Origin of the sequence: Herbiconiux sp. A18JL235 (assembly GCF_040939305.1) — a bacterium.
Taxonomy (GTDB): domain Bacteria; phylum Actinomycetota; class Actinomycetes; order Actinomycetales; family Microbacteriaceae; genus Herbiconiux.
This window is the reverse complement of record NZ_CP162511.1, coordinates 2,032,120-2,484,438: the sequence shown is the minus strand read 5'-3', so window position 1 is coordinate 2,484,438 and position 452,319 is coordinate 2,032,120. Positions and strand designations below refer to the sequence as shown.

General features: G+C 69.9%; 431 protein-coding genes, 7 tRNA genes and 3 pseudogenes (2 of these 441 cut by a window edge). 203 read left to right on the top strand and 238 right to left on the bottom strand.

The features are described 5' to 3' along the window. Positions 1-415, bottom strand: partial view of a 4-aminobutyrate--2-oxoglutarate transaminase gene (gabT, locus tag ABFY20_RS11640; RefSeq protein ID WP_368496410.1) — the beginning only. It extends 947 nt beyond the left edge of the window; 415 of the gene's 1,362 nt are visible here — the first part of the coding sequence; it begins with the start codon at positions 413-415; its stop codon lies off the left edge, out of view. Between the two features lie 52 nt (positions 416-467). On the opposite strand from gabT, the gene ABFY20_RS11635 reads away from it, so the two are divergent. Together ABFY20_RS11635 and ABFY20_RS11630 are read left to right on the top strand one after the other, a co-directional pair. Then, positions 468-941: an OsmC family protein gene (locus tag ABFY20_RS11635; RefSeq protein ID WP_368496409.1), complete on the top strand. Its 474-nt coding sequence runs from the start codon at positions 468-470 to the stop codon at positions 939-941. After that, positions 931-1,365, top strand: coding sequence for a hypothetical protein (locus tag ABFY20_RS11630; RefSeq protein WP_368496408.1), 435 nt, complete (start codon positions 931-933; stop codon positions 1,363-1,365). The genes ABFY20_RS11635 and ABFY20_RS11630 overlap by 11 nt, the downstream gene beginning before the upstream one ends. Here the strand turns inward: ABFY20_RS11630 and ABFY20_RS11625 are convergent. After that, a complete protein-coding gene (locus ABFY20_RS11625) occupies positions 1,343-2,491 on the bottom strand; it encodes a glycoside hydrolase family 76 protein (protein WP_368496407.1) in 1,149 nt (382 codons plus the stop codon). The two genes, ABFY20_RS11630 and ABFY20_RS11625, sit on opposite strands and share 23 nt — an antisense overlap. 55 nt (positions 2,492-2,546) lie before the next feature. On the opposite strand from ABFY20_RS11625, the gene ABFY20_RS11620 reads away from it, so the two are divergent. The 5 genes from ABFY20_RS11620 (at position 2,547) to ispG (ending at position 8,731) form a co-directional block, all read left to right on the top strand. Then, positions 2,547-3,929: an MFS transporter gene (locus tag ABFY20_RS11620; RefSeq protein ID WP_368496406.1), complete on the top strand. Its 1,383-nt coding sequence runs from the start codon at positions 2,547-2,549 to the stop codon at positions 3,927-3,929. A 57-nt stretch (positions 3,930-3,986) separates the two neighbouring features. Next, a complete protein-coding gene (locus ABFY20_RS11615) occupies positions 3,987-4,970 on the top strand; it encodes an FKBP-type peptidyl-prolyl cis-trans isomerase (protein WP_368496405.1) in 984 nt (327 codons plus the stop codon). Between the two features lie 40 nt (positions 4,971-5,010). Continuing rightward, a complete protein-coding gene (locus ABFY20_RS11610) occupies positions 5,011-6,096 on the top strand; it encodes a 1-deoxy-D-xylulose-5-phosphate reductoisomerase (protein ID WP_368496404.1) in 1,086 nt (361 codons plus the stop codon). A 77-nt stretch (positions 6,097-6,173) separates the two neighbouring features. Then, on the top strand, positions 6,174-7,502 hold the full coding sequence (locus ABFY20_RS11605) for an RIP metalloprotease (protein WP_368496403.1): 1,329 nt from the start codon (positions 6,174-6,176) through the stop codon (positions 7,500-7,502). Between the two features lie 98 nt (positions 7,503-7,600). Next, positions 7,601-8,731, top strand: a complete 1,131-nt coding sequence (gene ispG, locus ABFY20_RS11600) for a flavodoxin-dependent (E)-4-hydroxy-3-methylbut-2-enyl-diphosphate synthase (RefSeq protein ID WP_368499775.1) — start codon at positions 7,601-7,603, stop codon at positions 8,729-8,731. 312 nt (positions 8,732-9,043) lie between these two features. Here the strand turns inward: ispG and ABFY20_RS11595 are convergent, their stop codons facing one another. Then, complete coding sequence (locus ABFY20_RS11595) at positions 9,044-9,940, bottom strand: endonuclease domain-containing protein (protein WP_368496402.1); 897 nt, start codon at positions 9,938-9,940, stop codon at positions 9,044-9,046. Positions 9,941-10,047: 107 nt separating this feature from the next. Here ABFY20_RS11595 and ABFY20_RS11590 point away from each other — a divergent pair, with 107 nt between their 5' ends. Both ABFY20_RS11590 and ABFY20_RS11585 read left to right on the top strand, forming a co-directional pair. Beyond that, on the top strand, positions 10,048-10,500 hold the full coding sequence (locus ABFY20_RS11590; RefSeq protein ID WP_368496401.1) for a MaoC/PaaZ C-terminal domain-containing protein: 453 nt from the start codon (positions 10,048-10,050) through the stop codon (positions 10,498-10,500). 127 nt (positions 10,501-10,627) lie between these two features. After that, a complete protein-coding gene (locus ABFY20_RS11585; protein WP_368496400.1) occupies positions 10,628-11,080 on the top strand; it encodes a DUF1801 domain-containing protein in 453 nt (150 codons plus the stop codon). Between the two features lie 5 nt (positions 11,081-11,085). On the opposite strand, the gene ABFY20_RS11580 is transcribed toward ABFY20_RS11585, so the two are convergent. Next, a complete protein-coding gene (locus ABFY20_RS11580; protein ID WP_368496399.1) occupies positions 11,086-11,442 on the bottom strand; it encodes a hypothetical protein in 357 nt (118 codons plus the stop codon). A gap of 109 nt (positions 11,443-11,551) precedes the next feature. Between ABFY20_RS11580 and ABFY20_RS11575 the strand changes: the two genes are divergently transcribed. Then, positions 11,552-11,881 (top strand): ATP-dependent DNA ligase, encoded by a 330-nt coding sequence (locus ABFY20_RS11575; protein ID WP_368496398.1) that lies wholly within the window; start codon positions 11,552-11,554, stop codon positions 11,879-11,881. 49 nt (positions 11,882-11,930) lie between these two features. On the opposite strand, the gene ABFY20_RS11570 is transcribed toward ABFY20_RS11575, so the two are convergent. The 6 genes from ABFY20_RS11570 to ABFY20_RS11545 all read right to left on the bottom strand — a co-directional run bounded on the left by ABFY20_RS11570 (position 11,931) and on the right by ABFY20_RS11545 (position 17,026). After that, positions 11,931-13,256 carry an NtaA/DmoA family FMN-dependent monooxygenase gene (locus ABFY20_RS11570; RefSeq protein ID WP_368499774.1) on the bottom strand — a complete coding sequence of 442 codons (1,326 nt, stop codon included), beginning with the start codon at positions 13,254-13,256 and terminating at the stop codon, positions 11,931-11,933. Between the two features lie 5 nt (positions 13,257-13,261). Beyond that, the gene (locus ABFY20_RS11565; protein WP_368496397.1) at positions 13,262-13,981 is read right to left on the bottom strand and encodes a cysteine hydrolase family protein; all 720 of its coding nucleotides are present in this window, start codon (positions 13,979-13,981) and stop codon (positions 13,262-13,264) included. After that, positions 13,978-15,087, bottom strand: coding sequence for an LLM class flavin-dependent oxidoreductase (locus tag ABFY20_RS11560; RefSeq protein WP_368496396.1), 1,110 nt, complete (start codon positions 15,085-15,087; stop codon positions 13,978-13,980). Before ABFY20_RS11560 ends, ABFY20_RS11565 begins: the two co-directional genes overlap by 4 nt. Positions 15,088-15,196: 109 nt before the next feature. Further along, positions 15,197-15,610 carry a hypothetical protein gene (locus tag ABFY20_RS11555; protein WP_368496395.1) on the bottom strand — a complete coding sequence of 138 codons (414 nt, stop codon included), beginning with the start codon at positions 15,608-15,610 and terminating at the stop codon, positions 15,197-15,199. Between the two features lies 1 nt (position 15,611). Next, on the bottom strand, positions 15,612-16,379 hold the full coding sequence (locus ABFY20_RS11550) for an SDR family NAD(P)-dependent oxidoreductase (protein WP_368496394.1): 768 nt from the start codon (positions 16,377-16,379) through the stop codon (positions 15,612-15,614). Then, positions 16,376-17,026: a pyridoxal 5'-phosphate synthase gene (locus tag ABFY20_RS11545; protein ID WP_368496393.1), complete on the bottom strand. Its 651-nt coding sequence runs from the start codon at positions 17,024-17,026 to the stop codon at positions 16,376-16,378. Before ABFY20_RS11545 ends, ABFY20_RS11550 begins: the two co-directional genes overlap by 4 nt. Before the next feature lie 264 nt (positions 17,027-17,290). Between ABFY20_RS11545 and ABFY20_RS11540 the strand changes: the two genes are divergently transcribed. From ABFY20_RS11540 to ABFY20_RS11515, 6 genes are read left to right on the top strand one after another with little or no spacing between them, the layout of a single operon-like run. After that, positions 17,291-18,406 carry an ABC transporter substrate-binding protein gene (locus ABFY20_RS11540; protein WP_368496392.1) on the top strand — a complete coding sequence of 372 codons (1,116 nt, stop codon included), beginning with the start codon at positions 17,291-17,293 and terminating at the stop codon, positions 18,404-18,406. Continuing rightward, complete coding sequence (locus ABFY20_RS11535; protein WP_368496391.1) at positions 18,403-19,491, top strand: zinc-binding dehydrogenase; 1,089 nt, start codon at positions 18,403-18,405, stop codon at positions 19,489-19,491. Before ABFY20_RS11540 ends, ABFY20_RS11535 begins: the two co-directional genes overlap by 4 nt. Continuing rightward, entirely contained in the window at positions 19,488-20,315 is an 828-nt protein-coding gene (locus tag ABFY20_RS11530; RefSeq protein ID WP_368496390.1) for an ABC transporter ATP-binding protein, read from the top strand. The genes ABFY20_RS11535 and ABFY20_RS11530 overlap by 4 nt, the downstream gene beginning before the upstream one ends. Further along, entirely contained in the window at positions 20,312-21,103 is a 792-nt protein-coding gene (locus ABFY20_RS11525; protein ID WP_368496389.1) for an ABC transporter permease, read from the top strand. The genes ABFY20_RS11530 and ABFY20_RS11525 overlap by 4 nt, the downstream gene beginning before the upstream one ends. A gap of 46 nt (positions 21,104-21,149) precedes the next feature. Further along, positions 21,150-22,169: a LacI family DNA-binding transcriptional regulator gene (locus ABFY20_RS11520; RefSeq protein ID WP_368499773.1), complete on the top strand. Its 1,020-nt coding sequence runs from the start codon at positions 21,150-21,152 to the stop codon at positions 22,167-22,169. Between the two features lie 52 nt (positions 22,170-22,221). Then, entirely contained in the window at positions 22,222-23,580 is a 1,359-nt protein-coding gene (locus tag ABFY20_RS11515) for an NtaA/DmoA family FMN-dependent monooxygenase (protein WP_368496388.1), read from the top strand. An 85-nt stretch (positions 23,581-23,665) separates the two neighbouring features. Here the strand turns inward: ABFY20_RS11515 and ABFY20_RS11510 are convergent, their stop codons facing one another. From ABFY20_RS11510 to ABFY20_RS11495, 4 genes are all read right to left on the bottom strand, one after another. Then, a complete protein-coding gene (locus ABFY20_RS11510; RefSeq protein ID WP_368496387.1) occupies positions 23,666-25,585 on the bottom strand; it encodes a dipeptide ABC transporter ATP-binding protein in 1,920 nt (639 codons plus the stop codon). Next, positions 25,585-26,376, bottom strand: a complete 792-nt coding sequence (locus ABFY20_RS11505) for an ABC transporter permease (protein ID WP_368499772.1) — start codon at positions 26,374-26,376, stop codon at positions 25,585-25,587. Before ABFY20_RS11505 ends, ABFY20_RS11510 begins: the two co-directional genes overlap by 1 nt. Positions 26,377-26,540: 164 nt before the next feature. Next, positions 26,541-27,476: an ABC transporter permease gene (locus ABFY20_RS11500; RefSeq protein WP_368496386.1), complete on the bottom strand. Its 936-nt coding sequence runs from the start codon at positions 27,474-27,476 to the stop codon at positions 26,541-26,543. A 130-nt stretch (positions 27,477-27,606) separates the two neighbouring features. Further along, positions 27,607-29,256, bottom strand: coding sequence for an ABC transporter substrate-binding protein (locus ABFY20_RS11495; RefSeq protein ID WP_368496385.1), 1,650 nt, complete (start codon positions 29,254-29,256; stop codon positions 27,607-27,609). Positions 29,257-29,361: 105 nt separating this feature from the next. On the opposite strand from ABFY20_RS11495, the gene ABFY20_RS11490 reads away from it, so the two are divergent. The 5 genes from ABFY20_RS11490 (at position 29,362) to ndk (ending at position 35,892) form a co-directional block, all read left to right on the top strand. Next, a complete protein-coding gene (locus tag ABFY20_RS11490; protein WP_368499771.1) occupies positions 29,362-29,943 on the top strand; it encodes a TetR/AcrR family transcriptional regulator in 582 nt (193 codons plus the stop codon). A 224-nt stretch (positions 29,944-30,167) separates the two neighbouring features. Further along, the gene (locus ABFY20_RS11485) at positions 30,168-33,617 is read left to right on the top strand and encodes an isoleucine--tRNA ligase (protein WP_368496384.1); all 3,450 of its coding nucleotides are present in this window, start codon (positions 30,168-30,170) and stop codon (positions 33,615-33,617) included. Next, positions 33,610-35,073: a folylpolyglutamate synthase/dihydrofolate synthase family protein gene (locus ABFY20_RS11480; RefSeq protein WP_368496383.1), complete on the top strand. Its 1,464-nt coding sequence runs from the start codon at positions 33,610-33,612 to the stop codon at positions 35,071-35,073. Before ABFY20_RS11485 ends, ABFY20_RS11480 begins: the two co-directional genes overlap by 8 nt. Beyond that, positions 35,070-35,444 (top strand): DUF4233 domain-containing protein, encoded by a 375-nt coding sequence (locus ABFY20_RS11475; protein ID WP_368496382.1) that lies wholly within the window; start codon positions 35,070-35,072, stop codon positions 35,442-35,444. The genes ABFY20_RS11480 and ABFY20_RS11475 overlap by 4 nt, the downstream gene beginning before the upstream one ends. 25 nt (positions 35,445-35,469) lie before the next feature. Beyond that, positions 35,470-35,892: a nucleoside-diphosphate kinase gene (gene ndk / locus ABFY20_RS11470; protein ID WP_368496381.1), complete on the top strand. Its 423-nt coding sequence runs from the start codon at positions 35,470-35,472 to the stop codon at positions 35,890-35,892. A gap of 3 nt (positions 35,893-35,895) precedes the next feature. Here ndk and ABFY20_RS11465 read toward each other — a convergent pair whose 3' ends face one another. Then, positions 35,896-36,510, bottom strand: coding sequence for a vitamin K epoxide reductase family protein (locus tag ABFY20_RS11465; protein WP_368496380.1), 615 nt, complete (start codon positions 36,508-36,510; stop codon positions 35,896-35,898). A gap of 291 nt (positions 36,511-36,801) precedes the next feature. Here ABFY20_RS11465 and ABFY20_RS11460 point away from each other — a divergent pair, with 291 nt between their 5' ends. Beyond that, a complete protein-coding gene (locus ABFY20_RS11460; protein WP_368496379.1) occupies positions 36,802-39,528 on the top strand; it encodes an Rne/Rng family ribonuclease in 2,727 nt (908 codons plus the stop codon). A 62-nt stretch (positions 39,529-39,590) separates the two neighbouring features. Here the strand turns inward: ABFY20_RS11460 and ABFY20_RS11455 are convergent, their stop codons facing one another. Beyond that, positions 39,591-39,881, bottom strand: coding sequence for a DUF4031 domain-containing protein (locus ABFY20_RS11455; RefSeq protein ID WP_368496378.1), 291 nt, complete (start codon positions 39,879-39,881; stop codon positions 39,591-39,593). Positions 39,882-40,036: 155 nt separating this feature from the next. On the opposite strand from ABFY20_RS11455, the gene rplU reads away from it, so the two are divergent. The 10 genes from rplU (at position 40,037) to ABFY20_RS11405 (ending at position 46,982) form a co-directional block, all read left to right on the top strand. After that, positions 40,037-40,345, top strand: a complete 309-nt coding sequence (gene rplU / locus ABFY20_RS11450; protein WP_171704552.1) for a 50S ribosomal protein L21 — start codon at positions 40,037-40,039, stop codon at positions 40,343-40,345. Between the two features lie 13 nt (positions 40,346-40,358). Next, on the top strand, positions 40,359-40,619 hold the full coding sequence (rpmA, locus tag ABFY20_RS11445) for a 50S ribosomal protein L27 (RefSeq protein WP_368496377.1): 261 nt from the start codon (positions 40,359-40,361) through the stop codon (positions 40,617-40,619). A gap of 111 nt (positions 40,620-40,730) precedes the next feature. Next, positions 40,731-42,239: a GTPase ObgE gene (gene obgE / locus ABFY20_RS11440; RefSeq protein WP_368496376.1), complete on the top strand. Its 1,509-nt coding sequence runs from the start codon at positions 40,731-40,733 to the stop codon at positions 42,237-42,239. After that, the gene (gene proB / locus ABFY20_RS11435; RefSeq protein ID WP_368496375.1) at positions 42,236-43,069 is read left to right on the top strand and encodes a glutamate 5-kinase; all 834 of its coding nucleotides are present in this window, start codon (positions 42,236-42,238) and stop codon (positions 43,067-43,069) included. The genes obgE and proB overlap by 4 nt, the downstream gene beginning before the upstream one ends. A 23-nt stretch (positions 43,070-43,092) precedes the next feature. After that, the gene (locus ABFY20_RS11430; protein WP_368496374.1) at positions 43,093-44,406 is read left to right on the top strand and encodes a glutamate-5-semialdehyde dehydrogenase; all 1,314 of its coding nucleotides are present in this window, start codon (positions 43,093-43,095) and stop codon (positions 44,404-44,406) included. A gap of 41 nt (positions 44,407-44,447) precedes the next feature. After that, on the top strand, positions 44,448-44,672 hold the full coding sequence (locus ABFY20_RS11425) for a hypothetical protein (protein WP_171704557.1): 225 nt from the start codon (positions 44,448-44,450) through the stop codon (positions 44,670-44,672). 10 nt (positions 44,673-44,682) lie between these two features. Then, on the top strand, positions 44,683-45,315 hold the full coding sequence (gene nadD, locus ABFY20_RS11420) for a nicotinate-nucleotide adenylyltransferase (protein ID WP_368496373.1): 633 nt from the start codon (positions 44,683-44,685) through the stop codon (positions 45,313-45,315). Continuing rightward, positions 45,312-46,433 carry a hypothetical protein gene (locus ABFY20_RS11415; protein WP_368496372.1) on the top strand — a complete coding sequence of 374 codons (1,122 nt, stop codon included), beginning with the start codon at positions 45,312-45,314 and terminating at the stop codon, positions 46,431-46,433. Before nadD ends, ABFY20_RS11415 begins: the two co-directional genes overlap by 4 nt. A 22-nt stretch (positions 46,434-46,455) precedes the next feature. Continuing rightward, positions 46,456-46,827: a ribosome silencing factor gene (gene rsfS / locus ABFY20_RS11410; RefSeq protein ID WP_368496371.1), complete on the top strand. Its 372-nt coding sequence runs from the start codon at positions 46,456-46,458 to the stop codon at positions 46,825-46,827. A gap of 79 nt (positions 46,828-46,906) precedes the next feature. Continuing rightward, positions 46,907-46,982 (top strand) — tRNA-Ala (locus tag ABFY20_RS11405). A 65-nt stretch (positions 46,983-47,047) separates the two neighbouring features. On the opposite strand, the gene ABFY20_RS11400 is transcribed toward ABFY20_RS11405, so the two are convergent. Next, positions 47,048-47,659 (bottom strand): helix-turn-helix domain-containing protein, encoded by a 612-nt coding sequence (locus tag ABFY20_RS11400; protein WP_368496370.1) that lies wholly within the window; start codon positions 47,657-47,659, stop codon positions 47,048-47,050. Between the two features lie 74 nt (positions 47,660-47,733). On the opposite strand from ABFY20_RS11400, the gene ABFY20_RS11395 reads away from it, so the two are divergent. The 5 genes from ABFY20_RS11395 to ppk2 all read left to right on the top strand — a co-directional run bounded on the left by ABFY20_RS11395 (position 47,734) and on the right by ppk2 (position 54,251). After that, positions 47,734-49,104 carry an NtaA/DmoA family FMN-dependent monooxygenase gene (locus ABFY20_RS11395; protein ID WP_368496369.1) on the top strand — a complete coding sequence of 457 codons (1,371 nt, stop codon included), beginning with the start codon at positions 47,734-47,736 and terminating at the stop codon, positions 49,102-49,104. 127 nt (positions 49,105-49,231) lie between these two features. Continuing rightward, positions 49,232-49,876 (top strand): PadR family transcriptional regulator, encoded by a 645-nt coding sequence (locus ABFY20_RS11390; protein ID WP_368496368.1) that lies wholly within the window; start codon positions 49,232-49,234, stop codon positions 49,874-49,876. A gap of 174 nt (positions 49,877-50,050) precedes the next feature. After that, positions 50,051-50,275, top strand: coding sequence for a hypothetical protein (locus ABFY20_RS11385; protein WP_368496367.1), 225 nt, complete (start codon positions 50,051-50,053; stop codon positions 50,273-50,275). Between the two features lie 2 nt (positions 50,276-50,277). Then, positions 50,278-53,229, top strand: a complete 2,952-nt coding sequence (locus ABFY20_RS11380) for an AAA family ATPase (protein WP_368496366.1) — start codon at positions 50,278-50,280, stop codon at positions 53,227-53,229. A 131-nt stretch (positions 53,230-53,360) separates the two neighbouring features. Continuing rightward, positions 53,361-54,251 (top strand): polyphosphate kinase 2, encoded by an 891-nt coding sequence (ppk2, locus tag ABFY20_RS11375; protein WP_368499770.1) that lies wholly within the window; start codon positions 53,361-53,363, stop codon positions 54,249-54,251. Here ppk2 and ABFY20_RS11370 read toward each other — a convergent pair. Next, positions 54,203-55,228 (bottom strand): alpha/beta fold hydrolase, encoded by a 1,026-nt coding sequence (locus tag ABFY20_RS11370; protein WP_368496365.1) that lies wholly within the window; start codon positions 55,226-55,228, stop codon positions 54,203-54,205. The two genes, ppk2 and ABFY20_RS11370, sit on opposite strands and share 49 nt — an antisense overlap. A 90-nt stretch (positions 55,229-55,318) precedes the next feature. Here ABFY20_RS11370 and ABFY20_RS11365 point away from each other — a divergent pair. After that, positions 55,319-55,909, top strand: a pseudogene (locus ABFY20_RS11365) (Pr6Pr family membrane protein); the annotation flags it as partial. Between the two features lie 22 nt (positions 55,910-55,931). Here ABFY20_RS11365 and ABFY20_RS11360 read toward each other — a convergent pair. Next, complete coding sequence (locus ABFY20_RS11360) at positions 55,932-57,401, bottom strand: FAD-dependent oxidoreductase (protein ID WP_368496364.1); 1,470 nt, start codon at positions 57,399-57,401, stop codon at positions 55,932-55,934. Between the two features lie 140 nt (positions 57,402-57,541). Between ABFY20_RS11360 and ABFY20_RS11355 the strand changes: the two genes are divergently transcribed. Both ABFY20_RS11355 and ABFY20_RS11350 read left to right on the top strand, forming a co-directional pair. Further along, positions 57,542-57,994, top strand: coding sequence for a pilus assembly protein CpaE (locus tag ABFY20_RS11355; protein WP_368496363.1), 453 nt, complete (start codon positions 57,542-57,544; stop codon positions 57,992-57,994). A 9-nt stretch (positions 57,995-58,003) separates the two neighbouring features. Further along, positions 58,004-58,834 (top strand): aldo/keto reductase, encoded by an 831-nt coding sequence (locus ABFY20_RS11350; protein WP_368496362.1) that lies wholly within the window; start codon positions 58,004-58,006, stop codon positions 58,832-58,834. Here ABFY20_RS11350 and ABFY20_RS11345 read toward each other — a convergent pair. Beyond that, positions 58,827-59,657 (bottom strand): DUF1295 domain-containing protein, encoded by an 831-nt coding sequence (locus ABFY20_RS11345; RefSeq protein WP_368496361.1) that lies wholly within the window; start codon positions 59,655-59,657, stop codon positions 58,827-58,829. The genes ABFY20_RS11350 and ABFY20_RS11345 overlap by 8 nt on opposite strands. A gap of 100 nt (positions 59,658-59,757) precedes the next feature. Between ABFY20_RS11345 and ABFY20_RS11340 the strand changes: the two genes are divergently transcribed. The 3 genes from ABFY20_RS11340 (at position 59,758) to ABFY20_RS11330 (ending at position 61,608) form a co-directional block, all read left to right on the top strand. Continuing rightward, a complete protein-coding gene (locus tag ABFY20_RS11340) occupies positions 59,758-60,243 on the top strand; it encodes an FHA domain-containing protein (RefSeq protein WP_368496360.1) in 486 nt (161 codons plus the stop codon). Further along, a complete protein-coding gene (locus ABFY20_RS11335) occupies positions 60,243-60,941 on the top strand; it encodes a MerR family transcriptional regulator (RefSeq protein WP_368496359.1) in 699 nt (232 codons plus the stop codon). The genes ABFY20_RS11340 and ABFY20_RS11335 overlap by 1 nt, the downstream gene beginning before the upstream one ends. A gap of 118 nt (positions 60,942-61,059) precedes the next feature. Further along, positions 61,060-61,608 (top strand): MerR family transcriptional regulator, encoded by a 549-nt coding sequence (locus tag ABFY20_RS11330; protein ID WP_171704574.1) that lies wholly within the window; start codon positions 61,060-61,062, stop codon positions 61,606-61,608. Positions 61,609-62,079: 471 nt separating this feature from the next. Here the strand turns inward: ABFY20_RS11330 and ABFY20_RS11325 are convergent, their stop codons facing one another. Then, positions 62,080-62,889 carry a ParA family protein gene (locus tag ABFY20_RS11325; RefSeq protein ID WP_171704575.1) on the bottom strand — a complete coding sequence of 270 codons (810 nt, stop codon included), beginning with the start codon at positions 62,887-62,889 and terminating at the stop codon, positions 62,080-62,082. 75 nt (positions 62,890-62,964) lie between these two features. Between ABFY20_RS11325 and ABFY20_RS11320 the strand changes: the two genes are divergently transcribed. Both ABFY20_RS11320 and def read left to right on the top strand, forming a co-directional pair. Beyond that, positions 62,965-66,378 carry a pyruvate carboxylase gene (locus ABFY20_RS11320; RefSeq protein WP_368496358.1) on the top strand — a complete coding sequence of 1,138 codons (3,414 nt, stop codon included), beginning with the start codon at positions 62,965-62,967 and terminating at the stop codon, positions 66,376-66,378. A gap of 22 nt (positions 66,379-66,400) precedes the next feature. After that, a complete protein-coding gene (gene def / locus ABFY20_RS11315; protein ID WP_368496357.1) occupies positions 66,401-66,892 on the top strand; it encodes a peptide deformylase in 492 nt (163 codons plus the stop codon). Between the two features lie 77 nt (positions 66,893-66,969). On the opposite strand, the gene ABFY20_RS11310 is transcribed toward def, so the two are convergent. Further along, positions 66,970-68,793: a long-chain fatty acid--CoA ligase gene (locus ABFY20_RS11310; RefSeq protein WP_368496356.1), complete on the bottom strand. Its 1,824-nt coding sequence runs from the start codon at positions 68,791-68,793 to the stop codon at positions 66,970-66,972. 103 nt (positions 68,794-68,896) lie between these two features. On the opposite strand from ABFY20_RS11310, the gene ABFY20_RS11305 reads away from it, so the two are divergent. The 4 genes from ABFY20_RS11305 (at position 68,897) to ABFY20_RS11290 (ending at position 72,261) form a co-directional block, all read left to right on the top strand. After that, complete coding sequence (locus ABFY20_RS11305; protein ID WP_368496355.1) at positions 68,897-69,847, top strand: ROK family glucokinase; 951 nt, start codon at positions 68,897-68,899, stop codon at positions 69,845-69,847. After that, on the top strand, positions 69,847-70,548 hold the full coding sequence (locus tag ABFY20_RS11300) for a 1-acyl-sn-glycerol-3-phosphate acyltransferase (protein ID WP_171704580.1): 702 nt from the start codon (positions 69,847-69,849) through the stop codon (positions 70,546-70,548). The genes ABFY20_RS11305 and ABFY20_RS11300 overlap by 1 nt, the downstream gene beginning before the upstream one ends. A gap of 59 nt (positions 70,549-70,607) precedes the next feature. Then, positions 70,608-71,954: a class II 3-deoxy-7-phosphoheptulonate synthase gene (locus ABFY20_RS11295; protein ID WP_368496354.1), complete on the top strand. Its 1,347-nt coding sequence runs from the start codon at positions 70,608-70,610 to the stop codon at positions 71,952-71,954. A 70-nt stretch (positions 71,955-72,024) separates the two neighbouring features. Then, entirely contained in the window at positions 72,025-72,261 is a 237-nt protein-coding gene (locus ABFY20_RS11290) for a cell wall-binding repeat-containing protein (protein WP_368496353.1), read from the top strand. 12 nt (positions 72,262-72,273) lie between these two features. On the opposite strand, the gene pknB is transcribed toward ABFY20_RS11290, so the two are convergent. Beyond that, entirely contained in the window at positions 72,274-74,262 is a 1,989-nt protein-coding gene (gene pknB / locus ABFY20_RS11285) for a Stk1 family PASTA domain-containing Ser/Thr kinase (protein ID WP_368496352.1), read from the bottom strand. A 70-nt stretch (positions 74,263-74,332) separates the two neighbouring features. Between pknB and ABFY20_RS11280 the strand changes: the two genes are divergently transcribed. Continuing rightward, entirely contained in the window at positions 74,333-74,674 is a 342-nt protein-coding gene (locus ABFY20_RS11280; protein WP_368496351.1) for an Rv2175c family DNA-binding protein, read from the top strand. 15 nt (positions 74,675-74,689) lie between these two features. Here ABFY20_RS11280 and ABFY20_RS11275 read toward each other — a convergent pair whose 3' ends face one another. After that, positions 74,690-75,796, bottom strand: coding sequence for a polyprenyl synthetase family protein (locus ABFY20_RS11275; RefSeq protein WP_368496350.1), 1,107 nt, complete (start codon positions 75,794-75,796; stop codon positions 74,690-74,692). 79 nt (positions 75,797-75,875) lie between these two features. Between ABFY20_RS11275 and ABFY20_RS11270 the strand changes: the two genes are divergently transcribed. From ABFY20_RS11270 to ABFY20_RS11175, 20 genes are all read left to right on the top strand, one after another. Further along, on the top strand, positions 75,876-76,295 hold the full coding sequence (locus ABFY20_RS11270) for a DUF3040 domain-containing protein (RefSeq protein ID WP_368496349.1): 420 nt from the start codon (positions 75,876-75,878) through the stop codon (positions 76,293-76,295). A 248-nt stretch (positions 76,296-76,543) separates the two neighbouring features. Then, positions 76,544-76,975, top strand: a complete 432-nt coding sequence (mraZ, locus tag ABFY20_RS11265) for a division/cell wall cluster transcriptional repressor MraZ (RefSeq protein ID WP_171704587.1) — start codon at positions 76,544-76,546, stop codon at positions 76,973-76,975. Between the two features lie 137 nt (positions 76,976-77,112). Beyond that, entirely contained in the window at positions 77,113-78,135 is a 1,023-nt protein-coding gene (rsmH, locus tag ABFY20_RS11260) for a 16S rRNA (cytosine(1402)-N(4))-methyltransferase RsmH (RefSeq protein ID WP_368496348.1), read from the top strand. Then, positions 78,132-78,800, top strand: a complete 669-nt coding sequence (locus tag ABFY20_RS11255; RefSeq protein ID WP_368496347.1) for a hypothetical protein — start codon at positions 78,132-78,134, stop codon at positions 78,798-78,800. The genes rsmH and ABFY20_RS11255 overlap by 4 nt, the downstream gene beginning before the upstream one ends. Before the next feature lie 18 nt (positions 78,801-78,818). Continuing rightward, positions 78,819-80,591: a peptidoglycan D,D-transpeptidase FtsI family protein gene (locus ABFY20_RS11250; RefSeq protein ID WP_368496346.1), complete on the top strand. Its 1,773-nt coding sequence runs from the start codon at positions 78,819-78,821 to the stop codon at positions 80,589-80,591. Between the two features lie 71 nt (positions 80,592-80,662). Continuing rightward, the gene (locus ABFY20_RS11245) at positions 80,663-82,249 is read left to right on the top strand and encodes a Mur ligase family protein (protein ID WP_368496345.1); all 1,587 of its coding nucleotides are present in this window, start codon (positions 80,663-80,665) and stop codon (positions 82,247-82,249) included. Between the two features lie 4 nt (positions 82,250-82,253). Then, a complete protein-coding gene (murF, locus tag ABFY20_RS11240; RefSeq protein ID WP_368496344.1) occupies positions 82,254-83,708 on the top strand; it encodes a UDP-N-acetylmuramoyl-tripeptide--D-alanyl-D-alanine ligase in 1,455 nt (484 codons plus the stop codon). Further along, the gene (gene mraY, locus ABFY20_RS11235) at positions 83,705-84,799 is read left to right on the top strand and encodes a phospho-N-acetylmuramoyl-pentapeptide-transferase (RefSeq protein ID WP_368496343.1); all 1,095 of its coding nucleotides are present in this window, start codon (positions 83,705-83,707) and stop codon (positions 84,797-84,799) included. Before murF ends, mraY begins: the two co-directional genes overlap by 4 nt. Continuing rightward, entirely contained in the window at positions 84,796-86,319 is a 1,524-nt protein-coding gene (murD, locus tag ABFY20_RS11230; protein ID WP_368496342.1) for a UDP-N-acetylmuramoyl-L-alanine--D-glutamate ligase, read from the top strand. Before mraY ends, murD begins: the two co-directional genes overlap by 4 nt. Further along, a complete protein-coding gene (gene ftsW, locus ABFY20_RS11225) occupies positions 86,288-87,493 on the top strand; it encodes a putative lipid II flippase FtsW (RefSeq protein WP_368496341.1) in 1,206 nt (401 codons plus the stop codon). Before murD ends, ftsW begins: the two co-directional genes overlap by 32 nt. Next, positions 87,490-88,593 carry a glycosyltransferase gene (locus ABFY20_RS11220; protein WP_368496340.1) on the top strand — a complete coding sequence of 368 codons (1,104 nt, stop codon included), beginning with the start codon at positions 87,490-87,492 and terminating at the stop codon, positions 88,591-88,593. Before ftsW ends, ABFY20_RS11220 begins: the two co-directional genes overlap by 4 nt. A 58-nt stretch (positions 88,594-88,651) precedes the next feature. After that, positions 88,652-90,085 carry a UDP-N-acetylmuramate--L-alanine ligase gene (gene murC, locus ABFY20_RS11215; protein ID WP_368496339.1) on the top strand — a complete coding sequence of 478 codons (1,434 nt, stop codon included), beginning with the start codon at positions 88,652-88,654 and terminating at the stop codon, positions 90,083-90,085. A 47-nt stretch (positions 90,086-90,132) separates the two neighbouring features. After that, positions 90,133-91,236 (top strand): FtsQ-type POTRA domain-containing protein, encoded by a 1,104-nt coding sequence (locus ABFY20_RS11210; protein ID WP_368496338.1) that lies wholly within the window; start codon positions 90,133-90,135, stop codon positions 91,234-91,236. Between the two features lie 154 nt (positions 91,237-91,390). Further along, positions 91,391-92,605 (top strand): cell division protein FtsZ, encoded by a 1,215-nt coding sequence (gene ftsZ / locus ABFY20_RS11205; protein WP_368496337.1) that lies wholly within the window; start codon positions 91,391-91,393, stop codon positions 92,603-92,605. Then, positions 92,602-93,291 carry a YggS family pyridoxal phosphate-dependent enzyme gene (locus ABFY20_RS11200; RefSeq protein ID WP_368496336.1) on the top strand — a complete coding sequence of 230 codons (690 nt, stop codon included), beginning with the start codon at positions 92,602-92,604 and terminating at the stop codon, positions 93,289-93,291. The genes ftsZ and ABFY20_RS11200 overlap by 4 nt, the downstream gene beginning before the upstream one ends. 41 nt (positions 93,292-93,332) lie before the next feature. Next, positions 93,333-93,842, top strand: a complete 510-nt coding sequence (locus ABFY20_RS11195; RefSeq protein ID WP_368496335.1) for a cell division protein SepF — start codon at positions 93,333-93,335, stop codon at positions 93,840-93,842. Positions 93,843-93,849: 7 nt separating this feature from the next. After that, entirely contained in the window at positions 93,850-94,155 is a 306-nt protein-coding gene (locus tag ABFY20_RS11190) for a YggT family protein (protein ID WP_368496334.1), read from the top strand. A gap of 126 nt (positions 94,156-94,281) precedes the next feature. Next, the gene (locus ABFY20_RS11185) at positions 94,282-94,929 is read left to right on the top strand and encodes a DivIVA domain-containing protein (protein WP_368496333.1); all 648 of its coding nucleotides are present in this window, start codon (positions 94,282-94,284) and stop codon (positions 94,927-94,929) included. Continuing rightward, entirely contained in the window at positions 94,919-95,488 is a 570-nt protein-coding gene (lspA, locus tag ABFY20_RS11180) for a signal peptidase II (RefSeq protein ID WP_368496332.1), read from the top strand. Before ABFY20_RS11185 ends, lspA begins: the two co-directional genes overlap by 11 nt. Positions 95,489-95,491: 3 nt before the next feature. Continuing rightward, a complete protein-coding gene (locus ABFY20_RS11175) occupies positions 95,492-96,412 on the top strand; it encodes an RluA family pseudouridine synthase (RefSeq protein ID WP_368496331.1) in 921 nt (306 codons plus the stop codon). A 10-nt stretch (positions 96,413-96,422) separates the two neighbouring features. Here ABFY20_RS11175 and ABFY20_RS11170 read toward each other — a convergent pair whose 3' ends face one another. The 3 genes from ABFY20_RS11170 to ABFY20_RS11160 form a co-directional block, all read right to left on the bottom strand. After that, the gene (locus tag ABFY20_RS11170; protein ID WP_368496330.1) at positions 96,423-97,361 is read right to left on the bottom strand and encodes a hypothetical protein; all 939 of its coding nucleotides are present in this window, start codon (positions 97,359-97,361) and stop codon (positions 96,423-96,425) included. A 134-nt stretch (positions 97,362-97,495) separates the two neighbouring features. After that, positions 97,496-97,690 (bottom strand): hypothetical protein, encoded by a 195-nt coding sequence (locus ABFY20_RS11165; protein ID WP_368496329.1) that lies wholly within the window; start codon positions 97,688-97,690, stop codon positions 97,496-97,498. A gap of 53 nt (positions 97,691-97,743) precedes the next feature. Next, positions 97,744-98,610 carry a glycosyltransferase family 2 protein gene (locus ABFY20_RS11160; protein WP_368496328.1) on the bottom strand — a complete coding sequence of 289 codons (867 nt, stop codon included), beginning with the start codon at positions 98,608-98,610 and terminating at the stop codon, positions 97,744-97,746. A 121-nt stretch (positions 98,611-98,731) separates the two neighbouring features. On the opposite strand from ABFY20_RS11160, the gene ABFY20_RS11155 reads away from it, so the two are divergent. Next, on the top strand, positions 98,732-101,215 hold the full coding sequence (locus ABFY20_RS11155) for a glycoside hydrolase family 3 C-terminal domain-containing protein (protein WP_368496327.1): 2,484 nt from the start codon (positions 98,732-98,734) through the stop codon (positions 101,213-101,215). A 54-nt stretch (positions 101,216-101,269) separates the two neighbouring features. Here ABFY20_RS11155 and ABFY20_RS11150 read toward each other — a convergent pair whose 3' ends face one another. The 5 genes from ABFY20_RS11150 to ABFY20_RS11130 all read right to left on the bottom strand — a co-directional run bounded on the left by ABFY20_RS11150 (position 101,270) and on the right by ABFY20_RS11130 (position 107,363). Next, positions 101,270-102,913 (bottom strand): FAD-dependent oxidoreductase, encoded by a 1,644-nt coding sequence (locus tag ABFY20_RS11150; protein WP_368496326.1) that lies wholly within the window; start codon positions 102,911-102,913, stop codon positions 101,270-101,272. Positions 102,914-102,993: 80 nt separating this feature from the next. Next, positions 102,994-103,911 carry a carbohydrate ABC transporter permease gene (locus ABFY20_RS11145; RefSeq protein WP_368496325.1) on the bottom strand — a complete coding sequence of 306 codons (918 nt, stop codon included), beginning with the start codon at positions 103,909-103,911 and terminating at the stop codon, positions 102,994-102,996. Continuing rightward, on the bottom strand, positions 103,908-104,858 hold the full coding sequence (locus ABFY20_RS11140; protein WP_368496324.1) for a carbohydrate ABC transporter permease: 951 nt from the start codon (positions 104,856-104,858) through the stop codon (positions 103,908-103,910). Before ABFY20_RS11140 ends, ABFY20_RS11145 begins: the two co-directional genes overlap by 4 nt. 14 nt (positions 104,859-104,872) lie before the next feature. After that, on the bottom strand, positions 104,873-106,216 hold the full coding sequence (locus tag ABFY20_RS11135) for an ABC transporter substrate-binding protein (protein WP_368496323.1): 1,344 nt from the start codon (positions 106,214-106,216) through the stop codon (positions 104,873-104,875). Between the two features lie 94 nt (positions 106,217-106,310). After that, the gene (locus tag ABFY20_RS11130) at positions 106,311-107,363 is read right to left on the bottom strand and encodes a LacI family DNA-binding transcriptional regulator (RefSeq protein WP_368496322.1); all 1,053 of its coding nucleotides are present in this window, start codon (positions 107,361-107,363) and stop codon (positions 106,311-106,313) included. A gap of 157 nt (positions 107,364-107,520) precedes the next feature. Here ABFY20_RS11130 and ABFY20_RS11125 point away from each other — a divergent pair, with 157 nt between their 5' ends. The 5 genes from ABFY20_RS11125 to ABFY20_RS11105 all read left to right on the top strand — a co-directional run bounded on the left by ABFY20_RS11125 (position 107,521) and on the right by ABFY20_RS11105 (position 112,818). Then, positions 107,521-109,608 carry a hypothetical protein gene (locus ABFY20_RS11125; RefSeq protein WP_368496321.1) on the top strand — a complete coding sequence of 696 codons (2,088 nt, stop codon included), beginning with the start codon at positions 107,521-107,523 and terminating at the stop codon, positions 109,606-109,608. A gap of 65 nt (positions 109,609-109,673) precedes the next feature. Then, the gene (locus ABFY20_RS11120) at positions 109,674-110,708 is read left to right on the top strand and encodes a zinc-binding dehydrogenase (RefSeq protein ID WP_368496320.1); all 1,035 of its coding nucleotides are present in this window, start codon (positions 109,674-109,676) and stop codon (positions 110,706-110,708) included. A 63-nt stretch (positions 110,709-110,771) separates the two neighbouring features. Continuing rightward, a complete protein-coding gene (locus ABFY20_RS11115; protein ID WP_368496319.1) occupies positions 110,772-111,845 on the top strand; it encodes a spore photoproduct lyase family protein in 1,074 nt (357 codons plus the stop codon). Then, positions 111,835-112,461 (top strand): 2'-5' RNA ligase family protein, encoded by a 627-nt coding sequence (locus ABFY20_RS11110; protein ID WP_368496318.1) that lies wholly within the window; start codon positions 111,835-111,837, stop codon positions 112,459-112,461. Before ABFY20_RS11115 ends, ABFY20_RS11110 begins: the two co-directional genes overlap by 11 nt. A 9-nt stretch (positions 112,462-112,470) precedes the next feature. After that, the gene (locus ABFY20_RS11105) at positions 112,471-112,818 is read left to right on the top strand and encodes a DUF2200 domain-containing protein (protein WP_368496317.1); all 348 of its coding nucleotides are present in this window, start codon (positions 112,471-112,473) and stop codon (positions 112,816-112,818) included. Here the strand turns inward: ABFY20_RS11105 and ABFY20_RS11100 are convergent, their stop codons facing one another. Both ABFY20_RS11100 and ABFY20_RS11095 read right to left on the bottom strand, forming a co-directional pair. Then, on the bottom strand, positions 112,819-113,421 hold the full coding sequence (locus tag ABFY20_RS11100; protein WP_368496316.1) for a helix-turn-helix domain-containing protein: 603 nt from the start codon (positions 113,419-113,421) through the stop codon (positions 112,819-112,821). 2 nt (positions 113,422-113,423) lie between these two features. Continuing rightward, positions 113,424-114,773: an NtaA/DmoA family FMN-dependent monooxygenase gene (locus tag ABFY20_RS11095; RefSeq protein ID WP_368496315.1), complete on the bottom strand. Its 1,350-nt coding sequence runs from the start codon at positions 114,771-114,773 to the stop codon at positions 113,424-113,426. A 152-nt stretch (positions 114,774-114,925) separates the two neighbouring features. On the opposite strand from ABFY20_RS11095, the gene ABFY20_RS11090 reads away from it, so the two are divergent. Both ABFY20_RS11090 and ABFY20_RS11085 read left to right on the top strand, forming a co-directional pair. Further along, entirely contained in the window at positions 114,926-115,117 is a 192-nt protein-coding gene (locus ABFY20_RS11090; RefSeq protein ID WP_368496314.1) for a hypothetical protein, read from the top strand. A gap of 99 nt (positions 115,118-115,216) precedes the next feature. Further along, positions 115,217-115,867 (top strand): isoprenylcysteine carboxylmethyltransferase family protein, encoded by a 651-nt coding sequence (locus ABFY20_RS11085; protein ID WP_368496313.1) that lies wholly within the window; start codon positions 115,217-115,219, stop codon positions 115,865-115,867. Between the two features lie 4 nt (positions 115,868-115,871). On the opposite strand, the gene ABFY20_RS11080 is transcribed toward ABFY20_RS11085, so the two are convergent. After that, positions 115,872-116,327: a DUF805 domain-containing protein gene (locus tag ABFY20_RS11080; RefSeq protein WP_368496312.1), complete on the bottom strand. Its 456-nt coding sequence runs from the start codon at positions 116,325-116,327 to the stop codon at positions 115,872-115,874. Positions 116,328-116,380: 53 nt separating this feature from the next. Continuing rightward, the gene (locus tag ABFY20_RS11075) at positions 116,381-117,136 is read right to left on the bottom strand and encodes a TetR/AcrR family transcriptional regulator (RefSeq protein WP_368496311.1); all 756 of its coding nucleotides are present in this window, start codon (positions 117,134-117,136) and stop codon (positions 116,381-116,383) included. A 122-nt stretch (positions 117,137-117,258) separates the two neighbouring features. Here ABFY20_RS11075 and ABFY20_RS11070 point away from each other — a divergent pair, with 122 nt between their 5' ends. Then, positions 117,259-118,200, top strand: a complete 942-nt coding sequence (locus tag ABFY20_RS11070) for an NAD-dependent epimerase/dehydratase family protein (protein WP_368496310.1) — start codon at positions 117,259-117,261, stop codon at positions 118,198-118,200. 4 nt (positions 118,201-118,204) lie between these two features. Here ABFY20_RS11070 and ABFY20_RS11065 read toward each other — a convergent pair whose 3' ends face one another. The 5 genes from ABFY20_RS11065 to ABFY20_RS11045 all read right to left on the bottom strand — a co-directional run bounded on the left by ABFY20_RS11065 (position 118,205) and on the right by ABFY20_RS11045 (position 122,230). Then, entirely contained in the window at positions 118,205-118,597 is a 393-nt protein-coding gene (locus ABFY20_RS11065) for a TIGR03618 family F420-dependent PPOX class oxidoreductase (RefSeq protein WP_368496309.1), read from the bottom strand. A 48-nt stretch (positions 118,598-118,645) separates the two neighbouring features. After that, a complete protein-coding gene (locus ABFY20_RS11060; RefSeq protein ID WP_368496308.1) occupies positions 118,646-118,909 on the bottom strand; it encodes a hypothetical protein in 264 nt (87 codons plus the stop codon). A gap of 64 nt (positions 118,910-118,973) precedes the next feature. After that, positions 118,974-119,858 carry an alpha/beta fold hydrolase gene (locus ABFY20_RS11055; RefSeq protein ID WP_368496307.1) on the bottom strand — a complete coding sequence of 295 codons (885 nt, stop codon included), beginning with the start codon at positions 119,856-119,858 and terminating at the stop codon, positions 118,974-118,976. 85 nt (positions 119,859-119,943) lie between these two features. Then, positions 119,944-121,686: a glucose-6-phosphate isomerase gene (gene pgi / locus ABFY20_RS11050; RefSeq protein WP_368496306.1), complete on the bottom strand. Its 1,743-nt coding sequence runs from the start codon at positions 121,684-121,686 to the stop codon at positions 119,944-119,946. Positions 121,687-121,774: 88 nt separating this feature from the next. Further along, positions 121,775-122,230 carry a hypothetical protein gene (locus ABFY20_RS11045; protein WP_368496305.1) on the bottom strand — a complete coding sequence of 152 codons (456 nt, stop codon included), beginning with the start codon at positions 122,228-122,230 and terminating at the stop codon, positions 121,775-121,777. A 73-nt stretch (positions 122,231-122,303) separates the two neighbouring features. On the opposite strand from ABFY20_RS11045, the gene ABFY20_RS11040 reads away from it, so the two are divergent. Further along, positions 122,304-123,686 carry an aspartate aminotransferase family protein gene (locus ABFY20_RS11040; RefSeq protein WP_368496304.1) on the top strand — a complete coding sequence of 461 codons (1,383 nt, stop codon included), beginning with the start codon at positions 122,304-122,306 and terminating at the stop codon, positions 123,684-123,686. A 13-nt stretch (positions 123,687-123,699) separates the two neighbouring features. On the opposite strand, the gene ABFY20_RS11035 is transcribed toward ABFY20_RS11040, so the two are convergent. Together ABFY20_RS11035 and ABFY20_RS11030 are read right to left on the bottom strand one after the other, a co-directional pair. Further along, positions 123,700-124,335: a TetR/AcrR family transcriptional regulator gene (locus ABFY20_RS11035; RefSeq protein ID WP_368496303.1), complete on the bottom strand. Its 636-nt coding sequence runs from the start codon at positions 124,333-124,335 to the stop codon at positions 123,700-123,702. A gap of 9 nt (positions 124,336-124,344) precedes the next feature. Continuing rightward, positions 124,345-124,764 carry a BphX family protein gene (locus tag ABFY20_RS11030; protein WP_368496302.1) on the bottom strand — a complete coding sequence of 140 codons (420 nt, stop codon included), beginning with the start codon at positions 124,762-124,764 and terminating at the stop codon, positions 124,345-124,347. A 63-nt stretch (positions 124,765-124,827) separates the two neighbouring features. Here ABFY20_RS11030 and ABFY20_RS11025 point away from each other — a divergent pair, with 63 nt between their 5' ends. From ABFY20_RS11025 to ABFY20_RS11010, 4 genes are all read left to right on the top strand, one after another. Continuing rightward, the gene (locus ABFY20_RS11025; protein ID WP_368496301.1) at positions 124,828-126,138 is read left to right on the top strand and encodes a nucleotide disphospho-sugar-binding domain-containing protein; all 1,311 of its coding nucleotides are present in this window, start codon (positions 124,828-124,830) and stop codon (positions 126,136-126,138) included. 25 nt (positions 126,139-126,163) lie between these two features. Further along, positions 126,164-127,153 carry a DUF2510 domain-containing protein gene (locus ABFY20_RS11020; RefSeq protein WP_368496300.1) on the top strand — a complete coding sequence of 330 codons (990 nt, stop codon included), beginning with the start codon at positions 126,164-126,166 and terminating at the stop codon, positions 127,151-127,153. A 101-nt stretch (positions 127,154-127,254) separates the two neighbouring features. Then, positions 127,255-128,442 (top strand): FAD-dependent oxidoreductase, encoded by a 1,188-nt coding sequence (locus ABFY20_RS11015; protein WP_368496298.1) that lies wholly within the window; start codon positions 127,255-127,257, stop codon positions 128,440-128,442. Next, positions 128,439-129,365: a dioxygenase gene (locus ABFY20_RS11010; protein ID WP_368496297.1), complete on the top strand. Its 927-nt coding sequence runs from the start codon at positions 128,439-128,441 to the stop codon at positions 129,363-129,365. The genes ABFY20_RS11015 and ABFY20_RS11010 overlap by 4 nt, the downstream gene beginning before the upstream one ends. 23 nt (positions 129,366-129,388) lie before the next feature. Here ABFY20_RS11010 and ABFY20_RS11005 read toward each other — a convergent pair whose 3' ends face one another. Both ABFY20_RS11005 and ABFY20_RS11000 read right to left on the bottom strand, forming a co-directional pair. Next, entirely contained in the window at positions 129,389-130,306 is a 918-nt protein-coding gene (locus ABFY20_RS11005; RefSeq protein WP_368496296.1) for a DUF808 domain-containing protein, read from the bottom strand. 57 nt (positions 130,307-130,363) lie between these two features. Beyond that, positions 130,364-130,750 (bottom strand): bleomycin resistance protein, encoded by a 387-nt coding sequence (locus ABFY20_RS11000; protein WP_368499769.1) that lies wholly within the window; start codon positions 130,748-130,750, stop codon positions 130,364-130,366. A gap of 78 nt (positions 130,751-130,828) precedes the next feature. Here ABFY20_RS11000 and ABFY20_RS10995 point away from each other — a divergent pair, with 78 nt between their 5' ends. After that, complete coding sequence (locus ABFY20_RS10995; protein WP_368496295.1) at positions 130,829-131,029, top strand: hypothetical protein; 201 nt, start codon at positions 130,829-130,831, stop codon at positions 131,027-131,029. Here ABFY20_RS10995 and ABFY20_RS10990 read toward each other — a convergent pair. Then, positions 131,000-131,455, bottom strand: a complete 456-nt coding sequence (locus ABFY20_RS10990) for a hypothetical protein (RefSeq protein WP_368496294.1) — start codon at positions 131,453-131,455, stop codon at positions 131,000-131,002. The two genes, ABFY20_RS10995 and ABFY20_RS10990, sit on opposite strands and share 30 nt — an antisense overlap. Positions 131,456-131,501: 46 nt before the next feature. Further along, a complete protein-coding gene (locus tag ABFY20_RS10985; RefSeq protein ID WP_368496293.1) occupies positions 131,502-131,738 on the bottom strand; it encodes a hypothetical protein in 237 nt (78 codons plus the stop codon). 115 nt (positions 131,739-131,853) lie between these two features. Here ABFY20_RS10985 and ABFY20_RS10980 point away from each other — a divergent pair, with 115 nt between their 5' ends. Next, complete coding sequence (locus tag ABFY20_RS10980; protein ID WP_368496292.1) at positions 131,854-132,270, top strand: hypothetical protein; 417 nt, start codon at positions 131,854-131,856, stop codon at positions 132,268-132,270. On the opposite strand, the gene ABFY20_RS10975 is transcribed toward ABFY20_RS10980, so the two are convergent. Further along, positions 132,252-134,729: an HAD-IC family P-type ATPase gene (locus ABFY20_RS10975; RefSeq protein ID WP_368496291.1), complete on the bottom strand. Its 2,478-nt coding sequence runs from the start codon at positions 134,727-134,729 to the stop codon at positions 132,252-132,254. The genes ABFY20_RS10980 and ABFY20_RS10975 overlap by 19 nt on opposite strands. Positions 134,730-134,851: 122 nt before the next feature. On the opposite strand from ABFY20_RS10975, the gene ABFY20_RS10970 reads away from it, so the two are divergent. Next, positions 134,852-135,889 (top strand): LLM class flavin-dependent oxidoreductase, encoded by a 1,038-nt coding sequence (locus tag ABFY20_RS10970; RefSeq protein ID WP_368496290.1) that lies wholly within the window; start codon positions 134,852-134,854, stop codon positions 135,887-135,889. A 25-nt stretch (positions 135,890-135,914) separates the two neighbouring features. Here ABFY20_RS10970 and ABFY20_RS10965 read toward each other — a convergent pair whose 3' ends face one another. Together ABFY20_RS10965 and ABFY20_RS10960 are read right to left on the bottom strand one after the other, a co-directional pair. Next, on the bottom strand, positions 135,915-136,484 hold the full coding sequence (locus tag ABFY20_RS10965) for a GrpB family protein (RefSeq protein ID WP_368496289.1): 570 nt from the start codon (positions 136,482-136,484) through the stop codon (positions 135,915-135,917). A gap of 132 nt (positions 136,485-136,616) precedes the next feature. Beyond that, the gene (locus tag ABFY20_RS10960) at positions 136,617-136,985 is read right to left on the bottom strand and encodes a metalloregulator ArsR/SmtB family transcription factor (protein WP_368496288.1); all 369 of its coding nucleotides are present in this window, start codon (positions 136,983-136,985) and stop codon (positions 136,617-136,619) included. 68 nt (positions 136,986-137,053) lie between these two features. Here ABFY20_RS10960 and ABFY20_RS10955 point away from each other — a divergent pair, with 68 nt between their 5' ends. Further along, the gene (locus tag ABFY20_RS10955; protein WP_368496287.1) at positions 137,054-137,998 is read left to right on the top strand and encodes an NAD(P)H-binding protein; all 945 of its coding nucleotides are present in this window, start codon (positions 137,054-137,056) and stop codon (positions 137,996-137,998) included. Positions 137,999-138,282: 284 nt separating this feature from the next. On the opposite strand, the gene ABFY20_RS10950 is transcribed toward ABFY20_RS10955, so the two are convergent. After that, positions 138,283-138,882, bottom strand: a complete 600-nt coding sequence (locus ABFY20_RS10950) for a small multidrug efflux protein (protein WP_368496286.1) — start codon at positions 138,880-138,882, stop codon at positions 138,283-138,285. Positions 138,883-139,052: 170 nt separating this feature from the next. Between ABFY20_RS10950 and ABFY20_RS10945 the strand changes: the two genes are divergently transcribed. Next, positions 139,053-140,237, top strand: a complete 1,185-nt coding sequence (locus ABFY20_RS10945) for a sensor histidine kinase (protein WP_368499768.1) — start codon at positions 139,053-139,055, stop codon at positions 140,235-140,237. Continuing rightward, a complete protein-coding gene (locus ABFY20_RS10940; RefSeq protein WP_368496285.1) occupies positions 140,234-140,863 on the top strand; it encodes a response regulator in 630 nt (209 codons plus the stop codon). The genes ABFY20_RS10945 and ABFY20_RS10940 overlap by 4 nt, the downstream gene beginning before the upstream one ends. Positions 140,864-140,966: 103 nt before the next feature. Here ABFY20_RS10940 and ABFY20_RS10935 read toward each other — a convergent pair whose 3' ends face one another. The 3 genes from ABFY20_RS10935 to ABFY20_RS10925 form a co-directional block, all read right to left on the bottom strand. Then, the gene (locus ABFY20_RS10935; RefSeq protein WP_368496284.1) at positions 140,967-141,398 is read right to left on the bottom strand and encodes an Hsp20/alpha crystallin family protein; all 432 of its coding nucleotides are present in this window, start codon (positions 141,396-141,398) and stop codon (positions 140,967-140,969) included. A 105-nt stretch (positions 141,399-141,503) separates the two neighbouring features. After that, a complete protein-coding gene (locus ABFY20_RS10930) occupies positions 141,504-142,823 on the bottom strand; it encodes a GDSL-type esterase/lipase family protein (RefSeq protein ID WP_368496283.1) in 1,320 nt (439 codons plus the stop codon). Positions 142,824-142,897: 74 nt separating this feature from the next. Further along, positions 142,898-143,452, bottom strand: coding sequence for a putative immunity protein (locus ABFY20_RS10925; RefSeq protein WP_368496282.1), 555 nt, complete (start codon positions 143,450-143,452; stop codon positions 142,898-142,900). A gap of 77 nt (positions 143,453-143,529) precedes the next feature. Between ABFY20_RS10925 and ABFY20_RS10920 the strand changes: the two genes are divergently transcribed. From ABFY20_RS10920 to ABFY20_RS10910, 3 genes are read left to right on the top strand one after another with little or no spacing between them, the layout of a single operon-like run. After that, positions 143,530-143,901: a cupin domain-containing protein gene (locus ABFY20_RS10920; RefSeq protein ID WP_368496281.1), complete on the top strand. Its 372-nt coding sequence runs from the start codon at positions 143,530-143,532 to the stop codon at positions 143,899-143,901. Positions 143,902-143,960: 59 nt separating this feature from the next. Continuing rightward, the gene (locus tag ABFY20_RS10915; RefSeq protein ID WP_368496280.1) at positions 143,961-145,706 is read left to right on the top strand and encodes an ATP-binding protein; all 1,746 of its coding nucleotides are present in this window, start codon (positions 143,961-143,963) and stop codon (positions 145,704-145,706) included. Next, positions 145,694-146,359 (top strand): response regulator, encoded by a 666-nt coding sequence (locus ABFY20_RS10910; RefSeq protein ID WP_368496279.1) that lies wholly within the window; start codon positions 145,694-145,696, stop codon positions 146,357-146,359. Before ABFY20_RS10915 ends, ABFY20_RS10910 begins: the two co-directional genes overlap by 13 nt. Before the next feature lie 28 nt (positions 146,360-146,387). On the opposite strand, the gene ABFY20_RS10905 is transcribed toward ABFY20_RS10910, so the two are convergent. The 3 genes from ABFY20_RS10905 to ABFY20_RS10895 are packed head-to-tail and all read right to left on the bottom strand — an operon-like array spanning position 146,388 to position 150,458. Further along, positions 146,388-147,641, bottom strand: a complete 1,254-nt coding sequence (locus ABFY20_RS10905; RefSeq protein ID WP_368496278.1) for a serine hydrolase domain-containing protein — start codon at positions 147,639-147,641, stop codon at positions 146,388-146,390. A 19-nt stretch (positions 147,642-147,660) separates the two neighbouring features. Beyond that, positions 147,661-149,256 carry a D-alanyl-D-alanine carboxypeptidase/D-alanyl-D-alanine-endopeptidase gene (dacB, locus tag ABFY20_RS10900; RefSeq protein WP_368496277.1) on the bottom strand — a complete coding sequence of 532 codons (1,596 nt, stop codon included), beginning with the start codon at positions 149,254-149,256 and terminating at the stop codon, positions 147,661-147,663. Further along, positions 149,253-150,458: a serine hydrolase domain-containing protein gene (locus ABFY20_RS10895; protein WP_368496276.1), complete on the bottom strand. Its 1,206-nt coding sequence runs from the start codon at positions 150,456-150,458 to the stop codon at positions 149,253-149,255. The genes dacB and ABFY20_RS10895 overlap by 4 nt, the downstream gene beginning before the upstream one ends. 217 nt (positions 150,459-150,675) lie before the next feature. Here ABFY20_RS10895 and ABFY20_RS10890 point away from each other — a divergent pair, with 217 nt between their 5' ends. The 3 genes from ABFY20_RS10890 to ABFY20_RS10880 all read left to right on the top strand — a co-directional run bounded on the left by ABFY20_RS10890 (position 150,676) and on the right by ABFY20_RS10880 (position 153,350). Beyond that, positions 150,676-151,638, top strand: coding sequence for a DUF4432 family protein (locus ABFY20_RS10890; RefSeq protein WP_368496275.1), 963 nt, complete (start codon positions 150,676-150,678; stop codon positions 151,636-151,638). Between the two features lie 41 nt (positions 151,639-151,679). After that, positions 151,680-152,450 (top strand): phosphatase PAP2 family protein, encoded by a 771-nt coding sequence (locus ABFY20_RS10885; protein WP_368496274.1) that lies wholly within the window; start codon positions 151,680-151,682, stop codon positions 152,448-152,450. A gap of 90 nt (positions 152,451-152,540) precedes the next feature. Beyond that, entirely contained in the window at positions 152,541-153,350 is an 810-nt protein-coding gene (locus ABFY20_RS10880) for a DUF1206 domain-containing protein (RefSeq protein WP_368496273.1), read from the top strand. 29 nt (positions 153,351-153,379) lie between these two features. Here the strand turns inward: ABFY20_RS10880 and ABFY20_RS10875 are convergent, their stop codons facing one another. The 3 genes and pseudogenes from ABFY20_RS10875 to ABFY20_RS10865 all read right to left on the bottom strand — a co-directional run bounded on the left by ABFY20_RS10875 (position 153,380) and on the right by ABFY20_RS10865 (position 157,317). Further along, positions 153,380-154,852 (bottom strand): cryptochrome/photolyase family protein, encoded by a 1,473-nt coding sequence (locus ABFY20_RS10875; RefSeq protein WP_368496272.1) that lies wholly within the window; start codon positions 154,850-154,852, stop codon positions 153,380-153,382. Further along, positions 154,849-155,937: a peptidoglycan DD-metalloendopeptidase family protein gene (locus ABFY20_RS10870; RefSeq protein ID WP_368496271.1), complete on the bottom strand. Its 1,089-nt coding sequence runs from the start codon at positions 155,935-155,937 to the stop codon at positions 154,849-154,851. Before ABFY20_RS10870 ends, ABFY20_RS10875 begins: the two co-directional genes overlap by 4 nt. Positions 155,938-156,044: 107 nt before the next feature. Further along, a pseudogene (locus ABFY20_RS10865) lies at positions 156,045-157,317 on the bottom strand (DUF222 domain-containing protein). A gap of 293 nt (positions 157,318-157,610) precedes the next feature. Here ABFY20_RS10865 and dnaE point away from each other — a divergent pair. Together dnaE and ABFY20_RS10855 are read left to right on the top strand one after the other, a co-directional pair. Continuing rightward, a complete protein-coding gene (gene dnaE / locus ABFY20_RS10860) occupies positions 157,611-161,123 on the top strand; it encodes a DNA polymerase III subunit alpha (RefSeq protein WP_368496270.1) in 3,513 nt (1,170 codons plus the stop codon). Positions 161,124-161,137: 14 nt separating this feature from the next. After that, entirely contained in the window at positions 161,138-161,803 is a 666-nt protein-coding gene (locus ABFY20_RS10855; RefSeq protein WP_368496269.1) for a hypothetical protein, read from the top strand. Here the strand turns inward: ABFY20_RS10855 and ABFY20_RS10850 are convergent. Continuing rightward, positions 161,800-162,165 (bottom strand): hypothetical protein, encoded by a 366-nt coding sequence (locus ABFY20_RS10850; RefSeq protein WP_368496268.1) that lies wholly within the window; start codon positions 162,163-162,165, stop codon positions 161,800-161,802. The genes ABFY20_RS10855 and ABFY20_RS10850 overlap by 4 nt on opposite strands. Positions 162,166-162,292: 127 nt before the next feature. On the opposite strand from ABFY20_RS10850, the gene ABFY20_RS10845 reads away from it, so the two are divergent. Next, entirely contained in the window at positions 162,293-164,503 is a 2,211-nt protein-coding gene (locus ABFY20_RS10845) for a glycosyltransferase (RefSeq protein ID WP_368496267.1), read from the top strand. After that, complete coding sequence (locus tag ABFY20_RS10840) at positions 164,500-165,816, top strand: glycosyltransferase (RefSeq protein ID WP_368496266.1); 1,317 nt, start codon at positions 164,500-164,502, stop codon at positions 165,814-165,816. Before ABFY20_RS10845 ends, ABFY20_RS10840 begins: the two co-directional genes overlap by 4 nt. Before the next feature lie 102 nt (positions 165,817-165,918). On the opposite strand, the gene ABFY20_RS10835 is transcribed toward ABFY20_RS10840, so the two are convergent. Beyond that, complete coding sequence (locus ABFY20_RS10835) at positions 165,919-167,166, bottom strand: alpha/beta hydrolase family protein (protein WP_368496265.1); 1,248 nt, start codon at positions 167,164-167,166, stop codon at positions 165,919-165,921. A 167-nt stretch (positions 167,167-167,333) separates the two neighbouring features. Here ABFY20_RS10835 and hisD point away from each other — a divergent pair, with 167 nt between their 5' ends. The 6 genes from hisD to ABFY20_RS10805 are packed head-to-tail and all read left to right on the top strand — an operon-like array spanning position 167,334 to position 175,080. After that, entirely contained in the window at positions 167,334-168,650 is a 1,317-nt protein-coding gene (gene hisD, locus ABFY20_RS10830) for a histidinol dehydrogenase (RefSeq protein ID WP_368496264.1), read from the top strand. Positions 168,651-168,689: 39 nt separating this feature from the next. Then, positions 168,690-169,874, top strand: a complete 1,185-nt coding sequence (locus ABFY20_RS10825) for a hypothetical protein (protein WP_368496263.1) — start codon at positions 168,690-168,692, stop codon at positions 169,872-169,874. Continuing rightward, the gene (locus tag ABFY20_RS10820) at positions 169,871-173,101 is read left to right on the top strand and encodes a hypothetical protein (RefSeq protein ID WP_368496262.1); all 3,231 of its coding nucleotides are present in this window, start codon (positions 169,871-169,873) and stop codon (positions 173,099-173,101) included. Before ABFY20_RS10825 ends, ABFY20_RS10820 begins: the two co-directional genes overlap by 4 nt. A gap of 4 nt (positions 173,102-173,105) precedes the next feature. Beyond that, entirely contained in the window at positions 173,106-173,504 is a 399-nt protein-coding gene (locus ABFY20_RS10815) for a DUF1801 domain-containing protein (RefSeq protein ID WP_368496261.1), read from the top strand. A 12-nt stretch (positions 173,505-173,516) separates the two neighbouring features. Continuing rightward, positions 173,517-174,032 carry a transcriptional regulator NrdR gene (nrdR, locus tag ABFY20_RS10810; RefSeq protein ID WP_368496260.1) on the top strand — a complete coding sequence of 172 codons (516 nt, stop codon included), beginning with the start codon at positions 173,517-173,519 and terminating at the stop codon, positions 174,030-174,032. A gap of 7 nt (positions 174,033-174,039) precedes the next feature. Next, positions 174,040-175,080 (top strand): quinone-dependent dihydroorotate dehydrogenase, encoded by a 1,041-nt coding sequence (locus tag ABFY20_RS10805; RefSeq protein WP_368496259.1) that lies wholly within the window; start codon positions 174,040-174,042, stop codon positions 175,078-175,080. Between the two features lie 28 nt (positions 175,081-175,108). Here ABFY20_RS10805 and ABFY20_RS10800 read toward each other — a convergent pair whose 3' ends face one another. Beyond that, positions 175,109-175,681: a DUF3043 domain-containing protein gene (locus ABFY20_RS10800; protein ID WP_368496258.1), complete on the bottom strand. Its 573-nt coding sequence runs from the start codon at positions 175,679-175,681 to the stop codon at positions 175,109-175,111. Between the two features lie 36 nt (positions 175,682-175,717). Here ABFY20_RS10800 and ABFY20_RS10795 point away from each other — a divergent pair, with 36 nt between their 5' ends. The 5 genes from ABFY20_RS10795 to ABFY20_RS10775 all read left to right on the top strand — a co-directional run bounded on the left by ABFY20_RS10795 (position 175,718) and on the right by ABFY20_RS10775 (position 180,835). Next, positions 175,718-177,157 (top strand): dipeptidase, encoded by a 1,440-nt coding sequence (locus ABFY20_RS10795; protein WP_368496257.1) that lies wholly within the window; start codon positions 175,718-175,720, stop codon positions 177,155-177,157. A 61-nt stretch (positions 177,158-177,218) separates the two neighbouring features. Then, positions 177,219-177,608, top strand: coding sequence for a HesB/IscA family protein (locus ABFY20_RS10790; RefSeq protein ID WP_368496256.1), 390 nt, complete (start codon positions 177,219-177,221; stop codon positions 177,606-177,608). 178 nt (positions 177,609-177,786) lie between these two features. Next, complete coding sequence (gene coxB, locus ABFY20_RS10785; protein ID WP_368496255.1) at positions 177,787-178,659, top strand: cytochrome c oxidase subunit II; 873 nt, start codon at positions 177,787-177,789, stop codon at positions 178,657-178,659. A gap of 10 nt (positions 178,660-178,669) precedes the next feature. Beyond that, positions 178,670-180,412, top strand: coding sequence for a cytochrome c oxidase subunit I (gene ctaD, locus ABFY20_RS10780; protein ID WP_368496254.1), 1,743 nt, complete (start codon positions 178,670-178,672; stop codon positions 180,410-180,412). Between the two features lie 3 nt (positions 180,413-180,415). Beyond that, positions 180,416-180,835, top strand: a complete 420-nt coding sequence (locus ABFY20_RS10775; protein ID WP_368496253.1) for a cytochrome c oxidase subunit 4 — start codon at positions 180,416-180,418, stop codon at positions 180,833-180,835. Positions 180,836-180,907: 72 nt separating this feature from the next. Here the strand turns inward: ABFY20_RS10775 and ABFY20_RS10770 are convergent, their stop codons facing one another. From ABFY20_RS10770 to ABFY20_RS10745, 6 genes are all read right to left on the bottom strand, one after another. After that, positions 180,908-181,036, bottom strand: coding sequence for a hypothetical protein (locus tag ABFY20_RS10770; protein ID WP_368496252.1), 129 nt, complete (start codon positions 181,034-181,036; stop codon positions 180,908-180,910). An 84-nt stretch (positions 181,037-181,120) separates the two neighbouring features. Beyond that, on the bottom strand, positions 181,121-182,452 hold the full coding sequence (locus ABFY20_RS10765; protein WP_368496251.1) for a cell wall-binding repeat-containing protein: 1,332 nt from the start codon (positions 182,450-182,452) through the stop codon (positions 181,121-181,123). Positions 182,453-182,589: 137 nt separating this feature from the next. After that, the gene (locus ABFY20_RS10760) at positions 182,590-184,293 is read right to left on the bottom strand and encodes a cytochrome bc complex cytochrome b subunit (RefSeq protein ID WP_368496250.1); all 1,704 of its coding nucleotides are present in this window, start codon (positions 184,291-184,293) and stop codon (positions 182,590-182,592) included. Then, on the bottom strand, positions 184,290-185,357 hold the full coding sequence (locus tag ABFY20_RS10755; protein ID WP_368496249.1) for a Rieske 2Fe-2S domain-containing protein: 1,068 nt from the start codon (positions 185,355-185,357) through the stop codon (positions 184,290-184,292). The genes ABFY20_RS10760 and ABFY20_RS10755 overlap by 4 nt, the downstream gene beginning before the upstream one ends. A gap of 57 nt (positions 185,358-185,414) precedes the next feature. Next, a complete protein-coding gene (locus ABFY20_RS10750) occupies positions 185,415-186,212 on the bottom strand; it encodes a c-type cytochrome (protein WP_368496248.1) in 798 nt (265 codons plus the stop codon). 52 nt (positions 186,213-186,264) lie between these two features. Then, positions 186,265-186,903 (bottom strand): heme-copper oxidase subunit III, encoded by a 639-nt coding sequence (locus ABFY20_RS10745; protein WP_368499767.1) that lies wholly within the window; start codon positions 186,901-186,903, stop codon positions 186,265-186,267. Between the two features lie 94 nt (positions 186,904-186,997). On the opposite strand from ABFY20_RS10745, the gene trpD reads away from it, so the two are divergent. Further along, positions 186,998-188,050, top strand: coding sequence for an anthranilate phosphoribosyltransferase (gene trpD / locus ABFY20_RS10740; RefSeq protein ID WP_368496247.1), 1,053 nt, complete (start codon positions 186,998-187,000; stop codon positions 188,048-188,050). Positions 188,051-188,206: 156 nt separating this feature from the next. On the opposite strand, the gene glpK is transcribed toward trpD, so the two are convergent. Beyond that, positions 188,207-189,721 carry a glycerol kinase GlpK gene (gene glpK, locus ABFY20_RS10735; protein ID WP_368496246.1) on the bottom strand — a complete coding sequence of 505 codons (1,515 nt, stop codon included), beginning with the start codon at positions 189,719-189,721 and terminating at the stop codon, positions 188,207-188,209. 90 nt (positions 189,722-189,811) lie between these two features. Continuing rightward, complete coding sequence (locus ABFY20_RS10730) at positions 189,812-190,582, bottom strand: MIP/aquaporin family protein (RefSeq protein WP_368499766.1); 771 nt, start codon at positions 190,580-190,582, stop codon at positions 189,812-189,814. Positions 190,583-190,742: 160 nt separating this feature from the next. Between ABFY20_RS10730 and dhaK the strand changes: the two genes are divergently transcribed. Genes dhaK through dhaM form a run of 3 tightly spaced genes read left to right on the top strand, consistent with a single transcriptional unit; the run spans position 190,743 to position 193,157 of the window. Further along, positions 190,743-191,744 carry a dihydroxyacetone kinase subunit DhaK gene (gene dhaK / locus ABFY20_RS10725; RefSeq protein ID WP_368496245.1) on the top strand — a complete coding sequence of 334 codons (1,002 nt, stop codon included), beginning with the start codon at positions 190,743-190,745 and terminating at the stop codon, positions 191,742-191,744. 10 nt (positions 191,745-191,754) lie between these two features. Beyond that, on the top strand, positions 191,755-192,405 hold the full coding sequence (gene dhaL / locus ABFY20_RS10720; protein ID WP_368496244.1) for a dihydroxyacetone kinase subunit DhaL: 651 nt from the start codon (positions 191,755-191,757) through the stop codon (positions 192,403-192,405). After that, on the top strand, positions 192,405-193,157 hold the full coding sequence (dhaM, locus tag ABFY20_RS10715) for a dihydroxyacetone kinase phosphoryl donor subunit DhaM (protein WP_368496243.1): 753 nt from the start codon (positions 192,405-192,407) through the stop codon (positions 193,155-193,157). Before dhaL ends, dhaM begins: the two co-directional genes overlap by 1 nt. 38 nt (positions 193,158-193,195) lie before the next feature. Here the strand turns inward: dhaM and ABFY20_RS10710 are convergent, their stop codons facing one another. Next, complete coding sequence (locus tag ABFY20_RS10710; RefSeq protein WP_368496242.1) at positions 193,196-193,636, bottom strand: nitroreductase family deazaflavin-dependent oxidoreductase; 441 nt, start codon at positions 193,634-193,636, stop codon at positions 193,196-193,198. Between the two features lie 201 nt (positions 193,637-193,837). Between ABFY20_RS10710 and ABFY20_RS10705 the strand changes: the two genes are divergently transcribed. The 7 genes from ABFY20_RS10705 to ABFY20_RS10675 all read left to right on the top strand — a co-directional run bounded on the left by ABFY20_RS10705 (position 193,838) and on the right by ABFY20_RS10675 (position 198,487). Beyond that, the gene (locus tag ABFY20_RS10705) at positions 193,838-194,182 is read left to right on the top strand and encodes a hypothetical protein (protein WP_368496241.1); all 345 of its coding nucleotides are present in this window, start codon (positions 193,838-193,840) and stop codon (positions 194,180-194,182) included. A 4-nt stretch (positions 194,183-194,186) separates the two neighbouring features. Beyond that, a complete protein-coding gene (locus ABFY20_RS10700; RefSeq protein WP_368496240.1) occupies positions 194,187-194,543 on the top strand; it encodes an iron chaperone in 357 nt (118 codons plus the stop codon). Between the two features lie 88 nt (positions 194,544-194,631). Next, complete coding sequence (locus ABFY20_RS10695; RefSeq protein ID WP_368496239.1) at positions 194,632-195,363, top strand: DNA adenine methylase; 732 nt, start codon at positions 194,632-194,634, stop codon at positions 195,361-195,363. Between the two features lie 118 nt (positions 195,364-195,481). After that, positions 195,482-195,937 carry a YciI family protein gene (locus ABFY20_RS10690; protein WP_368496238.1) on the top strand — a complete coding sequence of 152 codons (456 nt, stop codon included), beginning with the start codon at positions 195,482-195,484 and terminating at the stop codon, positions 195,935-195,937. Between the two features lie 4 nt (positions 195,938-195,941). Further along, the gene (locus ABFY20_RS10685) at positions 195,942-197,192 is read left to right on the top strand and encodes an RNA polymerase sigma factor (RefSeq protein WP_368496236.1); all 1,251 of its coding nucleotides are present in this window, start codon (positions 195,942-195,944) and stop codon (positions 197,190-197,192) included. A gap of 34 nt (positions 197,193-197,226) precedes the next feature. Further along, positions 197,227-197,877: a hypothetical protein gene (locus ABFY20_RS10680; protein ID WP_368496235.1), complete on the top strand. Its 651-nt coding sequence runs from the start codon at positions 197,227-197,229 to the stop codon at positions 197,875-197,877. A gap of 16 nt (positions 197,878-197,893) precedes the next feature. Next, positions 197,894-198,487: a GNAT family N-acetyltransferase gene (locus tag ABFY20_RS10675; RefSeq protein ID WP_368496234.1), complete on the top strand. Its 594-nt coding sequence runs from the start codon at positions 197,894-197,896 to the stop codon at positions 198,485-198,487. Between the two features lie 19 nt (positions 198,488-198,506). Here ABFY20_RS10675 and ABFY20_RS10670 read toward each other — a convergent pair whose 3' ends face one another. After that, positions 198,507-199,622, bottom strand: coding sequence for an NYN domain-containing protein (locus ABFY20_RS10670; RefSeq protein ID WP_368496233.1), 1,116 nt, complete (start codon positions 199,620-199,622; stop codon positions 198,507-198,509). A gap of 62 nt (positions 199,623-199,684) precedes the next feature. After that, positions 199,685-200,713 (bottom strand): bile acid:sodium symporter, encoded by a 1,029-nt coding sequence (locus ABFY20_RS10665; protein ID WP_368496232.1) that lies wholly within the window; start codon positions 200,711-200,713, stop codon positions 199,685-199,687. A gap of 100 nt (positions 200,714-200,813) precedes the next feature. Here ABFY20_RS10665 and ABFY20_RS10660 point away from each other — a divergent pair, with 100 nt between their 5' ends. Then, complete coding sequence (locus tag ABFY20_RS10660) at positions 200,814-201,323, top strand: DUF6328 family protein (protein ID WP_368496231.1); 510 nt, start codon at positions 200,814-200,816, stop codon at positions 201,321-201,323. A gap of 157 nt (positions 201,324-201,480) precedes the next feature. Then, a complete protein-coding gene (locus ABFY20_RS10655) occupies positions 201,481-203,067 on the top strand; it encodes a response regulator transcription factor (RefSeq protein ID WP_368496230.1) in 1,587 nt (528 codons plus the stop codon). A gap of 1 nt (position 203,068) precedes the next feature. On the opposite strand, the gene ABFY20_RS10650 is transcribed toward ABFY20_RS10655, so the two are convergent. The 3 genes from ABFY20_RS10650 to ABFY20_RS10640 all read right to left on the bottom strand — a co-directional run bounded on the left by ABFY20_RS10650 (position 203,069) and on the right by ABFY20_RS10640 (position 205,030). Continuing rightward, a complete protein-coding gene (locus ABFY20_RS10650; protein WP_368496229.1) occupies positions 203,069-203,524 on the bottom strand; it encodes an SRPBCC family protein in 456 nt (151 codons plus the stop codon). Between the two features lie 103 nt (positions 203,525-203,627). Next, the gene (locus ABFY20_RS10645; protein WP_368496228.1) at positions 203,628-203,996 is read right to left on the bottom strand and encodes an ATP-dependent DNA ligase; all 369 of its coding nucleotides are present in this window, start codon (positions 203,994-203,996) and stop codon (positions 203,628-203,630) included. Positions 203,997-204,082: 86 nt separating this feature from the next. Continuing rightward, on the bottom strand, positions 204,083-205,030 hold the full coding sequence (locus ABFY20_RS10640; protein ID WP_368496227.1) for an NAD(P)-dependent oxidoreductase: 948 nt from the start codon (positions 205,028-205,030) through the stop codon (positions 204,083-204,085). Positions 205,031-205,152: 122 nt separating this feature from the next. Between ABFY20_RS10640 and ABFY20_RS10635 the strand changes: the two genes are divergently transcribed. Next, positions 205,153-205,989, top strand: coding sequence for an SDR family oxidoreductase (locus tag ABFY20_RS10635; RefSeq protein ID WP_368496226.1), 837 nt, complete (start codon positions 205,153-205,155; stop codon positions 205,987-205,989). A gap of 21 nt (positions 205,990-206,010) precedes the next feature. On the opposite strand, the gene ABFY20_RS10630 is transcribed toward ABFY20_RS10635, so the two are convergent. Next, on the bottom strand, positions 206,011-207,351 hold the full coding sequence (locus ABFY20_RS10630) for an APC family permease (protein ID WP_368496225.1): 1,341 nt from the start codon (positions 207,349-207,351) through the stop codon (positions 206,011-206,013). Between the two features lie 186 nt (positions 207,352-207,537). Between ABFY20_RS10630 and ABFY20_RS10625 the strand changes: the two genes are divergently transcribed. Together ABFY20_RS10625 and ABFY20_RS10620 are read left to right on the top strand one after the other, a co-directional pair. After that, positions 207,538-207,828, top strand: coding sequence for an ArsR/SmtB family transcription factor (locus ABFY20_RS10625; protein WP_368496224.1), 291 nt, complete (start codon positions 207,538-207,540; stop codon positions 207,826-207,828). Beyond that, complete coding sequence (locus ABFY20_RS10620; protein ID WP_368496223.1) at positions 207,825-208,214, top strand: VOC family protein; 390 nt, start codon at positions 207,825-207,827, stop codon at positions 208,212-208,214. The genes ABFY20_RS10625 and ABFY20_RS10620 overlap by 4 nt, the downstream gene beginning before the upstream one ends. A gap of 22 nt (positions 208,215-208,236) precedes the next feature. Here ABFY20_RS10620 and ABFY20_RS10615 read toward each other — a convergent pair whose 3' ends face one another. Beyond that, entirely contained in the window at positions 208,237-210,189 is a 1,953-nt protein-coding gene (locus ABFY20_RS10615) for a cell wall-binding repeat-containing protein (RefSeq protein ID WP_368496222.1), read from the bottom strand. A 223-nt stretch (positions 210,190-210,412) separates the two neighbouring features. Between ABFY20_RS10615 and ABFY20_RS10610 the strand changes: the two genes are divergently transcribed. After that, on the top strand, positions 210,413-210,796 hold the full coding sequence (locus tag ABFY20_RS10610; protein ID WP_368496221.1) for a hypothetical protein: 384 nt from the start codon (positions 210,413-210,415) through the stop codon (positions 210,794-210,796). 6 nt (positions 210,797-210,802) lie between these two features. On the opposite strand, the gene ABFY20_RS10605 is transcribed toward ABFY20_RS10610, so the two are convergent. Further along, positions 210,803-211,495 (bottom strand): helix-turn-helix domain-containing protein, encoded by a 693-nt coding sequence (locus ABFY20_RS10605; protein ID WP_368496220.1) that lies wholly within the window; start codon positions 211,493-211,495, stop codon positions 210,803-210,805. Positions 211,496-211,655: 160 nt separating this feature from the next. Here ABFY20_RS10605 and ABFY20_RS10600 point away from each other — a divergent pair, with 160 nt between their 5' ends. From ABFY20_RS10600 to ABFY20_RS10585, 4 genes are all read left to right on the top strand, one after another. Next, positions 211,656-211,916, top strand: coding sequence for a DUF6458 family protein (locus tag ABFY20_RS10600; protein WP_368496219.1), 261 nt, complete (start codon positions 211,656-211,658; stop codon positions 211,914-211,916). Positions 211,917-211,919: 3 nt separating this feature from the next. Further along, positions 211,920-213,359 carry a protein kinase gene (locus ABFY20_RS10595; RefSeq protein ID WP_368496218.1) on the top strand — a complete coding sequence of 480 codons (1,440 nt, stop codon included), beginning with the start codon at positions 211,920-211,922 and terminating at the stop codon, positions 213,357-213,359. Between the two features lie 63 nt (positions 213,360-213,422). After that, positions 213,423-213,587, top strand: a complete 165-nt coding sequence (locus tag ABFY20_RS10590) for a hypothetical protein (RefSeq protein ID WP_171704704.1) — start codon at positions 213,423-213,425, stop codon at positions 213,585-213,587. Between the two features lie 22 nt (positions 213,588-213,609). Further along, positions 213,610-214,089, top strand: a complete 480-nt coding sequence (locus ABFY20_RS10585; protein ID WP_368496217.1) for an SRPBCC family protein — start codon at positions 213,610-213,612, stop codon at positions 214,087-214,089. 29 nt (positions 214,090-214,118) lie between these two features. On the opposite strand, the gene ABFY20_RS10580 is transcribed toward ABFY20_RS10585, so the two are convergent. From ABFY20_RS10580 to ABFY20_RS10570, 3 genes are all read right to left on the bottom strand, one after another. Continuing rightward, positions 214,119-214,769, bottom strand: a complete 651-nt coding sequence (locus ABFY20_RS10580) for a M15 family metallopeptidase (protein WP_368496216.1) — start codon at positions 214,767-214,769, stop codon at positions 214,119-214,121. Positions 214,770-214,896: 127 nt separating this feature from the next. Then, positions 214,897-215,559 carry a response regulator gene (locus tag ABFY20_RS10575; RefSeq protein ID WP_368496215.1) on the bottom strand — a complete coding sequence of 221 codons (663 nt, stop codon included), beginning with the start codon at positions 215,557-215,559 and terminating at the stop codon, positions 214,897-214,899. After that, a complete protein-coding gene (locus tag ABFY20_RS10570; protein WP_368496214.1) occupies positions 215,556-216,806 on the bottom strand; it encodes a sensor histidine kinase in 1,251 nt (416 codons plus the stop codon). Before ABFY20_RS10570 ends, ABFY20_RS10575 begins: the two co-directional genes overlap by 4 nt. A gap of 410 nt (positions 216,807-217,216) precedes the next feature. Here ABFY20_RS10570 and ABFY20_RS10565 point away from each other — a divergent pair, with 410 nt between their 5' ends. Beyond that, positions 217,217-219,079, top strand: a complete 1,863-nt coding sequence (locus ABFY20_RS10565; RefSeq protein ID WP_368496213.1) for a hypothetical protein — start codon at positions 217,217-217,219, stop codon at positions 219,077-219,079. Positions 219,080-219,140: 61 nt separating this feature from the next. Here ABFY20_RS10565 and ABFY20_RS10560 read toward each other — a convergent pair whose 3' ends face one another. From ABFY20_RS10560 to ABFY20_RS10530, 7 genes are all read right to left on the bottom strand, one after another. Next, positions 219,141-219,605: a phage tail protein gene (locus ABFY20_RS10560; protein WP_368496212.1), complete on the bottom strand. Its 465-nt coding sequence runs from the start codon at positions 219,603-219,605 to the stop codon at positions 219,141-219,143. A gap of 116 nt (positions 219,606-219,721) precedes the next feature. Continuing rightward, positions 219,722-220,072 carry a VOC family protein gene (locus ABFY20_RS10555; RefSeq protein ID WP_368496211.1) on the bottom strand — a complete coding sequence of 117 codons (351 nt, stop codon included), beginning with the start codon at positions 220,070-220,072 and terminating at the stop codon, positions 219,722-219,724. Between the two features lie 90 nt (positions 220,073-220,162). Further along, on the bottom strand, positions 220,163-221,455 hold the full coding sequence (locus tag ABFY20_RS10550) for a cytochrome P450 (protein ID WP_368496210.1): 1,293 nt from the start codon (positions 221,453-221,455) through the stop codon (positions 220,163-220,165). After that, complete coding sequence (locus ABFY20_RS10545) at positions 221,452-221,655, bottom strand: hypothetical protein (RefSeq protein ID WP_368496209.1); 204 nt, start codon at positions 221,653-221,655, stop codon at positions 221,452-221,454. The genes ABFY20_RS10550 and ABFY20_RS10545 overlap by 4 nt, the downstream gene beginning before the upstream one ends. A gap of 128 nt (positions 221,656-221,783) precedes the next feature. Then, positions 221,784-222,239: a MarR family winged helix-turn-helix transcriptional regulator gene (locus ABFY20_RS10540; RefSeq protein ID WP_368496208.1), complete on the bottom strand. Its 456-nt coding sequence runs from the start codon at positions 222,237-222,239 to the stop codon at positions 221,784-221,786. 211 nt (positions 222,240-222,450) lie between these two features. Then, on the bottom strand, positions 222,451-223,053 hold the full coding sequence (locus ABFY20_RS10535; RefSeq protein ID WP_368496207.1) for a hypothetical protein: 603 nt from the start codon (positions 223,051-223,053) through the stop codon (positions 222,451-222,453). Between the two features lie 50 nt (positions 223,054-223,103). Continuing rightward, on the bottom strand, positions 223,104-224,276 hold the full coding sequence (locus tag ABFY20_RS10530) for a zinc-binding alcohol dehydrogenase family protein (RefSeq protein WP_368496206.1): 1,173 nt from the start codon (positions 224,274-224,276) through the stop codon (positions 223,104-223,106). Positions 224,277-224,319: 43 nt separating this feature from the next. Between ABFY20_RS10530 and ABFY20_RS10525 the strand changes: the two genes are divergently transcribed. Together ABFY20_RS10525 and ABFY20_RS10520 are read left to right on the top strand one after the other, a co-directional pair. Further along, positions 224,320-224,928: a helix-turn-helix domain-containing protein gene (locus ABFY20_RS10525; protein WP_368496205.1), complete on the top strand. Its 609-nt coding sequence runs from the start codon at positions 224,320-224,322 to the stop codon at positions 224,926-224,928. A gap of 55 nt (positions 224,929-224,983) precedes the next feature. After that, positions 224,984-225,490, top strand: coding sequence for a hypothetical protein (locus ABFY20_RS10520; protein ID WP_368496204.1), 507 nt, complete (start codon positions 224,984-224,986; stop codon positions 225,488-225,490). Positions 225,491-225,535: 45 nt separating this feature from the next. Here ABFY20_RS10520 and ABFY20_RS10515 read toward each other — a convergent pair whose 3' ends face one another. The 10 genes from ABFY20_RS10515 to ABFY20_RS10470 all read right to left on the bottom strand — a co-directional run bounded on the left by ABFY20_RS10515 (position 225,536) and on the right by ABFY20_RS10470 (position 235,442). Next, entirely contained in the window at positions 225,536-227,035 is a 1,500-nt protein-coding gene (locus tag ABFY20_RS10515) for a CoA-acylating methylmalonate-semialdehyde dehydrogenase (protein WP_368496203.1), read from the bottom strand. Between the two features lie 76 nt (positions 227,036-227,111). Further along, positions 227,112-228,455, bottom strand: coding sequence for an aspartate aminotransferase family protein (locus tag ABFY20_RS10510; RefSeq protein ID WP_368496202.1), 1,344 nt, complete (start codon positions 228,453-228,455; stop codon positions 227,112-227,114). Positions 228,456-228,553: 98 nt separating this feature from the next. After that, positions 228,554-230,086 (bottom strand): PucR family transcriptional regulator, encoded by a 1,533-nt coding sequence (locus tag ABFY20_RS10505; RefSeq protein WP_368496201.1) that lies wholly within the window; start codon positions 230,084-230,086, stop codon positions 228,554-228,556. Between the two features lie 132 nt (positions 230,087-230,218). Next, positions 230,219-230,473: a ferredoxin gene (locus ABFY20_RS10500; protein ID WP_368496200.1), complete on the bottom strand. Its 255-nt coding sequence runs from the start codon at positions 230,471-230,473 to the stop codon at positions 230,219-230,221. Further along, positions 230,470-231,708 (bottom strand): NADH-ubiquinone oxidoreductase-F iron-sulfur binding region domain-containing protein, encoded by a 1,239-nt coding sequence (locus ABFY20_RS10495; protein ID WP_368496199.1) that lies wholly within the window; start codon positions 231,706-231,708, stop codon positions 230,470-230,472. Before ABFY20_RS10495 ends, ABFY20_RS10500 begins: the two co-directional genes overlap by 4 nt. Then, on the bottom strand, positions 231,708-232,280 hold the full coding sequence (locus ABFY20_RS10490) for a ferric reductase-like transmembrane domain-containing protein (RefSeq protein WP_368496198.1): 573 nt from the start codon (positions 232,278-232,280) through the stop codon (positions 231,708-231,710). Before ABFY20_RS10490 ends, ABFY20_RS10495 begins: the two co-directional genes overlap by 1 nt. Then, entirely contained in the window at positions 232,273-233,172 is a 900-nt protein-coding gene (locus ABFY20_RS10485) for an FAD:protein FMN transferase (protein ID WP_368496197.1), read from the bottom strand. Before ABFY20_RS10485 ends, ABFY20_RS10490 begins: the two co-directional genes overlap by 8 nt. A 1-nt stretch (position 233,173) precedes the next feature. After that, entirely contained in the window at positions 233,174-233,500 is a 327-nt protein-coding gene (locus ABFY20_RS10480; RefSeq protein WP_368496196.1) for a hypothetical protein, read from the bottom strand. 98 nt (positions 233,501-233,598) lie between these two features. Beyond that, positions 233,599-234,777 carry a sensor histidine kinase gene (locus ABFY20_RS10475; RefSeq protein ID WP_368496195.1) on the bottom strand — a complete coding sequence of 393 codons (1,179 nt, stop codon included), beginning with the start codon at positions 234,775-234,777 and terminating at the stop codon, positions 233,599-233,601. After that, entirely contained in the window at positions 234,774-235,442 is a 669-nt protein-coding gene (locus ABFY20_RS10470) for a response regulator transcription factor (protein ID WP_368496194.1), read from the bottom strand. The genes ABFY20_RS10475 and ABFY20_RS10470 overlap by 4 nt, the downstream gene beginning before the upstream one ends. A 109-nt stretch (positions 235,443-235,551) precedes the next feature. Here ABFY20_RS10470 and ABFY20_RS10465 point away from each other — a divergent pair, with 109 nt between their 5' ends. After that, positions 235,552-236,088: a DUF2231 domain-containing protein gene (locus tag ABFY20_RS10465; protein WP_368496193.1), complete on the top strand. Its 537-nt coding sequence runs from the start codon at positions 235,552-235,554 to the stop codon at positions 236,086-236,088. A gap of 116 nt (positions 236,089-236,204) precedes the next feature. Here ABFY20_RS10465 and ABFY20_RS10460 read toward each other — a convergent pair whose 3' ends face one another. Further along, complete coding sequence (locus ABFY20_RS10460; RefSeq protein WP_368496192.1) at positions 236,205-237,596, bottom strand: FAD-dependent oxidoreductase; 1,392 nt, start codon at positions 237,594-237,596, stop codon at positions 236,205-236,207. 20 nt (positions 237,597-237,616) lie between these two features. Continuing rightward, positions 237,617-238,027, bottom strand: coding sequence for an arsenate reductase ArsC (locus tag ABFY20_RS10455; protein ID WP_368496191.1), 411 nt, complete (start codon positions 238,025-238,027; stop codon positions 237,617-237,619). A gap of 104 nt (positions 238,028-238,131) precedes the next feature. Between ABFY20_RS10455 and ABFY20_RS10450 the strand changes: the two genes are divergently transcribed. Continuing rightward, on the top strand, positions 238,132-238,482 hold the full coding sequence (locus ABFY20_RS10450; RefSeq protein ID WP_368496190.1) for an ArsR/SmtB family transcription factor: 351 nt from the start codon (positions 238,132-238,134) through the stop codon (positions 238,480-238,482). Positions 238,483-238,504: 22 nt separating this feature from the next. On the opposite strand, the gene ABFY20_RS10445 is transcribed toward ABFY20_RS10450, so the two are convergent. Next, positions 238,505-239,821 carry an alpha/beta hydrolase gene (locus tag ABFY20_RS10445; protein WP_368496189.1) on the bottom strand — a complete coding sequence of 439 codons (1,317 nt, stop codon included), beginning with the start codon at positions 239,819-239,821 and terminating at the stop codon, positions 238,505-238,507. Between the two features lie 182 nt (positions 239,822-240,003). On the opposite strand from ABFY20_RS10445, the gene ABFY20_RS10440 reads away from it, so the two are divergent. The 3 genes from ABFY20_RS10440 to ABFY20_RS10430 all read left to right on the top strand — a co-directional run bounded on the left by ABFY20_RS10440 (position 240,004) and on the right by ABFY20_RS10430 (position 242,877). Further along, the gene (locus tag ABFY20_RS10440; protein ID WP_368496188.1) at positions 240,004-241,203 is read left to right on the top strand and encodes a Na+/H+ antiporter NhaA; all 1,200 of its coding nucleotides are present in this window, start codon (positions 240,004-240,006) and stop codon (positions 241,201-241,203) included. A 103-nt stretch (positions 241,204-241,306) separates the two neighbouring features. Continuing rightward, entirely contained in the window at positions 241,307-241,846 is a 540-nt protein-coding gene (locus tag ABFY20_RS10435; RefSeq protein ID WP_368496187.1) for a universal stress protein, read from the top strand. Next, positions 241,843-242,877 (top strand): NAD(P)-dependent alcohol dehydrogenase, encoded by a 1,035-nt coding sequence (locus tag ABFY20_RS10430; protein WP_368496186.1) that lies wholly within the window; start codon positions 241,843-241,845, stop codon positions 242,875-242,877. Before ABFY20_RS10435 ends, ABFY20_RS10430 begins: the two co-directional genes overlap by 4 nt. A gap of 2 nt (positions 242,878-242,879) precedes the next feature. Here the strand turns inward: ABFY20_RS10430 and ABFY20_RS10425 are convergent, their stop codons facing one another. Beyond that, positions 242,880-243,344 (bottom strand): DUF1003 domain-containing protein, encoded by a 465-nt coding sequence (locus ABFY20_RS10425; RefSeq protein WP_368496185.1) that lies wholly within the window; start codon positions 243,342-243,344, stop codon positions 242,880-242,882. Here ABFY20_RS10425 and ABFY20_RS10420 point away from each other — a divergent pair. Further along, a complete protein-coding gene (locus ABFY20_RS10420; protein ID WP_368496184.1) occupies positions 243,343-245,208 on the top strand; it encodes a GAF domain-containing protein in 1,866 nt (621 codons plus the stop codon). The two genes, ABFY20_RS10425 and ABFY20_RS10420, sit on opposite strands and share 2 nt — an antisense overlap. Then, entirely contained in the window at positions 245,205-245,840 is a 636-nt protein-coding gene (locus ABFY20_RS10415) for a response regulator (RefSeq protein WP_368496183.1), read from the top strand. Before ABFY20_RS10420 ends, ABFY20_RS10415 begins: the two co-directional genes overlap by 4 nt. Before the next feature lie 27 nt (positions 245,841-245,867). On the opposite strand, the gene ABFY20_RS10410 is transcribed toward ABFY20_RS10415, so the two are convergent. Further along, a complete protein-coding gene (locus ABFY20_RS10410) occupies positions 245,868-246,767 on the bottom strand; it encodes a universal stress protein (protein ID WP_368496182.1) in 900 nt (299 codons plus the stop codon). Positions 246,768-246,915: 148 nt separating this feature from the next. Between ABFY20_RS10410 and ABFY20_RS10405 the strand changes: the two genes are divergently transcribed. The 7 genes from ABFY20_RS10405 (at position 246,916) to ABFY20_RS10375 (ending at position 251,129) form a co-directional block, all read left to right on the top strand. Next, a complete protein-coding gene (locus ABFY20_RS10405) occupies positions 246,916-247,602 on the top strand; it encodes a BON domain-containing protein (RefSeq protein WP_368496181.1) in 687 nt (228 codons plus the stop codon). Between the two features lie 43 nt (positions 247,603-247,645). Then, the gene (locus ABFY20_RS10400) at positions 247,646-248,227 is read left to right on the top strand and encodes a flavodoxin domain-containing protein (protein ID WP_368496180.1); all 582 of its coding nucleotides are present in this window, start codon (positions 247,646-247,648) and stop codon (positions 248,225-248,227) included. Between the two features lie 144 nt (positions 248,228-248,371). Then, positions 248,372-248,794, top strand: coding sequence for a pyridoxamine 5'-phosphate oxidase family protein (locus ABFY20_RS10395; protein ID WP_368496179.1), 423 nt, complete (start codon positions 248,372-248,374; stop codon positions 248,792-248,794). Between the two features lie 19 nt (positions 248,795-248,813). Beyond that, entirely contained in the window at positions 248,814-249,299 is a 486-nt protein-coding gene (locus ABFY20_RS10390; RefSeq protein WP_368496178.1) for a BON domain-containing protein, read from the top strand. After that, entirely contained in the window at positions 249,296-249,754 is a 459-nt protein-coding gene (locus ABFY20_RS10385; protein ID WP_368496177.1) for a pyridoxamine 5'-phosphate oxidase family protein, read from the top strand. The genes ABFY20_RS10390 and ABFY20_RS10385 overlap by 4 nt, the downstream gene beginning before the upstream one ends. Beyond that, a complete protein-coding gene (locus tag ABFY20_RS10380) occupies positions 249,751-250,443 on the top strand; it encodes a BON domain-containing protein (RefSeq protein ID WP_368496176.1) in 693 nt (230 codons plus the stop codon). Before ABFY20_RS10385 ends, ABFY20_RS10380 begins: the two co-directional genes overlap by 4 nt. Continuing rightward, complete coding sequence (locus ABFY20_RS10375; RefSeq protein ID WP_368496175.1) at positions 250,440-251,129, top strand: BON domain-containing protein; 690 nt, start codon at positions 250,440-250,442, stop codon at positions 251,127-251,129. The genes ABFY20_RS10380 and ABFY20_RS10375 overlap by 4 nt, the downstream gene beginning before the upstream one ends. Here the strand turns inward: ABFY20_RS10375 and ABFY20_RS10370 are convergent. After that, positions 251,074-252,957: a heavy metal translocating P-type ATPase gene (locus ABFY20_RS10370; protein WP_368496174.1), complete on the bottom strand. Its 1,884-nt coding sequence runs from the start codon at positions 252,955-252,957 to the stop codon at positions 251,074-251,076. The genes ABFY20_RS10375 and ABFY20_RS10370 overlap by 56 nt on opposite strands. 196 nt (positions 252,958-253,153) lie before the next feature. Between ABFY20_RS10370 and ABFY20_RS10365 the strand changes: the two genes are divergently transcribed. The 4 genes from ABFY20_RS10365 (at position 253,154) to ABFY20_RS10350 (ending at position 256,220) form a co-directional block, all read left to right on the top strand. Then, positions 253,154-253,621 (top strand): DUF2269 family protein, encoded by a 468-nt coding sequence (locus ABFY20_RS10365; protein ID WP_368496173.1) that lies wholly within the window; start codon positions 253,154-253,156, stop codon positions 253,619-253,621. 137 nt (positions 253,622-253,758) lie between these two features. Further along, positions 253,759-254,232 carry a hypothetical protein gene (locus tag ABFY20_RS10360; protein ID WP_368496172.1) on the top strand — a complete coding sequence of 158 codons (474 nt, stop codon included), beginning with the start codon at positions 253,759-253,761 and terminating at the stop codon, positions 254,230-254,232. A gap of 68 nt (positions 254,233-254,300) precedes the next feature. Beyond that, positions 254,301-255,215, top strand: coding sequence for a CPBP family intramembrane glutamic endopeptidase (locus ABFY20_RS10355; protein ID WP_368496171.1), 915 nt, complete (start codon positions 254,301-254,303; stop codon positions 255,213-255,215). Between the two features lie 87 nt (positions 255,216-255,302). Beyond that, entirely contained in the window at positions 255,303-256,220 is a 918-nt protein-coding gene (locus ABFY20_RS10350; RefSeq protein WP_368496170.1) for a MarR family transcriptional regulator, read from the top strand. Here ABFY20_RS10350 and ABFY20_RS10345 read toward each other — a convergent pair. Next, positions 256,144-257,664 (bottom strand): SulP family inorganic anion transporter, encoded by a 1,521-nt coding sequence (locus ABFY20_RS10345; protein WP_368496169.1) that lies wholly within the window; start codon positions 257,662-257,664, stop codon positions 256,144-256,146. The genes ABFY20_RS10350 and ABFY20_RS10345 overlap by 77 nt on opposite strands. Before the next feature lie 187 nt (positions 257,665-257,851). On the opposite strand from ABFY20_RS10345, the gene ABFY20_RS10340 reads away from it, so the two are divergent. Together ABFY20_RS10340 and ABFY20_RS10335 are read left to right on the top strand one after the other, a co-directional pair. Further along, a complete protein-coding gene (locus ABFY20_RS10340; RefSeq protein WP_368496168.1) occupies positions 257,852-258,229 on the top strand; it encodes a MerR family transcriptional regulator in 378 nt (125 codons plus the stop codon). Positions 258,230-258,683: 454 nt separating this feature from the next. Further along, a complete protein-coding gene (locus tag ABFY20_RS10335) occupies positions 258,684-260,483 on the top strand; it encodes a hypothetical protein (protein WP_368496167.1) in 1,800 nt (599 codons plus the stop codon). Between the two features lie 32 nt (positions 260,484-260,515). Here ABFY20_RS10335 and ABFY20_RS10330 read toward each other — a convergent pair whose 3' ends face one another. The 6 genes and pseudogenes from ABFY20_RS10330 to ABFY20_RS10305 all read right to left on the bottom strand — a co-directional run bounded on the left by ABFY20_RS10330 (position 260,516) and on the right by ABFY20_RS10305 (position 266,946). Then, positions 260,516-262,999 (bottom strand): DEAD/DEAH box helicase family protein, encoded by a 2,484-nt coding sequence (locus tag ABFY20_RS10330; protein ID WP_368496166.1) that lies wholly within the window; start codon positions 262,997-262,999, stop codon positions 260,516-260,518. A gap of 199 nt (positions 263,000-263,198) precedes the next feature. Then, a complete protein-coding gene (locus ABFY20_RS10325; protein WP_368496165.1) occupies positions 263,199-263,918 on the bottom strand; it encodes a hypothetical protein in 720 nt (239 codons plus the stop codon). 88 nt (positions 263,919-264,006) lie between these two features. Continuing rightward, positions 264,007-264,456: pseudogene (locus ABFY20_RS10320) on the bottom strand (SDR family oxidoreductase); the annotation flags it as partial. Positions 264,457-264,599: 143 nt separating this feature from the next. Next, positions 264,600-265,661 (bottom strand): hypothetical protein, encoded by a 1,062-nt coding sequence (locus tag ABFY20_RS10315; RefSeq protein ID WP_368496164.1) that lies wholly within the window; start codon positions 265,659-265,661, stop codon positions 264,600-264,602. 36 nt (positions 265,662-265,697) lie between these two features. Further along, the gene (locus ABFY20_RS10310; protein WP_368496162.1) at positions 265,698-266,303 is read right to left on the bottom strand and encodes a hypothetical protein; all 606 of its coding nucleotides are present in this window, start codon (positions 266,301-266,303) and stop codon (positions 265,698-265,700) included. A gap of 160 nt (positions 266,304-266,463) precedes the next feature. Next, positions 266,464-266,946 (bottom strand): SRPBCC family protein, encoded by a 483-nt coding sequence (locus tag ABFY20_RS10305; RefSeq protein WP_368496161.1) that lies wholly within the window; start codon positions 266,944-266,946, stop codon positions 266,464-266,466. Positions 266,947-267,069: 123 nt separating this feature from the next. Here ABFY20_RS10305 and ABFY20_RS10300 point away from each other — a divergent pair, with 123 nt between their 5' ends. From ABFY20_RS10300 to ABFY20_RS10290, 3 genes are all read left to right on the top strand, one after another. After that, complete coding sequence (locus ABFY20_RS10300) at positions 267,070-267,774, top strand: alpha/beta fold hydrolase (RefSeq protein ID WP_368496160.1); 705 nt, start codon at positions 267,070-267,072, stop codon at positions 267,772-267,774. A 100-nt stretch (positions 267,775-267,874) separates the two neighbouring features. Continuing rightward, positions 267,875-268,387, top strand: coding sequence for a pyridoxamine 5'-phosphate oxidase family protein (locus ABFY20_RS10295; protein WP_368496159.1), 513 nt, complete (start codon positions 267,875-267,877; stop codon positions 268,385-268,387). A 100-nt stretch (positions 268,388-268,487) separates the two neighbouring features. Further along, positions 268,488-269,906, top strand: coding sequence for an ArnT family glycosyltransferase (locus ABFY20_RS10290; RefSeq protein ID WP_368496158.1), 1,419 nt, complete (start codon positions 268,488-268,490; stop codon positions 269,904-269,906). An 81-nt stretch (positions 269,907-269,987) separates the two neighbouring features. Here the strand turns inward: ABFY20_RS10290 and ABFY20_RS10285 are convergent, their stop codons facing one another. The 5 genes from ABFY20_RS10285 to ABFY20_RS10265 form a co-directional block, all read right to left on the bottom strand. Beyond that, positions 269,988-272,426, bottom strand: a complete 2,439-nt coding sequence (locus tag ABFY20_RS10285) for an ATP-binding cassette domain-containing protein (protein ID WP_368496157.1) — start codon at positions 272,424-272,426, stop codon at positions 269,988-269,990. A gap of 122 nt (positions 272,427-272,548) precedes the next feature. Then, a complete protein-coding gene (locus tag ABFY20_RS10280; RefSeq protein ID WP_368496156.1) occupies positions 272,549-273,748 on the bottom strand; it encodes an ABC transporter permease in 1,200 nt (399 codons plus the stop codon). A gap of 80 nt (positions 273,749-273,828) precedes the next feature. Next, a complete protein-coding gene (locus ABFY20_RS10275; protein WP_368496155.1) occupies positions 273,829-274,527 on the bottom strand; it encodes an ABC transporter ATP-binding protein in 699 nt (232 codons plus the stop codon). After that, entirely contained in the window at positions 274,524-276,065 is a 1,542-nt protein-coding gene (locus ABFY20_RS10270) for a peptidoglycan-binding protein (protein WP_368496154.1), read from the bottom strand. The genes ABFY20_RS10275 and ABFY20_RS10270 overlap by 4 nt, the downstream gene beginning before the upstream one ends. Further along, a complete protein-coding gene (locus tag ABFY20_RS10265; RefSeq protein ID WP_368496153.1) occupies positions 276,062-277,075 on the bottom strand; it encodes a hypothetical protein in 1,014 nt (337 codons plus the stop codon). The genes ABFY20_RS10270 and ABFY20_RS10265 overlap by 4 nt, the downstream gene beginning before the upstream one ends. Positions 277,076-277,262: 187 nt before the next feature. Between ABFY20_RS10265 and ABFY20_RS10260 the strand changes: the two genes are divergently transcribed. After that, positions 277,263-277,868, top strand: a complete 606-nt coding sequence (locus ABFY20_RS10260) for an HdeD family acid-resistance protein (protein WP_368496152.1) — start codon at positions 277,263-277,265, stop codon at positions 277,866-277,868. Here ABFY20_RS10260 and ABFY20_RS10255 read toward each other — a convergent pair. Together ABFY20_RS10255 and ABFY20_RS10250 are read right to left on the bottom strand one after the other, a co-directional pair. Next, positions 277,865-278,341 carry an NUDIX hydrolase gene (locus ABFY20_RS10255; protein ID WP_368496151.1) on the bottom strand — a complete coding sequence of 159 codons (477 nt, stop codon included), beginning with the start codon at positions 278,339-278,341 and terminating at the stop codon, positions 277,865-277,867. The genes ABFY20_RS10260 and ABFY20_RS10255 overlap by 4 nt on opposite strands. Then, positions 278,338-279,108 carry an SDR family oxidoreductase gene (locus tag ABFY20_RS10250; protein ID WP_368496150.1) on the bottom strand — a complete coding sequence of 257 codons (771 nt, stop codon included), beginning with the start codon at positions 279,106-279,108 and terminating at the stop codon, positions 278,338-278,340. The genes ABFY20_RS10255 and ABFY20_RS10250 overlap by 4 nt, the downstream gene beginning before the upstream one ends. Positions 279,109-279,253: 145 nt before the next feature. On the opposite strand from ABFY20_RS10250, the gene ABFY20_RS10245 reads away from it, so the two are divergent. The 4 genes from ABFY20_RS10245 (at position 279,254) to ABFY20_RS10230 (ending at position 282,131) form a co-directional block, all read left to right on the top strand. After that, positions 279,254-279,742 carry an NfeD family protein gene (locus ABFY20_RS10245; protein WP_368496149.1) on the top strand — a complete coding sequence of 163 codons (489 nt, stop codon included), beginning with the start codon at positions 279,254-279,256 and terminating at the stop codon, positions 279,740-279,742. Beyond that, the gene (locus ABFY20_RS10240; protein ID WP_368496148.1) at positions 279,739-280,884 is read left to right on the top strand and encodes an SPFH domain-containing protein; all 1,146 of its coding nucleotides are present in this window, start codon (positions 279,739-279,741) and stop codon (positions 280,882-280,884) included. The genes ABFY20_RS10245 and ABFY20_RS10240 overlap by 4 nt, the downstream gene beginning before the upstream one ends. Further along, positions 280,862-281,677, top strand: a complete 816-nt coding sequence (locus ABFY20_RS10235) for a glycerophosphodiester phosphodiesterase family protein (RefSeq protein ID WP_368496147.1) — start codon at positions 280,862-280,864, stop codon at positions 281,675-281,677. The genes ABFY20_RS10240 and ABFY20_RS10235 overlap by 23 nt, the downstream gene beginning before the upstream one ends. Positions 281,678-281,765: 88 nt before the next feature. Next, entirely contained in the window at positions 281,766-282,131 is a 366-nt protein-coding gene (locus ABFY20_RS10230; protein WP_171704771.1) for an RNA polymerase-binding protein RbpA, read from the top strand. A 58-nt stretch (positions 282,132-282,189) separates the two neighbouring features. Here the strand turns inward: ABFY20_RS10230 and lnt are convergent, their stop codons facing one another. The 10 genes from lnt to ABFY20_RS10180 are packed head-to-tail and all read right to left on the bottom strand — an operon-like array spanning position 282,190 to position 292,411. After that, positions 282,190-283,701, bottom strand: coding sequence for an apolipoprotein N-acyltransferase (lnt, locus tag ABFY20_RS10225; protein ID WP_368496146.1), 1,512 nt, complete (start codon positions 283,699-283,701; stop codon positions 282,190-282,192). Positions 283,702-283,709: 8 nt separating this feature from the next. Then, positions 283,710-286,211, bottom strand: a complete 2,502-nt coding sequence (locus tag ABFY20_RS10220) for a DEAD/DEAH box helicase (RefSeq protein ID WP_368496145.1) — start codon at positions 286,209-286,211, stop codon at positions 283,710-283,712. Beyond that, a complete protein-coding gene (gene tatC / locus ABFY20_RS10215; protein WP_171704773.1) occupies positions 286,211-286,963 on the bottom strand; it encodes a twin-arginine translocase subunit TatC in 753 nt (250 codons plus the stop codon). Before tatC ends, ABFY20_RS10220 begins: the two co-directional genes overlap by 1 nt. 50 nt (positions 286,964-287,013) lie before the next feature. After that, a complete protein-coding gene (tatA, locus tag ABFY20_RS10210) occupies positions 287,014-287,313 on the bottom strand; it encodes a Sec-independent protein translocase subunit TatA (protein WP_368496144.1) in 300 nt (99 codons plus the stop codon). Beyond that, positions 287,303-287,656, bottom strand: a complete 354-nt coding sequence (locus ABFY20_RS10205) for a hypothetical protein (protein WP_368496143.1) — start codon at positions 287,654-287,656, stop codon at positions 287,303-287,305. Before ABFY20_RS10205 ends, tatA begins: the two co-directional genes overlap by 11 nt. A 26-nt stretch (positions 287,657-287,682) precedes the next feature. Beyond that, the gene (locus ABFY20_RS10200; RefSeq protein WP_368496142.1) at positions 287,683-288,717 is read right to left on the bottom strand and encodes a helix-turn-helix transcriptional regulator; all 1,035 of its coding nucleotides are present in this window, start codon (positions 288,715-288,717) and stop codon (positions 287,683-287,685) included. Then, positions 288,717-289,724: a helix-turn-helix transcriptional regulator gene (locus ABFY20_RS10195; RefSeq protein ID WP_368496141.1), complete on the bottom strand. Its 1,008-nt coding sequence runs from the start codon at positions 289,722-289,724 to the stop codon at positions 288,717-288,719. The genes ABFY20_RS10200 and ABFY20_RS10195 overlap by 1 nt, the downstream gene beginning before the upstream one ends. A 42-nt stretch (positions 289,725-289,766) precedes the next feature. Next, positions 289,767-290,675: a hypothetical protein gene (locus ABFY20_RS10190; RefSeq protein ID WP_368496140.1), complete on the bottom strand. Its 909-nt coding sequence runs from the start codon at positions 290,673-290,675 to the stop codon at positions 289,767-289,769. 48 nt (positions 290,676-290,723) lie between these two features. Next, a complete protein-coding gene (locus ABFY20_RS10185) occupies positions 290,724-291,734 on the bottom strand; it encodes a tRNA (adenine-N1)-methyltransferase (protein WP_368496139.1) in 1,011 nt (336 codons plus the stop codon). Then, positions 291,731-292,411: an HAD family hydrolase gene (locus ABFY20_RS10180; RefSeq protein WP_368496138.1), complete on the bottom strand. Its 681-nt coding sequence runs from the start codon at positions 292,409-292,411 to the stop codon at positions 291,731-291,733. Before ABFY20_RS10180 ends, ABFY20_RS10185 begins: the two co-directional genes overlap by 4 nt. A 130-nt stretch (positions 292,412-292,541) precedes the next feature. On the opposite strand from ABFY20_RS10180, the gene ABFY20_RS10175 reads away from it, so the two are divergent. After that, positions 292,542-293,450, top strand: coding sequence for a PAC2 family protein (locus ABFY20_RS10175; RefSeq protein ID WP_368496137.1), 909 nt, complete (start codon positions 292,542-292,544; stop codon positions 293,448-293,450). 30 nt (positions 293,451-293,480) lie between these two features. Here ABFY20_RS10175 and mshC read toward each other — a convergent pair whose 3' ends face one another. From mshC to ABFY20_RS10160, 3 genes are read right to left on the bottom strand one after another with little or no spacing between them, the layout of a single operon-like run. Continuing rightward, complete coding sequence (mshC, locus tag ABFY20_RS10170) at positions 293,481-294,770, bottom strand: cysteine--1-D-myo-inosityl 2-amino-2-deoxy-alpha-D-glucopyranoside ligase (protein ID WP_368496136.1); 1,290 nt, start codon at positions 294,768-294,770, stop codon at positions 293,481-293,483. 56 nt (positions 294,771-294,826) lie between these two features. Next, complete coding sequence (locus ABFY20_RS10165; protein WP_368496135.1) at positions 294,827-295,651, bottom strand: undecaprenyl-diphosphate phosphatase; 825 nt, start codon at positions 295,649-295,651, stop codon at positions 294,827-294,829. 59 nt (positions 295,652-295,710) lie between these two features. Next, on the bottom strand, positions 295,711-297,024 hold the full coding sequence (locus ABFY20_RS10160; RefSeq protein WP_368496134.1) for a M20/M25/M40 family metallo-hydrolase: 1,314 nt from the start codon (positions 297,022-297,024) through the stop codon (positions 295,711-295,713). Between the two features lie 106 nt (positions 297,025-297,130). On the opposite strand from ABFY20_RS10160, the gene ABFY20_RS10155 reads away from it, so the two are divergent. The 4 genes from ABFY20_RS10155 to ABFY20_RS10140 all read left to right on the top strand — a co-directional run bounded on the left by ABFY20_RS10155 (position 297,131) and on the right by ABFY20_RS10140 (position 299,180). Then, positions 297,131-297,215 (top strand) — tRNA-Leu (locus ABFY20_RS10155). A 107-nt stretch (positions 297,216-297,322) separates the two neighbouring features. Continuing rightward, entirely contained in the window at positions 297,323-297,823 is a 501-nt protein-coding gene (locus ABFY20_RS10150; protein ID WP_171704784.1) for a DUF1269 domain-containing protein, read from the top strand. Between the two features lie 39 nt (positions 297,824-297,862). Beyond that, entirely contained in the window at positions 297,863-298,465 is a 603-nt protein-coding gene (locus ABFY20_RS10145) for a molybdopterin-dependent oxidoreductase (RefSeq protein ID WP_368496133.1), read from the top strand. A 1-nt stretch (position 298,466) separates the two neighbouring features. Further along, entirely contained in the window at positions 298,467-299,180 is a 714-nt protein-coding gene (locus ABFY20_RS10140; protein WP_368496132.1) for an FAD-binding oxidoreductase, read from the top strand. A gap of 1 nt (position 299,181) precedes the next feature. Here ABFY20_RS10140 and ABFY20_RS10135 read toward each other — a convergent pair whose 3' ends face one another. Together ABFY20_RS10135 and ABFY20_RS10130 are read right to left on the bottom strand one after the other, a co-directional pair. Continuing rightward, positions 299,182-300,654: a peptide MFS transporter gene (locus ABFY20_RS10135; protein ID WP_368496131.1), complete on the bottom strand. Its 1,473-nt coding sequence runs from the start codon at positions 300,652-300,654 to the stop codon at positions 299,182-299,184. 61 nt (positions 300,655-300,715) lie between these two features. Further along, a complete protein-coding gene (locus ABFY20_RS10130; RefSeq protein ID WP_368496129.1) occupies positions 300,716-302,539 on the bottom strand; it encodes a DEAD/DEAH box helicase in 1,824 nt (607 codons plus the stop codon). Positions 302,540-302,634: 95 nt separating this feature from the next. Here ABFY20_RS10130 and ABFY20_RS10125 point away from each other — a divergent pair, with 95 nt between their 5' ends. After that, on the top strand, positions 302,635-303,447 hold the full coding sequence (locus ABFY20_RS10125; RefSeq protein WP_368496128.1) for an SGNH/GDSL hydrolase family protein: 813 nt from the start codon (positions 302,635-302,637) through the stop codon (positions 303,445-303,447). 64 nt (positions 303,448-303,511) lie between these two features. Here ABFY20_RS10125 and ABFY20_RS10120 read toward each other — a convergent pair whose 3' ends face one another. Genes ABFY20_RS10120 through ABFY20_RS10110 form a run of 3 tightly spaced genes read right to left on the bottom strand, consistent with a single transcriptional unit; the run spans position 303,512 to position 307,232 of the window. Continuing rightward, the gene (locus ABFY20_RS10120) at positions 303,512-304,771 is read right to left on the bottom strand and encodes a D-alanyl-D-alanine carboxypeptidase family protein (RefSeq protein WP_368496127.1); all 1,260 of its coding nucleotides are present in this window, start codon (positions 304,769-304,771) and stop codon (positions 303,512-303,514) included. 40 nt (positions 304,772-304,811) lie between these two features. Then, positions 304,812-306,377 carry an APC family permease gene (locus ABFY20_RS10115; RefSeq protein WP_368496126.1) on the bottom strand — a complete coding sequence of 522 codons (1,566 nt, stop codon included), beginning with the start codon at positions 306,375-306,377 and terminating at the stop codon, positions 304,812-304,814. A 39-nt stretch (positions 306,378-306,416) separates the two neighbouring features. Then, positions 306,417-307,232, bottom strand: coding sequence for a TrmH family RNA methyltransferase (locus ABFY20_RS10110; RefSeq protein WP_368499765.1), 816 nt, complete (start codon positions 307,230-307,232; stop codon positions 306,417-306,419). 117 nt (positions 307,233-307,349) lie between these two features. On the opposite strand from ABFY20_RS10110, the gene ABFY20_RS10105 reads away from it, so the two are divergent. Together ABFY20_RS10105 and ABFY20_RS10100 are read left to right on the top strand one after the other, a co-directional pair. Further along, the gene (locus ABFY20_RS10105; RefSeq protein ID WP_368496125.1) at positions 307,350-308,228 is read left to right on the top strand and encodes a Sir2 family NAD-dependent protein deacetylase; all 879 of its coding nucleotides are present in this window, start codon (positions 307,350-307,352) and stop codon (positions 308,226-308,228) included. 40 nt (positions 308,229-308,268) lie between these two features. Beyond that, the gene (locus tag ABFY20_RS10100; RefSeq protein WP_368496124.1) at positions 308,269-308,895 is read left to right on the top strand and encodes a histidine phosphatase family protein; all 627 of its coding nucleotides are present in this window, start codon (positions 308,269-308,271) and stop codon (positions 308,893-308,895) included. Here the strand turns inward: ABFY20_RS10100 and ABFY20_RS10095 are convergent. Both ABFY20_RS10095 and ABFY20_RS10090 read right to left on the bottom strand, forming a co-directional pair. Continuing rightward, a complete protein-coding gene (locus ABFY20_RS10095) occupies positions 308,822-309,943 on the bottom strand; it encodes a glycosyltransferase family 4 protein (protein WP_368496123.1) in 1,122 nt (373 codons plus the stop codon). The two genes, ABFY20_RS10100 and ABFY20_RS10095, sit on opposite strands and share 74 nt — an antisense overlap. After that, on the bottom strand, positions 309,940-310,893 hold the full coding sequence (locus ABFY20_RS10090; RefSeq protein ID WP_368496122.1) for an alpha/beta fold hydrolase: 954 nt from the start codon (positions 310,891-310,893) through the stop codon (positions 309,940-309,942). Before ABFY20_RS10090 ends, ABFY20_RS10095 begins: the two co-directional genes overlap by 4 nt. 95 nt (positions 310,894-310,988) lie before the next feature. Between ABFY20_RS10090 and treS the strand changes: the two genes are divergently transcribed. Both treS and ABFY20_RS10080 read left to right on the top strand, forming a co-directional pair. Next, a complete protein-coding gene (treS, locus tag ABFY20_RS10085; RefSeq protein WP_368496121.1) occupies positions 310,989-312,692 on the top strand; it encodes a maltose alpha-D-glucosyltransferase in 1,704 nt (567 codons plus the stop codon). A 109-nt stretch (positions 312,693-312,801) separates the two neighbouring features. Further along, positions 312,802-313,671, top strand: coding sequence for an exonuclease domain-containing protein (locus ABFY20_RS10080; RefSeq protein WP_368496120.1), 870 nt, complete (start codon positions 312,802-312,804; stop codon positions 313,669-313,671). A 158-nt stretch (positions 313,672-313,829) separates the two neighbouring features. On the opposite strand, the gene ABFY20_RS10075 is transcribed toward ABFY20_RS10080, so the two are convergent. The 4 genes from ABFY20_RS10075 to glgA form a co-directional block, all read right to left on the bottom strand. Then, on the bottom strand, positions 313,830-314,909 hold the full coding sequence (locus ABFY20_RS10075) for a hypothetical protein (RefSeq protein WP_368496119.1): 1,080 nt from the start codon (positions 314,907-314,909) through the stop codon (positions 313,830-313,832). 100 nt (positions 314,910-315,009) lie between these two features. Beyond that, positions 315,010-315,267 carry a type B 50S ribosomal protein L31 gene (locus tag ABFY20_RS10070; protein ID WP_171704799.1) on the bottom strand — a complete coding sequence of 86 codons (258 nt, stop codon included), beginning with the start codon at positions 315,265-315,267 and terminating at the stop codon, positions 315,010-315,012. Between the two features lie 92 nt (positions 315,268-315,359). After that, positions 315,360-316,142 (bottom strand): ABC transporter ATP-binding protein, encoded by a 783-nt coding sequence (locus ABFY20_RS10065; protein WP_368496118.1) that lies wholly within the window; start codon positions 316,140-316,142, stop codon positions 315,360-315,362. Between the two features lie 60 nt (positions 316,143-316,202). Further along, positions 316,203-317,387, bottom strand: a complete 1,185-nt coding sequence (gene glgA / locus ABFY20_RS10060) for a glycogen synthase (RefSeq protein ID WP_368496117.1) — start codon at positions 317,385-317,387, stop codon at positions 316,203-316,205. 48 nt (positions 317,388-317,435) lie between these two features. Here glgA and ABFY20_RS10055 point away from each other — a divergent pair, with 48 nt between their 5' ends. After that, positions 317,436-318,680: a glucose-1-phosphate adenylyltransferase gene (locus tag ABFY20_RS10055; protein WP_368496116.1), complete on the top strand. Its 1,245-nt coding sequence runs from the start codon at positions 317,436-317,438 to the stop codon at positions 318,678-318,680. After that, positions 318,677-319,375: a phosphoserine phosphatase SerB gene (gene serB, locus ABFY20_RS10050; protein ID WP_368496115.1), complete on the top strand. Its 699-nt coding sequence runs from the start codon at positions 318,677-318,679 to the stop codon at positions 319,373-319,375. The genes ABFY20_RS10055 and serB overlap by 4 nt, the downstream gene beginning before the upstream one ends. A gap of 98 nt (positions 319,376-319,473) precedes the next feature. On the opposite strand, the gene fabG is transcribed toward serB, so the two are convergent. Then, complete coding sequence (fabG, locus tag ABFY20_RS10045; RefSeq protein WP_368496114.1) at positions 319,474-320,196, bottom strand: 3-oxoacyl-ACP reductase FabG; 723 nt, start codon at positions 320,194-320,196, stop codon at positions 319,474-319,476. Positions 320,197-320,276: 80 nt separating this feature from the next. Here fabG and ABFY20_RS10040 point away from each other — a divergent pair, with 80 nt between their 5' ends. From ABFY20_RS10040 to ABFY20_RS10030, 3 genes are read left to right on the top strand one after another with little or no spacing between them, the layout of a single operon-like run. Then, positions 320,277-320,594, top strand: a complete 318-nt coding sequence (locus ABFY20_RS10040) for a DUF3099 domain-containing protein (protein ID WP_368496113.1) — start codon at positions 320,277-320,279, stop codon at positions 320,592-320,594. Continuing rightward, positions 320,591-320,845, top strand: coding sequence for a hypothetical protein (locus tag ABFY20_RS10035; protein ID WP_368496112.1), 255 nt, complete (start codon positions 320,591-320,593; stop codon positions 320,843-320,845). Before ABFY20_RS10040 ends, ABFY20_RS10035 begins: the two co-directional genes overlap by 4 nt. Further along, positions 320,845-321,678 carry an SURF1 family protein gene (locus ABFY20_RS10030; protein ID WP_368496111.1) on the top strand — a complete coding sequence of 278 codons (834 nt, stop codon included), beginning with the start codon at positions 320,845-320,847 and terminating at the stop codon, positions 321,676-321,678. The genes ABFY20_RS10035 and ABFY20_RS10030 overlap by 1 nt, the downstream gene beginning before the upstream one ends. A 26-nt stretch (positions 321,679-321,704) precedes the next feature. Here the strand turns inward: ABFY20_RS10030 and ABFY20_RS10025 are convergent, their stop codons facing one another. From ABFY20_RS10025 to ABFY20_RS09985, 9 genes are all read right to left on the bottom strand, one after another. After that, positions 321,705-323,303 (bottom strand): ABC-F family ATP-binding cassette domain-containing protein, encoded by a 1,599-nt coding sequence (locus ABFY20_RS10025; protein ID WP_171704807.1) that lies wholly within the window; start codon positions 323,301-323,303, stop codon positions 321,705-321,707. Positions 323,304-323,440: 137 nt separating this feature from the next. Continuing rightward, positions 323,441-324,340 (bottom strand): endonuclease domain-containing protein, encoded by a 900-nt coding sequence (locus ABFY20_RS10020; RefSeq protein WP_368496110.1) that lies wholly within the window; start codon positions 324,338-324,340, stop codon positions 323,441-323,443. A gap of 162 nt (positions 324,341-324,502) precedes the next feature. Next, the gene (locus ABFY20_RS10015; RefSeq protein ID WP_368496109.1) at positions 324,503-324,832 is read right to left on the bottom strand and encodes a metal-sulfur cluster assembly factor; all 330 of its coding nucleotides are present in this window, start codon (positions 324,830-324,832) and stop codon (positions 324,503-324,505) included. 4 nt (positions 324,833-324,836) lie between these two features. After that, complete coding sequence (gene sufC, locus ABFY20_RS10010; RefSeq protein ID WP_171704810.1) at positions 324,837-325,601, bottom strand: Fe-S cluster assembly ATPase SufC; 765 nt, start codon at positions 325,599-325,601, stop codon at positions 324,837-324,839. 4 nt (positions 325,602-325,605) lie between these two features. Beyond that, the gene (locus ABFY20_RS10005; protein ID WP_368496108.1) at positions 325,606-325,932 is read right to left on the bottom strand and encodes a non-heme iron oxygenase ferredoxin subunit; all 327 of its coding nucleotides are present in this window, start codon (positions 325,930-325,932) and stop codon (positions 325,606-325,608) included. After that, entirely contained in the window at positions 325,925-327,067 is a 1,143-nt protein-coding gene (gene sufD / locus ABFY20_RS10000; RefSeq protein WP_368496107.1) for a Fe-S cluster assembly protein SufD, read from the bottom strand. The genes ABFY20_RS10005 and sufD overlap by 8 nt, the downstream gene beginning before the upstream one ends. After that, positions 327,068-328,486 carry a Fe-S cluster assembly protein SufB gene (sufB, locus tag ABFY20_RS09995; protein ID WP_368496106.1) on the bottom strand — a complete coding sequence of 473 codons (1,419 nt, stop codon included), beginning with the start codon at positions 328,484-328,486 and terminating at the stop codon, positions 327,068-327,070. A 119-nt stretch (positions 328,487-328,605) separates the two neighbouring features. Beyond that, positions 328,606-329,571, bottom strand: a complete 966-nt coding sequence (locus ABFY20_RS09990) for a heme A synthase (protein WP_368496105.1) — start codon at positions 329,569-329,571, stop codon at positions 328,606-328,608. Positions 329,572-329,580: 9 nt separating this feature from the next. Beyond that, positions 329,581-330,510 (bottom strand): heme o synthase, encoded by a 930-nt coding sequence (locus ABFY20_RS09985; RefSeq protein WP_368496104.1) that lies wholly within the window; start codon positions 330,508-330,510, stop codon positions 329,581-329,583. A gap of 210 nt (positions 330,511-330,720) precedes the next feature. Here ABFY20_RS09985 and tkt point away from each other — a divergent pair, with 210 nt between their 5' ends. The 6 genes from tkt to pgl are packed head-to-tail and all read left to right on the top strand — an operon-like array spanning position 330,721 to position 338,929. Then, positions 330,721-332,814 carry a transketolase gene (gene tkt, locus ABFY20_RS09980; RefSeq protein WP_368496103.1) on the top strand — a complete coding sequence of 698 codons (2,094 nt, stop codon included), beginning with the start codon at positions 330,721-330,723 and terminating at the stop codon, positions 332,812-332,814. Between the two features lie 26 nt (positions 332,815-332,840). Continuing rightward, positions 332,841-333,950 (top strand): transaldolase, encoded by a 1,110-nt coding sequence (gene tal, locus ABFY20_RS09975; protein ID WP_368496102.1) that lies wholly within the window; start codon positions 332,841-332,843, stop codon positions 333,948-333,950. After that, the gene (locus ABFY20_RS09970; RefSeq protein ID WP_368496101.1) at positions 333,947-335,551 is read left to right on the top strand and encodes a glucose-6-phosphate isomerase; all 1,605 of its coding nucleotides are present in this window, start codon (positions 333,947-333,949) and stop codon (positions 335,549-335,551) included. Before tal ends, ABFY20_RS09970 begins: the two co-directional genes overlap by 4 nt. A gap of 45 nt (positions 335,552-335,596) precedes the next feature. Beyond that, positions 335,597-337,138, top strand: a complete 1,542-nt coding sequence (gene zwf, locus ABFY20_RS09965) for a glucose-6-phosphate dehydrogenase (RefSeq protein WP_368496100.1) — start codon at positions 335,597-335,599, stop codon at positions 337,136-337,138. Next, on the top strand, positions 337,135-338,112 hold the full coding sequence (locus ABFY20_RS09960; protein ID WP_368496099.1) for a glucose-6-phosphate dehydrogenase assembly protein OpcA: 978 nt from the start codon (positions 337,135-337,137) through the stop codon (positions 338,110-338,112). The genes zwf and ABFY20_RS09960 overlap by 4 nt, the downstream gene beginning before the upstream one ends. Before the next feature lie 46 nt (positions 338,113-338,158). Continuing rightward, positions 338,159-338,929, top strand: a complete 771-nt coding sequence (gene pgl, locus ABFY20_RS09955; RefSeq protein WP_368496098.1) for a 6-phosphogluconolactonase — start codon at positions 338,159-338,161, stop codon at positions 338,927-338,929. Positions 338,930-339,020: 91 nt separating this feature from the next. On the opposite strand, the gene ABFY20_RS09950 is transcribed toward pgl, so the two are convergent. The 9 genes from ABFY20_RS09950 to uvrC form a co-directional block, all read right to left on the bottom strand. Continuing rightward, positions 339,021-339,389, bottom strand: coding sequence for an RNA polymerase-binding protein RbpA (locus ABFY20_RS09950; RefSeq protein WP_368496097.1), 369 nt, complete (start codon positions 339,387-339,389; stop codon positions 339,021-339,023). Positions 339,390-339,436: 47 nt separating this feature from the next. Further along, positions 339,437-339,688 carry a preprotein translocase subunit SecG gene (secG, locus tag ABFY20_RS09945; RefSeq protein WP_368496096.1) on the bottom strand — a complete coding sequence of 84 codons (252 nt, stop codon included), beginning with the start codon at positions 339,686-339,688 and terminating at the stop codon, positions 339,437-339,439. A gap of 79 nt (positions 339,689-339,767) precedes the next feature. Beyond that, positions 339,768-340,556 (bottom strand): triose-phosphate isomerase, encoded by a 789-nt coding sequence (tpiA, locus tag ABFY20_RS09940; RefSeq protein ID WP_368496095.1) that lies wholly within the window; start codon positions 340,554-340,556, stop codon positions 339,768-339,770. Beyond that, on the bottom strand, positions 340,547-341,761 hold the full coding sequence (gene pgk, locus ABFY20_RS09935) for a phosphoglycerate kinase (RefSeq protein WP_368496094.1): 1,215 nt from the start codon (positions 341,759-341,761) through the stop codon (positions 340,547-340,549). Before pgk ends, tpiA begins: the two co-directional genes overlap by 10 nt. A gap of 23 nt (positions 341,762-341,784) precedes the next feature. Further along, positions 341,785-342,792, bottom strand: coding sequence for a type I glyceraldehyde-3-phosphate dehydrogenase (gap, locus tag ABFY20_RS09930; protein WP_171704826.1), 1,008 nt, complete (start codon positions 342,790-342,792; stop codon positions 341,785-341,787). A gap of 102 nt (positions 342,793-342,894) precedes the next feature. Beyond that, positions 342,895-343,518 (bottom strand): superoxide dismutase, encoded by a 624-nt coding sequence (locus ABFY20_RS09925; protein ID WP_368496092.1) that lies wholly within the window; start codon positions 343,516-343,518, stop codon positions 342,895-342,897. A 135-nt stretch (positions 343,519-343,653) separates the two neighbouring features. Then, positions 343,654-344,631: a DNA-binding protein WhiA gene (gene whiA / locus ABFY20_RS09920; protein ID WP_368496091.1), complete on the bottom strand. Its 978-nt coding sequence runs from the start codon at positions 344,629-344,631 to the stop codon at positions 343,654-343,656. A 90-nt stretch (positions 344,632-344,721) separates the two neighbouring features. Next, on the bottom strand, positions 344,722-345,600 hold the full coding sequence (rapZ, locus tag ABFY20_RS09915) for an RNase adapter RapZ (protein ID WP_368496090.1): 879 nt from the start codon (positions 345,598-345,600) through the stop codon (positions 344,722-344,724). A gap of 94 nt (positions 345,601-345,694) precedes the next feature. Beyond that, positions 345,695-347,605, bottom strand: a complete 1,911-nt coding sequence (gene uvrC / locus ABFY20_RS09910) for an excinuclease ABC subunit UvrC (RefSeq protein ID WP_368496089.1) — start codon at positions 347,603-347,605, stop codon at positions 345,695-345,697. Between the two features lie 96 nt (positions 347,606-347,701). Between uvrC and ABFY20_RS09905 the strand changes: the two genes are divergently transcribed. Beyond that, positions 347,702-349,162, top strand: a complete 1,461-nt coding sequence (locus ABFY20_RS09905) for a plasmid pRiA4b ORF-3 family protein (protein WP_368496088.1) — start codon at positions 347,702-347,704, stop codon at positions 349,160-349,162. 60 nt (positions 349,163-349,222) lie between these two features. On the opposite strand, the gene uvrA is transcribed toward ABFY20_RS09905, so the two are convergent. Further along, positions 349,223-352,099, bottom strand: coding sequence for an excinuclease ABC subunit UvrA (gene uvrA, locus ABFY20_RS09900; RefSeq protein ID WP_368499764.1), 2,877 nt, complete (start codon positions 352,097-352,099; stop codon positions 349,223-349,225). A 447-nt stretch (positions 352,100-352,546) separates the two neighbouring features. Next, positions 352,547-354,616 (bottom strand): excinuclease ABC subunit UvrB, encoded by a 2,070-nt coding sequence (uvrB, locus tag ABFY20_RS09895; protein WP_368496087.1) that lies wholly within the window; start codon positions 354,614-354,616, stop codon positions 352,547-352,549. Between the two features lie 123 nt (positions 354,617-354,739). Between uvrB and ABFY20_RS09890 the strand changes: the two genes are divergently transcribed. Further along, positions 354,740-355,765, top strand: a complete 1,026-nt coding sequence (locus ABFY20_RS09890) for a 6-phosphofructokinase (RefSeq protein ID WP_368496086.1) — start codon at positions 354,740-354,742, stop codon at positions 355,763-355,765. On the opposite strand, the gene ABFY20_RS09885 is transcribed toward ABFY20_RS09890, so the two are convergent. From ABFY20_RS09885 to ABFY20_RS09845, 9 genes are all read right to left on the bottom strand, one after another. Further along, on the bottom strand, positions 355,726-356,697 hold the full coding sequence (locus ABFY20_RS09885; RefSeq protein ID WP_368496085.1) for a biotin-dependent carboxyltransferase family protein: 972 nt from the start codon (positions 356,695-356,697) through the stop codon (positions 355,726-355,728). The genes ABFY20_RS09890 and ABFY20_RS09885 overlap by 40 nt on opposite strands. Continuing rightward, a complete protein-coding gene (locus ABFY20_RS09880; protein ID WP_368496084.1) occupies positions 356,687-357,370 on the bottom strand; it encodes an allophanate hydrolase subunit 1 in 684 nt (227 codons plus the stop codon). Before ABFY20_RS09880 ends, ABFY20_RS09885 begins: the two co-directional genes overlap by 11 nt. Further along, on the bottom strand, positions 357,370-358,131 hold the full coding sequence (locus ABFY20_RS09875) for a LamB/YcsF family protein (RefSeq protein ID WP_368496083.1): 762 nt from the start codon (positions 358,129-358,131) through the stop codon (positions 357,370-357,372). Before ABFY20_RS09875 ends, ABFY20_RS09880 begins: the two co-directional genes overlap by 1 nt. Positions 358,132-358,135: 4 nt before the next feature. Beyond that, on the bottom strand, positions 358,136-358,753 hold the full coding sequence (gene coaE / locus ABFY20_RS09870; protein ID WP_368496082.1) for a dephospho-CoA kinase: 618 nt from the start codon (positions 358,751-358,753) through the stop codon (positions 358,136-358,138). A 133-nt stretch (positions 358,754-358,886) separates the two neighbouring features. After that, the gene (gene rpsA / locus ABFY20_RS09865) at positions 358,887-360,338 is read right to left on the bottom strand and encodes a 30S ribosomal protein S1 (protein ID WP_368496081.1); all 1,452 of its coding nucleotides are present in this window, start codon (positions 360,336-360,338) and stop codon (positions 358,887-358,889) included. Positions 360,339-360,481: 143 nt separating this feature from the next. Further along, positions 360,482-361,333 carry a hypothetical protein gene (locus tag ABFY20_RS09860; protein WP_368496080.1) on the bottom strand — a complete coding sequence of 284 codons (852 nt, stop codon included), beginning with the start codon at positions 361,331-361,333 and terminating at the stop codon, positions 360,482-360,484. Further along, positions 361,330-362,349 carry an epimerase gene (locus ABFY20_RS09855; protein ID WP_368496079.1) on the bottom strand — a complete coding sequence of 340 codons (1,020 nt, stop codon included), beginning with the start codon at positions 362,347-362,349 and terminating at the stop codon, positions 361,330-361,332. The genes ABFY20_RS09860 and ABFY20_RS09855 overlap by 4 nt, the downstream gene beginning before the upstream one ends. Then, the gene (locus ABFY20_RS09850) at positions 362,346-363,092 is read right to left on the bottom strand and encodes a DUF4166 domain-containing protein (protein WP_368496078.1); all 747 of its coding nucleotides are present in this window, start codon (positions 363,090-363,092) and stop codon (positions 362,346-362,348) included. The genes ABFY20_RS09855 and ABFY20_RS09850 overlap by 4 nt, the downstream gene beginning before the upstream one ends. 4 nt (positions 363,093-363,096) lie before the next feature. Next, the gene (locus ABFY20_RS09845; RefSeq protein ID WP_368496077.1) at positions 363,097-364,773 is read right to left on the bottom strand and encodes a DUF885 domain-containing protein; all 1,677 of its coding nucleotides are present in this window, start codon (positions 364,771-364,773) and stop codon (positions 363,097-363,099) included. A gap of 121 nt (positions 364,774-364,894) precedes the next feature. On the opposite strand from ABFY20_RS09845, the gene ABFY20_RS09840 reads away from it, so the two are divergent. The 3 genes from ABFY20_RS09840 to ABFY20_RS09830 are packed head-to-tail and all read left to right on the top strand — an operon-like array spanning position 364,895 to position 370,736. Further along, complete coding sequence (locus ABFY20_RS09840; RefSeq protein WP_368496076.1) at positions 364,895-365,656, top strand: hypothetical protein; 762 nt, start codon at positions 364,895-364,897, stop codon at positions 365,654-365,656. Next, entirely contained in the window at positions 365,653-367,284 is a 1,632-nt protein-coding gene (locus ABFY20_RS09835; protein ID WP_368496075.1) for a DNA polymerase Y family protein, read from the top strand. The genes ABFY20_RS09840 and ABFY20_RS09835 overlap by 4 nt, the downstream gene beginning before the upstream one ends. A gap of 23 nt (positions 367,285-367,307) precedes the next feature. Then, positions 367,308-370,736: an error-prone DNA polymerase gene (locus ABFY20_RS09830; RefSeq protein ID WP_368496074.1), complete on the top strand. Its 3,429-nt coding sequence runs from the start codon at positions 367,308-367,310 to the stop codon at positions 370,734-370,736. Between the two features lie 127 nt (positions 370,737-370,863). On the opposite strand, the gene polA is transcribed toward ABFY20_RS09830, so the two are convergent. After that, the gene (gene polA / locus ABFY20_RS09825) at positions 370,864-373,557 is read right to left on the bottom strand and encodes a DNA polymerase I (protein ID WP_368496073.1); all 2,694 of its coding nucleotides are present in this window, start codon (positions 373,555-373,557) and stop codon (positions 370,864-370,866) included. A 111-nt stretch (positions 373,558-373,668) separates the two neighbouring features. Here polA and ABFY20_RS09820 point away from each other — a divergent pair, with 111 nt between their 5' ends. After that, positions 373,669-374,085 carry a PaaI family thioesterase gene (locus tag ABFY20_RS09820; RefSeq protein ID WP_368499763.1) on the top strand — a complete coding sequence of 139 codons (417 nt, stop codon included), beginning with the start codon at positions 373,669-373,671 and terminating at the stop codon, positions 374,083-374,085. Between the two features lie 22 nt (positions 374,086-374,107). Here ABFY20_RS09820 and ABFY20_RS09815 read toward each other — a convergent pair whose 3' ends face one another. Then, complete coding sequence (locus ABFY20_RS09815) at positions 374,108-374,713, bottom strand: ANTAR domain-containing response regulator (protein ID WP_368496072.1); 606 nt, start codon at positions 374,711-374,713, stop codon at positions 374,108-374,110. Between the two features lie 39 nt (positions 374,714-374,752). Here ABFY20_RS09815 and ABFY20_RS09810 point away from each other — a divergent pair. Then, positions 374,753-374,835 (top strand) — tRNA-Leu (locus ABFY20_RS09810). 40 nt (positions 374,836-374,875) lie between these two features. On the opposite strand, the gene ABFY20_RS09805 is transcribed toward ABFY20_RS09810, so the two are convergent. The 28 genes from ABFY20_RS09805 to pyrR form a co-directional block, all read right to left on the bottom strand. Next, on the bottom strand, positions 374,876-375,646 hold the full coding sequence (locus tag ABFY20_RS09805) for a hypothetical protein (protein ID WP_368496071.1): 771 nt from the start codon (positions 375,644-375,646) through the stop codon (positions 374,876-374,878). A gap of 163 nt (positions 375,647-375,809) precedes the next feature. Continuing rightward, the gene (gene pyk / locus ABFY20_RS09800) at positions 375,810-377,255 is read right to left on the bottom strand and encodes a pyruvate kinase (protein ID WP_368496069.1); all 1,446 of its coding nucleotides are present in this window, start codon (positions 377,253-377,255) and stop codon (positions 375,810-375,812) included. A gap of 86 nt (positions 377,256-377,341) precedes the next feature. Beyond that, on the bottom strand, positions 377,342-378,796 hold the full coding sequence (locus ABFY20_RS09795; RefSeq protein WP_368496068.1) for a glutamate synthase subunit beta: 1,455 nt from the start codon (positions 378,794-378,796) through the stop codon (positions 377,342-377,344). Continuing rightward, the gene (gene gltB, locus ABFY20_RS09790) at positions 378,789-383,381 is read right to left on the bottom strand and encodes a glutamate synthase large subunit (protein ID WP_368496066.1); all 4,593 of its coding nucleotides are present in this window, start codon (positions 383,379-383,381) and stop codon (positions 378,789-378,791) included. The genes ABFY20_RS09795 and gltB overlap by 8 nt, the downstream gene beginning before the upstream one ends. A 188-nt stretch (positions 383,382-383,569) precedes the next feature. Further along, positions 383,570-384,415, bottom strand: a complete 846-nt coding sequence (gene trpA / locus ABFY20_RS09785) for a tryptophan synthase subunit alpha (protein WP_368496064.1) — start codon at positions 384,413-384,415, stop codon at positions 383,570-383,572. Continuing rightward, positions 384,412-385,662 (bottom strand): tryptophan synthase subunit beta, encoded by a 1,251-nt coding sequence (gene trpB / locus ABFY20_RS09780; RefSeq protein WP_368496063.1) that lies wholly within the window; start codon positions 385,660-385,662, stop codon positions 384,412-384,414. Before trpB ends, trpA begins: the two co-directional genes overlap by 4 nt. Beyond that, on the bottom strand, positions 385,659-386,432 hold the full coding sequence (gene trpC / locus ABFY20_RS09775; RefSeq protein ID WP_368496062.1) for an indole-3-glycerol phosphate synthase TrpC: 774 nt from the start codon (positions 386,430-386,432) through the stop codon (positions 385,659-385,661). Before trpC ends, trpB begins: the two co-directional genes overlap by 4 nt. A gap of 5 nt (positions 386,433-386,437) precedes the next feature. Next, the gene (locus ABFY20_RS09770) at positions 386,438-386,668 is read right to left on the bottom strand and encodes a DUF6704 family protein (RefSeq protein ID WP_368496061.1); all 231 of its coding nucleotides are present in this window, start codon (positions 386,666-386,668) and stop codon (positions 386,438-386,440) included. A 36-nt stretch (positions 386,669-386,704) separates the two neighbouring features. Then, positions 386,705-387,412, bottom strand: a complete 708-nt coding sequence (locus ABFY20_RS09765) for a Trp biosynthesis-associated membrane protein (RefSeq protein WP_368499732.1) — start codon at positions 387,410-387,412, stop codon at positions 386,705-386,707. Continuing rightward, the gene (locus ABFY20_RS09760) at positions 387,412-388,941 is read right to left on the bottom strand and encodes an anthranilate synthase component I (protein ID WP_368499731.1); all 1,530 of its coding nucleotides are present in this window, start codon (positions 388,939-388,941) and stop codon (positions 387,412-387,414) included. Before ABFY20_RS09760 ends, ABFY20_RS09765 begins: the two co-directional genes overlap by 1 nt. A gap of 4 nt (positions 388,942-388,945) precedes the next feature. Continuing rightward, positions 388,946-389,302: a phosphoribosyl-AMP cyclohydrolase gene (hisI, locus tag ABFY20_RS09755; RefSeq protein WP_368499730.1), complete on the bottom strand. Its 357-nt coding sequence runs from the start codon at positions 389,300-389,302 to the stop codon at positions 388,946-388,948. After that, the gene (gene hisF, locus ABFY20_RS09750; RefSeq protein WP_368499729.1) at positions 389,299-390,069 is read right to left on the bottom strand and encodes an imidazole glycerol phosphate synthase subunit HisF; all 771 of its coding nucleotides are present in this window, start codon (positions 390,067-390,069) and stop codon (positions 389,299-389,301) included. The genes hisI and hisF overlap by 4 nt, the downstream gene beginning before the upstream one ends. Further along, a complete protein-coding gene (gene hisG, locus ABFY20_RS09745) occupies positions 390,069-390,908 on the bottom strand; it encodes an ATP phosphoribosyltransferase (RefSeq protein ID WP_368499728.1) in 840 nt (279 codons plus the stop codon). Before hisG ends, hisF begins: the two co-directional genes overlap by 1 nt. Before the next feature lie 59 nt (positions 390,909-390,967). After that, positions 390,968-391,231, bottom strand: a complete 264-nt coding sequence (locus ABFY20_RS09740; protein WP_368499727.1) for a phosphoribosyl-ATP diphosphatase — start codon at positions 391,229-391,231, stop codon at positions 390,968-390,970. A 44-nt stretch (positions 391,232-391,275) separates the two neighbouring features. Then, positions 391,276-392,763: an RsmB/NOP family class I SAM-dependent RNA methyltransferase gene (locus ABFY20_RS09735; RefSeq protein ID WP_368499726.1), complete on the bottom strand. Its 1,488-nt coding sequence runs from the start codon at positions 392,761-392,763 to the stop codon at positions 391,276-391,278. Then, positions 392,760-393,674 carry a methionyl-tRNA formyltransferase gene (gene fmt, locus ABFY20_RS09730; protein ID WP_368499725.1) on the bottom strand — a complete coding sequence of 305 codons (915 nt, stop codon included), beginning with the start codon at positions 393,672-393,674 and terminating at the stop codon, positions 392,760-392,762. Before fmt ends, ABFY20_RS09735 begins: the two co-directional genes overlap by 4 nt. Then, positions 393,671-395,716 (bottom strand): primosomal protein N', encoded by a 2,046-nt coding sequence (locus ABFY20_RS09725; protein ID WP_368499724.1) that lies wholly within the window; start codon positions 395,714-395,716, stop codon positions 393,671-393,673. The genes fmt and ABFY20_RS09725 overlap by 4 nt, the downstream gene beginning before the upstream one ends. A 2-nt stretch (positions 395,717-395,718) precedes the next feature. After that, positions 395,719-396,924, bottom strand: a complete 1,206-nt coding sequence (metK, locus tag ABFY20_RS09720) for a methionine adenosyltransferase (RefSeq protein WP_368499723.1) — start codon at positions 396,922-396,924, stop codon at positions 395,719-395,721. After that, a complete protein-coding gene (coaBC, locus tag ABFY20_RS09715; RefSeq protein WP_368499722.1) occupies positions 396,921-398,150 on the bottom strand; it encodes a bifunctional phosphopantothenoylcysteine decarboxylase/phosphopantothenate--cysteine ligase CoaBC in 1,230 nt (409 codons plus the stop codon). Before coaBC ends, metK begins: the two co-directional genes overlap by 4 nt. A gap of 22 nt (positions 398,151-398,172) precedes the next feature. Beyond that, positions 398,173-398,436, bottom strand: coding sequence for a DNA-directed RNA polymerase subunit omega (rpoZ, locus tag ABFY20_RS09710; protein ID WP_171704868.1), 264 nt, complete (start codon positions 398,434-398,436; stop codon positions 398,173-398,175). Between the two features lie 7 nt (positions 398,437-398,443). Further along, positions 398,444-399,358, bottom strand: a complete 915-nt coding sequence (gene gmk, locus ABFY20_RS09705) for a guanylate kinase (protein WP_368499721.1) — start codon at positions 399,356-399,358, stop codon at positions 398,444-398,446. Next, a complete protein-coding gene (gene pyrF / locus ABFY20_RS09700; protein WP_368499720.1) occupies positions 399,355-400,212 on the bottom strand; it encodes an orotidine-5'-phosphate decarboxylase in 858 nt (285 codons plus the stop codon). The genes gmk and pyrF overlap by 4 nt, the downstream gene beginning before the upstream one ends. Continuing rightward, on the bottom strand, positions 400,209-403,514 hold the full coding sequence (gene carB / locus ABFY20_RS09695; protein ID WP_368499719.1) for a carbamoyl-phosphate synthase large subunit: 3,306 nt from the start codon (positions 403,512-403,514) through the stop codon (positions 400,209-400,211). The genes pyrF and carB overlap by 4 nt, the downstream gene beginning before the upstream one ends. Further along, complete coding sequence (gene carA / locus ABFY20_RS09690) at positions 403,514-404,704, bottom strand: glutamine-hydrolyzing carbamoyl-phosphate synthase small subunit (protein ID WP_368499718.1); 1,191 nt, start codon at positions 404,702-404,704, stop codon at positions 403,514-403,516. Before carA ends, carB begins: the two co-directional genes overlap by 1 nt. After that, positions 404,701-405,267, bottom strand: coding sequence for a hypothetical protein (locus ABFY20_RS09685; RefSeq protein ID WP_368499717.1), 567 nt, complete (start codon positions 405,265-405,267; stop codon positions 404,701-404,703). The genes carA and ABFY20_RS09685 overlap by 4 nt, the downstream gene beginning before the upstream one ends. Continuing rightward, positions 405,243-406,595, bottom strand: coding sequence for a dihydroorotase (locus tag ABFY20_RS09680; protein ID WP_368499716.1), 1,353 nt, complete (start codon positions 406,593-406,595; stop codon positions 405,243-405,245). The genes ABFY20_RS09685 and ABFY20_RS09680 overlap by 25 nt, the downstream gene beginning before the upstream one ends. Beyond that, entirely contained in the window at positions 406,592-407,548 is a 957-nt protein-coding gene (locus ABFY20_RS09675) for an aspartate carbamoyltransferase catalytic subunit (RefSeq protein ID WP_368499715.1), read from the bottom strand. Before ABFY20_RS09675 ends, ABFY20_RS09680 begins: the two co-directional genes overlap by 4 nt. Then, positions 407,545-408,093 carry a bifunctional pyr operon transcriptional regulator/uracil phosphoribosyltransferase PyrR gene (gene pyrR / locus ABFY20_RS09670; protein WP_368499714.1) on the bottom strand — a complete coding sequence of 183 codons (549 nt, stop codon included), beginning with the start codon at positions 408,091-408,093 and terminating at the stop codon, positions 407,545-407,547. Before pyrR ends, ABFY20_RS09675 begins: the two co-directional genes overlap by 4 nt. A gap of 183 nt (positions 408,094-408,276) precedes the next feature. Between pyrR and ABFY20_RS09665 the strand changes: the two genes are divergently transcribed. Continuing rightward, positions 408,277-410,196, top strand: a complete 1,920-nt coding sequence (locus ABFY20_RS09665; RefSeq protein ID WP_368499713.1) for a choice-of-anchor I family protein — start codon at positions 408,277-408,279, stop codon at positions 410,194-410,196. Between the two features lie 292 nt (positions 410,197-410,488). On the opposite strand, the gene nusB is transcribed toward ABFY20_RS09665, so the two are convergent. The 14 genes from nusB to ABFY20_RS09595 form a co-directional block, all read right to left on the bottom strand. After that, the gene (nusB, locus tag ABFY20_RS09660; RefSeq protein ID WP_368499712.1) at positions 410,489-410,899 is read right to left on the bottom strand and encodes a transcription antitermination factor NusB; all 411 of its coding nucleotides are present in this window, start codon (positions 410,897-410,899) and stop codon (positions 410,489-410,491) included. A gap of 12 nt (positions 410,900-410,911) precedes the next feature. Next, complete coding sequence (efp, locus tag ABFY20_RS09655; protein ID WP_368499711.1) at positions 410,912-411,472, bottom strand: elongation factor P; 561 nt, start codon at positions 411,470-411,472, stop codon at positions 410,912-410,914. Between the two features lie 71 nt (positions 411,473-411,543). Then, a complete protein-coding gene (locus ABFY20_RS09650) occupies positions 411,544-411,984 on the bottom strand; it encodes a type II 3-dehydroquinate dehydratase (protein WP_368499710.1) in 441 nt (146 codons plus the stop codon). A gap of 8 nt (positions 411,985-411,992) precedes the next feature. Beyond that, the gene (aroB, locus tag ABFY20_RS09645; RefSeq protein WP_368499709.1) at positions 411,993-413,072 is read right to left on the bottom strand and encodes a 3-dehydroquinate synthase; all 1,080 of its coding nucleotides are present in this window, start codon (positions 413,070-413,072) and stop codon (positions 411,993-411,995) included. Beyond that, complete coding sequence (locus tag ABFY20_RS09640; protein WP_368499708.1) at positions 413,069-413,647, bottom strand: shikimate kinase; 579 nt, start codon at positions 413,645-413,647, stop codon at positions 413,069-413,071. The genes aroB and ABFY20_RS09640 overlap by 4 nt, the downstream gene beginning before the upstream one ends. Continuing rightward, on the bottom strand, positions 413,644-414,843 hold the full coding sequence (gene aroC / locus ABFY20_RS09635) for a chorismate synthase (RefSeq protein ID WP_368499707.1): 1,200 nt from the start codon (positions 414,841-414,843) through the stop codon (positions 413,644-413,646). Before aroC ends, ABFY20_RS09640 begins: the two co-directional genes overlap by 4 nt. Before the next feature lie 120 nt (positions 414,844-414,963). Then, the gene (locus ABFY20_RS09630; protein ID WP_368499706.1) at positions 414,964-415,854 is read right to left on the bottom strand and encodes a shikimate dehydrogenase; all 891 of its coding nucleotides are present in this window, start codon (positions 415,852-415,854) and stop codon (positions 414,964-414,966) included. A gap of 10 nt (positions 415,855-415,864) precedes the next feature. Continuing rightward, the gene (mltG, locus tag ABFY20_RS09625) at positions 415,865-417,091 is read right to left on the bottom strand and encodes an endolytic transglycosylase MltG (protein WP_368499705.1); all 1,227 of its coding nucleotides are present in this window, start codon (positions 417,089-417,091) and stop codon (positions 415,865-415,867) included. Continuing rightward, the gene (gene ruvX / locus ABFY20_RS09620; protein WP_368499704.1) at positions 417,084-417,569 is read right to left on the bottom strand and encodes a Holliday junction resolvase RuvX; all 486 of its coding nucleotides are present in this window, start codon (positions 417,567-417,569) and stop codon (positions 417,084-417,086) included. Before ruvX ends, mltG begins: the two co-directional genes overlap by 8 nt. Before the next feature lie 26 nt (positions 417,570-417,595). Then, positions 417,596-420,262: an alanine--tRNA ligase gene (gene alaS, locus ABFY20_RS09615; RefSeq protein WP_368499703.1), complete on the bottom strand. Its 2,667-nt coding sequence runs from the start codon at positions 420,260-420,262 to the stop codon at positions 417,596-417,598. 83 nt (positions 420,263-420,345) lie between these two features. Further along, the gene (locus ABFY20_RS09610; protein WP_171704885.1) at positions 420,346-420,564 is read right to left on the bottom strand and encodes a hypothetical protein; all 219 of its coding nucleotides are present in this window, start codon (positions 420,562-420,564) and stop codon (positions 420,346-420,348) included. Positions 420,565-420,609: 45 nt separating this feature from the next. Next, complete coding sequence (locus ABFY20_RS09605) at positions 420,610-421,044, bottom strand: DUF948 domain-containing protein (protein ID WP_368499702.1); 435 nt, start codon at positions 421,042-421,044, stop codon at positions 420,610-420,612. An 81-nt stretch (positions 421,045-421,125) separates the two neighbouring features. After that, complete coding sequence (gene rpsD / locus ABFY20_RS09600; RefSeq protein ID WP_171704887.1) at positions 421,126-421,755, bottom strand: 30S ribosomal protein S4; 630 nt, start codon at positions 421,753-421,755, stop codon at positions 421,126-421,128. A 196-nt stretch (positions 421,756-421,951) separates the two neighbouring features. Continuing rightward, on the bottom strand, positions 421,952-423,310 hold the full coding sequence (locus tag ABFY20_RS09595) for a replication-associated recombination protein A (RefSeq protein WP_368499701.1): 1,359 nt from the start codon (positions 423,308-423,310) through the stop codon (positions 421,952-421,954). A 60-nt stretch (positions 423,311-423,370) separates the two neighbouring features. On the opposite strand from ABFY20_RS09595, the gene ABFY20_RS09590 reads away from it, so the two are divergent. The 3 genes from ABFY20_RS09590 (at position 423,371) to ABFY20_RS09580 (ending at position 426,202) form a co-directional block, all read left to right on the top strand. Then, positions 423,371-424,180 (top strand): peptidylprolyl isomerase, encoded by an 810-nt coding sequence (locus ABFY20_RS09590; protein ID WP_368499700.1) that lies wholly within the window; start codon positions 423,371-423,373, stop codon positions 424,178-424,180. A gap of 115 nt (positions 424,181-424,295) precedes the next feature. Then, on the top strand, positions 424,296-425,525 hold the full coding sequence (locus ABFY20_RS09585; RefSeq protein WP_368499699.1) for a DUF349 domain-containing protein: 1,230 nt from the start codon (positions 424,296-424,298) through the stop codon (positions 425,523-425,525). A gap of 71 nt (positions 425,526-425,596) precedes the next feature. Continuing rightward, complete coding sequence (locus ABFY20_RS09580; RefSeq protein WP_368499698.1) at positions 425,597-426,202, top strand: type IV toxin-antitoxin system AbiEi family antitoxin; 606 nt, start codon at positions 425,597-425,599, stop codon at positions 426,200-426,202. On the opposite strand, the gene ABFY20_RS09575 is transcribed toward ABFY20_RS09580, so the two are convergent. The 15 genes from ABFY20_RS09575 to ABFY20_RS09505 all read right to left on the bottom strand — a co-directional run bounded on the left by ABFY20_RS09575 (position 426,181) and on the right by ABFY20_RS09505 (position 441,496). Then, a complete protein-coding gene (locus ABFY20_RS09575) occupies positions 426,181-428,439 on the bottom strand; it encodes a bifunctional (p)ppGpp synthetase/guanosine-3',5'-bis(diphosphate) 3'-pyrophosphohydrolase (protein WP_368499697.1) in 2,259 nt (752 codons plus the stop codon). The genes ABFY20_RS09580 and ABFY20_RS09575 overlap by 22 nt on opposite strands. Before the next feature lie 57 nt (positions 428,440-428,496). Continuing rightward, the gene (gene secF / locus ABFY20_RS09570; protein WP_368499696.1) at positions 428,497-429,498 is read right to left on the bottom strand and encodes a protein translocase subunit SecF; all 1,002 of its coding nucleotides are present in this window, start codon (positions 429,496-429,498) and stop codon (positions 428,497-428,499) included. Next, positions 429,498-431,231, bottom strand: coding sequence for a protein translocase subunit SecD (secD, locus tag ABFY20_RS09565; protein WP_368499695.1), 1,734 nt, complete (start codon positions 431,229-431,231; stop codon positions 429,498-429,500). The genes secF and secD overlap by 1 nt, the downstream gene beginning before the upstream one ends. Before the next feature lie 69 nt (positions 431,232-431,300). Next, positions 431,301-431,726, bottom strand: a complete 426-nt coding sequence (yajC, locus tag ABFY20_RS09560; protein WP_368499694.1) for a preprotein translocase subunit YajC — start codon at positions 431,724-431,726, stop codon at positions 431,301-431,303. A gap of 78 nt (positions 431,727-431,804) precedes the next feature. Beyond that, entirely contained in the window at positions 431,805-432,836 is a 1,032-nt protein-coding gene (gene ruvB, locus ABFY20_RS09555) for a Holliday junction branch migration DNA helicase RuvB (protein WP_368499693.1), read from the bottom strand. Beyond that, positions 432,833-433,465 carry a Holliday junction branch migration protein RuvA gene (gene ruvA, locus ABFY20_RS09550; RefSeq protein WP_368499692.1) on the bottom strand — a complete coding sequence of 211 codons (633 nt, stop codon included), beginning with the start codon at positions 433,463-433,465 and terminating at the stop codon, positions 432,833-432,835. The genes ruvB and ruvA overlap by 4 nt, the downstream gene beginning before the upstream one ends. Next, positions 433,462-434,079: a crossover junction endodeoxyribonuclease RuvC gene (gene ruvC, locus ABFY20_RS09545; protein ID WP_368499691.1), complete on the bottom strand. Its 618-nt coding sequence runs from the start codon at positions 434,077-434,079 to the stop codon at positions 433,462-433,464. The genes ruvA and ruvC overlap by 4 nt, the downstream gene beginning before the upstream one ends. A 57-nt stretch (positions 434,080-434,136) precedes the next feature. Next, complete coding sequence (locus tag ABFY20_RS09540) at positions 434,137-434,895, bottom strand: YebC/PmpR family DNA-binding transcriptional regulator (RefSeq protein ID WP_368499690.1); 759 nt, start codon at positions 434,893-434,895, stop codon at positions 434,137-434,139. Between the two features lie 74 nt (positions 434,896-434,969). Next, on the bottom strand, positions 434,970-435,530 hold the full coding sequence (locus ABFY20_RS09535; RefSeq protein ID WP_368499689.1) for an HIT domain-containing protein: 561 nt from the start codon (positions 435,528-435,530) through the stop codon (positions 434,970-434,972). Then, positions 435,530-437,509 (bottom strand): threonine--tRNA ligase, encoded by a 1,980-nt coding sequence (thrS, locus tag ABFY20_RS09530; protein ID WP_368499688.1) that lies wholly within the window; start codon positions 437,507-437,509, stop codon positions 435,530-435,532. Before thrS ends, ABFY20_RS09535 begins: the two co-directional genes overlap by 1 nt. A gap of 56 nt (positions 437,510-437,565) precedes the next feature. Further along, positions 437,566-438,138 carry an RNA 2'-phosphotransferase gene (locus tag ABFY20_RS09525; RefSeq protein ID WP_368499687.1) on the bottom strand — a complete coding sequence of 191 codons (573 nt, stop codon included), beginning with the start codon at positions 438,136-438,138 and terminating at the stop codon, positions 437,566-437,568. Between the two features lie 161 nt (positions 438,139-438,299). Further along, on the bottom strand, positions 438,300-440,867 hold the full coding sequence (locus ABFY20_RS09520) for a LuxR C-terminal-related transcriptional regulator (protein ID WP_368499686.1): 2,568 nt from the start codon (positions 440,865-440,867) through the stop codon (positions 438,300-438,302). A 333-nt stretch (positions 440,868-441,200) separates the two neighbouring features. Then, positions 441,201-441,272 (bottom strand) — tRNA-Val (locus ABFY20_RS09515). 25 nt (positions 441,273-441,297) lie between these two features. After that, positions 441,298-441,371, bottom strand: a tRNA-Cys gene (locus tag ABFY20_RS09510). A gap of 53 nt (positions 441,372-441,424) precedes the next feature. After that, a tRNA-Gly gene (locus tag ABFY20_RS09505) sits at positions 441,425-441,496 on the bottom strand. Positions 441,497-441,637: 141 nt separating this feature from the next. On the opposite strand from ABFY20_RS09505, the gene ABFY20_RS09500 reads away from it, so the two are divergent. Next, a tRNA-Val gene (locus ABFY20_RS09500) sits at positions 441,638-441,710 on the top strand. Between the two features lie 611 nt (positions 441,711-442,321). On the opposite strand, the gene ABFY20_RS09495 is transcribed toward ABFY20_RS09500, so the two are convergent. Together ABFY20_RS09495 and ABFY20_RS09490 are read right to left on the bottom strand one after the other, a co-directional pair. Further along, positions 442,322-442,702, bottom strand: a complete 381-nt coding sequence (locus ABFY20_RS09495; RefSeq protein WP_368499685.1) for a hypothetical protein — start codon at positions 442,700-442,702, stop codon at positions 442,322-442,324. Between the two features lie 63 nt (positions 442,703-442,765). Further along, complete coding sequence (locus ABFY20_RS09490) at positions 442,766-442,888, bottom strand: hypothetical protein (protein WP_368499684.1); 123 nt, start codon at positions 442,886-442,888, stop codon at positions 442,766-442,768. A 107-nt stretch (positions 442,889-442,995) separates the two neighbouring features. Here ABFY20_RS09490 and ABFY20_RS09485 point away from each other — a divergent pair, with 107 nt between their 5' ends. Then, a complete protein-coding gene (locus ABFY20_RS09485; RefSeq protein ID WP_368499683.1) occupies positions 442,996-443,778 on the top strand; it encodes an EI24 domain-containing protein in 783 nt (260 codons plus the stop codon). A gap of 31 nt (positions 443,779-443,809) precedes the next feature. Here the strand turns inward: ABFY20_RS09485 and ABFY20_RS09480 are convergent, their stop codons facing one another. Together ABFY20_RS09480 and zapE are read right to left on the bottom strand one after the other, a co-directional pair. Beyond that, positions 443,810-445,048: an ammonium transporter gene (locus tag ABFY20_RS09480; protein WP_368499682.1), complete on the bottom strand. Its 1,239-nt coding sequence runs from the start codon at positions 445,046-445,048 to the stop codon at positions 443,810-443,812. Positions 445,049-445,275: 227 nt separating this feature from the next. Next, a complete protein-coding gene (zapE, locus tag ABFY20_RS09475; protein WP_368499681.1) occupies positions 445,276-446,322 on the bottom strand; it encodes a cell division protein ZapE in 1,047 nt (348 codons plus the stop codon). A gap of 107 nt (positions 446,323-446,429) precedes the next feature. Here zapE and ABFY20_RS09470 point away from each other — a divergent pair, with 107 nt between their 5' ends. Both ABFY20_RS09470 and ABFY20_RS09465 read left to right on the top strand, forming a co-directional pair. Next, entirely contained in the window at positions 446,430-447,332 is a 903-nt protein-coding gene (locus tag ABFY20_RS09470; RefSeq protein ID WP_368499680.1) for a sulfurtransferase, read from the top strand. Positions 447,333-447,370: 38 nt separating this feature from the next. Next, positions 447,371-447,829, top strand: a complete 459-nt coding sequence (locus ABFY20_RS09465; RefSeq protein WP_368499679.1) for a SufE family protein — start codon at positions 447,371-447,373, stop codon at positions 447,827-447,829. Here the strand turns inward: ABFY20_RS09465 and ABFY20_RS09460 are convergent. Further along, positions 447,810-449,012, bottom strand: coding sequence for an alpha/beta hydrolase family protein (locus tag ABFY20_RS09460; protein WP_368499678.1), 1,203 nt, complete (start codon positions 449,010-449,012; stop codon positions 447,810-447,812). The two genes, ABFY20_RS09465 and ABFY20_RS09460, sit on opposite strands and share 20 nt — an antisense overlap. A 73-nt stretch (positions 449,013-449,085) precedes the next feature. On the opposite strand from ABFY20_RS09460, the gene ABFY20_RS09455 reads away from it, so the two are divergent. The 4 genes from ABFY20_RS09455 to ABFY20_RS09440 form a co-directional block, all read left to right on the top strand. Then, positions 449,086-449,682, top strand: a complete 597-nt coding sequence (locus tag ABFY20_RS09455; protein WP_368499677.1) for a DUF3000 domain-containing protein — start codon at positions 449,086-449,088, stop codon at positions 449,680-449,682. Between the two features lies 1 nt (position 449,683). Further along, positions 449,684-450,904, top strand: coding sequence for a ribonuclease D (locus ABFY20_RS09450; protein WP_368499762.1), 1,221 nt, complete (start codon positions 449,684-449,686; stop codon positions 450,902-450,904). Between the two features lie 71 nt (positions 450,905-450,975). Next, entirely contained in the window at positions 450,976-452,205 is a 1,230-nt protein-coding gene (locus tag ABFY20_RS09445; protein ID WP_368499676.1) for an acetyl-CoA C-acyltransferase, read from the top strand. Further along, a protein-coding gene (locus tag ABFY20_RS09440) for a 3-hydroxyacyl-CoA dehydrogenase NAD-binding domain-containing protein (protein ID WP_368499675.1) crosses the window boundary here: on the top strand, positions 452,202-452,319 show its 5' portion. 2,027 nt of this gene lie beyond the right edge of the window; 118 of the gene's 2,145 nt are visible here — the first part of the coding sequence; it begins with the start codon at positions 452,202-452,204; the stop codon falls past the right edge of the window. The genes ABFY20_RS09445 and ABFY20_RS09440 overlap by 4 nt, the downstream gene beginning before the upstream one ends.

The window sequence follows — 452,319 nt, the reverse complement described above, 5'->3', positions numbered from 1 at the left end:
CCACCGCCTCGGCGCCCGAGTTCACGAGCACCGTGCGCTTGGCGAAGTCGCCTGGGGTGTGCTCGGCGAGGAGCTCGGCGACCCGCACGTACTCCTCGTAGGGGGTGATGGTGAACAGGGTGTGGGTGACGTCGCCGAGCTGCTCGGCGGCCGCGGCGACCACGGCGGCGTCGGTGTGGCCGATGGTGGTGACGCCGATGCCGGCGCCCAGGTCGATGAACTGGTTGCCGTCGACGTCGACGATGATGGCGCCGTGCGCCTTCTGGATGTAGACGGGAAGCGCGCTCGACACCCCCGGCGGCACGACGGCGAGGCGTCGGCGCTGCAGCTCCTCCGACTTCGGACCGGGGATCGCGGTGACGATCTTCCGCTCCTGAGGAACCGAGAGAAGCTGGGCGTCGAGGGTGTCAGTCATAGTGCTCCAAGTCTAGATCGGCACGTTGAGCGGTCACGGCTAGCATGGCCGTGTGAATCGTGAGCATCACTACAGGGTGGATGTGGCCTGGCTCGGCAATCGGGGAACGGGCACCAGCGGCTACCGCGACTACGGCCGCACCAGCGAGGTGACGGCGGCCGGCAAGCATCCGATCGACGCCTCGGCCGACCGCACCTTCCACGGCGAGGCCGACCGTTGGAACCCCGAGGAGTTCCTGCTGGCAGCGCTCGCCGAGTGCCACATGCTCTCGTTCCTGCACGTCGCGGTCAAGCACGGCGTCGTGGTCACCGACTACCGCGACGAGGCCGAGGGCACGATGGAGCAGCAGGGCGACGGCGGTCGCTTCACCTCGGTGACGCTCCGGCCCGTCGTCACGACGGCGGCACCGGTCGACCCCGAGGAGTTCGCCGCGATGCACCACGAGGCGAGCGAGGTGTGCTTCATCGCGAACTCAGTGAACTTCCCCGTGCGTCATGAGCCCACCGCGGTGGTCGATGCCGGCTGACCCGGCCGCTCAGCCGGTCGAGCTGTTCGTGACCGGCCGCACCCTGCGCGGCTCGCTCGGCGAGGCGTTCCGGCTCGACGCGATCGCGCGTTTCGAACAGACGCACGGCGACTCGGATGCGCCCCTCCACGTCGCACTCGGCCGCACGGTCGAGCTCACGGCGGCCGCGGTGACCCGAGCCGGCCCGGTGCGTCTCGAGGTGGGCGTCGCCGACCCGGCGTTCCGGTCGTTCCTCGACCCCGAGGCGGGCCGGAGCCGGGCCGCTGTCGAGGGCGAACGGAGGGTCACCGTCGAGCTCGACGCCCTCGCGGGCATCCGCCCCCTCGCGGGCCCGCCCGGGGTCGACACCTCGCGTCATGCCGTGGTGCGGGTGGAGACGACCGCGCGGCTCGAGCTCCGCATCACCGTGGTCCCTCCGGTCTGAGTCCCTCCGGCCTGAGCGCCTCCAGCCCGACCACCTCCGGCCCGAGCGCCTCCAGCCGCGCCCGCGCCTCGAGCGCCATCGTCGCGCTCAGCTGGGTCGAGAGGAAGGTGATGGTGGGTGCGGGCTCGCCCCACACGTCACCCGCGCGGAGACCCCGGGTGGCGCGCAGGCCCGACCAGAGCGCATCCGTCGTCTCCCGCAGAAAGCCCGCGAGCATCCGTCGTGCTTCGGAGTCGCCCGGCAGCACGTGCACAAGTTCGCCGAGGTAACGCACGAGCACGCCCTTGAACAGCCCCACGTCGCCGCCGGCCCGCTCGTCGAAGCGCGAGTTCTCCGAGACGATCACACCCGTCGGCGCGAGGCGGGCCACCGCGGCCTCCGCCGTGCGCACCGCTGCATCGAGCAGTTCGGCGCGGCCGGAGCCGCGGTACCGCTCGACGAGTGCCCCGACGTAGAGCCCCTGGCAGTAGCTGAAGACCCAGTCGGTGTCGATCGCGCCGTCGCCCCGGCGGTTCACGCCGTCGAAGACGAGCCCGCTGCCGGGGTCGACGATCCCCGCGTCGTCGAACCAGCGGAGGGTCGCTGCGGCGGAGTCGGTGAACTCGCGCGCGCCGGTCACAGCGCCGAGCCGTGACGAGAGGAGGGCGAAGGTGCCGTTCGTCGGGGCGTTCTTGTACTGCGGTTGCTGCACCCGCCACGGCACGCCGGCCGTGCCCGAGGCCTGCTGTCCGGAGCGCTCGATGCGCCGCCACAGAGCGATCGCGTCGTCGAGGCAGCGCGCGTCGCCGGAAGCCTGGTGCAGGCGGAGCAGCGCGATGCCGAGCCACCCCATGTCGTCGAAGTAGTCGTTGAACAGCCCCCGGTTGCGGAGGAGGAGCGCGTCGCGCACACGCAGCGCGCCGGCGAGCCACCGCGCGTCGCCTGTGCGCTCGAAGGCGTCGACCCGCACCTCGATGAGGTGGGCGCGCCACCAGTAGTTGAGCGTCGCCGCCTCGCGCAGGCGGAACGGCGCCGTGTTGCGCCACCCCGGCCAGAGCGCCCGCGGGCCGAACAGACTGGTGAGGGCGTGCTGTGCGGCGTCGGTCCGCGAGTCCCATTCCGCCGCGTCGCCCGCCGTCACCGTCATGCTCAGAGGATAGACGGGTGTCGCCAACAGCCCGCCGATGCACTTGACTTGGCGCATGGCACCACCGAGCAGCCCCCAGCAGCGACTCGTGCTGGCCGTCGCCATCCTCTCGGCGTTCGTCTCGTTCCTCGACGCGACGGTCATCAACGTGGCACTGCCCGCCATCAGCCGCGAGCTCGGCGGCGAGCTGTCGTCGCAGCAGTGGGTGGTCGACGCCTACCTGCTCACGCTCGGCTCGGTCATCCTGCTCGCGGGCTCCCTCTCCGACGTGTTCGGCCGCAAGAAGGTGCTGCTGGTGGGGCTCATCGGTTTCGGCGTCACGTCTCTCCTGTGCGCCTTCGCGCCCACGATCGAGTTCCTCATCGTGTCGCGCGGGCTGCAGGGCATCGCGGGGGCGCTGCTCGTGCCGAGCTCGCTCGCCCTCATCCTCGCCACCTTCTCCGGCCCGCCGCAGGCGCGGGCGATCGGCACCTGGACGGCGTTCACCAGCGTCGCGAACATCGCCGGCCCCATCCTCGGCGGAGTGCTCGTCGACCAGCTCTCCTGGCGACTCGTGTTCGGCATCAACGTGCTGCCGATCGTGGTCACCGTCGTGTTGCTGTCGAGACTCGACTCCGACGCGCACCACGCGCCGGGGGCGCGGGTCGACGTGCTGGGCGCGGTGCTCGGGGTGGTCGGCCTGGGCCTTCCGGTGTTCGCCCTCATCGAGCAGGTGAACTTCGGATGGTCGTCGCCGGTCGTGTTCGTCCCCCTGGTCGTCGGGGTGGTCGCCCTGGTGCTGTTCGTCGTGCACGAGCGCCGGGCGTCGCAGCCGATGCTGCCGCTGTCGCTGTTCCGGGTGCGCAACTTCTCGGTGGGCAACGTCTCGACCTTCCTCATCTACGGAGCGCTCTCGCTCGGCTTCTTCAGCGTCGCCGTGTTCCTGCAGCAGGTGGCCGGATACAGCGCCACCGAGGCAGGGTTCGCGATGATTCCCACGAGCATCCTGCTCATCGGGCTGTCGAGCCTGTTCGGCAGGCTGAGCGGGCGGCTGGGGCCGCGCCTGTTCATGACCGTCGGCCCGCTGCTGGGGGGCGGCGGCTTCCTCCTCATGCTGCGCTTCGACGACAGCGCCGACTACCTCACGCAGGTGCTCCCGGCCGTCGTCGTGTTCGGCCTCGGCATGGCCATCACGGTGGCACCGCTCACGAGCGCCATCCTCGGCGCCATCGAGCCGGCCCGCTCGGGCATCGCCTCCGCCGTCAACAACGCGGTCTCCCGGGTGGCGGGCCTCATCTCGGTGGCGCTCGCGAGCGTGGTTGCCGGCTCGGTCGTGCTCGACCTGGCCGGCTTCCACCGGGTGGTGCTCGTGACAGCGGTATTCTTCGTGGCGGGCGCTCTGGTTTCCTTCGCGGGCATCCGCAACCCCGCCCCGCCCTCCCAGGCTGCGGTCAGCTAGCTGCAAGGGGTGTCGACCAGACTGAATCGATCCCCCCGACTCTCACGAAGAGGAACCATGCGCAGAATCCCTGCACTCGCCGTCGCGGTCGCCGCCGCCTCCCTGCTGCTGGCCGGCTGCTCGTCGAACGACGCCGCCGGCCCCACCGACAGCTCCACCGGCGCCGCCGACTCGAGCGCCTGCGCCACCGACGGCAGCGCGTCGAAGGCGGTGACGGTGACGGGCGACTTCGGTGCCGCACCCACGACGAGCTTCCAGGGGCCGCTCACCGTCGACTCCACCGAGCGCACCGTGGTGAGCGAGGGCGACGGCGAGACCCTCGAGACCGGGTCGCTGGCCACCATCGACTTCACCATCTACAACGGCACGACGGGCGACAAGGCGTTCTCCACCCTCGACGAGGGCGGCACGCAGCTGCAGCTCACCGTCGACGCCACGCAGTACATCCCTGGCATCGTGCAGGCAGTGAACTGCGCCACCGTGGGCTCGCGCGTCGTCGCCGTCATCCCGCCCGCCGACGCCTTCGGCGACACCGGCAACCAGTCGCTAGGCATCGGCGCCGACGACTCCATGGTGATGGTCGCCGACATCGAGGCGATCGTGCCCACCCGCGCCGACGGCGCCGACCAGCCCGCGCAAGACGGCTTCCCGACGGTCACCCTCGACGACTCGGGCGCTCCCACCGTGTCGATCCCCTCGACGGATGCTCCTGCCGAGCTGAAGACCGAGGTGCTGAAGAAGGGCGACGGCCCGGTCGTCGGCGACGGCGACAGCGTCACCGTGCAGTACCAGGGCGTCATCTGGAACACCGGCCAAGTGTTCGACCAGAGCTGGGGTCAGGGCGGGCCGCGCACCTTCCAGACCACGGGAGTCGTCAAGGGCTTCGCCGCGGCCATGATCGGTCAGACGGTCGGCTCGCAGGTGCTCGTCATCATCCCGCCCGACCAGGGCTACGGTTCGGAGGGCAACTCGGCGGCCGGCATCTCGGGCACCGACACCCTCGTGTTCGTCATCGACATCCTGGCCACCGCCTCCGCGTAGCCCGAGCCCCCGGGATCGGGCGGCGTGGGAGGATGGGGGCGTGCGACGCGTCATCATCCTCGGCTCCACCGGTTCCATCGGCGTTCAGGCGCTCGACGTCATCAGGGCGAACCCCGAGACGTTCGAGGTGGTGGGGCTCGTCGCGGGCAGCAACCGCGAGGCGCTCGACGCTCAGGCGGCGGAGTTCGGTGTCGCCGACACCGGCCTCGGCGAGGTCGAGGCCGAGCAGCTGGTGCGCGACGTCGAGGCCGACGTGGTGCTGAACGGCATCACCGGCTCGGTCGGGCTCGGCCCCACCCTCGCCGCGCTCGAGGCGGGCCGCGTGCTCGCGCTCGCCAACAAGGAGAGCCTCATCGTCGGCGGCGAGCTCGTCAAGGGGATCGCCCGTCCCGGGCAGATCGTCCCCGTCGACTCCGAGCACTCCGCCATCGCCCAGGCACTCCGCTCGGGTAGCGGGAGCGAGGTGTCGCGGCTCGTGCTCACTGCATCCGGAGGCCCTTTCCGCGGCCGAAGCCGTGCCGAGATGGCGTCGGTGACCCCGCGCGAGGCGCTGGCGCACCCCACCTGGGACATGGGCCTCGTGGTCACGACGAACTCGGCGACCCTGGTGAACAAGGGTCTCGAGGTGATCGAGGCGCACCTGCTGTTCGACGTGCCGTTCTCCGACATCGAGGTCACCGTGCATCCGCAGTCGGTGGTGCACTCGATGGTCGAGTTCGTCGACGGGTCGACCATCGCGCAGGCCTCGCCTCCCGACATGCGGCTCCCCATCGCCCTCGGCATCAACTGGCCGGCGCGCGTGGCCGGCGTCGGGGCCCCTCTCGACTGGACCGCCTCCCACAGCTGGACCTTCGAGCCGCTCGACGACGTGGCCTTCCCCGCCGTCGAGCTCGCCAAGAAGGTCGGGCGCGCGGGAGGCAGCTACCCCGCCGTGTTCAACGCGGCGAACGAGCAGGCGGTCGCGGCGTTCCACGCCGGGCGCATCGGTTTTCTCGACATCGTCGACACCGTGGCGCGGGTGGTCGACCTCCACGAGATGCCGTCGGAGGAGATCACCCGTGAGTCGCTCGCCGAGACCGAGCTGTGGGCGCGGGCGACCGCCGACCGGCTGATCGCGGCGGCCTGACGCGTTCTTGCCGAGTGCACACGCGGCGCCCAGCGTACGGTCAGCGCGGTGTCCGGGGCCCGGGGTAGTGTCCTCGTGTGGAAACGGTCCTGCAGTTCATCCTCGGCGTGCTCATCGTCGCCGTGGGAGTCGCCATCTCGATCGGGCTGCACGAGGTCGGCCACCTGGTGCCCGCCAAGCTCTTCGGCATCAAGGTCACCCAGTACATGATCGGCTTCGGGCCGACCGTCTTCTCCCGCCGCCGCGGTGAGACGGAGTACGGCCTGAAGGCCATCCCGCTCGGCGGCTACGTCTCGATGATCGGCATGTTCCCGCCGCGCGGGGCGGGCGGCAAGGCGAGGGCGAACAGCACCGGGTTCTTTCAATCGATGGTGCAGGATGCACGCGACCAGTCCCAGGAGTCGATCGGCGACGACGACGACCGGGCCTTCTACCGCAAGCCGGTGTGGCAGCGCATCATCGTGATGCTCGGCGGCCCGTTCATGAATCTCGTGCTCGCCGTGGTGTTCTTCTCGATCGTCATCGTGGGCTTCGGCACCCTGCAGACCTCCACGACGGTCGGCAGCGTCTCGGCCTGCGTGCTGCCCGCCACGAGCGACCGGCAGAGCTGCGAGGCGGGCGATCAGGAGTCGCCCGGGGCGGCGGCGGGTCTGAAGCCCGGCGACAAGCTGGTGAGCCTCGACGGGGTGGCCATCACCTCGTGGGCCCAGTCGACCGACATCATCCGGGAGTCGTCGGGCGAGGCGCTCCCGCTCGTGGTCGAGCGCGACGGCGAGCAGGTGGCGCTCACTGTCACCCCGCTGCTCACCGAGCGCTACGTCACCGACGACAAGGGCGAGGTCGTGAAGAACGCCGACGGCAGCTCGAAGACCCAGGAGGTGGGTTTCGTGGGCATCGGCGCCGCGCAAGAGCTGGTGCCGCAGCCCATCACCGCCGTTCTGCCCATGGTGGGGGAGAACATCGCCGGTACGGCGGGCATCGTGCTCAACCTGCCGCAGCGGCTGTACGACGTGGCGCAGGCAGCGTTCGGGTCGGAGGAGCGCGACATCAACGGCCCCATCAGCGTGGTCGGTGTCGGCAGGGTCGCGGGCGAGATCGCCTCCCTCGATTCCATCTCGATCGAGTCGAAGGCGGCGAGCCTGCTCGGCCTCCTGGGCTCGCTCAACATCGCGCTGTTCGTCATCAACCTGGTGCCGCTCACCCCGCTCGACGGCGGGCACGTGGTCTCGGCGCTGTGGGAGGGCATCCGCCGGTTCTTCGCGAAACTGTTCGGTCGCCGCGACCCGGGGCCGGTCGACGCGGCGAAGCTCATGCCGCTCACCTTCGCGGTGGTCATCCTGTTCGGGGGCATGACGGCGCTGCTGGTGTACGCCGACATCGTGAAACCCGTCAATATTTTCGGCTGATGCCGGCCGGTCGGTGCGGAGCACCGAACATCTTCGGTTGACGCCTCCCGTTCAGAGAGCGGTTCTAGACTGAATCCGTGCCAGCTATCAACCTGGGGATGCCCAAGCCCCCGCCCGAGACCCTCGCCCCCCGCCGCAAGTCGCGGCAGATCAAGGTGGGCAAAGTGCTGGTCGGCGGCGACGCCCCCGTGAGCGTGCAGTCGATGACCACGACGCCCACCCCGAACATCAACGCGACCCTTCAGCAGATCGCCGAGCTCACCGCATCCGGCTGCGACATCGTGCGCGTCGCCGTGCCCTCGCGCGACGACGCCGAGGCGCTGCCGATCATCGCGAAGAAGTCGCAGATCCCCGTGATCGCCGACATCCACTTCCAGCCGAACTACGTCTACGCGGCCATCGACGCCGGGTGCGCCGGCGTGCGCGTGAACCCGGGCAACATCCGGAAGTTCGACGACCAGGTGGGCAAGATCGCCGCTGCTGCGAAGGCGGCGGGAGTCTCCATCCGCATCGGTGTGAACGCGGGATCGCTCGACCCGCGGCTGCTCGAGAAGTACGGCAAGGCGACCCCGGAGGCGCTCATGGAGAGCGCGATCTGGGAGGCGTCGCTGTTCGAGGAGCACGACTTCCACGACTTCAAGATCTCGGTGAAGCACAACGACCCCATCGTGATGGTGAAGGCCTACCGCCTGCTCGCCGAGCGCGGCGACTGGCCGCTGCACCTCGGTGTCACCGAGGCCGGCCCGGCGTTCCAGGGCACCATCAAGAGCGCGACGGCCTTCGGCATCCTGCTCGCAGAGGGCATCGGCGACACCATCCGCGTGTCGCTGTCGGCCCCGCCGGCCGAGGAGGTGAAGGTGGGTCTGCAGATCCTGCAGTCGCTCAACCTCCGTGAGCGCAAGCTCGAGATCGTGTCGTGCCCGTCGTGCGGGCGCGCCCAGGTCGACGTGTACACGCTCGCCAACCAGGTCACCGACGGGCTCGAAGGCATGAGCGTGCCGCTGCGCGTCGCCGTGATGGGGTGCGTCGTGAACGGCCCTGGTGAGGCGCGCGAGGCCGACCTCGGTGTGGCCTCGGGCAACGGCAAGGGCCAGATCTTCGTGAAGGGCGAGGTCATCAAGACCGTGCCCGAGGCCGACATCGTCGCCACCCTCATCGAGGAGGCCAACCGCCTCGCCGCCGAGATGCCCTCCGACGCCGTCGGCACCCCCCAGGTCGTCACCGCGTAGCGCGCCGCGCTGGCGCCCCCGCGTAGCGCGCACGCGCTGCGTTCGCACCTCTGCGCCCCCGCGCCGTGCGCAGTGCCCGCCCCGCCACGCGCGCCGCGCGACTGGTATGAGAATCATGTGCTCGAGCTCACCTGGGGCTCGGTGTGCTGATTCTCATACCATTCGAACGCGCAGTGCGGGTCGTGCCCGCGCGCTTCCCGACGCAGACGCTCAGGCGCGTGTGCTGGGCGCCAAGGGCACCCCGACGCGACCGTGAACGAATGGTATGAGAATCGCGCGCTCGAGCTCTCCTGGAGCTCGGTGTGCCAATTCTCATACCGGTCGAACGTGTCGGGCGCGCCAGAGGTGCTCGTCGGCTCGCACCAGTGCGAGCACGACACGTTCGCACTCAGCCCAGTCGCGGGTGACCTGACGGTAGCTGAAGCGCAGTTCGCGAAACCCCTGGGCCGCGAGGGCGCGACTGCGCCGCCGGTCTTCCTCGAAGTCGGCCGGCCGGGAGTGCCACTCCCAGCCGTCGAGCTCAAGCACGAGCCGGTCGCCGAGCAGGAGGTCGACGCGCCCCACCTCGGGCACCCGAACCTGGGTGCGCAGACGCACGCCACGGCCGCGGAGCGCGAGCCGCGCCTTCGTCTCCAACCCGGACTGAGCAGCACCGTCGACCACACCAGCGTAGGCCCGGTACTTCGCGGGCAGGGGAGCGAGCACGTCGTCGAGTTGAGCCTGAGTGATCAGGTGGCGGTTGAGAGCCGAGTCGAGCGAGGCGACCGCATCGAAGCGGGGCTGACACACGACGGCGAGCGCGAGCGCCGTGGAGAGGTCGTCCGCGGCGCAGGTTCGCGCCGCCACGCCCGGCCATGCGGGCCGGTGCACGTGCACGGCGTGGTCGGCCGACAGCGGCAGCTTCCTGTCGAACGGCGACCTCACCCGGCCGACATGGGGGAGGACGCGGACATGCAGACGGCGATCGTGGGCGCACCAGATTCCGTGACGACGCAGAATGGAGGTGCAGCTCAGGGTTCCTCCGACACGCACCGCCCCGACGAGTTCGCGGTCGGCAGCGGGGAGACAGACCCACCCCTGTCTCACGCGAGTCACCTCACCTCGGCGGACGGCGTTTCCTACGTCGCGTGAGGAGACGCCGTGCTCGAGGGCAAGGGTGCCGAGCGAGGCGATACCGCCCAGCGAGGCAACAGCATCGAGCAGGAGCATCGCCCCATCATTGATCCCGAGGGCACGACGAGACACGTTGCACGCTCGACTGTGGAGAAGGCTGCTCCTGTGCAGGAGCGGCCCGAGGCGCGGGATATCGTGGGGGGATGGTGCACTACTTCGATGACCTCGAGGTCGGCCAGGTGTTCGTGAGCCCGGGCAAGACCGTCACCGAGACCGACGTCGTGATGTTCGCGGCCCTCACGAACGACAACAACCCGGTGCACACCGACATCGAGTTCGCTGCGGGCACCCGCTACGGGCAGCGCGTCGTGCACGGCCTCTTCGGAACCTCGCTCAGCCTCGGGCTCATCGCTCGCACGGGCGTGTTCGAGGGCAGCGCCGTCGCCCTCCTCGGCATCGACGCCTGGCGCTTCGTGGGTCCGGTGTTCATCGGCGACACCCTCACCTGCACCGTCGAGATCGTCGGTACCCGCCTCACCTCGAAGGGCGACACCGGGGTCGTCGAGCGACTCGTCTCGCTGCACAACCAGCGTGGGGAGCTCGTGCAGCAGGGCAGGCTCGACCTCCTCGTGCTCACCCGTTCCGCCGCCGTCTGAGCGCAGGGATGCACGCCCGCCCGGGTGGAACGAGCAGATCTCGAACCCGCCACCGCATCCGGCGACTGGCGTGGAGGCACCCCGAACCCGCGACCCGGCACCCGTCACAGACGAAAGGACGACAACCATGAACGCCGCCCGATCAGACGAGGGAGGCTTCTCCGCCGAGGAGCGCCGAGCCATGAAGGAGCGCGCCGCCGAGCTCAAGGCCGAGGCACGCAAGGGCAAGGCCGCCGAGAAGGCTGCGGCCGACGCCGAGGCCCAGGCGGAGAAGATCGCGGCGATGGATGCGGGTGACCGCGCGCTGGCCGAGCGGCTCCGCGCGATCGTCGCGGAGGCCGCGCCGGAGCTGCTTCCGAAGCTCTACTACGGCCAGCCCGGGTGGTCGCGTGACGGCAAGGTCGTGGTGTTCTTCCGCAGCGGCGTGGGGGACAAGGAGCGCTACTCCACGCTGGGGTTCAGTTCAGCTGCGGCCCTCGACGACCCCAGCGGTCTCTGGGAGACGGCCTTCGCGATCACCCGCATCGACGACGCGACGGCGGACCGCATCGCGGCGCTCGTCGCGAGAGCCGCCGGCTGACCGGCTCACGCGATCGTGGTGCGCCCGTGCTGCTCGTCGTGCTCGAGCGACTTGTGCTCGAGGAAGGTGCACAACGCCGCGGTGATGGCGAGTTCGGCGTTGAGGGTGAGCAGTTCCTGCGGGCTCAGCACGACCTCTCTCTCGAGGGCGCCGATGGTGATCTCCCAGTGCGGGTCGCCGATCGCGACGGGCTGCATGTAGACATCGTTCGCGACGCTCTCGAGACGCACGACGACGAGGCCCGTGTCGGAGCCGTCCGATCCGTCTTGCGCGATCACCTCGAGGGCGCCGGAGACCTGATGGCCCTCGGTTCGGAACTGGCGCACCCACTCCTCGAGCAGAGCCTTCGTCCGATACGACATAGACCGAACGATACGCGGTCGGCCTGTCAACCCTGGCACCTTGACTTCCCGGAGATCGTGTGCAACGCGGTATTTTGTACCCAGCACAGAAGAGAGGAGCAGAAGCGGGATGGGAACGCTGTTCTACGGAGGCGATGCGCGTTTCGAGTTGTCCGATCGGTTGCTTGCCCACCTCCAGGCCGTCATCGGCATGAAGCTGCGGCGCAACGAGAGCTTCTTCCTCTCCTGGGTCATCCCGCCCGAGGAAGGCAACGGACGAAACGCCATCTGGGTCGACAACGGGGTGCCGATCCGTTTTCGTTACGAGGGGTCGCGCCCGCCGCGCATCAACCGGGAGTGGGCCGAGACGCTCGCGCTCTCGGCCAACACGAACTTCGGTCTCGTCGTGACCGACGAGACCATCGAGGCCGACGCGCACGGCGGACACGAGCTGCAGTGAATCGCAGCCCGGGCCCCGACGCAGCGCCGCGGCCCGGGCTCGCGCCCCTTCAGCTCGAGAGGTTCTCCCGAAGCGTCCTCCCCGCGTACCGCGGCGCCAGGGCCCCCCGCCGTCGCAGCTCCGGCACGAGCAGCTCCGACAGGTCGCCGTACCCCGAGGGCGCCGCGAGCGGGCTCGCGAACATGTAGCCGCCCCGGCTGCCCGTGGCCGCGAAGTTCTCCTCCAGCGCGTCGGCCACCTCGCTCGCGGTGCCGCACAGGGTGTGGTCGAGCCCGGTGGCGTGCCGCCAGCCGTGCTCGAACAGCTCGTCGCGGGTGAGCGACGCCGAGCCGCCGAGCTCGCCCACGAGCGCGCCGACGAACCCGCCCTGTGCTCCGTTCACGCGGGTGATCTCGGCCACCAGCTCGTCGAGAGTGAAACGCTCGGGCAGCGTCGAGAAGTCGAACCCCACGTTGTGCGACAGGAACGCCCCCACCGCCTCCGGGTGCCAGAACGCCGCGACCTCGTCGCGCCGCTCGGCGGCCTCGCGGGCGCTCCGCCCCACGATGGCCTGCGTCGCCCACAGGATGCCGACGGCCGACGGGTCGCGCCCCGCGCCGAGGAGAGCTGCGTCCAGGGCCGCGCGGTGCCGCTGCTGGCCGGCGACGCTCCCGCCGAACCCGAACACCAGCTCTACGAACTCGGCCGAGGTCGCGATGCCCTTCGGCGAGTTGCCCGCCTGCACGAGCACCGGCCACCCCTGCGGGCTCGGCGCGCTCGCGAGCGGCCCCTTCACCCGGAAGTGCGTGCCCACGTGGTCGATCGGATGCACGAGCGCCGCGTCCGCGTACCGTCCCGTCGAGCGGTCGGCGACGATCGCCTCCGCGGGCACCGAGGCCCAGAGCGCCCGGCACACCGCCATGAACTCGCTCATGCGGTCGTAGCGCTCGTCGTGGTCCATGCGCTCGGCGAAGCCGTAGTTCGCGGCGTCGGCGCCCCGCGCCGAGGCCACCACGTTGAAGGCGAGCCGGCCGCCGGTGACGTGGTCGAGCGAGTTGAGCAGCCTGGCCACGGTGAACGGATGCGCGAAGGTCGACGAGTAGGTCAGCCCGAACCCGATGTGCTCGGTCACCGCCGCCATCGAGGCGACCACCGGGCCCATGTCGTGCCGTGGCCATTGGATTCCCCACTCGACCGCCGCATCCATCGACCCTCGCCAGGTGTCGGGGATGCCGCTGCCGTCGCCGAAGAAGAGCAGGTCGACGCCGGCCCGCTCCGCCGTGCGGGCGATCTCCTGATAGATGCGCACGTCGGGGAACGGTGCGCCCACCCAGGAGCCGGGCCGCGCCCAGCGACCCTCGGTGTGGGCGAAGGAGAGGTCGAAGGCGGTGTGCATGCCGCTCACGAGGCGACCTCCGCCGAGCCGGAGCCGGTGCCCGTGCCGGAGCCGAAGCCGGTGCCCGAGCCGAGCCCAATGGCTGCCCAGAGCCCCTCGATCTCCTCGGCCGAGCGCACGTCGGCGCTGTTGAGGGCCATGTTCGCGAGCGCCGACTCGTGCAGCTCGGCGGTGTAGGCGGCCGTGGCGTCACGGGCGACGACGACGGGGTAGTCGTGCTGCGCCGCATCCGTCACCGTGGCGAGCACGCAGCACTCGGTGGTGAGACCGGTGACGGCGAGCCAGCCGGTGCCGAGCTCGTCGAGCACCGCCGCGAGACCGGTGCCGGCGAAGCCGCTGTAGAAGCGCTTGCGCACCCTCAGCTCGGTGGGCAGGGGTGCGAGTCCCCACCACTCGGCGCCCGCCGTGCCCTGCACGCAGGGGAAGTCGCCGGTGGGTGAGTCGGGCGACCCGGTGCGCAGCCACGCGCTGGCGCGCCACGGCCGCGACGGGTCGTAGGCGAGCTCCACCCACACCACGGGCACGTCGGCGGCGCGTGCCGCGTCCACCAGCGCTGCCGTGCGTGAGATGGCGTCGGCGACCGAGCGGAGGCCCGCCTCGTCGACTCCCCAGGAGGCGAGCAGCGCGGGGTCGGCGAAGTCCCGCTGCACGTCGATGACGAGCAGGGCGGGGGAGCCCGTGGCGGCGAGGGAGTCGGCGCGGAGGCCGGCGAGCTGGTCGCTCATGCCGCACCTCCCGCGCGGCCGTCGCGCCGCCGCAGCTCGGGCAGCACGCGCTCGCCGAAGACGGGCAGGTCGGCGAGGTAGTCGGGGAAGATGAGCATGAGCCCGTCGAGCTCGGCGGTGTCGACGACCGAGAGGATGTGCTCGGTCACCCGCTCGGGGCCGCCCGCGACGTAGACGGTCTGGAATGCTTGCTGGCCGTCGGCGCCCTCGGCCCAGGCGAGTGCCCGCTCCTCGGGCATGCCCCACGAGCGCCGCATGTTCGCCAGCGCCACCCGGTCGATGCCGCGGCCGTACTCCTCGGCGCGGCGCTCGGCCTCGGCGTCGTCGTCGCCCAGCACGACGGTGAGCATGGTGTAGGTCTTCACCGTGCGGCCGAGGGCCGCGGCGCGCTCGTGCACATCGCGCGAGGAGTCGCGCATCTCGTCGAGCGTGTCGGCTCCGAGGAAGGCCCCGTCGACGTGCTCGGCCTGGTAGGCGCGGCCGGCGGCGGAGGTGCCCGCGTTGATGACGGTGGGGCGGGGGCTCGGGTGGGGCCTCGACTGGCAGTCGTCGAGGGTGAAGAACTCGCCCGCGTGGGTGACCGAGTCCTCCGACCAGAGGCGGTCGACGAGGTGGGTCCACTCCGCGGTCATGCGGTAGCGCTCCTCGCGGCTGAGGGCGGTCCACAGGCCCATCTGCTCGAACTCGTCGGCGTAGGAGCCGTTCACGATGTTCATGCCGGCGCGCCCGCCGCTGATCTGCTGCAGCGTCGTGAACACCTTCGCCGCGAACGCCGGGTGCTGCATGTTCGCGTGCACGGTCGCCCAGATCTTCACCCGCTCGGTGGCCTCGGCGATGCCGGCCATCATCGTCATCGACTCGATGGTCTCGCCCCAGTGGTCGGTCGAGCCGCCGAAGCCGCGCCACTTCGACATCGCCATCACGAAGTCGAGACCGACCTCTTCGGCCAGCCGCGCGATGCGCTTGTTGTGGTCGTAGTCGGCGGGCGGGTACGGGGCCGTCGTGGAGACGAGCCAGCCGCCTGCGGCGTTCGGCAGGAAGACGCCGTACTCGCGGGGGAGGCCCGGGCTGGGCGCCGCGGCGCCCCGGGGTGTGACTGATGACATGCTTCTCCTCCGTTCGGGCGCCGGCGGATGCACGGCGCAGGGAGGCGGAGAGCGTGCGACGCGAACCGTGGTTGCGCTGCGGAGTCCGACCTGCCGAGAGTCTAGCGGGTCACTCGAGCGCCTTCACTCCGTCGGGCGCCGTGACCACGAAGAGCGCGACACCGAGGTCGCGGGCGGCGGCGGGCAGCCAGCCGCGCCGCGTCAGGAGGGACGCAACCGTCGGGCTCACGCACAGCACCGGGCGCGCCCCCGGCACGACGGTGGAGGCCACCCACACGAGCTTGAACAGGTCGGCGGCGATCTTGTTGCGGAGGGGTGAGCGCACCGCACCCTCGTTCAGCACGAACTGGGCGACCACCGTCGAGTCGTCGTCGAGACCCTCCACCTCGAGCGAGGTGCCGTCGGCGAGCACCAGCCGCCGTGGCCGGAGGGCGACGCCGAGCGCTCGCCCGAGGGCCTCGGAAGCGAGGGCCTCGGGGCTGTCGGGGCCGAAACGGTGGCTGCTGAGTGCGTGCATGGTCATCTCAGTGCATGATCATGCCACCGGTGACGTTCACCGCCTGACCGGTGAGGTACGAGCCGTCGGCCGAGGCGAGGAAGAGCGCGAGCCCCGCCACGTCGTCAGGGGTGCCGAGCCGGCCGAGCGGGGAGTAGCTCGACCACAGGTCGATCATCTCCTGGGTGCGGGTGGCGGCGCCCATCTCGGTGAGCACGTAGCCCGGACAGAGCGAGTTCGCACGGATGCCGTGCTCGCCGAGCTCCAGGGCCGTCACCCGGGTGAGCGCGATCACCGCGGCCTTCGACGACGCGTACGCGGCCTCGTTCTCTCCGCCGTACTTGCCGGCCATCGAGGCGAGGTTGACGATGGCGCCGCCTAGGCCCGCGTCGATCATGGAGCGGGCGGCGACCTGGGTGGTGAGCAGCATGGCGCGGGTGTTGACGGCGAAGGCGCGGTCCCAGGCCTCGACGGTGGTGTCGAGCACGGTGCCGAACTCGAGCACTCCGGCGTTGTTCACGAGCACGTCGACGCCGCCGAGCTCGCCGATCGCCGCGCTCATCGCCGCTCGGGTGCTCTCGGGCTCGGCGAGATCGACCTCGCCGAACCATGCGCCGATGGATGCGGCCTTGTCGAGGCCGGGCCCGCTCAACCGGTCGAGCACGGCCAGCTTCGCCCCCTCGGCGGCGAAGCGCTCGGCGATGCGCGCTCCGATGCCCCGGGCGCCTCCCGTCACGATCACCCGGGTGCCGGTGAACCGGCCTGCTGCCGACGTGCTCGTCGTAGTCTCGCTCATGCCTGAATCGCCCTTCTGTTCCAACCGCTGTCGCTTCTCGTGTAGTGCAGTCGCCGGTTCAATGCCTGGGGCACGCCCTCCCAGAAGGTCACCGCATCCGGCACGACCCTGAACCAGCCCCAGTAGTCGGGCCGGCGAACCGGCTCGCCGCTGTCGACCAGCGCTCGGTAGCGCTGCAGCTGCTCCGCTTCGTCGTCGAGCGGCAGCCCGTGGAATGACACCGCGCGCGCGACCTGCACGGCCCGGTCTTCCGCGGCGAAGCGCTCGTCGTTCTCGGCTGCCTCGGCTTCGACGACCGAGCCGGTCACGTTGACCGACCGCGCCGTCTCGCGCCAGTACATCGACACCGCGGCGCGGCCCGTCTCCCGCATCTCGACACCCTTGCGGCTGCCGAGGTTGGTCGTGAACAGCAGGGCGTCGGCTTCGACGGCGAGCAGCTGCACGGTGCGGCTGGAAGGGACCCCTGAGGCCGACGCGGTGGCCAGGGTGACGTAGTGCGGTTCGACGGCGTCGCGCCGCACCAGGTCGTCGAGCCACTCGGTGAGCAGGGCCAGCGGATGCCCGGGTGCGGTCTGCGCGTGCAGCCCCGCCGCGTCGGCGGGCGTCTCGGGAAAGGCGACGCGGGAGTCGAGTGCGGGTCGCGTCACGGTTCTCCTCCTTCTCGGCACGTGCTGTCGTCGACCAGGATCGCAGTCGCGGCGGGGCTTGATCGAACGGATGCGCAACCTTTTACACGCCCGAAATAAAACGATTTAGATTTCGACTCGCGAGCTTGTTAGTGTGCCGACCACGCGCTGGCTCATCGAGCACCATCGGGCACGCCGGTACCACTGACGTACACAGACATTGGCATTGACACCCTGCACCTCCCGACCGCCGGATCCCCTCCGGCGCATCCCGAAAGGCTCCGCATGTCATTCGCACCGCTGACGAAGAAACCCCTCACCGCCCTCGCCGCCACCGCCGCGGCCTCAGCCCTGCTGCTGGCCGGCTGCTCGAGCGACAGCTCCGCCTCCGAGGCCCCGACCGCCTCCTCGGGCGGCAGCGACCTCATCAGCGCCGAGCGCTGCGCCGAGAACAAGGCCGCCGGCCCCATCACCTTCCTCACCTCCTTCGCCTACGCGGCATCCGTCGGCATCCTCGACGTCGTGACCGCGAAGGAGAAGGGCATCTTCGACGAGCTCTGCCTCGACGTCACCATCGAGCCCGGCTCCACCAACGCGCAGCTGGTGAGCGCGGGCACCGCGCAGTTCGCCGGCCTCGGCAGCCCCTCCGACGTGCTCGTGGCCGTCGACAACGGCGCCGACATCTCGGGCATCGCCACCTACGGCAACACCGTGGCCATCACGCTGATGACCATGAAAGACGGCGGCCCCGCCTCGCTCGCCGACTTCTCCGGCCTCACCGCGGGCTACAAGGGCGCCATCCCGCCGCAGATCCAGGCGATGTTCCTCGAAGACGGCGTCGACCCGGCCTCCATCAACTGGGTGTCGGTCGGCTACGACCCCACCATCCTCCCGAACGGCCAGGTTCAGGCGCTCACCGGCTACAAGTCGAACGAGCCGCTCGCCCTCGAGTCGCAGGGCTACGACATCACCCAGTGGGACCCGGCGGAGTACGGCATCAAGTCGGCCTTCAACACCCAGATCGTGAACAACACCTTCAAGGAGGAGCACCCGACCGCGGTCGAGGACTTCCTGCGGGCGAGCTTCTCCGCCTACAACTGGATCAACGAGTCCGACACCAACCTCGACGAGGCGCTCGGCTACGCCGAGGCCCTCTCCGACGCCGGCTACGACCTCGTCTCGAGCAAGGCGCGCTGGAACACCGAGGTCGGGCTCGTCGAAGACAGCCAGCCCGAGGGCACCCCGCTCGGCAGCGAGTCGGTCGAGCAGTGGACCCCCGAGGCCGACATGCTCGTCCAGTTCGACCTCGTGGGGTCCGAGCCCGACATCGACTCGGCCATCGACACCAGCTTCGTCGACGCCATCTACGACGGCACCGAGCTCATCTGGCCCGCTCCGTGAGAGCCTGGGTGCAGACCGGCTTCGGCGGACCGGAGGTGCGGCGGCTGACCGAGGTCGCCGCACCCTCGCCGGCCTCCGACGAGGTCGTCGTGCGCGTTCTCGCCTTCGCGCTCAACCGGCTCGACGTGCTGCAGCGTCACGAACCCGTGGTGCCCGGCATGTCGGTGCCCCACGTGGCGGGCATGGACTTCGCCGGCCAGGTCGTCTCCTCGGGTGACCCGGGGCTCGACGGCCTGGTCGGCAGCGTGGTGCTCGTCGACCCGGTGGTGAGCTGCGGCGAGTGCGAGTACTGCCTCGCCGAGACACCCACCTACTGTTCGGCCTTCCAGACCATCGGCTCCACCCGCGACGGGGGCATGGCCGAGCTGGTGTCGGTGCCGGCGCGCAACTGCACCGTCGTCGACGTCGCCGCCCACGACTCGGCGCGGCTCGCCGAGCTCGCGGCGGTTCCGGTGGCCGGGGCCACCGCCTGGCGCGGGCTCCTCGGCGCCGGCAAGCTCGTGGCGGGGGAGACCGTGGTCATCCCCGGCGCGGGGTCGGGCCTCGGCGCCGCCGGCGTGCAGATCGCCCTGGCGCACGGCGCCACCGTCATCACCCTCGTCTCGGGCGAGCAGAAGAAGGAGCGCGCGCTCGCCTCCGGCGCCCACCACGTCATCGACCGCACCGCCCGGCCCGACTGGGTGGCCGAGGTCATGACCATCACCGGGGGCCGGGGCGCCGACCTGGTCTGGGACCACGTGGGCGGCCGCTTCCTCGGGCAGGCGCTCCGCGCCACGAGGCCGGGCGGGCGCGTCGTCCTCTCCGGCACCACCGACGGGCTCGACACCCAGCTGCACCTGCCCGATCTCTACCAGCCGGGCCGCAGCATCCTGGGCCATGGCAGCTACAGCCGCGCCGACATGGCAAGTGCCGTCGCCGCCTTCGCCGACGGCACCTTCGAGATCGTCATCGACAGCGTCTGGCCGTTCGAGCAGCTCGCCGAGGCCGAGGCGCGGCTGGAGTCGAACGACTTCTTCGGCAAGATCGTCGTGCTCGGGCCCTCGTTCAGCACCACCACCCTCGACCTCTCGGAGCACGCAGCATGACAGACACCGCGACGACCGGCGCCGCGACGACCGGCACCGGCACGATCGACATCAGCGGGGTGGGCCGCACCTACACCCGCGGGTCGAAGACCGTGCAGGCGCTCACGGGCGTCGACCTCTCCATCCGCCAGGGCGAGTTCATCACCCTGTTCGGCCCTTCCGGCTGCGGCAAGTCGACCCTGCTGCGGCTCATCGCCGGGCTCGACACGCAGACCACGGGCGAGATCAGCGTCTTCGGCTCCACCCCGAAGAAGGCCTCCCAGCGCAAGGACATCGCCTGGATCCCGCAGTCGTCGGCCCTGCTGCCCTGGCTCGACATCAAGGCCAACGCCTCGCTCTCCTCCGTCATCAACAAGCGCGCCGACCGCGGGGCCACCACCCGGCGCCCGGAGGACGCGGTAGGCATCCTCTCCGAGGTGGGCCTCGGCGACTTCCTCTCCTCCCGCCCCGACCAGCTCTCCGGCGGCATGCGGCAGCGCGCCTCGATCGCCCGCGGCTTCGCCCAGGGCGCGCCGCTCATGCTCATGGACGAGCCGTTCTCGGCACTCGACGAGCTCACCCGCGACACCCTGCGCATCCGTCTCCTCGAGCTCTGGGAGCACCACAAGAAGACCATCGTCTTCGTCACCCACTCGGCCATGGAGGCGGTGCTGCTCTCCGACCGCGTGGTGGTGATGAGCCCGCGGCCGGGCCGCATCCGCGAGGTCGTCGACATCGACCTGCCGCGGCCCCGCACCTGGGAGCTCACCGAGACGCCCGAGTTCACCGCGAAGGTCGCCCAGGTCAAACAGATCCTCTGGAGCGCCTGGGAGGGAGACGAATGACCGCCGCCATCGACCCCGTGATGAGGATGCGCCGCCGCCGCATGTCGGCACGCACCGGGGGCACTCTGCTCACCATCGGTGCCCCCGTGCTGCTGTTCGTGGTGCTCGCCCTGTGCTGGCAGTGGGCGGCGGCGACCTTCAAGAGCGTGCTCCCGCCCATCCAGGACATCGCCGACGACATCGTGAGCCGGCCCGACTTCTACCTCGAGAACCTCCTCGTCACCCTGCAGGCGGCGATGCTGGGCTTCGCCATCGGCGTCGCGGTGGCGCTGCTGCTCGCGGCCGCGATCGTGCACTTCCGCTTCCTGCGGGCGGCGATCATGCCGGTGGCGCTGCTGCTCAACGTCACGCCGATCGTCGCGATCGCGCCGGCGCTCGTGGTGGCGTTCGGGTTCAACGAGATCCCGCACATCATCGTCGCGGCGCTGTCGGCCTTCTTCCCCACGCTCATCAACTCGATCACGGGCCTCCGCTCGGTCGACCCGCAGGCGCTCGAGGTGTTCGACGCCATGTCGGCGTCGAAGCTCGAGATCTTCTTCCGGCTGCGGGTGCCGTCGAGCCTGCCGTACCTGTTCGCCGGGGCACGGCTGTCGGTGACCGCCGCCATGATCGGTGCCGTCGTGTCGGAGTTCACCGGGTCGAGCAAGGGCATCGGTGCGGTGATCGTGATGGCGACGACCTACCTCAACCTCTCGCAGATGTGGGCGGCGATCTTCTTCTCGGCGATCACCACGCTCATCCTCCTCGGCCTCGTGGGGCTCGTGGAGCGGCTGGTGGTGCGCTGGTAGCCGGGGGCCGGGTGGTTCGCGCTGGTAGGTTGGCGTCGTGAAGGCGATGTCGCAGGGCCGAGCACCCGTCACGCTCAAAGACGTCGCCGAGCACGCGGAGGTGAGCCTCGCCACCGCGAGCAACGCACTCACCGGTGCGCGCAAGGTCGGCGCCCGGTCGATCGAGAAGGTGCTGCGCTCGGCCGCCGAGCTCGGCTACCGGCCGAACGGCGCCGCCCGCTCGCTCCGCACGGGCTTGCACGGGGTGATCGGCCTCGTCATCCCCGACGTCACCAATCCGTTCTGGGCCGGGATGGTGGGCGCCGTCGAACGGCTGAGCGAGGAGACGGGGTTCCAGGTCTCGCTCGCCAACACCGACTTCGACGCCGCCCGGGAGAGCGCCGCGCTGTCGCGGCTGTCGAAGTCGGTCGACGGCATCCTGCTCGTCTCGACGCACCCCGACCCGGCGACCGTGCGTCCGCTGGTGGAGTCGGGCCTTCCCGTGGTCGCGCTCGACGAGGCGGTCGACGTGCCCGGCCTCGGCGGCGTCTACTCCGACAACGTGGGTGGTGCCCGCAGGGCCGCCGAGCACCTGGTCGACGCGGGCGGCACGGTGTTCGGGCTGCTCGAGGGCCCGCCGTCACTGTCGACCGCCACCGAGCGCGGCATCGGGTTCCTGGCCGGGCTCGCCGGGCGCGGGGTCGAGCCGTCGCGGGTGCACCGCCTCGTCGCCCCCTACTCCTTCGAGGGCGGGCGCGAGGGAGTGCGACGGATGCTCGCCAGGCACCCCGAGGTCGACGCGCTCTTCGCCTGCACCGACAACCAGGCGATCGGCGCGACGTTCGAGGCCCACGACCTCGGTCGCACGGTTCCTGGCGACCTGCTGGTGTGCGGCTTCGACGACATCAGCTGGTCGTCGCGCATCACGCCCACCCTCACCACGGTGAGGCAGGACGCCGTGGCGATGGCGGCGCGCGCATTCGAGATGCTCGCCGAGATGGTGACGCGGGGCGGAGAGGCGCGGGTCGAGATGCTGCCGGTCGAGCTCGTGGAACGGAACTCGACGCGTCGCGTTACAACTGTGTAAAACGATTTAGATTTGGCGGTCGTCCCGCCTTCCGCTCCGGCAGGCTGGAACCATGACGAGCCCTCTCTCCTTCGGCGTGTTCGAGATCCTCACCCCCTCGAACGGCGTGCCCACCTGGCGGCACCCGCACGGTCGGGGCGACCGCTACGGCGATCCCGCCTACTGGATGCAGCTGGCGAGGACCCTCGACGACGCGGGCTTCGACTTCATCCTGTTCGCCGACAGCTACGGCTACCCGCAGATCGACGGCGAGGTGCCCGAGGAGGTGCTCACCCACGGCATCCTGTTCCCCGGCTACGACCCGCTGCTGCTCGTCAGCGCCCTCGCCCAGGCGGCGCCCACCCTCGGGGTCGTGGTCACCTCCTCGACCTCGCTCGAGCAGCCGCTGCCGACGGCCCGCCGCTTCGCCACCCTCGACGCCTTCACGAACGGGCACATCGGCTGGAACGTGGTCACCGGCAGCACCGCGCAGGTGACCGAGGGGCTCTTCGGCATCACCCACTTCGACCACGACAAGCGCTACGACGTCGCCGACGAGTTCGTCGACCTCACCCGCTCCCTCCTCGAAGACGTCTGGGACGACGACGCCGTGGTGTTCGACCGCGAGAGCAACGTGCTCGTCGACCCCACGCGCATCCGGCCCCTGTCGTACACCGGGGAGCACTTCGCGAGCCACGGGCTGTTCAAGGTGCCGCCGGGGCCGCAGCGGGTTCCCGTGCTGTTCCAGGCGGGGATGTCGGGGCGCGGGCGCGACTTCGGGGCGCGGAACGCCGAGGCGATGTTCATCCAGGGGCAGACGGCGGAGCAGGCGGCGGCGGCCTCGGCCGACATCAGGGCGCGGGTGGTGGCGGCCGGCCGCGACGCGCACGACCTGCGCATCATCTCGGGCGTCACCGTCACCGTGGCGCCCACCCGTGAGGAAGCCCTCGCGAAGCGCGCCGAGCTCGAGGAGCAGTTCTCGATGGACGACGCTGCCGTGCTGTTCGCGGGCTTCACCGGCATCGACCTGCGCGCGCTCGACCGCTCGATGCGCATCGAGGAGATCGCCGACACCGACCAGGGCCACACCCCGCTCGACCGCTACCGATCGGTGCCGGGCATCGAGACGGTGCAAGACGTGCTCGACGCCTTTCGCGTGCAGGAGCGCGGCTTCGTCGTCACCGGCTCGCCGCGCGAAGTGGCGGAGGAGCTCATCGAGACCGCTCGCATCGCCGACCTCGACGGCTTCCTCCTCGAGCCCACCTTCGGCGACGCGGGCGCCTACGAGGAGTTCATCGAGCTCGTCGTCCCCGAGCTCCGCGCCCGGGGCGCGTGGAAGGAGCCCGACCGCTCGGCGACGCTCCGCGAACGCCTCGGCTTCCCCGGCCCCCACCCCTCGTTCCGCCCCTCCTCGAAGAACCGGGAGGCCTAGGCCCGCCCCCGGCCCCACCCCGCCCCCCGCCTCAGTTTTTCCGTACAAAGTCCGTGAAGTTCTCGTTCTTCACGCACTTCGTCCGTCATAACGTGAGGGCGGCGGCGAGGAGCTCACGGGTGAACGGATGCTGCGGCGACTCGAACACGGTCGTCGCGTCGCCCTGCTCCACGATCACCCCGTCCTTCATCACCGCGATCCGGTCGCTCATGTGGCGCACCACGCCGAGGTCGTGCGAGATGAAGAGGTAGGCGACGCCGCGCTCGCGCTGCAGCCGGTCGAGCAGGTCGAGGATCTGCGCCTGCACCGACACGTCGAGCGCCGAGACCGGTTCGTCGAGCACGAGCAGTCGCGGGCGAGGGGCGAGGGCGCGGGCGATCGAGACGCGCTGCCGCTGTCCGCCCGAGAGGTGCAGGGGGCGTGCCGCCGCGAGGTCGGGGGAGAGGCCGACCTCGGCGAGCATCCGCTCCACCTCGGTGCGGGTGTCGCCCGCGCGGCCGGCGCGGCGGTTCCCGGCGCGGGGGGCGGGCAGGGCGTCGGTGAGGATGCGCCCCACCGTCAGACGCGGATCGAACGACGACAGCGCATCCTGGTACACCGCCCCCATCGCGCTGCGGCGCGGGCGGCGGGCGCTCTCCCGGGCGGGAGCCCAGGGCTCCCCGTCGAGTGCGACGCCGCCGCCGTCAGGCTCGGTGAGCCCGAGCACGATGCGGGCGACCGTGGTCTTGCCCGACCCCGACTCGCCCACCAGACCCAGGGTGCTGCCGGCCTCCAGCGTGAACGACACGTCGTCGACGGCGCGGCGCTCGCCGAAGGTCTTCGACACGCCCGTCACCGCGAGCAGCGGCGCCGCTGTGGCGGGCGGCTCCGCCGCCGAGAGCAGCGCCGGCCCTGCCGTGGGTGCCGGCCCGGCCGTCGCTGCTGCTGGCACCCGCGCGTGCTCCGCTATGGGTGCCGGCTCTGCCGTCATGGCCGGCGGCTCCGCTGCCGCGGTGGGCGCCGCTGCGTGCGCAGCCGTGGGTGCTGGCGCGTGTGTCGCCGTGGGCCCGGTCGCGAGCGCCGGCCTCGTCGCCGTGGGCGCGGGCCGCCCGGCGACATCGAGGCGACCCGGGCTGAGCGTGACCCCGCGGGGCACCCCGGCCGGCACGGCGGCGAGCAACGCCTTGGTGTACTCGTGCCGGGGGTCGCCGAGCACCCGCGCCACCGGGCCCGACTCGACGACGCGGCCGGCGCGCATCACCACGACGTCGTCGGCGACGCGGGAGACCACGCCGAGGTCGTGGCTGATGAAGAGCAGGCCCGTGCCGCGGGCCCTGACGGTGTCGAACAGGGCGAGGATCTGCGCCTGCACCGTGCTGTCGAGCGCCGTCGTCGGCTCGTCGGCGATGAGCAGCGGCGGGTCGGCGGCGAGTGCCGAGGCGATGAGCGCCCGCTGCCGCAGGCCGCCGGAGAGCTCGCCCGAGCGCTGGCGCACCCGGCCGACCGGGTCGGGCATGCCGACCGCCTCGAGCAGCTCGAGCACCCGCTCCCCACGCTGCCTGGGGCTGAGCGAGGTGTGCAGGCGCAGGGCGTCGGCGATCTCGCGGCCGATGGGGCGCAGCGGGTCGAGCGACACCAGCGCGTCCTGCACCACGAGCCCCACCTCCGCACCCCGGATGCCTCGCCACGCCGCCGCACCCGGCCCCCGCGACCAGCCGTCCGCGCCGGCCCGGCCGAGCATCGAGCGGCCGCCGACCTCGAGCGCTTCGGCCGCGACCCGCGACCCCGGCCCCACGAGCCCCACGAGCGCTCGGGCCGTCACCGACTTCCCCGACCCCGACTCACCCACCAACGCGACCGCCCGCCCCGCCCGCACCTCGAACGACACGCCCTCCGCCACGACCCGGCTCCCGAACGCGATCCGCAGCCCCTCCACCCGCGCCAGCACGGCACCGTCGCCCGCGCCCACGCCCGCGCCCGCGCCCGCCGCGGCGCCGCTTTCGCCCGCGCCCGACACGCCGCTCATCACGCCCCGCCTCTCTGCAGCCCACGGCCGAGCACGGTGGTGGCAGCGGCGGCCACCACGATCGCGAGCCCCGGGAAGAACGTGATCCACCACGCCGTCGCCAGGTAGTTCTTTCCGGCGAACAGCATCGCCCCCCACTCCGCCGAGGGCGGCTCGGCACCGAGCCCGAGATAGCTGAGCGCCGACGCCCACACGATCGCCTGCCCCACCCCGAGCGTCACCAGCACGATCACCGGCAGCACGGCGTTCGGCAGGATGTGCCTTCCCAGGATGCGCCACCGCGACCACCCCAGCACCACCGCCGACTCCACGTACGGCGCCACCGCCACCGACCGCGTCTGCGCCCTGATGATGCGGGCGTACCCCGGGGCGGTCGCGAGCCCGACGGCGATCGTCGAGGTGACGACCCCGGGGCCGTAGACGGTGATGACGAGCAGCGCCAGCAGGAGTCCGGGGAAGGCGAACATCACCTCGAGCAGCCGGTTCACGCCGAAGTCGACGATGCGGCCACCGAGCGCGGCACCCAGCCCGAGCAGCAGTGCGAGCGCGATGCCGATCGCCGTCGCCGCCGCGCCGATGACGAGCGACGGCCCGGCCCCGTGCACCACCCTCGTGTAGATGTCGCGTCCCGACTCGTCGGTGCCGAACGGATGCCCCCATCGCGGCGACAGGAACGCCTCCACCGGCGAGATGGCCAGCGGGTCGCCCGGTGCCAGCAGCCAGGGCGCGACGGCGGCGACGAGAAGCAGCACGAGCACGCCGCAGGCCACCCACGAGGCCGGTCCGAGCATCCGTCGCCCGCGTGTGACCCCACGAGCGCTTGCGAACGACGGAGTCTCGCCCCCCATCGGCAGAACGACGGATGCGGGGCCCGCCTTCTCGACGACGTTCCGTCGTTCGGTGCCGGCTCCGGCCCCCGCCCCGCCCCCTGTGCCGGCACCGGCGCCCGCCCCGCTCACGCCGCACCCCGCAGGCGCGGGTCGGCGACGCGGGTCGCGGCGTCCGTCAGCACCGTCATGAGCACGTACCCCACAGCGACCACGAGCACCACGCCGATCACGAGCGGCACGTCGCGCAGCTGCACGGCATTGAGCAGGGTGCGCCCGAGTCCCGGCCGGGCGAAGATCGTCTCCACCACCACCGCGCCGGAGATGAGCCAGCCGAACGCCCAGCCCGAGAGCGCGATGCCCGGCAGAGCCCCGTGCCGCAGCACGTGCCGCCAGCGCACCCCGCCCTCGCCCTCGCCGCGCGCCCGCGCCGAGAGCACGAACGGCGACTCGAGGGCGTCGAGCACGGATTCGCGCATCACCTGTCCGAGGAACCCCGCGAGCGGCAGGGCGAGCGTGAGCACGGGCAGCACGAGTCCCTCCGGCCCTTTCGTGCTGACGGCGGGGAGCCAGCGGAGGGTCGTGCTGAACACCAGCACGAGCACGATCGCGAGCCAGAAGTGCGGCACGGCAGCCGCGACGATCTCGAGCCCCGAGCCCACCGCGGCGGCCACCCGGCCACCACGGGTCGACCAGAGCGCGAGGCCGAGCGCGATGAACCACGCCACGACGAGCGAGAGCGCAGCGAGCAGCAGGGTGCCGCCGATCTGCGCGCCGATCACCTCGACCACGGGGGTGCGCAGCGAGTACGACGAGCCGAGGTCGCCGGTGACGAGCCGCCCGAGGTAGCGGGCGTACTGCACCCAGACGGGCTGGTCGAGCCCGTACTCGGCCCGCACGGCGGCCAGCGCCTCGGCACTCGCCTGCGACCCCGGCCCCCCGAGGATGGCCTGCGCCGGGTCGCCCGGGATGAGCCGCAGCCCGAAGAAGGTGAGCGTCGCCGCCGCCCACAGCACGAACACCGCGCCCGCCACCCGCAGCCCCCAGCGCGCCAGCCCGCTCATACTCCGCCCCCGCCCTCGTGGTCGCACGAAGCGCTCCCATTCCCGAGTTCGGCAGCACGTCGTGCGACCGGCGCGGGGGCGGTGTGCGCGACCGACGCGCGCCGGGGAGCGCCGGCGAGCACGAGCACGATCAGCCGGCGATCCAGGTGTCGCCGAAGTACGGGATCTGCAGGGTCGGCAGGAGCGACAGCCCCTCCACCCGGTCGCTGTACCCGATCTTCTGCAGGTGGTCGTAGAGCGGCAGCACGTAGGCGCCCTCGGCCAGGATGCGCTGGGCCTCCTCGTAGAGCTCCGCCCGCTTCTCGGGGTCTGAGGTCTGGCCCGCCTCGGTGAGCGCGGCGTCGAGCTCGGGGATCGCCACGTGCGAGTGGTTGGGGTGGTACCCGCTCGGTGCGGGCTGGATGTTGTCGGAGTGGTAGAGGATGCGCAGCACGTCGGGCGAGTTCTTCGTGTAGATCGCGCTGGTGACCCCGAAGTCCCACGAGCCGAGCGCCTCGTACCACGACGACAGGTCGAGCGGGTGCAGCTCCACGTCGAAGCCGACCGCCTTCGTGGTGGCCTGGATCTGCTCGAACAGCGACACCTCGGCCGGGATGGACTGGTTCGTCGACACCGGGAAGTCGACGGTGAGCCGCTGGCCGTCCTTCGTGCGGTAGCCCTCCGCGTCGCGCGATGTCCAGCCCGCCTCGTCGAGCAGGCGGTTCGCCTCGTCGGCGTCGACCGTGTACTCGCCCTCGAACGAAGCGCCGTAGGGCGTCGAGCTCGAGAGCACCGAGTAGGAGCGGTCGACGGTGCCGAAGAACAGGCTCTCGATGCCGGGATTCACATCCGCTGCCTTGATGAAGGCCTTGCGCACCCGCTCGTCGTCGAAGGGGGCGTAGCCCGAGTTCAACTCGAGACGGATGGAGGCACCCGGCAGCGCACCCGTGAGCACCCCGAACCCGGAGCCCTCGGTCGAGGCGGCCACCACGTTGTCGGGCTGCATCTCGTCGATCACGTCGACCTCGCCCGACTGCAGCGCCGCGAAACGCGTCGCCGGGTCGGGGATGAAGCGCCAGACGATCTCGTCGAGGTACGCGGGCCCGTCGTGGGCCGCGCCCGCCGGGGCGGAGGTGTAGTCGTCGTTGCGGGTGAGGGTGACGTGGTCCTGCTTCACCCACTCGCTGAACACGAACGGGCCCGTGCCGATGGGAGCGGCGCAGTTCTCGTCCATGCCGCGGGCGAGCCCGGCGGGCGACTCCATCGCGAGCCAGGTCTGGGCGAGCGACTCCTGCAGCGCGCTGTCGGGCTCCGACAGGGTGAACCGTGCGGTCTGGGGGTCGATCGCCTCCACCGAGGCCACTTTGCCGAGCGCGAGAATGGCCGTCGACGAGGCGGTGTCGGGGTCCTTCATGTGCTCGACGTTCGCCACGACGGCGTCGGCGTCGAAGGGGGTGCCGTCGGTGAACGACACGTCGGAGCGCAGGGCGACGTCGACCGTGAGCCCATCGTCGGAGACGGTGGAGCCGGTGGCGAGCCACGGCACGATCTCGCCGTTCTCGTCCTGCGAGAACAGCGACTCGAGCACGTTCGTGCCGACGAGGGCCTGTGGCATGTTGCCGCCCACGTGCGGGTCGAGGCAGGTCGGCTCGCCGAAGCCGGTCGCGTAGGTGAGGGTGCCGCCCGGCACCGGCGTGCCCGCTGCCTCCGGTCGGTCGTCCTCTCCCGCCGCTGTGCAGCCGGCGAGGAGGAGAGCAGATGCGGCGGCGAGTGCCGCAAGGGAGAGGGAGCGTGAGGACACGGTGTCGACCTGTCTGGTGTGGGAGGGTGGGGGAGCGATCTGCTGTGACCGCGTTCAGTCTAATTGTTGGACGGAATCAAATTATTCCCGAGGGGAGACGTGTCGATGCCACCCGCCGGCCGCCCCCGTGCCTCCTCCAAGGCGATGCTCGAGGAAGCAGCCTCGGAGCTCTTCCTCGAACAGGGCTACGCGAACACGACGATCGAGCAGATCACCCGCCGCGCCGGGGTCAGCCGCAACACCTTCTTCAACTACTTCGGCTCGAAGAGCGACCTGCTCTGGATCGAGCTCGACGAGAGCCTCGCCTCGCTCGCCGGCTCCCTCGCCGACGCGCCCGCCGACGTCGGCCCGCTCTCCGCGCTCGAACTCGCGCTGGCGCGCACCGCCGCCGGCGTCACCGCCACCCGCGCCCCGCTGGTGCTCACCCAGGGCCAGACCATGGGAGTCGACGACGAGCTGCGGGCCGCCGGCCTCGCCCGGGCGCTCGCCCACGCCGACGCCGTCGAGCTCTTCCTCATCGGCCGCGGGCTCGACGCCCTCACCGCGCGAGCCGCGGCGCTCGCCGTGGTCGGCGCCTCCGCCGCGGCGGTCGGCCGCTGGGCCGCCGACGGCCCCGATCGCAGGCCCTTGGAGTGGTATCTCGACCGGGCCGTGCATCCCGTGCTCGAGGGCTTCAGGATCGGCTAGAATCGGCTGTTGAACGACTGTGAACCGGCAATCACCGGGGAGTCTTCGGAAGAACGGCACCGGGAGACCGGGGCCCAGTAGAACCGAACGGGTCGGGCCCGTCACAGCCTATGAACGAGCGGTCGACCGAGGCGCGAGCAGCGGGTGGCAAGCGAGGTGGTACCACGGCGGGCGACCGCCGTCCTCGTGGAACAGGCAGCAGACACCGGCCTTCCAGGAGAACCATGACGTACCCCAAAGACTCCGACGACTTCAGTTCCGTCGTTCCCTCGCCGAGCTTCCCCGCGGTCGAGAAGGGCGTGCTCGCGTTCTGGAAGGGCGACGACACCTTCCGCGAGTCGATCCGTCATCGCGAGGGCGCACCCGAGTGGGTGTTCTACGACGGCCCGCCGTTCGCGAACGGCCTGCCGCACTACGGGCACCTGCTCACCGGTTATGCCAAAGACGTCTTCCCGCGATTCCAGACCATGCGCGGCAAGAAGGTCGACCGGCGCTTCGGGTGGGACACGCACGGCCTCCCCGCCGAGCTCGAGGCCATGAAGCAGCTCGGCATCACCGAGAAGAGCCAGATCGAGGAGATGGGCGTCGAGGTCTTCAACGACGCCAGCCGCCGCTCCGTGCTGCAGTACACGAAGGAGTGGCAGGAGTACGTCACCCGTCAGGCCCGCTGGGTCGACTTCGACAACGACTACAAGACCCTCGACATCACCTACATGGAGAGCGTGCTCTGGGCCTTCAAGCAACTGCACACGAAGGGTCTCGCCTACGAGGGCTACCGCGTGCTGCCGTACTGCTGGAAAGACGAGACGCCGCTGTCGAACCACGAGCTGCGGATGGACGACGACGTCTACAAGATGCGTCAGGACCAGACGGTGACGGTGACCTTCCCGCTCGTCGGCTCGCGTGCCGAGGCGCTCGGCCTCACCGCCGTGCGCGCCCTCGCCTGGACCACCACCCCCTGGACCCTGCCCACCAACCTGGCCCTCGCCGTCGGGCCCGACATCGAGTACGCCGTGGTGCCCGCCGGGCCGAACGGTACGGCCGACACCGAGGTCTCGCGAGAGACCGCCGAGGCGACCGCAGGCAGCCCGGGCGTGGGCACCGGCACCGGCTCGATCACCGTTCTCGGCGCCGAGTACCTCCTCGCCCTCGACCTCGTCGGCAACTACGCCAAAGACCTCGGCTACGACTCTGCCGACGACGCCCGTGCCGCAGTCACCCGCACGATCACCGGCCGCCAGCTCGAGGGCGTCGCCTACGACCGCCTCTGGGACTACTACGCCGACGCCGAGAAGTGGGGAACGCAGAACGCCTGGCAGATCCTCGTCGCCGACTACGTCTCCACCACCGACGGCACCGGCATCGTGCACCAAGCCCCCGCCTACGGTGAGGAAGACCAGAAGGTCTGCGAGGCTGCAGGCATCCCCGTCATCATCTCCGTCGACGACGGCGGCCGGTTCCTCTCCACCGTGAGAGACGTCGAGGGCCTGCAGGTCTTCGACGCCAACAAGCCGCTCACCCAGCTGCTCAAGGCGCAGGGACGGCTGCTGCGCCAGGCGAGCTACGAGCACAGCTACCCGCACTGCTGGCGCTGCCGCAACCCGCTCATCTACAAGGCGGTCTCCAGCTGGTTCGTGCGCGTCACGACCATCCGCGACCGCATGGAGGAGCTCAACCAGCAGATCGAGTGGGTTCCCGAGAACGTCAAGGACGGGCAGTTCGGCAAGTGGGTCTCCGGTGCCCGCGACTGGTCGATCTCGCGCAACCGCTACTGGGGCTCGCCCATCCCGGTCTGGAAGAGCGACGACCCCGAGTACCCGCGCGTCGACGTCTACGGCTCGCTGGCCGAGCTCGAGGCCGACTTCGGGCGGCTCCCGCTGAACCGCGAGGGGCAGCCTGACCTGCACCGCCCGTTCATCGACGAGCTCACCCGCCCGAACCCCGACGACCCGACGGGCCGTTCCACGATGCGCCGCATCGAGGACGTCTTCGACGTCTGGTTCGACTCGGGTTCGATGCCGTTCGCCCAGGTGCACTACCCGTTCGAGAACGAGGACTGGTTCGCCACCCACAGCCCCGCCGACTTCATCGTGGAGTACATCGGGCAGACCCGTGGCTGGTTCTACGTGATGCACGTGCTCTCCACCGCGCTGTTCGACCGGCCGGCGTTCAAGAACGTCATCAGCCACGGCATCGTGCTGGGCTCCGACGGGCAGAAGATGTCGAAGTCGCTGCGCAACTACCCCGACGTGTCGGAGGTGTTCGACCGCGACGGCTCGGATGCGATGCGCTGGTTCCTCATGTCGTCGTCGGTGCTGCGCGGCGGCAACCTGGTGGTGACCGAGGAGGGCATCCGGCAGGGCGTGCGCGAGCTGCTGCTGCCGCTCTGGAGCACGTACTACTTCTTCACCCTCTACGCGAACAGCGCGCAGGAGGGGGGCTATGAGGCAGTGTGGCGCACCGACTCCACGGATGTGCTCGACCGGTATCTCCTGGCCAAGACGCGGGAGCTGGTGCAGTCGGTCACGGCCGATCTGGAGGGGCTGGATGCGACGCTCGCCTCGGCGAAGCTGCGCGACTTCGCCGACGTGCTCACGAATTGGTACGTGCGACGCTCGCGTGACCGCTTCTGGTCGGGTGACGACAGGGACGCGTTCGACACCCTGTTCACCGTGCTGGAGACCGTCACCCGAGTCGCCGCCCCGCTCATTCCGCTCGTCTCCGACGCCATGTGGAAGGGTCTCACCGGCGGCCGCAGCGTGCACCTCACCGACTGGCCGAACGAGAACCTCTTCCCGGCCGACCCCGGCCTCGTGCACACCATGGACACGGTGCGCTCCATCTCGTCGACCGTGCTGTCGCTCCGCAAGCTCAACGGCCTGCGGGTTCGGCTGCCGCTGGCGGGCCTCACCATCGTCGCCGACGGCGCCGAGTCGCTTGCGCAGTTCGAGTCGATCCTGCGCGACGAGCTCAACGTGAAGAGCGTGACCGTCGTCGAGCAGAGCGCCACCAGCGCCGCCGAGTTCGGCATCACCTCGAAGCTCACCGTGAACGCCCGGGTGGCCGGCCCGCGTCTCGGCAAGCAGGTGCAGCAGGCCATCAAGGCGGCCCGCGACGGGCAGTGGAGCGAGGAGAACGGCGTGGTCACCGCCGGCGGCATCCAGCTGCTGGCGGGGGAGTACGAGCTCGTGCTGGAGGCCTCGCTCGGCGAGGCCGACGCCGAGGGCCCCGGCTCCTCCACCGCGCTCGCCCTGCTGCCGGGCGGAGGCTTCGTGCTGCTCGACACCACCCTGACGCCCGAGCTCGAGGGCGAGGGGCTCGCGCGCGACGTCATCCGTGCCGTGCAGGAGGCCCGCAAGTCGGCTGGCTTCGACGTGAGCGACCGCATCGCGCTCGACCTGGTGTTCTTCTCGGATGCGGACGCGGATGCGGTGCGCACCGCCCTCGCCTCCGTCGACGTGGCCGGGGAGACGCTCGCCACCTCGTTCGCGGTGCGGTCGCCCGCCGACGCCGCCGCGCTCGAGGGCTATCGCGACGTGCTCGCGTCGGAGTGGCTGCCCGCCGTGGTCCACTCCTCGCCCGAGAGCTTCGCCCGGGTCGGTGCGGGCAAGTACGCCAACGCCGACGAATTCGTGATCGCCCTGAGCCGGAAGTCGGTGACCCGAGATGTCTGACCAGTTCTTCGGAGGAGACTTCGGCCCCCCGGCCGACGACCCGAACGACCCCGAGTCGCGTGACGGTGAGGGCGAGGGCGACGAGTTCGACGCCGTCGGTCTCGACGCGCCCGACGAGTTCGTCGAGGAGGGCGACGCCGTCTACGCGGCCCTGCTCGCCCGGCTCGGGGAGGCCGCCCCCCAACCGCGGCTCTCCGCCACCCGCCGCGCCGTCGAGCTGCTCGGCGACCCGCAGCGGGCGTACTCGGTCATCCACCTCACCGGCACCAACGGCAAGACCTCGACCAGCCGCATCACCGAGAGCATCCTGCGCGCCTACGGCCTCCGCACCGGCCTGTTCACCAGCCCACACCTCGAGCGCCTCAACGAGCGCATCATGATCGACGGCCGGCCCATCTCGAACGAGGCGCTCGCGGCGAACTGGCGCGACATCGAGCCCTTCCTCGAACTCGTCGACGGCGAGCTGGAGGCGGCGGGCGAGCCGCGGCTGACCTTCTTCGAGGCGCTCACGGTGCTGGCCTTCGCGAGCTTCGCCGAAGCACCCGTCGACGTCGCCGTCATCGAGGTCGGCATGGGCGGCGAGTGGGACTCCACCAACGTCGCCGACGGTCAGGTCGCCGTGTTCACGCCCATCTCGCTCGACCACACCGCTCGGCTCGGCAACACCGTCGAGGAGATCGCCCGCACGAAGTCGGGCATCGTCAAGCCCGCTGCCCAGGTGGTCTCCGCCCTCCAGCCCGCCGGTGCGCTGGCAGAACTGGCCCGGGCCGCCGAGCTGTCGGAGTCGACACTGGCAGTCGAGGGCGAGCAGTTCGCGCTGGAGAGCTCGACCGTGGCGGTCGGAGGTCAGCTGGTCTCCATCCGGGGGCTCGCCGGCCGGTACGAGGAGCTCTTCCTCCCGCTCTACGGCACGCACCAGGGACACAACGCGGCGGTCGCGGTCGCCGCGGTGGAGTCGTTCCTCGGCGGCGGCAGCCAGCCGCTGGTCGACGACGTGCTCACCGAGGGTTTCGCCACGGTCACCTCGCCCGGCCGGTTGCAGCTGGTCGGCACGGAGCCGACCGTGCTCGTCGACGCTGCGCACAACCCGGGTGGTGCCGAGGCCCTCGCGGGGGCCGTGAAGGAGTTCTTCACCTTCGACAAGGTCGTCGCGGTCGTCGCCGTGCTGGCCGACAAAGACGTGGCGGGCATCATCAGGGCCCTCGACCCCGTCGTCGACGAGTTCGTCGTGACCACCTCCTCGTCCGACCGCGCGATCGACCCCGACGAGCTTGCCTCCACCGTGGTGGCCGTCGCCGGTGCCGAACGGGTCGTGGTCGAGACTGATCTGCGCGATGCGCTCGACCAGGCGCGCGAACTCGCGGGGGAGACCGAGCAGGGAGCGGTGCTCGTCACGGGCTCGATCACCCTGGTGGGCGAAGTCATCGGCATCGCCGCGCAGGAGGAATGGAAGTGAGAGGCGGTTCCGTTCGCCAGAGCCTCGGGGCGATCGTGCTCGGCTTCGAGTCGGTCGTCATGTTCTTCGCGGCGCTCGTCATCTTCGGCCTCAAGATCCTCCCGGCTCCGCTCGCGCTGGGCGGCGGCGCCGTGCTCTGCGTGCTGCTGCTCGCGAGCACCGTGCTGCTGCGCTACCGCTGGGGCTACGCGCTCGGATGGGCGCTGCAGGCGGTGATCGCGGCCACCTGCATCCTGGTTCCGATGCTCGCGATCGTCGCCGTGGTGTTCATCGGGCTCTACGCGTTCTGCATGATCAAGGGCGGCCAGATCGACCGCCAGAAGGCCGCCTTCGCAGCCGCCCAGGGGGCGGAGCAGACCGAAGAACGCTGAGCTCGGTTTCGGTAGGCTCGTGGTCATGACCACTCACGTCGAAGAAACCCTCGTTCTCATCAAGCCCGACGGCGTCGCCCGCAACCTCACCGGGGAGATCCTCCGCCGCATCGAGGCCAAGGGCTACCAGCTCGTCGACGTGAAGCTGCTGCAGCCCGAGCGCGAGCTGCTCGCCGCCCACTACGAGGAGCACCAGGGCAAGCCGTTCTACGAGCCGCTCGTCGAGTTCATGGAGTCGGGCCCCGTCGTGGCACTCCGCATCGCGGGCAACCGCGTGATCGAGGGCTTCCGCTCGCTGGCCGGCACCACCGACCCCACCAACGCGGCTCCCGGCACGATCCGTGGCGACCTCGGGCGCGACTGGGGCCTCGCCGTGCAGCAGAACCTCGTGCACGGCAGCGACTCGCCCGAGTCGGCCGAGCGCGAGCTCGCCCTCTGGTTCGCCTAGGAATTAGAGCGTCTGCAGGATCGTGGTGATGGCGTCGAGGCGCAGCTGCGCCATCACCACGACCGCGAGGTAGCTGAGCAGCACCAGCGTCCACACCCAGGGGTAAGCCATCGCCGCGATCTCGCGGCTCGCGCCCCGGTTGCCGAAGTTGCCCTCTTTGAGGTTGTAGGCCGTGACGTACCAGAACAGCGGTATGACGACACTCCACACCAGCATGCAGTAGGGGCAGAGGGTGCCGAGCACGAAGATCGACTGGATCATCAGCCAGATCACGAACCACAGCGCCAGCGCGAAGCCGAGGTTGAAGATCACCCAGAACCACTTCGCGAACCGGGCCCCGGCGAGGATGGCGACGCCCACCACGATCGGTGCGACGAAAGCCGCCACGCCGATGATCGGGTTGGGGAACCCGAACAGCGCTCCCTGGGGGCTCGCCATGTTGGGGCCGCAGGTGACGAGCGGTGAGATGTTGCAGCTCGGCACGTAGCTCGGATCGATCAGCGTCTCGATGCGCTCCAGCGTGAGATCGAACGACGCGAACCAGCCCAGCACACCGGCCACGACGAGGAAGATCGCGAGGCCGATCGGGCGGCGGGAGGCAGAGGTCTCGGCTGGCACCTAGGGATTATTGCACGGGGCCTTCACGACCGATCTGGGAATGCGTGCGATAATCGCTGGAAGGTGTCCGCGCTGGTCGCGGATGCCGAGAAGACTTATCGGGCGGCCGCCGACAGGCGCTCCGACCCGATTCGAACACCGCCGGTGTTCACAGACAGAGCGACCGCGGAGGGCACGACGCCCGCCCGGCGCATGAGATGGTTCGGCGAGGTGTTCCGCGAAGCGGAGCCTCGCTCGCGAGAGTACCTGCCGGAGGCCCCGGGCCACCGGCTGGCAAGGAGTGCACCAGAGATGGTGGAGAAGAATTCACACAATGGCAGCGATTCGAACAACCAAGAAGGAACGGGGCGGCGCAAGCGGCTCTTCGGCGGACGCCGCTCGGTGAAGAAGCCGGAGCAGTCGGCTCCGCCGGCCGGGCCCGAGGTGACCGCGGTGGAGCAGGCCGCGCCCGTCGAGCCCGCGGCCCCGGTCACGACCGAGCCGACCGCGCCCGGGCCGGCCGAGCCCGGGTCGACCGAGCCCGAAGCCGGCATCGGTGAGGTGGAGGCACCGGTCGTGCTCGCCCCCGAGCACGACGACCAGCCCGGCCTTGCGCCGTTCTCGGCTCCGGCCGCCTCGGCGCTGGATGCGGTGGGTGGCACGACGTCGTCGGCGCCCCGTGCGCTCAGCACGACCTCGCTGTTCTTCCAGGCCCCCGACCTGCCCGATCTGCCGCCCCTGCCCCCGCGGGAGCGCGACGACCGGCCCGATCGCGACGACCAGGAGGGCTCGGTCAGGCGCCGTTCGCGCCGTCGCTCCGGCGAGGAGCCGCGCGGCGGAGACAACGACCCCGCGAACACCGTCGTCAAGGTGCGCACGCCGCGCGAGCCCGAGCTCATCACCGAGCCGCAGCGGGTGAAGGGTTCGACGAGGCTCGAGGCGAAGAAGCAGCGCCGCCGCGACGGCCGCGACGCCGGCCGCCGCCGCCCCGTGGTCACCGAGGCCGAGTTCCTCGCCCGCCGCGAGGCCGTCGACCGCGTGATGGTGGTGCGGGCGAAGAACGACAAGATCCAGATCGGCGTGCTCGAGGACGGCGTGCTGGTCGAGCACTACGTGGCGAAGGCGCAAGACGCCTCGCTCATCGGCAACGTCTACCTCGGCCGGGTGCAGAACGTGCTCCCCAGCATGGAGGCCGCCTTCGTCGACATCGGCCGCGGTCGTAACGCGGTGCTTTACTCCGGCGAGGTCGACTGGGAGGCGGCGGCAGGAGCATCCGAGGGCAAGGGTTCGCAGCCGCGCCGCATCGAGCTGGCCCTCAAGTCGGGCGACACCGTTCTCGTGCAGGTCACCAAAGACCCCGTCGGCCACAAGGGCGCCCGGCTCACCAGCCAGGTCAGCCTGCCCGGCCGCTACCTGGTGTACGTGCCGAACGGTTCGATGAACGGCATCTCGCGCAAGCTCCCCGACACCGAGCGTGCCCGCCTGAAGCGCATCCTGAAGGAGGTGCTCCCCGAGAACGTCGGCGTCATCGTGCGCACCGCATCCGAGGGCGCCACCGAGGAGCAGCTGACCCTCGACGTGAACCGTCTCACCTCGCAGTGGGCCCACATCAGCGAGCAGGTCAAGAAGCAGCAGGCACCGCATCTGCTGCACTCCGAGCCCGACCTGCTCATCAAGATCGTGCGCGACGTGTTCAACGAGGACTTCCACCGCATGGTGATCTCGGGCGACGACGCGCAGGCCACCATCGAGAACTACCTCGCCGCCGTGGCACCCGACCTGCTCGACCGCGTGCAGAAGTACGAGGGCGACCGCGACGCCTTCGACGAGTTCCGCATCAGCGAGCAGATCGAGAAGGCCCTCGACCGCAAGGTCTGGCTGCCGTCGGGTGGCTCGCTCGTGATCGACCGCACCGAGGCGATGACCGTCGTCGACGTGAACACCGGCAAGTTCGTCGGCTCGGGCGGCAACCTCGAGGAGACCGTCACGAAGAACAACCTCGAGGCGGCCGAGGAGATCGTGCGGCAGCTCCGCCTGCGCGACATCGGCGGCATCATCGTCGTCGACTTCATCGACATGGTGCTCGAGTCGAACCGCGATCTCGTGCTCCGCCGCATGGTGGAGTGCCTGAGCCGCGACCGCACCAAGCACCAGGTGGCCGAGGTCACCTCGCTCGGCCTGGTGCAGATGACCCGCAAGAAGCTCGGGCTCGGGCTCCTGGAGTCGTTCAGCGAGCCCTGCGAGACCTGCGCCGGCCGCGGCATCATCGTTCACCACGACCCGGTCGTGAAGCACCGCTCGGGCGGCAACGGGGGCCAGTCCTCCGGCGGCAGCCAGAACGGTGGCAACAGCCGACGTGGTCGCGGCGGCCAGGGGTCGAATGGCTCCGGCGGCGGCAGCGGGCACTCGCACGGCTCGTCGTCGGCGGGGTCGTCGAACAGCAACGGCGGCACCCACGCCATCACCGACGACGCCAAGAACGCGCTGGCGCAGATCGCGGCGAGCACGATCGCCGCGGCGGCGCACCACGCACCCGCCGAGAAGGACGCCGCTGCCGCACCGGTCGAAGCGCCCGCGGCCGAGACTGCGGCGCCCGCCGGCGACACGGTGACGGAGTCTGCGCCCGCCGAGCAGTCCGGTGCGCCGGCGAAGAACGCCGACGCGCAGAAGGCGGCATCGAGCTCGTCGCGTCGTCGCAAGTCGCGGCACGGGCGCGGCGACGACGCCGCAGCGTCGTCACCGGCGCCTGCCGCCGCTCCCGAGTCGGGGTCGACCGCTGCTCCTGCCGCGTCCGACGCCGCCGAGACGCGCTCCGCCGCCGAGGCCGCGCCGCAGAGCGACGAGCCCATCGCCATCCTCGACATCCCCGTGGCGAAGGCCGCGCGGGCGCCGCGGGTGAGCGCGCACGACGCGTCGAGCCTGCTCGACTCGGTGCTCGACGCACTGCCCGCACCCAAAGAGCCGGGCCAGGGTCGCTCGCGCAGCCGTCGCGTGTCGACGGCCGCGGTGTCGGCTCCGGTGGAGTCGACCGACTCCTGACGCCCCAGGGCCGGCCGTGAGGCCGGGACACCGTCACCACTCGGCGAAAGGCCGGTTCGCGCTCAGTGCGCGGACCGGCCTTTCCGCTGCCCACGGTCTCTGCCGCGCACGCGGAGCCCGCTCGCCCGCAGCCGTACCACGAGGTCGCGGTAGCTCACCGGAACGGCGCCGGCGGCGACGAGTTCGTCGTAGCGATCCACCGGCACGTCGTAGTGGTCGAGGTCGAAGCTGCGCGGCGGAAGTCCCGCCGATTCGGCGAAGGAATGCAGCTCCTCCAGCGATTCGTCGCTGACGAGGTGACCCCAGATGGTACCGTGGGCTGGCCACATGGGGTTGTCGATCAGCACGGTCACGCACCGAGTATCCCACCCGTGTTGCTTTGACCGAAATCACGCTTTCATGTAAGCTTGACCGCTGGTGTGCTTAGAGCATCGCTCTTCAGAACGCCAAGACTTCCAAGCGTCGCAGATCGCGCTTTCGAATCACCCTGAAGAGTTAGGTACGTAAATTGGTTTACGCAGTTGTGCGCGCCGGTGGCCGTCAAGAAAAGGTCGAGGTCGGCACGATCGTCACACTCGACCGCATCAAGGCGAACGCCGAGGGCAACATCGAATTGGCAGCCGTGCTGCTCGTCGACGGTGACAAGATCACCTCCGACGCCACGTCGTTGTCGAAGGTGAAGGTCACGGCCGAGGTTCTCGAAGACCTCCGCGGCCCGAAGATCGTCATCCAGAAGTTCAAGAACAAGACCGGTTACAAGAAGCGCCAGGGCCACCGCCAGGAGCTCACCCGCGTCAAGGTCACCGGAATCAAGTAAGGATCACAGGCAGATGGCACACAAAAAGGGTGCGAGCTCCACTCGCAACGGTCGTGACTCCAACGCTCAGCGTCTGGGTGTCAAGCGCTTCGGCGGCCAGGTCGTCCTCGCGGGCGAGATCCTCGTCCGTCAGCGCGGTACGCACTTCCACCCCGGCGTGAACGTCGGCCGTGGCGGCGACGACACGCTGTTCGCCCTCTCGGCCGGTTCGGTCGAGTTCGGCACCAAGGGCGGCCGCAAGGTCGTCAACATCGTCGCAGCGGCTGCCGAGTAGTCGCGACGAACGCTTCGAGCAGGGGTGGGCTGATCGCCCACCCCTGCTTTCGTTTTCCCCCGGGCACGCCGACGCGTCTGCCCGTCGATCAGAGAGTGTGAGGAACCCGTCATGGTGACGTTCGTCGACAACGTGACCCTGCACCTCAGGGCGGGCAACGGGGGCAACGGCTGCGTCTCGGTGCGCCGCGAGAAGTTCAAGCCGCTGGCAGGCCCCGACGGCGGCAACGGCGGCCACGGCGGCGACATCGTTCTCGTCAGCGATGCCCACACCACCACCCTCCTCGGGTTCCACCGGCACCCCCACGTGTCGTCGCAGAACGGCGGGCCCGGCATGGGCGACCACCGTGCCGGAGCCAACGGCGAAGAACTCGTGCTGAACGTGCCCGTGGGCACTGTCGTGAAGACGCCGGAGGGCACCGAGCTCGTCGACTTCGTCGAGCCCGGCATGCGCTTCGTCGTCGCCGAGGGCGGCCACGGCGGGCTCGGCAACGCGGCCCTCGCCACCACCAAGCGCAAGGCGCCCGGCTTCGCGCTGCTCGGCACCGAGGGCTGGCAGGGCGATGTGCTGCTCGAGCTCAAGACCGTCGCCGACGTGGCGCTCGTGGGCTACCCCTCGGCGGGCAAGTCGAGCCTCGTCGCCGCCCTCTCGGCCGCGAAGCCGAAGATCGCCGACTACCCGTTCACGACGCTCCACCCCAACCTCGGCGTGGTGCAGGCCGGCTCCGTGCGCTACACGGTCGCCGACGTACCCGGCCTCATCGAGGGCGCGAGCGAGGGCAAGGGCCTCGGGCTCGAGTTCCTCCGTCACGTCGAGCGTTGCAGCGCGCTGCTGCACGTGCTCGACTGCGCCACCCTCGAACCGGGCCGCGACCCCATCAGCGACCTCGACGTCATCCTGGGCGAGCTGGGTGCCTACCCGGTTCCCGAGGGCCAGGTTCCCCTGCTCGAGCGCCCGCAGCTCATCGCGCTGAACAAGATCGACGTGCCCGAGGCGCGCGAGCTGGCCGAGTTCGTCAAGCCCGAGCTCGAGGCGCGCGGCTACCGCGTGTTCGAGATCTCGACCGCGAGCCACGAGGGTCTGCGGCAGCTGTCGTTCGCCCTCGCCGAGCTCGTCGAGGCGGCTCGCACGAAGGCGGCGGAGGAGCCGGCGCCCACGCGCATCGTCATCCGGCCCCGCGCCGTCGACGAGGCGGGCTTCACGATCCGTGTCGAGGGCGGCACCCACGGCAACGTCTACCGCGTCATCGGGGCCAAACCCGAGCGCTGGGTGCAGCAGACCGACTTCACGAACGACGAAGCGGTCGGCTTCCTCGCCGACCGGCTCGCCAAGCTCGGTGTCGAAGACGGCCTGTTCAAGGCCGGCGCCGTCGCGGGTTCCGCCGTGATCATCGGCGAGGGCAACGGCGTCGTGTTCGACTGGGAGCCCACTCTCACCTCCACCGCCGAACTCGTCACGAGTCCTCGTGGCTCCGACCCGCGCCTCGACCCGAACCACCGCCGCACCAGCAGTCAGCGCCGTGAGGAGTACCACGACCTCATGGATGCCAAGGCCGAGGCCCGCGCCGAGCTCGTGCGCGAGCGCGATGCCGGGCTGTGGAACGACGAGGACGAGGAATGACCCGCGCCTCCCTGCGCTCCCGCTCCGAGATCCCCACCGCCCGCCGTGTCGTGGTGAAGGTCGGCTCCTCGTCGATCAGCGGGGCGAACGCGGGCCAGATCGCACCGCTCGTCGATGCGCTGGCCGCCGCGCACGCGCGCGGCACGGAGGTCATCCTGGTGTCGTCGGGAGCCATCGCGACGGGCATGCCCTACCTGAAGCTCGACGCCCGCCCCAGCGACCTCGCGACCCAGCAGGCTGCCGCGGCGGTGGGCCAGAACATCCTCGTCTTCCGCTATCAGGACAGCCTGCGGCGCTACGAGATCACCGCGGGCCAGGTGCTCCTCACGGCCGGCGACCTCGAGAACCCCACCCACCGCTCGAACGCGCAGCGCGCGATGGACCGCCTGCTCGGTCTCCGCATCCTGCCCATCGTCAACGAGAACGACACCGTCGCCACGCACGAGATCCGCTTCGGCGACAACGACCGGCTCGCGGCCCTCGTGTCGCAGCTGGTCGGGGCGGATGCGCTCGTCCTGCTCTCCGACGTCGACGCGCTCTACACCCGCCCGCCGCAGGAGCCCGGCGCGGTGAAGATCGAGACCGTGCCTGTCGGCGACGAGCTCGCCGGGGTGACCTTCGGCGACATCGGCGCGGCCGGCGTCGGCACGGGCGGCGCAGCCACCAAGGTGTCGGCCGCACGGCTCGCCGCCGCCGCCGGCACCGCCGTGCTCGTCACCTCCACCGCGAACGTCGCCGAGGCCCTCTCGGGTGCCGACATCGGCACCTGGTTCGAACCCGCCTCGCTGATGCGCGAGCCCTCCGCCACGGGTTCCATCGCCCTCGGGTGAGGAGTGGCCGGTAGAATCCCAGCATGTCTGAGAGCACTGCCGTGATGACCCCTGCCGCATCCTCGCCTTCGGCGGAGACCGCTGCGCCGGCCCAGGGTTTCGACGAGAAGCTCGCGGCGGCGCGCGAGGCGTCGATCGTGCTCGCCACCGTCACGACGGAGCAGAAGAACCGGGCGCTCGAGGCCATCGCCGCCGCCGTCGAGTCGGGTGCCGACGAGATCGTGCCCGCCAACGAGCTCGACCTCGCGAACGGCCGCGAGAACGGGCTCTCCGCTGCCCTCCAAGACCGCCTGCGCCTCGACGCGTCGCGGCTCGCCGGCCTCGCCGCAGCCGTGCGCGAGATCATCGCGCTCACCGATCCGGTGGGGGAGAGCGTGCGTGGCAGCCGCCTGCAGAACGGCGTGCGCATCGACCAGGTGCGGGTGCCGTTCGGTGTGGTCGGCGCCATCTACGAGGCGCGGCCGAACGTCACCGTCGACATCGCGTCGCTCGCCCTGAAGAGCGGCAACGCGGTGGTGCTGCGCGGCGGTTCGGCTGCCGAGAACAGCAACCGCGTGCTCGTCTCGCTCATCCAGGGTGCCCTCGAGTCGGTGGGGCTGCCCCGCGCATCCGTGCAGACCATCGACGAGTTCGGCCGCGACGGCGCCACCCGCCTCATGCGCGCGAGGGGTGCCGTCGACGTGCTCATCCCGCGGGGCAGCGCCCAGCTCATCGAGACCGTGGTCACCGAGTCGAAGGTGCCCGTCATCGAGACCGGTGCGGGGGTCGTGCACGTGTTCCTCGACGCCTCGGCGAACGAGGAGTGGGCGGTCGATATCGTGCACAACGCCAAGGTGCAGCGCCCGAGCGTCTGCAACGCGCTCGAGACCCTCCTGGTGCACCGTGACGCAGCATCGCGGCTGCTCGGGCCGGTGCTCTCGCGGCTGCGCGACTCAGGCGTCACGATCCACGCCGACGCCGAGGCACTCGCCCTGTTCCCGGATGCGGTGGGCGCCACCGAAGACGACTGGGCCACCGAATACATGAGCCTCGATCTCGCGGTGCGCGTCGTCGGCGACATCGACGAGGCCATGGAGCACATCCGCCGCTACTCCACCCACCACACCGAGTCGATCATCACGAACGACCTCGGCAACGCCGAACGCTTCCTCAACGAGGTCGACTCCGCCGTCGTGATGGTGAACGCCTCGACGCGCTTCACCGACGGCGGGGAGTTCGGCTTCGGAGCGGAGGTCGGGATCTCGACCCAGAAGCTCCACGCCAGGGGCCCGATGGGCCTTCCCGAGCTCACCAGCACCAAATGGCTGGTGCGCGGTTCAGGACAGGCGCGCCGATAGCGGTATCGTAAGAGGCGTTCGACTCGAAAGCAGGAGAAGTGATGTCAGTTCTGATGAGTGTTGTGGCGGAAGCCGTCGACGTGCCGATCGAGCTCCCGTTCCCTCCGATCGTGTTCGGACTCGTCGCCGCCGTCATCTTCGTCGCGCTCGCCTTCGTCACCTGGAGCTACCGAGGTGTGGCGAACCGCCACCCGCAGAAGTCGGCGCGCTACGCCTCCACCCACGACGTGCACGGGCACGCAGACCGCACGGGCGCAGACCACTGACCGTCTCGGAATGACGAACGATTCGCCCGAGACGGGCGAGCATCCTGATGCGGGGCGACGGCGCCAGCGCATCGGCGTGATGGGTGGAACCTTCGACCCCATCCACCATGGGCACCTGGTGGCCGCGAGCGAGGTGGCGACCTCGTTCGAGCTCGACGAGGTGGTCTTCGTGCCGACGGGGCGGCCCTGGCACAAGGAGCCGGTCACGCCGGCCGAGCACCGCTACCTGATGACGGTCATCGCCACGGCGTCGAACCCGCGCTTCACCGTGAGCCGGGTCGACATCGACCGCGGCGGGGTCACCTACACCATCGACACCCTGCGCGACCTGCAGGCGGCTCACCCCGACGCCGACCTGTTCTTCATCTCGGGCGCGGATGCGATCGCCCAGATCCTCAACTGGAAAGACGTCGACGAGCTGTGGGATCTCGCTCATTTCGTGGCGGTCTCCCGGCCCGGTCACACCTTCGCCATTTCGTCTTTGCCGCGCCAGGACGTAAGCTATTTGGAAGTTCCGGCGCTTGCGATATCGTCCACTGACTGTCGCGGCCGGGTCGGCCGGGGTTTTCCGGTGTGGTACTTGGTACCCGACGGTGTCGTTCAGTACATCACCAAGCACCATCTATATCGGAGTGTTGAATGAGTTCGTCCCACGAGGAGCAGCCGCTCACACGGCGTCAGCTGCGTGAGCTGGAGCGGCAGAAGCCGCGCAAGGAGCGCGAGGCCGACGCCAAGGCGGCCGAGGAGGCCGAGGCCGCCCGCAAGGCGGAGTCGGCTCGCGAGGCCGCGGAGAGCGGCGTTCCCGCCGGGGGCGGCGACGCCCCGTCGGAGATGGGTTCCCGTCGCGCGTACCGTCACCAGGGGCCGCCCGCCGCCGAGGCTCCCGCCGCCGCCGAGGCTTCGGCCGGGGAATCCGCTGCCGAGGAGCCCGCGGCGCCCGAGTCCACGGCCCACGAGTCCACGACCCAGGAGCCTGCCCGCGACGAGGTCGAAGACACCATCATCCCCGAGGTCGTCTCCGACGACGAGGCCGTCGACGACCCCGAGCCCGCTTCGCAGGCCGAGCCGGTCATCGACATCGTGCCGCTCACCGACACGGTCATCGCCGCCCCTCGTTCCGCCTCGAGCGACGACGACGAGCAGGTCGAGATCATCTCGGTCAGCGAGACCGACTCGCACGCCGCCGTGGTCGAGGAGATGGTGATCGACGAGGCCGTCGACCCCGCCGACACCGCGAAGCCCGCAACGCCGCCCACCGCCCCGCTCGGTGCCCAGTTCCGGAGCCCGAGCGACCGTTCGCCGTCGGCGGGCGACCAGCTGCCCTCGTCGTTCGACGACCTGCTGACCCTTCGCAACACCGCTGCCACGAACTCGATCTCCACCACCAGCGCCCTCGTGCTGCCCACGGTGCCGGGTTCGAGCGACGTGGGGACGGCGCTCGACGAGACGGGCGAGGTCATCATCACCGGCTCGATCGACCTGCCGCCGAGCTTCGGTGCCCTCGGCGCTCCCGCCTCGGGCCTCGAGTCGAACGATCTCGATTCGCTCATCGAGCGCTCCGAGACCGAACAGGGCGGCTCCGACGTGGCGCCGGTGAGCGCGGCACGCGCCATCAGCACGAACACCTCGTCGACCTCGATCATCGCTCCTCCCAAGCGGGCTCGCGCCAACGCCCCCGTGGTGCTGGCGGTCACCGCCGCCGTCCTCGCCGTCGGCGTGGTGAGCCTGCTCCTCGCCGTCTTCGTCTTCCGGGTCTTCTAGACCGGCCGACCAGAAAGTCTTCGTGACTGCTTCCACTCGTTCCATCGAACTCGCCCAGACTGCAGCGTCAGCTGCCGACTCCAAGCAGGCCGAGAACATCGTCGCCCTCGACGTCTCCGGCCCGTTGCCCCTCGCCGACGTCTTCCTGCTGGCCTCGGGGCGCAACGAGCGCAACGTGATCGCCATCGCCGAGGAGGTGCAGGACAAGCTCGCCGAGCTGGGCGCCAAGGCCATCCGCAAGGAGGGCATGGCCGACGGCCGCTGGATCCTGCTCGACTTCGGCGACCTCGTCGTGCACGTCTTCCACGAAGAAGACCGCCTGTACTACTCGCTCGAGCGCCTCTGGAAGGACTGCCCGGTCGTTCCTCTGGCGATTTCGGTCGAAGAGGGCTGATTGGTCACGAGCACGCTCCGTCATGTAGTAACCTAGACAAGTTGTTTCCGCCGGAGGCGGGAACGACGCCCATGAAAATGGGCCCGTGGCGCAGTTGGTAGCGCACCTGCATGGCATGCAGGGGGTCAGGGGTTCGAATCCCCTCGGGTCCACCAGCGACACCGAAGCCCCGGCCGAGAATACCTCTCGACCGGGGCTTTCGTGTTCTCCGGTTCGCGCTCTATCTCGTCGCGTGCGGACTGCGTGGCGCGCCGGAGGTGACGGTCACGACGCGGTAGCCGGCGGGGGAGGCGGAACGCCAGGCGTGGGCTGTGCCGGCGGCGAGGGCCATGGTGTCGCCGGGGGCGAGCGGATGCACGGTGCCGTCATCGAGCGCCACCTCCAGTCGCCCGTCGAGCAGGTAGAGGAACTCGTCCTCCTCGTGCACGGCGTACTCGCCGAACTCGGGGTCGCGCCCCCAGAACTCGGTGCCGAACAGCCCGCCGGGCAGTTGTGCGAGCTGCCACACGGTTCGCTCGCCCACGGGGGCGCGCGGCTCGACGGTCGCCACGACATCGATGCCGATCCCCGAGACGCGCCGCTCGGGTTCGCGTGCCAGGAGCGAGCCTGGGGGCACCTCGAGAGCCCTCGCGATGCGCGCCATCGAGGCGAGACTGAGGCGGGCGTGACCACGCTCGGCCAGGCTGAGGAACGGTTGTGACATGGCCGAGAGGCGCGCCAGCTGCACGAGCGTCAGGCCCCGCTCACGGCGCAGAGCACGGATGCGCGTGCCCATGGCGACAGCCTCGTCGTCGAGCGGTGCCGAGGACGGCGCAGTCGTGGTGGAGGTCATGGTGCCCTGCCTTTCGTCACCTGCGCGAAACGCTGCGAAACATCGGCGCAAAATATTTGTGACATAAATATCCCATGAGCCCCCTTCTCTTCGGAATCTTCCAGTACATCGGGCCGAACGGCACCGTCGGCTCGGCGTGGCAGCATCCCGACGACCGTTCCAGCGACTTCACCAGCCTCGAGCACTGGATCGCGCTGGCGAAGACCTTCGACGAGGCAGGGCTCGACTTCCTGTTCCTCGCCGACAGCTACGGCTTCCCTGCGCTCGGCGGAGAGCTGATCGACGCGTCCGTGCGCGAGGGCCGGGGCATCCCGCACGGCGATCCGATGCCGCTCGTCTCCGCCCTCGCCGCGGTCACGGAGCGCCTCGGCTTCATCCTCACCACGTCCACCACCGTGGAACCGCCGGCGGCGAACGCGCGGCGGTTCGCGACCCTCGACCATTTCACCAAGGGGCGCATCGGGTGGAACATCGTGACCGGATCGTCGGGGGCGACGGCCGCCGCGCTCATGGGCAGGGAGCTCATCGCCCACGACGTGCGGTACGACATGGCCGACGACTACGTCGACGTGAGCCTGACGCTCTGGGAGGGCTCGTGGGAGGACGACGCCCTCGTGCTCGACAAGGAGGCGGGCCTCTACGCCGATCCGGCCAAGGTCCACCTCGTGCACCACGAAGGCCCCTACTTCCGCACCGACGGCATCCTCAACCTGCCTCCCTCCCCCCAGCGCACGCCGCTGCTCGTGCAGGCGGGCGCGTCGGGGCGGGGCCGCGAGTTCGCGGGCCGGAACGCCGAGGCCGTGTTCGTCGGCGGGGGCGAGCCCGCGACGGTCGCGGCGAACGTGCGGGGAATCCGCGAGAGCGCCGTCGCTGCGGGCCGGCCCGCCGACTCCATCAAGGTGCTCGTGGGCGCACTGTTCCTCACCGGAGCGACGAGCGAGGAGGCCTGGGCGACGCACGACGAGATGCTCGCGATGTCCACCCCGGAGGGGGCGGCGGCCATCTACGCCGGCAACACCGGCATCGATCTGCTCGCGCTCGATCCCGAGCTGCCGATCGCCCAGACCTCGACGCAGATGGGGCAGTCGAATCTCGAGCGCTACCTGGGGAAGGACGGCAGGCCCGCCCCGCTCGTGAAGGAGGTTCTCGAGAACTTCCGCCGCACCGGCATCAACGGCAGTGTGTTCGTCGGTTCGGCGGCGGAGGTCGTCGACCAGGTGGAGGAGTTCGTCGCGGCGACGGGAGTCGACGGGTTCCTCATCCAGCCGCATATGACCCCGGGTACCTACGACGACCTGATCGAGTACGTGCTGCCCGAACTGCGGGCCCGCGGTCTGATGGCGCCGGAGCCGCAGGGGGAGACGCTGCGCGAGCGGCTGTTCCCCGAGGGCACGGCGCACCTGCCCGAGACGCATAGGGGGTATCGGTTCCGCGCGGGGCGGTGAGAAGTGGATGCATGCGTTATGTCGGCGATATATCTTTGAGTTGACCGGTGGAACATAGCGATATATCGTTGATCCATCGCGAACGATCGCGACATGGATTTCACACCGACAGAAAGGCGAACGCATCATGCGACGTATCAACGACGACACCTCTTTCCCGCACCACCACCACGATCACGACCGCGCCGAGCGGCCGGCCCGCCGCCAGCGCTTCGCCGGCTTCGAGCGCGGACCGCGTGGCCACGGCGGCCCCGGCTTCGGCCCCGGCGGATTCGGCCCCGGCGGGCCCGGATTCGGCGGTTTCGGCCCGGGCTTCGGCCCCCGCGGCCCCCAGCGCGCGAGTCGCGGCGACGTGCGCAGCGCCATCCTCTCCTTGCTCGCCGACGCGCCCTCCAACGGCTACGGCCTCATCAAGGCCATCGCCGAGAAGACCGGGGGAGTCTGGCGCCCGAGCCCCGGCTCGGTCTACCCCACCCTTCAGCAGCTCGTCGACGAGGAGCTGATCGTCGCCACGGGCGACGGTCGCCGCACCGAGTTCGAGCTGAGCGACACGGGCCGCGCCTACGTGGCCGATCACGCCGACGAGCTGGCCAAGGCGTGGCAGGCCACCGCGGGCACCTCGGCCGCCGAGACGGAGTTCCACACCAGCCTCGCGAAGCTCATGGGTGTGGTGAAGCAGTTCCGCTTCGCCGCCACCGACGAGCAGCGCGCCCAGGCCACCGAGAAGCTCGACGAGGCGCGGCGCGCGCTGTACCTCATCCTCGCCGACTGAGCCCGCCCGAGCTGACAGAGCGGCCGCGCGGCAACACCCGCGCGGCAACACCCGCGCGGTCACCGAACCTCTCTCTGAGGTCGCGGATAAGGCGTCTGCCCGATTCCGCCCCACCGTCTTAGAGCGCACTCTCGAGTCGTCGGATCCACCGAGACGAGAGAGGCGGCGGTCGCCGTGATGATCAGCGAGTATTCCTTCCCCTGGCTCTACGAGGCCGAGGTCGAGCGCCTCACCGAGGAGCTCGAGCGGCGCCGGATGCAGGCGGAGCGGCAGCAGGCGGACGGCGCGTCGGCGGTGCCGCAGGCTGCGCCGCGGGGTGGGCGCACCCCGTCGCCGAGAGCGCGCCACGGCGCCCACAGAGCCGCGCGCCGGATGTCGGCGGCCGGTGGCACGATGTAGGCATGCAGAGCACCAGTCCCTCGCTCGTCGGGCGCGAGAACGACCTGGAATCGCTCGTCGGTGCTCTCGCCGATGCGAGGGCGGCGAACACCCGCACCGTGGTGGTGAGCGGTGAGGCCGGCATCGGCAAGACCAGGCTGGTGGCCGAGTTCCTCGCCTCGGTGCCGGCCGACACCCTCGTGCTGCGCGGCCAGTGCATCGACCTCGACCGGGATGCTCCGCCCTACGCCCCCGTGGTCGCGGTCTTGCGCGCACTGGTGGGCGCGGTCGGTGTCGATGCGGTGCGCGAGGCGGCGGGCGCGGCCGCCGAAGCCCTGAGCGTGCTGATGCCCGAACTCGCACCCGTCGCCGACGATCCCGCGGCTGCGGCCCGAGGCGGTGCCGACCGGCTGTACGACGCGGTGGCGGGGGTTCTCGGCGGGGTCTCGAGCGCGCACCCGCTCGTGGTCGTCGTCGAAGACCTGCACTGGGCCGACAGCGCCACGCTCGCCCTCCTCCGCTTCCTCGTCCGGGTGCTCGAGAGCGCACGTGTGCTGTTCGTCGTCACCTATCGAAGCGACGAGCTGGGCCGGGGCCATCCACTGCGCAGCTGGATTCCCGAGCTCGACCGCAGCCGGAGGGTCTCCCGGCGCGAGCTGCCGCGGCTGACGAGACGTCAGGTGCGGCAGCTCTCGACGGCTCTCCTGGGGAGCCCGCTCGGCGCCGCCGACCTCACCGTCGTGGTGCAGCGCACCGACGGGGTGCCGTTCTTCATCGAGGAGATCCTCGGCTGCGAGTTCGACACCGTCGACGCGCTGCCCGACACCCTCCGTGACATCCTCCTCGCCCGCTACGAGACCCTCAGCGAACCCGCGCAGCGCTTCCTCCGTCTGCTCGCCGCCGGCGGCGCCCGGGTCGAGCACGAGCTGTTCTCCGCCGTGAGCGACGACGACGCCGCCACCATCGACGACGCGGCGCGGGAGGCCGTGCAGGCGCGCGTGCTCGTCGTCGACGACACCGCCTACGCCTTCCGGCACGCCCTCGTGCGCGAGGCCGTGCACGACGAGCTGCTCCCCGGTGAGCGCATGCGCTTCCACACCCGCTATGCCGAGGCGCTCGAGGGGCGTCAAGGCGGGTCGCGGGTCGACGCCAGTGCCGTCTCTTACCACTGGATGGCTGCGCACAACCTCGAGGCGGCGTTCAGCGCCTCGCTCACGGCGATGGATCAGGCCCGCGGTGCCTTCGCCAACTCCACGGCGGCGCTCATGGGCGAACGCGCGCTCGAGCTGTGGCCGCGTGTTCCCGACGCCGAGCGGCTCGCCGGCCGAAGCCGCGTCGACCTGCTGGGCGAGACCGCCTACACGCTGCGCAACGCCGGCGAGAGCGAGCGTGCCATCGCTCTCGTCGACGAAGCGCTCACCGCCTGCGACAGCGCCGGGTCGCCCGACGTGTACGCCCGACTGCTGCGGGACAAGGCGTCGTACCTCGCCAACCTGGGGCAGTCGGGCTCGGTCGAACTCCTGCGGCAGGCGCTCGAGGTCATCGGGGGCACGGAACGCAGCGTGCTGCGGGCCAACGTGCTGGGTGAGCTCGCCGCCCGCCTCATGCTCGACGCCCGGTTCGCCGACGCCGTGCGCACCGCCGACGACGCCTTCGCCGAGGCCGACCACGTGGGGTCGAAAGCCCGCATGTCGGTGGCCGCGAACATCCGTGGCTTCTCGAAGCTCTGCCTCGGCCGGGTCGACGACGGCCTCGCCGATCTGCAGCTCGCCGGCGAGCTCGCCGGCGGCAACGACTCGGCGGAGCTGCGTCACCAGGTGAACCTCTCCGACGCGATGTACCTGCTCGGGCGCTTCGACGAGGCGGTGCGCATCGCCGAGGCCGGGGCCGCGCGAGCGCGCGAGCGCGGGGTCGAACGCACGTCGGGCGCCATCCTGCTCTCCAACGTCGTCGCCCCGCTGTTCGCCCTCGGTCAGACGCAGAAGGCCGAGGCGGTGCTCGACCGGGCGCTCGAACTCGATCCGCCCATCGGCTTCAGCGCGCACCTGCAGCGCATCAAGCTCGAAGCCACGCTGTGGTCGGGGGAGCTGCAGCTCGCCGAGCGACTTCTCCGCTCGTGGCGCGCCGCCCTCGGCCTCCAGTTGCGCATCGACGCCCAGTCGCGGCTCGGCCTCGCCCGTGTCGCTGCCGAGATCGCCCTGGCCGGAGGAGACGTCTCAGCCGCCTGGCGCGAGCTGGAACCGCTTCTCGCGCCAGGGAGAGTGCGAACCTTCCCGCCCTACGACCTGCCGCTGCTCGCGACCGCCGCGCGCGTCATCGGGGCGGCGCGCGGCGGGTCGGATCGACTGGGGCCGGGCACCGACGTCGACCTCGGCGAGCTCGAGCAGCGCGTCGCAGCGTGGAGCGCCGACGTCGCGGAGTGGCCGACCGCTCCCGCCTACCTCGCGGTCATCGCCGCTGAGGTGGGCGGGGAGCGGCACCGGGGCGACGACTGCGGGCTGTGGGAGGCGGCAGTCGACGCCGCCGGTGGCCCCGGGGTTCCCGCGCAGGTGCAGCCCTACGCACTGCTCCGGCTCGCCGAGGCGCTGGCGGGAGCCTCCGACCGCGCGGCGGCCCGGGTCGTCGCCGAACGGGCACGCCTCGCCGCCGAGACGATCGGGCTCGGCCTCGTCGTGCGCCGCGTCGACGACCTCGAGCGACGGGTGGGGCTCGTGCGTCCGGTCGGTGGGGCGGCTGGCGGTGGTGGCGCTTCTGGTGGTGGGGCAGCCGTGCGCACGGTCGAAGACGATCTCACCGACCGCGAGCGTCAGGTGCTCGACCTGCTCGCCCAGGGCCTCAGCAACCGCCAGATCGCCGAGACGTTGTTCATCAGCGTCAAGACAGCGAGCGTCCACGTCTCGAACATCCTGCGCAAGACGAACACCTCGACCCGCACCGAGGCGGCCTTCCTCGCCCGCTCGTTCACCGCGCGTTAACCGCGGGTCCGGTTCGCGGACCCTCAGTTCGTCCAGACTCCTCACGCCGTGCCGAGCTCGTCGCGGCGCACCCGCGACGAGGAGAACCGATGCCCGCCGAACCCGAGACCTCACCGGTCGACCTGAACGACATGCTCGGCTACGTCGTCGTCGACACCGACGACGACGACGACCCCGTGCTGGTCGACCGCAACGGGGAGATCGTCGACACCTGGCGCGAGGGCTACCCCTACGGCCACCGCCTCGACCGCGACGAGTACGAGCTCACCAAACGCCTGCTGCAGATCGAGCTGCTGAAGCTGCAGAACTGGATCAAGGCGGAGGGCCGCCGTCTGGTCATCGTCTTCGAGGGCCGCGACGCCGCAGGCAAGGGCGGCACCATCAAGCGCTTCACCGAGCACCTGAACCCGCGCGGGGCCCGGGTGGTGGCCCTCGAGAAGCCCACCGAGCGCGAGAGTACGGAGTGGTACTTCCAGCGCTACGTGGCGCACCTCCCCGCCGCCGGCGAGATCGTGCTCTTCGATCGCTCCTGGTACAACCGCTCGGGGGTGGAGCGGGTGATGGGCTTCTGCACCGACGACCAGTACGCCCGCTTCCTGCTGCAGGCGCCGGCCTTCGAACGGATGCTCGTCCAAGACGGCACCGATGTCGTGAAGCTCTGGTTCTCGGTGTCGAAGAGCGAGCAGCTCACCCGCTTCGCCATCCGGCAGGTCGACCCGGTGCGGCAGTGGAAGCTCTCGCCGATGGACATCGCCTCGCTCGACAAGTGGGACTCGTACACCGTCGCGAAGGAGGCGATGTTCTCAGCCACCGATACGCCCGAGGCGCCGTGGACGGTGGTGAAGAGCAACGACAAGAAGCGCGCACGGCTCGAGGCCATGCGCCACGTGCTGCACCGCTTCCCCTACGCCGAGCGCGACGACGATATCGTCGGCACCCCGGACCCGCTTGTCGTGGGCTCCGCGGAATCGGTCTACGAGCGCGGGGAGAACGCCGGCAGCAGCGCGGTCGCCACCGCCTGAGGTGCCTCGATGTGGGCGAAGTGCCCCGCCGAGGGGATCACGGTGACCGTGACGTCGCGCACGACCCGCGCGAGCATCCGGTCGTCGTGTTCTCCCGCGAACACGTCGGCGGCTCCCCGCACCGATCGCACCGGGCAGCGGATGCGCGACCACGAGTCCTCGAGGTCGTAGGCGGCGGCGATGCGGGCAGCCCGCACGAAGGCAGCCGGTCGCACCTCGTCCGCGAGCGCAGCGACGACCGAGTCGGGGACGAGCCGGGGGTGCGCGAACAGCGGAGCGACGACGGGGCCCAGCAGACGAGCACGCCGGAGCGACGAGAGCACGCGCGATGCGGCGCGCCCGAAGGGGGCGAAGGCGCGCATCACCGTGAGCAGTCCGGCGAAGGCGGGGCTGCGGCCGGCGGCGCGCAGCGGCCGGCGTGCCACCTCGGCCACGGTGAAGGTGGCGGGGGAGACGAGGGAGGCGGAGGCCGTCGCCTCGGGCTCGGTGGCGGCGAGATGGAGGGCGATGAAGGCACCCAGCGAGTGACCGACGACGTGCCAGCTCGAGTAGCCGAGCGAGCGCATCAGGTCGACGGTGGCGCCGGCGACGTCGTCGATCCCTGCGTCGGGGTGGAATGCGGTGCTGTCGCCCCACCCCGGCAGGTCGAGCGCCACGACGTCGGAGATCGCGGCGTCGCGCCGGTCGAGCTCGGCGAGGAGGGGGGTCCACGTCGTCCAGGAGCCCGCGGCGCCGTGGAGGAGGAGCGTCACCACCCGATGCTCCGTGCCGTCGCCGTCGCCGTCGCCGTCGGGTGAGGGGGTCCGGTGCAGCCGGGCCGACACCGGCCCGACGCGGGTGATCGACACGCGGGTCTCGAACCCGAGCGCCGTGGAGTCGGCGGTGAGGCCGTAAGGGGCGTAAGGTTCCCGCTCGGGCGCGCCGTCGACGTCGGCCGGTACGCGCGAAGGCGCACCGGGTGATGCACGCCGGGTCATGCAGGGTCTTCGGAGCCGCCCCCGTCGCCGGATCGGGGTGCTCCGGCGACGAGATAGCGTAGACGGACGACGACGAGGAGCGGAACGCGGGTGCGACGAGTGTTCGGGGTGGCGCGCCTGCTGGTCGCTGCCCTCGGGGCCACAGCGCTCGTCTTCGACTTCGACTACGTGCTCGGCTTCAGCACCTTCTCGGCCGAGAACTACTTCAGCTACTTCACCTTTCAGAGCAACCTCGCCAACGTCGTGGTGCTCGGCACCTCAGGGGTGTTGCTGCTGCGCGGTCACGTCGTGGGGCGCCTCCTGGTGAGTTTTCGGGCGATCATCACCACCTACGTGATCGTCTCGGGCATCGTGTTCGCCCTCATCGTGTCGCAGGCGGGCAGCCATCAGTACCGCATCGAGGTGCCCTGGTCGAGCCAGGTGCTGCACTTCGTCATCCCCGCCTATCTCATCGTCGACTGGGTCGTCGGCGTGGGTCGCGTGCGCCTGCGCTGGCGCACTGCCGCGATCGTGCTCTGCTTCCCCGTGGTGTGGGGGGTCTTCACGCTCATCCGCGGCAGGCTCGTGCGCTGGTACCCCTACTTCTTCCTCGACCCCGACCAGGTGAGCGGGCCGGGGGAGTTCGGGCTCTACTGCGGCATCGCCCTCGCCCTGTTCTCGGGGATCATGGCCGCGCTCGTCGCGCTCTCGCGGCTGCAGCCCGTCAGGGCACCGCGGTGGGGGTGGTGGCCGGTGTCGGCGTGGCACCGATCGTCTCGTCGACGAAAGGCCCCAGAGTGGCCAGCGCCGCCTCGACGAACTCGGAGTCGCCGAGCTTCGAGGTGACTGAGACGTCATCGGCTGCGGTGAGGCCGATGAGGATCGCCTGTCCGGTGGAGGGCAGCAGGTTGATCCACTCGGCGATCACCGAGGTGTCGTCGACGACCGAGAGCACGGTGGCCTCCGTCGACCAGAACGGCTCGTCGAAGCGCAGCCAGAGCTGCTCGAGCCTCCCCATGCCGAGCCGCGCGATCGCCGTTCCGCTCGCCTCGGGCAGCACCGGTGCGAACTCGATGGTCTCGGCCTGCAGCACACCGAGCGGCACCGTCACCACGACCCGGTCGACCGAGAGCGACTCGCCGGTGCCGAGGCGGAGGCTCGCGCCGTCGTCGTCGTAGCCGATGCGGATGACCGTGCTCGACAGCAGCACGTCGAGCCCCTTCAGGCACTCGTTCACCAGGGTGCCGAGACCTCCCACCACGAGACCGGTGCCGTCGACGAGACCCGGCTTGTCGAGACCGTAGGAGGCCGAGAGCGCGAACGGACCGGCGCCGTACCGGCTGGCGATGGTCGTGTCGAGATACTGCGTCAGGGCCTCGTCGGGAGCTAGCGGTCCTCCGCCGTCGGGGCCGGCGCCGGGCGTCGTCGTGGGCGACACCGAGGCGAGGGCACCCGACTCAGCGAGGGCGGAGGCCAGCGAGGTGTCGGTCTCCTGAGCCTTCGCCCAGGCGACTGCGGTGGCCACCGCATCCGGGCCGACGGTCGACGGTGCGACGACCGTGCCGTCCTCCGTGCGCAGCTCCGCGCTGGCGTCGAGGGTGAGGGTGTCGACGTCGGAGGCGGTGAGCAGCTCGTCGAGACCCGTGCCGGTGACGGATGCGGCGCCGAGTTCCACGGGGAACGGCCAGCCCGTCTCGTCTCGGGTGTCGATGCGACCGCCGATGCGGTCACGGGCCTCGACAACCACGACGTCGAAACCAGCGGCGGTGAGGTCGCGGGCGGCTGTCGCACCCGCGAGGCCCGCGCCGATCACGGCGATCCGTTCGCCAGGATCGCCGACGGCCACCACCGATGCCGCGGCGGCCTCTCCCGAGCGCGCGGCACCGACGACCGTGCCGGGGAACTCCGTCGAGGTCGCCTCTCCGGCGAAGAACACCCTGCCCCGCACCGGCTCGCGGAGCGTGGCGCGGTCGCCGGGGTCGGCACCGACGGGAGTCATGCTGAACGAGCCGAGCGAGAACGGGTCGTCGGCCCAGGCGCTGCGCAGATACGCCGCCGGGGCGGGAACGGGGGAGAGGGGCCCCACCGTCGGTGTGATGCTCGGGGTGGGCAGGGGCTGCTCGGGAACGCACGCGGAAAGTGTGGCGAGGGTCGCAGCCGAGAGCGCTCCCGCCAGGAAGGTGCGCCGTTCCATGTCCACTGCCGTGCTGCCGTTCTCGCCTCGTGCTCCTCGCGCGGTGCCGGATGCTCCCCGCGATGTGGAGTGTCTCCACGTTATCCAACGCTCGGGGGATTCGCTGCGACGAGTGCGCCCGGCGCTGGAATGATGGGCAGATGATCTCGATCGAGCTGGCCAGGGCGCTCCGCACCGCCGGGCTGCGCTGGCACCCGCGTTCGCAGGACGGCTTCGTCGTGGAGTCGGCGGAGGGCGACGGTGAGGTGTACACCGTCAGCGAGATGACCGTCGACGTGCACGAGTACCCCACAGGGACGCTCATCGGCTTCAACGGCACCACCGAGTGGGCGCTCGACTCCGTCGCGCTCGCCGATACGCTGTGGCTGCCGCGGGAAGACCAGCTGCGCGAACTCCTCCGCGACGGCTTCCACAGCCTCGAGATCGATCGCGGCGACGACCCCCCGCGGTTCCTCGTCACGGCCACGGTGCGCGGCACCAGACGGGTTTACGAGGCGGAGAGTGCTGCCGACGCCTACGGCGAGGCGCTCCTCGATCTCATCGTGCAGAGCCTGGTCGCCGAGCCCGGTAGCGATGTCGGGCCCGCGGAATAGGCTGGGGGCATGACAGACAGCTCCGTGCCCCTCGTCACCCTCAACAACGGCATCGACATCCCCCAGCTCGGCTTCGGGGTCTTCAAGGTCGACCCCGACAAGACCGGCCGCGTGGTGCGCGACGCCCTCGACGTCGGCTATCGGCATCTCGACACCGCGGCGATCTACCACAACGAAGAAGGTGTCGGCCATGCGGTGAAGGAGTCATCGCTCGACCGCGACGAGCTCTTCATCACGACCAAGCTCTGGAACGACCAGCAGTCCAATGCTCTCGAGGCCTTCGAGAAGAGCCTCGCCCGACTCCAGCTCGACTACGTCGACCTCTATCTCATCCATTGGCCGGCCCCCGAGCGCGACAGCTATCTCGATGCCTGGCGTTCCCTCGAGTCGATCCTCGAGTCGGGCCGGGCGAAGGCGATCGGCGTGTCGAACTTCACCATCGACCACCTCGAGCACCTCGTCTCCGAGACGCAGATCGTGCCCGCGGTCAACCAGGTCGAGCTGCACGTCGACTTCCAGCAGACCGAGCTGCGCGCCTACGCCGCCGAGCAGGGCATCGCCATCGAAGCCTGGGGCCCGCTCGGCCAGGGCAAGATCAATCAGTCGGAGGAGCTCGCCGGCATCGCCGCGGCCCACGGAAAGACCGTGCCCCAGACGATCCTGCGCTGGCACCTGCAGATCGGCAACATCGTCATTCCGAAGAGCAACAACAAAGACCGCATGGTCGAGAACTTCGACGTGTTCGACTTCGAGCTGAGCCAGAGCGAGATCGCCACCATCGCCGGCCTCGACCGGGGCGAAGACGGCCGGGGCGGCAGCCACCCGCTGAAGGTCAACTGACCTCGGCGGTCCGTGGTTCCCGTGACCGCGGGAACCACGGCACGAGCGCCGAGGTGCGCCGGCGGTAGTCGGCGTACTCGGGGTACTTCGACGAGGTGATGCTCTCGGTGAACATCGTCGAACCGATGAAGAGGGCGGTGAGGAGCACCGGCCCCGCCACCGTCCACTGCAGCAGTGAGCCCGCCGAGACGGCGCCGATCACGAAGAGCACCCACCACTGCGCCTGTTCGAAGAAGAAGTTCGGGTGGCGCGAGAAGCGGAACAAGCCCGTCTGCAGGAAGCGGGGGTTCGACTCCCGGCCGGCCCGCGCATCCGCCCGTTTGCCCTCGTGGAACGCCCACTGCTGCTGATCGGCGATGGTCTCGCCCACCAGGAACGCCACGAAGAGCCCCAGCAGCACCGCGTCGAGGGCGCCGAACGGTGTCGCCCGGTGCTGGAACGCGGTGAACGCCGGCATCGCGATGAGGAACAGGATGATGCTCTGGTACACGGAGATGAAGAGCAGGTTGAACACCTGGAACTGCGCCCGTGACATCCGCCCTCGCAGCACCGCCCAGCGGTAGTCCTCCCCGCCGCGCGCGTAACCTCCCTTGCGGGCGAAGTTGAAGGTGAGCCGGGCGCCCCAGAGCGTGACGACCACGGCCATGAGGTTCAGACGGAGGTCGCTGAAACCCGCCGCGCCCGCGAAGATCCAGAGGTAGATCACCGGAATCACCGACCAGAGGCGGTCGACCCAGGAGTACTCCCTGGTGACCAGCGACAGCACCCAGACCAGGGCGCACGACCCGGCGAGAACCCAGAGCGAGGCGATGAGCGGAGCCATGGGCACATCTTAGGTGGCGCCCGGCGAACCGGGAGGGAATTCGCGGGTCTGGCGGTGCCCGCCATCCACTACGCTGGGGGGAGCAAGGAGGGCATGAGGGATGACGACGAGTAACAGCGAAGACGACAGAACCAGGATCATCCCTGTCAACCCGCCCACCGGAGACACCACACTCTCGCTCACGGGTGAGTTCGCCGCGCAGCTCGCGGCACTCGAGGGCGGTGTCAGCTCCGAGGAGCTCGAGTCGATCGCCGCACTGCCGTCGGGTTCCGCCCTGCTCATCGTGCGCCGCGGCCCCAACGCCGGTGCCCGGTTCCTCCTCGACACCGCCGTCACCACGGTGGGCCGGCACCCGAACGCCGACATCTTCCTCGACGACGTCACCGTCTCGCGGCGTCATGCCGAGTTCGCTCGGCACGGCCACTCCTTCGTCGTGCGCGACCTGGGTTCGCTGAACGGCACCTACGTGGGCGGTGTCAGGGTCGAAGAGGCGCTCCTCGACGACGGAGCCGAAGTGCAGATCGGCAAGTTCCGCCTCACGTTCTACCCATCACGTATCGACGTGGTGAGCGCCGCGGGCCACTAGTGCCGGGCGCCGCACAGTCGTCTTCAGCGCCGTCGGGTCATCTGCTCGGCATCGGGCAGGTGCTCGCGAAGCTCACGACCGAGTTCCCCGACCTCACCCCCTCGAAACTGCGATTCCTCGAGGAACGCGGCCTCGTGCATCCTGCCCGCACCCCCTCCGGGTACCGCAAGTTCTCGCAGAACGACCTCAGCCGGCTGAGGCTCATCCTCGGGCTGCAGCGCGACTGCTACCTGCCGCTCGCCGTCATCAAGGACTACCTCGCCGACGTCGACGCCGGTCTCAACCCGCCGATGCCGGGAGCGGTGCTGCCGGGCGGGTCGTCGATCCTGCAGACCGGCCGCCGCCTCAGCCGCGAAGAGCTCACCCGCGAAGCGGGAGCCACCCCGATGCTCGTGCAAGACGCCTTCTCGGCTCAGGTGCTGAGCCCCGCCGAGAGCTACGGCGAAGACGCGCTCAACGTCATGAAGGCGCTCGTCGAACTGCAGCGCTCGGGAATCGAGCCGCGGCACCTGCGCGGGTTCAAGCAAGCCACCGAACGCGAGCTCGGGCTCATCGAGAGCGCCCTCATGCCCGTGGCCAAGCGCCGCGACCCGTCGAGCCGCGCGAAGGTCGCCGAACTGGCGCTCGAGATCGCCGGTCAGCTCGAGATCGTGCGGTCGAGCCTCATCAGGTCGGCCCTCGGCCGGATCGCTCCGTGACGGGCATCGAGCGCGACACGCCGCACGCGAGTGCGGGATGTCGTTGCCCCCGGGTGCTCGCCTCGATAGCGTGGGGTGAACGCGCCGCACGGCCGTGCCATGGAGAGGGAAGGCCCTGATGAGCGAGCTGAGCAAGAACGACGATTCTCGCTACGACCTCGGTCTCCTGTTCACCGACGGTCTGCCCGACCTCGACAACGCCGAGGGCTACCGCGGGGCCGTGGCGGCCCGCGCGGCCGGCATCACCTACCGGCAGCTCGACTACTGGGCGCGCACTGCGCTCGTCGAACCCACCGTGCGCGGCGCGGCGGGCTCCGGGTCGCAGCGGCTCTACGGGTTCCGCGACATCCTCGTACTGAAGCTCGTGAAGCGGCTGCTCGACACCGGCATCTCCCTCCAGCAGATCCGCACCGCCATCAACCAGCTCCGCGAGGCCGGCATCAACGACCTCGCCCAGACCACCCTCATGAGCGACGGCGCCAGCGTCTACCTCTGCACCTCCAACGACGAGGTCATCGACCTCGTCAGCCGTGGCCAGGGCGTCTTCGGCATCGCCGTCGGCAAAGTCCTGCGCGAAGTCGAGAACTCCCTCGTCGACCTCGATCCGGCTGTGGCCGATCCGGCCGACGAGCTTGCCGCGCGGCGCGCTGCTCGCAAGATCTCGTAGAGTCGTCCGCTCGCCGCCGTTGGGTCTCGCGCCCGGGGTAGCTTGTGGCGCGGGCACGACGCAAGAGGCCTTTGTCAACGACCCAAGGTGAGTGCGTGGCCGCGAAGCGACCGCGTGCTCACACGTCGCAGCGCGCCGCAGAAGCGGCGGCGCGCCCCGGCGGAGCCGCGCGCAGCACGGCCCCGCCGGCAGCCAGCACAGCGCGATCCAGCCCGCGAGTAACCCGTCAACGCGGCTCAGTGTGCGCGTAACTCGTCAACGCGGTTCAGTGTGCGAATAACTCGCTCAGGCGATTCGTTGTGCGAGTAACCCGTCAACGCGGCTCAGTGTGCGCGTAACTCGTCGACGCGACTCAGTGCGCGAGTAACCCGCTCACGCGATTCGGTGTGCGAGTAGCTCGCTGACGCGGCGCACCGCGCGAGCAAATCGCTCAAGAGTTTCAGCGTGCGAGTGATTCGCCACCGCGAGGCGCTACGCCTTCAGCTCCGCGTATTCCCCCACGCGCCCCGTTCGCATCACGCGCTCGAGGAGCAGGTCGAAGTTGCGGGCCATCTCCTGGGCGCCTTCGCCGGGCCAGACGTGCAGCGGCTTGGCCGCGCCCTGGGCCTGCTGGAGGGAGGTGCGCTCGGGGAGCTGGGGGGAGAGCACGAGGGGCCCGAACATGTCGCGGAGCTCCTTGATGCGGAACTGGTGCTCGAGCGACTGGGAGCGCACGCGGTTGACGATGATGCCGAGCGGCTGGAGGCGAGGGGAGAGACCCCGCCGGATCTCCTCGATCGCGCGCAGCGCCCGGTCGGCGGCGGCGACCGAGAACAGGCCGGGCTCGGTGACGACGGAGACACGGTCGGATGCTGCCCACGCGGTGCGGGTGAGCGCATTGAGCGAGGGCGCGCAGTCGATGAGCACGAGGTCGTACTCGTTCTCGACGGTGGCGAGAGCCTCTTCGAGCTTCCAGATGTCGCGGATCGACGGGTGAGGCCCGTCGAAGTTCAGCGCCGACGGGCTGCCGATGAGCACGTCGATCTTGCCGCCGCGGTCTTTCGTCCACCCCGAGGGGGCGATCGCGGCCCGCACGATCTTCTCCTTCGGAGAGGCGAGCACATCGGCGACGTTGAGGTGACCGGCGACACGGATGTCCATGCCGGTCGACACGTCGGACTGGGGGTCGAGGTCGACGACGAGAGTACGCAGGCCCTTCGCGAACGCGGCGCTTGCGAGGCCTAGCGTCACTGTGGTCTTGCCCACACCACCCTTGAGGGACGAGACGCTGAGTACATGCACAATCGAATACGTTACCTTCACTAGGGTATGAGTACCTAACTGTTCGCTGTGCGCGCATGTGCCTGAAAGGTCTCGATGTTCAAGAAGATCCTGGTAGCCAACCGCGGCGAGATCGCGATCCGTGCATTCCGCGCAGCGTACGAGCTGGGTGCGAAGACGGTCGCGGTGTTCCCTTACGAAGACCGCAATTCGATGCACCGGTTGAAGGCCGACGAGGCCTACCAGATCGGCGAGGTGGGGCATCCGGTGCGTGCCTACCTCGACGTGTCGGAGATCATCCGGGTTGCTCTGGAGAGTGGCGCCGATGCCATCTACCCGGGCTACGGCTTCCTCTCCGAGAACCCCGAGCTCGCGAAGGCGGCTGCGGAGAACGGCATCACGTTCATCGGGCCGGGCGAGCACGTGCTCGAGATGGCGGGCAACAAGGTCACGGCGAAGGAGCACGCGATCGCTGCGGGCGTGCCGGTGCTGAAGTCGTCGCCCGCGACGACCGACATCGAGGTGCTGCTGCTGGCCGCCGACGAGATCGGCTTCCCGGTGTTCGCGAAGGCTGTCGCCGGTGGTGGTGGTCGAGGGATGCGCCGGGTCGAGACACGCGAGGAGCTCCGCCCCGCCCTCGAGGCGGCCATGCGAGAGGCCGACAGCGCGTTCGGCGACCCCACGATGTTCCTCGAGCAGGCCGTGCTGCGCCCGCGTCACATCGAGGTGCAGATCCTCGCCGACGGCGACGGCGAGACCTTCCACCTCTACGAGCGCGACTGCTCTGTGCAGCGCCGCAACCAGAAGGTGGTCGAGATCGCTCCGGCGCCGAACATCTCCGACGAGCTGCGCACCGCCCTCCACGCCGACGCCATCAAGTTCGCCAAGTCCATCTCCTACGTGAACGCGGGAACCGTGGAGTTCCTCGTCGACACGGTGGGGGAGCGAGCGGGCCAGCACGTGTTCATCGAGATGAACCCGCGCATCCAGGTCGAGCACACCGTGACCGAGGAGGTCACCGACGTCGACCTCGTGCAGTCGCAGATGCTCATCGCGTCGGGCACGACGTTCGCCGAGCTGGGTCTCACGCAGGAGGGCATCGTGCTGCACGGCGCCGCGCTGCAGTGCCGCATCACGACCGAAGACCCGACGGCGGGCTTCCGCCCCGACACAGGCAAGATCTCGGCGTACCGCTCGCCGGGCGGTGCGGGCGTGCGTCTCGACGGCGGCACCGTGTCGGTGGGGGCGCAGATCTCCCCGCACTTCGACTCGATGCTCGCGAAGATGACCTGCCGCGGGCGTGACTTCCCGGCCGCGGTGCGTCGTGCCCGTCGTGCGCTTGCCGAGTTCCGCATCCGTGGTGTGTCGACGAACATCCCGTTCCTCCAGGGCGTGCTCGACGACCCCGACTTCATCGCGGGCGACCTGTCGACGAGTTTCATCGAGGAGCGGCCGCAGCTGCTCGACGGGCACCGGTCGAAGAACCGTGGCGGCAAGATCCTCAACTGGCTCGCCGACGTCACCGTGAACCAGCCTCACGGGGCCCGCCCGCCCGGTGCCGACCCCGAGGTGAAGCTGCCTTCGATCGACCTGTCGGCCCCCGCGCCCGACGGTTCGCGTCAGCGCCTGCTCGAGCTGGGGCCTGCGGGCTTCGCGGATGCTCTGCGGGCCCAGACCGCGCTGGCCGTCACCGAGACCACGATGCGCGACGCCCACCAGTCGCTGCTCGCGACCCGCGTGCGCACCAAAGACCTCGTCGCCGTCGCCCCCTACGTGGCGCGCATGACGCCGGAGCTGTTGAGCGTGGAGGCGTGGGGTGGAGCCACCTACGACGTGGCGCTGCGGTTCCTCGGCGAAGACCCGTGGGAGCGGCTCGCCGCGCTGCGCGAGGCGCTGCCGAACGTGGCGATCCAGATGCTGCTGCGCGGCCGCAACACCGTCGGCTACACCCCCTACCCGGTCGAGGTCACCGACGCGTTCGTGCGCGAGGCCACGGCGACCGGTGTCGACATCTTCCGCATCTTCGACGCCCTGAACGACGTGTCGCAGATGCGGCCGGCGATCGAGTCGGTGCTCGCCACCGGCACCACGATCGCCGAGGTCGCCGTCTGCTACACCGGCGACCTCCTCGACCCCGCCGAAGACCTCTACACCCTCGACTACTACCTGCGGCTCGCCGACCAGATCGTCGAGGCGGGGGCACACGTGCTCGCCGTCAAGGACATGGCCGGCCTCCTCCGCCCGGCGGCGGCGGCGAAGCTCGTCTCTGCGCTGCGGGAGCGCTTCGACCTGCCGGTGCACGTGCACACGCACGACACCGCCGGCGGCCAGCTCGCCACCCTGCTCGCCGCGAGCGCGGCGGGGGCCGACGCGGTCGACGTGGCCGCGGCTCCCATGGCCGGTACGACGAGCCAGCCAAGCGCATCCGCTCTGGTCGCCGCCCTCGCCCACACCGAGCGTGACACCGGCATCAGCCTCGCTGCCGTGAGCGACCTTGAGCCCTACTGGGAGGCCGTGCGTCAGGTGTACCGCCCGTTCGAGTCGGGTCTGCCCGGCCCCACCGGGCGCGTGTACAAGCACGAGATCCCGGGCGGGCAGCTGTCGAACCTGCGCCAGCAGGCGATCGCCCTCGGCCTCGCCGACGACTTCGAGCTCATCGAAGACCTCTATGCCGCCGCGAACCGGATCCTCGGCCGCATCCCGAAGGTCACCCCCTCGTCTAAGGTCGTCGGCGACCTCGCGCTGCACCTCGCCGCAGTGAAGGCCGACCCCGCCGACTTCGCCGAGAACCCGGGCAACTACGACATCCCCGACTCGGTCATCGGCTTCATGGCCGGCGAGCTCGGCGAGTTGCCGGGCGGATGGCCGGAGCCGTTCCGTTCGAAAGTCCTCGAGGGCCGCTCGGTGAACGTCACGGTCACCCCCATCAGCGAATCGGATGCTGCATCCCTCGCCCCCGAGGCAGGCTCCGCCGAGCGGCGCAGCACCCTCAACCGGTTGCTGTTCCCCGCGCCCACTTCGAGCTTCGAGCAGCGGCGGGAGCTGTTCGGCGACCTCAGCGTCGTCGACACCGTCGACTACCTGTACGGCCTCACTCCCGGCGTCGAGCACGTCGTCGAGATCGACAAGGGCGTGCGCCTGTTCGTCGGCCTCGAGGCCATCGGCGAGGCCGACGAGAAGGGCATGCGCACCGTCATGACCACGCTCAACGGCCAGCTGCGTCCCGTGAACGTGCGCGACCGCCAGGTGAAGGTCGAGACCAAGACCGCCGAGAAGGCCGACCCCAACCAGGCCGGCCAGGTGCCCGCCCCGTTCTCCGGGGTCGTCACCCTCAAGGTCGAGCAGGGTGCGACCGTCGCCGCGGGCGACCCGATCGCCACCATCGAGGCCATGAAGATGGAAGCCGCCATCACCACCCCGGTCGCCGGCGTGGTGCAGCGCCTCGCCATCCCCACCACCCAGCAGGTGGAGGCAGGCGACCTCATCGTCGTCGTCGCGCCCTCCGCCTGACCGCTCACCCCGAAAGAACACCGTGACCGTCCGTGACATCCGCCTGTTCGGCGACCCCGTGCTGAAGACCGTGTCCGACCCGATCGTCGAGATCGACGACCGCGTGCGTGCACTCGTCGAAGACCTGATCGACAGCGTGAAGGTGCCGGGCCGGGCGGGTGTCGCGGCGTCGCAGATCGGGGTGAACCTCAGGGCCTTCAGCTACAACGTCGACGGCGAGGTGGGGTACATCCTGAACCCCGTGCTGGTGGAGCTCTCGGGCGAGCCCGAGCTCGTCGACGAGGGGTGCCTGTCGGTGCCCGAGCTGTGGTTCAAGACGATGCGGTATCCGTTCGCTCGGGCGACCGGCATCGATCTCGACGGCAACCCCGTCGAGGTCTCGGGCACCGGCGTGATGGCGCAGGCGCTGCAGCACGAGACCGACCACCTCGACGGGCTGCTCTACCTCGACCGCCTCGACAAGCCCACCCGCCGCGAGGCCATGCGCCAGGTGCGCGAGTCGCGCTGGTTCTAGCGTTCAGAAACGCAAACGTCGCGGCAACCGAGCCCCCTGCGGGGCCGGATGCCGCGACGTTTGCGTTTTCGAACGGGTCAGTGGGTGAGGGAGACGCCCTCGGTGGCGGGAGCGGCGGAGTAGATGTTCTCGATGACGGCGGCGTAGTCCTTCACGATGACGGCGCGCTTGATGGAGAGCTTCGGCGTGAGGTGGCCGCTGGCCTCGGTGAAGTCGTCGGGGAGCACCTCGAACTTGCGGATCGACTCCGCCCGCGACACCAGCGTGTTCGCCGCGTCGACGGCACGCTGGATCTCGGCGAGCACCGCCGGGTTCTTGGCCGCCTGCGCGAGGGTGAGGTCGCCCGGCTGCCCGTTGTTCGCCAGCCAGACCGGCAGCATCTCGGCATCGAGCGTGATGAGCGCCGAGATGAAGGGCTTCTGGTCGCCCACCACCACGACCTGACCCACGAGGGGGTTCGACCGGATGGGGTCTTCGAGCGCGGCGGGGGCGACGTTCTTGCCGCCCGCCGTGACGATGATCTCCTTCTTGCGCCCGGTGATGGTGAGGAAGCCCTCGTCATCGAGGGCGCCGATGTCGCCGGTGTGGAACCACTCGCCGTCCATCACCTCGGCCGTCGCCGCCTCGTTCTTCCAGTACCCGGCGAACACGTTCACACCCGCCACGAGGATCTCGCCGTCGTCGGCGATCTTCAGCCCCACGCCAGGCAGCGCGGGCCCCACGGTGCCGATCTTGAACTTGTCGGTGAGGTTCACCGTCGCGGGAGCCGTGGTCTCGGTGAGGCCGTAGCCCTCGAGGATGGTGATGCCGAGGCTGCGGTAGAAGTGCCCGAGTCGGTGACCGAGCGGCGCCGAACCCGATACCGCGTACTTCACGCGCCCCCCGAGCGCCGCACGCAGCTTCGAGTACACAAGGCGGTCGAACAGCGCGAACTTGAGTCGCAGGCCGAGGGGCACCTTGCCCGCATCCAGAGCCTCCGAGTGCTCGACGGCCACGGCTGCTGCGCTGCGGAAGATCTTGCCCTTGCCGCCGGTCTCGGCCTTCTGCTCAGAGGAGTTGTAGACCTTCTCGAACACCCGCGGCACGGCGAGCAGGAAGGTCGGCTTGAACGACCCCAGGGCCGGCAGCAGTTGCTTCGTGTCGGCCTGGTGCCCCACCTTCACGCCGCCGTGCACGCACAGGATGCTGATGAAACGCGCGAAGACGTGGGCCGTCGTGATGAACAGCAGCGTCGACGCTCCGTTCGCGAGGATCGGTGCCATGGCGACCGCGGCGTTGCGGGACAGCTCGACGAAGTTCGAGTGGGTGAGGATGCACCCCTTCGGCTTCCCCATGGTGCCGGAGGTGTAGATGAGGGTGGCGAGGTCGGAGCCCTTCGCCAGGGAGCGGCGGCGCTCGATCTCCTCGTCGGAGACCGCCGAGCCGGAGGCGGCGAGCTTGTCGAGGTCGCCCAGGTCGACCTGCCACACCCGGGTGACCTCGGGAAGATCGGGGTGCACCTCGTCGAAGCGGGCGAAGTGGTCGGCGGTCTCGACGATGATCGCGGTGGCACCGGAGTCGCTGAGGTTCCACTGCACCTGCGCGGGGGAGGAGGTCTCGTAGATCGGAACGAGCACGGCGCCGGCGAACCAGGTGGCGAAGTCGATCAGCGTCCACTCGTAGCGCGTCTTGCACATGAGGCCGATCTTGTCGCCGGGCTCGATGCCCGACGCGACGAGGCCCTTGGCCACGGCCTTCACCTGGGTGAGGAACTCGGCGGCCGTCACGTCTTTCCAGCCAGAACCGTCGGGGACGGCGAACAGCGGTTCGTCGGGGGTGAGGCGAACCCGCTCGATCAGAAGATCGGTGGTGTTCGCCTCGGGATCGGCTGTGACGACGGGGGGAACGAAATACTGGTCCACGGCAGCTCCTTCGGTACCGGTCGAGTGCATCTCATCTACACTCTACTTGGTGCACCTCCGGCTTCCCGGAGAGGCCTCGAACCCGTCGAAAGGACACGCCTGCATGCGCGCCATCGGAATCGACATCGGTGGCACGAAGATCGCGGGTGCGGTGGTCGACGAGTTCGGCACCATCGTCAAGCACGACAGGCACCCCACTTCGGCGTCGGAGCCGAAGGTCATCGAAGACACGGTCGTCGAGATGGTCGAGAAGCTCTCCGAGGGTGAGGACATCGTCGCCGTCGGGGTCGCCGCCGCCGGCTTCATCGACGCCTCGCAGTCGATCGTCTACTACGCGCCCAACATCAGCTGGCGCAACGAGCCCTTCCGCGAGAAGCTCGAGGCGCGGCTGCACAAGCACATCGTCATCGAGAACGACGCCAACGCCGCCGGCTGGGCCGAGTTCCGCTTCGGTGCGGGGCGTCTCGTGAGCGACATGGTCACCCTCACCATCGGCACCGGCGTGGGCGGTGCCATCGTGAGCCAAGACCGCCTGTTCCGCGGCGGCTTCGGTGCCGGTGCCGAGCTCGGCCACATGCGGGTGGTGCCGAACGGGCTGCCCTGCGGATGCGGTGCCCACGGTTGCATCGAACAGTACGGTTCGGGGCGCGCTCTCCTCCGCATCGCCAACGAGCTCGCCGACGCCGGCGGCATCGGGCAGGCCCTCGCCTCCGTGCGCGTGCGCAACGGGGGAGTGCTCACCGGGCTCGACGTCAGCGAACTGGTGCAGATCGGAGACCCCGGAGCGCTCTCGGCGCTGCGCACGCTCGGCACGTCGATCGGGCAGGCGTGCGCCAGTCTCGCCGCTGTGCTCGACCCGCAGCTGTTCGTCATCGGCGGCGGTGTGGCGCAGTCGGGCGACCTGCTGCTCGACCCCATCCGTCACGCCTTCCTCGACGCTCTGCCGGCGCGGGGGTTCCACCCCGAACCCGCCTTCGCCATCGCCGAGCTCGTCAACGACGCCGGGGTCGTGGGCGCCGCCGACCTCGCCCGGCACTACGCGGAGTCGATCTGATGTTCTACTTCCTCGCCAAGTACCTGCTCGTCGCGCCGGTGCTGAAGACGCTGTTCCGGCCGTGGGTGATCGGGCTCGAGAACATCCCGGCCAAGGGTGGGGCGATCCTCGCCTCCAATCACCTCTCATTCAGCGACTCGGTGTTCCTGCCCGTGGTCGTCGACCGGCAGGTGTCGTTCCTTGCGAAGAGCGAGTACTTCACCGGCAAGGGCATCAAGGGCTTCCTGGTGCGGCTGTTCTTCAACGCGGCCGGCCAGCTGCCCATCAACCGGGCCGGCGGCAAGGCCTCCGAGGCGTCGCTCAACACCGGTCTCGGCGTGCTCGCCAAGGGCGACCTGCTCGGCATCTACCCCGAAGGCACCCGCAGCCCCGACGGCAAGCTGTACCGGGGGCGAACGGGGGTCGCCCGCATGGTGCTCGAGGCGCACGTGCCCATCATCCCCGTCGCCATGATCGACACCGAGAAGGTGATGCCCATCGGCAAGCGCCTGCCGAAGATCATGCGAATTGGCATCATCATCGGCGAGCCACTAGATTTCAGTAGGTTCGAGGGGCTGGAATCCGACCGGTTCATCCTCCGCTCCGTGACCGACGAGATCATGTACGAGCTCCACCGCCTGGGCGGGCAGGAATACTCCGATGTGTACGCGACTTCGGTCAAGGAGAAACGCGCGAGAGTCGCGCGGACGAACACCAGATAGATACAGGGAACAAGTCAGTGGTAGATCCAACAGAGCAAATCGTCGAAGCGGATGAGTCTGTGATCGCGGGTCTCGACTATTGGCGCACCCTGCCGGTGAAGCAGCAGCCGGAGTGGCCCGACCAGAACGCCGTCGAGGCGGTGTCGCGAGAGATCGCGACCCTGCCGCCGCTGGTGTTCGCCGGCGAGGTCGACAACCTGCGCGACCGGCTCGCATCCGCTGCTCGTGGTGAGGCGTTCCTGCTGCAGGGCGGCGACTGCGCCGAGACCTTCGCCGGGGCCACCGCCGACCAGATCAAAGACCGGGTCAAGACGGTCCTGCAGATGGCGGTCGTGCTCACCTACGGCGCCTCGATGCCGGTCATCAAGATGGGGCGCATGGCGGGTCAGTTCGCCAAGCCCCGCTCGAGCGACACCGAGACGCGCAACGGCGTGACGCTGCCGGCCTACCGCGGTGACATCGTGAACGGCTACGACTTCACGCCGGAGTCGCGCACCGCGAACCCGCAGCGCCTGCTCGACGGGTACCACGTGGCCGCGTCGACGCTCAACCTCATCCGGGCGTTCACTCAGGGCGGGTTCGCCGATCTGCGCCAGGTGCACACCTGGAACAAGGGCTTCACCTCGAACCCCGCGAACGTGCGCTACGAGCAGCTGGCCGGCGAGATCGACCGTGCCGTGAAGTTCATGGTGGCCTGCGGCGCCGATTTCGAGGCGCTGAAGCGCACCGAGTTCTTCGTGTCGCACGAGGCGCTGCTGTTCGACTACGAGCGGCCTATGACCCGCATCGACTCGCGCACCGGTACGCCGTACAACACCTCGTCGCACTTCGTCTGGATCGGCGAGCGCACGCGCGGCCTCGACGACGCGCACGTCGACTTCCTCTCGCGGGTGCGCAACCCGCTGGGCGTGAAGCTCGGGCCCACCACCTCGCCCGACGACATGCTGCGCCTCATCGACAAGCTCGACCCGAACCGGGAGCCGGGCCGCCTCACCTTCATCACACGCATGGGGGCGGGCAAGATCCGCGACGCGCTGCCGCCGCTGCTCGAGGCCATCAAGAAGGCGGATGCGCTGCCGCTCTGGGTCACCGACCCCATGCACGGCAACGGCCTCACCACCCCCACCGGGTACAAGACCCGTCGTTTCGACGACGTGGTCGACGAGGTGAAGGGCTTCTTCGAGGCGCACCGCGATGCGGGCACGCACCCCGGAGGAATCCACGTCGAGCTCACCGGCGACGACGTCACCGAGTGCCTCGGCGGCTCGGAGCAGATCGACGAGGCGACGCTCGCCACCCGTTACGAGTCGCTCTGCGACCCGCGCCTGAACCACATGCAGTCGCTCGAGCTCGCCTTCCTCGTGGCGGAGGAGCTCGTCGCCTCCTCGGGAGGCCGTCGCAGCTAGCCCTCCTTGGGGCACCGCTTCAGAAGCCTTCTCAGAGCTGATAGATTCTCAGCTCTGAGAAGGCTTCTATGTGCGCAGCGGCATCGTGTACATCGCGTCGGGTGAGAACTACCCCGACGCCCTCTCGGCCAGCGCCGCGGCGGTGCAGGAGTACGCGCCGGTCTTCCTCGTGACGAAGAACTCCATCCCCGACGCCACGAAGGCGGTGCTGAGCAGCTTCAAGCCCCTGCGCATCGTGGTGCTGGGCGGGCCCAACACCATCTCTGATGCTGTGGTCTCTGAAATAGGGCAGTACTTGCGGCCCTGAGCGGGCGAGCGCTTAGAGGCCGAGGCTGACGGTGATGGTGGAACCGCGGGGGGCGGAGGTGCCGCCGTTGGGGGAGAGGGCGGTGACCTTGAGGAGTCCCCCGGTGCCGGGGATGTCGCCGATGGGCGGGTAGCTGAGGGCGAAGCCGGCGTCTTCGAGCTGGGGGCGGGCTTCGTCCCAGGTGAGGCCGACGACGTTGGGGATGGCGACGGGCTCGGGGCCGCGGGAGATGTTGAGGGTGATCGAGTCGCCCGGGCGGATCGGGTCGGTGCTGGGCACCGCCTGGTACACCTGGCCGTCGGGGATGTCGTCGTTGAAGTCGTGGGTGCCCTCGACCCCGGTGAGCTCGACGGCCGACAGGGTCGCCTGAGCCTCTTCGAGGGTCTGGCCGACGACGTCGGGAACAGCGCCCGCCGAGACGATGAGGGTGACGGGCTGCAACTCGCCATAGGTCTCGCCGAGCAGGTTGCCGTCGGCACCGAGCGCGGCGATGACGGTGCCTGCCGGCACCTCGGCGTCGAAGCGGCGTTGCGTGTCGGCGATGGTGAATGGCGCGGCTTCCAGCGCGGCGCGGGCGGTGGCCTCGTCTTGCCCCGCCAGCTTGTCGGTCGGCACGGGGATGATGGCCGGGCCCGACGAGACCAAGATGGTCACGTTCGATCCGTTCGGCGCGGAGGTGCCCTCCCCCGGATCGGTACCGATGACGGTGCCCGCGGGAACGTCGGTGCTCGCGGTGGGTTCCTGGTCGGTCGTGAAGCCCAACCCGCCGAGGGTCGCCTCGGCGTCGGCCGGTTGCGAGCCCGCCAGCCCCGGCACGGTCGTGACCGCGCCGGGGCCGGCTCCGTACCACCAGGCCCCTCCGCCGAGAGCAGCGGCGACGACGAGCACGATCGCGAAGATCCAGAAGCCGCGCTTGCGACGCGAGGCCGCCTTGCGCCCCACCTTGTCGACTGTCGACGGCGGTGTGCGCGGCGAGGACGGCGGCGCGGCGATCGTGGTGTCGAAGCTCGGAGCGGCCGGAGCGGCGACGGCGGCCATCGCCCCCGTGCGGCGGCGCGACTCGAGCACCTGCGTCTGGGCGTGGTCGAGGTCGGCGTCGAAGGTGGCTGCGGGCATGACCGCGGTGCGCTGCGTCGTGTTCGACGACGGCCGCGCCCCGGCGATCTCGATCTCGGCGGTGCGCAGCCGCTCGAGCATCTCACGCGCATCCGTCGGCCGGTCGGCCGGGTCTTTCGCCGTCGCCCACAGCACCAGGTCGTCGAGTTGCTCGGGCACCGACGGGTTCGCCGCGCTCGGCACGGGCATCTGGTCGTTGGCGTGCTGGAACGCGATGGCCATGGGCTGCTCGCCCACGTAGGGCTGCGCGCCCACCAGCATCTCGTACATCATGATGCCTGCCGCATAGATGTCGCTGCGCGCATCAGCCGTTCCCCGGGTGAGGAGTTCGGGGGAGAGGTAGGCGATGGTGCCGAGCAGCGCCTGCCCGGTCGCCGTGTTCGCCGAGACGGCCCGCGCGAGGCCGAAGTCGCTGATCTTGATGCGCCCGTCGTCGGCCATCAGCACGTTCTCGGGCTTGAGGTCGCGGTGCACGATGCCGGCCTTGTGGGCGGCGGCGAGGCCGCCGAGCACCGCATCCATCACGTCGACGGTCTGCTCGGTGGTGAGCTTTCCGTAGTCTTTCAGCAGGTCGCGCAGGGTGACGCCCGGGAGGTACTCCATCACCAGGTAGGCGATGTCGCTGTCTTGCCCCTGGTCGAAGACGTTGACCACGTTCGGATGCGCGAGGCGGGCGGCCGAGCGGGCCTCCTGCACGAAGCGCTCTTTGAACGCCGCGTCGTCGGCGAGGTGCCCATGCATGATCTTGATGGCCACCTGGCGTTCGAGCCTCAGGTCGGTGGCGAGGTAGACGGTGGCCATGCCTCCCCGGGCGACGCGCGACTTGACCTGATAGCGGCCGTCGATGAGACGTCCGATCATGGGGTCGGGGGGCGCGCTGGTCACAGCTCCGAGTCTAGAGAGCGACCCATCGAGAAAGCCGCATAGACACCGGGTGATGTGGCAATCTGTACCTGTGACTGATCTGCCCGCCACCGAATGGTTGACGATTCCCGATCTGGTCGAGGTGCTCGGCCTCACCCAGAGCAAGGTGCGGAGGGTGATCGAGGAGCGCTCCCTCGTCGCGGTGCGCCGAGACGGCGTGCTCAAGGTTCCGGCGAGCTTCGTGAAAGACGGCGAACCCCTCAAGGAGCTTCGCGGCACCGTCATCCTGCTCGCCGACAACCACTTCAGCGACGAGGAGATCGTCGAGTGGCTGCTCGAGCAGAACGAGACGCTGGATGCCGCACCCATCGACGCTCTCCGCTCCGGTCGCAAGACCGAGGTGCGCCGCGTCGCCCAGGCGCTCGCCTTCTGACTGGCGTTACCGGAGTCACGCCTCGCGCTGCGTGATCACCCGCGCCAGGCCGGCGAGCTCGGTGCGTGCCGTATCGCCGATCGGTGCTGCCGTCAGCACCTCGAGCGCCTCGCGGTAGCGCGCGTCGATCATGCCCTCGACCTCGGCGACCGCTCCGGTGTCGAGGATGGTGCTCTGGAGCATCCGGATCTGCGACTCGTCGAGCTCGGGGTCGCCGAGCAGTTCGTCGAACAAGCGGCGCGCCGAGGCGTCGAGTCGTGTGCGGGCGAGCGCGACCAGCACGGTGCGCTTGCCCTCGCGCAGATCGTCGCCGCTCGGCTTGCCGGTGCGGGCGGAGTCTCCGAACACGCCGAGCAGGTCGTCGCGTAGCTGGAAGGCGATGCCGAGCGGCAGCCCGAATCCGCGGAGGGCCTCGACCTGCTCGTCGCTCGCGCCACGCAGCGAGGCGCCGATGACGAGGGGTGCCTCGACGCTGTACTTCGCCGACTTGTAGACGATGACCCGTTCGGCACGGGCGAGCGCCCGATCGGGGTCGGCCCGTGCCCAGGCGCGTTCCTCCTGCAGGTCGAGGTACTGGCCGAGAGTGACCTCCGTGCGCATCTCGTCGAGCGCCGCCCGCGCTGCGACGTGCGTCGAGAGCGACGGAGCGCCGAGGATGGCATGGGCGATGAGCTCGTCGCTCCAGGCCAGGAGCAGGTCGCCGAGAAGGATGGCCCCGCCTTCGCCGAACTCCGCGGCCGAGCCGCGCCACGCCTCCTCGCGGTGCAGCGCCTCGAAACGGCGGTGCACGCTCGGCCCGCCGCGCCGGGTGTCGGAGTTGTCGATGATGTCGTCGTGCACCAGCGCCGCAGCGTGGAAGAGCTCGAGCCCCGCGCACAGATCGACCAGCGCGTCGAGCTCCCGCTCACCCGGAACGGCGGATGCGGTGGCAGCCGGTGCCACGGCCCGCCAGCCCCAGTAGCAGAACTGCGCCCGGAACCTCTTGCCCCCGCTGAGAAGATCCCGCGAGAAGCTCGCGAAGGGCGTGAGCTCGGGTGCGATGCGGCGGAGAATGGGTTCACGCGACGTGAGGAACTCAGCGATCCTGGCGTCGACGAGATTGACTAGGCGCGGGCTTTCCATCACTCGCCTAGCCTAGCCAGACCGTGAGCACTACAATCAGCACTACCACGCGCCGGTCCCGAACCTGAGGTGAAATAGGATGCCGCTTTCGGAGCAAGAACAGAGACTCCTCGATGAGATGGAGCGCAGCCTCTACCACAACGATGCCGACTTCGTCTCGGCGGTCGGGGGTGGCCGTGGCCGATTGAACTACGGCGCACTGGTGCTGGGGATCCTCGTGGGCATCCTCGGTCTCGGTGTCGTCATCGCCGGGGTGGTCTTCCGCCAGCCGCTCATCGGCATCGTCGGCTTCATCGCCATGTTCGGCGGGGTGCTGCTGGCCCTGCGCCGCACCCGCCGTGGTGCACCCGCCGGGCCGACCGGGCCCACCGCATCCGGTGCCTCCTCGGCCGGCAGCGCGAGCCGTGGCGGCTCGTCGAGCGGCCGCGCCCAGGGCTCCGGCTTCATGGACAAGCTGAACGACCGGTGGGAGCGTCGCGACGACGATCGCTCCGAGTAGCGCACGGGCCCTCCACAGCCCGCCACCGCGATCAAGACCGGCCTTCGGGCCGGTCTTTTTTTGTGCCCGCCGACTCCCCGGAGCCGTCTGAGCCCTCCATTTCCCTCCACCCCGTTGGATCCGCATTATTTCGCGGATCTCCGGGGTGTTTTTTCACGCCACGGCCGCGTTTTCATTGTCTAGTGGTAGGGAGTGGAGTAAAGTGGAGTGCAAGCCCACAATCCTGGCCGGACGAGAAGGGGAGGTAGATGTTCCTTGGCACCTACGCCCCCAAGCTCGACGACAAAGGGCGCATCATCCTCCCCGCCAAGTTCCGCGACGAACTGGCCGGGGGAGTCGTCATGACCCGTGGCCAGGAGAACTGCATCTACGTGTTCTCGAACCGCGAGTTCGAGGCGCTGCACGAGAAGATCCGCCAGGCTCCCGTCACCAGCAAGCAGGCGCGCGACTACCTCCGCGTCTTCCTCTCCGGTGCCAGCGCCGAGACCCCCGACAAGCAGCACCGCGTCACGGTGCCCGCTCCGCTTCGCGCCTACGCCAAGCTCGACCGCGACCTCGTCGTGATCGGTGCCGGCAGCCGCGCCGAGATCTGGGACGCCGAGGCCTGGAACAGCTACCTCGCCGCCCAGGAGGCCGCCTTCTCCGAGACCGACGAGGAGGTGATCCCGGGACTGTTCTGAGTCGCCGCCCCTGACTCCCAGCCGTTCACGCCCTGACGTTCTTCCCCGACGCCAGGTCGAGCGCCCTGACTCACTTCCCCGGAGCCAGGTCGGAATGGATGGGGATCAGGGGTGGCGAACCAGATCACCGGATGCGCATGGCAGAAGCAGGCATCACCAGCGACCACGGCAACACGGCCGACGACACCGCCGACCTCACCCCGGCAGCAGACATCGGCGGCATCCACGCCTCCGTGCTGCTCGAACGCAGCATCGAGTTGCTCGGCCCCGCGCTCACCCGCCCGGGTGCGGTGCTGGTCGACTGCACCCTCGGCCTCGGCGGCCACTCCGCAGCCTTCCTCGAGGCCTTCCCCGAGCTCCACCTGGTGGGCCTCGACCGCGACCCCAACGCCCTCGAGCTGGCCGGCCGCCGCTTGGAGCGCTTCGCCGATCGCACCGACCTGGTGCACTGCGTCTACGACGAGATCGACGAGGCGCTCGAGGGTCTCGGCATCGACGAGGTCGACGGCATCCTGTTCGACCTCGGCGTGTCGTCGATGCAGCTCGACCGTGTGGAGCGCGGGTTCTCCTACTCGAAAGACGCTCCCCTCGACATGCGGATGGACGACACCGCCGAGCTCACCGCCGCCCACATCGTCGCGAACTACTCCGAGGCCGAGCTCCGCCGCATCTTTCGCGACTACGGCGAGGAGAGGCTCGCCGATCGCTACGCCCGCTTCATCGTTGCCGAGCGCGAGAACGGGCCGATCCTGCGATCGGGCCAGCTGGTCGACATCCTGCAGGCGGCGACTCCGGCGAAATTCCAGAACGCAGGGCATCCCGCCAAGCGCGTGTTCCAGGCGCTGCGCATCGAGGTGAACGCCGAGCTCGCCGTGCTCGAACGCGCGCTGCCTAAAGCCATCGACGCCCTGAGGGTCGGCGGCCGCATCGTGGTGCTGGCTTTCCAGTCGCTCGAAGACCGCATCGTGAAGCGCGAGCTGCAGCACAGGTCGACGTCGACCGCTCCGGCGGGTCTCCCTGTCGAGCTCCCCGAGCACCGGCCCGAGCTCAAGCTCCTCGTGCGAGGCGCCGAGCTCGCCGGAGACGACGAACGGGCGCGCAACCCGCGCGCCATCCCCGTGCGGCTGCGTGCCGCCGAGAAGATCCGGAGGATCGCATGACGAACCAGGCCACGTCGCACATGGCCCGTCCGTACGCCGCCTTCGGCGCCACGGCGGTCGCACTGCCGCTCACCGACCCCGAGATCGCGGGCGAGGGACTCCCCGCCGATCGGCCCGGCCGGTCTAAGGGCCCTCGCCGCATCGAGATCGTGCCGAGCAAGGTGCAGCGCAAGGCCCGCCCGAAGATCGCCTACGCGGCGGTGGTCGTGACGGGTGTGCTCGCCATCGTCGTGACCCAGCTGCTGCTCAGCATCGGCCTCTCCGACGGCGCCTACGAGATCGCCTCGCTGCAGCAGGAGCAGAAGGAGCTCGACCGCACCAACCAGGTGCTCACCGAGCAGTACGACAAGCTCTCCTCGCCGCAGAACCTGGCCGCGGGGGCAGAGGCCCTCGGCATGGTCGCGAACAGCACGCCGGTCTACCTGCGGCTCTCCGACGGTGCCGTGCTCGGCGTGCCCACCGCGGCCACGGGCGGCTCGGTGACGAACGGGCAGAACCTCATCGCGAACTCGCTGCTGACGCCCACCGACGTGACCACGGGCGCCGCGGTGACCGCCGACCCGGCAGCACCCGCCGATCCCGCCACCCCGAGCGCGCCTCCCGTGCCCGAGCAGCAGCCCGGCGTAGCGTGGCAGGGTGCTCTTCCCTCTCCCACCACACGCTGATCGTCGATGGCTCGCCCGATGACAGCAGCCGCCGACCGCAGCACCAAGCGCCGCGCCGTCGTGGCGGTGGCCGTGGTGGTCGCCGTCGTCGCGGTGTTCGTGGTGCGTCTGGTCTCCATCCAGATCGTGCAGGCCGACACCCTGAATGCCGAGTCGAGCGACAAGCTCTCGGCCTCGACGACGATCGACGGCCTCCGGGGCGACATCGTCGGCGACGACGGAACGGTGCTGGCCACCACGGTGCTGCGCTACGACATCACCACCTCGCCGCAGTCGGTGAGCGACGTGGAGCGCACCGCCGACGACGGCACGGTCACCACGGTCACTCCGCAGATGGCGGCAGGTGAGATCGCCGCGATCCTCGGCACCTCGGCCGACGAGGTGTACGCCTCGCTCACGGGCGACCCGACCTCGAACTTCGCCTACGTCGCCCGCAACGTCGACGTCGACACCTTCCGCGCCATCCGCGACCTCGACCTGTGGTGGCTGTACTACTCCTCGAACCAGAAGCGCAGCTACCCGAACGGCGCGGTCGCCGGGAGCGTCGTGGGCTTCATGGACACCGACGGCCAGGGTGTCGCCGGCGTGGAGCAGATGCAGAACACCTGCCTCACCGGCACCGACGGCACCGAGACCTACGAGCGCAGCGGCGAGGGTGTCGCCATTCCGGGCACCACGAAGACGACGGTGCAGGCGAAGCCGGGCGGCACCGCCGTGCTCACCATCGACAGCGACCTCCAGTGGTTCTCGCAGCAGGCGCTGCTCGAGCGCATCCAGGAGACGGGTGCGGCCTGGGGCACCGTGGTGGTGCAGGAGGTCAAGACCGGCAAGCTCCTCGCGGTCGCCGACTACCCGAGCGTCGACCCGAACAACGTCGACGCGACTCCCGACGCCGACCGCGGCTCGATCGCCTTCCAGGCGCCGTTCGAGCCCGGCTCGACCTTCAAGGCGCTCACCGCCGCCTCCATCCTCGACGCCGGCGCCGCCACCGTGGCGACCCAGGTCGAGGCGCCCTACATCTTCACCGACGCCAACGGCGCCTCCACCCGCGACAGCTCCTACCACGACGGGCCGCTGCGGCTCACCTTCGCGGGCGTGATGCAGGAGTCGTCGAACACCGGCTTCGGCATGCTGGGCGAACTGCTGAGCTCGGAGCAGCGCTACGACTACATGGAGAAGTTCCACATGACGACACCGAGCGAGGTGGGCTTCCCCGCCGAGTCCGGCGGCATCCTCTCCCCGTGGCAGGACTGGGACGACCAGACCAACCTCACCACCACCTTCGGCCAGGGCGTGTCGAACACGGCGATCCAGATCGCGAGCCTGTATCAGACCCTCGGCAACGGCGGAGTGCGCCTCCCGGTGCAGCTGATCGAAGGCTGCCGGCAGGCCGACGGCACCATGACCGAGGTGCCGGATGCGACGGGCGAGCAGATCGTGCCGTCGTCGGTGTCGACCGATGTCGTGAACATGCTGGAGACCGTCGTCACGGGCGGCTACGCCAAGACCTCCCTCGAGATCCCGGGCTACCGTGTGGCCGCGAAGACCGGTACGGCGCAGATGAGCGACGGCTCCGGCGCCTACGGCTCGAGCTACATCACCTCGGTGGCCGGACTCGCCCCCGCAGACGACCCGCAGTACGTCGTGTCGGTCACCATCGCGAAGCCCGTTACCATTGAGTCGGCCCTGGCCGCGGCTCCGGTCTTCCAGAAGATCATGTCGCAGGTGCTCAAGGAGAACCGGGTTCTCCCCTCCACCGTGCCCGGTCCCGACCTCCCGACGACGTACTGACGACCACCATCCGATCCACGACGGCCGAGAACAACCGACACCTGAGAACGAGACGAGCATGAAGGAGACCAGTGTCTGATCGGGGCTCTTCTGCTCTCCGACCCGAGCATCCGATCGCGCGCTCGCTGCCGCATCTCGTCGACGAGTTCGGCTTCGAGACCGCGGGCGCGCCGGTCTCCGACGTCGTCACCGGCATCACGTTGTCGTCTCGCGACGTGCAGCCGGGCGACCTGTACGTGGGCCTCAAGGGCCAGCGCCACCACGGTGCCGCGTTCGCGGCCGGCGCGGCCGAGTCTGGCGCCGTCGCCGTGCTCACCGACCCCGAGGGCGTCGAACTCGCCGTGGAGTCGGGATTGCCCGTGCTGGTCACCCCCGAGCCCCGACTGGCGCTCGGCGAGGTCGCGGCCTGGATCTACCGCACCCGCGAAGACCCGCCCACCCTGTTCGGGGTGACGGGCACGAACGGCAAGACCAGCGTCGCCTATCTGCTCGAGGCGATCCTCCGCCAGCTCGGCATCACCGCGGGTCTCAGCACGACGGCCGAGCGCCGCATCGGCGACGAGACCATCGTGTCGAAGCTCACGACGCCAGAGGCCACCGAGATCCACGCCATGCTGGCCAGGATGCGCGAGGCCGACGTGCGCTCGGTCGTGCTCGAGGTGTCGGCCCAGGCCATCACCCAGCACCGGGTCGACGGCATCGTCTTCGACGTGGTGGGGTTCACGAACCTCACCCACGACCACCTCGACGACTACCGCACGATGGAGCTCTACTACGAGGCCAAGCGCGAGCTGTTCCAGCCCGATCGCGCGCGCCGCGGCGTGGTGATCGTCGATGCCGAATGGGGCGGCAGGCTGGCGCAGGAATCGCGCATCCCGCTCACCACCATCTCGACCGACCCCGCCTCCGAGGCGGAATGGCACCTCACGGTCGACGAGGAGCGCGCCGACCGCACCACCTTCACCCTGCGCGGCCCCGACCACCGCGAGCTCACCACGAGCGTGCCTCTGCTCGGTGCCTACATGGCGGCCAACGCGGCGCTCGCCATCGTGATGCTCGTCGAGTCGGGCTTCGACCTCGACGCCATCGCGCACGCCCTCAACCTGGCCCACGACGACGACGGCGCCGAGATCGACGACGACGACTTCCAACCCGGCATCGACGTCTACATCCCGGGCCGCGCCGAGCGAGTCTCGGGCGACCGCGGCCCGATCGTGTACATCGACTACGGGCACAGCCCCGACGCCTTCACCTCGACACTCGAGTCGATCCGCCGGGTCACCGACGGCCGCGTGGTGATGGTGTTCGGCGCCGACGGCGACCGCGACCCCTCGAAGCGTGCCGAGATGGGTGCGATCGCCGCCCGGCTCGCGGATGCGGTGGTCATCACCGACTTCCACCCCCGCAGCGAAGACCCCGCCCTCATCCGTGCCGCGCTCATCGCGGGTGCGAAGGCCGCCGTGCCCGACGGCGAGCTGTACGAGGTCGCCGACCCGAGGGCCGCGTTCCGCGCCGCGCTCGGGCTGGCCGGCGAGGGCGACGTCATCCTCTACGCCGGCCCCGGCCACGAGGACTACCACGAGGTCGCGGGGGAGCGCATTCCCTACTCCGCCCGCGACGACGCGCGCAAGGCGCTGCACGAACACGGATGGCTCTGAACACATGCTCGATCTCACCCTCACCGAGATCGCGGAGGCGCTCCAGGGCGAACTCGTGATCACCGCTGCCGCCGCGGAGGCGGGCTTCACGCCCGGCACCGTGGTGAACGGCACCGTCGACACCGACTCCCGGCTCATCGGGCAGGGCGACATCTTCGTGGCCAAGCGCGGCGAGTTCGACGACGGGCACCGTTTCGTCGAGCCCGCCATCGCGGCGGGAGCCTCGCTCGTGGTGGTGGAGAAGCCCTTCGCCGCCGAGCACGGTGCGACGCTCGCCGTGCCGCAGGTCGTCGTCGACGACTCCGTGCTCGCGCTCGGCCACTTCGCCACCGAGGTGGTGCGCCGGGTGCGCGCCGCGGGCGATGCCGAGACCCGGCTCAAGGTGATCGGCATCACCGGGTCGAACGGCAAGACCACCACCAAGAACCTGCTGCACACCATCCTCGAGCGGCACGGCGAGACGGTGGCACCGCGCGACTCGTTCAACAACGAGGTCGGCGCGCCGCTGACGATGCTGAAGCTCACCGAGTCGAGCCGCTACCTGGTGGCCGAGATGGGCGCGAGCGGCAAGGGCGAGATCACCCGGCTCATCCGCATGGCCAAGCCCGACGTCGGCGTCGTGCTCATGGTCGGTCTCGCCCACGCGGGCGAGTTCGGCGGCATCGAGACCACGCTCGCCACGAAGACCGAGATGGTGCAAGACCTCGAGCCCTCCGATCTGGCGGTGCTCAACATCGACGACCCGCGCGTGGCGGGAATGGCCGAGAAGACCGCGGCCCGCGTGCTGTGGTTCGGCCTCTCCGACGGTGCCGCGGTGCGCGCCGGCGACATCGAGGCCACCGCTGCGGGCACCTCGTTCACCCTCCACCTGCCCGGCGGGCAGTCGCGCACGGTGCGTTTCGCCGTGCTGGGCGAGCACCACATCATGAACGCCCTGGCCGCCGCGGCTGCGGCGCACGAGCTCGGGGTCGGCATCGACGACATCGTCGACGCCCTGGAGAGCGTGGTGCGTGCGGAGCGCTGGCGCATGGAGGTGATGGGCGGCGCCAACGGCGTCACCGTCATCAACGACGCCTACAACGCGAGCCCCGACTCCATGGCTGCCGCCCTGAAGACCGTCGCCCTCATCGCCCGCCCCGATCAGCGCACCACGGCCGTGCTCGGCGAGATGAGCGAGCTCGGCCCCTACGCCACGGAAGAGCACGACCGCATCGGCCGACTCGTGGTGCGCCTGAACATCAACCGCCTCATCGTGGTGGGCGAGGCCGCCCGCGCCATCCATCTCGCCGCAGAGCACGAGGGGTCGTGGGGCGGAGAAGCCGTGTTCGTCGAGACCGCCGATGAGGCCTACGAGCTGATCGCCGCCGACACCGAGCCGGGCGAGCTCATCCTGGTGAAGTCGTCGAACTCGGCGGGCCTGCGTTTTCTCGGCGACCGCATCGCGGAGGCGAACTCGTGATCACCCTGCTCGCTTCGGCGTCGCTCTCGCTGGCGTTCTCGCTCTTCCTCACCCCGGTGTTCATCCGCATGTTCAAGCGGTTCGCCTGGGGCCAGTTCATCAACGTCGACACGCCGGATGCGCACCACGTCAAGCGCGGAACGCCCACCATGGGCGGCATCGTCATCATCCTCGCGGTGCTCTTCGGCTACTTCGTGTCGGCTCTGCTGACCGGGGAGATGCCCTCGATCTCGGGCCTCCTGGTGCTCTTCCTCATGACGGGGCTCGGCCTCGTCGGCTTCATCGACGACTTCCTCAAGGTGCACAAGGAGCGCAGCCTCGGCCTCAGCCCGGTGGCGAAGATCGTCGGCCAGGTGCTCGTGGGCATCGTGTTCGCCCTGCTGGCCATCCAGTTCCCGAACGCCCAGGGCGAGACGCCGGCGTCGACGCAGATCTCCTTCATCCGTGACCTGCCCTTCGACTTCCTCGCCTGGGGTGCCGTCGTCGGCACCATCGCCTTCGTGGTGTGGATCTGCATCATCGTCATGAGCACCTCGAACGCGGTGAACCTCACCGACGGCCTCGACGGTCTCGCGCCGGGATCGAGCATCCTGGCCATCGGCTCCTTCGTCATCATCGGCTTCTGGCAGTTCAACCAGAGCTGCGCCTCGACCACGCTCGATCAGGACGTGCTCGACAAGTGCTACGACGTGCGCGACCCGCTCGATCTCGCCGTGGTGGCCGCCACCGTGGTGGGCGCCCTCATCGGCTTCCTCTGGTGGAACACCAACCCCGCCAAGATCTTCCTCGGCGACACCGGGTCACTGGCCCTGGGTGGCGCACTGGCCGCCCTCGCCGTGCTGGCCCGCACCGAGCTCCTGCTCATCCTCATCGGCGGCATCTTCGTCATCGTCGCCGGCCAGGTGGCGGTGCAGCTGAGCTACTTCAAGCTCACGAAGGGCAAACGCATCTGGCGGGCCAGCCCCCTGCACCACCACTTCGAGATGAAGGGCTGGGCCGAGGTCACCATCGTCGTGCGGTTCTGGATCATCGGCGGCCTCTTCGTCGCCGGAGCCGTCGGCTCGTTCTACCTCGAGTGGCTCTCCCGGTGACCCGCACGCTCGACGACCTCACCAGCTGGCACGCCGACTGGACGGGTCTGCGGGTCGCCGTGCTCGGCCTCGGCGTCACCGGGTTCTCGGTCGCCGACACGCTCACGGAGCTCGGCGCATCCGTTCTCGTCGTCGCCGCCTCGGCGAAGAAGGAGTACGCCGACCTGGTGCCGGTGATCGGCGCCCGGCTCGAGCTGGCTCCCGCGGGCGAGGTTCCGGATGCGCTGGTCGCCCACGACCCCGACCTCGTCGTCGCCTCGCCCGGCTACCATCCCGACGATGCGCTGCTGGTCTGGGCGGAGGGGCAGGGCGTCCCGGTGTGGGGCGATGTGGAGCTCGCCTGGCGACTGCGCGACAAGGTGGTGCGGGCCGACGGCAGGCCCGCGGACTGGATCGCGGTCACCGGCACGAACGGCAAGACCACGACGGTGCAGCTCACCGCCTCGATGATCCTCGCGGCCGGCCACCGGGTGGCGCCCTGCGGCAACATCGGCATCCCCGTGCTCGACGCGATCCGCGACCCCGAGGGCTTCGACGTGCTCGTGGTCGAGCTGTCGAGCTACCAGCTGCATTCCACCTCGAGCATGTCGCCCTACTCGGCGGTGGTGCTGAACGTCGCCGACGACCACCTCGACTGGCACGGCTCGTTCGAGGCCTACGCGGCGGCCAAGGCGAAGGTGTACACGAACACGCAGGTGGCCTGCGTGTACAACAAGGCCGACGAGCTCACGATGCGCATGGTCGAGGAGGCCGACGTCGTCGAAGGTGCGCGCGCCATCGGTTTCGACCTCGGCACCCCCGGCCCCAGCGACTTCGGCGTGGTCGACGGCATCCTCGTCGATCGCGCCTTCCACGAGGGCCGGCGCGACTCGGCGCTCGAGATCGCGACGGTCGACGAGCTCGCACTGCGCGGGCTCGCCGCGCCGCACACGGTCGCCGACGTGCTCGCCGCGGCGGCGCTCGCCCGCAGCTACGGCGTGTCGATCGAGGCCATCCGTGAAGCCCTCGCCGGTTTCTCCCTCGACCGGCACCGCATCGAGCACGTCGTGACGGCCGGAGGAGTGACCTGGGTCGACGACTCGAAGGCCACCAACCCGCACGCGGCAGCCGCATCCATCAAGGCGTACCCTTCGATCGTGTGGGTGGTCGGGGGCCTGCTGAAGGGCGTCGACATCGACCCCCTGGTGCGGGATTCGGTCGGCGGCGAGAGCTCGCGCGTGAAGGCGGTCGTGGTGATCGGGGTGGAGCGCGGCGAGGTGGTCGAGGCCATCCGGCGACACGCGCCGGACATGCCGCTGTTCGAGGTCGACCACGATGAGACTAGTGACGTGATGGCCTCCGCGGTCGCCCTGGCGGCGGCGGCGGCCTCGCCTGGAGACGTCGTGCTGCTCGCCCCGGCGGCGGCATCGATGGACCAGTTCCGAGACTACGCCGACCGCGGCAACCGCTTCGCCCGGGCGGTCCGCAGCCACCTGGGAGGTACCGACGGTGACGAGCCTCCCGCGACAGTTCGCCCCTAGCGCGAGCCGCTCGGCCGACGGGCCGCGCGCCGCACGCATCTCGCTCGGCCAGGTGTTCACCGCGGAGTCGAGCAACTACTTCCTGCTCCTCGGCACCACGCTCTTCCTGGTGCTGCTCGGGCTCGTCATGGTGCTGTCCTCCTCGTCGATCGACTCCTACCTCGGTCGGCAGGGCTTCTTCGGCCTGTTCTGGAAGCAGGGCATGTTCGCCCTCATCGGCATCCCGCTCATGCTCGTCATCTCACGCCTCCCGGTGCGGGTGTTCAAGCAGTGGGCCTGGGTCGCGGTGTTCGTGGCGGTCGGGGTGCAGCTTCTGGTGTTCACCCCGCTCGGCATCGAGGTGGGCGGCAACCTCAACTGGATCGGCATCGGCTCGTTCAACTTCCAGCCCTCCGAGCTGGTGAAGCTCGCCCTGGTGATCTGGATGGGGATGATCCTCGCGAAGAAGGAGAAGCTGCTCGGCAGCTTCGGCCACGTCGTCATCCCCGTGCTTCCGGTGGCAGGTGGCGCGATCGCCCTGGTGCTGCTCGGCGGCGACCTCGGCACCGTCATGATCATGGGCGGCCTCGTCTTCGGTGCCATCTTCTTCGCCGGCATCCGGCTCAGGATGCTCATCCTCCCGGTCATCGCCGCCGCCCTCCTCGCGGTGCCGATCGCCCTCTCCAGCGAGAGCCGGGCCTCGCGCATCATGTCGTTCTTCACCGGCATGGGCAGCGACTACGAGGGTGCCGACTGGCAGGCCCAGCACGGCCTCTGGGCGCTCGCCAGCGGCGGGGTGTTCGGCGTGGGGCTCGGCAACTCGCGGGCGAAGTGGTCGTGGCTGCCCGCCGCCGACAACGACTACATCTTCGCCATCATCGGTGAGGAGCTCGGTCTCGTCGGCGCGGTCGTCGTGCTGCTGCTGTTCGTGGCGCTCGCCGTCGCGTTCGTGCGCATCATCCGTTCGTCGAAGGACATGTTCTCGAAGGTCGCCACGGGGGCCGTGATGGTGTGGCTGATCGGGCAGGCGTTCGTGAACATCGCCGTGGTGCTCGGCGTGCTGCCGGTGCTCGGTGTGCCGCTGCCGCTCATCTCGTCGGGAGGCTCCGCCCTGCTCACCACCCTCGCCGCCATCGGCATCGTGCTCGCCATCGCGCGCGAGAATTCGCGCGCCGAGCAGGTGTCGGGGCTGTGACCACCTACTTGCTGGCCGGCGGCGGCACCGCCGGTCACGTGAACCCCCTGCTCGCCACCGCCGACCGGCTGCGGGAGATCGACCCCGCGTCCCAGGTGATCGTGCTCGGCACCGCGGAGGGACTCGAGGCCCGGCTCGTGCCCGAGCGCGGCTACGAACTCGTCACGGTTCCGAAGCTGCCGTTCCCGCGTCGGCCGAACGGCGCCGCCCTGCGCTTCCCCGCGGCGCTGCGGCGCACGATCGCCTCGGTGGCGTCGCTCATCCGAGACCGCGGTGTCGACGTGGTCGTGGGGTTCGGCGGCTACGCGTCGGCGCCGGGGTACCTCGGTGCCCGCCGGGCCGCGGTGCCGTTCATCATCCACGAGGGCAACGCCAAGCCGGGTCTCGCGAACCGCTTGGGCGCGCGCTACTCGCCGTGGGTGGGCGTGACCTTCGCCTCGACCACCCTCCCGCACTCGACCCTCGTCGGCATGCCCTTGAGGGCCGAGGTCACCGCTCTCGCCGACCCCGGGGCCCGTGGCGCGGCAGCGGCGGAGGCGGCCGCGTTCTTCGGGCTGGATCCCGCACGGCCGACGCTGCTCGTCACCGGCGGCTCGCTCGGTGCCCGCCGCATCAACGGCACCGTCCACGCCTCGGCGCAGACGCTCGTCGACGCCGGCTGGAACGTGCTGCACATCGCCGGCGACAAGGCGGAGGTGGGCGACCCCGGCGTGCCCGGCTACGTCTTCGTGAACTACTGCGACCGCATGGAGCTCGCTCTTGCCGTGGCCGACTTCGCCGTCTCGCGCGCGGGCGGCTCGACCGTCTCCGAGCTCGCCGTCGTGGGCATCCCGTCGGTGCTCGTGCCGTACCCCGTCGGCAACGGCGAGCAGCGCTTCAACGCCCTCGACCTGGTGAACGCGGGCGGTGCGGTGCTGGTGCCCGACGCGGAGTTCACTCCCGCCTGGCTCGACAGCGAGCTGCTGCCGCTGCTCGCCGACAGCGCGCGTGTCGCTGCCATGGCCGCCCGCTCGCTCGAGGTGGGCATCCCCGACGCCTCCTCGCGACTCGCTGCGCTCGTGCAGCGTGCGTTGGGCGGGACACCCGCCCGGGGAGCGTAACGTTGATGGGGATGCCGGGCGATCCCGGGCATCGAGTGACCTGCGAAATGAGCGTGCTGTGATCAAACCCGACCTCGAGATCGACATCCCCGACGAGCTGGGGGCCGTGCACTTCGTGGGCATCGGCGGTTCGGGCATGAGCGGCATCGCACGGCTCTACAAGGCCGCAGGGCTCACCGTCACGGGCTCCGACCGCAGCGACTCGAAGACAGCGGCGAAGCTGCGCGCCATCGGCATCCCCGTTGCGGTCGGTCACGATGCCGCGCACGTCGGCGACGCCGACACCATCGTGGTGACGAGTGCCCTCTGGCCCGACAACCCCGAGTACCTCTACGCCCGCGAGCACGGGCTCACCGTGCTGCACCGCTCGCAGGCACTGGCCTGGCTGTCGAACCGGCAGCGCCTCGTGGCCGTCGCCGGAGCGCACGGCAAGACCACCTCGACCGGCATGGTCGTGACCGGCCTGATCGAGCTCGACGCCGAGCCCAGCTTCGTCAACGGCGGGGTCATCTCCGAGCTCGGCACGAGCTCCGCCTTCGGCGACGGCGAGCTGTTCGTGCTGGAGGCCGACGAGTCGGACGGATCGTTCCTGCTCTACGACACCGCGGTCGCCCTCATCACCAACGTCGACCCCGACCACCTCGACCACTACGGCTCGGTCGAGGCCGTCGAAGACGCCTTCGTGCGCTTCGCCGACGCGGCATCGGAGTTCGTCGTCATCTCCTCCGACGACGCGGGGGCGCTGCGCGTCTCGTCGCGCCTGTCGCACCAGCGGGTGCTCACCTTCGGCGAGGCCGAGGGCGCCGATTTCCGGGTGCACTCCATCGAGACCGACGGCCCGGTGCGCTTCACCGTCGACCACGAGGGCACGAGCTACCCCGGTGTGCTGAGGGTGCCCGGCCGGCACAACGCGGTGAACGCCACGGGTGCGCTGGCCGTGCTGGTGGGTCTCGGCTTCGCTCCGGATGCGGCACTGGCCGCCATCGGGGCGTTCGGCGGCACCGGGCGCCGGTTCGAACTCCACGGCACCGTCGCGGGTGTGAGCGTGTACGACGACTACGCCCACCACCCCACGGAGGTCGACGCCGCTCTCACCGCCGCCCGCACCGTGGTGGGCGAGGGGCGCATCATCGCGGTGCACCAGCCGCACCTGTACAGCCGCACGAAGCTCATGGCGGGGGAGTTCGCCGAGACCCTCGAGCGCACCGCCGACTTCACCATCGTGCTCGAGGTGTGCGGGGCCCGCGAAGACCCCATCGAGGGCGTCACGGGCGAGCTCGTCTCGTCGCGCTTCGACGACCCGTCGAAGGTCGCCTACATCGACGACTGGCAGCGTGCCGCCGACTATCTCGCCGAGATCGCCCGTCCCGGCGATTTCGCCGTCACCCTGGGCTGCGGTGACGTGAACCTGATCGTGCCGCAGCTTCTGGAGTCGCTCGAACAGGTCGAGGGTCGCTCCGAGACCTCCGACGCACCCGTCGGCGCCGAGTGAAACGACCGCCCGGCATCACCCCGCCACCGCCGCCCGAGGAGCGGCCGGTGCGGGAGCCGTCGGCGACGCCCCGCACGCCGGCGGTGACGCCGCGCCAGAAGTCCGCTGCTCCGAGGCCGAAGACGGGTGAGCGCGAGGCGCGCCGCCCCTCCTCCGAGAGCGGGCCGTGGTGGGCCGGAGTGCGCTCCTCGCGGGACGACGCGGCGGCGGGCGGCGGGCGTGTCGACTCCGACGCGACCGCGCCCCTTGACCGCCCGGCGCGCACGGAGACCCCCGGGCGACCCTTTCCCGAGGTGCCCAGGTCGACCACCGCGGGCGCGGAGCGCGCCCGGCGCAAGGCCGCGGCCGCAGGCGTCGACACCTCCGCACCGGCGCGCACCGGTGCGTCCGCACGGCGGGAGCTGCGCCGGGCGACGAGAGAGCGCCGCCGGTACGAACGCGCCGAGGCCAAGCGCTTCACCCAGCGCAGCCGGAGACGGCGGCTCGCCTGGACGGTGGTGGGTGCATCCGTCGCCGGTCTGGTGCTGCTGGTGCTGCTCGTCGCCTACTCGCCGCTGCTCGCCGTGCGCACGGTCGTGGTGGAGGGCACCTCGCGCCTGGACGCCACGGCGGTCACGACAGCTCTCGCCGACGAACAGGGCAAGCCGCTCGCGCTCGTCGACTACGGGTCGATCGAGCGAGACCTCGCCCAGTTCCCGCTCATCGCCTCCTACTCGGTGGAGGCCAGGCCGCCGAACACGCTCGCGGTACGGATCGTGGAGCGCCGGCCGGTGGCCCAGGTGCAGACCGACGCGGGCTTCGACCTCATCGACGCCGCCGGAGTGACGGTGCAGCAGTCGCCGACGCGCCTCGACGGCTTCCCCATCCTCGATCTCTCGGGAACCACTATCGGCAGCCCCGGGTTCGAGGCTGCGGCGGCCGTGCTCATGTCGCTGCCCGACGCTCTGCTGTCGCAGGTGTCGATCATCTCGGGGTCGACCCCCGACAGCGTGACGATGACCTTCGCCGGCGCCGGTCAGCGTGTGGTGTGGGGCGACGCCGACGACTCCGACCTCAAGGCGCTCATCCTCGAGCGCCTCATCGCCACGCAAGACCCGTCGGCTCAGGTCGAGTACGACGTGTCCAGCCCGCAGAGCCCCGTCATCAGGTGACACGGCGACCAGTCGAGCCTGCCATCAGCTGAGCGACACGCGGCGCGCCGCGATCGCCGCCGGGGCGCTTTCGCCTAACGTCGTCGTAGGAAATACATACTCGGAATAACTTTAACTTTCACCTTGAACTTTAAGGTTCCAGCGGAGGCCGGACGTGACTTCAAACCAGAACTACCTCGCCGTGATCAAGGTCGTCGGCATCGGCGGTGGCGGCGTGAACGCCGTCAACCGCATGATCGAGCTCGGCCTCCGCGGTGTCGAGTTCATCGCCATCAACACCGACGCCCAGGCGCTGCTCATGAGCGACGCCGACGTGAAGCTCGACGTGGGCCGCGAGATCACCCGCGGGCTCGGCGCCGGCGCCGACCCCGAGGTCGGCCGTCGTGCAGCCGAAGACCACGCCGAGGAGATCGAAGAGGCCCTCGCGGGTGCCGACATGGTCTTCGTCACCGCGGGTGAGGGCGGCGGTACCGGTACCGGCGGCGCCCCCGTGGTGGCCCGCATCGCGAAATCGATCGGCGCGCTCACCATCGGTGTGGTCACGAAGCCGTTCGGGTTCGAGGGCAAGCGCCGCGCCGCGCAAGCCGAAGACGGCGTCGCCACCCTGAAGAACGAGGTCGACACCCTCATCGTGGTGCCGAACGACCGCCTGCTCGAGATCAGCGACCGCGGCATCTCGATGCTCGAGGCCTTCTCCACTGCCGACCAGGTGCTGCTCGCCGGTGTGCAGGGCATCACCGACCTCATCACCACCCCCGGCCTCATCAACCTCGACTTCGCCGACGTCAAGTCGGTCATGCAGGGTGCGGGATCCGCGCTCATGGGCATCGGCTCGAGCCGCGGCGCCGACCGCGCGATCAAGGCAGCCGAGCTCGCGGTCGCGAGCCCGCTGCTCGAGGCGTCGATCGACGGTGCCCACGGCGTGCTGCTGTCGATCCAGGGCGGTTCGAACCTCGGCATCTTCGAGATCAACGACGCGGCCAAACTCGTGCAAGACGCCGTGCACCCCGAGGCCAACATCATCTTCGGTGCCGTCATCGACGACACGCTCGGCGACGAGGTGCGGGTCACCGTCATCGCCGCAGGCTTCGACGGGGGCGAACCCAACCCGGTGGCCCCGCCCGCTGTGGAGTCCAGGCGCGGCAGCTTCGTGGGCTCGGCCGAGGAGGTCGACCCGTTCGGGCGCGGCTCGCAGGCCTCGCCCCGCCGCGACCACAAGGGCGCGGCCGAGTCGGTCGACGAGAAGCAGGCTCCGGCCCAGAGCTGGTCGACCCCCGCCGCCGATCTCGGCCTCACCGGCGCCGTCGCTCTCGACCCTGCCTCCGAAGACGACGACTCCGACCTGGACGTCCCCGACTTCCTGAAGTGACCGAACCCTCTCTCGCCGAGCGTGTCGAGCGGGTGGAGTCCGAACTCACGGATGCCGCCCGCTCGGTCGGTCGCGCCCGCGACGAGCTGACCCTCATCGCCGTCACCAAGTTCCACCCCGCCGCCCTCGTGCGGGAGCTCTACGAGCTGGGGCTCCGCGACGTCGGCGAGAACCGCCACCAGGAGGCGCGGGAGAAGGCGGCCGAGCTCGCAGGCCTCGAGGGCCTGCGCTGGCACTTCGTCGGCCAGCTGCAGTCGAAGAAGGCGCGCCAGGTGCGGGAGTACGCCTCGGCGGTGCACTCGGTCGATCGCGACGCCGTCGTCGCCGCCTTGGCGCAGCCGGCGGAGGGGCAGGGCGCGCTCGACTGCTTCCTGCAGATCAACCTCACCGACGACCCCGCCCGCGGCGGAGCGCGGCCGGACGACGCGGTGCGCCTCGCCGAACTCATCACCGCCGCTCCCGGGCTCGAGCTCCTGGGCGTGATGGCCGTCGCTCCGCTCGACGAGGAGCCACGGGCCGCCTTCGCCCGGCTGCGCGGGGTGAGCGACGCCGTGCGGGGAGTGCATCCGTCGGCGACGGCGATCTCGGCGGGCATGTCCCACGACTTCCGCGAGGCGATCGCCGAAGGCGCGACACACCTGCGGATCGGCACGGCAATCACCGGAAATCGACCACCCCGCGATTAATCTCGGGGGTAGGAAGAAAGCAACCGCAACCGGAGGTTCTGATGGCCAACCCGCTTCGTAAGACCATGGTGTACCTCGGGCTCGCCGACGAGGAGCTCGAGTACGAGACGCCCGCCCAGACTGCGCCGGCTCAGACCGCGCCCGTCGCGCCCGTGCCCCACCCGCAGCAGAACGCCGCGCCCGCGCAGCCGTCTGGCGGCCAGGGCCGCGCAACGGTCACCCCGCTCCGCAAGTCCGTGCACACCCCGAAGAATGTGGCGCCCGCCGAAATGAACGAGATCCTCACGGTTCACCCGAAGCAGTACAAAGACGCCCAGGTCATCGCCGAGAACTTCCGCGAGGGCATCCCCGTCATCATCAACCTCTCCCAGATGACGGATGCCGACGCACGTCGCCTCATCGACTTCGCCGGCGGTCTCTCCCAGGGGCTCTACGGCAAGATCGAGCGCGTCACCAGCAAGGTCTTCCTGCTCAGCCCGGCTCACGTCGCCGTTTCGGGCGATGCAGGTGGAGAGGCTCGTGCAGAGTCCTCCTTCTTCGTTCAGTCATAATTGCTGAGTGGGTTCCCTCGTCGCCATCGTCGCGACCGTCGTCTATTTCGCGCTGCTGCTGTACTTCTTCCTGATGTGGGGTCGGTTCATCCTCGACCTCGTGCGCACAGTCCGGCGTGACTGGAGGCCGGCCGGTGCGCTGCTCGTGCTGGCCGAGGTCACCTATACGGTGACCGATCCGCCGATCAAGTTCTTCAGGCGCATCATCCCTCCGCTCCGGGTCGGGCCCATCGCGCTCGACTTCGGGTGGAGCATCGTCATGCTCCTGGTCATCATCGCTCTCTCCGTGGCAGGTTTCGTGCGCTCGGCGTAGCCTGCGCATGTATCCTGAAAAGAACGGAACCCGGCGGGTTGCCCCGTACACGGGACGTTCGCCGGGAATGTTGCTACGGTTAGCAACGCGTTATCACTGTTGTCGAAGTACTAAGGGTGGAAAACCATGGCGTTAACTCCGGAAGATGTTGTTAACAAGAGATTTTCTCAGACGAAGTTCCGTGAGGGATACGACCAGGACGAGGTCGACGACTTCCTCGACGAGGTCGTGGTGGAGCTGCGTCGCCTCACCCAGGAGAACGAGGAGCTGAAGGCTCAGCTCGCGTCCGGTGCTCCGGCCTCCGCTCCTGCAGCTGCAGCCCCCGCGCCTGCTCCGGTCGTCGAAGAGGTCGTCGAGGCCCCCGTCGTCGTCGAGACCCCGGCTCCTGCTCCCGTTGCCGCAGCCCCGGCTCCCGCCACTGACGCCGACGACGACGCAGCGTCGACCACCAACCTCCTGCAGCTTGCCCGTCGTCTTCACGACGAGCACGTGAAGGAGGGTGCCGACAAACGCGACGCGCTCATCGCCGAGGGTCACGCCACCGCAGCGCGCATCGTCGCCGAGGCCGAGACCAAGGGCCGCAACGAGCTCGCGCGTCTCAACCAGGAGAAGGCCGGCATCGAGCACCGCATCGACGAGCTGCGCACCTTCGAGAAGGACTACCGCGCCGGCCTCAAGAGCTACATCGAAGACCAGCTCAAAGACCTGACCTCCTCCAGCGTCGACGCCGACAAGGCCCCCGCCTCGTCCGGCTTCAGCGGTTTTGGCGGATAGCGGAGTCGCGAAGGCACAGCCCCGTGTTCTGATCGTCCTGGTCGTCGTCGCCGTAGCGTCGATCGCCATCGATCAGATCGCGAAGCTTCTGGTCGTCACCAACCTCCAAGCGGGTGAGGTCGTCCCTGTCGTGGGCGACCTCATCCGTTTTCACTTGGTGTTCAACCCGGGCGCCGCCTTCTCGATCGGCAACGCCTACACGTGGATCTTCTCGATCCTCGCCACCGCGGTCACCGTCTTCATCATCTGGTTCTCGAGGCGCATCCGCTCGTTCGCCTGGGCCTGGGTGTTCGGACTGCTGCTCGGTGGCACCATCGGCAACCTCATCGATCGGCTGTTCAAGGAGCCGGGCTTCGGCGTCGGCCACGTCGTCGACTTCATCACCATCCCCGTGCTGCCCGCCATCTTCAACCTCGCCGACGTGTCGATCACGGCGGCGATGGTGCTGTTCCTCGTCCTCACCATCAGGGGCATCGGCCTCGACGGGAAGACATCGCAGTCGAAGCCCGAGCTCGAGGAGCCGGCCGAAGCCGACAGCGATCCAGCCGGGCGGGGCTGAGCTGTGGAGTCGCGCACCCTTCCCGTTCCGGACGGTCTCGACGGCACCCGGGTCGACGCCGGCATCGCCAAGCTGCTCGGTTTCTCGCGCACCTTCGCTGCCGAGGTGGTCGACGCCGGGGGAGTGAGTCTCGATGGGCGTACCGTCGGCAAGTCCGACAAGCTGCGTCGCGACGGCTGGCTCTCGGTGGAGTGGACCCCGAAGTCGGAACCGCAGATCGTGCCGGTGGTCGTACCCGAGCTCACGGTGGTCTACGACGACGGCAGCATCATCGTCGTCGACAAGCCCGTCGGCGTCGCCGCGCATCCGTCCGTCGGCTGGGAGGGCCCGACCGTGCTCGGCGCACTCGCCGGCGCCGGGTACCGCATCGCCACCAGCGGTGCCGCTGAGCGCGCGGGCATCGTGCACCGCCTCGATGCCGGCACGAGCGGGCTCATGGTCGTGGCGAAGACCGAGGCCGCGTACACCTGGCTCAAGCGCCTCTTCCACGATCGTGAGGTCGACAAGATCTACCACGCCCTCGTGCAGGGCCACCCCGACCCGTTCTCGGGAACCATCGACGCCCCGATCGGCCGGCATCCCCGGTCGGACTGGAAGTTCGCCGTCACCTCCGACGGCAAGCCGTCGGTCACCCACTACGAGACCCTCGAGGCGTTCCGGGCTGCGACGCTGCTCGAGATCCACCTCGAGACCGGGCGCACGCACCAGATCCGCGTGCACATGGCTGCGCAGCGTCATCCGTGCTGCGGAGACACCATGTACGGAGCCGACCCGACGCTGTCGGCGCGGCTCGGGCTCGAGCGGCAGTGGCTGCACGCCATGCGGCTCGGCTTCGTGCACCCCGAGACGCGGGAGTACGTGCAGTTCGACAGTCGCTACCCGGCCGACCTGCAGCACGCGCTCGACGTGGTGCGCGCCGACTAGCTGGTCTCGGCTACGCGGCGCGTCGGCGCTGAACCACTGCCGCCGAGGCCAGCGCCACCGCCGCGAGCAGGAGGTGCACGCCGAGGCCCAGGTACCAGGCAGGAGCGCCCCACTCCTCGACGGGCCGTTCCGGCAGCGGTGCCACGGCGTTCTCACCGCACTCGTCGTCGAGCACGGCCTGGGGAAGGGGGTTCTGCGCCTGCCGGAGGTCTTTCGCGATCGTGCCGAACCAGTCACGCGGCTGGCCGTAGGCGTAGCGGTCGACCGCCGACGCATCCGCCACCACGACGAAGGGGTTGAGACCCAGCGCCACCCAGTTGGGCAGCCGGGTCGGGGTGACAGCCGTGGTGACCTCGGGCGGCAGGCACACGAGCGTCTCGGTCTCCTCGTCGTATTCCGAGGTGACGAGGGTCGTGGTCACCGTCAGGTCTTCGACCGATCCGGTGAGCGGAGCAGCGAGCGAGGTGCCGACCGTGAGCAGCGCCACGGCGAGGTAGCCGAGCAGAACGGATGCGACCCGGCCCGTCACGAGCACGGCGAGAGCCGTGACGACGGCGGCGAGCACCCCGAGCTCGACAGCCGTGAGGAGCAGCGAGACGAAGAAGGTGCCGGGCGAGACGCCCCCGGCCACCGCAGCGACGAGAAGTACCGGAAGCGCCACCACGACGAGTCCGAGCGACAGCAGCCAGGAGGCCAGCCACCCGCCGATGACCGACCCCGGTGCCCGGCCGCCGGCCAGGGCGGGAAGCGCCACGCATCCGGCCGCGAGCACAGCGAACACGACACCCGAGAAGGGAAGCCCGGCCATGTGGCCAGAGGAGAAGCCCTCGAAGATCCACAGCACGACGGCCCAGACGATCGACCCCAGCAGCGTGATGCCGTACGCGACGTACCACCCCGGCCGGCGCAAGCGTGCCCTCAGCTGTTCCCCGATCGTCTCTCGCGTCATCGCGCGTGCCCCCTGCCAGCTCGTGTGTCGTGCGGGTCAGCCTAGCGAAGCGTTTCCAGACGGCGTGCGCGGGCCCGGCCTGCTGTCACGCCAGAGGTCGAGTCGGTGCCCCCGCCTCTGAGGTGCCGAATCGGTCAGGGGTTGGGCGGCCAGGTGAGGGAGACGGCCGCGGGGGCGATGCCCGGATCGGTCGCTGCGACCGAGAGGGAACGAGTGACGGCAGCGCGGTCGTCGCTCGAGAGGATCGGGCGCAGGGTGACGGCCTCGCCCGTCGTGAGGTCACTCGTGCGGGCGGCGGCTGCGATCGACGAGCTCCATCGGGCGGTCACCCTCGTGTCCCATCGTGTGATGCCCCACCCCCGCGGCGCGCCGGGCGGCGCTGCTAGTCGGCCTCGGCGACCTCGACGGCCTTGGGCACTCCCCCCCAGCGCTGGGCGACGCGGTGCTCGGTGAGGCGCCGACCGGCGTGCAGGGCTGGGTAGATGCCGAGGAAGACAGCCATCGGTGCCAGGAGTCGCAGGTCGCGGATGCCGTGCGCCTCGTAGGTGCGCTTGAACCGCTCGACGTAGTAGAAGTAGTCCTTCGGGGCCGAGTCGAGGCGCCGGGCCGACATGCCTGCCACCATGGCCGAGACGTAGCCGATCTTGAAGCCCTTGAGAGCGAGGTGCACGGCGAGGTCGATGTCTTCGTGCATGAGGTCTTCGCGATCGGCGCAGACGTCGCCGCGCACGGCCAGCCAGGCCTCCTTGGTGATCGCCATGTTCGTGCCGAACAAGAAGACGTAGTCACCGGCGAGCCGCACCTGCAGCTTGCGGAAGCTGTCGTCGGCCTTGTGGCCGAACCGCCGCATGGGCATGTCGTAGTACTCGACCGGTCCACTGGCGGCTACGAACTCGCGGGTGGCGAAGGCCCGCTTGACCTGCTCGACCCAGTCGGGGGCGAGCGCGGAGTCGGCATCGATGCGGCCGATCACGTCGGTGGTCGCCGCGTCGAAACCGGCGTTGCGGGTGGGGGTGATGCCCTGCTCCGCATCCTGGACCACCACCCGGATGTTCGCGTCGGGGAACGCCGCCGCCATCGCCTCGACCGCCGCACGCGTGCCGTCGGTGGAGCGGTTGTCGACGACGATGATCTCCTCAGCAGGAACTGTCTGCTCGATGCACGCGACGAGGCAGCGCCGGATGCCCGACTCCTCGTTGTAGGCGGGGATCACGATCGAGACGGTGGGGAGGGAGGCGAGGTCGGTCACGGCGTCGTCGTCTTTCGGCTCGGTGTTCGCGGGTCTCCGCCGGATGCGGTAGGCCCAGTGTGGCAGACGGAGGGCGCTGCACGACAGCCGTCAGGCGCGGACGGTTCTAGCATGGAGCGCGATGACCGAGACGAGTGCAGACCAGGTGGAGCTCCTCACCGACGCCGAGAAGGTGGGACTCACCGCGGGCGAGGGCGCGTGGAAGACCGATGCCGTGCCGCGCGTCGGCGTGCGTTCCGTACGGTTGGGCGACGGGCCGCACGGGGTGCGGAGGCCGCACGACGGAGCGGGGCTGTCGATGTTCGACTCGCACCCGGCGACCTGCTTCCCGACAGCCGCTGCGCTCGGCGCGAGCTGGAACCCCGCGCTGCTCCGCGACGTGGGGGAGGCGCTCGGCCAGGAGGCGACAGGCCAAGGGCTCGGGGTGCTGCTCGGCCCCGGCGTGAACATCAAGCGCACCCCGGTCGGCGGCCGCAACTTCGAGTACTTCTCCGAAGACCCGCTGCTGTCGGGGCGACTCGGCGCCGCCTGGGTGGCCGGCGTGCAGTCGACCGGAGTGGGAGCCTCGGTGAAGCACTTCGCCGCGAACAACACCGAGTCGCGCCGCTACGGGGTCGACGCGGTCGTCGACGAGCGTGCGCTGCGCGAGCTCTACCTCCCGGCGTTCGAGCACATCGTCACGACCGAGCGACCCGCCACCGTGATGGCCGCCTACAACAAGCTCAACGGGGAGCACTGCACCGAGAACCGCTGGCTGCTGCACGACGTGCTGCGCACCGAGTGGGGCTTCGACGGGGTCGTGGTCTCCGACTGGGGTGCCAGCTGGGACCGCACGATCTCCATCCCCGCCGGTTGCGACCTCACCATGCCCGGTCTCGGGCGCAGCGACGACCGCTACGTGCTCGGCGCCCTCGCCGCCGGAACCCTCCCGCGCGACGACCTCGACCGGGCCGCCGCGCGCATCCTGGCCCTCGCCGCTCGATACGGTCGACCCGGCCGCCGCTTCGGGTTCCGCTCCCGGCGGCCGCTCGACCTGGCCGCCCACCACGAGCTCGCGCGCCGCGCCTCGGCAGCGGGCACGGTGCTGCTGAAGAACGACGGCGAGCTGCTGCCCCTACCCGACACCGGGCGCGTCGCCGTGATCGGCAGGATGGCGGCGGAGCCGCGCTTCCAGGGCGCCGGGAGTTCGCACGTGGTGCCCACGCGGGTCGAGACGCTGCTCACCGCCCTGCGCCAGGAGCAGGGCCTCCACGTCGACTACGCCCCGGGTTACGACGGCGACCACGACTCGGCGACGGATGCGCAGATCGCCGAGGCGCAGCGGATGGCCCTGGCGGCCGACGCGGCGATCGTCGTCGTCGGTCTTCCGGAGACCTACGAGACCGAGGGGGTCGATCGCAGCCACCTGCGCCTGCCCGGTGCCCACGACCGGCTCGTGCGGGCGGTGCTCACCGTGAACCCTCGCACGGTCGTCGTGCTGCAGAACGGCTCCCCAGTGCAGTTGCCCTGGCGGCACGACGCACCCGCCATCGTCGAGGGCTACCTGGGTGGGCAGGCCGGCGGAAGGGCGCTCGCCGACGTGCTGCTCGGGCGTGCGGAGCCCGCCGGGCGACTCGCCGAGACCTTCCCCGAGCACTACGACGACCACCCGGTCTCCCGCCTCCACGACGGCCCGGCGACGCTGGAGTACCGCGAGAGCCTCTACGTCGGCTACCGCTACTTCGACTCGGCGGGCGAAGACGTCGCGTACTGCTTCGGGCACGGGCTCTCCTACACGAGCTTCGCCTGGTCGGACGTCGAGGTGATCGGAGCCGGGCGTGACGTCGTCGGTGGCGCCGACCCCGCGCATCCCGAGGTCGAGGTGCGGGTCACCGTCACGAACACCGGCGACCGGCGCGGTGTCGAGGTCGTGCAGTTGTACGTGCACGACGAGGAGTCGGGCCTGTTCCGCCCCGAGCACGAGCTGCGCGGCTTCGCGAGGGCCGAGCTCGAGCCGGGGGAGAGCGCCGAGCTCTCCATCACGCTCGATCGGCGGTCGTTCGCGTACTGGAAGCCGGCGGGGGGCGGCTGGGTGCTCGAGCCCGGCGCCTTCGAGCTGCGGCTCGGGAGGTCGTCGCGCGACATCCTCTGGCGCGGGCGGATCGAGCTGGCGGGCGACGGCGAGGCGGCCGTCTCGCTCGCCGAGACCGTCGCCGACAGCGCCGTCGCCGACCCCTACCGCTCGCCCTCCCGCACGACCGGCTTCCCCGCCCCCGCCTTCGAGGCCCTCCTCGGCCGGAGCCTGCCCCCGAACCTCCCCGACCTGCCCGGCGGTTTCACGCTCGACACCGCCATCCGCGACATGCAGGGGGTGACGGCGGCGCGCATCCTGTTCCGCGTCATGCACCGGCAGGCGCTCAAGACCCTGGGTGCGCCCGCCGGCCGTGCGGTCGACGAGGCGGCGGGCGACGTCGTGGCGCAGCTGAACTTCAGGATGCTGCCCACCGTCAGCGACACCCTCATCGGCCGACGGGGCGCCCGCCGCCTGCTGCGCCTGGTGAACCGTCTCGCGAAGCTCGGGGGCAGCGCCCGGAAGGGCCGCGCCGACCGCCGAGCCGGGCGGTAGCCGCGCCGGCACCCCACGAGTGCCGTTCGGCTCGAGGGCCAGGGCGCTCGAGCCTCAGCGCCCGGTCGTGACCGCCTCGCTGCGCGACCCGCGGGTGCGGATCTCGTCGCTCCAGGCGAGCGTCACACCGAGACGGTCGGAGAGCAGCCGCTGGAAGTCGGCAAGCAGCCCCGCATCGGCGTGCACCGCGGCGGGCTCGAGCGAGCCGCTCGTGCAGAACGCCGCGAGGGCGCCCGCCGCCTCGCCGATCGACCACTCCACGGGGTGCAGCCGGTAGGCGCCGTTCGTGATGTGGGTGCTGCCGATGTTCTTGTTCGCCGCCAGCAGGTTGGGCGCGTCGCGGGGGATGAGGGCGCCGAGCGGGATCTGGAACGGGTAGCAGTCGATGTCGACGTAGCTGCGCCCCGAGGTCGACGGGTGCAGGTCGATGCGGTAGAAGCCGATGCCCACGGCGTCGTCGAACAGCGCCGAGCCCGCGCCCTCGCCGCGCATCTCGCGCCCGATGTGCTCCTCGGTGACGGTGAACAGGGCCCGGATGCGCCGTGACTCGCGCACGTAGACCTCCTTCGCGAGCCCGTCCGAGGTGCCGAGCACGTCGCCGCGGAGCATCAGCTCGGGATACCCGGTGCCGCCGTCGCTGCGGGGGGCCTCGGTCTGGATCCAGTGCACGAACGACAGCGTGAGCTCCCGCGCACCCGCGAGCGCCCTGGCACGGTCGGCGGCGGTGACGCCGGGGCCGACGAGCGGTGCGTCCCAGTAGTCGATCTGCGGCCAGTTCACCAGGGTGACGTCGTGACCCGCCCACTCGGCGTCCATCATGCGCCGCGACAGGATGCGGCGGTAGTGCCACAGATCGAGATCGGCGCTCTCGACGGCGTCTTCGGGCCGGCCGGCGAACATCGGGCGCTCCCTGCGTTCGAGGGTGATCGGCTCGATGTCGACCCACGACAGCTGCGGGCCGGGCCAGAAGGCGGGAACGGTGTCGCGGAACCCGGCGTAGCCCGCCGGGCGGTCGATGACGTGCTGCTCGCCCGGTCGCAGCTCGAGCGCCGCGCACCAGGTGACCGCCTGCTGGTCGAGCGGGTCGGCGACCGCCGGGGCGTGCAGCTCGCCGGTCTCCGAGGCCGCCTCGCTCCCGACGACATGCTCGATGCCGCCGAGCTCGAGCAGCTCGCCGAGCTCGGTGGCGTCGGCGACCAGACCGCCGTGCACGACGACCTCGGCGCCCGTGCGGCGGTCGATGAGCACGACCTCCTCGATGCGGTCGCCCGAGCGCCGCACGGCGACCGGGTCGTGCTCGGTGAGGATGGTGAGCAGGCCCGATGCCTCCAGCGGCGAGGTCATCTCCCGCACGGCGAGGTGGGCGACGCGGGGCTCGTGGCAGAGCCGCGACACGAAGCCGGCGCCGGGGTTCAGCGCGACTGCCGACCGGGCGACCGCCGAGAGGGGGTACTCGCGCCGGTAGTGGTCGCGGATGCGCTCGCGCAGCTCGCTGTAGCTCGGAGAGATGGGCTGGCGGTCGATCCACTCGTGCTCGTCGGGCGGCACGCCCTGGCTGGTGAGCTGACCGCCGATCCAGTCGCTCGACTCGGTGAGCACGACCCTCACGCCGAGGCGCGCTGCGGTGACGGCGGCGGCGGTGCCGCCGAGGCCTCCGCCGATGACGACGAAGGGGGCATGGAGGTGACGGGTGGGCATGAGGCATCGGCCTTTCGTGGAGGACGGAGGAAGGAAGGGGTTCTGCGGGCGGGGGAGGAGGATGACGGCGGCTCGGCCGGTCAGCCCTTCACCCCGCCGTCGGAGAGCCCGGAGATGAAGCTGCGCTGGTTGAACAGGAACACGATGAGCACCGGCACCGTGGCGATGACGGTTCCGGCCATCAGCGGGCCGTACTGCACGTTGCCGCTGCCGAGGAAGCGGGCGAGCGCGAGCTGCACGGTCTGCACCTCCTGCGAGCTCGTGACGACGAGCGGCCAGAGGAAGTCGTCCCACACCCCGGTGAAGGAGAAGATGGCCACGACGGCGATGAGCGGCTTCGCCAGCGGGAGGTAGACGCTGAAGAAGATGCGCAGCTCGCCCGCCCCGTCCATCCGTGCCGCCTCGCCCAGCTCGAGCGGTGCCGAGGTGAAGAACTGACGAGCCAGGAAGATGTTCATCGGCATGACGATGTAGGGCAGGATGACGCCCGCGAGGGTGTCGAGCAGTCCGCTGCCGCCCTGCCCGAGGATGTCGTTGCCGCCCACCAGCGGAATGCCCCGTGCCATGAGGAAGAGCGGGATGAGGGTGACCGAGATGGGGATGGCGGCGGTGGAGATGAGCGTGTAGAACAGCGCCTTGTTGCCCGGGAAGGGCAGCATGGCGAAGGCATAGCCGGCCAGCACGGCGAGGATGCAGTTGGTCGCCACGGTGACGAGGCCCACCACCGCAGAGTTCAGCAGCGCCCTCGCGAGATCGGCGTCGAAGAACGCCGACGCGTAGTTCTCGAGGGTCGGGTTCGCCGGGAACAGCGACACCGATCCGAAGGCCTCCGACTGCGGGGTGAACGACAGCGACACCACCCAGGCGAATGGCACCATGACCAGCACGGTGACGAGCACGAGCACGATGATCGAACCCACTCGCCCCTCGCCCGGGGCATGCCCCCGGCGCATCCGGCGCAGCGCACTCACCCGCCGGGTCTCGACTGACGCCGTCACTTCTGCCTCCCCATCACTCCGCGCACGGCGAGCACGGAGAAGCCGATGATGAGCGCGAACAGCACGAACGCCATGGCGGATGCGGAGCCCATCTGGTTGTACTGGAACGCCTCGGTGTAGATGAGGTAGTTGACGGTGGTGGTGCTGGCGAGCGGCCCGCCCTGCGTGAGCACGTAGATCTCGGCGAAGCCCTGGGCGAGGTAGATGATGTCCATGGCCACCACGTAGACGAGCATCGGCCGGAGACCGGGCAGCGTGACGTAGCGGAACGTCGCCCAGCGGCCCGCGCCGTCGACCCGTGCCGCCTCGTAGAGGTCGCGGGGGATCGACTGCAGGCCCGCCAGGAGGAGCACCATGTTGCTGCCGAGCGCCTTCCAGATGCGCATCGCCGAGACGGCGTTGAGGGCGGAGTCGGAGTCGAGCAGCCAGCTCTGGGCGGGTGCGCCGAAGAAGCCGAGCACCTCGTTGAACAGGCCGGTCTGCGAGTACATCCAGAGCCACACCATGCTCACGGCGGTGAGCGAGACGATGTGCGGCACGTAGAGGGCGGAGCGGAAGAGCCCGACCCCCTTGAAGGGGCGGTTCACCAGCAGGGCGAGGCCGAGCGCCAGCACGACGGTGATCGGCAGTACCTGCAGCACGTACCGGCCGGTGACGAGCAGGGCGTTGCCGAAGTCGGCGTCGCCGAGGAGCTCGGCGTAGTTGTCGACCCCGGTGAACTCGGGCCCGGAGCGGCTGAGCGGGCTGTACGTCGTGAACGACAGCACGAGGCCGTAGATCACCGGGACGAGCTGGAAGACGACGATGTAGAGCGCGGCCGGGAGCACGAACACGAGTCCGAAGATCGCGGAGCGGCTCCAGCGCCGACGGCGGCGGGGAGGCGGAGGCGGGGTCGCCCCGGCCGGCGCGCTGGACGCGGCGACCGGGGCGATGGTGGTGGAGGTCATGGCGACTGCCGTTCTCAGCCGTTCGCGCCGAGGATCTTGTCGGCCTCGGCCGCGGCGGCGTCGAGGGCCTCCTGCGAACTCGCCACACCGTTCAGCGCCCGCTCGAGCTCCTTGTCGAGCGCGTCGCGCACCTGCACCCAGCCGACCACGTTCGGGTTGGCCTTCAGGTGCTCCGACTGCTCGAGGAAGGTGGTGATGATGGGGCTGTTCTTCGCGTAGTCGCTGTCGGCAGCCGAGGCTCGCACCGGGATGGCGCCGGTGCCCTGGGTGTACTCGGTGCTGACTTCAGGGGAGAGCATGTACTCGATGAAGTCCCAGGCGAGGTCGGGCGACTTCGAGTCGGCGTTGATCATGAGGCCGGGGCCGGCGCCGCCGAAGGCTGCGGGGTCGCCGCCCTCGAAGGAGAGGGCGGGCATGACGCGCAGGTCGCGGTCGGGGGCGGCGTCGACGATCTGCTGCATCATGGGGGCGGCCTGGATGGTCATCGCCGCGCTGCGCTGCACGAGCGGCTGCTGGGCGGCCGGGGCGTTGAGGTAGTCCTCGCCGAGGTTGGCCGAGACAGCGGTGTCTCCGCTGTAGAGCCCGGTGAAGAAGTCGAGTGCGTCGACACCCTCCTTCGAGGCGAAGGCGGCCTCGGTGCCCTCCTCGTTCACGAGCTCCCCGCCCGCGCCGAACAGGAAGGTGGCGAACGACTGCTGGCGGGCGATGGCCTGGCTCGGCGAGAGGAACCCGGAGCGGGTGATGGTCTGGCCGTCGCGCTCGGTGAGCGCCTCGGCCGCCGTCTTCAGCTCCTCCCAGGTGGCGGGCGGGGCATCGGGGTCGAGGCCGGCGGCGGTGAACGCGTCGGCGTCGTACATGACGAGGTAGCCCTGCAGCGACAGCGGCATGAGGTACTGCACGCCGTCGACCTGCCCGCCCGGGAGGGCGGCGGCGAGGTCGTCGCGATCGTCGGCGCTCATCGCCGCGACGCGGTCGTCGAGGTCGAGGATGCGGTCGTTGGCCACGAAGTCGGCGGTCGCCGCCGGCCCGTGCCCGAACACGTCGGGTGCCGTGCCCGCCGCGAAGGCGGAGTTGAGCTTGGTGGAGATGTCGCCCCAGTCGACGAAGGTCACCTCGACGTCGGCGCCGCTTTCCTTCTCGAACGCCGGGACGATGGTGTCGGTGACCAGGTCGATCTCGGTCTGGTTGGTGCCCGGGAGCCAGACGGTGAGGGTCTTGTCGCCCCCGTCGTCGCCCGAGCCTCCGTCGCCCGCGGCGCAGGCGCTCAGGGTGAGTGCGGCGACGGCGCCGAGGGCGATGAGGGTGGTGGCACGGCGCATGTGGCGTCGCCGGGGTGTGCGCGGGGAGTGAACGTCCATGTTGTCTCCTTATTCGTATTAGCAGGATAGGTGTCGGTGAGGTGGTCGGGGAAAGTGCGGGTCGTCGGACGGGAGGGAGGTCGGGAGGCGCGGGTCAGGCCGAGCGGGTCGTGGCGGGCTCATGGTGCACCGGCGCCGCGATCGTGTCGCCGCCGGGAGGGGCGCAGTGCACGGGTTCGGCGAGGCTCGGGCGCTCGTCGCCCTCGATCACGGCGAGCAGCAGCTCGACGGCACGCCGGCCCATCTCGCGGCGCGGAACCCTGAGGTGGCTGAACGGGCCCTCCCCGCGCGGGTCGGAGTCGAGGCTCACCACCGACAGGTCGGCGGGGGCGGCCAGGCCGGCGTCGTCGAGCGCCGCCCGCAGCGCGCGAGCCAGGTCGAATGTCTCGACCACGACGGCCGTGCTGCCCTTGTCGAGGAGCCGACGCACCCGGTCGGCGGTCACCTCGGTGAGATCGCAGACCTCGACGACGACCTCGTCGAGCTCGCCCGCGGCCGCGCGCTCGAAGCCGTCGAGTCGCTCGCGCTGGGCGAAGCCGCGGAGGGGCGCTGCGAGGTAGGTGACGTGACGATGGCCGGCCGTGGCGAGCATCCGCACCACCGGTGCCATGGCGGCGGCGTAATCGGCGGTGACGTAGGGGATGGTGACCCCGGCGACCTCGCGGTGGCCGATGAACACGAAGGGGAAGCCCTCGTCGGCGAGCCGGGCGATCTCGTCGTCGTTGGTCTCGAAGCCCAGGATGATGGCGCCGTCGGCGAGTCGCATGCGGTTGCTGCCCGAGCCGTAGATGCTGCGCGTGCCGTCGGCCTTCTGCGTCGAGGCGAACAGCACCAGGTCGAGGCCGCTCTCGACGGCCCGCTCCTCGATGCCGTTGAGGAACTCGCGGTAGTAGTTGTCGGGGGCGGTGGGGAAGACCCGCTCGAAGGTGTGCACGCCGATGAGGCCGCTTCGCCCGCCGCGGAGCGACTGCGCCGCGATGTTCGGTACGTAGCCGAGTTCGGCCATCGCCTCGCGGATGCGCTCCTGCGTGCTCTCGGGGATGCGGTTGGCGCCCGCCCGGTCGTTCAGCACCATCGACACCGTCGCCTGCGACACGCCGGCGAGCCGGGCGATGTCGCTCTGGCGGGGGATGCGGGGGCGGTTCACGGGGTCTCCTTCGACTGACTGAGGCGAGCATAGGCGCTGATACGTATCAGCCGCAAGTCCCGATCCTCCCCGGTCGTCGCGCGCCGCCTGCTTGTAGTTATGCGTATAAGCGGGTAAGAACGCTCACGACCCCATCATCCGGTTCGAGGAGGAACTCGTGAGAACGAAGAGGTTCATCACCGCCGCCGTCGCGGCACTGGCCCTGGCGGGAGGCCTGCTCCAAGCGGCTCCCGCCACCCCGGCACAAGCCGTTGGCACCACCTACTACGTCGACGCCACCGCGGGCAGCGACACCAACGCCGGCACCAGCGACACGGCGCCGTGGAAGACGCTCACCAAGGTGAACACGATCACCCCGGGGCCCGGCACGCGCATCCTGCTGAAAGCCGGCACCGTGTTCACGAACCAGTACCTCGACCTCACCGGTTCCGGCACCGCCGCCGACCCGATCGTGGTCGGCCGCTACGGCACGGGGGCCCGCCCGAAGATCGACTTCGGCAACACGGCGGTGGGCGGCGAGGGGTTCGGCGTGCGGGTCACGAACGGCTCCCACTGGACCATCTCCGGCCTCGAGATCACGAGCGGTCAGCACGCCACCTCGATGCGGCGCAACGGCATCCTCATCCTGGGCACGGGGGCCGGGGGCGGTGCCTTCACGGGCATCCGCATCCTCGACAACCACGTGCACGACGTGTTCGGGCGCGACCGGCGCACCGGCGGCATCAACCTCCACGCCCGGCAGGCCTCGGCGAGCGACCCCGAGAGCACCTGGGACGACGTGCTCATCCAGGGCAACACCGTCGACAACGTCGCCGACACGGGCATCCAGACCATGACCGACGCCTACACCAGCGGGTCGAGCTGGACGCACACGCTCGACGCCTTCACCCACGTCGTCATCCGCCGCAACACCGTCACGCGCATCCACCGCGACGGCATCCTCGTGCGCGCCGGGGTGAACCCGCTCGTCGAGTACAACACCACCGACCGCATCGGGAAGTACACCGACGTGAACGCCTCCGTCGTGACCTACCTCCCCGCGGTGAGCGTCGTCGCCGCCCAGTGGGCGTACTACACCTCCGGCGCCGTGTTCCAGTACAACGAGGCGTCGCGCACCCGCCGCATCGACGGCGACGGCCAGCCCTGGGACTTCGACACGAAGGTCACCAACAGCGTCTACCAGTACAACTACAGTCACGACAACGAGGGCGGCACGCTGCTCATGATGGACCAGACCTCGAACAACGTCTTCCGCTACAACATCTCGCAGAACGACCTCGACCGGTCGAACGGAGCCATCAGCATCCCGTTCGGCGGGGGCTCTCTCGCGGTGTACAACAACGTGTTCTACCGCTCGCAGGGTCAGACCGGGCTGCTCACCACCTCCAACTCGGCGGGGGTGGCCACGTACACGAACAACATCTACTCCAACGGGGGCACCGGCACCTACGCCGTCGGCGGGGGCGCGGTCTACGCGAGCAACACCTTCTTCGGGGCCAACAGCCAGGCGGCACCCCACACCGGCAAGCTCACGAGCGATCCGCTGTTCGCGGCACCCGGCGGGGCGACCTCGATCACGGATGCTGCGGCCGCCTACTCGCTCGGTTCGTCGTCGCCGTCGCGCGACTCGGGCGCCGTGATCGCCTCGAACGGTGGTGTCGACTTCGCCGGTCGCGCGCTCTACCAGGGGACAGCACCGGACCGGGGAGCCGTCGAAGCCGCCGCCGCCACCGTGCTCTCGGCCGAGACGTTCGAGTCGGGAGGGTTCGGCGGGTGGGCCGCGGTGAGCGGCTCGTGGGCCATGGGCGGGGTTCCGGGAGCGCTGCGGCAGAGCTCGCTGACGGGGGAGTCGATCGCCTCGGCGGGCTCCACGACCTGGACCGACTACTCCGCGACGGCGCGGTTGGCCGTCACGACCCCCGACGGGAACACGGGGCTGCTGGTGCGGTACACCGACTCCTCGAACTTCCTCATGCTGCGCCTGAACCTCGACACGGGGGCGCTCGAGCTGTCCAAGAAGGTGGCGGGAACGCTCACCCTCGTGGCCTCGCAGCCGGTGTCGGTCGACCCGGGCCGGCTGGTCTCGGTGCGGGCCGACGTGCGCGGGAGCTCCGTGGAGGGCTGGATCGACGGGGTGAAGCTGATCACCTGGAGCAATCCCTCGACCGACCTCGCCTCGGGCAAGGTGGGAGTGCGCACGGCCTCGTCGGCGGCCGTCGTCGACGAGGTGGTCGTGCGGGGGTGAGCGGCGTGGAGCGCGGCGGAGTCATCCACCGCGCCCGACGCCATCGCCCGGTCTATCATCGGAGCGTGACCTGGCCCGAGGGCGACATGCCCGTGCTCACCCTCTCCCCGCACACCGTCTCGGCGGAGCGCCGGCCGATCCCGCCCGAGACGCCGGGAGAGGTGCTCGTCGAGGTGTCGTACCTCGGCATCTGCGGCACCGATGTCGAGCTGCTGCGCGACCGCAGTTACTACATCGAGCAGGGCCTCGCCTCCTACCCGCTGGTCTTCGGCCATGAGTGGACGGGCATCGTGCGGGCGGTCGCTCCGGGCGTGGGCTCGGTGATACCGGGCGACGCGGTGGTGGGGCAGACTCTCGTCACGTGCGGAGCGTGCGGACCGTGCCAGTCGGGCTTCCGCTCGGCGTGCCTGGCGCACCAGGAGGTGGGGCTGCTCGGGCGCCAGGGCGCGGCGGCCCGGTACATCTCGATGCCGGCCACGGCCCTGACGCGACTGCCGGAGGGTGCGTCGTTGCGCGATGCGGTGCTCATCGAGCCCGCAGTGACCGCGATGAACGCGCTCGTCACCACCGGAGTACGGTTCGACGACCGGGTGGCGGTGACGGGCACGGGCACCCTGGGGCTCCTCGCCGTGGCCATGGCGCGCACCATCACGCGGCACGTCGACGTCATCGGCACCACCGAGACCGGTCTCGAGCTCGCCCGGGCACTCGGTGCCGAGCGCGCCCTGCACCCCGAGGAGGCCGCCGACGACTCCTACACGGTCGTGATCGAGGCCTCTGGGCGGCCCTCGTCGGTGGCGGCGCTCGGCCGGATGCTGCGGCCGGGCGGCCGGGCGGCGCTCATCGGCGTGGTCAACCAGGAGGTGCCCGGCTTCCTCCCGTCGCTTGTCACCATGAAGGGCCTGTCGGTGCACGGCATCTTCCACGGCCTCGACCACTACGGCGCGACCGCCGAGATGATCACGGCACCGGGCTTTCCGGCCGAGCTGCTCATCGACCGGGTGCTGCCGTGGAGCGAGGCCGCCGAGGCCTTCCGTCTCCTCGCCGACCGCGAGCTCGAGCGGCCGAAGGTGCTGCTCGACCTCACCGCGATGCGGTAGCGGCGACCCGGCGCGGGAAGCCTCGCGCGAGCGGGTGTCGGTGGCTGCGGGTAGACAGGAGTCATGCCAGGCACCGTCACCGCTCCGCTCCTGCGCATCCGCCGCATCTACGCCGAGGCGGCCGCGCTCGAGCTGCCGCGCGGGCGCGACGTGGTGGCGCGGTGGCCGGAGGCCGAGATCGTGCCGGTCGAGTCGCACTGGCAGATCCCCGAGGTGCACGGCGACGAGGCGAACGTCGCCCGCTGGGTGCGCATCAAGACCGAGGCGCTCGTGCTCGGCGTGAAGAAGTCGCTCGTCACGCGGCCGAACGGGCGCTCGGCCGACTTCATCGCCCCCTCCACGGCCAACGGATGCGCGATGGCGTGCGCCTACTGCTACGTTCCGCGGCGCAAGGGGTACAGCAACCCGGTGACCGTGTTCGCCAACATCGACCAGATCGAGGCGCACCTCGCCCGGCACATCAGGCGACAGGGCGTGAAGGCCGAGCCGAACCAGTGCGACCCCGAGGCGTGGGTCTACGACATCGGCGAGAACAGCGACTGCTCCGCCGACGCGCTGCTCTCCGAGAACGTGCGCCAGCTGTGCGAGCTGTTCCGCATGTCGCCGACGGCGAAGGCCTCCTTCGCCACCAAATACGTCAACCGTGAGCTGCTCGAGTGGGATCCCCTGGGCCGCACGCGCATCCGTTTCTCCCTCATGCCCGCCGAGACCGCGAAGCTCACCGACATCCGCACCTCGCCGGTCGCGGAGCGGATCGCCGCCGTCAACGACTTCGTCGACGCCGGGTTCGAGGTGCACCTCAACTTCTCGCCCGTCATCCTCACCCCCACCTGGGAGCACGACTGGGCCGAGCTGCTCACCGAGGTCGACGACACGCTGCACCCGGCGGCGAAGGAGCAGCTCGCCGCGGAGGTGATCATGCTCACCCACAACGAGAAGCTGCACGAGGTGAACCTCGGCTGGCACCCGAAGGCCGAGCAGCTGCTCTGGCAGCCCGCCCTGCAGGAGCAGAAGGTGTCGGAGAACGGCGCCGTCAACGTGCGCTACCGCCGCGAGCTCAAGGCCGACGCGGTGGCGAGGTTCCGCTCACTGATCGACCGACACCTGCCCTCCTGCCGCATCCGCTATGCCTTCTGACGAGAGCGGGCGTGAGGAGCGCACCCCGATCGCGAGCCTCGAGCTGCTGCTCGATGCGCAGCTCGAGGGGCGGGTGCGAGCCGAGTGGGAAGCGCTTTCGGCCGCGGGGTTGTCGAGCCTCGCCGCCCACACCTCGCCGAGCAATCGGCCCCACGTCACCCTGCTCGTGCGCGACGCGGCGGCCGCGCTGCCCGCCGCAGAACACCTCGCTCAGTGCGTCGAACGCCTGTTGCCCCTGCCCATCGAGCTCAGCGGCCTCGTGCTCTTCGGCAGCGGCCACCGGCGGGTTCTGGCGCGCGCCGTCGTCGTGACGGAGCCGCTGCTGCGGCTCCACCGCGACGTGCACGCCCTGGCCGTGGAGGGCCGCGACTCCGACCGTCCCCACACCCGCCCGGGGGAGTGGACCCCCCACCTCACCCTCGCCCGTCGGCTGCGGATCGACACGGCCACCGAGGCGTTGCGCGCCCTCGACGAGGTGCCGGCGACCGACCCGGCGACGCCCATGGCGGGCGAGATCATCGGCCTCCGGCACTGGAACGCGGCGACCTCGACGGTCACCGATCTCTCAGCACCATTCCCCGAGGGCGGCATCCCGCCCGCCGGCCCGCGCCGCTAGCGTTGACCCATGTCGCATCGCATCTTCGGCACACCCTTCGCCGCCATCTACCCGCACTACGTGGCCAAGGCCGAGCGCAAGGGCCACACCCGGGATGAGGTCGACCAGGTCATCCGCTGGCTCACCGGCTACGACGAGGCCGGCCTCGACCGCGTGATCTGCGACGACACGACCCTCGAGACCTTCTTCGCCGAGGCGCCCGCCCTCAACCCGAACGCCGAGCTGATCACCGGGGTGATCTGCGGCCTGCGCGTCGAGGAGATCGACGACCCGCTGATGCAGAAGATCCGCTGGATGGACAAGCTCGTCGACGAGGTCGCTCGCGGCAAGAAGATGGGCTCCATTCTGCGCGGCTGATCACGTCGATGAATCACCCGCCGTCCGGTGCGCCACCGCGAGCAGGAGGTGGCAGGGCTCGGCGCCGGCGCTCCAGCGGTGGGGCACGTTCGACGGGTGCGTCAGCGCGCCCCCCGCTTCCAGAACCCAGCTGCCCTCCCCGGCGAGTTCGACGGTCACCCTGCCCTCCACGACGAAGAGCGTCTGTTCGCCGTCGCCCGTGAACCAGCCCCCGAGCGTCTCGCCCGGTCGCACGCGGTACTCGACCACCTCGAGCGGATGGCCGGCGCCGATGGTGAGCAGCCTCCCCGAGGCGGAGTCTGCCTCGGGGGAGACCGGCAGCATCCGGCCCCCACGGGCATCGACGTGGAGGATGTCGGGGGTCGACACGGCCTCGGGCAGCAGCGAGCTCACCGACACCCCGAGTGCCGCGGCGATGCGGTACAGCGTCGCCAGCGAGGGGGCCGTGTGCCCGCGCTCGATCTGGCTGAGGAACGGCTGGCTCACCTCGCAGCGCGCGGCGAGCGCGCGCATCGAGAGCCCGGCCCTGGCACGCGCGTCTTTCACCAGGCGCCCGATCGACCCGGAGGGAACCTCGGCACTCGGTGCGGTGTCGTGGGCCACGGCTACACCGTGTACCGGGCGCCGGGGTGGTCGGCGGGCAACCGCGCCGTTCCCCCGGTGAGCATCTCGCGAAGCGTGCCGCGCCGGGGCTCGTCGGGCAGGAGGCCGCGATCGCGCAGCAGGGGCATCACCTGGTCGATGAAGTCGCGGTAGGTCGCCACGCCGCCCACCGAGTGCTCGACGAGGAACCCGTCGACGTCGGTCTCCACGACGATCTCCTCGATCTGCCGGGCGACGCTCTCGGGGGTGCCGGTCACCTTGTAGCCGCCCATCGTCTCGCGCAGCCGGTCGAGCACCCCGCCCACGGTGAGCTCGGGGTCTTGATACTGCGCGAGCAACGACTGGCCGACCTCGGTGCGGATCTCGGCGAGGGTCGCGTCGGGGTCGAGCGAGAGCAGGTCGACGCCGCTCCAGCCCATGAACAGCGCGCCCATGGCTTCGCGGCTCGGTGCCGTCGTCAGCTCCTCGCGCCGGCGCCGCGCTTCGGCCTCGGTGGGCGCCACGACGACCGACAGGCCGTTCACGAGTCGCAGCGACCCCGGGTCGCGACCGTGCGAGGCTGCCCGGGCGCGGAGTTCCCGCACCAGCTCGGCTCCCTTGTCGATGCTGCGCTCCTGGATGAACACGCACTCGGCGTAGGTGGCCGCGAAGTCTTTGCCGCGGGCGGAGGCCCCGGCCTGGAACAGCGTGGGCGTGCGCTGGGGCGACGGGGGAACCGGGTAGTAGCCCTCGAGGTCGAAGTGCTCGCCGTGGTGCTCGATCTCGTGCAGGCGGTCGAGGTCGACGAGTTCGCGATCCTCCTTGCGCATCACCAGGGCGCCGTCCTCCCACGACCCCTCCCAGAGCTTCAGCGAGAGGTCGACGAACTCGTCGGCGCGGCGGTAGCGCTCGTCGTGGGGAGTCACGCCCTTCTCGCCGAGCAGCTTCACCATCGCCTCCTGGTTGTCGGAGGTGACGATGTTCCAGCCGATGCGGCCGGCGGTGAGATGGTCGACCGTCGAGAAGCGACGGGCGTTCGTGAAAGGCCGCTCAGCGGTCGTCGAGGTCGTCACCACGAAGCCGAGCCGGTCGACCGTCGCAGCGAGCCCGGTGATGAGGCTGAGCGGTTCGAGCACGGGGAACTGCACCCCCTCGCGCAGCGCCACCTCGGAGGCGCCCTCCGCCGACATGGGGTAGCCGAGTGCCTCGGCGAAGAACAGGAAGTCGAAGCCGCCTGCGTCGAGGGCCCGCGCCAGTTCCTGCCAGTAGGCGAGCGAGGTGAAGGCCGAGGTGTCGGAGTCGGGGTGGCTCCAGGCGTTGCTGAGGAAGGTGGGGCCCACGATCTCGAAGGCGCCCAGCACGATCTGCTTCATGCTCAGGATGCTCGCAGTGATTGCTGCTGCTTATCAAGAGGTGGGGGCAGCAGTTTACGAGGCCGTAACAGGCAGGGCGTTCTTCCTCCTGTCAGAATGAGCACATCAATCCCTTCTCCAACCCGCGCGCAGGTGCCGCGACGACCCGGCCGATGTCGCTCGCGCGCGCCTATTTCGCGGTGCAGGCCCTGTGCGGCGCCGCTTGGTGGGCCGCGGTGTTAACCGTGCCGTGGGTGCGAGAGGCGACGCTCGGCATCCTCGACCCGGTCGCGGTGGCCGCGCTCGACGTGCCGCTGTTCGTGATCGCGTCGATGATCGCCGCCACGCCGCTTCGTCTGGCCTGACCCGCCTCACTCGTCGTCGCGGCGTGGACGACGCTCGTCACGCTCGGCCTCGCCCTTCTCGCCACCCTCGGGGGAGGTGCAGGGTGGGGAGTGCTCATCATGGCGGCGGCGACCGGTGGGTCGCTCGTCGCCGCCACGGCGTTGCTGCTTGGTCGGGTGCCCACCGGGTGGATCGTGACCGGCCCCTTCGCCTTCAGGCCCGCGGACGCGCGCCGCGGCCCGGGCGTGAACCTCGCGGTGACGGCGGCGCAGATCGTGGCGTTCTGGGGGGTCTTCTTCGTCGTGATACCCCTGGTCATCACAGCCTTGGAGCATCGGTGGGGGGTGGGATTGTCGCTCGCCGCCCTGGGCGTGGTGACGCCCCCGGTGGTGATCACGGCAGTCACGGTGCTCGGAGCCGTCGTGTTCGTGATCGCGGGCGCACTGGGGCTCTGGTCGGCGGCGATCATGGCGGTTCGCGGTGGCGGCACGCCGCTGCCTTCCGAGATGGCCAACCGTCTGGTCGTCGTGGGCCCCTACCGCTGGGTGCGCAACCCGATGGCGGTCGCGGGGATCGTGCAGGGCGTCGCGGTCGGCCTGATGCTCGGCTCCTGGCTCGTCGTCGCCTACGCCCTGACGGGCTCCCTCCTCTGGAACCTCGTGGTGAGGCCGTACGAGGAGGCCGACCTGGAGCAGCGCTTCGGTGACGACTTCCGCCGGTACCGTGCCGCGGTGCGCTGCTGGGTGCCCTCCGTGCATCCGTATCGCTGAGCCGTCAGGCGTCGAACCGCTTGCCCGACGCCATGGGGGCCGTGAGCGTGAAGACCAGGATGATGATGCCGCCGACGAACGGGACGAGGAGGATGAGGATCCACAGCGCGCTGTGATCGGTGTCGTGGAGTCGACGAGCGAGGAGGGCGAAGCCCGGCACGAGGGTGGCGAGCCCCCAGAGGCCCCAGAGCACGAACACGACGATCGCGCCCGCGCCGGGAGGGGCGTAGCTGCCGTCGAGCTGGAGGCCGTACCCGCCGAGGAGGAACGCGGCGGTGTTGAAGACCGTGTTCACGATGACGGTCACGAGGTACCACCACCAGTACTCGGCGCGGCCGGCGCGGCCGGTGAACACCGCGTACTTCTTCCAGAAGCGCGAGACCGCCTCGCCGAACGGTGCGTTGTAGTAGGGCTGGTCGAGCGGAACGGATGCCGGCGCGATGGGCGCTGCTGATGTCATGGAAGTGTCCCCCAGTGATCTGATCGGTGATCTGTGAGTGCGACACTAGCGCCTCAGGGGAGCGTGAACCCGAGATCGGAGGCGAGCCGCTCGGTGAGGAGGGCGTAATAGCCGTCGAGGTCGGAGACCGAGCCGACGAGATGGCCGAACAGCTCGAACGAGAGCGTGCCGAAGACGGTGGTCCAGGCCATGAGCGTGCGCACGACGAGTTCGAGCGGAACCTCCTCCCGCTCGTCGACGAGACCCCGGAACCGTACGAAGTCGATCGCTCCGGCCACCGTGGCCCGCTCGGCGCTCTCCTCCGGTGACCCGGGCGCCGCCGGGCCCGGAGCCACGACGAGGGTTCCGGCGCGATAGGCGTCGATCACGATGCCGAGGATCGCCACGATCACCCGGGTGGCGGGTTCCACCGTGGTCTGCGGGGCGGCGTATCCGGGAACGGGGGAGCCGTAGAGCAGGGCGTAGTCGCCGGGGTTCGCGAGCGCCCAGCCCCGGATGGCGACGATCACCGCCGCCCAGCGCTCTCGCACGGCGCCGCGGTCGGCGACTGCCGCATCCGCCGTCTCCGCCGCGGCACCCAGGTCGTCGTAGGCGAGCACGAGCAGAGCGGTGAGCAGCTCGTCGCGACTGGCGAAGTAGCGGTAGACGGCCGAGGAGACCATGCCGACGTCGCGCGCGACGGCGCGCAGCGACAGGGCAGCCGGCCCTTCCTCGGCGAGGCGAACCCGGGCGGCGGCCAGGATGTCGGCGGTGATCTGCTCGCGCGCCAGCGCTCGTGCGGTCTTCGCTCGGGGTGGTGCTGCTTCCATCACCCCACTGTGCCGCATGATCGAGAGCATGCGCAACAAATGAGAGCACTGCTCTTGCTTTTACGATCGCGGACTGTCATCCTCGTTGTGAGAGCGGTGCTCTCGTGAGCGGAGGAGAAGACATGACCGATCGACACGTCATCGTGGGAGCAGGGCCCGTCGGGCGCCACGTCGCAGAACTGCTGGCCGACCGCGGCTCGGAGGTGGTCGTCGTCACGCGCTCCGGCCGCGACACGGGCATTCCCGGTGTCGCCGGCGTGCGGGCCGACGCCGGCGACGCCGAAGCCCTGACACGAGTGACCGACGGGGCGTCGGTGCTCTACAACTGCGCCAACCCCGGCGACTACACACAGTGGGAGACGAGCTGGCCGCCTCTCGCCGCTTCCCTGCTCGAGACCGCCCGCCGCACGGGAGCGGTCTACGCCGTCACGGGCAACCTCTACCCGTACGGGCCCGTCGACGGCCCGATGACCGAGTCGCTTCCGGATGCGGCGACCGACCACAAGGGCCGGCTGCGGGCGCGCATGTGGGCCGAGGCGAAGGCCGAGCACGAGGCCGGGCGGATGCGGGCGGTCGAGGTGCGCGGCTCCGACTACGTGGGGCCGGGAGTCGGAGCCAACGGGCACGTCACGCGCCTGCTCCCCACGGCCCGCCTGGGCAAGCGGGCGAGCGTGATCGGCGATCCCGACCAGCCGCACAGCTTCACCGACGTGCTCGACGTGGCCAGGTTGCTCGTCGCCGCCGCCGAAGACCCCTCGGCGCACGGGCGGGTCTGGCACGTGCCCACGAACGCGCCGCGCACCCAGCGCCAGGCGCTGACCGAGGTGCTCGCCGCCGGTGGGCTGCCTCCCGTGGCGGTGAGCCGCATCCCGGCGCCGTTCCTGAAGCTCGGCGCGCTGTTCTCGCCGATGCTGCGCGAGCTCGGCGAGCTGTCGTACCAGTGGACGCGGCCCTACGTGCTCGACGACTCGGAGTCGCGCGCCCACTTCGGAATGGAGCCGACGCCGTGGGGCGAGGTGTGCGAGCGCACCATCGCGCCGTACCGGCTGGCCCAGCCGGCGTAGCCGGTCAGCCCGAGTGGTTCTGCACCTGCGGCTTCTCGGGCCTGATGAGGAAGGCGGCGAGCCCGCTGCGCATCTCGTACCGCTCGCCCGTGTACGCCACCGCGATGCGGTCGACGACCTCCATCGCCTCGGTGCCGACGAGCCGCTGCGTGGCCACGCCCCGCACGGAGGCCATGTCGAGCGGGTTCGCGGGGTTCGTCACCGAGATCGCCACCCGCGGGTCGCGCTGGAGGTTCTCGTCCTTCCGCGACCCCTCGATCATGAAGACCGCGAGGCCGTCACCCTCCACCCCGACCCACACCGGCACGGAGTGCGGGCCTCCGTCGGGCAGCAGAGTGGCGAGGTGGGCGACTGCCGCCCGCTCGAAGTACGGTCGCGTGCTCTCCCAGGTGGCCATGATCCCAGCCTACGATTCCCAACCGACGGCGTGAGCGGTGCCGTGCGCTCAGTCGCGCGCGTCGGTGCCCGGCGCGCCGTCGGGGGTGCCCTCGGGGTGGTCGAGGCTGTGCGAGAGGTCGGCGCTCGACGGGTTGGCGTAGTGGGAGACCGCCGGGTCGGTGTCGCTCTCTGCGGCTGCGTCTGCGTTCTTCTTGTCGTAGAACTCGGCGTCGGCGCGCTCCTGCGCGTCGCGGCCCGCCGCCTTCTCGTCGTGGGTCGCCTCGTCGGAGCCGCTCATGATGGGCTCGTCCTGGGTGTTCGGATCGCTCATGCTCGTGACCCTAGCCCTGAGCCGTCTCCGCCGCATCCGTCGTCGACGATGTCACGAGGGCGGGTCAGCGCCGTTCGGCCGGCCCGCCTACGCGGGTGTGCTCGGGCAGCCCGCCGTGCTCGGGAGCGACGTGCGCCAGCACGCGCGCCCATTGGGTGGCGAGAGCCAGGGCGCCCCCGCCGCTCACCCGCACCACACGGGAGGTGCGGATGCGACGCCGGTACCAGTTGCCGTCGTAGCGGTCGACGGTGCTCATGTCGTCGGCGTAGGCGAGGCGAACCTCGGCCCTGATGCTGCGCAGCTCCCTCGACCACGACGCGTCGACGAGGGCGCGTCGGTCGGCCTCGACTCCGGCGGCTCCCTGCAGCGACGCTTCTTCGAGCATCCGGTCGAGGCGGTTGCTGAGGCCCGGGCGGGCGAGCAGCGGGTCGTCGGAGGGGATGCCGAGCGCCTCCGTGCCGAACGGGGGCACGGCCTGCAGGGAGGGGTCGAAGACGAAGCCGTTCGGGGCTGCGGTCTGGAACGTCACCACCCGGTCGACGAGCTGCGGATGCCGGGCGGCGAGGGAGAGCGCCACCATGCCGCCGGTGCCCCAGCCCACGACACCCACGGGGCCCAGGTCGCCTGCGCCCGAGTCGCGGGCCACCACGCGGGCGTGCACGAGGTACTCGGCGAGGTCGTCGGCGCGGTCGTGGATGCCGGTGCGGTCGGAACGCCCGCCTGAGCCTGAGCCCGAGCCCGAGCCCGAGCCCTGCTCTGCCAGCGGCGGGGTCGACCCGTAGCCCGGCCGGTCGAGGGTCACGAGGTGCACCCCCCAGCGACTCGTCACCAGGGGGTCGGGGTCGAACAGTCCCGCCCCTGGGGTCGGCAGGCAGAACAGCACGATCCGTTCCGCGAGCGGGTCGCCTGCCGCCGAGACCCCCACGGTCTGGCCGGAGGGAAGAGTCATCAGATGATGCGCCACCGGGTCGCGCCTCCTGTCGTCGCCGTCCTCCCCTTCTACGCCATCCCCGGCCATGAGCCAAGGGGGCTGATCAGTTCGTGCGCAACTCCAGGTACTTCGCGATGAGCGATTTCGTCGACGAATCCTGCGACTCGAGGGCTGCGGCATCCCCATCGACCGCCGGGGCGATCTGGAGCGCGAGCTGCTTGCCGAGCTCGACACCCCACTGGTCGAAGGAGTCGATGCCCCAGATGGTGCCCTCGGTGAACACGATGTGCTCGTAGAGAGCGATCAGCTGGCCCACGACCGACGGGGTGAGGGCCGGCGCCAGGATCGACGTGGTCGGCCGGTTGCCGCTGAACACCCGCGCGGGAACGACCGACTCCGCCGTGCCTTCCGCGCGCACCTCATCCGCCGTCTTGCCGAACGCCAGCGCCTTCGTCTGCGCGAAGAAGTTGGCGAGGAAGAGCGCGTGCACGTCGGCGCCGGGCTGCACGGCGTGACCGTCACCCGCGGCGTCCTTCAACGGATGCGCGGGGTTGGCCACGGCGATGAAGTCGGCGGGGATGAGCCGGGTGCCCTGGTGGATGAGCTGGTAGAAGGCGTGCTGGCCGTTGGTGCCGGGCTCACCCCAGAAGATCTCGCCGGTGTCGGTGGTGACGGGGGAGCCGTCCCAGCGCACGCTCTTGCCGTTCGACTCCATGGTGAGCTGCTGCAGGTACGCCGGGAAGCGGTGCAGGTACTGTGCGTACGGCAGCACGGCGTGGCTCTGCGCGCCGAGGAAATTCGTGTACCAGACGTTGAGCAGACCCATCAGCACCGGGACGTTGCGCTCGAGCGGGGTGGTGCGCATGTGCTCGTCGATGGCGTGGAAGCCCGCCAGGAATTCGCGGAAGCCGTCGGGGCCGATGGCGATGGCGACGCTCGTGCCGATCGCGGAGTCGACCGAGTAGCGACCGCCCACCCAGTCCCAGAAACCGAAGGCGTTCTCGGGGTCGATGCCGAAGGCCGCCACCTTGTCGAGGGCGGTCGAGACGGCCACGAAGTGCTTCGCGACGGCGGCGGTGCGGGCCTCGTCGTCGTCGGCGATGGCTCCGGATGCGGTGAGCCGCTCCCACAACCACTGCCGGGCGAGGCGGGCGTTGGTGAGCGTCTCGAGGGTGCCGAAGGTCTTCGACGCGACGATGAAGAGGGTGGTCTCGGGGTCGAGGCCTGCGGTCTTCTCGTAGATGTCGGAGGGGTCGATGTTCGAGACGAAACGGGCCTCGAGGCCTTCCTGTACATATGGCTTGAGGGATTCGTAGACCATGACCGGGCCGAGGTCGCTGCCGCCGATGCCGATGTTCACGACGGTCTCGATGCGCTTGCCGGTGACACCCGTCCACTCGCCCGAGCGCACGCGGTCGGCGAAGGCGAACACCTTCTCGAGCGTGCCCTGCACCTCGGCGTCGATGTCGGCGCCGTCGACGACGAAGCCCGAGGCGGGGTCGAGGTCCCCTGCAGCATCCGTCCCTGGCGCCGGACGGCGCAATGCGGTGTGCAGCACGGCGCGGTCTTCGGTGACGTTGATGTGCTCGCCCTCGATCATCGCCTGGTAGCGGGCGCTCACGCCGGCGGCTTCGGCGACGTCGAGTAGGTGGGCGAGGATCTCCTCGGTGACGAGGTTCTTCGACAGGTCGACCGTGAGGTCGCCGGCCTGGAACGTGTAGCGCTCGGCGCGCTCGGGTTCGGTGGCGAACCAGGCGCGCAGGTCGGGGGCGAACCCGTCGGCGATGCCTTCGAGGCCCTTCCAGGCGTCGGTGGTCGTGGGGTCGAGGGGCGGCTGTTCGGCCATGACATCTCCTGAGGCTCGTCGGCGTCTCGGGGCGTCGCCTGGCGACCCCCACCCCCACGAACTTACCGCCCCGGGGTGCCGCCCGCGGCTACTTCATGGGCTTGAACTTCGACAGCGCGGGCTGCTCCTCGACGACCGGAGGGGGCGTGCGGAGGAGTCGCACGGAGGAGTTGAGGTAGGCGGCGGCGAGGAGCACGCCGCTGAGGGCCGAGACGACCGTTGCCGCGAGGGTGACCGTCGGATCGATGACCGCCGTGACGAAGGTGTAGACCACAGTCATGAGGAAGTAGGCGGTCAGCACGAACCCCGCCGTCGGCCGCGCCGTCGTACGCCACCACGCTCTCGGCGGGGCGATCGCCTCGCCCCGTCCGCGAAAGACCCGAGCGCCCACGAAGAACGCCGCCACCGAGATGAGATCGCCGAGGACTGCCTGCGGCCATTCGGCCAAGTGCAACGACTGCCGGAAGAATCCGAAGGCGATGATGACGATGATCGCCCCGATGACGTACAGCACCTTGTAGCCGGATCGGCGGATGCGCAGCATGTCGCGAGCCTAGGGGATCCAGGGAACGCCCGGGTGGTGGGTCGAGTTGTTATCGTGTGCAGCGGAGGAAGCCATGACAACCGCACAGCCCGCCCGCATGCACGACGTGACCGACGAGAACCGGGAGATCGTCGACAGGGTGCTCGACTATTCGCGGCAGCGGCTGCTCATGGCCGACACCCCGCTCGACAAGCCGCAGTCGCCGTCGGAGCTCAGCCGGCTGGCGGGGGTCACCATCAGCGAGCAGGGCATCGGCGGCGCGAAGGCGCTGTCGATCTTCGAGCACATCCTCGCTCCCGCCTGCATCACCACCGACGACCCGCGCTACCTCTCGTTCATCCCGTGCGCGCCGTCGAAGGCGGCCGCCGCGTTCGATGTCGTCGTGTCGGCGAGCGCGCTCTACGGCGGCTCCTGGCTCGAAGGCGCGGGAGCCGTGCACGCCGAGAACGAGGTGCTGCGCTGGCTCGCCGCCGAGTTCGGGCTGCCCGCCGGAGCGGGCGGGGTGTTCGTGCAGGGCGGCACCCTCGGCAATCTCTCCGCCCTCGTCGCCGCCCGCGAGACCGCGCGGGAGAAGGCGCGCGAGGCCGGCGCCCCCGCTCCCGACCGGTGGCGCGTCGTCTGCAGCGCCGAGGCGCACTCGTCGATCGCTTCGGCGGCCCGTGTCATGGACGTCGAGATCGTTCCCGTGCCCGTCGACGACGACGGCACCCTGCGCGGGCCCGCCGTTGAGGCAGCGCTGGCCGAGCACGGCAGCAGCGTGTTCGCGGTGGTCGCCACCGGCGGCACCACGAATTTCGGCATCGTCGACGACCTCGACCGCATCGGCCAGGCTGCCGCCCGCCACGGGGTCTGGTTCCACGTCGACGGCGCCTACGGGCTGTCGGCGATGCTGTCACCGGATGCGCGCATCCGGTTCGCGGGCGTCGAACGCGCCGACTCGCTGGTGGTCGACCCGCACAAGTGGCTGTTCGCGCCCTTCGACGCGTGCGCGCTGCTCTACCGCGACCCCGAGCTCGGGCGCCGCGCGCACACCCAGCACGCCGACTACCTCGACACCCTCACCGAGACGAGCGACTGGAGCCCCTCCGATTTCGCCGCCCATCTCACCCGCCGGCCGCGCGGCCTGCCGCTGTGGTTCTCGCTGGCGAGCTACGGCGCCGCCGCCTACCGTGACGCGATCACGGGATCGCTCCGCCTGGCGCAGCAGATCGCCGCGATCATCGAGGAGCGACCCGAGTTCGAGCTCGTGCGGCGACCGCAGCTCTCGGTGGTGGTGTTCGAGCGCGTCGGCTGGGACAAGGTCGACTACGGCAGGTGGTCGTCGAGACTCCTCGACGAGCAGGTCGCCTTCGTGACTCCGAGCGCCCACCACGGCCGACCCAACGCCCGTTTCGCCATCCTCAACCCGCGCACGTCACTCGACGACCTGACCCTCATCCTCGACTCGATGAGTTAGGAGCGGGTGGCCGTCAGGCGGGTGCGCGCATCACGAGGCGGGTGATGGCGTCGAGGAGCCAGGCGCGGTAGCGGTCGTCGCTCCAGCCGCGCTCGCGGGCGAAGAAGCGGTACGTGGCGGGGGAGACGAGATGGGTGAGCACCTCGGCGCGCTCGTCGGGGTCGACGTCGCCGTGCAGGAGGCCGTGGGCCTGCATCCAGGTGATGGCCATGCGGAGGTCGCGGTGTCGTCTCTGGTTCAGGTCGTCGACCGCGGCGGCGACCCCCGCATCCGTCTCGGCTGCGACGTAGAGGGCTCGGTCGACGCCGGCCGTGCGGGCGTTCGCCTCGGCGAGGAAGGCCGTGTACGCGGGCAGCGCTTCAGCGGGCGGCAGAGCCATGATCTCGGCGACGGCCGGGCGTTCGTAGAGCGGATGCGTCCCCTCGTCGCCCGCCAGGGCCATTTCGAACGCCGCCATGAGCAGGGCGCTCTTCGGGCCCGCCAGGTGCACGCTCTGCACCGACACGCCGGCCTCCTTCGCGATGGCCGGCATGGTCGTGCCCTGGTAGCCGTCGCGGGAGAACAGCGTGCTCGCGGCCTGCACGATGCGGCGCCGGGTCTGCGCCGACGCTTCCTCGCGAATGGGCGAACTGTAGCTGCGGGGGGCCATGCCGTGATCCTAGGGGGTGGCTGCCCTCGTGCGCCCGGCGGCACGCAGGGCGAGCAGACCTGTGACCACGATGGCGAGGTGCAGGGCGATGAACACGAGCATGCCGACCACCGGGTACCCGGCGGCGATCATGTAGATGTCGTCGAGGATGCCGCGCACCACCGAGAGGGTGATCGCGAGCCAGGCGAGGACGGTGCTCCGCCCGGGCCGGAACGACGCGGCGATGAGGAACGCGCCGAGGATGAGCAGGTCGAGCCCGAACAGCATCGTGAAGTCGAGGAAGCCCCGGTAGGCGGTGCCGCCGATCGGGGCGTCCCAGCCGGGGACGGTGAGGTCGAGGCGGGCGGCGTTGAGGAAGGGCATCCAGAGAAGGCCGAGCACGATGTTGACGAGGCCGACGACGCGGAACCACCAGGTGAGGAATGTCATGCCGGCACTCTGCCATTGGATAGAGCGTTACGTCAATCAATACATGTGTGCTAAAACCTAGTTATGTCGACTTATCTCGTCTGCAGTTCGCCGATCCATGGCCACGTCGTACCGATGCTCACCGCCGCCGCTCACCTCGTGGGTCGGGGCCACCGCGTCGTCGTGCTGACCGGTGCGCGTTTCGCCGGACGCGTGCGGGGGATCGGTGCAGAGTTCCGGCCGCTCGAAGGCATCGCCGACTTCGACGACCGTGACGTGCCGAGCTATCTGCCCGACCGCGAGCGCTACCGCGGACTCGCACAGGCGCAGTACGACATCCAGCGCATCTTCGTGAGCACCATCCCCGACCAGTACCGTGCCGTGAGCCGCGTGCTCGCCGAGGTGCGCCCCGACGCGGTTCTGGTCGACGGCGCCTTCGCGGGGGTCGCCCCGCTGCTGCTCGGCGAGGGCCCGCGGCCACCCGTGGTCGCGCTCGGCGTGACGCCGCTCGCCCAGAGCAGCCGCGACGTCGCACCGGCGGGCACGGCGCTCCCGCCCTCCGCATCGCCGCTCGGGCGGGTGCGCAACCGGATGCTCGGCCTGCTGGCGAGGAAGGTGCTGTTCCGCAAGACCCAGCGGCTCGCCCAGTCGCTGTTCGCCGAGCTCGGTGTCGACCGGCTCGATCTGTTCGTCATGGACATCTCGAGCGCCTTCGACCGCTTCCTGCAGCTCAGCCCCGCCGAGTTCGAGTATCCGCGCAGCGACCTGGCACCCAACACCGCGTTCGTCGGAACGATGCCCTCGGGGGCAGGGGCCGGTGCGGCCGGTGCCGTCGCCGCGCGCCCCGACTGGTGGGGTGACCTCGACTCCGCCCGCGCGGTGGTGCACGTCACCCAGGGCACCATCGACAACCGCGATTTCGACCGGCTCGTCACACCGACCCTCGCGGCGCTCGCCGACCTCGATGTGATTGTGGTGGTGTCGCTCGGCGGGCGCCCGGAGTCGGCACTGACCGCGCTGCCGGGCAATGCACGTGCGGCGTCGTACCTGCCCTACGGGGAACTGCTGCCGCGCTGCTCGGTGATGGTGACCAACGGCGGTTACGGCGGTGTGCAGCAGGCGCTCGGCGAGGGGGTGCCGCTCGTGGTGGCGGGCGACACGGAGGACAAGCCCGAGGTCGCCGCGCGGGTCGCCTGGTCGGGGAGCGGTGTCGACCTGCGCACGGGCACTCCGACCCCGGAGGCGATCCGTGCCGCGGTGCTGAAGGTGCTGGGGGAGCCGGACTACGCCGTCCAGGCCCGCCGCCTCGCCGCGGCCGCGGCCCGCTACGACACCCTCGCCCTCATCGAGTCGGAACTCGAGCGCAGCGCCGCCTCCTGGCCTGCCTGGCACTGACGACCGGGAGTGCGGTGACCTGATCGTGCTCCTTGCGGACTCGCGGGGCGGTGCCACGATGGTGGTGACGGATGCGGGGAGGCCGATCGACGTGACTGCAGCACCGGGGTGGTACGACGCGGGGGAGCCGGGGCGCCTTCGCTGGTGGGACGGGGTGCAGTGGACCGCGCACGAGACGGCCGCGCCCGTCGCGCAGGCGGCGCCGGTCGCGCAGGCGGCGCCCGTCGCGCGGACGGCGCCCGCAGGGCCGACGGATGCCGTACCCGCACCGACCGACCCGGCACTGCCGCCGATGGGGTGGTACCCGGTCGCCGATGGGCCGGTGCGGTGGTGGGACGGCGCACGATGGTCGGGGATGAGGATCAAGGACGGCCGGCCCGGCATCGACTGGGCGACCTCGGAGCAGCCCGGCGCCGCATTCGCCTTCGCCCTGGTGTTCTTCGCTCTCGGTCTGGTGCAGCTGCTGCTCGGTCTGGTGGCGTCGTCGGTGTCGTTCGCGGGCATCCCGATGATGCTGCTCGCGGGGCTCTGGTTCGCGATCGCCCTGCAGTCCTTCGCCGTGCGGCGCATACCCGCTCCATCGGCGACCGCCTTCTCGGGCGACCCCGCGCTGCATCCGCTCCCGGGCGAGGTCGAGGGTACCCCAGGTGGCACGGTCGCCCCCGCGGGCTGGTATCCGATCGCCCCGGCCACGTCGCGCTGGTGGAGCGGACTGCGGTGGTCGCAGTACATCGGGACGCCCTTCGGTGTGCGCCCGACGTTCCACGGCGCGAAGTCGTACCGTCTCCTGCTCGTCACGGGCCGGATCGTGCTCGCGATCGGGGTGGTGGGCCTCATCGCGGGCATCGTCATGATCTCGCTCGGCGCGTCCGGCGCGGACGACTCCATCCTCGCGCCGGTCGGCGTGTTCACCGTCATCGGGGGAGTGCTGGTGGCTGGCGCCGGCATCCTCTTCTTGGCCATGTCGCCGCGTCAGAAGCGCATCCTGATGCCGCCGGAGAACCAGCCGGCGTGACATCGGATGCCGGCGGTGCCATGATGAAGGTAATTGTCTGACGGTCTGACTGCCCAACGAGAGCATCGCCCTTCGGACCACTCCGAACAGCGAGGTTCACCATGGCAGCACACTCCGCCCACGTCATCGTCGCCGGGGGTGGTCCGGTCGGCCTCCTCGCCGCCCTGGGGCTCGCCCGGCGCGGCATCCGGGTGACGGTCGTCGAGCGCGAGACCGAGCTCAACGACTCGCCGCGCGCCGCCGTCTACCACTGGTGCGTCATCGAGGTGCTCGAGGCGCTCGGTGTGCGCGAAGACGCCGAGGCGGAGGGCGTCGTCGTGCGCGGCAACACCTTCCACCGGCCCTCCACCGGCGAGTCGGTGCAGATCAGCCAGCGCGCCATCGAGGGCGTCGTGCCCTTCCCCTACAACCTCAACCTCGGGCAGGACAGACTCGGCCGCATCTGCCTCGAGCACCTCGAGCGACTTCCGAATGCGACGGTGCTGCGAGGCGTGGGGGTGACGGATGTGCGCCAAGACGCCGACACCGTCACCGCCGTGCTCGCCGACGGCAGCGAGCTCGCCGGCGACTGGCTGGTCGGAGCCGACGGCGGCCGGAGCACGGTGCGGAAGGCGCTCGGTCTCGACTTCCCCGGCATGACCTGGGGCGACCGCTTCGTGGCGACGAACATCCGCTTCGATTTCGAGGCGTACGGCTACGGCCGCGCGAACATGGTGATGGACGAGGAACTCGGCTGCATCGTCGCCCTGCTCGACCGCGAGGGCCTCTGGCGGGTGACCTTCGCCGAGAGCGACGACCTTCCCGAGGGCGGGTTGCCGGAGCGCATCGACGCGTTCCTGCAGCGGTTGCTTCCCGGAGACGAGAAGCGGTACGAGCTCGTGCAGTACTCGCCCTACCACATGCATCAGCGCGCGGCCGAGCGGTTCCGCGTGGGCAGGGTGCTGTTGGCGGGCGACGCCGCGCACCTCACCAACCCGACGGGGGCGATGGGCCTCACGACGGGCGTGTTCGACGTGGAACTGCTCGTCGACCGGCTCGCCGCGGTCATCGCGGGCGACGCCTCTCCCGACGCGCTCGACGACTACGCCGAGCGGCGCCGCGCCGCCTTCCTCGAGAACGCCTCACCCACCGCCATCCGCTTCAAGCACCTGGTCTACGACGGTGTGAAGGCCGACATCGACGAGGCCTTCGAGCAGTACCTCCGGGTCGAGGCCGACCCCGTCGCGTCGCGCGAGTTCTTCCTCGGCGTCGAGAGCCTGCGCGAGCCCGAGTTCAGGAGCGCGTCGTGAGCGGTGACGCGGGCGTCGGCGACGGCGGGTCCGTCTCGCGCGAGCAGCGCCGCCGTGAGGAGGAGCTCACCGCGACGGTGCTCGCGTCGTTCGATGAGGCTCCGGATGCGCGAACCCGCGAGATCCTGCAGGCCCTCGTGCGTCACGCCCACGCTTTCGTTCGCGAGGTGCGTCTCACCGAGGCGGAGTGGGATGCGGCGATCGCCTTCCTCACGGCCGTGGGGCACATCACCGACGAGCGTCGTCAGGAGTTCGTGCTGCTCTCCGACGTGCTGGGCGTGTCGATGATGACGGTCGCCGTGAACAACGAGGCCCGCGGTGACGCGACCGAGTCGACGGTGTTCGGCCCGTTCTTCACGGCGGATGCGCCCCGCATCGAGCACGGCGGTGACATTGCGGGTGGAGCTCCGGGCGAACCCTGCTGGGTCGAGGGAAGGGTGACCGACCTCGAGGGGCGGCCGGTGGCGGGTGCTCGTCTCGAGGTGTGGGAGGCGGATGAGGACGGCCTGTACGACGTGCAGTACGGCGACGAACGGGTGGCCGGCCGGGCGCACCTGTTCACCGACGACCTGGGGGAGTACCGCTTCTGGGGGCTCACGCCGACGCCCTACCCGATTCCCGACGACGGCCCGGTCGGTGCGCTGCTGCGGAGCGTGGGCAGATCGCCGTTGCGGGCATCCCACCTGCACTTCATGGTGACGGCGCCGGGGCTCCGCACTCTCATCACCCACATCTTCGTGCGGGGCGACGAGCTGCTTGCGAGCGACTCGGTGTTCGGGGTGAAGGAGTCGCTCGTGATGGACTTCGTGCAGCACGCGGCGGGGTCGACGACACCTGACGGGCGATCGGTCGAGGGAACGTGGAGCAGTACGCGTTTCGACATCGTGCTCGCGCCCGACGATGGGGGCGGCTCGCGTCGCTGAGCTTCGGCGAGCGTAGCCGACCCTCAGTGGGCGTCGGCGTGTGCCTCGTGCGCCGCTGTCGTGGCCGGCCCGCGCCGACGCACGAGCCGCGTGACACCGGTGACGATCAGCACGATGAGCAGCCCGAACGCCAGGCCGAACACGGCCGAGTACGCGGTGTCGGCGAGCCACACCACGACCGGGCCCGCCGCTTCGACGGCGTGGGTGACGACGTGGAGCAGATCGTAGGGGCCGGCCCAGAAGGTCTCGGCGAGGTTGGCGACGACGAGATGCCCGCCCACCCAGAGCATGGCGACCGTGCCGACGACGCTGATGACGCGGAACACCCCGGGCATCGACGCGACGACTCTCGCGCCGGTTCGGCGCACCTTCCGGGAGGGGCTCTTCATCAGGCGCAACCCGATGTCGTCGACCTTCACGAGCAGGGCGACGGCGCCGTAGACGAGCGCTGTCATGCCGAGGGCGATCACGGCGAGGGCGGCGAGGGTCATCCAGAAGCCGAGGCCCTCGTCGAGGCTGGAGAGGGCGATGAGCATGATCTCGGTGCTCAGGATGAGGTCGGTGCGGATTGCGCCGAACACGAGTTTGCGCTCGTCTCGCGCACCGTCGTCGTCGGAACCGTGGTGCACGCCGAACCACTCGGTGACCTTCTCGGCGCCTTCGAAGCAGAGGTAGGTTCCGCCGATGATGAGGAGGTAGGGGAGCACCCAGGGCGCGAACGCCGTGAGCAGCAGGGCGATCGGGATGATGATGACGAACTTGTTGAACAGGCTCCCGAGCGAGATGCGCCACACGACCGGCAGTTCGCGGGCAGGGGTGAGGCCCTGCACGTACTGAGGGGTCACCGCAGCATCGTCGATGACGACGCCGGCCGTCTTGGCGCTGGCCTTGAGTGCTGCGGTGAGGATGTCATCGACCACGGCGAGAAGGCCGACCGACATGGGTGTCTCCTTGGATGTCAGGTGTGCGGATGTCAGGGGTGGGGTGCGCGCATCAGACTATCCTGACGACTCGCCGTCGGTGAGGGGCTCCCCGATGAGCGTGAGCTGCGTGCCGTCGGGGTCGATGAGATACCCGGCCCGCAGGCCCCAGTCTTCGAGGCGCACCGGGTGGAGCCGGGGTGCACCCGTTCGGGCTTCGGGCACGCCCGTGGCGAGCACGGCGCGGTACAGGTCGTCGACGTCGGCGACCCTCAGGCAGCACAGGAAGGTGTTCGTCAGGGGATCGAGCGACGGAGCCGGGAAGAACTCGAGCTGCAGGGTTCCGCGCCGGAGGATCAGCCACCCTTCGTCGCGGAAGACGCACTCGAACCCGAATGCCCCGTAGAACTCGGCGGTCACCCCGAAATCGCGCGACGGCAGGTTGGGCACCGCCCGATCGGGCAGCCGGCCGTCGGGAAGGGCCACCTGGCCCGACGAACCCGGGCGACCGTCGGCGGGTGGAGGCGTGGTAGTCATGCCGCCATGCTGCCAGCCCGGTGCGCCGCCGCGCGAGAACTCGGCGCCGACGTCCAGCCCAGCGCCGCCCAGCCCAGCGTCGCCCAGCCCATCGCCGCCAACCCCACCGCCGCCCAGCCCGCCGCCGCCCAGCCCGTCGACCCGCAGCGCGCAGAGCCGCATCCCACCGCCGCACTCTCACGCCGTTCTCTTGACGTCGAGCGGTGAAGCCGTGCGGCGCCGCGAGACCGGTATGGGTGTCTGGGCGCGGTCGACCCAGGCAGAAGGAACGATGTGCGGTGCGCCGCCGCGCATCTCGAGGCGCCACGACGACCTGTGGAGGTGACCGTGGTGGAAGCCGAGTCGGGAACGCGCCTCGCGGCTCGAGGCCTGCGTGAGTGCCGCGAGCATCCTCACCGGGGTGCTGAAGTTCTCGGAATGGCTCAGCCCTTCGTCGCCGAGCTCAGGTCGGGAGCGCGCAGCTATCTCGCCGGCAACGCGGATCTGGGCCGCGCCGACCACACGGGCGAGGCGCTCGAGCGCGGTCACCTCCGCGAGGAGCGACGCGTCGTCGAGCGTCGCCGTCGGCACGGCCAGCACCGACTCGAGGTCGGCGGTGATCGCCGTGAGTCGTTGTGCCTCCTGAGGTGCCATGACCTCAGTCAAGCATCGACCACTGACATTGACTCACTTTCGGCGATCAGAGGCCGTTGCGACGCTCCTTCGAGCGGAGGCGTCGGGACTGGAGGGCGCTGAGTCCTCCGAGGAGGAGGCCACCGAGGGCGATCGGCACGGCGATCTGCCACCAGGTGTTGCCCGTGAGCAGATTGGCGAAGAGCACGATGAGGGCTGCGGCGTTGAGGCCGAAGGCGAGGAGGGAATAGTGCACCGAGGTCCAGCGACCCTTCTCGGAGGGGGCGGAGGGAGTGGGCGGCACGGCAACGACGTTACCGCAGGCACGACCCCGGCCCGCGCTCGGCCGCCCGGGCCGCCCCGGCCCACCCCGGGCCCGCCCCTGTCGCCGCCCGCCCGCCATGTGGTTCGATGGCCTCATGACCCAGACGCCGAGCCTCCGCCGCACGCGCCCCGGCCTCGTCACCCTCGCGGTGGTGCTCATGTACATCGGCGGCATCGCGCAGATCGCGCTCGGCATCCTCGCGATCTTCCTGCGCTACGCACCCGAGGCGTCGGAGGGTGACACCGCTCTGGTCGTCACGCTGCTCGGGGTCGCCATGATCCTGTTCGGGCTCTTCGTCGTGTCGCTCGCCTCCGGCGTCGCCCGGGCGAGCCGCATGTCTCGACTCGTGGCGAGCATCCTGCTCGTGCTGGCGGTGCTGGTCGCGGTGCTCGACCTCGTGGTGGCGGGCGACGGCGACTGGTCGGGCCTCGCCGTGCAGCTCGTGGTCTCGGCCGCTGTCGTCGTGCCCCTCTGGGTCGGGCCCGGTCGCCGCTACTTCGCCGCTGCCTGACGCCCCCGCCGAGCCACGGCACCCCGCCCCGCCACTGCCGCCCGTCCCGCGACCGCCCGCTCCGCATCCCGTGCCGCGATGCGCCGGTGCGCGAAGCGCACCACCTCGATCAGCGCGATCGACACCAGCGCCGTGCCGAGCACGAGCAGCGCGGTCGTCAGCGTCGGGTCGACCAGCTGCAGGAAGTCGCGCACGATCGGCACCGTGTACACCAGCACCAGGCCCACCATCATCGCCCCGATCACGAGCCCCTTGAACCGGGTGACCGGCCGCGACAGCACCACGAGGATCCACAGCCCGATGATGGTGAGGATGAGCGTCGACCCCGTCCTGATCTCCGCCTCCGGAATCTGCGCGTTCGCCGCCAGCCGTGCGTAGGCCCCGATGCCGAGCGTGACCGCGAGTCCCGCGGGCACCGCGAAGCTCAGCGACCTCCGCAGGAACCCGGGCACGTAGCGCTGCGCGTTCGGCAGCAGCGCGAGGAAGAACGCCGGGATGCCGATGGTGAGCCCGTCGGTCACCGACAGCTGACGCGGCAGGAACGGGAACGGCAGCAGCAGGATGCCGAAGGTGATCGCGAGGAACGTCGCGTACGAGGTCTTCGTGAGGAAGAGCATCGACACCCGCTCGATGTTCGCGATGACCTGCCGCCCCTCGGCCACGACGTTCGGCAGGTGCGAGAACCGCCCGTCGAGCAGCACCAACCGCGCCACCGCCTTCGTCGCCGCGGCACCCGAGTTCATCGCCACCCCGATATCGGCCTCCTTGATGGCGAGCGCGTCGTTCACCCCGTCACCGGTCATCGCGACGGTGTGCCCGGCGGCCTTGAGTGCGACGACGATGCGCTTCTTCTGGTCGGGCGTCACCCGCCCGAACACCACGTGCTCGTCGAGCACCGCGAGCAGCTCGGCGTCGTCGGCAGGGAGCTCGCGTGCGTCGAAGCCGCGCGGCGCATCGAGCCCCACCTCGCGGGCGATCGCCGCCACCGTCTGCGGGTTGTCGCCCGAGATGATGCGCACCCCCACACCCTGTGCGGCGAAGTACTCCAGCGTCGACGCGGCGTCGGGCCGGATGTTCTCCTTGAACGTCAGCAGCACCACCGGCACCGCGTCGGCCGGCACGGTCTCGTCGTCGGTGGGCGTGCCGTGGGCGAGCACGAGCGTGCGCCGGCCGGTGGCGGCCAGCACGGTCGCCTGCTCGGCGAGTGCGGCGTGCGCCGAACCCGGGAACACCATCTCCGGCCCGCCGAGCACCCACATGCCGTCGTCGAAGGTCACTGCGCTCCACTTGCGGGCCGACGAGAACGCCACCCGGTCGAGCGGCTCGGCCGTCGGCACCATCGGGAACGGGCCTGCGAGGCTGCGTGCCGTCGCGTTCGCGTCGCTCTGCACGCCGTACCAGGCGAGCACCGCCTCCCACCCCGGCACCTCGGCGAGCGGATGCGCGGCGTCGAACACGATGTCGCCCTGGGTCAGCGTTCCGGTCTTGTCGAGGCAGATGAGGTCGACGCGGGCGAGCCCCTCCACCGCAGGCAGCTCCTGCACGAGCACCTGCTGCCTGGCGAGCTTCACCGCACCCACCGCGAAGGTGATGCTCGTCATGAGCACGAGTCCGAGCGGCACCATGGCGACGACGGATGCGATGGTCGCCACCGCCGCGTCACGCCACGACCCGCTCTCCCAGGCTTGCACCCAGCCGCCCTGGGCGATCATCTGGGCGTTCAGCACGAGCAGGGCGACGGGGCCGACGATCCAGGCCACCCACTTCAGCACACGGTTGATCGAGGAGCGCAGCTCGCTGGCGACGAGGGAGAACCGCTTGGCCTCCGCGGCCAGGGAGTTCGCGAACGAGTCGGCGCCGACCCGGTCGACGACGGCCGTGCCCTCGCCTCCGACGACGACCGAGCCGGAGAGCACGCGGTCGCCCGGCGCCTTCTCGATCGGGTCGGATTCACCGGTGAGCATCGACTCGTCGAGCTGGAGGCCGTGTGCCCCGGCGACCAGCGCATCCGCCGGCACCTGGTCACCGGCGCGCAGCACCAGCAGGTCGTCGACCACCACCGTCTCGACGGCGATTTCGGCCTCCGCGCCGTCGCGCACGACCCTCGCGTGCGGCGCATTCAGCAGGGCGAGCTTGTCGAGGGCGCGCTTCGCGCGGTACTCCTGCACGCTGCCGATGATCGCGTTGGCGACCGCGGAGAAGCCGAAGAGGGCGTCCTGCCAGCGCCCGATGGCGAGCAGCACCAAGAAGCAGGCCAGGATGATGCCGTTGAACAGCGTGATGACGTTCGCGCGGACGATGCTCCAGACGCTGCGACTGGTGTCTTGCGAGAAGGCGTTGGTGCGCCCGTCGGCCACGCGCTCGGCGACCTGGGCCGAGGTGAGACCGGCCGCCGGGGTCGGCGCCGCCGCCGCTCTGTCCGCCGCCGCCCCGCCCGCCGCAGCCCCTGTGCTCCCCATGCGCGCCCCCCTCGATGTCGCCTCAGAGTAGCAACGGGATCGCCGCGCGCGCGCGACCGTCACGGCCAAAACTCCGTACGTCTGCATGGAATGGATGCGGCACCTCGGCTGTTGCAGCATCCGTGACCGAAACAACTCGCAAGAACATCGGCTTCCTCTCCTTCGGGCACTGGACGCCGTCGCCGCAGTCGCAGACGCGATCGGCCGCTGACACGCTGCTCCAGTCGATCGACCTCGCGGTCGCTGCGGAGGAGCTCGGGGCCGACGGCGCGTACTTCCGCGTGCACCACTTCGCCCGTCAGCTCGGCTCGCCGTTCCCGCTGCTCGCCGCGGTCGGCGCGCGCACGAAGACCATCGAGATCGGCACGGGCGTGATCGACATGCGCTACGAGAACCCGCTCTACATGGCCGAGGACGCCGGTGCCGCCGACCTCATCTCGGGCGGCAGGCTGCAGCTCGGCGTGAGCCGCGGGTCACCCGAGCAGGTGATCGACGGATGGCGGTACTTCGGCTACCAGCCGGCCGAGGGCCAGACCGACGCCGACCTCGCACGAGAGCACACGAAGGTGCTGCTCGAGGTGCTGAAGGGCAACGGGTTCGCGCAGCCGAACCCGCGCCCCATGTTCCCGAACCCGCCCGGGCTGCTGCGCATCGAGCCGCACTCGGAGGGGCTGCGCGACCGCATCTGGTGGGGCGCCGCGTCGAACGCGACGGCGCGCTGGGCCGCTGAGCTCGGCATGAACCTGCAGTCGTCGACGCTCAAGAGGGACGAGAGCGGCGAGCCGTTCCATGTGCAGCAGGCGCAGCAGATCCGCGAGTTCCGTCAGGCGTGGAAGGAGGCCGGGCACGAGCGCGAGCCGCGCGTCTCGGTGAGCCGCAGCATCTTCGCCATCACCAACGACAGGGACCGCGCCTACTTCGGCGGCGACGGCGACAGCCGCGACCAGATCGGCAACATCGAGGCCGACCTGCGTGCCATCTTCGGCCGCAGCTACGCCGCCGAGCCGGAGCGCCTGGTGAAGCAGCTGGCGGAGGACGAGGCGATCGCAGAGGCCGACACCCTGCTCCTCACCGTGCCGAACCAGCTGGGTGTGGCGTACAACGCGCACGTGATCGAGTCGATCCTCACGGAGGTGGCGCCGGCGCTCGGCTGGCGGTGAGCATGAACCCGAGGGCGGCCGGCGATCAGTCGCGGGCCGCCCTCGCGCGTTCCTTGATCGCCTCGATGACGTCGGTCTTGGCGTCGGAGTAGGCGTTCATGTCGTCCCAGCTGCGGGTGAACAGCATCCGCTTCGTCTCCTCGTAGAGGGCGCGGTCGGTGGGCTCGGAGCGGAGCCTGTCGCGCAGCAGCAGGTAGTCGGCGACGGCCGGATGCTCGCGCGGATAGACATGCACGTGCACGTCGCGGGCGGGGGTGCGCACGAGACGGTGTCCCGGCTCGCGCACCCGCAGCACGTAACCCGCGGCAAGGAGCGCGGGGAGGTACGCCTCCTCGTCGGTGATGTCGTCGACCCCCACGACGATGTCGACGATGGGCTTCGCCGCGAGCCCCGGCACCGCCGTCGACCCGATGTGCTGGACCAGCACGGAGGCGCCGGCGTCTCCGAGGGCCTCCAGGATGCGGTCACGATGCTCGACGAAGGTGGCCGCCCAGGCCGGGTCGTGGGCTTCGAGCCCGACCTCGAGCCGCTCTGGCCCTCCGATCAGCTCGACCTCGGTCACGTCGTCCCGTCGCTGGTGCTCGTTCCGTGCCATGCCTCCATCCTCACACCCGTCGCCGCTCGGCCGCCTCTCACCCTCCTGTTCCCGCTCGCGCTCGTGAGGAAGGGGTGCGAGCGGTATGAGAATCGCACAGCCGAGCCTGAGGAGGGCTCGAGGGCCCGAATCTCATACCGCGCGAACGGCGTCGGCGTCGGCGTCCGCGTCCGCGACGGCGGCGGGTGCCTTGCGTTCGCGCGTCTTGCGCACCTCGCGCAGCACGATCTGCTCGGGGCAGACCGTGGAGAGGAAGTCGCCGACCGAGAGCGCCAGGCGCTCGCCGACGAGGGAGTACAGGATGCGGTTGCCGTCGCGTCGCTCGGTCACGAGGCCGGCCTGCCGCAGCACGCCGAGGTGCCGCGAGATGGTGGGCCCGGTCGCGTTGAAGCGCGCCGCGATCTCCCCGGCCGCCAGCTCGCCGTCTTTGAGGTCTTGCAGGATCTGCCGGCGGGTGGGGTGGGCGAGGGCCGCGAAGATGTCCGACGCCGTATCTGTCATGGTTGCACTTTAGCACCTTTGCTAAGTACTGTTTAGCTACAGTGCTAATAAGCGAAGGAGTGAGTGCCATGCGTATCGCCATCACCGGGGGCACCGGGTTCGTCGGGCGTCACCTCGCCGAGCGGCTCGACGCCGCCGAGACCGTCATCGTGTCGCGGCGCACCGGGGTCGGGATCGACGACGTCGACGCCCTCGGCATCGCGTTCCAGGGGTGCGACGCCGTGGCGCACTGCGCGGGCATCAACCGCGAGATCGGTGACCAGACCTTCCAGCGGGTGCACGTCGACGGCACTCGCGCGGTGATCGAGGCGGCCCGCCGCGCCGGTGTGAAGCGCATCGTGCTGCTGAGCTTCCTCCGCGCCCGCCCCGGCACGCGGTCGGGCTATCACGAGACGAAGTGGCGGGCCGAGGAACTCGTGCGCGACTCGGGCCTCGACCACACCATCCTCAAGTCGGGAATGATCTACGGCCGCGGAGACCACATGGTCGACCACGTCACCCGCGCCGTGCGCACCTTCCCGGTGTTCGCCCTGGTGGGCCGCCGCGACCGCCGGGTGCGGCCCGTGCCGGTCGCCGACGCGGTCGAGGTGCTCATCGCCGCGCTCGAGGGCCGCATCGGCGACCCCACGGTGGCGGTGATGGGGGCGGAGACCCTGGAGCTCGGCGCCGCCGTGCGGCGCATCGCGGGTGTGGCGGGCCGGCACCCGCTCTACCTCCGCGCGCCGGTGTGGTCGATCCGGATGCTCGCCGCCGTCAGCGAGGCCCTGATGATCACCCCACTGGTCGCCCGGGCCCAGGCGCTCATGCTCGCCGAGGGCGTCGACGAGGCGGCGCCGCCGGCCCCCGAGCTGCCGCCCGAGCTGCGGCCGGCGCGCCGCTTCGACGACGACCGCATCCGTGCTGCCCTTCCCGAGGGCCGCTTCACCCTGCGCGACCTCCGCGTCTGCCGCGCACGTGCGCGAGCCGCGGGCGGGCCACCACGCGCTGCAGGCCCCCACGCTCGAACGGTATGAGATTCGTGCCGCCGAGCACGTAGGGAGTTCGAGCGCACGATTCTCATACCGTTCGCACGGCGACCAGGGCCTCGGAACCCGATCGACGGGTCGATGCACTCGCTCGTCACGAGGCTCTCGGGCGTGAGCCCGGCTGCGGGCGGGGTGTACACCCGACCTCGTCGACAGCCACATCGCCTCGGTGGAGGGGCGGGCCCTCCAGGCGGCGGCGCCGCAGCCGGAGGCGCTCGGCGACATCCTGGCCCGTGCCAGCACGCGCTAGCGTCGCAGGAGCTCACCGGCACTCAGTTGACGGCGTGGACGACGCTGCCCACGACGACACCGAGCAGGGTGCTCCAGGCGAGGATGGCCACGGCCTGCCAGGCCAGCACACGGGCCTTGCTCACGCCGCTGGCGGCGAGCATGGTGGCGGTGAACTGCGTCGGCAGCAGCAGCGGGCCGAGGAGGCTCACGCCCGGCACGCCGTAGCGGTCGAGCGCCCGCTGCAGCTTCTGGCGGCGGGCCTTCTTGCGACTCGACTCGGCCGGCTCGTCGCCGTCGTCGAGAACGGCCACGCCGGCGTCCACGGGAGCCGCCGACGCGGGGGCCGTGCCCGCGAACACCTCCTCGCGCGCCCGCGCCCTCTCGGCGTGGCGGGAGTCGCGGCGGGCGATCACCGCCGAGCGCGCTCCCGATCCCGCGAGCACGAGCACCATGACACACAGGAAGTTGCCGATCGCTCCCGACAGCACGGCGACGACGGGGTGGAGGCCGCCGATGATGCCGATCGACGCGGCCCCCTCACCCTCGATGAAGGGAACCGCGCCGGCGAGCGCGACGATGAGGGGCCGCAGCAGTTCGGGCACCTGGGCGACGAGGTCTTGGAAGGTGGAGATCAGGTCCATGCGAGTGCTCCTGTCGTGGGGGCGATGGGGTGGATGCGGTGGTTCCGCTCGCCGGTCAGCCCAGCCCATCGCATCCGCTCGCCCGGCGTGAGTGTCGCGCTGTCACCGCTTTCCGGGTGCGATGCCGGTCGCACCCGTGACATCTGTCACGCCCGTAGGGTGGTGGCGTGATGAACCCGCAGAAGTCGCCGCGTGGGGTGACGGCGACGTGGTGGTACACGGCGTCGGCGATCGTGTTCTTCGAGCTCATGGTCGTGCTGCTCTGGTCGCTCACCCTGCTGCAGGGGCGGTTCGACCCCGCCGTGCAGCTTCTCGTGCTCGCTCTCGGACTCGTCTGGATCGCCTCGACCCTGCCCCTCCTCCGCGCCTACCGGCACCGCTCGGGCGAGACGACTCACCTGCCCTGGCGCAGCATCCTGGTTCCCGTGCTCGTCGCCGCGGCCTACGGCGGCCTCACTGTCGCGGTGACGGGGCTGTGGCAGATCCTGCTGCTGCCCGTCGCTCAGTCGCTGCAGCTGCTCGACTGGCCGAAGTCGGTGCGCCTGCGACTCGTGCTGGTGCTCACCGTGCTGCTCGGCTGTCTCTGGGTCGTCGACGCGAACACGGGGTTCACCCGGCCGCCGCTCGACGAGGTCGCCGACACCTTCGTGCTCGGGTTCTTCTCCGCGTCGCTCCCGCTCATCACGGTGCTGTCGCTGTGGTGGTGGGACGTGCTCATCGCCCTCGACCGCGCCCGCGTGTCGGAGGCGCGGCTCGCGGCGACCCAGGAGCGGCTGAGCGTGGCCACCGACGTCCACGACCTGCAGGGGCACCACCTGCAGGTGATCGCCCTGCAGCTCGAGCTCGCCGAGCGGCTGCTGGCGTCGGATCCGGATGCGGCGCTCGAGCAGCTGAGGGCGGCACGGGTGAGCGTCGACGAGGCACGACAAGGCACCCGAGACCTCGCCACCCGCTTCCGCTCGGTGCCGCTCGGCGACGAGCTCGCGAACGCCGGGGACCTGTTGCGAGCCGCGGGTCTCGCCGTGAAGACCACGGTCGCGCCCGGGACGGATGCGGCTCCCGCCGCGCTGTTCGGCCCCGTCATCCGCGAGACCACGACGAACGTCTTGCGGCATGGCGGAGGGCGCTCTGCGACGCTGTCGCTCGGCTTGGACGCGGGGCAGTGGCGCTATGAGATCAGCAACGACGTGTCGACGGGCATCGGTGCTCGTGACCCCGCGGTCTCCGAGGGGTCGGGGCTCGACGGGATCGCCCGGCGTGCGGCCGAGGCCGGGGGATCGATGCAGGTGCACAGCGACGGGCGCCGCTTCGCCGTGCTCGTCACGGCTCCGGCCGTGGGTGGGGCAGGCCGATGAGCGAGGACGCCGGGGCGGCACCGCTCATCCGGGTGCTGCTCGCCGACGACGAAGGGATGATCAGGTCGGCCCTCGCCGCGCTGCTGCGGCTCGAGCCCGACATCGACGTGATCGCCGAGTGCGCCGACGGCGTGCATGCCGTGACGGAGGCGGAGCGGCTGAGGCCCGACGTGTGCCTGCTCGATCTCGAGATGCCGGGGCTCGACGGCGTCGAGGTCGCCGAGCGGCTGAGGCGCACTGTGACGGCACGCTGCATGATCGTCACCCGGCACGCCAGGCCCGGTGTGCTGCGGCGCGCGCTCGCGGCCGGGGTCGCCGGATTCCTGCCCAAGTCGAGGGAGGCCGGGGAAGTGGCCGCGGTCATCCGCCGGGTGGCGGCCGGCGCGCGGTACGTCGACCCCGAGATCGCCGCCGACGCGTTGAGCGACGAGCGCTGCCCGCTCACCGACCGGGAGCTCGACGTGCTGCGGGCCGGTCGCCGCGGCGAGACCACGGCGCAGATCGCGAAGACGCTCTCGCTCGCCCCGGGGACGGTGCGCAATCACGTCTCGGCGGTACTCGCGAAGCTCGCGGTCGACACCCGGCAGCAGGCGGTGCTGCTCGCCCAGGAGCGCGGCTGGATCTAGGGTGGCCGGCCATCGCATCCGCCGGGCTCCGGCGACACGCGGAGGGCCCCACCCCCGAGCCGAAGCTCAGGTGCGGGGCCCTCGCGACGGGTGCCGTCGCCGGTCAGCTCGCGAGCGACTTCTGCGCGTCGTCCCTCGACTGGCTCACGACCTGCACCTTGCGCGGCTTGGCCTTCTCGCTCACCGGGATGATGACGCTGAGCACACCGTTGTCGTACGACGCCGAGATGCCCGCGGTGTCGACGCCCTCGCCGATGCTGAACTGACGGAGGTAGCTGCCGGCCGGTCGCTCCTGGGCGAGCCACTTGGCGCCCTCGGCCTGAGCCGCCGTGCGCTGGGCCCGGATGGTGAGCAGCTGGCCGTCGACGTCGACGTCGACCGAACCCGGGTCGACGCCCGGCAGGTCGGCGTTGAGCACGTACCTGTCCTGGTCGCGGTAGAGGTCGACGGGCATCACCCGCGGGCCCGGCCGGGACTGGAGCAGGTTCGAGGCGAGGCGGTCGAACTCGCTGAAAGGATCGAAAGACAGGGCCATGATGAATCAATCTCCTTCCGGTTCTCGGAGTTGAGTGCACACCACTCAACTACCTCGAAATTAGCACTCGGAAGAGGAGAGTGCCAAGACGCTTTCGGCGTTCTTTCAGCGCCCCGAACGACTCGTCCGGCGCCGCGCGACCGTGACGACCGCGAGGAGCAGACCACCCGCGGCGACGATGCCGACGGCGACGAGACCGAGTGGGGCGGCTTCCGACCCGGTCGCCGCGAGGCCCGGCCTGCCGGAGCCCGTTCCCGCACCCGAGCCGTCACCGGGCGCGGGAACGGGGGTGGCGGTGCCGGTGGGCTCGGGGGTCGGCGAGGGGGTCGCGGTGGGCTCGGGGTCGCCGTCGTCGGCGAAGGCGGCGGAGACGGCCTGCGAGACCTGCTCGGCGAGGAAGGCGACGCCCGCGGTGTTCGGGTGCAGCGCGCCGAGCGTGACGAAGAGCCCGGGATCGGGGGTGGGGGTGCCGCCCGTGGTGTTCAGGGTGATGCCGTTGATGAATGCCTCGCCCGCCGGAGCGCACGCGGTGTTGCCCTGGGTGAGCGGCAGCGTCGAGATGTAGGTGGCTCCGTGGGCCGCGGCGGCGGTGCCGATCGCAGCGTCGAGTCGCGCCTCTGTTCCGTGCAGGTAGAAGGTGTCGGTCTCGGTGAACGGGAAGGCGTTCTCGGGGAACGGCGGCTCGAACGGGTTGCTGCCCGTGCCGAGCGGCGAGGAGTAGCACCCGGCCTCGGGGAAGTTCGCCACGTCGGGCGTGATGGCGGGGTAGCCGATGACGAAGACCTTCGCGTTCGGCGCCTTCTGCGCGATGAGCGCGAAAGTCTCGTCGAGGGCCGGGGCGACCGTCGTGTCGAGCAGGTACTTCAGCCTGTCGATCTCGATGCCGTCGACGACCGGGGCGTAGAACTCCTTGCAGTTGGCAAGGTTCGCGCCGAGCACGTCGAGCACGAGCGGCCCGGTCGCGCTCTCGGCGATGCAGGTCTGCGCGACGGTCGAGAAGCCGAGGTCGTTGCCGCCGATCGTCACGGTGACGACGTCGGTGTCGGCGCTCAGCGAGTCGGACTGCACCGGCGCGGTACCGGCGCCCGTGATGGTGACCTGCTCCGTGTCACGGATGTTCGCTGTCACCGCCCCGCTGCAGGTGCGGTCGTCGAGCGAGAGCCCGAGCGACTCGGCGACGAGGTGCGGGTAGTTCTGGTCGGCCTGGAAGCAGCCGGAGGCGGGGAGCTCGCTGTAGGGCGTGAGCCCGAAGCCCGCCGAGTATGAGTCGCCGAGCGCCACGTAGCTCTTGCCTGCCGTGCCCGAGTCGGCGGCCGCCGCGTCGGGATCGACCGGGTCGGCGAACGCGGCACCCGCGCCCCCGGCGAGGAGGAGGGAGGCGGTGACCGCCCCGATGACGACTGCCCGTGCCCCGATGCGCTTCACCCTGACACTGTAGCGAGGGGGAGCAGGCGGCGGGCATCCACCTTCTGGGGAGTGTTCTCCGCGCGCGATCCGTGCTACGACGAGCCGGTCGAGGTGAGCCCGGCCTGCAGCGACGCGATGATCTCGCCGAGCCTCCCCGTCGAGAGCAGCCCCGGCCCCAGCGGGCCGGCCGAGTCGTCGCCCACCCGGGGCAGACTCGCGAGGGCCCGCCGTGCGCCATCGGTCGCCAGAGACACCTGCGTGTCGATCTCGCGAGCGGCGGCACCCTCCCTCTCGACCGCGCTCCCGGCACTCAGCTCGACGGCGCGCACCGCGTAGGCGGCGGCGCCCAGGGCGTGTGCGCCCATGTGGGCGACGCCCGAGGCCTGCGCAGCGGCCCGCGCCGCCGCCACCGCGGGAGGCGAGCTCACCGACTTCGCCGCGCGCCCGGCCTCGAACCTCCTGCGGATCTCGCCCGCCGCATCCCGCTCGCCCCGCGCGAAGCCGCGCGCCCTGGCGATCGCATCGCGCGCGCGATCGTCGTGCGGAGCCTCGGCTTCGAACAGCCCGAGCACGCGCTCGGCGCAGTCGGCGGCCCAGGCGGCGACCTCGCGGCGATCGGGCTCGCTGAGCGACTGCGGAGACGGCATGACCCCAGTCTTGCAGAGCCGTTGCGCGCCGGGGACGTACCCACGGGCGGCGGGGAAGCGCGTGCCAGAATCGCACCATGCAGCAGGAGCCCGTCACCCGCACCACCCTCGCCGACCACCGCCTGCCGCACGGCACCGCCTTCGACCACGTGGAGGTGCGACGCATCACCCTCGCACCCTCCGTGCAGCCGGGGGCGCACGTGCACAACGGGCCCGTCTTCGGGGTGATCGAGGCCGGATCGGCCCACGTCCACGTCGAGGGCGGCACCGAGCGGGTGCTGCGCGCCGGCGACACCTTCTACGAGCCGGGCGACGCCACCGTCCTCCGCTTCGACGCCACCGACGAGGGCGTCACCTTCCTCGGCTGGTTCCCTCTCCCCGACGCCGCCTCGCCCGAGATCGCGATGGGGCGGGCCCCCGCCGCTGACGACGCGATGCCGACGGTCTAGACCCAGGTCTCTTGAGGGGAAGGCGCAGCGCACCCTAGGCTCGCGCCGAGGGGGGCGGGATGGCGGAGACACCGGGAGGGCAGGCTCCGTCGACGCGCCTGCGCCCCGGGTCGCCCAGCCCGCTGCGGCCGGCCCTCCTGCTGCTCGGCGTGTTCGCGCTCGCCCTCGGCGGCGTGGAACTCTCGGTGGGGGCGACCGTGCCGATTCCGGCGTGGGTGCCGTTCGCCTTCACGGGCGTGTTCCTCGTCTGGGCGGCGGCCGGCATCGTCGCGTGGTGGCGCCGGCCCGCGAGCGGCACGGGCGGACTGCTGCTCGTGGGTTCCCTCTTCCTCTTCGTCAACGGTGCCGGCAATCTCGGGCTGCCCGTGCTGGTCGAGCTCGGCGCGGTGTTCGCCACCTCCATCCTCGCCGTCACCGTGCACCTGCTGCACGCCTTCCCGAGCGGTCGGCTGCAGGGTGCCCTCTCGGTGGCGACCGTCGCCGTGGGCTACGGGGTCGCCTTCGTGCTGCAGATCCCCCTCTACCTGCTCCCTCCCGAGGCGTCGACCCTGCGCTCGGCCACCGAGGCGGTGCAGACCACGATCGGCCTCGCCGTCATGGTGGCGACAGTCGTCGTGCTGGTGCGGCGACTGCGCTCGGCCGACCCGAGGAACCGCAGCGTGCTGCTGCCGCTCTACCTCTACGGCATCCTTGCCGTGCTGGCCATCCCGGTCTCGGCGAGCGTCATCGGCCTGATGGGCGGCGACCTCGTCGCTGTCGGCGCGGTGCAGCTGGTCGTGCTGGCGGGCATCCCGATCGCCTTCCTCGCGGGCGTGCTGTTCGGCGGCTACCCGCGCACCGTCGAAGCGGATGCGCTGAGCGCCTGGCTCGGCACCGCCACTCCCGAGAGAACGGCGGTCGGCCCGGCCCTCGCCCGCGCTCTCGGCGACGACTCGTTGCGGGTCGCCTACTGGTCGGAGGAGCGCGGGCTGTTCCTCGACGAGCGGGGCGCTCCCACCGACGCCGGTGACCAGCACGCCACCCGGCGGTGGGAGGAGGTGCGGGTCGAGTCGCGGCTGGTCGGCGCCATCGGCTACGACGGCAGCATGATCGCCGACCCCGAGGCGGTGCGGCGTGCTGCCCGGGTGTTCGCCATCGCGGTCGATCGCGAGCGGCTCACGGCGGCGCTGGTGGCGAGCAACGACGCCCTGCTGCGCTCTCGCCTCCGTCTCGTCGAGACCGCCGACCGCGAGCGGGGCCGCATCGCGCGTGACCTCCACGACGGCCTGCAGGTTCAGCTCGTGCTGCTCGCCCTCGAGGCGCAGCAGATCGCGAACTCCGACGACGCGCATCCGTCCACCGCCGTGGCGGCGACGGAGCTCCGCCGCCGCATCGACGACGCCGCGGCCCAGCTTCGCCGCCTGGTGCACGCCGTGCTGCCCTCGGCCCTGGTCGAGCGCGGGCTCACCGCCGCGACCGAAGACCTGGTCGACCGCCTCGACATCCCGGCGACATTCACGAGCGACGTCGACGACCGCGAGCTCGACCCCGCGACAGCGCACTCCGCCTATTTCATCGTCGCCGAGGCCCTCAGCAACGCCGTCAAGCACTCCGAGGCGTACAGCGTCGTCGTCGGTCTCCGCCGCGACGGGGGCACGCTGCAGGTGAGGGTGAGCGACGACGGGGTCGGAGGAGCACGCCTCGAGAACGGCACGGGTCTCAAGGGACTCGCCGACCGGGCCGACGCGCTCGGCGGGACGTTCGAGGTGATCTCCCCGGTGGGCGGAGGCACAGAGGTGAGGGTGGAGCTGCCATGCGCGTCGTGATCGGCGAAGACGAGGTGCTGCTCCGCGAGGGGCTCGTGCACCTGCTCGAACGGGAGGGCATCGACGTCGTCGCTGCGGTGGGCTCGGCCGCTGAGCTCGAGGCCGATGTCGACCGCCTGCTCCCGGATCTCGTGGTCACCGACATCCGGATGCCGCCGAGCCACACCGACGAGGGTCTGCTGGCGGCGTTGCGCATCCGTCAGACCCACCCCGGCATCGCCGTCGTCGTGCTCTCGCAGTACGTGCAGCGGCGGTATGCGACCGAGCTGCTCGAGCACCGCGAGGGCGGTGTGGGCTACCTGCTGAAGCAGCGCATCGCCGACGTGCGCACCTTCACCGACGACCTCCGCCGGGTTCAGGAGGGCGGCACCGCGCTCGACCCCGACGTCGTGGCCGTGCTGGTCTCACGAGCGAGCAGGGCCGGCGACGACGCGGTGGGGGCGCTCACGCCGCGCCAGCTCGAGGTGCTCGGGCTCATGGCGGAAGGGCGCAGCAACGCGCACATCGCCGCCCGCCTCGGCACCTCGGAGAAGGCGGTGGTGCAGCACACCTCGCGCATCTACGACGCCTTCGGCCTGCCGGTGGCCGCCGACGACCACCGGAGGGTGCTCGCGGTCATCCGCTACCTCGCCGCGGCGGGCGGCGCCGTCTGACCTGGCCTCTGAGCGCTGACCGGCGCTGTCAGTACAAGCTCGCGATGAGCGCCTGTGCGATCGTCGCTGCCGGGCCCCGGCCGTCTGCAGCCGGCGCGAGGTTCGCCCACACCACGAGGGTCACGTCGTCGACCGGGTCGTAGGCCATGAACGAGTTGAACCCGGGCAGTTCGCCGGTGTGCCCGTAGAACGACCCGACCTTGGCGATGTTCCACCCGTAGGCGGCCGAGCCGGGGTCGTCGGGGTCGGTGGGCGTCGCGCTGTCGAGGCGCTGCTGCTGCAGCTCGGGATCGAGCAGCCCTCCGGTCTTGCCGCCGAGCGCCTCCGCCCAGTCGGCGAGATCGGTGGCGGTCGAGATGCCGGCACCGGCCGCCCACGCCCACGACGGGTTGTCGAGCGTGCCGTCGCTCGGCGCGAAGGTGCCGTCCTCCGCCCCGGCGAGGAGGTCGGGCGGGAGCTTCGACGAACCGAGCGTGCCCACGTTCGTCCACCAGTAGTAGCCGTCGGAGTGGGGCGCGGGCAGGCTGCTGTCGGTGAGGTCGGGGAACGAGGTGTCGTCGAGCCCGAGCGGGGTGAACAGCCGGTCGTCGAAGATCTGCCCGAGCGGCTTGCCGTCGAGCTGTTCGGCGATGAGCCCCAGCAGCACCGTGTTGGTGTTCGAGTAGTGGAAGGCGGTGCCCGGTTCGAAGTCGGGCGGTAGAGCGAGCCCCATGGCCAGGAGTTCCTCGGGCTGCCAGACCCGCTGCGGGTCGGCGTCGAGCGCGGCGTTGAGCTCGTAGGTCTCCGTGTAGTTGGCGAGCCCGCTCCGCATCATGAGCAGCTCTTCGATGGTGATGTCCTCACCGTTCGGAACGTCGGGGCGGTATGTCGACACCGGGTCGTCGAGAGCGATCCTCCCCTCCTGCACCAGCTGCAGGATGACGGTTCCCGTCCAGGTCTTCGTGTTCGAGCCGACACGGATGTGGTCGTCGACGGAGACCGGCGTCGACCCACCCGGGCTCGTCACGCCGTAGGTCGCGGTGAACTCGCCGGCGGGGGAGCGCAGCAGCATCACCGCCCCCGGTTGACCGAGTTCGGCGGCGGTCTCCTCGAAGACGGCCGTGAGGGCCTCCTCGTCGACCGGCTGCATCGTCGGCGCGGACGCCGGTTCGCCGGGAGCCGTGCTCGAGACGCTCTCGGTCGGGCCCGGCGCCGTGGTCGGCTGCCCGGTGCAGGCGGCGAGGGCGAGGCTGACGAGCAATGCCGAGCCCGCCGCGATGGTTCTGATGGTCGGTGCGTGCATCCGTCTGCTCCCGGTCTCGTCAGTACGCCTGCTGGATCGCCGCGGCGACGGCTCCGACGTCGTCGTTGGCTTCGAAGACACCGTCGATGTCGTCGTAGAAGCCCTGGTTCACGATGATCGTGAACGCGAGCTCGCGTCCGCTCTCGGCGTCCATCACCCCGCCGAGGGTCTTCGTCACCAGCTGCACTCGGTTGTTGAAGGCGTCGCCGCCCGCGAGCGTTCCGGTCTTCGCGAACACCTTGCCGGCCGCCGGGCTGCCTGTCTGCACGTCGGCGAGCGAACCGTCGACGCCGAGCACGGGCATCACGGCCTTCCACGCCTCGGCGTCGGGACGCTCGGCCATCAGGGTCTGGATCTGCACCGCGTTCGCCGGGGTGATGTAGTTGCCCTCGAGCCCGGAGCCGTCGATGAGGGACGCCCCCAGCGTGTCGAGTCCCTCGTCGGCCCAGATCTGCCCGGCGATACCCATGCCGTCGTTGCAGTCGGTCGAGCCGGCGTCGGCGGCGAGCCGGCAGATGAGCGTCTGCGCGCCGCGGTTGTAGCTGATCTTCATGACGTAGGTCACCTCCTCCGACAGCGGAAGCGACTTGAGCTCGGCCACGGAGGGGAGCGCCTCGACGGCGGCCCGATCCGGCAGCGCACCCTCCGGGTTCGACGCGACCGGATCGGCCGACACGCTCACCCCGGCACGCCCGAGCGCCTCGATGAACGCGGTGCGGGCGAAGGTGGCCGGGTCGTCGAACTCGAAGACCTTGAGCACGGGATCGCCCTCGTTCACGGTTCCCGCGACGACGATGGTGTGCGGGTCGGTGCCGGAGACGCGCGGTGCGGCGATGCGGGCCTCCGCACCCGCGGCGACGGTCTCGACCTGGAGGTCGAGCTTCCAGGGCGCGACGGCGGGCGTCAGCGCGGCGGTCGCCGGCTGCCCCACGGAGCCCGGGGTGATGAGGATGTCGAGGAGGTTCTGGTTCACGATGATGGGCGTCACCGGCTTGCCCGCCAGCTCACCCTCGAACAGCCTGTCGTCGACAACGACGTCGCCGTCCACCGCGGTGATGCCCGAGGCCCGCACCTGCTCGGCGAGGTCGTCGAGGCCGGCCAGCGGGTCTTCGGTCGTGAGGGTCGCGCCCGGGAGGGGGTTGGCGTCGTTGTGGTCGAGGTTCGTGAAGTCGACGGTGCCGTCGGGCTTGGTGCGGCCGCCGAGGGTGAGGTCGCCCGCCCCGACCAGCACGAGGTCTCCGGTCAGGGTGCCGCCCGTGACCGAGCCCGACTGCTTCACCGGGGTCGTCACGGTGTGGTCGGGCCCCCACTTCACCCAGGCCGCGCCCGCGCTGTAGGTCTTCACGAACGACCCGGGCTGGGCCATCTTGTCGCCGTCGAGGTCGATGAGCGTCTCGCCCGTCTCCAGGTCGCGCACCGACACGAGCCAGCGGCCGTTCTGGTACTGCGGCTGGTTCATCACTTCGCGCGCCGCATCCGGGAGCCCGGGTACGGCATAGCCGTCGGTCGCGGCGGGTGAGGGGGTGGGTGCCGGCGCGCCCGTGCATCCGGCCAGCAGCGCACCCGCCGCCACGACGGCGATGAGCGCCGCCCGGCGCCCAGCTGCCCGCGTCACTGGCCCGCTCCCTCGGTCAGCACCGCGGCCAGCGCCCGGAATGCGGCATCGGCAGGGTGCGCGTCGGGCACGTTCGACTCGTTCATGTAGACGACGATGCTGGCACCCGACACCGGGTCGTGGAAGGTCGCCGCCGTGAAGCCGACTCCTTCGCCGTTGTGGCCGAGCCAGCCGTTCGTCTGCCCCATGCCGACGCCGTAGAGGTCGTAGGGCGGGCGCGGTATCTCGTGGCCCACCTCGCGCAGCTCCTGGGTCTCCGGCTTCAGCAGCGCGCCCGAGCCGAGCGTGTCGGCCCACACCCTGCCGTCGTCGAGGGTGGAGAACAGCGAGCCGGCGGGGCCGAGGATCGACGGGTTCTCCTGTTGCGGCTGCAGCGCGCCATCGGCCTCGGCGTACCCGGTCGGATGCGGGCCCGTCCAGTCGGCCACGTCGGTGAGGTAGCGGGTGCCGCTCTGCCCGAGGGGGTCGAGGATGCGCTCCTTGAGCGCCTCGGCGTACGACTGGCCGGTGACCTTCTCGACGACGGCGCCGAGGAGGTTCGTGTTCGAGTTGGTGTAGAGGTATTCGGTTCCCGGCTCGAACTGCGCGGGCTGGTCGACGACGAAGGCGTTGAGCTCGTCGAGGGTGTACACCTTCGTCGGGTCGACGCTGAAGTCGTCGAGGAAGGCCTGACCGACGTAGTCGGCCGCGCCGCTCGACATGTTCGCGAGCTCGAGCAGCGTGATGCGGTCGCCGTCGGTGATGCCGTCGACGTACTGGTCGACCGTGTCGTCGAGGGAGAGCTTCCCCTCGTCGGCGAGCTGCAGGATGAGCGAGACCGTGTACGACTTCGTCACGCTGCGGATGGGCCAGCTCATCTCGGTGGTCACCGGCAGGTTCTCCTCGACGTTCGCGAGGCCGATCGCCGTCGTCCACGAACCCTCACCCGGTACCCAGACGCCGGCGGCAGCGCCCGGCACGCCGTATTCAGCCATCACGCCCTCCACGGCGCTCTGGAGACTGCTCTGCAGCTCGGCAGGCAGCTCGCCCTCCGGCGCGGCGGGCCTCGTGGGCGCGGGCACGGGGGCGGCCTCGGCGGGCGGGGCGGCGGAGGTGCCCTGGGTGCCGGCTCCGCCGGTGCAGCCTGCCAGCAGGAGCGCCGACGCGACGAGGGCGACGACGAGGGATGGTCGTGGTGCGATGTGCTGCGGGCGGTTCGGCATCGTTCCTCTATTCGCTGCTGTTCCCGGCAGGCCGTGGTGCGACCGGAAGCGGGCACGACGGAACGCGCCTCGGTCACCAGGCTGGTGGAAGGGCGGACCCGCGTGCAATAGACCTGGGTCCCCAGCAGGCGGAACCTTGCGGGCTGGGCGAGCCCCGTGCATCCGCTAGCGTGGGCGGGTCGGCGCTCGGCGCCGCGGGTTCGAAGAGGAGCAGGCCATGACGGAGCTGAGCATGACGGATGTCCGCCGCGAGACCGAGGCACGCCTGGGGGCCGTGGAGCGGGTCTGGGGCCCGCGCTCCCTCCGCGCCGAGGGCGGCGCCGGTGACGGGCGGCGCCAGATCGACCTGCGCGGCCTCGGCGAGCTCGCGGTCACCGTCGAGCCCGACCAGTTCCTCGACCTCGGCGAGGCGTTCTGGCGCGGCGAGGCGATGTCGTTCACGGCGCCCTCGACCTCCGCGCGCGCCGAGAGCTGGGGAAGGCGCTGGCTCGGCGGGCTTCTCACCACCTGTGGCCTCACCGCCGTGGGCCGGGCCGAGCCAGCCGACGGCGGCATGCACGGTCGCGCCCACCTCGTCCCCGCCCTGGTGACGCGCTCCGAAGGCCGCTGGAACGGCGACTCCTATGAGCTCGAGGTCGCCGGCTCGATGCGAGAGGCCGGGATCTTCGAGCAGAACCTGCAGGTGACGAGGTCGATCACCGCCCGGCACGGCGAGAGCCGGGTACGGGTGAACGACGTGGTGCGCAACGACGGCTTCGCCGAGGTGCCATTGAAGCTGCTCTACCACATCAACCTCGGCTGGCCGGTGGTCGACGAGGGGGCGCGCGTGCGGGCCTCGACCGCACCGGCGTGGGAAGCCGTGCTCGCGGCCCCCACGCCGCTCGAACCCGAGAAGGTCGACGCGCTCGTCGCCGCCGCGGGCGACGACGGCTACGCCGAAGCTGTCGTCGAGGCGGCGGGCACCCGCGTCACCGTGCGGTACCGCGTCGCCGAGCTGCCGTTGCTCACCGTCTGGCGGAGCGCCGCCGCCGGAAGCTACGCCCTCGGCATCGAGCCGGGAACCTGCTGGCCGAGCCATGCCGACGGCCCCGACTCCGGCAAGGCGGGGCGGATGCTCGCCCCCGGCGAGGAGATCGTCACCGACCTCGAGATCGTGTTCGAAGCGTCGCCTCCCGCCTGAAACCTCAATCGCTGCTGAGCGAATCGTGGTAGGCAGAGGAGATGACAGCGATCCGCGGCGGCCGCCTCTCGGCCTGGCACGAGAAATTCGTCGTCGAGGAGCGCTACGTCGAGGCGGGTGACCGGCGCCGGCTCTATGTCACCGCCGCCCTGCTCGTCGTGGTCGGCCTCGTGGCGTTCGTCGCCATCCTCGTCGGTGTGCTCACGCACACCGGGTTCGAGCGGCTCGACCAGCCCGTCGAAGCGTGGTTCGAATCCCAGGTGCGCCCCGAGACGACCTCGGCGATGATCGTGCTCGCCATCGTCTTCGGACCGGTGGCGCTCCCCATCATCATCGCCGTCGTGCTCGTCGTCTGGATCATCGTCGCCCGCCACCTCTGGCGCCCCCTGCTCCTGGCCGGCGGCATGGTGACCGGCGTCGTCATCGCCCAGGTGCTCGCGCCGATCGTGCAGCACCCGCGGCCGCCGATCGGCAACATGCTGTTCGGCCCCGACCACTCCTTCTCCTTCCCGTCGGGCCACGTGCTCGGCACCTCCGACTTCCTGCTCATCACCGCGTACCTCCTGGCCAGCCGCCTGCAGCGAACCTGGTTCACGGTCGCCGCGTTCTCGATCGCGGTCGTCGGCATCGGCGTGCAGGTGTTCAGCCGGCTCTACCTCGGGTACCACTGGATCAGCGACACCACCGCGTCCATCGCCCTCTCCCTCGTCATCGTCGGCAGCATCATCGCCCTCGACACCGCGCGCACCGTCCGCGTGCCGGGCGAGGCCGTCACCGGCCCGGCCTCGCAGCCCCAGCGCGACGGTACCTGAGCTGCGCCGGCCCCGTACCAGCCCCCTCTGTCAGCCCCCGTGCCAGCCCCCTTGTCAGCCCCCTCACCCGATCGAACCGAGAGGCCCATCATGTCCACCAGAGCGACAGCCAACCGTGCCATGAAGAGCGCGGCGAACAGCAAGGGGCTCGAGATGCTCGCCCGGGTGGGGTTCGGTGCCAGCGCGCTCGTCCACATCCTGCTCGGCTACCTCGCCATCCGTGTCGCCTCGAACGGCGGGGGCGAGAGCGACCAGTCGGGGGCGATGGCCGAGATCACGAAGCTCCCGGGCGGAACCGTCCTCATCTGGGTGGTGACCATCGGCCTGTTCGCCCTGGCGCTCTGGCTCGTGGTGGAGGCGATCACGGGCATCGGCTCCGCCTCCGACAAGCGGTGGGTGCGCAGCCTCGTCCCTGCCGGCAAAGCGGTGGCCTACGCCGCGGTCGGGATCACCGCGCTCACCTTCGCGATGGGGCAGTCGACGAGCAACGCCGAGTCGACGCAGCAGACCAGCGCGAGCATCCTGCAGATGCCGGGCGGTCAGATCCTGCTCGGTGTCGTGGGCGTCGCCGTGGTCGGCATCGGCGGGTACTTCGTCTTCAAGGGCGTGACGAAGAAGTTCGAGGAAGACCTCACCATGCCCTCCGGCACCGTCGGCCGGGTCGTGCGCGTGATGGGTGTCGTCGGCTACGTGGCGAAGGGCATCGCCGTGGGCGTCATGGGAATCCTCTTCGTGGTGGCCGCGGTGAAGGTCGACCCGGAGAACGCCACGGGCCTCGACGGCGCGCTCAAGTCTCTCGTCGAACTGCCGTTCGGGGTCGTCATCCTGGTGGCGGTGGGCGTCGGTCTCATCGCCTACGGCCTCTACACCGTCGTGCGGGCACGATTCGCCCGCCTCTGAGCTACCGGCGTCGGTTACCAGCCCCGCGGTCACCAGCGCTCGCGGTGCCGCTCCTGGTCGACGACGGCCTCGCGGTCGGCGAGCCTGCGGAGGCCGGCGAGCGGCTGCGCCATGCGGTGGTTGCCCCGGATGCGCGGCTCCACCCGGTCGAGGAACGCCCAGTACCCGGCGGTGAACGGGCACGCGTTCTCGCCGAGACGCACTTTCGGGTCGAACGCGCATCCTGAGCAGTAGTCCGACATGCGGTCGATGTAGGCGCCACCGGCCGCGTAGGGTTTGGTGGCCACGACCCCGCCGTCGGCGTGCTGCGACATGCCGATGACGTTCGCGGGCATCACCCACGGTGTGCCGTCGACGAACATGTCGACGAACCAGTCGTTGAGGGCGACCGGGTCGTAGCCGTGCTGCAGCGCCCAGTTGCCGAGCACCATGAGGCGCTGGATGTGGTGCGCCCAGCCGTGCCGCCTCATGCCGTCGATCGTCTCGCGCAGGCAGTTCGACTCGACGAGCGACGGGTCGAGTTCGCGGAACGCCGGCGGGAGCGGCGTGTGGGCGCCGAGCGCGTTGGTGCCGGTGCGGTAGCCCTCGCCGAGGTACCAGTAGAGGTGCCAGACGTAGTCGCGCCAGCCGATGATCTGGCGGGTGAAGCCCTCGACGCCCGCGAGCGGGGCGCGGCCGGCGTGGAACTCGGCAACCGCGGCGTCGACGACCTCGAGCGGGTCGAGGAGGCCCAGGTTCATGGGTGCGCTGAGCAGTGAGTGCGCCATCGTCCAGTCGCCGCCGAGCATGGCGTCTTCGAAGGTGCCGAAGTCGCCGAGGCGCGACTCGAGGAAGTCGGCGAGGGCGTGCTCGGCCTCGGCGCGGGTGGCCGCGAAGCGCCGCGGGCCGTCGTCGCCGACGAGCTGCACGAGACCGTCGCGCTGCCAGCGGTCGAGGTCGGCGCGCACCTCGTCGTCGATGGCGTCTTCGGTGGGCCACCACGGGTCGGGGAGGCCGAGGCGGGCGGCGCCCTTGGGTGGCGGGTTGCGGTTGTCGGCGTCGTAGTTCCAGCGGCCGCCCTCGGGCTGGTCGCCGCGCATGAGGATGCCGGTGCGCTCGCGCACCGAGCGGTAGAAGTCTTCGAGCAGCAGTCGCTTGCCCCGGCCGGTCGCGTGGTCGGCCCAGGCGGCGAAGTCGGCCTCCGAGGTGACGAAGCCCCGGCTCGGCAGCACGTCGATGCCGCGACGGCGCACGAACCGCCTCGCCGCCCAGGAGGTGGGATCGATCACCTCGAGGTCGTCGCGGCCGTCGACCACCTCCGCATAGCGCTCCACCTGGTGGAACTCGGCTCGTTCGCCGAGCGCGGCAGCGCGGTGGCGGAGCGCCGAGAGGATGAGGTGTGCTTTCGCCCGGTGCATCGGCCGTCGCGCGAACACCGAGCGCGCTTCGACGAGGAGCACCCGACCGCCGTCGTCGAAGCCCGGCCCCAGCTGACCGGCGAACAGCCACCGCGTGCGGCTCACGGCCGCACCCCGAGGTGCTCGCCGTTGGCGGGGATGCCGTCGGGTTCGAGGGTGAACGGGAGGCCGAGGGCCGAGCGTGGGTCGGCGGTGTCCTGTCGCTGCAGGTGCAGGTGGGGCTCGGTCGAGTTGCCGCTGTTGCCGCACTCGGCGAGCTCGTCGCCCGTCGCGACTTCCGCCCCCACGGGCACCCGGATGCTGTGCCGACGCAGGTGGGCGAGAACGATGTGCGTGCCATCGGCCAGTCGCAGCACCAGATGGTTGCCCAGCATCCCGCGGAGGCCGCGGACCTCCCGCACCGCCGATTCGGCGAAGAACCAGAGGAGGGCGGGCCACGATGACCTGCTGCGATGGTCACGACAGCCGTCGACGGCGCGCACCACCACGGCCTCGGCGGGGGAGAGAACGGGCTCGCCGAAGGCGGGGAAGCGCGACGGCTCGAGGAATGAGCTGCCCGCCGACCCGAACTCCGGCTTCTCGATGCCTTCGGGTGCGTTCAGCAGATCGACGGCGTAGCTCTGCCCGTAGGCGTGGGTGCCGTGGCTCGGCACCGCGCTCGTCGGCGAGTTGAGTGCCCGCCATCGGCCCCTGACAGGCGATGCGAGCGCGAGGGTCGGGCCGCCGGCTGCCGGTGCCGCGACGGTCAGCAGCACCGTCACCACCGCGAGCCCCACCCCCACGGCCACCAGCGTGGCCCCGAGCCCTCCGGTCTCCGGCCCCACCGGCCCGACCATCCCGACCGCCACGAGCACGACCCCGAGCGCGATCGCCGCGAACCCCGCGTACTGCACCACAGGCCGCGCCCGTGCGAGTGCACGCGCCGCCCTCGAGACCTCGTCGCCGTGCGCCATCGCCACACCCCCTTCGCGACCGAGGCTACCCAGCCACCCCCGCATCCGCTCGTCATCCGCCCCATCGCCCTGGTCGCCCCGGTCGGCACGGGCGGTGCCGGTGGCGGTTGCTGTGGCGGTGCCGGTGCGGGAGGTGGTTGCTGTGGCGATGCCGGTGCGGGAGGTGGTTGCTGTGGTTGATGTCCGCCGACGGTGGGTGCTCGTCGTGCCGGGTGTGCCCCGCGGTGAGGGGAGCATCTGATGGTCGATGGTCGATGGTCGATGGTCGATGGTCGATGGTCGATGGTCGGTGGCGGTCGGCGGCTTTGGTGTGGCGGGGGGAGCGGCTGACGGTCGCCCCGGGTTCAGGCTGCTTCGTGCTGCTGGGGTGTGATTGTGCGTCGCCGCGTGGTGGGGATCGGTGTCTGCGTGATGTCGACCCACCTGGGCGGCACGATATGCGGAACCCCCTCGTTCATGACGAGTTTCCACGCCGATTTGTGCAGGTGTGTGTGGTGGAAGTGGCAGAGGAGGACGCCGTTGTCGATGTCGGTGCGGCCGGGTGGATGGTCGGGTGAGACCCATTCGTCGGCGTGGTGGGTTTCGCAGTAGGAGGGTGGTCGGTCGCAGTCGGGCCAGACGCATCCGCCGTCTCGGGCGGCGAGGGCCCGGTTCTGAGCTGCGGTGAAGAGTCGCTTCGTTTTGCCGTGGTGAAGGACTTCACCGCGGTCGCCGAACACGGTGGCGGCGAGGGGGGAGTGGCAGCGCAGCTGCGCGACGGTCGAAGCCGGGATGGGCTCATCGATGCCGTCAATCCACCCGACACCACGGCCGGCTTCGAGGTCGTCGAGGGTGATGTGGACGTTGACGGTGGTGGTGGCGCCGTTGATACGTGGCATGTCGGGGGAGCCGACGGCGCGGGCGAGCAGTTCGGTGATGGTGTCGGCGTTCTTCTGCACCTGCGTGCGCGTGTCCGCGGTCGCGAACTGCGCCACCGCCTCGTCTTCGCTGAGGAACCTCGGCCCGGTTCTGCATGGCTTGGATGCTTGCCAACCACACCCCGCCTTGTTCGGGCGTGAGGGCGAACTTCCCGCGGATCATGCCGTCGCGGGCTTGGGCGATCGTCAGCGACCGTTGCTGCTGATGCAGCTCGTCTCTGGGTTCGGCGCCGTCGGGATCGATTACTTCCCGGAGGTGGATGGCTAGTTTGGCAGTCTGGTCGGCACTCAGCCCTCGCGCGAGGGTCTCATCGACCAGGGTCTGCTCGGCACTGGCCACAAGGTCGGGCGCACACCCGCGCACGGTGAGGTCGCTGCAGTGCCTGACGATGATCGAAGCGGCCTCGACACCGAGGGTGCCCTCATCGATCGCCCGGTCGACTGCCGGGAATGGCGCCGGGCCTTCGCCCCCACCAAGCAGCATCGCCCCCCGCATGCGCCGCCCGAGTTCGAGCCGAGCCTTGCTCTCACGCGCCGACACCCCCGTCACGTGGGCGACGAGTTTGGCCGGGCTGGTGAAGTTCTGCGCCCTGCTCAACCCCTCATCCCCGAGCTCACTCCGCGACCGCACCCCGACTTCGCCGGCGACCCTCACCTGCCCCGCCGACACCACCCGCCCCACAGCTTCGACAGCGGCCATCACCTCAAGCACCTCATCGTCAGAGAACCCCGACAGCCGCCCCCCGACCTCACCCATGACAGCACGAAGATCGTCTGCGATCTCCCTGAGCCGTGAACTGATTCCCATGCTGAGATTCTATCAGAATCCCCTGATGAATGCTCGTTTATCCCGCATCCGGACCGCACCTCTGAGGGCAAGCGCAAAGCGCGCGGCAGCCCCACCCATTTCCCCAACACAACCCCGACACGCCGCCACCGCCGACCACCAGCCACGTAGACTTGATTCCCAAGCCGCGACAGCCCGGAGAATCAGTGCCCTCGAACGACTCCTTCGTACACCTGCACGTCCACAGCGAGTACTCGATGCTCGACGGCGCGGCGAGGGTGAAGCCCCTCATCGAGGCGGCCAAGGAGCAGGGCATGCCCGCGGTCGCCGTCACCGACCACGGCAACGTCTTCGGCGCCTTCGACTTCTGGCGCACCGCCACCGAGGCAGGTATCAAGCCCATCATCGGCACCGAGGCCTACCTCACACCCGGCACCCACCGCAGCGACAAGACCCGCGTGCGCTGGGGCAACGGCGGGGGAGATGACGTCTCGGGCGCCGGTGCCTACACGCACATGACCCTGCTCTCCGAGACCACGGAAGGGATGCACAACCTCTTCCGCCTGAGCTCGAAGGCGTCGATCGAGGGTCAGTACTTCAAGCCCCGCATGGACAGGGAGCTCCTCAGCCAATACGGCAAGGGCCTCATCGCCACCACGGGGTGCCCGTCGGGTGAGATCCAGACCCGTCTCCGCCTCGGCCAATACGACGAGGCGTTGAAGGCGGCGAGCGACTTCCGCGACATCTTCGGGGCCGAGAACTTCTTCTGCGAGATCATGGACCACGGTCTCGAGATCGAGCGCCGCATCATGGGCGATCTCATCCGTCTCGCCAAGCAGCTCGACCTGCGGCTCGTCGCCACCAACGACCTGCACTACACGCACGCCCACGACGCCACCAGCCACGCGGCGCTGCTCTGCGTGCAGTCGGGGTCGACGCTCTCCGACCCGAACCGCTTCAAGTTCGACGCCGACGAGTTCTACCTGAAGAGCGCCCAGGAGATGCGGCAGCTGTTCCGCGACTACCCCGACGCCTGCGACAACACCCTGCTCATCGCCGAGCGGTGCAACGTCGAGTTCGACACCAAGGCGAACTACATGCCCCGTTATCCGGTGCCCGAGGGGGAGACCGAGGCGACCTGGTTCGAGAAGGAGGTTGAGGAGGGGCTGAAGCTCCGCTACCCGAACGGCATCTCGCAGGAGGTGCGCGAGCGCGCCGACTACGAGGTGGGCGTGATCAAGAGCATGGGGTTCCCTGGCTACTTCCTCGTCGTCGCCGACTTCATCAACTGGTCCAAGCGCAACGGCATCCGGGTGGGGCCGGGCCGTGGCTCCGGCGCCGGTTCGATGGCCGCCTACGCCATGCGCATCACCGATCTCGACCCGCTGGTGCACGGCCTCATCTTCGAGCGGTTCCTCAACCCCGACCGCGTCTCCATGCCCGACTTCGACGTCGACTTCGACGACCGGCGCCGCGGCGAGGTCATCAAGTACGTCACCGAGAAGTACGGCGACGAGCGCGTCGCCCAGATCGTCACCTACGGCACCATCAAGGCCAAGCAGGCCCTGAAAGACTCCGGGCGCGTGCTCGGCTTCCCGTTCAGCATGGGTGAGAAGCTCACCAAGGCGATGCCCCCGCCCATCATGGGTAAAGACATCCCCTTGAGCGGCATCTTCGACAAGAACCACCCGCGCTACAAGGAGGCCGTCGACATCCGCACGGTCATCGAGACCGACCCCGAGGCGCGCACGGTGTTCGACACCGCGCTCGGCATCGAGAACCTCAAGCGTCAATGGGGCGTGCACGCGGCCGGCGTCATCATGTCGAGCGACCCGCTCATCGACATCATCCCCATCATGAAGCGGGAGCAGGACGGCCAGATCGTCACCCAGTTCGACTACCCCGCTGCGGAGTCGCTCGGCCTCATCAAGATGGACTTCCTGGGGCTCAGAAACCTCACCATCATCGACGACGCGCTCGACAACATCCGCGCCAACCGTGGCGAAGACCTCGTGCTCGAAGACCTCGACCTCGACGACGCAGCCTCCTACGAGCTGCTCGCCCGCGGCGACACCCTCGGCGTCTTCCAGCTCGACGGCGGCCCCATGCGGGGGCTGCTGCGACTGATGAAGCCCGACAACTTCGAAGACATCTCTGCAGTGCTCGCGCTCTACCGGCCGGGCCCCATGGGCGCCGACTCGCACACCAACTACGCGCTGCGCAAGAACAAGGTCCAGCCCATCACGCCGATCCACCCCGAGCTGGCCGAGCCGCTCGAAGACGTGCTCGGCGGCACCTACGGCCTCATCGTCTACCAGGAGCAGGTGATGTCGATCGCGCAGAAGCTCGCCGGCTTCACGCTCGCCCAGGCCGACCTGCTTCGCCGCGCGATGGGCAAGAAGAAGAAGTCGGAGCTCGACAAGCAGTACGAGGGTTTCTCGGCAGGCATGCACGCCAACGGCTATTCCGAGGCCGCGGTGAAGACGCTGTGGGACATCCTGCTCCCGTTCTCCGACTACGCCTTCAACAAGGCGCACTCCGCCGCCTACGGTGTCATCTCCTACTGGACCGCCTACCTCAAGGCGCACTACCCGGCCGAGTACATGGCCGCGCTCCTCACGAGCGTCGGCGACTCCAAAGACAAGATGGCGATGTACCTGAACGAGTGCCGCCGCATGGGCATCAAGGTGCTCCCACCCGACGTGAACTCGTCGATCGGCTTCTTCACCGCCGTCGGCCCCGATATCCGCTTCGGCCTCGGGGCAGTGCGCAACGTCGGGATGAACGTGGTCGAGCTCATCCGCGGCGCCCGTGAAGAGAAGGGGGCATTCACCTCCTTCGGCGACTTCCTGAAGAAGATCCCGCTCGGCGCCACCAACAAGCGCACCATCGAGTCGCTCATCAAGGCGGGTGCCTTCGACTCCCTGGGCGCCACCCGGCGCGCCCTCATGGAGGTGCACGAGGCGATGATCGACAACGCCGTGTCGGAGAAGCGCAACGAGGCCAACGGACAGGTCGGCTTCGACTTCGACTCGTTGTGGGATGCGCCCGAGGAGGTCCACGACATCCCGGCGCGACCCGAGTGGGCAAAGCGGGACAAGCTCGCCTTCGAACGCGACATGCTGGGGTTGTACGTCTCCGATCATCCGCTCGCCGGCCTCGAGGTGGAGCTCGCGAAGCACGCCTCGACGACGATCCTCGACCTGCTCTCGAGCGAGCACGTGAGCGACGGCGACCAGGTGACCATCGCGGGGCTCATCACCTCGGTGCAGCACCGAACGGCGAAGAACTCGGGCAACCAGTACGGCATGATCACCGTCGAGGACTTCGCCGGCGAGATCACCGCCATGTTCATGGGCAAGACCTACCAGGAGTTCGGGCCGGCTCTCACGAACGACTCCATCGTCGTGGTGCGCGGTCGCGTGTCGTTGCGCGACGACGGCATGAACCTGCACGCCTTCAGTCTCTTCCAGCCCGCGCTCGGCACAGCCGGCTCATCGGGGCCGCTGCACATCTCGCTCGCCGAGTTCAAGGCCACCACCGACACGGTGCAGGCGCTCAACGACGTGCTCATCAGGCACTCCGGCGACACCGAGGTTCGGTTGAAGCTCATCAAGAACGACAACGTGCGCGTGTTCGAAGTGCCCTACCCGGTGTCGGTCACCGCCGACCTGTTCGGCGAGCTGAAGTCGCTGCTCGGCCCGAACTGCCTGGCCTGAGGGAGGCCGACGTCGTGCAGTCGATGGAGCCGATGCCCGGCAACCCCTGGCCGCACGAAATGGTGCTCTCGATCGACGACAGCCCGCACGGGCTGCACGAGCTGCTGTGGGTGCGCGAGGCGTGGGGTCTCGAGGTGGAGGGCGACGATCTGCCTCCGCTCCTCGCGCACGGGCCCGCGCCGCTGGCCGTCGAGGGCTCGGCAGCCCCGAGGGAATGGGCGGAGGCGTGGCCGGCGCTCTGGCACGCCGCCGTCGATCGCCTCGCCCACGTGGTGGGCCCCGGCCAGGCCGAGCGGATGCGCCGTGCCGCCGACGCGGCAGCCGACGAGTCGGTCGGCTTCGACGACCTGCTCGCCCTCATCGACGGCCCGAACTGGCGGGAGAGCTTCGGCGACGAGGCGTTCCGCACCCCCGAAGCCGGCGCGTCGTGGGAGGCGTGGCAGCACGCGCACCGGCAGACCGTGAACCTGCGGCGACCGCTGACCTACCACGAGACGCCCGAATGGGTGGCTCTCCCCGCCCTCGTGCCGGCCTGGCAGGCGGGTCTCGAGAAGATCGTGCTCATCCCGTGCCGCGGCGATTTCACCCGGCGACTCGGCGCGGCAGCGCTCCTCGTCACAGAACCGACCCGCCACGATCCGCTGCGGTACGCCCGAGCGCTGCGCAGCTTCGCCGGCTAACGCGGCTGCAGGGGGCGGAGCCGTTCGGGCGAGACCGGGAACGGGACGGTGTAGTACACCTGGGTGGCGTTGACGTCGCCCCAGTCCTCCTGCTTCACCCGCACACTCCGGGGAGTGACCTCGACGATCCGCACCCGCAGCCAGTGCCCGCCCTCCAGCAGCAGCTCGTAGGCGTCGGCGAGGTAGCCGAGACCCTTCTCGTCGAGCGTGGCCTCCGCTTCGAACCAGTCGACGGCGTCGGTCACCGGCCGGCCCAGTAGGTCGACGGCGACGAATCCCTCGCCGTCGGGGCGCATCCAGCCGACGAGTTCGCGGTCGAGGCCGCGGCGGTGCTCGATCCAGTCGGCGGTCGGGATGCTCATGCCCACATCGTAGAGCGCCGTGAGCTCGAAAAATGTTTAGGCGACTTTATGGCTAGACAATCTAGAGTCGTGAGTGTGTCTCCCTCGTGACGTCGGAGGCGAACCACCCGACAGCAAAGGCGAGCCCATGGGCATTCAGACCTCCCTCGACGGCGTGCGCGACGCCGACCGCATCGTCGAGGCCATGCGACTCGCCGACGAGCTCGCCTTCGAAGCCAGCCGGGAGCCCGGCCTCCGCACCCTCCGCATCCTCTCCGGCGCGCTGGAGGGCGACGACGACGTCACCGCCATCGCTGCCGTCCACGCATTCGGCCAGATCCACGACGACGACGCCGACCGTGTCCTCACGACACTGCTCTCGGAGGAGCGTGCCTTCCTCCGCGAGCACGCCGCTTGGGTGCTCGGGGCCCACCTCCCGCATTTCGACGTGGTCGGGCGGCTCATCGGCTTGGTGCTCGACGGCGGCTTCGGCGGAATGATCGCCCAGCGCACCCTCGAGCAGTGGGCGCAGACGGCGCCTGAGCATGTGGCCATCGGCCTCGAGGGCGCTCTGCTCGGCGTCGACGACCCGGATGCGCGTTACCGCCTGGTGGAGACCCTCGGTCTCGTGCGCGGCGCCGGGCCCTCACGCCGACTCCACGCGGCGGCCGGTGACGAGGGCGAGCACCTTCTCGTGCGAAGCGCTGCCGTCGCCGCGCTCGGCCAGCGGCGCGGCGACAGCGCCGCGGCCGAGAAGCTCGACGAGCTCGCCCGCATCGACGGCCCGCTTCGAGACATCGCCCGACTGGGGCTCATCGACCTCGCGGGCGGGAGCGTCGGTCGAAGCGCCGGGGGCGACGGGCTCACCGTGGCTCAGCTCTTCCTGCACGCCGACATCGACGCCGGCCTCACGGCCGCGGGCAGTGGTGACAACGGAGGCGTCGCCACTCTGCTGGTACGCCTCGGCGACGCGCTGGTGCGCGACGGCCGCCGTGCCGAAGGCGCAGGTGCCGAGGTCGGTGCGGCAGGAGCATCCGTCGACGTGAAGCGGGTCGTCACCCTGTCGCGCGGCTCGATCGGCGACGCCATCGACAGCGTCGTCGACGTGGCGGGCCGGCCGGCCGGACACCTCTACGGTCGCATCCCGCTGCTCACCCCGCCCGTCAGCAGTGCCGCGGCCTGGCCGCAGCGGGTGGCGGCCCGGCGGGGCATCCGTCGAGTGCTGCGCGCCGCGGGCAGCGTCGACGTGCTGCATCTGCGCATGGCCGAAGTGGGGAGCCTCGCCGCCAGCGACGTCGCGCGTGAGCTCGACATCCCTGTGGTGTTCACGGTGGCCCCCGACCCGCACGCCGTCATCCAGTCGATGGACTCGGCGGGCACCCTCACCCGCCAGAACTTCGGCGCCGCCGACGAGCGCGAGCACTTCTGGTTCCGTGCCCGCCTGGTGCAGCGCCTCGCCTCGAACGCCCACCACACCGTGCTGTTCCCACGCCCTCAGCTGCGCCGCGACATGCGAGCCCTCGTCGGTATCGACATCGACTCGCACCCCGAACGGCACACGGTTGTTCCCGAGGGCATCGACCTCGACGTCGTCGACGCCGCTCTCGCCGATGCTTCGGCGCACGCCGAAGGCGCTGTGCCCGGAGCGGAACTCCAGGCCTTGCGTCAGCTGGTCGGCGCCCTGCCCGAGCACCGGCGCGGGCTTCCGCTCGTCGTGAGCGTGGGCCGGTTCCACCAGGTGAAGGGCATGGCGGCCATCGTCGCCGCCTGGCAGAACAGCAGTGCCGCCGAGCGCGCGAACCTGCTGCTCGTCGGGGGAGACCTGCGGAACCCGTCGGCAGCCGAACAGCAGCAGCTCGACGCCATCGAGGCCGTCGTGCCCGAGGGTCTGCGGGCCGAGCGGGGGCTCATCCTCTCCGGCCACCAGCCGAACGACACGGCGGCGCGCTGGATGGCGGCGGCCCGTACCGGTCTGCCGGGGCTCACCGCGCCGAACGGCGTGTACGTCTGCGGCAGCCTCAAGGAGGAGTTCGGCATCGCCCTGCTCGAGGCGATGGCGACCGGCCTGTTCGTGGTGGCGCCGGACGGCGGCGGCCCGGCCACCTACGTGGAGCACGGCCGCACCGGCCTGCTCACGCAGACCTGGGACGGCGCGGCACTCACCGCGGCGATCGAGTCGGCGCTCGACAGCGCCGAGGCGCCGGCCGCTGACGGCGCCGCCACGGTCGCGCGCGCGGCCCGCGCGCGCGAGGTCGTGGAGGCGAGTTTCACCATCCAGGCGATGGCACGCTCGCTCGAGTCGGTCTACGCGGGGGTGCACCGCGAGAGCGCCGCCACCGATCGTGCGGTCACCGCATGAGCGTGCTGGTCATCAGCCCCGACTACGCCTCCCACCTGCTCCCGCTGGTCACTCTCGCCGGTGCCTGGCTGGAGCGGGGCGAAGAGGTCGTGGTGGCGACGGGGGAGTCGACGGAGTCCATCGTCGCGAAGGCCGGTGCCCGGCGCGCGCACCTGCAACTCGGGCGCGGCTCGAACCCCGGTGTCATCAGGGCCGAGGAGCAGCCGCGCGACGAGGGAGCCTCGCTGCGCGGCTTCTTCGAGGCCACCCGCCGCGGCATGATCCCGACCCTTCGCTACCAGGCCGAGCAGCGGCTCACCGACCTCATGTGGCAGCCGGTGCAGAAGGCGCGGGAGACCGTCGCCGTCGTCGACGCAGTGAGGCCGGACACCATCCTGGTCGACCACCTCGCCTTCAGTGCCCGGCTCGGTCTGCAGGCTGCGCGCATCCCGTACACCGACGTGGTGCTCGGGCACCCCTCCGCGCTGCCGGTGGGAGACGAGCTCTACGGGCTGCCGACCGCCTGGCCCGCCTGCTTCACCCCGCCTGCCGAGGAGGTCGAGCGCCTGCGCGAGCTGTGCCTCCGGGTGAGCGAGTCGTTCACCCTGGAGTGGAACACAGCGCTCGCCGAGCTCGACCCGCTCGCCACCCCGTCGCCCTCGGCGTTCTCCGAGACGGGGGAGTCGCTGCTGTTCAACTACCCGGCGGCCCTCGCCGACCCCGCCCGGGCGGTGTTCCTGCCGCCCCACCGCTACCTGGGTTCGACGCCGCGCGACGACAGCGGCGACGCCGAGGTGGAGAGCTGGATCGCCGCCTCCGACGAGCCCTTCGTCTACGTGAGCTTCGGCAGCTTCCTCTCAGTGCGCGACGACGTGCTCGCGCAGGTCGCCGAGGCCCTGCGCGAGACCGGCCTGCGAGCCGCGATCGCGACGGGCTCGGGCGACCCCTCTCGACTCGGCGCGGTGCCCTCCGGATGGCTGGTGCGCGAGTTCCTGCCTCAGGTCACGCTGCTGAAGTCGGCGGCAGCGGCGGTCACCCACGGGGGCAACAACAGCGTCACCGAGGCAGCGACCTTCGGCGTACCCCTCGTGGTGCTGCCGTTCTCCACCGACCAGTTCGCGGGTGCCGCCGCCCTCGAGCGCGAGGGGGTGGGCATCGCGCTCGACCCGAACACCGCGACGGTGCCCGAGCTCGCCCAGGCGCTTCGCGCGGTGACCGGCGGCCCGTCGGCGACGGGCTGGCACGGCCGGGAACGGATGCGCGCCATCGCGGCAGAGCTCGCCGCCGCCCCGGGGCCGGAGTTGGCCTACCGCGTGGGCTCGCCGATCTCGTAGCGTTCGAAACCGCACACGTCGCGACATCCGGCTCTGTAGAGGGCTCGGACGCCGTGACGTTTGCGTTTTCGAACGCGACGGCGGCCGGCATCCCGCCGCGCGTCAATGTTGCTCGACGCGCATCCGCTCGTCGAGCCAGTCGAGCATGCGCTGGGCGGTGAGGGTGCGGGCGAGCGGCTGGCAGTGCCCCGACGCGCCCTCCGCCGCGGTGAAGTGCACGAGGGTCGACACCTCGGGCGTGAGGGCGGCGAGCTGTTCCGATTGGCCGGGCCAGAACTGCTCGCCCTCGGGGTCGGTGATGAGCAGGGGCGTGGTGATGCGCGAGGCCACGTCGACGATGCTGTAGCCCCGAACCGCCTCGATGGTCTCGGCGTAGGCGCCGGGTTCCGTGCCGTAGGGGCGCGCCCGGAACTGCCACGTGCGAGCCGTGCCGGGGCTGAGCTTCAGCCCCAACGCCATCTCCTTGTCGAACTTCGCGCTCTCGCCGCGGTCGAGCAGCTTGAGCAGGGAGGCGGGGAGGTGGGAGGCCCAGGAGGTGGAGACGTCGACGACCCCGGGGTCGGCGATGGCTGCGGCGAACCGGTGCTCGAAGGCCAGCGCCCTGGGCACCCAGTAGCCGCCCTGGCTGATGCCGTAGAGCGCGACACGTGAGGGATCGACTCCTTGCTGCTGCGACACGAAGTCGTACACGGGGGTGAGCACGTTCTCCCAGTCGGGCCGGAAGGGAACGTTCCGGTCGAACAGCTGCGATTGCTGGCCCGGGCCGTCGAAGACGAGCACCGAGTAGCCGCGCCGGAGAGCCGGTGACACGCAACTCGCCCACAGCGAGGCGAGCGAGCCGTCGCTGCCGTTCACCGCCACGAGCGTCGCCCCGCTCGGTGCCGGCGATCGGAACAGGAACCCGGGGAGGGTCTCGGTCTCGTAGGGGATCTCGACGCGCTCGACGAGCTCGGGCGCGTTGTCGACGAAGGAGTTCCAGGTCTCGCGCTGCCGGGAGAAGGTGGGCCCCAGCCTGCTCGAGTCAGGCAGCGAGCTCACCGCGTTCACGGCGACGGCGTAGTAGTGCGACGCCCTGAGATAGGAGTCGGCGGCGCTCACCCGGTGCCCGGCTGCGGCAGCCTCGTCGGCGATCGCCGACACCCGGTCGCCGAGCGACGCCCAGGCCACGAACCAGCCCTCATGGTCGCCCTTGCGGATGCCCGCCGTCGCGGCCAGCACCTCTCCCGGCTCCGAGGCCCCCGCCACGGCGCCGCCCAGAACGGTGCGGATCTCGAAGTCCCAGTCCTCGTTCGGTGAGAAGGGCGCCATCGCGTGGGCGCCATGCGCCTTCTTCGCTGTCGAGTCGTTCATGGCCTGTCCTCTCGCCGGTACATCGGGCTCCAGTGTGCCCGACGGGCGGCACGCGCCACCAGGGTTCCGACGCGACTCCTGCACAGCTCCGGCTCGGTGGGTACTTACTCACGGATGCGCGCCGGCAGTCCGCCCGCCTGGTCCGTGCTCGGTAGGCTGGTACGGCCATGATCCAGACCATCGACCTCCGCGGCCAGACCCCTTCCCGAGCCGAGCTCGCCACCCTCGTGCCCCGGGCCGCCACCGACGTCTCGGTCGCCGCCGCCGCGGCAGCCGAGCTCGTGGAGGCGGTGCGCACGCGTGGCCTCGAGGCACTGCGCGAGCAGGCCGAGCGCTTCGACCGGGCCGTGCCCGAGCACGTGCGCGTGCCGCAGGCCGAGGTCGACGCGGCGGTCGAGGCGCTCGACCCCGCCGTGCGCGCGGCGCTCGAGGAGACCATCGCGCGGGTGCGCCGCGCCACAGCCGCACAGATCCCGGATGCGCGGGTCACCACCCTCGACGACGGAGCCGTCGTCGAGCAGCGCTGGCACCCGGTGGAGCGTGTCGGGCTCTACGTGCCCGGCGGGAAGGCCGTCTACCCGTCGAGCGTCGTCATGAACGCCGTGCCGGCGCAGCTGGCCGGCGTCGGATCGATCGCGCTCGTGTCGCCCCCGCAGAGCGACTTCGGCGGGTCGGTGCACCCCACCATCCTCGCCGCCGCAGGCCTGCTGGGCCTCACCGAGGTGTACGCCATGGGCGGCGCCGGCGCCGTCGGCGCCCTCGCGTACGGGGTCGCCGAGCTCGGGCTGGAGCCCGTCGAGGTCATCACCGGGCCCGGCAACGTGTTCGTCGCCGCCGCCAAGCGCATCGTGCGCGGCGTCGTCGGCATCGACTCCGAGGCCGGCCCCACCGAGATCCTCGTCATCGCCGACGACAGCGCCGACGCAGGCTTCGTCGCCGCCGACCTGGTGAGCCAGGCCGAGCACGACGAACTCGCCGCAGCGGTGCTGGTGACCGACTCGCCGGCCCTGGCCGAACGGGTCACGGGCATCCTCGCCGAGGCCGCGGCATCGACCCGCCATGCCGAGCGGGTGGCGATCGCGCTCGACGGTCCGCAGTCGGCGATCGTGCTCGTCGACTCGCTCGAGGCCGCCGCCGCGGTGAGCAACGTGTACGGCCCCGAGCACCTCGAGCTGCAGACCGCCGACACCGACGCGACGCTCGCGCTCATCCACAACGCCGGCGCGGTGTTCGTCGGCGGCTATTCGCCGGTGAGCCTCGGCGACTACCTCGCCGGTTCCAACCACGTGCTGCCCACCGGCGGCCAGTCGCGCTTCTCGTCGGGGCTCGGCGCGTACACCTTCCTGCGGCCGCAGCAGATCATCCGCTACGACGAGCGTGCCCTCCGCGCGGTCGCCGACCGCATCGTCGCCCTCGCCGACGCCGAGAACCTCCCTGCCCACGGCGAGGCCGTGACCGCCCGCTTCCGCGACAGCACCAGCTGACCGAAGGTGCACGGGGGGAGCGGCCGCGGGGGCGGCAGGATGACGGCGGCATCGCTCGCGGGAGCGGCAGCGGCGTTCGCGCTGGTGCTCGCGGGAACGATCGCTCCGGTCGCCGCTGCGGCCGTCGGCACTGCGGGTGTCGCCGGAGCCACTGGGGTGGTCGGTGGAGCTGCTGGCACTGCGGGTGTGGCCGGAGCTTCCGGGGTGGTCGGTAGGGTCGTGGGCACCGGGGGTGTGGCCGGAGCTTCCGAGGTGGTCGGTGGGGCTGTCGGCATCGGGGGTGTGGCTGGAGCTTCCGTGGTGGTCGGTGGGGTCGTCGGCACCGGGGGTGTGGCTGGAGCTTCCGAGGTGGTCGGTGGGGTCGTCGTCACCAGAGGTGTGGCCGGAGCTTCCGTGGTGGTCGGTGGGGTCGTCGGCCCCAGGGGTGTGGCCGGAGCCGCAGGGGTTGCCAGGGCTACGGTGACGGCGGGAGCGCGGGCCGTGGTGGCCGACCCGGAGGGTGGAGCATCCGGCAGGGTCGAGCTCGCACTCGACATGCCGGACGGCGCCGCCTCGGCGTGGATTGAGCTCGAGCAAGCCGGTCTCGGGCCGGGGGCGGTCGACCTCGCCTGGCGCACCCCGGGTGGTCCCTGGACGCGCCTTGACTCCGTGCCCACCACGTTCGGCACACACGCGCAGGCGCGGTTCACCTCCGGGCCCAGCGACGCCAGCGGGCCCAGCGACGCCAGCGGGCCCGGCGGCTCCGGCGCCGAGGCCGTCGGCACGATCGAGCTGCGCGTCGCCCTCGTCGACACGACCGCCGCGCTCGACCCCGATCTCGCCGTCACGGTCTTCGCTGCCGACGGCACGGTGCTCGCGGCGAGCGACCAGCGGCTCCACCTCGGCTCCGATGGCTCCGAGATCCCGCCGACCGCCACGCCCACGCCCACGGCCACGTCCACGCCCACCGCGACGGCGACACCCGACCCCGGCCAGACGCCCGGCCCCGGAGAAGCGGCAGCGCCCGGTGGCGGGGAGTCGAGCGCCGCCGGTGCGGCTCCCGGCATGCTGGGCGTAACGGGCCAGGAGCTCGTGCCCGGGCTGCTGCTCGGCATCGCCGCCGCAGCCGCGATCGGCGCCGGCGCCGTCGCCGTCGCCCGACGCCGCCGTCTCAACGAGATGCCGGCCCGTGCATCCGCTTCCCCCGACGGTGCCGAGTCGGAGCCGCGCGGGGGAGCGCGATGAGCCGCCGGTCGATTGCCGCCCTCGTCAGCGCGGTGATCGCCGTGTCCGGTGTGTTCTCCTCGGCGGGAGCCCCCGCCGTCGCCACGCCGAGGGACTCGACGTCGGGCGCGGCTCTGGCGCCACTCACCTCGGTGGCGGGCGCCCTGCCCCTCGTCGTTCCCGAAGCGCTCGTCCCTGTCGTCGACTCCGAGGTGGGGCTCGGCGAACCGCTGGGCACCGATCCGGGCGACACCGTCGACCTGCGGCTCGGCATCACCCTTGCGAGCGAACCGGCGCCCGACTCCGCGCTGGTGCGCATCAGCGCACTGAGCGCCCCTGCCGACCTCACGGTCTACGCGGGGAACGACGACGTAGCGGGAGCGGCGCCGGTGCTCGCCGTCGCCGCCGGACGCTCCGCGTCGACCGCCGCATTGCTTCCCGTGGTCGACGGCGCCGTCGCCGTCTGGTCGAGCGCGCCGGTCGCGGTGCGCCTCGAGGTGCTCGCCGCCTTCGCCGCGCCCGAGCGGTCGGCGCCCGGCCGTACGGTGGCGCTCGCGCATCCGGTCACCCGCGCCGACACCTCCGCGGGGCTCGCGGGCTCGTCGTTCGGTCAGGAGCCGATCGAGATCGGTCTGGTCGGCGTCGGCGGCGTGCCGAGCGACGACGTACGAGCCGTCCACGCCACCGCCACCGTGGTGGCCTCGGAGGCCACGACGCTCGAGCTCGACGGCCAGAGCATCCCGGTCGGCGCCGGAACCTCGGTGGTCACGACGATCGTCACCCCCGACGCCGACGGGGGCACCCGCGCCCGGCTCGCGGCAGGAAGCGGCTCGCTGCGGCTCGACGTGCGCGGCTGGGTCTCCGACGCCGCCGACGACCTCACCCGCGCCAACGCGCCCGGCGGGTACGTGCCTGCGGGGCGCACCACGCCGATCGACCTCACCCTCATCGAGGCCGCAGGGTCGGGCGGCGGTGCGAGCAGCGGGAGCGGCGACAGAGGGGGCGGCGGCGGCGCGAGCGGCACGGTCGCCGCGGGCACCCTCGACGACGCCCGCTACTCGATCGCCCTCGTCTCCTCGACGGCCGCGGGGGAGACCACCACCCTGAACCTCGGCACCCCCACTGCGGGCCGGGCCAGAGGCATCGTGGTCGACGCGATCGGCGGTGCCGGCCCGCAGCTGGTGGTCACTCCCGTCACCGACGGTCTCAGCGGTATCGAGCTGCGTCGCGGTGCAGCCACCGCGCGCGTGCTTCCGCTCGGTGACCTCCTCGGCGACGCGGTGACGGATGCGCAGACCGCGCCGCCTGCCATCACCCTCGATTCGCACGACGACGGCGACGCGGTCGACCTCGGCGTGAACGGATCGGTCGAGCTCTCCGGCGTCGTCGACACACCAGGGGCGGGAGTCGACCGCGTCGAGATCTCCGGACCGGAGGGAGTCATCGGCACGGCCGACCTCACCGTCGACGACGAGGAGCGCCTGAACTGGACGTACCGGGTATCGGCGCCGCGCGACGGCGACCACCGCTACGCCGCGACCGTCTACGACCGGGCCGGCGGGTCGGCCTCAGCCGACGTGCAGCTCGCCGTCGAGGCCATCGACGCCGACGACATCGTCATCGCCCCCGACGTCGCCGTCGCCTCCGGCGCCGAGCCTTCGGCGCTCGGGCGCACCTGGGCGACGACCGCCGCGTCCGCCCCCGTCCCCGCGGCCGCCTCCGCCTTCTCCGCCGCGGGCGACTCGGATGCTGCGCAGACCGACGAGGCACCCGCCGTCAGCGAGGTGGCCGCCGACGAGATCTGGTTCGACACCGACCCCGGCGTCGCCCCCGGCGACATCGTCGTCTCGGGCCGATCCGACGCGGCGCCCGAGGGCGTCTTCGTGCAGGTCGCCGCCGTCGACCGGGTCGACGAGCGGTGGCGTGTGCGCACCGTTCCGGCGAAGCTCGACGAGGTCTTCCTGCAGGTCGACACGAGCGTCGCGGTTCAGCCCGACGACGCCTCCGCGGTCGCCGTCGACGACACCCCCGCCCCCGACGCAGACTCCACTCCGGTCGACGAGGTCGTCGACGCCGGGTTCCCGGCCGCCGACGTGGCCTCCGGCGATGCCGTCGACCTCGCCGACTTCGCGGAGACCCCCGAGGCGCCCCTGACGCATCCGGCGTTCGATGCCCCCGGGGTCGAGAACCCCGACGACTTCGGCATCGTCCCGAAGCCCGTACCGGGCGAGGCCGCCCCCGGCGCCCCCGCCGCCGCCCGGTCGACCACCGACGGGATGGACGCCCTCGCCGACCCAGACGACGTGGGCCCCAGCGACTTCGGGCTCTCCTTCCGCTCCAGCGCCAACCTCAAGCTCTCCTACGACAAGGAGACGAAGTCGCCGCGCCTCAGCGACCTCACCGCCGCCGCCGAGAACCCGACGGCGCTGCTCGAGAACCAGTTCCGCGAGATGACGCGCACCAACGAGGCCGGTCTCGTGCTCTCGACCACCGCGCAGCTCGGCTTCGAGCTCACCTTCACCCTCCGCACCCACGTCTCGGTGTCGTGGTTCGTGGTGAAGGTGATCACCGACGAGCTCACGATGAAGATCGAGACCAAGGTGAAGGCCACCGCGAGCGCCATGGTCTTCCTCTCCTCGACGCTCGAGCACGCCATCAAGAACAAGATCGCCGGCTTCACGCTGCCCACGTTCACGGTTCCCGTCGGCCCGGTGCCCGTCATCATCACGAACTCCGTCGATGTGGCCGTGAAGATGACGATGAAGTGGCAGGCTGCGGTGACGCTGCCGTCGATCGGCATGACCCGCATCGACGTCTCGGGCTTCACCTACTCCAGCGAGGCCGGCAGTCGTTCGCTGTCGAAGCCCCCGTCGATCACGAACGCGCCGTTCCTGCCGCAACGGCTGGCCGACGTGGAGTTCAAGCTCTCGGGCGACTTCTCGGTGGGCCCGGAGGTCGCGGTGACCTCCAAGATCTACGGACTGGCCGGCCCCGAGTTCGCCCTCTCCGGCCTCGTCGCCCTCGGCGCGTCGCTCAGCAACTCCGGCTCGAAGGTGGGGGTCGACGTCTCCTTCGGCGTCGTGCTCTCCTTCGGCGGCCGGGTGCAGGTGAAGGTCTTCTCCTGGCAGCTCGTCGACTTCGAGCTGTTCACGCTCACCGCCAAGTTCCCGCTGTTCGTCAAGCACTGGGACCTCGTCGACCTCGACCCGCCCCCACCCACCCCGACGCCCTCCCCACCGTTATCCTGAGCCCATGCCCGGGCCCGCAACCACCCCCTCCGACGCCGATGTCACCGCGTTCCTCGACGCCGTCCCCGATGCCCGGCGGCGCGCCGAAGCGCACGAGCTCCGCACGCTCATCGAGACCGTCACCGGCCTGAGTGCCCGCCTCTGGGGCCCCTCGATCGTCGGGTTCGGAGAGGCGAGCTACACGAACAGCAGCGGCACCCATGAGTGGTTCCGCGTCGGCTTCGCGCCCCGTAAGGCGGCGCTCACGCTGTACGGTGTGCACGACGAGAAGGCCGGTGCCGATCCTCGGCTCGAGGCGCTCGGGCCGCACTCGACGGGCGCCGGATGCCTGTACCTCAAGCGACTCGACGCCGTCGACCGAGAGGTGCTGGCGAGCCTCATCCGATCGGCCGCGGCAGGGTAGCCTGGAGAGGCCATGTTCTGCCCATACTGCCGTTACCCCGACTCCCGCGTCGTCGACTCGCGCACCACCGACGACGGCCTGGCCATCCGTCGCCGCCGTCAGTGCCCCGACTGCGGCCGACGGTTCAGCACCACCGAGACCGCCTCGCTCAGCGTCATCAAGCGCTCCGGGGTGGTCGAGGTGTTCAGCCGCGAGAAGATCGTCAGCGGTGTGCGCAAGGCCTGCCAGGGCCGCCCGGTGACCGACAGCGACCTCGCCGTGCTCGCGCAGCGCGTCGAGGAGACCGTGCGCCTGTCCGGCGCCGCCCAGATCGAGGCGAACGACATCGGCCTGGCCATCCTGCAGCCGCTCCGCGAGCTCGACGAGGTCGCCTACCTGCGTTTTGCGAGCGTCTACCAGGGCTTCGACTCGCTCGACGACTTCGAGGCCGCGATCACCCTGCTCAGGGTCGAGCACGAGCAGGGCAAGACCGTGGGAGATGCTCCGGCAGGAGCATCCACGTCGTCAACCGGTTCGACGACAGAGTAGGGCAGGCGTGTACGACTTCCTCTTCCGGCACTTTCTCACACGGATGGACCCGGAAGACGCGCACCACCTCGCCTTCTCGGTCATCAAGGCGATTCCTGCGCTGAGGCTCGAAGGCCTCGTGGCGCGTTTCACGAAGGCCCCCGTCGACCTCTCGGTCACCACGCTCGGCCGCACCTTCCCCACCCCGTTCGGCCTCGCCGCCGGCTTCGACAAAGACGCCACGGGCATCCGCGGTTTCGGGGCGCTCGGGTTCGGGCACGTCGAGGTGGGCACGATCACGGCACGAGCGCAGCCCGGCAACCCGCGCCCGAGATTGTTCAGGCTCGTCGCCGACCGAGCCGTCATCAACCGGATGGGGTTCAACAACGCGGGTGCGGCAGCCGCCTCCCTGCGGCTCGCCCGGGTGCGGTCGCTCACCAGGAGCCGCCCGGTGATCGGCGTCAACATCGGCAAGAGCCGCGTGGTGGAGGTCGACGACGCCATCGACGACTACCTCCAGAGCACGAGGGCGCTCGCCCCGATGGCCGACTACCTCGTGGTGAACGTGAGCTCGCCGAACACGCCCGGCCTCCGCGGTCTGCAGGAGCTCGACAGGCTGGCGCCCCTGCTCTCGGCTGTGAAGGCCGAGGCGGGCTCCACCCCGCTGCTGGTGAAGATCGCGCCCGACCTCTCCGACGACGAGGTCGTGAAGATCTCGGAGCTCGCGGTGTCGCTCGGCCTCGACGGCATCATCGCCACGAACACGACGATCTCGCGCGAGGGCTTGAAGACGGATGCGTCGACCGTCGAGTCGGCAGGTGCGGGCGGCCTCTCCGGCGAACCGTTGAGGGCCCGCTCGCTCGCGGTGCTGAAGCTCATCCGCACCGTGGTGCCCGAGGAGCTCTGCGTCATCTCGGTGGGCGGCGTCGACACCGCCTACGACGTCGACCAGCGGTTGCTCGCCGGGGCGACGCTCGTGCAGGGGTACACGGCGTTCCTGTACCGAGGCCCGTTCTGGGCGCGGTCGATCAACGTCGGGCTGGCGCGCCTGCGCAAGACGCGCGCCTGACCGGAGGCGGCGAACGCTACGGCGAACGCTACTGCGGGTACTGGCCGCGCTTGACCTGGGGCTTCGGGAGGCGGAGGCGGCGGAACTGCAACGCCCGCATCGTCGCGTACCAGCGGAGACCGCGCTCGAGCTTGTCGGCGCCGAACTTCTCGCGGAGCTTGCGCATGAGACGCCAGCCGAGGAAGACGCAGTCGGCGATGACGAGCACCACGAAGGCGTAGAGACCGAGCATCACGCCCGCCTGCACCTCGGGTGCGGGAACGAGGGTGAGCAGGATGACGACGAACATCGCGGGGATGAGGAACTCGCCGAGGTTGAACCGGGCATCGACGTAGTCACGGATATACCGCCGCTGCGCGCCCTTGTCGCGCATCGGGAGGTACTTCTCCTCGCCGTTGGCCATGCCCACGCGGGCCCTGTCGCGCTGCACCTGCATCTTCGCGCGCGCCTCCTTCGAGGCGAGCTTGCGATCGGTGGGGACGAGGGGCCGCTGGTTGGCGGCTTCGCGCTCCTTGCGCGTGGGGGTGGCGTGCCCCTTGCCGACCGTAGGCTCCTCGGGAGTCTCGATCACGGGTTCGGGGGTGCTGGATTTCTTGGCCACGGTGTCCTCGTTCGTCGTTCTCTTAAGATTACCTGCATGACTGGTCCCACCGATTCCCCGTTCTCCCAGGAAACAGCGCTCGACGACCGCGACCGAGCGGTGCTCGCGGCGGTGGAGGCGGCCCTGCCGTCGTCGATCGCCGAGCTGGCGGGTCTCGTGCGCATCCCCTCGGTGTCGTGGTCGGCCTTCGATCCCGCCCATGTGGCAGCGAGCGCCGACGCCGTGGCGGCGCTGTTCCGCGAGACCGGGCTGTTCGAGAGCGTCGACGTGCGCCGCTCCACCACCTCCACCGGCGAGGACGGCCAGCCCGCCGTGCTCGCCACCCGCCCTGCCCGCAATGGGCGCCCCACCGTGCTGCTCTACGCCCACCACGACGTGCAGCCCCCGGGCGCCGAGGCCGACTGGGAGTCGCCGGCCTTCGAGCCGACCGTGCGCGGCGACCGCCTCTACGGGCGCGGTGCCGCCGACGACAAGGCGGGAGTGCTCTCGCACCTCGCCGCCGTGCGCGCCCTCGCCGAGGTGGCGGGACCCGACTTCGACCTCGGTCTCACCGTCTTCATCGAGGGGGAGGAGGAGTTCGGCTCCCGCTCCTTCGAGAACTTCCTGCGCGAGAACCGCGACCGGCTCGCCGCCGACGTGATCGTCGTCGCCGACTCCGACAACTGGGACGAGAAGACGCCGTCGCTCACGGTGAGCCTCCGCGGCAACGTCACCTTCCGGCTCACGGTGACGACGCTCGCCCACGCCTCGCACTCCGGCATGTTCGGTGGGGCGGCGCCCGACGCCATGATGGCCGCCGTGCGCCTGGCCGCGAGCTTCCACGACGACGCGGGCTCGGTCGCCGTCGCCGGGCTCGTCACCCGCGACGCCGACACGCCCGAGTACACCGAGGAGACCCTCCGGGCCGAGGCTGGCCTGCTCGAGGGCGTCGCCCCGGTGGGAACCGGCAGCATCCTCTCCCGGCTCTGGAACCAGCCCTCACTCACGGTCACCGGCATCGACGCGCCGTCGGTGGCGAACGCCTCGAACACCCTCGTCCCCTCCGTCGCCCTCCGCGTGAGCGTGCGCATCGCACCGGGTCAGGATGCTCGCGAGGCTCTCGACGCCGTCACGCAGCACATCCGCTCGCACACCCCGTTCGGCGCCCATGTCGAGATCGACGAGGTCGACACCGGGAGCCCCTTCCTCGTCGACACCTCCGGCTGGGCCGTCGCCGAGGCCGAGCGTGCCATGGCCGACGCCTGGGGGAGGCCCGCGGTGCTCGCCGGCATCGGCGGCTCCATCCCGTTCATCCCGCAGCTGGTCGCCGAGTTCCCCGAGGCGCAGATCCTCGTCACCGGCGTCGAAGACCCGCACACCCGTGCGCACAGCCCGAACGAGTCGCTGCACCTCGGGGTGTTCAAGCGGGCAATCGGGGCCCAGGCTCTGCTTCTGGCGCGCCTGAACGACAGGGCCTCGACGGCCGGGAATGAATGAGCCGGGTTCGCGGTTGCCGGAGTTAGACTTCCCGCATACGTCCGATCGAAATGGAGTGCCGATGAGCGACACCATCACCGCAGAGTCCGTCACGGCGGCAGGCTCGGCCCCCGCCGAGGCGCCCGCGCACAAGGTGGGCATCACCCCCGCGGCCGGCCAGAAGGTCAAGACGCTGCTCGAGCAGGAGGGCCGAGACGACCTGCGGCTGCGCGTCGCCGTGCAGCCGGGCGGGTGCTCAGGCCTGATCTACCAGCTCTACTTCGACGAGCGCATGCTCGACGGCGACGGTGTCGTCGACTTCGACGGCGTCGAGGTCATCGTCGACAAGATGAGCACCCCCTACCTCGAGGGCGCCACCATCGACTTCGAAGACACCATCCAGAAGCAGGGCTTCACCATCGACAACCCGAACGCATCCGGCAGCTGCGCCTGCGGCGACTCGTTCCACTGACGTCGAGCCGAGGTGCGGCGACACGCCGCTCAGAAAAGGGCCGTTCCCTCCGGGACGGCCCTTTTCGCGTCTCTAACACACGCCGCAGGGGCGCGGCTGTGGCATCCACGGGGAAATCGACACAGTAGGCTAGGAGAAGGTCAAATACACTGAGGTGTAGCTTCCCGAAAGGTTCCTGGTGCGCTCTAGACGACGTCTCCGCTGGGCCGCGATCCCCATCGCGGCGTTAATGTCCGTTGTTCTCGCAGGATGCACGCAGGAGCAGCTGCAGGGATGGCTCCCCACGGAGCCCGGCACGACGAACAACGTCGACCGCGTCATCGGCCTCTGGGTCACCTCGTGGATCGTCCTGCTCGTCGTCGGCGTCGTCACCTGGGCGCTCATCATCTGGGCGATCGTGGTCTACCGTCGCCGCAAGGGCCAGACCGGTCTCCCCGCCCAGCTGCGCTACAACATGCCGATCGAGATCTTCTACACGATCGTGCCGCTCATCCTGGTGCTCGGCTTCTTCGCCTTCACGGCGCGCGACCAGGCGGCCATCGAGGAGCCCTACGCGAACCCCGACGTCAAGATCCAGGTCTTCGGCAAGCAGTGGGCGTGGGACTTCAACTACGTCGACGACGACGTCTACTACGCCGGTGTGCAGGGCCAGCAGAACCCCGACGACGCGAACGGAAACCTCGTCGAGTCCGAGCTCCCGGTGCTCTACCTGCCCGTCGGCAAGACCGTCGAGATCCAGCTCGAGTCTCGCGACGTCATCCACTCCTTCTGGGTCATCGACTTCCTGTACAAGAAAGACATGCTGCCCGGCAAGACCAACTACATGTACGTCACCCCCGAGCGCGAGGGCACCTTCACCGGCAAGTGCGCCGAGCTCTGTGGTGAGTACCACTCGATGATGCTCTTCAACGTCAAGGTCGTCTCCCAGCAGGAGTACGACGACTACATCGCATCGCTGCGCGCCGCCGGCAACGAAGGCCAGCTCGGGCACGAGTACGACCGCAACCAGAACCTCCCGGGCATCGGCACGCCCGCGCACGAGGAAGAGTAGGAACGCGACCATGACCGCAACAGTCGACGTGGCACCCGCGGGCGGCGCCCCGGCACCGCTCCCGACCCCCTCGAAGACGGTGGGCCGCAAGGGCAACATCCTGGTGAAGTGGATCACCTCCACCGATCACAAGACCATCGGGTACATGTACCTGATCGCCTCGTTCATCTTCTTCTGCCTCGGCGGTGTGATGGCCCTCGTCATCCGCGCCCAGCTGTTCGAGCCCGGTCTCGAGCTGCTGCAGACCAAAGACCAGTACAACCAGCTGTTCACGATGCACGGCACGATCATGCTGCTCATGTTCGCGACGCCGCTGTTCGCGGGCTTCGCCAACGTGCTCATGCCGCTCCAGATCGGCGCGCCCGACGTGGCGTTCCCGCGTCTGAACGCCTTCGCGTTCTGGCTGTTCACCTTCGGTTCGCTGATCGCGGTCTCCGGCTTCCTCACCCCGCAGGGCGCCGCATCCTTCGGCTGGTTCGCCTACGCGCCGCTGTCGTCGACCACCTTCACGCCGGGTGACGGCGGAAACCTCTGGGTGTTCGGCCTCGGCCTCTCCGGCTTCGGAACCATCCTCGGTGCGGTGAACTTCATCACCACGATCATCACGCTGCGCGCCCCCGGCATGACCATGTTCCGCATGCCGATCTTCACCTGGAACATCCTGGTGACGTCGATCCTCGTGCTGATGGCCTTCCCGGTGCTCGCCGCCGCGCTGTTCGCGCTCGGCGCCGACCGCGTCTTCGGAGCCCACATCTACGACGCCGCCAACGGCGGTGTGCTGCTCTGGCAGCACCTGTTCTGGTTCTTCGGCCACCCCGAGGTGTACATCATCGCGCTGCCGTTCTTCGGCATCGTCTCCGAGGTGTTCCCGGTGTTCAGCCGCAAGCCGATTTTCGGCTACAAGACCCTCATCTACGCGACGATCTCCATCGCCGCCCTGTCGGTCACCGTGTGGGCGCACCACATGTACGTCACCGGCTCGGTGCTGCTGCCGTTCTTCGCCCTCATGACGATGCTCATCGCCGTGCCGACGGGTGTGAAGATCTTCAACTGGGTCGGCACGATGTGGCGTGGATCGGTGACGTTCGAAACACCCATGATCTGGGCGATCGGCTTCTTGATCACCTTCACCTTCGGTGGTCTCACCGGCGTCATCCTCGCCTCGCCGCCGCTCGACTTCCACGTCTCCGACACCTACTTCGTGGTGGCGCACTTCCACTACGTGGTGTTCGGAACCGTCGTGTTCGCCATGTTCTCCGGCTTCTACTTCTGGTGGCCGAAGTGGACGGGCAAGATGCTCAACGAGCGCCTCGGTTACTGGCACTTCTGGTTGCTGTTCATCGGCTTCCACACGACGTTCCTCATCCAGCACTGGCTGGGCGTCATCGGCATGCCCCGCCGGTACGCCACGTACCAGCCCGAGCCCGGTTTCGAGTGGATGAACCAGCTGTCGACGATCGGTGCGTTCATCCTCGCCGCGTCGCTCATCCCGTTCTTCCTGAACGTGTACATCACGGCCCGCAAGGCGCCGAAGGTCACGGTGAACGACCCGTGGGGCTATGGGCGCTCGCTCGAGTGGGCGACGTCGTGCCCCCCGCCGCGGCACAACTTCACGTCGATTCCGCGCATCCGTTCGGAGTCGCCGGCGTTCGACCTCAACCACCCCGAGGCGGGCATCCCGGTGGGCATCGGCCCGGCGAAGGATGCTCCGGATGCTCCCACGTACGACGTCGCCGAAGGACAGGTGAAGTAGACCATGCGGGTCAACACCAATCTCTTCTGGATCCTCGCGGTCTTCATGGTTCTGGCCGCCACGGCCTACACCGTGTGGTCGCTCATCTGGTACGACGGCGAGGTCGAGTGGGTCGGCACCGTGGCGATCAGCCTCACGGCGATCCTCTCGGGCTTCCTCGCCTTCTACCTCGGCAAGGTGCACAAGTCGCAGGGCGGCGAGCTGCCCGAAGACCGTCTCGACTCGAACATCGACGACGGCGACCCCGAAATGGGCTTCTACAGCCCGTGGAGCTGGTGGCCGATCGTCCTCGCGTTCGGTGGGGCGCTGCTCGTGCTCGGTCTCGCGGTGGGGTTCTGGGTGTGCTTCATCGCTGCCGCGGTGACCCTCGTCGCCATCGTCGGCTGGGTCTACGAGTACTACCGGGGCAACTTCGCCCGCTGAGTCGCTGCTTCGCCAGAAGGCCCGCCACCCCTCGGGGCGGCGGGCCTTCTGCGTTGTGGGCTATTGCGTGCTTCAGCCACGACAGACCGTGAGCTCCTCGAGGGATCGGGGGAGCGTGAGCGGGCCGCCGAGCAGCCTGACCTCGGCCGGCGCCAGCGCACCGAGGTGCAGCGCGACATCGCGGTCGATGCAGTCGTTCACGAGGAAAGTGGGTGACCTGCAACCAAGGCCCGCGCCACGGCGAGGTGGGCGAGCCCTGGCTGCTCCTGGCGGAGGTTCATCGTGTCAGCTGCAGAGGGGGAGGGTGCCGAGGGTGGCGTCGAGGGTGTCGGGGCCGCCGAGGAGCACGAGGTGGTCGGGCTTGAGGCGGGTGATCTCGGCGGCGACCTCGCTGGTCATGCAGTTCTTGCTGACGAGGAGGATGGGTGCGTGGTTCTTGCCGGCGAGTGCGCCTCCGGCGAGGGCGTCGGGGAAGTTCGCGCCGGTGGCGAGGTAGACGGTGTCACTCGGCGAGGTGGCCGGGAAGTGCCTTGCGACGGTGTGCGCCGAGACGGCGTAGCGATCGACTCCATCGATGCGCGATGAAGCTCCGGCGGTGTCGGCCAGGCTGTCGTTCAGGCCGCGGCTGACGGTGTCTTCACCACCGACCACCGTCACGCGCTTGACGCCCCGCGCGGTGACGAGGGCCTCTTCTGCAGCAGAGAGCGCCTGAGCATGCCCGTCGACCAGGAGCACAGGAGCACGGAGACTTGCCGCGGCCGGACTCGCGCTGAGTGCGTCGGGAAACTTCGTCCCGCTCGCCACGAACAGTTCTGTCGACGCCATCGCTCCGAGGGTCGCGTCGCTGATCAGCATTCGCGACGTCTCGTAGCGGTCGGTGCCACCGATTCGGGTGATCGTCGAGGTGGCGGAGGCCGCCTTCACCTGCGCGACGAGCGCAGCGCTGAGGGTGTTCTCACTGCCGACCACCACGACGTTGCTCGGTGCCCGACGGGTGAGGTATTCCGCTGTGCTGGGCGGCAGGGTGTCGCGCGTGCTGAGGAGCACCACGCCACCGTGCTGGGATGCGAGCCCCGAGGCGCTCAGTGCGTCGGCGAAGTTCTCGCCACTGGCGAGGTACACGACGGGATCGGCACCCGCGGTGAGGATCCTGTTGGCGATGTCGACGGCCTCGGCGTAGCGGTCGGTCGCACCGATGCGTTCGAGCTTGGAGCCGGCGGGCACGACGTCCATGAAGCAGATCTTCTGCTTCGTCTGCGCGAAGTTGTCGAGCAGCGTGATGGTGAAGGTGGAGCTGCCCAACCGAGTCGGCGTTCCCGAGACGATCGGCGCGAGACCCTTGCGATCGACGAGCGCGAGGCCCGGGGGAAGCGCACCCGAAATCGACACCGTGTACGTGCCGCCGTCTTCGTCGTAGACGCCCGTCGACGGGGTGAACGGCACGCCGATCTGCGCGATGTTCGGCGGACAGAAGATGGGCGTGTCGATCGGCAAGGGCGCCGCTTGCGCCACGGGTGCAGAGAGCAGCGGTGCCCCAGCGAGCAGCAGGGCGGTGCTGACCGCAATGGCCGTTCGTCGGAGGATCGGATGCAGGATGGTCGGGTGCGGGCGGGTCATGGTGATCACATTCTGTGGACGGGTAACGGTCCGGCCAGCCTCGCGCGCATCCGCCCGCCGACGTGATGAGTAGTTCTACCCAACGAGAGAGGGCCCGCACACCGGAGTGTGCGGGCCCTCTAGGGGAGTGGGGTGGTCTACTTGAGGCCGGGGCCCTGCTCCAGGGAGTGATCGGTGCCGTCGCCGTGGGCGCCGAGTGCGGGGGAGCCGTGGTGGCCGTGGCCGGACTCGAGCTCCGCCTGCGAGACGGGGGCGATGCGGTCTTCGAAGAACCAGCGGGAGAAGGCGGCGCGCAGGCGCATGCTTCCCGTGATCTTGCCCTTCGCGTTGGGGCGCAGCATGATCGGCTCGTACGACTCGAAGTCGACGAGCTTCCAGCGATCGTGCTCGTCCATCTGCTCGTGCACTTCGATGTACTCGCCACCGGGCAGGCGCACGATGCGGCCCGACTCGTAGCCGTGCAGCACGATCTCGCGGTCCTTCTTCATCAGGCCGAGGCAGACGCGCTTCGTGATGAAGTACGCCAGGAACGGACCGATGACGACCCAGGCCTGCACCACGTGGATGACGCCCTCGATCGACAGCTGGAAGTGCGTGGCCACCAGGTCGGAGGAGGCCGCCGCCCAGAGACCGGCGTAGAAGGTGACACCCGCGGCACCGATGGCGGTGCGGGTCGGCGCGTTGCGCGGGCGGTCGAGGATGTGGTGCTCGCGCTTGTCGCCCGTCACCCAGCCCTCGACGAACGGGTAGATGGCGACCAGGGCGAGCAGCACCAGGAGCGCCAGCACGGGCACGATGATGTTGAACGACCAGGTGTGACCGAGCCACACGAACTCCCAGCCCGGCGGGATGAGACGCAGGGCGCCGTCGGCGAAGCCGATGTACCAGTCGGGCTGCGTACCCGCCGACACCGGTGACGGGTCGTAGGGGCCGTAGTTCCAGATGGGGTTGATGGTGAAGAACGACGCGATCAGCGCGATGACACCGAACACCAGGAAGAAGAAGCCTCCGGCCTTCGCGGCGTACACCGGGAGGATCGGGTAGCCGATGACGTTCTTCTCGGTGCGCCCGGGGCCGGCGAACTGGGTGTGCTTGTGCACGACCACGAACACCAGGTGGAGGGCGAGGAAGAGCACGAGGATCGCCGGCAGCAACAGGATGTGCAGCGTGTAGAAGCGCCCCACGATGTCGGTGCCCGGGAACTCGCCGCCGAAGAGGAGGAACGAGGTCCAGGTGCCGATGAACGGGATGCCCTTGATGAGGCCGTCGATGATGCGGAGGCCGTTGCCCGAGAGCAGGTCGTCGGGGAGCGAGTAGCCCGTGAAGCCCTCCGCCATGGCCAGCACGAACAGCGTGAAGCCGATCACCCAGTTGAGCTCGCGGGGCTTGCGGAACGCGCCCGTGAAGAACACGCGCAGCATGTGCAGACCGATGGCGGCGATGAACAGCAGCGCCGCCCAGTGGTGGATCTGGCGCACCAGCAGGCCACCACGCACGTCGAAGGAGATGTGCAGCGCAGACTCCATCGCCGACGACATCTCGACGCCCTTGAGCGGCACCCAGGCGCCGTCGTAGTGCGTCTCGACCATCGAGGCCTGGAAGAAGAAGGTGAGGAAGGTGCCCGAGAGGATGATGACGACGAAGCTGTACAGCGCCACCTCACCGAGCATGAACGACCAGTGGTCGGGGAAGATCTTGCGACCGAACTCCTTCACCACACCCGAGATGCTGGTGCGCTCGTCGAGGTAGTTCGCCGCCGCTGCGGTGAAACCACCGCTCTTCGGAGCGGGCTTCGAGGCCTCGGGAGCCCCCGCATCCGTGCGTTCGATGGTGTTGGTCATGGACGCTCCCAGAAACTAGGGCCGACGGGCTCGTGGAAGTCGCTCGACGCGACCAGGTAGCCCTCGGAGTCGACCTCGATGGGCAGCTGCGGCAGCGGGCGCTTCGCCGGGCCGAAGATGACCTCGCACTCGTTGACCACGTCGAAGGTCGACTGGTGGCAGGGGCAGAGCAGGTGGTGGGTCTGCTGCTCGTACAGCGCCACCGGGCAGCCGACGTGCGTGCAGATCTTGGAGTACGCGACGATGCCGTCGTACGACCAGCTCTCCCGGCCCGCGCTGATGTTGAGGTCGTCGGGGTTCAGGCGCATGAGCAGCACAGCCGCCTTGGCCTTCTGCTCGAGGCGGTCGTGACGCTCGTTGAGCCCCTCGGGGATGATGTGGAACACCGAGCCGATGGTGACGTCGGAGGCCTTCACCGGGATGCCGCTCGGGTCGAGGGTGAGGCGTGCGCCCTTCTTCCACATGGTGTGGCTGAGCAGCTCGACCGGGTCTTGGTCTTGCGGGCCCCATCCGCGGAAGAGCACGAGGCCCGGCAGGGGGAACGCGATGAGAGCACCGATGAGGGAGTTGCGGATGAGCGTGCGACGCCCGAAGCCCGACTCCTGGTCGGCCTCGTGGAAGATCTCCACGGCGCGCGCACGGGTCTCGGGGGAGCCCTGAACCGGGTGGCGCTCGTCGATGCCCTCCTTGTCGTACATGAGGGCCTTGCCCCAGTGCACGGCGGCGAGGCCGATGCCGAACAGTGCCAGCGTGCAGCCGATGCCGATGAACATGTTGTTCAGGCGGATAGCGTGGATGGCGCCGTCTTCGATCGGGAAGGCCATGTAGGCGGCCACCGCGAAGATCGAGCCCGCGATCGACAGGTAGAACAGCGTGTAGACGGTGCGCTGTGCCTTCTTGCCCTCTTTGGGGTCGCTGTCGGTGACGCGGTGACGGTGGGGCGGCTCGCCCGGGTTCACGACGTCGGAAGCAATGACCGTGGTGCCGGTCGATGTGCCTCGACTCGTCTCGACGGCCGACGAATCGGAGGCGGCTGTAGGGCCGCTCACCTCGTCATGTGCCATTGTTGTCCCTTTCGAGCTTGCTGGTGTGCTGTGCCTGTGATCACGGAGATCGGGCGGCTAGTTCGACTTGGCCGTGAGCCAGACCATCAGACCGATGATCGCGCCGAGGCCGAAGATCCAGATGAACAGACCCTCCGCGACCGGACCGAGCGACCCGAGTTCGTCGCCGCCGGGCGACGGGTTGGCCTCGAGGTACTTCAGGTAGGTGATGATGTCGCGCTTGTCTTCAGGAGTGAGGTTGTCGTCGTTGAAGACGGGCATGTTCTGCGGGCCGGTGAGCATGGCCTCGTAGATGTGCGTGGCGAGCACTCCGGTGAGCTCGGGGGCGAACTTGCCCTCGGTGAGCGCACCGCCGGCACCGTGCACGTTGTGACACATGGCGCAGTTGATGCGGAACAGCTCGCCACCGTTCGCCGCGTCACCGTCGGCCTGCAGCAGGCTCTCGTCGGGGATGGCGGGGCCGGGGGAGATGGAGGCGACGTACGCCGCGAGCGCGGCGGTCTGCTCGTCGGTGAACTGCGGCGGCTTCTGAAGCGCCTGCGGGCCCTGCATCGCCATCGGCATGCGGCCGGTGCCGACCTGGAAGTTGACGGATGCGGCGCCGACGCCGATGAGGCTCGGCCCGTCGGGCGTTCCCTCCAGGCTCATGCCGTGGCAGGTGGCGCAGTTGGCAGCGAAGAGCTTCTCGCCCTCGTCGATGGTCGACTGGCTGGAGGCGCTGGAGGTGTCGGCCTGAGCGGTCGTGGTGCTGGAGAAGACCGCGTACCCTCCGCCCGTGAACACCAGGCCGATAGCAATCAGCACGACAGTTGCCAGGGGATGGCGTCTGTTGGCTTTCCTGCTCTTGCGGGCCATGCTCTCTACTCTCTGTTTCGGGTGACTGTCGATGGGGCTGTGCCGGGTGCCGCTACTTCAGCACGTAGATGACGAGGAACAGGCCGATCCAGACCACGTCGACGAAGTGCCAGTAGTACGAGACGACGATGATGCTCGTCGCCTCCTTGTGCCCGAAGTTCTTGACCGCGTAGACGCGACCGATCATGAGGAGCATCGCGATGAGGCCACCGGTGACGTGGAGGGCGTGGAAGCCGGTGGTGAGGTAGAACGCCGAGCCGTAGGCGTTGCCGTCGAAGGTGATGCCCTCGGTGACGAGGGTGGCGTACTCGAGAACCTGGCCGGAGACGAAGATGGCTCCGAAGGCGTAGGCGAGGAACATCCACTCCACGACTCCCCAGTCGCGCGGCTTCCAGCTGGTGCGGCGCGGCTGCCCGCGCTCGGCGGCCCAGACGGCGAACTGGCACCAGAACGAGGAGATGACGAGGATGATCGTGTTCACGAGCGCGAACGGCACGTTGAGGATGGTGGCCTGGTCGGCCCACGCCTCGGGGTTCGTCGACCTCAGGGTGAAGTAGATGGCGAACAGGCCGGCGAAGAACATGACCTCGCTGCCGAGCCACACGATGGTTCCCACCGCCACGATGTTGGGGCGCTGGACCATGGGGGCACTCTGAGAATGGGTCAATGAGCTGCTCGTCACAGAGACCATTATGTCCGAATTCACAGCTCGTTTTTGCATTTGGCCGTCCTGCCGCGGCATCACCGGCGTGTCTGTATACATCTCGGCCCATAAGATCGCAGGTATGGCTGACACGCTCTCCTGGCCCGCACTGATCGCCCAGCTGCTCTCGGGCACCGATCTGTCGATCTCGGAGGCCACCTGGGCGATGAACCAGGTGATGGAGGGCGAGGTCACCGAGGCGCAACTGGCCGGCTTCCTGGTGGCACTGAATGCCAAAGGTGAGACCGTCGACGAGATCGTGGGCTTCCGCGACGCCATCCTCGACCACGCGCTCCCGCTCGAGGTCGACCCGTTCGCGCTCGACATCGTGGGCACAGGCGGAGACCGCTTCGGCACGGTGAACGTGTCGACGATGGCGTCGATCGTGGCGGCCGCGAGCGGGGTGCCGGTGATCAAGCACGGCAACAAGGCGGCGAGCTCGCTGTCGGGCTCGTCCGACGTGCTGCGGGCACTCGGGGTCGATCTCGACCTCGAGCCCGAGCGGGTCGCCGCGGTGCTCGACGAGGCCGGCATCTCGTTCGCGTTCGCCTCGAAGTTCCACCCCGGGTTCAAGAACGCCGGTGCGGTTCGCGCACAGCTGGGTGTGCCCACGGTCTTCAACTACCTCGGTCCGCTGTGCAACCCGGCGCGTGCCGAGGCGTCGGCGGTGGGCGTCGCCCACCTCGACCGGGTTCCGCTCATCGTGGGCGTGTTCCAGACCCGAGGGGCGACGGCTCTGGTGTTCCGCGGCGACGACGGCCTCGACGAACTCACCACCACCGGTCACAGCCACATCTGGGAGGTGTCGCGCGGATCGGTGAAGGAGCACGACCTCAACCCGCGCGACCTCGGCATCCCCATCGCGAAGATCGACCAGCTGAAGGGCGGCGACGCCGAGTTCAACGCAGATGTGGTGCGACGCGTGATGGCCGGCGAACAGGGCCCCGTGCGCGACATGGTGGTGCTCAACGCCGCCGCCGGCCTCGCCGCCTACCGCCTCGCGCTCGACCCCACCCAGGTCGACCGTCCCCTGCTCGAGCGCCTCGACGAGCAGATGACCGTCGCCCGCACCACCCTCGACTCCGGCGCCGCCTCCCGCAAGCTCGACCAGTGGATCGCCGCCACCAGAAGCTAGACGCGCACCGACGCTCGACCCGCACCGACGCTCGACCCGCACCACGGCACCGAAAGCGGCGAGCTGTTCGAAAACGCAAACGTCGCGCCAACCTGCGCCCGTATGGGTGCGGTCGGCGCGACGTTTGTGGTTTCGAACGCGCCGGTGCCGGAGAGGTTACTGCACGTCGTCGTCGACCCAGTCGAGGGTCTTGGTGACGGCCTTCTTCCAGTTGCGGAGCTGGCGTTCGCGTTCGGCCTCGTCCATCTCGGGGGTCCAGCGGGAATCCTCCTGCCAGTTCGAGCGGAGCTCGTCGAGGTTCGCCCAGTAGCCGACGGCGAGGCCGGCGGCGTAGGCGGCGCCGAGGGCGGTGGTCTCGGCGACGACGGGGCGCACGACGGGAACGCCGAGGATGTCGGCCTGGAACTGCATGAGCAGGTTGTTGGCGATCATGCCGCCGTCGACCTTCAACTCCTCGAGCGGAACCCCGGAGTCGGCGTTCACCGCGTCGAGCACCTCGCGGGTCTGGAATGCGGTGGCCTCGAGCGCTGCTCGTGCGATGTGGCCCTTGTTCACGTAGCGGGTGAGGCCCACGAGTGCGCCGCGCGCATCCGGTCGCCAGTAGGGAGCGAAGAGTCCGGAGAACGCGGGCACGAAGTACGCGCCGCCGTTGTCGTCGACCGTCTTGGCCAGCTCCTCGACCTCGGGGGCGGAGGAGATGATGCCGAGGTTGTCTCGCAGCCACTGGATGAGCGACCCGGTCACCGCGATCGACCCTTCGAGCGCGTAGTGCGCGGGCTCGTCACCGAGCTTGTAGCCGAGGGTGGTGAGCAGCCCGTTCTTGGAGTGCACGATCTCGGTGTCGGTGTTGAAGATGAGGAAGTTGCCGGTGCCGTAGGTGTTCTTCGCCTCACCGGGCCCGAACGCGGCCTGGCCGAAGGTCGCGGCCTGCTGGTCGCCCAGGATGCCCGCCACCGGCACCTCCCGCAGCAGCGACGAGCTGTGCACCGTGCCGTAGACCTCGGACGACGACTTGATCTCGGGCAGCATGCTGCGAGGCACTCCGAACGCCTCGAGGATGTCGTCGCGCCATTCGAGTGTCTCGAGGTCCATGAACAGGGTTCGCGAGGCATTCGTGACGTCTGTCGCGTGCACGCCGCCGTCGACGCCGCCCGTCAGGTTCCACAGCACCCAGCTGTCGGTGGTGCCGAACAGCAGGTCGCCGGCCTCGGCGGCCTCGCGGGCTCCTTCGACGTTCTCGAGGATCCAGACGATCTTCGTACCTGAGAAGTAGGTCGCGAGCGGCAGACCCACGGTCGGCTTGAACCGCTCGACCCCGCCGTCTTCGGCGAGACGGTCGACGATGGGCTGGGTGCGGGTGTCCTGCCACACGATCGCGTTGTAGACCGGTTCGCCGGTGTTCTTGTTCCACACCACGGCGGTCTCGCGCTGGTTCGTGATGCCGACGGCCTTCACGTTGTGCCGGGTGATGTTCGCCTTCGACAGCGCCTGACCGATGACCTCGCGGGTGTTGTCCCAGATCTCCTTAGGGTCGTGCTCGACCCAGCCGGCCTTGGGGAAGATCTGCTCGTGCTCCTTCTGGCCGGTCGAGACGATCGATCCCGAGTGGTCGAAGACGATGGCGCGGGTGCTCGTGGTTCCCTGATCGATGGCGATGATGTAGTCCGTCATGACGACTCCTTCGTGGTGTGAGGACTTCTACTGCGGATGCTTCGGATGCAGCGGGCCGGTCCACGTCACTGTGGACCGGCCCGCTGGGGATCAGGTGAGGATGGGGAGGAGGGGGATGGCGAGGAGACCCGCGAGCACGCCGCCGATGATGGGGCCGGCGACGGGTACCCAGGAGTAGGCCCAGTCGGAGGAGCCCTTGCCCTTGATGGGGAGCAGGGCGTGGGCGATGCGCGGGCCGAGGTCACGGGCGGGGTTGATCGCGTACCCGGTCGGGCCACCGAGGGAGGCGCCGATACCGATCACGAGCAGAGCCACCGGCAGAGCACCGAGCGCGGCGAGACCGCCGCCGTCGCCGTTGCGGCCGAAGCCGATCACCACGAACACCAGCACGAAGGTGCCGATGATCTCGGTGACGAGGTTCCATCCGTAGGAGCGCATCGCGGGCCCGGTGGAGAACACGCCGAGCTTGTTGCCGGCCTCGGGCTCGGCGTCGAAGTGCTGCTTGTAGGCAAGCCACACGAACACGGCACCGATGATCGCACCGATCATCTGCGCGCCGATGTAGGCGATGACCGACAGGAAGTTCACCGGCACGGAGGTGGCCTCCGACCCGAACGTCGGCGCGCCGTTGGCCACGAGTCCGAGGGTGACCGCCGGATTAAGGTGGGCGCCGGAGGCGTAGGAGACGATGACACCGGCGAAGACCGCGAGGCCCCAGCCGACGTTCACCATCAAGAACCCGCCGTTGAAACCCTTCGTGCGCACGAGGGCGACGTTCGCGACGACGCCGCAGCCGAGGAGGACCAGCAGGGCGGTGCCCACCAGTTCAGATATGAAGTCGATTCCGAGATTGTCCACGATGACCTTCCTTCGCACTGTTCGGCCACCCGCTGTGGCCTCCGTGGTGAACGGCTTGAGGCAACGATATCCCCAGCGACCTTTCAGGTATAGATTTGTGATGGATGGCCGGGTGACCGGATCCCGTGACGGGCGACGAACGCCCGATCGAAGGGAATGTTCAATGAAGAAACTCATCAACGATCCGAAGAACGTCGTCGACGAGGCGGTCGTCGGATTCGAGGCGGCGCACGGCGACATCGTCACCGTCTCGCACGACCCGATCTTCATCGTGCGGAAAGACGCTCCGGTCGCCGGCAAGGTCGGCATCGTCTCGGGTGGTGGCAGCGGCCACGAGCCCTTGCACGGCGGATTCGTCGGTTTCGGCATGCTCGACGCGGCGGTTCCGGGCCCCGTGTTCACCTCGCCCACCCCCGACCCCATCCTCGCCGCCACCAAGGCCGTCGACTCGGGCAAGGGCGTGCTGCACATCGTGAAGAACTACACCGGCGACGTGCTCAACTTCGAGACCGCCGCCGACCTCGCCTCGGCCGAGGACATCGAGGTGCGCACGGTCGTCGTCGACGACGACGTCGCCGTGAAGGACTCGCTCTACACCGCAGGCCGCCGAGGCGTCGCCGGCACCGTGCTGGTGGAGAAGATCGCCGGTGCCGCAGCCGAACGCGGCGACGACCTGGATGCCGTGGTCGCCGTCGCCGAGAAGGTCAACTCCCGAGTGCGCACCATGGGTGTCGCGCTCACGCCCTGCGTCGTGCCGCACGCCGGGGAGCCGAGCTTCGAGCTCGCCGACGACGAGATCGAGATCGGCATCGGCATCCACGGTGAACCGGGCCGCGAGCGCATCAAGTTGGAGCCCGCCGACGCCATCGTCGACCGGCTGCTCGGCCCCATCCTCGACGACCTGCCGCTCGACTCGGGTGACAGGGTGCACCTCCTCGTGAACGGCATGGGCGGCACGCCCCAGGTCGAGCTCTACATCGTGTTCCGCCACGCGGCGGCGGTGCTCGCCGACCGCGGGGTGGAGGTGGCGCGCTCGCTCGTCGGCAACTTCGTCACCTCGCTCGAGATGCAGGGTGTGTCGATCAGTGTGCTGAAGCTCGACGACGAACTGACCGAGCTGTACGACGCGCCGGTTCAGACAGCGGCGCTCCGCTGGGGAAGGTAGAAGGAGAAACATGGGCCTCGGCATCACCTGGACGACCGACTGGATCCGGCGAACCGCGGAGGCGGTGTCGGAGCATCGGGTGGAACTGGTCACCCTCGACCGCGCGATCGGCGACGGCGACCACGGCGAGAACCTCGACCGCGGCTACACGGCCGTGATCGCGAAGCTCGACGACCTCCCCGCCGATGCGGTTCCGGGCGACGCCCTGAAGCTCGTCGCCACCACTCTCATCTCGACGGTGGGCGGTGCGTCCGGCCCTCTGCTCGGCACCGCCTACCTCAAGGGCGCGGGCGCCGTCGGCAAGGAGGCCGAGCTCGACGGTGCGGCGCTCGTGGCGCTGCTCACCGCGGCGCGCGACGGCATCGTGCTGCGGGGCAAGGCGGAGTCGGGTGACAAGACCATGATCGACGCCTGGACTCCCGCCGTCGACGCAGCCGCCGCGGCGGCCGCCGAGGGCCGCTCCGAGGCGGAGATCCTCGACGCCGCGGCGACCGCGGCGGAGGCGGGGGCACTGGCCACCGAGCCGCTTGTCGCCCGCAAGGGCCGTGCCAGCTACCTCGGCGAGCGCGCGATCGGGCACCGCGACCCCGGGGCGCAGTCGTCGTCGCTCATCCTGCGCGCCGCGGCCGAGGCGGCGCGCTCGGCCAGTGGTGACGCCTGATGGCCGGCACCCCGGGCAAAGTCGGCATCGTCTACGTGTCGCACAGTGCCAAGATCGCCGACGGGCTCGTCGAGCTGGCCGGCCAGATGGCCGGCACCGCATCGCTCGTCGCTGCCGGAGGCACCGACCAGGGCGGCATCGGCACCAGCTTCGACAAGGTGAGCGCGGCGATAGGCGCGGCCGATTCCGGGCACGGCGTCGCCGTGTTCTGCGACCTCGGCTCCGCCATCCTGACCGCCGAGACAGCGCTGGACTTCCTCGACGAAGAGGTGCGGGAGCGCGTGCGCATCGTCTCCGCGCCGCTGGTCGAGGGCGGTGTCGCCGCCGCCGTCGCTGCCGAGTCGGGAAACGACCTCGACGCCGTGGTCGCTGCGGGGGAGTCGGCAGCGGAGAGCTCAGGCAGGCAGGACGCCCTCGGCGCGGGGTCAGGCGAGATAGCCGCCGTGCCGGTGTTCGAGGCCGGGGCCGCAGCCGAGAGCGGGGCCGGCGCATCCGCAACACCCTCGCGCACGGTCACCATCGTGAACCGGGACGGCCTTCACGCGCGGCCGGCCGCCGAGTTCGTGAAGCTGGCGAGCGGCTTCGACACGAAGGTCACGGTGAACGGCCGCGACGCCAAGAGTCTGCTCGGCATCATGTCGCTCGGCCTCACGAAAGGCAGCGTCGTCGAGATCGCGAGCGACGACCCGGCGGGCGCCGAGGCCGTGAACGCCCTCGCCGACCTCGTGGAGAGCGGTTTCGGCGAGGCCTGAGCCGAAGCCGAGGGTGGCACTGGCGCGCGCCGGCCGGCTCAGCCCTCGATGCGGGTGAGCACGAAGACGGGGATCTCGCGCTCGGTCTTCAGCTGGTAGTCGGCGTAGGGCGGGTACGCGGCGATGGCGCGCTCCCACCAGAGCGCCTTCTCGTCGCCGAAGACCTCGCGGGCACGGTAGTCGTGCTTCTCGGTGCGGTCCTGCAGCTCCACGTGCGGCTCGGCGACGATGTTGTGATACCAGACCGGATGCTTCGGTGCCCCGCCGAGAGAGGCCACCACCGCGTACTCGCCGTCGTGCTCAACGCGCATGAGCGGCGTCTTACGAAGCTTGCCGCTCTTCGCGCCGATGGTGGAGAGGATCACGACGCCCATGCCGTTCAGCGTGGTGCCTTCGGTTCCGCCCGAGGCCTCGTAGACGTCGAGCTGCTTGCGGGCCCAGTCGCTGGTGCCGGGTTCGTATTCTGCGGAGAGGGGCATAGGAGGACGAACCGACGGCGGCGCCGGACTATTCCGAGTCCTGGCTCGCGCCGTACCCGTGCGGGAGCTCTTCCTCGGGCTGACCCGGCCGTCGATGGCCGGGCGTGATCCGTGCGAAAATCTCTGGGCGGGATTTCTCGCGCAGACCCAGATCTGGAGGCTCGGACGACGATGGCAGGCGGTACGGCAACGAAATGCCCGGTGTGCGGGAAATCGATCGCGGTGGGCCTGGTGTCGCAGACGATGGTGCAGCACGCCGACAAGAACGGCCAGCGCTGCGCCGGCACCGGTCAGGCGCCCGTGGTGAAGGAGTCGCGCGCCGCGGCGGGCGGGTCAGGCTCGCGGGCGCCGCGCGCGTCGGCGGCGAAGAAGTCCGCCAGCAGCCCGGCCACGAAGGGAGGCATGACGGTGCGCACCGTCGCCGTCGACCCCGAGGTGCTGCGCGAGCGCCAGGAGCGCGCTGAGCGCCTCCGCCAGGAGCGCGCCGAAGCCGCGAGGGCCCGCAACGAGGTCGGCCTGTCGTACTTCGACGAGCCCGGTTCCTGACGCCGTGGCCTCGCAGCAGTTCAGCTCCGTCGACGAGTACATCGCCTCGTTCGCCCAAGACGTGCGCGACGTGCTCGGGGCGTTGCGGTGCACCGTGCGGGGCTCCGCTCCCGACGCCGTGGAGTCGATCAGCTACCACATGCCCACCTACTCCCTCGGTGACCGGCCCCTGGTCTTCTTCGCCGGCTGGAAGACCCACGTCGCCCTCTATGCCATTCCCCGCTTCGACGACGATGCGCTGGAGGCCGAGGTCGCTGGCTACCGTGCCGCCAAAGACACGGTGAAGTTCCCTCTCCGCAAGCCCGTCCCGCTCGACCTCGTCGGCAGGCTCGTCGCCGAACTCGTGCGCGTCAAGGGTTAGCGTGCCGCCCACCCGAGTCGGCCGGCAACGCTCGGCAAGGGCGCCCTATCTCACCAGCGCGCGAAGCCGGCACCTGGCCGAGCTGGCAGTGGACTGTCTGCCCGGGCGCGTCGACGGGTATCTCGAGCCGTTCCTCGATTCGGGGTCGGTGGCGCTCGCGGTGCTGCACGAGCATCCGGATGCCGTCGTGACGCTCGCTTCCCCCTGCACCGACCTGGTGCTGGCGTGGGAGGTGGCGCGCGACGAGCCGGAGGCCTTCATCGCCGCCGTCGCCTTCCACGCTGAGCGCCACAGCGACCCGTACTTCAGGGCGGAGCTCGAAGCCGATCCGTCCGACCCGGTGCAGCGCGCGGCTCGCTTCGCCTACCTGCGTGGCACAGCCGACCTCGACGAAGGAGGGCGGACGCGCTCGCACTTCGCCGGCGCGCTTCCGGTGCGTGGGCGGCCGGCTCTCGACCCGACCGGCATCCGGGCACTGTCGAGGCTGCTGCGGCAGAGCGACGTCACCTTCGAGGTGCGCGGGCCGTTCGAGACGCTGCGGCTCGTGCGGGAGGACGACCTCGTGCTGCTCGACCCACCGTTCGGCCGGGCGGAGGCCTCGGAGCGAGAGGTGAGGAGCTGGCTGAACGCTGCGGTCGCACGCGGGGCGTCGGTGCTGGCACCCACCCCGGGCTGGGACGGCGAGGTGTCCGTCGACCCGGAGCTCTACCGGGGTTGGGCCGGCATGGTCCCGGTCAACGACCGTGCCGCCGACGAGCGGCTGTGGGGCGGCGGCCAGCTCGCGCGGAGGCTCCGTGCCGAGCGCGGAGACCGGCCCTGACCGCCGTGGGCGAGAATTCTTCCCCGAATCCTGCGATCGATGTCGATCCCGGGTGTCGTCGTTCGACGCGATAGTAGAAGGGGCCACCACAGGCGCCTCACCACTCAAGGAGAACCCCATGAAGTACATGCTCATCATGCGCACCACCGCCGAGGCCCTCGAAGCGTCGAAAGACCTCGACTTCGAGCAGATCATCAACGCCATGGGCGCCTACAACGAGTCGATGATCCAAGCCGGTGTGCTCATCGGCGGCGATGGTCTCACCGACGCTGCCGAGGGCTTCGTCGTCGACTTCGGTGCCGAGACCCCGGTCGTCACCGACGGCCCCTACGGCGAGGTGCACGAGCTGTTCAACGGCTTCTGGCTGCTGCAGGTGTCGTCGCGCGACGAAGCCAGGGAATGGGCGCTCCGCGCACCCCTCGGCCCGGGCACCAAGCTCGAGGTGCGCCGGGTCTCCGACGAGAGCGACTTCGAGGACTTCTCCGACAACGAGTACATCAAGAAGGAGAAGGAGTGGCGCGGCGTCGAGGGTGCGGCGGGCGCGATGGGCTCGGCGGGCACGGCGGACGCCTGAGCCGGTGGGCGCCGCACTCGACGAGGTGCGCCGCAGCCTCGAGGCGGTGTGGCGCATCGAGAGCGCCCGCGTGGTCGCCACGCTGGCCAAGGCCACGGGCGACCTCGGCAGCGCCGAAGACCTCGCCCAGGAGGCGGTGGCCGAGGCGCTCGTGGCCTGGCAGGCGTCGGGGATTCCGCAGAACCCCGGCGCCTGGCTCACCGCCGTCGCCAAGCGCCGGGCGATCGACGCCTGGCGCCGGAGGTCGCGGCTCGACGAGCGGCACCGCGCTCTGGCCTACGAGCTGGAGGCGGCGACCGAGCCCGACTTCGAGCCCATCCACGACGACGTGCTGCGGCTCGTCTTCACCGCCTGCCACCCGGTGCTCGCCCGTGAGGCGCAGGTCGCACTCACCCTCAAGGTGGTGGCGGGTCTCACGACCGAGGAGATCGCGCGTCTGTTCCTCGTGCCGGTGGCCACCGTGCAGCAGCGCATCGTGAGGGCGAAGAAGACCCTGGGAGCCGCGAAGGTGCCGTTCGAGACGCCCGAACCCGTGGCGTGGAAGCAGCGTCTCTCGGCGGTGCTGGGCGTGGTCTACCTGAGCTTCACCGAGGGCTACGCCGCCACGAGCGGGGAACGGTGGATGCGACCGGAGCTCGCGAACGAGGCCCTCCGTCTCGGCAGGATGCTGCAGAGCCTCATGCCCCGGGAGGCCGAGGTGCACGCCCTGGTGGCGCTCATGGAGTTCCAGGCCTCGCGCTTCGCCGCCCGGGTCGGGCCGGACGGCGCGCCGGTGCTCCTCGCCGATCAGGATCGCACCACTTGGGATCGCGCGCAGATCGGGCGCGGAGTCGCCGCCCTCGCCCGTGCCGACGGACTCGGCAGGGGTCGGGGGAGCTACGCGCTGCAGGCGGCGATCGCCGAGCTGCACGCCACCGCGCCGAGCGTCGAGACCACCGACTGGGAAGCGATCGTCGTGCTCTACGAGGCGCTCGGACGACTCGCGCCGAACCCCGTCGTCGAGGTGAATCGCGCGGTCGCGGTGGCGCAGGCTGTGGGGCCCGCATCCGCTCTGGCCATCGTCGACCGGCTCGACGAGGAGGGGGCGCTGCGGGGGAGTCACCTCATCCCGAGCGTGCGCGGGGAACTGCTCGCCCGTCTCGGCCGCGACCAGGAGGCACGCGCGGAGCTCCTGACGGCGGCGTCGCTCACCGCCAACGAGCGCGAGCGTGACGTGCTGCGGGCGAAGGCGGCGGCACTGGGCGAGCAGCGCTGAGCTAAGGTTCTCTCGTGCGAGAAAGGTCGAACCGATGGTGAGGAAGACCGAGTGGCAGCGTGCCGACGCCCGCTCCCGCCTCGCCGCCGCCGGGCGCATCGCCCTCGCGGCGGGAGGCACCGTGACCCCGCAGCTGATCGCCGACGTGTCGGAGCAAGCCGGCATCCACCCTCAGTCGTTCCGTGCGCTGTTCGCCACCGACGACGAATTCCTCGACGCCGTGCAGGAGCGCCTCGCCGAGGAGTGCGCGGAGCGGTTGCGGGCGGGGCTCGGCGGCCTCGCGGGTCTCGACGACGAGCAGCTGCTCGGCTCGGCCGCAGTGGCGCTCGCCCAGGCCCGGCCGATCGACCGGGGTGCGGTGATCATCCGTGCCGAGCGCCGGCTCAGGGCGCTGCGCTCCCCGAACGCCGCCGAGTCGCTGCTCGCCGCCGAGCGCCGCCACCTCGAGACGCTGTCTGCCGTCGTGATCGAGTTGATCGACGAGCTCGACCGCGACCCGAGCTGGCCGCCCGCGCTCGCGGCGCGGCTCATCCTCGAGAGCTACGAGCGCTCGTTCGAGGGGTGGGTGTTCGCCGGCCACGACGAGAGCGACTTCGACACCTCCTCGTACGTCACCCGCACCCTCCCCACCCTCCTCGCCCGCATGACGACCCCGCGCGGCCACCGCGCCGTCGCCGTCGCCTGAGCTCCGGCGCGCACGGATGGCCGGCACGACGATCGAGGTGCGGCCGGCGACGGTGTTCGCCGACGTCGCGACCATGGTGGGCCCCAAGCGCCCCGACGCGAACGTGTGCTGGTGCCTCAGCTACCGCATCCCGTCGAAGGAGAATCTCACGCTGAGCGGGCCCGCCCGGGGCGATCGGGTGCGTGAACTCGTGGAGCTCGACCCGCCGCCCGGCGTGCTCGCCTACGACGCCGACGGGGAGGTGGTGGGCTGGGCTGCGGTGCACCCGCGGGCCGACACGACCTTCGCGCGCAACCGGCGCATCCCGCACCTCGACGACGACGAGGGCGTCTGGTCGGTGTGGTGCATCCGGGTGCGGCCCGGCCACCGCGGGCGGGGCATCTCCCACCGGCTGCTGGCGGGCGCCGTGGAGTTCGCCCGCGATCACGGTGCCCGGGCGATCGAGGGCTACCCCGTCGACAACGCCGGGAAGAAGGTCGATCTCACGATGGCGTACGTCGGCACCAGGAGCCTCTTCGAGAAGGCGGGTTTCGAGAAGGCAGCCGACACGACGTCGGTGCTGAACGGCTTTCCGCGCGTACTGATGAGGCTGGAGCTCGACGGCGGCTGAACCGGTGCGCGGGTGAGGCTCAGCGGCGGCGGCGGGCGCTGGGCTGGGGGGCCTGGCGCAGGCGGATGAGGCGCTGGGAGCCGTCTTCGCCGAGCTCCGCCACCTCGTCACGGGACGCCAGGAAGTCGCCGAAGGAGCGGAAACCGAGGGGCTTCTCGCTGAACGACGGATCCATCCGGCGCATCTGGTTCTTCACGTTGCCGGTGTTCAGCCACTCGTCGTCGTCGCCCTTGGCGTGCCCCACCTGGAGCGCGCGCACGAGCAGCTCGGTGGCGGTCTGCTGGGGGTCGACCTGCTCGGTGGGCTCCGGCTCCTCGTAGCCGGCGTCGTCGAGGTGCGAGAAGGTCGGGGTCATCGCCGCGGCGCGGCGGCCGCGCGTGGTGGTCTTCTTCTCGGTCTGCGCGTCGCCCTCGGCGCCCGGGCTCTGCGCCGACGACTGGGACTGTCCTTGAGCCGAGGAGTCGTCGGAGGCCCCGGCTCCGGCTGCCGACTCGACCTTCCGCCCCGCCGCCCGGCCACCCGTGGAGCCTCCCGACCGGGCGACGGCGCCCGCAGCATCCTTCACCCCGGGCAGCGAGTCGTAGTGCTCGAACTCGTCGCAGGCGGCGGCCAACGAGGTGCTCGACGAGCCGGCCACGCCGATGCCGACGACGTAGCGGCCGAGTCGCTTCGACTTCTGCGCCAGCGCGATGTAGTCGGAGTCGCCGGCGACGATGATGACGTGCGTGAGGTCGGGCAGGCGGAACAGGTCTTCCACCACGTCGACGGCGAGACGGATGTCGGCACCGTTCTTCGTTCCCCGCGTGGTGGTGGTGAACAGCTGGGTGAGGTCGACGGCCCGCGACATGAGCTGACGCTGGTAGCTGGCGTTCACCGGGACCGACCAGTCGGCGTAGGCCCGGTTCACCACGATGGTGCCGAACGAGGCCGCGAAGTCGACGACAGCGTCGAAGTCGACCGTGGCCGCCGCGAGTCGCGCTGCGATCTCGGGGTCGGCGCCCTGGCGGGTGCGGTCGAAGTCGCGGATGCCGTCGCGCTGGAAGGCCTGCCTGCCGTGCAGCTGCTGGTAGCGCGAGATGACGATGTTGTCGAAGTCGATGTAGAGGCCGACCCTGGAGTCGCTCGGTTCGGTCATGGTGTGCTGCTCCGTTCGGCGGGCCGCCGCGACGGTCCTGCATGCTGCGAGCCGTCAGGATATCAGCCGGATGCGGGCGTCGCCCGGCTGCCGTCTTCATCGCCCGTCGTCCCGGCCGCGGGGAGCATTGCGGGCACGAGCCGCACGAGCACGACCAGGCCGACGAGCTCGACGAGCGTCTGCGTGACCACCGCGAGCGGGGCGAGGCCGAGCGACTCGGGGAGCGCCAGAGCGAGCGGCAGCACCACCAGCGAGTTGCGGGTCGCGCCGCTGAACACGACGGCACGGCGGCCGGGGACGTCGATCCCGGCCGCACGGGACACGAGGATGCCGACGGCGAGCATCACCACGAGGAAGACCGCGTAGATCGGAACGAGCCGCAGCAGCGCCCCCGCGTCCCTGCCCACCTCGGCGAGCTGGGAGGCGACCACGACGGCGAGCACGACGGCCATGAGCGGCACCATGGCGGAGGCGGCGGCACCCTCGACGGCGGCGACGGCGGTCGCCGCGCCCCGGGATCGCCGCTGCCTCGACAGCGCCTGCACGAGCGCCGCGGCGGCGAGCGGAGCCGCCACGAGTAGGAGGAACGCTTCGACGAAGGTGCCCGGCTCGATGGACGACGCCGCTTCCGGCCCCGCGAACAGCAGCAGGTACAGCGGCAGCAGCACGATCTGCAGCACCATGAGCAGGGGAGTGGCGGCCAGCAATCGGGCCCTCGCGCCGCCGGCGAGGCCGGTGAAGACGACGACGTAGTCGATGCAGGGGGTGAGCAGCACGAACAGCAGGCCGACGAGCAGCCCGGAGTCGTCGGCGACCAGGCGCGACAGCGGGAAGACGATGATCGGGACGGCGATGAAGTTGACCGCGACGACGGTGATCATGAACCTCAGATCGCGCACCGCGCGCCCCAGCTCGACGAGCGGCACGGCGAGGAACGTGGCGAACAGCAGAAGTGCGAGCAGCGGGGTGATCGCGCCGCCGAGCGGTACCGCCGAATCCGGAGCGAGCAGGCCCACGACCGCGCCGACGCCCAGGGCGGCGAGGTAGATCGGCACCTGTCGCGCGTCCCACCACCTCACCACCGACGTCACTCCACCACGCTAGCGGCCTCGCGCGTCGCCCTCCGGCGCGACCGCACGCGCGGTACGGTCACTGGAGGACGGGACGGGCTGGAAGGGCGGATCACCGAGCATGAGCGACTCGCGCGAGGAACAGGATGCGGTGCCGGGCGACGGCAGGGACGAGACGCCCAACGAGCGCTACGACCGCAACTGGTCGGAGCTGCTGCAGGAGTTCCGGGTGCTGCAGACAGGAACCCAGATCCTCGCCGGCTTCCTCCTCACCCTCCCCTTCCAGCAGCGGTTCACCGAGCTCACTGCCTTCGACCGCGGGCTCTACCTCACCCTCGTCGTCATGGCCACCGGTCTGACGCTCCTGGCCCTGGCGCCGGTCGTGCTCCACCGGCTCCTGTTCCGCCGCAAGGCCAAGAAGCAGCTGGTGCAAGCGTCGAGCGTCATCCTGCTCGCCTGTCTCGCGGTGGCCTCGCTCCTGTTCATCGGCATCGTGCTGTTCGTGTTCGACTTCGTGGCATCGCCCGAAGTCGCCCTCTGGGCCGCGATCGGTGTGCTCGCCTTCATCGTGGTGATCTGGGTCGCCGCCCCCCTCATCCTCCGCGCCGTGAGGCGAGCCGCCGCCGGTTGAATCGCGGCCGTCGGGGACGCGCCGGCTGGGCCGCCACCGGCTGGGCCGCCCGTTGGGCCGCGGACTGTGTGCTCCCGCGGCGACCGGGTGAAGCGGCGGGTGAGCCTTGGGGTCTTCGGAGCCCGGCGCCTGGATGCGACGCTAGATTCGGGCGGGTATGACTGGTGCGACGGGGGACGGCGGGGCGGGTGCGGGGCCCGGCCTCGATGACCTCGTCGAGCGCTCCGCCTGGGACGAGGTGGTGGCGGCCCTCGACGAGCGCTGGGGCGAGCTGCTCTCCGTCGATCCCAACGCGGTGAAGCGCGCGGTGAGCGCGTTGCCCGCCTCAGTTCTCGAAGCGCATCCGCGGTGGGCCCTCGCGGCGAACTACGTGAACCGGTACGTCTCCAACGGGCAGACGCCCACCACCATCTTCCGCGGCACCTCGCCGACCCCGGCGCCGCTCAACCTCCTCGATGTGCTCGCGCGGCTCACCAGCAAGGTCGCGGAGCGCAGGGCGCGCGGTCGCTACACCGAGGCGACGGCTGCCGCTGCCGAAGCGCGCCTGCTGGTCGACGAGGCCGACGACGACGCCCGCGCCACGCTGCTCCAGGCGCTGCCCGAGATCGTGTTCCAATGGGCGATGGCCTGGGAGTACGACGGAGACACCGACCGGGCGACCCGTGAGTACACCGAGAGCTACGACGCGGCCGTCGCCATCGACCACACCATCGCCATCGCCTCGGCCGCCGGAGCGCTGGCCTGGATCCACGCTCTCGCGGGCCGTAACATCCAGGCCAGGAACTGGCTCGACCGCCTTCCGGACGTGGGTTCGGAGTGGTGGGAGAATCGTGCATCCGTCACCGCCCGATTCGCACGGGTACACCTGCTGCTCGACGAACTGCGGCTCGACGAGGCGAGACGGGAGCTCGCGGCTGTCGACCTCACGGGCGTTCCGGAGCGGTGGCCGGCTCAGAAGTACCTGGCGGCGCTCGTCGAAGACGACCCTGCGCGCTGCCTCGTGCTGCTCACGCAGATCGACTCGTCAGCCGCGACGCTGCCCCACCAGGCGACGACGACGGGCGCCTGGGCGCCTCTCGTGGCGATCGCGCGGTCGGTGCTGCTCGGCCGCCTCGACAACTGGGCGGCCTCGCGCGAGGCGCTGGAAGCCCTCGACGTCGAGGGGCGCGGCACCGACGACTTCGGCGCCCGCCAGATCCGCCTCTGGCGGGCGGCGGCTGTTCTCGTCGCAGGTGACGCTGCCCAGGCCAGGCGGCGGGCAACGGCGCTCGTCGGCATCTCCACGACGTCGCCCCGGCTGCTCATCGGCGCTCTCGGCGTGTCGGCAGCGGCGGCACATCGCCTGGGCGACGCGGAGTCGGCGGCCAAGCAGCTGCGCATGGCGATCGAACTCGCCAACCAGCACCGCCTGTACCTGTCGCTCACGGTCGTTCCGGCCGACGACCTCGCAGAACTGCTCCCGCAGCTGGATGCCCACCTCCCCGACGCCGTCGTCAGGGCCCTGAGTGCCGACGTCGCCGGACCGGGCACGGATCCCTTCCTCGAGCTCACACCCCGCGAACTCGCGGTCGTACGCGGTGTCATGGGTTCGGCGTCGCTCGACGATGCCGCCGCAGACCTGTTCGTGTCACGGAACACGGTGAAGACGCAACTGCGTAACGCCTACCGCAAGCTCGGCGTGACGTCGAAAGCCGCCCTCGAGGAGCTCGCCGTGCGGCACGGCTACACCCCCGAGGGCGACTGAATCAGGCGTCGACGTCGCCGCGCCAGGCACCCGTGGCGTCGCCGCGGCTCTCGATGAACTCCTTGAAGTTCTTGAGGTCTTTCTTGACGGCGTGGGTGCCGGCGCCGAGCAGCGAACCCGCCTTCTCGAGGAAGCCCTCCGGCTCCCAGTCGAGCTGAACCGTCACCCGCGACGTGGTGTCGTCGAGCTTGTGGAAGGTCACGACCCCGGCGTGCTCGGTGTCTCCGCCACGGCTCGTCCAGGCGACTCGCTCGTCGGGGTGCTGCTCGGTGATCTCGGCGTCGAACTCACGTTCCACACCGCCGACCTTCACCTTCCAGTGCGTGTGGGTGTCGTCCTGCTGGGTGATCGACTCGACCTCGTCCAGGAACTCGGGGAAGCTCTCGAACTGGGTCCACTGGTCGTACGCCACCTTCACGGGAACGGCGACGTCGATGCTCTCGATGATCTGGGCCATCTGCTTGATCCTCACTGTCGATCTGATCTCTTCGTGCTCTCGAGCCAACGCGGCACCAGGATGCGCTCCAAGGCCTTGACACCGAACTCACAGCACAGCGTCTTCAGTCGGTACTCGTCGTCGTGCGACCGCTCCCCGAGATCGGATTGTGGTGAGCGATCGGCACACCCTGCTCGGTCTGGGGCTCCTCGACGAGCTGGAGCCCGCCCGGCTTGTTGGCCTCGAGCATGAGCGCATCGATCCAGTCGGGGTTGAGGGTGGGCTTGCGGTGGCCGTAGTACTTGAAGGTGATGTCGGAGAGCGGATGCACCCAGGTCGTCGTGCGCCCGTCGCCCGAGTCGGCGCTGTCGCGCCAGCTGAACAGCGTCGACTCGCCACGCCGCAGCTTGGCACCCAGCACCACCTGCAGATGCGCGAGGACGCGGTCGTCGAACTCGACTTCGATGTGCGAGCCGCACAGGAATTTGCCCACGGGAGCCTCCTCCGTCACCTCACCTTCGTGCATGGGCGTCGCCGAGGCAAGCTGAACGGACAGATCCGCGTGTCGCGGGCTGGGGGTCAATCTCGGTCGACGACGTTCTCGAGGGGGCCGCCGGTGCGGAGGGCATCGAGGTTGCGGGCGATGAGGGGGGCTGCGCCGCGCGGACGGTTGCCCGCCGCGTGGGGGGTGAGCAGGAGGTTCGGGGTGGCCCAGAGGGGCGAGTCGGCCGGCAGCGGCTCCTGCTGCATCACGTCGAGGGCGGCAGCGCGGAGGCGGCCCGAGGTGAGGGCGTCGACGAGGGCTGACTCGTCGACGGTGGCGCCTCGACCGACGTTCACGAACACCGCCCCCGGCTTCAGCGCGCCGATGAGCCGTCCGTCGAAGGCCTTCTCGGTCTGCCCGGTCGCCGGCAGCAGGGAGATGAGCACGTCGACCTCGGCGAGGTGGGCGGGGAGGCCTGCGTCGTCGACGACCTCGTAGCCGTGGCGGGTGCCGGAGCTCGAGGCGACGCCGGTGACGCTGGCCCCCAGCAGCTCGAGCATGGGGGCGAGGGTGCGGGCGATCGAGCCGAAGCCCCAGATGCAGACGTGGGCGCCGGCGAGCGTGTAGAGCTGCTCGGTGGCGGGGTCGCGCTGCGCGTCGAGGAACTGCTCGTGCCAGACGGAGTCGCGCTGTGCATCCCGCATCAGGTCGAGTCGCCGCACCAGCGCGAGCACGAGGGCGAGGGTGTGCTCGGCGACCGTCTCGTCGTGCAGGGAGCGGCCCGAGGTGACGACGGCGTCGGGGGAGAAGCCGGCGGCGAGCACCGCATCCGGGCCCGCGGCGAGCGTCTGCACGAGCTTCAGGCTGCCGAGGTGCTGTGCCGCGTCGGCGAGGTTGTCGGCGGTGTTGCGCCACGCCACGAGCACCTCGGCGTCGCGGTGCTCGGACGGGATGGCGACCGCGGGGTCGTACACGACGGCGGTGTCGGCCGGCCCGAGGTCGAGCGCGCTGAGGTCGATGGTGTCGGGGAGGAGGATCTTCATGCCTCCATTCTGGCGGGCAGGGGCGACCGGCATGCGACGTCGGGGCGGAACGCTGTCAACCCCCGTGCCGATGCGCGGGACGTCCGTAGGGTGCGGAAGAACACCCGCGACGGAGGACAGACATGCCAGAACCAGAGCAGCAGACCCCACCCGGCTCCGAGCAGGAGCTCGAGCAGAAGCCCGATCACGGCGAGGACAGCTACGTCGGCAGCGGCCGGCTGACCGGAAAGATCGCCCTCATCACAGGCGGCGACAGCGGTATCGGGAAGGCGGTGGCCATCGCCTATGCGCGCGAGGGCGCCGACGTCGCGATCTCGTACCTCGACGAGCACGAGGATGCCGCCGAGACCTGCGCGCTCGTGGAGGCGGCCGGGCGCAGGGTGCTGAGCATTCCCGGCGACATCTCCGACCCGGCGCACTGCCGGGCGATCGTCGAGCAGACCGTCGCCGAGTTCGGGCGCGTCGACGTGCTGGTGAACAACGCGGCGTTCCAGATGGACCGGCCCACGATCGAGGACATTCCCGACGAGGAATGGGACTACACCTGGGCGGTGAACGTCAGCGCCTACTTCCACCTCGTCAAGGCCGCGCTGCCGCACATCCCGTCAGGGGGATCGATCATCGGGTCGACGTCGGTGCAGTCCGACAAGCCGTCGCCGAACCTGCTTCCCTACGCGGCGACCAAGGCGGCTGTGGCGAGCATCAGCGCGTCGCTCGCCCAGATGCTGGCGGAACGCGGCATCCGGGCCAACAGCGTCGCGCCCGGGCCGATCTGGACACCCCTCATCCCCGCCACCATGGAGCCCGACAAGGTCGAGAGCTTCGGATCGCAGTCACCGCTCGGCCGCCCCGGCCAGCCCGCCGAACTCGCACCCGTCTACGTCATGCTCGCATCAGACGAGGCCAGCTACGTCTCGGGGGCCCGCATCGCGGTGACGGGCGGCACACCCATCCTCTGAGGCCCGCCTCCCGCCCGGCACTCACGAGCGTTCGGGTGGGGGCGTGCCCGTCTTCGACGAGGTCGCTCGCCGCACGAGGTAGAGCACGACCCCCAGCACGACGAAGGCTCCTCCGAACGCCCAGACGAGCGGCTCCTGCTGAGTGAGGAGGAGGATGCACGAGAGCACGCCGAGCACCGGAACCCACGTCCACACCCTGAAGTGCTTGTGCTCCACGCGCTGCCTGCGCAGCACGAGCACAGCCACGTTCGTGCTGATGAAGACGAACAGCAGCAGGAGCACGACCGCGGAGGCGAGCGTCTCGAGATCCCCCACGAGGGTGAGCAGCATGGCGATGGCGGTCGTGGCGACGATCGCCACCCAGGGCGTGCGCCGCTTCGGCAGCACGGTCGAGAGCACCGGCGGGAGCAGACCCTGCTGCGCCATGCCGAAGGTCACCCGGCTCGTCATGATCATGGTGAGCGATGCGCCGTTCGCCACCGCCACGAGAGCGATGAGGCTGAACAGCCAGTCGGGCACCGGGAATCCGGTGGCGGCGACCACGGCGAGCAGCGGCCCCGAGGAGTCGGTGAGCTCACCCGCCGGCAGTGCGACGGCGGAGGCGATGCCGACCAGCACGTAGACGGCGCCCGCCGTGAGGAGCGCCCCGAAAAGAGCCCGCGGGTACACGCGGGACGGGTCGCGCACCTCCTCGGCGACGTTGGCCGAGGTCTCGAAGCCGACGAAGGAGTAGTAGGCGATGATCGCTCCGCCGAGCACCGCGAGGGCGGGCGACGAGTCGCCGGGGAACTGCGTCACGCGCGACACGTCACCGCCGCCTCCACCCACCATCGCGGCCACGGCGACGATGACGATGACGAGGCCGGAGACCTCGATGACGGTCATCACCACATTGCTCTTCACCGATTCGCTGATGCCGCGGGCGTTGAGCGCCGCCACCAGCAGGAGGAACACCATCGCTGCCGGGATGGGCGGCACCGGCAGGAAGGTCTGCAGGTACTCGCCGGTGAAGGCCAAGGCGAGACCCGCGGCGCTCACGACTCCGGCAGCGAGCATGCAGAAACCGACGAGGAAGGAGATGATCGGAGGCGCGAAGGCGCGCTGCGCGAAGACTGCCGCCCCGCCCGCCTTGGGGTACTTCGTGACCAGTTCGGCGTACGACCCGGCGGTGAGCAGCGCCAGGAGCAGGGCGAGCAGGAGCGGTGCCCACAGCGCGCCGCCGACCTCGCCCGCGAGCACCCCCATGAGGGCGTAGATGCCTGCTCCCAAGACGTCACCGAGGATGAACAGGAACAGCAGTGGACCGGTGATGCGTCGGCTGAGCTTCGTCTCGCCGGTCTGCGCATCCGTCTGGGTTCTCACGTGGGCCTCCGTCACGCGCGACCCGTGGGCGGGCCGCGTCGCTCGTGACCGTAGGCGGGCGACGGGTGCGCGGCGAGGGGCTGGACATGGGACGGTCGTCGCCGTATTCGCGCGCGACGACCGACTTTACGCGCGGCCCAGGCTCACCCCTTGATAGGCAAGCAATTACTTGCCTATAGTGGGCGCATGGCCGACGTGTTCAAGGCTCTCGCCGACGAGACACGGCGGGCGCTGCTCGACGAACTGCTGCTCCGCGACGAGCAGACCCTGTTCGAGCTGTGCTCCCGGCTGGCCATGAGCCACGGCATCTCGCCGAGCCGCCAGGCCGTCTCGCAGCACCTCGAGGTGCTCGAGGCCGCGGGGCTGGTGCATCGGGAGCGACGCGGCAGGTTCACCTTCCACACCATCGACACCGCCCCGCTGGCCCAGATCGCCGAGCGGTGGCCGGTGCGACAGAGCAGAGAGAAGCAGTCATGAAACTCCAGACCGTGAGCGTCTTCGTCGACGACCAGCAGCGCGCCCTCGAGTTCTACACCCAGCGACTCGGCTTCGCGGTCGCCGCAGACGTGCCGCTGGGGGAGCATCGGTGGCTCACCGTCGTCGACCCCGAGCTGCCCGAGGGCACCCAGCTCTCGCTCGAGCCGAAGGGCCATCCCGCGGTCGGGCCCTTCACCGAGGCGCTGGCCGCTGACGGCATCCCCTTCCTGCAGCTCGGTGTCGACGACGTGCAGGGCGAGTACGAGCGCCTCGTCGACCTCGGTGTCGCGTTCACTCAGCCGCCCGCGACCATGGGTCCCGTCATCGTCGCCGTGCTCGACGACGGATGCGGCAATCTCCTCCAACTCGCCCAGTTCGTGAGGTGACCGGGCGCGCGATGCCGAAAGCTCAGGAGCAGCGGTGGAGCGTCTCCACTGCCGAGGAGAGACTCGCCGGGCCGCCGAGGAGCGTGACCTTCGTCACGCCCCACCCGTGCAGCGCGTCGATCGTGGCCGACGGCACGCAGTCGCCGTGCACGACGAGGAGCGGTGCCGACTTCGTCGCCGCCAGCACTCCGCCCGCGAGGGCGTCGGGGAAGGTGACGCCCGTGGCGAGGAACGCCTCGCTCGCCGAGCCGAACGCCGCGAGATTCACGGTCGCCGAGGCGGCGTAGCGGTCGGCGCCGCCGAGGCGGCTCAGCTTCGACGCGCCGTACTGTGCCGCCAGCTGCGACTCGATCGCGGGCGAGACGGAGTTCGGTCCGCCCGTGATGGCGACCTGCGTGACTCCGAGCCGGTCGAGCAGAGCCAGCGTCTCGGCGTCGACAGCGGATGCGGTGCCCGGGATGAGGAGCACGGGTGCTCCCTTGCTCGCCGCGGCACTCGTCGCGCTGAGCGCGTCGGGGAAGGTCGCGCCCGTGGCGATGAACGCGGTGCTCGCGGAGTCGAAGGTGTTCTCGACGATCGCGCGCGAGGAGGCGTAGCGGTCGGCTCCGCTCTGACGCTCGACCTTCGGAGCCAGCGTGCGCAGCTGCTTCACGACGGCCTCGGAGACGGAGTTCGGGCCACCCACCACGACGATTCGGGCCGGCGACAACGCTGAGATCGCCTTCTTCACCGCGGCGGGGAGCTCGTTCGGCGCGGTGAGAAGCAGCGGTCCGCCGGCTTCGGCAGCGGCTGCGCCGGCGCCGAGAGCATCCGGATAGCTCGCCCCGGTGGCGACATAGACCACGTCGGCGGTGCCGGGATAGGCTGCGCGGGCGATGTCGACGGCGCTGGAGTAGCGGTCGGATGCGGCAATGCGCTCCGACTCCCCGACGATGAGCTCGGCCGTGATCAACAGGTATCCCTTGCTCGACGCACCCGCCCACACCCGATAACCCCCGAGGGCGGTGTCGGCCGGCACGCCCACCGAGCCCGAGACGGCGCCGTCGGCCCCCGCGGTCAGGGTGCCCAACGGGCGCGCCGGAGCCGAATCGGAGTGCAGGGCCACGGTCACCGTCTCGCCCGCCTCGAACCCCGACGCCGAGACCGCGAGTGAGCCGCCCGGCACCGCGAGCCCGTCTGTGTCGAGATCGAGCGCCGCGATGCCGTTGATGGGCTGACCCTCGCCCGAGACGAGGAGGTAGCCGCTCTCGGAGCCCGCGGCGACCAGGTCGACGACGTCGCTCGGGGCCCACCCCCCTGGCAGCGTGACCTCGGCGGTGATGGCGCCCTCGCCGTCGGCCGTGACCGACACCGGGATCGCCGAGGCGGAGGAGACGTCGCCGTCGCCGCGATAGCGGGTCGAGTCGATCAGACTCACGGTCACGGTCTCACCCGGTGCGAACCCGAGCGCGTTCACCACCACCTCGCTGCCGATGGAGGCGCTGCCCGGGGTGTACCAGGTCCACGCGGTGGGGCTGTTGTAGATCGTCTCGGGCGGGGTCGGGCTCACCGTGAGGGGGAGCGAGACGGAGGAGTCGCCGCAGTCGAGCGTGAGGGTGCCGTGCACCGGGGCGTCCTCGCCCAGGGGCAATGGGTCGCCGTCACCGTCGACGAAGGCGTAGTCGCGGTAGATCCAGTAGCTCTCGCCGAACCCGTTCTGGGTGAGCGCGGTGGTTCCCGCCTCGCTCGTGAACGAGGCGCCCTGCGGTGCCGGGCACTCGTCGTCGCCCACGAAGGCGACGGACACGCGCCCGCCGGGCTCGACCCAGGGCGACGACACGTAGACGCCGGAGGGAACGGGCGCCGTCACCGCAGCGACCGCGGGGGCTGACACGATGAGCCCGCCGCCGATCACCATCGCGGCGATCACGCTCGCCGCGAGGGTGCGCCGTCTCGAACCGATGCTCGGCGATGAGTCACGAATGGCACTGTCCACGGGGCACTCCCTCTGCGCTGCGGGTCGACGCCGACCGTGCGGCCGCGCCGAGTCCGAGTATTCCAACTCGCCGCCGCCGTCATCTCCCCCCTGTTGAGGGGACTTCCCCCCTCCGCGCCGCGAGTCGACGTGCCTGATGAGCGAAACCCCGTGGCCGGCTTCCGGTGCTACGCAGGCACCCCGGTAATCGGTAGATTGAGCGGGGCGATAGGGGGGCAGGGTCATGACAGGCATGTTCAGGTGGGTCTACGAAGTCTCGGGCACGATCGACGGCGCGCAGCAGGCGGTCGACGAGGTGCTGGCGAGCGAGGAGTACGTGGTGGACAAACGCTCCACGACCGAGTGGCACGCCACTCTCGGCACCGAACCGAGCTTCCTGCAGAAGATGTTCACGAACGCCGACGAACCGGTCATCCTGACCGTTACGTTCGCCGACACGGGGGCCGGTGTCGAGGTCGAGCTCAAGCGCCCGACGCTGTACGGCGTGAGCGGCACGGGTCACGGCGAGGTCGCGCTCGCCCATCTGGACAAGAAGTATCGGGCCACCGCCCGAGCCGTTCACGACCAGCTCGCCGGCGCGGGCATCCTCCTCAGCTCGCGCGAGTAAGGCCGTTCATCTCGCAGCGGCGACGCTCCGCTCCGACAGCGGGCGGATGCGCGCCGACAGGCTGCGCACGCGGCGCGCGATCGTCGCGAAAGCGCTGTCGAATGCCGCGGCGGTACCCACCGCGGCGGGATCGGGGATCGACCAGTGCAGGTCGTCGCGGCCCACCAGCTGCTCGTGCGCGCTGTCGCACACGGTCACCACGAAGTCGTGCGGATCGAGCACCTCGTCGACATGCTGCGGCCGCTTGTTCCCATCGATGCGCAGGCCGTGCCGTTCGGCGACGGCCAGCGCACCCGGGTTCACGGCCTCGCTCGGCAGCACACCAGCCGAGATGGCGGGAATGGGGCTCGTGTTGCGCCAGATGGCTTCGGCCAGCTGTGAGCGCGCCGAGTTGGCGGTGCAGACGAAGACCACGCGGCTCGGCGCGTCGAGGTCGCTCGGCATCAACGTGTCGAACACCTCGGGGTGCAGCGTGATGTAGCTGCGGCGGCGGTCGAACTCCGAACGGATGCGCGAGACGATGGTCGCCTTCTCCAGCACCTTGAGGTGGTGGGCGACGAGGTTGGAGCGTAGCTTCAGGAGGAGCTCGATCTCCGACGACGACAGGTCGCCGAGGGTGAGCAGGTCGACGATGCGGAGCCGGTTCGGCTCAGCGAGGGCGGCGAACACCGCTGCTCGTCTCTTCAGCTCTGCGGGCATCCGAACTCCTCCGGAAAAATTAGCTCAATCGCTCTTGACTCAATCATGGTAGGCAGGAACTCGACCGACCAGATGAGGTCGACGGTCTTCAGCGGATTGTCAGCCGTCGGTCACCGTGGCGAAGCTCTCGCCGCGACAACCCGAGTTTGAGGAGCACCCCATGGGTATCGGAACCGGAATCGCTCTCTTCGTGATCGGCGCCATCCTGGCGTTCGCGGTGAACGTCGATCTCGGCGGAGTCGTGAATCTCTCCCTGATCGGCTACATCCTCATGGCGGCCGGGGTCGTGGTGTTCATCATCAGCCTGGTGATGGTCTTCCGCCGCCGTCAGTCGGTGGCCACCACCCGCTCGGCCGTCGACCCGGCGAGCGGCGAGCAGGTCACGCGGAGCACCCGCGAGTCCGACGGCCCCCTGGTCTGATCGGTGTCGATCGCTCCTCCCGAGAGCTCCCCGACGACTGGCGAGCTGCTCGATGGCCGCTACCTCCTCGACTCACGCCTGGGCTCGGGAGGGATGGGTGTCGTGTACCGCGCCCGCGACGAGACGCTCGGCCGCACCGTCGCGGTGAAGGTGTTCCGCGAGTCCGCCGTGGAAGACGCGCGAACGACGACCGAGATGCGCTTTCTCGCCTCCCTCAACCACGCTGCGCTGGTGACCCTGTACGACGCCCGGATGACGGGTGACCGTCCGAACTACCTCGTGATGGAGTGCGTCGAGGGCCCGACGCTGCGCCAGCGGGTCGAGCGCGGCCCCCTCGGGCAGCGCGAAACCGCCACGATGGCGCGCGACCTCGCCGAAGCCCTGCATGTCGTGCACCAGTCGGGGATCGTGCATCGCGACATCAAGCCGTCGAACGTGCTGCTGCGCCCGTCTCACCTGCCGGGGGAGGAGTACCGGGCGAAGCTCGCCGACTTCGGCATCGCACTGCTCGTCGACGCCACCCGCCTCACCGCCCCGGGAACGTTGATCGGCACCGCCGCCTACCTCAGCCCGGAGCAGGTGCGCGGAGCCGCCGCGACCCCCGCGTCCGACGTGTACTCGCTCGGACTGGTGCTGCTCGAGGCGCTCACAGGCGAGCGGGCGTTCCCCCAGACGGCGACCCACGAGACCGCCCTCGCGCGACTCAGCCGCGACCCCGTGGTTCCTGGATCACTCGGCTACGGCTGGAAGTCCCTCCTGGCGGCGATGACCGCGCGAGAGCCCTCGACCCGGCCGACGGCTCTCGACGTCGCGGTCGCCGCGGGCGAGCTGATGACGGGAGGGGTGAGCGACCCGACGGCGACGGGAGCGATCGACCTCGAGGCGACGATGGTGCTCGCCGAGCCGCCGCGCGCCGAACCGACAGCGGCGACCGTCGCGCTGGCGGGGGTGGCGCCGGCGGCGCTCGATGCCGCGCCCGCGTGGGCGAGCACGACGCCGACGAAGCCCACGTCCACTGCAGCACCCGCACGGGCGAAGGGCCGCAGACGCCGGGTCGTGCTCACCCTGGCGGCTTCGGCTCTGGTGCTCGTGGCGGTGGTGGGGGTCTCGCTCTCCGCTCTGGGCTCGTCGTCGGCCCCTGCGTCTCCCGCCCAGGTCGAGGCGACGGATCCGGCGGTGCCGGAGCAGGCCGTCGTGCCCGCCGACGACGTGCAGCCCGCGGAGACGGAGCAGACCGTCGTCGAGGACGTTCCCACCGAGGCCGTCGTGCCCGAAGACACGCAGCCCGTGGTCGAGGCACCGGTCGACACCGGCGACACCGGGCCGGGCGACAGCGGCACGGGCAACGAGAACAAGGGCCCGGGCAACAACAACGGGAACGGCGCCGAGAACAAGGGCCCCGGAAACAATAACGGCAACGGCAACGGTCCCGGCAAGAAATAAGACTTCCGCCCACCAGGCGGCAGGGCGGCTCCCGAGCCGTCGTATCAACAAAGGAGATGCACCATGAACATCCTGCTCATCATCATCGCGGTCATCGCGATCGTCCTCCTGTTCACGGGAGGTTTCGTCTCCTCGCTGAACTTCCTCCTCTGGGTGGGGCTCATCCTGCTCGTGCTGGCGGTGATCGTCTTCCTGGTGCGGCTGCTCACCGGTAACCGACGCGTCTGATCGTCGGACGAGAGGGTTCACCATGGCACGCGCACAGCATTCCGAGACGATCCACGCGCCGATCGCCGCCGTCTACCAGCAATGGCTCGACGTCGAGGCGTTCCCGCAGTTCGTGTCCGCCGTTCGCACGGTCTCCGTCACCGCGGAGCTCTACAGCCACTGGACCCTCTCGCTCGCCGGCTTCGAGCGCGAGTTCGACATCGAGATCGTCGAGCAGGCCCCCGAGGAACGGATCTCGTGGCGCAGCATCACGGGTGAGCCAGCCCACACGGCAAGCGCCTCCTTCACCGAAGACGCCGACGATCGCACCACGGTCACCGTGATCCTGGAGTGGACCCCGGATGGCCCGGCCGAACGAAGCGCCGCCGTCCTGAAGGCCGACTCCCGCGCGCTCCGCACGGCCGTGCGAGGCTTCAAGCGGTACGTCGAGGCGCACGGCGGCCCCGAGGGGCACTCCCACGTCGTCGTGCAGCCGCTCGACGTCGACCACACGGCGGACTGAGCCGAACCGTCCTCGACCTCAGCACACGATCAGCCCGCGCTTCCGTCCCGGAGCTGCGGCGGGCACTCGCCCGCGTCGTCTGCCGTGAGCTCGAAGTGCCAGAGCTCGTTCGTGTAGACCTGGCAGAGGCCGAACTCGTCGCCGAACCGGTTCAGCCAGTCCATCGCATCGGCGGTCTCGAGGTCGACCGCCTCGCCCGTCACGTGCTTCGAATCGTCGCCGCGCTTCACCCAGCGTGCGGCCTCGGCCTCGCTGCCGTACTTCTGCACCGCCCGCTCGAACAGCTCCTCCTGGTAGCCGACGCTCCGCCACCCGTCGACGAAGGTGAAGCGCAGACCGCGATCCGCGACGGCGGCTGCCTCGGCGCGTTCGAGCGCGTCGCGGAGTTCTGGTGTGAGGCCGGTCATCGCCGCCACGTCGTCGCGGAGCGAGACCGACTCGCCGAAGGGCACGACCCCGTCGTCGGCTCCGAGCCCGCCGTCGTCATCGCCGAGCCCCGGCTGCGCCTCGACAGAAGGGGCGGGTGCAGCGCCCGGCCCCGCGGTCACCGTGCCACTGCATGACGCCAGCAGCAGTGCGGCTCCGAAGGCGACCGCCACGAGCGGGGGGCGGCTCGCGGCGCGCCCGGAGCGGCCGGCGCGCCCGGAGCGGCTGGAGGAACGGAGGTGGAGCGGGAACATGGAGCATCCTTTCGTCCCCTCCAGACTCGCCGGCCGGGGCATCGCGCGGATCGGCAGGAAGTGCCGATCGGCCCGACCGGCGTCCCGCCCGTCTCCACCTCGAGGACCAGCCGGCAGCCCGCCCGCGCTAGACGAGCTGGTGGCGGTGCGCGAACACCACGAGCTGCACGCGGTCGCGTAGCCCGAGCTTGCGCAGCACGGCGCCGACATGCGTCTTCACCGTCGACTCGCTGGTGAACAGGCGGGCGGCCACCTCGCTGTTCGAGGCGCCGCGGGCGACGGCGTCGAAGACTTCGCGCTCCTTGTCGGTCAGCAGCTCGAATTCCGCCGGCGGGGGAGCCGGCTCCTTGAACCCGCTCACGAGCAGCGTCGAGAGGGCTTGCGGCGCGAGCACGGCGTTGCCGGCGTGCACGGTGCGGATCGCGTCGATGAGCATCGCGGGTGTCGCATCCTTCACCAGGAAACCGCTCGCACCGTGGCGGATGGCCGTTGCGGCGCGATCGTCGAGATCGAAGGTGGTGAGCACGAGAACGCGCACCGGCGTCGAGCGGGCGGCGGCGGCCTCGGGGAGGAAGATGCGACGGGTGGCCTCCACGCCGTCGAGTTCGGGCATCCGGATGTCCATCAGCACCACGTCGGGCTGCAGCGCCGCCACCAGCTCGACCGCCTCGAACCCGTCGCCGGCGGTGCCCACCACCTCGAGGTCGTGCTGGGCGTCGACGATGACGCGCATCCCTTCGCGGAACAGCTCCTGGTCGTCGACGAGGAGCACGCGGATGGGCGCGCTCACACCCGCACCGGCGGGAACGGGGCGCCGGCGCGCAGCGGCAGCGTCGCGGTGACGACGAACGCGCCGTCGCCCCCGGTCGAGACGTCGAGCGAGCCGCCGACCGACTCGACCCTGCGGCGCATGCCGGTGAGACCCTCGCCACCCGGATGCTCGGGGCCGGGCGGTGCGGGTGTGGAAGCCGGCTGATTGGTGACCGTGAGCCGGAGCAGGTCGCCCCAGTCGCGGTGCACGGTCACCATCGAGTCGCGGCGCCCGTGCTTCAGCGCGTTCGTGAGCATCTCCTGCAGCACCCGGAACGCGACGGTCGCGAGCTCGGGCGGAAGCGGGTGCACAGCCCCTGTGTCGGCGACGACGATCGGGAGCCCGCTCTCGCGAGTGGAGGAGACGAGGGCGTCGAGGTCGGTCGGATGGCCGGTCGTGCCGTCGGGCGACGACAGCACGGCTCGCACCTCCTGCAGGGAGGAACGTGCCGACCGCGCGATCGTCGCCATCGTCGCCTTCAGCGCCTCGGGCCTGGAGTCGTCGAGGAACTGCGCCGACTCGGCCTGGGCGAGGATGACGGTGAGGGAGTGCCCCACCACGTCGTGCACGTCGCGGGCGAGTCGGGCCTGGTTCTCGCGCAGCGCCGCGATCTCGGCCATCCGCTCCCGCTCCACCGCGGCTCGGGCGGCGGCGCTCTCCGCCTCGGCCTGAGAGCGCTGCGAACGCCGGGCGGCGCCCCAGTAACGCGTGACGAGACCGGCGAGCCACGGCAGCGCCAGCACGCTCAGGATGAGGGGCAGCACGAAGACCGGCCACGCGATGCCCGCATCGACCAGCGGAACGATGAGGTTCCGCGCGATCCGCGTCTGCCACAGCGTGTAGGCGAGAAGGTTGATGTAGAGGAACGAGATGGTCGCGGCGACCGGGATCGAGAGTCCCGACACCCAGAGCAGCGCCGTCGACCCCCACCGGGCGATGCCGAACGCGACGCCGACGACGGCGATCTGCACGAGCAGCACGTCTGTGGTGGTCGCCGCCTGCAGGATGAGCAGTGCCCAGAGCACGCAGAACGACACCCAGGGTGCGCGGCGGGTGGTGGCGACCGCGGTGGCGGTGCCGAGAACCGCTATCGCCTGCACCAGGGCGGGGCCGGAGCCGTACCCCGACAGATTCGCCGAAGACGCCTCGATGCCGCCGACGACGAGCACCGCCACCGCCGCCAGCAGTTCGGGAGCCCGCGCGATCCGGCTCGGCTGCACCTTCATCGTCACATTATCCCCGCTCGCCACCAAGACCCGACGAGTGCGGGGGTCGACACCGGGACGCGTGTGCGGACTCGGAGAGCGGTCATGCCCTCACGCTAGGGGAGCTCGGGTGCTGCCCGCCTCCGCCGGAAGTGCCGTTCGAGTGGCCGGAGGGTGGAGGTCGGTCTCGGCGCGCCGTCACGGTTACGGCGCGACAGCCTATACCGGTTTAGACGGCTGGGTCAACGATGCCACAGGATGTTTGACGACCACGGGATTCGGCCGCAGACTAGGTGCTGCTTAGTCGGAACAACGTTGTTCGGAGGATGAGAATGAGACGTCGCAGTTTTCTCGCAGGTATCGCTGCCGCCGCTGGAGGGCTCATGGTTCCGCAGCTGACATCCGCACCAGACGCGGCACGAGCGGCGACCGTGACCCTCGATTTCGATGCCTTCCCCCTCGCTTTCGGCCATCTGAACTGGCAGCTGCTCACCGCGCGAAGCATCTCGGCGTCCGGCGCGGTCACGGGCTTCACCTACGGCTCAGGAACTTCAGCCGGCCAGCGGCCCGACCAGCACGGCGTCAGCTGGCCCACGCCCTCCTACTACGACGCTGTCCTCGGCGCTGGCGGATTCGCCCGCGTCGCGGCCTGGCCCATGAAAGCGATGATGCTCTACGCGCAGGAGAAACCAGCGGGCTGGGCGACTGCCGGGTGGAACCCCTACCAAGACCTCGCCGAGGGCGCCACCTGCGTCGACGACTCCGCCCGCACCGCGATCGCGCTCGCCACCGACTACCTCCTGAACGGGCGCGCCTCGTCGCTGGCGGCGGCTAAGGCGCTGCTCACGTTCACCTGTCACCTCACCACCGTCGAGGGCAAGGTCTACAACTTCGCCTGGCTGGATGCTCCCGCGACCTATGGCTGGGACGTGATGCAGAGCCAGAACAAGCACTACGGTTACCGCTCCGAGTTCTATCGCAGAACCCAGTACCCACCCCTCGACGCCGGAGGTGGGCACTCGCAGTGGATGCAGTTCACCTCAGACCCCTCCCACATCATCACCGACGCCACGGGAGCGTACGTTCGCGCTGATCCGTTCCTGCCGCATCCGCCCTACTCGGTGGCGATGGACGACCTGCAGGCGACGAACGGAGCCGACGTCGCCGCCGTGTACTCCGGCCCGCTCTACAGTTCGGCCACGGGCGCGTCGACGTCATCGCTCGCGGGAGTGAAGAAGGACTGGACGACGAGCTCCCTCAACCTCGGCGCCGACGACGCCAGGCAGCTCTGGGCGCTCGCGCTCGGATTGCAGATGATGCAGAAGGTCAAGGCCACGAGTCCCGGCGGCGCCCTGTCGGCCGACGACCTGGCCTTCGGCGCCTTCCTCGAGAACCACCTCGATCGGGTGCTCACCAACGTGCTGCAGTACGACATGGGGACGCTCGACAACCGTCTCGCCGCCAACTTCCTCATCGGGCTCAGCGAGTACTACCGCATCCGGTACGTCGGAGCCGGACACGGAACCTGGGTGCCCGTCGCCACCACGGTCGACGGCTACAGCGCCGCCCCGTCGCAGTCGTCCGTCTACGCGAAGATGGATCAGGCGCTCAATCGCGTCACCGCGGCCCAGTACCGCACCACCGATTGGCGCGACGGCATCTTCATCGACGACCCCGTCGGCGGGGAATGGCAGGCCTGGGGGCAGGTGCAGATGCTCGCCCTCGCGAAGTCGTACCGCCTGAGGCGCGACGCGGGCCAGGCGGCGTCTGCGTTGACGGGGCTGCTCGACACCATCTGCTATTCCGCTGACCGCTTCTACGGGATGCAGGCGTACCACTACGCCGACACCGTGAACGGATACTCCCGCACCAGGGAGCGCATCACCGGTATCTCGGGTTGGGCCGCGCGCTTCCACACCAACGACACCCAGTCGGTCTACCAGGACTCGTCGATCGTGGTGGGTCTCGTCGAGCTCGCCGAGGCGTACGGCCAGTCCGGCCGTACCGACGCCGCAGCGAAGAAGACCGCCTACTTGCAGTCGGCGAAGATCGTGGGGACGTGGTTCATCGGCAACAACTCCGCCCTGGTGCCGATGTACGCCGGCAAGCCGGGGCCCGGTGCGTTCGAGGGTAGCGGCGCGTTCTTCGACGAGATCAAGGCGGACTCGGCCGGAAGTCACCGCAAGAGCGACGCCGGTGGAGAATCGACGGCGGAGGGCCTGTGGGCCTTGGTCGTCATCAAGGATGCGATCACCCGATACGGACTCGGGTCGACGTTCACGTTCACCGTGTAGGAGGGAATAGTCGTCGCTTCCGTGCTCGTCGTCAGCTCCGTGCTCGTTCTTGATGGTGAAGTCAGTGCTCGTTCTTGATGGTGAAGTAGGAGCCGCGGATCGTGCCGGCCAGCTTCGACCTCTGACGGGCGAACTTGAACCGGTCGGCGAGCTCCGCGGGAACCTCCATGCCGTCGGAGAGCTTGAAGCCGACTGCGCGCTTGCCCGCGTCGTCGAGGGTGTACATCACGTTGATCGACAGGCCGCTCTCGTAGAACAGGTAGGCCATGCGGATGCCCGCCACCTCGAACTCCGTCGCCTCGAGCACCGGCGAGCCGATGACGATGTCGCGCTCGCTCTGCAGGATGTCGGTGACCCACGCGACCGTCTCGGGCACCTCGGCGGCGGGGTGGGTCACGAAGGTGTGGTCGTACTTGTTCTTGTAGTAGCGTGCCTCGTTCGCCCGGAGCCCCGCGAGCGCGTCTGCGACCGGCGACGACTCGAGGCCGGTGGTGGAGACCGTGGTGAAGTCGACGGTGTACGACATCGTTGGCGTTCCTTCCGCATCCGGTCGCCCGCGTGCCGCGCGCGATCCCGCCCCATTACAGCACGCACCGCCCCCTCGCGTCGCCCACGACGGAAAGCACGCTCGGACGGCCGAGCTCACCCGGGCAGCTCCCACAGCTCGAGCGGCAGGCCCTCGGGGTCGTGGAGGCGCACGAACCTGCCGAAATCGGTCTCCCACTCCGCGCGGCGTTCGACCTCGATGCCCGCGGCCTCGAGCCTCGCGACCATCGCGTCGAGCTCGGTGACTCGGAGGTTCAGCATGAACGTCTGGTCGGCAGGGAAGTAGTCGCTGTCGTGCGGGAAGGGCGCGAACACCGTCATGCCCTCGCCCTGGTTCCACACGGCATCGGCTCCCGCGTCGATGCCGAGGTGCTCCCGGTACCACGCGGCGCGCGCCTGCGGATCGCGACTGCGGAAGAACACCCCGCCGATTCCTGTGACCGTCATGCCCTCATGCTAGGCAACCCTGCGCCCGGGGGGCCAGCGCGTTCATCGGGCTGGGGCGAGAAGGGGCGAGGCCGCACCGGGGCCGGCGCATCAGTGGAACGGGCATCGCGACGGTGAACCGGATGCGCGCACGCGGCCTCCCGACGCCGGCTTGGTGGGCAGGCGACGTCGGTTCACCCGCAGTCCCTCGTCGAGCACGGCGACCCGGGGATCGCTCAGCGCGGCCACCGCGGAGGCGAGGCCGGAGATGGCGAGCTTCTCGCCCGGGCAGCGGTGGCCGGTGGTGACCCCTGCGCCGCCGTGCGGGATGAACACCGGAATGGCCTCGTAGTCGTCGACGCCGACGAACCGATCGGGGTCGAACGCGCCGGCCGACTGCCACGAGCTCTCGTCGGTGTTCGTGCCGAGGATGTCGAGCAGGAGCCGCCCGCCGCGCGGCACGTGCTGCCCGTCGACCTCGAGATCGGTGAGGGTCCAGCCGGGCAGCAACGGCACGAACGGGGCCGTGCGCCGGATCTCCTGCGCGAACGCGGTGGCGAGCGGCCCGCCCACCAGGGCGCCGCGTTCGGCGGTCTCGTGGGCGATGCGCTCGCGCCACTCGGGCCGGTCGTGCAGCTCCTTGGCCGCGAAGGCGACGAAGCGGGCGACGGCGACGAGCGGCCGGATGCTGTTCTGCAGCTCGACGCCCGCGAGCCGGGACTCGAGCAGCTCGCCGCGCCGATCGCGGTGCCAGGCCCAGGCGTGCAGCGCGGTGCCCTCCGCGGGGTGCAGGCCGCCGGTGCGTACGGCCTCCACGAGACGTGCCGAGTGCTTGTCCGACCACAGCCGGTTGCCGTAGGCCAGCAGGTACTCGGGGGAGTACGGCGCGCCGAAGCCGTCGACGATCTGGGCGAGTCTGCCCGCCCAGCGGGTCTTCGCGGCCGCGGTTCCCGGCAGCCCCGCCCAGCGCATCCCGGCCCGGCCGAACACCCCCACCGCGGCGTCGTAGGCGCTGCGCCGACCACCGCGCTCCCAGTCGTCGAGCTCAGCCCGCCACTCCGCCTCGAACAGCGGGGTGAGCCGCGCGACCTGCTCGTCTTCGTAAGCGATGTCGACGAAGTTCGCCTTGCGGTGCCGGTGCTCATCGCCGTCCAGACTGTGCACCGAACCGCGCCCGAACAGCGTCTCCTGCACGAGCGCCGGCATGGCGCCGTGGCGGGCGACGAGACTCTCGTCGTAGAACATGCGCACCGCATCAGCGCCGCGCACGAGGAGGGCGTCGTCGCCGAGCAGCCGCATCGGCGCGGCGCGCGCTCCCGGTCGCACCCGCGCCCACACGCGTGAGCCGAGGCCGTAGCCGTGGAGCATCAGCCTCACGGAGTCGTCGAGGAGAGGGCGGTTCATCGCTCGTCTTCTCCCGGACGGGGCGGGAAGGTCATGCGGCGTCTCGCCGCCTCGGTGACAGCGGCAGCACCGTCGCCGTTCGCGTCGCCCTCGGCACCCGTCGTCACATCGTCGAGCGTGAGCAACCCATCGGGGTCGCGGGGGTCGCGCTCACCGGTCAGGCGGGCGCCCAGTTGGGCCTTGTCGTCGTCTCGTGCCATGTGTCCTGCTCCTTTCGCGAGCCCACGACCGCGGGTGCCGGGGCTGCTGACCAGCCCACACCCGCATCCGTCTGCCGCAAGGGGCCTGCCAGGTCACTCCCGGTTCTGCTAGGGACAGGACGTGCGGGCTAGCGCGCCCGGTGCCCGATGGCCCTGCTCAGCCGATGGAGGAAGCGGATGCCCGACTCGCGTTCTGCCGCATCCATCCGCTCCAGCACCGCGACGAAGTCTGTGCCCGGCCCCCGAGCCGACTCGATGAGCGTCAAGCCCTCCGGGGTGGGGCGGAGCAGCAGTGCCCGCCGGTCGGACGGGCTCACCGATCGCGTCACCAGTCCTCGCCGCTCGAGGCGATCGATGAGAACCGTGATCGACGCACTGGTGATGCCGATGGCGGCGGCGAGCGCCTTCGGGCTGACGCCGTCGCCGGCCCGCGAGGCGTCGACGATGCGCTCGAGCGCCTGTTCGTCGTTCGCCGAGAGCCCCGTGCGCTCGGCGATCTCCCGCCGGCGCTGCACCTCGGCGTTCCAGAGTTCGGTGAGGGCGTCGACGAGGTCGTCTGCGGAATGCTGGAGTGCGGAGGTCACGTGACTGCTTTCTCGTCGTTCCGTCCAGTGAACACCCGAGTGGCCTCGACCGCCGCACGGATTCCGAGTCGAGACCCGATCGACACCTCGCACGACCCGATCATCTGCCCTGGGGCGGTCGACCTCGACGGGAGCGACGGCGAGCAGCCTCCGTTCCAGACCGAGGCGACTCGTCGGAGGATCGGACCGAGGGAAGCCGGATCACGCGGGGTCAGCCGACCGGGCAGGTGACGGTGAACGAGGAGACGGCATCGACCTGCCTCGCCTCCTTCATGTCGTAGTCGCCGATCGCGGCGGCTGCGGGGTCGCGAGGGAGCACGGATGCTCGACCCTCCGCCCCGATCACCGTGTACCCGATCGAGCCGTCGGGATGCTCCTCGCGCACCACCTCGCCCGAACCGGTGAACTGGGCGACCAGCTCGTCGCCCACCACCCAGCTCGACACCAGGGGAGCGGGCTCGTCGGCGGCGGAGAAGGTGACGCCGAGGCCGGGGGCGGGCGACGTGTTCGCGATCGTCACGATGTCTCCGGTGCACGACAGGAGACCGCCGGGTTCGAAGGTTCCGAGGAGGGTGGACGCGGTGCCGTCGAGCTCGAACTCGATGGCGGCCACGGGGCCGGTGCCCTCGCTCCACGGCGCCTCGGCGGCCGGGGTCGAAGAGGCGTCGGCGACGCTCGGTGAGGTTTTCGCCGCTGAAGGTGCCACTGCGCTCGGCAAGCCCGAGCATCCGCTGAGGGCGATGGCGCAGGCGAGGACCACTCCGACTCCGACGGCTCGAAGGGACGGGGGCGGGGCGACGGTCGTACGGCTCACCTCGCCGACCCTATCCGGGCTTGTCGTGTGGCGCCCGGCCGCGGGCAGCCTCAGAGGGTGACGACGAGCTTCGTCGCCGACACCCCCGCGCGCAGGCGGTCGATCGCCGTCTGGATCGCCCCGAGCCCTTCGCCGACCACCTCGGCCGTGGGGGCGCACGCATGGGTTCCGTCGGCGAGTGCCCGCGGCAGGTAGTCGTGCCACAGCATCCGCCCCACCTCGTTCGACATCAGCGTGCTTCCCCAGACGAAGCTCGCGGTGATGCCGTGCCGCCGCGCGGTGAGCTGGGTGAGGGCGGTCGAGGCGCCCATGCGGGTGAGTGTACGAACGGCTGCAGCGCTCGGGCCGCCGCGCCTCGGGAGCTCGGCGAACGAGACGGCGGGGCTCGCCAGGGCGACCCGCCGCGCGCCGGTCGCGACGGCGAGGGCGACAGCGGGTGCGCCCGATCCCGTGCCCACGGCGAGGATGCCCTTCACGTCGTCTCCCTCAAGCGCATCGCTCAGCTGCCGCACCGCGGTGCTGTCGCGGTAGTCGACGACCACGTCTGCGCCGAGTTCGCGCATCCGCTCGTGATTGCGGGGCGATGCGGTGGCGGCGACCCGGTGGCCGGAGGCTGCGGCGAGCTGGATCGCGTTGCTGCCGACGCTCGTCGACCCGCCCCAGACCACGACGGTGCCGCGCCCGGGCGCGGGCTCGGCGCGCCGCGGCACCGTGGGAGGCGGGAGCGCGAGGTGGTCGTTCTGGAACAGGGCGGTCGCGGCGGTGGAGACCGCGAGCGGGAGCACGACGGCGTCGTGGAAGGCAAGCGTGTCGGGCACGGGTGCCGTGAGGCCCTCACGCACCACGACGAACGACTGGAACCCGCCCTCGGCGTGATGCCGCGAACCCCTCTCCATCCCCACGGCGTAAGCCACGACCCGGTCGCCTGGCGCGAAGCGCGTGACGCCTCGGCCCACCGCCACGACCACGCCCGCGACGTCCTCCCCGAGCACGACGGGGTAGGGGAGCCAGCGGTACATCAGATTCCCCGTGTGCTGCTTCACCTCGTCGAGGGGGTTCACGGCCACCGCCCTGGTGCGCACGAGCAGTTCACCCGGGCCGGGGACCGGCATCTCGGCGGGAGCGACCACGAGGTCGGCGCGGGCTTCGGGCAGCCAGGCTGCGGAGTTCGTCGACACCGGAATCCTTTCGACGGATGCCCTGATGACATCTCGTGTCGTCATGGTAACACTGACGACACGACATGCCATCAGGTAGTGTGGGGGGATGCCTCGCTGGGCCCCCGACGCCGCTCTCCGCCTCGAACGGGCCGCGATGGAGCTGTTCGCGTCGAAGGGGTACGCGCAGACGACCGTGCCCGAGATCGCCGGACGGGCGGGGCTCACGACGCGCACTTTCTTCAGGCACTTCGCCGACAAGCGCGACGTGCTCTTCCTTCGCGAGCGCGAGCTGCCTTCCGTCGTCGCCGACGTGCTCGTCGCGGCCCCCGTGGGGCTCTCGCCGATGGATCTCGCGTTTCACGGCCTCGACGCCGTCGCGAGCGGCGACCTCGAGGGGTGGAAGCGCGAGGTGGGGGCCCGCCGCGCCGTCATCGAGCAGGAGCCGAAGCTGCGCGAGCGCGAACGCCTGAAGTCGGCGGTGCTCACCGATGCGATCGACGTGGCGCTGCGCGCGCGAGGCGCGTCGCGCGAGGAGGCTTCGCTCGTGGCAGCCGTCGCGGCGGCGCTGTTCGACACCGCGCTCTCGGAGTGGCTGGCGGGCGACGACGCCGTTCCGCTCGCCGACGTGCTGCAGAGGCAGCGCGAGCTGCTCGTGCGGCTCACGGCATCGGCGGGCTCCGCGACTCCGACGACTCCCGGGCCAGAAGGACGCTGAGCTCGTTGCCCACCTCGCCGGTGCCTTCGACGCCCGATCGCGTCAGGATGGAGGGATGAGCGACCACGCCTTCGCGATCGGCACGACCGTGAGGTTCCACGAGATCGAGTCGCGTCGGGCCCCGGGCGAGGCGCAGGAGGTGGTGCTCGCCGCCCTCGCCGCCGACGGTTTCACCGTGTCGCAGGAAGCCTTCGGCGACGGGATGTGGTCGCTCAGGTACGCGGAGATCGGCGACGACGGCACGTCGAACTGGAGCGACTGGGCGCTCGAGGTGGTGCCGCTGCTCTCGCTCGTGGGGGTGCGGCGGCACTTCGCGCGCTGCGCCGTACCCGTGGCGGCGACACCGACGGCCACCGGGTCGCGGCTGCTCATCTCGACGGTGTGGGGGTTCCACGGCGACGGCGGCACGGTCGGTCTCGTCGCCCGCCGTGTGCGCTCGGCGGCCGAGGCGGCGGCGGGGGTGCTCGGCGGCGAGCTGCGATCGCAGCGCACTCCGATCGACACCACGGCGCCGCTCGGTCGCAAGGAGTTCGAACGCCTCACCGGATGGAAGAAGCGCTGAGCGCTCGGCGGCACATCCGCAGGGCGCTCAGCGCGGCATCCAGACTCAGTTCTGGGGGAAGCCCAGGTTGATGCCGCCGTGCGACGGGTCGAGCCAGCGCGAGGTGACCGCCTTCTCCTGGGTGAAGAAGTCGAAGCCCTGCATGCCGTAGGCCTTGGAGTCGCCGAACAGCGACTTCTTCCAGCCGCCGAAGGAGTGGTACGCGACCGGCACCGGGATGGGCACGTTGATGCCGATCATCCCGACCTGCACCTCGTTCTGGAACCGGCGTGCAGCCCCGCCGTCGTTGGTGAAGATCGCCGTGCCGTTGCCGAACACGCCCGAGTCGATGAGGGCGAGGCCCTCCTCGTAGCTCGCGACGCGCACGATCGACAGCACCGGGCCGAAGATCTCCTCGGTGTAGGCACGCGAGGTGGTGGGCACCGCGTCGAGGAGGGTCGGGCCGAGCCAGAAGCCGTCGGCCTCCCCGTCGACCTCGATGCCGCGGCCGTCGACCACCACGCGGGCGCCGTCCTGCTCGGCGATGTCGATGTACGACGCGACCTTGTCGCGGTGCACCTCGGTGATGAGCGGGCCCATGTCGCTGCCGCGACGCCCGTCTCCGATGCGGAGGGTCGCCATCCGCTCGGTGATCTTCTCGATCAGCGCGTCGGCGACAGGCTCGACGGCGAGCACGACCGAGATGGCCATGCAGCGCTCACCGGCCGACCCGAAGCCGGCGTTGATCGCGGAGTCGGCGACGAGGTCGAGGTCGGCGTCGGGGAGCACCAGCATGTGGTTCTTCGCGCCGCCGAGAGCCTGAACGCGCTTGCCGTTCTTCGAGGCCGTCTCGTAGATGTACTGGGCGATCGGGGTCGATCCGACGAACGAGATCGAGGCGACATCGGGGTGCTCGAGCAGGCCGTCGACGGCGACCTTGTCGCCGTTCAGCACCGTGAAGACACCGTCGGGGAGCCCGGCCTCCTTCCACAGGGCGGCCAGCCACAGGGCGGCGCTCGGGTCTTTCTCACTGGGCTTCAGCACGACCGTGTTGCCCGCGGCGATCGCGATGGGGAAGAACCACATCGGCACCATCGCCGGGAAGTTGAACGGGCTGATGATGCCCACCACGCCGAGGGGCTGCTTCAGCGAGTAGACGTCGACCCCGGTCGACACGTTCTCGGAATACGCGCCCTTCAGCAGGTGCGGGAAGCCGGTGGCGAGCTCGACCACCTCGAGGCCGCGCGCGATCTCACCCCCGGCGTCGGAGAGCACCTTGCCGTGCTCGCTGGTGATGATCTCGGCGAGTTCGCCCTTGCGCTCGTTCAGCAGCTCACGGAAGCGGAACAGCACGGTCTGCCGCTTGGCCAGGCTGGTGTCGCGCCAGGCCGGGAAGGCGGCCTTGGCACTGGCGACCGCGCGGGCGACGTCGTCGCCGTCGGCGAGCACGACGTTCGCGGTCACGACACCGCGGGCGGGATCGTAGACGGGCGCCGTGCGGTCGCCGGCGCCGGCGTCGTGGGCGCCGTCGATCCAGTGCGGGATGGTGCGGGGGGAGTCTGTCATCGTTGTCGTTCCTCGGTCTCGTCAGCGGGCGATGGTCTGGTGGTGGATGGTCTGGTGAGGGCGGGCGCCCGGGCGATCAGCTTCGGGCGACCGCGGAGAGCGCGGCGTCGAGCGCGGCCACGCCGCGGCGCACTTCGTCGGGCGTGACCACGGCGGGAGGCACGACATGGTTGCGGTTGTCCTGCACGAACGGCAGCACCCCATTGTCGAGGAGCGCGGCCTTCACCGCGGCCATCGAGGCGGCGGCGAGCGGCTCGCGGGTGTCGCGGTCGGCGACCAGCTCGACGGCCCAGAACACGCCGCTGCCGCGCACCTCGCCGACGATCTCGTGCGTGTCGGCGAGGGTCTGCAGGGCGGGGCCGAGGTGATCGGCGCCGATGCGGGCGGCGTTCCCGACCACGTCCTCCTCGCGCATGGCGTCGATCGTGGCGACGATGGAGGCCGAGGCGAGCGGGTGGCCCGAGTACGTCAGCCCGCCGGGGAAGACGCGCTCGTCGAAGAACCGGGCGACCCGGTCGGAGACGACGACGCCGCCCACCGGCACGTAGCCGGAGTTGACGCCCTTGGCGAAGGTGATGAGGTCGGGTACGACGTCGTAGGCGTCGAAGGCGAACCAGTGCCCCGTGCGGCCGAAGCCCGCCATCACCTCGTCGAGGATGAGGAGGATGCCGTAGCGGTCGGCGACGGCTCGCACGCCCTCGAGGTAGCCGGGCGGCGGCATCAGCACACCGGCGGTGCCGGGCACGGTCTCGAGCAGGATAGCGGCGATCGAGTCGGCACCCTCGGCCTGGATGGTGCGTTCGAGGTGACGCAGGGCTCGCGCGCTCTCCTCCTCAGGCGTCTGCGCCCAGAACTCCGACCGGTAGAGGTACGGTCCGAAGACGTGCACGTGGCCGCGGGAGTACTCGTTCGGGATGCGGCGCCAGTCGCCGGTGGCGACGACGGCCGCCCCGGTGTTGCCGTGATAGCTGCGGTAGAGCGAGACCACCTTGTCGCGACCTGTCACCTGCCGCGCCATCCGGATGGCGTTCTCGTTGGCGTCGGCGCCGCCGTTGGTGAAGAACACCTTCTCGAAGCCCTCGGGGGCGAGCTCGGTGATGCGCCTCGCCGCCTCGTTGCGTGTCGCATTGGCGTGGGCGGGCGCGACGGTGGTGAGCAGGCGCGCCTGCTCCGCGATGGCCTCGACGACCCTCGGATGCTGGTGTCCGATGTTCACGTTGACCAGCTGGCTCGAGAAGTCGAGGTACTCGCGGCCGTCGTGGTCCCAGACGGTCGTGCCGAGGCCGCCGGCGATGACGAACGGCGTGAGGGCTCCCTGGGCCGACCAGGAATGGAAGACGTGGGCGCGGTCCGCTGCGCGCACGTCGTCGTTGCTCGGCTGACCGTCGGTGACGACGCGGGGTGGGGAGGTGAGGGTCACGGGCAGCCTTTCGATCGGATGCTCCGATCATGACGGCTCCCGGCCGGCGAACGGCTAGCCAGAGTGTCGATTCATGCCGCCTGATGTGGACAGTTCCGCTATGACGACTCCGGGTCGACCCCGACGAGCTCGATCGCCGACCAGATCTCCGCGCGCACCGCGAAATCGCCCAGGTCGACCCCGAGCATCCTCTCCGCCGTCTCCACGCGATTCTTCACGGTGTGCCGGTGCACGTGCAGGGCCCGCGCGGCAGGGTCCCACGCGCCGTGATGCTCGAGCCACACCCGCACCGTCTCGAGGAGCACGGTGCGCTCCGGCTGCCGCAGCCGCAGCACGGGCGCCAGCAGCGTGCGCGCCACGCTCTCGCCGCCGGCGACACGGAGCAGCCCCCGCAGTCCGCGCTCGGCGAGGCTCTCGTAGTCGACCACAGGATCGGCCGGGCTCGCCGCCCGCGCGGCGTGCGTCGCCTCGGAGACGCCGAGCCTCAGGTCGGCCCAGGACACCCGGCTCGAGGTTCCGGCTGTCATGCCGTGACGCGCGATGAGAGAGCGCAGCTCGGGCGGCGTCGTGGCGCCCGCGATGAGCAGCACGTCTCCGCCTCGCTCGGCGTAGAAGAAGCCGCGGTCGCTCCGCACCGCTTCCAGCTCGAGCTCGTCGAGCGCCGACGGGCTGAGGCCCTCGCCCGCGATCGTGGTGACGACGATCGGCTCGGCCGGCAGACCGCCCCACACCGACGCGGCGGTGCGGCTGGCCACCTCCCACTCGCCGGCCATGAGGAGTTCGAGGAGGCCGGTGCGCAGCTGGCGGCGAGCCGCATCCAGTTCACGTCGTTGCTCCAGCACGATGCTGGCGATGCCGATGACGCTCTCGACGACCTCGTGGCCCGCAGGGTCGAGGGGCCCCGACGTCCCCACCGCCAGCACGCCGCGCAGCCGACCGCGCTGGCCGATCGTCTGCAGGGAGATGCCGACGTCGGAATGGATGATGCTGAGCCCGGCCCGCGCGCCCTTCACGAGGGTCTCGTACGCCGCCGCCTCCACCGCCTGCCTGAGCTCGGCGGGAGGGGCGGAGAGTCCTGGCACGTGCAGAGGTGCCCCGGTGGAGTCGAACAGCGCGACCCAGCAGTCGAGCTGCGCCGAGAGCTCGATGAGGATGGCGCCGAGTCCGTCGGACGACAGGGCGGCGCGGGCGATCGATCGGTGGGCGTCGAGCGACCACTGCACGCGGGCTCGGCTCTCGGCCGCGATCTCGCCGGCGACGAACCTGATGATCGAGATGAAGAGGGTCTCCCTCCCGATCTCGATGAGAGCGAGCCCGTGCTCGGCACACGCGGCGATCAGTGCCCGGGGGATCGCCGGGTGGATGACGCCGATCGCGAAGCCGAGAGCGTGGATGTCGTGCTCGACGAGCCGGCGCACGTACTCGCTCGTGAACCGTTCGTCGACGTCGGCGAACTGCGCGCCGTCGGTGAGCAGCAGTTGCCCCGCCTCGAGCCACGGGGTGGGGTCGGCGAGGTCGGAGCTGTGGGCCCACGACACCGAGACCTCGCGGGCGGCGCGCGACCCGTCGGGAACGACCAAGCGCGCACGGAACTCCGGATGCTGGAGCAACGACTGCAGACTGGCGGGCACCCTGCATTTCTACCCCACCCGGGCGGCTCGGGGCCGCCGGAGGGCTGAGTGGAGGAGCTCGGGGCAGCAGGCGGAGGGTCGGGGTGGATCAGCGCGACGCGTGGACGGCCGGGCGACGGAGTTCCGCGCAGATCAGGGCAGCGGACGGAGCGACAGCGCGAGTCGCGGGCAGAGATCGACGGCGTCGCGGGCGGCGGGAAGGCCGGCGGGCGGGACGGGGACGTCGGAGCGTTCCCGGGGCGGAGTCGCCGCCAGGGGGTAGCCGTCGTCGTCGGGGCGGAGGAGATCGGGCAGGAGGTCGAGGCACGCTCCGCGCGCCTGGCACCGCGTCCAGTCGATGTGGAGCGTCGCGCTCGTGCTCGGGGCGCTCATGGCGTGGCGGGTCATGCGAGGCCTCCTTCCGAGCACGAGCCCGACCGGTGCCGGTCGAGTTCGCCGGCGAACACGGCGAGCGCCGAACGTGCGAGCGAGACGGTGCCGTCGGGGTGGTGGCAGGCACCCCGGCCGGGGATCGTCTCGATGAGGTACCGCACTCCGCTCGGGTCGCTGTCGCGACCGGAGGAGTACTCGGCGAACCGGTGCGAGAGTCTGGGGAGCCCGAGTACGCACGGCCCGCACTGACCCGCGCTCTCGGCGGCGAGGTAGTCGAGGATGGAGGCGCTGACCCGCAGCCCACAGCTCGCGGCGCCGAGGAGGAGGACGACGCCGGCGCCCGCCGCGATGCCGCCGTTGCCGTTGCCGTTGCCGTCGGCGGGCCGGGCGACGAGCCGGCCCCCGAAGTCGCCGGCCGCGATCCAGCGCCCGTGGAAGCCGCCGACGAGCGCGGCCTGGATGCTCGTCGGCTCCACACCGATCGCGGTGAGCACCTCGGCGAGGCGCGAGCCTCCGGGCACCTCGACGACCTGCTCCGCCACCCCGTCCCCGCTGATGCTGAAAAGCCGGGTGCCGGGGTCGTCGGCGGTTCCCGAGCTGCGGAACCACTCGGCGCCGTAGCGGGCGATGAGGGCGATGTGCGCGAGCGTCTCGACGTTGAACAGGAGGGTGGGTCGGCGACCGACCCCGCGTTCGGTGAGGTGCACGGGATGGTCTTTCGGTGTCGCGGGCGCGCCCGACAGCCCCGCGACCACGGCCGTCGCCTCTCCCGCCACGAAGCGGTCTTCGGCCACCCGCACCTCGATCTCCCCGCCGTCCCGGCGCTCGAGCAGAGCTCGCCGCACGGACTCCGCCCCGTCGGGATGCGCCACGACGACCAGCCGCGCCCCGGGGCCGACGGCGGCGGACAGCAGCACCAGCCCGTCGATCACCAGGTGGGGAGCGTGTTCGAGCAGGGTGGCGTCTTTGCGGCTGAGCGGCTCTCCCTCCGACCCGTTGGCGATGATCGTCCCGGGTGGGCCGGCGAGCGCGTCGATCTTCTTCGACGCCGGGAACGCCCCGCCGCCTCGGCCGGTGAGCCCCGAGGCGCGCAGTTCCATGACGAGGTCCGCCGCCGCGGGCACGGGCACGGGCCCGAACCGGGCGACGTGACGGGCGGCATCCGCTCGGTGACCCGCCGCGAACAGGCGCGAGGGCAGGGTCCCCTCCGGAGGCATCATCGCCGTCGTTGCCGCGTTCGTGGAAGTCATCAGCGCATCCTCTGCATCGTTCGTTCGGCGCGCTCGAGCGGCGCGCTCCGGAAGCGGGCCGACGCCACCCGCCAGATCACCGCGGCGGCGACGGATGCGGCGGAGACGACCGCCAGCGCGACGAACCAACCGCTGCTCCCGTCGGTGCCGTTGCCGAGGGAGTGCAGCAGCGCGACCGGCCACAGGAGGTAGACGATCCAGTGCACCAGCCGGAACACCCGCGCGGGCAGCCGGTGGCGCAGCAGCGCCGTGATGACGACGGCGACGACGAGATCGAACGCGACCGTGCCGAGGCCCTGCCAGAACGGCTCGTAGCTGGCGAGGAAGGGGATGACGATGTCGACGAGCGAGAGCTTCGCGTAGCTGTCGCCGAGCAGGGTGAGCACGTGCAGCACGAGGAACGCCGACGCCAGGAGCGACACGTTGCGATGCACGAGCACGATGCCGAAGCGGGGGAGTCCCGGAAGGGGCTTGCCCGCCCGGGTGAGGACTCCGAGCAGCACGGATGCGGTGAACAGCAGCAGCGACATCACGCCGCTGATGCGGCCGATCGCCCACAGCACCTCAGACATGGGCCACCTCGCTCCGAGCGGGCCAGGCGGCGGTGGCGCTGACGGCGTACCGCTGGTTGACGAAGCGGGCGGGAACCCCGCGCTCGGCGAGCCAGGGGAGGGCCTGATGGCCGAGGATGACGGCCGCTGTCGAGTAGGCGTTCGCCTCGACGCAGCTCACCGCGGCGCAGGTGACGGTGCACCAGGGACTCTGCACCGGTTGCAACGACAGGGGGTCGAGGATGTGAGCGACGAGGTCGGCTCCCACCCGGTGCCGGCGACGCTGGGTGCTCGAGGTGGCGAGGGCCGCTCCGGCCGTGAGAGCGACACGGTCGGCCGGGTCGCCCGCACCGTCCTGCACGAGGACCTGCCAGCCGCCCTCCGGATGCTCGATCGTCGACGCGAGGTCGCCCCCGATCCCGACGAGTGCCCCCACGTCGGGCCCGAGTTCCTGAGCGATGACGCGCACCACCTGCTCGCAGGCCGAGGCCTTGCCGATCGCGCCGAGATCGAAGCCCGTGCCCGGTGGGGCGCTGAGCACGCCGTCGTCGAGCGATACGTCGGTCCAGCGCACCGGGCGCGACAGGGTCGCGGCCACGCCGAGCGGTGGGCCGTCGAGTTCGGAGAGCCGGTGACCGAGGGTGGGGTCGACCAGGCCGTCGGTGAGTTCGGCCGCGGCCAGCGCGTCGCTGAGGAGGTCGCTGAGCTGCGGCGAGACGGGAGTGGAGGAGAGCCCGGAGCGGGTGAAGAGCGAGAGCTCCGAGTCGGGGCGGTAGCGGCTGCAGGCGGCGTCGACCGAGTCCATCACCCCGACCGCGAGGCGGGTCGCCTCGTCGAGGAGAGCGGGGACGGTGACGGTCAGCTCCACTTCGGTGCTCCAGGCGCGCCAGCGCGCGGTGGCCGTGCCGGTCATCTCACGACCCCCTCGTCGTGCCGTGGGTCGACCCGCCGCGGGAGGGCGCGACGAGGCCGCCGGAGCCGGAGGAGGACGAGGACGAACCCGAGGACGAGCCCGATTCGCTTCCGTTGGAGGAGGAGGAGGAGGACGACGACGACCCGCTCCCGCTCGACGACGACGATCCGCTCCCCGTGTCGGTGGAGCTCTGCGCAGCCGATGCCTTCGACTCGCTGGCGTTCAGCCACAGCACTGCCGCCCCGACACCCGACCCGATCACTGTCGATGCCACGAGCGCACCGGTCAGCACCCGGACGGTGCGGCGGCCTCGATCCCGAGCGTTCACGGTGGACTCCTTCTCTCTCGACGTGAGACTTCTCTCCCGACGTGAGACCAGCATCCGCTCCGTTTCTTCCAGGATTCTTCCAACCGGCGTCCAGCCGGTCAGGCGCGCGGCAGGGTCGCCTCCACCACCCCTCCCGGCAGCTCCTTCACGACGCGCACGCTTCCGCCGTAGCGGTTGACCACGTCGGCGACGAGCGCGAGTCCCAGCCCGTAGTGGGCGGGGCCGGTGCCTGGCGTGCGGTCGGAGGCGAACCGCTCGAACGGGCGATCGCCGTCGCGGAACCCGGGCCCGTCGTCGGCGACCCGCACCCGCACGATACGCTGCTCCTCGGTCACCCCCACGGCCACCGAGGAGTGCGCGTGATCGAGCGCGTTCGAGATCAGCGAGAACAGCACTCGGCGCAGCGGCGCCTCGCCCGCCGCGGCGACGGCCGGGGAGGGGGCGTCGAGGGTGAGCGCGATGCCGCCCGCCTCTGCCTCCGCTCCCGCCGCCGTCACGACCTCGGCGGCGATGGCTGCGACGTCGACGACGCCGACGGATGCGGGCCTGTCGTCGGCGGCGATGAGCAGGTCTTCGAGAATGGCGGTCAGGGCTGCCGTGTCGGCGACCACCGCATCCGCCTCCGACTGCAGCCGGGCGGGGGAGGTCTCGCCCGCGAGGCGGCGCCGCAGCAACTGCACCCGCGTGCTGAGCAGGGTGAGCGGGGTGCGGAGCTCGTGGCTGGCGTCGGCGACGAAGCGTCGTTGCTTCGCCAGTGCATCGGTGAGCGGCCGCATCGCCCGTCGCGACAGCAGGTAGCCGCCCACCGTCGCTGCGGCGACGCCCACCGCTCCTGCACCGGCGAGCGACCAGGCGAGGCGGGTGAGCTCTTCGTCCGACTCGTGGCGGTCGATCGCGACCTGCACGAGCAGACCGCCCTCGACCCTGGTGCGCACGGCGTAGCTGCGCCCGTCGGCCGAGACGTCCGTGTCGACGGTCTCGCCCGTGCGCCCGGCCTGGTCGAGGGCCGCGGTGTCGGGGAGGCCCGCGGGAAGGGTCTTCGACGACGCGACGCGCCCGTCGCGCACCGTGATCACCCAGGTGTCGGCGGGGGCCTCGTCGCCGCGCAGGTCCTGACCGCTGATCGAGAGCTCGCGATCGACCGACTCCGCGACCGAGGCGGCGACGAGGGCGTAGGCGAGCACGCCGACCAGGGCGACGATGACCGCGATCACGGCGGCGAACTGCAGGGCGAGCCGCCGGGCGGTGCGCCGCAGGGCGAGCTCCTCGGCGGTCACGGTGCGCCCAATCGGTAGCCGATGCCGCGGACCGTCTCGACGACACCCCGGCCCATCTTGCGCCGCAGGTAGTGCACGTAGGTGTCGACGACGCCGAGCTCCTCGGCCACCGGGAACGCCAACCGCAGCAGGGTGGCGCGCTCGAACACCTGGTTGCGGTCTCGCGCCAGCACCTCGAGGAGCGCCGACTCGCGCTCGGAGAGCATCACGGTCTCGCCCGAGGCCCTCGTCACCTGGCGGGCCGAGGGGTCGAAGGTCGATCCGTCGTGCAGGGTGAGGGTGGTGGCCGTGGTCTCGTGGCGGCGGAGCAGTGCTCGCACCCTGGCGAGGAGTTCGTCGATGTCGAACGGCTTGCTGAGGTAGTCCTCGGCTCCGCTGTCGAGTCCCTCGACGCGGTCGGCCGGGTTGCCGAGGGCGGAGAGCACCAGGACGGGAACGCTCACCCCGGAGCGCCGCCACCTGGTGAGCACGTCGAGGCCCCCGAGCAGTGGCAGGCCGCGATCGAGCACGACGGCGTCGAACGCGCGTGTCAGCACCAGGTGCAGTGCCCGCTGGCCGTCGTGGGCGAGGGTCACCTGGTAGCCCTCCTCGGCGAAGAGCTCCTGGAGCATCGCCGAGAGCGAGCTATCGTCCTCGACGATCAGGATGCGCGCACCGTCCGACATGGCGTGAAGTCTAGGGCCGCGGCGTCATCGTCCGCTGACCGCGTCCATCCCGATCGGCGCCTGCGCGGCGTCTAAGAATCTTGGAAGAATCGGCCCTGACGATGAGCCCATGTTCGACACCTTCTTCGGTCTGCCCCTCCACCCCTTCATCGTGCACGCGACCGAGGTGATCGTGCCCGCCGCCGCAGTGCTCGTGCTGCTCACGGCGTTCTGGCCGAAAGCCCGGCGCTGGGCGGGCTATCTCCCGGTGGCGCTCGCCCTCGTTGCCCTCGTGCTCGTGCCCGTCTCGACCGAGTCGGGCGAGAAGCTCGAGCACCGGGTGGGGGAGAGTGACCTGATCGAGCAGCACGCCGAGCTCGCCGACGGCCTGCTGCCGTGGGTGGTGGGGCTCGTCGTCGTCGCGGGCCTGCTGCTCGCCGTGACCTTGTATGAAAAGCGGTCGGCGCGCGCGCAGGCGGTGGCGGGCGAGGCTTCTGCGCCCGCCGTGCGTCGAGTGCCGCGCTGGGTCGCGGTCGTGCTCATCGTGCTGGCGCTGGTCGCAGCGGGCGGCACCGTCGTGCAGGCGGTGCTCATCGGCCACAGCGGTGCCACCGCGGTCTGGCAGGAGGACATGGGCGGTGCGGTGTCGCCGGGCGACGACCGCTGATCCTGCGCAGCGACCCGTCTACCGCGGGCTCCGATGCCCGCTGAGGACGGTGGCGCGCCACCGTCCGGCGAAGGGGGCCCAGCCCGACTCCAGCGGAGAACGGATGCGCGTGACGCTCATCGACAGCAGGATGCGGCGGTGGTCGGTACGGGGGAGGACGTGGTGCAGCATCCGGCGTCTGAACGGGTGCTGTCGGTCGTGGCGTCGTCGGCCGGAGCGGTCGAGCACACCCCGGTCGCGGGGAGCGAGAGGTGCACGACACGGGCGGCGTCGTGATGGCCGGCGAGCTCGTCGGCGATCGAGCGCACCTGCTCGTAGCCCGTGGCGAGGAGGAACGTGGGGGCACGGCCGTACGACTTCATGCCGGCGATGAAGAAGTCCGGTTCAGGGTGGGTGAGCTCGGCGACGCCGTGCGGCGGCACGGTTCCGCAGGAGTGCAGGTTGGGATCGATCAACGACGCGAGCGCGCGCGGTGCCTCGACGATGTCGTCGAGACCCAGCCTGATCTCGCGGAGCAGGTCGAGGTCGGGCCGGAAGCCCGTGGCGTTCACGATCACGTCGGCCTCGATGGCGAAGGGGGCTCCCGCGCGGCGCCCGGTCGCACGAATGAACCCGGTCGACGGTTCGCCGGTGCGCTCGACGTGCTCCTCGACTGCGTCGATCTCGAACCGGTCGACGAGCGCGACCGCACCGCTCGAGACGAGACCGTCGAGTCGCCGGCCGATCGACGCCCGGTCGGGGAGCCGGTCGTCGGCGGCGGTGAACACGCGGGCGGCGGTGGGGTTGCGGACCGCCCACGTGACCCGGGTTCCGGGTTCGGCCCGAGCGAGCTCGCCGAGTGCGAGCAGTGCGTTCGCCGCGGAGTGGCCGGCGCCCACCACGAGAACCCGCCGGCCGGCGAAGCGCGGGCGATCGGAGCCGAGCACGTCGGGCAGGCCCGTGACGATCCGCTTCGTCGTGATGGAGGGTTCGAGGCCGGATGCGGTCAGCGGGTTGGGGGAGTGGAACGTGCCCGAGGTGTCGATCACGGCGCGCGCGAGGACGTCGGTCGGGGTTCCGTCGCCGTCGACGCGGAGCAGGAACGGGGTGTCGCCACGACCGGTGGAACGCGTGCGGTCCATCCCCTGCCGGCTCACCGCGGTGACCCTGCACCCCAGCCGGATGAGCGGCTCGAGGGTCGAGGTGCGAGCGAGCGGGCCGAGGTACGAGTCGAGGAACTCGCTGCCGGTGGGGGAGCGGTCACCGGCGGGCGCCGTCCACCCGGTGGCGGCGAGGAGGCGTACGGCGGCTGGATCGAGGAGGTAGGTCCAGGGTGAGAACAGTCGAACGTGCCCCCAGGCGGCGACCGCGCTGCCGGCACGCTCGCCCGCCTCGAAGACCACGACGTCGAGGCCGCGCTCGAGCAGGTGCGCCGCGGCGGCCAGGCCGACCGGCCCGGCGCCGATCACCGCGACGGGCAGACCGTCGAGGCGAGAGCTCGTGGCGCGGGGTGGGACGGTCAGTGTCATCGTCATCGTGTCCGCCGGTCTCAAGCGGTGGCGGGGAGGAGTTCCGACAGGAGCTGCTCGACCCGCGCCCTGATGTCGTCGCGGATCGGCCGCACCTCCTCGATCGGGCGGCCCGCGGGGTCGGTGAGCTCCCAGTCCTCGTAGCGCTTTCCCGGGAAGATCGGGCAGGCGTCTCCGCAGCCCATCGTGATGACCACGTCGGAGTCGCGCACGGCCTCGGTGGTGAGCACCTTCGGCTGATTGGAGGTGATGTCGATGCCTTCCTCGGCCATCGCCTCGACCGCGACCGGGTTGACCCGGTCTTTCGGCTCGCTGCCGGCGGAGAGCACGACGACGCGATCTCCGGCGAGGGCCTGGAGGTAACCGGCCGCCATCTGCGAGCGGCCCGCATTGTGCACGCAGACGAACAGGACTGTGGGCGCGGGGGTCATGGCGCATCCTTCCGGGGCGGTGGAGTCGAGTATCGAAGGGTGTCGATGGATGCAGTCTGTCGGCAAACATCGACGTCTGTCAATGTTTGTGCGAAGCTGGGCACATGTCCGCTCTCGATCTCCTGCCGGTGACCGACGTCACCCCGTGCTGTGAGCCCGCGCCGCGGGAGGCCATGCCGGCTCATCAGGCCGAAGAGATGGCGCGCACGGTGAAAGCCCTCGCCGACCCGGCGCGGTTGCGCCTGCTGTCGATGGTCGCCGCTCACGACGACGGTGAAGCCTGCGTGTGCGATCTCACCGAGCCGCTCGGGCTCTCCCAGCCGACGGTGTCCCACCACCTCAAGATCCTCGTCGACGCCGGCTTCCTCACCCGCTCGAAGCGGGCCACATGGGCGTACTACCGAATCGTCCCGGGTTCCCTCGACAAGGTGGCAGCCCTCCTGACGGGCATCTGACCCCGGCCCGGCCGCCGCTCCCTCACCCCGCGGTCGCGGGCGTCGAGGCGGGGCCGATCGACGTGCCGGGCACGCGCACGGGGCGGCTCGACGCGCGGGCGGCGTTCTCGAGCGACTCGGTGCCGGTGTCGAGGTAGCCGAACGAGCGCATGTGCTCTCGGTAGAGGTTCTCGCGTTCGACGGGGTCGTCGTACGTCGTCCAGGCCTTGCTGGTCGGGTCGTCGTTGTAGGAGGAGTGGAGAACGGGTTCGTGCCCGGTCACGCCGACGAGCCCTCGAGACGGGTCGCCGTCGGTGCCGATGATCATCGCACCGAACGACGGGGTGCGTGGATCGATGCGCGCGACCCGCCCGAGGAAGGCCTTGTCGTCGGCGGCAGCCTCCCCGGCGTAGACGTGGGCGGCGCTCAGCGAGCGCACGGAGCCGACGCGGTACTCCACGCCCGCCGAGCCGAGCATGACGAACGAGAACACGTCGAGCTCGGACGCGGCCAGAGCGTTCGCCGCCGTCGTCGTGCCGTAGGAATGTGCGATCACGCTGACGGTGTCGAGCCCCGTTCCTTTCCGCGCCGCCCGCAGAGCGAGGATGTCGGAGCTCAACCGCGGCGCACCTCGCGCAGCGTACGACCCTTCGGTCGCGTCGAGGCCGGGCGGGGGCACCTCGTAACCGATCCAGGCGACGACGGCGCGGTCGGGCGAAGCGCCGGCTCGGCCCTGGGCCCGGTGGATGTTCTCCGCCGCCACCGTCCAGAGCTGCATGTCGGTGCTGTAGGTGCCCATGCCGGGCACCGCGAAGGTGACCTGCTGCGCCGTGTCGAGGTCGCCCACGGCGACGGAGGCGAGTGGCGGCACGTCGTCGGTGAGCTGCACGAGATGGCGCTCGGGGTCGTGAGTGCCCTTGGTGGCGCCGTGGATCGCGCTGAGTGCGGCGTAAAGCAGGGCCGCCCGGGTGTCGTCCGGATGTGCGGCGGTGGCCTTGCCCGCAGCGTCGAGCCGGTCGGCGAGGCGAGCGCGGTTCGCCTCGTCGCGAGAGGCGTAGTCGACGCCGTGCAGATTCCCGACGATCGCCGGGTTCGACGCGATCAGCGCCGCGCGCGCCGTGTCGCCGAGGTCGCCCCACCACTCGGCGACCTCATCGGGGTGCTCGTCGAGCAGCGCGAAAATCACACCCTCATGGGTGACGAGGAACTCGTCGATCTCGTCGTCGGGAAGGCTCAGGAGGGTCGCCAGATCGGCGTCGACCGGCTGGGCGTCGATCCCTGGCCCGACCAGCACGGCCATGCAACCCACGACCAGCCCCACGATCACGGCGACCGCCCGCCGCCCGCGCCACCGCCGCATCCCACCCTCCTTCGCCCTATTCAATCAGCGCCGCGGCGCGACACCGACCGCTCCTCGTCCGGCAACCCCCACTCCGAGCCGGTAGGATGGTGTCAGGTGTGCCGGGAAGTCTGGTCGGCGTGCGATCGCAGGGTCGTTCTCGTCGAAACCACGAGCCACAGAAGTGGCAGTCAGGACACCGCATGGCCTTCATCCGCTCCGAGCGCATCGCAGCCTTCCTCCTCCTCATCGCGGCAGCACTGGGTCTCCTCGCCGCGAACACGGCCCTCGGGCCGGGGCTGATGGAGCTGCAAGACGCTCATCTTGCCATCCCGGGCACACCGCTCGACCTGTCGGTGGGTCACTGGATCAGCGACGGCCTCCTCGCCGTGTTCTTCTTCGTGGTCGCCGTGGAGTTGAAGAACGAATTCGCCGTCGGACAGCTGAACTCCGTGTCGAAGGCGATCCGGCCCGCGATCGCGGCGATCGGCGGAGTGCTCGTCCCCGCGCTGATCTACCTCGGCATCACCGCGGGCTCCGGCTACGAGGGCGGCTGGCCGATCCCGACCGCCACCGACATCGCGTTCGCCCTCGGGGTGCTCGCCGTCTTCGGCAAGGGCATCCCGTCCCGTCTGCGCATCTTCATCCTCGCGCTCGCGATCCTCGACGACATCGTCGCGATCCTCATCATCGCGGTGTTCTTCACCGCCGACCCGAACCTGCTCCTCATCGTGGCGGGCGCCGTCGGCGTCGTCGTGTTCGGCCTCCTCAGCCGGCTGCTGGCCACCCGGTTCCGACTGGTCGTGGCGATCGCCATGGTGGCGGTCGCGCTGGTGACATGGTCACTGGTGTACCTCTCGGGCGTGCACGCCACGATCGCGGGGGTCGCTCTGGGGCTCGTGATGGTGAGAAAGCCCGCCATGCACCTGCGTCATCACCTCGAACCGGTCACCAACGGAGTGATCCTCCCGCTCTTCGCGTTCTCGGCGGCGCTCGTCGCCATTCCGCAGGTCGCCCCGAGCCAGCTCGCCGCCCCGTTCTGGGGCATCCTGATCGCTCTTCCCGTGGGCAAGATCGTCGGCATCGCGCTCGGCGGCTGGCTGTCGAGCTTCGTCGGGCCGCGCGAGAAGCGCCCGCACCTCACGCTCCACGGTCTGCTCGCGGCAGGAGCGCTCGGCGGGGTCGGCTTCACGGTGTCGCTGCTCATGAACGAGCTGGCGTTCGCGCGCCTGCCGGAGGTCGCCGACGAGGGAACCCTCGCCGTGCTTCTCGGCTCGAGCATCTCGATCGTCGTCGCCGCGGTCGTGGTGTCGACGCTCGCCGGCACGTACCGGCGACTCCGCAGGCTCCGTCTGGCCGCCGAGCTGAAGCTCGCCTCCGCCGCGCCGCCGGCCGGCCCCTGACGCACGCCCGCGCGGATGCCGTCGACCGCGGAAAGCGGTCGCAGCTGTCGGCGGATGGACTTTGGTCCACACCGTAGGGGCCGGCCGCGGGGAGCCTGGTGACATGAGCGAATCACCTGTCTCCATCCCTGACCCTCACGCTGCCCGGCCGGGCTTGGGGGAGTTCTCCCGTGTCGTGGTCGGCGTCGATGGTTCCGAATCATCCATCTCCGCGTTGCGCAAGGCTGCGAGCATCGCCGAGGCCTTCGATGCGCAGCTCGATGTGGTGTGCGTGTGGACCTATCCCATCTCGCGGTACACGATGGTGCCTCCGGAGTGGTATCCCGACCGGGATGCGGCACGCACCGTGCACGATGTCGCCGACGCCGTGTTCGGCGAGACCAAGCCCGAACGCGTGCACCTGTCCATCGCCGAGGGATCGGCCGCACGAGTGCTCATCGACGAAAGCGACACCGCTGATCTGATCGTGACCGGAAGCCGGGGCCACGGAGGCTTCGCCGGACTGCTGCTCGGCTCGGTGAGCGCGGAGATCGCTGCACACGCCCATTGCCCCGTGTTGATCGTCCATCCCCACGCCGAACCCCACGCCGAGGCAGCGCGCGATCGGGTCGCTGCGAAGCAGAGCGAGGGTGCGAGCCGATGAAGGCGCTGCAGTATCGCGCGATCGGCGCACCACCCGAGGTGGTCGAGGTCGACACCCCCGAGCCCGGGCCGGGCGAGGTCCGCCTGAGGGTCACGGCGGCCGGGCTCTGCCACTCCGATTGGTTCCTGATGGGTCTCCCGGCCGATCAGTACGTCTACGGACTCCCGTTGACCCTCGGGCACGAGGCCGCCGGCGTCGTCGACAAGCTCGGTCCCGGAGCGACCGGCGTGGCCCTCGGCGATTCGGTCGCGGTCTACGGACCGTGGGGCTGCGGTCGGTGTCGCGCCTGCGCCCAGGGGCGCGAGGACTACTGTCCGAACGCCGCCGGGCTCGGCATCGCACCGCCCGGCCTGGGCGCGCCGGGCGCGATGGCCGAGTACATGATCGTCGACGACCCCCGTCACCTGGTTCGCCTCGACGGCCTCGACCCGGTCGACTGCGTCTCGCTGACCGATGCGGGCCTGACGCCCTACCATGCGATCCGGTCGAGCAGCGACAAGCTGTGGCCCGGTTCGACGGCCGTCGTGATCGGCGTCGGTGGTCTCGGGCACGTCGCCGTGCAGATCCTCCGGGCGACCACCGCCGCCACGATCGTCGCCGTCGACCTCGACGACGACAAGCTCGCTCTGGCGACGGAGGTGGGCGCACATCACACGGTGCGGTCGGATTCGCACGCCGCTCTTCGCATCCGCGAGCTGACCGACGGTATCGGGGCGGAGGTGGTGTTCGATTTCGTCGGGGCGGAGGCGACTCTGCAGATCGCGAAAGAGGTCGTGGCTCTCGACGGCGACGTGCAGATCGTCGGCATCGGCGGCGCCACGCTGCCGACGGGTTTCTTCTCGACCCCGTTCGGAGCGTCGGTGCGGGCACCGTACTGGGGAAGCCGATCCGAGCTCCTCGAGGTTCTCGATCTCGCTCGTTCGGGAGCCGTGCGGGTTCACGTGGAGCGGTTCGGTCTGGCGGACGCCCCGGAAGCCTACCGCCGGCTCCACGACGGAGACATCCGAGGCCGCGCGGTCGTGGTGCCGTGAGGTCATCGACCGGGAGGCGCGGGATCGGGGAAGGGCGGCAGCGCAGGGCGCGGAAGGGTGTTCGACGAACCCGCGGCGCCGCGGCTGGATCCCAGTTCGGCCAGCAGGGCGAGCTGCGCGCGGTTGATGGCCATCAACTCCTCGATCTCCTGCTTGGCGGCGAGGTTGGTCTCGAAGTCGTGCTGGGCCAGCGCGGCCGCGATGCTGTCCTGCCGCTTCGCCGCTATCAGCAGGATGGCGCCCTGCAGGCCGGCCAACATGCTGAGGAACAGGTTCAGGAGGATGAACGGATACGGATCCCACGCGCTGTCGAGGGAGTTGAGCACGAACCAGATCAGCATGAGGGCGACGAACCCGGCGACGAACGGCCAGCTGCCCATCCCGTTCCTCAGCCGGTCGGCCGCCCGCTCTCCCGGGGTCAGGTTCTCGTGGGCTGTCGTGTGCCAGTTGGTCAGCGGTCGTTTCATGCGGTCAACCCTCTCCTTCCGGATCCCCGGCGCCTGGGGCTTTGGTCCCTCGGTGGCTGACGACGGAATCGTCGCCCCGGCGGTGGTGGACGCGGCTTCGAGATGGTACTTTCGCGCTGAGACCGCTGGAGGCGCCGTGACGGATTCGATCTCGTTCCCCGACCTGCCGCGCTCGGAGCTCGACCGCTCCATCGAGGAGCTGATCGCTCGCGCGAACGAGGTGAAGCGGTCCCAGGACCGTCTGAGAGCCCTGCTCAGAGCCTCGCAGGCGGTGGGGGAGGACATCGATCTGGGTGTCGTGCTGCGCCGCATCGTCGAAGCCGCCGTCGAACTCGTCGACGCCGAATACGGCGCCCTGGGTGTCATCGCCCCGGACGGGCACGGACTGGAGGCGTTCATCCACGTCGGCATGGACGACGACGCGGTCCGCCGGATCGGGCACCTGCCGGAGGGGCACGGTCTGCTCGGCGCCGTGATCGCCAACCAAGAGCCGATCAGGCTCGAGCACATCCGGACCGACCCGCGTTCCTCCGGATTCCCGGCCGGCCACCCCATGATGGACGGTTTCCTCGGGGTGCCGATTCGCGTGCGGGGCGCGGTGTACGGCAACCTCTACCTCACCAATCCGCGGCGCGGACAGTTCTCCGACGAGGACGAACAGCTTCTCCGCGCCCTCGCCGCCACCGCCGCATCCGCCATCGACCATGCCCGCATCCTCGTTGAAGCGCGAACCAGGGAACGGTGGATGACCTCCTCGGCCGAGATCGCGGTCGCGCTCGCCGACACCGACATCGAACGGGCCTATGCGACTGTCGCCGATGAACTGATCACGCGCTCCGACTCACAGCTGCTGACCATCCTCGTGCCCGGGCGGGAGCCCGGCTCGCTCCATGTCGCTGCCGCCCGAGGTCGCGACGCCCTCGCATTGGACGGCACCGACCTCCGTGCGGCGGCAACGCTCGCCACCGACGTGCTCGACTCGGGAAGATCGATCATCGCCCCGCCCGTGCACGTCGGCGCCGCCCGCAAAGTCGACCCGTTCGCCATCACGGAGAACGAGGCGACGGGCTCGACCCTCTACGTCGCGCTGACCGACGGTACGACCGTGTGGGGGGTGCTGGTCGCCGCTCGGGCACCCGGTCGGCCGAGCTTCACGCCGACCGATCTCGAGGTCGGTGTCGACCTGGGGGAGCGGATCAGCGTTGCCCTCGCCCTGGCCAGAGCCCGTGCCGACCAGCAGCGCATGGTCGTGCTCGAGGACCGCGGACGGATCGCACGAGACCTGCACGATCATGTCATCCAGGATCTCTTCGGCACCGGTCTCGAGCTTCAGAGCCTCGCCCCGATCCTGGCGACAGCAGACCGCGCGCGGCTCGACGAAGCCGTGACCCGGATCGACAGGGCGATCGCACAGATCCGGAAGATCGTCTTCGCCCTCACCCCTCCCTCCGACAACACCTCGGCCTCTGCACGGCACCGAGTGCTCGACATCGCCGCCGACGCCTCCAAAGCCCTCCCCAAGCCCGTCAACGTGAGTTTCACAGGCCCCGTCGATCTGTTCGTGACGGGAGAACTCGCCGACGACGTGACCGCCGTGGTGCGCGAGCTGCTGAGCAACGTCGTCAGGCATTCCGGCGCGTCCGACGTCGACGTGACGCTGACGGTCGACGACACCGACATCCTGATCGAGGTGAGCGACGACGGCATCGGGATGCCGAGTGAGGTCCGGCGGAGCGGGCTGACGAACCTGAAGGCACGGGTGACGGCTTTGCAAGGCACGATGGAGGTCTCCACCTCGGCGAGCGGAACCCGCGTGGTGTGGCGGATCCCCATCCCCGACGAAGACCGAGGTGAGAACGGATGATCAAAGTGGCGCTGGTCGATGATCACGAGATCGTCAGGAGAGGAGTCGCCGATCTGCTCGAAGCGACCCCCGGTGTCGAGGTCGTCGCCGAAGCCGGAACCGTGGCCCAGGGACTGGCGCGCATCATCGCGACGAAGCCCGATGTCGCTCTCCTGGACATGCGGCTCCCCGACGGGAACGGGATCGACCTCTGCCGCGAGCTGAGGTCGACTCTCGAGGGCATCCGCTGCGTCATCCTGACCGCGTACGACGACGATGACGCCGTCGTCGCGGCGGTCGTCGCCGGTGCATCCGGCTACCTGCTGAAAGACGTGCGGGGTCCCAGTCTGGTCGACGCGGTCACGGCCGTCGCGGCCGGTCGCTCGCTGCTCCACCCTGGGGCGACTCGCAGGGTGTCGGAGCGGGTGCGGTCGGACTCGCGCGACGACCCGAGGTTCGGCGCGCTCAACATCCGCGAGCGTCAGATCCTGGGGCTGATCACCGATGGCCTGACCAACCGGCAGATCGGGGAGCGGCTGGGGCTGAAAGAGAAGACGGTGAAGAACTACGCCTCGAACATGCTGCGCAAACTGGGTCTCGAACGCCGCACCCAGGCCGCCGTGCTCGGCTCCGAGCACCGGCACGAGCTCTGACGGTTCACCGGGCCCGCACGAGCGGCATCATGACGTCGTCGCAGTGTGCGCGCCGGCGTGCACCTGCGCCGGGGTCGTGCGGGCGGTGGGCACGACGATGGCGGGCGCATCCAGGTTGAGGAGCAGGTCGCGGCTGACCGAGCCGAGGAACAACCGCTTGAATGCGGACCGCCCGCGGGTTCCGACCACCACGAGAGCCGGAAGAGGGTCGGCGTCGAGCAGGCACTGAGCAGGGTTTCCGTGGACGGTGTGCCCGACGACGTCGAGTGAAGGGTGCTCGCCTCGGAGAACGCCGACGACATCGTCGACCAGGTGCTGGTGCGGCTCGGCGAGAGAGGCCATGAACTCGTCATCGAGCGGGAAGGTGTCGAGCCACACGGAGGGGGCCATCCAGGCGTGAACGACGTGCAGGACCTGGCCGGTCGTGAGCGCCTCGACTGCTGCGATGTCGGCTACGCGCATGCACTCGTCCGTGTCGTCGACGCCCACCACGATCCCACGGCGTTCCCCGGTCACGTCAGCCGGTATCACGGCGACCGGTCCGGCCGCGTGCGCGGCGACGCGCACCGCGGCCGGCCAGCCGATCGACGACCGGACCGATCCGTGCGTGTTCTCCCCAGCCACGAGGAGGACGTCGGGGGCGGTCAGCGCCGTCAACGACGGCACGACGTCTCCGGTGATCACCTCGGTGCGGACATCGAGCCCGGGCACGGCATCCCTGACGCGAGCGGCTGCCGTGCCGAGAAGGGCGTGGGCGCGGTCGATGCGGTCGGGGCTGAGGACCTTGCCGGGCACGAGGGTGGTCTCCTCGACCACGTGGACCAGGAGTGTCGGTTCCTTCGCCCAATGGGCGCGGCGGATGGCCCAGTCGAGAGCGGCATCCCCGGCGGGGCCCTCGTCGACGGCGACGATCGTGCGGGTGGTCATGAGCGGTTTCCTTTCGTGTAGCTGGGGAGGAGTCGTGGTGCGGTGTTCCCTTCCGATCCGTTCTCCGCCTCGAGTGTCACGTCAGGACTCCGGTCGCGAACGGACCAAGGTCCCACGGAGGCACTGGTCGGCGTCTCAGGATCAAGGCATGACCACTTCATCTGTCCTCAGCCCCACCGACCGCGGCCTCCAACAGTCCGTCATCGACGAACTCGACTGGACGCCCGGAGTCCACCCCGCGACCATCGGCGTCGCCGTCATCGGCGGTGTCGTCACCCTCGCGGGCGAGGTCGCTTCGCTCCCCGAGAAGATCGCGGCGGAGAAGGCCGCGCTCCGCATGGAAGGCGTGCGCACGGTGGCGAACGACCTCACCGTGCGCGGAACCGTCGAAGCGACAGCCGGCGACGAGGAGATCGCCCGCCACGTCAACGAGGTCCTGGCATGGACGACCACCCTGCCCACCGGCGCGGTCACCGCGACCGTCCACGACGGCGCCGTCGTCCTCACCGGCACCGTCGACTGGGACTATCAGCGCCGTGCCGCCCGCAGGGCCGTGCAGAACGTGCAGTTCGTCCGCCTCGTCGACAACCGCATCGAGCTCGCCCGACGGGTCTCGGCGCGAGATGCCGGTGAGCGCATCCGCAATGCGCTCCGCAGAGACGCGCTCATCGACGCCCACAACATCACCGTCGCCGTCAGTGACACCACCGTCCGCCTCACCGGCACCGTGCGCTCCTACGAGGAGCGGCGCGAAGCGGAGCGCGCAGCCTGGAACTCGCCCCACGTCCAGCACGTCGACAACCAGATCGTCGTCGACTCCCGAGGACTCCGATGAGCACGGTCGAGCACACCACGCGGTTCGGAGACGAGGCCGCTGCGTGAACGAGAACGTCGCCCGTGCCCGGGTCGTGGTGCTCTACGAGTCCATGTTCGGCGCCACCCGGCGGATCGCCGAGGTCATCGCCGAACAGCTCCGCCCCTTCGCCGACGTCGTCGTGGTCGACGCCGTCGCGGCCGACCTCGCAGATGTGACGCGAGCCGACCTGCTCGTCGCGGGAGCACCTACGCACGTCTTCGGCCTCAGCTCCGAGACCACACGGCACGAGGCCCGGAACATCGCAGAACGGAGCAAGGGGGATCTCGTCCTCGAACACACAGACCCCACCCGGGGGCTCCGGGAACTCCTGCGCGCCCTGCCGTGGGCACCGAGACAGGCCCACGTCGCCGCGTTCTCGACCCGCAGCATGAAGACGCCTCGCCTGTTCACCGGCTCGGCCGCTCGGCGCATCGATCGCGACCTTCGCGCCTCCGGGTACCAGCCGCTCGTTCCTCCGCGCGACTTCCTCGTCGACGCCACGCACCGGTTGATCGACGGACAGCCCGCCGACGCAGCCGAGTGGGGAGTGCACCTCGCGAGCCGGCTCAACCTGCATCGTCAAGGTCAACTGGGACGACGATGACGCATCGTCCTGAGGCGCCGGCCCCCCGCCTGTCGCGATCACCGCTCCGCCTCTCCGTGGGACCAAAGACCACAGTGCGGGATCCGCGCTCTCGTTGACTTGCTGCACAGAGAAAGACTTGCTGCACAGAGAAAGGAGGCCGACATGGACGACACGATCGACGCGATGCACATCCTCGACGACCATGAGTGCTGGGAGCGACTGCGCGAGAACTCGTTCGGGCGCCTCGTCGTGAATGCGGCGGGTGAGATCGACGTCTTCCCAGTGAACTATGTCGGCGCCGACGACGCGCTCTACCTGCGCACCGCTCCGGGCACGAAGCTGCTCGAACTGACCATCCACCCCGAGGTCGTGTTCGAGATCGACTGCGTCGACGACGGCAGCGCCTACAGCGTCGTGGTTAAGGGCACCGCCGAGGAACTGCAGAAGCAGAGCGAGATCGACGAGGCCGAGGCCCTGCCGCTCGTACCGCTGCTTCCCACCCTGAAATACCGGTGGGTGCGCATCCGGCCCACCACCCTGAGCGGCCGCGCCTTCCGGCGTGCACCCGAACCCGACCGCTACTGACTGGCCCAGGAGACCCCCCATGACTCTCACCGAACGGATCGCGCTCCCCAGCGACGGCGGTCAGACGGCCTCAGGTGCCGAGATCCGCCGAGGAGCCGAAGGCATCCTGTCCTGGCTCCTCCGAAGCCCAGCCGACGACATCCGCATCTCCGTCGAACCCGACGGCAGAGTCGTGCTGGAGGGCACGCTGCAGCACGATCACCAGCGTCGCATCATCGAACGACGCATGCTCAGCCTCGCCCAGGTCGTCTCCGTCGACAACCGCATCCTCGTACCCACCGCCGCGTGCCCGGAGGATCTCCGCGAGCAGCTCCTCGCGGCACTGCGATCCGACGAGGTCATCGACCCGTCGCGGATCTACGTGACGACCTACGGCACGACGGTGCACCTGGACGGAACCGTCCCCTCACCCGAGCAGCGAGCACTCGCCGGCCGGGTGATCCTGCGGCATCCCGCCGTTCACGACCTCCGCAACAACCTTCGAATCCTGAGGAGCTACCTATGAGCTGGACGACGCGCCCCCACGAGATCGATGCCGCCGACGTGGTCGAGACTCTCGGTCACGAGGAGTGCTGGCGCCTGCTCGCCGCCACCAGCTTCGGCCGACTCGCCGTCGCCGACGAGGACGGCGCCGACATCTTCCCCATCAACCACCTCGTGAACGACCAGCTGATCTACTTCAGGAGCGCCCCCGGGACGAAGATCGTCAGTCTCACCGAGAGGCCGGGGGTCGCCTTCGAGACCGACGGCACCGAGAACCGACAGCGCTGGAGCGTCGTGCTCCGCGGCACCGCCCGGCGCCTCGACGTCGATGCCGAGATCGAGGCCTCCGGCGTCGGGGCGTTGCACACCTTCACCCGCTCGACGAAGTGGAACTACTTCGTCATCAGCCCCCGCACGCTCACCGGCGTGCGCTTCACCACCGAACCCGATCACCGCACCAGGAAGGACAACTCATGACCATCACCGAGGCGGCCGGGCTCACCGACGCGCAGATCAAGAAGCTCGTCGATGACGAGCTCCGCTGGACCCCTGGGGTGGACGCGCCGGCCATCGGGGTGGCCGTCACGAACGGCGTCGTCACCCTCACCGGCGAGGTGCCGTACTACTGGCATCGGCACACCGCCGCCAAGGCAGTGCTGCGGATGCGCGGTGTGCAGGCTGTCGCCAACGAGATCACGGTGCGTGGTTCGCACGACACCCCCACCGACACCGAGATCGCCACCGCGATCGCCCAGGCGCTGCACTGGTCGGCGCGCATCCCGACCGGGGAGATCGACGCCGAGGTGCACGACGGGGGAGTCGTGCTCACCGGCGAGGTCAGCTGGGACATCACCAGGCAGGGCGCCGAACGCGAGGTCGCCGCGGTCAAGGGCGTGCGCTGGGTGGACAACCGCATCACCCTCGCGCCGCGAGCTTCAGCAGCCGGCACCCACAAGCGCATCACCGACGCTCTCGAACGCAATGCATTGACAGACGCCGAGGCCATCCATGTCGACGTCGACGGCACCACGGTCATCCTGACCGGAGAGGTACGCAGCTACGACGCCAAGCACCAGGCCGAGCTCGCCGCCTGGCGATCACCTCACGTCACCAGGGTGCGCAACGACCTCATCATCGACACCCACGCCGCAGAGGTGCGACCATGACCTACGTGCAGGGGAAGGTGCCCACCGACACCGCCATCCAGCAGATGGTCGAAGACGAACTCGCCTCGATACCGGGCCTCGGGTCGACACAGATCGGCGTGGGCGTGGGCGGCAGAGTCGCCACCCTCAGCGGCGACGTCTCCACCCTCGAACAGCTCAGCGCGGCCACGGCAGCCGCGCTCGGGGTGACCGGAGTGCAGGGCGTGGCGAACGACATCCGGATCCGGGCGCTCCACCACGCGCCGACCGACACGCTGCTGGCCGAGGCGATCGTGCAGCGTCTGGCCTGGAACGCGTCCGTGCCCGATGGCGCGATCAGCGTGGTGGTGCACGAGGGCAACGTGATCCTCACCGGAGAGGTGCACTGGGACTTCCAGCGCCGGGTCGCCGAGAGCAGCATCCGGCACATGCGGGGGGTGCGCTGGATCGACAATCGCATCACGCTCACGCCGCGCGAGCCGTCCCGGCGCATCCGTGAGCACGTCCGCGCCGCCCTCGGTCGCACCGCCCTCACCCACGGCTGCCCCATCGACGTCATCGTCGCAGACGGGGCCGTCACCCTCACGGGATTCGTGCCGTCGAACCGGGCCAAGCGGCAGGCGGAGCACATCGCCTGGAACGAACCCCATGTCACCGAGGTCGAGAACCGTCTCGAGATCGGTCGCCGCGCCCACGGAGCGCCCTGAGCGCGTTCACGATGCAGACGAGGTCCACCGCCTCCTGGATCCCGGCGCCGACAGCGGCCGGGATCAGACCGAACGACGCGACGATCATCAGGAGGACGCTGAGTGCGATGCCGAGCCAGAGGCTCTGCAGTGCGATACGCACGCTGTCCTGACCGATCGCGACCGCATCCACCGTCTTCGACAGGTCATCGACGAGGATGACGACATCGGCGGAGTCGCTGGCCGCGGTCGCCCCCCGAGCACCCATGGCGATGCCGACGTCGGCTGCGGCCAGCACGGGGGCGTCGTTGACGCCGTCACCCACCATCATCACCGGCCGATCGTCCATGCCGGCCACGGCGCTGACTTTGTCGGCGGGCAGGCAGCTCGCCCGCACATCCGAGATGCCGGCCAGCTCGGCGATCGACGACGCCGTCGCGTGGGCGTCGCCGGTGAGCATGACGACCCTGCGGGCGCCACGACGCTGGAGCTCGGAGATCGCCGCCCGGGCGTTCGATCGCAACGGATCACGCGCGATGATCACCCCGGCGAAACGATCGTTCACCGACACGTAGATCGCCAGCTCGCCTGCCTCCAGGGTGGGAGCGGCTGCCATCGGCGCCCGCTCGTGGATGAACGCCAGCTTTCCGACCCGCACCTCGTCACCGTCGATCACGGCCATCACGCCCGCGGTGGCGACCTCCTCCGCGCGCTCGGCGGGCAGGAGCCCCAGCCCTCTTGCGCGGGCGAGAGCGATGATCGAAGCGGCAAGCACATGGCTCGAGTACTCCTCGGCCGACGCGGCCAGGCGGAGGATGCGATCCTCGCTGAAACCCGGTTCCCATCGAACCCTGGTGACCGTCGGCCGCCCTTCGGTGAGGGTCCCCGTCTTGTCGAAGACGACGGTTCGGATGCGGGCGAGTCGCTCGAGCACGGCGCCGCCCTTCACCACGACCCCGGCTTTCGCACTCCGGCTCATCCCGGCCATGAACGCGATCGGCGCCGCGATGATCAGAGGACACGGGGTGGCCAGCACGAGCACTTCGGCGAAACGCACCGCATCACCCGACAGCACCCAAGCGGTGACCCCGATGAGCAGCGCAACGCCCGTGAAGGGGAGTGCGAAGCGATCCGCGAGCCTCACCACGGGGGCCGGATGCGCGGCAGCCTCGGTCACGAGCGTGACAATGCTCTGATACTGGCTGTGCGCCGCGTCCCGGCTCGCGACCATCCGCACCGCTGCCGACCCGTTGACCGACCCGCTCAGCACCTGGTCGCCACCACGGCGCTCCACCGGGAGGCTCTCGCCGGTCAGCGACGACTCGTCGAAGTCGCTCGGCCCCGTCCCCTCGACGAGGGCGCCGTCGACCGGGACGATCTCCGAGGGGCGCACCAGCAGCACGTCACCCTCCACGACATCGTCGATCGAGATGTCGACGATGGTCTGGGTGGCGGCGGCCGACGACATCCGGTGCGCGATACGAGGTGCCCGATTCAGCAGGGCTGTCAGTTCGCGCTCGGCACGCGACTGCGCGAAATCCTCGAGCGCCTCACCACCGGTGAGCATCAGCACGATGATCAGTGCCGCCAGGAACTCACCGACGAGCACCGTGGAGACGATCGCGATCACCGCGAGCACATCGACACCGATCACTCCCCGCCGGAGCCGGCGGATCATCCGCGCCAGTTCGACGCCGGCGATTCCCAGAGCGTAGAGGGCGACCAGCCCTCGGGCGATCGGGAGAACTCCGGCGAGGACAAGGACGCCAGCGGTCGCCCCGACCACGACGGTCGCGGCCACCAGCGGGTAGCGCAGTCGCTTCACCGGGGAGCTGACGACGCCACCCATTCCCATCACCGTGTGCCTCCATCTCGAGCGAGCAGGTGCTTCACCTTCCCGCGAGCTGCCGGGGGAGTGGCTTTGGTCCCTTCCCGCGTGTGCTCGCAGGGAGGAGAACTCCCTGCAACGACCCTGTCGACGGCGGAGGATCGGCCGATGGTCCTTGGTCCCATCGAAGGCCGATCGGTGTCGGTACGTTCGGGCCATGGAAACCGTCATCTCGATCCTGCACGTGACCGGCGCCGTCTTCATCGTCGGCCCCATGGCCGTCCTCCCCATGTCGGCCCTGCGAGCCGCCCGGAAAGGACACGCTCAGCAGGTCGCCACGCTCGCCCGCTCGACGGCCGTCTTCAGCTATCTGTCGCTGATCGTCTTCCTGCTCGGCTTCGCCCTCGTCGGCCTCGCCGACCCGGAGTACGACCTGTCGATCACGACGCCCTGGGTGCTTGCCTCGATCGTGCTCTACCTGATCGCGGTGGCTGTCAGCGTCTTCGTGGTGGTGCCCGCGATGAAACGGGCGGCGAGAGACGCCGATGCGGGTGCCGCGGCCGTCAGCGACGGGGGAACATCGGGTGCGGTGGCCGTTGCCGGCCGTGCCGCCCTGACCGCCGGCTCGGGAGCGGTTGCCGTGCTCCTCGTCGTCGTCGTGATCCTGATGGTGTGGAAGCCGTAGACCCCGCGCCCGCTCCACCTCGCACGACGTCCGTTCGCGGGAGCGCTAGATAGTTCAGATCTGTCGCGGAAACCGGTAACGTGTTCACACGCGACCTCGGGCATCACGCCTGGGCGCGCCGACGAACGGAGGCGACGATGTCGAGGGAAGAGCATGCGCGGGAGGGCGCACAGGCTGTCGTCCACGACGATGAGATCGTCGATGTCGCCGTGGTGATGCCGCGCGGGTCGACCTTCGCGAGCGTTCTCGGTGCTGCTGCGGGAGCCGGGTTGAGCGGCAGCAATCAGATGGCCTGGGGCGTGGCCGGCGGCATGCTGGCGCAGCGAGTCGGGAGCGCCGCGAAGAACAGCTACCCGTCCATCGTGCTCGCGATCTCCAAGCGCAGGTTGTACGTCTTGGGCCGCTCGTCGACCGGTCTGGTGGGCGGGTGGAAGACCATGCACCTGGTCGCCCACATCGACAGGGCGAACCTCGACGTGCACCGTCACCGCAGTGGCACGGTACGGGTGATCGAGCTGACAGATACGACAACCGGCACGACGCTCGAGTTCGAGGCCCTGAACATCGGCGGTCTGGGACTCGACGAGTTGCTCGCCGGTCTTGGCGAGTAGCCGACGATGCCGCTCCGATACCTGGTTCTTCCGATGTTCTGCTTTACGACGATGAAGGGCTCCTCACGATGACCGAGATCCATCACCACACCGCCGGCTACCCGACCACGGGTTGGCGCGGCTTCTGGAACCGCGGCGGATGGTGGAAGGCCGTGATCGTCGCCGCGGCCTACGTCGCCCTGTACAACCTCGCCGGCCTCGCACTCGTGCCGTTGGTGGGTGGCTTCGTCACGAAGGACAACTTCCTGTCCGATCCGCTGGCCGCGTTCCTGGCCATCGGGCTGCAGCCTCTCATCGGCTCCGTGCTGCTCGTGATCTTCGCCCTCAGCCTCGGATGGCTCCCGCGACCCTTGTTCGGCCGTCAACCCGTTCCGCGGCGCTGGTGGTTCTGGATCGGTCCGATTCTGGTGCTGGTCCCGATCGTGTTCCATTTCCTCGGTATCGATTACGGCAGGTATGGGCTACCTGTCGTGGCCGCCGTGCTGTTCGCCGGCGTCTTCGTCGGGTTCTCCGAAGACTTCCTCAGCCGTGGCCTGGTGGTCGTGCTGCTGCGCAGGCACGGGTATCGGGAGTGGGCCGTCGCCGTGCTGTCCTCGTTGGTCTTCGCGGCGTTGCACCTGTCGAACCTCATCGCCGGACAGGGTCTGGACACGGTGGGCCCGCTCGTGATCTACACGTTCGCGTTCGGCATGTGCATGTACGCGACCTTGCGTGCCGGCGGCAACCTGATCTGGCCGATCCTCCTGCACATCCTCACCGACCCCACCACGATCCTCGCCTCGGGAGGGATCGACAACGGGACGAACGCTGCGCTCAACACCCCCAACATCATCGCAAGCGGTGCCACCGTCGCCTACGTCGTGTGGGCGATCGTGTTGCTCATCGTCACCCGGGGCGACGCGCAGGGGCGTGCCGAGGCAGAGGAGGCGCCGCGGGAGTTCCCGCGTCGGCATCGCGCGGCCAAGGCCGCCGAGACGGCGTGATCGCGGTGTGGTCACCAGCTCGATGTGGTAGCTCTGTGTAGCGAGTGCCCGTAGATCCGGTCGGGTGGCGATCGAGGTGGTGAGCGCATGGACGAGGCGGCGCTCGGCGTGTCCATGGAGCTGCTCGGCCGGTTCAACGACGAGATGACGCGGGTGGTCGATGCTGTCTTCGGCACGCGGTGGGCCGAGATCGAAGAGATTCTCGCGTTCGTCGGTCTCTCCGCCGAGCGGTCCCTCTCGACGCGCCGGCTCGCCGAGATGAGTGGTCTGGGCAGACGTGCGGTGTCCCGCCTGATCGCACGACTCGAATCCGAGGGTCTCGCCACGACACGACGATCGGATGCGGATCGGCGCGTCATCGAGGTCGTGCTGACCGGGCTGGGTGACGACCGGGCCGCTCTCCTGCGCACCTCGACCACGGACTTCCTCCTCGCGAGCGGAGACATCGCGCGGAGAATCCGTGACGGGCTGGCGGGTGCCGGCCGACCGCACCTCGCCGGGGCGCCCGCAGATCCGCTGGATCTCCTGCGGCGGGTGTGCGAAGCCGGCGCCGCCCTCGTGCGTCACATGCCCGAAGCGGCGACCCAGGGTCAGTTGGCGGCTCGTCAGCGCGCGGCGCTGGTGCAGATCCTGAGCCAGGGCGACGTGCGCCCGCACGAGCTGGCGCGATCGTTGGACGTGTCACCGGCTGGCGCCGTCTACATCGTCGACCAGCTCTGCGCGAAAGGCTTCGTCGTGCGCCGCTTCGGAGCGGTGTCGGATGATCGTCGCGCGGTGGTGCTCGAGGCCACGGCCGAGGGCGCTCAGGCCGTGCTCGCCGTGATGGCCGGCATCGAGCAGCATCGCGAGCAGCTCGTTGAGCTGTTCGACGAGGTGGCGTCCTGGCGACCGGACGACCGCGGCACCGGGGGAGCGGTTCGTGGCGGTTCTAGTGGCTCGCGCCGAGCTTGCCCGCCAGGCGGCCACGGAACCTCGCGCTCGCCTCGTTCAGTCCCTCGACCGTGACGGTCTTGCCGTGCTGTTCGTACCGGGTGCTGATCGCGTCGAGTGCGGCGACGGTGGAGGCGTCCCAGATGTGGCTTGCCGACATGTCGATCACGATCCGGGCGGGGTCGTCGGCGTAGTCGAACTGGGTGGTGAGGTCGTTCGAGGAGGCGAAGAACAACTCCCCGTCGACCGTGTAGTGAGCGGTGGCGACGCGTTCGTCGGTGCGGATCTCGCGGGTGACGGTGGTGAAATGCGCGACGCGGCGGGCGAAGATCACCATGGCGACGATCACGCCGACGATGACGCCGATCGCGAGGTTGTGCGTGGCGACGACGACCGCGACGGTGGCGACCATGACGGTCGTCTCCCCGACGGGCATCGCTTTCAAGGTCGATGGCGTGATCGAGTGCCAGTCGAAGGTCGCGACCGACACCATGATCATCACGGCGACCAAGGCGGCCATCGGGATGAGCGACACGACCTCGCCGAGCACGACGACCAGGATCAGCAGGAACACCCCGGCCAGGAATGTCGATATCCGGGTGCGGGCCCCGGATGCTTTCACGTTGATCATGGTCTGTCCGATCATCGCGCATCCGCCCATCCCGCCGAAGAAGCCGGAGAGGACATTCGCGGCGCCCTGGCCGAGGGCTTCCCGGGTTTTCCGGGAGCGCGTGTCGGTGATGTCGTCGACCAGCTTCGCGGTCATCAGCGACTCGAGCAATCCGACGACGGCCATCGCTGCCGCGTAGGGGGCGACGATGGTGAACGTCTCCCAGGTCAACGGCACGGCCGGGATGAACAGGGACGGCAGGCTCCGGGGGAGCTCGCCCTGGTCGCCGACGGTCGGGACGGCGAACCCGAACACGACAGTCGCAGCGGTCAGCAGCACGATCGCGACGAGCGGCGCGGGGACCACCCTGGTGATCTTCGGCATGACCGCCATGATCAGGATGCCGACCGCGACAAGAGGGTAGACGAGCCAGCTCACCCCGAGCAACTGGGGGAGTTGCGCGATGAAGATCAGGATGGCCAGGGAGTTCACGAACCCCACCATCACGCTGCGCGGGATGAACCGCATGAGTTTCGCGACCCCGAGCGCACCGAAGAGGATCTGGAAGACACCGGCGAGGATGACGGTGGCGATGAAGTAGTCCATCCCGTAGTCCCGGGCGACGGGGGCGATGACGAGGGCGATGGCACCGGTCGCGGCGGTGATCATGGCAGGACGGCCGCCGAGGAAGGCTATCGATACCGCCATCACGAACGAGGAGAACAGGCCGACAGCCGGGTCGACCCCGGCGATGATGGAGAAGGAGATCGCCTCCGGGATGAGCGCCATCGCGACGACCAGGCCGGCGAGGACCTCGCGCGTCAGCACCCGGGGGGTGCGGAGTGCAGCGAGCACGGAATGCTCGGAAGGGTTGCGGTGCGGGGGATACGACTGTCGGGCGCTGGGCATGGCTGCTCCTCAGAACGGGGTCATCCGCGGATGACCGGTGGGTGTGTCTGGGTCGGGCGCCCCGTTGCGCGCGCCATCAGGCTCGTGGTCGAGACTGGTGGGGGAGAGGTCGTGGGCCGCGGGTGTGTTTCCGGCAGCGGACGTAACTCTACCCTAACGTAAGAGTCGAGTTGAGAAGAATGGATCCATGGAATCCGAGACGAACGAACCGGTGATGCATATCGGCGAGCTCGCCGAGCGCACCGAGCTGTCGCTGCGCACCATCCGTCACTACGACGAGATCGGCCTGCTGAAGCCGTCGGGACGGACGGAGGGCGGGTTCCGCCTCTACACCGAGCGCGACTTCACCCGGTTGATGCTGATCCGGCGCATGAAACCGCTCGGCTTTCCGCTTGACGACATGCGCGAGCTGCTCCGTGTCATCGACACGCTCGAGCGCGCAGACGATCCTGCGCTGCGGATCCAGCTCGGACAGTTCGTCGACCGTGCGATGGAGCAGCGCGAGAAGCTCAAACGCCAGCTCGACATGGCCGACGAGTTCATCGACCTGCTGCGCTCTCAGTGAGCTCCCGCACCGGAGACGGGGGCGAGGTCCGCCTCCGCGCAATCCAGCTCTCTTGACATAATGTGCATTATCAGCTTCTTGCATATGAGACTGTATGCGCAACGGGGCGCTTCGTCAACGGCGCCGCGGCGGCACGCTGGTCCGGCGACACCTCCGGACGCATCGGGTCCGGCACCAGCAACAAGACACGGTGCACCGCTACGCCTCTCTATCCACGTTTCATTCTCGACCATCACCCCCGAGCTCCAGGCGTTGACGCGAACGCGTCAAGGAACTGAGTTGCCGTTACTGTGTGTCCTCCGCCCTGAACTCTTGCAGTCGCAACACAGCCCGGATTGTCTCGCCCAGGTGGCGAGGACGGCAAGATTGCTAGAGAGGAATTCGTACTGTGCGGTGACCGAGATTCAGCGGTCTTTTGGGAGGTGCCCGGGTGAATTCGATTAAATGGGATCGCTTGGACGAGGCTGAGTTCAACAAGCTAGCGGAGGCGCTTCTCGTTGCTGAGTACACAAAGGATGGATTGCGTGCGCAGGCAATCGATGGGCGTGGCGGTGACGGCGGAGTCGACGTCGATGTCCGCGTAGAACGCACACAGCAGCTCACTCAAATCTTCCAGCTCAAGTACTTCCCGGAAGGATTTTCCGGCGGATTTAAGCAGCGTCGTTCACAAATCAAACACTCGTTTGAAGCGGCCATGAGCGAAGCCGCGCCAGTCTGGACCCTCGTCTTCCCCAAGAACCCCACAGTCAATGAACGCAAAGTTGTCCAAGCGATGGGCAGTGGCCAGAAGGTCAGGATTCGAATTTTTGGGGCGGCCGAACTCGATGGGCTGGCGAGCAAGAACCCGCTCATCGCCGCTCACGCGGCTCGGAACGAAGCGGTGGAAGTACTTCGAGAGATCAACCGCCCCGAGGCGGCACTGACCAAAGCGGGCGATTTACGACTCGAGGTGCAAAGGCTTCAGAATCGCCTCGACGGACGGAGCCCATATTGGGGCACAGCGATCTCCACCCACCCAGATGGCACGTATGTAGAGACCCTGTATGCGAAACGCGACGATGCTCAGCAGCGCGAGCCGCTTTCCATCACCTTTACGGCCGAATTTACGCAAGACGATTCAGAGCTGCGCAAGCAATTCGACGACAAGATGAAGTTCGGCGGCTCGGGCGCGCTCGTGCTGCCGGAGCGCGTCATCAAGGAATTTCGGCGCGACGGACCTGAGTGGTTCGAGGACGTATCTACCGGCGGTGAAGTCGAGATTCGCGACGTGGAAGAGCATGAATCACAGCCGGTGAAAGTCGAACTCTACAACGCGCACGAGAAGAGGCTGGCGCAGCTACCGGGCGTGACTAAGGCGATCGATCGCGGCTATGGCGGCGCGAGCGTCGAGACCGCACTTCGAGGCGGACTTGATATGCGCTGGCGATTCTCTGACGACCGCGAGGAAGGCGGCAGCGTCACTCTCAATTTTGAGCCGGCAGGCTCTACCCCTCGCGAGGTGCGTCAAGCCCTGCGGTTCGTTAACGCTCTAGGGCCCGACGTTCAGGTGCGACTCACTGTCGCTGGGAGCCCGGCTTTGAAGGTAAACATTGCGGACAAACTCGCGTTCGGGCCAGATCAGCAACTCATCGAACTCGTCGATGACCTCTGCGTCATCGAGGACAAGCTCGACGTCGCGTTCAAATTCCCGGCCGACGGGGCGGACATCACCGACCGCATTTGGGCTCGCGTCGTTGTTCGCATGCTCGAGGGCAAGCCCGTGCCCATGCCGTTCACGAATTCGTTCACCGGAACTCTGTCAGGAACCAAAGATGAAGGTTTCGATCTCATCCTGACTCAGGGGGTAGCGGTCTGCGTCAGCAATGCAGATTGGGAGCTTGAAATATTCGGAGAAACAGTGCACATCGGTGAGGTCTGGATCTACAGCCACCACGTGACGGTGACGAACGGAAAGGAGATCGACCAGGCGTTCGCTGCTGGTACCGCAGCTGGAATGAAGGTCCAGCTTCAGCCCATAAATGGCGAGCCGTTTCTGATCTACGATCCCCAGCGCCTTAGCCGAGACCCCAACGCCGTCGTCGGAGCCTACCCATGGGGCCTAACCGGCATTCCAGAGCACCCACAACTTGACGCACTACCCAATAGGGTGCGCTTGTCTGAGCCCGCAGAAGAACCGGCCACATCCGAAATGGCACAGCGTGCTCTTCTGCGAGTCCCATTGACGCAGCGCGAAGAGGGCAACACCAACCACTAGACCGCTCCGCGGGTACCCGTGTCATTGCCCGATCAGTTCTTGACTCCTCGTTGAGTGGTCGTGAAGTTGATTAGGTTGCTCGCGACGAGTCCATGACCGGCCAGCAGCCTTCCGACGACGGTGGCGTCCGTCCAGCCCGACTTGGCTAGAGCTGTGGCGAACGCACGTAGGGCAGCGTTGAATGTGCCGAGGCCGCTTTCGGTGATCACTCGCATGCCTGGGATTGCTGTGGCATCCGAGTAGATCAGCACAGATCTGTGAACCATGACCGGCGTCGCGGCTGCGTGTGGGTCGTAACGTTCGCCGAACCAAAGCATCGATTCTGCGAGTTGTCCCATATCGCGTTTCCCTATCGCTGCACTCTTAGCTCCTGTTTTGGCTTCGATTACCCAGAAATTGTTGTCTCCGAGGGCCCACAAGTTGTCCGGCCCGTTGGTTGCGTCGTGCTCAGGTCGTTGAGAGCCCAGACCAATCAGCGATCCGGCGCGACGCAGCGCCTCCTCGAATTGATCCACCCTGAACTCGTCGAATGCGAGGTCTTCAATTACGGATTCGAAATCGAGGCGCAAAGCTGCTGGCGTCGAGTACAGGGCAGAGAGGCGTTCAACGCAGGTGTTCACCTGGGGTTTCTCCACTTCAAGCCTCGTGTACGCGAGGCCGGTCAGTGGTTTGGTGACATTCGTGTTCTGCGCTCTGGCGAGGGCGATGATCTGTTGGCCCAGCTCGGGGTCCGTAAGATCCGCGTAGGTTGCCTGAAGCTCGAGAAGGACACCCGTTCGTGCAGGACTGGGCTCATTCGCAGCGGCATCGCCCACGATCGCACGGGCGCCGAGGGTGTCATTGTTCTGTGCCCTGACAAATGCCGCTCGTTCAGCGATCGCGGAGTTCTCGACGTGCCCCGGCTGGGGTGGGATGTTTCGGAGGGCCTGCAGAGCTAGCCTCACCCACCCTTTCTCTCGGGAAAGCGCCTGTTTGGACGTGTCGATGATGCGGGAAAGCGGCATGTTGTCCATCTGCGCGGCGACCTGACGAGAAAGGCGAAGCTGCGCCTGGGTCGCTGGGCTGAAGCGCGGAAACGTCCTGGGGTCGACTGTCAACTGCGCTAGGCGTGGGCCGAGCAGAAAAACCACGCAGTGATCTTCGTTGCTGCGAACCCCTCGACCCATTCCTTGCTCGAGTCGCTGCACTTGACGGTCATCGATACCCGCCCCCTCGCTCACAAGAAGCGAACTCAGGCGTTCCTCTGGGCTGAATGCCTCAGGGAGCCCGTCGAGCACGAGGACGCGACAAGCGTCGTCGGGAAGGTCGATCCCGTCGTATTGGTTGATGAGGACGACGAGGCCAACGTGGTCCTCGGATCGGAGCTTTGCTATGGCTTGGTCGATGTCATCCTTTGACGCGACGATTGCCGCATCTGCGGCCCAGGCGGCTGCCCAGGGCTCGCTGGGGACCAATACCACCGTGTTGTAGTCCTTGCTGAGGCTGACAATTTCTGCGCGGATGCTTTCGGCAGTCAGGGACGGATTGATCTCCTGAGGTGCGAGGATCATGCGTTCCCCGATGTCCCCTGCTGTGATCGGGGTGATCGGATTCGTGACGCTCTGCGCATCAGCTCCAAAGTCCGTAACGAGAACGCTGTCGTCGGCCAAGGTCGCCGTCAAGAACACGCGGCGCTGAGCGTCCATGAACGACGTGACGTGATCGATTGGTGGGCAGAACGGCGTTATCGTCACCTCGCGATCGGAGAACACGGTGCGGCTAAGAGGGAGCACTTCGGCGACGGCCGGCCAGTCGAAATACAAAGGCTGCCCGTCGCCAGAGAGAGTGCGCAGCAGCTCACGTGCCTGATCGATCTTCGCGCGCCAAGCCCAGAAAGGCACGCGGGCCGGCGAGCCGCGCCGGCCGTCACGAACGTCCATGTAGGCATCTGTCGACTGGGTTTTCAGGTCCTCGGCGAACAAATCGAGCAGTTGATGAAACACGGCGTTGTCGCTGGATATGGATAGGGCGAGTTGCTTCCGCGTCGTTGCGATAGCGGCGTGTGCGTCGTCGACGACGACTGCTCCAATCGGCGCCCTCGGTCTTGAAGGTCGGCGTTCCGAGAACTTCGTCCGACCATTCACGAGCTCGTAAGCGTTGATCACGCCTATGGCTTCACTGTTCAGGTAGGCGGCGCCATCGACGTTTGTTGTCGTGTCGATGCCAATCTTCTCTGCTTCGGCACGTACTTGGTTCACCAGATACTTGCTCGGCGCGACAAACAGCGCGGGTCCGATGTCCTCATTCAAGTAGCTCTGCAAGATGATGAGGCCGTCGATGGTCTTTCCGCCGCCGGTGTTGACCTTCACTATGATGTCTCGCTCGTGGCGTCTCGCGTGCCATGCCGTCAAGACCTGCGCTTGGACATCACGCAGATATCCGTATCCAGGAGCCTTGTCGAGCTGGCTGTGCAGCTCCCTTGGCTCGATTGGTGCCTCCTGCTCGAGCCCGGCGAGCAGCGCCTCGAAATCGACCATGACTTCCCCTCCCCCTCCGCGTGCACTATCTCGCCAAGGAGGACCTGTAGTCAAGGTGAATGTCATCCACCGCCTTGTGACGCATCGTGCTCACGGCGTCCCTACGACCGGACGGTTGCGCCACCGACCTTTGGGTCTTCTTGGGACGGCTCAGCTTCTGTCGCCGCCCTTGCGGGTGAGGAGGGAGGCAACGAAGGCTCTAGCTTCGTCCGGGCAGCCGATCCTTGCCTTTCCTGGTGGCACGTTCGAATCTGTAGCTACGAACCCGATAATTCTGCAACTGTAACCACGACACAAACCTCCCGCGCCGCAGCTCTTTGAGGTCGTCGATCGTCGCATAGTAGAGCCGCCCGCTCGGCCCGAGGGGCGAGCCTTGGCTTTCAACGTATTTGAAGTGCGAATAGGGGGATTTGCCCGGGCCGCGATATGACACGTAATAGATGGGCGAGTACCGATATTCGTCACCGCTGACATTAATGTGCTCAATGAAGCGAAAGGGAACGACTCCTATCATCATCGCGTTCGGCGCCGCCCTCGCTGTCTCTGTCAGAGTGCGTCGCCCGTCGGGCGCCCACCAGGTGCTCACGATCTCGCACACCACTTCGATGCCGTTGTGGCGTATGTCCAGTAGCTCCGCTCTGGTCTGCAGATCCCCGTGCCGGTTGACGTTGTTACCCCCGTCGTAATCCCTCTCATACCTTTTTGCATTGATCAGGATGATCTCGGGCAGCCTTTCGGGATTGGTGTTTACGAAGAGTCGACGAGAGGTGTCTCTGTACTCGTCCCATGTACCCATCCGACTGCGGAAGGTCAGCCGACGGCCCAGCCGGAAGAGCAGAATCGAAAGGAATGTGCTGACCACAAGGCCCAAGATTGCGACTGCAAGATTGGTGAAATCGAGCCACGACAACGAATCCATCTCGAGCGCCTTCCTCTTCAGGTTCTTCGACCGAGCCGCCTTAGTACACCGCTCTCTTGTCCCCCGTCCCAACAGTCTCGCGGATGTTCGGCCCGAGTTCCCGCGCTGCCGAGATGACGATTCGGTCGAGAGCCCCCTTGGATGCACCGTATGGCAGATTGCCTGTGGTGTGATCGCTCGTGAACGCGACAATCGCTCCGCCGTTGTCCGCGGCCTGCCGTGCGAAGGCGGCGATCACGAGGAGTGATGCGCGGGCGTTCACGGCCACGTGGGCATCGAAGCTCGCTGCCGTCGTGTCGAGGATGCCTGACTCGACGTCATGGGCGTGGCTGGGTACCAGGCCGGTGAGTCTGCCGTGGTCGGCGACCACACGTTCGATGAGTTCGGTCGGGCCTTGAATGGTCGATAGATCGCACGGGTAGTCACCGGAGTCAAGATCGCTGGTCAGGACTTCCCACCCATCGGCTCTCAGACGCGGGACGATTCCAGCAGCGATGCTGTTCGCGCGGGCTGCGCCAGTGACGAGAACGAGGCTCATGTCCGCACTCTATCCTCGGCTCTCGCCCGCTTCGAACTGCCCGCAAGCCGGTTGGTCAGCATGCACGATAAGCGATCGCGTTGCGGGCGACGTCCACCGAATGGGATGTGCTTGCCCTGTCTTCGATGTGATTCAGGGCGGAATCACGATCTACCGAGACGGCGTACCGTCTCGTCTCGTCTCGGCTCGGACGACGGATCGCCCGTGCGCACGCCCCGGGCGTGCGGGGCGCTCAGGTGCTCGACGAGCGGCATGTGGGATGCGGGGAAGCCGGCGCGCCGGTGCAGCCACACGAAGGCCATGAGCGCGAGGAACCCGGTGAGGAGCTTGTCGAGCACCGAGGTGAGGATGTTCGACGAGAACGCCGCGGCGACGAGCGGCACACCCGTCGTCACGATCGACTCCGTGACCGTGTCGGAGCCGTGGCCGCTGAGCCCGCCGAAGAGGATGACCCCGAGCGGCGCACCGACGAGACTGCACGCCGTGGCCGCCAGCAGGTTGAGTGCGAAGAAGCCGCCGATGTCGTCGCCCATGCGGAACCTCCGCACCCCGTAGCCCCAGACGAGGGCCCCGGCGAGGTTCACGAGTGCGAACGGCGCGGCGCCCGGCGCGCCGACGCTGAAGCCGAGGAGGTTGCTCGCCACCGCCACGAGCGCGCCGTGCCAGGGCCCCAGCAGGATCGAGGCGACGGCCGTGCCGACCATGTCGAGATAGATCGGCAGGTGGAGCGCCTGCACCACGACGATTCCGAGCAGGTTGGCGATGACGCAGCCGAGCATCAGGGTCGCGGTGCTCCACCGGCGGCGCGGCTCCGTGTGCGGGGCGGGCACGGCAACGGGCGCGGATGCCGGCGGTGCGGCCACTGCTTTCTGTCGAGCGCCGGGCTCGCCTCCTCGACGGAGCCGGAGGGCCCGGTTCACCCACTCCTCCACCTCGGCCGGCGTCGCGCCCAGCGCGCGCACGATGTCACGGAGGAGCTCCGGGTCGATCCGCGCGCGACCCGGCCGGAACACGTCGTACACCGTGCTGCGCGGCGGGAACGCGGCCGTCGCCGCCACGCCGCGCTCGACGCGCAGCTCCCCCACCCGTCGGCCGATCTCGGCATAGGAGACGGGGTTCCGCTCCTTCAGCGCGAGCAGGTCGGCGGCGATCCGGTCGAGCGAGTCGGCGTCAGCCTCAGCCCCCGTCGACGCCTCAGAACTCACGACCGCCAGCCTAGCGGCGGCGCCCCCGCGCCCGAGTCAGGGACGGAAGAACGTCGGCGAACCCAGGCCCTGGAAGAACCACATGCGGTCGCGGGTGTAGTCGTCACCCGTGACGGCCTCGTATGAGGTCGCGGTGCCGAATACTGCCGCCGGGGTGGGCGTCCACGCCGGGCAGATCATCACCATGCTCCCCGGGTAGGTGGGGTTCCACGCGTCGCCGAGGAGGCAGCCGTCGGGCGCCGCCGATTGCTGCATGACGAAGCGGTCGTTGCCGGTGCCGGTTCCGTAGTCGAAGATCTCGATGCAATCGCCGCTCTCGGGGCACCAGGTGCCGTTGATCGACTTCCACGAGAAGACGTCGGGGACGACCTGCTCGGTCGTCGTCTCCGGGATGACCCCGTCTTGCTGCGCGCCCGGCGCGGGGACGGAGGTCGGGGCGGCGGGCGTGGCCGGCGTGACGGCCGACGGCGTCGCGCTCGGGGCAGATGTGGGTGTCTGGCTCGGTGCCGGCGCGGCGGATGCTCCGGTACCCTGTTTCTCGGCCGAGAGCGCCTCCGTGCCGGCGGTCGAGCATCCGGTCAGCGCCGCGATCGCCAGTGTCACGATCACCCCGGCGACGGTCGCCGTTCCCTGTGCCCGCATGTCGTTCTCTCCCTGCATCGTGGCGCGCCGGATGCCCCGACGACCGCCCTGTGGACGGCGACCGATCGGGCCGCCGCGTCAAGGCTCGCAGCCCGGCCGGGCCGTGCGGGGCCTGAACGGCGCCTCTCCCCCAGTCCCGAACAAGTCCGGACAGCGCTCGTCAGCCGCGCCGCACGGCCTCCAGCACGACGGCATCGGTGCACCCCCGCGCGAAGCCGCGGATGCGCCGGTCGATGTCGCGCTGCAGCACGCCCGCTCCGATGCGCTCGGCGAGCGGCGCCAGCCAGCGCGGCCGGCAGGCGAAGTTGTACCGCCACACCGCGAGCGTGCTGCCTGGTTCGCCCTCGGCCGGGTCGAACCGCCAGCCACCGGCGAGCCGTTCGAAGAACCAGGAGCCCTTCGTCATGCGCATCCCCACGTTCGACGGCGGGTTGTACGACACGTACTCGCTCATCATGCGCAGGCCGAACCGCTGCACGGTGAACGTGCGCACCCCCTTCGCGGGCACCGTCGCGCCGTCGAGCAGGTGTTGACGACGGATGAACGGATCCCACCGCATCCGGATCTCCCCGGTCGTCTGTGACACCGCGAACGCGACCTCGGGACTCACCGGCACGACGCAACGGGATTCGATGACGGGCACCTTCCCAGCCTGGCACGTCCCGGATGAGGGTGGGGGTGTCAGGGCCGATCGGCCGACCCCGCTCCCCTACCGTGGCATCGACACGTCGATGCCATCGCATCGACGACGATCGAGAGGATGCTCATGACCGCCCCCACCGTCGTGCTCGTGCACGGTGCCTTCGCCGAATCCGCCAGCTGGAACGGTGTCATCGCCGCGCTCCGTGACGAGGGCGTCAGCGCCATCGCCACCCCGAATGCGCTGCGCAGTGTCGCGACCGACGCCGACAACGTGCGTCGCGCCGTCGAGGCGGTGGGCGGGCCGGTCGTGCTCGTCGGTCACTCCTACGGTGGCGCCGTGATCTCGGAGGCCGCCGTCGGAAGCGACGCGGTGACGGGCCTGGTCTACGTCTCGGCGTTCTCGCCCGACCACGGCGAGACCGCCCTCGAGCTGAGCAACCGCTACCCGGGCAGCACGCTCGGCGAGACCGTGCGCCCCATCCCCCTCGGCGACGGCAGCAACGACCTCATCGTCGACCGCGAGCTCTTCCCCGGCCAGTTCTGCGCCGACGTCCCCCTGCCCGAGGCACGGCTGGCCGCCGCCACGCAGCGGGCCATCCGCGACGCCGCGCTCGGCGAGGGGCTCCCGTCGGAGACCCCGGCCTGGAAGACCCTTCCCTCGTGGCACATCTTCGGCACGGCCGACAAGAACATCCCTCCCGCGGCGATGCGCTTCATGGCCGAGCGCGCCGGTTCGCGCAAGACCGTCGAGCTCGAGGGTGCGTCGCACTCCAGCATGGTGTCGAACCCGGATGCGGTGGCGGGGCTCATCCTCGAAGCCCTGTCGTAGGGCGGGCGAGGCGGCGCGGCGCCGCACGGTGCACGGAGCCCTCGTAGGAACGAGCCTCGCGCCCTGTGCGTCGCGCCCCGACCGCAGTAGCGTCAGCCGCATGACCGACGACACCACTGCATCCACCCGCACCGGCTCCGACGACGACCCGGTGGCCAAGCTCGCCGAGCTCCTCGGCGACTTCCGCTTCGCCATGCTCACGACCCTCGATTCCACCGGCAAGCTCACCGCGCATCCGCTCACCGTGCAGGAGACGGAGTTCGACGGAGACCTCTGGTTCCTCGTCTCGCGCAGCTCGTCCGCCGTCGCCGATCTCACGGCCGAGCCGCGCGCCGGCGTCTCGCTGAGCTCGAACGACTCGTGGGTGTCGCTCTCGGGCCGGGCCTGGCTGGTCGACGACACCGCGAAGGTGCGCGAGCTGTGGAGTCCGGTCGTGGAGGCCTGGTTCCAGAACGGGCCGGACGACCCCGACGTGGGGCTGCTGAAGTTCGAGGCCGAGTCGGCCGAGTACTGGAACACCCCGGGCGGCCGTGTGGCGTCGCTCCTCAGCTTCGTGAAAGCCAAGGTGACCGGCGAGCCCTACGAGGGCGAGAACGCGAAGGTCGATCTCTGACCGGTAGTCGATCCTTCCGAGGAGACGAGAGCCTGGCGCGTTCCGGCTGAGCCGGGGAGCCCGGCTGAGCCGGGCCCGCCCCGGGAGGTAGCCTGATCGGATGCCGCGTACGTCCCGCCTCATCGAGTGGACGGCGTTGGCGGTCGTCATGCTCTGGGGCCTGTACCAGTGCTTCTGGAACCTGGCCGGCCCCAACGTCTCGGCCGACGAGCCGATCTACGTCGATGCCGGTTGGGACTACCTGCACGGCGACGTCGCCGACAACCAGGAGCATCCGCCGTTCGCCAAGTACCTGATGGGGTTCGGCCAGCTGCTCTTCGGCCAGGGTCTCGTCACGGGCCGCTCGGTGGCCGCGCTGGCCGCCTTCGCGACGGGCGTGGTGCTCTACTTCTGGCTGCGCCGCGAGATCGGGTGGGTGGGCGCCCTCTCCGCCGCCGGGTTCTGGCTCGTGCTCCCCCACGGCGTCATCACGAATGTGCGGCTCGACCGGTTGGCGTTGCTGGAGCCGTTCATGGTGCTCTTCGCGGTGATCGCGTTCGCCGCGGTGTGGCAGTGGTTCCGCGGGCGACCCTGGTGGTGGCTCGTCGTCGCCGGCGTCTCGATGGCGTTCTCCGTCACCTCGAAGGTGTCGAGCGCGGTGCTCGTCCCGGTGCTGCTCGTGTTCGTCGTGCTGAGGCGGCCGCTCCGGCGGGGCCTCGCCGGTCTCGCGGTGTTCTGCGGGGTCGGGGCGGTGGTGGGGGTGCTCGTGTACCTGCCGGTCGGGCTGTTCGACTCGGTGCGGTACATGCTCGACTTCCAGTCGCAGCATGATGCCACCGGTCACCTCATCGCCGTCGCCGGTGTCGCCTACACCTTTCCGCCGTGGTGGTCGAATCTCTGGTTCTGGTTCGACGGCATGGGCGTGGTGCCCGTGCTGGTGCTGCTCGCCGGCACCGTCGCATCCGTGTTCTCCCGGCGATGGGCACTGCTCGGGATGCTCGGCGCCGCGATCGCTCTGCTGCTGGCGTTCTACCTGGCGATATCGGACGTGGCGCTCAGCCACTACTACTACGCCTGGGTGTGGCTGTTCTGCGCCGCGGCCGGCGTGGGGGTCGCCGAGCTGCTGCGCCCGAAGCGCCGGAGGGTGCTGCTCAGCGCGAGCCGGATCGGCGCGGTGCTGCTGCTCGCGGTGGCCGTGGTGTGCGGCGTCTTCACCTCGGTGGTCATCGCCGGCCAACGGGCCTCGGGCATGGCGCTCGTGCTGCCCGAGCTCGAGTCGCTCGGCATCGACGAGGGTGACGTGTACGTGGCGGGGATGGCGCCGTGGGAGTTCGTCTACCCCATCGAGGGGCGCTGGACGACTGAGCTCGACGACCCCGACCTCGTCGCCTTCGCGCTGAAGGACCAGGTGAGGTTCCCACTCGATGCTGAGCTCACGGCCGAACTGGAGCAACGGGCCGGTGAGCTTGATCGGTTCACGATCGACGACGTCACGCTGTACGTGGTGCGGGCGGCGGAGCGGCCGGTTCCGGCGGGATGAGGCGGGCGGGCGCGCGCTGTTGCGCGGGTCGCTCGTGCACGGGGTGCTGCGGTGCCGGCCGCGGCTGCGTGAGCCGGCCGGTCAGGCGCCGACGTACTGCGCCAGGTGCTCCCCGGTGAGGGTGGAGCGGGCGGCGACGAGCTCTGACGGCGTGCCCTCGAAGACGATGCGCCCGCCGTCGTGGCCCGCTCCCGGGCCGACGTCGATGATCCAGTCGGCGTGGGCCATGACGGCCTGGTGGTGCTCGATGACGATGACCGAGCGGCCGGAGTCGACGAGCCGGTCGAGGAGGCCGAGCAACTGGTCGACGTCGGCGAGGTGCAGGCCTGTCGTGGGTTCGTCGAGCACGTAGATCTCGCCGCTCTCGGCCATGTGGCTGGCGAGCTTGAGGCGTTGACGTTCTCCGCCGGAGAGGGTCGTGAGGGGTTGTCCGAGGCTCACGTAGCCGAGCCCGACGTCGGCGAGACGCTCGAGGATGGCCACCGCCGCGGGAGCGCGCGCCTCCCCCGATGCGAAGAACTCGAGAGCCTCGGCGACCGGCATGGCCAGCACCTCGCTGATGTCGCGGCCGCCGAGGTGGTAGTCGAGCACGAAGGAGTCGAACCGCTTGCCCCCGCAGTCTTCGCAGGTGGTGGAGACACCCGCCATCATGCCGAGGTCGGTGTAGATGACCCCGGCGCCGTTGCAGCTCGGGCACGCCCCCTCGGAGTTGGCGCTGAAGAGCGCCGGCTTCACCCCGTTCGCTTTGGCGAAGGCCTTGCGGATGGGCTCGAGCAGGCCGGTGTAGGTGGCCGGGTTGCTGCGTCGTGAACCCTTGATGGCGCTCTGGTCGATCGATACCACGCCTGCGCCCGCGGGGATGGAGCCGTGCACGAGCGAGCTCTTGCCCGAGCCGGCGACCCCGGTGATGACCGTGAGCACGCCGAGCGGGACGTCGACATCGACGTCGTGGAGATTGTTGGCGGTGGCGCCTCTGATCTCGAGGGACCCGGTGGGCTGGCGCACGGCGCTCTTCAGCGTCGCGCGATAGTCGAGGTGGCGACCGGTGAGGGTGTCGCTCGCCCGCAGCCCGGCGACGGTTCCCTCGAAGCAGATCGTGCCGCCCGCGGTGCCCGCGCCGGGGCCGAGGTCGACGACGTGGTCGGCGATGGCGATGGCCTCGGGCTTGTGCTCGACCACGAGCACCGTGTTGCCCTTGTCGCGCAATTGCAGCAGCAGCCTGTTCATGCGCTGGATGTCGTGCGGGTGGAGGCCGACGGTGGGTTCGTCGAACACATAGGTGACGTCGGTGAGCGAGGAGCCGAGGTGCCTGATCATCTTGATGCGCTGCGCCTCGCCGCCTGAGAGTGTGCCCGAGGGACGGTCGAGCGAGAGGTAGCCGAGGCCGATCTCGACGAAGGAGTCGAGGGTGTGCTGGAGGCCGTCGAGCAGAGGGGCCACGGAGGGTTCGTCGAGGCCGCGCAGCCAGGCGGCGAGATCGCTCAGCTGCATCGCGCAGACCTCGGCGATGTTCACTCCATTGATGCGGGAGGAGCGGGCCTCCGGGCCGAGACGTGTGCCTCCGCAGTCGGGACAGGTGGTGAAGGTCACGGCCCGGTCGACGAACGCGCGCACGTGCGGCTGCATGGCCTCCTTGTCTTTCGACAGGAACGCCTTCTGCACCTTCGGGATGAGGCCCTCGTAGGTGAGGTTGACCCCCGCCGCCTTGATCTTCACCGGCTCCTTGTGGAGGAAGTCGCGAAGCTCCGTCTCCGTGTAGTCGCGGATCGCCTTGTCGGGGTCGACGAAGCCGGATTCGGTGAAGACGCGCACTCCCCATCCGTCGGCCGTGTAGCCGGGGATGGTGAGCGCACCCTGATTGAGCGACTTCGAGTCGTCGTAGAGCTGGGTGAGGTCGATGTCGTTCACGGTGCCCATGCCCTCGCACCGCGGGCACATCCCCCCGGTGCGCGTGAAGCTCGTCTTCACCGCTTTCGCGGACTCGCCCTTCTGCACGGTGATGGCTCCGCTGGCCTTCACCGACGGCACATTGAACGAGTAGGCGTTCGGCGAGCCGATCTGCGGCTGCCCGAGCCGGCTGAACAGGATGCGCAGCATCGCGTTGGCGTCGGTGGCGGTGCCGACGGTGGAGCGGGCGTTCGCGCCCATGCGCTCCTGGTCGACGATGATGGCGGTGGTGAGGCCCTCCAGCACGTCGACATCGGGCCTGGCCAGGGTGGGCATGAAGCCCTGCAGGAAGGCGCTGTAGGTCTCGTTGATCATGCGCTGGGACTCGGCGGCGATGGTGCCGAACACCAGCGAGCTCTTGCCGGAGCCCGACACCCCGGTGAAGACGGTGAGGCGGCGCTTCGGCAGCTCGACGTCGACCCCTTGCAGGTTGTTCTCGCGAGCGCCCCGCACCCGGATGACGTCGTGCCGGTCTCCCGGCGCCGCGCCGCCCGCTCCGGCCGCCACCCCGACTGACCCGGCCGTCGTGCCGCCTGACCCTGCCGTCGTGCTGCTCGCTGCCCTCGCGCTCATGCTCTCTCCTCCGCTCGCGTTCAGGGTATCGGCCCCCACCGACGCCCGGTTTCTCCGATCGTGCTCGATCGCCGCACCCCGGGCGGCCCGCCGCCCGACCGCCGGACGGGCCGGCAGCATCCTCACCCGTCGCGCAGCGCCGCGGCGGGTTCGACCCTCGTCGCGGTGAGGGCGGGCCAGCTGCCGGCGACGAGCCCGAGCACTCCCCCGACCAGGGCGCCGAGCAGGGCGGTGGCGACATCGAGAACGGGAACCCAGCCCTGCGTGGCCGATACGGCGACGACCCCGCCAACGCCGAGGGCCGCTCCCGCGGCTCCGCCGATGCCGCCCACGAGCGCCGACTCGAGCACGAACTGCAGGGCGATGTGCCGGGCGGTGGCGCCGAGAGCGCGCCGCAGGCCGATCTCGCCGCGGCGTTCGGAGACGCTCAGCATCGAGACCCCGGCGATGCCGACGCTCGCGGCCAGCAGGGTGATCGCCGCGATGAGCAGGAAGACCGAGTCGAGATCGCCGCTGACGGCCTCCTGGAACACCGGCGGCGGCTCCTGGGCGCCCGCCGTGAACCGGTCGGGGCCGTTCGGATCGAGGGCGACCGGCACCTGCATGCTCACCTGCTCGGCGGCGCCCGGGGCGATGGCCAGTCGCATCCGCTCGCCGCTCAGGGCCGGGCGACCGCCGAAGTCGTGGAGCGCGGTGCTGCGCGGCACCATGACGGCACCGAGGAGCGTCGAATCGCCGGCTGCCTCGGTGAGGATGCCGAGCACGGTGTAGGAGTGACCGGCGATGTCGATCGAGGGTGCGGTCTCGGCTCCAGGGATGCCGAGCGCCGCCGCGGCGGAGGCGCCGAGCACGGCGACGCGGTCGGCGCGGGCCTCGTGCCCGGATTCCAAGAACCGGCCGTGGTCGACACGGCCCTCGAAGGCCGTCACCGCATCGCCGGCCAGGGCGAGCACGGGCGGTGACGCGTGCGCCGGGGCCTCGGGGTCGACCACGGCCGCGGCGCGCACGGGTGCGCGCACGGGGTCGACGGTGGCGAGGAGGGCCGCTGCCCGAACCCCGCTCAGCCGGAGCGCACGGTCGATGGCGTCGTCCGGCAGCACCGCCGTCGCGTGGCTGTCTCCGTCGGAGCCCTTCTGTTCCGTCGGCCGCACCTCGACCTGCGTGGCCGAGGCCGCGTGGAAGCGATCGGCGATGCGGCCGGCCGCGGTCTGCCCGAGCCCCAGCGCCATGACGAGCGTCGCCACCCCTACCGCCGTGCCGATCGCACCGATGAGCAGGCGCGACCGTCTCCCCCCGACCCCCTCGACCGCCTCCGCGGCCACCTCGAGAAGCGAGGGCCCGGCGCGTCGGTCCTCGGCTCGGCTGCTCCTCGCGCCGACTCTCCAACTCGCACCGACTCTCTTCACGACACCGCCTCCCGCGTTGCGGTTGCCGGCACTGAGAGGCGACCCGCGTCGATGGTGGCCTGCCGCCGGGCGGCGGCAGCGACCCGAGGGTCGTGGGTGATCGTGACGATGGTGAGCCCGTCGGCGTGCAGCTCGGCGAAGAGCTCGAGCACGCCGTCGGCGTTGCGGCGGTCGAGGTTTCCGGTGGGCTCATCGGCGAGCAGCAGCGACGGCCGCGTGCAGACGGCTCGGGCCACGGCTGCTCGCTGACGTTCGCCGCCCGACAGGCGAGAGGGGAGGAAGCCGGCCCGATGCGCGAGGCCGACCCGCTCTAGCGCTTCCTCGACCCGTTCGCGTCGCTCTCCTCGCGCGAGACCGCCGTAGAGGAAGGCGAGAGCGACGTTCTGGGCCACGGTGCGATCGGCGAGGAGATGGAACGACTGGAACACGAACCCGATCGACGTCGCCCGAAGCCGCGCTCGCTCGCTCTCCTCGGCCGCGCCGACGTCGACGCCCTCGAACAGGTGGGTGCCGGTGCTTGGCCGGTCGAGCAGGCCCAGGATGCCGAGGAGGGTCGACTTGCCCGCCCCTGACCCGCCGGTGATGGCGAGGTGATCGCCCCGATGGAGGGTGAGGTCGACCTGCGAGAGTGCCGACACCGGTTCGGGACCGTCGTAGCGACGGCCGACCCCGCGTAGTTCGAGGAGCGTGCTCATCGGCCGACCACCACCCTCGACCCTGCGACGACCGCGGGATCGTCGGAGCGGATCTCCACGTAGCCGCCCGCCGACAGCCCGGTCGTCACCGTGACGAGGCGGGTTCCCCCCTCCTCCGCCAGCTCCAGGCGGCTCTCTCCGCCCGCGCCCGAGGTGAGCGCGGCGATCGGGGCGGCGAGCACGGCCCCGTCGGTGCTCTGCACCGGGATCGACACCCGCACGTTGCGGTCACGGACGGCCTGCACCGTGGCGTCGTCGAGTGCGTCGGGAACCAGGACGACACGGTAGCGCCGCCCCGTGGCCGCTGTGCCCTCCGCTGCCGTGCCGCCCCCGGAGGGCTTGTCGGTTCCGGTGTCTTCGGTGACGGAGCGCACGGTTGCACCGTGCTCGCTGCCGTCGGGAGCCGTGAACGTCGCGCGAGCCCCCGACGCGATGAGCGGCGCGTCGCTCTCCCCGACGGTTCCCGAGAGCACGAGCTCGGCTCCCGACACGGTCATCACCTCGCCGGACGCGGCCTTGCCGCGGGCGGCGGAGACGGAGTCGACCCTGCGCGGCAGCGAGGTGAGGAACGCGACCTCCGAGGACGGAAGGGGCGTGAGCGCCTGCTGCTCCGCTCGGGCGGCTTCGGCGGTGGCGTCGTCGAGCTGCCGCGCCGCCGCGTCGACCGCCGCCTGCTGCGCGGCGGTGTCGGGCGCCGCGGCTCCCTCGCTGCGTCGAGCGGTCGCGAGGGCGAGCGCGTCGGAGAGGCGAGCGATGTCCACCTCGGGCGCGCCGCCGGCCACCGCGACGTCGAGTTCGCGCTGCGCCTCGCGCACGGCGTTGTCGAGTTCGAGCAGTGCGGCGCCTCCGGGGGCGACGCCGGCGGTGTGCAGCGCGGCTCTCGCGTCGTCGAGGGCCGCCTGCGCGGCGCGCTGGGCGGAGCGCGCGGCGCGGGCCTCGCGCTCGGCGTCGGGATCGGCCGGTGCGGTGTAGCCGGAGCGCCGGTACAGTTCCCGCACCGCGCTCGCGGTGCTCGAGTCGTAGACGTCGTCGGAGCCCCCGGAGTCGATGCCGAGGGAGGTGAGCGCGGTCTTCAGTTGGGCGACGTCGGGGCCCGACATGCCGGCCCGGAGGGTGCGGTAGGCGGGGAGCTCACCGGGGAGCACGAGGAGCGGCCGCCCGGCGATCTCGAGCGCCACCGATCCGGCATCGAGCTGCGCGCCCACCTCGGGCACCCTGCCGGTCGTCACCGCAGCTCCCGCCAAGCCGCTCAGATCGGGCGAGAGGCCGACGGCGTCGGCGTGGGTGACGTCGGCCCGGGTCGTGACGGTGCTCTGCACCACCCGCTCCTCCAGGGGCACGGTGATGGGGCCGGCGGGTGGGGCGGCGTTCTGGGCCTCGCGGTCGGCGGGCGAGACGACGAGGCTCCCGAGCGCCAGGCCCGTGCCGAGCGCGGCGACAGCCACGACCGACACCACGGCCACGAATCGACGAGCGCGACTCCACGGCAGTCGCGTGCGCTCGTGCCGGTCGGTCACGCCGGCGCCGTCGTCGCTCACTTGGCCCCGTACCTCGACACCAGTGCGTCGAGCGTCTCGCGATGCCGCTCGACGAACTCGGCTTCGAGTCGCTCCCGCGCGCTGCGCACGGCCTCGGCCGACTCCGTCGACTGGCCGCACGAATGGTCGGCCTTCGCCGTCGCGATCTCCCGCTGCTGGACCTCGTGCAAGGCGGCAGGGTCGGGCGCCGTCTGAGGGCTGATGAGCATCTGGCCCGTTCCGTCTGACGGGGCCGAGTCGGGGCGGTCAGCGGCGCCCGGATCGGTCAGCGCCAGGTAGGCGTCGGTGATCTCGTTCTGGGCCGCCGAGCTCGATTCCAGCCCCGGGTACCCGGCGGCGGCCATGCACTCCGTCCACTCCGCCAGGGCCGACACCACGGCCGGATCGGCGTTCGCCTGGGCGTCGAGGGAGTTCATCTCCTCTTCGAGGGCTTTATAGTCGGGATCGTCCCAGTAGGCGCGATCGCTCTCGGCGTCGTGCTGCGCCGCGCCGAAGCAGCCCGCCGTCGTCCAGTCGTAGTCGGCGCCGGGGTCAGCGGAGCCGGCTCCCCAGAGCGCCTCCTCGTAGGCGGCACGCATCGTCTCGCTGAGCGAGTCGACATAGTCGGCATTCGGGTCGGTGTGCTCCTCGGTGCCGGTCGCCTGCCCGTTCATGCCGAACGGGTCGGTAGACACGCCGTACCCGTATCGCTCGGCGAACTCGGCACTCCCCCACTCGACGTCGAGCGACGAGTCGGAATACATCGTGACGCTCGAGGTGTCGGGCACGTACTCGAAGCCCTGGACCTTCATGCACGCGGCGACCGCATCCTGCACACCTCGCTCGCGCTCGTCCATCGCCGCCTGGTCATCACCCCCGCCCAGGAGGGAGAAGTACCGCTCGAGCGGGCCCTCCGTCGGTCTCGGAGCCGCGTCGGGTGGGCCGCCCGCGCACCCTGAGAGCAACGCCGCTCCTGCTGCGAGAAGCGGGAGGATGCCGACGAGGAATTGCTGACGGCGCGATGATGGCATGACGATCCTTTCGATCCGACCCCCGATACTGACGATTGCTCACTGCCGAGAGTAGGCGACGCCACCGACACCCGCCGGGCTTCGGCGCGTCGTCACGGCTGACTCACATGCGACGGCCAGCAACCGCTAGATTCGGAGCCGAGAGAACACGCCGGTCGCCGTGACCGGCCCGCACGAGGGGGAGCCCATGACGACGACGACGAACACCGACCCGGCCGGCGGCTTCTGGCTGTTCCAGGGCGACATCAGTGCGGCGGCGCTGCGCTGGCTGAAGGGCGGTCTGTGGATCCGTGCGATCCTGTCGCTCGTGCTGGGCATCGTGGTGCTGGTGCTGTCGTTCAACAACCCCGACGCGATCGTCTACACCATCGCGTTCCTGTTCGCGCTCTACTTCTGGATCGTCGGCCTCGTGCGCATCGTGCAGGGCATCGTGAACAACTCGGTGACGGGAGGCATCAGGGCGCTGCAGATCATCCTCGGTGTGCTGCTCATCGTGGCGGGCGTCGTGGCCATCCGCAACCCCGTCGTGTCGCTCGTGGCACTCGCGCTGGTCATCGGCTTCTCCTGGATCATCGAGGGCGTCATGGCCGTCATCGAGACCGCGAAGGACTCCTCGCAGTGGTTCGGTACCATCCTCGGCGTCGTGTCGGTGGTCGCCGGAATCATCGTGATCTTCCTGCCGCTCGAGTCGATCGGAATCCTGGTGCTGTTCACGGGCATCCTGCTCATCGTCACCGGCATCATGTCGGCGATCACCGCCGTCACGCTCGGCAAGGCGCCCAAGCGCGCCTAACCGGCCGCCAGCCTCCGCACCACCTCGACGAGCTCGAGCGGCTCCAAGGCATCCGTGGTCTGCTCGAGCTCGTCGACGTTCCACCACCGCCACGCCTCGATGTCGACGCGCTCCTCGGGTGTCCACTCGGCGTCGACGGGGTAGAAGCGGTCGACGGTGAGCAGGTACCACTCCTCGTGGTAGTCGCGGAAGACGCCGGATGCGGGTTCCGCCACGAAATCGCGCGCCCAGACCGGCTCGCCCACGCCATCGACGACGAGTCCGGTCTCCTCGCGCAGTTCCCGCACCGCGGCTTCGGCGTGGGTCTCCCCCGGTTCGAGATGACCGCCGGGGGTCAACCAGCGGGTCGGATGCGCGGCCACATTGGCTCGCGTGAAGAACAGCAGGGTGGCACCGTCGCGGTCGAGCAGCAGCACGCGCGACTTGAGGATCACGTCGCCCTGCGGCACGGCCGCGTCGGCGGCCCCGCTCACGAGGAGGCGCCGCCGAAGTCGGAGACGTCGCCCACGTAGCGGGTGTGGTCGGCGGGGACGGGCTCGACGGCGGCCGCGGCGACCTCGGCCGCGAACTCGCTCACGTTGTACAGGCGGCCGGCGGCCTCCTTGCGGGCACCGATGGCCCCGGGGTTGGCGCGCTCGAGGAGGGTCGCCGTGATGGTGCCCTCGATCATGTCGCCCGACACCACGACGAACTCGATGCCGAGCTCGTCGAGTTTCGGGATGAGGGCGCGCAGCGCGTCTTCGCCGGCGCGCTTGGAGAGGGCGACCTGCTCGTACTCGGGCATGGTCGGGGTGGTCTTGATGAAGTGGGCCTGGTGGCTCGTGACGAACACGATGCGCGATCCCGGGGCGAGCAGCGGCAGGGCGGCGGTCAGCACGTTCACCTGGGCGTCGCGGTTCAGCTGCATCGCGTAGTCGGCGGCCATGCCGCTCTCCATGCCGCCCGAGGCGTTCAGCACGAGCACGTCGAGCCCGCCGAGCTCGGCCTGCACCCGGTCGAACATGGCGGCGACCGAGTCCTGATCGGTGAGGTCGGCGCCCACGACGACGGCCGAGTCGCCGGCCTCCCGGATGCTGTTCGCGAGCTTCGCCGCGCGCGCCTCCTTGTTGCGGTAGTTGATGACCACGGAGGCGCCGGCTTCGGCGAAGTAGCCCACGGTGTCGGCGCCGATGCCGCGCGAGGAGCCGGTGACCAGGGCGCGCTTGCCTGCGAGGGAACCGGGGGCGAGTGGATTGGGCACGGAGAACTCCTCGAGGATCGGAACGACCTTCCGAGACTACCAAGCACCCGGGAGACGAGCCGCGCCGGGGGCAACCCTGCTAGCGTCGGAGGAAGACGATCAACGCTCGGGCCGTGGTCCCGATGACGGTGAGAGGAGAACGCCGATGCTCGAATTCCTCGACTCCTACGCCTGGATCTTCTGGCTGGGGCTCATCCTCCTGTTCATCGTGATCGAGATGCTCACCCTCGAGTTCACTTTCCTCATGATCGCCATCGGCAGTCTGGGCGGGCTCATCGCCGGGGCGCTCGGCGTGCCCTGGTACTACCAGATCGTCGTCGCCGCGGTGCTGTCGCTCCTCCTGCTGCTCACCCTCCGGCCCCCGCTGCTGCGACGTCTGAAGCGCGGCGGCGATCCGGCGAAGAGCAACGTCGACGCACTGCTCGGCCTCGAGGGTCTCGTGCTCGACCAGGTCACCTCGACGGCCGGCCACGTCAAGCTCGCCAACGGCGACACCTGGACGGCACGGGTGTCCCCTGCCGCCGACATCCGCGACCTCCCCCGTGGCGAGCGCGTGCTCGTCACCGCCATCGACGGCGCCACCGCCATCGTGGTTCCCGCCGGCCGCACCGAACCGAAGGAGCCCATCGCATGAACGACGTCGTCGGACAGGTGATCCTCGTCATCGTCCTCATCATCATCGTGGTGTTCGTGATCGTGGTGGTGGCGCGGTCGGTGCGCATCATCCCGCAGGCCCGCGCGGGCGTGGTGGAGCGGCTCGGCCGCTATCACAAGACACTCATGCCCGGCCTCAACATCCTGGTGCCGTTCATCGACAGGCTCCGCCCCCTCATCGATCTGCGTGAACAGGTGGTGTCGTTCCCGCCGCAACCGGTGATCACCGAAGACAACCTCGTGGTCTCGATCGACACCGTCGTGTTCTTCCAGGTGACGGATGCGCGGGCTGCCACCTACGAGATCTCGAACTACCTCGGGGCGGTGGAGCAGCTCGCCACCACGACACTTCGCAACGTCGTGGGCGGGCTCAATCTCGAGGAGGCCCTGACCAGCCGCGACGAGATCAACGGTCAGCTGCGCATCGTGCTCGACGAGGCGACCGGAAAGTGGGGAATCAGGGTCTCGCGGGTGGAACTCAAGGCGATCGACCCGCCGGCGTCCATCCAGGACTCGATGGAGAAGCAGATGCGCGCCGAGCGGGAGCGCCGCGCGGTCATCCTCACCGCGGAGGGCACCAAGCAGTCGGCGATCCTCGAGGCGGAGGGCCACCGGCAGGCCGAGATCCTCCGGGCGGAGGGTGACGCGAAGGCCCAGGTGCTGCGAGCCCAGGGTGAGGCGGAGGCCATCACGACGGTGTTCGGGGCGATCCATCGCGGCGAGCCCGACAACCTGCTTCTCGCCTACCAGTACCTGCAGACGCTGCCGAAGATCGCCGAGGGGTCGGCCAACAAGCTCTGGGTCATCCCGAGCGAGCTCACCGAGGCGCTGAAGGGCATCGGAGGGGCGCTGGGTGGAGCCGTGCAGCCCGGGGCGAGCGGGCGCGCCGAGCGCGCTGCGGCGAACGCGCCCACCGAGAGCATCGTCTCGGAGCACGACGTGCGCCGGGCGGAGCAGGAGATGCGGGCGGCCGAGCAGGAGTCGCGCAGCGCCACGGACGGGCTGGGCGCGACCGCGCCCGACGCCGCGCCGCCTGCCGCGACCACGCTCGACCCCACGACCGCATCCGAGCAGCACGACCCGGAGACCGGCCGGGCCGATGGCCCGCCCACCGCGGGCTGACCGCGAGCGGCGCCCGTACTTCGCGCCGCCCGCCCCCCGCGTGCTCGCCCACCGGGGCCTCGCCGTGGACACCGTCGAGAACACCCTCGACGCGTTCCGGGCGGCCCTCGACGCCGGTGCGGTGTACCTCGAGACCGACGTGAACGTCTCGGCCGACGGTGTTGCCGTGGTGTGCCACGACCCGACCCTCGAGCGCATCGCCGGGCGCCCCGACCGCGTCGACTCCCTCACCCTCGACGAGCTGCGGCAGATCGACCTGGGCGGGGGCGCCCGGTTCCCCACGCTGCTCGAAGCGCTCGAGGCCTTCCCCGGGGCCCGGTTCAACATCGACGTCAAGTCGCCCGAGGTCGCCGAGCCCGCCGCACGCGCCGTGCTGGCCGCCGGTGCCACCGACCGGGTGCTCATCACCTCCTTCTCGACCAGACGCCGTCGTGCAGCCCTGCGCGTCGTACCGGGAGCGGCGAGCTCCGCCTCCGCCCCCGGCTTCGTCACCGCCCTCCTGCTCATCAAGGTCGGGCTCACGCCCCTGGCGCGGCTCGTGCTCCGGGGTGTCGACGCCGTTCAGATGCCGATGGAGGCAGGTCCCCTCAAGACGACGACCGCCCGCACCGTGCGCGGGTTCCATCGAGCGGGCGTCGAGGTGCACGTGTGGACGATCAATGACGTCGATCTCGCCCGACAGCTGCTCGACCGAGGCGTCGACGGCATCGTCAGCGACCGCGCCGACCTCATGCTCGAGCTCGTCGCCGGGCGCTCCGTGTCCCCCGAAGGGGGATCTAGTCAACTTCGCTGAGAGAGTACTGGCAATACCCGGCTTCGGAAAGGATCCGCTCCGTTCGACGGTTTATAAAGTTCGAAGCAATGCGAGAGGAGACCACACAATGGCAGATCGCAGTTTGCGCGGAATGCGTCTGGGCGCACAAAGCCTGCAGAGCGAAGAGGGTGTCGTATTCTCACCCCGAACGACTCACACGTACCGGTGCGCGACCTGTGGCCGCGACACCGAGATGGTGTTCTCGGCCGAGGCCGAGGCCCCGGAGACGTGGGAGTGCAAGTACTGCAGCCACGAGGCGACGCTGATGGTGGGGTCTGAGCCGGTGACGGTCGACCACGCCGACGCGAAGACGCCCCGCAGCCACTGGGACATGTTGCTCGAGCGCCGCACCCGCGCCGAGCTCGAGGAGTTGCTCGAAGAGCGGCTCCAGTACCTGCGCGCCCGTCGCGGCACGCAGAAGATCGGCGCCTAGCCGCGCCACCGGCGGGTGCTCGGCGCGACGCCGGTCACACCGCAGAACGCCGCCACGATCAGAAGGCCGGGGCGGCGTTCTGCTGTGTGCGGCGTGTGGTGAACGACAGCACGAGCCCGGCGAGCCCGAGACCCGCCACCAGCCACTCGATCTGGAAGCCGATGATCGCGGCGGGCGTGGGCTGGGTACCGAGCGGCACGTCGGCGACCATGGCGCCGGCCTGGTAGGCGGGGATTCCCGTGATGGTCGAGCCGTCGGGTGCGATGATCTGGCTGGTGCCGACCGTCGAGATGTTCACCACGCTGCGGCCGAACTCCACCGCACGCAGGCGCGCGATGGCCAGCTGCTGCAGGTTCTCGTCGGTCTGCCCGAAGTCGGCGTTGTTGGTCTGCGCGAAGATCACCTGGGCGCCCTCGTCGCTCATCGAGCGCATCACCGCGTCGTCGGTGATGTCGAAGCAGATCGAGATCCCGGCGATCAGCCCGTCGATGTCGAAGGTGAGGTCGGTGGTGCCGAAGGTGTAGTCGCGGGTGACGAGGTCGACCAGCTCGGGTGCGAGCGCCCTGAAGAACTCGCGGTTCGGCATCCATTCCGCGAACGGCACGGGGTGCCGCTTGTCGTAGTGGTCGGTGATCTGCCCGTTCTGCCAGAGCAGCGAGGTGTTGTACACCTTGTCGCCCCGCTGCTGGATGGTGCCCGTGACGATGGGCACTCCCCCGAGCCGCTCGCTCACCGCGTCGAGAGTCTGGGCGGCGACCTCGTAGCGCGCCGGGTCGAGGTCGGAGGCGTTCTCGGGCCACACCAGCACGTCGAGCTTCTCGCCCTCGAGGGCGAGCGAGGCGCTGGCGTGGTCGCTCAAGATGTCGCCCCACTCGTGCACCGCGAACAGGCCGGCGTTCGAGTTGCCCTGGGCGGCGCCGATGCGCGAGGTTCCGGATGCGGGGGTCACCCAGGCGGGAACGGCGAGCAGCGCCGCGACGGCCGCCGCCCCCGCCAGCGCGCGGGTCGAGACGGCGAGCCCCTTCTCCCGCACCAGCTGCACCCCGAAGGCGGCGAGCCACACCAGCAGGAAGCTGAGGCCCGACATTCCCACCCAGGCCACCAGGTCGGTGAACGGCGACTGCGACTGCGACATGGCGACCCGGCCCCACGAGAAGCCGCCGTAGGGGAAGATCGCGTTGACCCCCTCGCGCAGCGTCCACAGCCCGGCCACGACGATCGGCAGCCAGAGAAGGCGCGACCGCACGGTCGGCCAGGTGCGCTCGGCCCGGCGGTAGACCAGGGCGATGAGGAGCGCACCCAATCCGAAGTAGACCGCCTCGAAGCCGGTGAGACCGAGCCACGGCACCGGCCCGAGGTACAGCGTGAGCCAGAAGATGTGGACGCCCCAGAAGGTCGCCCCGGTGACCAGCCCGATGACAAACGCCTTGCCCCAGGTGCGGCCGATGAGAGTGGTGAGGATGAGGGCGACGGCGAGCGGTGTGAGCGGCCACCAGCCCTTGTCGGGATAGCCGGCGTCGTAGGCGATCCCGGCGCCCACGGCGGCGACCAGCGCGAGCCAGATCGGCATGACGGGCTTCATGCGACGGAGGAGTAGGCGACGATGCCGCGGCGCACCGCGTCGATGGCGGAGCGTGCCGTGGCGGCGAGCCGCGCATCCGGTGTGCCCTGCAGCTGGTCGAGGAGGTCGATGGTCTGCTTCGACCAGCGCACGAAGTCGCCGGCGGCCATGTCGGCCTCGTCGAGCACCTCGTCGAGTCCGGCGCCGCGCGCCCAGCGGTGCATCGCGGTGCTGAGGCCGATGGCGGGTGCCTCGGTGCCGGGCAGGCGGTGCTCGCGTTCGATGTCGTCGACGGTCGCCCACAGGGTCTGCGTCTTGTCGAGGGCGACCCGGAAGGCGCCGCGCGGCAGGTAGCGCTCGGCGATGTCGTTCTCGTCGCGGCGCGGCTCGTACACCAGCGCACAGGCGATGGCGGCGAGGGAGGCGGCGTCGAGCTCACGCCAGATGCCCTGACGGATGCACTCCGCCACCAGCAGGTCGCGCTCGCCGTAGATGCGCTTCAGGGTGTGCCCGTGTTGCGTGAGCACGGTGGCGCCGTGGTCGTCGGTGGTGAGGTAGTCGAGCTGCAGCAGCACGTCGGTGACGCGGTCGAACACCTTGGCGATGACGTTGGTGCGGGTCTGGATCTGCTGGGTGAGCCGGTCGGTGTCGCGCTTCAGCGTGAACCAGCGCTCGGCCCAGCGGGCGTGCGCCTCGCGGTCTTTGCAGCCGTGCACGGGGTGCGAGCGCAGCTGCTGCCGCAGCCCGGCGATGCGGCGCTGCCGCTTGTCGCGGTCGGCGCGGGAGAGGGTGTCGGCCTTGCCGGCGCCGGAGCGCTCGAGGTCGGTGAGCTCACGACGGATGCGCGCGTACTCCCTGAAGTCGCCGAGGTGACAGGTCATCGCCTTCTCGAAGCCCGCCAGCGACTCCTCCTGCTGGCGCACCTTGCGCGCCAGGTCGACGACGGCGCGGTCGGCCTGGAACTGCGCGAACGACGACTCCAGCACCTCGCGCGTGCGGGGCCGGCCGAACTGGTCGATGAGGTTCACCGCCATGTTGTAGGTGGGGCGGAAGCTCGAGTTGAGCGGGTAGGTGCGCCGCGAGGCCAGGGAGGCGACCTCCTGCGGGTCGAGCCCCTCGCGCCACTGGATGACGGAGTGCCCCTCCACATCGATGCCGCGGCGGCCGGCGCGGCCGGTCAGCTGCGTGTACTCCCCCGCGGTGATCGACACGCGGGCCTCGCCGTTGAACTTCTCGAGCTTTTCGAGCACGACGGTGCGGGCGGGCATGTTGATGCCGAGGGCGAGGGTCTCGGTGGCGAACACGACCTTCACGAGCTTCTTCTGGTAGAGCTCCTCCACCACCTCCTTGAAGGCGGGGAGGAGACCTGCGTGGTGGGCGGCGACCCCGCGCTGGAGGCCCTCGGTCCACTCCCAGTAGCCGAGCACCGCGAGGTCTTCGTCGCGCAGCGTGCGGCAGCGCTCGTCGACGATGCGGCGGATCTCGTCGCGCTCCTCGGCGTCGGTGAGGCGCACTCCGGCGCGCAGCACCTGCTTCACCGCCTGGTCGCAGCCCACGCGGCTGAAGACGAAGAAGATGGCAGGGAGCAGCCGGTGCTCCTGCAGGAGAGCCACCACCTCGGGGCGGTCCATGCGGTCGAACGACTGTCGGTGGCCGCCGCTGTGGCCGCCCCCGCGGCCGCCCCGTCCCCGGCCGCCGTTCTTGCCGCGCCCCGAACCGCTGCGATTGCCGTACTGGCCGAGGGAGGCTCCTCCGCGCACCAGCTGGGCGAGCTCGGGGTTCACGCGGTTGGTCGCCGCCCGCCCGGTGGAGTCGAACAGGTCGAGCAGCTTGGTCTTCACCAGTGCGTGCTGGTCGAGTGGAACGGGGCGCTCCTCCGAGACGATCACCTCGGTGTCGCCGCGCACGGCCTGCAGCCAGTCGCCGAACTCCTCGGCGTTCGAGACGGTCGCCGAGAGCGAGACCAGCTTCACGCTCTGCGGGAGGTGGATGATCACCTCTTCCCAGACGGCGCCCCGGAACCTGTCGGCGAGGTAGTGCACCTCGTCCATCACCACGAAGCGGAGGTTCGTCAACAGCGACGAGTCGGCGTAGAGCATGTTGCGCAGCACCTCGGTGGTCATCACCACGATGCGCGCGTCGGCGTTGATGTTCGTGTCGCCGGTGAGCAGCCCCACCTCGTCGGGCCCGTACTCGGCGACGAACTCGTTGAACTTCTGGTTCGACAGCGCCTTCATGGGGGCGGTGTAGAACACCTTGTCGCGCACCGACTGCATGGCGAGGTGCACCGCGAACTCGGCGACGACGGTCTTGCCCGCCCCGGTGGGCGCCGCGACCAGCACGCTCCTGCCGTCTTCGAGGGCTCCCGCGGCCTCGATCTGGAACGGGTCGAGGTCGAAGCTCAGCCCGCTGCGGAAGATCTCGACCTGCGGATGCCCGGCCCGCTTGCGGCTCGCGGCGAAGCGCTCCGACGGGCTCAGCGCCTGGTCGACCGACGAGGCGCCCGAGGCGCGCGCCATCAGACGGCCAGCTCGACGTCGAAGCTCTGCTGGCGACGCCGGCGCCGGCGGTCGTTGAGCGCCGCTATGCCGGCGGCGCCGAAGTAGAGGGCGAGCATGGGGATCGCCAGCAGGAACATCGACATGACGTCGGCGGCCGGGGTGGCGATCGCGGTGAACAGCGTGATGGCGAGGATGGCGATGCGCCACGACTTGAGGATCGTCTTGGCGCTCAGCACCCCGGCGAAGTTGAGGATGACGAGGAACACCGGCAGCACGAAGGCGATGCCGATGGCGAGCACGAGCTTCAGCACGAAGTCGTAGTAGGCGCGGGCCGTGAGGAGGGCCGTCGTGCCCTCGGGTGCGAAGCCCGTGAGCAGCACCACCATGTGCGGCAGCACGAACCAGCCGGCGACGCAGCCGGCGAAGAACAGCGGCACGGCGGCGGCGACGAAGCCGATGGCGTACTGCTTCTCGTTGCGCTTCAGGCCCGGCATCACGAACGCGAACACCTGGTAGAGCCAGACCGGTGCCGAGATGACGACTCCGACGGTGAAGGCGATCTGAATGCGCAGGTCGAACGCCGAGGAGACGTCGGTGAAGTTGAGGCTCGCCTCCCGCCCCTGCTGCGCGGCGATGTCGGCGATCGGCTGGGTGAGCGCGGTCAGCACGAAGTCGGAGATGATGAAGCCCGCGATCATTCCCACGAGGAGACCGAGCGCGGCGATGAACAGCCGCTTGCGTAGTTCGATCAGGTGGGCGCCGAGCGACATCCGACCGTCGCGCGAGCGGGGCTTCCGCGGTGACTTGACGGCCACCTGGCTCAGGGCTTCTGACTGTCGGAGGGATGCTCCGGGGCCACGGGGGTCGCGGTGGGCGGCGCCGTGGGTGCTGCCGGGGGCGCCGCGGGTGGAGCGACCGGAGTGGCGGCCGCCTCGGTGGTGCCCGTCGTGCCCTCGCCCGGGGTCTGGTTCTCGTCCTTCATGGCCTTGGTCTCGTTGCGGAAGATGCGCATCGACTGACCGAGGCTCTTCGACAGGGCGGGGAGCCTCGTCGCGCCGAACAGGAGGAGGATGACGACCAGGATGATGACCAGGTGCCACCCGTTGAGGTTACCGAGCATTGGTCTGATTCCTTAGGGTGGGGACGGTTTCCGGACTGATGAGGAGTTTACCCCGAGCCAGCCGCGCTTCTCTGCGCTCTCGCTTCAATTCGGCGCGGAGTGCCAGGTGCTCCTCATGGCGTCTGGCCGTCGCGGCGTACCCCTGCACGATGGCGCGGTCGGGGTGGTCTTCGGCGAGCTTCTCGACGTTCTCGGTGAGCCGCGCGACCTGGTCGGTGAGCTCGGTGAGAGCGTGCAGGGCTCCCCTGGCCTTCACGAACAGACGGTAGCCGAGTCCGGCGAGCATGCCGATGAGCGCGAGCACCAGAACGACCCAGATGATCAGCCACGCCCACCACTGCATGCCCTCAGCCTATCCGCCGACGGGCATCAGGTGTCGGGATAGCCCTCGAGCGCCTCGCGGGCCCAGTCGACGACGGCCTGCCTCGCCTCGGCGGGCTCGACCACGGTGACGGTGCGCGGCATCGAGGCGACGAGCCGCTTCAGCCCGTGGATGTGGGCGACCCGGATGCGCACCCGCACCGGGTCGACGTCGCCCGGCCGCGCATCCGGAACCCGCTGATCGACGCTCGAGACGTACTCGCCGAGGAGGGGCAGGGCCGAGGGCGCGACCTCGATGGTGACGACGAGGTCGTCGTCTCCGCCCTGGAACAGGCTGTCGCCGAGCGGCACGTCGTCGTGGGCCGACGACACCGCGCGATCGGTGACTTCGACGCGGGTCATGCGGTCGAGGCGGAAGGTGCGCACGGCCTCGCGCAGGTGGTCCCAGGCGCGCAGGTACCAGTCCTCGTCGTCGGAGTCGATGCGCAGCGGGTCGACCCGCCGGCGTTCGCGGGAGCCGCGCGAGGTGAGGTAGTCGAACTCGAGCTGCAGCCCCCTGGCCACCGCGTCGCGCACGGCGCCGAGCGAGGCCGTCGTCTCGGCCGAGGCCACCGCCACCTGGCTCGGCCGTTCGGAGGCACCACGGGCGAGCTTGTCCATGAGCGAGGAGTAGACGCCCCGGTCGATGTTCTCGGGCAGCGACTGCAGGTACTGCAGCCCGGCGATGAGTGCTGCGGCCTCGCGGGCCGAGAAGCGCGGCGAGTCGTCGAGCGCCACCATGTGGGTGATGACGATCTCGTCGTGCTCCTCCAGAGCGTCCCACGCGATGTCGAAGAGGTCTCCGTGCTGGTACTGGGTGGTCTCGCCGGGAACCCCCGACACCGCGATGAGCGACACGGCGTCGCGGATCTGCTGCTCCGAGACCTGGAAGTGTGCGGCGGCGTCGGCGACCGACACCCGGCCGATGTCGATGAGGTAGGGCACGAGCGCGAGCAGGAACGTGAGCTTGTCCTGCGCGTAGGAGAACGCCTCGGTGCCGTCGCCCGCCGGGGTGCGGCGACCCGAGGTCGGCCGGCCCGCCATCAGCGCGCCCCCTCGTGAGCGAGCAGGGTCGCCCTCAGCCGGTCGACGACGGCGTCGCGCAGCCCGGCAGGGCCGAGCACCCGCACCTCGGGCCCGAAGCCCGCGAGCTCGTCGGCGAGCAGGTTCACGTCGGTGAAATGCAGCAGGATGCGCCCGTCGTCGCCGACCGCGGCACCGCGGCGCGCGGCGAGGCGGGTCGCCGCATCCGTTCCCTCCCGCACCTCGAGCTCGGCGACGTTCGCCTCCCAGATGGCGTCGAGCTCCCGCAGGGCTAGGGCCGCGTAGTCGCCGGGCGGCACGTCGACCTGCTGCCGGCCGAGGCGCACCGGGCCGACGATGCGGGCGAGCAGGAAGGTGCGCGGCTCGCCCACGTCGAGGTCGGTCGCCTTGAGGTGCCAGCGCCCCTGGTGCTGCACCAGGGCGAGCGGCGCCACCTTGCGCAGACGCGCCGCCGGGTCGCCCGGTTTGAGGTAGGCGAAGCTCGCGCTCACCCCGCGCGAGAGCGCGTCGTTCAGCGGGTCGAAGGCGGTGTCGCGGGTGCGGATGCGCGGGGCGTAGCCGAGCACCGGATCGCTCGTCTCGACGCCGATGGAGCGGAGCTTCAGCAGCGCCCGGCGAGACTCGCGCGAGAGCGAGCCCTCGCGCCACGCCATGGCGGCGAGGTTCAGCAGGGTCGTCTCGGCGTCGGAAAAGCTGATGTCGGCGGGCAGCTCGTAGGCCGTGCGGGGTATGCGGTACCGCAGGGTCTGGTTGTTGCCCGGGTCACCCGGTGTCTCGATGGTCTCGAGCGGCACGCCGAGCTCTCGGATGTCGTCTTTGTCGCGCTCGAACTGCCGTTCCAGGCTCGCGTTCTCACCCGAGGCGTCGTAGCGCTGCCGGTACCCCTGCACGGTGGAGAGGATGTCGGCCTTGGTGAGCCCCGACTCGGTGGCGATGAGAGCGAGCACGAGGCTGAACAGCCTCTCCTCCACCGGGATCGGTGCGGGGTTCTGTCTCTCGGTGGCCACGCAAGAATCCTAGTTCGGGCGCGGGTTCGAGCGCGCCGAGCCTCAGGAGGCGGGGATGACGCCGAGGATGTCGACGACGTAGGCCGTTGCCGAGGCGCCGTCTCCGCTCCCAGGAAGCACCACGAGCACCTCGGAGCCGACCGTCTGGCCGACGAGGAACGGCGTGATGCCCGCGGGCTGGCTGGAGCCCTGCGTCTTCGTGCCGTCTTCCGACATCAGCCAGAGCTGCGGAGTTCCCGACTCCCACGTGGAGGTGGTGATCTTGCGGGTGTCGTAGGAGACGCCGGTCGACTGCACCAGAACCTGGTCGCCGTCGACGACCTCGTCGCCGTCGCCCTTCTTGATGAGCGCCGATTTCGCCTCGTCGGGCGCCGGCCCGTTGATGCCGATGCCGGGGCGGCCGTTCTCGTCGTGCACGACGCTCGGGAAGCCCGACTGGCCGGGCTGCGGCGCGCCGTCGGCGGCCTGCGGGAAGGCGTTGCGGATGTCGAAGACCATCACGAGGGAGCCAGGGGCACCCGCGGCGATCTGCATGGCGAGCTCGTTCGGCAGCGCCACGGCGACGCGGTCGCCGACGTGGGTGCAGGTGAGTGCCGAGGTGAGGTCGCCCTGGAGGGAGTCGCTCAACACGATGAAGCCGGTGTTCGGGGCACCCGCCGACTGACCGGTCTCGCCGTCGTAGAGCGAGTAGGTGACGTCGACCGTGGAGCCGGGGCCGATCTCGGCGCCGTCGCCCTGGGTGATGACGGTGCGCTCGAGCTGCTTCGGAACGAGGGGCGACGGGAAGGTCGCCGCCGGGTCGACGCCGAAGTCGCCGCTCGCGGAGACCAGGTCGCTCGAGCCGCCCGACGAGGCGGCGGTGGAGCAGTCGGCGGCGGCCGGGGAGGCGCTGCAACCCGCGAGAGCGAGAAGAAGGCCTGCCGACAGTGTGAGCGCGAGGGACGAGCGCACGGATCCTCATTTCCTGCAGACGTCGAGCCGAGGGCCCGGTGAGCGAAGTCAGTCTATTTCATCGTCGGGGCGCTCGATCTCGCGAGCCTCCCTGGCCCGCGCTGCGTCGGCGGTCGCCGTCGCGGCGCGCACCCGCTTGCGCAGGCTCTTCGGGCTGATGCCCCGCTCGCCGAGGGCTCCCGGGGTCCAGGCCTCGACGTCCTCGTCGGAGTAGTCGCTCTTCGAAGCGCGGCGCTTCAGCTCCGGCAGCACCGCACCGGGGGCGAGCCTCCTGGCCGTGACCAGGAAGCCGGTGTGACCGATCATGCGGTGGTCGGGCCGCACCGCGAGGCCCTCGACGTGCCAGCCGCGCACCATCGTCTCGCTCGGCACCGGGTTCGTGAACAGGCCGGTGTCGCGGATGGTCTCGACAACCCGCGACAGCTGCGTCACGGTGGCGACGTAGCAGAGCACGACTCCCCCGGGCTTGAGGGCGGCGGCGACCTCGTCGATGCACTCCCAGGGCGCGAGCATGTCGAGCACGACCCGGTCGACGGTGTGGTCGGGGTGCGTCTCGGGAAGGGCCTCGGCGAGGTCGCCGACGGTGACCGTCCAGTTCTCGGGGTCGCTGCCGACGTAGGCGGCGATGTTCGCGCGGGCGACGTCGGCGAACTCGTCGCGTCGCTCGAAGCTCGACAGCCGCCCCTCGGGCCCGATGGCGCGCAGCAGCCAGAGCGAGAGCGCGCCGGAGCCCACCCCGGCCTCGACGACCGTGGCGCCGGGGAATACGTCGGCCTGCGCGAGGATCTGCGCGGCGTCCTTCGGGTAGATGATGGCGGCGCCGCGCGGCATCGACATGACGAAGTCGGTCAGCAGCGGGCGCAGCGCGAGGTGCTCCACGCCGACCGAGTTCTGCACCACCGAGCCGTCGGGAAGCCCGATCAGCGCGTCGTGGTCGATGAAGCCGCGGTGGGTGTGGAACACCTTGCCCGACTCGAGCGTGATGCTGTTGAGCTTTCCCTTCGGGCCGGTGAGCTGCACCCGGTCGCCTTCCCGGAACGGGCCGCTGAAGGAGCTCATGCGCTCACCCGCTCTGCCGAGACCTCGGCCAGCACGACCGCGAGGTCGTCGGGGGTGCGGCCTGCCAGGGTCTGCCAGATGCGATGCGCACCGGTGTCGTCGAGGTTCAGCAGGTGCTCGACGCCCACGACGACGGCCCCGGAGGCGACGGCCGAGGTGACGCCGGTGACCGAGTCTTCGAGGGCCACCGAGCGCGCGATGTCGACGCCGAGTGCGTCGGCGGCGGTGAGGTAGGCCTCGGGATGCGGTTTGCCCTCCGTCACGTCGTCGGCCGAGACGATCGCGCCGAAGGCGTCGAACGGAATGCGCTCCGCGACGTGGCGCGCCATCCTGCCGATCGACATGGTGACGAGGGCCTGCGGCACGCCCAGCGTGTGGAACCCCCGGAGGAGCTCGACGGCGCCCGGCCGCCAGGGCACCTCGATGGTGACCTGCTCCATCACGCTGGACGAGAGACGATCGATGATCTCGCCCTCCGGCAGCGCCACTCCGAAGTCCTGAAGGATGCGGGCGCTGCGATCCAGTGCCGATCCGACGAGCGTCATCGCCGCCTCGTGGGTCCAGGTACCGCCGAACGACTCGACGAGGGCGGCCTCCGCGCGCATCCAGTACGGTTCGGTGTCGACGATCGTGCCGTCCATGTCCCAGAGGACGGCGGCGGGTGCAGGAGCATTCACGGGGGCCCAGTCTACGGGGCGGTCGTGCGGGTCTCCGCCTGCACGCCTCGCTGACGGCGGCGAACGCCTATCCTTGACTGACGGCGCCGCACCATGCGGTGGCCCGGAAGGCAGTGAGGTACCCATCACGGTGACAGACAACGGATTCCTGCGCGGTCGGCTCCTCCTGGTGGCGTTCGAGGGGTGGAACGACGCCGGGGAGGCCGCGACGGGCGCGCTCAGGGTGCTCAAGGAGCAGCTCGACGTGATCGTCATCTCCGAGGTCGACGCCGAGGAGTACTTCGACTTCCAGTTCAATCGCCCGAACGTCGTCGTCGACGACGACGGCAAGCGTGTGCTGGAGTGGCCGGGGGCGACCTTCTCGGGCCCCGACGTCACGGCGGGCGACCGCTCGGACGGCTCGAACGTGTACCTGCTCATCGGTTCGGAGCCCTCGCGCAACTGGCGTTCCTTCACCGCCGAGGTGATGGCGACCGTGCTCGCCGAGGAGATCACCGGCATCGTGCTGCTCGGGGCGATGCTCGCCGACGTGCCGCACACGCGGCCCATCTCCGTCTTCTCCACCAGCGAGAACCCCCTGGTGCGCAGCGAGCTCGACATCGAGCGCTCCACCTACGAGGGCCCGGTCGGCATTCTCAGCGTCATCGCCGACGCCGCCGAGAGCGCGGGCATCCCCACGGTGTCGATCTGGGCCTCGGTGCCCCACTACGTGCACAACGCCCCGTCGCCCAAGGCGACGCTGGCGCTGGTGGAGAAGATCGAAGAGCTCATCGGCCTGCCGATCGAGCGCGGAGAGCTGATCGACGAGTCGACGGCCTGGGAGTCGGGAATCGACGCTCTCGCCGGCGAGGACGACGACATGGCCGCCTACATCAGGCAGCTCGAGCAGGCGCGCGACACCGTCGACTCGCCCGAGGCCAGCGGCGAGGCCATCGCCCAGGAGTTCGAGCGCTACCTCCGCAAGCGCGGCGACGGAGGCCGAGGCGACGGCAGGGCCGGAGGCGACGGCCGCCCCGACGAGCCGTGGCGGCGCGACTGAGCCGAGCTCCGGCGGGGCCGGCGCTACCGACTAGAGCCTGACGCCGAGCAGCGCGTCGAGCGCGTCGGCGGCGAGCTCGTTCGCGGCAGACGTGTGCGGGATGCCGAACCAGTCGTCGAAGAGGTCGATCGCGCCCGGCGTGTCGAGGTCGTCGTGGAGGCGTGCCCGCACCGCGTCGACGAGCTCGAGCGCGCGCGCATCCTCGACCTCGGGGTCGAGGGCGGGAGCGTCGAGCGACCCCAGCTCGGCGACCGAACGGCGCCAGGCGGCGAGTCGCTCTGCGGCGCGCTGCTCGTCGCCCCGGTGCCACTCCCAGTCGTCGCGGTAGGGATGCGAGAGGATGGCGAGCCTGATCGCCGCTGGCTCCACCCCCGTCTCGCGCAGCTGCGAGACGAGCACGAGGTTGCCGAGCGACTTCGACATCTTCTCGCCGTCGAAGGCCACGAGGCCGCCATGGGCGTTCACCCGGGCGAACCGCTCACCGGTGAGGGCCGTGGCATGGGCGGCGCTGAACTCGTGGTGGGGGAACACCAGGTCTCCCCCGCCGCCCTGCACCGCGATCGTGTCGCCGAGGGTCTGGCGGGCGATGACCGAGCACTCGATGTGCCAGCCGGGCCGGCCGCGGCCCATCACCGACTCCCAGGCGGGCTCTCCGGCGCGCTCGGCGCGCCAGAGCAGCGGGTCGAGCGGGTCGCGCTTGCCGGGGCGCCCGGGGTCGCCGCCGCGCTCGGCGAACAGCCGGGCCATCGTCTCGCGGTCGAGCCCGCTCTCCGAACCGAGCGTCCAGGGCGTCGCGGCTTCGGCGGCGGCGATGTCGAAGTACCAGTCCGTGGCACCCGGCTCTGCGGCATCCGGGGTCTCTACGGCGTAGGCGATGCCCCGGTGGCGCAGCTCGTCGACGGCGTCGGCGATGGGCTCGATGGTCTCGGTGACCCCCAGGTAGGAGTCGGGCGGTACGACGGCGAGGGCGGCCATGTCGGTGCGGAACAGTTCGATCTGGCTCTCCGCGAGCTCTCGCCAGTCGACGCCGGTGGCTGTCGCGCGTTCGAGCAGCGGGTCGTCGACGTCGGTGATGTTCTGCGTGTACGAGACGTCGAGGCCAGCGTCGAGCCACATCCGCACCACCGTGTCGAAGGCGATGTAGGTGGCGGCGTGGCCGATGTGCGTGGCGTCGTAGGGGGTGATGCCGCACACGTACAGCGTGCCGCTCGGTGTGCCGGGGGCGCTGTCGAGGAACTGCCCGCTGGCGTCGTCGTGGAGACGAGGGGCGACTCCTCGGCCGGGGAGCTTCGGGAGGGCGGGTCGGGTCCAGGAACGCACCGCTCAAGCTTAGTTGCCGCGGGGCAACGGTCTGACGCGCAGGGCCGCCGAGACGCCTAGGCGGCGATGAGGCCGGCCGACAGCAGCACGATGAGCACGCCGCCGAGCGCGATGCGGTAGATGACGAAGGGCAGGAAGCTGCGCTTGGAGATGTAGCTCATGAAGAACGCGATCACGACGAGCCCCACCACGAAGGCGACGATGGTGGCGACGAGCGTTTCGAGCGGGCCGTAGACACCCGGCTCGCCGATGCTCTTGTACACCTGGTAGAGCCCCGAGCCGAACACGGCGGGGATGGCGAGCAGGAACGCGTAGCGCGCCGCCGCCCGGCGCTCGTAGCCCATGAACAGCCCCGCGGTGATGGTGCCCCCCGAGCGGGACACGCCCGGGATGAGGGCGAGGGCCTGAGCGAACCCGAAGATGATGCCGTGCGGCACGGTGAGGTCTTTGAGGCGGCGGCGCTTGGCGCCCACGTAGTCGGCGACGCCGAGCAGCACACCGAACACGATGAGCATGATCGCCACGATCCAGAGCGAGCGGAAGGTCGACTCGATGAGGTCTTGGAAGAACAGGCCGAGCACCACGATCGGCACCGAACCGATGATGATGAGCCACCCCATGCGCGCGTCGGGGTCGTTGCGGGGCACACGGCCCACCAGAGACTTCGCCCACCGGGAGACGATCTTCACGATGTCGCGCCAGAAGAACACCACGACGGCGGCCTCGGTGCCGATCTGGGTGATCGCGGTGAAAGCGGCCCCCGGGTCTTTGGCGCCCGGGAGGAACTCGCCGAGGATGCGCAGGTGGGCGCTCGAGGAGATCGGCAGGAACTCGGTGAGCCCCTGCACGAGGCCGAGGATGACGGCGTTCAGAAAGTCCATGGCTCCCTTTGCAGGTGGGTGGTCCGCGACGCAGCGGGAGTGGGATGGGGTGGGGCCGGTCAGTACCGGAGCAGGAGTTCGGTGAGAACGTCCGTGCCAAACCCTAGCGCGTCGATCGGCACGCGCTCGTCGACACCGTGGAACATCGCCGGGAAGTCGAGCGTGGGCGGCAGCTGGAGCGGGGCGAAACCGAACCCGCGGATGCCGAGAAGACTGAGCGCCTTGTTGTCGGTGCCGCCCGAGAGCAGGTAGGGCAGCACCTCGGCGCCCGGGTCGCGCTCCTGCAGGCAGGCGACCATGGTGTCGACGAGCTCGCCGTCGAAGGTGGTCTCGAGGCCGATGTCTTCGTGCGACACGACGATCTCGATGTCGGGCCCGACGATCTCGCGGATCTCGGCCATCACCGCCGCCTCCTCGCCCGGGAGCACGCGCACGTCGATCATCGCCTCGGCGCGGTCGGGTATGACGTTGTGCTTGTAGCCCGCGGTGAGTCCGGTGGGGTTGGCTGTGGTGCGCAGCGTCGCCGAGATGAAGCGTGAGGCCGTTCCGGTGGCGATGGCGAGCTCGTCGGGGCTCAGCACCTGGGGGTCTTTGCCGAGGATGCCGGCGACCCGGTCGAGCAGCTGGCGGGTGGTCGCCGTGAGGTGCAGCGGCCACTCCCGGCTGCCGATCGCCGCCACCGCTCTGGCGAGTCGCGTGACCGCGTTCTCCCGGTTGATCTGCGAGCCGTGCCCCGCCGTGCCCCGAGCGACGAGCTTCATCCAGATCAGGGCCTTCTCGCCGGTCTGCACGAGGTAGGCGCGCTTGCCGTCGAGGTCGATGGAGTAACCGCCGACCTCGCTGATGGCCTCGGTGGCCCCGGCGAAGAGCTCGGGACGGTGGTGCACGAGGTGGTGGGAACCGAACACTCCCCCGTTCTCCTCGTCGGAGAAGAAGGCGACGACGAGGTCGCGCTCGGGTTGCCTGCCCGAGCCGAGGATGCGGTCGAGGGCGGCGACGATCATCGCGTCCATGTTCTTCATGTCGACGGCACCGCGGCCCCACAGCATCCCGTCTTTGACCACACCCCCGAACGGGTCGACCGACCAGTCGTCGGCGATGGCGGGCACGACGTCGGTGTGCCCGTGCACGACGAGCGCGGGCTTCGAGCGGTCGCGGCCCTCGACCCGAGTCACGATGCTGGTGCGCCTCGGCGCGGCGTCGACCGCGGTCACCCGGAGGCCGAGCCGCTCGAGGTGCGAGGCCAGGTACTCCGCGGCCTCCGTCTCGCCGTTCGACCGGCCCTCGCCGTAGTTGGAGGTGTCGAACCTGATGAGGTCGCGGGCGATGCGGGTGGTGAGATCGAGCTCGTCGAGCGGAGGCGTTGACGTCATGCCCTCACGCTACCGGGCGGTCGTGCGAGGGGGTGGATTTCGACGCCCCGCATCCGTGCTACAGTCTTTCCTTGTCGCCGGAGAGATCCGAAAACGACAGACACCCGTCCGGGTGGCGGAAATGGCAGACGCGCTAGCTTGAGGTGCTAGTGCCCGTATAGGGCGTGGGGGTTCAAGTCCCCCCTCGGACACACTGGTTGAGACAGTGAAGACAAGAAGACCCGGCGTGACGCCGGGTCTTCTTTTCGTTGACCCGTTTCCCCTACGCTGTGGCTCATACCCTTGAAAGGACTGATCCATGGCAGATCTCATCGTCATCGCGTTCGACACCGAGGAGCAGGCGGAAGGCGCCTACGAGAAGGTGCAGGAACTGCAGGGCGACCTCATCGTGCAGCTCGCGGGCCTCGCCCTCGTCACCGTCGACCACGACGGCAAGACCCACGTGAAGAACCCCGGCGCCGTCGGCAACATCGGCCTGGGGGCCGCGGGCGGAGCGCTCTTCGGAACGCTCATCGGCATCCTCTTCTTCATCCCCTTCGTCGGTCTCGTCTTCGGCGGCCTGTTCGGTGCGCTGTTCGCAGGCATCGACAAGACGGGCCTCAACTCCGAGTTCCGCGCCCAGGTCAAAGACGCCGTCTCGGCCGGCAAGTCGGCGGTCGTCGTCTACACGACCAAGCTCACCGAAGACAAGTTCGCGGCGGCGCTGGCGCCGTACAACGGCACGGTCATCAAGACCTCGCTGAGCGCTGAGGACGAGCAGGCACTCATCCACGACCTGTCGGGCCAGCCGACGGCCTGATCGCTCTAAGCTGGGGCCACGGTCCGGAAGGAGAGCACTATGGGAATCGTCACAACGGGTTTCTTCGGCAAGCACCGCGAGGCCGATCCGAAGCTGCCCCCCGGGCAGTACGAGACGAAAGACTTCCCGGTGCTCTCCGCCGGGCCCACCCCGAACATCCACGACGGCGAGTGGGCGTTCTCCATCACCACCGAGACGGGCGACGTCACCCGCTGGAGCTGGGACGAATTCCGTGCCCTCCCCGTCGAAGACGTGCACACCGACATCCACTGCGTCACCCGGTGGTCGAAGTTCGACACCGACTGGCGCGGGGTGTCGCTCGACACGCTGTTCGAGGGAATCGAGACGAGCGCCGGCTACACCATGGCGCACTCCTTCGGCGGCTACACCACGAACGTCCCCCTCGAAGACCTGCTGGGCGGCAAGGCCTGGGTCGCGTTCGAGTACGACGGCGAGCCGCTCGACCCCGAGCACGGAGGCCCCGCGCGCCTGCTCGTGCCGCACCTGTACTTCTGGAAGAGCGCGAAGTGGGTGAAGGGTCTCAGTCTCCACGACAGCGAGGAGCTCGGCTTCTGGGAGGTCAACGGCTACCACGCCTACGGCGACCCGTGGAAGGAAGAGCGCTACTACTACGATTCGTAGCGTGGAATGGGCTGTGGCCGACGTCGTCGGCATCCGTGAAGAGACTCCGACCGCTCGCACCCTGATGCTGCGCATCCCCGGCTGGAAGGGTGCGCTGGCCGGTCAGCACATCGACGTCAGGCTCACCGCCCCCGACGGCTATCAGGCGGCGCGCTCCTACTCGCTCTCCTCCGCCGCCGGCGACGAGCTGGCCGCCGTGAGCGTCGAGCTCATGCCCGACGGCGAGGTCTCCCCGTACCTCGTGCGGGGCATCTCCGTCGGTGACCAGCTCGAGGTGATCGGTCCGCTCGGCGGCTGGTTCGTCTGGCGCCCCGAGCAGACCGAGCCGATCCGGCTCATCGGCGGGGGCTCCGGCATCGCTCCCCTGGTGTCGATCCTCCGCACGCACATCCGCTCGGGCAACACGGCCGCGGTGAAGCTGCTCTACTCGGTGCGCTCGCCCGAGTACGTCTACTTCGCCGATGAGCTCGACGCGCTCACGAGTGAGGCCGGTGCCGAGGTGACCATCCAGTACACCAGACACGCGCCCGAGGGGTGGCAGGGCACGATCGTCAGGCTCGATGCGCGCCGCGTCACGGACTGGGCGCAGGGCGACCAGAACGCATCCACCTACATCTGCGGCCCCACCCGCTTCGTCGAGCTCGCCTCCGACGCCCTGGTGGCCGCGGGGGTGGACCCCACGACCATCCGCACCGAGCGCTTCGGCGGTGCCTGAGTTACCGCACGCCCTGCATCAGCTTGCGCACCCACGGGGTCACGAGGATGAGCACGACACCGATCGCGATGGCGACCGCCCCCGAGATGCCGAAGTAGGGCGGCTCGTTCGTCTCGTCGTAGAACGTTGCGAGGATGCCCGCCATCGCGCTGCCGAGAGCGATCGAGAGGAAGAACAGCGCCACCATCTGTGTCTCGAACACTTTCGGCGCGAGCTTGGTCGACAGCGACAGCCCGACGGGCGACAGCAGCAGCTCGGCGATGGTGAAGACGAGGAGGATGCCCACCACCGCGATCAGCGGGGTACCGTGCGCACCGGTGCCCGAGAACGGGATGAAGAGCAAGAACGCGATGCCCATCACGATGACCGCGGCGGCGAACTTGTACGGGGTGGCGGGCTGCTTGGCACCCCACTTCGTCCAGATGGCGGCGAACACCCCTGACAGCACGATGATGAAGACCGGGTTGATCGACTGCACCCAGGGTTCCGGCATCTGCCAGCCGAACAGGTCGAGGTTCAGCCTGTCGGCGGCGTAGATCGGCAGCACGGTGAACTGCTGCTGGTAGAGCGACCAGAAGGCCACCGAGGTGATGAACATCGGGATGAAGGAGAACACCCGTTTGCGCTCGACTGCGGTGATCTTCTTGCTGGTGAGGATGACCGCGAACAGTGCGATGGCCGCCAGGAGGGTGATGATGGCCACGGCGTTGGCGAGGTTGTCGGGGGTCAAGACCCCTACCAGCACGGCGACCACGATCAGGGCGACGGCACCGACGACGATTCCGGCCATGGGGAGACGACGTGCCGCCGGAAGCGGGTTCGGCACCGCCTTCGCCTCTGCGGGAAGACTGCGCCGTCCGAAGGCGTACTGGGTGAGGCCGACCGCCATGCCCACAGCGGCCAGGCCGAAGCCCCAGTGGAAGCCGGCCACCGACTGCAGCAGGCCGGTGAGCAGCGGGCCGAGGAAGGCTCCCAGGTTGATGCCGAGATAGAACAGCGAGAATCCGGCGTCGCGCCTCGGGTCGTCTTCGCGGTAGAGCGTGCCGACGACCGAGGTGGCGTTCGCCTTCACGCCGCCCGACCCCAGTGCGATCAGCACGAGGCCGACGCCGAGTCCGAGGAGACCGGGCAGCAACGACAGGGCGATGTGCCCGGCCATCACCACGATGGCGCTGAAGAAGAGAGTGCGCTCGGCGCCGAGCAGGCGGTCGGCGATCCACGCCCCGAGGATCGTGGCCAGATAGACCGAGCCGCCGTATGCGCCGATGATGCCCAGGGCGACCGGCTGAGGGATGCCCAGACCGCCCTCCGCGGCGGTGTAGTACATGTAATAGATGAGGATGCCCTGCATCCCGTAGAAGGAGAAGCGCTCCCACATCTCGACGCCGAAGACGTGGACGAGGGAGAACGGCTGCCCGAAGAAGGTGCGCTCCCTCTTCGTGGGAGAGTCGGGCGGGGCGGTCTCTGTCGTCATTGAGCCATAGTGGCACGCCACGGGGGCTCCACGACCGCGCGCCCTACCCCGCCTTCGCGGGTCAGCGCCCGGCGGCGCCCATCCACTTGCGCACCGTCACGATGCGCGACTGGAGCTGCGTCACGCTCGCCTGCGCGACCGCGGGGCCGCCGCAGATGCGACGCAGTTCGGCGTGGATGAGCCCGTGCGGCTCGTTCGATTGCTTCGACCAGATGCCCACGAGCGAGTTGAGCAGGGTGCGTTGCTCCTTCAGGGTGCGATAGAGCGGTGCCGGCACCCCGCCCTGGTCGGGGGTGTCGGTCTTCGGCATCCCGTTCTTAGCCTGGTGCTTCTGCTGTCTGGCCTGGCGGTGCTGCAGAAGGTCTTTCACCTGGTCGGGCTCCAGCAGCCCGGGGAGGCCGAGGAAGTCGAGCTCTTCTTCGCTGCCCACCACGGCCTGGAAGCCGAACTCGCCCCCGTCGTAGACCACGCGGTCGAAGGTCGCCTCCGAGCCGATGGCCACGAACGAGAACTCCTCGGTGAGGCCCTCCGAGGCGCGCTCCTCGCGGTTGGCAGCGGCGATCATGGCGTCTTCGGGGTTGTAGAAGTCGCCCTCGGGGTTCGAGCCGTCGTCGCGCTTGTCGAGCGCGTGGTCGCGCTCGAGCTCGAGCTTCTCGGCCAGCGCCATCAGCGCCGGCACGTTGGGCAGGAAGACGGATGCAGTCTCCCCACGACGTCGGGCCCGCACGAAGCGGCCGATCGCCTGCGCGAAGAACAGGGGGGTCGAGGCGCTCGTGGCGTACACGCCGACGGCGAGGCGAGGCACGTCGACGCCTTCCGACACCATGCGCACGGCGACCATCCAGCGCGAGCTCCCCTCGGAGAACTGCTGGATGCGGTCGGAGGCCTCCTTCTCGTCGGAGAGCACGACCGTCACCCGTTCCCCGGTGATCGACTCCAGGATGGTCGCATAGGCGCGCGCGACGGTCTGGTCGGTGGCGATCACCAGGCCGCCCGCATCCGGAATCGACTGCCGCACTTCGCTGAGGCGCTTGTCGGCGGCGCCGAGCACCTGGGGAATCCAGTCGCCGGCCGGGTCGAGAGCGGTGCGCCACGCCTGCGAGGTGATGTCTTTGGTGTTGCCCTCGCCGAGCCTCGCCTCCATCTCGTCACCCACCTTGGTGCGCCACCGCATGTGCCCGGCGTAGACCATGAAGAGCACGGGGCGCACGACCCCGTCTTTGAGGGCGCGGCCGTAGCCGTAGCTGTAGTCGCTCCGTGAGGTGCGGATGCCGTGCTCATCGGGGAGATATTCCACGAACGGAATGGGCGAGGTGTCGGAGCGGAAGGGCGTGCCGGTGAGGGCGAGCCTCCGGGTCGCGGGCTCGAACGCCTCGCGCACCGCATCGCCCCAGCTCAGCGCGTCTCCACCGTGGTGCACCTCGTCGAGGATGACGAGGGTGCTCGCCCCCTGAGTCAGCTCGCGGTGCAGGGCGGGCCGTGCAGCCACCTGCGCGTAGGTGAGCGCCACGCCGTGGTAGTGCCGGCCGAAGCGCGACTCGCTGTTCTTGAAGCCGGGATTGAGCCGCACCCCGGCGCGGTCGGCGGCGTCGGCCCACTGCCGCTTGAGGTGCTCGGTCGGGGCGACGACGATCACCCGGTCGACGGTGCGGCGGTGCAGCAGCTCTGAGGCCAGGCGCAGGGCGAAGGTGGTCTTGCCGGCGCCGGGGGTCGCGGCGGCGAGGAAGTCGCGCGGTTCCTTCGCGAAGTAGGCAGTGAGCGCCTCCTCCTGCCAGGCCCGCAGGCGGCCCGCCGTACCCCACGGAGCGCGGGCCGGGAAGGAGGGTGAGAGGTGGCCAGCTGCGCTCGTCCCGGGTGCCGGTTCGTAGTGCGGGGCGTCTGTCACGATGTTCGAGGATACCCCTCCCCGCCGACATCACCGCACCGGGTGGCGCTCGCGCGAGGTCTACCCTGGAGGAGGTTGCGAGAGGAGTCCGATACATGTCACAACCGCATCCCTGGCGTCGCTACGTCGCTCTGGGCGACTCGTTCACCGAGGGTCTCGGCGACCCCGAGCCCGCGAGCCCCGGCGGGCTGCGCGGCTGGGCCGACCGGGTGGCCGAGGTGCTCGCGGCCACCGCCGACGGCGAGTTCTCGTACGCGAACCTCGCCATCCGCGGGCGGCTGCTGCAGCAGATCGCCGACGAGCAGATCGAGCCGGCGCTCGCCCTGCAGCCCGACCTCATCACCATCTCGGCGGGCGGCAATGACGTCATCCGCCCCGGCACCGACCCCGACGACATCGCGGCGCGCTTCGAGGTGGCGGTCAGGCGGTTGCGGCGCGACGACGCGACGGTGGTCATCTTCACCGGCGTCGACACCGCTTTCACCCCCGTGTTCCGGGGCATCCGCGGCAAGGTCGCGATCTACAACGAGAATCTCAGGGTGATCGCCGACCGCTACGACTGCGTGGTGGCCGACCAATGGGGGCTGAAGGAGATCCAGGATGCGCGGATGTGGGCCGACGACCGGCTGCACCTGAACGCGCTCGGCCACCACGAGGTCGCCCGTCAGGTGCTGCGGGCGCTCAACGTCGACAACGACCTCCAGCCCGGCGAGCCCGAGCCCTTGCCCGGTCGCAGCTGGCGCCAGGCCCGCGCCGAAGACCTGGTGTGGGCGCGCGTGCACCTCGTGCCCTGGGTGCTCCGTCGCATCACGCACCGGTCGAGCGGCGACGGCATCGCGCCGAAGCGTCCGGTTCCGGGGCCGGTGCCGGGCCGGGCGCCCGGGTCGGCGGGCGATACCCCGAGCTGAGCCGGGACTTCCCCGAGCCCTGCTCGCACCGGAGTGCGACCGGAGACCTGCCCCGCCCATCCGCTCAGCCGAACAGGCGCCCCGGGTTCGCCAGGCGCCAGCCGAGGTCGGGGCCCTCGAGCTCGCCGGCCAGGGCGACCGGCACGGTGAACTCCGGGCCGTCGAGGGAGACGCCGCTGAGATCGAAGCGCGCCGTGCCCACCTCGGTGCCGGCCGCGCCTGACTCGCGGTTCTCCACCGCTGTGCTCGATGTCACCTCGACCCCCGACCACACGGTGGCGTCGACGTCGTCGGTGGCCACCACGTCGGCCTCCGAGCCCCAGGCCGTCGTGTACGACCCCACCACATCGCCCGCCGAGACCACCCGCAGCACCTGGAAGCCGCTCTGCGCCGACTGCAGCAGCGAGAGCACCGAGGCGTGCAGCTGGTCTTCGCTCGGCGCCCCGAGCACCACGCCCACGAGCTGCAGCGTCTCGTCGCCGACGGTGTAGTCGGCCGAGAACAGCAGGCAGAACCCGGCCTCGTCGGTGGTGCCGGTCTTGATGCCGTCGATGCCGCTCTCGCCGAGCAGGTCGTTGGTGTTGTCGACGGCGCCGAGCTCGGGCAGCGTGTCGCTCGCGGTCGCCACGATGGGCGCGAGCACGGGGTCGGCGAGGGCCATGGCGCCGAGCGCGAGCAGGTCGTGGGTGGTGCTGCGCGATCCGGGGTCGAGGCCCGAGGTGTCGACCACCGCCGTGCCGGTGAGCCCCTTCTCGGCGAGCCACGCGGTGGCGGCGGCGAGGTAGGCGTCGACCGAGCCGAACGCCCAGGTGGTGAGGGTGAGGCTGTAGTTGTTGGCCGACTCGAGCATCATGATCTCGATCACCTGGCGTTCGCTCAGCACCTGGCCCGGGTAGACCGACGCCCAGGAGCCGCCCACCGCGATGGTGGCGGCCAGGAAGTCGGCGTCTTGCTGCGTGATGCCGATGTCGGGGCCCTGGCCGCCGTCGGCGATCGGCTTCTCGTCGAGCACCACGAGGGCGGTGATGGTCTTCGTGATGCTCGCGATGGGGATCGAGTCGGTGCTGCCGCTCGAGCCCAGCTCGAGCCCGGCAGGGTCGTCGCCCTCCCCCGCGATGCCGATGGCGCTCGTGCCCTGCGCGGGTGTCTGCAGCGGCACCGCTGGGGTCGACACCGCCGGAAGCGTGACGAGGGCGGCGGATGCGCTCGGCACCGGCGCGAACAGCGCGACGGGCAGGTAGGTGGCGAGGAGCGCCACCACGAGGAGCACGGCCCCCACGACGATGCGCCGGCGCCGGTAGACGGCAGGGCTCGGACGACTCACCCGCCCATCCTAGGGCGGCGTTCCGGGAGGCTCCCCGACGCTACATGCGCCCGCCGTCGACCGAGTAGGGCACGGGGTGGTCGTCTTCGGGCACGAGCACCTCGGTGTCGCGGTTGAGGCTCTCGCCCCTGAAGAAGGCCTTGGCCCGGGGGAAGAACGCCCAGATCACCATCAGCACGGCACCGAGGGCGAGCGAACCGATTCCGATCACGAACACGCCGCCGATGCCGAAGATGACGGTGTAGCCGTACTCCGGGTCGTACATGTCGATCGCCGACTGGATGAACGCCGCCGTGAGCATGAGCCCGCCGAGGAGCGGGAACAGACCCTTGAAGAGGAAGTTGCGCGCCGACGTGAAGATCTCCCGCCGGAAGAACCAGACGCAGGCGAAGCTCGTGAGCGAGTAGTAGAACGCGATGGCGAGCCCGATCGAGAGGATCGTGTCGGCGAGGACGTTCTCGCTCACGATCGTCATGCCCACGTAGAAGGCGACAGCCACCACGCTCATGAAGATCGTCGCGAAGCGCGGGGTGTGGAACTTCGGGTTGATGCGGCCGAAGGCCTCGGGAAGAGCCCGGTAGGTGGCCATGGCGAGCGTGCCGCGGGCGGTGGGGAGGATCGTGGTCTGGGTCGACGAGATGGCCGAGACGCACACGGCGATGACGAGCAGCCAGGCCCAGGGCCCGAACACGGCGTCTTTGAGAGCGAAGAACACGTCTTCGGCGTTGCCCTCGTTGCCGAGCCCGATTCCCGAGTCGCCGAGGCCCGCGAACGCCATGGCGGCGACGGTGACCGAGACGTAGGTGACCAGCAGGATGACCGTCGACAGCACCGCGGCGCGACCCGGGGTGCGCTGCGGGTCTTTGGTCTCCTCGTTGAGGGCGAGGCAGGTGTCCCACCCCCAGTAGATGAACAGGCACAGGAGGATCGCCTCGGTGAAGCCCGAGAGCGAGGTGAAGGCGAACGGGTTGAACCAGTCGAGCTGCGGTGTCGTGGAACCCGCGGGGGCGGTGCCGGCGAACACGTTCCAGAGCGCGAACACGACGAACAGTGCCAGCGCGAGGTACTGGATGGCGAGCAGCACGTTCTGCAGCCGCTCGCCGATCTCGAGACCCCGCACGCTCACGAAGGTCATCACGCCGATGAAGACGACGCCCGTGGCGGTCACCAGAGGCACGTTGTCGTAGAGGTCGGGGTTGTTCGTGAGCAGCCACAGGTACTTGCTGCCGATCTGCGCGAGGTTCGCCAGCACGATGATGCCGGCCACCGCCACGCCCCAGCCGGCCAGCCACCCCGTCCACGGCCCGAACGCCTTCGTCACCCAGGTGAACGCGGTGCCGCAGTCGGGCACGGCTCGGTTGAGCTCGCGGTAGGCGTAGGCGGTGAGGAACATCGGGATGAACGCGAGGATCATGGCGATCGGCGCCTGCGCCCCGACGGCGAGCACCACGAAGCCGACCGTCGCCGCGAGCGAGTAGACCGGTGCGGTCGAGGCGAGCCCGATGACGGTGGAGCCGAAGAGCCCGAGGGTGCCGGTCGCGAGCCCCTTGCCGCCGGTGGGCGGCGACGCGGATGCAGCGGATGCGGCGGCGCTCTTGTCGGTCATGGGCGGTCCTCCCTCGGAACGGTAGGGGAAGCCTAGTGCTCAGCGGCGCTCCGCCGTGAGAAGTGCGTAGAGCGCCACGGCGGATGCCGCAGCGACGTTCAGCGAGTCGACTCCGTGCAGCATCGGGATCTCGACCTTCACGTCGGCTGCCGCCAGCGCCCGCCACCCCAGCCCGTCGCCCTCCGAGCCCATCACGACGGCGATCTTCTCGGGTGCCGACGCCGCGAACTCCTGCAGCGTGACGGAGTCGTCGCCGAGCGCGAGCGCGGCGATCGTGAACCCCGCGTCGTGCAGCAGCGGCCCCGCATCCTTCCACTCCGGGAGTCTCGTCCACGGCACCTGCAGCACCGTGCCCATGCTCACCCTCACGCTCCGGCGGTAGAGCGGATCGGCGCAGCGCGGGCTGATGAGCACCGCGTCGGCACCGAGACCGGCGGCCGAGCGGAACGCGGCACCCACGTTGGTGTGGTCGACGATGTCGTCGAGCACCACCACGGTGCGCGCTCCGGCGAGCAGTTCCCGCGGGTCGGGCAGCGCAGGCCGGTGCATCGACGCCAGCGCTCCGCGGTGCATCGCGAAGCCGGTGAGACGCTCGAGCAGCGCGTCGTCGGCGACGAACACGGGCACCTCGGGGAAGCGCTCCCCCACCCAGGCCAGCGACGGCAGCCACTTCTCCTGCAGCAGCACGGAGCGGGGCTGGTGGCCCGCCGCCACGGCGCGCTCGATCACCTTGCTCGACTCGGCGAGGTAGAGGCCGCCGGCGGGCTCGAGCTTGCGACGCAGCGCCACGTCGGTGAGGTCGGCGTAGTCGGCGAGCAGCGGATGCTCGAGGGAGTCGATGGAGATGACGGGCACGGTGCGCTTTCGCTTGGCGAGCAGTTCACCCCCACTCTGCCAGCGCTGTGACAATCCCGAAAACTTCGCGCCCTAGACTCGTAGCGGGCCGGTGCATCCGGCCGAGGAGGAGGTGTGATGGTCCCGATCGTGTCCTCACTGCCCGATGAGTCTGAGGAGGCTGCCTCCGCCCAGGGGTCGGCCCCCACCGGGGTCGAGAGGGCGGCGGAGATCCTCGGGGGCAGACGCGTCGTCATGCTCACCGGAGCCGGGGTGAGCACCGACTCCGGCATCCCCGACTACCGGGGCGAGGGCGCACCCGTGCGCAACCCGATGACCTTCGACCAGTTCCTCTCCAGCGAGAGCTTCCGCAAGCGGTACTGGGCGGGAAGCCACCTCGGCTGGCGCATGTTCGACGCCGCACGGCCGAACACGACCCACCTGCTCATCGCCGAGCTCGAGGCGGCCGGCGTGGTGAACGGCGTCATCACCCAGAACGTCGACGGCCTGCACACCCGGGCGGGCACCAGGCACCTCGTCGACCTACACGGCTCGATGGACAGGGTGGTGTGCCTGCGCTGCGGCCAGAGCTACGCCCGCGCCGGCATCGCGCAGGCCATCACCGACGCCAACCCCGGCGTCACCGAGCCCGCGCTCGTGCGCATGGCCCCCGACGGCGATGCCGCGGTCGCCGAGTACGAGTCGTTCGTGGTGCCCTCCTGCACGGTGTGCGGAGGGGTGCTGAAGCCCGACGTGGTGTTCTTCGGCGAGTTCGTGCCCACCGAGAAGTTCGCCGAGGCCTCGGCGATGGTCGCCGCGGCCGACGCGATGGTCATCGCGGGCTCGTCGCTCGTCGTGAACTCCGGCATCAGGCTGCTCGAGCAGGCCCGCCGGCGGCGGCTCCCCATCGTCATCGTGAACCGCGGCGTCACGAAGGGCGACGGGCGCGCGACCCTCAAGATCGACGGCGGCGTCGCCGAGACCCTCACCGCGCTCGCCCCCGCCCTGCTCGGCTGAGCCCCGGCTGCTGGGTGGGGCTCCGCCTAGGATGGACGCGATGACTACCTTCACCTTCGTGCGGCACGGCCAGACCGACTGGAACTTCGACAAGCGCATTCAGGGTGCCACCGACGTACCCCTCAACGAGACCGGGCGCGAGCAGGCCAGGGAGACCGGTGCGGTGCTCGCCGAGCGGCAGTGGGACGGCATCGTCGCGAGCCCTTTGTCGCGCGCCAAGGAGACCGCCGAGATCATCGCCGGCATCGCCGGACTCGGCGAACCCGAGATCGTCGCCGCCCTGGCGGAGCGCAGCTACGGCGAGGTCGAGGGCTTGAACGCCGAGGAGATCCGCGCCCGCTTCCCCGACCCCACGGCCCCGGTGCCCGGCCGCGAGTCGCGCACCGCCGTCGTGCGGCGCGTGCTTCCCGCGCTCGAGATGCTCGCGGAGGAGCACCCCGGCCAGGCGCTCATCGTGGTCTCCCACGGCGGCGTGATCGGCTCGCTCGTGCGCTACATCACCGAGAAGGCTCTCCCCGAGCAGGGTCAGCTCATCGCCAACGGCTCGGCCCACGACTTCGTGCTCGACGACGGGCATCTCTCGCTGGCCGAGTTCAACGGCGTGGCGCTCGACCCGTCCATCCGCTCACGAGCTCCGCTAGCGCTCGAGCTGACGCTTCCCAGCTGAAGCCTTCGGCGACCTGCCGCGAGGCGAGCGACCGGCGACGCCACTCCTCCGGATCTTCGAGGCGGGCGATCTGCCGCGCGAACGCGGCGGGGTCGCGGGGCGGTGCGTACAGGGCAGCGTCCTGCCCGATCTCGTGGAACACCGGGATCTCACTCACCACCACCGGCGTACCGAACCCCATCGACTCCACCAGGGGGATGCCGAACCCCTCGTCGAGCGAGGCCGTCACGAGTGCCGTGGCCCGCTGCAGCAGCTCGTGGTATTCCTCGTCGCTCACCCCGTCGTGGAAGACCAGGCGTGCCGAGGGGTCGATCGCCCGCAGACGGGTCTTGTCGGCATCCGTCGCCCGGCTGAGCAGGTGCAGCTCGAAGCCCGGCAGCTCGCCGACGGCGCGCACGAGCGTCTCGACGTTCTTGTAGGGCATGAACGAGCCCATGTAGAGCAGCGTCTTCGAGGCGGCGCGGGTCTCGGCGCCGGTGGCGGCCGCGGCGGCGACGGCGCGGCCGGGGAGCTCGGCGGCGTTCCGCGCCACCACGACGGGCCGTGTGGTGAGGTGGTGGCTCTCGATGAGGGCCTCGGTGGTGTGCGAGACGGTGACCACCGCATCCGCCCTGTTGAGCAGCATCCTCTGGGGCCACCAGGCCTTGTGGTAGAGCCGCCACAGGATGCGCACGAAGGCAGGCAGGTCGTGCGGAGGCGTGGGGTTGGAGTAGTAGATGAGGTCGTGCACGGTGAGCGCCAGGCGGTAGCGACGGCCGAGCGTGCCCATCGTCTGCATCGGGCTGATGACGGCATCGGGGGCCGCGGCGCGGTTCACCTGCAGGGCCACCAGCGGCTCGAGCACGCTGGTCGGGCCCGACACCTTCACCCAGGGCAGCTCGGGCAGCATCTCGAGCTGCCGCTCGTCGCTGATGATCATGGTCAGCTCGAACGGGGCCGTGGATCCGCGCTGCAGCTCGGCGAGGGCGGTCACCACCCCGGCGGTGTACCGGCTGATGCCGTCGTGCCGGCCGATGCGGGTGTAGCGGCAGTCGAAGGCGAGTCTCATGCCGGGCGCTCTTCGGCGAGGAAGGCCTCGATCGCATCGGCGGCCTCGACCGGGCGTTCGTAGTGGATCAGGTGGCCGACGTTCTCGAGCACCACGAGGCGGGCGTCGGGCATGGCGCGCTCCACCTCGTACTGGGCGGCGAGCGGGGTGATGTCGTCGTCGTCGGCGGCGATGAGCAGCGTCGGCACGGTGACCCGTGCCGCATACTCGCTGACGTCGTGGCTCACCGATCCGCGGAAGGCGTCGAGCACCACTGCCCGGCTGGCGAAGGCCGAGAAATAGCGGGAGTGCTGGTCGTGGATCCAGCGCAGCAGCTGCCGATCTTTCGTGCGCGACATCGTGATGCTCACGATGCGCACCACGAGCCCGCTCCGCAGCAGAGCGAAGCCGAGCTTCTCGGGCACGGCCGCCGAGAACCAGTAGTAGAAGATCGCGAGGCGCGTCATGAGGCCTTTGGGGCCCTTCAGGGCGGGGGCCGAGATGGGGTTGATGAGCACGGCGTCGTCGACCTCGAGGCCGCCGGCGAGGGCTGCCGACGAGACGATGGAGCCGAAGGAGTGGCCGACGACGACCAGGCGAGCGCGCGGCGACTCCTCCCGCACGCGATCGACGAGCTCCCGGAGCCACTCGACGTACCCGTCGACGTCGTGGCCTGCGCTGAGCGGGCCGGAGTCTCCGAAACCGGGGAGGTCGGGGGCGACGATGCGGCGCCGGGCGGCTGCGGACTCCCTGGGGGCGCCGAGCTGCGCGATGACGGGTTCGAGGCCGTGGTGGTCTCCGCGGAAGCCGTGCACCACGACGAGCACGGTGTCGGCGTCGGCCCTGGCCGTGGCGTCGGCACCGGCCGCCCCGTACTCCCACACGCGGGTGCTGCTCCCGGCGAGGGCGAGGGTGCGCGTGGTCACCGGCAGACGGGCGAGTTCGACGGCGTAAGGCGAGGCGACGGTCATCCCGACCAGCATACGGTGGCGGTCACGGCCGGGAGGACTAGCGTTGAGGTCAGAACGCGCTGACCGACGTTTCCGAGTTTCCGAAGGGAACCCCTGTGAGCTTCACCGCCCCCATCCAGCAGCCCGGTCTCACCCTCGACACGCAGTGGTACAAGCGGTCGGTCTTCTACGAGGTGATGATCCGCTCCTTCGTCGACTCCAACGGCGACGGGTTCGGCGACATCGCCGGGCTCATCTCCAAGCTCGACTACCTGCAGTGGCTCGGCATCGACGCCCTGTGGCTGCCGCCGTTCTACCAGTCGCCGATGCGCGACGGCGGCTACGACGTCTCCGACTTCAAGGCGGTGCTGCCCGACTACGGCACGGTCGAGGAGTTCCGCGACCTGGTGACCAAGGCGCACGAGCGCAACATGCGCATCCTCATCGACTTCCCACTCAACCACACCTCCGACCAGCACGAGTGGTTCCAGCAGTCGCGCGAAGACCCCGACGGGCCCTACGGCGACTTCTACGTGTGGAGCGACACCGACGAGAAGTACGAGAACATCCGCATCATCTTCGTCGACACCGAGGAGTCGAACTGGACCTTCGACCCGGTGCGCCGCCAGTTCTTCTGGCACCGCTTCTTCTCGCACCAGCCCGACCTCAACTTCGAGAACCCTGCCGTGCACGAGGCGATCTTCGACACGGTGCGGTTCTGGCTCGACATGGGGGTCGACGGCATCAGGCTCGACGCCATCCCTTACCTCTACGAGAGTGACGAGGGCAACGGGGAGGGCGAGCCGAAGACGCACGAGTTCATCGTGAAGCTGCGCGAGATGATCGACACCGACTACCCGGGGCGCATGCTCGTGGCCGAGGCGAACCAGTGGCCTCGTGAGGTCGCTGCGTTCTTCGGCACCGAGGAGGAGCCGGAGTGCCACATGGCCTTCGACTTCCCCGTCATGCCGCGCATCTACTACTCGCTGCGGTCGCAGAAGGCCGACGAGCTCATCCGGGTGCTGTCGGAGACGACTCAGATCCCGTCGTCGGCCGCCTGGGGCGTGTTCCTCCGCAACCACGACGAGCTGACCCTCGAGATGGTGTCGGAGGAGTACCGGCAGGCGATGTACGGCTGGTACGCCTACGACCCCCGGATGCGCTCGAACATCGGCATCAGGCGGCGGCTGGCGCCGCTGCTCGACAACTCGCGGGCCGAGCTCGAGCTCATCCACGCGCTGCTGTTCGCGCTGCCGGGCTCGCCGTTCCTCTACTACGGCGACGAGATCGGCATGGGCGACAACATCTGGCTGCCCGACCGTGACTCCTCGCGCACGCCGATGCAGTGGACGCCCGACCGCAACGCCGGGTTCTCCACCGCAGACCCGGGCAAGCTGTTCCTCCCGGTCGTGCAGTCGCTGGTGTACAACTACACGCTGGTGAACGTGGAGTCGCAGCTGGCGCAATCGCGGTCGCTTCTGCACTGGATCCGCAACGTCATCCACGTGCGGAAGGCGCATCCGACCTTCGGGCTCGGCACCATGGAGGTGCTCTCCACCGACCACGAGTCGGTGATGGCGTTCGTGCGCTCCTATGAGGGCTCGGGCGATGTCTTCGGCGACGGGCCGGAGGACGTGGTGTGCGTGTTCAACTTCGCGCACAACCCCACGTCGGCGACGGTGACGGCACCGCAGTTCGCGGGGCGCAAGCTCTATGACCTGTTCGGCCATGGCGAGTTCCCCGCGTTCGACGAGGAGGGGCGCGTGACGCTCACCTTCGGCACGCAGACGTTCTACTGGTTGCACGTCGGGCGCGACTGAGCGAGCGTGCCGCTCGCCGTCTCCATGGGCGTACGGGCGAGGTCGAGAAGTCCGCGGGTGCCGGGTGTCGGTCACGGCCGGTGACGGTGGTGTCGGGCAGACTGGCGCGATGGAGATCGTTGACGTCCCCCTGTTCGACCTCCCGGCCGAACCGGAGGCTCCGCCGAAGCCGAAGGCCGCGCCCGTCGTGGTGCTGCAGCCTGCGCTGTTCGAGACGGCCGAGGTGCTGCTCAGCCCCCTCCCCTCGTGGGCCGAGCGGCTCGCCGTGTTCGACCTCGAGACGACGGGCATCGACGTCGAGACCAGCCGGGTCGTCACAGCGAACGTGAGTCGGCTCGACGCGAGCGGCGTCGTCACCCGGCGTCGCGACTGGCTCGCCGACCCCGGCGTCGAGATCCCGCTTCAGGCGACCGCGGTGCACGGTGTCGCCACGGCGCGGGCGCGCGCCGAGGGCCGCCCGGCCGCCGAGGTGGTGGGCGAGATCGTCGACGAGCTGCGCACAGCGCTCGAAGACGGCTACGCGCTCGTCATCTACAACGCCCCCTACGACCTCACCCTGCTCGCACGGGAGGCCGTGCGTCACGGCGTGGCGCCGCTCGTCGGCCCGTTCCCCGTCATCGACCCGCTGGTCATCGACAAGCAGGTCGACCGCTACCGCAAGGGCAAGCGCACGCTCGAGGTCACCGCCTCCGTCTACGGTGTCGATCTCACCGACGCCCACGACGCCGGCGCCGACGCCATCGCCGCAGGCCGCGTCGCCCAAGCCCTCGGCCTTCGCCACGGCACCGAGCTGGCGCTCACCGCCGCCGAGTTGCACACCGCCCAGATCGCGTGGCACGACGCCCAGTGCGACTCCTTCGAAGACTACATGCGCACCACCCGCGACCCCTCCTTCACCGCCCGCCGCGGCTGGCCCGAGGTTCCCGCCCCTGCGACGGCGCCGGCACCCGCCACCGCGGCCGCTGCGCCCGCGCGCTGAGCCGCGACTCCCCCGGCAACACGCAAGCTCCCCGCCGCCGCGTCCGTGGGCGCGGCTGCTCAATCGGCTGCGAGGCGGGCGGTGAGGGCGCGTGCGCGAGGCGGTCCTTGGCGGAGGACGCGCACCAGCGACGCTGATGCCGACGCTGACGCGGCGGCCTACTCGGCTGCGAGGCGGGCGGTGAGGGCGGATGCGCGGGGCGGGTCGGCACGCAGGAGGCGCACCTTGCGAAGGTTCTCGCGCACGATCCAGCGCGCGTCGGCCGCTGACGACGACGACCATCGCTCGAGCGCGGCGAAGGTCTCGTCAGGGGCGGAGGCCGCGGTGACGCTGAAGGCGTAGCCGAGGGTCTGCCGGAGTACGCGCGCCGTCTCGGCCGATCGCGGGTCGGCCCGCCTCCGCTCGGGCGCGACACCGAGCAGCACGGCCGTGCAGGCGTCGAGTAGACCGACCGCGCGCACAGCGTCGCCGTGCTCTTTCACCAGTCGTGGCTCGGCCACCGCCGCGGCGACAGCGCGGGCACGCAACAACCGGTCGGGAGCCGAAGCGCGAGCGGATGCCGCAGCGGGAACGGGATCGGCAGCGGGAACGGGATCGGCAGCGAGAGCGGGATCGGCAGCGAGAGCGGGATCGGGATCGGCAGCGGGACCAGGGTCGGCAGCGGCAACGGGATCGGCAGCGAGAGCGGGATCGGCAGCGAGAGCGGGATCGGCAGCGAGAGCGGGATCGGCAGCGAGTGCGGGATCGGCAGCGGGAGCGGGACCAGCGGTGAAAGCGGTGCGGGAAGTGTCAGCGACAGAATCAGCGAGCTCCGACGAGCCGGCGCTCTCGTCGAGCCACGCCGTCAGCACCACCCAGAACGCGACGCGATCGGCGTCGCCCAGGCGCTGGAGCGCCAGTGCCACGCCCTCGCGCACCCGCCACCGCCCATCGATCGCCGCTTCGCTGAGGCGCCGGGCGAGCGGCAGACCCGCGACATCCGCTGCGGTCATTCCCGGAGCCGCCACCGCCTCGGCGAGCAGGCGCCCCAACCCGATCGTTCCGCAGAGCGCCTCGTACTCGTCGGCGCTCTCGCTGAGCGAGTGCAGCATCCGCTCGTCTGCCCGATCGGCCACCGCCTGGGCGAGCGTGAGGTTCGCCCGGGGCCCGGGCAGACCCGAATTCTTCGCCAGAAATCCGGCCCAGTCCGTCTGCGGCAGAGCTGACAGATCGGCTGGGTAGTCGTGGTGCGAACTCACGACACCCAGTGTGGCATCGGGAGACCGGCGCACGCAGAAGACCCCACCGGCCGACGCCGATGGGGTCTTCTGAACCGCTCCGTGAGAGCGGACGCAGAGATTACTTGCTGCCGCCGAAGCCCTTGTAGCGGCTGTTGAACTTCTCGACGCGGCCGGCCGAGTCGAGGATGCGCTGCTTGCCCGTGTAGAACGGGTGCGACTCCGACGAGATCTCGACGTCGATGACGGGGTAGGTGTTGCCGTCTTCCCACTCGATCGTCTTCGACGACGACACGGTGGAGCGGGTGAGGAAGGTCGCGCCCGAGGCGAGGTCGCGGAAAACCACTGCTTCGTAGGTGGGGTGGATGTCGGTCTTCATAGTGGTGTCCTTGAGTACTGCTCTTCGATGGGGGATTCGGTGAAAACTTCGGCCGCGACGAGCGGGCCAGCTAGAAAGTTTAGCAGAGCACCTCAGGCGGCGCGAGCTACGAAACGCCCGTCGGTCTCGGTGAGCGCGATCGGCAGCCCGAAGGTCTCCTCGAGACGCTCGGAGGTGAGCACCTCGCCGAGCGGGCCCTGGGCGACGATGCCGCCCCGGCCGAGCAGCAGGGCGTGGGTGAAGCCCACCGGGATCTCCTCGACGTGGTGCGTGACCATGACGATCGCGGGTGCCTCGGGCGCCGAGGCGTATCCCCCGAGCAGCGTCAGCAGCTCCTCACGGGCCCCGAGATCGAGCGACGCGGCCGGCTCGTCGAGCAGCAGCAGCTCAGGGTCGGTCATCACCGAGCGGGCGATCTGCACACGCTTCTGCTCGCCGTCGCTGAGCGACCCGAACAGGCGGTCGGCGAGGTGGTCGAGCTTCCACTCGCTCAGCACGCGCTGCGCGCGGCGCTCGTCGATCTCCTCGTAGGCCTCGTTCCAGCGCCCGGTCACCGAGTAGGCGGCCGTGAGCACGACGTTCAGCACGGTCTCGTTCGCCGGGAAGCGGCGGGCCATCGCGCTCGACGCGAAACCCACGCGGGGACGCAACTCGAACAGGTCGACCTCGCCCAGCCGCCCGTCGAGAACCTGCACCGAGCCGCCCGAGGGGTGGCTCATCGCCGCGGCGATCTGCAGCAGCGTGGTCTTGCCGGCGCCGTTCGGCCCGAGCACCACCCAGCGCTGATCGCCCTCGACCCTCCAGTGCACATCCCGGATGATGGTGGTGCCATCGCGGACAACGGAAACGTCTTCGAGATCGAGCACAGTGGGCATGCTCCAAGCCTAGTCAACCGCGGGAGTGCGAATGCACCGCGGCTCCCGGTTCGGCGGAATCTAATCGACGAGTGTGCGGTAGATCTCGGCGGTCTGGGCCGCGATCGCCGCCCAGCTGAACTCGGCCTCCGCGCGGGCGCGACCCGCCCGCCCCATCTCGGCCGCACGATCGGGGTCGGTGACGACCTCGGTGAGCGCCCGGGCGAGGTCGGCGACGAAGCGGTCGGGGTCGGTGGGGGTTCCCGTGCCGTCCTGCAGCTGGTCGATCGGCACGAGCAGCCCGGTGACGCCGTCGTCGACGACCTCGGGGATTCCGCCGGTCGCGGTGCCCACGACGGGGAGCCCGCAGGCCATCGCCTCGAGATTCACGATGCCGAGCGGCTCGTACACCGAGGGGCAGACGAACACGGTTGCCGCGGTGAGCACGGCGGTGAGCTCGTGCTGCGGCAGGATCTCCTCGACCCAGACGACGCCCGTGCGGGTCTGCTGCAGCTCGCGCACCGCCGAGCTGACCTCCTCCATGATCGCGGGGGTGTCGGGAGCGCCCGCGCAGAGCACGACCTGCACCTCTGCCGGTAGCTGGGCGATCGCCTCGAGCAGATACGGCAGTCCCTTCTGGCGGGTGATGCGACCCACGAACACCACGGTGAGGCGCGACGGGTCGATGCCGAGACGCTCCAGCACGGAGGCGTCGTCGTTCGGCTTCCAGCGCGCCAGGTCGATGCCGTTGTAGACCACCGTGACCTTCGACTCGTCGAGCGCGGGGTAGGAGCGGAGGATGTCGCGACGCATGCCGTGGGAGACGGCGATCACCGCATCCGCCGTCTCGAAGGCGTCTTTCTCGATCTGCGACGAGATGCGGTAGCCGCCGCCCAGCTGCTCGGCCTTCCACGGCCGCAAGGGCTCGAGGGAGTGCGCGGTCACCACGTGGGGCACGCCGTGCAGGAGCGACGAGAGCCTGCCTGCCGCGTTGGCGTACCAGGTGTGCGAATGCACCAGGGAGGTGCCGGCTGTGGCCTCGGCGATCTGCAGGTCGACGCCCAGGGTGGTGAGACTGGGGTTCGCGCCGGCCAGCTCGGCGGGCACCCCGTAGGCGAACACGCCCGGCTCGTCACGCGGCGCACCGAAGCAGCGCACTGCCACGTCGAGGTGCTCACGCAGCCCCTTCACGAGCTCGGCGACGTGCACGCCGGCACCCCCGTAGACCTCCGGCGGATACTCTCTGGTGATGACGTCGACTCGCATGCTCGAACCGTAGTACAGACCGGCCGAAACCTCATTAGGGTTAGGGCTATGGCAGCCTCAAAGAAGATCTTCGGCATCGTTCTCGCCGGCGGCGAGGGCAAGCGCCTCATGCCGCTCACGGCCGACCGGGCGAAGCCGGGTGTGCCGTTCGGTGGAGGCTACCGGCTCATCGACTTCGCGCTGTCGAACCTCGTGAATTCCGGGCTGCAGCAGATCGTGGTGCTCACCCAGTACAAGTCGCACTCGCTCGACCGCCACGTCTCGCAGACCTGGCACCTCAACGGGCTGCTCAACTCCTACATCGCCTCGGTGCCTGCGCAGCAGCGGCTCGGCAAGCGCTGGTTCAGCGGCTCGGCCGACGCCATCCTGCAGTCGCTCAACCTCATCCGCGATGAGAACCCCGACATCGTCGTCGTGGTCGGCGCCGACCACGTCTACCGCATGGACTTCGAGCAGATGATCGAGGCGCACATCGCCTCGGGCGCGGGGGCCACGGTGGCCGCCATCCGTCAGCCCATCGAGCTCGCCGACCAGTTCGGCGTCATCCAGACCCAGGGCGACGACCCCACCCGCATCTCGGAGTTCCTCGAGAAGCCGAAGAACGCGGTCGGTCTCGCCGACTCCCCCGGCGAGGTGCTCGCCTCGATGGGCAACTACGTCTTCGATGCCCAGCAGCTCATCGACGCCGTCATCCGCGATGGCGAGCGGCCCGAGTCGAGCCATGACATGGGCGGCGACATCATCCCCGACTTCGTCACGTCCGGCAACGCCGCCGTCTACGACCTCAACCGCAACGACGTGCCCGGCTCCACCGACCGTGATCGCTATTACTGGCGCGACGTGGGAACGATCGACTCGTTCTACGACGCGCACCAAGACCTCATCTCGGCGCTGCCGGTGTTCAACCTCTACAACGAGCGCTGGCCCATCTACACCCAGGCCCTCAACTCGCCGCCCGCGAAGTTCGTGCGCGACAGCAAGGGCAACCCGGGCGTCACCGTCGAGTCGATCGTGTCGCTCGGCTGCCTGATCTCGGGCGCACGCGTCGAGGGCAGCGTCGTCGGCCCCTGGACCACCGTCGACTCCGGCGCGCTCGTGCAGCAGTCGGTGCTGTTCGACCGGGTTCACATCGAACCGGATGCTGTGGTGCGCCGCGCTATCCTTGACAAGAACGTGGTCGTGATGGCCGGTGCCCAGATCGGCGTCGACGCCGAGCGAGACCGCGAGCGGGGCTTCACGGTGACCGATTCCGGCATCACCGTCGTCGGCAAGGGAGAACGCGTAGAGCCATGAGTCATGACGTGCTGACCGAGGTCGAACCCACCCCGAGTCAGCACGAGACTCACCCCGACACGCGCCTGCTCGTCGTGCTCGACGTCGACTCGACGCTCATCGAGAACGAGGTCATCGAGATGCTCGGCGATCTCGCCGGCTGCCACGCCGAGGTCGCCGAGATCACCGAGCGCGCCATGCGCGGCGATCTCGACTTCGCCCAGAGCCTCGAGGCCCGCGTCGCCCTTCTCGAGGGTCTCCCGGCGACGGCGTTCGACGAGGTGCGCTCCGCCATCACCGTCACGGCCGGCGTGCCGGAGATGATCTCGGCCCTGCACGCCCACGACGGCCTGGTCGGTGTGGTCTCGGGCGGGTTCCACGAGGTGCTCGACCCGCTCGCCGAGCAGCTCGGCCTCGACCACTGGCGCGCCAACCGGCTGGGGGTGCGCGGCGGCCGCCTCACGGGCGAGGTCTCCGGCCCCATCATCGACCCGCAGAGCAAAGCGGATGCACTCATCGAGTGGGCAGCATCCGCCGCCATCCCCCTCTCCCGCACCGTTGCGGTCGGTGACGGAGCCAACGACCTCCGCATGATGGAGGTCGCGGGACTCTCGGTCGCCTTCCACGCCCGCCCGAAGGTGCGGGAGAACGCCGACGTCATCATGAACGTCCGCGACCTCTCCCAGCTCCTCCCCCTCCTGGGTCTGCGCGGCTGAGCACGGTGGGGGTGGGTTCCGACCTCCGCCGCCTTCGAGCTCCGCTCGACCCCTAGGCGGATGGCGAAACCCACCCCCACCGTGCGACCATCCGTGCCCTAGTGCCCCATGCCGAGGCCGCCGTCGACGGGGATGACGGCGCCGGAGATGTAGGCGGCGTCGTCGGAGGCGAGCCAGGCGACGGCCTTGGCGACTTCGGCGGCGGTGCCGTAGCGGGCGGCGGGGATGTTCTTCTTGTACTCGGACTGCTGCGCCTCGGGCAGTTCGGCGGTCATGTCGGTCTCGATGAAGCCGGGCGCGACGACGTTCGCGGTGATGCCGCGCCCGCCGAGCTCGCGGGTGAGCGATCGGGCGAAGCCCACGAGCGCGGCCTTCGAGGAGCTGTAGTTGATCTGGCCGGGCGAGCCGTAGAGGCCCACGACGCTCGAGATGAGCACCACGCGACCGAAACGGGCCTTGAGCATCCCCTTCGAGGCGCGCTTGACGACCCGGAACGCACCCGTGAGGTTCGTGTCGATCACCTCGGTGAAGTCGCTCTCGGTCATGCGCAGGAGCAGCGTGTCGCGGGTGACGCCGGCGTTCGCGACGACGACCTCGACCGGGCCGAGCTCCTTCTCGACGGCGTCGAATGCCGCGTCGATCGACTCCGTGTCGTTGACGTCGCCCTTCACGGTCAGTGCGCCCTCCGGCCCGCCCGACCCCGAGCGTGAGGTCACGGCCACGCGGTGGCCCTGGGCCACGAACTCCTCGGCGATGGCGTAGCCGATGCCACGGTTTCCTCCGGTGATGACAACGGTGCGGGGGGTGGTCGTGGTGGTCACGCGGTGGGGCTCCTGACTGGGCGATGAACAGACGGATACCAGCTTAGGAGCAGTTCGCGAAGCGTAGGCTAGAGGTGATCATGAAGCAGCGGAACCAGTCGGTCACGAGTCTCCCGCCGTCGCCCGACGACGAGCGGCGCAGTCGCATGACCAAGTACCTCGTGATCATGGCCATCCGTGTCACCTGCCTCGTGCTGATCTTCTTCATCCACGAGTGGTGGGCCGTCGTCTTCCTCGCCGCCGGGGCCATCCTGCTGCCGTACTTCGCGGTCGTCGTGGCGAATGTGGGCACCTCCTGGGTGAACAGGGCCGAGCGCCCGAGCGCCATCGAGGTGTACCGGCCGCAGGTGCCCCCACCCGGCGTGGGGCGCGAGAACGAGCGGGGGCCGCGGGAGTGATCTCACTCGGCCTCGAACCCGCCGCCGAGGAGTGCTCCAGGGCGGGTTGCCGCGCCGCCGCGTCGTGGCGCATCGAATGGCGCAACCCGAAGATCCACGACGAGTCGCGCCGCAAGGTGTGGCTGGCCTGCGACGAGCATGTCGACTTCCTCCGCGAGTTCCTCGGCGCGCGCGACTTCCCGCTCGAGGTGCTGGCGGTCGCGGGCTCAGTGCCCGGCTCCGCACCCGCGCCGGCTGAAGGCGCGCTCTGATGGGTTGGCGCTTCCTGCTGCACCGACGCTGGGCAGGTTACCTCGCCCTCACCGTGGTGTTCGCGATCGTCTGCGTCTTGCTCGCGATGTGGCAGCTCGCCCGCCGCGACGAGGCGGTCGCCGAGATCAACCGTGTCGAGTCGAACTACGACGCCGTTCCGACCCCGCTCACCGAGGCGTTGCCCGGCCTCGACTCCTACGACGAGTCGCAGGAGTGGCTCACTGTCGAGGCCACCGGCCGGTACCTCACCGACGACCAGCTGCTCGTGCGCAACCGCCCGCTCGGCGGAGACGTCGGCTTCGACGTGCTGGTGCCGTTCGAGCTCGGCAACGGCGACGTCTTCGTCGTGGATCGCGGATGGGTGCCCACCGGCCAGCAGCAGAATCTCCCGGATGCGATCCCGCCGGCTCCCGAGGGGACGGTGTCGATCGTGGTGCGCCTGAAGGCGGGTGAGCCCCAGTTCGGGTCGGGCGACCTCGAGAACGGACAGCTGGCGAGCATCGAGCTCCCGGTGGTGGCCGAGCAGATCGGCCGCCCCGTGTTCACCGCGGCCTACGGGTTGCTGGCGTCTGAAGACCCGGCCCCCGCCGAGCGGCCGATGGCGATGCCGAAGCCGCAGCCCGACGAGGGCGCCCACCTGTCGTACACCTTCCAGTGGTTCTGCTTCGGGCTGCTCGGTTTCGTGGGGCTCGGCTACATCATCCGTCAGGAGTACCGCCGGGCGAACGAAGACGACCCCGAGGAGCAGGAGCGCGCCGCCGAACGCGAGCGCAAGCGCCGGGCCAAGCGCACGGACGCGCAGATCGAGGACGAGATCCTCGACAACTCGTAGGCCTCAGCCGGCAGGCCTGCTGCAGGCTACGCCAGGCTGATCAGCTCCGCGTAATCCTTGTTCCAGTGGTCCTCCACCCCGTCGGGCAGGATGAGCACCCGCTCGGGGTTCAGCGCCTCGACCGCTCCCTCGTCGTGACTCACCAGCACGACCGCGCCCTCGTAATGGGCCAGCGCATCCAGGATCTCTTCGCGGCTCGCCGGGTCGAGGTTGTTGGTCGGCTCGTCGAGCAGCAGAACGTTCGCGCCGCTCACGACGATCATGGCGAGCGCGAGCCTCGTCTTCTCGCCACCGGAGAGCACGCCCGCCGGCTTGTGCGAGTCGTCTCCGGTGAACAGGAAGGAGCCGAGCACCCGACGCGCCTCGGTCTCGGTGAGGTTCGGTGAGGCCGACACCATGTTCTCGAGCACCGAGCGCTTCACGTCGATGGTCTCGTGCTCCTGGGCGTAGTAGCCGATGCGCAGGCCGTGACCCGGCTCGAGCTGACCCGTGTCGGGCTTGTCGACCCCGCCGAGGATGCGCAGGAGGGTCGTCTTGCCGGCACCGTTCAGGCCCAGCACGACGACCTTCGACCCGCGGTCGATGGCGAGGTCGACGGCGGTGAAGATCTCGAGCGATCCGTAGCTCTTCGAGAGGTTCGACGCCATGAGAGGGGTGCGGCCGCAGGCGGCCGGCGTCGGGAAGCGCAGCTTCGCCACGCGGTCGACGGCGCGCACCTCTTCGAGCCCGGAGAGCATCTTCTCGGCACGGGCCACCATCTGGTGGGCAGCAGCGGCCTTGGAGGCCTTGGCACCGAAGCGGGCCGCCTGCAGCTGCAGCTGCGTGGCCTTCTTCTCGACGTTGACGCGCTCCTTCTTGCGGCGCTCCTCATCCGCTTCGCGCTGCTTGAGGTAATTGCGCCAGTTCATGTTGTACACGTCGATCACCTGGCGGTTGGCGTCGAGGTAGAACACGCGGTTCACCGTCTCGCCCACCAGCTCGATGTCGTGCGAGATCACGATGAAGCCGCCGCTGTAGCTCTTCAGGAACTCGCGCAGCCACACCACGCTGTCGGCGTCGAGATGGTTCGTGGGCTCGTCGAGGATGAGGGTCTCGGCGTCGGAGAACAGGATGCGCGCCAGCTCGATACGGCGGCGCTGGCCGCCCGAGAGGGTCTTCAACGGCTGGTCGAGGATGCGGTCGGGAAGGCTGAGGTTGCTCGCGATCGAGGCGGCCTCCGCCTCGGCGGCGTACCCGCCGAGCGCGTCGAAGCGCTCGGTGAGGTTGCCGTACTTCTTCATGGCCGCGGCGGCGACCTTCTCGTCGTCGGAGCCCATGGCCATCGACGACTCCTGCATGCCGAGCAGCAGCGAGCCGAGCCCGCGGGCGTTGAGGATGCGGGTGCGAGCGAGTTCTTCGGGGTCGCCCGAGCGGGGGTCCTGCGGCAGGTAGCCGAGCTCGCCGCTGCGCTGCACCGAACCTTCGGAGGGCAGCAGGTCGCCGGCGAGCACCTTGGTGAGGGTGGTCTTGCCGGCGCCGTTGCGGCCGACGAGCCCCACCTTGTCGCCCGAGCCGACCCGGAACGACACGTCCTCCATGAGGGTACGTGCGCCCACCCGGATCGCCAGGTCACTTACGCTGAGCACAGAGATATCCAATTCTTCGCGAGGGGGAACGACCCAGTCTATTCCGTCGGCGCGGTTCAGAAGCGCACACGTCGTGCCCACCGGCCGGATATGCGGCTCGAGTTGCGTCTCGTTTGCGAGTTCGAACGCCATCCGGGTCACAGCAGCACGAGTCCGGCGCGGCGATGCCGCCCGTTCCACCGGTGCTCGCCCCGCTCGACGATCCCCCGCACGACGTGGAGCACGTACTCCGACTCGAACAGCACCTGCTGATAGCTCAGCCGAAGCACCAGGTACCCCCGCTCGGCCAGCGCCATGTCCCGACGCTTGTCGTTCGCGAACGACTCCCTGTCCGAATGCCACGTGCGCCCGTCGGTCTCGATCACCAGTCGGTCACCGATGACCAGGTCGACCCGACCCACCCCACTGATGCTCACCTGCACACGGAGGTGGATCCCGACCGATCGAAGGAGAAGCCGCAGGTGGGTCTCGAGCCCGGACTCCGCTCTCGGGTCGCAGAGGAGGAGCAGGTCGGCGTACTTCCGCGGCAACTGAGCGAGCACGGTCTCGAGCCGCCGACGCGTCATCACACCGCGGTGCATCACCGAGTCGAGGGTCGCGACGGCGTCTCGGCGACCCTGGCACACCACAGCGTGTGCCACAGCCCACTCCGGAGAGTCCACCCCGCCGCGGGCCGGCAGCAATCCGGCGAGCGGGAGGGCTCGGTGCACGACACTCGCCGACTCGTTCGGCGGGGCGGCGCCGTAGCGCCTGATGCGAAGGTGCACCCGCGCATCGTCGGCCGTCCAGACCGCGAGCGGCGCGAGGGCCGACCGACACGCGAGCGTGCCGCCCGCCCGCACCGCCGTCAGCACGCTCTGCGGCGCACCCTGCACAGCGACCCACCCGTTCCGCACCCTGGTGACTGCGCGGATGCGGACAGCGCGGGTGACCGCCTCAGCGGAGTGCCCGTACTCGGCGAGCTCGCGACACGACGCCACGCCCCCGAGCGCGGCGACCAGCTGTGCGACGGAGACCAGCTGTGCGACGGACGACATCGCACCATCGTGCGCGAGGCACCCCTCCCCCGCACTGCCCCCTGAGCATCTGTGGACAGTACCCTCCCTGTGCACAACACGGCTTGGTTCGAAAACGCAAACGTCGCGGCACCCGGGCCCTCCATGAGGACGGATGCCGCGACGTTAGCGGTTTCGAACGAACTAGATGGAGAAGCCGAGGGCGCGCATCATGTCGCGGCCGTCGTCGGTGATCTTCTCGGGGCCCCACGGCGGCATCCACACCCAGTTGATGCGGAACTGCTCGACGATGCCGTCGAGGGCCTCAGCCGTCTGCTCCTCGAGCACGTCGGTGAGCGGGCAACCGGCGCTGGTCAGTGTCATGTTGATCACGAGGGCGTTCTGCTCGTCGTCCCAGCCGAGGTCGTAGATGAGGCCGAGGTCGACGATGTTGACGCCGAGCTCAGGGTCCATCACGTCTTTCAGCGCTTCTTCGACCTGGTCGAAGAGCTGCGGTTCGAGTGTCGTGACCATTTCGTTATTCTACGACCGCGCCGGAGAGAAAGCGATCGTAGCCCTCGTTCTCGAGTCGCACGGCTAGCTCGGGCCCGCCCTGCTCCGCCACCTTGCCCGCGACGAACACGTGCACGAAGTCGGGCTTCACGTACCGCAGGATGCGGTTGTAGTGCGTGATGAGCAGGATGCCGAGACCGGTGTTCTCCTTAGCCCGGTTCACACCCTCCGACACGATCTTCAGCGCGTCGACGTCGAGCCCGGAGTCGGTCTCGTCGAGCACCGCGAACTTCGGCTTCAGCAGCTCGAGCTGGAGGATCTCGTTGCGCTTCTTCTCGCCGCCCGAGAACCCCTCGTTGACGTTGCGCTCGCGGAACGACTTGTCCATGCGGAGCGCCGTCATCGAGGCGTCGAGCTCTTTGATCCAGCCGCGGATGGCCGGCGCCTCGCCGTCGATCGCGGTCTTGGCGGTGCGGAGGAAGTTCGACACCGACACCCCGGGGATCTCGACCGGGTACTGCATCGCGAGGAACAGCCCCGCACGCGCCCGCTCGTCGACCGACTTGTCGAGCATCTCCTCGCCGTCGAGCGTGACCGAGCCGCCCTCGACGTGGTATTTCGGGTGCCCGGCGATCGCGTAGGCGAGGGTCGACTTGCCCGAGCCGTTCGGCCCCATGATGGCGTGGGTCTCACCCTCGCCGATGGTGAGGTCGACGCCGCGCAGGATCTGCTTGGTTCCCTGCTCGGTCTCGACGCTGACCTGGAGGTCTTCGATCTTCAGAATCGACATGCTGCTACTCAACTACTTTCGTCACTGTCGGGTCGATGTAGATGTCCCCGTCGATCACCTCGATCTCGAACACGGGGACAGGCTCGTACGCCGGGAGCGTCAGCGGCTTCCCGGTCGCGAGCGAGAACTTGGAGCCGTGGGCCCAGCACTCGAGTGTGTCGTCTTCGACGAAGCCCTCCGCCAGCGAGATGTCGCCGTGGGTGCAGGTGTCGCCGATGGCGTGGCACTCCCCCGCCGAGTCCTTCACCAGCGCGATGGGAACCCCGCCCACGACGACGCGCAGCGCCTGGTTCACGGGCACGTCGTCGAACGCGCAGACCTTCTCAGCCACGTGCACCCTCCGCCGCCATGAGCTCGGCCTCGACCGCGGCCGACAGCCGCTCCTCGAGTGCGGGCGAGCCGATCTGCTGGATGATCTCGGCCAGGAACCCGCGCACGACGAGCCGTCGCGCCTCCTCCTCCGAGATGCCGCGCGACTGCAGGTAGAACAGCTGCTCGTCGTCGAAGCGACCGGTCGACGACGCGTGGCCCGCACCGACGATGTTGCCCGTCTCGATCTCGAGGTTCGGGATGCTGTCCGCCCGCGTTCCCTCGCTGAGCACGAGGTTGCGGTTCTGCTCGTAGCTGTCGGTGCCGTCGGCGTGCGGGCCGATGAGCACGTCGCCCACCCACACGGTGTGCGCGCCCTTGCCCTGGAGCGCTCCCTTGTAGTTCACCCGGCTGCGCGTGTCGGCGGCCACGTGGTCGATGTAAGGGCGCTGTTCGAAGTACTGCCCGGAGTCGGCGAAGTAGAGGCCGAGGGAGTCGATGGATGCTCCCCGCTCGACCAGGTGGATCGCCGGGTTCACCCGCACCACACTGCCGCCGAGAGACACGATGACGTGCTTGAGGGATGCGTCGCGCCCGACCTTCGCGAAGTGGCTGGAGAGGTGGACCGCCGAGTCGTCCCACTCCTGCACGGTCACCACCGTGAGCGACGCATTGTCGCCGACCACGATCTCGACGTTCTCGGAGAGGTTCGCCGCCCCAGACTGCTCGAGGATGACGACGCCCTTGCTGTTCGCGGCAGCCTCGATCACGATGTGCGCGGCACGGGCGCTGTCGTCGAACCGATCCCGGCGAAGCACGAGCTCGGCGGAGTCCTCCCCGGAGACGAGCACGTGGATCGCCTTCTCGAACGACGACCAGGCGTTGGCCGAGGCGCGGTCTTCTGGCACTCCCGCCGAGCCGACCAGAGCATCCGCGCGGTCGATCCAGTTCACCGAGGTGCCGGCCGACTCCGAGTAGGTGAACGCCGTCGGCGAGCCGTCGAGCGCATCCGTCGTCAGGTGCTTGAAGCTCGCCAGAGGAGCGAACTTCCACTCGAACTCCAGCCCGGTGACCTGGGCGAAGTCATCGACGGAGGTGGAGGAGGGGCGTTCCGACCGGGTCTGGACGGGAACGAATGCGGTTGCAGCGGTCGACATCTAGCCTACGGAGCCTTCCATGCCCATCTCGATGAGCTTGTTGAGTTCGAGCGCGTACTCCATCGGGAGCTCGCGGGCGATCGGTTCGATGAAGCCGCGCACGATCATCGCCATCGCCTCGTCTTCGGGGAGCCCCCGCGACATGAGGTAGAACAGCTGCTCCTCGGAGACCTTCGACACGGTGGCCTCGTGGCCGAGCTGCACGTCGTCGACCCGGATGTCGATGGCCGGGTAGGTGTCGGAGCGCGAGATGGTGTCGACCAGCAGCGCGTCGCAGCGCACCGTGTTGGCGGAGTGGTGCGCGTTCTCGGCGACCCGGATCTCCCCGCGGTACCCGGCGCGCCCACCGCCACGTGCGATCGACTTCGAGACGATCGACGACTGCGTGTGAGGTGCCATGTGGATCATCTTCGCTCCGGCGTCCTGGTGCTGACCGGGGCCGGCGAAGGCGACCGAGAGGGTCTCGCCCTTGGCGTGCTCGCCGACCAGGTAGATCGACGGGTACTTCATGGTGACCTTCGACCCGATGTTGCCGTCGATCCACTCCATGGTCGCGCCCTCGTGGGCGATGGCGCGCTTGGTGACGAGGTTGTAGACGTTGTTCGACCAGTTCTGGATGGTCGTGTACCGCACGCGCGCGTTCTTCTTCACGATGATCTCGACGACGGCCGAGTGCAGCGAGTCGCTCTTGTAGATGGGGGCTGTGCAGCCTTCGATGTAGTGCACGTAGGAGCCCTCGTCGGCGATGATGAGCGTGCGCTCGAACTGGCCCATGTTCTCGGTGTTGATGCGGAAGTAGGCCTGCAGCGGGATCTCGACGTGCACGCCCTTGGGAACGTAGACGAACGAGCCGCCCGACCACACGGCGGTGTTCAGTGCGGCGAACTTGTTGTCGCCCGAGGGGATGACGGTGCCGAAGTACTCGGTGAAGAACTCGGGGTGCTCGCGGAGCGCGGTGTCGGTGTCCATGAAGATGACGCCCTGGGCCTCGAGGTCTTCGCGGATCTGGTGGTACACCACCTCCGACTCGTACTGCGCGGCGACGCCGGAGACCAGGCGCTGACGCTCGGCCTCGGGGATGCCGAGCTTCTCGTAGGTGTTCTTGATGTCTTCGGGCAGGTCGTCCCAGGTCTGGGCCTGCTTCTCGGTCGAGCGCACGAAGTACTTGATGTTGTCGAAGTCGATGCCCGAGAGGTCGGCGCCCCAGGTGGGCATGGGCTTGCGACCGAAGATCTTGAGGGCCTTGAGCCGGGTCTGGAGCATCCAGTCGGGCTCGTTCTTCAGCTCGGAGATGTTCGTCACGACGGCCTCGTCGATGCCTCGACGAGCGGATGCTCCTGCCGTGTCTGTGTCCGACCACCCGAACTCGTACACGCCGAGGTTCTCGAGTTCCGGTCGGTCGATGAGCACGTCTGACATGACTGACTCCCTTCCTTGCTGCTGGTGACCCACTGAGGTCAACTCCGCAGAGGTCTCCGCCATTCCGGCGGCCGACGACCCTCCGTCAAATCCAGCGGCTCGGGTGTCGGGATGTGAACCTACGCGTTAAGAGCGTGTTCCTGAACCTTCATTGTATACGTGGTGACCGAGCGCGGGGCGAAGAGTCGCGGATGCAGGTCGAGCAGCACCCGGAGGGCGCCGACCCACACCAAGGCCGAGCCGAGCAGGTGCAGCACGACCATCCACTCCGGGAGTCCGAGCAGCGCCTGAGCGATGCCGAGGGCCGCCTGGGCGACGACGACGGCGACGAAGGTGACGACCCGGCGAAGGGCGAGCTGTGCGCCCGGAACCCGGCGCACACCGACGAGGAGCACGACGCCGAGCATCAGCACCACCATGCCGAGCACGCCGTGCACCACGGTCACCTGCTCCCACACGAAGGCCATGCGCGGCACGTCGGCCGAGTCTCCGGCGTGCGGCCCGGTACCGGTGACGAGGGTACCGACCAGGATGAGCACGGCGGTGGCGACGACGAGCACCCAGGCGAGCACGCCGATCCAGCTCGGGAAGCTCGCATCCGCCGTCTGACCGCGGTGCGCCCGGTGCCAGGTGAGCGTCGTGGTGGTGAGCAGCGCGATGGCCATCACGAAGTGCATCGCCACGACCCACGGGTTGAGTTCGGTGAGCACGGTCACCCCGCCGGCGATCGCGTTCACGACGACGAGCCAGAACTGCGACCAGGCCAGGCGTGTCATGCTGCGCTCGCGCGGCTTCTGCAGCCGGGCGGCGACGATCGCCCATCCCACCGCGGCGATGAGCACGCCGGTGAGCACGCGGTTGGCGAACTCGATGAAGCCGTGAATGCCGAGCTCCGGGGTCGTGGTGAGCGACCCGTCGTCGCAGGCGGGCCAGGTGGGGCAGCCGAGGCCCGACCCGGTGACCCGCACCACTCCCCCGGTGATGATGATGAGGATGCTCACCACGAGCGCCGCCGTCGTGCCCCAGCGGAGGGCGCGCGGGCTGAGGGTGACGCGGTCGGCGAGGAAGCCGAAGGGGGTCTGCACGGGCGGCTCCTAGAAGCGGAAGAGCGGAACCAGCGGGTCGATCGCCACCGCCAGGAAGATCAGCGTGAGGTAGGTGATCGAGCCGTGGAACACGCGCATCGGCTTGATCGAGAGGTCTCGGATCGACCGGCTGTACAGCCGGTGCGACTCGTAGAGGAACCAGGCGCCGGCGACGACGGCGGTGCCGGCGTAGATGATGCCCATGTGGCCCACCGGAATGAGCAGGAGCGAGCACGCCACCATCGCCCAGGCGTAGAGCACGATCTGCAGGCCCACCACGACGCGGCCGCGCACCACGGCGAGCATCGGAACACCCGCGGTCTTGTAGTCGGCGCGGTACTTCATCGACAGCGGCCAGTAGTGCGGCGGCGTCCAGAGGAAGATGATGCCGAACAGGATGAGCGCCTCCCACGACAGCGAGTTCGTGACGGCCGCCCAGCCGATGAGCACCGGCATGCAGCCCGCCGTGCCGCCCCAGACGATGTTCTGCGGGGTGCGCCGCTTCAGCACGAGCGTGTAGAGGAGCACGTAGATGAGGATGGCGGCGAGCGAGAGGGATGCGGCCAGCAGGTTCGTGAAGACGGCGAGCCACACGATGGAGACCACACCGAGGGTCCAGGCGAACACGAGCGCCTCGCGGTCGGAGAGCACTCCGGTGACCAGGGGCCGCTTCGAGGTGCGGTCCATGACGCGGTCGATGTCGCGGTCGAAGTAGCAGTTGAACGCTCCCGCGGAACCCGCCGAGAGCGCGCCGCCGATGAGGGTCGCGAACACGAGCCACAGGTTCGGGATGCCGCCCTGGGCCAGGATCATGACCGGAACGGTGGTCACCAGGAGGAGCTCGATCACCCGAGGTTTGGTGAGGGCGATGTAGCCCTTCACCTTGTCTCTCGGGCTGAACCGCCGCTCGACTACCCGGCCGTCAACCGCTACGTCCATCGCTCCTCATTTACCTACCCGGTGAAAGTCCCCTGGGTCAGTCTATTCGATGGGGGCGCCCGACCCGTCCGCCTCGATATGATGGGGGTGCGACGCTGACGTGGTGACGATGGCCCCTGCGCAGGGAGCGTGAGGCCCGTCCGAGACGTCGGCAACTCACTACCGGAACCCGCCTGACGGGTCCGCACTCCAGAAGGGTCGAAATACCTCGTGGCCACACTCCAATGGGAACCCATTGACGACAAAGCCGTCACCACCGCCAAGATCCTCGCGGCGGATGCCGTCGAGAAGGTCGGCAACGGCCACCCGGGCACGGCGATCAGCCTGGCTCCCGCGGCCTACCTCCTGTTCCAGAAGGTCATGCGCCGCGACCCCTCCGACCAGCACTGGATCGGGCGCGACCGCTTCATCCTGTCGGTCGGCCACTCCTCGCTCACCCAGTACATCCAGCTCTACCTGGGCGGCTACGGCCTCGAGCTCGACGACCTGAAGGCCCTCCGCACCTGGGGGTCGCTGACCCCGGGCCACCCCGAGTACGGCCACACCGACGGTGTCGAGATCACCACCGGCCCGCTCGGCCAGGGCCTCGCCTCCTCCGTCGGCTTCGCCTACGCCCAGCGCTTCGAGCGCGGCCTGTTCGACCCCGACGCGGCGCCCGGCACCAGCCCGTTCGATCACCACACCTACGTGATCGCCGGCGACGGCGACATGGAGGAGGGCGTCACCAGCGAGGCCTCCTCGCTCGCCGGCCACCAGCAGCTCGGCAACCTCATCGCGATCTACGACTCCAACCAGATCTCCATCGAGGACGACACCAACATCGCCTTCACCGAAGACGTGCGCGCCCGCTACGAGGCCTACCACTGGCACGTGCAGGTGGTCGACTGGAAGAAGACCGGCGAATACGTCGAAGACGTGCAGGCGCTCTTCGACGCGATCGAGGCGGCCAAGGCCGAGACCTCGAAGCCCTCGCTCATCATCCTCAAGACGATCATCGGCTGGCCCTCGCCGAAGAAGCAGAACACCGGCAAGATCCACGGCTCTGCGCTCGGCGCCGACGAGCTGAAGGGCCTCAAGGAGGTGCTCGGGGCCGACCCCGAGCAGCACTTCGCCGTCGCCGACGAGGTCATCGAGCACACCCGCGGCGCGATCGCCCGCGGCGCCGAGGAGCGCGCCGAGTGGCAGAAGGGCTTCGACGCCTGGGCCGCGGCCAACCCCGAGAAGAAGGCCCTGCTCGACCGACTCGAGGCCGGAGAGCTGCCCGACGACATCGAGTCGGTGCTTCCCGTGTTCGAGGCGGGCAAAGAGGTCTCGACGCGTGCCGCCTCCGGCAAGGTCATCAACGCCCTGGCCGGCTCCCTCCCCGAGTTCTGGGGCGGCTCCGCCGACCTCGCCGAGTCGAACAACACCACCATCGAGTCGGCAGCATCGTTCGTGCCGGCCGAGCACTCCACCCACGAGTGGTCGGGCAACCCCTACGGCCGCGTGCTGCACTTCGGCATCCGCGAGCACGCCATGGGCTCGATCCTGAACGGCATCGTGCTGCACGGGAAGACCCGCCCCTTCGGCGGCACCTTCCTCATCTTCAGCGACTACATGCGCCCCGCAGTGCGTCTCGCCGCCCTCATGAAGGTGCCCGCCATCTACGTCTGGACCCACGACTCCGTGGCCCTCGGCGAAGACGGCCCCACCCACCAGCCGATCGAGCAGCTCGCCACGCTCCGCGCCATCCCCGGTCTCGACGTGGTGCGTCCCGCCGACGCCAACGAGGTCGCGTACGCCTGGCTCACCATCCTCGGCCGTCACCACAACCCGGCCGGCATCGCCCTCACCCGCCAGAACATCCCGGTGTTCGAGCGCGGCGACGGCGACGCCTCCGGAGATGTGTTCGCCTCCGCCGCGAACACCTCGAAGGGCGCCTACGTGCTCGCCGAGGCCCCGAACGGCACCCCCGACGTCATCTTCATCGCCACCGGATCCGAGGTGCAGCTGGCCGTGAACGCCCGCGAGATCCTCGCCGGCGAGGGCATCAACGCCCGCGTGGTGTCGGCCCCGTCGCTGGAGTGGTTCGAGGAGCAGAGCGCCGAGTACAAGGAGTCGGTGCTCCCCGCGGCTGTGAAGGCGCGCGTCTCGATCGAGGCCGGGCTCTCGCTCGGCTGGTCGAAGTACATCGGCGACGCCGGCCGCTCCGTCTCGATCGAGCACTTCGGCGCCTCGGCCGACTACAAGACCCTGTTCCGCGAGTTCGGCATCACCACCGAAGCCGCCGTCGAAGCAGCGAAGACCTCGCTGGCCGCGCTCTGAGCCGGCCGCACGAAGGAGATAGAGAAATGACCGAATCCCGCACCCAGCAGCTCTCCGACGTCGGAGTCTCGATCTGGCTCGACGACCTGTCGCGCTCGCGCATCACCTCGGGTGGGCTGCAGAAGCTCATCGCCGAGAAGAACGTGGTGGGCGTGACCACCAACCCGTCGATCTTCGCCGCCGCGCTCGCCCAGGGCGAGTCGTACGCCGAGCAGGTCGCCGTGCTGGCGAAGGCCGGGACGGATGTGACCTCCGCCGTCTTCGAGATCACCACCGACGACGTCGCCGACGCGAGCGACATCTTCAAGCCCATCTACGACGCCACCAAGGGCTTCGACGGCCGGGTCTCGATCGAGGTCGAGCCCGGGCTCGCCCACGACGCCAAGGGCACCATCGAGCAGGCCAAGGCGCTGTTCGACAAGGTGAACCGCGAGAACGTGCTCATCAAGATCCCCGCGACAGTCGAAGGCCTCGAGGCGATCACCGCCACCATCGCCGCCGGCATCTCGGTGAACGTGACGCTCATCTTCTCGCTGGAGCGCTACCGCGACGTGATCAACGCCTACCTCTCCGGCCTCGAGCAGGCCAAGGAGGCCGGCCACGACCTGTCGAAGATCCACTCCGTGGCGTCGTTCTTCGTGTCGCGCGTCGACACCGAGATCGACAAGCGCCTCGAGGCGATCGGCACCGACGAGGCACTGGCGCTCAAGAGCAAGGCCGGCGTCGCGAACGCCCGCCTCGCCTACGAGGTCTGGACCCAGGCCTTCGCCACCGAGCGCGCCCTGGTGCTGCTCGAGGCGGGTGCCAACACCCAGCGCCCGCTGTGGGCATCGACCGGTGTGAAAGACCCCGCCGTCCCCGACACCACCTACGTCGTCGATCTCGCCGCCCCCTCGGTCGTGAACACCATGCCCGAGAAGACGCTCGACGCCGTCGCCGACCACGGTGTCATCGCCGGTGACACCATCGCGCACAGCTACGCCGAGGCGAACAAGGTGCTCGACGCCATCGCCGCGCAGGGCATCTCCTACGCCGAGGTCACCGAGCTCCTCGAGAAGGAGGGCGTGGAGAAGTTCATCGTCTCCTGGAACGAGCTCCTCGACACCGTCACCGCGGCACTCGAAGCAGCGAAATGACCATCGCGATCCACCTGTCCGGCGACGCGAAGGCGGCGGTCGCGAACCAGGTTCCGCTGCTCGCGGCCGACCTGGTGGCCTCCGGCATCACGGGGCAGGACCCGGCGCTGTGGGGCCCCGCGGCCGAGGCCGAGGCCTCGAAGCGGCTGGGCTGGACGGAGGCGGTCTCCGTCTCCCGTCCGCTCGTCGCCGAGGTCGTGGCCCTCCGCGAGGAGTTCCTCGCCCAGGGCGTCGACCACTTCGTGCTCGCCGGCATGGGTGGGTCGTCGCTCGCCCCCGAGGTCATCACCAGAACCCTCGGGGTGGAGCTCACCATCCTCGACTCCACCTCGCCCGAGCAGATCCGCGCGGCTCTGGGCGACAGACTCGGCACGACCGTGCTGATCGCGTCGTCGAAGTCGGGCGGCACCCTGGAGACCGACAGCCAGCGCCGTGCCTATGAGGCGGCGTTCCGCGCCGCCGGCATCGACCCGGCGTCGCGCATCGTCATCGTGACCGACCCGGGGTCGCCGCTCGAGTCGCTCGCCCGCGAGGCGGGCTACCGGGTGTTCCTCGCCGACCCGGACGTCGGCGGCCGCTACTCGGCGCTCACCGCGTTCGGGCTGGTGCCCTCGGGCCTCGCCGGCGCCGACATCGGCGAGCTGCTCGACGAGGCGGAGGCGATCTCGCTCAACCTCGCCGAAGACGGCGCCGACAACTTCGGGCTCATCCTGGGCGCCGCGATCGGCGGCACCACACCGCTCCGCGACAAGGTGAGCATCGTCGCCGACGGCACCCACATCGTGGGCTTCGCCGACTGGGCCGAACAGCTCATCGCCGAGTCGACGGGCAAGGAGGGCAAGGGTCTGCTCCCGGTCGTGCTCGACCTCGACTCCCCCGAGCTGAGCGCGAAGCCCGCCGACCTGCAGGTCGTGCGGCTGGTCGACAACGCCCACCAGTTCCACCTGCGGGAGCAGCACCCGGGCGAGGTGCTCATCAGCGGCTCGCTCGGCGCGATGTTCCTCACCTGGGAGTACGCGGTCGCGGTCGCTGGGCGTCTGCTCGGCATCAACCCGTTCGATCAGCCCGACGTCGAGTCGGCGAAGGAGGCCGCTCGTGGCCTCCTCGACTCCCGCCCCGAGCCGCAGGCCCCCGCCTTCGTCGAGTCGGGCATCGAGGTGCGGGCGACGCCCGCCGCTCTCGTCGCCTCGGGTACGGTCGCCGGCTCGGTCGACGCCTTGCTGGCCGAACTCCCCGCCGACGGCTACCTCGCCGTCATGGCGTACGTCGACCGGCTCTCTCAGGCGCGGCTCGCCGAGCTCCGCGACCTCCTCGCGGCGCGCGCGGGCAGGCCCGTGACCTTCGGCTGGGGGCCCCGCTTCCTGCACTCCACCGGCCAGTACCACAAGGGTGGCCCCGCCACCGGTGTGTTCCTGCAGATCACGGCCGACGCGAGCGACGATCTCGAGATCCCGGGCCGCCCGTTCACCTTCGGCCAGCTCATCCAGGCCCAGGCCGCCGGAGACGCAGCCGTGCTGGCCGAGCACGGCCGCCCGGTGCTGCGGCTCGAGCTCACCGATGCGTCGTCGGGCGTGGAGAGCCTGTTCGACGTGCTGCGCTGACGCGCATCCGTTGTCGTCGTCACCACCACTCACCAAGGAGTTCCATTGCCTCCCGTCGACATCACGCCGGAGTACAACCCCCTCAGGCTTCCCACCGACCGCCGCCTCAACCGCATCGCGGGCCCTTCCGGCCTCGTGATCTTCGGTGTCACCGGCGACCTGTCGCGCAAGAAGCTCATGCCGGCCGTCTACGACCTCGCCAGCCGAGGCCTCCTGCCGCCCGGTTTCTCCCTCATCGGCTTCGCCCGTCGCGACTGGGAGGACCAGGACTTCGAGCGCGTCGTCCACGACTCGGTGAAGGAGCACTCCCGCACCCCCTTCGATGAGGACGTGTGGCGACAGCTCTCGGAGGGCATCCGCTTCGTCTCGGGTGAGTTCGACGACGACAACGCTTTCGAGCAGCTCAAGTCGACCATCGACGAGCTCGACCGCGATCGCGGCACCATGGGCAACTACGCCTTCTATCTGTCGATCCCCCCGAAGGCGTTCCCACTCGTCACCGAGCAGCTGCGCCGTTCGGGCCTCGCCGACCAGAGTCCCGACCGCTGGCGCCGGGTCGTCATCGAGAAGCCGTTCGGCAGCGACCTCACCACGGCGATCGAGCTGAACGACGTGGTGGAGTCGGTGTTCCCGCCCGACTCGGTGTTCCGCATCGACCACTACCTCGGCAAGGAGACGGTCCAGAACATCCTGGCGCTCCGCTTCGCCAACCAGCTCTACGAGCCCATCTGGAACGCCAACTACGTCGACCACGTGCAGATCACGATGGCTGAAGACATCGGGGTCGGCGGGCGTGCGGGCTACTACGACGGCATCGGCGCGGCCCGCGACGTCATCCAGAACCACCTGCTGCAGCTCATGGCGCTCACCGCCATGGAGGAGCCGATCTCGTTCGATGCGGCCGACCTCCGTACCGAGAAGGAGAAGGTGCTCGCGGCCGTCAAGCTCCCGGATGATCTCAGCACCGTGAGCGCGCGCGGCCAGTACTCCGGCGGCTGGCAGGGCGGGGAGAAGGTGCTCGGCTTCCTCGAGGAAGACGGCATGAACCCGCAGTCGACCACCGAGACCTACGCCGCGGTGAAGCTCGACATCGGCACGCGCCGCTGGGCCGGCGTGCCGTTCTATCTGCGTGCGGGCAAGCGCCTCGGCCGGCGGGTGACTGAGATCGCCGTCGTGTTCAAGCGGGCGCCGCAGTACCTGTTCGCCGAGAGCCAGACCTCGGAGCTCGGGCAGAACGCCCTCGTCATCCGGGTGCAACCCGACGAAGGCGTCACCATCCGCTTCGGGTCGAAGGTTCCGGGTGCCGGCGTGCAGGTGCGCGACGTCACGATGGACTTCGGTTACGGCCACGCCTTCACCGAGGCCAGCCCCGAGGCCTACGAGCGGCTCATCCTCGACGTGCTGCTCGGCGACCCGCCGCTGTTCCCGCGACAGACCGAGGTCGAGCTGTCGTGGAAGATCCTCGACCCGATCGAAGAATACTGGGCGACCCAGGGTCAGCCCGAGCAGTACCGCCCCGGAACCTGGGGGCCGAGCTCGGCTGACGAACTGCTCGCCCGCGACGGAAGAACCTGGAGACGCCCGTGATCGTCGATCTGCCCGACACCACCACCAGCAAGATCTCGAAGTCGCTGGTGAAGATCCGCGAGGAGGGCGGCGCCGTCGCTCTCGGCCGCGTGCTCACCCTCGTCATCGTCACCTCGCTGGGCCAGGAGGAGGACGCCATCGAGGCGGCCAACGACGCCTCGCGCGAGCACCCGATGCGCGTCATCGTGGTCTCCACCGACCAGGAGAACGACGGCCTCACCACGGGGCGCGGCGCACGGCTCGACGCCCAGATCCGGGTCGGCGGCGACGCCGGGGCGAGCGAGGTCATCGTGCTGCGCGCCTACGGGGCGGCGGCGAGCGACCAGGAGGGCCTCGTCACCGGACTCCTGCTCTCCGACGCTCCCGTCGTGGTGTGGTGGCCAGGTGCAGCACCCGAGAACGTGTCGGCCTCCGACCTCGGCCGCATCGCCACCCGTCGCATCACCGATTCGTCGAACCAGGCGAACCCCTACGAGGCGCTCCTCTCGCGCGCCAAGTCGTACGCGCCGGGAGACACCGACTTCGCCTGGACCCGCCTCACCCTGTGGCGCGCCCAGCTGGCCGCGGTGCTCGACCAGCCGCCCTACCAGCCGGTGACGGCGATCGAGGTGTCGGGCGCATCCGATTCGCCGTCGACGCTGCTGCTCGCCGCCTGGCTGCGGCACCAGCTGAAGGTTCCCGTCGACTACGGACTGCTCTCGCGGGCCGCGAACGGCTCCAGCGGCATCCACGGCGTGGTGCTCTCACGGGAGAGCGGGCCGATCGAGCTGGTGCGAGACATCCCCAACGTCGCGCGGCTCAGCCAGCCCAATCAACCCACGCACGATCTCTCGCTCCCCCGCCGCAACCTCCGTGACTGCCTGGCCGAGGAGCTGCGGCGACTCGACCCCGACGACCTGTATGGTGAAGTCATCACCCAGGGTCTCGCCGAGTTGCTGGAGAAGAACGAGGGCAGCGTCCGCGACGCCGTCTGAGCGGCGCTGCACGACCCGAGGTCGTTCGACAAGGAAGGTATGGTCTGTGACCACTGATCGCCGAGTACTCGTTCACCCCGACAAAGAGGCACTCGCCGGTTCGGTGGCGGCACGGTTCATCACCAAGGTCATCGACATCCTCGACGAGGTCGACGAGGCGCACATCGTGCTCACCGGCGGAACCATGGGTGCCGCCGTGCTCGAGTCGGTGCGCGCCTCAGCAGCCTCCGACACCATCGACTGGGGCCGGCTCCACTTCTGGTGGGGCGACGAGCGCTTCGTGCCGAAGAACGACCCCGACCGCAACGAGCTGCAGGCGCGTGAGGCGCTGCTCGACCACATGCCGGTCGACGAGTCGAAGGTGCATCCCTTCCCGTCCTCCGACGAGATCCACGACCTCGACGAGGCGGCACGCTTCTACGCCGCCGAGCTCGCCGCCGCTGCACCCGAAGGTCGCCAGTACCCTCGCTTCGCCATCATGTTCCTGGGCGTCGGTCCTGACGGGCACATCGCGTCGCTGTTCCCCGGGCACGACGAGATCCGCATCACCGACAAGACCGTCGTTCCCGTGCGCAACTCCCCCAAGCCGCCGCCGCTGCGCCTCAGCCTCACGCTGCCGGTCATCCAGTCGGCCGACCGCATCTGGATGGTGCTCGCCGGTGCCGACAAGGCGTCGGCGATCGGCCTCGCCCTCGCCGGGGCGAGCACCGATGAGGTACCGGTGGCAGGGGCCCAGGGGCGCAAGCGCACGGTGTTCTTCGTCGACCGCGAGGCCGCAGCCGAGGTACCCGAGTCGCTCATCGCGCCGAGCTACTGAGTTCGCGGGCGCCGACGCCGACGCCCGCGCCCGCGCGCAGCGAAAAGGCGGTCTCACACCATTGTGAGACCGCCTTCTCGGCTTATGACGCCTAGCTCGACGCGCTTGCCGTGCCGCGACGCTCGCGCAACTGCTGCAGGGCGTCTTCGAGGAGCTGTTCCGCCTCCTGCTCGGTGCGGCGCTCCTTCACGTAGGCGAGGTGCGTCTTGTAGGGCTCGAGCTTCGCGACCGACGGCGGGTTGGCCTTGTCGCGACCGGCGGGAAGACCCGAGGTGGGGCAGTCGATCGTCTCGGGGATCTCCTCGTCGGGAAGGTTCGCCGCGAAGTAGCGCACGGTCTCGTTACCCAGGGCGTCCCAGTAGGAGACCTGGATGCGCTCCGCGTGGAAACCGCGATCCTGCTCCCCCATGGGGCCTGCGCCTACGCGCGATCCGCGGATCGCGCTTCCACCTGATGCCATGTTCTGGTTTCCCCCTTGTGTTCTGCGGGTGTCCGGTGCCGACGGGCCTAGAGGCCGGAGTCGAACTTCGTGATGAGTCCGAGGATGATGATGCTGGAGACCCAGACCAGCCCCAGGATCACCGTGATGCGGTTGAGGTTGCGTTCGGCGACGCCGGAGGCGCCGAGGTTCGAGGTGACGCCTCCGCCGAACATGTCGGAGAGCCCGCCACCCCGGCCCTTGTGGAGCAGGATGAGCAGCGTCAGCAGCAGACTCGTGAGACCGAGAATGACCTGGAGGACGACCTGGAGGATTTGCACTGCTTGCCTTTCACGTGCGGAAGAGAGCGGGTCGCTCCCCCGAAGACCACGGGTAAGTATAACCCGCGGGTGGCGGAGCTCAGACTCCGACGTGCTTCTGGTAGCGCACGATCGCGGAGAACTCCGCGATGTCGAGGCTCGCACCGCCCACCAGGGCACCGTCGACGTTCGGCTCGCGCATGAAGCCGGCGATGTTGCCCGACTTCACCGAACCGCCGTACAGGATGCGCGTGGCCGCGGCGGCGTCGGCGCTGAGGCTCTCGGCCACGACGGCTCGCAGCGCTGCACCGACGGTCTCGGCCTGCTCGGGCGTCGCGGCCTGGCCCGACCCGATCGCCCACACGGGCTCGTAGGCCACGACGATGTCGGCGTCGGCAGCGAGGCCCTCGATGGCGGCCTTCAGCTGGGCGACAGGCACCGCGCTCTGACCGAACTTCTCGAGGTCTTCGGCGGTCTCACCGACGCAGATGATCGGCACGATGCCGTGCTTGATGGCGGCCTTCACCTTGGCGGCGACCACCTCATCCGTCTCGCCGTGCAGCGTGCGACGCTCGGAGTGACCGATGATGACGTACTTCGTGTCGAGCTGGGCGAGGAAGGCGCCCGAGATCTCGCCGGTGTACGCGCCGGACTCGTGCTGGGAGATGTCCTGACCGCCGTAGGCGAGCGAGAGCTTGTCGGCGGCCACGAGGGTCTGCACCGAGCGCAGGTCGGTGAACGGCGGGAAGACCGCGACCTCGACGTCGTCGAAGCTGTGCTTCGCGTCGTCGAGCGACCAGGCGAGCTTCTGCACGAAGGCGATGGCCTGCAGGTGGTCGAGGTTCATCTTCCAGTTGCCGGCGATGAGCGGGGTGCGGGTCAGGACCATCCGAGGACCTCCAGGCCAGGGAGACGCTTGCCCTCGAGGAACTCGAGCGACGCACCGCCTCCGGTTGAAATGTGACCGAACTGGTCGTCTGAGAAGCCGAGCGCGCGCACGGCGGCGGCGGAGTCGCCACCGCCGACCACTCCGAGGCCGTCGACCTCGGTGAGCGCCTGCGCGACGGCTTTGGTGCCTGCGGCGAAGGGTTCGAGCTCGAACACGCCCATGGGGCCGTTCCAGAACACCGTCTTCGACGAGGCGATGATCTCGGCGAACGCCTTCGCGGTGTCGGGGCCGATGTCGAGCCCGAGACCGGAGGCGCCGAACGCCGTGTTCTCGATGTCGTCGGCGGGGGTGACCTCCACCTCGGCGTCGGCGCCGAACTTCGATGCCACCACCACGTCGGTCGGAAGCACGATGGTGACGCCGAGCTCGTCGGCCTTCGCCAGGTAGCCCTTGACGGTCTCGAGCTGGTCTTCTTCGAGGAGGCTCGAGCCCACCGCGTGGCCCTGCGCCTTGAGGAAGGTGAACAGCATGCCACCGCCGATGAGCAGCGTGTTCACGCGGGGCAGGAGGTGCCCGATGACACCGAGCTTGTCGGAGACCTTCGAGCCGCCGAGCACCACCGTGTAGGGGCGGTCGGGGTTCTCGGTGAGCTTGTCGAGCACACCGAGCTCGGTCTCGATGAGAAGACCGGCTGCGCTCGGCAGCAGTTCGGCGAGGTCGTAGACGCTCGCCTGCTTGCGGTGCACGACCCCGAAGCCGTCGGAGACGAAGGCGTCGCCGAAGCGAGCCAGCTCCTCCGCGAAACCGCGACGCTCCGCCTCGTCCTTGCTCGTCTCACCCGGGTTGAAGCGCAGGTTCTCGAGCAGGGCGATGTCGCCGTCGCCGAGGCCGGCCACCGCATCCGCTGCCTCCTGGCCCACCGTGTCGTGTGCGAAGACGACAGGTTTGCCGAGAAGCTCGGAGAGGCGCCCGGCGACGGGCTCGAGGGTGTACTTCTCGTCGGGAGCGCCCTCGGGGCGGCCGAGGTGGCTGACCACCACGACCTTCGCCCCGGCGTTCAGCAGGGCGTTGAGGGTGGGCAGGCTCGCGCGCACGCGCCCATCGTCGGTGATGACCCCGTCCTTCACAGGAACATTGAGGTCACACCGCACGATGACGCGCGTGCCGGCGAGCGATCCGAGGGAGTCGAGAGTGCGGAGCGTCACGGATTCGCTTTCTGGGGAGAAGTCTACAGCTTGGCTGCGACGAACTCGGTGATGTCGACGAGACGGTTGGAGTAGCCCCACTCGTTGTCGTACCACGACGCCACCTTGACCTGCGAGCCGATCACCTTGGTGAGGCCGGCGTCGAAGATCGAGGAGTGCGGGTCGGAGACGATGTCGCTCGAGACGATCGGGTCTTCGGTGTAGCTGAGGATGCCCTTGAGCTCGCCCTCGGCGGCGTTCTTGTACGCCTCGTTGATCTCCTCGACCGTGGCGGGCTTCGTGAGCTCGACGGTGAGGTCGGTGATCGAGCCGGTGGGAACCGGCACGCGGAGGGCGTAGCCGTCGAGCTTGCCGACGAGCTCGGGGATGACGAGGCCGAGCGCCTTGGCGGCACCGGTCGACGTCGGGATGATGTTCGCTGCGGCGGCGCGGGCACGGCGGAGGTCGCTGTGCGGCCCGTCCTGCAGGTTCTGGTCTGCGGTGTAGGCGTGCACCGTGGTCATGAGGCCGCGCTCGATGCCGAAGTTGTCGAGCAGCACCTTGGCCAGCGGAGCCAGGCAGTTGGTGGTGCAGGAGGCGTTCGAGATGATGTCGTGGATGGCGGGGTCGTAGGTGCCCTCGTTCACACCGAGCACGAGCGTCGCGACGTCGCTGCCGGTGGCGGGAGCCGAGACGATGACCTTCTTCGCGCCGGCGGTGATGTGCTGACGCGCGTCGTCGCTCTTCGTGAAGCGGCCGGTCGACTCGATGACGATGTCGACGCCCAGCTCGCCCCAGGGCAGGTCGGCGGGGTTGCGCTCTGCGAGCACGATGATCGGCTTGCCGTTGACGACGATCTTGTCGCCGTCGAGCTCGACCTTGGCGTCGAGACGGCCGGTGATCGAGTCGTACTTGAGCAGGTGGGCGAGCGCCTTGTTGTCGGTGAGGTCGTTGACCGCGACGATCTCGAGGTCACTTCCCTTCGCCAGCGCGGCACGGAAGAAGTTGCGACCGATGCGGCCGAAGCCGTTGATGCCGATCTTGACAGACACGTAGTACTCCTGTTGCTGGGGCCCGGGTGGGCGGGGTGGTGGGAGCTGGGGAGGAGGAGGCGGGGGCCGACCTGGGGTGCGGCCTCCCGCATCCTGCGTCGGTTATGACAGTACCAGCAGCCCCGAGGTCTTCTGGCGGGCGGCGTCGAGGCGGGCTGCGACGTTCTCCCAGTTGGCGATGTTCCAGACGGCCTTGATGTAGTCGGCGCGCACGTTGAGGTAGTCGAGGTAGTAGGCGTGCTCCCAGACGTCGAGCATGAACAGGGGCACGACGCCGGCGGGGATGTTGCCCTGCTGGTCGAAGAGCTGGAACAGGGAGAGGTTGCCGCCGATGACGTCGTAGCCGAGCACGGCCCAGCCGGAGCCCTGCACGCCGAGGGCGACGGCGGTGAACGCGGCCTGGAACTTCTCGAACGAGCCGAAGCGGTCGTCGATGGCGGCTTTGAGTTCGCCTTCGGGGGTCTGGGTGGTGGGGGTGAGGTTGGTCCAGAATATGGAGTGGTTGACGTGGCCGCCGAGGTTGAAGGCGAGGTCTTTCTCGAGCTTGTTCACGTTCGCGAGGTTGCCGGTCTCGGAGGCTTCGGTCAGTGCGGCGAGGGCGGTGTTCGCGCCGGCGACGTAGGTGGCGTGGTGCTTGTCGTGGTGCAGCTGCATGATCTTGCCCGAGATGTGGGGCTCGAGCGCGGCGTAGTCGTAGGGAAGCTCCGGCAGAGTGTACTCAGCCATGTGATGATCTCCTCGTGATAGAGGCCGCCGACCGTTGAGCGGCGGCTGTGAGTGACACATCAAGTCTATTGCGATCCCGGGCCGCGCCGCCCGTCTGTGACAGGTCGCAGTGCTCGTGTGCGGGCCCTGACCCCGCTAGTCGTCGAGGTCGGCGGGGAGGTTGGCCTCGGTGCCCGGGATGCCGAGGTCGGAGGCCTGCTTGTCGGCCATGGCGAGGAGGCGGCGGATGCGGCCGGCGATCGCGTCTTTCGTCATCGGCGGGTCGGCGTGGTGGCCCAGCTCGTCGAGACTCGAGTCGCGGTGCGCCAGGCGCAGCTCGCCGGCGTACTTGAGGTGATCGGGGATGTCGTCGCCGAGGATCTCCATCGCCCGCTCCACCCGCGCGCACGCCGCGACGGCGGCCTGCGCCGAACGGCGCAGATTGGCGTCGTCGAAGTTCACCAGACGGTTGGCGGTGGCGCGCACCTCACGGCGTTGCCGCATCTCCTCCCAGGTGGAGACCGTCGCTGCGGCACCCATCACCGCGAGCATCGCGGCGATCGCCTCGCCGTCGCGGATGACCACGCGGTGCACGCCGCGCACCTCACGGGCCTTCGTGGCGATGCCGAGGCGTGATGCTGCACCCACCAGGGCCATCGCCGCCTCATTGCCGGGGCAGACCACCTCGAGCGCAGCGGAGCGACCCGGGTCGGTGAGGCTGCCGGCAGCGAGGAACGCGCCTCGCCAGACAGCGGCGAGGTCGTCTCGAGTGCCCGTGGTGAGGCGGTTCGGGAGGCCGCGGATGGGGCGGCGCCGCGCATCCAGCAGCCCGGTCTGGCGGGCGAGGGTCTCTCCCCCGTCGAGGACACGGACGAGGTAACTGCCCTCGCGACGCGAGCCGGAGGCGGCGATCATCGAGACGTCGCCCTTCACGCCGTAGAGCTCGGCCAGGTCGCGGAGCACCCGCTTCACGATGTCGGGGGTGTCGAGCTCGGCCTCGATCGCGATGCGCGAGGAGATGATGTGCAGCCCGCCCGCGAACCTAAGGATGGTCGCGAGCTCTGCCGCCCTCACTGTCGTCTTGCTGACGACGACCTTGGCCAGTTCGGCTTTGACGTCGGCGGTGAGAGCCACGGGGAACCTTCTTCTACTTCTCAGACCGGGTGATGCGGTTGTGCGGGAGCGGCGGGAGCGGCAGCGCGAGGCCACCACTGTGCCGCGGGATCATTCGCGACCGAGGTCGCGGTGCTTCACGCTCACGACCACGCCCGGGAAGCGGGCGATGCGGTCGGCGAGCTCACGGGCGATGGCGACGGAGCGGTGCTTGCCGCCCGTGCAGCCGATCGCGATGGTGGCGTGGCGCTTGTTCTCGCGCTGGTACCCGGCGAGAACGGGCTCGAGAGCCTTGGCGTACGACTCGACGAACTCCCCCGCGCCTGTCTGCCCGAGCACGTACTCGCGCACCTCGGTGTCGAGACCGGTGTGGGCCCGCAGCTCGGGAACCCAGAACGGGTTGGGCAGGAAGCGGGCGTCGGCGATGCCGTCGGCGTCGGTGGGCGCACCGTACTTGAACCCGAAGCTCATCACCGTGACCTGCACGCCCGCCGTGTCGGCTGTCGAGAACCGCTCCTGCACGGTCGTGGCGAGCTGATGGATGTTGAGGTCGGAGGTGTCGATGATGATGTCGCTCGACTCGCGGATGGGGCTGAGTCTCGCCCGCTCGGCGCCGATGCCGTCGAGGAGCGTGCCGTTGCCCTGCAACGGGTGAGGCCGACGCACCTGCTCGAAGCGCCGCACCAGAGCCTGATCGGTGGCCTCGAGGAACACCACGCGCAGCTGGGTGCCGCTGCGGAGGGCCTGGATGATCTCCTGCAGGTCGGAGAAGAAGTCGCGGCCGCGCACGTCGACCACCGCGGCGATGCGCGGCAGGGTCGACCCGGCGTGCTCGGCGAGGTCGACCAGGGGGCGGAGCATCTGCGGCGGCAGGTTGTCGACGACGTACCAGCCGAGGTCTTCCAGCGCGTTGGCCACCGTCGAGCGCCCGGCGCCCGACATCCCCGTGACGATCAGCACTTCCTGCTGCTGAGGTGTGTCGGGAGTCATCGTTCGCTTTCGCTTCGGGGTGCGCGCCGCTTCGAAAGGGGCGGGCGTCGCTGTCGGACTATTCGGTGCTCTAGCCTACCCGTCGCCACCGACGCTACCCGGCGAGAGCGCTGCGGATCGTGGCGGCGAGCTGGGGGCCGATCCCCTTCACCGTCGAGATGGCCTCGACGTCGGCCTTCTTGAGCTCGGAGACCGAGCCGAAGTGCCGCAGGAGCTCGCGCACCCGTGCGGGGCCGAGTCCGGGCACCTCGGTGAGCACGCTCGTGATGTCGCGTTTGCGCCTGGCCCGCTGATGCGTGATGGCGAAACGGTGCGCCTCGTCGCGGATGCGCTGGATCATGAACAGGGCCTCGCTGCCACGAGGGAGGATGACCGGGTAGTCGCTGTCGGGGAGCCACACCTCCTCGAGGCGTTTGGCGATGCCGGCCAGGAAGATTCCTTCCACCCCCGACTCCTCGAGGGCGCGGGCTGCGGCGTTCACCTGGGGCTGACCACCGTCGACGATGAGCAGGTTCGGCGGGTAGGAGAACTTCTTGCGCTTCGCGGGTTCGACCGGGCCCTCACCGTCGCTGAAGATCTGCTCGGCCGCCGCCGCAGCATCCGCCGCCTCCCGCTCGGGATCCGACCTGAGGTAGGCGAGCCGCCGCGTGATGACCTGGTAGATCGACTCGGTGTCGTCGGTGGAGTCGGCGATGCTGAACCGGCGGTACTGGTCTTTGCGGGCGAGCCCGTCTTCGAACACCACCATCGACGCCACGATGTTCGTGCCGGAGAGGTGCGAGACGTCGAAGCACTCCATGCGCAGCGGCGCGTCGGTCATGCCGAGCGCCTCCTGGATGTCGGTGAGCGCCTGCGAGCGGGCGACGAAGTCGGCCGAGCGACGCGTCTTGTAGAGCATGAGGTTGTTCTTCGCGTTCATCGACGCGGTCTCCATGAGCGCCGCCTTCTCGCCGCGCTGAGCGGTGCGGAGGACGACGCGGCCCTGCTTCGGCCGCCGGCCACCGAGCCATGCCGCGAGCTCCTCGGAGTCGTCGGGCAACGCAGGCACGATGATCTCCCGCGGCGGAACCTCGTCGTCGTAGGCCTGCAGCAGGATCGAATCGACGAGCTCGCCGGTGTCGACGTCGATCTCCTTGTCGACGGTCCATGAGCGCTCACCACGGATGCGCCCACCGCGCACCATGAACTGCTGCACGCTCGCGGCGAGCTCGTCGTGCTCGATGGCGAACAGGTCGGTGTCGGCGGAGTCGCGCAGCACCACAGCGCTCTTGGCGAGCACCGCCTCCAGGGCCTGCAGGCGGTCGCGGTAGACGGCGGCCGCCTCGTAGTCCTGCCGCTCGGCCGCCTCGCGCATACCCTTGGTGGCCGCCGTGACGAAGCGCTTGTCGCCGCCCTCGAGGAAGGCGACGAAGTCGTCGACCCTGGCGCGGTGCTCCTCGATCGTGACCTTCTGCGAGCAGGGCCCGCCGCAGCGCCCGATCTGCCCCGGGAAGCAGGGACGCCCGGTCTGCATCGCATGCTTGTAGCTCGAGTCGGAGCAGGTGCGGATGGGGAACGCCTTGATCATGAGGTCGATGGTGTCGCGCACCGCCCAGATCTTCGGGTAGGGGCCGAAGTACTTCGCGCCCTTGATGCGGTGGTTGCGCGTGACCATCACGCGGGGTGCCTCGTCGCCGAGTGTCACCGCGAGGAACGGGTACGTCTTGTCGTCGCGGAACTTGACGTTGAACGGCGGGTTGAACTCCTTGATCCAGGTGTACTCCAGCTGCAGCGACTCGATGTCGGTGCCCACCACCGTCCACTCCACACCGGCGGCGGTGGTGACCATGCGGCGGGTGCGCTCGTGGAGGCTGCGCAGCGGCGCGAAGTAGTTGCTGAGACGAGCACGCAGATTCTTCGCCTTGCCGACGTAGAGCACGCGGCCGCTCGCGTCTTTGAAGCGGTACACCCCGGGCTGGGTGGGGATCTCACCGGCCTTGGGGCGATAACTGACGGTGTCTGCCATGGTTCAACGATTCTCCCATCCCGCACCGACACCGAGGTCGGCTACGGTCGATAGCGCTCGCGATACGCGGGCCGGAACACGAGAGAGGGGCACCCGATGCCGAAGAAGCGCAAGGGCGGAACGCCGGGCGGCGGGGGCGCGTCGCGGGGCGGGGGCTCCGGGGCCTCGCCCCGCGGTGCGGCCGGCGGCGCTGCCGTCACCGCGACGCTGCTGCAGTTCGGGCGGTGGTACCAGCGCCACCTCGACGACAGCGGGTCGGCGCCGGGCGACGGCCACGCATCCGGTGACGACATCCGGGCGATGCTCACCACGCTGTTCGACCTGAGCGGCGGCCGCCTGCGCAGCCCGCGGGCCGAGGTGCTCGAGACGCTGCTCGACCGGGTGGAGGACGACGACGGGCTCTGGCCGCGCCTGCCCGAGGTGCTCGACGCGCTCGAGCACTACCTCGACTTCGCCGTGGAGAGCGGCAGCTGGGACGCGAGCGACGACGAGATCGACGCCAGCGACGAGGTGCTCGCCGTGGCATCGGAGTCGGCGGGCGGGATGCTCGTGACCCTGATCGAGGCGATGGACGACGTCGACGACGTCGAGCCGGTGAACGAGCGGGTGGCGCTTCAGGCCTTCGCGGCAGGTGGCGGCACCGCCGAAGGGGTCGCCGACTACATCGACGCCGCCCTGGCCGAGGTGACCGATCTCGCGGCCGAGCGGGTTCTCGGGCTGCTCTGCGTGGCGGCCCTGCCGGAGCTCCTCCCGGGTCGCTCGACGGAGCGCATCGTGGCCATGCTCGACGTCGCCGTCGGAGCGGGCGACGCCGAACGGCGCGACGCCGACGCCGCCACGCACGCGGTGCTCGAGCGGTTCGAGAGCGACGGGCTGCTGCGGGCGGGTGCGGTGGCGGGGAGCGACGAGCAGCGGCTCGAGGCGGCGCCTGGGCTGCGCGGAGTGCTCGCCGACGCGGTCGTCGACATCGCCGATGCCCGCGGGCTGCTCGGCAACCCGCACGCGCCCGGGTCGGGGCTCGTCGTGACCGCTACCGTGATCGGGGCTGGGGCGTCTTCGGAGCCGTCGGTGTGGCGTCGGCTGGTGTTCGCCGCCGACACCGATCTGGGCGGGGTGCACCTCGCGGTGCAGCTGGCGTTCGAGTGGGACGACGAGCATCCGCACCGGTTCAGGGTGGAGGAGACGGATGAGCTGTTCCTCTCGGTCGGGGCGCGCGGCGGGGAGTCGCGGTCGTGGGGCGGTGCGCCGGGGATCGGTGCGCCGGGGGTCGGTGCGCCGGGGATCGGTGTCGGCGACGAACTCCCCGAGGGTGCCGAGGACGAGCTGGAGGTGCAGCTCGGCGAGCTGCTGGTGGAGCCTGGCGACGAGCTCGACTACGAGTACGACGGTGACGACGTGATCGAGGGGGGCGGGTCTTCGGGCGTGCGGGTGCGCATCCGGCTCGAGGAGGTGCTCGAACCGGATGCTCAACTGGTGCTGCCCCGGTGCGTCGCGTCGTCGGGTGAGCAGCCCGTCGAGGAGATCGACGGGCTGCTCACGCCGCTGCGCTTGAGGTGACGCCTCGGGCGGGTCTGTCGAACCGGGCACGTCCTGGCGCCCGGGTTCGAGAGATGCGCCTCATCGCTTCGTGGGCGCGGGGAGGATCTCGCGGAGGAAACGCCCGGTGTGGCTCGCCTCGATGGTGGCGAGCTTCTCGGGGGTGCCGGTGCCGATGATGGTGCCGCCGCCCGCTCCTCCCTCGGGGCCCAGGTCGATCAGCCAGTCGGCCGACTTGATGACGTCGAGGTTGTGCTCGATGACGATGACCGTGTTGCCCTTGTCGACGAGGCTGTTGAGCACGAGGAGGAGCTTGCGCACGTCTTCGAAGTGGAGCCCGGTGGTGGGCTCGTCGAGCACGTAGATGCTGCGGCCGTTGGAGCGGCGCTGCAGCTCGGTGGCGAGTTTGACGCGCTGCGCCTCACCGCCCGAGAGGGTGGTGGCGCTCTGCCCGAGGCGCACGTAGCCGAGCCCGACCTCGACCAGCGTCTTCAAGAAGCGGTGGATCGCCGAGATGGGCTCGAAGAACTCGGCCGCCTCGGAGATCGGCATGTCGAGCACCTCGGCGATGTTCTTGCCCTTGTAGTGCACGCTGAGGGTGTCGCGGTTGTAACGCGCTCCCCCGCACACTTCGCACGCCACGTAGACATCGGGCAGGAAGTTCATCTCGATCTTGATGGTGCCGTCGCCCGAGCAGGCCTCGCAGCGGCCTCCCTTGACGTTGAAGCTGAATCGACCGGGCAGGTAGCCGCGGGCCTTGGCCTCGGCGGTCTCGGAGAAGAGTGTGCGGATGCGGTCGAACACCCCCGTGTAGGTCGCCGGGTTCGAGCGAGGGGTACGCCCGATGGGCGCCTGGTCGACGTGCACCACCTTGTCGAGATTCTCGAGGCCGGTGACGCGCTTGTGCTTGCCGGGGAGCTTGCGGGCGCCGTTGAGCTGGTTGGCGAGCACCCGGTAGAGGATGTCGTTGACGAGCGACGACTTGCCCGAGCCGCTCACGCCGGTGACCGCGGTGAGCACGCCGAGCGGGAAGTCGGCCGAGACGCTCTTGAGGTTGTTGGCCTCCGCTCCCTGCACCGAGATCATCCGCTTGCGGTCGAGGGGCCGGCGCTTCGAGGGCACCTCGATGGCCTTGCGGCCCGAGAGGTAGTCGCCGGTGAGCGAGTCGGTGTTCGACAGGAGCTCGTCGTACTCGCCGGAGTGCACGACGGTACCGCCGTTGACGCCGGCCCCGGGGCCGATGTCGACGATCCAGTCGGCGGTGCGGATGGTGTCTTCGTCGTGCTCGACGACGATGAGGGTGTTGCCGAGGTTCTTGAGCTTCACGAGCGTCTCGATGAGCCGTCGGTTGTCGCGCTGGTGGAGACCGATCGACGGTTCGTCGAGCACATAGAGCACGCCGGTGAGGCCGGAGCCGATCTGGGTGGCGAGGCGGATGCGCTGTGCCTCCCCTCCCGACAGCGAGCCCGCCGAGCGGGCCAGGTCGAGGTAGCTCAGGCCGACCTCGATGAGGAAGTCGAGTCGCGCGCGGATCTCGCGGAGCACCTGCGCCGCGATCATCGCCTCGCGCTCGCTCAGCACCAGGGTGCCCATGAAGCTCTGGGCGTCGCCGAGGCTGAGCTCTGCGACGTCGGCGATGCTGAGGTCGTTGACGGTGACCGCGAGCACCTCGGGCTTCAGGCGCTTGCCGTCGCAGACGGGGCACGGCACCTCGCGCAGGTACTCTCCCCAGCGCACGCGCTGCGAGTCGCTCTCGGCCTGCAGGAACTGCCGCTCGATGTAGGGCATGACGCCCTCGAAGCCCGAGGTGTAGCTCATCTCGCGGCCGTAGCGGTTCTTCCACTTGACCTTGACCTCGAAGTTGTTGCCGCGGAGGATCGCCTCCTGCACGTTCGCGGGCAGCTTCTTCCACGGCGTGTCGAGGGAGAACTTCAGGTCGCGGGCGAGACCGTCGAGGAGTTTCTCGTAGTACTGGAACAGGCCCTTGCCCTGAGTGGTCCAGGGGACGATGACGCCTTCGTTGATGCTCAGGTCTTCGTCGCCGAGCAGCAGATCGGGGTCGACCGACATGCGGGTGCCGAGGCCGGAGCACTCGGGGCAGGCGCCGAAGGGAGCGTTGAACGAGAAGGTGCGCGGCTCGATCTCGGTGAGCTGGATCGGGTGCTGGTTGGGGCAGCTGAGCTTCTCGGAGAAGGTCTGCCAGGCCTCGGGGCCGTTCTCGTCGACGTAGTTGATCTGCACGATGCCGTCGGTGAGGCGGAGGGCGGTCTCGAGCGAGTCGGTGAGCCGGCCGAGGATGTCGGGGCCGGCGACGAGGCGGTCGACGACGACCGAGATGTCGTGCTTGTACTGCTTCTTGAGCTTCGGCGGGTCGGAGAGCTGCACGAGCTCGCCGTCGACCACGGCGCGGGAGTAGCCACCGGCGCTGAGCTCTTTGAAGAGGTCGACGAACTCGCCCTTCTTCTGCGACACGACCGGGCTGAGGATCTGGTAGCGGATGCCGTTCTCGAGCTCCATCAGCTGGTCGGCGATCTGCTGCACCGTCTGGGCCGCGATCCGCTCACCGCAGATGGGGCAGTGGGCGACGCCGATGCGTGCCCAGAGCAGGCGCATGTAGTCGTAGATCTCGGTGATGGTGCCGACGGTGGAGCGTGGGTTGCGGTTGGTCGACTTCTGGTCGATCGAGACCGCGGGGCTCAGCCCCTCGATGAAGTCGACGTCGGGACGGTCGACCTGCCCCAGGAACTGGCGGGCGTAGGCCGAGAGGCTCTCGACGTAGCGTCGCTGGCCCTCGGCGAAGATCGTGTCGAACGCGAGACTCGACTTGCCCGAACCCGACAGGCCCGTGAAGACCACGAGCGAGTCGCGCGGGATTTCGATGTCGACGTCACGCAGATTGTGCACGCGGGCACCGTGCACGCTCAGCTTTCCGGTGCTGCCGTGACGCGGCTCGGCCACCAGGGAATCAAGGGAATCTACGCTCGTAATCGACACCCCAAAAGTCTAAGTCGACCCACCGACACCGCCCCCCGATTACGCTCACGGCACCATCGGAGGGCGGCCCGATCGGCACGTTCGGTCACGGGGATGCGCCGAAACGGTATGAGAATCGCAGCGCCGAGCTCCATACAGGCTCGGCGTGCTGATTCTCATATCGTTTCAGCGCGTCCGCACGATGCGAGTCGCGTCGGCGACCGTAGGCATCTGGCCATCGAGTCTCGTGAACTTCCAGGTGCCGACGCATCCCGTCTACGGCTCGGCGAAGTCGTTGAAGACGTCAGGACCGCCCGGGTAGACGGCCCCGCCGGCCCCGTACCCGGCGGCGCGTGCCGTAGGCGTGCGGATGGCAGCGAAAGCAGCCCATGGCGGCGCGGTCCACGCAACCCAACGGCACGCGCTGCCGGGTCAGGCGATGTGGCCGGCCTTCTCCATTTGGCGGAGTTCGCGTTTGAGTTCGGAGACCTCGTCGCGGAGGCGGGCGGCGAGTTCGAACTTGAGCTCGGCAGCGGCCTCGAGCATCTGGCCGTTGAGGTCGGCGATGATCGACTCGAGGTCGTTGGCGCCCTGTGCGGCAATGCCCTCGCGGCGGAGGTTCGGTGTGGGGCTCTTCTTGCCCCGGCCCGAACGCTCGTTAAGGAGGGCTGCGGTGTCGGCGCCCTCGCGGGCGAGGGCCTCGGTGATGTCGGCGATGCGCTTGCGCAGCGGCTGCGGGTCGATGCCGTTGGCGGTGTTGTAGGCGATCTGCTTCTCGCGACGGCGATCGGTCTCGTCGATGGCGAGCTGCATCGAGTCGGTGATCCTGTCGGCGTAGAGGTGCACCTCGCCCGAGACGTTTCGAGCTGCACGTCCGATGGTCTGGATGAGCGAGGTCGACGAGCGCAGGAAGCCTTCCTTGTCGGCGTCGAGGATGGCCACCAGCGACACCTCGGGAAGGTCGAGGCCCTCACGCAAGAGGTTGATGCCCACCAGCACGTCGTAGACGCCCGCACGCAGCTCGGTGAGCAGCTCGACCCGCCGGAGTGTGTCGACGTCGGAGTGCAGGTAGCGCACCCGCACCCCGGCCTCGGTGAGGAAGTCGGTGAGCTCCTCCGCCATCTTCTTCGTGAGCGTGGTGACCAGCACGCGCTCGTCGCGCGCCGCCCGAAGCCTGATCTCCTCGAGCAGATCGTCGATCTGCCCCTTCGAGGGCTTGATGACGAGCGACGGGTCGACGAGACCGGTGGGGCGGATGATCTGCTCCACGACTCCGTCGGCGATACCCATCTCGTACCGGCCGGGCGTCGCCGACAGGTACACCGTCTGCCCCACCCGCTCCTTGAACTCGTTCCACTTCAGCGGCCGGTTGTCGAGCGCGCTCGGCAGTCGGAAGCCGTGGTCGACGAGGGTGCGCTTGCGCGACGAGTCGCCCTCATACATCGCACCGATCTGCGGCACGGTCACGTGCGACTCGTCGATGACGACGAGGAAGTCGTCGGGGAAGTAATCGAGCAGGCAGTGCGGGGCCTCCCCCGGCATGCGCCCGTCGATGTGCCGCGAGTAGTTCTCGATGCCCGAGCAGAAGCCGATCTGCTGCATCATCTCGAGGTCGAAGGTGGTGCGCATGCGCAGGCGCTGCGCCTCGAGCAGCTTGCCCTCGCGTTCGAGCTCGGCGAGCCGGTCGTGCAGCTCGGTCTGGATGGTCTCGATGGCCCGGTGCATCACGTTGGTGTCGGCGACGTAGTGCGACCCGGGGAACACCGACACGCTGTCGAGCTTCTTCACGATGTCGCCGGTGAGCGGATGCAGGGCGTACAGCCCCTCGATCTCGTCGCCGAACATCTCGATGCGGATGGCGAGCTCTTCGTACATCGGGATGATCTCGATGGTGTCGCCGCGCACCCGGAAGTTGCCGCGCGAGAAGTCGACGTCGTTGCGCTGGTACTGCATCGACACGAAGCGCCGGATGAGCCAGTCGCGGTCGACCCGCTGGCCCACCTGCAGCGCCATCATCGCGTTGAGGTACTGCTCGGGCGTGCCCAAGCCGTAGATGCACGACACGGTCGACACCACGACGACGTCACGCCGCGAGAGCAGCGAGTTCGTGGTGGAGTGGCGCAGACGCTCGACCTCCGCGTTGATCGAGGAGTCTTTCTCGATGAAGGTGTCGGTCTGCGGCACGTAGGCCTCTGGCTGGTAGTAGTCGTAGTACGACACGAAGTACTCGACCGCGTTGTTGGGCATCAGCTCGCGGAACTCGTTCGCCAGCTGCGCCGCCAGGGTCTTGTTGTGCGCGAGCACGAGCGTGGGCCGCTGCACCTGCTCGATGAGCCAGGCCGTGGTGGCCGATTTACCGGTACCGGTGGCACCGAGCAGCACGACGTCGGTCTCACCCGCGTTGATGCGACCCGCGAGCTCCGCGATGGCGGCCGGCTGATCGCCGCTCGGCTCGTATTCACTGATGACCTCGAAGGGGTGCACGGAGCGGGTGGGTTCCATGCGTTAAGTTTAGGGAGGACCACCGACACCAGCGTCGGTGCTCGCTCACAGCGTGAGCGCCCGCCCGCACCCGGCAGCGCGTGGGCACCCAACCTCATCCACCACATCGAGGCAGGCATCACCATGCGAATCGGCATCCTCACCTCCGGCGGCGACTGCCCCGGGCTGAACGCGGTCATCCGCGGAGCCGTGCTCAAGGGCACTGAGATCAACGGCCAGGAGTTCGTCGGCTTCAAAGACGGCTGGCGCGGCGTCGTGAACGGCGACATCTCGCCGCTCGAGCGCAGCGACGTGCGCGGCATCGCCAAGCAGGGAGGCACCATCCTCGGCACCTCCCGCACCAACCCGTTCGAAGGCAACGGCGGCCCCGAGCGTATCCAGGAGACCCTCGACGGCCTCGGCATCGACGCCATCATCGCCATCGGCGGGGAGGGCACCCTCGCCGCGGCCAAGCGGCTGACGGATGCGGGGCTCAAGATCGTGGGCGTCCCCAAGACCGTCGACAACGATCTCGACGCCACCGACTACACCTTCGGGTTCGACACCGCCGTCGAGATCGCCACCGAGGCGATGGACCGCCTGCGCACCACGGGCGACTCGCACAGCCGCTGCATGGTCGCCGAGGTGATGGGCCGCCACGTCGGCTGGATCGCCCTGCACTCCGGCATGGCGGCCGGCGCCCACGCCATCCTCATCCCCGAGCAGAAGACCAGCATGGAGCAGGTCGCCGCCTGGGTGAAGAGCGCCGCAGACCGCGGCCGCGCTCCGCTCGTCGTGGTGGCGGAGGGCTTCAAGCCCGATCACGAAGACGACGCGCACTCCGAGCGCGGTCTCGATGCCTTCGGCCGCCCGCGCCTGGGCGGCATCGGCGAGCGTCTCGCCCCCATCATCGAAGACATGACGGGCATCGAGACGCGCGCCACCACGCTCGGTCACATCCAGCGGGGTGGCGTGCCCACCGCCTACGACCGGGTGCTCGCGACGCGACTCGGCATGGCGGCGAGCGACATCGTCGAGGCGAAGGAGTGGGGCCAGATGGTCGCGCTGCGCGGCACCGACATCGTCACCGTCGGCTTCGAGGAGGCGCTCGGCCGCCTGAAGACTGTGCCTCAGCGCCGGTACAAAGAGGCGGCGATGCTCTTCGGCTGATCGCCGAACCGCACCTGGTCGCCCGGTCTGAGCTGGGCGATCAGGTCGAGCGACGGCTCGTCGATCACCCCAATCACCGGGTACCCGCCCGTCACCGGATGATCGCGACCGAACACGACGAGCTCGCCTCCCGGGGGCACCTGCACCGCACCGGCGACCATCCCCTCGCTGGGCAGCTCGACCTCGCGCCACAGCACCTCGCGCTCGAGCGGATGCGCACCCTCGAGCCGCACCCCGACGCGATTCGACTCCACCCCGACGACCCACGGTTGCTCGAGCAGGCGCCGCCATCCGTCGTCGCCGAACCAATCGTCACGCGGACCGCGGACGATGTGCAGCGACGCTGCCGATGCACCGTCTCGTGGGAGGGCGGGGGGAATGAAGTCGGCGGCCGGCCAGGCGCCGTTCTCGTCGCCGAGCGGCAGCCTGTCACCCGGTGCGAGCGGTGCAGGGCCCAGGCCGCTGAGCACATCCGTCGACCGGCTTCCGAGCACGCGCTCGACGGCGACCCCGCCGCGCACCGCGAGATAGCTGCGGAGACCCCGCTCGGGCGGGAGCACTGTGACCACATCGCCCGCGAACGCCGTGACCGACCAGCCGACCGGGTACTGCACCGGTATCCGCACGCGGCGACCGGTCAGCCGCGGAGCGGTCTGGGGCACCGATCCGCGATCGACCCGCACCGTTCCTGGCGCTCCGGCGGTCGCGAGCAGCACCGTTCCGGTGACCCGCAGGCTGAGACCGCCGGACACCATCTCGATCACCGCCGCGTCGGGGAGGTTGCCGACGAGTCGGTTCGCGGCAGCGGCTGCCGCTCGATCCGCCGCGCCCGATCCCGTGACACCGAGATGGGCGTGACCGGCCCGGCCACGATCCTGCACGAGCGCGAACGGGCCGGTCGCCAGCACCTCGAGCACCGACTCACCTCGCACGGACGAACCTCACCACGGTGCCCGGGGCGAGAAGTGCGGGCTCGGCCGCCTCGGGGTTCCAGAGGGGAGCATCGGTGTGCCCGATGATCTGCCAGCCGCCCGGCGACCGGGCGGGGTAGACGCCACAATAGCCGGCGGCGAGGGCTACCGATCCGGCGGGTACCGCGGCGCGCGGGGAGCTGCGCCGCGGTACGGTGAGACGGGAATCGGATGCGGTGAGATACGCGAATCCCGGGGCGAAACCGATGAAGGCCGACGTCCATTCGCCGCCGGTGTGGAGGTCGATGACATCGTCGACGGTGACGCCGAGCAGGTCGGCGACGGCTCCGAGGTCGGGCCCGTCGTAGCGCACAGTGAGCTCTAGGGCATCGTGGCGCGGTCGGCGGGCGTCGACGCCACCTGCGGACGCGGTGGCGGAGCCGGATGCCGGGTCGGAGATCGCCGACCTCAGCCACGCCTCCGTGGCCACAAGGCCCACCCGCCGGGAGTCGATCACCACGAGCACGGTGCGAGCCGCGGGAACGAGCTCGAGCACACCGTGGTGCGCAGGGTCCCCTCTGGCTGCCGCCCGCAGCATCCGATACGCCTGCAGCGTCTGGGCGGAGTCGGCGAACTCCGCGAGGAGTGCCGACTCCCCCATTCGCCGCACCTCAGGGCCCGGGACTGCGCTCATCACGCCACGAAGGAGCCGATCGTGAGCCCCGACTGCTCGAGGCCGGCGCGAACGGTGCGGGCTATGGCGACGGCTCCGGGTGTGTCTCCGTGCACGCAGATGGTCTCGGCGCTCAGGGCGATGTCATGTCCGTCGACGGAGGTGACGACGCCTTCGAGGGCGAGCCTGCGCATCCGCTCGGCGATCTCGGCGGGGTCGTACAGCACGGCGCCGGGCTCACGACGCGGGACGAGTGTGCCGTCGGAGCGGTAGGCGCGGTCGGCGAACGCCTCCGGCACGAAGCGGAGGCCCTCCGCCTCGGCCTGGCGCGAGACCTCGGAGTCGGGGAGGCCGACGAGCGCGAGCGTCGGGTCGAGGCTGACCAGCGCGTCGACCACGGCCCCCGCCTGCACCTCGTCGTGAACGATGCGGTTGTAGAGGGCGCCGTGCGGTTTGACGTAGGAGACGCGTGTTCCCGCCGAGGCGGCAAGGCCCTGGAGGGCGCCGATCTGGTACACGACGTCGGCGAAGAGGTCATCGGCGGGGAGGTCGATGTCGCGCCGCCCGAAGCCGCGCAGGTCGGGGTACGACACCTGCGCTCCCACGACCACCCGCCTGGCGGCGGCGAGGCGGAGCGTGGCGAGGAGGCCCGTCGGGTCGCCGGCATGGAAGCCGCAGGCGACGTTCGCGCTCGAGACGACGTCGAGCATCGCCGCGTCGTCGCCGAGGGTCCAGGCGCCGTACGACTCGCCGAGATCGGCGTTGAGGTCGATGGTGGGCATCGCGTCAGCCCTTTCTCGCGTGCGCGAGCAGGGTGGGCCAGGCATCGTCGACCTGCCGGAGCGTCTCGTCGAGCGATCCACCGGAGTCGATGACGATGTCGGCGAGGGCCCGCCGCTCGGCGTCGGAGGCCTGCGAACCCACCCGTCGCGCCGCTTCCTCGCGGGACATGCCCCTGAGGTCGACGAGGCGGTCGATGCGTTGCTCGGCCGGAGCCTCGACGACGACGATGAGGCCGAACTGGCCGCCGCGCCGGCCGCCCGTCTCGGCGAGGAGGGGGACGTCGTAGACGACGACCGCATCCGGGTCGCGCTCGGCGATCTCGGAGAGTCGGTCGTTGAGCAGCTGCGCGACGGCCGGATGCGTGATGCCGTTGAGATCGAGCCGCGCGCTCTCGTCGGAGAACACGATGGCCCCGAGTGCCGCGCGGTCGAGGGTGCCGTCGGCGGCGATGACGGATGCGCCGAACCGGTCGGCGATGGCCGCGAGGCCCGCGGTGCCGGGCTCCACCGCCTCGCGCGCGAGCCGGTCGGCATCGATGACGATGGCTCCGTGGTCGGCGAATCTCTTGGCCACAGTCGATTTGCCGGCGGCGATACCCCCGGTGAGCCCGATCACGTTCACGGTCTCATGCTACTGGGGTGCTGTCGGCACGCTGTCGTCGTGCCGTCGCCGCGCTGCCCCCTGAAACGGCGGATGGCCGCCCCCGAGGGGACGGCCATCCGTGGTGCTGCTGAAGTAGCTGACGCTACGAGACTCAGTTGTTCGAGCTGAGCTTCTCGCGCAGAGCGGCGAGGGTCTCGTCGTCGGCGAGGGTGCCGGCGCCGGTCGACTCGCTCGAGAACGAGGAGGAACCCGAAGGGATGTCGCTCGCCAGGGCCTCGGCGTTGGACGCCGCGACCTGCTTCTTGTGAGCCTCCCAGCGAGCCTGGGCCTCGGCGTACTCCTGCTCCCACCTCTCGCGCTGAGCGTCGAAGCCCTCTTTCCACTCGTTCGTCTCGGGGTCGAAGCCCTCCGGGAACTTGTAGTTGCCCTGCTCGTCGTACTCGGTGAGCATGCCGTAGAGGGCGGGGTCGAACTCGGTGCCCTCGGGGTCGACACCCTCGTTGGCCTGCTTGAGGCTCAGCGAGATGCGGCGACGCTCGAGGTCGATGTCGATGACCTTGACGAACACCTCGTCGCCCACCGAGACGACCTGCTCGGCCAGCTCGACGTGCTTGCCGGAGAGCTCGGAGATGTGCACCAGACCCTCGATGCCCTCGGCGACGCGCACGAACGCACCGAACGGCACCAGCTTGGTGACCTTTCCGGGTGCGACCTGGCCGATGGCGTGGGTACGGGCGAACACCTGCCACGGGTCTTCCTGGGTGGCCTTCAGCGAGAGCGACACGCGCTCGCGGTCGAGGTCGACCTCGAGGATCTCGACGGTGACCTCCTGGCCCACCTCGACGACCTCGGAGGCGTGCTCGATGTGCTTCCAGGAGAGCTCGGAGACGTGGACGAGACCGTCGACGCCGCCCAGGTCGACGAACGCGCCGAAGTTGACGATCGACGAGACGACGCCCTTGCGGACCTGGCCCTTCTGGAGGTTGTTGAGGAAGGTGGTGCGGCTCTCCGACTGGGTCTGCTCGAGCAGGGCCCGGCGCGACAGAACCACGTTGTTGCGGTTCTTGTCGAGCTCGAGGATCTTCGCCTCGATCTCCTGGCCCAGGTACGGGGTGAGGTCGCGCACGCGGCGGAGCTCGATGAGCGAGGCCGGGAGGAAGCCGCGGAGGCCGATGTCGACGATGAGGCCACCCTTGACGACCTCGATGACCGAACCGGTCACCACGCCGTCGGCGTCCTTGATCTTCTCGACGTCGCCCCAGGCGCGCTCGTACTGGGCGCGCTTCTTCGACAGGATGAGACGGCCTTCCTTGTCCTCCTTCTGGAGAACGAGGGCCTCGACACTGTCGCCGACCTGGACAACTTCGCTCGGGTCGACGTCGTGCTTGATGGAAAGCTCACGCGAAGGGATGACGCCCTCCGTCTTGTAACCGACGTCGAGGAGGACCTCGTCGCGGTCGATCTTCACCACGGTGCCTTCGATGAGGTCTCCGTCGTTGAAGAATTTCAGAGTCTTTTCGACCGCGGCGAGGAAGTCTTCAGCAGATCCGATGTCATTGATGGCGACCTGCTTGGTTGCCTTGTCGGTCGTTGCGATTGTCATGTAGTGGGTGCTCCGTTATGGACATGGTTCGGGCCTGGCGCGATGATGTTTCTGATTTTCCGCGACAGGCGGGCGGATGGAAGTCACAGAAGTGACGCTCAAGTCTAGCTTTTGTGCTCGGTGTGGTGCAACGTCGCTTTCCGTCACGCTATTCCCGGCTCGGCAGCGGCTTCCGGGCCGACTCCCACGACGATGTTCTTCTGGTCGTCGACCCGCTCGGGGTCGAACCACACGAGTGCCGGATCGCCCGCTCGCGGCTCCGACCCTTGCGGAAAAGTGCCCTTCTTGGTCACCCAGCGCTCGGTGCCGAGGTGGTCGCGGAACGCCACCGTGAACTCGAGGTGGGGGCTGCCGTTGATCTCGAGGCCTGTGGGCCTCACCTCGCTCACCGAGCCCCGCACGCGTCGGCCCGCCTCGACGAGCGCGACCATCCGCTTCTCCTTGCGGCGTCGAGCGGATGCGGTGAGCAGGGCGAGGACGAGCAGCACGGCCCCGAGGGCGGCGAAGACGATCGGGAGCCAGTCGGGCAGCGAATAGTTCAGCCAGGCGTCGAAGCCCCAGGGCTCGGCCGGCTCTCCGTCGAGGAAACCGAGCTTCTCGCCGAAGCTCTGCGGCGGCGTCCAGAGTGGATGGAACAGTGCGAGGCCGAGCGCCACCCCGAAGAAAGCGGTGACAAACGGGCCGATGAGGGCGGCGGCGCCGAGGGCGAGGCGGGCCAGGCGCGCCGTGAACAGGAACCCGACCACCGACCCTCCGAAGATGCCGACGATGAACAGCCACGGCACGTCGTCGTAAGGGCTGCTCCAGCCCTCGCCGACCTGGTTGATCGACATGAGCCGCATCGTGTCGTAGAGGAAGCCGAAGCCGAAGCCGACCAGCGCCCACAGGCCGAGGTGGACCAGGCCGACGATCACCGCGACCGTAGCCGCGGCGCCGCTGCGGCGCGACCTCTCCTCCCGTTGGGCGCGCGCGATCCTGGGGTCGACGGTGCTCATGGGCCGATTTTACCGAGGGCCGGAGCGGTGTCACGTGGGGCGCTGTGACCGCCGATGATCGCGGTGAGGGCTTCGTCATGGTGAGGGTGGAGGAAGGTGTAGCCGGCGGACTGGAGGCGCTCGGGCACGACCCAGCGGCTCTTCAGCACCAGCTCGGTCTCGGTACGGATGACGGCCGAGCCGAATTCGAGCATCCATCGCCAGGTGGGCAGCCCGAAGCGGGCGCCGACGGCGCGGCGCACCGAGGCCATGAAGGTGCGGTTGTCGGTGGGGTTCGGGGACGCGGCGTTCACGGGGCCCTCGAGCTCGGGGTGGTCTTCGAGGAAGCGGATGATGCCGACCACGTCGTCGAGGTGGATCCAGCTGAACCGCTGCCGACCGCCGCGCGTGCGGGGGCGGTAGCGATGGTAGGTGCCGGCGGCGAGACGCGCGCGGGTGGCCGGCCAGCGACCGTCGAGCTGAGGGCCGCCGAGGCCGAAGCGGGCGAGACGGCGGATGGGTGCGAGCGCACTGCCGTCGCCGAGCACGATCGCCATGCGCAAGGCGACCCGGCGGGTGCCCGGGAGGGTGCCGCGGAAGAACTCCTCCTCCCAGCTGGTCGCCACGTTCACGGAGAAGCCCTGGCCGATCTCGCCGAGCGACTCCGTCATCGGGCGATCGTCGGCGTGGCGGTAGATGGTGGCGGTGGAGGCATTCACCCACAGGCGCGGCGGATTCTGCGCCTGTGCCACCGCCTCGTGCAGGGCGCGGGTGGTGTCGAGGCGAGAACGGAAGATCTCGGCCCGGTTCGCGGCGTCGTACCGACAGTCGACGCTCTTGCCCGCCATGTTGACGAGCAGATCTGCGCCGTCGACGAGGGCGGCGATGGCCTTCTGGTCTCCCCAGAGCGCGTCGGGGCCGGTACGGCCGATGAGGACGACCTCCGCCCCCTGGTCGCGGTAGGCCTCGGCGATGCGGGCGCCGATGAAACCGGAGGCGCCGGCGAGCACGACGCGGCGGGGTCGGGGTGCGGTCATGAGTGTGAGCCGTCGGTGACCGAGGTGGCGGGGCCGCCTGACTCCGTGCCGGTCGCGTCGTGGGTTCCCGTCGCTTCGGGAGCTCCGGCATCGGATGCCTCGGGGCGCAGTTCGTAGTGGAAGGTGCCGGTGTATTCATAGAGGCGGCCGAGGAGAGGGGCGTCGACCCTCACGGTCACCCGCTGCGCGCCCTCGCCGCCGTCGGCGGTGTCGTCGTAGCGGTCGACCACCGTCACCTGCGGTGCGACGAGAGCGGGAATCTCGATGACCCGGCTGCCGAGCCTCAGCTCGAACGCCGTCGACTGCAGGTGCAGCTCTCCGCGAACCACCCGCGCCGAGAGTCGCGCCCGCAGGAGGCGGTGGGTGCCGAGATGGTCGACGAGGCCGTCAGCGTCTGCCCTCTCGGTGGTGATCGCGTCGATCATGGTGGCCGGGCCCGAGGCGAGGTGGAAACGCCGCACGGCGAGCACGGCGGTGCGGCCGTCGCGGTCGACAAGAGGTGCGTTCACCACGGTGAAGGGAACGTTCTTCTCCCAGACGGGGAAGGCGATGTTCTGGGCGGCGAGCACTGTGAGCAGGGGCCGCAGCCAGCGACGGGGACTGCCGACGACCTCGAACACCCCGTGGCCGTAGCCGCGGTGCCCGGCGGGCACGGGGGCGACGTACTTCCTCACCACCGGGTGCAGGTCGTCGAGCATCGACCCGGCGGTGAGCTCGTACGGGGAACGTGGTGCGAATGCCACGGCGTCAGCCCAGGAGGGTGGTGCGGAGGGTGTCGAGGCCGACGCCGCCGAGGTCGAGGGCGCGGCGGTGGAACTCCTTCGACGAGAAGGCCTCCTTCTGCCGGGTGCGGAGGGTGTCGCGCAGCTCTTCCCAGATGCGCTGGCCGACCTTGTAGCTCGGGGCCTGCCCGGGCCAGCCGAGGTAGCGGTTGACCTCGAAGCGGATGAAGGCGTCGTCCATGTTCACGTTCTGGCGCATGAAGTCGAGGGCGTACTCCGCATCCCACACCCCGGAGCCGTCGAGTCGCGGCTTGCCGAGGTGCACGCCGATGTCGAGCACCACGCGTGCGGCGCGCATGCGTTGCCCGTCGAGCATGCCGAGCCGGTCGGCAGGGTCGTCGAGGTACCCGAGCTCCTCCATGAGGCGTTCGGCGTAGAGTGCCCAGCCCTCGGCATGCCCGCTGGTGCCGGCGAGCTGGCGCCGCCAGGTGTTGAGCGTCGCGCGGTTGTAGACGGCCTGGCCGATCTGCAGGTGATGGCCGGGCATACCCTCGTGATAGACGGTGGTGAGCTCGCGCCAGGTGTCGAACTCCGTGACGCCCTCGGGAACCGACCACCACATGCGGCCGGGGCGCGAGAAGTCGTCGGTGGGGCCGGTGTAGTAGATGCCGCCCTCTGTGGTGGGGGCGATCATGCATTCCAGGGTGCGGATCTCGGCGGGGATGTCGAAGTGGGTGGCACCGAGCTCGGCCACGGCGCGGTCGCTGGTCTCCTGCATCCAGGCCTGGAGGGCCGCTGTGCCGTGCAGCTTGCGGCTCTGGTCGCCATCGAGGTGGGCGATGGCCTCGGCCACGGAGGCGCCCGGGAGGATCTCCTCCGCGATGGCCTCCTGCTCGCGCACCATGCGGCCGAGCTCCTCGATGCCCCACTCGTAGGTCTCGTCGAGGTCGATGGTGGCCCCGAGGAAGCGCCGGGATTGCAGGGCGTACTGCTCGCGGCCGACGGCGTCGTCGAGGGTGGCGGCGGGAGCGAGCTCGTTCTCGAGGAACTGGGCGAGCTTGGAGTACGACTCCGCTGCCGTGTCGGCCGCGCGCTCGAGATCGGCCTTCAGCGACGCGGGCAGCTCGCCCTCGGTGGGGGCTGCCCCCGCGACGAGGGTGCTGAAGAAGTTCCCGGGACCCGAGTTCTTGCGCACCTGGGCGAGCACCTCGGTGACCTGTCGACGGGCCGGGGTCACGCCCTCGCGCATGCCCTCGCGCAGGGTGACGATGTAGCCGTCGACCGCCTCCTCCACCGCGCTGAGCCGCCTGGCCACGACCGCCCAGTCGTCGACGGCGCCTGTCGGCATGAGGTCGAAGACCTCGCGGATGTGCTGGCTGGGCGAGTCGATGACATTGAGGTCGCGCAGGTGCAGCCGCGCGTCGGAGCTCGCGAGGGTGAGCCGCAGCTCGGCGGAGAGATCGGCTTTGGTGACCTCGTCGACGGCATCGACGGCCTCGGCCCTCGCCAGCTCGGCGAGGGTGGAGGAGACGGCGGCGATCTCGCGCGCGTGACCCTCGGGTGAGAGGTCGCCGTAGAGATGGTTCACCTCGGTGCGCCCGATGTAGGTGCCGATCACCGGCCGGAGTTCGACGAGGGTGTCGACCCAGCGCTCGGCGATGCGGTCGATCTCGGTCTGGGGGCGTTCGGCGGGGCTGCTCATGAGTCCGACCCTACGACACCGCACCGACATCGTGTCAGTGGCCGATGGCACCCTGTGGAGAGCATTCCACAGGGCTTCGACCGCAATTGACTTCCTCGAACATATGTTCGAATATGAGGGCATGGCCGATGCAGCACTCGCACTCTCCTCCCCCGCCGTGGCGGGCGAGGAGATCGCGCGGCTGCAGTCGCGCATCCGGGAGATGCAGAGCACCAGACTCGACACCAGGGCCGTGCGCACGCACCCGGCTCTCGCCGGGCTGCTCCCGGGAGGGTCGCTCCGCGTCGGGGCCGCCTACTCGGTCGAGCAGTCGACGGCACTGGTCATGGCGCTCATGGCCGGGCCCTCCGCCGACGGTCTGTGGTGCGGAGTGGTGGGCATGCCCGACTTCGGCATCGAGGCCGCCTCGCGCTTCGGGATCGATCTCGAGCGACTTGCACTCGTGCCCGACCCCGGAGAGGAATGGTTGGCGGCAACGGCGGCGATGGCCGATGTGGTGGGGGTGGTGGTCACCCGGGTGCCTGGGCGCGTCTCCGACGCGACGGTGTCCCGGCTGCAGGCCCGTATCAGGCAGCGCGAGGCGGTGCTCATCGTGCTGGGCAGTTGGCCGCAGAGCGAGGCCGTGCTGCGGCTCAGCGAGAGCAGTTGGTCGGGTATCGGCGCGGGGCACGGCTATCTCGCAGCACGCCAGGCGATGGTCACCGTCACCGCGCGCACCGGCCGGCCGCGGCGAGGCCGGCTGTGGCTTCCCGACGGCGAGGAGCTGTTCCGGTCGGTGCACGGCATGCCGGGCGAGATCTCGACCGAACCACGAGACACCCGCCGCGCGGGAGACGATCGCGCGCGGCGGTGGCCCCGCGCCGTGGAGGAGCTCGCGGGATGAACGCGCTCAGAACGATGGTGGTGTGGTGTCCCGACTGGCCCGTGGTGGCCACGGCGGCCGCCCACGGCCTGCAGCCCGACGAGCGCATCGCGGTGATCGACAAGGGGCTCGTCTACGCCTGTTCCGAAGCCGCGAGGAACGAGGGAGTGCGCCGGGGGCTGCGGCTGCGGGAGGCCCAGTCCAGGTGCACGGGCTTGCGTGACCTCCCGCTCGACCCGGTGCAGATCAACCGGGCCTTCGAGCCGTTCATCGCCGCACTCGAAGACATGAGTCCGCAGGTGCAGGTGATGCGGGCGGGCAGCTGTGCCCTGAGGGCGCGAGGGCCGCGGCGGTTCTACGACGGCGAGCATCCTGCGGCGCTCGCGTTCCTCGAGCGGTTCGCCGAGCTCGGCGTCACCGACGCCCGGGTGGGGGTCGCCGACGGTCTGTTCGCCGCCGAACAGGCGGCCCGCCTGCCCGGGGTCGACCTCATCCGCATCGTGCCCGAGGGCGCCTCCCCCCGCTTCCTCGCCGAGCTGCCTCTGCACGCTCTGCACGAGGAGGAGCTGCAGCTGTTGCTCTGGCGGCTCGGCATCCGCACCTTGGGCGACTTCGCCGCGCTCCCCGCCGCCGACGTGCGTGCACGTTTCGGTGAGCCGGGGGCGCGAGCCCACGCCAAGGCGGGAGGTGCCGATCCGCGACTCGTGGTTCCCCGCGTTCCTCCCGAGGTCAGGGAGAGTGTGAGTCTGTTCGAACCTCCCCTCGAACGCATCGACCAGATCACCTTCAGCATCAGGGCGGAGGCCGACCGCTTCGTCGACGAGCTGGCCGCGGCGCGACTGGTGTGCACCGAGCTGGTGGTGCACCTCGAGACCGAACGCGGAGAGGTCCGGGAGCGCAGCTGGCTGCACCCGCGGTGGTTCAGCGCAAGCGACGTGGTCGACCGGGTGAGGTGGCAGCTGCAGGGCGGCAGCACGATCGAGAGTGTGCTCTCGGCACCGGTGAACCGGGTGAGGCTGGTCGCCGAGACCGTCGACGACAGCTCGGCCCACGAGACCGGCCTGTGGGGTTCCGGTTCGGAGGAGCGCATCCATCACGGGCTCTCCCGGGTGCAGAGCATCGTGGGGCACGAGGGGGTTCTCACCGCGACCATCGGCGACGGCCGCTCACCTCGTGAGCGGCAGAAGCTGGTGCCCTGGGGCGACAGCCTCGCACCGCGGCGGCCGAAAGATGCTGCGGGTGCGGGGCGCTCCGTCGCCGCTCGGGCCAGAAGCCGGGCGGCCCGCGGGCAGACGGGGGTCGAGCAGGGCGAGAAGCCGACCTGGCCGGGCAGTCTGCCACCGCCGTTGCCGACGACGGTCTTCGAGGTGCGGAGGCAGATCCTCCTGGTCACCGAAGACGGGGTCGTCATCGACATCGACGACAGCGGGGAGCTGCTCGGCGAGCCCGCGCGGTTCGCCGCCTCGGCCTCCCATCGCGACCTGCGCCCTGTCGTGGCCTGGGCCGGCCCGTGGCCGATGGCCGAACGGTGGTGGGACGCAGCTTCCGCGCGCCGGGTCGACCGTCTGCAGGTGGTCGATGCGGAGGGCACCGCGTGGCTGCTCGCGCTCGAGCACCACCTGTGGTGGGCGGAGGCGCGTTATGACTGACCGCACTCGGGCGAGGTGGTGAGATGGGCTTCGACAATCCCGCCATCTCGTGGTCGGAGCTGGAGCGCACCCTGTCCGGCCGAACGAGGCCAGGCCCCCCTCCGGGCGACGGCGTCACGCAGTCGGCCAAGCGTGCTCCCTACGACCCCGCGATGCTGGATGCACCATCGCCCCACGACGCGCAGAACGGGCCCGAGACGCCGACTGTGCCGTATGCCGAACTGCACGCCCACTCGAACTTCAGCTTCCTCGACGGGGCGTCGTCGCCCGAGTCGCTCGTCGAGGAGGCGGCGCGGCTGCGGCTTGACGCCCTGGCGCTCACCGATCACGACGGCTTCTACGGTGTGGTGCGTTTCGCCGAGGCCGCGGAGAAGCTCGACGTGGCGACGATCTTCGGGGCCGAGCTCTCGCTCGATCTCAGCAAGCCGCAGAACGGCGTCGCCGACCCCGAGGGTTCGCACCTGCTGCTGCTGGCCCGCGGCAAGGAGGGCTACCACCGCCTTGCCGGTGCCATCACCTCGGCGCAACTGGCGCCGGGTGCCGAGAAGGGCAAGCCGCTCTACGACCTCGAGGAGCTGGCGAGCCAGGCGCAGGGCGGGTGGACAGTGCTCACCGGCTGTCGCAAGGGACTGGTGCGCCAGGCCCTCGAGCGGGAGGGCGCCGACGCAGCGGGGCGCGAGGTCGATCGCCTCGTCGACCTGTTCGGCCGGGAGAACGTGCTGGTCGAGCTGATCGACCGGGGAGATCCGCTCGACAGCACGCGCAACGACGCGCTGTCGGCACTCGCCGCCCAGCGTGGGGTGCCGGTGGTCGCCACCGGCAACGTCCACTACGCCACCTCCGAGCAGCACCGGCTCTCGCAGGCACTCGCCGCCGTGCGTGCGCGCCGCAGCCTCGACGAGCTCGACGGGTGGTTGCCCGCCGCGCCCACGGCGCGCCTGCGATCGGGCGCCGAGATGGCTCGCCGTTTCGCCCGCTACCCGGGTGCGGTGGAGCATACCGTCGAGGTGGCTGCCGATCTCTCGTTCGAGCTGCGCATGGCCAAGCCCCGGCTCCCCCGGCAGGAAGTGCCCGAGGGGCACACCCCCATGTCGTACCTGCGCGAGCTCGTGCTCGACGCCGTGCCGCGTAAGTACCCGAACGCCTCCCCCGACGACTGGAGCCGCATCGAGAAAGAGCTCGCCGTCATCGAGGAGAAAGACTTCCCGGGGTACTTCCTCATCGTCTGGGACATCGTGCGCGAAGCCCGACGGCTCAAGATCCTCTGCCAGGGGCGCGGCTCCGCGGCCAACTCGGCGGTCTGCTACCTCCTCGACATCACCGCGGTCGACGCCATCGCGCGCGAGCTCCCGTTCGAGCGCTTCCTGTCGAGCATGCGCGACGAGGAGCCCGACATCGACGTCGACTTCGATTCCGAGCGGCGCGAAGAGGTCATCCAGTACGTCTACACGAAGTACGGCCGCCGCAATGCGGCTCAGGTGGCGAACGTCATCCAGTACCGCCCGAAGTTCGCCGTACGCGACATGGCCAAGGCGCTCGGTCACAGCCCCGGGCAGCAAGACGCCTGGTCGAAGCAGATCGAGCGCTGGGGGCCGATGGTGGAGAGCGACGACCACGACATCCCGGCCCCGGTGATCGGCCTCGCCACGGAGCTGCTGAAGTTCCCGCGCCATCTCGGCATCCATTCCGGGGGCATGGTGCTCACCGACCGCCCGGTGGGCGAGGTCTGCCCCATCGAGAACGCACGCATGGCCGACCGCACCGTGCTGCAGTGGGACAAAGACGACTGCGCCTGGATGGGCCTCGTCAAGTTCGACCTGCTGGGGCTCGGGATGCTCTCCGCCCTGCAGTACACGATGGATCTGGTGCAGGAGTCGACGGGTCGGGAATGGAACCTCGACTCCATCCCCAAAGAGGAGGAGGCCGTCTACGACATGCTGTGCCGAGCCGACTCGATCGGGGTGTTCCAGGTGGAGAGCCGGGCGCAGATGGGCACGCTCCCCCGTCTGCAACCCCGCAAGTTCTACGACCTGGTCGTCGAGATCGCGCTCATCAGACCCGGTCCCATCCAGGGTGGGGCCGTGCATCCGTACATCAGACGCAAACTCGGCTTCGAGAAGATCAGCTACCTGCATCCGAAGCTCGAACCGGTGCTGGAGCGCACCCTGGGGGTGCCGCTGTTCCAGGAGCAGCTGATGCAGATGGCCATGGCGGTCGGCGACTGCTCGGCCGAAGACGCCGATCTGCTGCGCCGGGCGATGGGCTCCAAGCGAGGGCTCGAGAAGATCTCGAGCCTGCGCGAGAAGCTCTACGCGGGCATGGCCGGCAACGGCATCACCGGAGACGATGCCGACATCATCTACACGAAGATCGAGGCCTTCGCGAACTTCGGCTTCGCCGAGAGCCATTCCACGAGCTTCGCCCTGTTGGTGTACGCGAGCTCATGGTTCAAACTGCACTACCCGGCGGCCTTCCTCGCCGCCCTGCTCCGCGCCCAGCCGATGGGCTTCTACTCCCCGCAGACGCTGACGGCGGATGCGCGCCGGCACGGTGTGGAGGTGCGGCGCCCCGACATCCAGCGTTCGGGGGTTCTTGCCGGGCTCGAGCCGCTGCTGCTGGCCTCGCCACCCGGGAGCCTGGTGGAGGAGACGGGACTCGGTGGCTGCGTGCATCCCTCTCCCCCCGTGCCCCCCGACTTCGACCGCTCCGCGCCCGACCTCTCGGAGCTGCATCGCCGTGACGGCAACGTCGCGGTACGACTGGGGCTCGCCGAAGTGCACTCCATCGGGAAGGGGGTCGCCGAGCGCATCGTCGCCGAGCGCGCCAAGAACGGCCCGTATCTCAGCATGAGCGATCTGGTGCGCCGGGTGGGCCTCGACACCGGCCAGCTCGAGGCACTGGCCACGGCTGGAGCGTTCGAGTCGCTCGGTCTCACGAAGCGCGAGGCGCTGTGGGAGGCAGGCAACGCCGCCCAGGAGAAGGCGGAGTACCTCGAAGGAACCTTCGTGTCGGTGCAGCCGCCCCTGCTGCCGATGCTGTCTGCCGAGGAGCAGGTGGTGTACGACCTGTGGGCGACCGGGATCTCGCCCGACGATCATCCGCTCGCGCACGTGCGCGAGGTGTTGCGCGGCCGAGGCGCCCTCTCGGTCGCCGAACTCGCCACCACCGAATCGGGGCGGCGCATCGAGGTGGGCGGCGTGGTGACGCATCGACAGCGTCCGGCGACGGCGAGCGGCATCACCTTCCTGAACATCGAAGACGAGTCGGGGCTGCTCAATGTCATCTGCGGTGTCGGGGTGTGGAAGCGCTACCGACGAGTCGCACGAGATGCACCCGCCCTCATCGTGCGCGGCATCCTCGAGCGGTCGACCGAAGGCGTCACCAACCTCGTCGCCGACCGCTTCGAGCCCCTGGTGCTCACCGCCGCCACCAAGTCCCGCGACTTCCGCTGACCGCTCGGCCTCCGCCGCCGCCCGAGTTCCAGAGCACAACGACGGAGTCTCGGCGTGATGTCCGCTGAGACTCCGTCGATTTGCACACAGGTGGGCGGTCGCCCATCGCCTCGCTGCCGCAGCGGCGCTAGTGGGCGGCTGCGTCCCAGTTGGGGCCGTGGCCGACCTGCACCTCGAGCGGCACCGACAGGGAGGCGGCTCCGCCCATGCGGGTGGTGACGACCTCGGCGAGGGAGTCCCACTCGCCCGGCGCGACGTCGAAGACGAGTTCGTCGTGCACCTGGAGGAGCATCTTCGACTGCAGCTCGCGGTCGCGCAGGTCTGCGGCGATGCCGATCATCGCGATCTTGATGATGTCGGCCGCGGTGCCCTGGATCGGTGCGTTCAGCGCAGCCCGCTCATCGTTGTCGCGCAGCACGCGGTTGGCGCTGTTGAGGTTCGCGAAGGGGCGGCGGCGGCCGAAGATGGTCTCGGTGTAGCCGTCGACCTTCGCCTGCACGACGACGTTGCGCAGGTAGTCGCGCACCCCGCCGAAGCGCTCGAAGTACTCCGACATGAGCTGCTTGGCCTCGGCGGTCTCGATGCGCAGCTGCTTCGACAGCCCGAACGCCGAGAGGCCGTAGGCCAGCCCGTACGACATGGCCTTGACCTTCGTGCGCATCACCGGGGTGACGTCGGCCGGGTCGACGGCGAAGATGCGGGCGCCGACGAAGCGGTGCAGGTCTTCGCCGGAGTGGAAGGCGTCGATGAGCCCCTGGTCGCCCGAGAGGTGCGCCATGATGCGCATCTCGATCTGTGAGTAGTCGGCGGTGAGCAGCGTCTCGTAGCCCTCGCCCACCTGGAACGCCTGACGGATGCGCCGGCTCTCCTCGGTGCGCACCGGGATGTTCTGAAGGTTCGGGTCGGTCGACGAGATGCGGCCGGTCGACGAGCCGGTCTGCACGTAGGTAGTATGCACCCGCTTGTCGGGGGCGATGGCCTTGTCGACGCTCTCGATGATCTGCCGGAGCTTCGTGGCGTCGCGGTGCGCCAGCAGCAGCCCGAGGAACGGATGCGGGTTCGTCGCCTGCAAGTCGGCCAGGGCCCCGGCGTCGGTGGAGTAGCCCGTCTTCGTGGCCCTCGTCTTCGGCATGTCGAGCTGGTCGAACAGCACCTCCTGCAGCTGCTTCGGCGAGCCGAGGTTGACCTCGCGGCCGATGATGCCGAAGGCCTCGGTGGCGATCGACGCCGCGGTCTCGCCGAGCTCGGTCGACAGCGCCGAAAGCTCGGCGTGGCTCACCGTGACGCCCGTGAGCTCCATCTCGGCCAGCACGAGCAGCACGGGCAACTCGATCTCGGTGAGCACCCGCAGGGTGCGCTCGTCGAGCACGCCGGAGAGCGACTGCGCCACCCGCCAGACGTACCACGCCTCCTCGGCGGGGCCGAACGCCGAGTCGTTCTCGGGCACCAGCTGATTCGGGTCGGGCGTGGGCAGCGTCTCGAGCAGGTGCCGGTCGACCAGCTGCGCGAGCGAACGGTCGGCGCTCGAGTCGGGCTTCAGCAGCCAGGCGGCGATGACCGGGTCGAAGGCGAGGCCGCCCACCTCGAGACCGGCGGCACGCAGAGCCTTGATCTGCTTCTTGGCGTCGAACAGGATCTTCGGGCTCGGCCCCGCGAGCCAGGCCCCGAGCGGCGCGTAGTCGGGGCTGTTCGGAATCCAGGGCAGGAAGACCGTCTCGCTCCTCGTGCCGAGGCCGAAGCCCACGGGGAAGCCGTCGATGGTCTCGATGTGCACGGCGACGGCCTCGGAGACCGGGCTGCCCGCAGGAGCCGAGTGCCGCCCCAGCCACCCGGTGAGCTCCTCGTCGAGCAGCGTCACCGGCGTCGGTGCGTTCTCGGCGGCGGCAGCCGCCGCGGTCGCCGCGGCGACCCCCACCTCGGAATCGCCGGTGAAGCCCTCGAGCTTCAGCACACGGTCGAGCAACGTGCGGAACTCCAGCCGCGCGAAGACCTCGCGCACCAGCTGTTCGTCGGCCGGGCGCCGCTCAAGGTCGTCGGGCCCGACGGGCAGCTCGACGTCGGTGAGCAGACGGTTGAGCTTGCGGTTGCGCACCACGTTGTCGACGTGCTCGCGGAGGTTGTTGCCGACCACGCCGCCGATCTCGTCGCGGTGCTCGAGGATGGCGTCGAGCGAACCGTACTGGTTCAACCACTTCACCGCCGTCTTCTCGCCGACCTTCGGTACACCGGGGAGGTTGTCGCTGGTCTCGCCGACGAGGGCCGCGATGTCGGGGTACTGCTCGGGGCGGATGCCGTAGCGGTCGAGCACCTTCGCCTCGTCGTAGCGGGTGAGGTCGGAGACGCCCTGACGGGAGGGGTAGAGCAGGGTGACGTCGTCGTTGACGAGCTGGATGGTGTCGCGGTCGCCCGAGACGACGAGCACGCGGTAGCCGGCCTCGCGACCCTGCGTGGCGAGGGTGGCGAGGATGTCGTCGGCCTCGAAGTCTTCTTTCTCGATGGTGACGATGCCGAGGGCGTGCAGGCACTCCTGCAGCAGCGGCACCTGACCGATGAACTCGGGCGGCGTCTCGCCACGGGTGCCCTTGTACTCGGCGTACTCGCGGGTGCGGAAGGAGAAGCGGGAGACGTCGAAGGCGACGGCGAGGTGGGTGGGCTTCTCGGCCTTCAGCAGGTTGATGAGCATCGCCAGGAAGCCGTGGATGGCATTCGTGTGCTGCCCGTCGCGGGTGGAGAAACTGTCGACCGGAAGGGCGTAGAACGCCCGGAACGCGAGCGAATGACCGTCGATGACGAGGAGGGTAGGCTGATCTTTGTCCGGCACACGGCAAGCCTACACACGGCCTCCGACAGCCAAATCAGACAGGATCACGCACCGATGACGCAGCAGACCGAGCCCCCCGCATCCGCCGCCGAAGCCCTTCCGATCGACGTGATGGAGGTCTTCGGCTACCGCGGCATCGGCGCTCTCGCCGAGCGCATGGGCATCGAGTTCCTCGAGCTCAGCGCCGAGCGCTCCGTCGCGCGCATGCCTGTCGAGGGCAACACACAGCCACTCGGGCTGGTGCACGGCGGCGCGTATGTGGTGCTCGCCGAGAGCCTCGGGTCGACGGCGGCGAATCTCCACGCCGGCCCCACCAAGGTGGCCATGGGCATCGAGATCAACGCGAGCCACTCGGGTTCGGCGACCAGCGGCTGGGTGATCGGCACCTGCACGTCGATCCACCTGGGCAAGAGCCTCGCCACGCATCAGATCGAGGTCGACGACGAGAACGGCCGCCGGCTCTCGACGATCCGCATCACGAACATCATCAAAGACCGACGGCCGAACCAGACCTTCGAGTCGAAGTAGAGCCCGTCGACCGGGCCCACACCTACTTCTTCGGCGACAGCTGCTCGATGATGGCCTGCGCCACGTCGTGCATGGTGAGCCGGCGATCCATCGACGCCTTCTGGATCCAGCGGAACGCCTCGGGCTCGGTGAGCCCCATCTTCTCGTTGAGCAGGCCCTTCGCTCGGTCGACGAGCTTGCGGGTCTCGAAGCGCTCCACCAGGTCGGCGACCTCGGCCTCGAGCGTGATGATCTGGGCGTAGCGCGAGAGGGCGATCTCGATGGCGGGCAGCAGGTCGTTCGGCGTGAACGGCTTCACCACGTAGGCGAGCGCGCCGGCCTCGGTGGCGCGCTCGACGAGCTCCTTCTGACTGAAGGCGGTGAGCAGCACGACGGGGGCGATGTGGTCTTTCGACAGCCGCTCGGCCGCCGAGATGCCGTCGAGCTGGGGCATCTTCACATCCATGATGACCAGGTCGGGACGCAGCTCCGTGGCGAGGGCCACGGCGGTCTCGCCGTCTCCTGCCTCGCCGACGACCTCGAACCCGTTGTCGCGCAGGATCTCGACGATGTCGAGGCGGATCAGCGATTCGTCTTCGGCCACCACTACGCGGCGGGGCACTGCTGTCGTTGGTTCTTGGTCAGTCACGATTCAACCCTACGGTATTCTTGACCTCGCTCGTAGCAGGCCGGTGTGGCGGAATGGCAGACGCGGCGCACTCAAAATGCGCTGTCCGAGAGGGCGTGTGGGTTCGAGTCCCACCACCGGTACCGATCGAGCGGATGCGGCTGAGGGCGCCCACAGGAGGGCTCAGCCGATCGGCGTCGGCGTGACGGTGGGGGTCGGCGCCGGCGTGGGCGTCGTCGGCACCTCCGAGAAGATCGCGATGGGCACGTACTGGTGCACGATCTGCGTCGTGTAGGTGTTCGACCCGGGCGAGTTCTCGTACGACAGCTGCAGGGCGAAGTCGAGCATCACGCCCTGGGTGTCGTCGGCGAGCACCCCGATCTGCTGCGACTCGAGCTGGAACCCGCCCTTCGGCGAGGTGATGAGAAGCCCGAGTCCCTGCTCGGAGCGGAGCGCCTCGGGGTCGAGCGTCACCTTCAGAGGGTCGGTGTTCAGTGTGTACGGGGTCTGCACGGCACCGGATGCGGTGGTCGTCTGAGCCGTGACCGTGATGTTCGACATGTACACCCGGCGCTTCTGGTCGAAGGTGGCCTCGGCGGGGACGCGGTTGTCATAGGCGCCGATGACGAAGGAGAAGCGCTTGTCGGCGAGCGGGGTCCAGTCGTGGGTCTTCTGCTCCGTCCAGACGTCGATCTTCAGCTGCAACTGGTCGGTGATGTCGACCGTCGGGTGCACCGAACCCATGTCGGTGAACACGGACGCGAACTGGAGGTCGGTGGCGGTCGCCTGGCTTCCGGTGGTGCCGGTCGAAGCATCGGCTCCGACGCCCTGCACGGCGGGCGTGGGCTGGATGCCGAACAGCGGCATGATGGTCGAGCAGCCGGAGAGCGCGAGCGCGGTGGCGACGACGGCGGTCGCACCGACGGTGCGGAGGACGAGGCTGGTGCGCTGCATTGTGGTGTTCTTCCTTCGGGTCGCAGTGCCTCGCGGTCGAGGCGCATCCGAAATCTAGCAGCGCGCTTCCGCCCGGAAACGGCGATCGGCCAGGACCCGATCAAGTCTTGATCGAATCCTGGCCGAAACCTGAGCATCGGGCCGGGACGGCGGCTCAGCCCGATCAGGTGTCGAACGTCTCCGGCTTCAGCGGGTTGTGCGCCGAGCCGATGACGTGCACCCGCATGTCGTTCGTGGTGCCGGCGACCCCGGGAGGGGAGCCGGAGATGACGATGACCTTGTCGCCGAGCTGGGCGCGGCCGAGGCCGAGCAGCACGTCGTCGACCTGCACCATGAGCTCGTCGGTGTGCTTGACGCGGGGCACCAGGTAGGACTGCACGCCCCAGCTGAGCGACATGCGGTTGCGGATGCCGGGCAGCGGCGTGAAGCCGAGGATGGGGATGGTGCTGCGCAGGCGCGTCATGCGGCGCACCGAGTCGCCCGACTCGGTGAACACGCAGAGGAACTTCGCGCCGACGAAGTCGCCCACCTCGGCGGCGGCGAGCGTGACCGCGCCGCCCTGGGTGCGGGGCTTCGTGCCGAGCTCGGGGATGCGCTCGAGGCCGTGCTCCTCGGTCGACTCGATGATGCGGGCCATGGTCTGCACGGTGATGACGGGGAACTCTCCCACGCTGGTCTCGCCGGAGAGCATCACCGCGTCGGCGCCGTCGAGCACCGCGTTGGCGCAGTCGGACGCCTCGGCGCGGGTGGGTCGGGGCGAGGAGATCATCGACTCGAGCACCTGCGTGGCGACGATGACGGGCTTGGCCATGCGGCGCGAGAGCTCGACGGCGCGCTTCTGCACGATCGGCACGGCCTCGAGCGGGAGCTCCACCCCGAGGTCGCCACGGGCGACCATGATGCCGTCGAAGGCGTCGATGATCTCCTCGAGGTTGTCGACCGCCTGCGGCTTCTCGATCTTCGCGATGACCGGAACGCGGCGCCCCTCCTCGTCCATGATGCGGTGCACGTCGACCACGTCGGCGGCGTCGCGCACGAACGACAGCGCGATGTAGTCGGCACCGAGGTTGAGGCCCCAGCGGAGGTCGGCGACGTCCTTCTCGCTCATGGCGGGCACGTTCACGGCGACGCCGGGCAGGTTGATGCCCTTGTTGTTCGAGACCGCGCCGGGAACCTCGACGACCGTGGTGACGACGGTGCCGTCGGTCTCGAGCACGCGCAGCGCGACCTTGCCGTCGTCGATGAGGAGCGGGTCGCCCGGCTTCACGTCGTCGGGCAGGCCCTTGAACGTGGTGGAGGAGATCTCCTTGTTGCCGATGATGTCGTCGATGGTGATCTTGAAGATGTCACCCTCGGCGAGGTCGTAGGGGCCGTTCTCGAACTTGCCGAGGCGGATCTTCGGGCCCTGCAGGTCGACCAGCACGGCGACGGCCCGTCCGGAGTCGTCGGCGGCCTGGCGCACGTTCTTGTAGACGGCCTCGTGCACGTCGTAGCTGCCGTGGCTGAGGTTCATGCGAGCGACGTCGACGCCGGCATCGATGATGGCTCTGATGGTGTCATAGGTCGACGTTGCCGGCCCGAGTGTTGCGACGATCTTCGCGCGTCTCATCAGTGGTTACTGCTCCGAGTTCTGCGCCGGGGCGCATATGTGGTGGTGGGTGGAGGCTGTAGGAGGTGTGGTCGGGGGCGAGGCTATCAGACCGAGATGGCGCGGTCGGTGGGCTTCACCGGGAACGGCAGCTCGGTCGAACCCTCGAGGTAGCGGTCGACGGCGGATGCCGCTGCGCGGCCCTCGGCGATCGCCCAGACGATGAGCGACTGGCCGCGACCGGCGTCGCCGGCGACGAAGACACCCGGCACGGTGCTCTGGTAGTCGCCGTCGCGCTCGATGGCGCCCCGCTCGAAGCGGGTGCCGAGCTGGCCGTCGAGCTGCTCCGACTCCGCGCCGGTGAACCCGAGTGCGAGCAGCACCAGGTCGGCGGGGATCTCGTACTCGGTACCGGCCTTCGGAACCCGGCGCCCGTCGAGGTACTCGGTCTCGGCGACGCGGATGGCGCGCACCTCGCCCGACTCGTTCGAGAGGAACTCCACGGTGGAGGCGAGGAACTTGCGCTCGCCGCCCTCCTCGTGCGCACTCGCGACCTCGAACAGATTGGGGAACATCGGCCAGGGCTGTGTCTCGGGCCGTTCTGCCGGCGGCTGCTTGCCGATGGCGAGGTTGGTCACCGAGAGAGCACCCTGACGGTGTGCGGTGCCGATGCAGTCGGCACCGGTGTCGCCACCGCCCAGCACCACGACGTGCTTGCCCTCGGCGTCGATCTGGCCGAGCAGGTCGTCACCCGCGCCGACCTTGTTCTGCTGAACGAGGTACTCCATGGCGAAGTGCACGCCGTCGAGGTCGCGGCCCGGGATGGGCAGGTCGCGCGGCACGGTCGCGCCGGTGCAGACGATGACGGCGTCGTAGCGTGCACGCAGCTCGTCCCAGGCGATGTCGACGCCGATCTCGATGCCGGCGCGGAAGCGGGTGCCCTCGGCCATCATCTGCGTGAGACGGGCCTCGAGGTGCTTCTTCTCCATCTTGAAGTCGGGGATGCCGTAGCGCAGCAGGCCGCCGATGCGGTCGTCGCGCTCGTACACCGCGACGGTGTGGCCGGCGCGGGTGAGCTGCTGGGCTGCGGCGAGCCCGGCGGGGCCGGAGCCGACGACGGCGACGGTCTTGCCGGTGAGGCGCTCCGGCGGGTGCGGCTGCACCCAGCCGTTCGCGAACGCCTGGTCGATGATCGACTGCTCCACCTGCTTGATGGTGACCGCGGGCTGGTTGATGCCGAGCACGCACGACGCCTCGCACGGGGCGGGGCAGAGCCGCCCGGTGAACTCCGGGAAGTTGTTCGTCGCGTGCAGCCGCTCGATGGCCTGTCGGCCCTCGTCGCGCCAGGTGAGGTCGTTCCACTCGGGGATGAGGTTGCCGAGCGGGCAGCCGTGGTGGCAGAACGGGATGCCGCAGTCCATGCAGCGCCCGGCCTGCCGCCGCACGGTGGCCATGTCGCCCTGCTCGTAGACCTCTTTCCAGTCCATGAGCCGGAGCGAGACCGGCCGGCGGGCGGGGAGCTCGCGCTCCTGCGTCTTCAGGAAGCCCTTGGGATCAGCCACCTGTCACCTCCAAAATGCGTCCCCAGACGACGTCGCCGTCAGGGTCGAGTCCTTCTTCGACGGCTTCCTGGCGGGTCGCCAGGACGGCCGCGTAGTCGCGGGGCAGAACCTTCGTGAACCGGGAGACCGTCTCGTCGAAGTCGGCGAGCATCCGTGCCGCCAGCGGCGACCCGGTCTCGGCGACGTGCCGTTCGAGGAGGTCGCGCACGATCTCGACGTCGGCGCTGCCGAGGGGCAGCAGCTGCAGCTCGCCCGAGGCGAGCGAGTCGGCGTTCACGCGCTCGGGGTTGAGCTCGTGGATGTAGGCGGTGCCGCCCGACATGCCGGCGCCGAGGTTGCGGCCGGTGGAACCCAGGATGAGCGCGAGACCGCCGGTCATGTACTCGAGCGCGTGGTCGCCCACGCCCTCGACCACCGCGGTGGCGCCGGAGTTGCGCACCAGGAACCGCTCCCCCACGATGCCACGGAGGAAAAGGCTGCCCCGGGTGGCGCCGTAGCCGATGACGTTGCCGGCGATGACGTTGCGCTCGGCGGGGAAGATCGAGTTGCGGTCGGGCCGCAGCACGATCTGGCCGCCGGAGAGACCCTTGCCGACGTAGTCGTTCGAGTCGCCCTCGAGGCGCAGCGTGATGCCGGAGGGCAGGAACGCGCCGAGCGACTGGCCGGCGGAGCCGAGCAGCGTCACCTGGATGGTGCCGTCGGGAAGCCCGTGCTCGCCGTGGCGCTTCGTCACCTCGTGGCCGAGCATGGTGCCGACGGCGCGCTCGGTGTTGCGGATGGGGAGCGTGATGGCCACCGGCTCGGCGTGGTCGAGTGCGGCGCCCGCCTCGTGGATGAGGCGCACGTCGAAGTGCTTCTCGAGCTCGTGCTCCTGCTGACGGTGGTTCGAGCGCGGCTCGTCGGGCTCGAAGTGCGGGCCGACGAGGACGGGGCTGAGGTCGAGGCCCTCGGTCTTGTAGTGCTCGATGGCCGCGTTCACGTCGAGCAGCTCGTTGTGGCCGATGGCCTCCTCGAGCGAGCGGAAGCCGAGCTCGGCGAGGTACTCCCGCACCTCCTGGGCCAGGAACTCGAAGAAGTTCACCACGAACTCGGGCTTGCCCGAGAACCGGGCGCGCAATTCGGGGTTCTGCGTCGCGACGCCCACCGGGCAGGTGTCGAGGTGGCAGACGCGCATCATGACACAGCCCTCCACGACGAGCGGCGCGGTGGCGAAGCCGAACTCCTCGGCACCGAGCAGCGCGCCCACGATGACGTCGCGACCGGTCTTCATCTGACCGTCGACCTGCACGACCACGCGGTCGCGCATCCCGTTCAGCATGAGGGTCTGCTGGGTCTCGGCGAGGCCGATCTCCCAGGGCGTTCCCGCGTGCTTCAGCGAGTTGAGCGGGCTCGCGCCGGTGCCGCCGTCGTGGCCCGAGACGAGCACGACGTCGGCCAGGGCCTTGGTGACGCCCGCGGCGACCGCGCCGATGCCGTTCTGGCTCACCAGCTTGACGTGCACACGGGCCTCGGGGTTGGCGCGCTTGACGTCGAAGATGAGCTGCTTGAGGTCTTCGATGGAGTAGATGTCGTGGTGCGGCGGCGGCGAGATGAGCCCGACGCCCGCGGTGGCGTGACGCGTGCGCGCCACCCACGGGTACACCTTGGTGGGCGGCAGCTGGCCGCCCTCGCCGGGCTTCGCGCCCTGCGCCATCTTGATCTGGATGTCGGTGGCGTGCGTGAGGTACATGCTCGTCACGCCGAACCGGCCCGAGGCGACCTGCTTGATCGCGCTGCGGCGCTCGGGGTCGAGCAGGCGGTCGACGTCTTCGCCGCCCTCGCCGGTGTTCGACTTGCCGCCGAGGCGGTTCATCGCGATGGCGAGGGTCTCGTGAGCCTCTTTCGAGATGGAGCCGTAGCTCATCGCGCCCGTGGAGAAGCGCTTCACGATCGACTCGATCGGCTCGACCTCGTCGATCGGCACGGCCTCGCGCACGCCGCCGCGCAGCTTGAACAGGCCGCGCAGGGTGAGCAGGTGCTCCGCCTGGTCGTCGACGAGCTTGGTGTACTCACGGAAGATGTCGTACCGGCGGGCGCGCGTGGCGTGCTGCAGGCGGAACACCGTGTCGGGGTTGAACAGGTGCGGCGGGCCCTCGCGGCGCCACTGGTACTCGCCGCCGACCGCGAGCGGTTCGTGGGCGGTGACCGCTGCATCCTCGGGGAAGGCTGCGGCGTGGCGCGCGGCGCTCTCCGCGGCGATGACGTCGATGCCGACGCCGCCGAGCTTCGAGGAGGTGCCGGTGAAGTACTCGTCGACGAACTCGGGAGCGAGTCCGACCGCCTCGAAGGTCTGGGCGCCCGCGTACGACGACACGGTGGAGATGCCCATCTTCGACATGATCTTGAGCACGCCCTTGCCGAGCGCCTTGATGACGTTCTTCACGGCCTTCTCGGGCGTGACGCCGGTGAGCACTCCCGCGCGAACGAGGTTCTCGACCGACTCCATGGCGAGGTAGGGGTTGATCGCCGAGGCGCCGTAGCCGATGAGGAGCGCCACGTGGTGCACCTCGCGCACGTCGCCGGCCTCGACGATCAGGCCCACCTTCATGCGGGTCTGCTTGCGGATGAGGTGGTGGTGCACGCCGGCCAGCATGAGCAGCGACGGCACGGGCGCGAACTCGCGGTTCGAGTCGCGGTCGGAGAGCACGATGAACTCCGCACCGTTCTCGATCGCCTCGTCGGCTTCGGCGCACATCGCGGCGATGCGGTTCTGCATCGCCTTCTCACCCTCGTCGACCCGGTAGAGGCCGCGGATGGTGGTGGTGAGCCTGCTGCCCGAGCGCGGGTCGATGTGCTGGATCTTCGCGAGCTCGTCGTTGTCGATCACCGGGAAGTCGAGGATGACCTGGCGGGTGTGCTCCGGGGTCGCCGCGAGCAGGTTGCGCTCGGGGCCGAGGCCGAGGCGGAGGCTCGTCACGACCTCTTCACGGATGCTGTCGAGCGGCGGGTTGGTCACCTGTGCGAACTGCTGGGTGAAGTAGTCGAAGAGCAGGCGCGGGCGCTCGCTCAGCACGGCGATCGGCGTGTCGGAGCCCATGGCGCCGAGCGGCTCGGCCGCGTTCTTCGCCATCGGGGTGAGGAGGATGCGGATCTCCTCCTCCGTGTAACCGAAGGTCTTCTGGCGACGGGTGACCGAGGCGGGCGTGTGCACGATGTGCTCGCGCTCGGGCAGGTCGCGCAGGTTGATGCGCCCCTCGTCGAGCCAGGCGGCGTAGGGCTCGGCCGAGGCGAGCTCGGCCTTGATCTCGTCGTCTTCGATCAGCCGGCCGGCCGCCGTGTCGACGAGGAACATCTTGCCGGGGCGCAACCGGCCCTTGCGCACGACCTTCGACGGGTCGATGTCGGGGCTCACGCCGATCTCGCTGGCGAGCACGACGAGGCCGTCGTCGGTGATGAGGTACCGCCCGGGGCGAAGACCGTTCCGGTCGAGCGTGGCGCCGACGAGCGTGCCGTCGGTGAAGATGAGGGCGGCAGGCCCGTCCCACGGCTCCATGAGCATGGAGTGGTACTCGTAGAAGGCGCGGCGCGCCTCTTCGAAGTCGCTCTGGTTCTCCCAGGCCTCCGGCACCATCATCATGATGGCGTGCGGCAGCGAGCGGCCGGCGAGCGTGAGCAGCTCCACCACCTCGTCGAACGAGCCGGAGTCGCTGAGACCGGGCGTCACGATGGGGTAGAGGGGCGACAGGTCGCCGAGCAGTTCCGACTCGAGCTGCGACTGCCGGGCCCGCATCCAGTTGCGATTGCCCTGCACGGTGTTGATCTCGCCGTTGTGCGCCATCATGCGCAGCGGCTGCGCGAGCGGCCACGACGGGAAGGTGTTGGTCGAGTACCGCGAGTGCACGAGCGCGAGCTTCGAGGCGAAGCGCTCGTCGGAGAGGTCGGGATAGAACGGCTCGAGCTGCAGCGTCGTGACCATGCCCTTGTAGGTGATGGTGCGGCACGACAGCGACATGAAGTACACCTCGTGCTGCAGCTCGGCGCGCTTGCGCAACCGGAACGCCTGACGGTCGAGTGCGAGGCCGGAGAGCGTGGCCCCCGACTCGGTGGTGCGGGTCGACTGCACGTAGAGCTGCCAGATGGCGGGCATGGCGTCGCGGGCGAGACGACCGAGCTCGTCGGGGCGCACGGGCACCTCGCGCCAGCCGAGCACGGTGAGGTCTTCTTCGACGGCGAGATCGTGGATGCGCTGCTGCACGGCCTCGCGCTCGGCCGCGTCGAGCGGGAGGAAGGCGTTCCCCACGGCGTACCGGCCCACGGGCGGCAGCTCGACGGGTGCGACGGCGCGCAGGAACGCGTCGGGGATCTGGGTGAGGATGCCGGCCCCGTCGCCGGTGCCCGCGTCGGAGCCGATCGCGCCACGGTGCTCGAGGTTGCGCAGGGCGCCGAGGGCCGTGTCGATGATGTCGTGGCCGGCGGTGCCGCGCAGGGTCGCCACCATGGCCAGGCCGCAGGCGTCTTTCTCCGTGCGCGGGTCGTACAGGCCCTGGGCGGCGGGAAGAGTGCTGAAGCTGAAGCTCGGGCTGTTCGGGGTGGGCTGTTCGGCCATGCAGAACCGTCCTCTACGTGAATTTCTTAGGGAACTGGGACGACGATGGCCCAAGGGGATGTCTAGGTGCCCACCGGCGTCTGTGGACCGCGTGTGGTGAACGGAGCGCCGGTCGATTCTACCTCAGCGCGCTCGGGATGCCGTCCGCCCCCTGTTCGAGGGGGCGGCGTGCGGGTGGTGCGGCGCCGCTACCGTCGGGTGCCTTCGGCGAGTTCGGCGGCGAGCCTGCCGACGGCGGGGACTCCCCCGTCGGCGAGGGCCTTGACGAGCGCGGAGCCGACGATGGCTCCGTCGGCGTAACCCAGGATCTCGCTGATCTGATCGGCTGTCGAGATGCCGATCCCCACGGCGAGGCTGTCGCCGCCCTGGGCCCGGAGCCGGTCGACGAGCTTGCGGGCGGCGGCGTCGAGGTCGGCGCGCGCTCCCGTGATGCCCATGGTCGAGACGGTGTAGACGAAGCCCCGGCTGTTCTCGACGGCCAGGCGCAGGCGCTCGTCGCTCGAGGTGGGGGCGGCGAGGAACACCCGGTCGAGGCCGGTGCGGTCGCTCGAGGCGAGCCAATCGGCACCGGAGTCGACGGTGAGGTCGGGCGTGATGAGACCGGCTCCCCCGGCCGAGACCAGGTCGTCGGCGAAGCGGTCGACGCCGTACTGCAGCACCGGGTTCCAGTAGGTCATGAGGAGCACGGGTGCGTCGACGCGAGAACGGATGCGCTCGACGGCCGTGAAGGCGTCGCGCAGTCGCACTCCCTTCTCAAGCGCCTCGACGGTGGCGGCCTGGATGACCGGACCGTCCATCACCGGGTCGGAGTACGGCAGCCCGAGCTCGAGCACGTCGACGCCGTTCTCGACCAGCGCGACCGCGGCGTCGATGCTCTCGTCGAGCGAGGGGTAGCCCACGGGGAGGTAGCCCACGAAGGCACCGGCGCGCTCGGAGTTCGCCCGGGCGATGGTCGAGGCCACCGGCGACACGGGGGTCGACGACTCGGGCGTCGACGACGGCGCGGAGGCGGAGGCGGCTGCGGTGTCGCTCATACCTTCGCGTCTCCGTTCTCGTCGAGCACGTCGAAGTAGCGCCCGGCGGTCTCGACGTCTTTGTCGCCGCGGCCCGAGAGCGACACCAGGATGGTGGCGTCGGGGCCGAGCTCGCGACCGAGCTCGATCGTTCCGGCCAGGGCGTGCGACGACTCGATGGCGGGGATGATGCCCTCGGTGGTGCAGAGCAGGCGGAACGCCTGCATCGCGGCGTCGTCGGTGACCGGTCGGTAGCTGGCGCGACCGATGGAGGCGAGCCAGGCGTGCTCAGGACCCACGCCCGGGTAGTCGAGCCCGGCCGAGATCGAGTGCGAGTCGAGGGTCTGCCCGTCGTCGTCCTGCAGCATGATGCTCCGCGAGCCGTGCAGCACACCGGGGCGGCCCTTGGTGATGGTTGCCGCGTGCTTCTCGGTGTCGACGCCGAGCCCGGCCGCCTCGTAGCCGTAGAGGCCGACCGATGCGTCGTCGAGGAAGGCGTGGAAGATGCCGATCGCGTTCGATCCGCCGCCCACGCACGCGGTCACCGCATCCGGGAGCGACCCGGTGAGGTCGATGACCTGCTGGCGGGCCTCCTCGCCGATGACCTTCACGAAGTCGCGCACCATGACGGGGAACGGATGCGGGCCGGCCACCGTGCCGAGGAGGTAGTGCGTCGACTCGACGTTCGCCACCCAGTCGCGGAACGCCTCGTTGAGGGCGTCTTTCAGCGTGCGGGTGCCGCTCGTGACCGGGATGACCTCGGCGCCGAGCAGACGCATGCGGGCGACGTTGAGCGCCTGACGCTCCGTGTCGACCTCGCCCATGTAGACGACGCATTCCATGCCGAACAGGGCGGCGGCGGTCGCGGTCGCCACGCCGTGCTGGCCGGCACCGGTCTCGGCGATGAGGCGGTGCTTGCCGATGCGCTTGGCCAGCAGGGCCTGGCCGAGCACGTTGTTGATCTTGTGCGAGCCGGTGTGGTTGAGGTCTTCGCGCTTCAGCAGGATGCGGGCACCGCCGGCGTGCTTCGCGAAGCGCGGCACCTCGGTGATGATCGACGGGCGGCCGGTGTAGCTGCGGCCGAGCTCGGCGAGCTCGCGGTGGAACTCGGGGTCGAGCTTCGCGAGCTGGTAGGCCTCGTCGAGCTCGTCGAGGGCGGCGATGAGCGACTCGGGCATGAAGCGCCCGCCGAACTCGCCGAAGAAGGGGCCCGACTCGGCGCGCAAGGCGCCGACCGCGGCGAGGTCTGTGGGGGTGGGATCGGTCATGAGGACAAGAACTCCTTCAGCGTCGCCGCGGGGTCGGCACCGGTGACCAGTGCCTCGCCGATGAGCACGACATCGGCGCCGGCGGCGCGGTAGTGCGCCACATCGGCGGGTGTCTTGACGGCGGATTCGGCGACCTTCACGGTGCCCGCGGGGATGCGCTCGGCGAGGCGGCCGAACAGGTCGGGGTCGAGCTCGAAGGTGCTGAGGTCGCGGGCGTTCACGCCCACCAGGTCGGCACCCAGGTCGACGGCACGCGAGACCTCGACGGCGTCGTGCGTCTCGACCAGCGGGGTCATGCCGAGCGAGCGGATGAACGCGTGGAGGCGCTCGAGCGTCGGCTGATCGAGCGCTGCGACGATGAGGAGCACGAGGTCGGCGCCGGCGGCACGCGCCTCCAGCACCTGATACTCGGTGGCGATGAAGTCTTTGCGCAGGACCGGCACGGGAACCGCAGCGCGCACGGCCTCGAGGTCGGCGAGCGAACCCTTGAACTTGCGGCCCTCGGTGAGCACGCTGATGGCGCTCGCGCCGGCCCCGGCGTAGATCGAGGCGAGCACGGCGGGATCGGGGATCTCGGCGAGATCTCCGCGCGAGGGGCTCGCGCGCTTGACCTCGGCGATGATCTTCACGCGCTCGGCGGGCGCGAGCGCCGCGAGGGCGTCGAGGGCTGCGGGGCGCGCGAGGGCTGCGGCTTCGACCTCGGAGAGACTCCTGGTCAGCTGACGCTCCGCCGCGTCCTCGAGCGCTCCGGCTACGAGATCGGCGAGCACCTGGGTCAGTGCTCCTTCGCGACCGTGCGGGAGCCGTTCACGCCGTACCCGGCCTTCGACAGCACGAACCCGAGGACGAACCCGAACAGGGTGAGGCCGGCCGCGGCCCAGACGAGCCACTGGATGTCGAAGAAGAAGGCGACCGTGCCGATCGCGATGCCGACCAGCGAGACGACGACCGCCGTCCATGCAGCGACGGAGTGGCCTTCGCCCAGTTCATCCTCTTCGTGGCTCATCGATCTCTTCCTGTCGTCGGGTGGTTCGGGTCAAGTCTATCGGGTGGGGTCGGAGCCGCGCGTCAGGCGGTCCCAGTCGTCGACGGCCGCGTCACGTCTCGCCGCGGCGTCGTCGGGACGGGTGGGAGCATCGGTCTCCGCGGTTCTGCCGCCGCCTTCGTCGATCTCGTCCTCCTCGTCGTCGAAGAAGTCGCCGGCGTCGGAGCTCCTGCGCCCGTCGGCGGCCTCGAAGGTGACCGCCTGGTACTTGCGGCCGGCGGCGGGCCAGCGCCGCACGGTCACGATCACCACGAGCCCTGCGACGACCATCAGGGCGCCCAGCACGACGCTGACCGCGGGCCACGCGCTCTCGGAGCCCACCGTGGCGAGCTCTCGGATTGACGTCGTGCCCGCCACGCCGGTGCTGGTGGTGACGACGGAGGCACCCGCACCGACGGGGTCGGAGAGCGCGCCGATCGCCGACCAGAGCACGCTCACGCCGAGCAGCACCTCGAGCGCGCCCAGCACGATCCGCACGAGCGGGCCGGCGATCGCCAGCGCGCCGGCGAGGGCGATGCCGGCGAGCCCCAGCGCCGAGAGCGCGGGCGCGGCGACCGAGCCAGGCACGTCGAGCACCGTGTCGGTGGTGGGCGACGCCACGAGCACCAGAGTGCCCCACGACTGCGACCAGGCGAGGAAGGTCAGTGCGGACAGCAGCAGGATGCCGAGGATGGAGAAGACCTTGAGGCGCCGGGCGCCGGCCATCAGCGCACCCTCGTCATGGCGTTCGCCACGGCGACCGCGCGCAGCGGAGCGGCGGCCTTGTTCACCGACTCCTGGAACTCGCTCGCCGGGTCGGAGTCGGCGACGAGACCGCCGCCGGCTTGAACACGGGCGACGCCGTCGCGGATGGTGGCGGTGCGGATGGCGATCGCCACGTCGGCATCGCCCCCGAACGCGAAGTACCCGACGACGCCGCCGTAGAGGCCGCGCTGCGCGGGCTCGAGCTCGTCGATGATCTCGAGCGCCCGCGGCTTCGGCGCGCCCGAGAGCGTGCCGGCGGGGAAGGTCGCCTTGAACACGTCGATCGCGTCGACGCCGTCGCGCAGCTGGCCCTCGACGGAGGAGACGATGTGCATGATGTGGCTGAACCGCTCGACCCGCATGAACTCGGTCACCTCCACCGACGACGCTTCGCAGACCTTCAGCAGGTCGTTGCGTGCGAGGTCGACGAGCATGAGGTGCTCGGCCTTCTCCTTGTCGTCGGCGAGCAGCTCCCGCTCGAGCTCGAGGTCGTGCTGCGGCGTGTCGCCACGCGGGCGGGACCCGGCGATCGGGTGCGTGTGCGCCCGCCCCTTCTCCACCTTCACGAGCGCCTCGGGGCTGGAACCCACGATCTGGTACGGGGTGCCGTCGGTGTCGACGAGCGTGAGCAGGTACATGTACGGGCTCGGGTTCAGGGTGCGCAGCGCCCGGTAGACGTCGATCGGGTGCGCGGGGCAGTCGAGCTCGAAGCGCTGGCCGATCACCACCTGGAAGATGTCGCCCTCGCGGATGTGCGCCTTGGCCACCTCGATGGCCTGCAGGAAGTCGGAGCGCTCGGTGCGCGCATCCGGAACCGCCGTCACGCCGAAGTCGGCGGTGGCGAGCCAGGCCTCGGCGGGCTGGGCGAGAGCCGACTGCAGGGCGTCGAGCCGCTGCTGCGACTCCGCCCAGAGCTCGTCGGCGCTCTCCTCCTCGCGGTCGGCGAGCACGGTCACGACGAGCTGCACGGTGCCGAGCACGTGGTCGACCACCACGAGCTCCGAGACGAACGACAGCGCCTGGCTCGGGATGCGGTAGTCGGCCGGGGGGCGGTTGGGGAGGCGCTCCAGCTGCCGGACGGTCTCCCAGCCGATGAAGCCCACGAGACCGCCGGTGAGGGGCGGGTGCGAGGGCACCGACGGGGTCTTCCAGTGCTCGTAGAGCGCGCTGAGCGCCTCGAGCGGCGCCTCGGGGAGGCCCTCGGGCAGCACGCGTGCAAGCGGCAGGCCGAGGTCGAGCCAGACCGCCCTGTCGTCCTGCTCGGTGAGCAGACCGAAGCTCGACACGCCGATGAATGAGAAGCGCGACCAGATACCGCCCTGCTCGGCCGACTCGAGGAGGAAGCTGCCGGGACGGCCGTCGGCGAGCTTGCGGTAGATGCCGACGGGGGTCTCGCCGTCGGCGTACAGCTCGCGGATCACCGGGATCACGCGGTGCCCGGCGTGGAGCGCGTCGAAGTCGGCCCGGGAGGTCGTGGAGGTGGAGGTCATCGTGCTACGAGTCTCCCATCAGCACGACCGGCTCGAGCGGGTCGACGTCGAAGCAGCGGCGCGCGCCGGTGTGGCAGGCGGCGCCGATCTGGTCGACCTCGACGAGGAGCGTGTCGGCGTCGCAGTCGAGGGCGGCGCTCTTGACGTACTGCACGTGCCCCGAGGTGTCGCCCTTGCGCCAGTACTCCTGGCGCGACCGCGACCAGAAGGTCACCCGGCCCTCGGTGAGGGTGCGGCGGAGCGCCTCGGCGTTCATGTAGCCGAGCATGAGCACCTCCTTGGTGTCCCACTGCTGGATGATGGCGGGGAGGAGGCCCTTGTCGTCGAAGGTCACCCGCTCGAGCACGTCGTCGACGCTCATCGCACGACCACCCCTTCTCTCCTCAGTTCGTCCTTGACCTGGCCCACCGTCATCTCACGGAGGTGGAAGACGGATGCGGCCAGCACCGCATCCGCCCCCGCGGCGACGGCCTGGCCGAAGTGCTCGACGGCCCCCGCGCCGCCCGAGGCGATGACGGGAACGCTGATCACCTCGCGCATGAGCCGCACGAGCTCGAGATCGAAGCCGTCTTTGGTGCCGTCGGCGTCGATGGAGTTGACGAGCAGCTCCCCCGCCCCGCGGCGGATGGCCTCCTCGGCCCACTCGAGCGCGTCGAGCTCGGTCTCGCGGCGGCCGCCGTGGGTGGTGACCACGAAACCCGAAGGCGTACGCCCGGGCACGGCGGTGCGCTTGACGTCGAGCGAGAGCACGAGCACCTGGGCTCCGAAACGGTCGGCGATCTCGTCGATGAGCTGCGGGCGGGCGATGGCGGCGCTGTTCACGCCCACCTTGTCGGCTCCCGAGGCGAGCAGGCGTGCGACGTCGGCGTCGGAGCGCACTCCCCCGCCCACCGTGAGCGGGATGAACACCTGCTCGGCGGTCTGGCGCACCACGTCGTACATGGTGGCCCGATCGTCGACGGTGGCGGTGACGTCGAGGAAGGTGAGCTCGTCGGCCCCCTGCTCGGAGTACAGCTTCGCGAGCTCGACCGGGTCGCCGGCGTCGCGCAGGTTCTCGAAGTTCACGCCCTTGACCACGCGGCCGGCCGCCACGTCGAGGCAGGGGATGACGCGGACGGCGAGCGACATCAGATCCTCGCCGCGTGGATCGGGCTGACCAGGATCGCCCTGGCGCCGACGGCGTACAGCGCGTCCATCACCTGGTTGGTGTCGGTACGCGGCACCATGGCGCGCACGGCGACCCACTCGCGGTCGTGCAGCGGCGAGACGGTGGGCGACTCGATGCCCGGCGTGAGGGCGACCGCTGCGTCGAGCTGCGCCACGGGCACGTCGTAGTCCATGAGCACGTACTGGCGGGCCACGAGGACGCCCTGCAGGCGACGCAGCAGCGTCTCGGCGCCCGGGTGCTCCGAGCCCGAGCTGATGAGCACGGCCGTCGACTCGAGGATGACCGGGCCGAAGATCTCGAGGCCGGCCTTCTTCAGGGTGCCGCCGGTGGAGACCACGTCGGCCACCGCATCCGCGACCCCCAGTCGCACCGCGGACTCGACGGCGCCGTCGAGGCGCACCAGGCTCGTGGTGATGCCGTGGCCCTTGAGGAACGCGCCGACCAGACCGGGGTAGCTGGTGGCGACCCGCGCACCCTGGAGGTCGGAGAGCTCGATCGACGTGCCCTGCGGGCGGGCGAAGCGGAAGGTCGACTCGCCGAACAGCAGCGCGGCGACCTCCGTGGCGGGCGACTCGGAGTCGAGGAGCAGGTCGCGGCCGGTGATGCCCACGTCGAGGGCGCCCGAGCCGACGTAGGTGGCGATGTCGCGCGGGCGCAGGTAGAAGAACTCGACGCCGTTGCGCGGGTCGGCCGTGACGAGTTCACGTGAGTCGCGTCGCCCGTGATAACCCGCCTCGGCGAGCATCTGGGCGGCGGTTTCGGAGAGGGAGCCCTTGTTGGGCACCGCGATCTTGAGCATTCTGGGGTCTTTCGAGGGAGTCGGGTGAGATCGCGCAGATCAGGCTCTGCCTGGCCTCGTCACAGATGTCGGTAGACGTCGGCCGGCGTGAGGCCCTTGGCGAGCATGAGCACCTGGAGGTGGTAGAGCAGCTGCGAGATCTCCTCGGCGGTGTTCTCGTCGGACTCGTACTCGGCGGCCATCCACACCTCGGCGGCCTCCTCGACGATCTTCTTGCCGATGGTGTGCACACCGGCGTCGAGCTCGCGCACGGTGCCGGAGCCGTCGGGCCGCTCCACGGCCTTGACGGAGAGCTCGAGGAACAGCTCGTCGAAAGTCTTCACCACTCCAGGGTACCGGTGTCGGCACCCCCTCCCGCGCGCCCGGGTCAGGCGGGCTTGTGGAACAGGGCGATGAACATGGCGTCGGTGGTGTTGCGGTGTGGCCAGAGCTGGGCGGCGGGGTCGGGGGCGCCGAGGGCTAGGGTGTCGCCCGCGATGCGGCGGAGCACGGCCTGGGCGTCGAGCTGCTCGAGCTCGCCCGCCCAGCGGCGGAGTAGGCCTTGCACCTGGCCTCGGGTCTCGGCGACGTGAGGTGAGCAGGTGACGTAGGCGAGCAGCCCGCCCGGCTTCAGCGCCTTCACCGCCGCGTCGAGCAGGGCCTGCTGCAGTGCGACGAGCTCGGCAACGTCGGCGGGGGTCTTGCGCCAGCGCGCCTCAGGGCGACGGCGGAGCGCACCGAGGCCGGTGCACGGGGCGTCGACGAGGATGCGGTCGAAGGCCTCGCTCTCCGAGTCGCCGAAGGTCGTGCCGTCGCGTTCCCACACCGCGGGAGCGCCGGGCACGGCGGCGACGGCGCGGCGCACCAGGCCGGCGCGTGCAGGAACCGGCTCGTTGGCGACGACGACGGCGCCCGCCGGGCGGGCCTCGGCGGCGAGCACGGCGGTCTTGCCGCCGGGGCCGGCGCAGAGGTCGAGCCAGCGCTCGCCCGACTCGATGTCGCGCGCCCGGCTGAGGGCGAGGGCGGCGAGCTGCGAGCCCTCGTCCTGCACCCGGAGCACGCCCTCCCGCACGGCGTCGAGGCCGGCTGGGTCGCCCGAGGGGGCGACGAAGCCGATCGGTGAGAGCGCTGCGGGCTGCAGCTCGGGCTCCACGCCGCTGCCGTCGTAGAGCCCGGGCAGGGCGGCGAGGCTGAGCCGCGCCGGCGTGTTGTCGGCGACGAGCAGGTCGTCGAGCTCGGCCGCTACCTCGTCGGCGGCCACCCCGTCGGCCACCAGAGCGCGGCGGAACGCCCTCACCACCCAGGCGGGGTGCGAGGTCGAGACGGCGAGCCGCTCGTCATCGCTTCCGGCCGCGTCGGTGAGTCGGGCGAGCCACTCCTCGGGCGCGGTGCGGGTGATCGCCCGCAGCACACCGTTGACGAACCCCGTCGCCGAACGCGACGCGACCTGGCGCGCGAGCTCCACCGACTCGTTCACCGCCGCGTGCTGCGCCACGCGCATCGACAGGATCTGGTGGGCACCGAGCTCCAAGACGTCGCGCACGGCGCCGTCGATCTCGTCGATCGGCCGCCCGGAGGCCTGTTCGATCACGGAGTCGTAGTAACCGCGCAGCCGCAGCGTGCCGTAGGTCAACTCGGTGGCGAGCGCGGCGTCGGCCGGCGCGAGGCCCGCCGCGGCGATCTTGCCGGGAAGCAGCAGGTTCGCGTAGGCATCGTCGGCACGCACCGCGCTGATGACCTCGAGCGCGATCCTCCGCGCAGGCTGCACCTCTGAGGGGCCGGGTCGAGGTGTCGCGGGCTTGCGTCGCTGGGGCCCGTGACGCCGGGGCTCACGACGGCGGCCGCCGTCTCCGCGGGCGGGGGTCGACTCGCTCATCGGGCGATCATCCTCTCGACGTTCTGGCCGCGCCACCAGTCGGTGGCCGCCATGCTCTTCTTGCCGGCGGGCTGCACGCTGATGAGCCGGAGCGGCTCGGTGGCGGTGCCCACGAGCACCTCGCCCTGGCGCGCCTCGATGACACCGGGCTCGAGCCGCGGGTGGTCGCGCACGGGCGCGGTGTCGTGCACCTTGAGGCGCGCGCCGTCGATCTCGGTGAACGCCCCGGGCTCGGGCGTCACTCCCCGGATGCGGTCGTACACCCGGTCGGCCGGCTCGCCGAAGTCGAGGCGGGCGTCGTCGATCGAGAGCTTCGGCGCGAGCGTCACCTCGCCGCTCTGTTCGACGGGCGCGGTCTCGCCCGCCGCGATGGCGTCGACCGTGTCGGCGAGCTGCTCGGCGCCGGAGAGCGCGAGCCGCCCGAGCAGGGTTCCCGCCGTCTCGTGCGGGGCAATGGCCGTGCGGGTCATCGACCAGATCGGTCCGTCGTCGAGACCGGGCTGGAGCTGGAAGACTGTCGCGCCGGTCTCGCGGTCACCTGCGATGATGCTCCACTGCACCGGCGCAGCCCCCCGCCAGCGCGGAAGGAGGGAGAAGTGGAGGTTGACCCAGCCGCGGGCCGGCGTCGACAGGAGCGGCTCCCGAACCAGGCCGCCGTAGGCGACGATGACGCCGAGCTCGGCCCCCCGTGCCGCGATCTCCTCCGTCGCCTCTGCGTCGAGTCGCGCCGCCTTGATGACGGGGAGCCCGAGCCGCTCGGCGGCCTCGGCGACGGGCGACGGGGTGAGCACGCGCTTGCGGCCGAGGGGCGCGTCGGGCCGGGTGACGACCGCGACGATCTGGTGCCGGGCCGCGAGAGCCTCGAGGGCGGGCACCGCGACGGCGGGTGTACCCGCGAAGACGAGTTTCATTCCATGATCTCCGAATCGTCGAGCCGCACGCGCAGGGTCGGTGCGGGCCGGAAGCCGCCCGAGCCGGTCTTGCGCCGCCGCGTCGTGGCGTTCTTCACCACCAGCGCCCTGAGGTGCCTCGCCACGGCGCCCCCCACCGCGTAGTCGAAACGCACGATGGAACGCACCAGGCCGTCATCGGCAGGCACCGGCCCGAGGGTATCCATCTTGGCCCATTCCTCGGGCGTGACGAGCCTCTTCAGCTCGGCCAGCGCATCCGCCACCGTGTCAGGAGCGCCCGTGACGGTGGCCAGACGCACGGCAGGAGGGAAGCGCAGCCTCCGCCGGTCGGCGAGCTCGGCGCCCGCGACCAGCTCCTGCTGCCAGGTGACGAGCGCCTTGGCGAGCTCGCCGCCCACCCCGACCAGCACGTTCGCCGCGCGCGGGGCGGAGAGCGCGATCGCGTTCGACCACCAGCGCAGGCAGTCTTCGGCGACCCGCAGCGACTCGCGGGCCAGCATGCGCGGCCCGTCGAGCAGCAGCACGGCGCGGTAGCCACCCTTCGCCACCGGCTCGGCCCCTCGCGTGGCGACGATGAGCGCGGGCCGGTCGTCGACGCTCAACACCTCGCGTGAGCCGTCGGAGACGACGACCCGCACACCGGGGAAGGCCCGCCCGAGCTCGTCGGCCGTGCGGCCCGCGCCCACCGAGGCGAAGCGCAGCCGCGTGCCGTGGCAGTGCGAGCACGACCAGTTCACCGCGATGGCGCCGCAGAGCGCGCAGCTCGGCCTCTCCCCCGCGCGCGCCACGTGCAAGGGGCCGCCGCAGACGGAGCAGGATGCGGGGGTCGAGCAGCTTTGACAGGCCAGCACGGGCGCGTACCCGGGCCGGGCCACCTGAACCAGCACCGGCCCGTGCTGCAGCGCCTCACGGGCGAGGGCCCACGCCGCGGGAGGGATGCGGGCGGCGTTCTGGGGAGCATCCGCGTCGTCCTGCTCGGCGGTGGGCACGACCTTCGGAAGGTACCTGGGCGCGGGGAAGACCGGGTGCAGGAAGGCGAGCTCGACCAGCCGCTCGATCTCGGTGCTGCGCGAGTGCGAGAGGAAGGCGAGCCGGCAGCCCGACTGCTCCTGGCGCACCAGCGCGGCATCGCGCAGGTGCACGTAAGGGGCGAGCGGTTCGCTCTGCAGGGCGTCGCCCTCGTCCCACACGATGATCTGCCCGAGCGTCGACACCGGGGCGTAGACGCTCGAGCGGTTGCCGACGACGATGTGCGGCCGGCCGTCGAGCGCCGTGAGGAAGTGGGCGTAGCGCTCGTTGCGGGCCTGCCGTGCGTCGAGCCGCACCACGGCGTCGCCCACCCCGAGGTGCTCGAGCGCCTGCTCGACCATGGTCTGGTCACGGTGATCGGGCACGGCGACGATGACCGACTCGCCGCCCCGGTGCACCTGCGCGGCGAGCTCGGCCGCGGTGAGCGCCCAGTGCCCCACGGTGTGCTCGCCGAGCTGCGTGACAGTCGCGATCGCGTCGACAGCGCTGCGGGCGCCCGGTTCGGCGAGATGCCGGCAGTCGCTCTCGGAGTAGCCCGTGAGTGCGAAGACCGGGGGGCCGGCAGCCTCAGGCGGGGCCTGGGAGGCGCGTGCCGACTCTGCGGAGTCCGCTCGCTGGGCCTCCTCGGCGACGAAGGCCTTCTCCACCCGCACGAAGCGCGGAGGTACCGCCAGCCGCACGATGTCGCAGGCGCTGCCGGCCGCGCGGTCGGCGAGGCGCCGGGCCAGCGCCCACACCTCGGGGGTGAGCACCGGCAGCGGCGACACCACCTCGTCGAGCTCGCTGAGGGTGCGCTCGCCTGGCTCGTGCGGGGCGAGCTCGATGATGTAGCCGCGGGCGGTGCGCCCGGCCGAGCGCAACGGCACCTTGACCCGCACACCCGGCTTCGCGTCGGCGAGGAGGGCCGGCGGCACCAGGTAGTCGAACAGGCGATCGAGCTGCGGCAACGGCGACTCGAGCATGACCCGGGCGATGACACCGCCGGCGACGTCGCGTGCGACCTCGCCCGTCACGGTCAGAGGCCCGCGGCGCTGCGCAGCTCGTCGACGCGGTCGAGGCGCTCCCAGGTGAACTCGGGAAGCTCCCGGCCGAAGTGCCCGTAGCTCGCGGTGCGCGCGTAGATCGGCCGCAGCAGGTCGAGCTCTTCGATGATCGCCGCGGGGCGGAGGTCGAAGACCTCGCGCAGGGCCTTCGTGATCACCTCGTCGGAGACCGTGCCGGTGCCGAAGCTCTCGACGTAGAAGCCCACGGGTGCCGCCTTGCCGATGGCGTAGGCGATCTGCACCTCGAGGCGCTCGGCGAGCCCGGCCGCCACGGCGTTCTTCGCCACCCAGCGCATGGCGTAGGCACCCGAGCGGTCGACCTTCGACGGGTCTTTGCCGCTGAACGCCCCGCCGCCGTGACGGGAGGCGCCGCCGTAGGTGTCGACGATGATCTTGCGGCCGGTGAGCCCGGCGTCGCCCTGAGGGCCGCCGATCTCGAAGCGGCCGGTGGGGTTGATGAGCACGCGGGCGTCGCGGGTGGAGAGCTCGACGCCCGACTCCTCGGCGGCCTCGAGCACCGGCCTGATGACGAGCTCCTCGACCTCGCGGCGCAGCGAGTCGAGCCCGATGCTCGGGGCGTGCTGGGTCGACAGCACGACGGTGTCGACGGTGCGGGGCACCACCCCGTCGTAGCCGATGGTGACCTGAGTCTTGCCGTCGGGCCTGAGGTAGTCGACGAGGCCGTCCTTCCGCACCTCGGCGAGCCGGGCCGCGAGACGGTGTGCGAGCCAGATGGGCAACGGCATGAGCTGGGGCGTCTCGGTGGTGGCGTAGCCGAACATGATGCCCTGGTCGCCCGCGCCCTGGCGGTCGACCTCGTCGGTGGAGGTGCCCTCGCGGGTCTCGAAGGCGTTGTCGACGCCCTGGGCGATATCGGGCGACTGCCCGCCGATCGACACGGAGACGCCGCAGGAGCGCCCGTCGAACCAGACATCGCTCGAGGTGTAGCCGATGGAGGTGATCTTGTCGCGCACGATGGCGGGGATCTCGACGTAGCCGTTCGTGGTGACCTCGCCCGCCACGTGCACGAGCCCGGTGGTCACGAGCGTCTCGACCGCCACCCGCGAGTGCGGGTCGACCGTGAGGAGCGCGTCGAGGATGCTGTCGGAGATCTGGTCGCAGATCTTGTCGGGGTGCCCCTCGGTGACGGACTCTGACGTGAAGAGGCGAAGGCTCATTGTGCTCCTGATCGTGCTCGGGCGAACACCCCGAGGATGCCATCGGCCACCGACATCTTGCTTCCGGAGGCCTCGAAAACTATATCCCCGGCCGCATCGAGCACGACGACCTCGTTGCCGTCGGTGGCGAACCCCGTCGTCCACCCCACGCCGTTCACCACGAGGTAGTCGCAGCCCTTGCGGGCGATCTTCGCGCGGCCGAGCTCGAGCAGCTCGTCGCGGCTCGTGGCCGTCTCGGCGGCGAAGCCCACGACCAGCCTGCCTTCGCGCGGGCCCGCCGAGACGGTGGCGAGGATGTCGGGGTTCTGCACCAGCTCGAGGGTGAGCCGCTCCCCCGTCGCCGCCTTCTTGATCTTGGCCTCGGAGACCGCGACGGGGCGGTAGTCGGAGACGGCGGCGGCCATGATCGTGATGTCGTGCTGCGGGGCGGCGTCAGTGACCACCTCGAGCAGCCGGGCCGTGGTCTCGGCACGGACGACCTCGACCCCCGTGGGCAGCGGCACCTCGACGTGGGCCGCCACGAGGGTGACCCGCGCGCCGCGGTCGCGTGCGGCCTCGGCGAGGGCGATGCCCTGCCGTCCGCTCGACCGATTGCCGATGTAGCGCACGGGGTCGAGCGGCTCCCGCGTGCCGCCCGCGGTGACGAGCACCGAGACGCCCTCGAGATCGCGCACGCCCTCGAGGTCGCGCGGCCGGGCTGCTCCCGACGCGACGGCCAGTGCTTCGGCCACGATGACGTCGGGCTCGGCCATCCGGCCCGCCCCCGAGTCACGGCCCGTGAGCTGGCCGCTCACCGGGCCGACGAGGTGCACGCCGCGCGAGCGCAGCGTCGCCACGTTCGCGACGGTGGCGGGGTTCTGCCACATCTCGGTGTGCATGGCCGGGGCGATGACCACCGGTGCCTTGGTGGCGAGCACCGTGTTGCCGAGAAGGTCGTCGGCGATGCCTGCGGCGAGCTTCGCGATGGTGTTGGCCGTCGCCGGCGCGATCACCACGAGTTCGGCGGCCTGGCCGATGGCCACGTGACGCACCTCGGCGACCGCCTCGTAGAGGTCGGTGTTCACGGTGTTGCGCGAGAGCGCCTCGAGTGTCGGCCTGCCGACGAAGCGGAGGGCGGCCTCGGTGGCCACCACATGCACGTCGTGCCCCGCCAGAACGAGGCCACGGATGACGTTCACGGCCTTGTAGGCCGCGATGCCACCCGTGATCCCGACGACGATGTTCATGTGTTCGTGCGCCCGGCGCGCGCTACTCGGTGGGGGCGACCGGACGGATCTCGAGCTTGTCTTCGTTGATCTCGTGCATGGCGACCGAGAGGGGCTTGTCGTCGATGGTCGAGTCGACCAGCGGGCCGACGTTGTCGAACAGGCTGCCCTCGTGCAGGTCGGCGTAGTAGTCGTTGATCTGACGCGCGCGCTTCGAGGCGAAGATGACCAGGGCGTACTTCGAGTCGACCTTGGCGAGCAGGTCGTCGATGGGCGGGTCGATGATGCCGAGCTTGTTGGTGGGCATTGTGTGCTTACTCCTTGCCGAGAAGGCCGTTCGCCTTCTGAATCCGCATCAATTCTACGACCTCCGCCGCTGCGGCCTCGACATCCGTGTTCACGACGCGGTGGTCGAACTCGGCTTGGGCGGCGAGCTCGACCCGTGCGGTGCTGAGCCTGCGCTCCTGTTCCTCGTCCGATTCGGTGCCGCGGCCGATGAGCCGGCGCACCAGTTCGTCCCAGCTCGGCGGCAGGAGGAACACCAGGGTCGCCTCCGGCATGGCCTCACGCACCTGGCGGGCACCCTGCAGGTCGATCTCGAGCAGCACGCTCCGCCCCTCGGCGAGGGCGCGGTCGATCGGCGGCCGTGGCGTGCCGTAGCGCGACTTGTTGTGCACCACCGCCCACTCGAGGAACTCGCCCGCCTCGATCATGCGGTCGAACTCCGCGTCGTCGACGAAGTAGTAGCTCACCCCGTCGACCTCCCCGGGCCGGGGAGCACGCGTCGTCGCCGAGACCGAGAGAAGCACCTCGGGGTAGTTCTCCCTGATGTAGGTCGAGACGGTGCCCTTTCCGACGGCGGTCGGCCCGGCCAGCACCACGAGCCGGCTCTCCCCGCTGTCGACGACGGCGGGGGCCCGTTTCTCGAGGAACTCGCGAAGCCGCAACTGCTGGTGCACCCCGAGACCGGAGAGACGCTTTGTCGACGCGATCTCGAGCCGGGTCATGACGCGGTCGACCCGCACCGGCCCGAGACCGGGAATGCTGAGCAACAGATCGCGCACCCGCATGGTGGCCTCGATGCTCTCCGAACTCGCCAGCGCGGTGTGCAGCACCGAGAGGGCGCTGAGGCGCCGCTCGTTCACCGCGCGCTTCACGGCGGCGCGGGCCCGACGCGCGGCGACGGCAGCGCGCGAGGCGGCGACCCGGTCGACCTCCGGCGGCCTCACGCGATCACCTCGGCGAGGGCATCCGCGTCGGCGGCGATGGCAGCGGCGAGTCCGGCGGCGCCGTGCTGCAGGATGCTGCGCGACACGCTCACCACGGTGTTCGGCGCGAGCGGACCGAACACGTGAGGGATGACCGGGAACTCGGCGCCTTGGAAGCCGAAGCCCGGCGCCAGCACGGGGGTCGTCGAGAGGGTGCGCAGCGCCTCGGCGGCGAAGCCGTAGTCGTCGAGCCGCTTCGTCGCCCCGAGCACGAGGCCGAAGTCGCCGAGCCGGGTGCGGTCGGTGTTGCGCTCCGCGACCTCGTCGGCGACCAGACGCGACACGGAGACCCCGGATGCTCCTGCCGTACGCGCCGTCTGGAGCCCGCGCGACTCGGGGTTCGAGGTGGCACTCAGCACGAACACTCCCTTGCCCGCGGCCTCCGCGCGATCGAACAGCCCGCCGAGCGCACCGACGCCTGTGAAGGCGGTGACGGTCAGAGCGTCGATCTCGAGCGGAGAACCGGGCGTGAGCCACGCCGCGGCGTACCCGTCGTTGGTCGACCCGATGTCTCCCCGCTTGGCGTCGCCGATCACGAGCAGGCCCGCGTCGCGGGCGGCCGCGAGAACGTCCTCCAGCGCGGCGAAGCCGGCCGAGCCGTACGCCTCGAAGAACGCCACCTGCGGCTTCACGATGCCCACCCACTCCGACGCGGCCACGGCCTCGACCACGGCCAGCCCGAAGGAGCGCACCCCGGCGGCGTCGACCGTCAGCCCCCACTCCGTGAGGAGGTAGGGATGCGGGTCGACGCCGACGCAGAGGTGCCCCTTCGACCCGAACACCGAGTCGAGGCGGGTGCCGAAGGGAGCGATCATCCGCGCGCGCTCCTGGCGAGGGCGTACTCCTGCAGCGAGGTGACGGTGAGACCCTCGCTGAGCGCCTCGAACGAGGCGACCGCCGCACCGAGCTGGGCGATCGTGGTGAACAGCGGCTTGTCGGCGGCCACTGCAGCGGCGCGGATCTCGTAGCCGTCGACCCGGGCCGAGCGCCCCGACGGGGTGTTCACGACGATGTCGACCCGGTTCGCGTTGATGAGGTCGACGACGGTCTCCACCGCATCCTCACCCTCGCCGTCGGCCTTCAGACCTTCGGAGTGCTTCGCCACGACCCGGGCGTGGATGCCGTTGCGGTTCAGCACCTCGGCGGTGCCCTCGGTGGCGAGCACCTCGAAGCCGAGCTGCTGCAGCCGCAGCACGGGCAGCACGATGGCGCGCTTGTCTCGGTCGCTGACCGACACGAAGACCGTGCCAGAGGTGGGCATACCGCCGTACGCGGCATCCTGGCTCTTCGCGAAGGCACGCGGGAAGTCGCGGTCGATTCCCATGACCTCACCCGTCGAGCGCATCTCCGGGCCGAGCACCGAGTCGACGATGAGCCCCTCCTTGGTGCGGAACCGCTTGAACGGCAGCACGGCCTCCTTGACGGCGACCGGCGAGTCGAGCGGAACGACCGAGCCGTCCTGCTCGGGCAGCAGCCCCTCCTCGACCAGCGCCGAGATGGAGTCGCCCACCATGATGCGCGAAGCCGCCTTGGCGAGCGGGATGCCGAGCGCCTTCGAGACGAAGGGCACCGTGCGGGAGGCGCGCGGGTTGGCCTCGAGCACGTAGAGGATGCCGGCGCCGATGGCGAACTGCACGTTGAGGAGCCCCCGCACGCCGATGCCCTCGGCGATCTTCAGGGTCGCGTCGCGCACGGCGTCGATCTGCGACCGGCCGAGCGTCACGGGCGGCAGCGAGCAGCTCGAGTCGCCGGAGTGCACCCCGGCCTCCTCGAGGTGCTCCATGATGCCGCCGACGTAGAGGCGCTCGCCGTCGTAGAGCGCGTCGACGTCGATCTCGATGGCGTCGTCGAGGAATCGGTCGACCAGCAGCGGGTTGGCCGCGCCCACCATGCCCTGGCCCGCGATGCGCTCGAAGTAGTCGGCGAGCGACGGGGTGTCGTAGACGATCTCCATGCCGCGGCCGCCCAGCACGTAACTCGGGCGCACCAGCACGGGGAATCCGATCTCCTCGGCCACGGCCACTGCCGACTCGTAGTCGACGGCGGTGCCGTTCTTCGGGGCGATGATGCCGGCGGCGTCGAGGATGCCGGCGAACAGACCGCGCTCCTCCGCCAGGTCGATCGCCTCGGGGGTCGTGCCGAGGATCGGGACGCCCGCCTCTTTCAGCCCCTTCGCGAGCCCCAGCGCGGTCTGGCCGCCGAGCTGCACGACGACACCCACGAGCTCGCCCGACTGCGACTCGGCGTGGATGACCTCGAGCACGTCCTCCAGCGTGAGCGGCTCGAAGTAGAGCCGGTCGCTGGTGTCGTAGTCGGTCGAGACCGTCTCGGGGTTGCAGTTGATCATGATGGTCTCGAAGCCCGCCGCCGAGAGCGCGAACGAGGCGTGCACGCAGGAGTAGTCGAACTCGACGCCCTGCCCGATGCGGTTGGGGCCCGAGCCCAGGATGACGACCTTGCGCGCCTCCGACGGCTCCACCTCGGTCTCCTGGTCGTAGCTCGAGTAGTGGTAGGGCGTGAGTGCGGGGAACTCGCCCGCGCAGGTGTCGACCGTCTTGTACACCGGGCGTATGCCGAGGATGTGCCGCACCTCGCGCACGTCCTTCTCGCCGAAGCCGCGCAGCGACGCGATCTGCGCATCCGAGAAGCCGTGCTGCTTGGCCAGCGTGAACATGGCGTGGTCGGCGTTCTCGGAGGAGCGGATGGCCTCGGCGACCTCGTTGATGAGCACGATCTGGTCGAGGAACCAGGGATCGATCTTCGTGGCCTCGAAGGCCTCCTCGATCGTGGCACCGGCACGGAGGGCCTGCTGCACCGTCACGATGCGGCCGTCGGTGGGCACCGCGGCGACGGCGAGCAGCTCGTCCTTGTCGCCGGGCTCGCCCTCCCAGTGGAACGACGAGCCGCGCTTCTCGAGCGAGCGCAGCGCCTTCTGCAGCGCCTGCGTGTAGTTGCGGCCGATGGCCATCGCCTCACCCACCGACTTCATGGTGGTGGTGAGGGTCGGGTCGGCGGCCGGGAACTTCTCGAACGCGAAGCGGGGCACCTTCACCACGACGTAGTCGAGCGTGGGCTCGAAGGATGCGGGGGTCACCTTGGTGATGTCGTTCGGGATCTCGTCGAGCCGGTAGCCGATGGCGAGCTTCGCCGCGATCTTGGCGATCGGGAAGCCCGTCGCCTTCGACGCGAGAGCGCTCGAGCGCGACACGCGCGGGTTCATCTCGATGACGATGACGCGGCCGTTCGCCGGGTCGACGGCGAACTGGATGTTGCAGCCGCCGGTGTCGACGCCGACGGCGCGGATGATGTCGATGCCGATGTCGCGGAGCCGCTGGTACTCGCGGTCGGTGAGCGTGAGCGCCGGGGCCACCGTGATGGAGTCGCCGGTGTGCACGCCCACCGGGTCGACGTTCTCGATGGAGCAGACGACCACCGTGTTGTCGGCGGTGTCGCGCATGAGCTCGAGCTCGTACTCCTTCCAGCCGAGGATCGACTCCTCGAGGAGCACCTCGGTGGTGGGGCTCTGGTGCAGGCCGTCGCCGACGATGCGACGCAGCTCGGTCTCGTCGTAGGCGAAGCCGGAGCCGAGGCCGCCCATGGTGAAGGAGGGGCGCACGACCAGCGGGTAGCCGAGGTCTTCCGCGAACCCGATCGCCTCGTCGACCGTGTGGGCGATGTGCGAGCGGGCCACGTCGCCGCCGGCGTCGATCACCAGCTGCTTGAAGATCTGGCGGTCCTCGCCCTTGTTGATGGCCTCGAGGTTCGCACCGATGAGCTCGACGTCGTACTTCTCGAGGATGCCGTGCTCGTGCAGCTGGATGGCCGCGTTCAGAGCGGTCTGGCCGCCGAGCGTCGGGAGGATCGCATCCGGCTTCTCCTTCTGGATGATCGCCTCGATCACCTGCCAGGTGATGGGCTCGACGTAGGTGGCGTCGGCGAAGTCGGGGTCGGTCATGATTGTGGCCGGGTTCGAGTTCACCAGGATGACGCGCACGCCCTCCTCGCGCAGCACGCGGCAGGCCTGGGTTCCGGAGTAGTCGAACTCGCAGGCCTGACCGATCACGATCGGGCCGGAGCCGATGACGAGAACGCTCTTGATGTCGTCTCTCTTGGGCATTACTGGTCGTCTCCTTCGGAGGGGCCTTCGGCGAAGCCGGCGTCTAGCGCGGGCGAGCCGGTCTTCGTGGCGAGGATCATGTCGCGGAAGCGGTCGAACAGGTACATGGAGTCGTGCGGGCCCGCCGCCGCCTCGGGGTGGTACTGCACCGAGAAGGCGTCGAGGTCGAGGCAGCGGATGCCCTCCACCACGTCGTCGTTGAGGCTGAGGTGGCTCACCTCGACCCGGCCGAGACCGGCAGGCGAGTCGACAACGCCCTCACGGGGCGCGTCGACGGCGAAGCCGTGGTTCTGGCTGGTGATCTCGACCCGGCCGGTGGTCTTGTCGAGCACCGGCTGGTTGATGCCGCGGTGGCCGAACGGCAGCTTGTAGGTGCCGAAGCCGAGGGCGCGGCCGAGCAGCTGGTTGCCGAAGCAGATGCCGAAGTAGGGCAGGCCGCCGCGCAGCAGCTCGCGCAGCAGCTCGACGTGGGTCTCGGAGGCCTCGGGGTCTCCGGGGCCGTTGCTGTAGAACAGCGCGTCGGGGGCGAGGGCGCGCACCTCGTCGAGGGTGACCGACTCGGGCAGCACCTCCACGTCGAAGCCGCGCTCGGCGAGGTAGTTGAGGGTGGAGGTCTTCACCCCGAGGTCGAGCACGGCGACCGAGCCGATGCGCTCGCCGACCGCCGGCACCTGGTAGCGCTCCTTCGTGGAGACCACGGTGGAGAGCTTCTGCCCGGCCATCTCCGCACCGCCGCGCACGACGTTCAGCTGCTCGGTGGCGTTCAGCTCGTAGTCGGGCCCCGAGAAGATGCCGGCGCGCATGGCGCCGAGGCTCCGCAGGTGACGCGTGAGGGCACGGGTGTCGATCCCCGAGATGCCGACGACACCGTCCGTGGCGAGGTCGTCGTCGAGCGAGCGCTGGGCACGGAAGTTCGACACCACCCGGGAGGGGTCGCGCACCACGTAGCCGGCCACCCAGATCTTCGACGACTCCTTGTCGGTGTCGTTCACTCCGGTGTTGCCGATGTGCGGGGCGGTCTGCATGACGATCTGGCCGGCGTAGGAGGGGTCGGTGAGGGTCTCCTGGTAGCCGGTCATGCCGGTGGCGAAGACCGCTTCGCCGAGCGTGCGTCCGCGGGCGCCGTAGGCGCGGCCCTCGTAGCGTCGCCCGTCTTCCAGCACGAGCACTGCGGGTTCGGTCGAGATCACGACGAGGTTCCTTCCTGTTGCGGGGTGATGGGCCGGAGCGGGGAGATCGCGGTCGCGGCGTCGATGAGCCGGCGCGCGTCTCCGAGTTCAGTGGCCCTGAGGTAGCTCTCCACCTCGGCGGGGCCGTCGGCGGAGGGGTAGGTCCAGTCCAGGCGCACCAGTCCGCCGGTCTCGACCACGCGGTCGATGGCCCAGGTGGAGGTGCCGATGGAGCGGATGGCGTCGCGCGGCACGAACGTCTCCGGCTCGCCGGGGATGGTGATGAGGAAGCCCTGTTCGTACACCGCGGCCTCACCGCGGCCGCGGAACGCGAGACCGGGGATGGTGAGCCGCTCGAGGGGCTCGCCCGCCTTCGTGGTGGCGACGTAGAGAACGGATGCGCGCACGAGCTCCGCACCGCGGGCGTCGGCGGCCGGCACCTCGGCCGGGGCCGCGAACGCCCTCTGACGGCGCTGCCGCCCCCGCCAGGCCCAGACCATGGTGAGCAGGATGAGCACCGCGAGGGCGGTGACGAGGAGTCCGGGAACGAGCCGCTCCATCAGGCGGTCACCCCGGCTGCCCACGCGGCGGCCTCGTCGACCGGGGCGAGCACGCCGTCGCGGAGGGTGGGGAACCCGTAATGGAACGTCCACCTCACGCTGCCCGAAAGCGTCACACCCTCGTAGGGGGTGTTCGTGCTCTTGCCGTGCAGGCGGTCGAGCGTGAACTCGCTCGAGGCCGCCGGGTCGACCAGCACGACGTTCGCGGGCGCGCCGTCTTCGAAGGAGTGGCTGTGGTCGGCGAGCCGCCCGATGCGGGCGGGCGCGTTCGAGAGCACCCGCGCGACGTCGGCCCAGTCGAGCAGTCCGGTGTCGACGAGCGCGGTCTGCACCACGGGCAGCGCCGACTCGAGGCCCACCATGCCGAAGGCCGCGGCATCCCACTCGCACTCCTTGGTCTCACGCGGGTGGGGTGCGTGGTCGGTGGCGATGATGTCGATGGTGCCGTCGGCGACGCCCTCGCGCAGTGCCCGCACATCCTCGTCGCGGCGCAGCGGCGGGTTCACCTTGTAGCGCGCGTCGTAGCTGCGGATGAGCTCCTCGGTGAGGAGCAGGTGGTGCGGGGTGGCCTCGGCCGTCACCTGGATGCCGCGGGCCTTCGCCCAGCGCACCACGTCGACCGAGCCCGCGGTGGAGAGGTGGCAGATGTGCAGCCGCGCCCCCACGTGCTCGGCGAGCAGCACGTCGCGGGCGATGATCGACTCCTCCGCCACGGCGGGCCAGCCCTTGAGGCCGAGCTCGGAGCTCAGGGCGCCCTCGTTCATCTGCGCGTTCTCGGTGAGCCGCGGGTCTTGGGCGTGTTGGGCGATCACCCCGTCGAAGGTCTTCACGTACTCGAGCGCCCGCCGCATGAGCAGCGAGTCGTGAACGCACTTGCCGTCGTCGGAGAACACGCGCACGGCGGCCCGGGACTGCGCCATGGCGCCGATCTCGCTGAGGCGCTCGCCGGCGAGGCCCACGGTCACGGCGCCGATCGGGCGCACGGTGGCGTAGCCCGCCTGAACGCCGAGCGCCTGCACCTGCTCGACGACGCCCGCGGTGTCGGAGACGGGCAGGGTGTTCGCCATGGCGAAGACCCCCGTGAACCCGCCGGCCGCGGCGGCGCGCGTGCCCGTGAGCACGGTCTCGCTCTGCTCGTAGCCCGGCTCGCGCAGGTGCGTGTGCAGGTCGACGAGGCCAGGCAGGGCCACGAGGCCCTCGGCGTCGACCACCGTCGTGCCGGCCGGTGCCGAGTCGCCCCGGCCGCCCGACTCCGTCGACACGATGCGGCCGCCCTGAAGGAGCACGTCGGCGACCCGCCCGTCGGGGAGCGTCGCGCCCCTCAGGAGGGTGCTGATGCTGCTGTCGTTCACGCTGCGGCCTCTCGTTCGCCGGAGAGCAGCAGGTAGAGCACCGCCATCCGGATGGACACCCCGTTCGCGACCTGCTCGAGCACGGTCGACTGCGGCGAATCGGCCGCTCCCGCGGAGATCTCGAGGCCTCGGTTCATGGGGCCGGGATGCATGACAATGCTATCCGGGCCGAGGGCAGCGAGACGCTCGTCGTCGAGCCCCCACTGCCTCGCGTACTCGCGGGCCGACGGGAAGTAGGCCGCGTTCATCCGTTCGCTCTGGATGCGCAGCATCATGAGCACGTCGGGCCTCGTGCGGGCGAGGGTCTCGTCGAGGTCGAAGCTCACCTCGACCGGCCAGCTGCCGACGCCGACCGGCACGAGAGTGGCGGGGGCCACGAAGGTGACCTCGGCGCCCAGGGTGCGCAGGAGCCACAGGTTCGACCGCGCCACCCGGGAGTGCAGGATGTCGCCCACGATCACCACCGAGACGCCGTCGAGCGCCTTGCCCCGGCTCGCCGCCCCGTGCAGCCGCCGCCGCATGGTGAAGGCGTCGAGCAGGGCCTGGGTGGGGTGCTCGTGGGTGCCGTCGCCGGCGTTCACGACGCCCGCGTCGATCCAGTCGCTCTGCGCCAGCACCTGCGGGGCGCCGGATGCGGAATGACGGATGACGACGCCGTCGGCTCCCATGGCGGCGAGGGTCTGCGCGGTGTCTTTGAGCGACTCGCCCTTCGAGACGCTCGAGCCCTTCGCCGAGAAGTTGATGACGTCGGCGGAGAGCCGCTTGGCGGCGGCCTCGAACGAGATGCGGGTGCGCGTGGAGTCTTCGAAGAAGAGGTTCACCACGGTCTTGCCGCGGAGGGTGGGCAGCTTCTTGACCTCGCGCTGCTGCACGTCGGCCATGTCCTCGGCGATGTCGAGGATCTGCACGGCGGCGTCGCGGGAGAGATCGCGGGTGGAGAGCAGGTGTCTCATCCTTCGATCGTCACCTCCTCGGTGTCGTCGATCTCGGCGAGGCGTACGTTGATGCGCTCCTCGCGGGAGGTGGGGAGGTTCTTGCCCACGAAGTCGGCGCGGATGGGCAGCTCGCGGTGGCCGCGGTCGACGAGCACCGCGAGGCGCACGGCGCGCGGGCGGCCGAGGTCGTTCAGGGCGTCGAGCGCGGCGCGGATGGTGCGGCCCGAGTAGAGCACGTCGTCGACGAGCACGACGGTGGCGCCGTCGATGCCGCGACGCGGCACCTGGGTGGGCCGGGGTGAGCGCGTGGGATGCCGCGACAGGTCGTCGCGGTACATCGTGATGTCGAGGGCGCCCACCAGGGCCGCCGGGTCGACGGGGTTGCCCGCGCGCTCCTCGATCTCGGCGACGGTGCGGCCGATGCGCTCGGCGAGCAGCACACCCCTCGTCGGGATGCCGAGAACGACGAGATCGTTCGCTCCCCGGTTGGACTCCAGGATCTCGTGCGAGATGCGAGTCAACGCCCGGGTGACGTCAGCCTGCTGCAGCACTGTACGCGCCAAGCAACCGACCTCCTTCCCCGTCTCTCCGGACGGCTTTAAAGGATGTCTCATTCGTGCGTCTTCGACTCTACCAGTGCCTGGGCCGCGGTCGTGTTCACCGGGGCGACACCTGGCGGTCGCGACCGGTTCACCCGGGTGCTGTCGGGTGGGGCAGATCCCCCTGTCCCGACACCGAGGAGACCCATGCTCGCCCGCCGCGCCGCGCTCACCGCGCTCACCGCCGCCACCACCCTCGCCGGAGTCGCGTTCGCGTCGACCGCCGCGCACGCCTCCGTCTCGACCGACCCGATCGTCTACAGCGCCCCCGACGCGAAGCTCTCGCTCAACCCCGTCGGCAGCTACGAGACCGGGGTGTTCGACGAGAGCGCCGCCGAGATCGTGCAGTTCCACGCCGCCACGAAGCGCGCCTTCGTGGTGAACGCCCAGGCCGGTGTCGTCGAGGTGCTCGACCTGAGCGACCCGTCGGCGCCCGTGAAGCTCTTCGACGTCGTCACAGCGGGAGTCGCCTCGGCCGACGGGTCGACCGTCTCGCCCGACGCCGTGGCGAACTCGGTCGCCGTGCGCGCCGACGGTCTCGTGGCCGTCGCCGTCGAGGCCGACCCGAAGACCGACCAGGGCTGGGTCGTGTTCTTCGACGCGGCGGCCTCCGACGGTGGATCGGCGCTCGGCGCCGTGCGCGTCGGCGCACTCCCCGACATGGTCACCTTCACGCCCGACGGCGGCTCACTGCTCGTGGCCAACGAGGCCGAGCCCGCGGAGGACTACTCGGTCGACCCCGAGGGCTCCGTGTCGGTGATCGCCGCCCCCGCGACCCTCGCCGCGCCCGCGCAGGGTGCCGTGCGCACGGCCGACTTCCACGCCTACGAGGAGGGTGGGAGCAATGCCCTCCCCGAGGGCGTGCGCATCTTCGGCGGCATCGAGGGAGCGGCCCGGCCGGTCTCCGAGAACCTCGAGCCCGAGTACATCACCGTCTCGGGAGACGGGCGCACCGCCTGGGTGTCGCTGCAGGAGGCCAACGCCCTCGCCGAGATCGACGTCGCCTCCGCGACCGTCACCGACATCCACGCGCTCGGCTTCAAGGACTTCTCGGTGTCGCCCCTCGACGCTTCCGACCGCGACGGCGCCGTGAACATCACCACCTGGCCCGTCCTCGGCATGTACCAGCCGGATGCGATCGGCAGCTACCAGGTCGACGGCGACTCCTACATCGTCTCGGCGAACGAGGGCGACAGCCGCGACTGGGACGGCTACTCCGAGGTCGCCCGGGTGAAGGACCTCGGCGAAGACGGACTCGCGCCGGTGTGCGACGACCTCGCGCCGTTCGTGACCGACGAGCAGCTCGGGCGCCTGAACATCACCACCGCGAACGGCCTCGACGCCGACGCGGGCTGCTACTCCGAGCTCTACGCCTTCGGTGGCCGGTCGTTCTCGATCTGGGCCGCCGACGGCACTCAGGTCTTCGACTCCGGTAGCGACTTCGAGGAGATCACGGCGGCCGCGCTCCCCGAGGGCGCGTTCAACTCGAGCCACACCGACGTCGCCCTCGACAACCGCAGCGACGACAAGGGCCCGGAGCCCGAGGGTCTCGCGCTCGGTACCATCGGCTCGCACACCTACGCCTTCATCGGCTTCGAGCGCGTCGGCGGCGTCATCGTCTACGACATCACCGACCCCGCCGCGCCGTCGTTCGTCACCTACGTGAACAACCGCGACTTCTCAATCGTCGACCCCTCGGAGTCGGCCGAGGCCCTCTCGGGTTCCGGCGACCTCGGCCCCGAGGGTCTCGCGTTCGTCTCGGCCGAGTCGTCGCCGACCGGCGCCCCGATGCTGCTCGTCGGCAACGAGGTCTCGGGCACCACCACCGCCTTCGCGATCGACGTCGAGGCCGAGCCCACCCCGGAGCCCACCCCCGACCCGACCGCGTCGCCCACCCCCGCGCCCACGACGGCCCCGGCTCCGTCCGCCGCCCCGGGCGACGAGGCGGGCGGCAGCTCCCTCGCCAACACGGGCGCCGAGCCGCTCCCCGTGGCCGCGGGCGTGCTCGCCCTCCTCGCCGCCGGCGCCGCCGCCCTCACCGCCACGCGCATCCGCCGCCGCGCCTGACCCGTCCCGCGCCTTCGGCGTCCCGACAGAGCACGAAGTGCCCCCTCCCACCCGGGATGGGGGCACTTCGTGTCTTCTCGCCCCGCGCATCCGTCGCCCTCCCCGCGCGAGCCCCGCGCACGCCGAGAAAGCGCGAAGTGCCGCCTCTTATCTGGGATGGGGGCACTTCGTGTCTTCTCGCCCCGCGCATCCGTCCCCCGGCGCGAGCCCCGCGCACGCTCGACAGAGCGCAGAGTGCCCCCTCCCGCACGGGGAGGGGGCACTTTGCGCTCTGTCGAGGAGGGCGGTGGGGCTAGGCCGACTGGGCCACCTTGCCGAGCACGCCGTTGATGAAGCCGGAGGACTCGTCGGTGGAGAGGGTCTTCGCCGCCTCGACGGCCTCGGCGATCGCCACCGCAGCGGGCACCTCGTCGTTGTAGAGGATCTCCCAGATCGCGATGCGCAGCAGCGCACGATCGATCGTGGGCATGCGGGCGATGCTCCAGCCGTGGGCGTAGCTCACGATGGTCTCGTCGATCTCGTCGAAGTTGTCGACCACGCCGTCGACGATCTCGCGAGCATAGAGCCACGAGTTCTGCCGGTCGGGCTCCCCCGCGGCCCGGGCCGCCTCGGCGGCAAGCGCCTCGGCAATCGGCATCTGACGCACGTCGGCGGCGTAGAGGATGTCGAGGGCCCGTTTGCGGGCCTTCGTGCGTGAGCTCATCGACGCGCCGGACTAGTTGACGCGGCCGAGGTAGTCACCGGTGCGGGTGTCGACCTTCACCTTCGTGCCGTTCTCGAGGAACAGCGGCACCTGGATCTGGTAGCCGGTCTCGACTGTGGCGGGCTTCGTGCCGCCGGTCGAGCGGTCGCCCTGGAGGCCGGGCTCGGTGTAGGTGATCTCGAGCACGACGGATGCGGGCAGCTCGATGTAGAGCGGGTTGCCCTCGTTGAGCGCGACGGTGACGGCCTGGTTCTCGAGCATGAAGTTGGCTGCGTCGCCGACGATCGCCGAGCCGATGGTGACCTGGTCGTAGTCGGTCGAGTCCATGAAGACGAAGTCGTCGCCGTCTTTGTAGAGGTACTGGAAGTCGCGGCGGTCGACGTTCGCGGTGTCGATCTTCGCGCCGGCGTTGAAGGTGCGGTCGACGACCTTGCCGGTGACGACGTTCTTGATCTTGGTACGCACGAACGCGCCGCCCTTGCCCGGCTTGACGTGCTGGAACTCGATCACGTTCCAGAGCTGACCGTCGATGCTCAGCACGGTGCCGTTCTTGATGTCGTTCGTTGAAGCCATGTAAAAGGAAGTCCGTTTCGAGTGGAGAAGAAGGTCGGACCGGTGTTTCGGCCCTGAAAGAGTGTACCGGCTCAGTCGGTGGGCAGCAGGAGGGAGTGCAGCGCCAGCCGGTAGGAGGCGAAACCGAACCCTGCGACCACCCCGGTGGCCACGGCGGAGATCACGCTCGTGTGCCGGAACGTCTCGCGCGCGTGCGGGTTCGAGATGTGCACCTCGATGAGCGGCACCCCCGCCTTGGTCACGAGCGCGGCGGCGTCGCGCAGCGCGTACGAGTAGTGCGTGAAGGCCGCGGGGTTGAGGATGACGGGCGACCCGGTGTCGACCGCCTCGTACAGCCACGAGATGAGCTCGGCCTCGTCGTTGGTCTGACGCAGATCGATCTCGATGCGGCCCGCCGCATCCGTCATCAGCAACCGCTCGAGGGCTGCCAGGTCTTGCGAGCCGTAGACGTCGGGCTCACGACTGCCGAGGCGGCCGAGGTTCGGGCCGTTGAGCACGAGGACTGTCGACATGCTGTCTCCTAGGAGGCGATCTCTTGGTAGGCGGCGAACAGCAGCGACGTCTCGGGGCCCTGCAGCACGGTGGGCCGCGCGAGGTCGTCGAGCACGATGAAGCGCAGCATGCTGCCGCGGGTCTTCTTGTCGCGCTGCATGGTGGCGAGCAGGGTCGGCCATCGGCCCGCCGGGTAGCTGGTCGGCAGGCTGAGCGAGTCGAGGATGCGCCGGGTGCGGTCGACCACCTCGTCGGGCAGGCGCCCGGTGAGCCGGCTGAGTTCAGCGGCGAACATCATGCCCACCGCGACGGCGGCACCGTGGCGCCACTGGTAGCGCTCGGCGTGCTCGATGGCGTGACCCAGGGTGTGGCCGAAGTTGAGGATCTCGCGGAGCCCGGCCTCCTTGAAGTCGCTCGACACCACCCGTGCCTTGACCGCGATGGAGAGTTCGATGAGTCGCCTGATCTCGTCGCTCTCCGGGTCGGTGGCGCGGTCGACGTCGGCCTCGATGATGTCGAGTATCTCGGGCTCGGCGATGAGCCCGCACTTCACCACCTCGCCGAAGCCGGCGAGGATCTCGTTGCGGGCGAGGCCGCGCAACAGGTCGAGGTCGGCCACGACGAGGCTCGGTGCGTAGAAGGCCCCCACGAGGTTCTTGCCCTCGTTCGTGTTGATGCCGGTCTTGCCGCCGACCGCCGCGTCGACCATGCCGAGCAGCGTCGTCGGGGCCTGCACGAGCGTGACCCCGCGCAGCCAGGTCGCCGCGACGAAACCGGCGAGGTCGGTGACCGCGCCGCCACCGAAGCCGATGACGGCGTCGGTGCGGGTGAAGTCGGCCTGCCCCATCACCTGCCAGCAGAACGCGGCGACCTCGACCCGTTTGCCGGCCTCCGCATCCGGGATCTCGGCCAGCAGCACCTCGTAGCGGTCGAGCAGCGTCTCGCGCAACCGGGCGGCAGCGGCCCCCAGGGTCGGCGGGTGCACGATGAGGACTTTCGCGACGGCCGGTCCCAGCCCCTCGGCCACCCGGTTCAGGATGCCGCGCCCCACGAGCACGTCGTAGCCCGACTCACCCGTGACGCTGATGGTGGTGACGTCGGTGCTCATCGGGTGCTGCCCTCCAGGTCGGTGACGGATGCTGTGGCGGGGGCGGTGACGGAGCCCGCCGAGGTCGACCCGTCGGTGGCGGATGCGGTGAACCGACCCCGCGCCCAGGTCGCGATTTCCTCGGCCACGTCGTCGGCCGGCCGGTCGGAGCTGTCGATGACGTGCCCGGCGAGCCGCTGGTAGAGCTCGCGGCGCGATTCGAAGAGGGCGCTCCAGGCGTCGAGGTCGCCCGCCAGCGGGCGCTTGCCGTTGCCGAGCCGGGCGGCGACGGCGTGCGGCTGCACGGTGAGCAGCAGCACCGGGAGCCCGGCCAGATCGGCCTGCGTCGCCGGGTCGAGCACGGCTCCCCCGCCGAACGACACCACGGCATCGGCCTCAAGCGCCTTCACCACGGCGGCTCGCTCGAGCGCGCGGAAGTGCGGTTCCCCGTGCTCGGTGAAGATCTCGGCGATCGGCCCGTGCTCGGCCACGACCAGCTTGTCGGTGTCGACGAACGGCAGGTCGAGCAGGCGCGCCACCCGCTTGCCGATGCGGGTCTTGCCCGCGGCCGGCGGCCCGATGAGCACGAGCTTCATGCGCGGGCGACGCCGGTGCGCAGCGCCTCGGGGATGGCGGCGAGGTACGACTCGAGGTTGCGGCGGGTCTCCCCCACGGAGTCGCCGCCGAACTTCTCGAGCACAGCGTCGGCCAGCACGAGCGCGGTCATCGCCTCGGCGACGACCCCGGCGGCGGGAACGGCGCACACGTCGGAGCGCTGGTGGTGCGCCGCGGCATCCTCGCCCGTCGCGACGTCGATGGTGTGGAGCGCGTGCGGCACGGTGGCGATCGGCTTCATGCCGGCGCGCACGCGCAGCACGGTGCCGGTCGACATGCCGCCCTCGGTGCCGCCGGCACGATCGGTGGCGCGGGTGATCTCGTCGCCCTCGCGGTAGAGCTCGTCGTGGGCGGCCGAGCCGCGGCGGCGGGTGGTCTCGAAGCCGTCGCCCACCTCGACTCCCTTGATGGCCTGAATGCCCATGAGCGCAGCGGCGAGCCGGGAGTCGAGCCTGCGGTCCCAGTGCACGTGCGAGCCGAGCCCGGGGGGCAGCCCATAGGCGAGCACCTCGACGACGCCGCCGAGGGTGTCGCCCTCCTTGTGGGCGTCGTCGATCTCGGCGACCATGAGCGCGCTCGTCGCCTCGTCGAAGCACCGCACCGGGTCGGCATCGAGCGCGTCGACGTCGCCGGGGAGGGGCAGCCGACTTCCGTCGGGAACCCGGACCGGGCCGATGGCGAGGGTGTGACTGACGAGGCGGATGCCGAGCTCGCCGAGGAACGCCTTCGCCACGGCACCGAGCGCCACGCGGGCGGCGGTCTCACGGGCGCTGGCGCGCTCGAGGATGGGACGGGCCTCGTCGAAGTCGTACTTCTGCATGCCCACGAGGTCGGCGTGACCCGGGCGGGGCCGGGTGAGGGGGGCGCTGCGGCCGCGGCCGGGCAGCTCCTCCTCGAGCGGGTCGACGCCCATGACCTCGGTCCACTTCGGCCACTCGGTGTTGCCGATGCGGAGGGCCACGGGGCTGCCGAGGGTCTTGCCGTGCACGACGCCGCCGGTCATCGCCAGCTCGTCCTGCTCGAACTTCATGCGCGCGCCGCGGCCGTAGCCGAGTTTGCGGCGCGCCAGATCGGCACGGAGTTGATCGAGGGTGACGGGGATGCCGGACGGGAGGCCCTCGACGATCGCGATGAGTTCTTGACCGTGGGACTCGCCGGCGGTGAGCCAACGGAGCATGACTACGATCTTTCCACAACGGCCGCACCCGTCGTGCCAGCCGGGTCTGCGGCAGGGGTGCCAGCAGGGGCGGCCGAGGCCGCACGGTCCCCCTCTCCGTCCACCGCGTGGCGGACCGGCCTAGGCGGCCACGGCCGCCAGCATCGCGGTGGTGAGCCGCTCCTCGTCGTCGACTCTGGTGAGCGGATCCCCGTGCAGGAAGACGCGCAGCTGCGCCACGGCCTGGTGGGCGAGCATGGCGAGCCCAGGGATGACGACGCGACCGGAGGCCCCCCACAGGGTGCCGAGCTCGCTCGGCCACGGGTGGTAGGCGACGTCGAGCAGCGTCGAGCCGAGCACTGCCCGCGCTCCCTCGAAGTTCTGGCCCACGCCCGCGCCGCCCGGGAGCGTCGACACGGTGAGGTCGGGTTCGAGTGCGGCGACGGCCTCATGGTCGTGCAGTGCCACCACGTCGCTGCTCAGCCCGGCGGCACGCGCCGACTCCACCACCGAGCCCGCTTTACCCGGGCTCCGCAGCACGATGTCGACGTGCTCCGCCCCGAGCTGGGCGAGCGCCACCACCGCCGACCGCGCGGTCGCTCCCCCGCCGATCACCAACGCCCTGCGCGTCGACTCCACCCCGCCCCGCACCAGGCACTCGCGGATGCCGTACACGTCGGTGTTGAACCCGTCGAGCCGGCGTCGCCCGTCGGAGAAGGTCACCAGCACGGTGTTCACGCCGCCCGCCGTGGTCGCCACCGTGTCGACGGAGTCCAGAAGCGGGATGACGCTCTCCTTCAGCGGCATCGTGAGCGACAGCCCGCGCCAGGGCGGCGTGAGGCCGTCGACGAACCCGGCCAGAGCATCCGTATCGACCTCGACCGCCTCGTACTGCCAGGGCAGCCCGAGCACCGAGTAGGCGGTGCGGTGAAGCAGCGGCGACCGTGAGTGCGCGATCGGCGAGCCCAGCACCGCGTAGCGGTGCGGCACGTGCAGTCGGTCGGTCTCGTCGTCGAGGAACGTCGGTGTCATGCCCTGGAACCTACTCGATCTCGGGGTGAGCCGCCCACCATTCCTGCAGTCGCTCCACCGCGGCCGCGTGCTCGTCCGCCGTCTCGGAGAAGACGGTCTCGCCGGTGTCGAGGTCGACGGTCACGAAGAAGAACCAGGGCCCGTCGGCCGGGTGGATCGCCGCGTTGATGGCGTCGTCACCGGGGTTCGAGATGGGCCCGGCGGGCAGCCCCGGGTAGAGGTAGGTGTTGTAGATGTTGCTCGGGTCTTCGCGCTCGGCCTGCGTGGTCTCCACCCGGCTGTGGCCGGCACCGTAGGCGATCGTCGCATCCGACTCCATGTTCCAGCCCGCGTTCAGGCGGTTCGTGAACACGCGAGAGACCTTCGCCATGTCTTCGACGCTGCCGGCTTCCTTCTGGATGAGAGCGGCGAGTGTGACGACCTTCAATCGGTCTTCGGGGGCGACACCGGCGGCGTCGAGCGACTGGAAGGTGCGGTTGACCATCGTGGTGATCATGTCGGTGGCGGTCTCGCCCGGCTGGAACACGTAGGTGGCAGGGAAGAGGAAGCCCTCGATGCTGGGTGCCTCGGCGGGAACGCCGAGCGCGGCCCAGTTCGCACCCACGGCCTCGAAGTCGGAGACCGGGAGGCCGGTGACGTCGGAGAGCTCCTGGTAGATGCCCTTCGCGCTCGAGCCCTCGGGGATGGTGACGGTGAAGTCGACCTTGTTGTCGGGGTTCTGCAGGGCATCGAGCGCCGACTGGGCGCTCATCTGCTCGGCCAGCTTGAAGGTGCCGGTCTGGAACACGGGTGCCGGGTTCTGCTTCAGCAGCAGGTCGTAGAACGCCGCCGAGCTCTTCACCACGCCGGCCGCGGCGAGGTTGTCGCCGATGGTCTCGCCGATGTCTCCGTCGTTGACGACGAACATCACCTCACCGGTGCCGCTGCCCTCGTAGTCCTCGACCTGGTTGCCGGCGAGGAGCGACTGCACCTGCGACCCGAAGGTGTTGAAGAGGAACACCCCGGCGCCGCCGAGGAGGCCCACGATCACGACGACGGTGATGAGCGGCACCACCCAGCGGGGCCGCTTGCTGCCTCCCCCGCCCGACGACGAGCCGCGGTGGCGGGTGCCGCGCGAGCCGGAGCCGCCGCGGGCGTCCCGCCTGGAGGAGGGCGGGGCGGTGCGCTGCGCCGGTGCCGCGTCGTTGCGGAAGAACTCGGCGAACGGGTGGTCTGTGGGTGGCTGGCGGTCAGTCACGGACACTTCCTTCATTCGGGTCGATGAGGATGCCGGGCGGCTGTCCCGAGGCACGCTCTGAATCCAGGGCGTGCTGCACGAGTATAACCGCGGCCACCTGATCGATCACGGAGCGGGAGCTCCGAGTGGTGCGGCCACTGCGGTGCAGCGCCGATTGGGCCGACACCGTGGTGAGGCGCTCGTCGACCATGCGCACGGGCACGTCGCCCCCGGCGGCGAGCCGCTCGGCGAAGTCGCGCGCATCCTGCGTCGATGCCGTCTCTCCACCGCTCATCGACAGCGGCAGCCCCACGACGAACTCGATCGGCTCGAGCTCGTCGGCGATGCTCCGGATGCGCGCCAGGTCGGCCCCCGCATCCTTCTCGCCGCTCCTCGGCACCGTCTCGACCGGGGTCGCGAGCAGACCATGGAAGTCGGTGCGCGCCACACCGATGCGGGCCTTGCCCACGTCGATGCCGATCCTCACGCCGGTGCGCATCCGCTCCGCTTCCTGCCCGGGCCGGGCTAGCCCGCCACCGCGTTCGCGATGGCCTCGAGGGCTGCCGGGATGGCGGACGCGTCGGCACCGCCGCCCTGAGCCAGGTCGTCTTTTCCGCCGCCGCCTCCTCCGAGCACGCCCGCGGCGAGCTTGGCGAGGGCGCCCGCCTTGGCCCCCGCGGCACGGGCGCCCTCGGTCGTCGCGACGATGACCACGGGCTTGCCGCCCGCGACGGCGGCGAGGGCCACCACCGCGGAGGCGGAACCGCCCGAAGCGAGTGCCTCGCGCACCCCGGTGGCGAGCTGGCGCAGGTCGTCGGCCGAACCGAGCTCCCCCACGTTCTCGGCGACCAGCGTGACCGCGCCGACCGCGCGGGCCGACTGGGCGAGGCCCGGGATGCGGGTGGTGAGCTGGCCGGCCTCGAAGGCGGCGATCTTCTTCTCGGCCGCCTTGAGGTTGGCGCTGAGGTCGGCGATGCGCGCGGCGATCTCGTCGCGCGGCGCCTTGAGCGAGGAGGTGAGCTGAGCAACCAGGGCACGCTCGGCCGCGAACTCGCGGAAAGCCTCGAGACCGACCAGCGCCTCAACACGGCGGTTCGTCGAGCCGATCGACGACTCGCCCTGCAGGTTGATGAGGCCGATCTGGGCGCTCGAGGCCACGTGGGTGCCCGCGCAGAGCTCCCGCGAGAACGGACCGCCGATGTCGACCATGCGCACGATGTCGCCGTACTTCTCGCCGAACAGTGCCATCGCGCCCATCGAGCGCGCCTCGTCGATCGGCAGCTCGCGAGTGACCACCTCGAGGTCGTCGCGGATCGCCTGGTTCGCGATCTCCTCGATCTCGCTGCGGGTCTCGAGTGAGAGCGGCTGGCTCCAGGAGAAGTCGAGGCGCATGTAGCCGGCCTTGTTGTACGAACCCGCCTGGTGAGCCTGCTCGCCGAGCGTCTGCCGGAGGGCCGCGTGGATGAGGTGGGTCGCGGAGTGCGCCTGCGTGGCGCCGCGGCGCCAGCTCGGGTCGACGACCGTGCGGGCGAGGTCGCCCACGGCGATCTGCCCGCTCGTCACCTCGGCGCGGTGGCTCACCAGACCCTTCACAGGCTTCTGCACGTCGAGCACGGTGAGCTCGAAGCCGTCGCCCACGATGGTGCCGGCGTCGGCCTCCTGGCCGCCCGACTCGGCCCAGAGCGCGGTCTCGGCGACGATGACCTCGACCTGCTCGCCGGCCACGGCGCTGGTGACCGAGACACCGTCGACGATGAGGCCGAGCACGCTCGACTCGGCCTCGAGCTCGTCGTAGCCGCGGAACACGGTCTCGCCGAGCGCGCGGAACGGGCTGTAGACGCTGAGGTCGGTGATGCCGAGCTTCTTCGCCTTCGCGTCGGCCTTGGCGCGCTGCTTCTGCTCGGCCATGAGCGACTCGAAGGCCACACGGTCGACGGTGATGCCCGATTCCTCCGCGATCTCGAGGGTGAGGTCGATGGGGAAACCGTAGGTGTCGTGCAGCAGGAACGCGGTGTCGCCGGGGAGCACGTCGGCGCCGCCCGACTTGGTCTCACCCACGGCGAGGTCGAGGATGGTGGTGCCGCCGGCCAGGGTGCGGAGGAATGACTCCTCCTCGGCGTAGGCGCTTCGGGAGATGCGGTCGTAGTCGCGCTCCACCTCGGGGTAGGCCGCCTTCATGGCGTCGCGCGAGGCGGTGAGGAGCTCGGGCATGGTCGCGGTGTCGACGCCGAGCAGGCGCATCGACCGCACGGTGCGGCGGAGCAGCCGGCGGAGGATGTACCCGCGACCCTCGTTCGACGGGGTGACGCCGTCGCTCATCAGCATGAGGGCGCTACGCACGTGGTCGGCGACGACGCGCATCCGCACGTCGTCGTCGTGGTGGGCGCCGTAGCGGCGGCCCGAGAGCTCGGCCGCGCGGTCGAGCACCGGGCGCACCTGATCGATCTCGTAGAGGTTCTCGACGCCCTGCTTGAGGAAGGCGACGCGCTCGAGGCCCATGCCCGTGTCGATGTTCTTGCGCGGCAGTTCGCCGAGGATCTCGAAGTCGGTCTTCGAGGTGCCCTCGCCGCGGAGGTACTGCATGAAGACGAGGTTCCAGATCTCGATGTAGCGGTTCTCGTCGGCGACCGGGCCGCCCTCGATGCCGTAGGCGGGGCCGCGATCGAAGTAGATCTCGGAGCAGGGGCCCGCCGGGCCCGGCTGACCGGTGGACCAGTAGTTGTCTTCCTTGTCGCGTCGCTGGATGCGCGCATCCGGAAGCCCTGCGACCCGCTTCCAGATGTCGATGGCCTCGTCGTCGTCTTCGTACACGGTGACCCACAGGTCGCGTTCGGCGAAGCCGAGGCCGCCCTCGGACTCGCTCGTGGTGAGCAGCTCCCAGGCGTAGCCGATCGCGCCCTCCTTGAAGTAGTCGCCGAAGGAGAAGTTGCCGTTCATCTGGAAGAACGTGCCGTGACGGGTGGTCTTGCCGACCTCTTCGATGTCGAGGGTGCGGATGCACTTCTGCACGCTCGTGGCACGGGGATACGGCGCGGGGACGAGCCCCGAGAGGTAGGGGATGAACGGCACCATGCCCGCGACCGTGAACAGCAGCGAGGGGTCGTCGCTCACGAGCGACGCGGAGGGGACCACGGTGTGGCCGCGCTCGCCGAAGAAGTCGAGCCAGCGGGAGCGGATGTCAGCGGTGTACATGGGTGTCGGTGGTCCTCAGGGTGTCCAGGGGGTGGAACGAACGCGACCCGCCGGCGCATGGGCGCCCGGCGGGTCGTGAAGGGTCACTTGGCGATCTTGGAGACCTTGTCACCCGCGTCGGCGATGGCCGAGCGCAGCTCGGCCTCGCGCTCGCGGTAGCCGTCGACCAGCGAGTCGCTGAACTCCTTGGCCTTCTTGTCGAACTCGGCGAAGAACTCCTTGCCGCTCTTGGTCTGGTTGAACTGGTGTGCCACCAGGAATCCGATGCCGATGCCGGCGATCAGCCACAGAGCCTTCTTCATTGTGTTCTCCTCGTTCGTCGTGGGGGCCGGAGCCTTCGGACCAGTTTAGTGCGCCGACCGCTTCGGCTTCTTGGGCGATCGGGTGGGCTTCGGCGCGGGCTTGGACGAGGCGGCGTCGGCGACTCGGTCGGCGGCTCGGAAGCTGAGAATTCCGGCGCGGACGGCGGCGCTGAAGGAGGCGAGCTTGATGAGGGGCCCGCCGACGGAGGCGGCGAACAGTGCCACGAGCGACGAGACGTTGCCCGTCACCTCTTCGACGTTCCGGGTGATGGCGTCGACCCGGGCGAGCTGCTTGTTCGCCTCCTGCACGGTCACGGTCGACTCGTTGAGGATGGGGGTGATGCCGTCGCTGACGTCTTTGATCGAATCGCGGGTCTGGTCGAACACGCCACCGAGCTTCACCAGCGGGATGGCCAGCAGCCCCACGAGTACGGCGAACACGCCTGCCGCGATCAAGCCTGCGATGTCTCCACCGGTCATGGAAGGTCTGCCTCTCTGAAGACGACGAAAGCGGGCCACCCGTGGGGTGACCCGCTCTCTAGTATGTCGCGCGTTCGCCGATCAGCGAGCCGCGTAGTACTCGACCACGAGCTGCACTTCACAGGTCACGGGAACCTGGGCGCGCTTCGGGCGCGCCACGAGGCGGGCCTGGAGCTTGTCGAGCTCGACCTCGAGGTAGGCCGGGGTCTTCGGCAGCACGTCGACGTGACCGCCGGCAGCGGCGACCTGGAACGGCTCGGTGCCCTCGGAACGGGTCTTGACGTGGATGAGCTGACCCGGCTTCACGCGGAAGGAGGGGCGGTCGACCAGCTGGCCGTCGACCAGGATGTGACGGTGCACGACCATCTGACGAGCCTGGGCGGTGGTGCGGGCGAAGCCGGCGCGGAGCACGAGGGCGTCGAGACGCATCTCGAGGAGCTCGACCAGGTTCTCACCGGTCAGGCCCTTCGTGCGACGGGCCTCTTCGAACGCGATCTTCAGCTGCTTCTCGCGGATGCCGTACTGGGCGCGCAGGCGCTGCTTCTCGCGCAGACGGACGGCGTAGTCGCTGTCCTGCTTGCGCTTGGTGCGGCCGTGCTCACCGGGAGCGTAGGGGCGCTTCTCGAGGTACTTGGCCGCCTTCGGGGTGAGGGGGATGCCGAGCGCCCGGGAGAGGCGGGTCTTGCTGCGCGTACGCGACTTGGTAGCCACTTACGTCCTTTCGGTATGAGTTCTTACGAGATGGATGTGCGCACGGGCGTGCGCCTGACTCCACAGGAGTCCAAGTAAGAGGGGTGTCTGCCGGGTGGCTCGGCTAAAGAGCACTGTCCCGTCATCGAACGCCGATCGGCAGCCGCTCCGAATAGACGCTGATTAGGCGTCGACAAGACTAGCACAGCCGGTGGCGCTACGACTGCTGTCCCCGCGTGATGTCGCGGAGTTTCGCCAGGCGCGCGGAGACCTCGCGCTCATGTCCGTGGTCGGTGGGCGTGTAGTAGGTGGTGCCGCGCAACTCATCGGGCAGGTACTCCTGGCGCACCACTCCGAGCGCGTCGTCATGCGGGTACCTGTAGCCCTTGCCATGACCCAGCCGTTTGGCACCCGCGTAGTGCGCGTCACGCAGGTGCTTCGGCACGCGCCCGAACCTCCCCGCCTTCACGTCGGCGATCGCCGCGTTGATGCCCATGTACGAGGCGTTCGACTTCGGGGCGGTGGCGAGGTACACCACGGCCTCGGCGAGCGGGATGCGCCCCTCTGGCATGCCGATCATCTGAACCGCCTCGGCCGCGGCGACGGCGATGGGCAGCGCCTGCGGGTCGGCGATGCCGATGTCTTCGGAGGCCAGGATGATGACGCGCCGTGCAATGAACCGCGGGTCTTCGCCCGCCTCGAACATGCGGGCCAGGTAGTGCAGAGCAGCGTCGACGTCGGAGCCGCGCACCGACTTGATGAAGGCGCTGATGACGTCGTAGTGCTCGTCGCCGTTGCGGTCGTAGCGCAGCAGCGCGCGGTCGACCGACTGCTCGAGGATCTCGGGGGTGATGAGCGGCGGCTCGTCGTCGTCGGAGTCGGAGTCGGAGTCGGATGCGGCCAGTGCCGTCGCCGCCGAGGCTTCGAGCGCGGTGAGCGCCCGCCGTGCGTCACCCGACGCCATGCGGATGATCGCCGCCCGCGCCTCGGGGTCGAGGGTGACCTTGCCGGCCAGGCCCCGTGCATCCGTCACCGCACGGTCGATGAGGAGGCCGAGGTCGTCGTCGGTGAGCTGCTCGAGAGTGAGGAGCAGGGAGCGCGAGAGCAGCGGCGAGATGACGGAGAAGGAGGGGTTCTCGGTGGTGGCCGCCACCAGGATGACCCAGCCGTTCTCGACCCCGGGGAGCAGTGCATCCTGCTGAGCCTTGGTGAAGCGGTGAATCTCGTCGAGGAAGAGCACGGTCGACAGGCCGTAGAGGTCGCGGTTGCGGAAGGCGTCGTCCATGACCTGGCGCACGTCTTTGACACCCGCCGTCACCGCCGACAGCTCGACGAACTTGCGGCCCGACGAGTGGGCGATGGCTTGCGCCAAGGTGGTCTTGCCCGTGCCGGGAGGGCCCCAGAGGATGACGGAGACCGACCCGCTCGTGCCCCCCTTGTCGGAGGCGAGGTTCACGAGGGGCGAACCCGGGCGCAGCAGGTGTCGCTGACCGGCCACCTCGTCGAGCGAGCGCGGGCGCATGCGCACGGCCAGCGGGACTGCTCCGGAGTGGAGTCCCGGTTGCTGAGAGGCCATGCGTCTAGGGTACTGTGAGGCGCCGACAGCGGCGGTCGCAGGCACATCGATGGAGGATCCGTGGCACCCAGCAATCAGGAGCGCGCTGCGCGTGAGGCACGCACCCGTCTGCGGGACTACCAGGCAAGGCAGCAAGCGCACAGCGAGCGCATCCGTCGCCGCGTGCGCGACAACGTGATCGCCGGGGCAGCGGTCGTGCTCGTGATCGCCGGCGTCACCGCGGCGCAGATCTTCTACTTCGACGGCGGCCCGGGTTCCCCCGTCGCCTCCCCCGCTGCCACCTCCACGCCCGCTCCCTCATCGACCGATGCCCCTGCGGCCGAGGGGCAGAACACCGGAGACGTCCCCCCGGCCACGCTCGCCGAGAACCGCAGCTGGACCGGCACGCTCACGATCGACGACATCCCCCTCGGCATCGAGCTCGACGGAGCGGCGGCACCGCAGGCGGTCTCGGCGTTCATCGCGCAGACGCAGGACGGGTTCTTCACCGGCACCTCCTGCCACCGCCTCACCACCAGCGGCCTGTTCGTGCTGCAGTGCGGCGACCCCACAGGCACCGGAACGGGCGGCCCGGGTTACAACTACGGCCCGGTCGAGAACGCGCCGGCCGACAACCTCTACCCCGCCGGCACGATCGCGATGGCTCGCCAGGGCGGCAACGGCTACAGCATGGGCAGCCAGTTCTTCATCGTCTACGACGACACCACACTTCCGAGCGAACCGGGCATCGGCGGGTATTCGGTGATCGGTAAAGTCACCTCGGGTCTCGACGCGCTGAAGACGGGTGTGATCGCCGCAGGAACCGCCGACGGCTCGACCGACGGCAAGCCGGCGGCACCCGCCGTCATCTCAGGCGTCACCGTGCAGTGACGACGAGCTGCGGCAGGATGCGGTGGCGGCCGAGAGCAGACCGCCCGTGACCGCCGCCGAGCTCGTGCAATAGGCTTGTGCCCGTACTCCAGACATCGTCGACAGGAATGGTTCCGTGACCGTTAGTGAACAGCACCCGTGGGGACGAGTCGACGACGACGGCTCCGTCTACGTCATCGATGCCGGCGTCGAGCGACTCGTGGGCCAGTACCCCGACGGCTCGCAGGAGGAGGCTCTGGCCTACTTCGAGCGCAAGTACACCGACCTCGCCGGTCAGGTGACGCTGCTCGAGCAGCGCGCGAAGCGCGGCGCACCCGCCGCCGACATCGCCAAGGCCGTCGCCTCGCTCACCTCCTCGGTCGAGTCGGCGAACGCTGTGGGCGACCTCGCCTCCCTGCGGAGGCGTCTCGAGGCGCTCTCCTCGACGGTGAGCGAGATCACCGAGCAGCAGTCGGCCGAGGCCGAGGCCCACCTCGCCGAAGCCGTCGCCGAGCGCACCGCCATCGTCACGGAGATCGAGACGCTCGCCGCGCACGACCCCGCGAAGGCGCAGTGGAAGTCGGTGACCGCCACGATCGACGAACTGTTCTCCCGGTGGCAGAAGCACCAGCAGAACGGCCCCCGTCTTCCGCGCGCCGAGGCGCAGGAACTCTGGAAGCGGTTCCGCGACGCCCGCACCTCGCTCGAGACCCAGCGCAAGGCCTTCTTCGCCGAGCTCGATCAGGTGCACCGCGACGCACGAACCCGCAAGCAGGCGCTCGTGGAGCGCGCGGAGGCGCTCGCCCCGCGCGGTGCCGACGGCATCCCCGCCTACCGCGACCTGCTCGCCGAATGGAAGTCGACCGGCCGCGCAGGCAAGAAGTACGACGACGCCCTGTGGGACAGATTCAAGGCCGCCGGCGATGTGCTCTACGCGGCGCGAACCGAGGTCGTCGCCCGCGACGACCAGGAGTTCGGCGAGAACCTCACCCAGAAGCTCGCCCTGCTCGACGAGGCCGAGCCGCTGCTCAAGGAGAAAGACCGCACGAAGGCCCGCGACGCCCTCACCTCGATCCAGCGTCGCTGGGACGAGATCGGCAAGGTGCCCCGCGACCAGGTGCGTGTCGTCGAAGACAGGCTGCGCAAAGTCGAGGCGGCAGTGCGCAAGCTCGACGAGGAGCACTGGGAGCGCAGCAACCCCGAGAAGAAGGCGCGCTCCGAGGGGCTCGCCTCGCAGCTCACCGGCGCCATCGAGAAGCTGCAGCGCGAGATCGACGACGCCCGTGCCGCGGGCGACTCCAAGAAGGTCGCCGAGTTGCAGGAGTCGCTCGACGCCAGGAAGGTCTGGCTCGACGCCCTCGGCTGACCGGCGCACGGGTTCTCCACAGATCGACGGATGCTCGCCCCATCGGGGCACGCCGCTGACATCATCGTGGGATGCTCCGCTCCACCGTGTTCCCGCTTCTTCTCGACTCGGTCGGGCTGCCTGAGGTCGAACTCTGCGCCGCGCATCTCGATCGAACCGTCGTGCGCGTCGGCGGGAGCTTCGTGCCGGCCGACGTCGCCGTCGGCGCCGAGCTTCGCGCCGGCGCGTTGCTCGGAGAGGTGCCGGGAGGCCTGGTGGCCGAGAGGTCGACAGCGGCCTGGGTGCACGGGGCCTGTCCGAGGCAGGCGGGCCCTCCCCAGCTGTGCGTGCCGGCGCCCGGGCGGGCGTCTCCCGCGCGTCGCGGCGCCCTGCGGGTGCGACAGGTCGTTCTCGCCGACCACGACGTCGAGACGATCTCGGGGCTGCGGCTCACCACCGTGCGGCGCACCGCGCTCGACCTGCTGCGCCAGACAGAGGCCTTCGACCGTCGCGCTGCGGTGACGGTATCGACCCTCCTGCTGGCCGGCGACATCAGCACGGCCGCCGCGCGCGCGGAGCTCGAGCGGTCGGAACATCTCCCCCTCCGCCACCGGGCCATCGCCCGGCTCGCGCTCTTCGACGCCGCCGGCGGGGTGCTCCCCCGTCCTGGGCGCTCTCAGCCCCCGGTCACCCGGTAGACGTCGTAGACGGCGTCGATGCGGCGCACCGCGTTGAGCACGCGGTCGAGGTGGGTCGTGTCACCCATCTCGAACACGAAGCGGCTGATGGCGAGCCGGTCGCTCGAGGTACTCACCGAGGCGGAGAGGATGTTCACGTGGTGCTCCGAGAGCACCCGCGTGACGTCGGAGAGCAGGCCCGAGCGGTCGAGCGCCTCCACCTGGATCTGCACGAGGAACACGCTCTTCGACGACGGCGCCCACTCCACGTCGATCATGCGCTCGGGCTCGGAGAGCAGCGAGGCGACGTTGTGGCAGTCGGCCTGGTGCACCGAGACACCCGAACCCCGGGTCACGAAGCCGACGATGTCATCACCCGGCACCGGGGTGCAGCACTTCGCGAGCTTCACCAGGATGTCGGGGGCGCCGCGCACCAGCACACCGGAGTCGCTGTGGGTGACCCGCGGCCGGTTGCCGACGAACACCTCGAGATCGGAGTCGTCGCTCTCGACCTCCGTCTGCAGCGACGCGATGACCTTCTCGATCACCGACTGGGTCGAGACGTGGCCCTCGCCGATCGCGGCGTAGAGCGCCGACACGTTGTCGTAGTGCATGAGCGACGCGACCTCGGCGATGGAGTCCTGGCTCATCAGCTTCTGCAGGGGAAGGTTCTGCTTGCGCATGGCGCGCGCTATCGCATCCCGACCCTGCTCGATCGCCTCGTCGCGTCGCTCCTTGGTGAACCACTGCCTGATCTTGTTGCGGGCGCGCGGGCTCTGCACGAAGCTCAGCCAGTCCTGCGACGGGCCGGAGTCGGGGTTCTTCGAGGTGAACACCTCGACCACGTCGCCCGAGCCGAGCGTCGAGTCGAGCGGCACCAACCTGCCGTTCACCTTGGCGCCCATGGTGCGGTGGCCCACCTCGGTGTGCACCGCGTAGGCGAAGTCGACGGGCGTGGCGCCAGCGGGAAGACCCACGACCTTGCCCTTCGGGGTGAAGACGTAGACCTCTTTGGCGCCGATCTCGAAGCGCAGGGAGTCGAGGAACTCGCCCGGGTCGACCGTCTCGGCCTGCCAGTCGGAGATGCGGGCGAGCCAGGCCATGTCGGTGTCGGGCGAAGCCGTCGACGACGCGGCCGAACGGCCGCCGTTCACGCGCTCCTTGTACTTCCAGTGCGCGGCGACACCGTACTCGGCGCGCTGATGCATCTCGTTGGTGCGGATCTGGATCTCGACGGGGCGGCCGCCCGGGCCGATCACCGTCGTGTGCAGCGACTGGTAGAGGTTGAACTTCGGAGTGGCGATGTAGTCCTTGAAGCGACCGGGGATCGGGTTCCACCTGGCGTGGATCGAGCCGAGCACGGCGTAGCAGTCGCGCACCGTGTTCACCAGCACCCGGATGCCGACGAGATCGTAGATCTCGTCGAACTCGCGACCGCGCACGATCATCTTCTGGTAGATCGAGTAGTACTGCTTCGGCCGGCCCACGACCTTGCCGCGAATCCTACCGGCCTTGAGATCGTCGCCGACCGCGTCGATGACCTGCTGCACGTACTCCTCGCGCTGCGGGGTGCGCTGGCGCACGAGGTTCTCGATCTCGACGTAAAGCTTCGGGTACAGCACGGCGAAGGAGAGGTCTTCGAGCTCCCACTTGATCGACTGGATGCCCAGGCGGTGAGCCAGGGGCGCGTAGATCTCGAGCGTCTCCTTGGCCTTGCGCTGAGCAGACTCGGCATTCACGAAACCCCAGGTGCGCGCATTGTGCAGCCGGTCGCAGAGCTTGATGATGAGCACCCGGATGTCGCGCGACATCGCGACGATCATCTTGCGCACCGTCTCGGCCTGCGCGCTGTCGCCGTACTTGACCTTGTCGAGCTTCGTCACGCCGTCGACCAGCATGGCGACCTCGTCGCCGAAGTCGTGCCGCAGCATGTCGAGCGAGTAGTCGGTGTCTTCCACCGTGTCGTGCAGGAGTGCTGCGGCGACGGCCTTCGAACCGAGCCCGAGCTCGGCGAGGATCTGCGCGACGGCCACCGGATGCGTGATGTACGGCTCGCCGCTGCGCCGCTTCTGCCCGTCGTGGGCCCGCTCGGCGGTGGCGTAGGCGCGTTCGACGATCGAGATGTCGGCCTTCGGGTGATTGGCCTTGACGGTGCGCAGCACCGAGTCGACGGCACCGGCCGGCTGAGCACGCGAGAAGAGCCGCGGCACGAGACGGCGTAGTGTCGCTGTCGACGTGGTGCTGGTGGTTTCCGTCATCTCAGGCCTCCACCTCGATTATGGCAGGCGCCGCGGCGGCGCCGAGCCACGATCGCCTCAGGCGGACACCGCAGCCTTGGCCGCCCGCTCGCGGTCGGTCTCCACCTGGGCGTCGTGCTTGCGGATCTTCGCCTCCCGGTGCCGGAACTGCACGTACAGCGGCGCCGCCACGAAGATCGTCGAGTAGGTGCCCACGATGATGCCGATGAGAAGCGCCAGCGAGATGTCGCGGAGCGTCGACGCGCCGAGCACGAACGAGCCGATGATGAGGATCGAGGCCACCGGGAGAGCAGCCACCACGGAGGTGTTGATGGAGCGCACCAGGGTCTGGTTCACCGCGAGGTTCACCATGTCGGAGAAGGTCTGCGTACCGCGCTCGTCGAGCGCCGTCGTGTTCTCCCTGATCTTGTCGAACACCACCACCGTGTCGTAGAGCGAGTAGCCGAGGATGGTGAGGAAGCCGATGACCGCGGCCGGGGTGATCTCGAGCCCTGTCAGGCCGTACACGCCCGCCGTGATGACGAGGTCGTGGATGAGCGCGATGAGGGCCGCGGCGGCCATCTTCCAGGTGCGGAAGTAGATGGCCATGAACACCGCCACCAGCACGAGGAAGATCACGAGCCCACGAATGGCCTGGGTCGTGATGTCGGCGCCCCAGGTCGCCCCGATGAAGGAGGTCGTGACGTCGTCGACCGGAACGTCGTAGGCGGTGGCGAGGGCCTGCTGCACCTCGGCCGTCTGCGACTTGTCGAGCTCATCGGTCTGCACGCGCACCGAGTCCTGACCGAGAGTGGAGACCCGGGGGTTGGCGCTTGCGACCGTGGCGTTGACGGCATCCGTCGCGAGGTTCTGGTCGAGGGTCGCCACCTGCGACACCGTGAATTCGGAACCACCGCGGAACTCGATGCCGAACTCGTAGCCGCCGCGCAGCCACGGGCCGACCAGGGCGATGAGCACGAGGATGCCAGAGATGATGTACCAGATGCGGCGTCGGCCGATGAAGTCGATCGAGCGCTTGCCGGTGTAGAGGTCGTTTCCGAACTGGGAGAAGCTGGCCATCAGGAGTTCTTCCCCTCATCGGTGGGACGGGCGGAGTCGGCACCGCTGGTGCCCGTGCTCGAGGCGGCGGCCAGCTCGGCCGCCTTGCGCTCGGCGATGGTCTGGCGACGGGCGGCCTCGCGGCTGGAGGAGCCCTTCTTGGCGGCCGTGACCGAGGCGGCGGGCGCCCGGAACTGGGCCCGGCCCCGGTAGACGGCGCCGAGGGCACGCGGATCAAGACCGCTCAGCTTGTGGCCGTCGCGGAAGAACGGGAGCTCGGCCAGCAGCGTCATGAGCGGATGCGTGAACAGGATGACCACGATGATGTCGACGATCGTCGTGAGTCCGAGGGTGAACGCGAAGCCGCGCACGTTGCCGATGGCGAGCACGTAGAGCACACCGGCGGCGAGGAAGTTCACCGCGTCGGATGCCGTGATGGTGCGGATCGCGCGCTTCCAGCCGGCCTGCACGGAGGAGTTGAGGCTCCGCCCGTCGCGCAACTCGTCGCGTATTCGCTCGAAGTACACGATGAAGGAGTCGGCAGTGATGCCGATGGCCACGATGAGGCCCGCCACACCGGCGAGCGAGAGGCGGAAGTCGATGCGCCACGACATCAACGTCACCAGCAGGTAGGTGAGGGCCGCGGCCACCACCAGGGACGCGATGGTGACGAGGCCGAGCAGCCGGTACTGGATGAGCGAGTAGATGATGACGAGGAGCAGACCGATCGCGCCGGCGATGAGGCCCGACATCAGCTGGGTCGAGCCCAGCGTCGCCGAGATGGCCTCCGACGACTGCGTGGTGAAGCCGATCGGCAGGGCGCCGAATTTCAGCTGGTCGGCGAGGGTCTGCGCCGAGTCCTGGGTGAAGGAGCCCGAGATCTGCGCCTTGCCGTCGGTGAACGCGCCACCCGTGGTCGGTGCGGTGATGACTCGGCCGTCCAGCACGATGGCGAACTGGTTCTGCACGCCGGTGAGACCGTAGAGGCGGGTCGTGACGTCGGCGAACTTCTTGGTTCCGGCGTCGTTGAACGAGATGTCGACGACCCATTGGCCGGTCGACGCGCCGTTCTGGGTCGTCGCAACGCCCGCCGAGGCGTCGGCGATGTCGGCGCCCTCGATCTCGACCGGGCCGAGCAGATACTTCACACCGTTGTCGTCACAGGTGATGAGCGGCTGGTCGGCCGGCGCCTGACCCGCGTCTTCTGCTGCCTCCGAGTTGCAGTCGAACGAGTCGAACTGCGCCTGCAGCGCCGGGGTGACCCAGGCGAGGTCACTGCCGTTCGTGGGGCTCGCCGTCGGCGTCGACTCGAGCGACGGGTCGGGGGTGGCGCCCGGCGTCGAGGTGGTGCTCGTCGAGGCGACGTCGGCGAGCAGCACGGCGCGGAAGTCGAGCTTCGCCGACGACTCGATGCGGTTGAGCGTTGCCTCGTCGGGGCTGCCCGGAATCGAGACGACCACGTTCTGGCCGCCCTGGGTGGTGACCTCGGCCTCCGACACACCGCTGGCGTCGACGCGCTGGCGGATGATCGACACGGCCTGATCGAGCTGCTCCGACGAGACCTGCTGACCCGACTCGAGCTTCGGGGTGAGGATGATCTGCGTGCCGCCCTCGAGGTCGAGGGCGAGCTTCGGCGTCCAGGTAGCGGTGCTCCAGATCACACCTCCCGCGATGGTGCCGACGAGGACGGCGAAAATGACGCCCAGCCAGACGAGCGTCTTCCACGCCTTCTTGACCGCGGTAGTTTGTGCCACCTGAGTTACTCAGCTTTCTCTGCCGCTCGTGCCGTGCGGCTCCGAGCGTGGATCAGCGGGGACGAGTTGCTACTCGTCGCCCTTCTTGTCGGACTTCTCCGCGCTGACGTCGGGTGTCGCGGTGGTGCTCTCGTCGGCAGTGGTGGCGGCGGGCTCGTCGATCCGCTCGCCGTACTCCGGCTCCCCGTCGTTCGTGTGGTCGACCTCGGCCGTCGTCGGCGCGAGCGGCGAGTCGGTGACCACGCGGGTGACCGTCTGACGGTGCACCTTGAGCACGGTGCCGGGAGTGGTCTCGAGCAGAACCTGGTTCTCCTCGTCGTCCATCTCGAGGATCGTGCCGAAGAGGCCGAAGTTCGTCATGACCTCGGCGCCGACCATCACCTTGCTCTGGAGCTCCTCGGCCTGCGCCTTGCGCTTGCGGCTGTTGCGGAACATGAAGAACACCAGCACGGCCAGAACGACCAGCATGATGATTGTCAACGGATCGAATGCCATGAAGAAAGGCGCCTTCCAGAAAGAGGGGGGAGTTGGGCAGGACACATCATAGGGGGGTGCCCTGAAGACCAGCTTGAATTATAGGTCATCCCCGAACAGGGCATCCGAATTCCTCGCCAGACCGAAGTGGGCCCAGCCCGCCTTCGTCGCGACCCGGCCACGCGGGGTGCGCGAGATGAGACCGATGCGCACGAGGAACGGCTCCACCACCGACTCGATCGTCTCCGCCTCCTCGCCCACCGAGACCGCAAGAGTCGACAGCCCCACCGGGCCGCCGTCGAAGCGCTTGAGCAGAACGGTCATCACCGCACGGTCGAGCCGGTCGAGGCCGAGCTCGTCGACGTCGTAGAGCTCGAGGGCCGCACGCACCGCCTCGAGGGTCGCGCCCCCGCCGTCGACCAGGGCGTAGTCGCGCACGCGGCGCAGCAGCCGGTTCGCGATGCGCGGCGTGCCGCGGGAGCGGGAGGCGATCTCGCGGAGCGACTCCTCCTCGATCGCGACGCCGAGCAGCTGTGCTGCACGGTGCAGCACCCGCACGAGCTCCTCGGTCTCGTAGAACTCGAGGTGGGCGGTGAATCCGAAGCGGTCGCGCAAGGGATTCGGCAGGAGGCCCGCCCTGGTGGTCGCGCCGACCAGCGTGAAGGGGGCGAGGTCGAGCGGGATCGACGTGGCGCCAGCTCCCTTGCCCACCATGATGTCGATGCGGAAGTCCTCCATCGCGAGGTAGAGCATCTCCTCGGCAGAGCGCGCCATGCGGTGGATCTCGTCGATGAAGAGCACCTCGCCGGGAACGAGGGACGACAGCACGGCGGCGAGGTCTCCGGCGTGCTGGATCGCGGGGCCGCTGGTCAGGCGCAGCGGCCGGTCGGTCTCCTGCGCCACGATCATCGCGAGCGTGGTCTTGCCGAGGCCGGGAGGGCCGGCCAGCAGGATGTGGTCGGGGGTGCGCTGCTGGATCGCCGCGGCGTCGAGCAGCAGCTGCAGCTGGCCGCGCACCTTGCGCTGGCCCACGAACTCCGACAGCGACTTCGGTCGCAGGGCACCCTCGAAGGCGATCTCGGCCTCCGACTGCGCCTCCGGGTTCACCAGGTCGTCGCCGGGGGCGGTCATCGCGCTCCCCCGGCGTGCGGGGCGGGCCCGAGCACCGCCAGGGCGAGCCGCAGCAGCGACTGGACGTTGCCCGCATCCGTCTCGCTCGCGGTCTCGAGCGCCTCGTCGACAGCGGCCGCGGCGTTGCGCTCGGGCCAGCCGAGGCCCACGAGGGCCCGCTCGACGTTGTCGCGCACGAGCTGCGAAGGCCCGGCGGTCGGTCCACTCGAAGACGCGGCCGCCGCGTGGGCGGCGGTGAGCTTGCCGGTGAGGGAGACCACGATGAGCTTCGCCGTCTTCGGGCCGATTCCGCCGACCTTGCGGAACGCGGCGTCGTCGTCCCGCGCGACGGCGAGGGCGACCTCGGAGGGGGTGAGCTCGGCGAGCACGCCGAGGGCCGATTTCGGCCCCACCCCGGTGACTCCGATGAGCAGGGTGAAGACCTCCAGCGACTCCTGGTCGGGAAACCCGAACAGCGACAAGCTGTCCTCCCGCACGATGAGCGAGGTGAGCACCGTCGTCTCCGTGCCCTGGCGCAGGGTGAGGGCGTGCCGTGCGGTGACGCTCACGGCGAAGCCGACGCCGCCCACGTCGAGCACGAGCATCCCGCCCGACACGCTGAGAACCGTGCCACGGAGTGCAGAGATCATCGCACCAGCCTAGGGGCGGCGGGCCGCCGCTTGGCGCCTTGCTCGGCGGCGCGCCACGCCTGCTGGGCCGGAGTGAGCGAGCCGGCGCCGACCGAACCCGCGGCAGCGGCGGGAGTGACGGATGCACCCACAACTCCCCCGAGCGGCCCCCGCCAGGCGTGGCAGATGGCGAGCGCGAGTGCGTCGGCGGCGTCGGCGGGGCGCGGGATCTCGTCGAGCCGCAGCACCTTCGCCACCATGGTGCCGACCTGCTTCTTGTCGGCCTGCCCGTAGCCCGTGATCGCCGCCTTCACCTCGCTCGGCGTGTGCAGCCCCACCGGCAGCGAGCGTCGCGCCGCGGCGAGCAGCGCGATGCCGCTCACCTGCGCGGTGCCCATGACGGTGCGCACGTTGTGCTGCGCGAACACCCGCTCCACCGCCACACTGTCGGGTCGGTGCTCGTCGAGCACGGCCTCCACACCCGCCGCGATGCGCAGCAGGCGCTCCTCGAGAGGCAGCTCGATCGGGGTGGTGATCACCGACACGTGCACCAGCACGGCGGTGCGCGTCGGCGACACGTCGACCACTCCCACGCCGCAGCGGGTCAGGCCGGGGTCGATGCCGAGCACGCGCATCCGCTGACCGCCTTCCGTTCGGTGTCGTTCGTCACCTCGTCGAGGCGGTCGGTCGGCTCAGTCGTTCTCGAGCTCGGCCTGCACCTCGGGCGAGATGTCGATGTTGGTGTAGACGTTCTGCACGTCGTCGCTGTCTTCGAGCGCGTCGATGAGGCGGAACACCTTGCGCGCCGTCTCGGCGTCGGCGTCGACGTGCAGGTTCGCCACGAACTCGACGTCGGCGGAGTCGTAGTCGATGCCCGCCTCCTGGAGCGCGCCCCGCGCGGCGACCATGGCCGACGGGTCGGTGAGCACCTCGAACGACTCGGCGCGGTCGGTGACCTCTTCGGCCCCCGCGTCGAGCACGGCGAGGAGGATGTCGTCTTCGGTGAGCCCGTCGCTGTGACCCACCGTGATGACGCCCTTGCGGCTGAAGTTGTAGGCGACGCTGCCCGGGTCGGCCATGGTGCCGCCGTTGCGGGTCATCGCCGTGCGCACGTCGGCGGCTGCACGGTTCTTGTTGTCGGTGAGGCACTCCACGAGGAGGGCCACGCCGTTCGGGCCGTAGCCTTCGTACATGATCGTCTGGTAATCGATGGTCTCACCGGTGAGGCCCGCACCGCGCTTGATGGCGCGGTCGATGTTGTCGTTCGGCACCGAGGTCTTCTTGGCCTTCTGCACCGCGTCGACGAGCGTCGGGTTGCCGGAGAGGTCGGCGCCGCCGATCTTGGCGGCCACCTCGATGTTCTTGATGAGCTTCGCGAACGACTTCGCACGGCGCGCGTCGATGACCGCCTTCTTGTGCTTGGTGGTCGCCCATTTTGAGTGTCCGGACACGGTGTTCTCCTTCTAAATCTGCAGTCGAGTCTACGCGAACGCCCCCGAACGGCCCGGAAGCCGCCCCGCCCGGCTCAGGATGCGGGCCAGGCCGCCTGGATCTCGGCGCGCACCTCGCCGAGCAGCTGGGGCAGCGCCTTGGTGCGGGCGATGATGGGGAAGAAGTTCGCATCCGACATCCACCGCGGCACGACGTGCTGGTGCAGATGCCCCGCGACCCCGGCACCCGCCACTTTTCCCTGGTTCATGCCGATGTTGAAGCCGTCGCAGCGCGACACGGCGCTGAGCACCCGCATCGCCGTCTGGGTGAGCGCGGCGATCTCGGCGACCTCCTCGTCGGTGGCGAGGTCGTAGGTGGCGACGTGGCGGTACGGGCACACCAGCAGGTGACCCGAGTTGTAGGGGAAGAGGTTCAGCAGCACGTAGGCGTGGGTGCCGCGCGCCACGATGAGACCCTCCTCGTCGGAGAGCTTCGGCGCGCGGCAGAACGGGCACTCGTCGATGTGCGGCTGGTCGCCGCCCTGGATGTAGGCCATGCGGTGCGGGGTCCAGAGCCGCTGGAACGCGTCCGGAACCCCGGCGAGGTGGTCGGCGGGTTCGAGCACGGCGTCGTCGTCGCCCGGCAGCCCGCCCATCACAGCTGGCCGGCGGTCGTCACCTGCAGGTGTTTCTCGACGCTCGCCACGATGCGCTCGATCGCCTCGTCGCTCGGTACGCCGTTCTCCTGGCTGCCGTCGCGGAAGCGGAAGCTCACCGAGCCCGCCGCCGAGTCGTCGGCGCCCGCGATGAGCAGCACCGGCACCTTGTCTTTGGTGTGGGTGCGGATCTTCTTCTGCATGCGCTCGGCCGAATCGTCGAGCTCGGCGCGGATGCCGCGGGCCTTCAGCCTCCTGATGACCTCGTTGAGGTAGTCGGCGTGCTCGTCGGAGATGGGGATGCCCACCACCTGCACCGGCGCGAGCCACACCGGGAACGCCCCGGCGTAGTGCTCGAGCAGGATGGCGAAGAAGCGCTCGATCGAGCCGAGCAGGGCACGGTGGATCATCACGGGCTGCTGACGGGTGCCGTCGGAGGCGGTGTACTCCAGCTCGAACAGCTCCGGCTGGTTGAAGTCGAGCTGGATGGTCGACAGCTGCCAGGTGCGGCCGATGGCGTCGCGGGCCTGCACCGAGATCTTCGGGCCGTAGAACGCGGCTCCCCCGGGGTCGGGAACGAGCTCGAGCCCGGAGGCGAGGGCGACCTCGCGCAGGGTCTCCGTGGCGGTCTCCCACATCTCGTCGGTGCCGACCGACTTCTCGGGGTCGCGGGTGGAGAGCTCGAGGTAGAAGTCGTCGAGCCCGTAGCCGCGCAGCACGTCGAGCATGAAGTCGATCTGGCGGGTGAGCTCCTCGCGCACCTCGCCGGGGGTGACGTAGATGTGCGCGTCGTCCTGGGTGAGGCCGCGCACGCGGGTGAGGCCCGAGAGCGTGCCGCTCTTCTCGTAGCGGTAGACCGTGCCGAACTCCGCCAGACGGAGCGGCAGCTCGCGGTAGCTTCGACCGCGGGCGCGGAAGATGAGGTTGTGCATGGGGCAGTTCATGGGCTTCAGGTAGTAGTCCTGGCCCTGCTTCGTCACGTTGCCCTCGGCGTCGTGCTCCTCGTCGAGGTGCATCGCCGGGAACATGCCCTCCTTGTACCAGTGCAGGTGGCCGCTGGTCTCGAACAGATGGCCCTTGGTGATGTGCGGGGTGTTCACCAGCTCGTAACCGCCGGCCACGAGCTGCTGCCGCAGGTAGCCCTCGATCTCGGCTCGGATGATGCCGCCCTTGGGGTGGAACACCGCAAGGCCCGACCCGATCTCGTCGGGGAAGGAGAACAGGTCGAGCTCGGACCCGAGCTTGCGGTGGTCGCGCTTGGCCGCCTCCTCGAGGCGGGTCTGGTAGGCGCGCAGCTCGTCCTTGCTCGGCCAGGCCGTGCCGTAGACGCGCTGGAGCTGCTTGTTCTTCTCCGAGCCGCGCCAGTAGGCCGCGGCGAGGCGGGTGAGGGCGAAGCCGTTGCCGATCATCCGGGTGCTCGGCAGGTGCGGGCCGCGGCAGAGGTCTTTCCAGACGGTCTCGCCGGTCTTGGGGTCGACGTTGTCGTAGATGGTGAGTTCGGCGCCGCCGACCTCCACCGACTCGTTGTCGGCGTCGAGGGCGTCGTCGCCGTCGCTGCCGCCCTTCAGGCCGATGAGTTCGAGCTTGTACGGCTCCGAGGCCAGCTCGGCGCGTGCCTCCTCCTCGGTGACGACGCGGCGCACGAAGCGCTGGCCGGCACGGATGATGCGTTCCATACCCTTCTCGATCGCCTTCATGTCCTCCGGGGTGAAGGGCTCGGCGACGTCGAAGTCGTAGTAGAAACCGTCGGTGATGGGCGGGCCGATGCCGAGCTTCGCCTCGGGATTGATGGCCTGCACCGCCTGGGCCGCCACATGCGCCGCGGAGTGCCGCAGGATGGCGAGGCCGTCGGGGCTGTCGATGGTGACCGGCTCGACGTTGTCGTCGTCGGTGACCGTGGTCGCCAGGTCTTTCAGCTCTCCGTTGACGCGCAGGGCCACGACGGACCGGTCGGTGAAGAGGTCGAATCCTGTTGCCACGGCTGAGGTGCTCCTGTTTCGGTCGAATCGAACCCCTCAAGCCTAGTCGCGTCGGCTCACCCCTCGAGTTCGTTTCCGAGCGCCCCGCCCACGCGCAGGAACCGCGGCGGCACGGCGTCCGTGAGCCAGACCCCGTTGTCGGCCTGGAAGAACGCGAGGCCTTCCTCGTGCATCCTTCCCGCCTCGACCACCAGCACCACCGGGGTGCCGTACCGTCGACCGACGGCCTCTGCGGTCGCCGGATCGGCCGAGAGATGAACGTGGTGCCGCCGCCCCCGACGCAGACCCTCGGCCTGAATCGAGGCGAGGAACCTGGTCGCTGTGCCGTGGAACAACGTCTTCGGCGGCGTCTTGGGCTCGCGATGGATGTCGACCGTGGCGACGGAGTGCCCCTGCACTGCACGGATGCGTCGGCCGTCGGCCGAGAGGGCGAAGCGCTTCTTGTCGCTGCCCTCCACGACGGCACGGATCGTCTCCGGCTCGAGCCGTCGCCCCGACGCGCCGGCGGCAGCGATCAGCGCGTCGATCTCCGCCCAGCCCTGGGTGTCGAGCTCCAGACCGATCGCCTCGGGACGGTGACGCAGCACGTAGCTCAGGAACCGGCTCACCTCGACATGCTCGGCACTCATGCGATCAGAGGGGCTTGGTGCCCTGGACCTCGATACGGGTGGTGGCGCCGAAGGAGGCGATGTCGACATGGGTGGGGTCGAGCACCAGCACGGTCCCGACCACAGGCAGGCTCCAGGCGCCCATCGCCAACACCGTCCGTCACGACGCGCCGCGGTCAGCCTCACCCATGCCCCGACCCTACCCCGTGCGGGTGATCAGGCAGGCGCACGCCGGCGAGTTGCCCCCGGGTGCGCACACCGAGCTTGCGGTAGACCCGCTGGAGGTGAGTCTCGACCGTGCGCACGGAGAGCACGAGCGCTTCGGCGATCTCCCTGTTGCTGCGACCGCCGGCGGCCAGCCGCGCGATCTCGAGCTCGCGGGCGGAGAGGGTGCGGTCGGGAGCGGCCCCGCGTCGGAGCAGCAAAGGTAGAGGTGCGAACCCGCAGACCCCGGCCTGCTCGGCCGAGAGTCGGGCGGCGGCGGCGCTCCGCCTGCTGTCGCCCGCCTCAGCGTGGAGAGCCGCTGCGCGATCGAAGGCCTCGGCCGACATCATGTGCATCCCCGACTCGGCAGCGTCGTGAGCGATCATCTCCAACTCGTCCGCGCGCTCGACCGCCTCGCCCGGCCCGCGGTCGCGTGCCCGTCTGTCGGAGCGCGCCAGCGCGAGGGCGTAGTTCGCCGAGACGGCGAGCGACCGCCCTTCCACGCGCTCGGCGAGCTCGGCGACGCGGGCCTCGACCTGCAGCGCGCCCCCGGCCCGGGCGGCCTCGACCAGGGCGAGAAGGGCTTGAAGCGAGTGCCCGAGGGACTCGTGCGTCTCCGCGGCCTCGATGAAGGCGATGGTCGCCTGGGCCGTTCGACCGGCGGCCGCGTGCATCCACCCTTCTGCCTGCTTGGCCCGGCCGTCGAGAAGGGGGCCGCCGCGGTGGGTTCGGAACGCGTCGAGGGCTGCACGGACGCCGGTCTCGTCACCGATGACGGCGAGGGCCACGGCGAGGTCGCCCCAGGCCAGGCGAGCCGCCTCGCCCGCGCCGTTGCGCTCGGCGAGGTCGACGCACTCGCGGAGCACCTCTGCCGCCTCGCGTGCGCGGCCCGCAGCGAGCAGCAGCCCGCCCGCGAACCAGCTGCTCGCGGAGTACTGCACCGGCCGCCCCGCCGCCGCCGCGTCGGCCCGATATCCCATGACGCGCGTCAGCGACTCGTCGATCCTGCCTTCGAAACAGTCGAGGATGGCCCGACTCAGCTGCACCCGGAAGCTGTCTGCGCCCGCCTCTCCCAGCACCGCGTCGGCCTCGTCGAGCAGCGCGCGCATACGGGTGAGCTCGCCGGTGAGTGCCGCCTGGCCCGCCGCCTGCGCCAGCCGCTCGCCCTCGAGCACGGCCACGGTGATGTCGTCGCCGCCGCTCGCGGGTGACATCACGGCGCCCGGCCGGTGGCGCGGACTGACGGACGCGTGACCGGCGGTCGAGCCGGGTTGAACGTCGATGTGGAGGAGCGCCGGCAGGTCTGGGCCTGCCTGCCTCGCCCAGGAGGCGGCCGGTTCGTTCCAGCCGAAACCGGCATCGACGCCCCGCGCAGCGACCAGGCGTGACAGCTCGATGACGGCGCCGCGCTCGCCCGCGTCGGGCGTCAGCGTCGAGGCCAGCTCGGCGAGCCGGCCCGCCGCCTCGTCGAACCGGCGGAGCTGGGTCTCCGCCGTGGCTGCGGCGAGTCCGGCCGGCGGCCCAGCGCCGCGTTCGACGGCGCGCTGGGCGAGCTCGAGGGCGAGTTCGGGCCGCGCAGCTTGAAGGGCGGAGCGTGCTGCGGCGGTGAGGATTCCCGCGTCCGCGGTGCGACCGAGCGTGAGCGAGTACCTGGCGAGTGCCACCAGCTCGCCACCGCCCAGGGAATCGCTCGGCAGCGCGTCGAGCACGTCGACGATCGCCGTCGTGAGCCGGCGCCGGCGCAGTGCATTCAGCGTTGTCGGGAGGATCAGCTCGAGCACGCCGTCGTGCAGCCGGAGTCTGAGCGCCTGCGGCGTCTCGTGCACGTCGAGCACACCGTCGTCTTCGAGGCGCTCGACGACGCCGAGGAGTGCCTTCGTCGAGAGTTCTGCGGCACGCAGGGCCCCGTCGAGAGCTGTGATGCCGATCCCCGGCGCGAGCGCGACGAGATCGAGCACCGTCTCGGTGAGCTCAACGCCCGTGGGCTGCGACGCGATGCCGAGTCTCGTGTGCACGAGCGCCCGCACCGCGTCGGAGGGCGGCAGCTCGGCTTCGAGGCGCCAGCCGGTTCGCCGATGCACGAGCACTCCTGCGGCCTGCGCCCGCTGCACGACCTCGCGGAGCGCCACGAGGTCGCCGCCGGGCCGCCGGGGCACGAACACCGGCACCGCTTCGGGGTCGAGCGCCCCACCGAGCCACTCCTGCACGGCGGCGAGCACCGTCTCAGGTGTCGGTGGGGGCACGTCGATGCGGTCGAGCAGTCCGTCGCGGAGCAGCCGCTCGATGGCATGAGGGATCGTCGCGCGAACGGACGCGGTGAGCACAGGTCGAACCCGCCCCGCCCGCACCGCCCGCGCCAGCGCCTCGGCCCGGCTGGCCTCGAGCCGGTGCACATCCTCCCCCACCCACAGTCCCGCCCGAGTCTTCGCGTCGACCCCCTCCAGCACCCTCCCCACGACCCACGACCGCCCCGACCCCGGTTCCCCGACCACGACGATCCCCCGCCCCTCGAGGACCGCCCCCACGGCTCTCCCCACCTCATCCATACCAGCAGCATAGACAAAACCCGAGTATTAATCACCTCCACGCACAACCCCATGAACCCCGACGAGTCCGACAGCGCAGCAAGCCCCCGCAATGCGCAGCGAGCCCCACGATGCGCAGCGGGCCTTCACGCGGGCCGGCGATATCCCCTCAGAAACACGAGAAGGCCAGGGCGCGAACCCTGGCCTTACCTTCTCGTGGGCGATACTGGGATCGAACCAGCATGATTTGCTAGGGAGCGAAGCATCGCTTCGCTCGCGAATCGTGAGGTCACCGGTTCGATCCCCCCAGAAACACGAGAAGGCCAGGGCGCGAACCCTGGCCTTACCTTCTCGTGGGCGATACTGGGATCGAACCAGTGACCTCTTCCGTGTCAGGGAAGCGCGCTACCGCTGCGCCAATCGCCCGATAGTGGTGTGCTACCGGATGGAGTGGAGGTGGCGACGGGATTTGAACCCGTGTGGACGGCTTTGCAGGCCGCTGCCTCGCCTCTCGGCCACGCCACCCAGTTCGTCTGAGAAGAACCGTGTGGGTTCCCACAAACGAATAGCTTCACTCGAGCGGATGACGAGATTCGAACTCGCGACCCTCACCTTGGCAAGGTGATGCGCTACCACTGCGCCACATCCGCATTTCGTTTCGCATTGCTGCGAACGGGTTAGACACTATCCGACTCTCTCGCCGATTGCCAAATCGTCTCCGGGACAGCGTGTCGCAGCCGTTCGTGTTCACGAGCACCTGCCGGGATGCACTACTATCAATGAGTGCCTTCGGGCGATTGGCGCAGTTGGTAGCGCGCTTCCTTCACACGGAAGAGGTCATCGGTTCGAGTCCGGTATCGCCCACACAGAGATCAGGAATCAAGCCCCCGGAAACCCGGGGGCTTTCCCTTTTCTTGCGCGTTCTCGACATCCTCGGTCCTCACCTTCGTGGACAGCGATGGGGCAAACTCGTTCCGAGGAACAGCAACAGGTTCAGTATGCCGACCAGCAGCAGCTGCCACATCACAGCGACCACCTCGCCGGTGGCGCGACCAGCATGATGACGACGAAGACCGCCGGCGCAATGATGGCGAGCACGGCCTTACAGACTCGGTTCACGGGCGCTCACCCGCAGCTGCGACGTCCGCATCAGAGCCATCCTGCCGCTTCGCCGCTGCGCCACATCTGACTTGCGAGCAACGCGATGAAGGCAACTTCATGAGACCTCTGCCCATGGTCGTCATCCGCCTCACCCTCGTGAAGCTCGCCATGCTGGCCGCCCTGTGCTCGCTGCACCTCTCACCCGCCGACCCCGAACCGGAGGATACGTGAGCGACAAGACGAAAGCCGACCTCGAAGAAGTCGTCGCCGCGCACATCGCCGACGAGTCCGGCGAACCCACGATGCTGACAGGGTGGATCCTGCAGGCGTGCGACCAGACCGCCACGCCTACGTCACCGACAGGCTGCGCCCGACTAGGGGGCCCCGTGGCCGCGCAGGCCGCTCTCGCGGTCCCATTCGAGGGACTTGAACTGCAAGAAGGTGCAGAGGTTGCCGGCGACGACGATCTCAGCGGCCAGAGACGCCAGTTGGTAGGGCGTGAGCGACAGGTCGCCCCGGGCGGTGAGGGTCGCCTCCCAGAACGGGTCGTCGTAGTCGCGCGGCTGCATGAACACGTCGGCCGGGGCGTTCTTCAGCCGCACGATGACGAGTCCGGTGTCTCGCCCGTCGGAGCCGTCTTGCAGCAGCACGTCGAGCGTGCCGGCGACGCCGTCTCCCTGGGCCCTGAACTCCTCGACCCACTCCGCGAGGAGGGCCTGAGATCGAATCGGCGCAGTGTGACCGTCAGTACTCATCACGCCGATGATCTCATGCGCGAGGCGTCGCGCGCAGCGTCTATCCGCTGAACGCTGTCCGGACTAGCGCTGACCCTTGAAGAGACGCAGCACCACGATCACCGACACCCAGATGATCGCCGCTGTGGCGAGGCCGAGCAGGCCGATGTAGAACAGCTCCAGCGGCAGGTACGGGTTGTCGGTCATCGGTGGCACGCTCCCTCACGTCGTCGTGAACGCTACAACCGCACCGGCCCCCTGCCAAGGGGTGGCAGACCGGTGGCATCCGTCGCGCATCCGGATACCATCGCGGCATGGTGAGCGAGTTCTTCGCAGGGGTCGGTGTCTTCTTCAGGGGTCTCGGCGCGTGGGCATCGCGCCCCCGGCTGATGCTGCTCGGGGCGATTCCCGCTCTCATCGTCGGCGCGGTGTACCTGGCAGCTCTCGTCGTGCTCGCCGTGAACTCCCCCGCCCTCGCCGACTGGGCGACCCCCTTCGCCGACGGTTGGGACGAACCGTGGCGCAGCATCACCCGCGTCTCGGCGGCGGTCGCCCTCGTCGCGGCCGGGGTGCTCCTCGTGGTGTTCACCTACACGGCGCTGACCCTGGCCGTCGGCGACCCGTTCTACGAGCGCATCTGGCGCGACACCGAGGAGCGGGAGGGCGGCACTCCCCCTGAGCCAGCAGGCGGCTTCTGGCGTCTGCTGGCCCGCGGCCTCGCCACGGCGCTGCGGATGCTGCTGCTCTCGGCCGCCATCGCCCTCGGCCTCTTCGTGGTCGGACTGATCCCCTTCGTCGGCACGGTGGCCAGCGCGGTGCTCGCGGCGGCCTTCGGCGGCTGGGTGCTGGCGCTCGAGCTCACGGGCTTCGCCTTCGACTCGCGCGGCTTCCGTCTCCGCGACAGACGACGGATGCTCGGCGCCCGCCGCGCGCGCACGCTCGGTTTCGGTGTCGCCGTGTACCTCGTCTTCCTCATCCCGCTGGGGGCGGTGTTCGCGATGCCCGCCGCGGTCGTCGGCGCCACCCGCCTGGCTCGCACGGCCATCCCCGGCTCCGCCGCGACGACCGCGAACGACGAAGCGGGGCGCCGCCCGTAGGCGACACCCCGCTCGTGAGTGGTGCGTGTGCTCAGTCGTTGACGAGCGCGTAGCCCTCTTCGCCGTGCACGACGGTGTCGACTCCGGCGACCTCGTCTTCGTTGTTGATGCGGAAGCCCATCGTCTTCTGGATGATGAAGCCGATGACGAACGCCATCACGAAGGAGTAGATCAGCACGACGAACGCCGCGGCGAACTGCTTCCAGAGCTGCTCGAGCGAACCGGTGTCGAGCAGACCGATGCCGGCGCCGAAGATGCCGATGTACAGCGTTCCGATGAGACCGCCGACGAGGTGGATGCCCACGACGTCGAGCGAGTCGTCGAAGCCGAGCTTGAACTTCAGCTCGATGGCCAGGGCGCAGACGGCACCGGCGATGATGCCGAGGAGGATCGCCCAGCCGGGGGTGAGGATGTTACAGGCCGGGGTGATGGCGACGAGGCCCGCGACGGCGCCTGAGGCGGCGCCGATCGAGGTGGGCTTGCCGTCTTTGATCTTCTCGACGATGAGCCAGCCGAGGATACCGGCGGCCGGGGCGGCGAGGGTGTTGATCCAGGCGATCGCGGCGACGCCGTCGACGGCGGCCTCGGAGCCGGCGTTGAAGCCGAACCAGCCGAACCAGAGCAGCGACGCGCCGAGGAGGGTCAGCGGCACGTTGTGCGGCTTCTGGATGCCCTTCTGGAATCCGACGCGCTTGCCGAGCACCAGGGCGAGGGCGAGGGCTGCGGCACCGGCGTTGATGTGCACCGCGGTACCACCGGCGAAGTCGTTGACGCCCCAGACGGGAGCCCAGCCCTCAGAGAGGTTGAAGACCATGAACGCGACGGGGAAGTAGACGACGGTCACCCAGACACCGGCGAAGACCATCCAGGCGCCGAACTTCGCACGGTCGGCGATGGCGCCCGAGACGAGGGCGACGGTGATGATGGCGAAGGTGGCCTGGAAGCCGGCGAAAGCGAGTCCGGCCAGGTCAGGCTCCATGACGCCGCCCTCACCGATGCCGAGAAGGCTGGAGAGGCCGATCGTGCCGTCGAAGGGGTTTCCGACGATGCCCGGGATCAGCGGGGTGCCGAAGGCCATGCCGTAGCCGTAGAGCACCCAGAGAACACCCACGAGACCCATGGCCCCGAAGCTCATCATCATCATCGAGACGACGGACTTGGCCTTCACCATGCCGCCGTAGAAGAACGCGACACCCGGGGTCATCAGGAGCACGAGTGCGGCTGCGACGAGCAACCACAACGAGTTCAAGTTGCCGGTTACTTCTTCCATATGAATGGTTACCTCTCTGTCACGTGCTGGGCTGGGACTTCTGGAATCGCTGTGATGCTGACGGCTAGCACGGGGCCGAGGCGCAATTACAGGCAAGGGAAGTCTGCCGAAGAGAGGTTTCGCGGGACGACGTGGTTTGTGTCCCCCGTGTTACACGGCAGGCGCCGGTGTAACAACTGTGTTTCAGAAGGCGCAGAATCCGACGGGAGTCGGATGCCGGTGGCCGGTCACACGGTGGCTGAGGCGATGAGACGCGAGACGGCGCGCAGGTACTTCTTGCGGTAGCCGCCGTTCAGCATGTCGCCGGCGAACACCTCGTCGAACGGGGTTCCCGAGGCCAGCACCTGGAGCTGGGCGTCGTAGACGCGGTCGACGAAGGCGACAAGGCGCAGCGCATCCGTCTGGTTCGTCAGCGGCGTGACGTCGCGCACGGCGATGGCGTCGAGCCCCTCGATGATCTTGATGTAACGGGAGGGGTGGATGGTGCCGAGGTGGTGCACGAGCTCGGCGAAGTCGTCGAGGGTGATGCTCTGGCCGGACTCGACCCGTCGCTCGACCGCCTGCTGGAGCGCGGCGTCGTCGGCGAAGACGGCGGCGTGCCCCTCGATGTCGCGGCGGCGGTAGTCGACGCCGTCGATGCGGAGGATGTCGAAACGGTCGGCGATGGCCTGGATCTCGCGCAGGAAGTCGCTCGCCGCGAAGCGCCCCTCGCCGAGGGCGTTCGGCGGCGTGTTCGAGGTGGCGGCGAGCCGCGTGCCCTGGGCGGCGAGCTCGCCGAGGAAGCGGGTCATCAGCATGGTGTCGCCCGGGTCGTCGAGCTCGAACTCGTCGATGGCGATGAAACGCGCCCCCGCGAACAGTTTCACGGCGCCCGCGTAGCCGAGGGCGCCGATGAGGGCCGTGTACTCGATGAAGGTGCCGAAGTACTTCGGGCCCGGAGCCGCGTGCCAGAGCGCGGCGAGCAGGTGGGTCTTGCCGACGCCGAAGCCGCCGTCGAGGTAGATTCCCGACTTCCCCGCATCCGTCGTCTTGGGCTTCTTGCGCCCGAACAGGCCCCCGCCCTTGACGGCGGCGGGCTTCCAGCTGCCGGCGAAGGCGCGGATGCGCTCGAGCGCCTCGCTCTGCGACGGGAAGTCGGGGTCTGGCCGGTAGTTCTCGAGCGACGCCTGGTCGAACTGCCGCGGCGGCACCAGGGTGGCGGCGAGCTCCGCCGCCGACATGGAGGGGGTGCGCTCGGTCAAGCGCGGGGCGACTGCCTGCCGCTCATCGGTCATCTGCTCGGGTCCTGTGTGTCGAAATGCGACCCGTGCCGTGCTGCGGGCGAGCGGGAGGACATAGATTCAATAGGGGGTTGCACCTAACCCTAATCGGAGGTTGAGAGATGACAGTCGAGTTCGATCGCTCGGAGAAGTTCGCCGGCTACGCCCACCCCGAACGGCTGGTGTCGGGCGACTGGCTCGAGGCGCACCTCGGTGAACCCGGCCTCGTGGTCGTGGAATCGGATGAGGACGTGCTGCTCTACGAGACCGGCCACATCCCGGGCGCGGTGAAGATCGACTGGCACACCGACCTCAACGACCCGGTGCTGCGCGACTACATCGAGGGCGAGGCCTTCGCCGAGCTCGTCGGCGGAAAGGGCATCTCTCGCGACTCCACCGTCGTGATCTACGGCGACAAGAACAACTGGTGGGCCGCCTACGCGCTCTGGGTGTTCACGCTGTTCGGCCACGACGACGTGCGCCTGCTCGACGGCGGGCGCGACAAGTGGGTGGCCGAGGGCCGCCCCTTCACCACGGAGCGCAGCACTCCGGATGCGGTGGACTACCCGGTCGTGGAGCGTCACGACGACAAGATCCGGGCGTTCAAGGACGACGTGCTCGCGCACCTCGGGCACCCGCTCATCGACGTGCGCTCGCCCGAGGAGTACAGCGGGGAGCGCACCACCGCGCCCGCCTACCCGGAGGAGGGGGCGCTGCGCGCCGGGCACATCCCGAGCGCCGCCAACGTGCCGTGGGCGAAGGCTGCCGCTGACGACGGCACCTTCAAGCCCGCCGCCGAGCTCGACGCGATCTACCGCGAGGGTGCGGGGCTCAGCGAGGGCGAGCCGGTGATCGCCTACTGCCGCATCGGCGAGCGGTCGAGCCACACCTGGTTCGTGCTGACGCACCTCCTCGGCTTCGAGAACGTGCGCAACTACGACGGATCGTGGACGGAGTGGGGCAGCACGGTGCGAGTGCCGATCGTGAAGGGCGCGGAGCCCGGCGAGGTGCCCGCCCGCCGCTGAGCGACTGCACGGCTGCGGGGTGCGGGATACTGGAGGGGATGACCGATTCCCTTCTCCCCGACTCGCTCGCCGGCATCCGCGACGACTTCCTCGCCCTCGGGCAGCGCGAGCGCCTCGAGATGCTGCTCGAGTTCGCGAACGAGCTGCCGGAGCTGCCGGCGCGCTACAGCGACCACCCCGACCTGCTCGAGCGCGTCGTGGAATGCCAGTCACCGGTGTACATCTTCGTGGAGGCCGACGGGGGTGGTGATGACCCCGTCGTGCACCTCTACGCCACGGCGCCCCGCGAGGCACCGACCACGCGCGGCTTCGCGTCGATCCTCGTGCAGGGCATCGACGGACTCAAGGCCTCCGAGGTGCTCGGCATCCCCGACGACTTCCCCAACACCATCGGGCTCACCGAGGCGGTGTCGCCCCTGCGCATCCGGGGCATGACGGCCATGCTCGGCCGCACGAAGCGTCAGCTGCGGGAGCGGCTCACAGCCCCTGCCGGGTGAGCCACTCTGAGATCGCGGTGTTCCACCGCGCAGCGTCGTAGTTCCACAGCTTGGTGTGCCGGGCGATGGAGAACTGCACGAAGGTCACCAGGTCGGGCCGCGCCTCCGCGAGCTCGTGGGAACCGGTCGAGGGCACGTAGCCGTCGTCGTCACTGTGAAGGATGAGGACGGGCACGGTCACCTCGTCGGCGCGCTCGACGAAGTCGAGACGCTCCAGATCGAGCGGTTTCTCCTGGCCGGTGATGGCCTTGCCCCAGGAGTGGCTGATGGTCGCGAAAGCGGCATCGCCGATGAGCTCGGGCACGTGCCGCGCCCGGCCGTGGAAGCGCAGCACGTCGAGCCAGTCGACCGCAGGCGAGTCGAGCACGATCGCCCGCACGCGGTCGCGGTGCACGGCGCGGCCCATCGCCTGCAGGGCGATCGCGCCGCCCATCGACCAGCCCATGAGCACCACCTCGGTGGCGCCGTGGTCGACGGCGTAGGTGAGGGCCGCATCCAGGTCTTCCCACTCGGTGTCGCCGAGGGCGTAGCGGCCGTCGGCCGAGCGCGGGGCGTCGCCGTCGTTGCGATAGGAGATGTGCAGCGAGTGGAAGCCGCGCTCACGGAACACCGGAACGGCGCGGATGGTCTCGCCCCGGCGGACGCCTCGGCCGTGCACCTGGATGACCCAGCGCGTGCTCTCCGCATCGTCGCTCGGAACGTACCAGGCGGGCGCGGGGCCGACCGAGGTGAACACCTCGACCTCCTCGACGGGCACCCCGAGCTCGCGGGGATGGATGAAGTACCAGCCGCTGATGCGGCCCCGCCGGGCGGAGGCGAGATCACCGTAATCGACGGCCAGCACCGCTCGCCGCACCACCCCGTCGGCGACGGAGAGCACCTCGCCGAGCCGGGCGTGCCCGGTGTCGGAGGTGAAGCGGAGGCTGTAACGCCCGGGCAGAATGGAGTCGGCGTTCACCGACAGCTCGACCACGCCGATCGCTCCCGCTCCGCCGTCGGCGCCCTCGCGATACCGCAGGATGCGCACGTCGTCGACCGGGAGGGACGGGGTGACGATGGCGCGCGACATCGTGGCGGTCGCGACCGCAGCGGCAGCCGCGGCGAGGGCCGCCGCCGTGCCCGCCGCCATCGCGACGATGCTCCACACCGGCACCCTGGGCGCACCCGAGTTCGCAGAACGCACCACGACCGCCTTTCGCACCTCGCATCCGGCGTGCCTTCGCCGCCGACAGCGTAAAGAACTCTAGTCTGCACACGTGGCCGAAACTCCCTTCACCCCGGACATTCCGGCGGCATTCGGCGCGGCGCTCGATTCGCTGCGCCGCGCCGACACGCGGGCGGAGCTCGTCGTCCACGAGATCCCCGCGCCGGGCAACCTCGCCCCGAACGCGGTGGCGCTCGCCGCCGACGTCTCGCCCCAACGCCATGGGGCGGACTCCGAACTCGGCACAGGGCGGTTCATCCTGCTGCACGACGAGTCGAGGCCGGAGGCCTGGGGTGGCGAGTTCCGCGTGGTCTGCTTCGCGCAGGCGCCGCTCGAGACCGAGATCGGCCTCGACCCCTTCCTCGCCGATGTGGCGTGGTCGTGGCTCGTCGACGCCCTCGACGCCCGCGGCGCGAACTACGTCTCCGCCTCGGGCACCGCGACGAAGATCATCTCCACCGGCTTCGGCGAACTGTCGAGCCAGGGCGACGGGGCGCAGATCGAGCTGCGCGCATCCTGGACCCCCACCGACCACAACCTCCAGGCCCATGTCGAGGGCTGGAGCGAACTTCTCTGCATGCTCGCCGGCCTGCCCCCCGTCGTCGATGGCGTGACGATGCTGCAGGCCAGACGAGCCCGACGTGAGTGACGTGAGCGAAGAACCCCAGAACGAGTCCCCGGCCCGAACCGTCATCGCGACGGTCGACGACTTCCACGACGCCGTCGAGGCGATCGCCCTCGGCGAGGGCCCCGTCGCGGTCGACGCCGAGCGGGCGAGCGGCTTCCGCTACTCGCAGCGGGCGTACCTCATCCAGGTGTTCCGGCGCGGTGCCGGGAGCTTCCTGTTCGACCCGCCGGCCATCGAGGAGTTCGCACCGCTGCAGTCGGTGATCGGCGACGTGGAGTGGGTGCTGCACGCCGCGAGCCAGGATCTCGCCTGCCTGCGGGAGGTCGGACTCGACCCCACCACCGTCTTCGACACCGAGCTCGCGGCACGGCTGCTCGGACTCCCCCGCGTGGGGCTCGGCGCCGTGGTGGAGGAGCTGCTCGGCATCCACCTCGCCAAAGAGCACTCGGCTGCCGACTGGTCGACGAGACCCCTGCCGGCCTCCTGGCTCGAGTACGCCGCCCTCGACGTCGAGCTGCTGGTCGATCTGCGCGACGCCATGGCGGAGCTGCTGAGGCAGCAGGGCAAGGAGCAGGTCGCCGTCGAGGAGTTCGCCGCCGTCGTCGCCAAGGAGGAGAAGCAGCCCCTCGCCGAACCGTGGCGACGGCTCTCCGGCATCACCTCGCTCCGCCCCGATCGGCACCTCGCCGCGGCCCGCGAGCTGTGGCTGGCCCGCGACGAGCTGGCCCGGTCGACCGACACGGCACCCGGACGGCTCGTCCCCGACGCCTCGCTCCTCGTCGCCGCGAAGGCGCTGCCCGCGTCGCGACGCGAACTGGCGGGGCTGAAGGCGTTCTCCGGGCGCGCGAGCCGCACCGAGATCGACCGCTGGTGGGCCGCCATCGAACGGGCACGCACCACCGACGACATCCCCACCCAGAAGCGCGCCACCGACACCCTGCCGCCGCCGCGAAGCTGGGGCGACCGCAACCCCGAGGCGGATGTGCGGCTGAAGACCGCGCGGGCGGCACTCACCGCGGTGAGCGAGGAGCACAGCATCCCGCTCGAGAACCTGCTCACCCCCGACTTCCTGCGCCGGGTCGCCTGGAACCCGCCCTCCCCGCTGACCCTCGAGTCGGTCTCGGAGGCGCTCGCCGAGCTGGGCGCACGACCGTGGCAGATAGGGCTGACCGCACAACCGATCCTCGACTCCTTTGTCGAGCCCCACCAACCCGACGAGACGGCGCCCGAGGCCGCATCGTAGAAAGCGGCAATCGATTCCGGGGCGTCGGAGGCCGGTTCTAGGATCGAACCCGACCAACCCCAGGAGGCATAGTGGCCGAAAGATCTGAAGTCGTCTTCGTCGATGGAATGCGCACCCCGTTCGGGCGTGCCGGCGAGAAGGGCGTGTACTGGCAGACCCGGGCCGACGACCTCGTGGTCAAGGCCATCGGTGGCGTTCTCGAACGCAACCCCGGGCTGCCCACCGAGCTCATCGACGACGTGGCGATCGCCGCCACCACTCAGACGGGCGACCAAGGCCTCACCCTCGGCCGGACCGCCGCGCTGCTCGCGGGCCTTCCGCTCTCGGTGCCCGGCTACGCGGTCGACCGCATGTGCGCCGGTGCAATGACGAGCGTCACCACCGTCGCCGGGGCGATCGGCTTCGGCGCCTACGACCTCGCCATCGCCGGAGGCGTCGAGCACATGGGTCATCACCCGATGGGCTCGGGCGTCGACCCCAACCCGCGGTTCCTCGCCGAGAAGCTGGTGAACGCCGAGGCCCTCAACATGGGCAACACGGCCGAGCGCATCCACGACCGCTTTCCCCAGCTCACCAAGGAGCGCTCCGACCGCTACGCGCTGCGCAGCCAGCAAAAGGTGGCTGCGGCCTACGAGGCGGGCAAGATCCAGCCCGACCTCGTTCCCGTCGCCATCCGCACCGCCGAGGGCTGGGGGCTCGCCACCCGCGACGAGGCGCCGCGCCCCGACACCACCCTCGAGGGCCTCGCCGGCCTGCGCACGCCGTTCCGGCCGCACGGCCGCGTCACCGCGGGCAACTCCTCCGGCCTCAACGACGGCGCCACCGCCTCGCTCATCGCGAGCGAGTCGACTGCCCGCGAGCTCGGCCTGCCGGTGAAGATGCGTCTGGTGTCGTTCGCGTTCGCCGGCGTCGAGCCCGAGATCATGGGTATCGGCCCCGTGCCCTCCACCGAGAAGGCGCTGCGCAAGGCCGGTCTCTCGATCGACGACATCGGCCTGTTCGAACTCAACGAGGCCTTCGCGGTGCAGGTGCTGTCGTTCCTCGACCACTTCGGCATCGACGACGACGACCCACGCGTCAACGAGTACGGCGGAGCCATCGCCATCGGGCACCCGCTCGCCTCCTCTGGCGTGCGGCTGATGATCCAGCTCGCCCGCCAATTCGAGGAGCACCCGGAGGTGCGCTACGGCGTCACCGCCATGTGCATCGGGCTCGGGCAGGGTGGCACCGTCATCTGGGAGAACCCGCACTTCGACGTGAAGTCGAAGGCGGCCAAGGCGAGCAGGAAGGCCGCACGATGACCGACTACTCCACCATCGACTTCTCCGAGCTCGAGGCCTTCTCTGCCGACGAGGTCGTCACCCACTCCTACGTGCGCGACATCCCGTTGCCGAGCGGCAAGACGCTCGCGCTCA

Excerpts from the sequence above, each read along its gene's own strand:
- ABFY20_RS11630 (WP_368496408.1), top strand. The coding sequence starts at position 931 with ATGCCGGCTGACCCGGCCGCTCAGCCGGTCGAGCTGTTCGTGACCGGC.
- ABFY20_RS11625 (WP_368496407.1), bottom strand. The coding sequence starts at position 2,491 with ATGACGGTGACGGCGGGCGACGCGGCGGAATGGGACTCGCGGACCGAC.
- ABFY20_RS11620 (WP_368496406.1), top strand. The coding sequence starts at position 2,547 with ATGGCACCACCGAGCAGCCCCCAGCAGCGACTCGTGCTGGCCGTCGCC.
- ABFY20_RS11615 (WP_368496405.1), top strand. The coding sequence starts at position 3,987 with ATGCGCAGAATCCCTGCACTCGCCGTCGCGGTCGCCGCCGCCTCCCTG.
- ispG (WP_368499775.1), top strand. The coding sequence starts at position 7,601 with ATGCCCAAGCCCCCGCCCGAGACCCTCGCCCCCCGCCGCAAGTCGCGG.
- ABFY20_RS11595 (WP_368496402.1), bottom strand. The coding sequence starts at position 9,940 with ATGCTCCTGCTCGATGCTGTTGCCTCGCTGGGCGGTATCGCCTCGCTC.
- ABFY20_RS11590 (WP_368496401.1), top strand. The coding sequence starts at position 10,048 with ATGGTGCACTACTTCGATGACCTCGAGGTCGGCCAGGTGTTCGTGAGC.
- ABFY20_RS11585 (WP_368496400.1), top strand. The coding sequence starts at position 10,628 with ATGAACGCCGCCCGATCAGACGAGGGAGGCTTCTCCGCCGAGGAGCGC.
- ABFY20_RS11580 (WP_368496399.1), bottom strand. The coding sequence starts at position 11,442 with ATGTCGTATCGGACGAAGGCTCTGCTCGAGGAGTGGGTGCGCCAGTTC.
- ABFY20_RS11575 (WP_368496398.1), top strand. The coding sequence starts at position 11,552 with ATGGGAACGCTGTTCTACGGAGGCGATGCGCGTTTCGAGTTGTCCGAT.
- ABFY20_RS11570 (WP_368499774.1), bottom strand. The coding sequence starts at position 13,256 with ATGCACACCGCCTTCGACCTCTCCTTCGCCCACACCGAGGGTCGCTGG.
- ABFY20_RS11565 (WP_368496397.1), bottom strand. The coding sequence starts at position 13,981 with ATGAGCGACCAGCTCGCCGGCCTCCGCGCCGACTCCCTCGCCGCCACG.
- ABFY20_RS11560 (WP_368496396.1), bottom strand. The coding sequence starts at position 15,087 with ATGTCATCAGTCACACCCCGGGGCGCCGCGGCGCCCAGCCCGGGCCTC.
- ABFY20_RS11555 (WP_368496395.1), bottom strand. The coding sequence starts at position 15,610 with ATGACCATGCACGCACTCAGCAGCCACCGTTTCGGCCCCGACAGCCCC.
- ABFY20_RS11550 (WP_368496394.1), bottom strand. The coding sequence starts at position 16,379 with ATGAGCGAGACTACGACGAGCACGTCGGCAGCAGGCCGGTTCACCGGC.
- ABFY20_RS11540 (WP_368496392.1), top strand. The coding sequence starts at position 17,291 with ATGTCATTCGCACCGCTGACGAAGAAACCCCTCACCGCCCTCGCCGCC.
- ABFY20_RS11530 (WP_368496390.1), top strand. The coding sequence starts at position 19,488 with ATGACAGACACCGCGACGACCGGCGCCGCGACGACCGGCACCGGCACG.
- ABFY20_RS11525 (WP_368496389.1), top strand. The coding sequence starts at position 20,312 with ATGACCGCCGCCATCGACCCCGTGATGAGGATGCGCCGCCGCCGCATG.
- ABFY20_RS11520 (WP_368499773.1), top strand. The coding sequence starts at position 21,150 with ATGTCGCAGGGCCGAGCACCCGTCACGCTCAAAGACGTCGCCGAGCAC.
- ABFY20_RS11515 (WP_368496388.1), top strand. The coding sequence starts at position 22,222 with ATGACGAGCCCTCTCTCCTTCGGCGTGTTCGAGATCCTCACCCCCTCG.
- ABFY20_RS11510 (WP_368496387.1), bottom strand. The coding sequence starts at position 25,585 with ATGAGCGGCGTGTCGGGCGCGGGCGAAAGCGGCGCCGCGGCGGGCGCG.
- ABFY20_RS11505 (WP_368499772.1), bottom strand. The coding sequence starts at position 26,376 with ATGCTCGGACCGGCCTCGTGGGTGGCCTGCGGCGTGCTCGTGCTGCTT.
- ABFY20_RS11500 (WP_368496386.1), bottom strand. The coding sequence starts at position 27,476 with ATGAGCGGGCTGGCGCGCTGGGGGCTGCGGGTGGCGGGCGCGGTGTTC.
- ABFY20_RS11490 (WP_368499771.1), top strand. The coding sequence starts at position 29,362 with ATGCCACCCGCCGGCCGCCCCCGTGCCTCCTCCAAGGCGATGCTCGAG.
- ABFY20_RS11485 (WP_368496384.1), top strand. The coding sequence starts at position 30,168 with ATGACGTACCCCAAAGACTCCGACGACTTCAGTTCCGTCGTTCCCTCG.
- ABFY20_RS11480 (WP_368496383.1), top strand. The coding sequence starts at position 33,610 with ATGTCTGACCAGTTCTTCGGAGGAGACTTCGGCCCCCCGGCCGACGAC.
- ndk (WP_368496381.1), top strand. The coding sequence starts at position 35,470 with ATGACCACTCACGTCGAAGAAACCCTCGTTCTCATCAAGCCCGACGGC.
- ABFY20_RS11460 (WP_368496379.1), top strand. The coding sequence starts at position 36,802 with ATGGTGGAGAAGAATTCACACAATGGCAGCGATTCGAACAACCAAGAA.
- rpmA (WP_368496377.1), top strand. The coding sequence starts at position 40,359 with ATGGCACACAAAAAGGGTGCGAGCTCCACTCGCAACGGTCGTGACTCC.
- obgE (WP_368496376.1), top strand. The coding sequence starts at position 40,731 with ATGGTGACGTTCGTCGACAACGTGACCCTGCACCTCAGGGCGGGCAAC.
- proB (WP_368496375.1), top strand. The coding sequence starts at position 42,236 with ATGACCCGCGCCTCCCTGCGCTCCCGCTCCGAGATCCCCACCGCCCGC.
- ABFY20_RS11430 (WP_368496374.1), top strand. The coding sequence starts at position 43,093 with ATGTCTGAGAGCACTGCCGTGATGACCCCTGCCGCATCCTCGCCTTCG.
- ABFY20_RS11425 (WP_171704557.1), top strand. The coding sequence starts at position 44,448 with ATGTCAGTTCTGATGAGTGTTGTGGCGGAAGCCGTCGACGTGCCGATC.
- nadD (WP_368496373.1), top strand. The coding sequence starts at position 44,683 with ATGACGAACGATTCGCCCGAGACGGGCGAGCATCCTGATGCGGGGCGA.
- ABFY20_RS11415 (WP_368496372.1), top strand. The coding sequence starts at position 45,312 with ATGAGTTCGTCCCACGAGGAGCAGCCGCTCACACGGCGTCAGCTGCGT.
- ABFY20_RS11400 (WP_368496370.1), bottom strand. The coding sequence starts at position 47,659 with ATGACCTCCACCACGACTGCGCCGTCCTCGGCACCGCTCGACGACGAG.
- ABFY20_RS11395 (WP_368496369.1), top strand. The coding sequence starts at position 47,734 with ATGAGCCCCCTTCTCTTCGGAATCTTCCAGTACATCGGGCCGAACGGC.
- ABFY20_RS11390 (WP_368496368.1), top strand. The coding sequence starts at position 49,232 with ATGCGACGTATCAACGACGACACCTCTTTCCCGCACCACCACCACGAT.
- ABFY20_RS11380 (WP_368496366.1), top strand. The coding sequence starts at position 50,278 with ATGCAGAGCACCAGTCCCTCGCTCGTCGGGCGCGAGAACGACCTGGAA.
- ppk2 (WP_368499770.1), top strand. The coding sequence starts at position 53,361 with ATGCTCGGCTACGTCGTCGTCGACACCGACGACGACGACGACCCCGTG.
- ABFY20_RS11370 (WP_368496365.1), bottom strand. The coding sequence starts at position 55,228 with ATGACCCGGCGTGCATCACCCGGTGCGCCTTCGCGCGTACCGGCCGAC.
- ABFY20_RS11360 (WP_368496364.1), bottom strand. The coding sequence starts at position 57,401 with ATGGAACGGCGCACCTTCCTGGCGGGAGCGCTCTCGGCTGCGACCCTC.
- ABFY20_RS11355 (WP_368496363.1), top strand. The coding sequence starts at position 57,542 with ATGATCTCGATCGAGCTGGCCAGGGCGCTCCGCACCGCCGGGCTGCGC.
- ABFY20_RS11350 (WP_368496362.1), top strand. The coding sequence starts at position 58,004 with ATGACAGACAGCTCCGTGCCCCTCGTCACCCTCAACAACGGCATCGAC.
- ABFY20_RS11345 (WP_368496361.1), bottom strand. The coding sequence starts at position 59,657 with ATGGCTCCGCTCATCGCCTCGCTCTGGGTTCTCGCCGGGTCGTGCGCC.
- ABFY20_RS11340 (WP_368496360.1), top strand. The coding sequence starts at position 59,758 with ATGACGACGAGTAACAGCGAAGACGACAGAACCAGGATCATCCCTGTC.
- ABFY20_RS11330 (WP_171704574.1), top strand. The coding sequence starts at position 61,060 with ATGAGCGAGCTGAGCAAGAACGACGATTCTCGCTACGACCTCGGTCTC.
- ABFY20_RS11320 (WP_368496358.1), top strand. The coding sequence starts at position 62,965 with ATGTTCAAGAAGATCCTGGTAGCCAACCGCGGCGAGATCGCGATCCGT.
- ABFY20_RS11305 (WP_368496355.1), top strand. The coding sequence starts at position 68,897 with ATGCGCGCCATCGGAATCGACATCGGTGGCACGAAGATCGCGGGTGCG.
- ABFY20_RS11300 (WP_171704580.1), top strand. The coding sequence starts at position 69,847 with ATGTTCTACTTCCTCGCCAAGTACCTGCTCGTCGCGCCGGTGCTGAAG.
- ABFY20_RS11275 (WP_368496350.1), bottom strand. The coding sequence starts at position 75,796 with ATGGAAAGCCCGCGCCTAGTCAATCTCGTCGACGCCAGGATCGCTGAG.
- ABFY20_RS11270 (WP_368496349.1), top strand. The coding sequence starts at position 75,876 with ATGCCGCTTTCGGAGCAAGAACAGAGACTCCTCGATGAGATGGAGCGC.
- mraZ (WP_171704587.1), top strand. The coding sequence starts at position 76,544 with ATGTTCCTTGGCACCTACGCCCCCAAGCTCGACGACAAAGGGCGCATC.
- rsmH (WP_368496348.1), top strand. The coding sequence starts at position 77,113 with ATGGCAGAAGCAGGCATCACCAGCGACCACGGCAACACGGCCGACGAC.
- ABFY20_RS11255 (WP_368496347.1), top strand. The coding sequence starts at position 78,132 with ATGACGAACCAGGCCACGTCGCACATGGCCCGTCCGTACGCCGCCTTC.
- ABFY20_RS11250 (WP_368496346.1), top strand. The coding sequence starts at position 78,819 with ATGACAGCAGCCGCCGACCGCAGCACCAAGCGCCGCGCCGTCGTGGCG.
- murF (WP_368496344.1), top strand. The coding sequence starts at position 82,254 with ATGCTCGATCTCACCCTCACCGAGATCGCGGAGGCGCTCCAGGGCGAA.
- ABFY20_RS11195 (WP_368496335.1), top strand. The coding sequence starts at position 93,333 with ATGGCCAACCCGCTTCGTAAGACCATGGTGTACCTCGGGCTCGCCGAC.
- ABFY20_RS11185 (WP_368496333.1), top strand. The coding sequence starts at position 94,282 with ATGGCGTTAACTCCGGAAGATGTTGTTAACAAGAGATTTTCTCAGACG.
- ABFY20_RS11170 (WP_368496330.1), bottom strand. The coding sequence starts at position 97,361 with ATGACGCGAGAGACGATCGGGGAACAGCTGAGGGCACGCTTGCGCCGG.
- ABFY20_RS11155 (WP_368496327.1), top strand. The coding sequence starts at position 98,732 with ATGACCGAGACGAGTGCAGACCAGGTGGAGCTCCTCACCGACGCCGAG.
- ABFY20_RS11150 (WP_368496326.1), bottom strand. The coding sequence starts at position 102,913 with ATGCCCACCCGTCACCTCCATGCCCCCTTCGTCGTCATCGGCGGAGGC.
- ABFY20_RS11140 (WP_368496324.1), bottom strand. The coding sequence starts at position 104,858 with ATGACCTCCACCACCATCGCCCCGGTCGCCGCGTCCAGCGCGCCGGCC.
- ABFY20_RS11135 (WP_368496323.1), bottom strand. The coding sequence starts at position 106,216 with ATGGACGTTCACTCCCCGCGCACACCCCGGCGACGCCACATGCGCCGT.
- ABFY20_RS11115 (WP_368496319.1), top strand. The coding sequence starts at position 110,772 with ATGCCAGGCACCGTCACCGCTCCGCTCCTGCGCATCCGCCGCATCTAC.
- ABFY20_RS11110 (WP_368496318.1), top strand. The coding sequence starts at position 111,835 with ATGCCTTCTGACGAGAGCGGGCGTGAGGAGCGCACCCCGATCGCGAGC.
- ABFY20_RS11105 (WP_368496317.1), top strand. The coding sequence starts at position 112,471 with ATGTCGCATCGCATCTTCGGCACACCCTTCGCCGCCATCTACCCGCAC.
- ABFY20_RS11095 (WP_368496315.1), bottom strand. The coding sequence starts at position 114,773 with ATGAAGCAGATCGTGCTGGGCGCCTTCGAGATCGTGGGCCCCACCTTC.
- ABFY20_RS11090 (WP_368496314.1), top strand. The coding sequence starts at position 114,926 with ATGTCGCTCGCGCGCGCCTATTTCGCGGTGCAGGCCCTGTGCGGCGCC.
- ABFY20_RS11085 (WP_368496313.1), top strand. The coding sequence starts at position 115,217 with ATGGCGGCGGCGACCGGTGGGTCGCTCGTCGCCGCCACGGCGTTGCTG.
- ABFY20_RS11080 (WP_368496312.1), bottom strand. The coding sequence starts at position 116,327 with ATGACATCAGCAGCGCCCATCGCGCCGGCATCCGTTCCGCTCGACCAG.
- ABFY20_RS11075 (WP_368496311.1), bottom strand. The coding sequence starts at position 117,136 with ATGGAAGCAGCACCACCCCGAGCGAAGACCGCACGAGCGCTGGCGCGC.
- ABFY20_RS11070 (WP_368496310.1), top strand. The coding sequence starts at position 117,259 with ATGACCGATCGACACGTCATCGTGGGAGCAGGGCCCGTCGGGCGCCAC.
- ABFY20_RS11065 (WP_368496309.1), bottom strand. The coding sequence starts at position 118,597 with ATGGCCACCTGGGAGAGCACGCGACCGTACTTCGAGCGGGCGGCAGTC.
- ABFY20_RS11060 (WP_368496308.1), bottom strand. The coding sequence starts at position 118,909 with ATGAGCGATCCGAACACCCAGGACGAGCCCATCATGAGCGGCTCCGAC.
- ABFY20_RS11055 (WP_368496307.1), bottom strand. The coding sequence starts at position 119,858 with ATGACTCTTCCCTCCGGCCAGACCGTGGGGGTCTCGGCGGCAGGCGAC.
- pgi (WP_368496306.1), bottom strand. The coding sequence starts at position 121,686 with ATGGCCGAACAGCCGCCCCTCGACCCCACGACCACCGACGCCTGGAAG.
- ABFY20_RS11045 (WP_368496305.1), bottom strand. The coding sequence starts at position 122,230 with ATGCTGCGCATCCGCCGATCCGGCTACAAGGTGCTGTACGTCATCGGG.
- ABFY20_RS11040 (WP_368496304.1), top strand. The coding sequence starts at position 122,304 with ATGACAACCGCACAGCCCGCCCGCATGCACGACGTGACCGACGAGAAC.
- ABFY20_RS11035 (WP_368496303.1), bottom strand. The coding sequence starts at position 124,335 with ATGGCCCCCCGCAGCTACAGTTCGCCCATTCGCGAGGAAGCGTCGGCG.
- ABFY20_RS11030 (WP_368496302.1), bottom strand. The coding sequence starts at position 124,764 with ATGACATTCCTCACCTGGTGGTTCCGCGTCGTCGGCCTCGTCAACATC.
- ABFY20_RS11025 (WP_368496301.1), top strand. The coding sequence starts at position 124,828 with ATGTCGACTTATCTCGTCTGCAGTTCGCCGATCCATGGCCACGTCGTA.
- ABFY20_RS11015 (WP_368496298.1), top strand. The coding sequence starts at position 127,255 with ATGGCAGCACACTCCGCCCACGTCATCGTCGCCGGGGGTGGTCCGGTC.
- ABFY20_RS11005 (WP_368496296.1), bottom strand. The coding sequence starts at position 130,306 with ATGTCGGTCGGCCTTCTCGCCGTGGTCGATGACATCCTCACCGCAGCA.
- ABFY20_RS10995 (WP_368496295.1), top strand. The coding sequence starts at position 130,829 with ATGCTGCCAGCCCGGTGCGCCGCCGCGCGAGAACTCGGCGCCGACGTC.
- ABFY20_RS10990 (WP_368496294.1), bottom strand. The coding sequence starts at position 131,455 with ATGGCACCTCAGGAGGCACAACGACTCACGGCGATCACCGCCGACCTC.
- ABFY20_RS10980 (WP_368496292.1), top strand. The coding sequence starts at position 131,854 with ATGACCCAGACGCCGAGCCTCCGCCGCACGCGCCCCGGCCTCGTCACC.
- ABFY20_RS10975 (WP_368496291.1), bottom strand. The coding sequence starts at position 134,729 with ATGGGGAGCACAGGGGCTGCGGCGGGCGGGGCGGCGGCGGACAGAGCG.
- ABFY20_RS10965 (WP_368496289.1), bottom strand. The coding sequence starts at position 136,484 with ATGGCACGGAACGAGCACCAGCGACGGGACGACGTGACCGAGGTCGAG.
- ABFY20_RS10960 (WP_368496288.1), bottom strand. The coding sequence starts at position 136,985 with ATGACAGATACGGCGTCGGACATCTTCGCGGCCCTCGCCCACCCCACC.
- ABFY20_RS10955 (WP_368496287.1), top strand. The coding sequence starts at position 137,054 with ATGCGTATCGCCATCACCGGGGGCACCGGGTTCGTCGGGCGTCACCTC.
- ABFY20_RS10950 (WP_368496286.1), bottom strand. The coding sequence starts at position 138,882 with ATGGACCTGATCTCCACCTTCCAAGACCTCGTCGCCCAGGTGCCCGAA.
- ABFY20_RS10945 (WP_368499768.1), top strand. The coding sequence starts at position 139,053 with ATGAACCCGCAGAAGTCGCCGCGTGGGGTGACGGCGACGTGGTGGTAC.
- ABFY20_RS10940 (WP_368496285.1), top strand. The coding sequence starts at position 140,234 with ATGAGCGAGGACGCCGGGGCGGCACCGCTCATCCGGGTGCTGCTCGCC.
- ABFY20_RS10935 (WP_368496284.1), bottom strand. The coding sequence starts at position 141,398 with ATGGCCCTGTCTTTCGATCCTTTCAGCGAGTTCGACCGCCTCGCCTCG.
- ABFY20_RS10925 (WP_368496282.1), bottom strand. The coding sequence starts at position 143,452 with ATGCCGTCTCCGCAGTCGCTCAGCGAGCCCGATCGCCGCGAGGTCGCC.
- ABFY20_RS10920 (WP_368496281.1), top strand. The coding sequence starts at position 143,530 with ATGCAGCAGGAGCCCGTCACCCGCACCACCCTCGCCGACCACCGCCTG.
- ABFY20_RS10915 (WP_368496280.1), top strand. The coding sequence starts at position 143,961 with ATGGCGGAGACACCGGGAGGGCAGGCTCCGTCGACGCGCCTGCGCCCC.
- ABFY20_RS10910 (WP_368496279.1), top strand. The coding sequence starts at position 145,694 with ATGCGCGTCGTGATCGGCGAAGACGAGGTGCTGCTCCGCGAGGGGCTC.
- ABFY20_RS10905 (WP_368496278.1), bottom strand. The coding sequence starts at position 147,641 with ATGCACGCACCGACCATCAGAACCATCGCGGCGGGCTCGGCATTGCTC.
- ABFY20_RS10895 (WP_368496276.1), bottom strand. The coding sequence starts at position 150,458 with ATGCCGAACCGCCCGCAGCACATCGCACCACGACCATCCCTCGTCGTC.
- ABFY20_RS10890 (WP_368496275.1), top strand. The coding sequence starts at position 150,676 with ATGACGGAGCTGAGCATGACGGATGTCCGCCGCGAGACCGAGGCACGC.
- ABFY20_RS10885 (WP_368496274.1), top strand. The coding sequence starts at position 151,680 with ATGACAGCGATCCGCGGCGGCCGCCTCTCGGCCTGGCACGAGAAATTC.
- ABFY20_RS10880 (WP_368496273.1), top strand. The coding sequence starts at position 152,541 with ATGTCCACCAGAGCGACAGCCAACCGTGCCATGAAGAGCGCGGCGAAC.
- ABFY20_RS10870 (WP_368496271.1), bottom strand. The coding sequence starts at position 155,937 with ATGCTCCCCTCACCGCGGGGCACACCCGGCACGACGAGCACCCACCGT.
- ABFY20_RS10850 (WP_368496268.1), bottom strand. The coding sequence starts at position 162,165 with ATGAGCATCCCGACCGCCGACTGGATCGAGCACCGCCGCGGCCTCGAC.
- ABFY20_RS10845 (WP_368496267.1), top strand. The coding sequence starts at position 162,293 with ATGGGCATTCAGACCTCCCTCGACGGCGTGCGCGACGCCGACCGCATC.
- ABFY20_RS10840 (WP_368496266.1), top strand. The coding sequence starts at position 164,500 with ATGAGCGTGCTGGTCATCAGCCCCGACTACGCCTCCCACCTGCTCCCG.
- ABFY20_RS10835 (WP_368496265.1), bottom strand. The coding sequence starts at position 167,166 with ATGAACGACTCGACAGCGAAGAAGGCGCATGGCGCCCACGCGATGGCG.
- hisD (WP_368496264.1), top strand. The coding sequence starts at position 167,334 with ATGATCCAGACCATCGACCTCCGCGGCCAGACCCCTTCCCGAGCCGAG.
- ABFY20_RS10825 (WP_368496263.1), top strand. The coding sequence starts at position 168,690 with ATGACGGCGGCATCGCTCGCGGGAGCGGCAGCGGCGTTCGCGCTGGTG.
- ABFY20_RS10820 (WP_368496262.1), top strand. The coding sequence starts at position 169,871 with ATGAGCCGCCGGTCGATTGCCGCCCTCGTCAGCGCGGTGATCGCCGTG.
- ABFY20_RS10815 (WP_368496261.1), top strand. The coding sequence starts at position 173,106 with ATGCCCGGGCCCGCAACCACCCCCTCCGACGCCGATGTCACCGCGTTC.
- nrdR (WP_368496260.1), top strand. The coding sequence starts at position 173,517 with ATGTTCTGCCCATACTGCCGTTACCCCGACTCCCGCGTCGTCGACTCG.
- ABFY20_RS10795 (WP_368496257.1), top strand. The coding sequence starts at position 175,718 with ATGACTGGTCCCACCGATTCCCCGTTCTCCCAGGAAACAGCGCTCGAC.
- ABFY20_RS10790 (WP_368496256.1), top strand. The coding sequence starts at position 177,219 with ATGAGCGACACCATCACCGCAGAGTCCGTCACGGCGGCAGGCTCGGCC.
- ctaD (WP_368496254.1), top strand. The coding sequence starts at position 178,670 with ATGACCGCAACAGTCGACGTGGCACCCGCGGGCGGCGCCCCGGCACCG.
- ABFY20_RS10775 (WP_368496253.1), top strand. The coding sequence starts at position 180,416 with ATGCGGGTCAACACCAATCTCTTCTGGATCCTCGCGGTCTTCATGGTT.
- ABFY20_RS10765 (WP_368496251.1), bottom strand. The coding sequence starts at position 182,452 with ATGACCCGCCCGCACCCGACCATCCTGCATCCGATCCTCCGACGAACG.
- ABFY20_RS10760 (WP_368496250.1), bottom strand. The coding sequence starts at position 184,293 with ATGACCAACACCATCGAACGCACGGATGCGGGGGCTCCCGAGGCCTCG.
- ABFY20_RS10755 (WP_368496249.1), bottom strand. The coding sequence starts at position 185,357 with ATGGCACATGACGAGGTGAGCGGCCCTACAGCCGCCTCCGATTCGTCG.
- ABFY20_RS10750 (WP_368496248.1), bottom strand. The coding sequence starts at position 186,212 with ATGGCCCGCAAGAGCAGGAAAGCCAACAGACGCCATCCCCTGGCAACT.
- ABFY20_RS10745 (WP_368499767.1), bottom strand. The coding sequence starts at position 186,903 with ATGGTCTCTGTGACGAGCAGCTCATTGACCCATTCTCAGAGTGCCCCC.
- trpD (WP_368496247.1), top strand. The coding sequence starts at position 186,998 with ATGGCTGACACGCTCTCCTGGCCCGCACTGATCGCCCAGCTGCTCTCG.
- glpK (WP_368496246.1), bottom strand. The coding sequence starts at position 189,721 with ATGACGGACTACATCATCGCCATCGATCAGGGAACCACGAGCACCCGC.
- dhaK (WP_368496245.1), top strand. The coding sequence starts at position 190,743 with ATGAAGAAACTCATCAACGATCCGAAGAACGTCGTCGACGAGGCGGTC.
- dhaL (WP_368496244.1), top strand. The coding sequence starts at position 191,755 with ATGGGCCTCGGCATCACCTGGACGACCGACTGGATCCGGCGAACCGCG.
- dhaM (WP_368496243.1), top strand. The coding sequence starts at position 192,405 with ATGGCCGGCACCCCGGGCAAAGTCGGCATCGTCTACGTGTCGCACAGT.
- ABFY20_RS10710 (WP_368496242.1), bottom strand. The coding sequence starts at position 193,636 with ATGCCCCTCTCCGCAGAATACGAACCCGGCACCAGCGACTGGGCCCGC.
- ABFY20_RS10690 (WP_368496238.1), top strand. The coding sequence starts at position 195,482 with ATGAAGTACATGCTCATCATGCGCACCACCGCCGAGGCCCTCGAAGCG.
- ABFY20_RS10680 (WP_368496235.1), top strand. The coding sequence starts at position 197,227 with ATGGTGAGGAAGACCGAGTGGCAGCGTGCCGACGCCCGCTCCCGCCTC.
- ABFY20_RS10675 (WP_368496234.1), top strand. The coding sequence starts at position 197,894 with ATGGCCGGCACGACGATCGAGGTGCGGCCGGCGACGGTGTTCGCCGAC.
- ABFY20_RS10670 (WP_368496233.1), bottom strand. The coding sequence starts at position 199,622 with ATGACCGAACCGAGCGACTCCAGGGTCGGCCTCTACATCGACTTCGAC.
- ABFY20_RS10660 (WP_368496231.1), top strand. The coding sequence starts at position 200,814 with ATGAGCGACTCGCGCGAGGAACAGGATGCGGTGCCGGGCGACGGCAGG.
- ABFY20_RS10655 (WP_368496230.1), top strand. The coding sequence starts at position 201,481 with ATGACTGGTGCGACGGGGGACGGCGGGGCGGGTGCGGGGCCCGGCCTC.
- ABFY20_RS10650 (WP_368496229.1), bottom strand. The coding sequence starts at position 203,524 with ATGGCCCAGATCATCGAGAGCATCGACGTCGCCGTTCCCGTGAAGGTG.
- ABFY20_RS10640 (WP_368496227.1), bottom strand. The coding sequence starts at position 205,030 with ATGAAGATCCTCCTCCCCGACACCATCGACCTCAGCGCGCTCGACCTC.
- ABFY20_RS10635 (WP_368496226.1), top strand. The coding sequence starts at position 205,153 with ATGCCAGAACCAGAGCAGCAGACCCCACCCGGCTCCGAGCAGGAGCTC.
- ABFY20_RS10625 (WP_368496224.1), top strand. The coding sequence starts at position 207,538 with ATGGCCGACGTGTTCAAGGCTCTCGCCGACGAGACACGGCGGGCGCTG.
- ABFY20_RS10620 (WP_368496223.1), top strand. The coding sequence starts at position 207,825 with ATGAAACTCCAGACCGTGAGCGTCTTCGTCGACGACCAGCAGCGCGCC.
- ABFY20_RS10610 (WP_368496221.1), top strand. The coding sequence starts at position 210,413 with ATGACAGGCATGTTCAGGTGGGTCTACGAAGTCTCGGGCACGATCGAC.
- ABFY20_RS10605 (WP_368496220.1), bottom strand. The coding sequence starts at position 211,495 with ATGCCCGCAGAGCTGAAGAGACGAGCAGCGGTGTTCGCCGCCCTCGCT.
- ABFY20_RS10600 (WP_368496219.1), top strand. The coding sequence starts at position 211,656 with ATGGGTATCGGAACCGGAATCGCTCTCTTCGTGATCGGCGCCATCCTG.
- ABFY20_RS10590 (WP_171704704.1), top strand. The coding sequence starts at position 213,423 with ATGAACATCCTGCTCATCATCATCGCGGTCATCGCGATCGTCCTCCTG.
- ABFY20_RS10585 (WP_368496217.1), top strand. The coding sequence starts at position 213,610 with ATGGCACGCGCACAGCATTCCGAGACGATCCACGCGCCGATCGCCGCC.
- ABFY20_RS10580 (WP_368496216.1), bottom strand. The coding sequence starts at position 214,769 with ATGTTCCCGCTCCACCTCCGTTCCTCCAGCCGCTCCGGGCGCGCCGGC.
- ABFY20_RS10570 (WP_368496214.1), bottom strand. The coding sequence starts at position 216,806 with ATGAAGGTGCAGCCGAGCCGGATCGCGCGGGCTCCCGAACTGCTGGCG.
- ABFY20_RS10560 (WP_368496212.1), bottom strand. The coding sequence starts at position 219,605 with ATGTCGTACACCGTCGACTTCACCACGGTCTCCACCACCGGCCTCGAG.
- ABFY20_RS10555 (WP_368496211.1), bottom strand. The coding sequence starts at position 220,072 with ATGACGGTCACAGGAATCGGCGGGGTGTTCTTCCGCAGTCGCGATCCG.
- ABFY20_RS10550 (WP_368496210.1), bottom strand. The coding sequence starts at position 221,455 with ATGAACCGCCCTCTCCTCGACGACTCCGTGAGGCTGATGCTCCACGGC.
- ABFY20_RS10545 (WP_368496209.1), bottom strand. The coding sequence starts at position 221,655 with ATGGCACGAGACGACGACAAGGCCCAACTGGGCGCCCGCCTGACCGGT.
- ABFY20_RS10530 (WP_368496206.1), bottom strand. The coding sequence starts at position 224,276 with ATGACGACACGAGATGTCATCAGGGCATCCGTCGAAAGGATTCCGGTG.
- ABFY20_RS10525 (WP_368496205.1), top strand. The coding sequence starts at position 224,320 with ATGCCTCGCTGGGCCCCCGACGCCGCTCTCCGCCTCGAACGGGCCGCG.
- ABFY20_RS10520 (WP_368496204.1), top strand. The coding sequence starts at position 224,984 with ATGAGCGACCACGCCTTCGCGATCGGCACGACCGTGAGGTTCCACGAG.
- ABFY20_RS10515 (WP_368496203.1), bottom strand. The coding sequence starts at position 227,035 with ATGACAGACTCCCCCCGCACCATCCCGCACTGGATCGACGGCGCCCAC.
- ABFY20_RS10500 (WP_368496200.1), bottom strand. The coding sequence starts at position 230,473 with ATGACCCGCCACGCCATGAGCGCCCCGAGCACGAGCGCGACGCTCCAC.
- ABFY20_RS10495 (WP_368496199.1), bottom strand. The coding sequence starts at position 231,708 with ATGACTTCCACGAACGCGGCAACGACGGCGATGATGCCTCCGGAGGGG.
- ABFY20_RS10490 (WP_368496198.1), bottom strand. The coding sequence starts at position 232,280 with ATGTCTGAGGTGCTGTGGGCGATCGGCCGCATCAGCGGCGTGATGTCG.
- ABFY20_RS10485 (WP_368496197.1), bottom strand. The coding sequence starts at position 233,172 with ATGACCGGCACGGCCACCGCGCGCTGGCGCGCCTGGAGCACCGAAGTG.
- ABFY20_RS10470 (WP_368496194.1), bottom strand. The coding sequence starts at position 235,442 with ATGTCGGACGGTGCGCGCATCCTGATCGTCGAGGACGATAGCTCGCTC.
- ABFY20_RS10465 (WP_368496193.1), top strand. The coding sequence starts at position 235,552 with ATGTTCGACACCTTCTTCGGTCTGCCCCTCCACCCCTTCATCGTGCAC.
- ABFY20_RS10460 (WP_368496192.1), bottom strand. The coding sequence starts at position 237,596 with ATGACACTGACCGTCCCACCCCGCGCCACGAGCTCTCGCCTCGACGGT.
- ABFY20_RS10455 (WP_368496191.1), bottom strand. The coding sequence starts at position 238,027 with ATGACCCCCGCGCCCACAGTCCTGTTCGTCTGCGTGCACAATGCGGGC.
- ABFY20_RS10450 (WP_368496190.1), top strand. The coding sequence starts at position 238,132 with ATGTCCGCTCTCGATCTCCTGCCGGTGACCGACGTCACCCCGTGCTGT.
- ABFY20_RS10445 (WP_368496189.1), bottom strand. The coding sequence starts at position 239,821 with ATGCGGCGGTGGCGCGGGCGGCGGGCGGTCGCCGTGATCGTGGGGCTG.
- ABFY20_RS10440 (WP_368496188.1), top strand. The coding sequence starts at position 240,004 with ATGGCCTTCATCCGCTCCGAGCGCATCGCAGCCTTCCTCCTCCTCATC.
- ABFY20_RS10435 (WP_368496187.1), top strand. The coding sequence starts at position 241,307 with ATGAGCGAATCACCTGTCTCCATCCCTGACCCTCACGCTGCCCGGCCG.
- ABFY20_RS10430 (WP_368496186.1), top strand. The coding sequence starts at position 241,843 with ATGAAGGCGCTGCAGTATCGCGCGATCGGCGCACCACCCGAGGTGGTC.
- ABFY20_RS10420 (WP_368496184.1), top strand. The coding sequence starts at position 243,343 with ATGCGGTCAACCCTCTCCTTCCGGATCCCCGGCGCCTGGGGCTTTGGT.
- ABFY20_RS10425 (WP_368496185.1), bottom strand. The coding sequence starts at position 243,344 with ATGAAACGACCGCTGACCAACTGGCACACGACAGCCCACGAGAACCTG.
- ABFY20_RS10415 (WP_368496183.1), top strand. The coding sequence starts at position 245,205 with ATGATCAAAGTGGCGCTGGTCGATGATCACGAGATCGTCAGGAGAGGA.
- ABFY20_RS10410 (WP_368496182.1), bottom strand. The coding sequence starts at position 246,767 with ATGACCACCCGCACGATCGTCGCCGTCGACGAGGGCCCCGCCGGGGAT.
- ABFY20_RS10405 (WP_368496181.1), top strand. The coding sequence starts at position 246,916 with ATGACCACTTCATCTGTCCTCAGCCCCACCGACCGCGGCCTCCAACAG.
- ABFY20_RS10395 (WP_368496179.1), top strand. The coding sequence starts at position 248,372 with ATGGACGACACGATCGACGCGATGCACATCCTCGACGACCATGAGTGC.
- ABFY20_RS10390 (WP_368496178.1), top strand. The coding sequence starts at position 248,814 with ATGACTCTCACCGAACGGATCGCGCTCCCCAGCGACGGCGGTCAGACG.
- ABFY20_RS10385 (WP_368496177.1), top strand. The coding sequence starts at position 249,296 with ATGAGCTGGACGACGCGCCCCCACGAGATCGATGCCGCCGACGTGGTC.
- ABFY20_RS10380 (WP_368496176.1), top strand. The coding sequence starts at position 249,751 with ATGACCATCACCGAGGCGGCCGGGCTCACCGACGCGCAGATCAAGAAG.
- ABFY20_RS10375 (WP_368496175.1), top strand. The coding sequence starts at position 250,440 with ATGACCTACGTGCAGGGGAAGGTGCCCACCGACACCGCCATCCAGCAG.
- ABFY20_RS10370 (WP_368496174.1), bottom strand. The coding sequence starts at position 252,957 with ATGGGTGGCGTCGTCAGCTCCCCGGTGAAGCGACTGCGCTACCCGCTG.
- ABFY20_RS10365 (WP_368496173.1), top strand. The coding sequence starts at position 253,154 with ATGGAAACCGTCATCTCGATCCTGCACGTGACCGGCGCCGTCTTCATC.
- ABFY20_RS10360 (WP_368496172.1), top strand. The coding sequence starts at position 253,759 with ATGTCGAGGGAAGAGCATGCGCGGGAGGGCGCACAGGCTGTCGTCCAC.
- ABFY20_RS10355 (WP_368496171.1), top strand. The coding sequence starts at position 254,301 with ATGACCGAGATCCATCACCACACCGCCGGCTACCCGACCACGGGTTGG.
- ABFY20_RS10350 (WP_368496170.1), top strand. The coding sequence starts at position 255,303 with ATGGACGAGGCGGCGCTCGGCGTGTCCATGGAGCTGCTCGGCCGGTTC.
- ABFY20_RS10345 (WP_368496169.1), bottom strand. The coding sequence starts at position 257,664 with ATGCCCAGCGCCCGACAGTCGTATCCCCCGCACCGCAACCCTTCCGAG.
- ABFY20_RS10340 (WP_368496168.1), top strand. The coding sequence starts at position 257,852 with ATGGAATCCGAGACGAACGAACCGGTGATGCATATCGGCGAGCTCGCC.
- ABFY20_RS10330 (WP_368496166.1), bottom strand. The coding sequence starts at position 262,999 with ATGGTCGATTTCGAGGCGCTGCTCGCCGGGCTCGAGCAGGAGGCACCA.
- ABFY20_RS10325 (WP_368496165.1), bottom strand. The coding sequence starts at position 263,918 with ATGGATTCGTTGTCGTGGCTCGATTTCACCAATCTTGCAGTCGCAATC.
- ABFY20_RS10310 (WP_368496162.1), bottom strand. The coding sequence starts at position 266,303 with ATGCGGGCACAGGGAACGGCGACCGTCGCCGGGGTGATCGTGACACTG.
- ABFY20_RS10300 (WP_368496160.1), top strand. The coding sequence starts at position 267,070 with ATGACCGCCCCCACCGTCGTGCTCGTGCACGGTGCCTTCGCCGAATCC.
- ABFY20_RS10295 (WP_368496159.1), top strand. The coding sequence starts at position 267,875 with ATGACCGACGACACCACTGCATCCACCCGCACCGGCTCCGACGACGAC.
- ABFY20_RS10290 (WP_368496158.1), top strand. The coding sequence starts at position 268,488 with ATGCCGCGTACGTCCCGCCTCATCGAGTGGACGGCGTTGGCGGTCGTC.
- ABFY20_RS10285 (WP_368496157.1), bottom strand. The coding sequence starts at position 272,426 with ATGAGCGCGAGGGCAGCGAGCAGCACGACGGCAGGGTCAGGCGGCACG.
- ABFY20_RS10275 (WP_368496155.1), bottom strand. The coding sequence starts at position 274,527 with ATGAGCACGCTCCTCGAACTACGCGGGGTCGGCCGTCGCTACGACGGT.
- ABFY20_RS10265 (WP_368496153.1), bottom strand. The coding sequence starts at position 277,075 with ATGCCATCATCGCGCCGTCAGCAATTCCTCGTCGGCATCCTCCCGCTT.
- ABFY20_RS10260 (WP_368496152.1), top strand. The coding sequence starts at position 277,263 with ATGACGACGACGACGAACACCGACCCGGCCGGCGGCTTCTGGCTGTTC.
- ABFY20_RS10245 (WP_368496149.1), top strand. The coding sequence starts at position 279,254 with ATGCTCGAATTCCTCGACTCCTACGCCTGGATCTTCTGGCTGGGGCTC.
- ABFY20_RS10240 (WP_368496148.1), top strand. The coding sequence starts at position 279,739 with ATGAACGACGTCGTCGGACAGGTGATCCTCGTCATCGTCCTCATCATC.
- ABFY20_RS10235 (WP_368496147.1), top strand. The coding sequence starts at position 280,862 with ATGGCCCGCCCACCGCGGGCTGACCGCGAGCGGCGCCCGTACTTCGCG.
- ABFY20_RS10230 (WP_171704771.1), top strand. The coding sequence starts at position 281,766 with ATGGCAGATCGCAGTTTGCGCGGAATGCGTCTGGGCGCACAAAGCCTG.
- lnt (WP_368496146.1), bottom strand. The coding sequence starts at position 283,701 with ATGCCGATCTGGCTCGCGCTGGTCGCCGCCGTGGGCGCCGGGATCGCC.
- ABFY20_RS10220 (WP_368496145.1), bottom strand. The coding sequence starts at position 286,211 with ATGGCGCGCGCCTCGGGCGCCTCGTCGGTCGACCAGGCGCTGAGCCCG.
- tatC (WP_171704773.1), bottom strand. The coding sequence starts at position 286,963 with ATGTCGCTCGGCGCCCACCTGATCGAACTACGCAAGCGGCTGTTCATC.
- tatA (WP_368496144.1), bottom strand. The coding sequence starts at position 287,313 with ATGCTCGGTAACCTCAACGGGTGGCACCTGGTCATCATCCTGGTCGTC.
- ABFY20_RS10205 (WP_368496143.1), bottom strand. The coding sequence starts at position 287,656 with ATGCAGTGGTGGGCGTGGCTGATCATCTGGGTCGTTCTGGTGCTCGCG.
- ABFY20_RS10200 (WP_368496142.1), bottom strand. The coding sequence starts at position 288,717 with ATGGCGGGCCGGCCGACCTCGGGTCGCCGCACCCCGGCGGGCGACGGC.
- ABFY20_RS10185 (WP_368496139.1), bottom strand. The coding sequence starts at position 291,734 with ATGAGCTCCTTCAGCGGCCCGTTCCGGGAAGGCGACCGGGTGCAGCTC.
- ABFY20_RS10165 (WP_368496135.1), bottom strand. The coding sequence starts at position 295,651 with ATGGACTTTCTGAACGCCGTCATCCTCGGCCTCGTGCAGGGGCTCACC.
- ABFY20_RS10160 (WP_368496134.1), bottom strand. The coding sequence starts at position 297,024 with ATGACGTCAACGCCTCCGCTCGACGAGCTCGATCTCACCACCCGCATC.
- ABFY20_RS10150 (WP_171704784.1), top strand. The coding sequence starts at position 297,323 with ATGGCAGATCTCATCGTCATCGCGTTCGACACCGAGGAGCAGGCGGAA.
- ABFY20_RS10145 (WP_368496133.1), top strand. The coding sequence starts at position 297,863 with ATGGGAATCGTCACAACGGGTTTCTTCGGCAAGCACCGCGAGGCCGAT.
- ABFY20_RS10135 (WP_368496131.1), bottom strand. The coding sequence starts at position 300,654 with ATGACGACAGAGACCGCCCCGCCCGACTCTCCCACGAAGAGGGAGCGC.
- ABFY20_RS10125 (WP_368496128.1), top strand. The coding sequence starts at position 302,635 with ATGTCACAACCGCATCCCTGGCGTCGCTACGTCGCTCTGGGCGACTCG.
- ABFY20_RS10115 (WP_368496126.1), bottom strand. The coding sequence starts at position 306,377 with ATGACCGACAAGAGCGCCGCCGCATCCGCTGCATCCGCGTCGCCGCCC.
- ABFY20_RS10105 (WP_368496125.1), top strand. The coding sequence starts at position 307,350 with ATGGTCCCGATCGTGTCCTCACTGCCCGATGAGTCTGAGGAGGCTGCC.
- ABFY20_RS10100 (WP_368496124.1), top strand. The coding sequence starts at position 308,269 with ATGACTACCTTCACCTTCGTGCGGCACGGCCAGACCGACTGGAACTTC.
- ABFY20_RS10095 (WP_368496123.1), bottom strand. The coding sequence starts at position 309,943 with ATGAGACTCGCCTTCGACTGCCGCTACACCCGCATCGGCCGGCACGAC.
- ABFY20_RS10090 (WP_368496122.1), bottom strand. The coding sequence starts at position 310,893 with ATGACCGTCGCCTCGCCTTACGCCGTCGAACTCGCCCGTCTGCCGGTG.
- ABFY20_RS10080 (WP_368496120.1), top strand. The coding sequence starts at position 312,802 with ATGGAGATCGTTGACGTCCCCCTGTTCGACCTCCCGGCCGAACCGGAG.
- ABFY20_RS10070 (WP_171704799.1), bottom strand. The coding sequence starts at position 315,267 with ATGAAGACCGACATCCACCCCACCTACGAAGCAGTGGTTTTCCGCGAC.
- ABFY20_RS10065 (WP_368496118.1), bottom strand. The coding sequence starts at position 316,142 with ATGCCCACTGTGCTCGATCTCGAAGACGTTTCCGTTGTCCGCGATGGC.
- glgA (WP_368496117.1), bottom strand. The coding sequence starts at position 317,387 with ATGCGAGTCGACGTCATCACCAGAGAGTATCCGCCGGAGGTCTACGGG.
- ABFY20_RS10055 (WP_368496116.1), top strand. The coding sequence starts at position 317,436 with ATGGCAGCCTCAAAGAAGATCTTCGGCATCGTTCTCGCCGGCGGCGAG.
- serB (WP_368496115.1), top strand. The coding sequence starts at position 318,677 with ATGAGTCATGACGTGCTGACCGAGGTCGAACCCACCCCGAGTCAGCAC.
- ABFY20_RS10040 (WP_368496113.1), top strand. The coding sequence starts at position 320,277 with ATGAAGCAGCGGAACCAGTCGGTCACGAGTCTCCCGCCGTCGCCCGAC.
- ABFY20_RS10030 (WP_368496111.1), top strand. The coding sequence starts at position 320,845 with ATGGGTTGGCGCTTCCTGCTGCACCGACGCTGGGCAGGTTACCTCGCC.
- ABFY20_RS10020 (WP_368496110.1), bottom strand. The coding sequence starts at position 324,340 with ATGTCGTCCGTCGCACAGCTGGTCTCCGTCGCACAGCTGGTCGCCGCG.
- ABFY20_RS10015 (WP_368496109.1), bottom strand. The coding sequence starts at position 324,832 with ATGGTCACGACACTCGAACCGCAGCTCTTCGACCAGGTCGAAGAAGCG.
- sufC (WP_171704810.1), bottom strand. The coding sequence starts at position 325,601 with ATGTCGATTCTGAAGATCGAAGACCTCCAGGTCAGCGTCGAGACCGAG.
- sufD (WP_368496107.1), bottom strand. The coding sequence starts at position 327,067 with ATGTCGACCGCTGCAACCGCATTCGTTCCCGTCCAGACCCGGTCGGAA.
- sufB (WP_368496106.1), bottom strand. The coding sequence starts at position 328,486 with ATGTCAGACGTGCTCATCGACCGACCGGAACTCGAGAACCTCGGCGTG.
- ABFY20_RS09985 (WP_368496104.1), bottom strand. The coding sequence starts at position 330,510 with ATGGACGTAGCGGTTGACGGCCGGGTAGTCGAGCGGCGGTTCAGCCCG.
- tal (WP_368496102.1), top strand. The coding sequence starts at position 332,841 with ATGACCGAATCCCGCACCCAGCAGCTCTCCGACGTCGGAGTCTCGATC.
- ABFY20_RS09970 (WP_368496101.1), top strand. The coding sequence starts at position 333,947 with ATGACCATCGCGATCCACCTGTCCGGCGACGCGAAGGCGGCGGTCGCG.
- ABFY20_RS09950 (WP_368496097.1), bottom strand. The coding sequence starts at position 339,389 with ATGGCATCAGGTGGAAGCGCGATCCGCGGATCGCGCGTAGGCGCAGGC.
- tpiA (WP_368496095.1), bottom strand. The coding sequence starts at position 340,556 with ATGGTCCTGACCCGCACCCCGCTCATCGCCGGCAACTGGAAGATGAAC.
- ABFY20_RS09925 (WP_368496092.1), bottom strand. The coding sequence starts at position 343,518 with ATGGCTGAGTACACTCTGCCGGAGCTTCCCTACGACTACGCCGCGCTC.
- rapZ (WP_368496090.1), bottom strand. The coding sequence starts at position 345,600 with ATGACTCCCGACACACCTCAGCAGCAGGAAGTGCTGATCGTCACGGGG.
- uvrC (WP_368496089.1), bottom strand. The coding sequence starts at position 347,605 with ATGGCAGACACCGTCAGTTATCGCCCCAAGGCCGGTGAGATCCCCACC.
- ABFY20_RS09905 (WP_368496088.1), top strand. The coding sequence starts at position 347,702 with ATGCCGAAGAAGCGCAAGGGCGGAACGCCGGGCGGCGGGGGCGCGTCG.
- uvrB (WP_368496087.1), bottom strand. The coding sequence starts at position 354,616 with ATGGAACCCACCCGCTCCGTGCACCCCTTCGAGGTCATCAGTGAATAC.
- ABFY20_RS09890 (WP_368496086.1), top strand. The coding sequence starts at position 354,740 with ATGCGAATCGGCATCCTCACCTCCGGCGGCGACTGCCCCGGGCTGAAC.
- ABFY20_RS09880 (WP_368496084.1), bottom strand. The coding sequence starts at position 357,370 with ATGAGCGCAGTCCCGGGCCCTGAGGTGCGGCGAATGGGGGAGTCGGCA.
- ABFY20_RS09875 (WP_368496083.1), bottom strand. The coding sequence starts at position 358,131 with ATGCCCACCATCGACCTCAACGCCGATCTCGGCGAGTCGTACGGCGCC.
- rpsA (WP_368496081.1), bottom strand. The coding sequence starts at position 360,338 with ATGACAATCGCAACGACCGACAAGGCAACCAAGCAGGTCGCCATCAAT.
- ABFY20_RS09860 (WP_368496080.1), bottom strand. The coding sequence starts at position 361,333 with ATGAGCACCGTCGACCCCAGGATCGCGCGCGCCCAACGGGAGGAGAGG.
- ABFY20_RS09855 (WP_368496079.1), bottom strand. The coding sequence starts at position 362,349 with ATGACCGCACCCCGACCCCGCCGCGTCGTGCTCGCCGGCGCCTCCGGT.
- ABFY20_RS09845 (WP_368496077.1), bottom strand. The coding sequence starts at position 364,773 with ATGAGCAGCCCCGCCGAACGCCCCCAGACCGAGATCGACCGCATCGCC.
- ABFY20_RS09840 (WP_368496076.1), top strand. The coding sequence starts at position 364,895 with ATGGCCGATGCAGCACTCGCACTCTCCTCCCCCGCCGTGGCGGGCGAG.
- ABFY20_RS09835 (WP_368496075.1), top strand. The coding sequence starts at position 365,653 with ATGAACGCGCTCAGAACGATGGTGGTGTGGTGTCCCGACTGGCCCGTG.
- ABFY20_RS09830 (WP_368496074.1), top strand. The coding sequence starts at position 367,308 with ATGGGCTTCGACAATCCCGCCATCTCGTGGTCGGAGCTGGAGCGCACC.
- ABFY20_RS09820 (WP_368499763.1), top strand. The coding sequence starts at position 373,669 with ATGGAGGTCTTCGGCTACCGCGGCATCGGCGCTCTCGCCGAGCGCATG.
- ABFY20_RS09805 (WP_368496071.1), bottom strand. The coding sequence starts at position 375,646 with ATGCAGCGCACCAGCCTCGTCCTCCGCACCGTCGGTGCGACCGCCGTC.
- pyk (WP_368496069.1), bottom strand. The coding sequence starts at position 377,255 with ATGAGACGCGCGAAGATCGTCGCAACACTCGGGCCGGCAACGTCGACC.
- gltB (WP_368496066.1), bottom strand. The coding sequence starts at position 383,381 with ATGGCCGAACAGCCCACCCCGAACAGCCCGAGCTTCAGCTTCAGCACT.
- trpA (WP_368496064.1), bottom strand. The coding sequence starts at position 384,415 with ATGAGCGACACCGCAGCCGCCTCCGCCTCCGCGCCGTCGTCGACGCCC.
- trpB (WP_368496063.1), bottom strand. The coding sequence starts at position 385,662 with ATGACCGATCCCACCCCCACAGACCTCGCCGCGGTCGGCGCCTTGCGC.
- ABFY20_RS09770 (WP_368496061.1), bottom strand. The coding sequence starts at position 386,668 with ATGAGCCACGAAGAGGATGAACTGGGCGAAGGCCACTCCGTCGCTGCA.
- ABFY20_RS09765 (WP_368499732.1), bottom strand. The coding sequence starts at position 387,412 with ATGGCCGGCGCCCGGCGCCTCAAGGTCTTCTCCATCCTCGGCATCCTG.
- ABFY20_RS09760 (WP_368499731.1), bottom strand. The coding sequence starts at position 388,941 with ATGACCTCCACCTCCACGACCTCCCGGGCCGACTTCGACGCGCTCCAC.
- hisI (WP_368499730.1), bottom strand. The coding sequence starts at position 389,302 with ATGAGCGTCGACGACGTGCTCGAGCGGGTGACCTTCGACGACAAGGGC.
- hisF (WP_368499729.1), bottom strand. The coding sequence starts at position 390,069 with ATGTCGCTCGCCGTCCGCGTCATCCCCTGCCTCGACGTGGCGGCCGGC.
- hisG (WP_368499728.1), bottom strand. The coding sequence starts at position 390,908 with ATGCTCAAGATCGCGGTGCCCAACAAGGGCTCCCTCTCCGAAACCGCC.
- ABFY20_RS09735 (WP_368499726.1), bottom strand. The coding sequence starts at position 392,763 with ATGAGCGAGTCGACCCCCGCCCGCGGAGACGGCGGCCGCCGTCGTGAG.
- fmt (WP_368499725.1), bottom strand. The coding sequence starts at position 393,674 with ATGAAACTCGTCTTCGCGGGTACACCCGCCGTCGCGGTGCCCGCCCTC.
- metK (WP_368499723.1), bottom strand. The coding sequence starts at position 396,924 with ATGAGCCTTCGCCTCTTCACGTCAGAGTCCGTCACCGAGGGGCACCCC.
- coaBC (WP_368499722.1), bottom strand. The coding sequence starts at position 398,150 with ATGAACATCGTCGTCGGGATCACGGGTGGCATCGCGGCCTACAAGGCC.
- rpoZ (WP_171704868.1), bottom strand. The coding sequence starts at position 398,436 with ATGCCCACCAACAAGCTCGGCATCATCGACCCGCCCATCGACGACCTG.
- pyrF (WP_368499720.1), bottom strand. The coding sequence starts at position 400,212 with ATGATCGCTCCCTTCGGCACCCGCCTCGACTCGGTGTTCGGGTCGAAG.
- carB (WP_368499719.1), bottom strand. The coding sequence starts at position 403,514 with ATGCCCAAGAGAGACGACATCAAGAGCGTTCTCGTCATCGGCTCCGGC.
- ABFY20_RS09675 (WP_368499715.1), bottom strand. The coding sequence starts at position 407,548 with ATGAGACACCTGCTCTCCACCCGCGATCTCTCCCGCGACGCCGCCGTG.
- ABFY20_RS09665 (WP_368499713.1), top strand. The coding sequence starts at position 408,277 with ATGCTCGCCCGCCGCGCCGCGCTCACCGCGCTCACCGCCGCCACCACC.
- nusB (WP_368499712.1), bottom strand. The coding sequence starts at position 410,899 with ATGAGCTCACGCACGAAGGCCCGCAAACGGGCCCTCGACATCCTCTAC.
- efp (WP_368499711.1), bottom strand. The coding sequence starts at position 411,472 with ATGGCTTCAACGAACGACATCAAGAACGGCACCGTGCTGAGCATCGAC.
- ABFY20_RS09650 (WP_368499710.1), bottom strand. The coding sequence starts at position 411,984 with ATGTCGACAGTCCTCGTGCTCAACGGCCCGAACCTCGGCCGCCTCGGC.
- aroB (WP_368499709.1), bottom strand. The coding sequence starts at position 413,072 with ATGAGCACCGACGTCACCACCATCAGCGTCACGGGTGAGTCGGGCTAC.
- ABFY20_RS09640 (WP_368499708.1), bottom strand. The coding sequence starts at position 413,647 with ATGAAGCTCGTGCTCATCGGGCCGCCGGCCGCGGGCAAGACCCGCATC.
- aroC (WP_368499707.1), bottom strand. The coding sequence starts at position 414,843 with ATGCTCCGTTGGCTCACCGCCGGCGAGTCCCACGGTCAAGAACTCATC.
- ABFY20_RS09630 (WP_368499706.1), bottom strand. The coding sequence starts at position 415,854 with ATGACACCGACGTTCCTCGACGACGAGACCGACCGACTGCACGTGCCG.
- ruvX (WP_368499704.1), bottom strand. The coding sequence starts at position 417,569 with ATGCGCACCGGCGTGAGGATCGGCATCGACGTGGGCAAGGCCCGCATC.
- alaS (WP_368499703.1), bottom strand. The coding sequence starts at position 420,262 with ATGTACACCGCTGACATCCGCTCCCGCTGGCTCGACTTCTTCGGCGAG.
- ABFY20_RS09610 (WP_171704885.1), bottom strand. The coding sequence starts at position 420,564 with ATGAAGAAGGCTCTGTGGCTGATCGCCGGCATCGGCATCGGATTCCTG.
- ABFY20_RS09605 (WP_368499702.1), bottom strand. The coding sequence starts at position 421,044 with ATGACCGGTGGAGACATCGCAGGCTTGATCGCGGCAGGCGTGTTCGCC.
- ABFY20_RS09595 (WP_368499701.1), bottom strand. The coding sequence starts at position 423,310 with ATGGCCTCTCAGCAACCGGGACTCCACTCCGGAGCAGTCCCGCTGGCC.
- ABFY20_RS09580 (WP_368499698.1), top strand. The coding sequence starts at position 425,597 with ATGCTCCGCTCCACCGTGTTCCCGCTTCTTCTCGACTCGGTCGGGCTG.
- ABFY20_RS09575 (WP_368499697.1), bottom strand. The coding sequence starts at position 428,439 with ATGACGGAAACCACCAGCACCACGTCGACAGCGACACTACGCCGTCTC.
- secF (WP_368499696.1), bottom strand. The coding sequence starts at position 429,498 with ATGGCCAGCTTCTCCCAGTTCGGAAACGACCTCTACACCGGCAAGCGC.
- yajC (WP_368499694.1), bottom strand. The coding sequence starts at position 431,726 with ATGGCATTCGATCCGTTGACAATCATCATGCTGGTCGTTCTGGCCGTG.
- ruvB (WP_368499693.1), bottom strand. The coding sequence starts at position 432,836 with ATGACCGCCCCCGGCGACGACCTGGTGAACCCGGAGGCGCAGTCGGAG.
- ruvA (WP_368499692.1), bottom strand. The coding sequence starts at position 433,465 with ATGATCTCTGCACTCCGTGGCACGGTTCTCAGCGTGTCGGGCGGGATG.
- ruvC (WP_368499691.1), bottom strand. The coding sequence starts at position 434,079 with ATGCGCGTGCTCGGCATCGACCCCGGCCTGACCCGCTGCGGCGTGGGA.
- ABFY20_RS09535 (WP_368499689.1), bottom strand. The coding sequence starts at position 435,530 with ATGGGCGGGCTGCCGGGCGACGACGACGCCGTGCTCGAACCCGCCGAC.
- ABFY20_RS09525 (WP_368499687.1), bottom strand. The coding sequence starts at position 438,138 with ATGAGTGCCGAGCATGTCGAGGTGAGCCGGTTCCTGAGCTACGTGCTG.
- ABFY20_RS09520 (WP_368499686.1), bottom strand. The coding sequence starts at position 440,867 with ATGGATGAGGTGGGGAGAGCCGTGGGGGCGGTCCTCGAGGGGCGGGGG.
- ABFY20_RS09495 (WP_368499685.1), bottom strand. The coding sequence starts at position 442,702 with ATGAGTACTGACGGTCACACTGCGCCGATTCGATCTCAGGCCCTCCTC.
- ABFY20_RS09490 (WP_368499684.1), bottom strand. The coding sequence starts at position 442,888 with ATGACCGACAACCCGTACCTGCCGCTGGAGCTGTTCTACATCGGCCTG.
- ABFY20_RS09485 (WP_368499683.1), top strand. The coding sequence starts at position 442,996 with ATGGTGAGCGAGTTCTTCGCAGGGGTCGGTGTCTTCTTCAGGGGTCTC.
- ABFY20_RS09480 (WP_368499682.1), bottom strand. The coding sequence starts at position 445,048 with ATGGAAGAAGTAACCGGCAACTTGAACTCGTTGTGGTTGCTCGTCGCA.
- zapE (WP_368499681.1), bottom strand. The coding sequence starts at position 446,322 with ATGACCGATGAGCGGCAGGCAGTCGCCCCGCGCTTGACCGAGCGCACC.
- ABFY20_RS09470 (WP_368499680.1), top strand. The coding sequence starts at position 446,430 with ATGACAGTCGAGTTCGATCGCTCGGAGAAGTTCGCCGGCTACGCCCAC.
- ABFY20_RS09465 (WP_368499679.1), top strand. The coding sequence starts at position 447,371 with ATGACCGATTCCCTTCTCCCCGACTCGCTCGCCGGCATCCGCGACGAC.